Source organism: Pseudobacteroides cellulosolvens ATCC 35603 = DSM 2933, from assembly GCF_001262605.1.
Taxonomy (GTDB): domain Bacteria; phylum Bacillota; class Clostridia; order Acetivibrionales; family DSM-2933; genus Pseudobacteroides; species Pseudobacteroides cellulosolvens.
Genome location: NZ_LGTC01000001.1, coordinates 4,328,358 through 4,789,730 on the forward strand (window position 1 = coordinate 4,328,358; position 461,373 = coordinate 4,789,730).

At 35.8% G+C, this 461,373-nt stretch carries 393 protein-coding genes, 11 tRNA genes, 1 other RNA gene, 8 pseudogenes and 8 riboswitches (2 of these 421 running past the window's edge); of the genes and pseudogenes, 107 read left to right on the top strand and 306 right to left on the bottom strand.

All coding sequences use genetic code 11. The annotated features are described in order from the left end of the window. The 6 genes from Bccel_RS30975 to Bccel_RS17725 form a co-directional block, all read right to left on the bottom strand. Positions 1-32 carry the 5' portion of a hypothetical protein gene (locus Bccel_RS30975; protein ID WP_201781971.1) on the bottom strand. The gene continues 172 nt to the left of window position 1, outside the view, so only the first 32 of its 204 coding nucleotides appear in the window; its start codon is at positions 30-32; its stop codon lies off the left edge, out of view. Between the two features lie 9 nt (positions 33-41). Next, entirely contained in the window at positions 42-1,952 is a 1,911-nt protein-coding gene (locus Bccel_RS17705) for a molybdopterin biosynthesis protein (RefSeq protein WP_036938741.1), read from the bottom strand. Between the two features lie 18 nt (positions 1,953-1,970). Continuing rightward, the gene (locus Bccel_RS17710; RefSeq protein WP_036938743.1) at positions 1,971-3,194 is read right to left on the bottom strand and encodes a molybdopterin molybdotransferase MoeA; all 1,224 of its coding nucleotides are present in this window, start codon (positions 3,192-3,194) and stop codon (positions 1,971-1,973) included. 5 nt (positions 3,195-3,199) lie between these two features. Continuing rightward, on the bottom strand, positions 3,200-3,877 hold the full coding sequence (locus Bccel_RS17715; RefSeq protein WP_050753600.1) for an ABC transporter ATP-binding protein: 678 nt from the start codon (positions 3,875-3,877) through the stop codon (positions 3,200-3,202). A gap of 2 nt (positions 3,878-3,879) precedes the next feature. Continuing rightward, on the bottom strand, positions 3,880-4,566 hold the full coding sequence (locus Bccel_RS17720) for an ABC transporter permease (RefSeq protein WP_242853078.1): 687 nt from the start codon (positions 4,564-4,566) through the stop codon (positions 3,880-3,882). A gap of 28 nt (positions 4,567-4,594) precedes the next feature. Then, a complete protein-coding gene (locus Bccel_RS17725; protein ID WP_242853079.1) occupies positions 4,595-5,503 on the bottom strand; it encodes an ABC transporter substrate-binding protein in 909 nt (302 codons plus the stop codon). Next, positions 5,500-5,621: riboswitch (molybdenum cofactor riboswitch) on the bottom strand. Its footprint overlaps the gene before it by 4 nt. 122 nt (positions 5,622-5,743) lie before the next feature. On the opposite strand from Bccel_RS17725, the gene mog reads away from it, so the two are divergent. Further along, on the top strand, positions 5,744-6,235 hold the full coding sequence (gene mog / locus Bccel_RS17730) for a molybdopterin adenylyltransferase (RefSeq protein ID WP_036938749.1): 492 nt from the start codon (positions 5,744-5,746) through the stop codon (positions 6,233-6,235). Positions 6,236-6,312: 77 nt separating this feature from the next. Here the strand turns inward: mog and Bccel_RS17735 are convergent, their stop codons facing one another. From Bccel_RS17735 to Bccel_RS17785, 11 genes are all read right to left on the bottom strand, one after another. Next, positions 6,313-6,561, bottom strand: coding sequence for a hypothetical protein (locus Bccel_RS17735; protein WP_036938752.1), 249 nt, complete (start codon positions 6,559-6,561; stop codon positions 6,313-6,315). Positions 6,562-6,563: 2 nt separating this feature from the next. Then, on the bottom strand, positions 6,564-8,315 hold the full coding sequence (locus tag Bccel_RS17740; RefSeq protein WP_036938755.1) for an aldehyde ferredoxin oxidoreductase C-terminal domain-containing protein: 1,752 nt from the start codon (positions 8,313-8,315) through the stop codon (positions 6,564-6,566). After that, entirely contained in the window at positions 8,305-8,724 is a 420-nt protein-coding gene (locus Bccel_RS17745) for a 4Fe-4S dicluster domain-containing protein (RefSeq protein WP_242853080.1), read from the bottom strand. Before Bccel_RS17745 ends, Bccel_RS17740 begins: the two co-directional genes overlap by 11 nt. Positions 8,725-8,944: 220 nt before the next feature. Next, complete coding sequence (locus Bccel_RS17750) at positions 8,945-10,129, bottom strand: pyridoxal phosphate-dependent aminotransferase (protein WP_036938757.1); 1,185 nt, start codon at positions 10,127-10,129, stop codon at positions 8,945-8,947. A 50-nt stretch (positions 10,130-10,179) separates the two neighbouring features. Beyond that, on the bottom strand, positions 10,180-11,136 hold the full coding sequence (locus tag Bccel_RS17755; RefSeq protein WP_050753601.1) for a serine hydrolase: 957 nt from the start codon (positions 11,134-11,136) through the stop codon (positions 10,180-10,182). A gap of 42 nt (positions 11,137-11,178) precedes the next feature. Further along, positions 11,179-12,498, bottom strand: a complete 1,320-nt coding sequence (locus tag Bccel_RS17760; RefSeq protein WP_050753602.1) for a D-alanyl-D-alanine carboxypeptidase family protein — start codon at positions 12,496-12,498, stop codon at positions 11,179-11,181. 280 nt (positions 12,499-12,778) lie between these two features. Continuing rightward, a complete protein-coding gene (locus tag Bccel_RS17765) occupies positions 12,779-13,501 on the bottom strand; it encodes a hypothetical protein (protein WP_036938760.1) in 723 nt (240 codons plus the stop codon). A gap of 78 nt (positions 13,502-13,579) precedes the next feature. Further along, positions 13,580-15,838 carry an S-layer homology domain-containing protein gene (locus Bccel_RS17770; protein ID WP_036938762.1) on the bottom strand — a complete coding sequence of 753 codons (2,259 nt, stop codon included), beginning with the start codon at positions 15,836-15,838 and terminating at the stop codon, positions 13,580-13,582. Between the two features lie 144 nt (positions 15,839-15,982). Continuing rightward, entirely contained in the window at positions 15,983-17,179 is a 1,197-nt protein-coding gene (locus Bccel_RS17775; RefSeq protein ID WP_036938764.1) for an ABC transporter permease, read from the bottom strand. Continuing rightward, entirely contained in the window at positions 17,180-17,857 is a 678-nt protein-coding gene (locus Bccel_RS17780; RefSeq protein WP_036938766.1) for an ABC transporter ATP-binding protein, read from the bottom strand. It abuts the gene before it with no gap. A gap of 26 nt (positions 17,858-17,883) precedes the next feature. Further along, the gene (locus tag Bccel_RS17785; RefSeq protein WP_050753603.1) at positions 17,884-19,827 is read right to left on the bottom strand and encodes a beta-barrel domain-containing protein; all 1,944 of its coding nucleotides are present in this window, start codon (positions 19,825-19,827) and stop codon (positions 17,884-17,886) included. 241 nt (positions 19,828-20,068) lie between these two features. Between Bccel_RS17785 and Bccel_RS17790 the strand changes: the two genes are divergently transcribed. The 4 genes from Bccel_RS17790 (at position 20,069) to sleB (ending at position 22,829) form a co-directional block, all read left to right on the top strand. Further along, positions 20,069-20,752: a response regulator transcription factor gene (locus tag Bccel_RS17790; protein ID WP_036938768.1), complete on the top strand. Its 684-nt coding sequence runs from the start codon at positions 20,069-20,071 to the stop codon at positions 20,750-20,752. Beyond that, on the top strand, positions 20,745-21,353 hold the full coding sequence (locus tag Bccel_RS17795; protein ID WP_050753604.1) for a sensor histidine kinase family protein: 609 nt from the start codon (positions 20,745-20,747) through the stop codon (positions 21,351-21,353). The genes Bccel_RS17790 and Bccel_RS17795 overlap by 8 nt, the downstream gene beginning before the upstream one ends. 23 nt (positions 21,354-21,376) lie before the next feature. Further along, positions 21,377-21,991, top strand: a complete 615-nt coding sequence (locus Bccel_RS17800; protein WP_050753605.1) for a sensor histidine kinase — start codon at positions 21,377-21,379, stop codon at positions 21,989-21,991. Positions 21,992-22,121: 130 nt separating this feature from the next. Beyond that, positions 22,122-22,829: a spore cortex-lytic enzyme gene (sleB, locus tag Bccel_RS17805; RefSeq protein ID WP_036938772.1), complete on the top strand. Its 708-nt coding sequence runs from the start codon at positions 22,122-22,124 to the stop codon at positions 22,827-22,829. An 85-nt stretch (positions 22,830-22,914) separates the two neighbouring features. On the opposite strand, the gene Bccel_RS17810 is transcribed toward sleB, so the two are convergent. Then, the gene (locus Bccel_RS17810) at positions 22,915-23,442 is read right to left on the bottom strand and encodes a peptidylprolyl isomerase (RefSeq protein WP_036938774.1); all 528 of its coding nucleotides are present in this window, start codon (positions 23,440-23,442) and stop codon (positions 22,915-22,917) included. Positions 23,443-23,588: 146 nt separating this feature from the next. Then, the gene (locus tag Bccel_RS17815) at positions 23,589-27,365 is read right to left on the bottom strand and encodes a phosphoribosylformylglycinamidine synthase (protein WP_036938776.1); all 3,777 of its coding nucleotides are present in this window, start codon (positions 27,363-27,365) and stop codon (positions 23,589-23,591) included. A 203-nt stretch (positions 27,366-27,568) separates the two neighbouring features. Between Bccel_RS17815 and Bccel_RS17820 the strand changes: the two genes are divergently transcribed. The 3 genes from Bccel_RS17820 to Bccel_RS17830 all read left to right on the top strand — a co-directional run bounded on the left by Bccel_RS17820 (position 27,569) and on the right by Bccel_RS17830 (position 30,918). After that, a complete protein-coding gene (locus Bccel_RS17820) occupies positions 27,569-28,453 on the top strand; it encodes a LysR family transcriptional regulator (protein WP_036938779.1) in 885 nt (294 codons plus the stop codon). A 228-nt stretch (positions 28,454-28,681) separates the two neighbouring features. Continuing rightward, complete coding sequence (locus Bccel_RS17825) at positions 28,682-29,236, top strand: helix-turn-helix domain-containing protein (RefSeq protein ID WP_036938782.1); 555 nt, start codon at positions 28,682-28,684, stop codon at positions 29,234-29,236. Positions 29,237-29,262: 26 nt separating this feature from the next. Next, the gene (locus Bccel_RS17830; RefSeq protein WP_036938785.1) at positions 29,263-30,918 is read left to right on the top strand and encodes an AMP-binding protein; all 1,656 of its coding nucleotides are present in this window, start codon (positions 29,263-29,265) and stop codon (positions 30,916-30,918) included. A gap of 78 nt (positions 30,919-30,996) precedes the next feature. Here the strand turns inward: Bccel_RS17830 and htpG are convergent, their stop codons facing one another. Then, on the bottom strand, positions 30,997-32,892 hold the full coding sequence (gene htpG / locus Bccel_RS17835; RefSeq protein WP_036938788.1) for a molecular chaperone HtpG: 1,896 nt from the start codon (positions 32,890-32,892) through the stop codon (positions 30,997-30,999). A gap of 322 nt (positions 32,893-33,214) precedes the next feature. On the opposite strand from htpG, the gene Bccel_RS17840 reads away from it, so the two are divergent. Both Bccel_RS17840 and Bccel_RS17845 read left to right on the top strand, forming a co-directional pair. Then, positions 33,215-35,362 (top strand): methyl-accepting chemotaxis protein, encoded by a 2,148-nt coding sequence (locus Bccel_RS17840; RefSeq protein WP_036938790.1) that lies wholly within the window; start codon positions 33,215-33,217, stop codon positions 35,360-35,362. 258 nt (positions 35,363-35,620) lie between these two features. After that, positions 35,621-37,774, top strand: coding sequence for a methyl-accepting chemotaxis protein (locus tag Bccel_RS17845; protein ID WP_036938792.1), 2,154 nt, complete (start codon positions 35,621-35,623; stop codon positions 37,772-37,774). A 68-nt stretch (positions 37,775-37,842) separates the two neighbouring features. Here the strand turns inward: Bccel_RS17845 and Bccel_RS17850 are convergent, their stop codons facing one another. The 4 genes from Bccel_RS17850 to fba all read right to left on the bottom strand — a co-directional run bounded on the left by Bccel_RS17850 (position 37,843) and on the right by fba (position 42,030). Continuing rightward, positions 37,843-38,844, bottom strand: coding sequence for an acyl-CoA dehydratase activase (locus Bccel_RS17850; protein WP_036938794.1), 1,002 nt, complete (start codon positions 38,842-38,844; stop codon positions 37,843-37,845). Next, positions 38,813-39,928, bottom strand: coding sequence for a CoA protein activase (locus Bccel_RS17855; RefSeq protein ID WP_036938797.1), 1,116 nt, complete (start codon positions 39,926-39,928; stop codon positions 38,813-38,815). Before Bccel_RS17855 ends, Bccel_RS17850 begins: the two co-directional genes overlap by 32 nt. Beyond that, entirely contained in the window at positions 39,900-40,895 is a 996-nt protein-coding gene (locus tag Bccel_RS17860; protein ID WP_036938800.1) for an acyl-CoA dehydratase activase-related protein, read from the bottom strand. Before Bccel_RS17860 ends, Bccel_RS17855 begins: the two co-directional genes overlap by 29 nt. Positions 40,896-41,100: 205 nt before the next feature. Next, entirely contained in the window at positions 41,101-42,030 is a 930-nt protein-coding gene (fba, locus tag Bccel_RS17865; protein WP_036938802.1) for a class II fructose-1,6-bisphosphate aldolase, read from the bottom strand. Between the two features lie 347 nt (positions 42,031-42,377). Between fba and Bccel_RS17870 the strand changes: the two genes are divergently transcribed. Next, positions 42,378-43,619, top strand: a complete 1,242-nt coding sequence (locus Bccel_RS17870) for a 6-phosphofructokinase (RefSeq protein ID WP_036938804.1) — start codon at positions 42,378-42,380, stop codon at positions 43,617-43,619. Between the two features lie 248 nt (positions 43,620-43,867). Here Bccel_RS17870 and Bccel_RS17875 read toward each other — a convergent pair whose 3' ends face one another. From Bccel_RS17875 to Bccel_RS17890, 4 genes are read right to left on the bottom strand one after another with little or no spacing between them, the layout of a single operon-like run. Beyond that, complete coding sequence (locus Bccel_RS17875; protein ID WP_036938807.1) at positions 43,868-44,227, bottom strand: zinc-ribbon domain-containing protein; 360 nt, start codon at positions 44,225-44,227, stop codon at positions 43,868-43,870. 43 nt (positions 44,228-44,270) lie between these two features. After that, positions 44,271-44,879 (bottom strand): flavin reductase family protein, encoded by a 609-nt coding sequence (locus tag Bccel_RS17880; RefSeq protein WP_036938810.1) that lies wholly within the window; start codon positions 44,877-44,879, stop codon positions 44,271-44,273. 41 nt (positions 44,880-44,920) lie between these two features. Then, complete coding sequence (locus Bccel_RS17885) at positions 44,921-45,460, bottom strand: nitroreductase family protein (RefSeq protein WP_036938812.1); 540 nt, start codon at positions 45,458-45,460, stop codon at positions 44,921-44,923. Between the two features lie 36 nt (positions 45,461-45,496). Continuing rightward, entirely contained in the window at positions 45,497-46,183 is a 687-nt protein-coding gene (locus Bccel_RS17890; RefSeq protein ID WP_036938814.1) for a 4Fe-4S double cluster binding domain-containing protein, read from the bottom strand. A gap of 227 nt (positions 46,184-46,410) precedes the next feature. Between Bccel_RS17890 and Bccel_RS17895 the strand changes: the two genes are divergently transcribed. Next, the gene (locus tag Bccel_RS17895; protein ID WP_036938817.1) at positions 46,411-46,953 is read left to right on the top strand and encodes a DUF4364 family protein; all 543 of its coding nucleotides are present in this window, start codon (positions 46,411-46,413) and stop codon (positions 46,951-46,953) included. 39 nt (positions 46,954-46,992) lie between these two features. Here Bccel_RS17895 and Bccel_RS17900 read toward each other — a convergent pair whose 3' ends face one another. The 9 genes from Bccel_RS17900 to pdxA form a co-directional block, all read right to left on the bottom strand. Continuing rightward, positions 46,993-47,289, bottom strand: a complete 297-nt coding sequence (locus Bccel_RS17900) for a hypothetical protein (protein ID WP_036938819.1) — start codon at positions 47,287-47,289, stop codon at positions 46,993-46,995. Positions 47,290-47,478: 189 nt separating this feature from the next. Beyond that, the gene (gene yhbY / locus Bccel_RS17905; RefSeq protein WP_036938824.1) at positions 47,479-47,769 is read right to left on the bottom strand and encodes a ribosome assembly RNA-binding protein YhbY; all 291 of its coding nucleotides are present in this window, start codon (positions 47,767-47,769) and stop codon (positions 47,479-47,481) included. Between the two features lie 285 nt (positions 47,770-48,054). After that, positions 48,055-49,329, bottom strand: coding sequence for a GTPase ObgE (gene obgE, locus Bccel_RS17910; RefSeq protein WP_036938827.1), 1,275 nt, complete (start codon positions 49,327-49,329; stop codon positions 48,055-48,057). 188 nt (positions 49,330-49,517) lie between these two features. Beyond that, entirely contained in the window at positions 49,518-49,796 is a 279-nt protein-coding gene (rpmA, locus tag Bccel_RS17915) for a 50S ribosomal protein L27 (RefSeq protein WP_036938829.1), read from the bottom strand. Between the two features lie 2 nt (positions 49,797-49,798). Continuing rightward, on the bottom strand, positions 49,799-50,158 hold the full coding sequence (locus Bccel_RS17920) for a ribosomal-processing cysteine protease Prp (protein WP_036938832.1): 360 nt from the start codon (positions 50,156-50,158) through the stop codon (positions 49,799-49,801). Positions 50,159-50,185: 27 nt separating this feature from the next. Further along, positions 50,186-50,497: a 50S ribosomal protein L21 gene (rplU, locus tag Bccel_RS17925; protein ID WP_036938834.1), complete on the bottom strand. Its 312-nt coding sequence runs from the start codon at positions 50,495-50,497 to the stop codon at positions 50,186-50,188. Positions 50,498-50,592: 95 nt separating this feature from the next. Then, complete coding sequence (locus Bccel_RS17930) at positions 50,593-52,086, bottom strand: Rne/Rng family ribonuclease (protein WP_036938837.1); 1,494 nt, start codon at positions 52,084-52,086, stop codon at positions 50,593-50,595. A gap of 19 nt (positions 52,087-52,105) precedes the next feature. After that, the gene (locus Bccel_RS17940; protein ID WP_152966042.1) at positions 52,106-54,766 is read right to left on the bottom strand and encodes a TIGR03960 family B12-binding radical SAM protein; all 2,661 of its coding nucleotides are present in this window, start codon (positions 54,764-54,766) and stop codon (positions 52,106-52,108) included. A 178-nt stretch (positions 54,767-54,944) separates the two neighbouring features. Continuing rightward, complete coding sequence (gene pdxA / locus Bccel_RS17945) at positions 54,945-55,943, bottom strand: 4-hydroxythreonine-4-phosphate dehydrogenase PdxA (RefSeq protein WP_036938857.1); 999 nt, start codon at positions 55,941-55,943, stop codon at positions 54,945-54,947. 170 nt (positions 55,944-56,113) lie between these two features. Between pdxA and Bccel_RS17950 the strand changes: the two genes are divergently transcribed. After that, positions 56,114-56,186: transfer RNA gene (locus Bccel_RS17950), tRNA-Pro, on the top strand. 336 nt (positions 56,187-56,522) lie between these two features. On the opposite strand, the gene Bccel_RS17955 is transcribed toward Bccel_RS17950, so the two are convergent. Together Bccel_RS17955 and Bccel_RS17960 are read right to left on the bottom strand one after the other, a co-directional pair. Then, on the bottom strand, positions 56,523-58,256 hold the full coding sequence (locus Bccel_RS17955; RefSeq protein WP_050753607.1) for a sensor histidine kinase: 1,734 nt from the start codon (positions 58,254-58,256) through the stop codon (positions 56,523-56,525). 31 nt (positions 58,257-58,287) lie between these two features. Further along, entirely contained in the window at positions 58,288-59,265 is a 978-nt protein-coding gene (locus Bccel_RS17960) for an ABC transporter substrate-binding protein (RefSeq protein ID WP_050753608.1), read from the bottom strand. A 603-nt stretch (positions 59,266-59,868) separates the two neighbouring features. Here Bccel_RS17960 and Bccel_RS31650 point away from each other — a divergent pair. Both Bccel_RS31650 and Bccel_RS17970 read left to right on the top strand, forming a co-directional pair. Continuing rightward, a complete protein-coding gene (locus Bccel_RS31650; RefSeq protein ID WP_242853081.1) occupies positions 59,869-62,601 on the top strand; it encodes an endo-1,4-beta-xylanase in 2,733 nt (910 codons plus the stop codon). Positions 62,602-62,788: 187 nt separating this feature from the next. Continuing rightward, on the top strand, positions 62,789-62,968 hold the full coding sequence (locus tag Bccel_RS17970) for a hypothetical protein (RefSeq protein WP_036938860.1): 180 nt from the start codon (positions 62,789-62,791) through the stop codon (positions 62,966-62,968). A 77-nt stretch (positions 62,969-63,045) separates the two neighbouring features. Here the strand turns inward: Bccel_RS17970 and Bccel_RS17975 are convergent, their stop codons facing one another. Continuing rightward, positions 63,046-66,783, bottom strand: coding sequence for a diguanylate cyclase (locus Bccel_RS17975; RefSeq protein WP_050753609.1), 3,738 nt, complete (start codon positions 66,781-66,783; stop codon positions 63,046-63,048). A 10-nt stretch (positions 66,784-66,793) separates the two neighbouring features. Then, complete coding sequence (locus Bccel_RS17980) at positions 66,794-70,528, bottom strand: diguanylate cyclase (RefSeq protein WP_050753610.1); 3,735 nt, start codon at positions 70,526-70,528, stop codon at positions 66,794-66,796. A gap of 198 nt (positions 70,529-70,726) precedes the next feature. Then, positions 70,727-70,810: riboswitch (cyclic di-GMP riboswitch) on the top strand. 94 nt (positions 70,811-70,904) lie between these two features. Then, positions 70,905-70,998, top strand: a riboswitch (cyclic di-GMP riboswitch). A gap of 187 nt (positions 70,999-71,185) precedes the next feature. Here Bccel_RS17980 and Bccel_RS17985 point away from each other — a divergent pair. Then, positions 71,186-72,028, top strand: a complete 843-nt coding sequence (locus Bccel_RS17985; RefSeq protein WP_036938863.1) for a transglutaminase-like domain-containing protein — start codon at positions 71,186-71,188, stop codon at positions 72,026-72,028. 122 nt (positions 72,029-72,150) lie between these two features. On the opposite strand, the gene radC is transcribed toward Bccel_RS17985, so the two are convergent. The 7 genes from radC to mtaB form a co-directional block, all read right to left on the bottom strand. Beyond that, the gene (radC, locus tag Bccel_RS17990) at positions 72,151-72,825 is read right to left on the bottom strand and encodes a RadC family protein (RefSeq protein ID WP_036938865.1); all 675 of its coding nucleotides are present in this window, start codon (positions 72,823-72,825) and stop codon (positions 72,151-72,153) included. Positions 72,826-72,893: 68 nt separating this feature from the next. After that, a complete protein-coding gene (locus Bccel_RS17995) occupies positions 72,894-73,949 on the bottom strand; it encodes a DUF3048 domain-containing protein (protein WP_036938869.1) in 1,056 nt (351 codons plus the stop codon). Positions 73,950-74,086: 137 nt separating this feature from the next. Further along, complete coding sequence (locus tag Bccel_RS18000) at positions 74,087-74,383, bottom strand: DUF1292 domain-containing protein (protein ID WP_036938871.1); 297 nt, start codon at positions 74,381-74,383, stop codon at positions 74,087-74,089. 180 nt (positions 74,384-74,563) lie between these two features. Continuing rightward, a complete protein-coding gene (gene ruvX, locus Bccel_RS18005) occupies positions 74,564-74,974 on the bottom strand; it encodes a Holliday junction resolvase RuvX (RefSeq protein WP_036938873.1) in 411 nt (136 codons plus the stop codon). 78 nt (positions 74,975-75,052) lie between these two features. Further along, positions 75,053-76,000 carry an aldo/keto reductase gene (locus Bccel_RS18010; protein WP_036938875.1) on the bottom strand — a complete coding sequence of 316 codons (948 nt, stop codon included), beginning with the start codon at positions 75,998-76,000 and terminating at the stop codon, positions 75,053-75,055. Between the two features lie 127 nt (positions 76,001-76,127). Beyond that, a complete protein-coding gene (locus Bccel_RS18015; protein WP_036938877.1) occupies positions 76,128-76,382 on the bottom strand; it encodes an IreB family regulatory phosphoprotein in 255 nt (84 codons plus the stop codon). Positions 76,383-76,685: 303 nt separating this feature from the next. After that, positions 76,686-77,990, bottom strand: a complete 1,305-nt coding sequence (gene mtaB, locus Bccel_RS18020) for a tRNA (N(6)-L-threonylcarbamoyladenosine(37)-C(2))-methylthiotransferase MtaB (protein WP_036938879.1) — start codon at positions 77,988-77,990, stop codon at positions 76,686-76,688. 240 nt (positions 77,991-78,230) lie between these two features. Here mtaB and Bccel_RS18025 point away from each other — a divergent pair, with 240 nt between their 5' ends. Continuing rightward, positions 78,231-78,458 carry an HPr family phosphocarrier protein gene (locus Bccel_RS18025; RefSeq protein ID WP_036938881.1) on the top strand — a complete coding sequence of 76 codons (228 nt, stop codon included), beginning with the start codon at positions 78,231-78,233 and terminating at the stop codon, positions 78,456-78,458. A 176-nt stretch (positions 78,459-78,634) separates the two neighbouring features. Here the strand turns inward: Bccel_RS18025 and Bccel_RS18030 are convergent, their stop codons facing one another. From Bccel_RS18030 to eno, 5 genes are all read right to left on the bottom strand, one after another. Further along, positions 78,635-79,075, bottom strand: a complete 441-nt coding sequence (locus Bccel_RS18030; RefSeq protein ID WP_036938884.1) for a 2-thiouracil desulfurase family protein — start codon at positions 79,073-79,075, stop codon at positions 78,635-78,637. A 4-nt stretch (positions 79,076-79,079) separates the two neighbouring features. Then, entirely contained in the window at positions 79,080-81,440 is a 2,361-nt protein-coding gene (rnr, locus tag Bccel_RS18035) for a ribonuclease R (RefSeq protein WP_036938886.1), read from the bottom strand. A 236-nt stretch (positions 81,441-81,676) separates the two neighbouring features. Continuing rightward, entirely contained in the window at positions 81,677-81,922 is a 246-nt protein-coding gene (gene secG / locus Bccel_RS18040; RefSeq protein WP_036938888.1) for a preprotein translocase subunit SecG, read from the bottom strand. A gap of 177 nt (positions 81,923-82,099) precedes the next feature. Continuing rightward, a complete protein-coding gene (locus Bccel_RS31655; protein ID WP_050753611.1) occupies positions 82,100-89,809 on the bottom strand; it encodes a carbohydrate binding domain-containing protein in 7,710 nt (2,569 codons plus the stop codon). A gap of 479 nt (positions 89,810-90,288) precedes the next feature. Continuing rightward, positions 90,289-91,608: a phosphopyruvate hydratase gene (gene eno, locus Bccel_RS18050; RefSeq protein ID WP_036936914.1), complete on the bottom strand. Its 1,320-nt coding sequence runs from the start codon at positions 91,606-91,608 to the stop codon at positions 90,289-90,291. A 314-nt stretch (positions 91,609-91,922) separates the two neighbouring features. On the opposite strand from eno, the gene Bccel_RS18055 reads away from it, so the two are divergent. Further along, the gene (locus tag Bccel_RS18055; protein ID WP_036936911.1) at positions 91,923-92,462 is read left to right on the top strand and encodes a peroxiredoxin; all 540 of its coding nucleotides are present in this window, start codon (positions 91,923-91,925) and stop codon (positions 92,460-92,462) included. Positions 92,463-92,556: 94 nt separating this feature from the next. Here Bccel_RS18055 and gpmI read toward each other — a convergent pair whose 3' ends face one another. From gpmI to gap, 4 genes are all read right to left on the bottom strand, one after another. Next, the gene (gene gpmI, locus Bccel_RS18060) at positions 92,557-94,092 is read right to left on the bottom strand and encodes a 2,3-bisphosphoglycerate-independent phosphoglycerate mutase (RefSeq protein WP_036937083.1); all 1,536 of its coding nucleotides are present in this window, start codon (positions 94,090-94,092) and stop codon (positions 92,557-92,559) included. Between the two features lie 133 nt (positions 94,093-94,225). Next, positions 94,226-94,981: a triose-phosphate isomerase gene (gene tpiA, locus Bccel_RS18065; RefSeq protein WP_036936908.1), complete on the bottom strand. Its 756-nt coding sequence runs from the start codon at positions 94,979-94,981 to the stop codon at positions 94,226-94,228. Positions 94,982-94,994: 13 nt separating this feature from the next. Beyond that, a complete protein-coding gene (locus Bccel_RS18070; RefSeq protein WP_036937080.1) occupies positions 94,995-96,185 on the bottom strand; it encodes a phosphoglycerate kinase in 1,191 nt (396 codons plus the stop codon). A gap of 146 nt (positions 96,186-96,331) precedes the next feature. Next, on the bottom strand, positions 96,332-97,339 hold the full coding sequence (gene gap, locus Bccel_RS18075; RefSeq protein ID WP_036936905.1) for a type I glyceraldehyde-3-phosphate dehydrogenase: 1,008 nt from the start codon (positions 97,337-97,339) through the stop codon (positions 96,332-96,334). A 432-nt stretch (positions 97,340-97,771) separates the two neighbouring features. Here gap and Bccel_RS18080 point away from each other — a divergent pair, with 432 nt between their 5' ends. After that, on the top strand, positions 97,772-98,389 hold the full coding sequence (locus tag Bccel_RS18080) for a PilZ domain-containing protein (RefSeq protein WP_036936903.1): 618 nt from the start codon (positions 97,772-97,774) through the stop codon (positions 98,387-98,389). Between the two features lie 166 nt (positions 98,390-98,555). On the opposite strand, the gene Bccel_RS18085 is transcribed toward Bccel_RS18080, so the two are convergent. The 7 genes and pseudogenes from Bccel_RS18085 to sfsA form a co-directional block, all read right to left on the bottom strand. Then, on the bottom strand, positions 98,556-99,041 hold the full coding sequence (locus tag Bccel_RS18085) for a hypothetical protein (RefSeq protein ID WP_036936900.1): 486 nt from the start codon (positions 99,039-99,041) through the stop codon (positions 98,556-98,558). 14 nt (positions 99,042-99,055) lie between these two features. After that, on the bottom strand, positions 99,056-100,393 hold the full coding sequence (locus Bccel_RS18090) for a hypothetical protein (protein ID WP_036936897.1): 1,338 nt from the start codon (positions 100,391-100,393) through the stop codon (positions 99,056-99,058). A 259-nt stretch (positions 100,394-100,652) separates the two neighbouring features. Beyond that, a complete protein-coding gene (gene ribH, locus Bccel_RS18095) occupies positions 100,653-101,120 on the bottom strand; it encodes a 6,7-dimethyl-8-ribityllumazine synthase (protein ID WP_036936892.1) in 468 nt (155 codons plus the stop codon). A gap of 25 nt (positions 101,121-101,145) precedes the next feature. Beyond that, positions 101,146-102,341 (bottom strand): annotated as a pseudogene (locus Bccel_RS18100) (bifunctional 3,4-dihydroxy-2-butanone-4-phosphate synthase/GTP cyclohydrolase II). 38 nt (positions 102,342-102,379) lie between these two features. After that, positions 102,380-103,033 carry a riboflavin synthase gene (gene ribE, locus Bccel_RS18105; RefSeq protein ID WP_036936886.1) on the bottom strand — a complete coding sequence of 218 codons (654 nt, stop codon included), beginning with the start codon at positions 103,031-103,033 and terminating at the stop codon, positions 102,380-102,382. Further along, positions 103,014-104,156, bottom strand: coding sequence for a bifunctional diaminohydroxyphosphoribosylaminopyrimidine deaminase/5-amino-6-(5-phosphoribosylamino)uracil reductase RibD (gene ribD / locus Bccel_RS18110; RefSeq protein WP_242853051.1), 1,143 nt, complete (start codon positions 104,154-104,156; stop codon positions 103,014-103,016). The genes ribE and ribD overlap by 20 nt, the downstream gene beginning before the upstream one ends. A gap of 114 nt (positions 104,157-104,270) precedes the next feature. After that, a riboswitch (FMN riboswitch) is annotated at positions 104,271-104,401 on the bottom strand. Between the two features lie 74 nt (positions 104,402-104,475). After that, positions 104,476-105,162 (bottom strand): DNA/RNA nuclease SfsA, encoded by a 687-nt coding sequence (sfsA, locus tag Bccel_RS18115; protein WP_036936883.1) that lies wholly within the window; start codon positions 105,160-105,162, stop codon positions 104,476-104,478. Between the two features lie 203 nt (positions 105,163-105,365). On the opposite strand from sfsA, the gene Bccel_RS18120 reads away from it, so the two are divergent. Then, positions 105,366-106,754, top strand: coding sequence for a peptidylprolyl isomerase (locus Bccel_RS18120; RefSeq protein WP_036936880.1), 1,389 nt, complete (start codon positions 105,366-105,368; stop codon positions 106,752-106,754). Positions 106,755-106,843: 89 nt separating this feature from the next. On the opposite strand, the gene Bccel_RS18125 is transcribed toward Bccel_RS18120, so the two are convergent. The 11 genes from Bccel_RS18125 to Bccel_RS18175 form a co-directional block, all read right to left on the bottom strand. Further along, the gene (locus tag Bccel_RS18125) at positions 106,844-108,154 is read right to left on the bottom strand and encodes an ABC transporter substrate-binding protein (RefSeq protein ID WP_036936878.1); all 1,311 of its coding nucleotides are present in this window, start codon (positions 108,152-108,154) and stop codon (positions 106,844-106,846) included. An 82-nt stretch (positions 108,155-108,236) separates the two neighbouring features. Then, positions 108,237-110,933: a putative bifunctional diguanylate cyclase/phosphodiesterase gene (locus Bccel_RS18130; RefSeq protein ID WP_050753612.1), complete on the bottom strand. Its 2,697-nt coding sequence runs from the start codon at positions 110,931-110,933 to the stop codon at positions 108,237-108,239. A gap of 158 nt (positions 110,934-111,091) precedes the next feature. Beyond that, positions 111,092-112,699 carry a putative polysaccharide biosynthesis protein gene (locus tag Bccel_RS18135; RefSeq protein ID WP_036936876.1) on the bottom strand — a complete coding sequence of 536 codons (1,608 nt, stop codon included), beginning with the start codon at positions 112,697-112,699 and terminating at the stop codon, positions 111,092-111,094. Positions 112,700-112,876: 177 nt separating this feature from the next. Continuing rightward, a complete protein-coding gene (locus tag Bccel_RS18140) occupies positions 112,877-114,784 on the bottom strand; it encodes an ABC transporter ATP-binding protein (RefSeq protein ID WP_242853056.1) in 1,908 nt (635 codons plus the stop codon). A 950-nt stretch (positions 114,785-115,734) separates the two neighbouring features. Then, complete coding sequence (locus Bccel_RS18145) at positions 115,735-117,462, bottom strand: ABC transporter ATP-binding protein (protein WP_036936873.1); 1,728 nt, start codon at positions 117,460-117,462, stop codon at positions 115,735-115,737. Between the two features lie 134 nt (positions 117,463-117,596). Further along, positions 117,597-118,028, bottom strand: a complete 432-nt coding sequence (locus Bccel_RS18150) for a MarR family winged helix-turn-helix transcriptional regulator (protein WP_050753613.1) — start codon at positions 118,026-118,028, stop codon at positions 117,597-117,599. A 327-nt stretch (positions 118,029-118,355) separates the two neighbouring features. Continuing rightward, positions 118,356-119,036 carry a lysoplasmalogenase family protein gene (locus tag Bccel_RS18155; RefSeq protein WP_036936871.1) on the bottom strand — a complete coding sequence of 227 codons (681 nt, stop codon included), beginning with the start codon at positions 119,034-119,036 and terminating at the stop codon, positions 118,356-118,358. 170 nt (positions 119,037-119,206) lie between these two features. Further along, positions 119,207-120,961: an arginine--tRNA ligase gene (gene argS, locus Bccel_RS18160; RefSeq protein ID WP_036936869.1), complete on the bottom strand. Its 1,755-nt coding sequence runs from the start codon at positions 120,959-120,961 to the stop codon at positions 119,207-119,209. After that, positions 120,924-121,391 (bottom strand): YwiB family protein, encoded by a 468-nt coding sequence (locus Bccel_RS18165; RefSeq protein ID WP_036936867.1) that lies wholly within the window; start codon positions 121,389-121,391, stop codon positions 120,924-120,926. Before Bccel_RS18165 ends, argS begins: the two co-directional genes overlap by 38 nt. Positions 121,392-121,665: 274 nt before the next feature. Beyond that, positions 121,666-122,472, bottom strand: coding sequence for a glutamate racemase (murI, locus tag Bccel_RS18170; RefSeq protein WP_036936865.1), 807 nt, complete (start codon positions 122,470-122,472; stop codon positions 121,666-121,668). A 35-nt stretch (positions 122,473-122,507) separates the two neighbouring features. After that, positions 122,508-123,614, bottom strand: a complete 1,107-nt coding sequence (locus tag Bccel_RS18175; protein ID WP_036936863.1) for a D-alanine--D-alanine ligase — start codon at positions 123,612-123,614, stop codon at positions 122,508-122,510. Between the two features lie 503 nt (positions 123,615-124,117). Between Bccel_RS18175 and Bccel_RS18180 the strand changes: the two genes are divergently transcribed. Then, positions 124,118-124,333, top strand: a complete 216-nt coding sequence (locus Bccel_RS18180) for an FmdB family zinc ribbon protein (protein WP_036936861.1) — start codon at positions 124,118-124,120, stop codon at positions 124,331-124,333. A 31-nt stretch (positions 124,334-124,364) separates the two neighbouring features. Here Bccel_RS18180 and Bccel_RS18185 read toward each other — a convergent pair whose 3' ends face one another. The 13 genes from Bccel_RS18185 to Bccel_RS18245 all read right to left on the bottom strand — a co-directional run bounded on the left by Bccel_RS18185 (position 124,365) and on the right by Bccel_RS18245 (position 135,655). Further along, the gene (locus Bccel_RS18185) at positions 124,365-124,805 is read right to left on the bottom strand and encodes a PPC domain-containing DNA-binding protein (RefSeq protein ID WP_036936858.1); all 441 of its coding nucleotides are present in this window, start codon (positions 124,803-124,805) and stop codon (positions 124,365-124,367) included. Between the two features lie 64 nt (positions 124,806-124,869). Beyond that, positions 124,870-125,988 carry a DUF3810 domain-containing protein gene (locus Bccel_RS18190; protein ID WP_050753614.1) on the bottom strand — a complete coding sequence of 373 codons (1,119 nt, stop codon included), beginning with the start codon at positions 125,986-125,988 and terminating at the stop codon, positions 124,870-124,872. A 1-nt stretch (position 125,989) separates the two neighbouring features. Next, entirely contained in the window at positions 125,990-127,639 is a 1,650-nt protein-coding gene (locus Bccel_RS18195; RefSeq protein ID WP_036936856.1) for a putative ABC transporter permease subunit, read from the bottom strand. After that, positions 127,629-128,357 carry an ABC transporter ATP-binding protein gene (locus Bccel_RS18200; RefSeq protein WP_036936854.1) on the bottom strand — a complete coding sequence of 243 codons (729 nt, stop codon included), beginning with the start codon at positions 128,355-128,357 and terminating at the stop codon, positions 127,629-127,631. The genes Bccel_RS18195 and Bccel_RS18200 overlap by 11 nt, the downstream gene beginning before the upstream one ends. Before the next feature lie 61 nt (positions 128,358-128,418). Next, on the bottom strand, positions 128,419-128,826 hold the full coding sequence (locus tag Bccel_RS18205; RefSeq protein WP_036936850.1) for a F0F1 ATP synthase subunit epsilon: 408 nt from the start codon (positions 128,824-128,826) through the stop codon (positions 128,419-128,421). An 11-nt stretch (positions 128,827-128,837) separates the two neighbouring features. Then, positions 128,838-130,232: a F0F1 ATP synthase subunit beta gene (gene atpD, locus Bccel_RS18210; RefSeq protein ID WP_036936847.1), complete on the bottom strand. Its 1,395-nt coding sequence runs from the start codon at positions 130,230-130,232 to the stop codon at positions 128,838-128,840. Between the two features lie 162 nt (positions 130,233-130,394). Further along, on the bottom strand, positions 130,395-131,273 hold the full coding sequence (gene atpG / locus Bccel_RS18215) for an ATP synthase F1 subunit gamma (protein WP_036936844.1): 879 nt from the start codon (positions 131,271-131,273) through the stop codon (positions 130,395-130,397). 12 nt (positions 131,274-131,285) lie between these two features. Further along, positions 131,286-132,797: a F0F1 ATP synthase subunit alpha gene (gene atpA, locus Bccel_RS18220; protein ID WP_036936841.1), complete on the bottom strand. Its 1,512-nt coding sequence runs from the start codon at positions 132,795-132,797 to the stop codon at positions 131,286-131,288. A gap of 177 nt (positions 132,798-132,974) precedes the next feature. Further along, entirely contained in the window at positions 132,975-133,505 is a 531-nt protein-coding gene (locus Bccel_RS18225) for a F0F1 ATP synthase subunit delta (protein ID WP_036936837.1), read from the bottom strand. Beyond that, positions 133,505-134,005, bottom strand: coding sequence for a F0F1 ATP synthase subunit B (atpF, locus tag Bccel_RS18230; protein WP_338053610.1), 501 nt, complete (start codon positions 134,003-134,005; stop codon positions 133,505-133,507). Before atpF ends, Bccel_RS18225 begins: the two co-directional genes overlap by 1 nt. 129 nt (positions 134,006-134,134) lie before the next feature. Next, entirely contained in the window at positions 134,135-134,365 is a 231-nt protein-coding gene (atpE, locus tag Bccel_RS18235) for an ATP synthase F0 subunit C (RefSeq protein ID WP_036936831.1), read from the bottom strand. 12 nt (positions 134,366-134,377) lie between these two features. Next, on the bottom strand, positions 134,378-135,121 hold the full coding sequence (locus Bccel_RS18240; protein ID WP_322786994.1) for a F0F1 ATP synthase subunit A: 744 nt from the start codon (positions 135,119-135,121) through the stop codon (positions 134,378-134,380). Between the two features lie 138 nt (positions 135,122-135,259). Further along, positions 135,260-135,655: a hypothetical protein gene (locus Bccel_RS18245; protein ID WP_036936825.1), complete on the bottom strand. Its 396-nt coding sequence runs from the start codon at positions 135,653-135,655 to the stop codon at positions 135,260-135,262. 268 nt (positions 135,656-135,923) lie between these two features. Between Bccel_RS18245 and Bccel_RS18250 the strand changes: the two genes are divergently transcribed. Together Bccel_RS18250 and Bccel_RS18255 are read left to right on the top strand one after the other, a co-directional pair. Further along, entirely contained in the window at positions 135,924-136,703 is a 780-nt protein-coding gene (locus tag Bccel_RS18250; protein ID WP_036936822.1) for a motility protein A, read from the top strand. Between the two features lie 20 nt (positions 136,704-136,723). Next, on the top strand, positions 136,724-137,479 hold the full coding sequence (locus Bccel_RS18255; RefSeq protein WP_050753615.1) for an OmpA family protein: 756 nt from the start codon (positions 136,724-136,726) through the stop codon (positions 137,477-137,479). 119 nt (positions 137,480-137,598) lie between these two features. Here Bccel_RS18255 and wecB read toward each other — a convergent pair whose 3' ends face one another. From wecB to Bccel_RS18330, 15 genes are all read right to left on the bottom strand, one after another. Further along, positions 137,599-138,759 (bottom strand): non-hydrolyzing UDP-N-acetylglucosamine 2-epimerase, encoded by a 1,161-nt coding sequence (wecB, locus tag Bccel_RS18260; RefSeq protein ID WP_036936819.1) that lies wholly within the window; start codon positions 138,757-138,759, stop codon positions 137,599-137,601. A gap of 34 nt (positions 138,760-138,793) precedes the next feature. Beyond that, positions 138,794-139,900, bottom strand: coding sequence for an MraY family glycosyltransferase (locus Bccel_RS18265; protein ID WP_036936816.1), 1,107 nt, complete (start codon positions 139,898-139,900; stop codon positions 138,794-138,796). Between the two features lie 65 nt (positions 139,901-139,965). Next, a complete protein-coding gene (locus Bccel_RS18270; protein WP_036936813.1) occupies positions 139,966-140,403 on the bottom strand; it encodes a deoxycytidylate deaminase in 438 nt (145 codons plus the stop codon). 95 nt (positions 140,404-140,498) lie between these two features. Then, positions 140,499-141,128 carry a uracil phosphoribosyltransferase gene (upp, locus tag Bccel_RS18275; protein WP_036936810.1) on the bottom strand — a complete coding sequence of 210 codons (630 nt, stop codon included), beginning with the start codon at positions 141,126-141,128 and terminating at the stop codon, positions 140,499-140,501. Between the two features lie 36 nt (positions 141,129-141,164). Beyond that, a complete protein-coding gene (gene rpiB, locus Bccel_RS18280; protein WP_036936807.1) occupies positions 141,165-141,614 on the bottom strand; it encodes a ribose 5-phosphate isomerase B in 450 nt (149 codons plus the stop codon). A 95-nt stretch (positions 141,615-141,709) separates the two neighbouring features. After that, positions 141,710-142,195 (bottom strand): low molecular weight protein arginine phosphatase, encoded by a 486-nt coding sequence (locus tag Bccel_RS18285; RefSeq protein WP_036936804.1) that lies wholly within the window; start codon positions 142,193-142,195, stop codon positions 141,710-141,712. After that, on the bottom strand, positions 142,196-143,254 hold the full coding sequence (locus Bccel_RS18290; protein WP_036936801.1) for an L-threonylcarbamoyladenylate synthase: 1,059 nt from the start codon (positions 143,252-143,254) through the stop codon (positions 142,196-142,198). It abuts the gene before it with no gap. Positions 143,255-143,327: 73 nt separating this feature from the next. Beyond that, the gene (locus tag Bccel_RS18295) at positions 143,328-144,065 is read right to left on the bottom strand and encodes a ZIP family metal transporter (protein WP_036936798.1); all 738 of its coding nucleotides are present in this window, start codon (positions 144,063-144,065) and stop codon (positions 143,328-143,330) included. 99 nt (positions 144,066-144,164) lie between these two features. Then, positions 144,165-145,247 carry a peptide chain release factor 1 gene (prfA, locus tag Bccel_RS18300; protein WP_036936795.1) on the bottom strand — a complete coding sequence of 361 codons (1,083 nt, stop codon included), beginning with the start codon at positions 145,245-145,247 and terminating at the stop codon, positions 144,165-144,167. A 305-nt stretch (positions 145,248-145,552) separates the two neighbouring features. Next, positions 145,553-146,764 (bottom strand): DUF4097 family beta strand repeat-containing protein, encoded by a 1,212-nt coding sequence (locus Bccel_RS18305; protein WP_036936792.1) that lies wholly within the window; start codon positions 146,762-146,764, stop codon positions 145,553-145,555. Between the two features lie 58 nt (positions 146,765-146,822). Continuing rightward, entirely contained in the window at positions 146,823-147,191 is a 369-nt protein-coding gene (locus Bccel_RS18310; RefSeq protein ID WP_036936789.1) for a DUF2089 domain-containing protein, read from the bottom strand. A gap of 154 nt (positions 147,192-147,345) precedes the next feature. Next, positions 147,346-147,891, bottom strand: coding sequence for a phosphodiesterase (yfcE, locus tag Bccel_RS18315; protein WP_036936786.1), 546 nt, complete (start codon positions 147,889-147,891; stop codon positions 147,346-147,348). 70 nt (positions 147,892-147,961) lie between these two features. Continuing rightward, complete coding sequence (locus tag Bccel_RS18320; RefSeq protein WP_036936783.1) at positions 147,962-148,714, bottom strand: YdcF family protein; 753 nt, start codon at positions 148,712-148,714, stop codon at positions 147,962-147,964. A 270-nt stretch (positions 148,715-148,984) separates the two neighbouring features. Beyond that, positions 148,985-149,413 carry a GNAT family N-acetyltransferase gene (locus tag Bccel_RS18325; protein WP_242853050.1) on the bottom strand — a complete coding sequence of 143 codons (429 nt, stop codon included), beginning with the start codon at positions 149,411-149,413 and terminating at the stop codon, positions 148,985-148,987. A gap of 348 nt (positions 149,414-149,761) precedes the next feature. Then, positions 149,762-150,439 (bottom strand): pectate lyase, encoded by a 678-nt coding sequence (locus tag Bccel_RS18330; RefSeq protein WP_036936780.1) that lies wholly within the window; start codon positions 150,437-150,439, stop codon positions 149,762-149,764. Between the two features lie 231 nt (positions 150,440-150,670). Here Bccel_RS18330 and Bccel_RS18335 point away from each other — a divergent pair, with 231 nt between their 5' ends. Further along, positions 150,671-152,074, top strand: coding sequence for a hypothetical protein (locus Bccel_RS18335; RefSeq protein WP_036936777.1), 1,404 nt, complete (start codon positions 150,671-150,673; stop codon positions 152,072-152,074). A gap of 183 nt (positions 152,075-152,257) precedes the next feature. Here Bccel_RS18335 and Bccel_RS18340 read toward each other — a convergent pair whose 3' ends face one another. From Bccel_RS18340 to Bccel_RS18360, 5 genes are all read right to left on the bottom strand, one after another. Continuing rightward, positions 152,258-152,989 (bottom strand): polysaccharide deacetylase family protein, encoded by a 732-nt coding sequence (locus Bccel_RS18340; RefSeq protein WP_036936774.1) that lies wholly within the window; start codon positions 152,987-152,989, stop codon positions 152,258-152,260. A gap of 107 nt (positions 152,990-153,096) precedes the next feature. After that, positions 153,097-153,552 carry an AraC family transcriptional regulator gene (locus Bccel_RS18345; RefSeq protein ID WP_036936771.1) on the bottom strand — a complete coding sequence of 152 codons (456 nt, stop codon included), beginning with the start codon at positions 153,550-153,552 and terminating at the stop codon, positions 153,097-153,099. A 617-nt stretch (positions 153,553-154,169) separates the two neighbouring features. Further along, positions 154,170-154,769: a recombination mediator RecR gene (gene recR / locus Bccel_RS18350; RefSeq protein WP_036936768.1), complete on the bottom strand. Its 600-nt coding sequence runs from the start codon at positions 154,767-154,769 to the stop codon at positions 154,170-154,172. Between the two features lie 15 nt (positions 154,770-154,784). Beyond that, the gene (locus Bccel_RS18355; protein ID WP_036936765.1) at positions 154,785-155,126 is read right to left on the bottom strand and encodes a YbaB/EbfC family nucleoid-associated protein; all 342 of its coding nucleotides are present in this window, start codon (positions 155,124-155,126) and stop codon (positions 154,785-154,787) included. A gap of 175 nt (positions 155,127-155,301) precedes the next feature. Beyond that, positions 155,302-157,800 (bottom strand): glycoside hydrolase family 9 protein, encoded by a 2,499-nt coding sequence (locus tag Bccel_RS18360; protein WP_050753616.1) that lies wholly within the window; start codon positions 157,798-157,800, stop codon positions 155,302-155,304. A 386-nt stretch (positions 157,801-158,186) separates the two neighbouring features. On the opposite strand from Bccel_RS18360, the gene Bccel_RS29085 reads away from it, so the two are divergent. Beyond that, positions 158,187-159,842, top strand: a complete 1,656-nt coding sequence (locus tag Bccel_RS29085) for an endo-1,4-beta-xylanase (protein ID WP_036936763.1) — start codon at positions 158,187-158,189, stop codon at positions 159,840-159,842. A 200-nt stretch (positions 159,843-160,042) separates the two neighbouring features. Here the strand turns inward: Bccel_RS29085 and dnaX are convergent, their stop codons facing one another. The 3 genes from dnaX to Bccel_RS32155 all read right to left on the bottom strand — a co-directional run bounded on the left by dnaX (position 160,043) and on the right by Bccel_RS32155 (position 163,224). Then, the gene (dnaX, locus tag Bccel_RS18370) at positions 160,043-161,701 is read right to left on the bottom strand and encodes a DNA polymerase III subunit gamma/tau (protein ID WP_036936761.1); all 1,659 of its coding nucleotides are present in this window, start codon (positions 161,699-161,701) and stop codon (positions 160,043-160,045) included. Between the two features lie 87 nt (positions 161,702-161,788). Next, an RNA gene (gene ffs, locus Bccel_RS29090) (signal recognition particle sRNA large type) lies at positions 161,789-162,052 on the bottom strand. A gap of 482 nt (positions 162,053-162,534) precedes the next feature. Beyond that, on the bottom strand, positions 162,535-163,224 hold the full coding sequence (locus tag Bccel_RS32155; RefSeq protein ID WP_036936759.1) for a 4'-phosphopantetheinyl transferase family protein: 690 nt from the start codon (positions 163,222-163,224) through the stop codon (positions 162,535-162,537). Between the two features lie 149 nt (positions 163,225-163,373). Between Bccel_RS32155 and Bccel_RS18380 the strand changes: the two genes are divergently transcribed. Beyond that, positions 163,374-164,420 (top strand): GGDEF domain-containing response regulator, encoded by a 1,047-nt coding sequence (locus Bccel_RS18380; RefSeq protein ID WP_050753617.1) that lies wholly within the window; start codon positions 163,374-163,376, stop codon positions 164,418-164,420. 77 nt (positions 164,421-164,497) lie between these two features. On the opposite strand, the gene Bccel_RS18385 is transcribed toward Bccel_RS18380, so the two are convergent. The 4 genes from Bccel_RS18385 to Bccel_RS18395 all read right to left on the bottom strand — a co-directional run bounded on the left by Bccel_RS18385 (position 164,498) and on the right by Bccel_RS18395 (position 167,109). Further along, on the bottom strand, positions 164,498-165,442 hold the full coding sequence (locus Bccel_RS18385) for a 1-phosphofructokinase family hexose kinase (protein ID WP_036936755.1): 945 nt from the start codon (positions 165,440-165,442) through the stop codon (positions 164,498-164,500). A gap of 173 nt (positions 165,443-165,615) precedes the next feature. After that, positions 165,616-165,753 carry a hypothetical protein gene (locus Bccel_RS30315; RefSeq protein ID WP_154673419.1) on the bottom strand — a complete coding sequence of 46 codons (138 nt, stop codon included), beginning with the start codon at positions 165,751-165,753 and terminating at the stop codon, positions 165,616-165,618. 61 nt (positions 165,754-165,814) lie between these two features. Then, positions 165,815-165,994: a hypothetical protein gene (locus Bccel_RS18390; RefSeq protein WP_036936752.1), complete on the bottom strand. Its 180-nt coding sequence runs from the start codon at positions 165,992-165,994 to the stop codon at positions 165,815-165,817. A 221-nt stretch (positions 165,995-166,215) separates the two neighbouring features. Beyond that, complete coding sequence (locus tag Bccel_RS18395; protein ID WP_050753618.1) at positions 166,216-167,109, bottom strand: peptidoglycan-binding domain-containing protein; 894 nt, start codon at positions 167,107-167,109, stop codon at positions 166,216-166,218. Between the two features lie 116 nt (positions 167,110-167,225). Continuing rightward, positions 167,226-167,362, bottom strand: a riboswitch (cyclic di-AMP (ydaO/yuaA leader). 358 nt (positions 167,363-167,720) lie between these two features. Here Bccel_RS18395 and Bccel_RS32835 point away from each other — a divergent pair. The 3 genes from Bccel_RS32835 to Bccel_RS18405 are packed head-to-tail and all read left to right on the top strand — an operon-like array spanning position 167,721 to position 171,130. Beyond that, positions 167,721-168,224 carry a nucleotidyltransferase family protein gene (locus tag Bccel_RS32835; RefSeq protein WP_276326226.1) on the top strand — a complete coding sequence of 168 codons (504 nt, stop codon included), beginning with the start codon at positions 167,721-167,723 and terminating at the stop codon, positions 168,222-168,224. A gap of 14 nt (positions 168,225-168,238) precedes the next feature. Then, complete coding sequence (locus tag Bccel_RS18400; RefSeq protein ID WP_276326243.1) at positions 168,239-170,164, top strand: mannose-1-phosphate guanyltransferase; 1,926 nt, start codon at positions 168,239-168,241, stop codon at positions 170,162-170,164. Positions 170,165-170,182: 18 nt separating this feature from the next. After that, positions 170,183-171,130 (top strand): RluA family pseudouridine synthase, encoded by a 948-nt coding sequence (locus Bccel_RS18405; RefSeq protein WP_036936747.1) that lies wholly within the window; start codon positions 170,183-170,185, stop codon positions 171,128-171,130. A gap of 103 nt (positions 171,131-171,233) precedes the next feature. Here the strand turns inward: Bccel_RS18405 and Bccel_RS18410 are convergent, their stop codons facing one another. Beyond that, positions 171,234-172,085, bottom strand: a complete 852-nt coding sequence (locus Bccel_RS18410; RefSeq protein ID WP_036936743.1) for a CAP domain-containing protein — start codon at positions 172,083-172,085, stop codon at positions 171,234-171,236. Positions 172,086-172,338: 253 nt separating this feature from the next. On the opposite strand from Bccel_RS18410, the gene Bccel_RS32840 reads away from it, so the two are divergent. Further along, positions 172,339-172,464, top strand: a complete 126-nt coding sequence (locus Bccel_RS32840) for a hypothetical protein (RefSeq protein ID WP_276326227.1) — start codon at positions 172,339-172,341, stop codon at positions 172,462-172,464. Beyond that, on the top strand, positions 172,416-172,823 hold the full coding sequence (locus Bccel_RS18415; protein ID WP_242857081.1) for a 2-C-methyl-D-erythritol 2,4-cyclodiphosphate synthase: 408 nt from the start codon (positions 172,416-172,418) through the stop codon (positions 172,821-172,823). The genes Bccel_RS32840 and Bccel_RS18415 overlap by 49 nt, the downstream gene beginning before the upstream one ends. Positions 172,824-172,842: 19 nt before the next feature. Here Bccel_RS18415 and Bccel_RS18420 read toward each other — a convergent pair whose 3' ends face one another. Genes Bccel_RS18420 through ispD form a run of 4 tightly spaced genes read right to left on the bottom strand, consistent with a single transcriptional unit; the run spans position 172,843 to position 175,517 of the window. Continuing rightward, entirely contained in the window at positions 172,843-174,054 is a 1,212-nt protein-coding gene (locus Bccel_RS18420) for an ABC transporter permease (protein WP_036936739.1), read from the bottom strand. Continuing rightward, positions 174,048-174,635 carry an ABC transporter ATP-binding protein gene (locus tag Bccel_RS18425; protein ID WP_476748363.1) on the bottom strand — a complete coding sequence of 196 codons (588 nt, stop codon included), beginning with the start codon at positions 174,633-174,635 and terminating at the stop codon, positions 174,048-174,050. The genes Bccel_RS18420 and Bccel_RS18425 overlap by 7 nt, the downstream gene beginning before the upstream one ends. A gap of 14 nt (positions 174,636-174,649) precedes the next feature. Next, on the bottom strand, positions 174,650-174,781 hold the full coding sequence (locus Bccel_RS32845) for a hypothetical protein (RefSeq protein ID WP_476748364.1): 132 nt from the start codon (positions 174,779-174,781) through the stop codon (positions 174,650-174,652). A gap of 28 nt (positions 174,782-174,809) precedes the next feature. Beyond that, positions 174,810-175,517, bottom strand: coding sequence for a 2-C-methyl-D-erythritol 4-phosphate cytidylyltransferase (gene ispD, locus Bccel_RS18430; RefSeq protein ID WP_036936735.1), 708 nt, complete (start codon positions 175,515-175,517; stop codon positions 174,810-174,812). 411 nt (positions 175,518-175,928) lie between these two features. On the opposite strand from ispD, the gene nifJ reads away from it, so the two are divergent. Further along, positions 175,929-179,450, top strand: a complete 3,522-nt coding sequence (nifJ, locus tag Bccel_RS18435; RefSeq protein WP_036936734.1) for a pyruvate:ferredoxin (flavodoxin) oxidoreductase — start codon at positions 175,929-175,931, stop codon at positions 179,448-179,450. A gap of 137 nt (positions 179,451-179,587) precedes the next feature. Here the strand turns inward: nifJ and Bccel_RS18440 are convergent, their stop codons facing one another. The 3 genes from Bccel_RS18440 to Bccel_RS18450 form a co-directional block, all read right to left on the bottom strand. Beyond that, positions 179,588-182,260, bottom strand: a complete 2,673-nt coding sequence (locus Bccel_RS18440; protein ID WP_050753619.1) for a beta-propeller domain-containing protein — start codon at positions 182,258-182,260, stop codon at positions 179,588-179,590. Positions 182,261-182,683: 423 nt separating this feature from the next. Next, on the bottom strand, positions 182,684-183,595 hold the full coding sequence (locus tag Bccel_RS18445; protein WP_036936732.1) for a ribonuclease Z: 912 nt from the start codon (positions 183,593-183,595) through the stop codon (positions 182,684-182,686). Between the two features lie 257 nt (positions 183,596-183,852). After that, positions 183,853-186,417, bottom strand: a complete 2,565-nt coding sequence (locus tag Bccel_RS18450) for a glycoside hydrolase family 9 protein (protein WP_036936730.1) — start codon at positions 186,415-186,417, stop codon at positions 183,853-183,855. Positions 186,418-187,554: 1,137 nt separating this feature from the next. On the opposite strand from Bccel_RS18450, the gene aroA reads away from it, so the two are divergent. The 3 genes from aroA to spo0A all read left to right on the top strand — a co-directional run bounded on the left by aroA (position 187,555) and on the right by spo0A (position 190,415). Further along, positions 187,555-188,832 (top strand): 3-phosphoshikimate 1-carboxyvinyltransferase, encoded by a 1,278-nt coding sequence (gene aroA, locus Bccel_RS18455; protein WP_036936726.1) that lies wholly within the window; start codon positions 187,555-187,557, stop codon positions 188,830-188,832. Positions 188,833-188,977: 145 nt separating this feature from the next. Next, positions 188,978-189,487, top strand: coding sequence for a shikimate kinase (locus tag Bccel_RS18460; RefSeq protein ID WP_036936723.1), 510 nt, complete (start codon positions 188,978-188,980; stop codon positions 189,485-189,487). Positions 189,488-189,596: 109 nt separating this feature from the next. Then, a complete protein-coding gene (gene spo0A, locus Bccel_RS18465; RefSeq protein ID WP_036936720.1) occupies positions 189,597-190,415 on the top strand; it encodes a sporulation transcription factor Spo0A in 819 nt (272 codons plus the stop codon). Positions 190,416-190,513: 98 nt separating this feature from the next. Here spo0A and Bccel_RS18470 read toward each other — a convergent pair whose 3' ends face one another. Beyond that, complete coding sequence (locus Bccel_RS18470; RefSeq protein ID WP_036936718.1) at positions 190,514-190,786, bottom strand: HU family DNA-binding protein; 273 nt, start codon at positions 190,784-190,786, stop codon at positions 190,514-190,516. Positions 190,787-190,920: 134 nt separating this feature from the next. Further along, positions 190,921-191,298, bottom strand: a complete 378-nt coding sequence (locus Bccel_RS18475) for a universal stress protein (RefSeq protein WP_036936714.1) — start codon at positions 191,296-191,298, stop codon at positions 190,921-190,923. Between the two features lie 345 nt (positions 191,299-191,643). Here Bccel_RS18475 and Bccel_RS18480 point away from each other — a divergent pair, with 345 nt between their 5' ends. From Bccel_RS18480 to Bccel_RS18500, 5 genes are all read left to right on the top strand, one after another. After that, positions 191,644-192,486, top strand: coding sequence for a fumarate hydratase (locus tag Bccel_RS18480; RefSeq protein ID WP_036936711.1), 843 nt, complete (start codon positions 191,644-191,646; stop codon positions 192,484-192,486). A gap of 20 nt (positions 192,487-192,506) precedes the next feature. Then, positions 192,507-193,052 (top strand): Fe-S-containing hydro-lyase, encoded by a 546-nt coding sequence (locus Bccel_RS18485; RefSeq protein ID WP_036936708.1) that lies wholly within the window; start codon positions 192,507-192,509, stop codon positions 193,050-193,052. A 260-nt stretch (positions 193,053-193,312) separates the two neighbouring features. After that, positions 193,313-193,519: a DUF1858 domain-containing protein gene (locus Bccel_RS18490; RefSeq protein ID WP_036936705.1), complete on the top strand. Its 207-nt coding sequence runs from the start codon at positions 193,313-193,315 to the stop codon at positions 193,517-193,519. A 196-nt stretch (positions 193,520-193,715) separates the two neighbouring features. Continuing rightward, positions 193,716-194,987 carry an adenylosuccinate synthase gene (locus Bccel_RS18495; protein ID WP_036936702.1) on the top strand — a complete coding sequence of 424 codons (1,272 nt, stop codon included), beginning with the start codon at positions 193,716-193,718 and terminating at the stop codon, positions 194,985-194,987. Positions 194,988-195,087: 100 nt separating this feature from the next. Next, positions 195,088-195,160 (top strand) — tRNA-Lys (locus tag Bccel_RS18500). Between the two features lie 67 nt (positions 195,161-195,227). Here Bccel_RS18500 and Bccel_RS18505 read toward each other — a convergent pair. After that, positions 195,228-196,274 carry a DUF5050 domain-containing protein gene (locus tag Bccel_RS18505; protein ID WP_036936699.1) on the bottom strand — a complete coding sequence of 349 codons (1,047 nt, stop codon included), beginning with the start codon at positions 196,272-196,274 and terminating at the stop codon, positions 195,228-195,230. Between the two features lie 279 nt (positions 196,275-196,553). Here Bccel_RS18505 and Bccel_RS18510 point away from each other — a divergent pair. The 4 genes from Bccel_RS18510 to Bccel_RS18525 all read left to right on the top strand — a co-directional run bounded on the left by Bccel_RS18510 (position 196,554) and on the right by Bccel_RS18525 (position 196,919). Continuing rightward, positions 196,554-196,628 (top strand) — tRNA-Glu (locus Bccel_RS18510). A 36-nt stretch (positions 196,629-196,664) separates the two neighbouring features. Next, positions 196,665-196,741, top strand: a tRNA-Asp gene (locus Bccel_RS18515). 14 nt (positions 196,742-196,755) lie between these two features. Next, positions 196,756-196,831: transfer RNA gene (locus tag Bccel_RS18520), tRNA-Thr, on the top strand. A gap of 3 nt (positions 196,832-196,834) precedes the next feature. Then, positions 196,835-196,919, top strand: a tRNA-Tyr gene (locus Bccel_RS18525). Positions 196,920-197,098: 179 nt separating this feature from the next. Here the strand turns inward: Bccel_RS18525 and Bccel_RS18530 are convergent. The 34 genes and pseudogenes from Bccel_RS18530 to Bccel_RS18695 all read right to left on the bottom strand — a co-directional run bounded on the left by Bccel_RS18530 (position 197,099) and on the right by Bccel_RS18695 (position 230,381). After that, complete coding sequence (locus Bccel_RS18530) at positions 197,099-198,064, bottom strand: glycosyltransferase family 2 protein (protein ID WP_036936696.1); 966 nt, start codon at positions 198,062-198,064, stop codon at positions 197,099-197,101. 65 nt (positions 198,065-198,129) lie between these two features. Beyond that, positions 198,130-198,915 carry a carbohydrate binding domain-containing protein gene (locus Bccel_RS18535; RefSeq protein WP_050753620.1) on the bottom strand — a complete coding sequence of 262 codons (786 nt, stop codon included), beginning with the start codon at positions 198,913-198,915 and terminating at the stop codon, positions 198,130-198,132. A 96-nt stretch (positions 198,916-199,011) separates the two neighbouring features. Continuing rightward, positions 199,012-199,860, bottom strand: a complete 849-nt coding sequence (locus tag Bccel_RS18540) for a carbohydrate binding domain-containing protein (RefSeq protein WP_152966045.1) — start codon at positions 199,858-199,860, stop codon at positions 199,012-199,014. Between the two features lie 36 nt (positions 199,861-199,896). Beyond that, on the bottom strand, positions 199,897-201,210 hold the full coding sequence (locus Bccel_RS18545) for an NAD(P)/FAD-dependent oxidoreductase (protein ID WP_036936690.1): 1,314 nt from the start codon (positions 201,208-201,210) through the stop codon (positions 199,897-199,899). A gap of 59 nt (positions 201,211-201,269) precedes the next feature. After that, entirely contained in the window at positions 201,270-202,259 is a 990-nt protein-coding gene (locus Bccel_RS18550; protein ID WP_036936687.1) for a lysylphosphatidylglycerol synthase transmembrane domain-containing protein, read from the bottom strand. A gap of 25 nt (positions 202,260-202,284) precedes the next feature. Next, a complete protein-coding gene (locus tag Bccel_RS18555; RefSeq protein ID WP_036936684.1) occupies positions 202,285-204,117 on the bottom strand; it encodes a discoidin domain-containing protein in 1,833 nt (610 codons plus the stop codon). Positions 204,118-204,142: 25 nt separating this feature from the next. After that, complete coding sequence (locus Bccel_RS18560) at positions 204,143-206,593, bottom strand: hypothetical protein (RefSeq protein WP_050753621.1); 2,451 nt, start codon at positions 206,591-206,593, stop codon at positions 204,143-204,145. 155 nt (positions 206,594-206,748) lie between these two features. After that, positions 206,749-207,684, bottom strand: a complete 936-nt coding sequence (locus Bccel_RS18565; protein ID WP_036937039.1) for a glycosyltransferase family 2 protein — start codon at positions 207,682-207,684, stop codon at positions 206,749-206,751. 8 nt (positions 207,685-207,692) lie between these two features. Continuing rightward, entirely contained in the window at positions 207,693-208,148 is a 456-nt protein-coding gene (locus Bccel_RS18570) for a GtrA family protein (protein ID WP_050753622.1), read from the bottom strand. 238 nt (positions 208,149-208,386) lie between these two features. Next, positions 208,387-209,288: pseudogene (locus tag Bccel_RS18575) on the bottom strand (DUF2156 domain-containing protein). 1 nt (position 209,289) lies between these two features. After that, the gene (locus tag Bccel_RS18580) at positions 209,290-210,375 is read right to left on the bottom strand and encodes a 6-phosphofructokinase (protein WP_036936678.1); all 1,086 of its coding nucleotides are present in this window, start codon (positions 210,373-210,375) and stop codon (positions 209,290-209,292) included. 35 nt (positions 210,376-210,410) lie between these two features. Continuing rightward, positions 210,411-211,523 carry a M20/M25/M40 family metallo-hydrolase gene (locus Bccel_RS18585; RefSeq protein WP_036936675.1) on the bottom strand — a complete coding sequence of 371 codons (1,113 nt, stop codon included), beginning with the start codon at positions 211,521-211,523 and terminating at the stop codon, positions 210,411-210,413. 87 nt (positions 211,524-211,610) lie between these two features. Continuing rightward, positions 211,611-212,105: a tRNA (uridine(34)/cytosine(34)/5-carboxymethylaminomethyluridine(34)-2'-O)-methyltransferase TrmL gene (gene trmL / locus Bccel_RS18590; protein ID WP_036936672.1), complete on the bottom strand. Its 495-nt coding sequence runs from the start codon at positions 212,103-212,105 to the stop codon at positions 211,611-211,613. Between the two features lie 144 nt (positions 212,106-212,249). Next, entirely contained in the window at positions 212,250-212,714 is a 465-nt protein-coding gene (locus Bccel_RS18595) for a chemotaxis protein CheX (RefSeq protein WP_036936669.1), read from the bottom strand. 296 nt (positions 212,715-213,010) lie between these two features. Further along, positions 213,011-213,367 carry a stage V sporulation protein AE gene (spoVAE, locus tag Bccel_RS18600; RefSeq protein WP_457920552.1) on the bottom strand — a complete coding sequence of 119 codons (357 nt, stop codon included), beginning with the start codon at positions 213,365-213,367 and terminating at the stop codon, positions 213,011-213,013. 12 nt (positions 213,368-213,379) lie between these two features. Then, positions 213,380-214,399, bottom strand: a complete 1,020-nt coding sequence (spoVAD, locus tag Bccel_RS18605; RefSeq protein ID WP_036936663.1) for a stage V sporulation protein AD — start codon at positions 214,397-214,399, stop codon at positions 213,380-213,382. A 38-nt stretch (positions 214,400-214,437) separates the two neighbouring features. Then, the gene (gene spoVAC, locus Bccel_RS18610; RefSeq protein ID WP_036936660.1) at positions 214,438-214,884 is read right to left on the bottom strand and encodes a stage V sporulation protein AC; all 447 of its coding nucleotides are present in this window, start codon (positions 214,882-214,884) and stop codon (positions 214,438-214,440) included. After that, positions 214,842-215,036 carry a hypothetical protein gene (locus tag Bccel_RS30320; protein WP_036936658.1) on the bottom strand — a complete coding sequence of 65 codons (195 nt, stop codon included), beginning with the start codon at positions 215,034-215,036 and terminating at the stop codon, positions 214,842-214,844. Before Bccel_RS30320 ends, spoVAC begins: the two co-directional genes overlap by 43 nt. A gap of 119 nt (positions 215,037-215,155) precedes the next feature. Next, the gene (gene sigF / locus Bccel_RS18620) at positions 215,156-215,896 is read right to left on the bottom strand and encodes an RNA polymerase sporulation sigma factor SigF (protein WP_036936656.1); all 741 of its coding nucleotides are present in this window, start codon (positions 215,894-215,896) and stop codon (positions 215,156-215,158) included. An 83-nt stretch (positions 215,897-215,979) separates the two neighbouring features. After that, positions 215,980-216,414: an anti-sigma F factor gene (spoIIAB, locus tag Bccel_RS18625; protein ID WP_036936653.1), complete on the bottom strand. Its 435-nt coding sequence runs from the start codon at positions 216,412-216,414 to the stop codon at positions 215,980-215,982. Between the two features lie 85 nt (positions 216,415-216,499). Beyond that, positions 216,500-216,832 carry an anti-sigma F factor antagonist gene (spoIIAA, locus tag Bccel_RS18630; RefSeq protein WP_036936651.1) on the bottom strand — a complete coding sequence of 111 codons (333 nt, stop codon included), beginning with the start codon at positions 216,830-216,832 and terminating at the stop codon, positions 216,500-216,502. A 169-nt stretch (positions 216,833-217,001) separates the two neighbouring features. Next, on the bottom strand, positions 217,002-217,274 hold the full coding sequence (locus Bccel_RS18635) for an HPr family phosphocarrier protein (protein ID WP_036936648.1): 273 nt from the start codon (positions 217,272-217,274) through the stop codon (positions 217,002-217,004). Beyond that, positions 217,275-218,243 (bottom strand): DNA-binding protein WhiA, encoded by a 969-nt coding sequence (gene whiA, locus Bccel_RS18640; RefSeq protein ID WP_036936645.1) that lies wholly within the window; start codon positions 218,241-218,243, stop codon positions 217,275-217,277. It abuts the gene before it with no gap. A 211-nt stretch (positions 218,244-218,454) separates the two neighbouring features. Further along, positions 218,455-219,330 (bottom strand): RNase adapter RapZ, encoded by an 876-nt coding sequence (gene rapZ, locus Bccel_RS18645; RefSeq protein ID WP_036936642.1) that lies wholly within the window; start codon positions 219,328-219,330, stop codon positions 218,455-218,457. A 45-nt stretch (positions 219,331-219,375) separates the two neighbouring features. Beyond that, entirely contained in the window at positions 219,376-220,290 is a 915-nt protein-coding gene (murB, locus tag Bccel_RS18650) for a UDP-N-acetylmuramate dehydrogenase (protein WP_050753623.1), read from the bottom strand. 139 nt (positions 220,291-220,429) lie between these two features. Further along, positions 220,430-221,155, bottom strand: coding sequence for a phosphatase (locus Bccel_RS18655; protein ID WP_036936641.1), 726 nt, complete (start codon positions 221,153-221,155; stop codon positions 220,430-220,432). A 12-nt stretch (positions 221,156-221,167) separates the two neighbouring features. Further along, the gene (gene hprK, locus Bccel_RS18660; protein WP_036936638.1) at positions 221,168-222,118 is read right to left on the bottom strand and encodes an HPr(Ser) kinase/phosphatase; all 951 of its coding nucleotides are present in this window, start codon (positions 222,116-222,118) and stop codon (positions 221,168-221,170) included. Between the two features lie 398 nt (positions 222,119-222,516). After that, on the bottom strand, positions 222,517-225,018 hold the full coding sequence (locus tag Bccel_RS18665) for a sodium-translocating pyrophosphatase (RefSeq protein ID WP_036936636.1): 2,502 nt from the start codon (positions 225,016-225,018) through the stop codon (positions 222,517-222,519). A 277-nt stretch (positions 225,019-225,295) separates the two neighbouring features. Beyond that, positions 225,296-225,366: transfer RNA gene (locus tag Bccel_RS18670), tRNA-Gly, on the bottom strand. A 39-nt stretch (positions 225,367-225,405) separates the two neighbouring features. Continuing rightward, positions 225,406-225,480: transfer RNA gene (locus tag Bccel_RS18675), tRNA-Gly, on the bottom strand. Positions 225,481-225,837: 357 nt separating this feature from the next. Continuing rightward, complete coding sequence (locus tag Bccel_RS18680) at positions 225,838-227,526, bottom strand: glutamine--tRNA ligase/YqeY domain fusion protein (protein WP_036936634.1); 1,689 nt, start codon at positions 227,524-227,526, stop codon at positions 225,838-225,840. Positions 227,527-227,925: 399 nt separating this feature from the next. Beyond that, the gene (locus Bccel_RS18685) at positions 227,926-228,846 is read right to left on the bottom strand and encodes a LiaI-LiaF-like domain-containing protein (protein WP_036936632.1); all 921 of its coding nucleotides are present in this window, start codon (positions 228,844-228,846) and stop codon (positions 227,926-227,928) included. Continuing rightward, on the bottom strand, positions 228,846-229,325 hold the full coding sequence (locus tag Bccel_RS18690) for a PspC domain-containing protein (RefSeq protein WP_036936629.1): 480 nt from the start codon (positions 229,323-229,325) through the stop codon (positions 228,846-228,848). Before Bccel_RS18690 ends, Bccel_RS18685 begins: the two co-directional genes overlap by 1 nt. 276 nt (positions 229,326-229,601) lie before the next feature. Then, positions 229,602-230,381 (bottom strand): peptidylprolyl isomerase, encoded by a 780-nt coding sequence (locus Bccel_RS18695; protein WP_081926748.1) that lies wholly within the window; start codon positions 230,379-230,381, stop codon positions 229,602-229,604. 662 nt (positions 230,382-231,043) lie between these two features. Here Bccel_RS18695 and pyk point away from each other — a divergent pair. Beyond that, positions 231,044-232,792, top strand: a complete 1,749-nt coding sequence (gene pyk, locus Bccel_RS18700) for a pyruvate kinase (protein WP_036936625.1) — start codon at positions 231,044-231,046, stop codon at positions 232,790-232,792. 271 nt (positions 232,793-233,063) lie between these two features. Then, the gene (locus Bccel_RS18705; protein WP_036936622.1) at positions 233,064-234,014 is read left to right on the top strand and encodes a response regulator; all 951 of its coding nucleotides are present in this window, start codon (positions 233,064-233,066) and stop codon (positions 234,012-234,014) included. Between the two features lie 21 nt (positions 234,015-234,035). Here Bccel_RS18705 and Bccel_RS18710 read toward each other — a convergent pair whose 3' ends face one another. After that, positions 234,036-234,272 (bottom strand): hypothetical protein, encoded by a 237-nt coding sequence (locus Bccel_RS18710; protein ID WP_457920551.1) that lies wholly within the window; start codon positions 234,270-234,272, stop codon positions 234,036-234,038. A gap of 82 nt (positions 234,273-234,354) precedes the next feature. Between Bccel_RS18710 and Bccel_RS18715 the strand changes: the two genes are divergently transcribed. Then, entirely contained in the window at positions 234,355-234,861 is a 507-nt protein-coding gene (locus Bccel_RS18715) for a shikimate kinase (RefSeq protein WP_036936620.1), read from the top strand. A 222-nt stretch (positions 234,862-235,083) separates the two neighbouring features. Here the strand turns inward: Bccel_RS18715 and Bccel_RS18720 are convergent, their stop codons facing one another. The 40 genes and pseudogenes from Bccel_RS18720 to rpsF all read right to left on the bottom strand — a co-directional run bounded on the left by Bccel_RS18720 (position 235,084) and on the right by rpsF (position 278,617). Beyond that, positions 235,084-237,711 carry an Ig-like domain-containing protein gene (locus Bccel_RS18720; protein WP_050753624.1) on the bottom strand — a complete coding sequence of 876 codons (2,628 nt, stop codon included), beginning with the start codon at positions 237,709-237,711 and terminating at the stop codon, positions 235,084-235,086. An 80-nt stretch (positions 237,712-237,791) separates the two neighbouring features. Beyond that, positions 237,792-237,918, bottom strand: a riboswitch (cyclic di-GMP riboswitch). 90 nt (positions 237,919-238,008) lie between these two features. Continuing rightward, a complete protein-coding gene (locus Bccel_RS18725) occupies positions 238,009-238,518 on the bottom strand; it encodes a flagellar protein FlgN (RefSeq protein ID WP_036936618.1) in 510 nt (169 codons plus the stop codon). A gap of 9 nt (positions 238,519-238,527) precedes the next feature. After that, a complete protein-coding gene (gene fliS / locus Bccel_RS18730) occupies positions 238,528-238,932 on the bottom strand; it encodes a flagellar export chaperone FliS (RefSeq protein WP_036936616.1) in 405 nt (134 codons plus the stop codon). Between the two features lie 73 nt (positions 238,933-239,005). After that, positions 239,006-240,952 (bottom strand): flagellar filament capping protein FliD, encoded by a 1,947-nt coding sequence (gene fliD, locus Bccel_RS18735; protein WP_050753625.1) that lies wholly within the window; start codon positions 240,950-240,952, stop codon positions 239,006-239,008. 6 nt (positions 240,953-240,958) lie between these two features. Beyond that, positions 240,959-241,351, bottom strand: coding sequence for a flagellar protein FlaG (locus Bccel_RS18740; RefSeq protein WP_036936615.1), 393 nt, complete (start codon positions 241,349-241,351; stop codon positions 240,959-240,961). A 99-nt stretch (positions 241,352-241,450) separates the two neighbouring features. Beyond that, the gene (locus tag Bccel_RS18745) at positions 241,451-242,548 is read right to left on the bottom strand and encodes a DegT/DnrJ/EryC1/StrS family aminotransferase (protein ID WP_036936613.1); all 1,098 of its coding nucleotides are present in this window, start codon (positions 242,546-242,548) and stop codon (positions 241,451-241,453) included. Further along, complete coding sequence (locus tag Bccel_RS18750; protein WP_036936611.1) at positions 242,545-243,585, bottom strand: radical SAM/SPASM domain-containing protein; 1,041 nt, start codon at positions 243,583-243,585, stop codon at positions 242,545-242,547. The genes Bccel_RS18745 and Bccel_RS18750 overlap by 4 nt, the downstream gene beginning before the upstream one ends. A 29-nt stretch (positions 243,586-243,614) precedes the next feature. Next, positions 243,615-244,322, bottom strand: a complete 708-nt coding sequence (locus tag Bccel_RS18755; RefSeq protein WP_036936609.1) for an acylneuraminate cytidylyltransferase family protein — start codon at positions 244,320-244,322, stop codon at positions 243,615-243,617. 64 nt (positions 244,323-244,386) lie between these two features. Continuing rightward, positions 244,387-245,157 (bottom strand): class I SAM-dependent methyltransferase, encoded by a 771-nt coding sequence (locus Bccel_RS18760; RefSeq protein WP_036936607.1) that lies wholly within the window; start codon positions 245,155-245,157, stop codon positions 244,387-244,389. Between the two features lie 42 nt (positions 245,158-245,199). Continuing rightward, positions 245,200-246,222, bottom strand: coding sequence for an N-acetylneuraminate synthase (gene neuB / locus Bccel_RS18765; RefSeq protein WP_036936605.1), 1,023 nt, complete (start codon positions 246,220-246,222; stop codon positions 245,200-245,202). Positions 246,223-246,267: 45 nt separating this feature from the next. Beyond that, positions 246,268-246,924: an acetyltransferase gene (locus tag Bccel_RS18770; RefSeq protein ID WP_036936602.1), complete on the bottom strand. Its 657-nt coding sequence runs from the start codon at positions 246,922-246,924 to the stop codon at positions 246,268-246,270. Positions 246,925-246,985: 61 nt separating this feature from the next. Beyond that, a complete protein-coding gene (locus tag Bccel_RS18775) occupies positions 246,986-247,792 on the bottom strand; it encodes a nucleotidyltransferase family protein (protein ID WP_050753626.1) in 807 nt (268 codons plus the stop codon). 29 nt (positions 247,793-247,821) lie between these two features. Next, positions 247,822-248,991, bottom strand: coding sequence for a UDP-N-acetylglucosamine 2-epimerase (gene neuC, locus Bccel_RS18780; RefSeq protein WP_081926746.1), 1,170 nt, complete (start codon positions 248,989-248,991; stop codon positions 247,822-247,824). Between the two features lie 328 nt (positions 248,992-249,319). Continuing rightward, complete coding sequence (gene fliB, locus Bccel_RS18785; RefSeq protein ID WP_036936600.1) at positions 249,320-250,564, bottom strand: flagellin lysine-N-methylase; 1,245 nt, start codon at positions 250,562-250,564, stop codon at positions 249,320-249,322. Between the two features lie 225 nt (positions 250,565-250,789). After that, a pseudogene (locus Bccel_RS31675) lies at positions 250,790-251,218 on the bottom strand (flagellin); the annotation flags it as partial. Positions 251,219-253,512: 2,294 nt separating this feature from the next. Beyond that, positions 253,513-253,930, bottom strand: a pseudogene (locus tag Bccel_RS29100) (flagellin N-terminal helical domain-containing protein); the annotation flags it as partial. Positions 253,931-254,245: 315 nt separating this feature from the next. Further along, complete coding sequence (gene csrA, locus Bccel_RS18795; RefSeq protein WP_036936596.1) at positions 254,246-254,473, bottom strand: carbon storage regulator CsrA; 228 nt, start codon at positions 254,471-254,473, stop codon at positions 254,246-254,248. Positions 254,474-254,478: 5 nt separating this feature from the next. Continuing rightward, a complete protein-coding gene (gene fliW, locus Bccel_RS18800) occupies positions 254,479-254,925 on the bottom strand; it encodes a flagellar assembly protein FliW (RefSeq protein WP_036936593.1) in 447 nt (148 codons plus the stop codon). A 121-nt stretch (positions 254,926-255,046) separates the two neighbouring features. Continuing rightward, positions 255,047-255,625, bottom strand: a complete 579-nt coding sequence (locus Bccel_RS18805) for a DUF6470 family protein (RefSeq protein ID WP_036936590.1) — start codon at positions 255,623-255,625, stop codon at positions 255,047-255,049. A gap of 90 nt (positions 255,626-255,715) precedes the next feature. Beyond that, on the bottom strand, positions 255,716-257,380 hold the full coding sequence (flgL, locus tag Bccel_RS31680) for a flagellar hook-associated protein FlgL (protein ID WP_050753627.1): 1,665 nt from the start codon (positions 257,378-257,380) through the stop codon (positions 255,716-255,718). Positions 257,381-257,389: 9 nt separating this feature from the next. Further along, a complete protein-coding gene (gene flgK, locus Bccel_RS18815; protein ID WP_036936586.1) occupies positions 257,390-259,057 on the bottom strand; it encodes a flagellar hook-associated protein FlgK in 1,668 nt (555 codons plus the stop codon). 30 nt (positions 259,058-259,087) lie between these two features. Further along, complete coding sequence (flgK, locus tag Bccel_RS18820) at positions 259,088-261,157, bottom strand: flagellar hook-associated protein FlgK (RefSeq protein WP_036936583.1); 2,070 nt, start codon at positions 261,155-261,157, stop codon at positions 259,088-259,090. Between the two features lie 43 nt (positions 261,158-261,200). After that, positions 261,201-261,692, bottom strand: coding sequence for a flagellar protein FlgN (locus Bccel_RS18825; RefSeq protein WP_242853053.1), 492 nt, complete (start codon positions 261,690-261,692; stop codon positions 261,201-261,203). Positions 261,693-261,805: 113 nt separating this feature from the next. Then, complete coding sequence (gene flgM, locus Bccel_RS18830; RefSeq protein WP_036936580.1) at positions 261,806-262,093, bottom strand: flagellar biosynthesis anti-sigma factor FlgM; 288 nt, start codon at positions 262,091-262,093, stop codon at positions 261,806-261,808. 338 nt (positions 262,094-262,431) lie between these two features. Further along, positions 262,432-262,857, bottom strand: a complete 426-nt coding sequence (locus Bccel_RS18835; RefSeq protein WP_036936577.1) for a MerR family transcriptional regulator — start codon at positions 262,855-262,857, stop codon at positions 262,432-262,434. Positions 262,858-262,870: 13 nt separating this feature from the next. Next, complete coding sequence (locus tag Bccel_RS18840; protein WP_036936574.1) at positions 262,871-263,536, bottom strand: ComF family protein; 666 nt, start codon at positions 263,534-263,536, stop codon at positions 262,871-262,873. A gap of 142 nt (positions 263,537-263,678) precedes the next feature. Then, on the bottom strand, positions 263,679-265,907 hold the full coding sequence (gene recD2, locus Bccel_RS18845; protein WP_242853047.1) for an SF1B family DNA helicase RecD2: 2,229 nt from the start codon (positions 265,905-265,907) through the stop codon (positions 263,679-263,681). A 139-nt stretch (positions 265,908-266,046) separates the two neighbouring features. Further along, on the bottom strand, positions 266,047-266,394 hold the full coding sequence (locus Bccel_RS18850) for a glycosyltransferase family 2 protein (RefSeq protein WP_050753629.1): 348 nt from the start codon (positions 266,392-266,394) through the stop codon (positions 266,047-266,049). A 148-nt stretch (positions 266,395-266,542) separates the two neighbouring features. Then, on the bottom strand, positions 266,543-267,736 hold the full coding sequence (metK, locus tag Bccel_RS18855) for a methionine adenosyltransferase (protein WP_036936568.1): 1,194 nt from the start codon (positions 267,734-267,736) through the stop codon (positions 266,543-266,545). A gap of 89 nt (positions 267,737-267,825) precedes the next feature. Then, a riboswitch (SAM riboswitch) is annotated at positions 267,826-267,933 on the bottom strand. A 90-nt stretch (positions 267,934-268,023) separates the two neighbouring features. Further along, positions 268,024-269,814: an ATP-dependent zinc metalloprotease FtsH gene (ftsH, locus tag Bccel_RS18860; protein ID WP_036936565.1), complete on the bottom strand. Its 1,791-nt coding sequence runs from the start codon at positions 269,812-269,814 to the stop codon at positions 268,024-268,026. Between the two features lie 271 nt (positions 269,815-270,085). Then, positions 270,086-270,622, bottom strand: coding sequence for a hypoxanthine phosphoribosyltransferase (gene hpt, locus Bccel_RS18865; RefSeq protein WP_036936562.1), 537 nt, complete (start codon positions 270,620-270,622; stop codon positions 270,086-270,088). Beyond that, on the bottom strand, positions 270,594-272,099 hold the full coding sequence (gene tilS, locus Bccel_RS18870; protein WP_242853046.1) for a tRNA lysidine(34) synthetase TilS: 1,506 nt from the start codon (positions 272,097-272,099) through the stop codon (positions 270,594-270,596). Before tilS ends, hpt begins: the two co-directional genes overlap by 29 nt. A 10-nt stretch (positions 272,100-272,109) precedes the next feature. Continuing rightward, the gene (dnaB, locus tag Bccel_RS18875; RefSeq protein WP_036936561.1) at positions 272,110-273,447 is read right to left on the bottom strand and encodes a replicative DNA helicase; all 1,338 of its coding nucleotides are present in this window, start codon (positions 273,445-273,447) and stop codon (positions 272,110-272,112) included. A 17-nt stretch (positions 273,448-273,464) separates the two neighbouring features. Then, positions 273,465-273,911: a 50S ribosomal protein L9 gene (rplI, locus tag Bccel_RS18880; protein ID WP_036936559.1), complete on the bottom strand. Its 447-nt coding sequence runs from the start codon at positions 273,909-273,911 to the stop codon at positions 273,465-273,467. A 54-nt stretch (positions 273,912-273,965) separates the two neighbouring features. Further along, positions 273,966-275,975, bottom strand: coding sequence for a DHH family phosphoesterase (locus Bccel_RS18885; protein WP_036936556.1), 2,010 nt, complete (start codon positions 275,973-275,975; stop codon positions 273,966-273,968). A 9-nt stretch (positions 275,976-275,984) separates the two neighbouring features. After that, the gene (locus Bccel_RS18890) at positions 275,985-276,320 is read right to left on the bottom strand and encodes a MazG-like family protein (protein ID WP_036936553.1); all 336 of its coding nucleotides are present in this window, start codon (positions 276,318-276,320) and stop codon (positions 275,985-275,987) included. 205 nt (positions 276,321-276,525) lie between these two features. Next, complete coding sequence (pheA, locus tag Bccel_RS18895) at positions 276,526-277,359, bottom strand: prephenate dehydratase (RefSeq protein WP_036936549.1); 834 nt, start codon at positions 277,357-277,359, stop codon at positions 276,526-276,528. 92 nt (positions 277,360-277,451) lie between these two features. Next, a complete protein-coding gene (rpsR, locus tag Bccel_RS18900) occupies positions 277,452-277,742 on the bottom strand; it encodes a 30S ribosomal protein S18 (RefSeq protein ID WP_036936546.1) in 291 nt (96 codons plus the stop codon). A 161-nt stretch (positions 277,743-277,903) separates the two neighbouring features. Next, complete coding sequence (locus Bccel_RS18905) at positions 277,904-278,320, bottom strand: single-stranded DNA-binding protein (protein ID WP_036936543.1); 417 nt, start codon at positions 278,318-278,320, stop codon at positions 277,904-277,906. Positions 278,321-278,329: 9 nt separating this feature from the next. After that, entirely contained in the window at positions 278,330-278,617 is a 288-nt protein-coding gene (rpsF, locus tag Bccel_RS18910; RefSeq protein WP_036936540.1) for a 30S ribosomal protein S6, read from the bottom strand. A 300-nt stretch (positions 278,618-278,917) separates the two neighbouring features. On the opposite strand from rpsF, the gene Bccel_RS18915 reads away from it, so the two are divergent. The 9 genes from Bccel_RS18915 (at position 278,918) to Bccel_RS29740 (ending at position 291,439) form a co-directional block, all read left to right on the top strand. Then, positions 278,918-279,661 carry a right-handed parallel beta-helix repeat-containing protein gene (locus tag Bccel_RS18915; RefSeq protein ID WP_036936537.1) on the top strand — a complete coding sequence of 248 codons (744 nt, stop codon included), beginning with the start codon at positions 278,918-278,920 and terminating at the stop codon, positions 279,659-279,661. A gap of 99 nt (positions 279,662-279,760) precedes the next feature. After that, entirely contained in the window at positions 279,761-280,597 is an 837-nt protein-coding gene (locus Bccel_RS18920) for a sporulation peptidase YabG (protein WP_036936535.1), read from the top strand. 379 nt (positions 280,598-280,976) lie between these two features. Next, positions 280,977-283,097 carry a glycogen debranching protein GlgX gene (gene glgX / locus Bccel_RS18925; protein WP_050753631.1) on the top strand — a complete coding sequence of 707 codons (2,121 nt, stop codon included), beginning with the start codon at positions 280,977-280,979 and terminating at the stop codon, positions 283,095-283,097. 16 nt (positions 283,098-283,113) lie between these two features. Next, positions 283,114-285,126 (top strand): alpha-amylase family glycosyl hydrolase, encoded by a 2,013-nt coding sequence (locus Bccel_RS18930; RefSeq protein ID WP_050753632.1) that lies wholly within the window; start codon positions 283,114-283,116, stop codon positions 285,124-285,126. A gap of 171 nt (positions 285,127-285,297) precedes the next feature. Next, on the top strand, positions 285,298-286,938 hold the full coding sequence (gene glgP / locus Bccel_RS18935; RefSeq protein ID WP_036936533.1) for an alpha-glucan family phosphorylase: 1,641 nt from the start codon (positions 285,298-285,300) through the stop codon (positions 286,936-286,938). A gap of 260 nt (positions 286,939-287,198) precedes the next feature. Continuing rightward, positions 287,199-287,579: a BlaI/MecI/CopY family transcriptional regulator gene (locus tag Bccel_RS18940; protein ID WP_036936530.1), complete on the top strand. Its 381-nt coding sequence runs from the start codon at positions 287,199-287,201 to the stop codon at positions 287,577-287,579. Between the two features lie 38 nt (positions 287,580-287,617). Further along, entirely contained in the window at positions 287,618-288,679 is a 1,062-nt protein-coding gene (locus Bccel_RS18945) for a M56 family metallopeptidase (protein ID WP_036936527.1), read from the top strand. A gap of 160 nt (positions 288,680-288,839) precedes the next feature. Continuing rightward, positions 288,840-290,324, top strand: a complete 1,485-nt coding sequence (locus tag Bccel_RS29735; RefSeq protein ID WP_050753633.1) for a carbohydrate binding domain-containing protein — start codon at positions 288,840-288,842, stop codon at positions 290,322-290,324. After that, on the top strand, positions 290,300-291,439 hold the full coding sequence (locus Bccel_RS29740) for a phospholipid carrier-dependent glycosyltransferase (protein ID WP_050753634.1): 1,140 nt from the start codon (positions 290,300-290,302) through the stop codon (positions 291,437-291,439). The genes Bccel_RS29735 and Bccel_RS29740 overlap by 25 nt, the downstream gene beginning before the upstream one ends. Before the next feature lie 65 nt (positions 291,440-291,504). Here the strand turns inward: Bccel_RS29740 and Bccel_RS18960 are convergent, their stop codons facing one another. From Bccel_RS18960 to Bccel_RS18970, 3 genes are all read right to left on the bottom strand, one after another. Beyond that, positions 291,505-292,620 (bottom strand): aminopeptidase, encoded by a 1,116-nt coding sequence (locus tag Bccel_RS18960; RefSeq protein ID WP_036936521.1) that lies wholly within the window; start codon positions 292,618-292,620, stop codon positions 291,505-291,507. Between the two features lie 34 nt (positions 292,621-292,654). Next, complete coding sequence (gene pepF, locus Bccel_RS18965; RefSeq protein ID WP_036936518.1) at positions 292,655-294,457, bottom strand: oligoendopeptidase F; 1,803 nt, start codon at positions 294,455-294,457, stop codon at positions 292,655-292,657. A gap of 184 nt (positions 294,458-294,641) precedes the next feature. Then, on the bottom strand, positions 294,642-295,589 hold the full coding sequence (locus tag Bccel_RS18970) for a GDSL-type esterase/lipase family protein (RefSeq protein ID WP_036936515.1): 948 nt from the start codon (positions 295,587-295,589) through the stop codon (positions 294,642-294,644). Between the two features lie 289 nt (positions 295,590-295,878). On the opposite strand from Bccel_RS18970, the gene Bccel_RS18975 reads away from it, so the two are divergent. Continuing rightward, positions 295,879-296,088, top strand: a complete 210-nt coding sequence (locus Bccel_RS18975) for a hypothetical protein (RefSeq protein ID WP_036936512.1) — start codon at positions 295,879-295,881, stop codon at positions 296,086-296,088. Between the two features lie 126 nt (positions 296,089-296,214). Here the strand turns inward: Bccel_RS18975 and Bccel_RS18980 are convergent, their stop codons facing one another. Further along, the gene (locus tag Bccel_RS18980; RefSeq protein WP_036936509.1) at positions 296,215-297,717 is read right to left on the bottom strand and encodes a LysM peptidoglycan-binding domain-containing protein; all 1,503 of its coding nucleotides are present in this window, start codon (positions 297,715-297,717) and stop codon (positions 296,215-296,217) included. Positions 297,718-297,913: 196 nt separating this feature from the next. Here Bccel_RS18980 and Bccel_RS18985 point away from each other — a divergent pair, with 196 nt between their 5' ends. Further along, positions 297,914-299,185, top strand: a complete 1,272-nt coding sequence (locus tag Bccel_RS18985) for a homoserine dehydrogenase (protein WP_050753635.1) — start codon at positions 297,914-297,916, stop codon at positions 299,183-299,185. Positions 299,186-299,289: 104 nt separating this feature from the next. On the opposite strand, the gene Bccel_RS29745 is transcribed toward Bccel_RS18985, so the two are convergent. Continuing rightward, on the bottom strand, positions 299,290-300,183 hold the full coding sequence (locus tag Bccel_RS29745) for a hypothetical protein (protein ID WP_036936507.1): 894 nt from the start codon (positions 300,181-300,183) through the stop codon (positions 299,290-299,292). 335 nt (positions 300,184-300,518) lie between these two features. Here Bccel_RS29745 and Bccel_RS18995 point away from each other — a divergent pair, with 335 nt between their 5' ends. Beyond that, on the top strand, positions 300,519-301,454 hold the full coding sequence (locus Bccel_RS18995; protein WP_036936504.1) for a MerR family transcriptional regulator: 936 nt from the start codon (positions 300,519-300,521) through the stop codon (positions 301,452-301,454). A gap of 7 nt (positions 301,455-301,461) precedes the next feature. Here the strand turns inward: Bccel_RS18995 and Bccel_RS19000 are convergent, their stop codons facing one another. Next, positions 301,462-303,972, bottom strand: a complete 2,511-nt coding sequence (locus Bccel_RS19000) for a UvrD-helicase domain-containing protein (protein ID WP_081926742.1) — start codon at positions 303,970-303,972, stop codon at positions 301,462-301,464. Between the two features lie 146 nt (positions 303,973-304,118). Here Bccel_RS19000 and Bccel_RS19005 point away from each other — a divergent pair, with 146 nt between their 5' ends. The 4 genes from Bccel_RS19005 (at position 304,119) to Bccel_RS19020 (ending at position 308,002) form a co-directional block, all read left to right on the top strand. Further along, on the top strand, positions 304,119-304,457 hold the full coding sequence (locus tag Bccel_RS19005) for a PadR family transcriptional regulator (protein ID WP_036936502.1): 339 nt from the start codon (positions 304,119-304,121) through the stop codon (positions 304,455-304,457). Beyond that, entirely contained in the window at positions 304,438-304,767 is a 330-nt protein-coding gene (locus tag Bccel_RS19010) for a hypothetical protein (protein ID WP_036936499.1), read from the top strand. Before Bccel_RS19005 ends, Bccel_RS19010 begins: the two co-directional genes overlap by 20 nt. A gap of 9 nt (positions 304,768-304,776) precedes the next feature. Next, complete coding sequence (locus Bccel_RS19015; protein WP_036936497.1) at positions 304,777-305,691, top strand: DUF1385 domain-containing protein; 915 nt, start codon at positions 304,777-304,779, stop codon at positions 305,689-305,691. A gap of 352 nt (positions 305,692-306,043) precedes the next feature. Further along, positions 306,044-308,002 carry a cellulase family glycosylhydrolase gene (locus Bccel_RS19020; RefSeq protein ID WP_242853045.1) on the top strand — a complete coding sequence of 653 codons (1,959 nt, stop codon included), beginning with the start codon at positions 306,044-306,046 and terminating at the stop codon, positions 308,000-308,002. Between the two features lie 146 nt (positions 308,003-308,148). Here the strand turns inward: Bccel_RS19020 and Bccel_RS19025 are convergent, their stop codons facing one another. The 13 genes and pseudogenes from Bccel_RS19025 to Bccel_RS19080 all read right to left on the bottom strand — a co-directional run bounded on the left by Bccel_RS19025 (position 308,149) and on the right by Bccel_RS19080 (position 319,680). After that, positions 308,149-309,333, bottom strand: a complete 1,185-nt coding sequence (locus Bccel_RS19025; protein ID WP_036936495.1) for a hypothetical protein — start codon at positions 309,331-309,333, stop codon at positions 308,149-308,151. Between the two features lie 33 nt (positions 309,334-309,366). Then, entirely contained in the window at positions 309,367-309,861 is a 495-nt protein-coding gene (locus Bccel_RS19030) for a GNAT family N-acetyltransferase (protein WP_050753636.1), read from the bottom strand. Further along, positions 309,854-310,927: an AI-2E family transporter gene (locus Bccel_RS19035; RefSeq protein ID WP_036936494.1), complete on the bottom strand. Its 1,074-nt coding sequence runs from the start codon at positions 310,925-310,927 to the stop codon at positions 309,854-309,856. Before Bccel_RS19035 ends, Bccel_RS19030 begins: the two co-directional genes overlap by 8 nt. Before the next feature lie 138 nt (positions 310,928-311,065). Beyond that, complete coding sequence (locus Bccel_RS19040; protein ID WP_036936492.1) at positions 311,066-311,560, bottom strand: CBO0543 family protein; 495 nt, start codon at positions 311,558-311,560, stop codon at positions 311,066-311,068. Beyond that, positions 311,560-311,691, bottom strand: a complete 132-nt coding sequence (locus tag Bccel_RS32170; RefSeq protein ID WP_276326127.1) for a hypothetical protein — start codon at positions 311,689-311,691, stop codon at positions 311,560-311,562. The genes Bccel_RS19040 and Bccel_RS32170 overlap by 1 nt, the downstream gene beginning before the upstream one ends. Before the next feature lie 42 nt (positions 311,692-311,733). Then, positions 311,734-312,168 (bottom strand): annotated as a pseudogene (locus tag Bccel_RS32370) (CBO0543 family protein); the annotation flags it as partial. Between the two features lie 319 nt (positions 312,169-312,487). Further along, positions 312,488-314,164: a BatD family protein gene (locus tag Bccel_RS19050; protein WP_036936489.1), complete on the bottom strand. Its 1,677-nt coding sequence runs from the start codon at positions 314,162-314,164 to the stop codon at positions 312,488-312,490. Next, positions 314,154-315,107 (bottom strand): tetratricopeptide repeat protein, encoded by a 954-nt coding sequence (locus tag Bccel_RS19055; RefSeq protein WP_036936487.1) that lies wholly within the window; start codon positions 315,105-315,107, stop codon positions 314,154-314,156. The genes Bccel_RS19050 and Bccel_RS19055 overlap by 11 nt, the downstream gene beginning before the upstream one ends. Continuing rightward, positions 315,104-316,093, bottom strand: a complete 990-nt coding sequence (locus Bccel_RS19060) for a vWA domain-containing protein (RefSeq protein ID WP_036936484.1) — start codon at positions 316,091-316,093, stop codon at positions 315,104-315,106. Before Bccel_RS19060 ends, Bccel_RS19055 begins: the two co-directional genes overlap by 4 nt. Positions 316,094-316,119: 26 nt before the next feature. After that, on the bottom strand, positions 316,120-317,088 hold the full coding sequence (locus Bccel_RS19065; RefSeq protein ID WP_036936480.1) for a vWA domain-containing protein: 969 nt from the start codon (positions 317,086-317,088) through the stop codon (positions 316,120-316,122). Further along, entirely contained in the window at positions 317,085-317,876 is a 792-nt protein-coding gene (locus Bccel_RS19070) for a hypothetical protein (RefSeq protein ID WP_036936477.1), read from the bottom strand. Before Bccel_RS19070 ends, Bccel_RS19065 begins: the two co-directional genes overlap by 4 nt. Beyond that, positions 317,873-318,697 carry a DUF58 domain-containing protein gene (locus Bccel_RS19075; protein WP_036936475.1) on the bottom strand — a complete coding sequence of 275 codons (825 nt, stop codon included), beginning with the start codon at positions 318,695-318,697 and terminating at the stop codon, positions 317,873-317,875. The genes Bccel_RS19070 and Bccel_RS19075 overlap by 4 nt, the downstream gene beginning before the upstream one ends. Positions 318,698-318,711: 14 nt before the next feature. Continuing rightward, positions 318,712-319,680 carry an AAA family ATPase gene (locus tag Bccel_RS19080; RefSeq protein ID WP_242853044.1) on the bottom strand — a complete coding sequence of 323 codons (969 nt, stop codon included), beginning with the start codon at positions 319,678-319,680 and terminating at the stop codon, positions 318,712-318,714. 394 nt (positions 319,681-320,074) lie between these two features. Between Bccel_RS19080 and Bccel_RS19085 the strand changes: the two genes are divergently transcribed. The 9 genes from Bccel_RS19085 (at position 320,075) to Bccel_RS19125 (ending at position 328,430) form a co-directional block, all read left to right on the top strand. Next, positions 320,075-320,467 (top strand): PH domain-containing protein, encoded by a 393-nt coding sequence (locus Bccel_RS19085; protein WP_050753638.1) that lies wholly within the window; start codon positions 320,075-320,077, stop codon positions 320,465-320,467. Positions 320,468-320,808: 341 nt separating this feature from the next. Continuing rightward, a complete protein-coding gene (locus tag Bccel_RS19090; protein ID WP_050753639.1) occupies positions 320,809-322,617 on the top strand; it encodes a cohesin domain-containing protein in 1,809 nt (602 codons plus the stop codon). A gap of 290 nt (positions 322,618-322,907) precedes the next feature. Further along, a complete protein-coding gene (trhA, locus tag Bccel_RS19095; protein WP_036936472.1) occupies positions 322,908-323,558 on the top strand; it encodes a PAQR family membrane homeostasis protein TrhA in 651 nt (216 codons plus the stop codon). A 242-nt stretch (positions 323,559-323,800) separates the two neighbouring features. Continuing rightward, positions 323,801-324,850: a bifunctional 3-deoxy-7-phosphoheptulonate synthase/chorismate mutase gene (locus Bccel_RS19100; RefSeq protein ID WP_036936470.1), complete on the top strand. Its 1,050-nt coding sequence runs from the start codon at positions 323,801-323,803 to the stop codon at positions 324,848-324,850. A gap of 116 nt (positions 324,851-324,966) precedes the next feature. Further along, on the top strand, positions 324,967-325,419 hold the full coding sequence (locus Bccel_RS19105) for a hypothetical protein (protein WP_036936467.1): 453 nt from the start codon (positions 324,967-324,969) through the stop codon (positions 325,417-325,419). A gap of 47 nt (positions 325,420-325,466) precedes the next feature. Further along, positions 325,467-326,291 carry a helix-turn-helix domain-containing protein gene (locus tag Bccel_RS19110; RefSeq protein WP_050753640.1) on the top strand — a complete coding sequence of 275 codons (825 nt, stop codon included), beginning with the start codon at positions 325,467-325,469 and terminating at the stop codon, positions 326,289-326,291. 51 nt (positions 326,292-326,342) lie between these two features. Next, a complete protein-coding gene (locus Bccel_RS19115) occupies positions 326,343-327,293 on the top strand; it encodes a hypothetical protein (RefSeq protein WP_036936464.1) in 951 nt (316 codons plus the stop codon). Between the two features lie 136 nt (positions 327,294-327,429). Next, positions 327,430-328,092 carry a hypothetical protein gene (locus Bccel_RS19120; protein ID WP_036936462.1) on the top strand — a complete coding sequence of 221 codons (663 nt, stop codon included), beginning with the start codon at positions 327,430-327,432 and terminating at the stop codon, positions 328,090-328,092. Then, entirely contained in the window at positions 328,092-328,430 is a 339-nt protein-coding gene (locus Bccel_RS19125; protein ID WP_036936460.1) for a hypothetical protein, read from the top strand. Before Bccel_RS19120 ends, Bccel_RS19125 begins: the two co-directional genes overlap by 1 nt. Positions 328,431-328,860: 430 nt before the next feature. Here Bccel_RS19125 and Bccel_RS19130 read toward each other — a convergent pair whose 3' ends face one another. Together Bccel_RS19130 and Bccel_RS19135 are read right to left on the bottom strand one after the other, a co-directional pair. Next, a complete protein-coding gene (locus Bccel_RS19130; protein ID WP_036936458.1) occupies positions 328,861-329,499 on the bottom strand; it encodes a response regulator transcription factor in 639 nt (212 codons plus the stop codon). Further along, on the bottom strand, positions 329,496-331,232 hold the full coding sequence (locus Bccel_RS19135) for a sensor histidine kinase (protein ID WP_036936456.1): 1,737 nt from the start codon (positions 331,230-331,232) through the stop codon (positions 329,496-329,498). Before Bccel_RS19135 ends, Bccel_RS19130 begins: the two co-directional genes overlap by 4 nt. Positions 331,233-331,625: 393 nt before the next feature. On the opposite strand from Bccel_RS19135, the gene Bccel_RS19140 reads away from it, so the two are divergent. The 5 genes from Bccel_RS19140 to qhpE all read left to right on the top strand — a co-directional run bounded on the left by Bccel_RS19140 (position 331,626) and on the right by qhpE (position 337,166). Beyond that, entirely contained in the window at positions 331,626-331,820 is a 195-nt protein-coding gene (locus Bccel_RS19140; RefSeq protein WP_036936454.1) for a hypothetical protein, read from the top strand. Between the two features lie 257 nt (positions 331,821-332,077). Continuing rightward, a complete protein-coding gene (locus Bccel_RS19145; protein ID WP_036936452.1) occupies positions 332,078-334,219 on the top strand; it encodes a radical SAM peptide maturase, CXXX-repeat target family in 2,142 nt (713 codons plus the stop codon). A gap of 63 nt (positions 334,220-334,282) precedes the next feature. Continuing rightward, positions 334,283-334,603, top strand: a complete 321-nt coding sequence (locus tag Bccel_RS19150; RefSeq protein ID WP_050753641.1) for a CXXX repeat peptide modification system protein — start codon at positions 334,283-334,285, stop codon at positions 334,601-334,603. Between the two features lie 77 nt (positions 334,604-334,680). Then, a complete protein-coding gene (locus Bccel_RS19155) occupies positions 334,681-336,447 on the top strand; it encodes an ABC transporter ATP-binding protein (RefSeq protein ID WP_242853043.1) in 1,767 nt (588 codons plus the stop codon). Positions 336,448-336,461: 14 nt separating this feature from the next. Further along, the gene (gene qhpE / locus Bccel_RS19160; protein WP_036936451.1) at positions 336,462-337,166 is read left to right on the top strand and encodes a subtilisin-like serine protease QhpE; all 705 of its coding nucleotides are present in this window, start codon (positions 336,462-336,464) and stop codon (positions 337,164-337,166) included. A gap of 121 nt (positions 337,167-337,287) precedes the next feature. Here the strand turns inward: qhpE and Bccel_RS19165 are convergent, their stop codons facing one another. Next, on the bottom strand, positions 337,288-342,078 hold the full coding sequence (locus tag Bccel_RS19165) for an HAF repeat-containing protein (protein ID WP_036936449.1): 4,791 nt from the start codon (positions 342,076-342,078) through the stop codon (positions 337,288-337,290). Between the two features lie 186 nt (positions 342,079-342,264). Here Bccel_RS19165 and Bccel_RS29120 point away from each other — a divergent pair, with 186 nt between their 5' ends. Beyond that, the gene (locus Bccel_RS29120; RefSeq protein WP_081926740.1) at positions 342,265-342,429 is read left to right on the top strand and encodes a DUF3231 family protein; all 165 of its coding nucleotides are present in this window, start codon (positions 342,265-342,267) and stop codon (positions 342,427-342,429) included. A 189-nt stretch (positions 342,430-342,618) separates the two neighbouring features. Here the strand turns inward: Bccel_RS29120 and Bccel_RS19170 are convergent, their stop codons facing one another. From Bccel_RS19170 to Bccel_RS19180, 3 genes are all read right to left on the bottom strand, one after another. After that, on the bottom strand, positions 342,619-343,266 hold the full coding sequence (locus Bccel_RS19170) for a response regulator (RefSeq protein ID WP_036936448.1): 648 nt from the start codon (positions 343,264-343,266) through the stop codon (positions 342,619-342,621). A gap of 88 nt (positions 343,267-343,354) precedes the next feature. After that, positions 343,355-343,933, bottom strand: a complete 579-nt coding sequence (locus tag Bccel_RS19175; protein WP_036936446.1) for a sensor histidine kinase — start codon at positions 343,931-343,933, stop codon at positions 343,355-343,357. Positions 343,934-343,973: 40 nt separating this feature from the next. Further along, positions 343,974-344,621: a botulinum neurotoxin N-terminal receptor binding domain-containing protein gene (locus Bccel_RS19180; protein ID WP_036936444.1), complete on the bottom strand. Its 648-nt coding sequence runs from the start codon at positions 344,619-344,621 to the stop codon at positions 343,974-343,976. A gap of 252 nt (positions 344,622-344,873) precedes the next feature. Between Bccel_RS19180 and Bccel_RS30750 the strand changes: the two genes are divergently transcribed. Further along, on the top strand, positions 344,874-345,041 hold the full coding sequence (locus Bccel_RS30750; protein WP_162838934.1) for a hypothetical protein: 168 nt from the start codon (positions 344,874-344,876) through the stop codon (positions 345,039-345,041). Between the two features lie 102 nt (positions 345,042-345,143). Here the strand turns inward: Bccel_RS30750 and Bccel_RS19185 are convergent. Beyond that, positions 345,144-345,234 (bottom strand) — tRNA-Ser (locus Bccel_RS19185). A 153-nt stretch (positions 345,235-345,387) separates the two neighbouring features. Here Bccel_RS19185 and Bccel_RS19190 point away from each other — a divergent pair. From Bccel_RS19190 to Bccel_RS19200, 3 genes are all read left to right on the top strand, one after another. Further along, positions 345,388-347,136 (top strand): ABC transporter ATP-binding protein, encoded by a 1,749-nt coding sequence (locus Bccel_RS19190; RefSeq protein ID WP_036936440.1) that lies wholly within the window; start codon positions 345,388-345,390, stop codon positions 347,134-347,136. A gap of 2 nt (positions 347,137-347,138) precedes the next feature. Further along, on the top strand, positions 347,139-349,217 hold the full coding sequence (locus tag Bccel_RS19195) for an ABC transporter ATP-binding protein (protein ID WP_036936437.1): 2,079 nt from the start codon (positions 347,139-347,141) through the stop codon (positions 349,215-349,217). 122 nt (positions 349,218-349,339) lie between these two features. Next, positions 349,340-350,407, top strand: coding sequence for an AI-2E family transporter (locus Bccel_RS19200; RefSeq protein ID WP_036936433.1), 1,068 nt, complete (start codon positions 349,340-349,342; stop codon positions 350,405-350,407). A gap of 75 nt (positions 350,408-350,482) precedes the next feature. Here the strand turns inward: Bccel_RS19200 and Bccel_RS19205 are convergent, their stop codons facing one another. The 4 genes and pseudogenes from Bccel_RS19205 to Bccel_RS19220 form a co-directional block, all read right to left on the bottom strand. After that, entirely contained in the window at positions 350,483-351,691 is a 1,209-nt protein-coding gene (locus Bccel_RS19205) for an NADP-dependent isocitrate dehydrogenase (RefSeq protein ID WP_036936430.1), read from the bottom strand. 165 nt (positions 351,692-351,856) lie between these two features. Next, positions 351,857-353,863 carry a M6 family metalloprotease domain-containing protein gene (locus Bccel_RS19210; RefSeq protein ID WP_050753644.1) on the bottom strand — a complete coding sequence of 669 codons (2,007 nt, stop codon included), beginning with the start codon at positions 353,861-353,863 and terminating at the stop codon, positions 351,857-351,859. Between the two features lie 211 nt (positions 353,864-354,074). Continuing rightward, entirely contained in the window at positions 354,075-355,196 is a 1,122-nt protein-coding gene (glgD, locus tag Bccel_RS19215; RefSeq protein ID WP_036936427.1) for a glucose-1-phosphate adenylyltransferase subunit GlgD, read from the bottom strand. Continuing rightward, a pseudogene (locus tag Bccel_RS19220) lies at positions 355,193-356,474 on the bottom strand (glucose-1-phosphate adenylyltransferase). The gene glgD and the pseudogene Bccel_RS19220 overlap by 4 nt, the downstream one beginning before the upstream one ends. A 376-nt stretch (positions 356,475-356,850) precedes the next feature. Here Bccel_RS19220 and Bccel_RS19225 point away from each other — a divergent pair. Both Bccel_RS19225 and Bccel_RS19230 read left to right on the top strand, forming a co-directional pair. Then, positions 356,851-357,210 carry a Gfo/Idh/MocA family protein gene (locus Bccel_RS19225; protein WP_050753645.1) on the top strand — a complete coding sequence of 120 codons (360 nt, stop codon included), beginning with the start codon at positions 356,851-356,853 and terminating at the stop codon, positions 357,208-357,210. After that, positions 357,210-357,824, top strand: a complete 615-nt coding sequence (locus tag Bccel_RS19230; RefSeq protein ID WP_050753646.1) for a Gfo/Idh/MocA family protein — start codon at positions 357,210-357,212, stop codon at positions 357,822-357,824. The genes Bccel_RS19225 and Bccel_RS19230 overlap by 1 nt, the downstream gene beginning before the upstream one ends. 79 nt (positions 357,825-357,903) lie before the next feature. On the opposite strand, the gene dut is transcribed toward Bccel_RS19230, so the two are convergent. The 10 genes from dut to iadA all read right to left on the bottom strand — a co-directional run bounded on the left by dut (position 357,904) and on the right by iadA (position 369,161). Next, positions 357,904-358,404, bottom strand: a complete 501-nt coding sequence (gene dut / locus Bccel_RS19235; RefSeq protein ID WP_036936421.1) for a dUTP diphosphatase — start codon at positions 358,402-358,404, stop codon at positions 357,904-357,906. 139 nt (positions 358,405-358,543) lie between these two features. Further along, positions 358,544-361,057: a U32 family peptidase gene (locus tag Bccel_RS19240; protein ID WP_036936418.1), complete on the bottom strand. Its 2,514-nt coding sequence runs from the start codon at positions 361,055-361,057 to the stop codon at positions 358,544-358,546. Positions 361,058-361,177: 120 nt separating this feature from the next. Continuing rightward, positions 361,178-362,053, bottom strand: coding sequence for an alkaline phosphatase family protein (locus Bccel_RS19245; protein WP_036936416.1), 876 nt, complete (start codon positions 362,051-362,053; stop codon positions 361,178-361,180). 28 nt (positions 362,054-362,081) lie between these two features. Continuing rightward, the gene (locus Bccel_RS19250) at positions 362,082-362,465 is read right to left on the bottom strand and encodes a hypothetical protein (RefSeq protein ID WP_036936413.1); all 384 of its coding nucleotides are present in this window, start codon (positions 362,463-362,465) and stop codon (positions 362,082-362,084) included. 38 nt (positions 362,466-362,503) lie between these two features. Beyond that, a complete protein-coding gene (locus tag Bccel_RS19255; RefSeq protein WP_036936410.1) occupies positions 362,504-362,908 on the bottom strand; it encodes a cell division protein ZapA in 405 nt (134 codons plus the stop codon). A gap of 214 nt (positions 362,909-363,122) precedes the next feature. Continuing rightward, positions 363,123-363,683: a GTP cyclohydrolase I FolE gene (gene folE, locus Bccel_RS19260; RefSeq protein ID WP_036936407.1), complete on the bottom strand. Its 561-nt coding sequence runs from the start codon at positions 363,681-363,683 to the stop codon at positions 363,123-363,125. 354 nt (positions 363,684-364,037) lie between these two features. Continuing rightward, positions 364,038-366,668, bottom strand: a complete 2,631-nt coding sequence (gene cphA, locus Bccel_RS19265) for a cyanophycin synthetase (protein ID WP_036936404.1) — start codon at positions 366,666-366,668, stop codon at positions 364,038-364,040. Positions 366,669-366,710: 42 nt separating this feature from the next. After that, a complete protein-coding gene (locus Bccel_RS19270) occupies positions 366,711-367,520 on the bottom strand; it encodes a cyanophycinase (RefSeq protein ID WP_036936401.1) in 810 nt (269 codons plus the stop codon). Between the two features lie 11 nt (positions 367,521-367,531). Continuing rightward, a complete protein-coding gene (locus Bccel_RS19275) occupies positions 367,532-367,804 on the bottom strand; it encodes a hypothetical protein (RefSeq protein ID WP_036936398.1) in 273 nt (90 codons plus the stop codon). A 208-nt stretch (positions 367,805-368,012) separates the two neighbouring features. Beyond that, positions 368,013-369,161, bottom strand: a complete 1,149-nt coding sequence (gene iadA, locus Bccel_RS19280; protein WP_036936395.1) for a beta-aspartyl-peptidase — start codon at positions 369,159-369,161, stop codon at positions 368,013-368,015. A gap of 560 nt (positions 369,162-369,721) precedes the next feature. Between iadA and Bccel_RS19285 the strand changes: the two genes are divergently transcribed. Continuing rightward, positions 369,722-370,357, top strand: coding sequence for a LexA family protein (locus Bccel_RS19285; protein WP_036936392.1), 636 nt, complete (start codon positions 369,722-369,724; stop codon positions 370,355-370,357). Positions 370,358-370,558: 201 nt separating this feature from the next. Here the strand turns inward: Bccel_RS19285 and leuB are convergent, their stop codons facing one another. The 3 genes from leuB to spoIID all read right to left on the bottom strand — a co-directional run bounded on the left by leuB (position 370,559) and on the right by spoIID (position 373,832). After that, the gene (gene leuB, locus Bccel_RS19290; RefSeq protein ID WP_036936389.1) at positions 370,559-371,647 is read right to left on the bottom strand and encodes a 3-isopropylmalate dehydrogenase; all 1,089 of its coding nucleotides are present in this window, start codon (positions 371,645-371,647) and stop codon (positions 370,559-370,561) included. A 129-nt stretch (positions 371,648-371,776) separates the two neighbouring features. Next, positions 371,777-372,667 carry an AraC family transcriptional regulator gene (locus Bccel_RS19295; protein WP_036936386.1) on the bottom strand — a complete coding sequence of 297 codons (891 nt, stop codon included), beginning with the start codon at positions 372,665-372,667 and terminating at the stop codon, positions 371,777-371,779. Between the two features lie 166 nt (positions 372,668-372,833). Continuing rightward, positions 372,834-373,832 (bottom strand): stage II sporulation protein D, encoded by a 999-nt coding sequence (spoIID, locus tag Bccel_RS19300; protein WP_036936383.1) that lies wholly within the window; start codon positions 373,830-373,832, stop codon positions 372,834-372,836. Between the two features lie 200 nt (positions 373,833-374,032). Here spoIID and Bccel_RS19305 point away from each other — a divergent pair. From Bccel_RS19305 to Bccel_RS19335, 7 genes are all read left to right on the top strand, one after another. After that, positions 374,033-374,106 (top strand) — tRNA-Arg (locus tag Bccel_RS19305). Between the two features lie 293 nt (positions 374,107-374,399). Next, entirely contained in the window at positions 374,400-374,675 is a 276-nt protein-coding gene (locus Bccel_RS19310; protein ID WP_036936380.1) for a CD3324 family protein, read from the top strand. Between the two features lie 200 nt (positions 374,676-374,875). Then, the gene (locus Bccel_RS19315) at positions 374,876-375,430 is read left to right on the top strand and encodes a DUF1062 domain-containing protein (RefSeq protein ID WP_036936376.1); all 555 of its coding nucleotides are present in this window, start codon (positions 374,876-374,878) and stop codon (positions 375,428-375,430) included. Positions 375,431-375,825: 395 nt separating this feature from the next. Beyond that, entirely contained in the window at positions 375,826-376,731 is a 906-nt protein-coding gene (locus tag Bccel_RS19320; protein WP_050753647.1) for an alpha/beta fold hydrolase, read from the top strand. A 186-nt stretch (positions 376,732-376,917) separates the two neighbouring features. Further along, a complete protein-coding gene (locus tag Bccel_RS19325) occupies positions 376,918-377,235 on the top strand; it encodes a hypothetical protein (protein WP_036936373.1) in 318 nt (105 codons plus the stop codon). A gap of 94 nt (positions 377,236-377,329) precedes the next feature. Next, positions 377,330-377,578: a CPF_0552 family protein gene (locus Bccel_RS19330; RefSeq protein ID WP_036936369.1), complete on the top strand. Its 249-nt coding sequence runs from the start codon at positions 377,330-377,332 to the stop codon at positions 377,576-377,578. Positions 377,579-377,658: 80 nt separating this feature from the next. Continuing rightward, the gene (locus Bccel_RS19335) at positions 377,659-378,207 is read left to right on the top strand and encodes an NADH peroxidase (RefSeq protein ID WP_036936366.1); all 549 of its coding nucleotides are present in this window, start codon (positions 377,659-377,661) and stop codon (positions 378,205-378,207) included. 61 nt (positions 378,208-378,268) lie between these two features. Here the strand turns inward: Bccel_RS19335 and Bccel_RS19340 are convergent, their stop codons facing one another. The 3 genes from Bccel_RS19340 to Bccel_RS19350 form a co-directional block, all read right to left on the bottom strand. Continuing rightward, a complete protein-coding gene (locus Bccel_RS19340; protein WP_036936363.1) occupies positions 378,269-379,006 on the bottom strand; it encodes a hypothetical protein in 738 nt (245 codons plus the stop codon). Between the two features lie 224 nt (positions 379,007-379,230). Further along, entirely contained in the window at positions 379,231-380,211 is a 981-nt protein-coding gene (locus tag Bccel_RS19345; RefSeq protein ID WP_036936358.1) for a DUF5050 domain-containing protein, read from the bottom strand. Between the two features lie 192 nt (positions 380,212-380,403). Continuing rightward, positions 380,404-382,755, bottom strand: coding sequence for a glycoside hydrolase family 3 N-terminal domain-containing protein (locus tag Bccel_RS19350; RefSeq protein ID WP_081926734.1), 2,352 nt, complete (start codon positions 382,753-382,755; stop codon positions 380,404-380,406). A 467-nt stretch (positions 382,756-383,222) separates the two neighbouring features. Between Bccel_RS19350 and cax the strand changes: the two genes are divergently transcribed. Further along, positions 383,223-384,269 carry a calcium/proton exchanger gene (cax, locus tag Bccel_RS19355; RefSeq protein ID WP_036936355.1) on the top strand — a complete coding sequence of 349 codons (1,047 nt, stop codon included), beginning with the start codon at positions 383,223-383,225 and terminating at the stop codon, positions 384,267-384,269. Positions 384,270-384,391: 122 nt separating this feature from the next. On the opposite strand, the gene Bccel_RS19360 is transcribed toward cax, so the two are convergent. From Bccel_RS19360 to metG, 9 genes are all read right to left on the bottom strand, one after another. Beyond that, positions 384,392-386,866, bottom strand: a complete 2,475-nt coding sequence (locus Bccel_RS19360) for a glycoside hydrolase family 9 protein (RefSeq protein ID WP_201782028.1) — start codon at positions 386,864-386,866, stop codon at positions 384,392-384,394. A gap of 247 nt (positions 386,867-387,113) precedes the next feature. Then, positions 387,114-388,112, bottom strand: coding sequence for an SDR family oxidoreductase (locus Bccel_RS19365; protein ID WP_036936352.1), 999 nt, complete (start codon positions 388,110-388,112; stop codon positions 387,114-387,116). Between the two features lie 209 nt (positions 388,113-388,321). Next, complete coding sequence (locus Bccel_RS19370; protein ID WP_036936349.1) at positions 388,322-389,623, bottom strand: hypothetical protein; 1,302 nt, start codon at positions 389,621-389,623, stop codon at positions 388,322-388,324. An 86-nt stretch (positions 389,624-389,709) separates the two neighbouring features. After that, complete coding sequence (gene rsmA / locus Bccel_RS19375; protein WP_036936346.1) at positions 389,710-390,579, bottom strand: 16S rRNA (adenine(1518)-N(6)/adenine(1519)-N(6))-dimethyltransferase RsmA; 870 nt, start codon at positions 390,577-390,579, stop codon at positions 389,710-389,712. 176 nt (positions 390,580-390,755) lie between these two features. Then, positions 390,756-391,814 carry a 3D domain-containing protein gene (locus tag Bccel_RS19380; RefSeq protein ID WP_036936342.1) on the bottom strand — a complete coding sequence of 353 codons (1,059 nt, stop codon included), beginning with the start codon at positions 391,812-391,814 and terminating at the stop codon, positions 390,756-390,758. Between the two features lie 238 nt (positions 391,815-392,052). Then, on the bottom strand, positions 392,053-392,658 hold the full coding sequence (locus Bccel_RS30325; protein WP_036936339.1) for a hypothetical protein: 606 nt from the start codon (positions 392,656-392,658) through the stop codon (positions 392,053-392,055). A 112-nt stretch (positions 392,659-392,770) separates the two neighbouring features. Further along, positions 392,771-393,493, bottom strand: a complete 723-nt coding sequence (locus Bccel_RS19390; protein WP_036936335.1) for a kinetochore Spc7 family protein — start codon at positions 393,491-393,493, stop codon at positions 392,771-392,773. Positions 393,494-393,725: 232 nt separating this feature from the next. Then, positions 393,726-394,490 (bottom strand): TatD family hydrolase, encoded by a 765-nt coding sequence (locus Bccel_RS19395; protein ID WP_036936332.1) that lies wholly within the window; start codon positions 394,488-394,490, stop codon positions 393,726-393,728. Positions 394,491-394,542: 52 nt separating this feature from the next. Beyond that, positions 394,543-396,543: a methionine--tRNA ligase gene (metG, locus tag Bccel_RS19400; RefSeq protein WP_036936330.1), complete on the bottom strand. Its 2,001-nt coding sequence runs from the start codon at positions 396,541-396,543 to the stop codon at positions 394,543-394,545. 259 nt (positions 396,544-396,802) lie between these two features. On the opposite strand from metG, the gene Bccel_RS19405 reads away from it, so the two are divergent. Then, positions 396,803-397,867, top strand: a complete 1,065-nt coding sequence (locus Bccel_RS19405; RefSeq protein ID WP_036936327.1) for a tetraprenyl-beta-curcumene synthase family protein — start codon at positions 396,803-396,805, stop codon at positions 397,865-397,867. Positions 397,868-397,912: 45 nt separating this feature from the next. Here Bccel_RS19405 and Bccel_RS19410 read toward each other — a convergent pair whose 3' ends face one another. The 5 genes from Bccel_RS19410 to Bccel_RS19430 all read right to left on the bottom strand — a co-directional run bounded on the left by Bccel_RS19410 (position 397,913) and on the right by Bccel_RS19430 (position 403,575). Beyond that, positions 397,913-398,914 (bottom strand): polyprenyl synthetase family protein, encoded by a 1,002-nt coding sequence (locus Bccel_RS19410; protein ID WP_050753649.1) that lies wholly within the window; start codon positions 398,912-398,914, stop codon positions 397,913-397,915. 128 nt (positions 398,915-399,042) lie between these two features. Then, positions 399,043-400,332, bottom strand: coding sequence for a hypothetical protein (locus Bccel_RS19415; protein ID WP_036936321.1), 1,290 nt, complete (start codon positions 400,330-400,332; stop codon positions 399,043-399,045). Then, positions 400,325-400,909 (bottom strand): RNA polymerase sigma factor, encoded by a 585-nt coding sequence (locus Bccel_RS19420; protein WP_036936319.1) that lies wholly within the window; start codon positions 400,907-400,909, stop codon positions 400,325-400,327. The genes Bccel_RS19415 and Bccel_RS19420 overlap by 8 nt, the downstream gene beginning before the upstream one ends. A gap of 262 nt (positions 400,910-401,171) precedes the next feature. Next, positions 401,172-402,944, bottom strand: coding sequence for a glycosyl hydrolase family 18 protein (locus Bccel_RS19425; protein ID WP_036936316.1), 1,773 nt, complete (start codon positions 402,942-402,944; stop codon positions 401,172-401,174). Positions 402,945-403,083: 139 nt separating this feature from the next. Further along, the gene (locus tag Bccel_RS19430; RefSeq protein ID WP_036936313.1) at positions 403,084-403,575 is read right to left on the bottom strand and encodes a hypothetical protein; all 492 of its coding nucleotides are present in this window, start codon (positions 403,573-403,575) and stop codon (positions 403,084-403,086) included. 166 nt (positions 403,576-403,741) lie between these two features. Here Bccel_RS19430 and Bccel_RS19435 point away from each other — a divergent pair, with 166 nt between their 5' ends. After that, positions 403,742-404,437, top strand: a complete 696-nt coding sequence (locus Bccel_RS19435) for an MBL fold metallo-hydrolase (RefSeq protein WP_036936310.1) — start codon at positions 403,742-403,744, stop codon at positions 404,435-404,437. Between the two features lie 217 nt (positions 404,438-404,654). On the opposite strand, the gene groL is transcribed toward Bccel_RS19435, so the two are convergent. The 12 genes and pseudogenes from groL to hisZ form a co-directional block, all read right to left on the bottom strand. Continuing rightward, positions 404,655-406,286: a chaperonin GroEL gene (gene groL / locus Bccel_RS19440; protein WP_036936308.1), complete on the bottom strand. Its 1,632-nt coding sequence runs from the start codon at positions 406,284-406,286 to the stop codon at positions 404,655-404,657. Positions 406,287-406,338: 52 nt separating this feature from the next. Continuing rightward, the gene (gene groES, locus Bccel_RS19445; protein ID WP_036936305.1) at positions 406,339-406,623 is read right to left on the bottom strand and encodes a co-chaperone GroES; all 285 of its coding nucleotides are present in this window, start codon (positions 406,621-406,623) and stop codon (positions 406,339-406,341) included. A gap of 368 nt (positions 406,624-406,991) precedes the next feature. After that, a complete protein-coding gene (gene hisIE, locus Bccel_RS19450) occupies positions 406,992-407,642 on the bottom strand; it encodes a bifunctional phosphoribosyl-AMP cyclohydrolase/phosphoribosyl-ATP diphosphatase HisIE (protein WP_036936303.1) in 651 nt (216 codons plus the stop codon). 61 nt (positions 407,643-407,703) lie between these two features. Continuing rightward, on the bottom strand, positions 407,704-408,468 hold the full coding sequence (gene hisF, locus Bccel_RS19455) for an imidazole glycerol phosphate synthase subunit HisF (protein ID WP_036936301.1): 765 nt from the start codon (positions 408,466-408,468) through the stop codon (positions 407,704-407,706). A gap of 29 nt (positions 408,469-408,497) precedes the next feature. After that, positions 408,498-409,211 (bottom strand): 1-(5-phosphoribosyl)-5-[(5-phosphoribosylamino)methylideneamino]imidazole-4-carboxamide isomerase, encoded by a 714-nt coding sequence (hisA, locus tag Bccel_RS19460; protein WP_036936298.1) that lies wholly within the window; start codon positions 409,209-409,211, stop codon positions 408,498-408,500. A 54-nt stretch (positions 409,212-409,265) separates the two neighbouring features. After that, positions 409,266-409,874 carry an imidazole glycerol phosphate synthase subunit HisH gene (hisH, locus tag Bccel_RS19465; protein ID WP_036936296.1) on the bottom strand — a complete coding sequence of 203 codons (609 nt, stop codon included), beginning with the start codon at positions 409,872-409,874 and terminating at the stop codon, positions 409,266-409,268. Positions 409,875-409,886: 12 nt separating this feature from the next. Continuing rightward, positions 409,887-410,771, bottom strand: a complete 885-nt coding sequence (locus Bccel_RS19470; RefSeq protein WP_036936293.1) for a phosphoribosylaminoimidazolesuccinocarboxamide synthase — start codon at positions 410,769-410,771, stop codon at positions 409,887-409,889. A 70-nt stretch (positions 410,772-410,841) separates the two neighbouring features. Then, positions 410,842-411,429, bottom strand: a complete 588-nt coding sequence (gene hisB, locus Bccel_RS19475) for an imidazoleglycerol-phosphate dehydratase HisB (RefSeq protein WP_081926732.1) — start codon at positions 411,427-411,429, stop codon at positions 410,842-410,844. Between the two features lie 148 nt (positions 411,430-411,577). Next, entirely contained in the window at positions 411,578-412,636 is a 1,059-nt protein-coding gene (gene hisC / locus Bccel_RS19480; protein ID WP_036936288.1) for a histidinol-phosphate transaminase, read from the bottom strand. Positions 412,637-412,641: 5 nt separating this feature from the next. Further along, positions 412,642-413,943, bottom strand: coding sequence for a histidinol dehydrogenase (hisD, locus tag Bccel_RS19485; RefSeq protein WP_036936286.1), 1,302 nt, complete (start codon positions 413,941-413,943; stop codon positions 412,642-412,644). Positions 413,944-413,948: 5 nt separating this feature from the next. Beyond that, positions 413,949-414,589: pseudogene (gene hisG, locus Bccel_RS29125) on the bottom strand (ATP phosphoribosyltransferase). Positions 414,590-414,748: 159 nt separating this feature from the next. After that, positions 414,749-416,008 (bottom strand): ATP phosphoribosyltransferase regulatory subunit, encoded by a 1,260-nt coding sequence (gene hisZ, locus Bccel_RS19500; RefSeq protein WP_036936281.1) that lies wholly within the window; start codon positions 416,006-416,008, stop codon positions 414,749-414,751. 245 nt (positions 416,009-416,253) lie between these two features. Here hisZ and Bccel_RS19505 point away from each other — a divergent pair, with 245 nt between their 5' ends. Further along, complete coding sequence (locus Bccel_RS19505) at positions 416,254-416,904, top strand: HAD family hydrolase (protein WP_036936279.1); 651 nt, start codon at positions 416,254-416,256, stop codon at positions 416,902-416,904. Positions 416,905-417,002: 98 nt separating this feature from the next. Here the strand turns inward: Bccel_RS19505 and Bccel_RS19510 are convergent, their stop codons facing one another. From Bccel_RS19510 to Bccel_RS19560, 11 genes and pseudogenes are all read right to left on the bottom strand, one after another. Next, positions 417,003-418,505 (bottom strand): bifunctional diguanylate cyclase/phosphohydrolase, encoded by a 1,503-nt coding sequence (locus Bccel_RS19510; RefSeq protein ID WP_152966050.1) that lies wholly within the window; start codon positions 418,503-418,505, stop codon positions 417,003-417,005. A gap of 1,057 nt (positions 418,506-419,562) precedes the next feature. Further along, on the bottom strand, positions 419,563-421,722 hold the full coding sequence (locus Bccel_RS19515; protein ID WP_036936277.1) for a YcdB/YcdC domain-containing protein: 2,160 nt from the start codon (positions 421,720-421,722) through the stop codon (positions 419,563-419,565). Positions 421,723-421,897: 175 nt separating this feature from the next. Beyond that, positions 421,898-423,453 (bottom strand): annotated as a pseudogene (locus Bccel_RS19520) (ABC-F family ATP-binding cassette domain-containing protein). 16 nt (positions 423,454-423,469) lie between these two features. Beyond that, on the bottom strand, positions 423,470-425,086 hold the full coding sequence (locus tag Bccel_RS19525) for an ABC-F family ATP-binding cassette domain-containing protein (protein WP_036936272.1): 1,617 nt from the start codon (positions 425,084-425,086) through the stop codon (positions 423,470-423,472). 90 nt (positions 425,087-425,176) lie between these two features. Then, positions 425,177-425,617 carry a GtrA family protein gene (locus tag Bccel_RS19530; protein ID WP_036936269.1) on the bottom strand — a complete coding sequence of 147 codons (441 nt, stop codon included), beginning with the start codon at positions 425,615-425,617 and terminating at the stop codon, positions 425,177-425,179. Between the two features lie 154 nt (positions 425,618-425,771). Next, positions 425,772-426,056, bottom strand: coding sequence for a zinc ribbon domain-containing protein (locus Bccel_RS19535; protein WP_050753652.1), 285 nt, complete (start codon positions 426,054-426,056; stop codon positions 425,772-425,774). Between the two features lies 1 nt (position 426,057). Beyond that, positions 426,058-426,474, bottom strand: a complete 417-nt coding sequence (locus tag Bccel_RS19540; RefSeq protein WP_036936265.1) for an anti-sigma factor — start codon at positions 426,472-426,474, stop codon at positions 426,058-426,060. Beyond that, positions 426,467-427,006: a sigma-70 family RNA polymerase sigma factor gene (locus Bccel_RS19545; protein WP_036936262.1), complete on the bottom strand. Its 540-nt coding sequence runs from the start codon at positions 427,004-427,006 to the stop codon at positions 426,467-426,469. The genes Bccel_RS19540 and Bccel_RS19545 overlap by 8 nt, the downstream gene beginning before the upstream one ends. Before the next feature lie 83 nt (positions 427,007-427,089). Continuing rightward, positions 427,090-427,851 (bottom strand): hypothetical protein, encoded by a 762-nt coding sequence (locus Bccel_RS19550; RefSeq protein WP_036936259.1) that lies wholly within the window; start codon positions 427,849-427,851, stop codon positions 427,090-427,092. 1 nt (position 427,852) lies between these two features. After that, complete coding sequence (locus tag Bccel_RS19555; protein ID WP_050753653.1) at positions 427,853-428,764, bottom strand: ABC transporter ATP-binding protein; 912 nt, start codon at positions 428,762-428,764, stop codon at positions 427,853-427,855. After that, positions 428,757-428,969: a PLDc N-terminal domain-containing protein gene (locus Bccel_RS19560; protein ID WP_036936253.1), complete on the bottom strand. Its 213-nt coding sequence runs from the start codon at positions 428,967-428,969 to the stop codon at positions 428,757-428,759. Before Bccel_RS19560 ends, Bccel_RS19555 begins: the two co-directional genes overlap by 8 nt. Before the next feature lie 381 nt (positions 428,970-429,350). Here Bccel_RS19560 and anfO point away from each other — a divergent pair, with 381 nt between their 5' ends. Next, positions 429,351-429,986 carry a Fe-only nitrogenase accessory protein AnfO gene (anfO, locus tag Bccel_RS19565; protein ID WP_036936250.1) on the top strand — a complete coding sequence of 212 codons (636 nt, stop codon included), beginning with the start codon at positions 429,351-429,353 and terminating at the stop codon, positions 429,984-429,986. A gap of 11 nt (positions 429,987-429,997) precedes the next feature. Beyond that, a complete protein-coding gene (locus Bccel_RS19570; protein WP_050753654.1) occupies positions 429,998-430,966 on the top strand; it encodes a hypothetical protein in 969 nt (322 codons plus the stop codon). A gap of 195 nt (positions 430,967-431,161) precedes the next feature. Here the strand turns inward: Bccel_RS19570 and Bccel_RS19575 are convergent, their stop codons facing one another. Then, the gene (locus Bccel_RS19575) at positions 431,162-433,135 is read right to left on the bottom strand and encodes a hypothetical protein (RefSeq protein ID WP_036936247.1); all 1,974 of its coding nucleotides are present in this window, start codon (positions 433,133-433,135) and stop codon (positions 431,162-431,164) included. 543 nt (positions 433,136-433,678) lie between these two features. Here Bccel_RS19575 and Bccel_RS19580 point away from each other — a divergent pair. Then, positions 433,679-434,134, top strand: coding sequence for a hypothetical protein (locus tag Bccel_RS19580; RefSeq protein ID WP_036936244.1), 456 nt, complete (start codon positions 433,679-433,681; stop codon positions 434,132-434,134). 131 nt (positions 434,135-434,265) lie between these two features. Here the strand turns inward: Bccel_RS19580 and Bccel_RS19585 are convergent, their stop codons facing one another. From Bccel_RS19585 to Bccel_RS19600, 4 genes are read right to left on the bottom strand one after another with little or no spacing between them, the layout of a single operon-like run. Then, positions 434,266-435,027 carry an ABC transporter ATP-binding protein gene (locus tag Bccel_RS19585; RefSeq protein WP_276326228.1) on the bottom strand — a complete coding sequence of 254 codons (762 nt, stop codon included), beginning with the start codon at positions 435,025-435,027 and terminating at the stop codon, positions 434,266-434,268. Between the two features lie 3 nt (positions 435,028-435,030). Continuing rightward, on the bottom strand, positions 435,031-436,062 hold the full coding sequence (locus Bccel_RS19590) for an ABC transporter substrate-binding protein (protein ID WP_036936944.1): 1,032 nt from the start codon (positions 436,060-436,062) through the stop codon (positions 435,031-435,033). Positions 436,063-436,067: 5 nt separating this feature from the next. Then, positions 436,068-436,829, bottom strand: a complete 762-nt coding sequence (locus Bccel_RS19595) for an ABC transporter permease (protein ID WP_036936240.1) — start codon at positions 436,827-436,829, stop codon at positions 436,068-436,070. After that, on the bottom strand, positions 436,804-437,091 hold the full coding sequence (locus Bccel_RS19600) for a thiamine-binding protein (RefSeq protein ID WP_036936238.1): 288 nt from the start codon (positions 437,089-437,091) through the stop codon (positions 436,804-436,806). Before Bccel_RS19600 ends, Bccel_RS19595 begins: the two co-directional genes overlap by 26 nt. Before the next feature lie 140 nt (positions 437,092-437,231). Further along, positions 437,232-437,338, bottom strand: a riboswitch (TPP riboswitch). Between the two features lie 271 nt (positions 437,339-437,609). Between Bccel_RS19600 and Bccel_RS19605 the strand changes: the two genes are divergently transcribed. The 3 genes from Bccel_RS19605 to Bccel_RS19615 all read left to right on the top strand — a co-directional run bounded on the left by Bccel_RS19605 (position 437,610) and on the right by Bccel_RS19615 (position 439,585). Next, a complete protein-coding gene (locus Bccel_RS19605; RefSeq protein WP_152966051.1) occupies positions 437,610-438,122 on the top strand; it encodes a hypothetical protein in 513 nt (170 codons plus the stop codon). Positions 438,123-438,584: 462 nt separating this feature from the next. Then, positions 438,585-439,067 carry a GNAT family N-acetyltransferase gene (locus Bccel_RS19610; protein WP_036936232.1) on the top strand — a complete coding sequence of 161 codons (483 nt, stop codon included), beginning with the start codon at positions 438,585-438,587 and terminating at the stop codon, positions 439,065-439,067. A gap of 68 nt (positions 439,068-439,135) precedes the next feature. Next, positions 439,136-439,585 carry a GNAT family N-acetyltransferase gene (locus tag Bccel_RS19615; RefSeq protein WP_050753655.1) on the top strand — a complete coding sequence of 150 codons (450 nt, stop codon included), beginning with the start codon at positions 439,136-439,138 and terminating at the stop codon, positions 439,583-439,585. 160 nt (positions 439,586-439,745) lie between these two features. Here Bccel_RS19615 and Bccel_RS19620 read toward each other — a convergent pair whose 3' ends face one another. Continuing rightward, on the bottom strand, positions 439,746-440,309 hold the full coding sequence (locus Bccel_RS19620) for an alpha/beta hydrolase family protein (RefSeq protein ID WP_036936227.1): 564 nt from the start codon (positions 440,307-440,309) through the stop codon (positions 439,746-439,748). A 634-nt stretch (positions 440,310-440,943) separates the two neighbouring features. Here Bccel_RS19620 and Bccel_RS19625 point away from each other — a divergent pair. Further along, positions 440,944-442,869, top strand: a complete 1,926-nt coding sequence (locus tag Bccel_RS19625) for a WG repeat-containing protein (RefSeq protein ID WP_036936224.1) — start codon at positions 440,944-440,946, stop codon at positions 442,867-442,869. A 146-nt stretch (positions 442,870-443,015) separates the two neighbouring features. Here the strand turns inward: Bccel_RS19625 and Bccel_RS19630 are convergent, their stop codons facing one another. From Bccel_RS19630 to Bccel_RS19655, 6 genes are all read right to left on the bottom strand, one after another. Then, the gene (locus Bccel_RS19630; protein ID WP_036936220.1) at positions 443,016-443,252 is read right to left on the bottom strand and encodes a hypothetical protein; all 237 of its coding nucleotides are present in this window, start codon (positions 443,250-443,252) and stop codon (positions 443,016-443,018) included. 25 nt (positions 443,253-443,277) lie between these two features. Further along, positions 443,278-443,793: a ribonuclease H-like YkuK family protein gene (locus Bccel_RS19635; protein ID WP_036936217.1), complete on the bottom strand. Its 516-nt coding sequence runs from the start codon at positions 443,791-443,793 to the stop codon at positions 443,278-443,280. A gap of 800 nt (positions 443,794-444,593) precedes the next feature. Beyond that, a complete protein-coding gene (locus Bccel_RS19640; protein WP_036936214.1) occupies positions 444,594-446,378 on the bottom strand; it encodes an NADH-dependent [FeFe] hydrogenase, group A6 in 1,785 nt (594 codons plus the stop codon). A 142-nt stretch (positions 446,379-446,520) separates the two neighbouring features. Next, positions 446,521-448,170 carry an NADH-quinone oxidoreductase subunit NuoF gene (nuoF, locus tag Bccel_RS19645; protein ID WP_036936211.1) on the bottom strand — a complete coding sequence of 550 codons (1,650 nt, stop codon included), beginning with the start codon at positions 448,168-448,170 and terminating at the stop codon, positions 446,521-446,523. Between the two features lie 12 nt (positions 448,171-448,182). Then, positions 448,183-448,575, bottom strand: a complete 393-nt coding sequence (locus Bccel_RS19650) for a (2Fe-2S) ferredoxin domain-containing protein (protein WP_036936208.1) — start codon at positions 448,573-448,575, stop codon at positions 448,183-448,185. 74 nt (positions 448,576-448,649) lie between these two features. Next, positions 448,650-449,162 carry an NADH-quinone oxidoreductase subunit NuoE family protein gene (locus Bccel_RS19655; protein WP_036936205.1) on the bottom strand — a complete coding sequence of 171 codons (513 nt, stop codon included), beginning with the start codon at positions 449,160-449,162 and terminating at the stop codon, positions 448,650-448,652. Positions 449,163-449,308: 146 nt separating this feature from the next. On the opposite strand from Bccel_RS19655, the gene Bccel_RS19660 reads away from it, so the two are divergent. Further along, entirely contained in the window at positions 449,309-450,850 is a 1,542-nt protein-coding gene (locus tag Bccel_RS19660) for a coiled-coil domain-containing protein (RefSeq protein ID WP_036936202.1), read from the top strand. A gap of 69 nt (positions 450,851-450,919) precedes the next feature. Here the strand turns inward: Bccel_RS19660 and Bccel_RS19665 are convergent, their stop codons facing one another. Both Bccel_RS19665 and Bccel_RS19670 read right to left on the bottom strand, forming a co-directional pair. Then, complete coding sequence (locus Bccel_RS19665; RefSeq protein ID WP_036936199.1) at positions 450,920-452,140, bottom strand: aldo/keto reductase; 1,221 nt, start codon at positions 452,138-452,140, stop codon at positions 450,920-450,922. A 4-nt stretch (positions 452,141-452,144) separates the two neighbouring features. After that, positions 452,145-452,645 carry a prolyl-tRNA synthetase associated domain-containing protein gene (locus Bccel_RS19670; RefSeq protein ID WP_036936196.1) on the bottom strand — a complete coding sequence of 167 codons (501 nt, stop codon included), beginning with the start codon at positions 452,643-452,645 and terminating at the stop codon, positions 452,145-452,147. A gap of 187 nt (positions 452,646-452,832) precedes the next feature. Between Bccel_RS19670 and Bccel_RS19675 the strand changes: the two genes are divergently transcribed. Genes Bccel_RS19675 through Bccel_RS19685 form a run of 3 tightly spaced genes read left to right on the top strand, consistent with a single transcriptional unit; the run spans position 452,833 to position 454,812 of the window. Next, positions 452,833-454,002, top strand: a complete 1,170-nt coding sequence (locus tag Bccel_RS19675; protein WP_036936193.1) for a PP2C family protein-serine/threonine phosphatase — start codon at positions 452,833-452,835, stop codon at positions 454,000-454,002. 14 nt (positions 454,003-454,016) lie between these two features. After that, entirely contained in the window at positions 454,017-454,448 is a 432-nt protein-coding gene (locus Bccel_RS19680) for an ATP-binding protein (protein ID WP_036936190.1), read from the top strand. A gap of 4 nt (positions 454,449-454,452) precedes the next feature. Further along, positions 454,453-454,812: an STAS domain-containing protein gene (locus Bccel_RS19685; protein WP_050753656.1), complete on the top strand. Its 360-nt coding sequence runs from the start codon at positions 454,453-454,455 to the stop codon at positions 454,810-454,812. A gap of 2 nt (positions 454,813-454,814) precedes the next feature. On the opposite strand, the gene Bccel_RS32175 is transcribed toward Bccel_RS19685, so the two are convergent. From Bccel_RS32175 to Bccel_RS19715, 8 genes are all read right to left on the bottom strand, one after another. Continuing rightward, a complete protein-coding gene (locus Bccel_RS32175) occupies positions 454,815-455,075 on the bottom strand; it encodes an aldehyde dehydrogenase family protein (RefSeq protein ID WP_152966052.1) in 261 nt (86 codons plus the stop codon). 106 nt (positions 455,076-455,181) lie between these two features. Continuing rightward, positions 455,182-455,961, bottom strand: a complete 780-nt coding sequence (locus tag Bccel_RS19690; protein ID WP_036936187.1) for an SDR family oxidoreductase — start codon at positions 455,959-455,961, stop codon at positions 455,182-455,184. 58 nt (positions 455,962-456,019) lie between these two features. Next, positions 456,020-457,282 (bottom strand): hypothetical protein, encoded by a 1,263-nt coding sequence (locus Bccel_RS19695; protein ID WP_050753657.1) that lies wholly within the window; start codon positions 457,280-457,282, stop codon positions 456,020-456,022. After that, positions 457,267-458,010, bottom strand: a complete 744-nt coding sequence (locus tag Bccel_RS19700) for a glycosyltransferase family 39 protein (RefSeq protein WP_160317745.1) — start codon at positions 458,008-458,010, stop codon at positions 457,267-457,269. The genes Bccel_RS19695 and Bccel_RS19700 overlap by 16 nt, the downstream gene beginning before the upstream one ends. Before the next feature lie 246 nt (positions 458,011-458,256). Continuing rightward, a complete protein-coding gene (locus Bccel_RS19705; protein ID WP_036936181.1) occupies positions 458,257-459,447 on the bottom strand; it encodes an RtcB family protein in 1,191 nt (396 codons plus the stop codon). Positions 459,448-459,738: 291 nt separating this feature from the next. After that, complete coding sequence (locus tag Bccel_RS19710; RefSeq protein WP_036936178.1) at positions 459,739-460,419, bottom strand: RNA ligase family protein; 681 nt, start codon at positions 460,417-460,419, stop codon at positions 459,739-459,741. A gap of 55 nt (positions 460,420-460,474) precedes the next feature. Next, complete coding sequence (locus Bccel_RS29130; RefSeq protein WP_160317746.1) at positions 460,475-461,146, bottom strand: hypothetical protein; 672 nt, start codon at positions 461,144-461,146, stop codon at positions 460,475-460,477. A gap of 203 nt (positions 461,147-461,349) precedes the next feature. Beyond that, positions 461,350-461,373 (bottom strand) — tRNA-Tyr (locus tag Bccel_RS19715) (it continues 62 nt past the right edge of the window).

Genomic DNA, 461,373 nt, shown 5'->3' on the forward strand with positions numbered 1-461,373 from the left:
TATTCAATGTTTCTGTTATATTTATCCCTCATATTTTCACCTCAAAGGGTATATACCCTGCCCGCATTCTCAATTCTATATCCTTCCATTTCAGTTAGTATCCTCTTAAACTCATGGGATTTCAAAATATCCAGAAAAGTTTTGACATGCTTCATTTCCATAAACCTCTCTGGAATGATAAAATCATACTCCTCTTGGCAAACCGGTATAAAATCCAGGCCATAGATTTTAGCAGCAGAGTATATTCCAAGCCCAACATCAGCATTCTTAGCTGCCACTAGTGCTGCTATCGACATATGGGTATACTCCTCCCTATCATAGCCTTCTATATCCTCTTTTTCAATCCCTTTTTGTTTAAGAAGGAAATCCAGAAGAATCCTTGTCCCCGCTCCCTTCTGTCTGTTAACAAAGGAAATGCCGTCTTTTTTAAGATCCACTATTCCATTAATGTGTTTGGGATTACCAGGTGCTGTCATAAGCCCCTGAATTCTTTTCACACCTTTTATGAGATTAACTTTTTCATTAGGAAAATATCTTTTCAAGTAGCTTATGTTATATTCTCCCGTTTCCTCATCAAGAAGGTGAATGCCTGCAGCATGTGCCTCTCCCTTTTTTATAGCCATTATTCCCCCGATACTTCCTACATGGGCTGAGGATAAATACATTCCATAATCCCGTTTTCTCATTATATCTGTAATAACATCAATCAAAGGGTCATGACTTCCAACTACCATAATGGTATTTTTTATTTCCTCATGATCTTTAAGAAGCCTTATCTTTACCTCTTTACCGCTTTCAATACCCTCCTGATTTAATGGTATTTCCATTATTCCGTCAGCCTTGACCATAGAAGTAATCACACCTGCTCCTCGGTTTAACGGCGTAGCCACCATCTTACCATCAACAAAACCTGTCTTCATCCTGACAAATTCTTTGTATTTTAATGATGATACAACCTTCTTTGACAGGACGGCATTGACAGTTTCATTAGATGGGTATGATATTCCCCTATATATCTCCAATACCTTCTTCAAAATCTGGTCCATAACAATAATTCCCGATACAGGATATCCAGGAACTCCGATTACTGGTTTGCCATTCACTATCCCAAGTATGGTTGGCTTGCCCGGCCTTATTGCTATACCATGTACCAGTAATTTCCCCACACTTTCGACGGCTTTTGCGGTAAAATCCTCTCTTCCCGCCGAAGATCCGGCGTTTACAATAATAATATTACATTCGGATGCAGCACTTTTTATTGCCTGGGAAATACTTTCCAATTTATCGGGAATGATGTCGTAAACACGGGGAATAGCACCCCAATTTTCCAGCATTCCCGAAAAAATGGAGGAATTAAATTCAATAATTTCCCCCGGCCCTGGATCGGACTTAGGATTTATTATTTCGTCACCTGTGGGAATAAGTCCAACCAAAGGCTTTTTCCTTACCTTAACCTTAAGAACTCCACCTGCAAGAAAAGCACCCACAATATAAGGCTCTATCAGTGTATTGGAAGGAACAATCATCTCGTTTGCGCATACATCCTCACCAATCTGCCTTACATTCTGCCATGGTGAAGAAGCATTTACAAGCTTAATACTTCCATTACCAAGCTCAATGACATCCTCAATCATTACAACGGAATCAAACTCATTTGGAAGTGGATCACCGGTGTCCACCCTCTTAAAATCCGCCTCTTCAATCAGGTGAACAGGGGTTGTGTCAGTTGCACCATATGTACTGCTTGCCTTAAGGGCAATTCCGTCCATCGCACATGCATTGTAGTGGGGAGAAGATATTAGTGCATATACTGCCTCACTTGTTATTCTTCCAAATGAATCCTTTACAAAAATTTCTTCACTCCCCCAGAAAACACAGGACTTTTCTATCTCCTCGATATATAATTGAAGAGCTTTATCAAGCTCTATATTGTTTAAGTATGAAAAACTCATATTAATCTCTCCAAGTGCTTATAATAATATAACCTCAACATCTTTTCCCTCTTCAATCCCTTCACATTCTCGACCTATTCTTAAGAAACCGTCCGCCTGAGATACAAGAGATATGAGGCCTGATTTACCGAATAGCGGATGAGCTAAAAAACCATCATGAGAAGCTTCCAGTCTAACTGTTACAAACTCTTCCCTTCCGTTATTTGACGGATAGTTATGAGCCATTTTAGCCCTTATAACTGAAGATCCTATAGATTTAGAGTCATTGAAGGCATCAATAAGCTTTAATACAAACACCTTAAACACAATATAGGCTGCAGCAGGATGTCCTGGCAGACCAACAACAGCTTTATGATCAATTTTGCCTAATATTGTAGGCTTACCCGGTTTTACTGCAATCCCATGTACCAAAACGCCAGGCAGTCCAAGTGAATTTATAACTTTCATGGTCTGATCTTTAAGCCCTACAGAGCTTCCCCCAGATATGAGAATTATGTCGCATTCTTTTAAAGCTAAATCAACCTTACATTTAATCTTGTGGAAATCATCCTCACAAATTCCATACATTACCGGCTCACAACCATATTCCACTATACCGGCATGGAGGAAATAGGAGTTTATATCTCTTACCTCGGAACCCTCAGGTTTGTTTTTTATATCCACGATCTCATCACCGGTTGAAACTATACCAACTTTAACACGCCTCTTAACGCTTATATGAGTTACTCCTAAAGCAGCAAGCGCCCCAATATCCTGGGGCCTGATTCTGGTACCAGGTTTTATTACAGCATTTCCGCTCTTTATGTCATCTCCCTTAAAGACAAGATTGTTACCTGGTGCCACTGACTTGTTTATGTATATAAATCCGTCATCAAAGTTATCGGTATACTCTATCATAACTACTGCATCGGCATTGCGGGGAATTTGCCCTCCAGTCGGCACATATATTGCCTCTCCCTTTAAAAGATACACGTCCGCTTCCTCGCCCATCTTTATCTCGCCTGCAAGCTTAAGCTGAGCGGGGCAGGAATCACTAGAACCGAAAGTATCTGATGCCATGACAGCATATCCGTCAACAGATGAGCGGTTAAAGCCCGGAATATCTTCTGCTGAAACAACAGACTCTCCACATATTCTTCCTACGGCATAATTAATTTCAATAGTTTCGCATTCAAGTTGATATCCTTTGAAGTTCTTTTCAATTATTTCAAAAACTTCATTTACACTTTTAACACTAAACATCTCTGTTATATCCTCCAATTGGCCAAAAAACTTATTGTCTCACTTTTTTCAGGATTTTTGAAGAGCTTTTCAGGTTCGCCCCTCTCATAAACTCTACCTTCAAAAAGGAATATGGCTTCGTCAGCAAGCCTGATGGCTTGGGACGGATTATGGGTTGTTATTATAAACGTTGTCTTATTTTCTTTATTTGCTTTTTTTATATAATTTTCAACAAGATGAATGCTTGAAACATCCACGGCAGCAGCAGGCTCATCAAGAAGAACCACCTCTTTATCAAGCACTAGTATTCTTGCAGTTGCCACCCTTTGTGCTTCACCGCCTGATAAACTGCATGCTCTTGCCTCCTTCAGATTTTCAAGTCCCACCTGTTTCAAAGCATCTTTTGCCTTTTTTAAAGCATCATCCTTGTTAGCTATACCCATCATTATATTTTTTAAAACTGAAAAGTTAAACATATAAGGTTTTTGAGGGAGGTATGCAAAATCCATCTCCTTTTTGCCTGTATATAAAACCTCCCCGCTGTCTGGCTTTTCAATCCCTTTTATTATCTTTACAAGAGTTGATTTACCTGATCCATTTGGTCCTAACACAGCATAAATTTTCCCTCTTTCAAATAATAGATCATCAATATCAAGAACAATTCTGCCATTATATGACTTTTTTATTTCCTTTAAGCAAATCAACGCTATACCTCCTGAATCCTTTGCATAGTCCAGTTAATTATAAAGGATATTAATAGGAGTATTATCCCTAAGGCTAATCCCTTATCATAGTTACCCTTTCCAGTCTCCAAAACAATGGATGTGGTAATAACCCTGGTATGGTATTGAATATTTCCCCCTACCAACATCACTGCACCCACTTCAGAAATTGCCCTTCCATACCCCGCTAGAACTACAGAGGTAAGCTGATATCTGCATTCCAATATCAGCATTGCAAGTGTCCTTATATATCCTAAGCCAAGGCCTTTACATGTCTCCTCAATACATTCCGCCTTACTCTTTATTGCAGAAATGGTAAGCCCCATAATAATTGGCGTTACTATTATTACCTGTGCAATCACCATGGCGGGTGCAGTAAAAAGCAGCCCTAATTCGCCCAACGGCCCTTTCCTTGACAGCATAAGATATACCAACACCCCTACAACAACAGGCGGCAGTCCCATTAATGTCTGAACAACCCTTACCAGCTGCTTTTTGCCCTTAAACTCTTTGCTCCCGATTACTACTCCTGATGATATTCCAATAACAGAAGAGATAATGGTACTAAAAACAGTAACAAAAAGGGTAAGCAGTATAATACCGTATATTTCCCTATCAAGTGAAAATATTAAATTGAACGCCTCAGTAAAGCTGTTTAATATATCAGTCAAAATAATTACCTACTTTAAGAGTTATTGATTAATCTTTTTTAACATAATTTACATAAAAAAGGCTCTCCCCATACTTAACCTTACCAAAATTATTTATCATAACAAGGACTTTTTCAGATGTCATCCATTCTACAAATTTATCTGAATTCTTCTTATTAACATGTTTGTGCTTATCAGGATTAACTTTAATTATTGTGTACTGATTGAACAAATCTTTTGCATCCATAAGCAAAATCTTAAGATCAAGCTTATCCTTCATTGAAAGAAAAGTGGCCTTGTCTGTAAGTGTATAAGCTTTCTTTTCGCTTGCCATTTTCAACACTTCACCCATTCCCTTACCGGCAGACACATACCAATCATTGCCAGAAGGCGTTAGTCCGGCTTTTTTCCATATACCAAGCTCCTTCTTATGTGTTCCTGAGTCATCACCCCTTGATACAAAAAAGGATTTGCTCCCCATGATCCTTTTAAAACATTCTTCTGCACTCTTTGCAGATCCACTAATTTTAGCCGGGTCGTCCTCTGACCCAACCAAAACAAAATAGTTGTACATCAATTCTATACGTGATAAGCCATTACCGTCAGCAACAAATTTCTCTTCAGACTTTTTGTCGTGAATAAATAACACATCAGCATTTCCATCTTCACCGGTCTTTATAGCTTGTCCTGTCCCTTGAGCTATAATCTTTAAAGTAACCCCGGTATCCTGTTCAAATTGGGGCTGCAGGTATTCAAGAAGCCCGGAATCGTTAACGCTTGTCGTTGTTGCAAGCGTCAGCACACTTCCATTTTGCACAGACTTTTCCTCTGTCTTTTCATCATTTTTTGTACAACCCGACATTACAAATAGCGTCAAAAATATAACAGTAAAGGTAATGAAAAGTGCTTTAGACCTCAGTAGACTTTTAGGCATGATTGAATTGATTGATTTTAACATTATTAATATTTCCTCCTTTTCAAATGGAAGGCAAGTCCGTTTCCGCAACTCACCCTGAACGGCCTGGAATCCATGGCATTACGCTTTAGGAATAGAAGGCTCGGAAGATTTTACGAACGCTTTATATAAAATTTTATGACTTTTATACCTCATTGTTATATAATATATTGTTATTATATAAACAAACTAACTTTATTAAAAGTGATTAATCTTTTAATAAAACTTAAGGGAGGCTTTAATTTGTCATTTAAAGTAGGTATAATTACTGCAAGCGATAAGGGTTATGCTGGTGAAAGGCTTGATGAAAGCGGTAATGTCATAGCCCAAATGATTGCTGGTATTGGTGGAAAAGTAGTTATATATAAAATAGTTCCTGATGAAAAGCGTGAGATTTCAGAAACCATTATAGATATGTCGGATAATGTAGGTGTTGACCTCATCCTAACTACTGGCGGAACTGGTTTTTCACCAAGAGATATAACTCCTGAAGCAACTCTAGCTGTCATTGACAGGCTTGTTCCCGGAATACCCGAAGCCATGCGTCAGAAAAGCCTTGAGATCACGCCGAAAGCTATGTTATCCAGGGCAGTTGCAGGTATCCGTAATAGTGCACTCATTATAAACTTGCCAGGCAGCCCAAAAGCCGTTGCTGAATGTCTTGAGGTAGTATTGCCCGTTCTCCCCCATGGTATCCAAATACTTAAAGGACAAGCCGGCGAATGTGCACGTTAGAAAAAATGCCCTTGGGAATTATGGTGCCGGTATCTGCTTCATCAAAGGCACCATAATTCTCAGACACTATATCTTCATTAGCCTCCAATAATTGATGGATAAAGCTTTATACTGTCTCCATCCTCAAGCAGGCTTGCAATTTCAACGATACTAAAGCTTTGCTCCAGCTTTTTACACCTCATTACAAAACCTATCTCTTCATTAGGTATGCCCGCTTCCTTCACAGCATCAATGATAGAAGCTTTATCATTAAGCTCCAGCTCGAAAGCAGTCTTACCCTGGGTAAACCTTTTAAACCAGTAATTTACCTCTACATGGATTTTCATAACTAACTTTCCTTTGCCAAAAGTTCCTCTGTTTTGTTATTATACATTTCTATCATTTCATATGTCAGCTTTTCATCAAGAATACCAGACATACTCGGGGTTTCAAAAAACCTTTTAGGCAGTTTGACTTCCTTTAGATCAAATCCAAGGGATTTCTTAATTCTCAGCTTGGATTTATAAATCCTCTCACCTATAGCTGTCAAATCATCATTCGTAAGGTCGTATCCAATTGAATTAAGCACAGATATAATTGTTTTCCTGTCATATACCTTTCTTGCAAAGAGGCATATAATAAGAGAATTGAGCATACACCTTTCCTTCTCTTCCTCAAACAATGCATTAACCATCTTTTCCTTGTCAAACTCTTTCATAGATTGATCTAGTGAATAGCCCCCATTACACAAGTGGGAATGTCTGGCACCAACAGTTGCTCCAACAATCGCACCATATCCGGTGTGATACCCAGGCATTTCATTTTTTCCAAGGGCCATAGCAAAGTCTTTTCCTCCATAAACATCGGATGCCTTATCTACGCCCTCACCCAAATAGCTGTAAAACTCATTCTTCCTTATAGAAATATATTGAATTGCCTTTAAATAGTTTTCAGTATTACCAAAAGCCAGGTTAACCAATGTCTGCTCTTCATTTACAAGCTTTTTAGCAAGAGCTTCAGTTGCCCATCCTAAAACAACTCCTGCCGACATGGCATCCATTCCTGCCTTTTCAACTTCTTCGATAAGCTGTAGAACTTCATCAGAGGATTTTATACCCAGAAAGCTACCCAAAGCAAATATGAGTTCATAATCATAGCCTACGCTTACTGCCTCATATTCATATCCCTTGTCAAACTCACGCCTATACTGACCAATATGGATACATCCCACAGGACACCCTGTGCACGCCATTTTTCTGACAAGGTTGTTTTTAGCAAAAGTGTCTCCGGATATTTTATCGCCGCATTCAAAAACACCCTGCTTCAAATTCTTGGTGGGAAGTGCTCCTGCTGCATTTAAAGGTTCGATATTTATCGGGGTACCTACGTCATGGTACTTTGACATTATCTCGGTGTCGGTAACCCTCTGGTAAATTTCTTGAAACACCTTAAAATATTCTTTAAAGTTCTTTATAGGTAAATTCTTATCACCCAAAACTGTAATAGCCTTAAGGTTTTTGCTACCGAAAACAGCACCAAGCCCCAACCTTCCAAAATGCCTGTAAGTATCAACGCAAACACTTGCGTATTTTACGAGATTTTCTCCGGCAGGTCCTATTCTTATAATACTTCTCTTACCGCCGCCAGGCTCTCTTTCTCTTATATTTCTGCCTATTTTGTCATTAGACATACCTGCAAAAGCTCTGGCATCCTTAAACTCAACATTATTTCTGCTAATAGTAAGATATGAAGTGCTTTTTGATTTCCCTGTTATAACAATTGCATCATAACCAGCCATAAACAAAGTCATAGCCAGCCTTCCCCCTGCATAGCTTTCACCAAGCTCCCCAGTGAGGGGTGAACGAAACATCGCTACCGTCTTTGTAATTACTGGGAAAACTGTTGATGCAGCACCAATTGCTAATATAATAGGCTGTTGCTCATCCAATACATCAAGCTCTGGCTTTAGATTCTCTTCAAGGAGTTTTGTTGCAACACCCACTCCTCCTAAGTAATCACAGAGATCTTTTCTATGATCTATACGAATTTTCTTCTGAGTTAAATCAATATATAGAACCTTTATATATTTCTCATAAATCATTTGGAACATCCTCCATTCTTAAGCATTCATGAGGGCAAAACTTTGCACAAACCCCACAATGCTTGCAAATAATTGGTTTATGCTCATCATCATCAAAGTGTACTGCACTTACAATACATGCGTCTACACATTTTTTGCAGCCAATACATTTGTCCTTTTTCAATACAACTCCTCCACCAGGCCTTTTTTCAAGTGCTCCGGATGGACAAGCCTCTGCACATGCCCTTTCATCCTTGCATGCGATACAAACATCAACAACAAACTTTCCTTGTAATCCCCCGCTTGTTCTAATCTTTATTGCACTCTTGGAAATTGAGTGGTTTTGTTGATTCACACCTGAACAAACCAGCATGCATGTAAAACAACCAATACATTTATTCATACCATCAGTCTTTAAAATCTTAGGCACTGTAATCACCTCACAAATATTAAAATACGATAATTCTCAACAAATAGTTCGTTAATTATATAACAATTATTATACATCAATCTGAGTGCGATTTAAAGTTTTTAATTCCCCATATTAGAAATACCGAACCACATAGTTTTACAGTTCGGTATTTTATCAAAACAGTTTATTAAATGTAAAATGATTATTTCAAAACATATAGATGCTGCCGCAAAAAAACTTACCCCCTGCAGTCCTTTGCTAAGGCCTCGAAAGCCGGAAGTGCACCCTTAATTGTTTCCAGACTGCTGCAGTATGCTATTCTGAAATACCCTGGACATCCAAAACCTTTTCCAGGTACAATAAGAAGATTATATTTAAGTGCCATTTTTACAAACTGGGTATCATCCTCGATAAGTGCTTTCGGGAAAAGATAAAATGCTCCCTCAGGCTTAATACATTCAAAGCCAAGACTTATCAAGTGATTGTAAAGTAAATCTCTGCGTTTCTGATATTCTCCAATATCTATGGTAACGTCCATAGTTTCGGCAATTACTCTCTGAAAAAGTGAAGGTGCATTTACATACCCCAGAATCCTGTTTGTAAATATCAATGCATCCATAAGCATATTTATCTCTTTTATCCTTGGGCTTGCAGCAACAAACCCAATTCTTTCACCAGGCAGAGACAGTGACTTGCTGAAAGAACACCCTTGTATTGCATTATCAAATATTTTTAACAAACTTGGAAGCTTCACTCCGTCATAAACCAGCTTGTTATATGGTTCATCAGATATTACAAAAATCTCGCTTCCAAATTCCTTTTGTTTCTCTTTTAAAACTTCTGCAATTTTTATTAATGTTTCCTCTTTATATATTACACCAGTTGGATTGTTTGGTGAATTAATTATAATTGCTTTGGTATTTTTAGATATTTTACTTTTAAGATCATCGATATCCGGTTCAAAAGTATCCATGTTGGGTTTAACAACAACAGTCTTTCCACCGTGATTATCAATGTAGAAAGAATATTCTACAAAGTAGGGTGCGAATATAATAACCTCTTCACCGGGATTAAGTATTGATTTGAGTATAATATTAAGGCCTCCGGCTGCACCGCAGGTCATGACGATATTTTCCCCTTTTAGTTCTACACCTGATTCTTTTGTAAGACTTGCAGCAACCTTCTCCCTTACATCCATATAACCTGCGTTATTCATATACTTATGAATTCCCGCCACATCATCACATATATATTTTTTTAATGTATCACGTACCAATAAAGGAGGCTCCATATCAGGATTACCTAAAGTGAAATCAAATACGTTCTTGTCACCATGAATTTTTCTTAATCTTTCCCCTTCTTCAAACATTGCCCTTATACCTGATGAGTTTGTCAAATTACTAACTACTTTTTGTGAAAGCATACCATACTCCTCCTATGTAATTTTTTCTCTATCTTTATGTTGTGATTTTATTATTCCAAATCATATACTATTTTTGATATTTTAGCAACCACCTGTGGTGCCGTATTTTCATCAACTTCTTTAGACATAATGGAAATTATATAAGGCCTGTCTGTAAATACTATACCTACATCATTAATAGTATTAACCTGGGTACCTATTTTATGAGCAACCTTAATATCTTGAGGTAAAAGTGCCGGAATTCTATCATTAAACTTTGTATTTAAAAGATTATCCATAAACTCCTTACCCAAATCGCTATTGTTATTGCAAAACTCATAGACACACTTCATATAAATCCCCATATCTCTTGGACACGAAACATTCTTGCCATCATTGACAACAGTACCTCCAATCTGCCTCATATAATTCTTTACGTTTCCTATGCCTATAAATCTCAGCAGCATGTTTGTAGCCACATTGTCACTATGGGTTATTGATAATTTTGATAACTGTCTTATGGTATACTTTTTGCCGAAGCTTTCAGTTTGTATGATCCCGGTTCCGCCCTCATAGTCATTTCTTAAATACTTTAATGTTCCTGTCAGGTTCACATCACCGCTCTTTATCTTCTCAAAAAGATAAAGGTTAATTGGCACCTTTACTGTACTTGCAGCAACAAACTCCTCATATTCATTTATTCCAAACGATTCATTGGTAAAAAGATTATAGTAATAAACACCATAATGACCATCCACACCTTTAAGATAACCAAGTAAAGTGCTCTTAATCTTTTCAGTTCTTTCGCTGCTAATTACTTTAAAATTATCTGTTTCTTCTTCTGCCTGTTTTATTGAATCCACCTTGGAAAATTGCTGTGCAAAAGCTAGTACATCTTCTATGATATTCTCACCTGATAACACTTTATTGACTTGAAATCCTATAAAAAATAATATGCACAGTATAATAAGAAACCTTATTCTTTTAAATATAAGCCTTCTTCTTCTTTTGGCTTTATTTACTGCCATAATACACTACCGCCCTTACATACGAATAACAAAATAAAACATCTATAGACTATTCATCCTTCTTGCTCTTCTAGATAAACGTTTCATAACAAACCTCAAAACCAAAAATCCACCGCATATAGCTATAATCGGTATTAAAATCTTCCTTACAGTATTTTCAGACTTTGCAACCTGTTCATTGTCGGTATTTGCAACTACTGGCTTTTCAATATCACGAGAGGCTACTACATTCACCGTTCCGAGTAGAACCCCATTCTTTTTGTATTCAACAACACCGAGTTTATCTCCTTTTTTGACAGGTGCCTTGATAGACGGTTGAATTTTCTCTTCCCTAATTAAATCATCAGCTGAATCTATCGGTGTGGCACATGAAAAATCAGTTTCAGCAACCAAATCAAGCTTTTCATTGTTTTTTGAGTTCTCAACTGCAATGCTTTTAAGAACATCATTAGCACTTACAAGCTTTTTATTTACAAAATGTTCAAAGCCATATTTGTAGAGCTCCTTTGTGTATGAGAACACCTTGTTGTTGCCTTCGGTAACATGCATTACTACAGCAATCAATTCAAGTCCGTCTTCACCTACAGCAGATGATACAAGGTTATTTCCTGCTGCACTGGTGTAACCTGTCTTTATGCCGTTAACTTCATAGTTGTGCTTCTGTCCGTCTAATGTATAAGGATACTTGTTTGAATACCACAAGAGCTTGTTTGTTGATCTCAATGGATCCCATTTTTGATGTTTGTTTGTTGCTGGTAAATCTTTATAATATTCTTTGGCTACAATCTCCCTTATTTCAGGCTTAGTCATGGCATATCTGGCAATTAGAGCCATATCCCTTGCAGTAGACAGATGATTCTCCTCACCCTTTGCATCATCCTTGCCGCAAGGATTCACAAAATTGGTATTATAAGCACCCAATTCCTGAGCTTTCTCATTCATCCTCTTGGCAAATTCCTCTTTTGAACCGCTGATGTTTTCTGCAATTATATTAGCTGTTTCATTTGCAGAACGTACAAGCATGGCATTTAGCATGTTCTCTAATGTTAGATTGCTTTCACCGGCCATTATCCCAATATTCATGCCGCCTGGACCAATATCGTACACAGCATTTTGTGATACATTCATTATGCTGTCCATCTTACCATTTTCAACTGCCAAAATTGCAGTCATAATTTTTGTAGTACTTGCAGGCCTCAGTTTAACATCTGCATTATTCTCAACCAGAACCTGACCTGTTTTCGAATCCATAAGAATATAGGAGTAACTTGAAGGTATATTAACAGGCTGCGAATATGCAACACTACCTAATGAAGCAATAATTAAACATACTTGTAAAAAAAGCAAAATTCTCTTAATCATATTTATCCTCTGTAAAATTTTTAATTAATTATAAGTCATTGACAATTATTTATACATTTCGACCAAGGCTATTATAACACTCTGACTTTAGAACAATCAAGCAATTTACCTACCCAATTTTAGGTTATTCAAATTGATATAATTTTATTTCTAAAATAATAATAATTTGGAATTATTATTACACAAACGCCGATGCTTCAACTGCATTTGCTAATGTAAAATCTTTTTCTCAACATATATATTAGTTTGTACAAATTGAATAATCTTGCAAAAACACAAATCAGCTTTTTTGTGACGGTACTGGCGATGAAGCAATACCGGGTGTTCCAACAGTTTTTGAAGATGGTGCCTGCATAACTCGAACTGTTTCTATCTCCTTCTTATCACCATTATCTTTTTTATACCATACTTGTACTGTCATCCCAACTTTGATATCTCCTACTGTTAGCTTTTTTTCATTTATTTCATTATTACCTCTTTCAAAGGTAGTAATAGAAGCAGATGAAGGAATTTCGATATCCTGATTTTGTCCTGTAAACTTTTTCTGTGTCATTCCCCTCATGTCTCCTCTTCTATTCCCATCTCCGCCTTCACTTCCGTTCATATTATTACTATTGCCTGGCATATCCGGTGGAGGTCCATCAACCCCACCTCTGTTTCCACCCTGACCATCAGGACGGTTTCCAGAGCCAGTTCCATCATCTGCATTCTGTCTTCTTTCTCTCATTTTCTGCATTTCCTCTTCTGTAAGCTGTTTTCTCTGAGGAATCTCGATTAAAGCAAGTGTCAACTTATTTCCGGTTATGGATTTTACTTCTCCATATATATCTGGGCTATTGCTTCCCCAAGACATTCTCCTGTTATTTTCCTGCATTTCTGTATTCTGATTGTTTACTTCCTGCCCCGACTGGCTGGAATCATCAGCTGACTGACCACATGCCATAAGTCCTGTAAGACTTGCAGTCAATAATAATACTGCTAATACTTTCTTATAACTTTTCATATCATATTCCTCCATCTGTTTAATGAATAGCTAAGAAATAACTCGTATTGTTATTTCTTAGCCATTACTAGTAACGACTTATACCTCACTAATAAGTATCATTTTAACCATGTTATTATAGTCTATAAAAAGGGACACATCAGCATAGGTTTTGTCCCTGCTCATCTCGTCCTTACTTATAACTGTAATGCCATTATCTATACCTTTTTTATAAATTACCATATCGTCCCTGAATCTATATACTTTATCGTTTATTTTTATTCGTTTCGCATCATAAGCCTGTATCTTTGTAGACTTATTATATGAATAAGTTATACCAAGTACAGCTTCTATTCCTCCGGACATGCTTACAATTACCGCAGTACCTGGTTGTGCATTAGTTACATTACCGCTGTAACTATACTCTTTTCCATCAACCATAATAGAGCATCTGCTGCCGTTTACCTTTGATACAACACCCATCTTATATTTCTGATCCAAAAGGTCACTTGCTACAATTATGTTAATATCACCAAATTCCCCAGATTTATTTATATGAAGAATTCTTCCTGAAGGTATATTCCCATATGGCATATCTGCCCAGTTTAATAAGTCGACCTTAGTATCAGAACCTTCATTATTTGACATTATATTGTATATTTTTACATCATCTGTGACCAGGTATGAATCTATCATCCTGTCATCCTTATTCACCGTATATTGGGATAAGGTTGTATAGGGAATGGATGAGACAGAAATGTACTCATCATCAATTTTTGTGTAACTAATTAAAGTACCCTTATAGCTGCTGTATGCATCTTTGGTTTTATATGACACCGTTGTGTTATTAGGCAGCAAAAGCTTTATTATATGAGAATCGCCTGAAGCAGCATCAGTATAGTTAAGAACAAAGCCATAGTTAGTTGTTTCCTGATTAGGATAAATAACATCAACAATTTTGCCGTCATATCCAAACAAAACGATAACCTCATCATTAATATTGAACAAGGTTGTATTCCTAATCTTACCAAGATCCATATCTTTACCGAATTCATAAGTCTTGGTATCTATCTGGACCTGCCTGGCTGTTACTTTATTTGGTAGAAAAGCTTGCAGTTTGCCGGAAATATCACTGTCTACAACTAGTATATAACTGTTTTTGCCCCATATATCGGTTATTTTATAACACACGTCATATTTTTCTATACTTGCGGCTTTAATTAAAGTGCTGTTTCTTATGATTGGCATATCATCATCGTATTCTATACTTCCAATCTTTTTCTTTGAAATATCAAGCTTGCTTCCTATTTCGGGTTTACTATATATAGGATCAAATATCAATGCATATTCATATCCGTTTTTGCTACTGTTTTCCCCAAATATTATTGATGTGTTTGACTGGAGTATATTCTTTAAATTATCATAGGTCTGCTTTGTTCCATTATAATAATAAGTGGTTTTATCGGGTAATACCCATGATTCCTCCTTACCCTCACTGCTCTTATATGTAATCTTTGTATCGGATGCACTTATAACTGTATAGTTAGTCAGAGTATTAAGCTTGTTATACACACTGGTTATTTTATCATCCTTTATATAGAACTCATACTTGCTTCCTAATTCGGGTTCATTGATTTTATCATCGAGATAATATACACCTTTATCAGTCATTATCTGGTTTGATGCCAGTTTTTCCATTGTTCTGGAATTAGCCAGCACTATATAGGAATTATAAAAGTCTATTGACTGGGAGAACATTTTATCCGCTTCCTGAGGATTTGTCTTTTTAATATTAGCGGATAACATTGAATTTATCATCACAGCTGCAGCCCATCGCTGTACACCATCTACCGCCTGAAGCTTTACACCATTGGCCAAGCCTATTGTCTTAGCTTTCTCTATGTAATTGTCCGGCCAAAAACCCTTTAAATCCTGGTCGGTATATCCTAAAACCCTGACAAGAACTGTACATAACTGTGCAAATGTCACCTTGTCGGTTGGATGAAATTTCCCATCAGGCATTCCTGTTATGTACCCTTTGCTAACTGCAACATTTATATATCCGCTTGACCAACTGTTGCCTGGTATATCCGGAAATACAGTTGATCCCTTTAATGAGTTTGCATCATCTGCAAGTCCTGCTGTAACAACAATAATTTTTGCAAACTGTTCCCTGGTAAGCATACTGTCAGGATTAAAATTGTTAAAGTTATCACCATTCATGATACCAAATACAGAAAGCCTGTTTACGGCATCATAGTATGATGCATCGCTTTTAACATCTGCAAACTCGGCAAATGCAGCTGTTGATGTTGCCATAACCATCATAATAATAAACATTGTTATTCGTAGTTTCATTTGATTTATCCTCCATTAAATTTAAAATGCCATTATATACCTTAGGTAATTCCAAAAACTAACTGGTCAACTGGAGATTTCAAAAATATTGATTTTACTACTATTCACCACAAAAAATTGACCAAGGAAATTTTTGAAATCCCCTTATTCAAATCTCAATGCTTGAATTGGATTTAACTTTGCAGCCTTGTAGGCTGGGAAAAGACCAAACACAATTCCGGTTACAAGTGAAATACCGAATGAAATTAATATCCACTCCAGTGAATAAACAGGCTGGATTGCAAATGAGGAATTAAACTTACCAATATTACCTATTACAAACTTAATAATTCCAAGCCCCATGAGCACTCCTATAATGCCTCCTATGCCGGTAACCATGGCAGCTTCAATCATAAACTGTACCAATATGCTTCTTCTCTTGGCACCAATAGCTTTTCTTATACCAATTTCCCTGGTTCTTTCTGTTACCGATACAAGCATTATGTTCATTATACCTATACCGCCAACCAATAATGATATCGCCGCTATTCCGCCAAGTACCAGCATCATTATGCCAGTTATGTTATTAAGGGTTGACAGCATCTGCTCTTGGTTAAATACTCTGTAGGAACTGGTATTATTATAAATCTTCTGAAGCATTGCATTTAGCTTATCCATAACACTTGTAACAGCTTCAGGTGCTGCAGCCTGTACCGAAAAATTTCTGATTACTGCTGATCTGCTAAGCCTTTGAGCCGATGTTACAGGTATAATCACCTGATCATCTTCCGATTGATCCTGTCCACCTGCTTTTTGCTCTAATAACCCCACAACCTTATAAATCTGACCGTTAATTTTAATAGTCTGCCCAATTGGATTTACACCTTCAAAAACATCATTTGCCACTGCCGTGCCTATTATTGCAACCTTTTGTCTATAATCCAAGTCAAATGAAAGCAAAAACCTTCCAGACTGTACATGTACATTTCTTATGGTTTCATATTCCGGGCTGGTTCCTACCATGCTGGTATCCCTGGTTTTCGTTCCTACCTTTACTGTAACACTGCTGCTGACTTGTGGTGCTACCGCTGCAATTTCACTGCTATTCTCCTCAGAAAACTTCTTAAGGTCGTCATACGTAATATTTCTATTGCTGTTCCTTCCTGTGATACTAATTGATATAAGATTTGTACCAAGGCCTTGAAGTGAATCGGTTATACTCTTTGTACTTCCCTGTGCAAATGCTACAGCCGCAATAACTGATCCAACCCCTATAATAACACCCAACATGGTAAGAAACGATCTTACCTTGTTGCTTAATATACTTTTAATGGCCATTTTGTAAGCTTGAAGAAGCCCCATTTATCCCACCTCCCTATCTTCAATAATTTCTCCATCCTGGATTCTGACAATTCTTTGAGCCTGATTTGCTATATCATTGTCATGGGTTATGAGAATAATAGTATTGCCATTCTTATGAAGTTCCTTTAAAATGCCCATTATTTCTGCACCTGATTTGGTATCAAGGTTACCTGTAGGCTCATCTGCAAGAATAATGGGTGGATTACTTACTAGTGCTCTTGCTATCGCAACTCTCTGCTGCTGTCCTCCTGATAATTCAGTGGGTTTATGATGCAGCCTGCTGCCTAAGCCTACCATTTCCAGTGCAACCTTGCACCTCTGATGCCTCTCTTTTGTTCCAACTCCCTGATATATAAGAGGAAGTTCTACATTTTCAATGGCAGAAAGCTTTTGTAGAAGGTTAAAGCCTTGAAATATAAACCCTATCTTAAAATTTCTTATTTCAGCCAGTTGGTTATCATTCATCTTACTTATTTCACGGCCATCCAAAGTGTAAGTCCCTGATGTCGGAGTATCGAGGCACCCCAACATGTTCATAAGCGTAGATTTTCCAGAACCTGAAGGTCCAATTATGGCAACGAACTCATGCTTGCCAATATAAAGATTAATACCATTCAAAGCATTTATTACATTATCACCCATTTTATATATTTTTTGCATGTTAGATATTTCAATCATATCCATCCTCCTGAATTTGGTCAGTCTTACCTTTGGCCTCCTTGTTGTCCACCAGATTGACGAGTGCTGCTCCTTTGTGAACTTCCTCCAGGCATCCCACCTCCAGGCATTCCACCTGTCATTCCACCAACTCCCATTCTAAATCCGGATTGGTTGGTAGTACTCTGAGCAGAACCGGATGTTGTCAATGGAGGTAATATTACTATATCTCCTTCTTCAAGACCACTTAAAACTTCAATATAAGAATCATTGTTTATTCCTAAAGTAACCTGTTTTGGTACTGCACCTTTATAATATTCCGACATAGCAGAATTTCTTTGCATCATCCTATTGGAATTACCGGTTCCCTGTACTCCCTGGCGATTGCTTCTATCATTTCCACTTTGTTGCTCTTGGCTATCATTTGATTGTGGTCTTTGTCTTCTATTAGAATTATTACCTTCTGCTTGTTCTCCATTACTGTTTGAACTATTTCCATTTGAATTGCCGCCCCAATCGCCGCCTGGTCCCGGTATATCACTTCCCTGATTGGTTCCGCTGCTTCTGACCCATACACTGCTTCTATTACCGAACTTTGTTACCGCTTCGATTGGCACCATGAGTACATCAGGTTTTTCCAATACCATTATACTTGCGTTGACATTCATTCCAATCCTTAGATTTTCGATATCATTAACCTTAATAGTAACAGGATAAACACTTACTCCATTAGATGATGTACCTTCAAAAGCTATCTTTGAAACTTCTCCTGATAAAGGCTTTGTATTTGTTTCAGTCAGAGCATCAACGGTAATATTTACCTTCTGTCCAGCCTTGATTTTATCAATGTCAAGCTCATCTATATCCACATCAAACTGAAGATTTTTCATATCTATAATATTTCCAAGGATATCTCCTGCCTTCACATTGTCTCCAACTTTCTTTGTCTGATCCATAATTATTCCATCAATTGATGCATACACCTTGTAGTATGAAAGTTGTTTTTTTGCTGATTCTACCTGTGCACTGGCATCAAGGATTTTTAGATCACTATTTTGCTTTGCCAGGGATAAATCATCATTTTCCATCTCTATTAAAACATCTCCGGCATTAACATGAGAATTCTCCCTTACATTTATACTTCTCACCGTTCCACCGGAAGTGCTTTTAATATTTTTTACATTTACATACTCCATCTTACCTGCATCTGTACTTGTATGGCTACCTGAAGATGTGCTAACGGAAACAGTTGCTCTTAAACCTTCCTTTAAGGCACCAGGATTATCAAAGGTTACTTCAACGTCAAAAACCTGCCCTCCTGAAGCTGATGGGTATGGATTAGATCCTATATATGTAACAACACCGTTTACCGATTGCATTAATTCCTGGATATGGAGCACTGCCTTTTGTCCCGGTTGAACCTCATTCTTTAGGGATGCATTAAATGGAACTGTTATCTTTAATTTTGATGTATCTGTTATAGAAAGTATATTCGCACCTTTTCCAATCTCATCCCCTAACTTAAGAGTAAAGTTACTCACTCTTCCGCTTATTGGAGCACTGATGCTCAGCTCTGTTATACTCCTTTGATTGTCATTGGCTGTAACCTGATTCAATGCCAGATTATTTTTCGCTTTTTCATAATTTAGCTTTGCATCGGAATCATCAAGCTCATAAAGCAAATCTCCCGCTTTTATATTATCCTTATCCTTAAAATAGACCTTTGTTATGGTACCTGATACACTTGTTGAAATATCTACTTTATTTGCCGGTTCGATATACCCGGAGCCTGTAACTGCCTGGGATATGGTCCCCTTCTGAACCCTTGTTGTTCTTTGCTGCTGGCTTGTGCTTGTTGTTTTGGAACCGATTTTTATAACGTCAAACTTAACAAGACCAAAACCCACAGATCCTAAAACAATTAATACAATAAGCACTTTTATCAGCTTTTTCCCAAATAATCCCTTGATTTTGCCAAATACCTTCTTCACAATATATACCTCCTGCTTAATGTTTTTCACTTGTTTTTAATTTTAAAATACAATCCTTAGAAAATCCTTAAAAACACAAATAAATTTTGGCCATAGGATTTTTTAAATTTTTTATGCTATATTTCCTTAATATAATTAAGGAAATATAAAGGAAAGTGACTTATAATAAAAAGGTAATGATAAAATTATATAAAGCAGTACATCTAAAAATACATATACTCATAATGAAAGGAAAGAACATATGAGACTCCTTTTGGTTGAAGATGAGCGTAGACTTTCTGACGCACTTTCTTACATTTTAAAAAAGAACAATTATCTTGTAGATACAGCATACGACGGCCCTTCAGGTCAGGATATGGCGGAAAGCAATATATACGATGTTATTATATTGGATAGAATGCTTCCCGGAAAGGAAGGACTTTCTATTTTACGTGACTTGAGGAAGCAAAATATCTCAACACCGGTTCTGATTCTTACTGCCAAAGATGAGATAAAAGACCGGGTTGAGGGTTTGGATTCCGGTGCTGATGATTATCTTGTTAAACCCTTCTCAACAGATGAGCTTTTAGCAAGGATAAGAGCACTTGGCCGTAGAAAGAATGAACAAATTCAAAGCTCAAACCTTAAAACCAGCCTATTCGAATTAGACCCATTAAACTGCGAAGTAATGATGAATGGCAAAATAATTAAGCTAACCCTCAAAGAGTCCCAACTTTTGGAATACCTTATCCGTAATAAGGGAAAGGTTATCACCAGGGATCAGATTTTAAGCAAGGTTTGGGGTTTTGACTCTGATGTAGATATGAATAATATAGAAATCTATATCTATTATCTTAGAAGGAAACTTAATCTTAAAGATACAGGGGTACGCATTGAAACCATAAGAGGTATCGGTTATTCATTCAGGGAGGATAACAATGTTTAAAAGATTAAGACTAAAACTCACCCTTACAAACACTATAGTTACCGGACTAATATTCCTGTTTCTTTTATCAGGTGTTTATGTTTTTATGAAGCAAAGTCTGATAAGACAATCTGAAAATATGATGAGATCCATAGCAATAAATGACAGGTTTAGATATACTCCATTTATTACGAGAGCAAAACATCTTGATACCAACTATTTCTTTGTTATGGTTGACAGCGTCGGAAATATAGTTGACATTTCGAATAACCTTACCAATACTTATGACGAAATATCCCTGCTTGTAGATGAAACAATGAAAATTGATAAGGACTTCGGGAATATAAAAATTGAAGGTATCAATTTCAGATTTTTAAAGTCATATTCCAACTTCAGAAACGACCTGTTAAAAATAGTATATTTTAATACTCAACCTGAAACACAAATGCTAAAAAATTTGCTTACTATAATTATAACCGTTGGAACAATTACAGTACTAATCACATTCCTTGCCAGCCTATTTATGGCCAACAGGGCTCTTATACCTGTAAAAAAATCATGGGAACGGCAAAAGGATTTTGTCGCAGATGCTTCCCATGAACTCAGAACCCTCTTGCTGTAGTACAAACAAACCTTGAGCTGGTAATGATCAATAAGAAAGATACTATAGAAAGCCAGCTGAACTGGCTTGACAACATAAAAGCCGAGAATGTCAGAATGACAAATCTTGTTAATGACTTACTTTTTATTGCTCGATCAGATTCAAATGAGACCCAACTGGAAATGAGCAATTTTCCATTGGATATCGTGTGTAAGGAAACTGCTATTTCCTTCAAGCTTCTATGTGAAGGCAGAAATATTGATATATTGGAAGATATCCAGTCTAATGTAAACTTTTACGGCAGTGAAGCCAGGATTAAACAGCTCATTACAATTCTTACGGATAATGCAGTTAAATACACTCCATCAGGCGGCCATATAAAGATATCCTTGAGGCGAACAGATACAAATGTAGAAGTGGTTGTTTCAGATACTGGTGTTGGCATACCCAAGGAGCACCATCATAAGATTTTTGATAGATTTTACCGTGTAGATTCTTCCAGATCAAGCGAAAGCGGCGGATCAGGACTCGGACTTTCTATAGCAAAAATAATTGTCAAAGAGCACCATGGTCATATCAATGTAAATAGTGCTCCAGGCCAAGGTTCACACTTTTATATAACTCTGCCGTTAAAAAGGAAAGTCCTTCGCGAAAAATAATGTCATCATTTTTTATTCTTTCATTGAAATTTTGAATTATTTAAACTAAACTGCAAATAATAATTTATGTATTCCAGCTAATTATGAACAAAATTCATAATAATAAATTAAAATAGCGAGGGAGAGTAAATTGTCTAAAAAAAAATATCTATCATCAATAATAGCATTGGCATTATGTTTAGTTCTTTGTCTGACAACGGTATACAGAGAGACAATATTGGACTTTTATGGTTTTAGCAAAGCAGCACTATCATATTATGGTTCACGGGGACAAGAAGTTATTGATATTCAGTCAAAACTATACAACTGGGGGTATTACAAAGATATCGTTGACGGGATATATGGTTATAACACTTATAAAGCAGTTACTTACTTCCAATCAAAAAACGGATTGTCTGTGGACGGAATCGCTGGTCCTCAAACGCTGGCAGCATTAGGCCTTCCAACAGGTGAAACAACTGCTAGTACTAAAAACAATTATTCCAATAGTGGAGACACCTATCTTCTTGCAAGGCTTATTCATGGAGAAGCAAGGGGAGAACCGTACACAGGAAAAGTTGCTGTTGGTGCTGTAATCCTAAATAGGACAAGGGATGGAAGATTCCCCAAGACCATAGCAGGGGTTATATACGAACCTGGAGCATTTGATGCTGTTTATGACGGCCAAATCAATCTTGAGCCGGACAAAGAATCCGTTAAGGCTGCCGCAGATGCTTTAAACGGATGGGACCCCACATATGGCTGTGTGTTTTATTGGAACCCTGCCACAGCTACCAGTAAGTGGATATGGTCAAGAAAAATTGTAACTGAAATTGGAAAACATGTTTTTGGGGTATAATCTTCAATCATTCCCACATTTCCTAAGTAAAACTCCACGTCTCACTTCAATTTGAATAAGTGAAACGTGGAGTTTTTTAATATATCTAAGGCATTACTTTCTCTACATCACTGTAATCTTCTCCAAAGGTATCCACAGTAACGCTCTTTATCTTTTGGTCCTCTAAAGGTTTATCATTATAATCCCTTTTAACAGCGACAATTCTGTCTACTTCTTCAATGCCTTCAGTTACCAAGCCAAATGATGCATATTGTCCATCTAAATGGGGTGAATTTGCAGCCATTATAAAGAACTGAGAGCCAGCAGAGTTGGGCATCCTCGATCTAGCCATGGAAATTACTCCTCTCTGGTGCTTCAAGTTATTAGTATGCCCATTTTGTGAAAACTCACCACGGATACTGTAGCCTGGACCACCCATACCGCTTCCCTCCGGACATCCACCCTGGATCATGAAATCCGGGATAACCCTGTGAAATACAAGACCATTGTAAAAGCCTTTTTGTGCAAGAGAAATAAAATTCCTTACGGTATTTGGTGCGATGTTTGGATAAAGTTCTACCTTTATCTTGTTTCCATTTTCCATTTCAATTGTTGCTATAGGATTATTTGCCATATCATTTTCCCTCTTTCGTCTTATTATATTGATTCTTCAATCATTCCTTGGAATGTTGAAGAAATAACTTCCCCTATACTTCGCTTTCGTGTTAACTTATCTCGTTAACACCCGCTCAGAAGGGGAAGTAATTCTTTAATCATTCCTTACCTAAAATACTGTACTCCTGCTTCAAATAACTTCTGATCCTTTTCCCCTGGAACATTTTTTATTACATTAGTTCCAATTCTCTCCGAGTGCCCCATTTTACCTAAAACCCTTCCGTCGGGACTGGTAATGCCTTCTATAGCCTCTATGGATCCATTGGGGTTGAACCTTATATCATATGTTGGATTTCCATCAAGGTCAACATACTGGGTAGCGATCTGACCGTTCTTTTCCATTTCTCTTAAAACAGCCTCATTGGCAACAAACCTTCCCTCACCATGTGATACTGCTATTGTATGGATATCACCCGCATTAACATTGTTAAACCATGGTGATTTTACCGAAACTGCTTTTGTTCTAACCATACAGGATACATGGCGACCGATGGTGTTGAAAGTAAGTGTAGGACTATCGTCTGTAAGATCCCTGATTTCTCCATAAGGAACAAGTCCCAACTTGATAAGTGCCTGGAATCCATTACATATACCCAACATCAATCCGTCTCTCTGATTTAAAAGGTTCATAACCGCCTCTTTAACATAAGGGTTTCTAAAAGCAGTTGCAATAAACTTTCCTGAACCGTCCGGCTCATCCCCACCGCTAAAGCCTCCAGGAATCATAATTATCTGTGAATTATTTATTTTCTTAACCATCAGCTCTATGGATTCCTCTATCTCATGTGAAGAGAGGTTCTTTATTACCAAAACATCCGCAGTTCCTCCTGCTTTCTCAAACACTTTGGCAGTATCGTACTCACAATTTGTTCCTGGAAAAACAGGTATGAATATCCTAGGCTTAGCTATGCTTGCACCTGATCTTTTAGTGTTCCTTATTTGGTGCAAATAATTTTTAGGCTTGCCTGCTTCCTCATCAGTTCTTGTTGGGAAGATTCTTTCAAGGGTATTTTCCCAGCTTTCCAAAGCTTTTTCAAGACTGATATCAATACCGTTTATACTTATAACCTGTTCTTTTCGTGTTTGACCTAACAGTGTGTATTCAATATCACCAAATGCTTCTTTAAGATTAGTATCTCCCGGCATTTCAAGAATAATCGATGCTATTTCGGGTTTAAACATATAATCGGAATCAAATCCGTCATCAAACTTCATTCCAATCATGTTACCAAAGGACATTTTACTTACGGCCTCAGCTATTCCTCCTGCTTTCACAGTGCTTGAAGCCAGTACCTTACCCGACTTTATAAGCTCACTCACCTTTTTATAACCTGACTTCAACTTATCAAAATTCGGAACTTCGTCTTTATCTCTTAATGCTTTTATCATAACAACCTTGCTGCCTATTTCCTTAAACTCAGCAGACACCACGTTGTTTACGTTTACAGCCGCTACAGCAAAAGCAACCAAAGTTGGAGGAACAGTCATATCCTTAAAAGTTCCAGACATGCTGTCTTTCCCGCCTATAGCAGGTATTCCAAAATTCTTTTGGGCCATATATGCACCAAGCAGTGCACTAAATGGCTTGCCCCATTTCTGCGGATCCTTTCCAAGTTTCTCAAAGTACTCCTGTAATGTGAGCCTTGCTTTCTCATAATCACCGCCTAATGCTACAATCTTTGCAACAGCTTCAACCACTGCAAAAACAGCACCATGGAAGGGACTCCATTTGGCAATCATCGGGTTGTACCCATATGTCATCAATGTACCTGTAGTAGTATCACCATTTAATAAAGGTATTTTGGCAGCCATACCTTCCTGAGGTGTACGCTGATATTCCCCCCCAAAAGGAAGCAATACAGAGCCTGCACCTATAGTTCCATCGAATCTTTCAACTAATCCTTTCTGACTGCATACATTTAAGCGAGAAAGATTTGAAAGCCACTTGGATTCCATATCGGATTCCTTTAATACTTCATCCGGCAGCTTGCTGAAGTAATTTTCCTTATCTGAAGGTGCTTCAACGCTGACCTCGGAGGTTTGCTTTACACCATTGGTGTTTAAAAAGTCTCTGCTTATATTTACTATCGTTTTATTTCTCCAGCTCATTCTAAGCCTGTTTAGCTCAGTAACTTCAGCAACTACCACTGCTTCAAGGTTTTCTTCCCTTGCTGCATCTATAAATGCATTTACATTTTCCTTATCAACAACAACCGCCATTCTTTCCTGGGATTCAGAAATAGCAAGCTCTGTTCCATCGAGGCCTTCATACTTTTTAGGCACTGCATCAAGATTTATTACAAGACCATCAGCCAGCTCACCTATGGCAACGGAAACGCCTCCTGCTCCAAAGTCATTGCACTTTTTGATCATGCTGCTTACTTCTTGTTTTCTAAATAGCCTCTGTATCTTCCTTTCAGTAGGAGGATTACCTTTTTGAACTTCAGCACCGCATGTGAGAAGTGATTCTTCGGTATGCTCCTTTGAAGATCCGGTAGCACCTCCGCAGCCGTCACGACCGGTTCTGCCGCCTAGAAGTATGATCACATCTCCTGCCTGTGGAGCTTTTCTTATTACATTTCTCTTTGGTGCAGCTCCAATAACGGCACCAATTTCCATTCTCTTTGCAACAAAACCCTCATCATAAACCTCAGCAACCTGACCTGTGGAAAGTCCTATCTGATTACCGTAAGAGCTATAGCCGGCTGCAGCTCCTGTAGTTATCTTCCTCTGAGGCAGTTTTCCAGGGATAGTGTCTTCTACGCTGGTTCTTGGGTCACCGCTTCCTGTTACACGCATTGCCTGATATACATATGAACGTCCTGAAAGCGGATCTCTTATAGCTCCTCCAAGACATGTGGCTGCACCGCCAAAAGGCTCTATTTCTGTTGGATGGTTATGAGTTTCATTCTTAAACATTACAAGCCATTCTTCATTCTTTCCGTCAACATCTACATCAACCACTATGCTGCAAGCATTTATCTCGTCCGAAACATCCAGGTCCTCCAGCATGCCCTTCTTCTTAAACTCCTTCATGGCTATTGTAGCAATATCCATAAGGCAAACATCCTTGTTTCTTTTTTCATACACATAGCTTCTTGAATCAATATAGGCTTTGTATGCCCTGTCTATAGCCTCAGTGTATACTCCCTTTTCTATATCCACATTTTTTATTTCAGTTAAGAATGTTGTATGCCTGCAGTGATCCGACCAGTAGGTATCGATTACCCTTATCTCCGTAACTGTTGGATTTCTCTTTTCTTCGTCCTTAAAGTACTGCTTGCAGAATTTTAAATCTTCAAAGGACATGGCAAATCCCATTTGGTTCATAAACTCCATAAGCCCAGAATCATCCATTTCTATAAAACCAGTAAGCTCTTTTACATCGTCAGGCATCAATACATCCACATCCAGGGTATAGGGCTTGTCAAGCTTTGCTTCCTGGCACTCAACAGGGTTTATGCAATAGTTCTTTACCCTTAAATATTCTTCGTCTGAGACTTGTCCATCAAGAACGATAAGCTTTGCTACTTTTATCTCAGGCCTCTCCCCTTCAGTTAGTATCTGAACACATTGAGAAGCAGAATCTGCTCTCTGATCATATTGGCCTGGAAGGTATTCAATTGCTATAAGCCTGCTGTTGCTGTCTAAATCTATCTTTTCATCACAAACACTGTCAACCGGAGGTTCTGAAAAAATTATCTTTCTCGCTGCATCATACTCTTCATCTGATACCCCTTCAACATCATATCTGTTGATTATCCTTACAGACTTTAATCCATCAAGCTTTAAATTTCTTTTGAGATCTCTGTAAAGGCCGTTGGCCTCTATATCAAATCCCTTCTTTTTTTCAACAAAAATCCTACGTACTATTTTATTCATTCATATATCCCCCATCTATAATTATCATTCAAAAATTTTTCGCAACATGTAAATTTAGGAAAATGTTTTGTTATAAATAAAAATGTAAATGATTATTGAAAAACATATAGTAACAAATTAAATTACATTTTACTCTATCATTATAATATGATATCATGAATAAGTAAAATTAATAATACTAATATGATATATAAGGAAAACTTATGGATGTTAACTTTGAGCTTTATAAAATTTTTTACCTTGCTGCTAAATCAGAAAGCTTTTCATCAGCATCACGAAAGCTTTTCATATCACAGTCCGCAGTAAGTCAATCAGTAAAACACCTGGAAGATAAGTTAGGTGCCAAGCTCTTTACTAGAAAAGGAAAGCAAATGGTCCTTACAAATGAAGGTGTTCTTCTATTAACCCATGTAGAGCAGGCATACAATTTCATAAAGACAGCTGAGCACAAAATTCTTGAAATACAGAACATGGATGCAGGTGAAATCCGGATAGGTGCAAGTGATACAGTGTGCAGATACCACTTGGTACCTTATTTGGAGAAATTCAATACACTTTATCCCAAAATTAAGATTCATGTTATAAATAGGACATCCTCACAAATTCTTAATCTTCTCAAAAATGGAATAGTAGATTTTGGTATTGTTACTCTCCCCGTTGAAGATGATGATATATCTGTCAGTGAATTTATGAATGTCCAGGATATTTTCGTTGCCTCAGACAAATACAGTGATTTGATGAATATAAGTATTGATCTAAGAGATATAACCTGTTACCCTCTCTTAATGCTGGAAAAAAACAGCTCAACCAGACGTAACCTTGATATTTACTTTAGGAGTATAGGGGTATTAATTACTCCTGAAATTGAGCTGGAAAGCGTTGATCTTCTTGTTGATTTTGCAAAAATAGGTCTGGGCGTAGCATGTGTTCTAAAAGAGAGTGCAATGGATGCCTTATGTAAAAAAGAAATTTTTGAGGTCCAAACCAAAGAGAAGCTGCCGGAAAGGAAACTCGGAATAATTTCTATGAAGTCAGTACCCCTGTCAAAAGCTTCCACAAAATTTATGGAATTTATACCAAATCGTTAATTTTGCCCTTAAAGTGGCTCAAATTCTTTACTTTTATCTTTTCATTATGCTATGATTATATTGTTTATTAAGGAATAATTAAAATATTACTTCCGCATTTGAGCGGGTGTTGACGAGTTAAGTCAACACATGAGCGAAATTTATAGCGGAAGTTATATTTTGGTAATTCCTAGGAATAATTAGGACCAATACAATATTCCTAAACACATTTTATGAGGAGATGATGCTATGTCCGAACAAATCAAGCAAATCGCATTGCGTATCAAAGAATTAAGAGAAATTTCAAAAGTTTCAATAGAGGATTTGGCAATGCAATTAAAAGTGCCTGTAGAGACATATAAGCAGTACGAAAGCGGTACTTATGATATACCTGTAAGCTTTCTTTATGAAATTGCCAACAAGTTCAATGTTGATCTTACAGCTATTCTGACAGGGGAAGGTCCCAAGCTTCGTACCTATGCTCTTGTAAGAAAAGACAAAGGGATAGAAGTAAATCGCAGAACCGACTACAAATACCAGCACCTTGCATATAATTTCCTTCACAAAAAGGCTGAACCATTTTTAGTAACTGTAGAACCTGATCAGGAAGAGTCTCCTATAAAAACCAATTCACATCCCGGTCAGGAATTCAATTACTGTCTGCAAGGTACTTTAAAAATAGTAATCGATGGACATGAAATCATTTTAAATGAGGGAGATTCACTCTTTTTTGATTCTTCTGCAAAACATGGGATGAAAGCGTTAAATGGGAAAGTTGCTAAATTTTTAGCGATAATCTTGTAATTATAAAGAGTTCAGGAGGTTTACAAATGTTATTGGAAAAATACCTTCCTCGTGTTGAATTTAACTCTTACGAGGATTTCTATGAAAACTTTAAAATAAATGTGCCGCAGAGCTTCAACTTTGCTTATGATGTAGTTGACCATTATGCTGAAAAAACACCTGATAAAAGAGCTATTGTATGGTGTGATGAAAAAGGCGACTATGCTGAATTTACATTTAAGCAGCTAAAGGAATACAGCGATAAGGCGGCTAATTTCTTAAAAGATGCAGGAATCAAAAAGGGCGATCCTGTAATGCTTATACTGAAAAGACGTTATGAATTCTGGTTCCTGATACTTGCTCTTCACAAAATTGGAGCAGTGTGTATTCCGGCGACTCACCTGCTTACTAAAAAGGATCTTGTTTACAGGAACAATGCCGCAGATATAAAAATGATAATTTGTGTTAATGAACCGGAAGTAATAAAGCATGTTGAGGATGCTGAGCCTGATTCACCTTCACTAAAATCGAAAGCACTTGTAGGAGGCAGCCGCGACGGCTGGTTTGATTTTATAAGTGAGCTTTCCAAAGCCTCTGCTGACTTCGTAAGACCTATAGGCAGTGATGCACCTACAAACGAAGATATTCTACTCCTGTACTTTACATCCGGAACCACAGGAATGCCAAAGATGGTAAGGCACAATTACACATATCCCCTTGGTCACATCCTTACAGCTAGATACTGGCAAAATGTCGCCGAAGACGGTTTGCACCTCACTGTAGCGGATACAGGCTGGGCAAAGGCAGTTTGGGGAAAAATATACGGTCAATGGCTTTCAGGAGCAGCAGTATTTGTATACGACTATGACAAGTTTGTTCCAAAAGAGCTTCTTGAAGTTATAACCAAATACGGTGTTACTTCTTTCTGTGCCCCACCGACAATATACAGGTTTTTCATTAAGGAAGATCTCTCCAAATATGATTTCAGCAAGCTAAAATACTGTGCAGTTGCAGGCGAACCCCTTAATCCTGAAGTTTATAATCAATTTTATAATGCTACCGGTCTTAAACTTATGGAAGGGTACGGACAAACCGAGCTGACTGTGACAGCTGCTACATATCCTTGGATGGAACCTAAGCCCGGTTCCATGGGTAAGCCTTCCCCTGGATATGATCTTGATATAATCAATGAAGATGGCAGCTCATGTGAGGTTGGCGAAGAAGGCCAGATAATTTTACGTACAACTAAAAGAAAACCTGTAGGTATGTTTGACGGGTATTACAGAGATTCAGCCCTTACGTCTAAAGTATGGCATGATGACATTTATTATACCGGAGACATGGCATGGCGTGATGAGGATGGGTATCTTTGGTTTGTTGGAAGGGCTGATGATGTTATAAAAAGCTCTGGATACAGAATAGGGCCCTTTGAAGTTGAAAGTGCACTTTTAGAGCATCCTGCAGTTTTAGAGTGTGCAATAACGGCAGTTCCTGATACCGACAGAGGACAAATCGTAAAGGCTACCATTGTTCTGGCTAAAAACTATAATCCTTCAGAGGAACTGGTTGTAGAGCTTCAAAACCATGTTAAGAAGGTTACGGCACCTTATAAATACCCTAGAATCATTGAATTTGTTAAGGAACTTCCAAAGACTATCAGTGGCAAAATACGCAGGGTTGAAATAAGGGATAATGATAAATAAACTGTAGTTTAAGATATAACGGACATTAGAAAAAAGTGGTTTGCTGCTTAATTTGATATTAAGCAGCAAACCACTTTTTTACACTTCTACCAACCTTGTCAGCAACATATTGCTTCTTTCAATAAACTTTGTCATAGCTTCAGCACTAAGCTGCTTATGACTCATCATCGCAAGATCATATATATGCTCGCAAATAAGCTTAACCTCATCTTTGCGATCATCTTTATCCTTAATATTAATAACCTTTTTTATTAAATCATTATTTTTGTTAAGTACCAGAGTCTCTTCATTTCCAAACATATGGCTCATGTCGAACCCACCAAACCTTTGAGACATCTCCTGCATTCTTCTTGAATGCTCATCTAAAAGAATCATGCCTGGTACACCGACTGCTTTGAGACTTTCCACTTTGAGTTTTAACTTATCGTTGCCAAGTGCATCCTTAAACAGCTTTTCAAAGCTTTCCTGGAGCTCTTTTGATGCAGCTTCATCAACATTCTCTTCCTTCTCCTTCAAGCTTTCTGAAAGATCGGAATCAATTCTCAAAAACTTAATCTCAGTTTGCTTTGATTCTAAAAAGCTTATGAAATGATTATCTATCATTGTAGACAGTATAACAGCTTCCATTCCGTTGTCCTTGAACAGTTTTATATATTGGGCCTGCTGCCTCTCATCCGAAACATAGAGAACCTTGTTTTCATGCTTTTCCTTGTTGCGTTCTAAATACTCATTCTGTGAAACATAATCTCCATTTGTTGTCTTATAAATAACTATATCCTTAACCCTGTCATAGAATTTAGTTTCACGGATACATCCATACTTTACAAAAGGATTAATATCATCCCAATACTTGTTGAAATTTTCCCTGTCATTCTCATAGATCGATGTAAGCTTATCTGCCACCTTTTTAGTAATATGGGCAGATATTTTGTTTACATAACCGTCGTTTTGCAAAAAGCTTCTTGAAACATTAAGAGGAAGGTCAGGACAATCCAGCACACCTTTTAAAAGCATCAAAAACTCAGGTATTACTTCTTTTATGTTGTCCGCAACAAATACCTGGTTGTAATACAGCTTAATTTGGCCCTCCATGGTTTCAAACTCATGCTTTAATTTTGGGAAATACAGAATACCCCTTAGATTAAATGGATAATCCATATTTAAATGAATCCAAAACAGCGGCTCATTAAAGTCATGGAATACTTTTCTGTAGAACTCCTTATATTCTTCATCAGTACAATCCTTCGGGTTCTTAAGCCAGAGAGGATTTGTATCATTAATGGGTTTTAGCTCCTTAGGCTCCTTATCTTTTTCAGCTTCTTCAGCTTGTGCAGAAGGCTCTTCTATAGAATCAAAATATACTTCATATGGAAGGAAGGAAAAATACTTTTCGAGGATTTCTCTAACCTTAAAACTATCAAGAAACTCAAGGCTGTCTTCAGATAAAAACAATGTTATAGTAGTCCCCCTTGAAGTTCTGTCAGACTCACCCATCTCATAATCCATGCCGCCTGTGCTAACCCATCTTACAGCTTTCTCATCCTTCTTAAAAGACAATGTATCAATCTGTACCTTGTCGGACACCATGAATGAAGAATAGAATCCAAGACCAAAGTGACCTATGATCTGCCCTTCATCAGTTTTATCCTTATATTTTTCCAAAAAGTCCTTTGCACCTGAAAAAGCAATTTGATTAATATACTTGCCAACTTCTTCAAATGTCATCCCTATACCATTATCGATAATTTGCATTGTCTTTTCTTCTTTATTAACAACAACTCTTATTTGCCATTTATCGTCACCATCTAAGTCAGCTTCACCTATAGTGCTCAATTTCTTTAACTTGCTTATGGCATCCGAGGAGTTTGATACCAGTTCACGGACGAAAATGTCCTTTTCTGAATATAGCCATTTCTTAATAATAGGAAAGATATTTTCCGTGTTTATTGATATACTTCCGCTCTCATGCATCATATAAATGCCTCCTTAACCATTATTTCTAATTATTAATATTACATTTACTTAAGGTTTTGTCAAGTATATTTTAGCACTCTGCTTGTGAGAGTGCTAAAATATACTTGACAGTTTTTATATATACTAAAGTATTATTAATCTTAACCATAATTTCTCGTAATTGATACAATGGCACAGTTCTTCATTTGGAAAATACTAATTCTTAATTATTATGTTGAAATGCCGATAAATAATTATATATTACCTATGTTTGAATGTTTTAAGAACAACAGGTATATGTTCTCTCGTTATCCAAACTTTATATTAGTAAAGGAGCATTTTTATGAAATTCTATAAACTCAAAAAAATATCTCAATTAGCTTTCTTACAACATTTAAAAAAAGCACCATATAACGTCGCAAAATACTCAAGATATATTGGAATTCAAAAAAGGCTTCTCACATTTTTTATTCTGCTCTCAAGTATCCCTTTGCTAAGCATCGCTATACTTAGCTATACCAAATCCAGCTCAGCAGTTCAGTCAAAGACTGAGTCCTATTCCAGCGAAATCATGTCACAGTTTTCAAGAAATGTTAAAAATATTTTGTTTTTCATCGAATCCGGTTGTAATGAAGTTATGAAAACTACAGAGTTCATGGAAGCAATAAAGCAGTATGACCAAGGCGGAATACCTATTATGGATACATCAGTAATAATAAATCCAATTTTAAATAACAAGTTCTCCCCAACAGTAATAGAAGGCTGTGAAGGAGCAATATACTTAACCAAGGGCGAAATAGTAGGAACTACTTCAAGCTATCAGACCGGCAGTGAATTTATGACTATGTTGAAAGATTTTGAATCTATGGCAAAAAACGCAAACGGAAAGTATACGTGGCTTATGAAGAAGGGTGAAAGAACTTCCCAGAATTATATCCTGTCATTTGTTGAAGTATATCATGAACTTACAAACGATCCCTTAGGTACTATTATAGTTTTTTTAAATGAATCCTTCATTGGAAGTATATATGGCTCAACCTATATAGATGGTTCTAAAGATATATTTGTTGTTGATACATCAGGAACAATAATTTCCAGTAAGAATAAGAATGATTTGAAAATAAATACCCAATATTCCAACAAAACATTTGTTAATGCTATTAAAAGTTCTCTAGAGTCCAACAAAACTGATCCAGCCAAAGACAATCAACCGAAAAAGGGATATACATACATATCTGAAAATGGTAAAGAGCATTTGTTTTCATATTCTCAAGTGCCTGGTTTAAATTGGTTTGCTGTATCTACTATTCCATTATCCTTTATACAAAGTGAATCATTGGCCATAAGAACAACCATTATTTATGTAAGCTTAATTATTTTCATTCTGGCTGTAATTATTTCATTTTTAATTGCCGTTAGCATTTCAAATCCTTTGTATAAACTTGGGGACCTTATGAAGAAGGCAAAAGAGGGTGATCTTGTTATTTCCATCAATGACAACTTTAATGACGAAATATCCACCTTAAGTAATAACTTTAATGAAATGGTATCAAATATAAGAAACCTCATTGCGAAGGTAAACACTTCCTCAACGCAAGTTCTGTCAAGTGCTGAAAAGCTCAGTAAAATGTCTCATACTTATTATACCTCCTCAGAACAGATTGCAATCAGTATGGATGAAATTGCTAAAGGTGCCTCTAACCAGGCTTCAAACAATTATAAATCACTTGGGTATCTAACTACATTATCAAATGATATTGAGAAAGTAGACTCGGATATGAAAACTGTCTCCGGGATCATACATGACACTAAATATTTAAGTCAAAATGCGATAAAATCGGTAAAATCACTAAATGAAAAATCTATCCAAACCAACAAGGTATCAGAAGATATAGTAACTCAAATCAATTCCTTCTATGCTGATATGAAACAAATACAAAACATTGTAAAATTTATTGACAATATTTCCGAAGAAACTAATCTGCTATCATTAAATGCAGCTATCGAAGCAGCTCGAGCAGGCGAAGCAGGAAGAGGATTTGCAGTAGTTGCCGATCAGGTTAAGAAGCTTGCCAATCAAACAAAAGAATCATTAACATCAATAAGCAATTCAATCCAGAACATTCAATCCAAGGCAGACTTAGCATTTATGTCTGCAAATAAAACCCAAGAAATTGTAAGCGATCAAATGAATGCAGTTAATGAAACAGATGATTCATTTAAAGCAATTTTTAATTCAATGGAAAACATTAGTAAGTATATGAAAGAATTTGAGGTATCTGTAAATTATATACTAGATTCCAGTACTAAGACGTTAGAAGCAATAAATAACATCTCATCGGTATCACAAGAAACTGCTGCATCTGTTGAAGAAATAAGTGCAACGACCCAACAGCAAATTGAGGGTATAAGTGAAGTATCATCCCAGTCAAAACTATTAAGACAAATGGCACAAGAGCTTAATGATTCAATTTCACACTTTAAAATTTAATCTTATAAATTAAACATATTCTTGTAATAAAGCCAAAGGTAGTTTTTTTAAATAAAATTTCCTTTGGCTTTATATTTGGTAACTTTTAGCATGCTTTTATCTTAACTTAACGCTAAAGTACTTTATATTGTTAGCCGATAAAATATTATGAAAACTACTTACAGCTTCTTTTTACTCTTATCATCTATTTACTTACCATCGGGGGATTCAAAATATTAATAAAATTTATGAAAACGGTCATAGAAAAGGGGTATCTTTATGAGTATTATCAGGAAATTTGTATCAAATTACAAAAAGCCCTTGTTGGAACTACTAGTGATTTGCAAAAAATTACCAGATAAAATAGCACAGTTATCCAGGTATGTAAGGATCCAAAAAAGGCTTCTGGTATTTTTTATTCTTTTAACCAGTGTACCATTGATTAGTATTGGCATACTGAGCTACAGCAAGTCCAGTTCCGCCGTTGAATCCAAGACACAATCCTACTCCAGTGAGATTATGTCACAGTTCAGCCAAAATGTTAAGAACATGCTGTTTTTCATTGAATCCAGTGGAAGGGAATTTATGAGAAGCGAAGATTTTATAGAGCTTCTAAACAAATACGATGGGGGTGAACTTCCAGAAAATGAACTAACCTATCAAATAGACCCCCTTATAGTACAAAAATTTTCACCCTCTGTTATGGATGGCTGTGAAGGAGCAATATACATTTCTAAAGGCCGTTATTTAGCAGGTGCTTCTGCATATCATGTAAGCATGGATTTTGAAAACAACGCAAAAGAATTTGAATCCATTGCATCACAAGCTAAAGGCAAATATGTTTGGATGATGAAAAAGGGATCAAAGACCTCACAAAATTATATAGTCTCAGTTGTAGAATTATATAACGAACTTACAAACACTACTTTAGGTACCCTTGTGGTATTTTTTAACGAAGCATTTATAGGAAATATATATAAATCTATAAACATCGATGGTTCCAAGGATATATTCCTGGTAGATACTTCTGGAACAGTTATTTCCAGTAAAAATACCGAAAGCATCAAGATAAATACCAAGTATACCAATGAAAATTTAATAAAACATCTAAATAATACTTTGAATGAAAAGAATGCTTCCAAAAATAATGCTGTAAAAAAAGGACACCTATACTTAAAAGATGACGGCAAAGAGTTTTTAAATACCTTTGCCCAGGTTCCCGACTCAAACTGGTTTGTTGTTGCTACTATACCGACAGCCTTTATACAAAGCGAATCAGTAGCAATAAGAACCACCATATTCTATGTAAGCTTAATACTTTTTATACTAGCCATTATAATATCAATATTTATAGCCATAAGTATTTCAAGTCCTTTAAGAAAGCTTGAAAGTCTTATGCAAAAAGCAACAGAAGGTAATCTTAATATTTCAATCACTGATAACTACAAGGATGAAATTTCAAACCTGAGCAATAACTTTAATAATATGATTACAAATATAAGGATGCTTGTAACTAAGGTAAACACTTCTTCAAACCAGGTTTTATCCAGTGCAGAAAAGCTTAGCAATATGTCATATACATATTATACTTCATCTGAGCAAATCGCCGTCAGCATGGATGAAATAGCCAAGGGTGCTACTGACCAGGCTGCCAATAACTATAAGTCCCTTGAATATGTCACTGAATTGTCTGATGATATAAAAAAAGTAGGCAACGACATGAAAACTGTTACTGAAATTATTTACAGCACAAAACATTTAAGTCAAAATGCACTTGAAACTGTAAAAGCTCTTACAAACATATCTGCTCAGACAAGCAAGGTATCAGAAGACATCGTACAACAAATAAAATCATTTTACACTGATATGAAAGAAATAGAAAAGATTGTTAAATTTATAGGCAATATCTCTGAACAGACCAATCTGCTTTCTTTAAATGCAGCCATTGAGGCAGCTAGAGCAGGTGATGCAGGAAAGGGATTTGCAGTTGTTGCTGAAGAAGTTAGAAAACTTGCTGACAAGACTAAGGAATCTCTAACGTCAATAAATAACTCTATACAGAATATTCAATTAAAGGCAGAAACCACATTCAGCTCTGCGAATAAAACACAGGAAATAGTAGTAGAGCAATTAAATGCAGTTAACGAAACAGACAATTCGTTTAAGGAAATATTCAGATCAATGGAAAACATAAGCGACTTTACAAGAGAATTTGAGGTATCGGTAAACAAAATTCTCCAATCAAGTGTTAAGACTCTTGAGACAATAAATAATATTTCTACAGTTTCACAGGAAACTGCTGCTACAATAGAAGAAATAACTGCAACAACACAGCAGCAAATTGAAGGTATCAGTGAAGTATCCTCTCAATCAAAGCTGCTTAATGATATGGCACAAGAGCTTAACAAATCAATTTCACACTTTAAAGTTTAGTTTAGTAAAAAGAGCCAAAGACACCTTTGGCTCTTTGCTTTCCTGTCAAAGTATTATCTATAAATGCCCTAAGTTACTACCAGGCTTAACTGCTCACTTTCCTTGTACTGTGCAGACCATTTGCCGCATCTGTCACCCCAGCTTGCTAAAACAGTATCGTTTGATGAAATCTTGATGAGTTCACACATATTAGAGCAGTCATTACATTCCATGCTGGTTACAGTAAAGTCCCTTTTAGAGATATCAAATCCACCAAAGCTTGTTTCATACTCTTTTTGATGCATTTTTTCCCTAGCCATCAATGCTGCTCCAAATGCACCCATAACATCATAATATTGTGGAATTATGATCTTTGTCTTCAATTCCTTTTCAAATGCTGCCACTATTCCCTGATTTGCAGCCACTCCACCCTGAAAAACAAATGGCTCAAGTAATTCTTTGCCTTTTGCAAGATTGTTGATATAATTTCTTACCAATGCTTCACAGAGCCCGCTGATTATATCTTCAACGCTATGTCCAGCCTGCTGCTTGTGGATCATATCAGACTCTGCAAATACAGCACACCTTCCGGCGATTCTTACCGGAGAGCTGGAATTTAGTGCATGTTTTCCAAATTCCTCAATTGGTATATCCAGCCTTGCTGCCTGCCTATCCAGAAAAGATCCTGTTCCTGCTGCACATACTGTATTCATTGCAAAGTCATAAACAACACCGTTTCTTACAAGTATTATTTTTGAATCCTGACCACCTATCTCCAGTATAGTCTTTACATCAGGCACAAGCTTTAACGCTGCAATTGCATGGGAGGTTATTTCATTTTTCACTATATCACATCCAACTACAACCCTGGCCAAATGCCTGCCACTCCCGGTTGCACCAACACCCATTATATTAACTGAATCTCCCAATGAGTCATTTAACATATTTATTCCTGTTCTCATAGCTTTTATGGGTTGTCCACCAGTCTTTAGATATAGCTTTTCAATCACATAGCCATCTTCATCTATCACAACAAGATTTGTACTCACAGAGCCTACATCAATTCCAAGATAACATCCCTTTTCCTTCAAATGAATCTATCTCCCTTCTTCTTTTAAGCAAATCTACAAATGCTTCAATTCGAGTCATATAGCCTGCTTCCCCAGTCATTTCATCAATTATGAGTGACATGATGGGTATTTTAAAATCCCTTTCAATAGATGGCAAAATACTCTCCGATACAATCTCAGGCATACATCCAAGAGGAAATATCTGAACAATTCCGTCAAAACCATCCTTGGCAAACAGCACAGAATTCCCTATGGTTTCCTGGGAATGTCCTCCTATCATTGCACCCAAGTATGGCTTTGCAGCTTTCTTATATCTCTCATCACCTTTTAGATGCAATGCTTTTTTAAGCATATGATCGATTATCCATCCGCTAACGGTAACAGGTCTTGTGACCTCTATACCTTCATTTCCAAGCCTTGATTCTATAAAAAGATTTGTATAGGGATCGTTAGTTGTATATATCTCACCTACAATTCCCACCCTTATGGGGTTTATTGTCTTGTCCGTTTCAATATTCAAAAGCTCATTCGTCGTATCATCAATATGCTTTTTGATGTTCTTTGATCCATCTATTTTAAGAACATTATAAAGAAAAGACTTATAAATTTTATCAGTCATTCCCTTACGTATTTCCCTAGGTCTTATTTTAAAAGTAAGCTTTTCCAGTTCATCTACCCTTTTTGAAATCTCAACTGTATTTTTTACTGCCTTTAATATTTTATATATATTTAATCCGCCTGCAATTTCTCTTATGTTGTTAATAAGTTTACTGTAATCATTGCCGGGTATATCCAGTGTTATTACCTTCATATCCGTCCCTTGGTCCTTCAATATTTCCCTGTGCATCTCACAATAATAGCCAAATCTGCAGGGTCCGCACCCTCCTGTCATCAATATTGAATCCGCACCCATTTCATGTGCCTGTAAAAAGTTGCCCAGATTTATTTTAAGAGGAAGGCAGGCCAATTCCGGGGCAAGCTTAGTACCTATTTCCAATGCCTTTTTATTATTAAAAGGAGGAATTACATATTTAACTCCCAGATCATCCAGCATAGCCTTAACCGGAATATATGTATTACCCATATGCGGAAATGTCAACTTCATTATTTTCCCTCCACCTTATCATATCAATGAATGCCTCCAACCGGGTGTCAAGTCCCGCTTCACCCGAGTGTTCGTCAATTGTTACGTATATAAACGGTATGTCGGTGTTCCGCCTAACCGTTCTTTCCGCCAAATCACCAATAAACGCATCTATACCGCATCCGAACGACATAAGATATATTATTCCTTTAATATCACTTCTTTCTTCTATCATGTGCATTACTGAGCCCAAGGCTTTTCGTCCGAAGTTCCAGAAAACCCTTTTGTTAAGCTTTGCAGCATGATGACTTACTATATCATCGCTTATCATCTCCTGTGTGATAATATTGACTCCATGTGTTCTCAGCTTCTTGAACAAATTCATATTTATATAGCTGTCATAAAGGTTGTATGGATGCCCGATTACAGCTATATTTATAATACCGCTGTCCTTCACAACAAATAAGTTACTCTTTCTATTCTTTTCATCCTCAGGCATAAATCCTTTTTTTATGTCCTCATTGTAGTCATTGAATTTATCCAACGCAGCCCTATATGCTCTTCTTATAAGCTTTTCATCATCTACTATGAAGCTTCCTATTTTAATAATACTGTCAAGTTCATTATTTTCATCTTTTCTACAGTTTATTTCCACATCAATTATTTCCGGCAATCCCTTTATGGTATTTTTAATCATATCCGGCAATCCACCGAATTTGGGACATACATACTCACCCTTAGAAATGCTTGTAAGCCTTGGAATAAACAAAAAATCAACCTTATCTTTGATTTCCAGTACATGTCCATGAAACAATTTAACCGGTACACAGGCTTCATCAACACATATTCTTACACCGTTATCCAAAACCTTTTTAGTTGTGCTTTGTGAGGTTACAACCTCAGCTCCCAACTCTTCAAAAAATGTATTCCACAAAGGATACATTTGATAATAAAACAGACTTTTTGGGATACCCACTTTTATTGACATTATCCATAACACCTCGGTACATATTATTTACTTAATGGAATTTTTTATTCATTAAGGAATTGTTATAGTATATATGTACACCATAATTTCCCGGACACAAAACAAAAAGGCTGCTCTATTTAAAAATAGAACAACCTTTTATTGCTAATTGTTTAACTTTTTTATAAAAATCTATTAATTTCTGTATAGTAAACTTTTTTGAAAATTAAGCTTTTCCGTTACATCCCAATACGTTAACCAGTTTATGCTTAACAACTTCTTTAATCGCTGTTCTAGCTGGTCCTAAGTATTGTCTTGGGTCAAAGTGTGATGGATTTTCAGCAAAATACTTTCTGATTGTAGCAGTCATAGCAAGTCTTAAGTCTGAGTCAATGTTTATTTTACAAACAGCCATTTTAGCAGCTTGTCTTAACATATCTTCAGGAACGCCCTTTGCACCAGGCATGCTTCCGCCGAATTTGTTTATTATTTCAACATATTCAGGCATAACTGATGATGCACCGTGTAATACTATTGGGAATCCAGGAAGTCTCTTTTGTACTTCTTCAAGAATATCGAATCTCAATTTAGCTTCGCCTTTAAATTTGAATGCACCATGGCTTGTTCCAATAGCTATAGCTAATGAATCAACTCCAGTTCTCTTAACAAATTCTTCAACTTCGTCAGGATCTGTGAAAGCAGCATCTTTATCGGAAACATTAACTGCATCTTCGATACCTGCTAATCTTCCTAATTCACCTTCAACTGTTACTCCTTTGTCGTGAGCATAATCAACAACCTGTTTAGTCAATTTGATGTTTTCTTCGAATGAATGGTGTGATCCATCTATCATAACTGATGAGAAACCACCATCAATACATGACTTACAAAGTTCAAAAGTATCACCGTGGTCCAAATGTAAAGCTATTGGAAGACCAGTTTCCTGAATTGCAGCTTCTACCAATTTTACAAGGTATGTATGGTTTGCATACTTTCTTGCTCCTGCTGATACCTGAAGTATCAAAGGTGCCTTTTCTTCTTTAGCAGCCTCTGTTATACCCTGGATTATTTCCATATTGTTAACATTGAACGCACCGATTGCATAACCGCCTTCATAGGCTTTTTTAAACATTTCTGTTGTTGTAACTAATGACATATCATCCACTCCTCATAATTTATTATTATTAATATCATTACTCATTGTTAAGTTTTTGTCAGTCCAAATTTAATTTTAACAGATTTATCTTCAAAATCAAGGGTTTATTTAAAATTTAACCATAAAATGCACAATAAATTTGCTTGTATGTTATTTAAATTGTTAAAATACGCCAATATTATTTAGATATAAACCAATTATAAATCAAAATGCATAATAAAAATTATTGCCCAAAGACATAATATATATGTCAAATATAGAATTGCTTTTTAATCTGTCTTATGCTATATTTTAATGTGACCGTGCAAATTAACTAATAATTACATATATTTAAGGAGGTACTCATAATGAGTGAATTGGTAGGTGCAGCTATATTCGGTCAGTCTGGCGGACCGACATCAGTTATAAACGCCAGTGCAGCAGGTGTTATTCAGGAAGCATTAAAGCAGTCATGTATTACTAAAGTTTATGGTGCAGCTCATGGAATTAAGGGAATACTCGACGAAATGTTTTATGATATGAGCCAGGAAGATCCTAAAGAATTGGATCTTTTAAAGACTACTCCATCTTCAGCTTTAGGTTCTGTTCGCTACAAGCTTAAAAGTGCTGAAGAAGATGAAACAGATTACAAGAGACTTGTTGAAGTATTCAAAAAGTACAATATAAAGTATTTCTTCTATAATGGTGGAAATGACTCAATGGATACTTGTAACAAGGTTAGCAAATACATGCAGAAGGTTGGTTATGAGTGTAGAGTTATGGGTGTTCCAAAGACAATAGACAATGACCTTTATGGAACAGACCACTGCCCAGGTTTTGCAAGTGCAGCAAAATATATCGCAACATCTACAATGGAAGTTTATCATGATGCAAGAGTTTATGATACAGGTATGATTACAGTTTTGGAAGTAATGGGAAGAAATGCAGGTTGGTTAACAGCTTCTGCAGCTCTTGCAGCTTACAAAGGAAATGGACCTGACCTTATATACTTGCCTGAAATTCCTTTTAGCATGGAGCAATTCTTAGAAGATACAAACAAAGTATACAAGGAAACAGGAAAAGTTATAATAGCTGTTTCAGAAGGTTGTAGAGATGCAAAAGGTACTTATGTAGCAGAAATGGGTGCCAATCTTGCAAAAGACTCCTTCGGACATGCTCAGTTAGGTGGAACAGCTTCCATACTCGCTAACATAGTTAAAGAAAAAATCGCTAAAAAGGTTAGAGGAATAGAGTTCAGCCTGTTGCAAAGAGCAGCTGCACACGTTGCTTCATTGACTGACGTTAACGAAGCATATCTTGCAGGTCAAATGGCTGTTAAATATGCTATTGAAGGCAAGACTGACTACATGGTAGCTTTTGAAAGAGAAGCAGGACCTGTTTACAAGTGCAACATTAAGCTCTTGAACCTCACAGATGTTGCAAACACTGAAAAGAAAATTCCAAGAGAGTGGATAAACAAAGAAGGTAACGGATTAAACAAGGAATTCATAGACTATGCACTTCCTTTGATCCAGGGAGAATCATGCCCTCCATTAGAAGATGGACTTCCAAGGTTTGCTAAGCTTAAGAAGGTTCTTGCTACAAAATAAGATAATAACAATCAATTGTTGTTTATAAGTATAATAATAGGACAGTGAGTTTGATTGACTCCACTGTCCTATTTTATGTCTAAATTAAAAGTGATAAATCAATTGCATTTTTCTGTCGCAAATCTATTAATATCAATCATTCTTATCGTTTGCCTATCACAAAATAACAAAATATGTTAAAACCGTTCGTTTTAATATAGCTTATGTAGTCGGTAAACAAAATGACAAAGTGATTTTGGAAACAAATATTAATCAGCCTTTGTTCCGCACTTAGAACAGAAAACATCGTCCTTATCGATTTCATTACCGCATCCAGGGCATTTTTTAAGGTCTCTTACATCAATTATCTTTAGCCTTAATTCATCAATGGCTTTGATGCAATTCTCAATCTCTTCGCAGTTGGTCTTTACATCCGAATCTATATCTTTTCCTTCTTTGTACTTATCAAATATAGCACTTCCTATTTCCGCCATGTATCCTTGAATCTTGCTCTCCTCTGATTTGATAGCCATATTGAGCTTTGTTATCTGCACCATATTTCCGGAAGCTTTTATTGCAACCTTTCCTGCACCCGTAATCTTCTTTCCTACGTTATTGATCAATGACATTATAATTACCGCCTTTCATATATATATTTTTTTCATAATAGCCTTATTTCTTTGCAGATTTATTTGAAGTTCTGCGTCTCTTAATGTTCTTTCTTTTTGTTACTGAATAACCAAAATAGCCTAATGATTTTTTAAGGCTCCAGTACTCACCATGAGAGTAACATATAAGCCTGGCTTTTTCAATACACAGCTTTCCCTCATCATTTAATAATTCCTCATCTACATTCACTGCAACAATTTCTGCCAAAAACATATCATGAGATCCTAATTCCAGCACCTGTTTGACTATGCATTCAATATTTACAGGACTCTCCTTTATAAGAGGTACATCAACTACAGATGCTTTTAAGGTATTCAATTTCAGGTGCTTAAATTTATCCATATCTCTGCCCGATTTTACTCCGCAAAAATCTGTAGCAAATGCAAGCTCCTCAGTTGTAAGGTTTACCACAAATTGGCCCTTCTCCTTAATCAAACCATGTGAATACCTCTCCTTTCTTACTGATATGGATAACATGGGCGGGTTGGAGTTGATTGTACCAGCCCATGCTATAGTTATAGCATTGGGTTTCCCATCTTTGTCTGCACATGTTACTAGAACAGCTGGCACAGGATTTAATATTGTTGATGGTTTCCATAATTGTTTAGCCATTTTCGTTTCTCCATTTAGGTATTAAATTTATTGGATATTTTCTAGCCATTCTTAAGCGGTGCTTCCCATGTGTTGTAAAAAACGGTCTGCTCCGGTTTCTTTCTGGTAGAATGCTTTGGTATTTCATTGGCATATCCTAATGGTGTATATGCAATCACTTTTATATTTTCAGGTATGTTTAATATTCCTTTAACAACTCTTTCATCAAACCATCCTACCACACATGTAGACAAATCTTCTGCCATTGCCGCCAACACGAGGTTTTCCATGGCCAAAGCACTATCAAACGCATAGTACTCAATTCCATTTTTAACCCCTGACTCCTTGGGGTTCGCACATAGTACAATAACATATGGTGCTTCAATACACGCCTTTGCAATAACCGGCTGGTTTGAAGCTTTACCCAGTAGATTTTTTTCAACCATACTATCGACTATAATAAATCTCCAGCATTGTTTGTTTCCCCAAGATGGTGCCATGCAGGCAACATCAATAATTTTTTTCACCTTTTCCAGTTCAACTTTGTCACTTTTATAGGATCTTATACTAACCCTGTTGTTAATTGTGTCATAAACGTTCATAGTAATCCCTGCTTCCTCTCTAGAATAATCCCATGCCTATTTAGCAGCTTTCCTGTAGGGGCAAACGTTTATACATATTCCGCAAACCGACCCCCTTCCTATATGCTTGAAATTGCTATTCATATAGGTAGAACAAGCTCTGGCATCGATTACAGCACTGCGGTCCATTCCAATACGCCACTGACTACCTGTTAAAGCGTAAGCAGGACATGCCTTAACACATTTGCTGCACTCACCGCATTGGCTTTCCATAACATCATTTGGGGATTTGAGCTCCAGATCCGTCAATACTGTACCCAATCTGACTGCCGGTCCATAATCCCTGTGTATAAAAAGTCCGTTCTTTCCAATCCAGCCCAATCCGGCTAAAACAGCACCTGTCTTGTGGGGAAATACGCCACTGTAAGGCACTACTGCATCAGGAATAGATTGTGATGCAGGTACTGTATATGCATTATACCCTTTTTCCTGCAAAAATAACATAATCTTTAATGTAAGTTGGTCTATAAAAAAATTAACAGATCTGTAGTGGCTAAAATAGGTAAATGTAGGCTTATTATCAATTTCATCTATAATAGAAGAAGATAACCTTATTCCAACTGTTATAGCATATGGATACTTTTCCAACTGCGGTCCTACCGCAGATGAAACATCTGAGAATCCAACGAAAGTGGCACCAAGGTCCTGAATATAGTTTTCCAATTCTACGGCTGTAATTTTCATGATATCCTTTCTGAACGAAAAGCGATTGGTCCTCTCCATTTGGCGGAGCAAATAACGAACAGTTTAACGAGATTTGCTTAAGACAAATGTAATAGATTTATCACTTTTAATATAGTATAATAATTATAATATAATGAATAATATTTATAATAATTGAAAGCAATAAATTAACTTTCATTGTTCATATTTAATATTAATATAATATCAAACAATGTATGGAGGCATCAATGTATTTTGAAGAAAATCAAGAATTAGCAGAAAAAAAACTAATTTTACTATATGTTATAAATAAAATAAACGTACCGGTTAGCAATACCCAGATTACTAAAATAATTCTTGAAAACAGGTTTATGAATTACTTCTATTTTCAGCAGTTTTTACTTGATCTATGCAAGCAAAACCTTTTACAATCCGAAAGCACAGAGGGAAAGGTATATTTTAGAATTACCGATAAAGGTAGAGAAATATTGAACTATTTCATAAATCACATTCCTTTAGGTGTAAAAAGCAGGATAGATGAAGCTTCATCAAGTATACGAAAAAAGATTAAAAATGAAACCTCTGTAATTTCAGATTTTTCGCCTGAGAATGACAACCAATTTGTAGTGACATGCAAGATAAATGAGGATGATTTTTCACTTATAAACTTAAATATAACTGTTGGAACTAAAAGCGATGCCCGTAAAATTTGTGATAACTTCCAATCATTCCCGCAGGAAATTTACTCGGAAATCATCGAAATACTCATGCAAAATAGAAATAAAGTCTAACTTATGTAATATTAGGGCATTATATACCCTAATATTTCTTCAAAGCTTGGGGCTTTCATCCTCAAGTTCTTTAAAAAATGCACTCTTAATATCATCACCTACATCAATTCCTTTTTCTTCAGCGGCTTTTATTAAATTAATCAACTCATGCCTTAAAAACTCCAATCTGAGTTTGGCAATCTTATACTCGCCATAATCATCTATCCATTTATCTAGAGACGTTTCACAAGATTCATAGACCTTGTATGCTTCTTCAATCTTGTCAATTAATACTGATGATTCAACAGTACCGTTAAAATCTTGCTCTTTGCAACTTTCAAACAACTCTTCACTCATAGCAATTCTCCCATCTTACATTCTTTTTTCAACCCTAGGATATAGCCTGGGACTAACCTCTACTTCTAAAACAAGTACTAAATAATTACTTTTCCAGAATAGTTTATGTTAATTCAATGTATATGGTTCTATATATATTTACTATAATGCTCTATGTTGTTTTTGTTGTTACTTCTGCTTTACATTTATCTATGGCAAGTCAATGACCTTATTTTTAGTTGATTCTTTATATAAAACAAACTTTTTGCCTATAACCTGTACAACATCTGCACCTGTAAGCCTTGCAGCCTCATTACATAATTCCTTGGTATCTTCAAGAGAATTCTTTAAAACCGATACTTTAACAAGCTCTCTTGCTTCTAAGGCATCGTTAAATTGTATAATCATATTGTCGTTTAAACCTCCCTTTCCTATCTGAAAAATAGGTTCAACGTCATTTGCCAATGCCCTTAAAAAGCTTCTTTGTTTTCCTGTTAACATTCCTTGCACTCCTTAATTAATTAAAGTCCGTTAAATCTTTATATACATTAAAAGTAATACATACAAGATTATTAACACTTTTAACATACATATAATTTACTATAGCCGGATTAAAAAAGGATAGAACTACATTCTATCCCCTCACCGTATTCATAACAAAATTACTATTTACTAAATTAAGTATATTTATATAAATATTTTACATCATAGAAATATAACTTGTCCAGTATGATATTAATATTCTATAGTCCTATTTTAGTACTACTTTAGTCCTATTTTTCCATTTTATCTCATATACTCAAATTCCCAGTCATGAACCTTAACAGTATCGCCTTCATTAACGCCCAGCTTCTCCAACTCATCAACGATACCTTTCTTTTTAATGGCTCTTTGAAAATACTGCAGTGATTCATAGTTTCCAAAGTTGGTTGATGCAACCAATTTCTTTATCCACTTGCCCTCCACTATGAAGGTGTTGTTCTCTCTTCTTATCTCAAAAGGCTTTTCTTCCTCTGCAGTGTACACAACTTCAGTTTCTGTTTCAGATATCAGAATACTGTCCGGTATGGTCTTAAGCATTTCTGCAGCAGCATATATGAGATCTTTTATACCCTGTTTTGATGCAGCAGATATGGGGAAAACTCTATACCCAAGGGGCTCTATTGCATCGCGAAACTTTTTCAGGTTATCCTCAGCACCTGTAACATCCATTTTATTTGCTGCCACTATCTGAGGTCTCTCAGAAAGCTGCTGGTTGTATTTCCTTAACTCTTCATTTATTATCTTAAAATCTTCAACAGGATCTCTATACTCTGTTGCTGAAATATCAACTACATGTATAAGTAATTTGGTTCTTTCAACATGCCTTAAAAACTCATGCCCAAGTCCCGTTCCTGCATGGGCACCCTCTATAAGCCCAGGTATGTCGGCAATGACAAAGCTATCAATGCCGGGCATGCTAACAACTCCTAAGTTGGGCTCTATTGTAGTAAAGTGGTAGTCTGCAATCTTGGGTTTAGCCGCCGATACAACAGATAAAAGGGTAGACTTACCTACATTGGGGAAACCTAAAAGCCCTACATCCGCCAAAAGTTTTAACTCAAGCAAAACCCATTTTTCATCTCCCTGATCGCCTGCTTTTGCAAAGCTGGGAATTTGCCTTGTAGGTGTTGCAAAGTGCTGGTTCCCTTTACCTCCCCTGCCGCCCTTGGCTATAATTGCAGTTTGCCCCGGTTTCGTCAGATCAGCAATAATCCTGCCTGTTTCCTCATCTTTAACTACAGTACCCTGAGGTACCTTTACTATAAGATCTTCAGCACTTCTACCTGTGCAGTTTGCAGCTCCTCCATCCTGCCCGGCATCCGCCTTATAATGCCTCTTATATCTAAAATCGGCTAATGTCCTGCTGCCTTCGTCAACAACAAAAACAACATCACCGCCATTACCTCCATCGCCGCCATCAGGCCCTCCCGAAGGCTTATATTTCTCTCTGTGGAAAGATACTACACCGTTTCCGCCGTCACCGGCTTTTATATATATACGTGCACTGTCTATAAACATGGGTTTTCAACTCCTATTACCGACTACAATGAAATAGCAATCAGTTTATTATTCCACAAAACATTATAAAAAATCATGAAATGATTTTTTCAACTTTGATTGTTGTTGTGAGAAATTATGGTATATTCTACACAATAATTCTCTGGATACAAATAAATCCCGGATTAACCGGGATTTTTGTTTTAATATTATGCTTGAACTATACTAACCTGCTTTTTATCTTTGTTAAGTCTTCCGAACTTAACCTTTCCATCTACCAGTGCATAGAGTGTATCATCACTACCGATTCCCACGTTTGTCCCCGGATAAATCTTCGTTCCTCTTTGCCTTACAAGAATGTTTCCTGCAAGTACGAACTGACCGTCACCTCTTTTGACACCAAGTCTTTTAGATTCACTGTCACGTCCGTTTCTGGAGCTACCAACCCCTTTTTTATGGGCGAACAATTGTAAATTAACTCTAATCACATCTACACCTCCTCATCCAAAATCGATACATACCTTCTATATTCAGGTGTTTCTATCAATTGTTTAAATCCTACTGCCATAGTATCAAGGATAACTTTAACGGTTTGTCTCTTTTCAGGATCAATATCACAAGGTAATACACACTTCATATATCCATCTTTTTCAATGAACCGATTAGTGCCATTATCCTCATAAAGCTTGATGCCAGCCAACTCATCCAGGGCATTTATACCCGTATAAGCAATAACCGAAACAGCTGCACACACGATATCCTGTCCATGTTTACCTGATCCCGCATGTCCTTTAATCTCGTATTCCCGGATAAACCCTTCCTTATCCCTGACTATATGAATCTTAACCATAAAATCCTTTTTCAGGACCACAACCTATTAGGCATTGATCTTTTCAATCTGAACCTTTGTGTATGGTTGTCTATGTCCTTGTTTCTTCCTATAACCTTTTTTAGGCTTATATTTGAAAATGATAATTTTCTTATCTTTTCCGTGTGATAAAACCTTACCACTTACAGTTGCATTAGCAACTAACGGACTGCCAAAGCTTACGCCACCTTCTTTTGATACAGCAAGAACCTTATCAAAAGTAACAGCTGCTCCTTCATCTGCAGTAAGCTTTTCAATGAAAACAACATCACCTTCTTGAACCTTGTACTGTTTTCCACCAGTTTCAATAACAGCGTACATTGGAACACCTCCTTAATCCAAAACTCGCCAGCCTGGGCAGCAACCTAATAAAATTGCATTTAATGCCTTTGCCGTGCGGCCACCAAAATATATTATCACAACAGTGAATTGATGTCAATCTCTTTTATCTTTATCTCCTCGTGTTTAACCTCTTTGGATTCCTTAACTACAATCCTTTTATTGAATGTTTTCTCCATCCTTGAAAGTGATTGTCCATCCGCACCTGTAAGAATAGCTGCGACTGAAGGATGAACCTCAACTTGTATTGCATTTGCTATAGTTTGAGTAAAGTATCTGTTTATTTCTTTCTCAACATTTCTAGCGATGGACTCAGGTGACAATATCTTTCCTATACCATCACAGTAAGGGCAGTCGGAATGCATAACCGAGGCAAGCCCTTGCCTTATTTTCTTTCTCGTCATTTCTATGAGCCCTAGCCCGGTCATCCCAACAACAGTAGTCTTTGTCCGGTCTCTTTTCAAAGCCTGCTTCAATGTATCCATAACCTGCTGCTGATGCTGAGGCTCCCTCATATCAATGAAGTCAATGATTATGATGCCTCCAATATCTCTTAGCCTTAACTGTTTTGCTATCTCCTTTGCAGCCTCAAGATTAGTCTTAAGGACGGTATCTTCCAAATTGCTTCCGCCAACGTATTTACCTGTATTAACATCTATAACCGTCAGTGCTTCAGTATGATCCAAAACCAGGTAACCTCCGCACTTTAACCATATTTTCCTGGCAAGTGCTTTGGATATTTTAGGTTCAATTTGGTAATATTCAAAAAGATCGATACTTTTGCTGAAATACTCAACCCGCAATTTAAGTGCAGGGGAAGCCATTTCAACAAGCTCTAAAACCTTTGAGTATTCCTGTCTGTCATTAATTATAAATTTATCCACATTCCATGTAAACAAATCCCTTACTGCCCTGTAAATAAGGCTTATATCCTTATGAATACACCTCGGTGTAGGCCCGCTTCTCTCCTTTTGCTTTATTTTCTCCCAAAGCTTAATGAGGAAGTTCAGATCACTTGATAAGTCTTCAGTACTTTTGCTCTCATATGCCGTCCTTACAATAAGTCCCATTCCTTTAGGCTTGATTTTTTCGGCCATTTTCTTTAGCCTGTTTCGCTCTTCCTCATTCTCAATCCTTCTGGAAATACCTATGTAATCAGCATTAGGCAGCAAAACCAGCTGTCTTCCAGGCAAGGTTATGTGTGTGGTGACCCTTGGCCCCTTGGTTCCAATAGGCTCCTTCGTCACCTGCACAGTAATCTCCTGTCCTGGCCTTAAAAGCTCATCAATATTATATCCCCTTAATTCATGATAGACATCATCGTCTTCTTCTGTAAATTCTTTTTGTGAAACTGCATCTCCTACGTATAAAAATGCATTTTTTTCATACCCTATGTCAATAAAAGCAGCTTGCATACCTGGTAGGACACTGCTTACCTTCCCCCTGTATATGTTACCTACAAGCCTTTCCTGGTGAGGTCGCTCAATGTATATCTCTACAAGCTCCTTATCTTCTAACACTGCTACTCTGTTTTCTTCAAGTCCGATATCTACTATAATCTCATTAACCACATTTCAACCTCCTTAAGCTTCAAGACAAGGCATCTTGACTCATAGGATTTAGTATCCTGCTATCTCTCTCAATATAAAGCCCTGTTCTATGAACTTTTACAAGTTTTAACTCCATATTTGACAATAAATTAAAAGCTGAAATCAATAAATCCGGTTTTAAATTAGACTTGCTTCCGGCACTCAGTTTTGCAGAAATGCAGAATAAATTCTTTACATCGTAGCTTAAAATTCCTGGTTCATATTTATAAAGCCCTTTAATGTAATTAATCATAAAGGGATTAGAAATCAATTCCTCATTGCTTTTTATGTCACTATGATCAGCACCATTTTCCAAATTATATATCATCATAGCCTTAAGACTATGGATCATTGGCCTTATATCCACATCCTTTTTACTCTTCTTACTTTCCTTGCTCACAAATATATTATCCTTGGACATTATATTACTAATGGTACCATTTATAAAATCCATACCATATTTCTTATCGGAAGATACAAGAATTTCATAATCAGCAGCAGCTATAGTCGCCATAATATTGGATTTTGTAGTTTTATCCATTGCATCCATTATCTTTAGTCCATCAGGCAAATTGCCGTTATATTGATTTAAAAATTCACTTGGCTCCATGCTGTATGAAAGTTCAAAGTCCCCATACTCACTTTCACTCGTAACACCGACAGATAAAGGCAATCCAAATACCATATTAGGATGAGGGTTAAAGCCCTGGGAGTATGATATTGGAAGGTTCGACCTTCTTGCTGCCCTTTCAAAAAGCTTCATCATATCAAGATGGGATATATATTTAACCTCTTCCCCACGTACAAACTTAACCCTTATACTATTCAATACAGACTCCTCCCTCAAAAACAGCAGCCCACAGCCAGAACATCCCGTCCTGCAATTGGATGTCAATTCCTCAGCTTTTGCCTTTTCCATTTCATTAATGAAAAAGTCTTTTGAAACGCCAATATCTATGTGATCCCACGGTAGTATCTCATCGTAGCTTCTTTTCCTATTTGCATAAAAATGTACATCTACACCGTTTTCCAAAAAAGCTTCCATCCACGCATCGTACTTAAAATGCTCGCCCCACGCATCAAATTTGCATCCTTTTTCCCAAGCTCTTAACAAAACCTTGCATAAGCGTCTGTCACCTCTGGCAAAAACCGCCTCTAAAAGGCTGAGCTTGGAGTCATGCCAGTTATAGCTTATATATTTATTTTTAATCTTACTTTTTAATGTCTTTTGCTTCTCGGTAAATGTTTCAATGAAATCCTGAGGCTCCCATTGAAATGGTGTAAAGGGCTTAGGTACAAAAGAAGAAGTGCTGATGGTAACATTAAGCCCTTTTCCTCTTTTCTCCTTAGGAACGCTCATATACGCATCCACAACCTTGTTTCCAAGATCAGCAATGCCTTCTACATCTTCCATTGTTTCTGTAGGTAGTCCAATCATAAAATAGAGCTTGACCCCATTCCATCCGCCGCTGAATGCCAGTGTAGCGGATTTTATCAGATCCTCCTCAGTAACTCCCTTATTAATTACGTCCCTAAGCCTCTGAGTTCCTGCCTCCGGAGCAAAGGTAAGTCCGCTTTTTCTAACTTTCTGTGCCTTCTCCATTAAATCAAGAGAAAAAGAATCTATTCTAAGGGATGGCAACGAAAGATTAACCTTTCTCTTTTCCATCTCCTCGATAAGCTTCCCGGTCAAGTCTGGCAAATTGGTATAATCGCTTGTACTTAAGGAAGTAAGGGATATTTCATCGTACCCCGAACTATCTATTAATTTTTTTGCAGTCTCCGATAGTTTTTCAGTGCTTCTTTCCCTGACAGGTCTGTATATAAAACCTGCCTGACAGAATCTGCAGCCTCTAATACAGCCTCTGAAAAGCTCCAGCATAACCCTGTCATGAACTATATCAGTAAATGGAACTATGATTTCTTCTGGGAAAAATGTATTATCCAGATCTTTTATTATTCTTTTCTTTATAACCTCAGGATAATCCTTTTTCTTGGGTATAAACTTTTCAATAGTTCCGTCTTCTTTATATTTTACATCATAAAATGAAGGTACATAAACGCCTTCAATTTTAGAAATTTTTTCTAAATATTCTTGCCTTGAAGCATTTTGATCTTTCCATAAAGAATATGCATCAAGTACATCATGCAAAACCTCTTCGCCCTCACCCAACACAAAAAAGTCTATAAACTCAGCTAAAGGCTCGGGATTGTAAGCACATGGTCCTCCTGCACATACAAATGGATGTTTATTAGTTCTTTCACTGCTTAAAACGGGTATCCCCGAAAGGTCAAGTGCATTTAGTATGTTTGTATAACACATCTCATACTGCAGGGTAAAACCCAATATATCAAAATCTTTAACAGGACTTTTGGTTTCCAATGCAAATAGAGGAATACTCTTTTCCCTCATTTTTGCTTCCATATCAACCCAAGGGACAAATACCCTTTCACAATATGCATCATCCCTTTTATTAATAAGATGATACAATATTTTCATTCCCAAATGTGACATTCCTACTTCATAAACATCTGGAAAACAAAATGCAAAACGTATCTTTATGTTGGAAATATCTTTTTTAATACTGTTCCATTCATTGCCCGTATATCTAGAAGGCTTTTCAACACTTAATAGTATTTCATCACTTATTTTATTTATCATATTATATTCTCCCACTACTTATAATACCCAATATAATGATTTTTAGCAACATAAACTTACTTCAAGGCAAGCAATGGCATATGATTAAGTAATTTTATTGATGTTATGGTATATTGTGTAATAATATGCGAAATATTTAATCATTCCCTTAATTCATTTGTTCCGAAAAATGAACTTTTCATGCAGAGTATTTTTTACCGTAAATTACTGCAAGCCTTATGGCCTCCTCCATACTTACAGAGCTCGCCAGGCCTTTACCCGCAATATCAAAAGCAGTTCCATGATCAACAGATGTTCTTAAGAAAGGGAGTCCGATTGTCAAAGAAATTGTTCTTTCAAAATCAACCATCTTTGTAGCAATATGTCCCTGATCATGATAAAGTGACAGAACAGCATCATACTTACCTTTTAGTGCCAGATAATATACTGAGTCGGCAGCTATAGGCCCTTCTACATCTATTCTCTTATCCCTTAAATACTCTACAGCAGGCTCTATTTCTCTAACTTCTTCATCCCCAAAAAGACCATGTTCACCGCTGTGGGGATTGAGCCCTGCAATGGCAATTTTCTTTCTGTCTACGCCAAGTACTTTTAACGCATTATAAAGTCTCATAACATAATTTATTATTCTGTCTTTCGTAACCAAATCACAAGCTTTTTTTAGTGATACATGCCTGGAAAGAAAAAACACCCTAAGGTTTCCAACCTGAAACATGGTTAGTGGATCATTGGTTGCTGTAAGACCTGCCAGCATTTCAGTATGTCCGATAAAATCTATATTGGCTTTTTTTATTGCTTCCTTATTTATCGGTGCTGTAGCAATAGCTGTGATATGCCCTTCCTTGGCCAACTCAACAGATTTTTCTATTGTCTTGTATGCAGCCCAACCGGCATCGCTTGATACCTGTCCGAACTTAATTCCGCTGATATTAACCCCTTCAATGTCAATAACATCTACAGTACCACAGCAATAGCTTCCTTTTTCAGCATCAGTAACAACATTGATGTTTAGCCCCGACTTAACGATTGCGTCAGCTCTATTTAAAATCTCCGCATTTCCTATCACCAAAGGCTTGCATATGCAATATAATTCACTGTTTTTCATTGCTTTTAAAACTATTTCAGGTCCTATGCCTGCCGGATCTCCCATTGTTATACCGATAACTGGTCTATTCATACTAATTCTCCTTCCAAAACATCTCTATAGTCATTCCTTACTTAAATATTAGCAATTTATATAATAATTGCAATATTTTCTTTTTACCATTAAAATATTCTTGAGATTTCTTGCTAAATACTTTATAATATATAATGTCTTTTAAAAATCAATTAATTTTTATAATAAATCGGGGTGTGGCTCAGGTGGTAGAGCGCTTGGTTCGGGACCAAGAAGCCGGAGGTTCGAGTCCTCTCACTCCGACTCGTTGTAAATAAGCAGTTTCAAGATTATTGACTAATTATATTTTCTCTTTCTTAGCTTATATACACCTTATTTACACCTTGAAAGAAAAAAGCTCCTCATTGTGATAAACAGTTTTATCTTTTTAACTGTCTGCCTCACGGGAAGCACATCACAATCAGGAACTTAATATTCACGATTAAATATAAACCTTACATAAAGAAATCCACATAATAACTTTTTGAGATAGGCTGGAAGGTGGTTATAGTAGCTTATTTTTTAATATCACACTTTTGCTTCATTATGAAATGACAATCAAGATTTTCAAACGACTGACCAACATCATGATTCAACCAATTAACAGGGGAAATCAATAATAAAGGTCACCCCATCCCCAACGGTGCTTTCACACACAATAGAACCCCTCAGCATTTTTGTTACAATGTTGTAAACAATATTCAATCCCAAACCCGTACCGACGCCCCATCCTTTTGTCGTGAAGAAAGGATCAAATATTTTCCCTAAATCATCTTCTCTGATTCCCTGCCCATCATCAGAGTATATTAAAATGAACATAGATTCCTCTTTCTTAAATTCAATCTTGATAATACCCTCATCATCTTCACCATATGCATGCAGTAAAGAATTCATCAAAAAGTTGGTGAGTATTTGTGAAAAAGCACCAGGAAAACTATCGATCATCAAAGACGGATCACATTCAAGATTTATAACAAGTCGTGTTTTTTTAAATTGAGGCTGTAATGAAAAAACAATCATTTCAAAATACTCTTTAACATAAAACGGTCTCTTTTCTTCAGATACCTGATCCACCGTAACCTGTTTAAAGCTTGAAACAAGTTTTGCCGCTCTTTTCAAATTAATCTGAATGATTTCTGTTGTTTTAACACACATATCAGCATAATCTACAAGTTGGGATTTTTTTATGTGATCACTATGGACCAATGATGTGAACTCCTCGGTTTTGTTATTAAGGTGTGAAGATGCAGTAAGTACAATCCCAATAGGTGTATTGATTTCATGTGCAATACCAGCTACCAACCTGCCCGTAGCAGTCATCTTTTCAGACTGAACAAGTTGTGCCTGAGTTATCTGAAGGGTCTCTAATGTTTTTTTCAGCATAATATTGTCATTCATACTTTGTTTTGAATATTCATCAAGCTGTTGATTTACTTCAACCAGCTGTTCATTGGTTCTTTGAAGCATATCATTGGATTGTGTAAGCTGGCTGGTCCTTTCCTTGAGTTTGCTCATCATCACATTAAACGATTTTGCCAGCTCCTCAATTTCATCATTTGAGCTTACATTGATTTCATCCACATTGAGATTACCAGCTGCAACCATCGACGTCATTTTGCAAAGTTTTTTTACAGGCATCGAAATATTATTGGATATAATAAATGAAATGAACAATGATAAAACAATGACTCCTATGATATAGATAATATTAATGATACCATTGATTTTAAATTCATTATGTACTTGTGCCTTGACTAATTCACAATAATTCAGCTCATTGAGAAGGAAATCCTGTATATTATCACTCATGGTATTGATAATTACATTGAGATTTTCCCATGATGCCGAAATCTCTGTAAATGACTTGTTTGCTTTTATCTTTTGACCTATTTTATCGATCTGTTCCTCTAATGTAGCGACCGTACTCTTTACAGTTCCTATTTTTGCTTTGCTTTCATCTGTTTCGACATTCTTTGAAATATCCTCCAGATTTTTTTTGATACTTTGAATGATTTCAATATGCCTACCATCCTGAAATTTTTGTCTACCATAACATATTTCTCTAATTTCCGGAGAGAGCTCATCCTTGGCCACTGTTATAATGCTGTTTGCAGTTGTAAGATTTGTTATAATCCTATTATATTTCGTCTCATTGTCATAAGCACTTTTATATATCATGGCTGATAGATAAGTTAATAAAAAAATTAAAATCAGGAATGAAAAAAATATTTTCTTCCGAATTGGTAACCTGGCTCGATTCACTTGATCATTGATTTTTTCTTCTATAGAATGAATCTTTGATTTCAAAGTTATCGGAAAATTGAATTTTATCACAATCCACCATCCCTTACTCGGATAAACTCAATCATTGCTGTTTGAGTAATTCTAACTTTTCTTTGGCATTTTCCATATCAAAAATTCCCTCATTTGTTTTGATCCACTTCTCCACCTTTTCACCCGAGGCAATTTTTTTGATGGTTTCAAATAACTGCGGACCGAGATTTGGACTGCACTCTACAGTAACATTAGATTTGCCTTCCAAAATTGCGTTGAATATATCCTGCGAAACTGCATCCACTGATACTATCTTAATGTCCTTGCCAGGTCTTAATCCGTATTCATCAATTGCTTCAATTGCACCCAAAGCCATGTCATCATTATGTATAAATGCCGCATCTATCTTTTTTGCATCATCCTTCAAAAAATATGCCATCACTTCTTTGCCTCTTTGCCTAAAAAAATCTCCTGTCTCTGATTTAACAATTTTCATATTAGGATAGTTTACAAGCTGATCTTGAAACCCCTTTTTTCTTTTTATTGCAGGGTCCGAGCCTGTATTTCCTTGGATTTCTACAATATTTCCAGTTTCATTTAGAAGCTTAGCCATTCTCTTACAGGCATTTACCCCTTCTTCATAAAAATCTGAACCAATTAACGTAACATACAGTGACTGCTCAACATTGGCCTTGCGGTCAACCAGAATAACAGGTATGCCTGCATCTTTTGCTTCCATCAGCACTACATCCCATCCATTATCAACGACTGGCGAAAATGCAATGAAATCTACCTTTTGGGCAATAAATGAACGGATGGCAGTAATCTGATTTTCCTGTTTCTGCTGTGCATCCTTAAATATAAGATTTATTCCGGCTTCTTCAGCTGCCTTTTTTATTGAAATTGTATTGGTAATCCTCCATACAGATTCTGCACCCACTTGTGAAAATCCTACCGTGAGTTTCTTTGCTCCTGATGTTTTACTCGTATCTGGTCTTCCACAAGACACCATAATTAGATTCAAACATAATATAATTAAAAACAGTGTATACCATTTGAAATCTTTCATATTCTTCATCTCCAGTCGAATATAATGCATCACTCATGATTCACTGCTAATTTAAACTTAATGCCTATTACCAGATTGATAATATTAGAATAGAATAGTAATAATCATAATAAAATTAGGAAAAAATATTAAATTTTAATAGCATGAAAATAAAAAAGAACATATATTTAATTATATCATAAATATAGAATACTGCAATAACTCAATACTGCAAGATTACGGTAAAAGCATGAACCCACTTTCTGCCTATACCCTTTATAAAGAGTTTTTTAAAAAATGCTGTTTCAGCATTTTATTTAGGCAGGACCTTACTATGCGAGGTTTCTTGCTGAATATCGTGTGCCGGAGTTTTGCTGGAATCCCTGCTTTTTAAGCTCAATACAAGCTACCGTTCTTGTATTCATCTTTTCTTATTTAATTTAACAGTTTTTTAATAGTAATCCAATTAGAGGTTTTATTTTCTAGTAAAAAAAGTCTTATGGAAATATGTTATTACTTATGATACATTCATAATATAACATATTTTTCCGTAGTACAAATTTATAGAAAGAAGGTGAAGTTTTATAGTTAAACAAAAGTTCAAAAGCGAAAGGAGAGTGTAAAATGAAACAGAGAATGAAGGTAGTTTTTTCAATCTTTATGAGTCTTGCCATGTTGTTTTCCTTGTTTCCAGCGACCGTACAAGCAGCCACAACGCTTACATCAAATGCCACCGGTACCATTGACGGCTATAACTATGAATATTGGAAAGATAACGGTACCGGTACTATGACACTCAATGGGGGTGGCACATTTAGTTGCTCATGGAGTAACATCAATAATATATTATTCCGTACCGGTAAGAAACTAGGCTCTACAAAGACTTATCAGGAATATGGTAATATCTCAATTGACTACTCTTGCAACTACCAGCCCAACGGCAACTCATACATGGCTGTCTATGGGTGGACGGAAGATCCTCTTGTAGAATATTACATTATAGATAGCTATGGTACCTGGAAGCCACCGGGAAATGGTATAGCGATGAAGGGAACAGTTACTGTTGATGGACGTACATATGAAATATACCAAAACTCCAGAACTGGACCTTCTATTAAGGGTAACACAACTTTTCAGCAGTATTGGAGTATATGCACATCTAAAAGAACAAGCGGAACCATAAGTGTCAGCGAACACTTTAAAGCATGGGAAGCTAAAGGAATGAAGATGGGCAAGATGTACGAAGTCTCAATGGTTGTAGAGGGATATCAAAGCAGCGGAAAAGCTGATATGACTAAAATGAATCTTAATGTCGGCGGCCCAGCTCCCTCAACACAGCCTTCAACCCAGCCTTCTATAAAGCCTTCAACCCAGCCTTCTATAAAGCCTTCAACACAACCTTCTGTACAACCTTCAGGATCCACAAACAATCAGCCTCTTCGTGTTTTAGCAGAAAAAATAAGGGCTAAAGGCCATGAATTTTATGTCGGTGCTGCGATCCCGGGAAATTTTAGCATTAGTGACCAAGATATTGTAAAAAAAGAATTTGATATTGTTACATGTGAGAATAACATGAAAATTGGCACAATATCTCCAAGCAGAGGTCAGTATAATTACAGCGGCGGGGATAGTTTGGTTAATTTCGCCAAAGCCAATGATATGGTTGTTCATGGTCATGCTTTTGTGTGGCATAAGTATAACCCAGGCTGGGTAGACGGAACCAAGAGCATGATGGAATCATACATAAATGCTGTCGGTACACATTATAAAGGTAAAATTTATGCCTGGGATGTTGTAAATGAAGCATTTCAAAAAGATGGAACATATCGTATTAATGCAATTGGATCCAATGGTCAGGATGGTGCTTCTGTCTTTGGACAAAAGCAGGGCAAACAGTATATTGAGGATGCATTTATTGCTGCTCGCAAAGCTGATCCAAATGCTAAACTAGTGTATAACGAATATGATTTAGAAACCAGACCTGCCAAATTTGATGGTGTTTATGCAATGGTAAAGGATTTTAAGAGCCGCAACATTCCAATTGACGGTGTGGGTTTTCAAATGCATTTGGGACCTAGCTTTACTGAGGCAGATGCCCAAAGATTTGCTGATCAAATGCAGAAATTAGCAGATATAGGCGTTGAAAGTTATGTAACTGAAATGGATGTAGGCTGTTCAGATACAACACAGGCCGGACTTGCAAAACAGGCTGAAATATACGGGTGGATAGCAAAAGCATGTGCAGAACAACCTTACTGCAGAGCCCTCCAGGTATGGGGCATAAGGGATTCTCAGTCATGGCGTATAAATCCGGATTCTCCTGAAGACAGAGCAATAGCTCCATTAATTTTCAATGACAACGGGCAGAAAAAACCGGCATATTATGCAATACAAAAAGCTTTAGCAGATGCTTTAAACTCTTCATCAATACCAAACCCAACTACTCCACCAATCACAGTTCCATCATTAAAAGGTGATCTCAATGATGACGGAATTATAAACATGGCAGATGTTTTACTTGTAGCAACATCTTTCAATGCGACTCCCAGCTTTCCAAAATATAATGCAGCTTTCGATCTTAATGAAGATGGTGCTATAAACATGGCAGATGTTCTTATTATTGCACAGAATTTTAATAAACCGGTAACTAAAACTTCATCAAATCCAACAACAAAAGCTCCACCAACACCTACACCAACAAAGGCAGTTTCACCAACTGTATCAAAAAACCCTAATGCAAAGCTTCTTGCATTGACATTTGATGATGGTCCGGATAATACTCTTACAGCAAAAGTGCTTGACAAACTTGATAAATATAAAGTCCCCGCAACATTTATGATGATCGGCCAAAAAGTAAACAGTGGTACATCCGCTATTATTAAAAGAATTGTGGATTCAGGCCATGAGATAGGAAATCACTCATGGGGATATGATAATATGGGTGGCATGTCATCATCAGCAATAAAAGATTCTATCAGTAAAACACAAGCTGCTATTAAACAATATGCAGGTGTAACACCCAAGTTCTTCCGTGCACCAAACCTAAATTATAGCCAGACTCTATATGATGCTGTTGATTTAACATTTGTACAGGGTGTTACTTGTAATGACTGGAGCACATCAACATCTGCTGCCGATAGGGCAAATGCCATTATTGCAGGTGCTAGAGACGGCACAATACTCTTGATGCATGATGTTCAGCCATTGCCTCATCCAACGCCTGAAGCTCTTGACATATTGATACCCAAGCTTCAGAGTCAGGGTTATGAATTTGTAACTCTTTCTGAATTGTTCGAGAGAAAGGGCGTTGCATTAAGGGCAAATGATAATATTGCTCATACTACACTGCCTAACTAAATAGTTATTATGACAGCTTGTACTTCCTACTAATTTTAAAGGGACAGAGTGATTTAAATAATCAACCTGTCCCTTTACTTGTTTGCAACAGCATTAAAGATAAAATTTAAATAAGATGTTTATTTTTTTAAATAACAGCTATATAATCTATATAAAGTTAATCATATAATTCATAAAGGTGGTTAGTATGCCTAAAAAGAAAACATTCCGTGTCATATTTTATAGCTTTATCATATTAGCAGCATTATTTTTATGTGTTATTAAGCTGGCTGATGCTAAATTTTCATCTATTTGGTTGTACATTTTGGTTATAATAATATTTACATTCAGATTGATATCCTCTATTAAAATAACAAAGGATGGTTAATCATGAAAAAAAATATGAGTTTGAAGCTGAAATAAGTACCGGGCTATCCAAGTCTCTGTCCGGTACTTTTTTAATCTCTAGGAAATTATAGCATATTCTACATGCTCATTGTACGGTATGGAAGAACCTTCATCCCACGCTTTTTTGAATGTAGCTTCATTAAGCGTGGATTTCAACTTGTCCAAACGTTCTTTATAGTCTTTCATATCATCTTCCGCAACAATATTGCATAGATCATCTATATAATATCCTGTTATACCAAAGAGCTTTGCTGCTTTAATACGGTCTCCCAATTCTGCAATACTGCCAGCCAGACCACCAATACTCAAAAACAAAAAAATATTGTTTGTTACCTTAATTTTATCATATAGTTCAATACTTGCCAAAAACAGCTTATATGCCTCACTATAATTTTCCAGCGTCATTTCTATTTCTGCCAGATTTCTATAAATCCAAACCTGACCGCCTTTATATCCTATCTTATCTAAAATTACCATACTTTCATGATATAACTTTTTTGCCTCATCAAAATTCCCTTGAAATCTGGCAACTTCCCCCAAATCCTTTATGGAAAAAGCAGTCATATACTGGTAACCAATCTCTCTGCTTATTTCAATATTTTTAACATAATACTCTCTCGCTAAATCATATTGACGCTGAGATCTGGCCAGTTCAGCCAAGCTAATGAGTGAATCCATCAGTCCGGCTCTATTATCATTTTTTTGACATATCTCATAATATTCTAAAAACAATTCTTCCGACTTTTTAAAATCTCCCTTTGATCTTGCAACCTGCCCCATCTTATGGATCGCTCTACCCATACCAATTTCATCTTCCATATCCTTATATAATTGATATGCTTCCTTTGAAAATTTATCAGATTTGATATAGTTTCCAGAATAATAATAAATGTTTGCCAGTTCAATCAGCACTTGTGCAATTCCAGCCTTATTCCCTATTTCTCTAAAAAATCCTAAACTTATATTCCATAAATAGTATTGCATTGATTCATAATTCGCACCATATAACATCAATCCAATTGCGTAAATAATACTTGCTTCCTCATACTTATCACCGTTCTCTATTGCCAGTTCCAAGCCCTCATTCAAGGATTTTTCAGCACCGATTCTGTCACCATATAATAGTAAGAGCCTTCCAGCCCATCTGTAAACTTTAACCAGGTTAATAGTATCAGAGCTATTTCCATACCTTTTTAAAATTCCTTCGATACATGTCTTCCCTTCGTTTAGCCTTCCACGTATCTCCCAAAATGAACCTAACGCCCCAGCCATCCTGACTTCTGTTTCAACATCCTTTTGTACTAACGAAAGTTCCATTGCAGCATATATATTTAAATAACTTTTTTCAATCTTTCTTAGCCATAAGTACTGCTTTGGTCCACTATATTCCTTCTCGGCATTTTCAACCAAATAAAGGTAATAACTAATATACCTTTTTTCTATACCATCAATAATGCCGCTGTTTTTTAACATTTCTTCAGCATATTCTCTAATAGTTTCCAGCATCGTATAATAGATTTCATTATCATTTTCAATGTATAAATATTTTAACAGACTTTTATTGCTAATAGAAACCAATGCATCCTTAATATTAATTACACCTATAAATTCCCTATCCACGATTTTATCGACGGCTTCCGCGGTAAACTCACCTGAAAATAATCCAAGGCACACAAAAAACTTTCGTTCATTTTCATTTAGAAGGCTGTAGCTCCACTCAATTGTTTTCCTTAGTGTGGCATGTCTTTCTGGAAGGTCTCTCATACCCCCGCTTAACCACTTTAACCTCTTACGGCTTTGCTCTATCATTTCATCTAATGACAACTGCCCCATATTTGCAGCCGCAAGCTCAATCGCAAGAGGTATACCCTCAAGCCTTGAACACAGCTCTGCAACCCGGGATACATTATCTTCAGAAAGTACAAAATCACTTTGAACCGCCTGTGCTCGTGCTATAAACAAAGCAACAGAATTATTCTGTGCAAGCTGTTCCAATGACAGCTTCTTCCCAAGCTCAGGTATTTCCATTGGTTCTAGATTGTATACCTTTTCTCCATCAATATCTAAAACTACTCTGCTGGTAACTACGAAATGTATGGCAGGTTCACTGGTTAACAGCTCTTCTACCAGATAAGCTACATTAATCAGCTGCTCAAAGTTATCAAGTATAATAAGAGTATGTTTACCTTTTAAAAATTCCTTTATTGATTCTATTGTATCTACGCCAGGTTTTTCAATTACCTTCAATACTTTTGCTATAGCAGTTAGTACTAAATCAGATTTTACTATGGATGATAGATTTACAAAGTATACCCCTCCCTCATAACTAGTGAGTTCGGAATATGCTACCTGTATGGCAAGTCTTGACTTTCCAATGCCTCCAGGCCCTAACAAAGTAATAAGCCGATTTGTTTCAAGCATATTTTTAATTTCATCCAATTCACTTCCCCTGCCGATAAATTCGTTAACCTCAGCAGGTATATTATTAGGCGGAATTCTAAAACTTAGAAAGGAGTTATTATCGTCATTGATATTTTTGTAGGAATCGTCTAAAATCCACTCATGTTCCCCTTTCTTATTTAGCATTCCGTTTTCTATCAGATATGTAACTAATTCTTTTAATTTTTTAGGCAACCCTTTAGTTTTTTGGTAAATCCAATCTAAAAACTCCTCTGAAGGCTCCCATAAAAGGATACTCCTTATAAATATTCTTACACCTGCAAAGGAAATAGAATTAAGGTTGACTATATCAAAGAGCGGAATATCAAAGTTCACAAAATTGACATAGCTGTTCACCTCTGATGTATATACTACACCAATAACCATATTATTGTTTTTACCAAGAAGCAAATACCTTAAAAGGTTAAGAGTTGCATGATCTAAATATGCCAAATCATCAACTATTATTATAAGGCCATCTTTTTTCCCAGTTGAAACACACTCCTTTAATGCCCTTTCAATTCCTGCTGTTCCGGAAATTTTATCAGAAAAAGATACCTCATCGCATTCCAGCAAAACTCCATATGCTTTAACCTTAAGCTCCCTGGCTGCATTAAGTGTTATCACTTCAAAATTTTGCATAGCAGCTATTTCATCTATTTTCTTTACAAAACTCGTTTTTCCTGAACCGGGTGACCCGATTATACTCAATACTCCACGTCCTTCTTCTCTCAGCTTACTTAAAAACATTCTTACCTTTCGTATCTGATCATCTCTTTCAATAAGTCTTGAAGCCTCTTTATCCAATAATATCTCTTTAATATTGTTACTAATGATGCTAACAACCTGTCCACGCCCTCTATGTTTAGCTTCGTAACACATATTATCTGCATTTTTTATTATTTCTTCAGGACTTAGGCCATCTTCAGGATATGCAGCAACACCTATGCTTAAAGAAATATTAATCTCACAATCTTCTCTAATTTTTAAACTCTTTACATTAAACAGCATCTTCTCAGCAACAAAACAAGCCTCTTCTTTATTGGTATTTATAAGAATAACAACAAACTCATCCCCGCCATATCTAAACAAAAGATCTGATTTCCTTATGGATTCTTCTATACTGTGAACTACTTTTATAAGAACATTATCCCCAAAGGCATGTCCGTATATGTCATTTATATTTTTAAAGTAATCCACATCTATAAAACATAATGACAGTGATAAGCCACACTTATCAGCCCATTCAAGCTCCCTTAGAAGCCTTTCATCCATAAGACTTCTATTAAATGCACCTGTAAGAGGATCCTTTATACTTATACTATTATCATTAGCATGAGGAGTAATATTTTTCATATGTATTCTTTTATACCTCCATTGAATACCTTAATACATTTTCCAGATCCATTGAATATCCTTCGTCGTATGCTTTTCTAAAATCTTCTTCACTCATTTTAGATTCAATGTATAAAAAGCGTCTATCGTATTCAGCCATATCATTTTTTGATATTATTCTTTTAACTTTATCAGCTAATAATTGTGCTGCTCCAATCAGTATTGCAGCTTTAATGAGATTACCCGATTCTGTTTCAACCTCAGCCAGCCCGCCAAGTACAAGCATTAAATGCACCAGCGATCTTTGCTTTGTTATTATATGCAGTTCAAGGCTCTTAATAAAATATGCCTTCGCCTCAGCAAAGTCACCATCTATCATTTTAAGTTCTGCCAAATTTCTATAGACCCATATTATATTTCCCTTATGATTAATCTCTTTTAAGACTTTAAGACTGTTTTCATAAAAGTCTCTTGCAAGGTTGTAGTCACCTCTGTAACGGTATACTTCACCAAGATCATTCATTATTCTTGCTTTAAGCTCTTTATACCCTATATCTTCGCATATGTTAAGGTTTTTATAATAGTATTGGAGTGCCAAATCATACTCACCCTGAGAACGCATAATCTCTGCAAGGCTAATCAGTGACTCTGTAATTCCCATTTTATCATCAAGCTCCTCATGTATATCAAGAGCATTTTTAAAAAGACGAATTGCTTCTTCATATTTACCCTTTGACCGTTCAGCATACCCTAATCTAAGTAATGCCCAACTCATGCATCTTTTATTTTCAGTCTCTTTACTTAACTGTAAACTCTCATTTGAGTATTCAGATAACATGTCATATTTCCCAACATAAAAATCCATCATACCCAAATCACTTAAAATAACTGCCATACCCGACTTATCATTTATCTGCTTATATAATTCCAAGCTGTCTAGAAGCATTTTTTCCTGCTCCTCCACATTTCCAATAAGTCCGTAAATATACGCAAGGTTATGGAGGATGGATGCCTCTACCTGTACATTTCCCAATTCCCTGCATAAAGCAAGTCCTTCTTCAAAAATTATCATAGCTTTCTTATTCTCACCTTGTAGCATCAGCATTTTTCCATACCAATGATACACTTTAGCAAAAACTTCCGATTTATACTTCCCTTGATATTTGTCAATAATTCCTTCAAGTAAGTTTTTGCCTTCAGACCAAAAACCTCTTGTCTCCCAAAACAATCCCATTGCAGCGGCTAGCCTTAATTCCATATCGGTATTTCCAGCTTCCTGCGACCATTCTATAGCCCTACGGATATTCAGGTACGCCCTTTCTATCCTATTAAGCCATTCTTTCATCATATGACCGTTAAGTTTTTCATTGGCTTCCTCAATAAGCATGAGATAGTATTCCGCATGACGTTTTACATAAATCTCATACTCACAACAGTTCTTTAGGTTATTAAGTGCATATTCCCTGATTGTTTCTATCATATCTAAGTAAATCTCTTCATTCCTAGTATTACTAAAGCTAATCCTTATCAAGCATTTATTTATCAGCATTCTGAATCCATCATTTATATCAAGGCTATCCAACCCCTCACTTACTACATTTTCCGCTGCCTTTTTGGTAAAGCTGCCTGCAAAGATTCCAAGCCTGTTGAAAAACTTCTTTTCAGCTTCACCAAGCATATTATAGCTCCACTCAATTACATTATTAAGGGTCTGCTGCCTCTCAGGTACAACTGTCATTTCTTTCCAAGCCCATTTTAACCGTTCCTTGTTCTTAATAAGCATTTCTTCAATACTCAATTCATTTATATTGGATGCAGCAAGCTCAATTGCCAAAGGTATTCCGTCAAGACTTCCGCATAACTCTATTACAAGCGGAGCATTCACTTCTGTCAAAATAAAATCAGGCTTTACAGTTTGAGCCCTTGTTATAAAAAGAGCAATCGCGGGATCTACAATTATCTCCTCTACAGAATAAGTCTTATCATTCTTTTTTATATCCATAAACGGAATGTTATATATATATTCACCTGAAATCCTCATAGCTTCTCTGCTTGTTACAAGTACAGACAGTAATGGTGCCGCTGCTAAAAGCTCAGATATTATTGAAGCACTACTTATAACCTGCTCAAAATTATCCAGTATAACCAGGCAGTGCTTGTCACTAAAATACTCCTTTACAGTATCGAACATAAGCTGTCCAGACATTTCCTTAATATTGAGCTCTGTAGTAATGGCTGATATGACCAGATCTGGCTGGTTTACAGATGCTAAAGGAATAAAATATACCCCGTCCTTATAATCATTCAATCTTTCTATAGCAACTTGAATAGCAAGTCTTGTTTTTCCGATACCGCCAGTTCCAAGGATTGTCACAAGCCTGTTTTTATCCAGCAGCTTATTTAATTCCCGAATCTCATTCTCACGTCCAACAAACTCTGTTGTAAGCTTTGGAATGTTGTTATATGGCATATTGGACTTTATTCCAAGTCTTTTATCAAGATAAACATTTTTATATTCTTCATCAATAATAAATTTATTGTTACTTCTTATTTTTATTACATCCTGTTCGTAAAGGTATGATAACCCTTCAAAAATATGCTTTGGAAGCCCCTTTGTCTGGTTATTTAACCAAGTTACAAACTCATCCGGCACATCACATTTTAATATGTTCTTTAAGAGTTTATAAGTTCCAACCAATGTTAATGGTTTTATTTCATAAATCTCATATAATGGTACTTTAAGGTTTTCAAAGCTCCTTAAATCATCTTTTTCATTGCTGTAAACAAGGCCTATCGACTGAAATTTGCCGTATATCATTAAATACCTTATGAAATTAATGGTGGCATAATCTGTATATTTAAGATTATCAATAATAAAAACTATTCCCTTTTTATTATTGGCATTAACCAGATTTATTAATGTATTTTCTATATAATCAATGCTAATATAACCATTAGCAGAGTTAAATTCTTTGGACTTCTTAATAACTCCATATGGCAGCGATTTCAATTCATCATTAGAGGAAAGCTTAATTGTGTATAAGTTATCTTTTTCCGCCAAAGAAAAAACACGATCCAATAAAACAGTACATCCTGATCCGGAAGGTCCCAAAAGGCCCAAAACTCCTCGTCTGGCTGAAGGCAGGCTTTCTATAAAGTATTCCAATGAAATATCTACACGTTCCCTCTCAACAAGTAAATCACCATTGGAAAAATTTATACAAGTGTTGTCCAATTCACAATCACTTATAATGCATCCTCTTCCATTACGCTTTGCCTCGTAGCACCTGCTATCTGCTGACTTCAGAAGGGCTTCAACCGATTGGGCATCTCCAGGAAAAGATGCAACGCCCATACTTAAAGATAACGTAAGCGGAGGGTTGCCAACAACAGGTTCCGACTTAAATACTTCATGTATTTTAATCAATAATGGTAAAGCCTCTTCTTTTTGGGTATTGGGAAAAATCAATACAAATTCATCTCCCCCATACCTAAATAGCATGTCGGATTTTCGCATTACCATCCCGATTCTCTTGACCAAACTTACCAGTACTTCATCTCCTCTTCCATGGCCATATGCATCATTTATACTTTTAAAATAATCCAGATCAATAAAGCATAAAGACAGAGGTAAATCACAACGCTTAGCCCAATCAAACTCCTGTATCAGTCTTTCATCAAGCATGGCACGTGTATATGCTCCTGTAAGTGCATCATATATTTCCTTATATTTGTTATCAATACCTGACGAACTTAAATCAGCCATATGCCTCTCTCCTCTATATACCTTATAATTAATTCTTATAATTTAGAAATACTTTAAATGTATATCGTCATTTCTATTTTTTTTATAATAAGATTTAGATAAATAAAAGATAAATTTAAATGGACCCATTGAAAATTACAACAATAAGTAGTAAAATATAAGTGTAGGAGATTTATGTAATTAATTTAATAGTAAACATACTGATAATGACAAACCTATCGAAAGATAGGGACGTAAAGCCCATGGGTCTAAGGTTTATTCTATGACAGCCGGGTTGCCAAAGGTGTTAGGTCAGCTTTTATAAAGCTTATACCAGCTCTGTTTGGCAAGTCATTCAGAGTTTTTTTATGTTCACTTTATTAATTATGTAAAACCCTTTCGACAATGGCAAACCTTTCGAAAGAAAGGGACGCAAAACTTCAGGTCTAATGTTTATACCAATTTTTATACTTAAGAATTGGATTCCAGGAATTTTATAGGGTTATCTTCCAGGCAGTAATTCTATTATTAAAAGCAATTTCATGCTTTTAATTCATGATTTTCAGCAATGGTTAATTCATCTTTATCATACCCCAAATGGAAGTACTCTTTTTTAATCCTTGAAAATTTCCTGGCATGACTATGACGGCTGAGTAACCGAAAAAGGGGGATTTTATCATGAATCGATTGATTAAGTTTTTTTTGATTTTAACCATCACTTCTTTGTTTTCAGTTACACCATTCCAAGTATCAAATGCCGATGAGCCAAGTTTAATTGTTGAAAACGGAGTATCTTTAATTAATATTCCTTCTCAAGTTGATGGAAAAATAAGCATCTCCGGCCAAACAACCAAACAAAAGATTAAAGCCCTTATAATAAAAGATACTTATCAGGAATGGTTTGATATTGATCTGGAAAATGGAAAGTTCAATGAAGACATATGGCTTACAGAAGGTAAAGGCCAATATGACGTGAATATCATGGTTAATCTCGAAGATAGAAAATACACATACGGTCCTAAAATACACGTTGAAAACGTTTCCGAGGTAAATCGTTTTCTCGTTCCCACCAAGGATGTAGAAAGCAATGATCCTGCCATCTCTGATCTCGCAAAGCGTCTTACCCGCCTCTCAAAAACTGACCGTGATAAAGCCAGAAATATATATAACTGGATTACAAGAAACATAAAATATGATTACGATAAATATCGCAGACAGCTGGCAAATGATTATACAGATATCTATGGTGCTACAAATACCTTTAAAACTAAAAAAGGTGTTTGCTATGACTTTTCAACCCTGTTTGCTGCCATGTCCAGATCTATAGGACTGGAAGCCAAGGTTATCCGCGGCAACTATGTATCTGGTAAGCGCCAGGAATATCATGCATGGAACGAAATACATCTAAAAGATGAAGGCAAGTGGATAAAGCTGGATTCAACTTTCGGATACGCATTGAATAAAAACTATTTTGATAATAAGGACTTTGATGATGACCATGTAAAAATCGACGAAATGTAGGATAATTACCGAAATTTTCGGATCATATAAAGCCAGTTGCTTGGGGGTCGTTAAATACTACAGCAACTGGCTTTATACTTTTTATAATTAATTTATATTGGTTTTTACTATAATATATCTGATTAAATTCCTTTCATAATACCCTTTTCTGCAAAACTTACATATTTGTCCCCTGCAACAATAATGTGATCTATGACATTTATTGATATTGCCTCTAAAGCAACTCTAATCCGCTCAGTCACCTCGATATCTGCCCGAGACGGTTTCATACTGCCTCCAGGGTGATTGTGGGCAAGAATAACACTGTTTGCCTGATGCCTAAGTGCCGTCTCTACTATAAGTCTAGGATATACTGGCGATTCATTTATTGTTCCCTCTTGAATCAATGCCGAATAATTCACCCTGTTTTGGCTGTTTAAACAAATAAGATAAAAAGCTTCGTATGTTCTGCCCATAAATAAAGACACAACAAACTGCCCAGCTTTTGCAGAACTGTCCAATACAGGCTTATCCCCCCATTTATCATTAAAATACCTTCTGGAAATGGAAGGTATTAATGAAAGAAGAAAAGCAGAGTTTTCTCCTATTCCTTCTGTATTATTGAGATCTTTTATGTCCGCTTCAAATACGCCTGATAATGAACCGAACTTTTCCAAAAGCTTATGTGCTATTTCATTTGTATCCCTTCTCGGTATTGAATAAAAAAGAAGCAGCTCCAATACCTGATGGGGTTCAAATCCGTCCAATCCATCATTAAGAAATCTTTCTTTCAGCCTTTTTCTATGACCCTCATGCATAGTATCACCTGTATAACTTATATAGTATATACTATTTCGGCATTAATTTCTAATTCCTGAATAAGCAATTATTCAATAATTACTTTTGAATTTATAGGCACTATCTGTATCCATGTCAGCCCAGGATTCAGCACAATGGGCTTACCGCTTTCATCTGTATAGTTTGTCTTTGCAGTTCTTGATTTTTTCGACCATTTAATCTTGATTGCATTGCCACATGAAACAAACCATCCATTCCCGCTGCCAACATCTTTAAGGTCTTGTCTTCCTTTATCGTCGCCCTTTATTCCATAGATCGGTACATGCTGGACAATTATATTCTTAACCTCTAACTGTCTTTGACTTACCCTTTCCATATGAGGATCGCCGTTACGGGACTTCTTATATATTTGATTTGAAGGATCAAACTCATATGTATTGAATATTCTTGAATTATACTTTACTGTTACTTTGTTTGCCTTATTATCAGAATTTAATTTCTCATCTGTTTGATTGTAGCTAAAAAGCAGCTTCTTTTCAGTAGACTGCTTGTACTTGGCCTTTTTAACAAAATTCATTACATTATCCATGGATGTATAAGAATCCTGCCAATTCCTCCTGTCCTTTGTCAAATCCCAGAAAACTTCCCCTCCATAGCCTACACCATTTATATTGTTTATTTTGAACTTTGAAATATCCTTCATAGCCATTGGACTCCAACCAAAATGCACATAAATGGCATCATGTTCCATAACATAATCAAGATAATAATGTCTGGAACTTCTTACAGGACCAATCATTGTTGGTTTAGTACCCCAGAACACCGGCATCAACCTGGTTTCACCGCCTTCTACAGTTATCTCATAAACCAGTTGTGCCTTATTAAGACCTCCCTGCGGCAATACCCTTTTCCCTTCATTATCAATCATTACCGCCACCGGCCTTACGCCTTCCTTTGGAAAAATAAAATCAGTTGCCTTTTGAGTAGGTGTGGGTTCAACTATTGGAGTATTGGTATAAGAAGGGCTTGGAGTAAATTGTATCGGTGTATTGGTAGGTTTTAAATTCTTATCATCCCTATCGCATGCTGCTATGCTTGTTATAGCTATAAAAATGCCAACTAATATAAAAATTTTTCTTAGCATAAGCTTCCCCCGTAAAAAATTAAGTATAAATAATATTTTGCTATTCCTAATCTCCTATATATAAACAGAAGGATCAATTCTTTCAAATTGTCCCTCTGTCCTATACTTACCTTATAAATATTTTGTTTTACAAAATATTATTCAGAAAAATCAAACTCATCTTCCATTCTGACTTTGAATTCCTCAAAAACCATATTCAGTTCACGCTCATCTTCGACACTAATGAAAGAATCTTCACCCTCTTCATTATGCTCTATCTTAAGAATCAATACCTCGTCAGTATCACTATCCTCTTCCTGTTCCTCTTCCATTTCAACAGGCAAAAGAACAACATATTCACTGCCATTCATTTCAATTGTATCAAGGTGTTCGAACTCAACTTCTTCTCCGTTTTCGTCAACTAAAACTACTACATCATCTCTCTCTTCGGACATTATAATCCCTCCTTTTCCTTTATCAGAATTTAATTATATCATAGTATCAAAAGTTTCCCAATATTTTCTCACTAAATTGTAAACATTAAATATATTTAACATAATATTTTGTTTTTATACATTCACATAAGGAATGACTAAAATATCACTTCTAATTTTCAGCAATGTTTACAAGTAACGTTAAAGGCTGTCCAAATAATTCTGAAGTATATACACAGCAGCAATTTGATCCTCAATGGCTTTTTTCTTTGACGTTTTTATACCCATGTCATGCATAGCCCTATTAGCAGCTTTAGTGGTTAACCTTTCATCCCATGGAATTACTTCAAGCTTTGACTGCTCTTTTAAAAGATTTATAAATTCCATTGTTTTTTCCCCTCTTTCACCAACAGTACCATTCATATTCCTGGGAAATCCAACGACACATTTTTCTGCCTGATTCTGTGTTATAATTTCAACTATCCTTTTTAAAGGTTTTTTAATATCTGTATCCCATCTGATTGTCTCTACACCTCGTGCAATCATTCCCATCGGATCGCTTATTGCAATTCCGATCTTCTTATCCCCATAATCAATACCTATAATTCTCATTTTCCCTCCATATAGTCATGATCAAAAAATAACTTCCGCTATAAAATTTCGCTCATGCCTTAGTACATACCTATAATTTTACCTTATTTTTATTGCAAACATAGAGCATACACTTGAGCAATATCCACATAAAACACACTTGTCCATATCTACTTCAGCTTTGCCATTTGCAACTTTCAAAGCACCTTGTCCGCACCTCTTCACGCAGCATCCACATCCATTACACCAATAATCAATATGTAGTATTCTCTTTTTATTAATTAAAGCATACCTGATATTTTCCGATACATCTTCACCTTTAAACACACTTATATTCATCTTTACTTCTTCTATCGACTGCATGCCTAATGCAATGGAATGAATAAAAGGAATTTTTAATACAAAATCCATGCAATCCTCATAACTCTTTATAAGATTACCTCCACCTAACGGCTTCATGCTATATATTCCTTTTCCTGCATTATAAGCCTTTTCTACTGCTGCCAGCATTTCCTCTATAGTTCCGTCACCTATTCCAAGGCCCGTCATGTTAACCAATGGGTGTATTACATCTATCTCAGGCATATTTGCCGCTGCCTCAACTACTTCAACATTATGAGTGGATACGCCAACAGCTTTTATAATTCCCTTCTGCTTTTGCTCCAAATAGTAATCAAGGGCATCTCTGTGCCCCCTTAATGTTAACTTGCTTTCCTGCTCATGAAGCATGAAAATATCCAGGACATCAACATCCATTTCCCTCCTGGCTTTCTCCACACTATCTCTGGCGGATTCATTGCTGTACGCATATGATTTGCTTGCGATAACCGGCTTAATTTTAGCAATCCTGATTGCTTCTTTAATATGAGCATATGTTCCATATAATTCAGCTGTATCAATAAAGTTAACACCCATTTCAAATGCACTTGCTATGATTCTTGCGCCTTCATCTATTGAAAGATTAGCCTGCAGCGGGCCTATAATCAGACCCCCAAAACAAAGCCTGGATACCTTTAACCCAGTATTGCCCAATTTTATATAATTCATAATAGACCACCATTATTTCCTCTACGTTAAAATCACCATGTAATTTTTCAAGACATTAAAAAAGGACATCCTAAAACCATTAGCTGCAAGCTAATCTACCGGACTGTCCTCAAAAATCAACAACAAATTATTTTTTCTCTTCCAGATAAAATCTGACAATCTCCTCTAAAAGCTCATCACGTTCAAGTCTTCTTATTATGCTTCTTGCATTGTCATGACTGGTTATGTAAGTAGGATCACCTGAAAGTATGTATCCGACTATCTGGTTAATAGGATTATATCCTTTTTCCTTAAGTGCATTATATACCAATGTCAATATCTCGTGTGCAGAATTCAGTTTTTCCTTATCAACTTTGAACATCATGGTTTCGTTATTAACCATTTATAACCACTCCCCCAACTACATAGTGTTGTATGATTATTTAGTGCCATTCCTTACACTTATCGTTAAAATAATGTGAGGTTAGTTACATATCTTATTAAGATCTCTTCCGTAAAAAAAGACATATATTGCTTCAACAATCATAGAACTTTTAGGCTATTGAATAATAGTACTTAAGTACCATTATTATAATTGTAATACAAGCGAATAAAATATGCAACAATAACCAATCTTAATTTGACAGCATTATCTAGCCCTAATTATTTTTATCACAATTATATTTCACTTATCGGTAATAATCGTTTAAGCATTTAAAATATTTCCCAGAATGTAATCCTCTTTTGCTTCTACAAGCTTTACATCTAAGATTTTTCCCTTTGTATTGCTTCCTCCCCTTGATACAACACGGGAAAAATTCATAGTCAAGCCTTCCACATAGCCACTTAACAAATCGAACTCCTGCTCAAATAAAACCTGAACTGTTCTGCCTACCATTCTCATATTAAACTTATGCAAATTTCTATCTGACAGCTTTAAAAGGATTGAGCTCCTCTCCTCTTTTTTATCCGGTGTAACCTGATCTTTAAAAGTTGCTGCAACAGTACCCTTCCTTGGCGAATATTTAAAAACATGCATTTTGGTAAGAGCTATTTCCTCCAAAAAACCTAGTGTTTGGTTAAATTCAATATCTGTTTCTCCCGGAAAACCTACCATTATATCAGTTGTTATGGATACATCAGGTATATTGTCCCTTAAAAGTTTTACTACATTTGCATAATCCACTGTAGTATATTTCCTGTTCATTCTTTTTAAAGTTTCATCACACCCACTCTGAAGAGATATATGAAAATGAGGGCACAGCTTTCTAAGGTTCTTTACCTCTTCAACAAACTCCAAACTTACAATATTTGGCTCTATCGATCCCAATCTGATCCTTTCAATACCGTCAAAATCATGAATATCCTTTATAATTTCAAGAAGTGAATATCCTATATCCCTTCCATAAGATGCCAAGTGTATCCCTGTAAGAACTATCTCCTTAAATCCGTTTTGTGCAAGTCCTTTAACTTCATTGATAACATCTTCCCTATTTCTGCTTCTTATCGGTCCCCTTGCATAAGGTATAATACAATATGAGCAATAATTATTACAACCGTCCTGGATCTTTAGTATTGCCCTTGTCCTTTCCTTATATGAAGTCACGTCAAGCTTTTCAAATTTGCTAAAGCATTTTATATCATCAACATAGTTTATTTTGCTGCTTCCCGATTTTATTTCCTCAAGAAACTCTATTATTTTTCCCTTATCCTTGGTTCCAACAACCATGTTAACCCCAGGTATACGCTCCACCTCTTCCGGCGAAGTCTGAGCATAGCAGCCTACAACTATAACAAAGGATTGGGGGTTGTTCTTCTTGGCTTTCCTTATGACATTCCGTGATTTTCTGTCACTCATGCCTGTAACTGTACAAGTGTTTATTACATAGACTTCAGCCATAGTATCAAAATCTACAACCTGATAGCCTTCATTCTCAAAAATCTCTGACATGGCACCGGTTTCATACTGATTAACTTTACAGCCAAGTGTAAAAAAAGCAACTCTTTTCATTAAATTTCCCTCAATAACGTTTTATATATTTTTAATCAAAAGTTTGTTAGTTATGCACAATTGGTGGTAAAACCCTTATATCAATGGCATTTCAACTACTTAATTATAAAACATTGCAAGTGATTTAACAATATCATCATTGACTTAGCACCAAAAACAGGATAATATTAATTTGAGATTGTTGTTATAATTACGTGTTTTATAGTAATACCAGCATTTAGAGAAAAGGGGGTTTGAATTATGAAATCATTTAACATTATTTTAAAATCCATTAATGATGTCAAAGACTTTGTTAATATCGTAAACAGATATGATTTTGATGTTGATTTGACATCAGGCCGTTATGTTGTTGATGCTAAATCAATTATGGGAATATTTAGCTTGGATCTTGGAAAGCCAATTAAAGTTGATGTACATTCAGACGATTGTGAAAAATTCTGCGAAGAAGTTAAAAACTTTGTAGAATAATCTGAAAAATCAATATACTAATGAATTAAACTTCCGATTTTGATAAGGGCATTTCAAAAAATACATCATTTAAGTATTTTTTATGGGATATCATCAATTCAGCTTTTTGAAATGCCCCATTGACCAGCTAATTATTTGCTAACATCTAAATCAAAATCGGAAGTTATATTTTATTTCTAGTGTTTTTCACTTATTACTTCTATATCGTTTCTTAAAAGCAGTTCTGAAGTTACTCCATTTCCATCTATCAATCTTCCTGAAAAAGTACCGTCATAAACTTTGCCGTAGCCGCAAGAAGGGCTCTTTGATTTTAAAATGGCTTTCTTTACGTTAAGCAGCTTAGCTATTTTTAGAACTTCCTGTGCACCCTTTATAAACTCCTCGGTCATATCCCTGCCATCTTCTCTTACCACACTGCATTTAGAATCTAAAACATCCGCACCCGAACCTCCTGCTATTTCAGTTTTAAGCCTTGGGGTGGGACATCCTCCTAGCTGCTCCGGGCATACAGGTATGGCTTGCCCTTTTGAGACAAGCTCAATAATTCTATCATCCGCATTGTTTCCACCATTATACTTGCAGTCAATGCCTGCTAAACATGCACTTACAATTATCATCCTCTTACCTTCTCACTTTTCTACCCTTTATATTCATTCTAACCTTATGGCCAACTTTATCCCATTTTCTCGGCCTCTTGTCTTTTTTCTCTGAGGAATCGGTATCATCCGTTTCATGAATATTTTCTGCAATTACAGCTTCGGACAAGTTCTCAACTGCATCTCTAGACCGTTGCTTACCCTTTTTATGATTACCTTTTGATTTATTATATCCGGTAAAATCATCATTGTCTTCATCGCTTGCTAAAACAAATTCAAGCTGTCTTTTAGCAATATCTGCTTTTGCAAGCTGTACCTGCACTATATCTCCAATACGGTAAATCTTCCTGTTCCTTTCTCCGAAGAGAAGATACTGTTCTTCATCAAAAACATAGTAGTCATCTTCCATGCTACTCATCCTTACAAGACCTTCTATTGTATTATCAAGCTCTATAAACATGCCAAAGGAAGTCACGCTTGAGATTATTCCCTCAAAGACCTTACCCTCATGCTGCTTCATATATTCAACCTTTTTCAGATCCTCTGTCTCTCTCTCTGCCTCTTCCGCTGCCCTCTCTCTCTCCGAACAGCGTCTGGCGATATCAGGCAGACGTTCATTGAGCTCATCTTCCCTGTTCTCATTTAACTTACCTCTTAGATATTCTTTCATAATTCTATGAATTATAAGGTCAGGGTATCTTCTTATAGGAGAAGTAAAATGACAATAGAATTTTGCTGCCAGTCCAAAGTGACCGTCGCTTTCATGGCTATACCTTGCCTTCTGCAAGGATCTTAACATGACAGTACTAATAATTCTCTCTTCTTTGGTCCCTTTTACCTTGCTCAATAAATCCTGATAAGCTTTTGGATGTACTTGCCCCGAGCCTTTCAAATGGTATCCCAACTTGTTTATAAAGTCACTGAAGGACTGTATTTTTTCAATATCAGGTTCTTCATGTATCCTGTAAACAAATGGTGCATTAGCCCAATAAAAATGCTCTGCAACAGTTTCATTACAAATAAGCATAAACTCTTCGATAATTTTGTTTGCAATTGTGTACTCATATTTCTTTATATCAATGGGTTCTCCCTTTTCGTTAAGTATTATCTTGGCCTCATCGAAATCAAAGTCGATAGCTCCTCTGGAAAATCGCTTCTTTCTCAATATTAAAGCAAGCTCCTTCATCAATTCGAAGTTACTTATTAGATAATCATATCTTTGGTAAAGCTCAGGATTTTTCTCCTCAAGTATTTTATAAACATTTGTGTAGGTCATTCTTTCGTCTATATTTATAACACTTTCAAAAATTTCATGATTTATAATTCTGCCCTGCTTATCTATATCCATAAATACAGAAAATGCCAGCCTATCAACCTGCGGATTAAGACTGCAAATCCCATTTGACAGCTTTTTAGGCAGCATTGGTATTACCCTGTCAACAAGATAAACACTGGTTCCTCTTTTCACTGCTTCCTTATCTAGCGGGGAGTTTTCAGTAACATAATAGCTTACATCAGCAATATGTACACCCAGTCTGTAATTCCCCTCTGGAAGCCTTTCTACTGAAACAGCATCATCCAAGTCTTTTGCGTCTTCACCGTCTATGGTAACCATTCTTAATCCTCTTAAATCACGCCTGCCTTTAATCATATCCTCAGTAACCGTTTCACTGATGTTTTCAGCCTGATTTAAGGCAGCCTCATCAAACTGCTGAGCAAGGTTATGTGCTTTTATAATAGATAAAATATCATTGCCCGGATCGTCCTTGTGCCCTATTATTTCTATGATCCTGCCTTCAGCATTTCTTCTCTGCTCAGGCCATTTTATAAGCTCAACAACTACTTTTTCACCTGATTTTGCACCATTTATCTCATCCTTTGGGATAAAAATATCCGAAGTTATTCTTCTATCATCAGGTATGACAAATCCAAAATATTTGCTGCTTTCAAAAGTACCAACAATGGAGGTATTAGCCCTTTTTAAAATTTTGATTACTTCACCTTCAGCTCTTTTACCCCCTGTATTTGACTTATTTATACGTGCAATTACTCTGTCATTATGCATGGCACCATGTAATGAATCTCCGGAAATAAAAACATCACCGGCTTCCTCTTCATCAGGTATTACAAATCCGAATCCCCTGTCGCTTCCCTGCAATCGCCCCGTAATAAGACTCATTCTCTCCGGTACTCCATATCTGTCTTTGCGAGTCTTATATATTTTCCCTTCTTCCTCCAGTTCTTTGATAACCTCCTCAAAGTCACTTATATCCGAAGCAGGAACATCCAATACGGTCACAAGTTCTTTAAAGAGAAGAGGTTTGTACGCATCTTCCTTCATAAACAATACTATTCTGTTTTTTCTTTCATTCCTCAATTCACTCATAAAAAACTATTCCTTCCGTTTATTTTTTATTGTTCCCATGGTTTTTTGCACTATACTGCAAAATATACTAATTTTTATATCACTTTCATATGGATTAAAATGTTATTAATTTTACATTTGTCACTTTTTTATAGATTATTTTATGTACAGATACCAAACTGTAAAAATCTTAAACATAAATAAAAAACAACTACCAATAACGATAGTTGTCTTGTTAACCAGTGTAAAATTTTCTATTATTTGTTTAAAAGCAACTCCAATGCTATTGAAGTGACAAGAAACAATATAGCTGCTACAGCTGTGTACTTACTCAGTAATGCATCAATGGTTCTACCTTTATTTTTTCCAAAAAAAGTCTCAGCACCACCTGCAATTGAACCGGATAAACCAGCCTGCTTACCTGATTGTAACAACACTACTACTATTAGTATTATAGCTAATAATATATGAAATATATTCACAATGATATTTACTGCACTCATTATAAAGCACCTCCATGGCAAATTGACAACTAATATTGTAACATATATAAAAACAAAAAACAAGCATTATATGATGCCATTTTTAATATTTTTTCCAGACATAAAGTCAAAATACTGATGCAGGGCACCAATTAAAATCGATACCCGGCATCAGCATTTTTAATTGTTTATAAGATACTATCTGTTATAAACTGAGTACATAATAACCGCTACTTCAGCTCTTGTTGTTTTTTGAGCAGGAGTGATCATGTTGGCACTACCCTTAATCATTCCTTCCTTTACAAGTACTGCAACGCTCTGTACCGCATAAACGGATATTTCTGAAGCATCACTGAAGCTACTGATAACTGCTTCATCCGCTTCAGGTAAATTTTTGCCTGCTGCTTTGAGCCCTTTAACTATAAGTACCATCATATCCTGCCTTGTAATCTGTTCATCAGGCTTAAATTTATTGTCTCCGCTTCCATTTGTTATACCCAGTTTCTTTGCTATACCGATATCCTGATAGTAATATTTTCCTTCAACTACATCGGTAAAGTTGGAGTCTACTCTTGCATTTAATCCCAATGTTCTCACCAACAGGCATATAAAGTCGGCTCTTGTAATATTACCTGATGGTTCAAAAGTGTTAAGTTTTTCAGAAGTACCATCAATAACTCCTTTTGATGAAAGAACTTCTATCTGTTTTTTAGCCCAGGAATGCTTTCCAATATCACTAAAGGTTTTCTTTTCAAAAGCAATTGCATATTTACTGAAATGGGTTGTTGTAAACGTCACCTTCCCGGACGCAGCATCATATTTTCCACTTGGTATATTAATTATTTTACCGGCAGGATCAATATAACGCACAACAATGTGTTCCAAGTTCCTCAGTTCTTCGGTAGTAGGCTCATAGTCTATGGATACTGTAACTGGTGCATCAGGGTTGTTCCATGATATAGGATTATTACCAACCTTTGCATTGAGTTCTATTACAGGCCTGTTACCCACTATCTTCTTTATCTCTTCATTCAATTGGGATGTATCAGCCTTTGCTACAGCAAGAGCTACGTTGTTTACATTCTTGTTTTCTTGTTTCGAATTACTCATCATGTTGCCCGGTATCACAATTTCAGCTACAGGTGTCTTGATTTCAATCTTCTTCTCTATCTTTTCAGCAGATAAGGCTTGCAACGGAAGCTCCTGAGTATATTTTTCAGCACCTTCCACCTTTTCTACCTCTATAACTAGCTTTTTAACACCGTTATTGTCCTCTTTTGCTTTTTCCAAGGCTTGATTGAGGGTATTTAAATCTACAGTCGTACTAACAATTTTTCTTTCTGCATCAACAACAGGTTTAATTGGAATTTTAACTCCTTCAGGCGTTGGAACAGGTGTTTTTTCTGGGGTTGATGTTGCTAATGGCCCAGGTGTCTTTGTAGGATTTGGTGTTGGTGTTGGTGTTGGACTTGGACTTGGTGTTGATGTCGCAGTAGGACTTGGTGTAGCTGTTGATATCACAACGGGCGGTTGATAATTGCTCAGCCCATTGATCGCCGCTTGTAATTGTGCAAAAGCTGTATCAACCTGGTTTTGTGTTGCGTTTGCGTTTAAGTTTACTGCAATTGCATCTGTTAGTTTTGACTGCATTGCCGACCATGAAGCCGATGTGTATGCTGAACTACTCAATCCTTGTGCCTCGGTTATTTTTGCTGCAAGAGCCGTTTTGATTGCCGTTGCAAGCATTAAAGTACCAAACCCTCTTGTATCAATATATGTCATATTGGTACTGTCGTTCCATGAAGCCGCACTATCCCTTTTTCCGTCACCGTCTTCATCATTGTTTACATGTACGTCAAAACCGATGAGTTTTCCAGCCTGGGGCTGAATGTAGTCCAAATCTATTGCTGCCTCAACTACATATCCTATTTCTGTAATATTATCACTGGCGTATACCGTCCGTGTAACAGATTGGATTTTACTTTCATTGCCATTTGATCCAAAATCCTGAACATTCGCATAATTAACATAGTAATGTGCATCATCACCTCCATACCCGTTTGACCTATCCATATATTGATCTATGAAAATTTCAACAGAGTCTTGATTATAAGCATTGTCATCATTTTTGACCAGCTTACTATCAGTTACATGGGCATAAACATAAAGTTTTTCACTATCCCACATTGTTCTTACTTTAGCTTTGGAACCACTTGACCCAACTACCCATTTATCAGTTGTTATTTCATCTGCACTGTTCCACATAGTATCCATTGTACCATCTATATTGGGAGTACCATTTACAGCATTGGCAACATAAATACTTTCACATAAAGTAAGGTTTCCAAACTTGGAAGTATCGGTATTCTGACTGTTTGATTTGTCATTCCATGACAGTACTGCACCAGTATCATTATCTGTAAAGCGAATGTCGTAATTTTTTACATCATGCAACACTGCAGTAGAAAGTGGAATTACAGCTTCAATCCTATATCCGGCTGTAATCTCCTTAACTGTGTACTGAGCACCTTCTCCTGTACTATCCCTGGTAAATACATAATTTGCGTCTTCTACAAAAACCTCAACCTTGTCATTGCTGTTTATTTGGGAATCGCTCACCTCTGCAAGGATATAAAGATTTTGATCGTCCCACAGTGTTTTAAAATAACCTTTAAAAGCACTGCTGTCCATGACAGGTGTAAAACTACTGATACTCCAAACATGCTCTGTGTTTCCATCAATCACAGGAGTTCCCTTAGAAGATTTCAAATTTTGTATTAAAGCAGGCAATTGATCAGGATCAACTATACCCCAATATGCGTACTTAGCCTGATATTTGGAGTCAAAAAGAAGTGGTGCTTCCAATCTGGCAATTGGAAAAGTTGATAGCCAAGTATGTTCATCGCTTATTCCCCACAAAGTTACATTGCTAATATATTGTTTGACCGACTTAAATGCCTCAAACAATTCTTTATATCTGTAACCTTGATGAATAAGGATACTTTCCGGAATTGTTTCATACTTGCTCTTATCATTGTTATTGTAAATACTAACATCCAACTCAGTAATCTGATTATCCAATCCAAGTTCACCGAATTTTTTAATTGAATCGATCATATAATCCACAGAGGGTTGATATATGTTTATATGTGTCTGATGGCCTACACCGTCAATGGGTACACCTTGGTTTTTGAGTTCAACAATCAGATTATATAACCAATCTCTTTTCTTTGGGTCGTTAGTATTATAATCATTAATATACAACTTGCCTGTCCAACCATTTTTGTCCAACTCAGAACGTGTTGATATAAATGCTTGTTTTATAAAATCCTTACCGGTAATATTATACCATTTACTGTTACGCATTCCATCCGGTCTATCCTGGTCTATAACCTCGTTTACAACATCCCAAGAATCAACGACACTGCCATACCTGTCAACAACGGTACGGATATATGTATCCAGCCTCTTTAAAAGTAACGCTTTATTAGCGGCCCTTTTTACCGGGTCTGTCTCAAGGGACATATCATTACCATTATCATCTCTAAACCACCAATCAGGGGTCTGTTGATGCCATACAAGAGTATGGAATCTCAAGTCCATACCGTTATCCTCTGTAAACTGAACTATCCTATCAGCTTCAACCCAATTAAAATCATCTTTATTACGTTGAATTGATTCAGGTTTCATTTCATTATCAGCAACAACACTATTAAAATGTTTTTGCATGAGATTACTGATTACACCTTTTGTCTCACTAGCCATCAAAGCTGCTCCAATTTTAAAATCAGTATTATAAACATCTTTAACTGATGTAAGATTACTCTGTATAGTAGGAGGCTCTATATAAGTAAGTGTAAAATCATCTATATAATATGATTTCGTTGCTCCAGAAGGATCATTATAAGATGATTCAATATATACAGATAATGCATCAAAATCATTACTGACCGTATAGTTTCCTGTAAGTCTAACCCAACTGTCGGCAGTAACTGTTGTTCCAGATACAATTGTTTCATAAGACGGAGATCCGCCAAGGTCACGCTGCAGACTTAGTGCCAGTTTTGCTGATGTTTCACCTTCTTTAAGTTTTACCCAAACAGAAAAATTGTATTTGCTATCTTTATACATTTTAGATGTTACGTTTATCTTTGGAGCATCATAAGTATTTTTTCTGTTTGTAGTAAACAGGCTGTAACTTCCGCTATGTGATACAGTATCCGAAACGGTAAGAACTTCACCGCCTATTCTCGGCACCCAGCCCTGGTTGGTATTGGTTTCAAAATCACTTATAATTCCCGAATTATCAGGAGTAGGTGTTGGTACAGGTGTACTGGATGGGGGCGGGCTTGTCATGTTAATGTTGACGCTGTCTATATAAAACTCTTCTTCAGCATCGGAACTTTCAAAATACAATACCAAAGACTGCATGTCCTGTGTAAAAGTATAAGTGCCGCTTATCTGTTGCCATTGTGTGTCACTGACAGATATGCTTCCTATACCTGGATAGGTTTCAGAACCACCTACCGGTGTTGCTGCCATTGAAAGTTTTATTGTACTTGATGAAACAGCCTGGGTCCGTTTTACAAAACCTGAAATCTGGTAAGTTGCTCCTTTTTGCAATATATTTTTCACGGAAATCGAAGGACCATGCCATCCGGAAGTACGGCCCGTTACTTTTAAGCTGTACGATCCTGTATTTTTAGACTCGCTTGATGAACTTACCTGTGCAGCACCTCGGCCTGTCCAACCACTTACAGTGTTTTCAAAATCATATGTTATATTAGCAACAGGAGTAGGTGCAGGCGTTGGTGTTGATGCTGAAGGCGGGGGCGGCGAAATCATGGATATGCTGAAATTATCGAAGTAGAACTGGTCCGTAACGCCCGAGTTTCCTACATAAATGGTCAGATTCTCCATATCCTGTGTAAAGGTATATGTACCGCTCAGTTTTGTCCAGTTTGTATCAGATATATACCTTGTTATAATACTCTTGGTAGTTGTGCTTCCTCCAGCCTGCTGTTCTGCGGATATTTTAAAATTACTAGGGGCAGCAGGCATATTAGCCAGCTTCACATATCCGGATATTTGATAAACCGCACCCTTTTGAAGAACACTCTTTGCATCAAAACTTGCACCATTTGATTCTTCTGTACACCCGGTTATTTTTAAACTATAAGAACCTTTGTTTGCAGTTTCAGTAACAGGAGAAATCTGGACTCCTGTACCTTTTGGTTGCCATCCCTGAGTGCTTCCTTCAAAATCAAATCCATTGGCAGGAGTAATCGATGGCTCATCCGATACATTAACATACATAGTTTTATCATTAGGGTTAAGCACAGAACCCTTTCTACTGAACAGTTCACTTAATGTAACAAATTCATACCCCTGGTTAATAAGATATGGTATTAAAATATCAAGGACTTCAGGTGTTGGATGCGGCAAAGGTTGAACGTCATGCAAAAGAATTATTGCACCATCCCTAGCCTGGCTTATAATTGCATTTGCCCTTTGCTCGGCTGTGGTTGACTGATCCCAGTCATTTGCAGTAATGCCCCCTGCAAATGTCAAATTTATGACATCAAACATTGTATCGTTTGTTGCAAGACTTGGCGGTCGGAAAAACTTAGGAGTTGTGCCTGAGTATTGTAAAATAGCTGCATTTGTATCGTTTATTGATTTTTCAATATCTGAAGCAGACATACCTGTCATTGCTGTATAATCCCACGAATGGTTTGCAATTTCATGTCCCGAATTAACTATTCTGGTTACTACTGTGCTTGTTTCAGCATTAATATTTTTTCCAACCATCATAAATGTTGCGGGTACATTATAAGCATCAAGTTTATCAAGCACCAGGGGTGTAAGGGTTTTATCCGGTCCGTCATCAAATGTAAGTGCTATAAGCTTTGGTCCTGTAACACCAAGGGCTTGGCCCATTTTTTCAGCATATCTCTTACCCAAGGCAACTTGAGAATCATGATCAAAATGCAGATTATATGTTGTATCGCTAGGATCCTCAACCAAGCCTTGTGCAGAAACCACATGACAATTGGTAATCAAAGAAGGCAATTGGTTAACCAAAGTATTGTGACTTGCACAATCACCACTGTAAAGCAACTCACCGGCAATAAAAGGAACTTTCCCCAGATTCAAATCAGTTCTAAGGTCTCCCACCAGTGTTTTTACTTTTTCGGGCCAAGCAGGGTCGCCATTATTAGATTCTCCTTGATGGAATATAATGCCATCAATAACTCCTCCCGCTTGCTGTGCAAGTTTTGCACGTTCGATAATCCAACTATATTTAGTACCTCCGACCTTCATAAAAGTCTCAATCTTTTCACCGCTGATAGCACATGGTATCAACCCGATAGTATCACTTGCCGGATATTTCTTTATCATTGTCTTGGCAAACCAATCCCCAGGGCCTATAGCACCGTTCCAGCTCTCATGCAAAGGTGGAGCTGCCACGTCCCACTGGTCTGTTACACGTCCAAGTGCAGGGTTATTATCGTATCCCAATACACGTATGCGAGGGTCTTCCACTTTATCAGACTCCTGTGCTGCAGGAAATCCTGCCATATTGGATTGTCCCAGCAGTAAGAAACAATGAAATGTACTTCCAGGTGTTGGTGTTGCTGTACCTGTAATTGATGGTGTAGGTGTTTGTGTAGGTGTTGCCTGATTGAGTTCAACCAGACTGACATCGTCAACACAAAAATCAACATATGTAGGACCTGCTTCTGTTGTTTGCACATAAAGCATAATGCCTTTACTTAAATCAGCTCCGGTTGGCCCTGTATAATCTCCATCAATCATGGTCCACTGGCCTTTAGTTACATTAATATACTTAATATTATCGTATCTATCTCCTGTCTTCTGTGGAGTTCCATCCCCAGTTCCATCATTCCATTGTACACCTAACACAAATTGTACTGATTCCGGAGCAGTTTCACCGGTATACTTAACCCAAGCTGCAGCATGATACGTCTTGCCCGGTACAGTACCACCCTTCTGGTTTCCGCTAAGATTCTGGGCCGGACCCTCCCAGTTTTGGGTTCTGCCTGTAACCTTTAGACTCTTACTGCCACCATGTATTTCATCTAATGCAGAAGCTATTGTACCACTGCCTCTACCAAACCACCAGTACGGTACATTATCTGTTCCTACGCCTTCCATGTCTCCATTATTGACTATGTCAGTTCCTGCTACTATTACAGGTGTTGGTGTGGCTGTTTGCGTAGGCAACGTTGTTGGTGGAGGTGTAGCTGCTTGTGTAGGTGTTGTCTGATTGAGTTCGACCATACTGACATCGTCAACACAAAAATCAACATATGTAGGACCTGCTTCTGTTGTTTGCACATAAAGCATAATGCCTTTACTTAAATCAGCTCCGGTTGGCCCTGTATAATCTCCATCAATCATGGTCCACTGGCCTTTAGTTACATTAATATACTTAATATTATCGTATCTATCTCCTGTCTTCTGTGGAGTTCCATCCCCAGTTCCATCATTCCATTGTACACCCAACACAAATTGTACTGATTCCGGAGCAGTTTCACCGGTATACTTAACCCAAGCTGCAGCATGATACGTCTTGCCCGGTACAGTACCACCCTTCTGGTTTCCGCTAAGATTCTGGGCCGGACCCTCCCAGTTTTGGGTTCTGCCTGTAACCTTCAGACTCTTACTGCCGCCATGCATTTCATCTAATACAGATGCTATTGTACCACTGCCTCTACTGAACCACCAGTACGGTATATTATCTGTTCCTACGCCTTCCATGTCTCCATTATTGACTATGTCAGTTCCTGCTACTGTTTCCGCAAATATTGTAGTAATATTGAAAGGATAAATTGAAGTAAAGATAATCAAAAGTGTCATAAATAAGCATAGCTTTTTATTCATTTTAATTCCTCCTTGTTAAGAAAAGATATTGCCAACTACAAACAAGAAAATTACATGCTAAAAAAATCGTTGAGTTGCCCCAAAATCAAGGAGCACCTCCCTTCATTAGTAAATTTACTTTTTTAGGTATAAAAAGTAGATATAAAAAAGTGTCTTTACTGAGCAAACATCTGTAAAACGGCAATTGTGAGAAATTATAGATACTTCATAATAATATTGTATTGAATGGTAAACCTCGTAAGAATGGTTAATAAAACGAACATATGCATAGCTTTTTAAAGCTAAATTATTTTTATTTATAAACGAACAAATTTATTCTACCATACTTTTTCCTATATGTAAATATCTCAATATTGAAATATTTAAATGCTTACATAAATACGCAGTAATAAATATCTTTAGTAATCAAATAATGATTTTCTAGACATATAAAAACGGAGCATATCCTTTTGGATATGCTCCGTTTTTATATGAAAAAATTATTTATTCTTAAGGTTGAACCATGCATCAAGTCCAGGATACTGGCTTACTCCGCCAAGTTCTTCTTCGATCCTTAATAACTGGTTGTATTTTGCAACACGGTCAGTTCTTGAAGGAGCTCCTGTTTTAATCTGACCAGCATTTAAAGCAACAGCTATATCAGATATTGTAGCATCTTCAGTTTCACCTGATCTATGTGATACAACAGCTGTATATCCTGCTCTGTTTGCCATTTGAATAGCATCAAGAGTCTCCGTAAGCGTACCGATCTGGTTAACTTTTATAAGTATGGAATTAGCCACTCCGAGGTCAATTCCTCTCTTTAATCTCTCAGTATTTGTAACAAAAAGATCGTCCCCTACTAACTGGATTTTGGAACCGATTGCTTCTGTAAGCATCTTCCATCCATCCCAGTCTTCTTCTGAAACGCCATCTTCCAATGAAATAATTGGATATTTGTTTGCCAAATCACACCAGAAAGCAACCATCTCTTCCTTAGTCTTCATTATGTCAGCTTTCCAGAAATAGTAACTTCCTTCCTGACCCTTTTTCTTAGCTTCTTCATACATTTCAGTAGCAGCTGCATCTATAGCAATTCTGAAGTCAGCACCAGGCTTGTACCCTGCTTTTTCAACAGCTTCTAATATAACCTGGATAGCTTCTTCGTCAGTCTTGAGGTTAGGTGCGAAACCGCCTTCATCACCAACTGCAGTGCTGTATCCTTTGCTGCTTAATACCTTCTTCAAATTGTGGAATACTTCTGCACACATTTGCAGAGCATGTTTGAAGCTTTGAGCACCAACAGGCATTATCATAAATTCCTGGATGTTAACGCTGTTATCAGCATGCTTTCCACCATTGATTATGTTCATCATTGGAACAGGAAGAACCTTTCCATTTACACCGCCAATATACTGGTAAAGGCTTAATCCAAGAGCTTCAGCAGCAGCTTTAGCAACAGCCATAGATACGCCAAGAATAGCATTTGCTCCTAATTTTTCTTTGTTAGGAGTTCCGTCCAGAGCAATCATAGCAGTATCTATTGCTACCTGATCAAATACATTCATGCCTTCTATTTCTGGTGCGATAGTATTGTTAACATTATCAACTGCATTCTGAACACCTTTTCCTAAATATCTGCTCTTGTCACCATCTCTTAATTCTATAGCTTCAAAAGCACCTGTTGAAGCACCTGAAGGAACTGCAGCTCTTCCTAAGAAACCGCCTTCCGCTATAACTTCAACCTCAACTGTAGGATTACCTCTTGAGTCAAGTATTTCTCTAGCATATACACTTTCAATTTCTAGATATTGTTTCATTACTTAATCTCCTTCCATTCTTAAAATATAACATTAATAGAATAACTTAAGTCTTGACAATTGTAAATATTATTTTGTAAAATGCTTGTTAATTTTTTAACCGCCTTTATTGTTTATTATATTTTTTAATTTTATGTAAATATAAATTGAAATATGTCAAATTTATTATAAGGTAAGCCCAACTTTGTTGTTTGAGATTAAAATAAAATGGTATAAATACATCATTATAATTGAAAAATATCTATGAATATTAAAGTTATGATTGTTAAAATTATTAACACTTTTATTATTAATAAAATAAGGAGGTACTTAAGATGAGTCGGATTGTTGGAGTTAAAGCACCTGATTTTAATATGGAATGTGTAGATGGAAATGGTGAAGAGTTCTTAAACATTTCATTAAATGATTATAAAGGAAAATGGCTGGTATTGTTCTTTTATCCATTGGATTTCACTTTTGTTTGTCCCACTGAAATAACTGCCATGAGCAGAAGAATAGAAGAATTTGAAAAGGCCGGTGCTCAGGTTCTTGGGGTCAGTGTAGACAGCAAATTCTCACATAAAGCATGGATTCACGCTCCTATTGAAAGCGGCGGCCTTGGAAAGATTAATTTCCCAATCGCTTCGGATATTACCAAGGAAGTATCACAAAAATACGGTGTTCTTATAGAGGAAGCAGGAATTGCCTTAAGAGGCCTGTTCATCATCGATCCGGATGGTGTAATAAAATATTCTGTTGTTCATGATTTGAATATAGGAAGAAGTGTAGACGAAACACTTAGGGTTTTACAAGCACTTCAAACTGGAGGCCTCTGCCCCATTGACTGGCATCCTGGAGATAAACTTCTTGAATAAACACCACCATTATCTACTAAATTATAAAATTCCCCCAAGAGTTTCTTCCTTTTTATATATAGGATTCCTGGGAGGAATTTTTTATAAGTTTGATCTACTTCACAACCAAAGAACTTCCTGTCATTTCTTTCGGTTTTTCGACTCCCATTATATCAAGCATTGTAGGAGTAAGGTCCGAAAGTCTTCCAGCCTTAAGCTTTGCATTACCCAAACCAATACCTATTAAAGGAACTTCATTTGTGGTATGTGCAGTAAACGGCCCACCTGTATCATAGTCAATCATCTGCTCTGAATTACCATGGTCTGCAGTTATAAGAGCTACACCTCCCTGAGCCTGTATAGCATCCACAACCTTGCCAATACATACATCAACCGCCTCAACAGCAGCTTTTGCAGCTTCCATTACACCTGTATGACCAACCATATCAGGGTTTGCAAAATTCAATATAATAACATCATATTCCTTCGAATTGATTCTTTTTACTGCCTCTTCAGTAACCTCGTATGCACTCATCTCAGGCTTTAAATCGTAAGTAGCAACCTTGGGAGATGGAATAAGAGCTCTGTCCTCGCCTGGGTAAACTTTCTCAACACCGCCGTTAAAGAAGAATGTAACATGGGCATATTTTTCTGTTTCTGCAATTCTAAGCTGCTTGTAACCAAGCGTGCTTATGTATTCGCCAAAGGTATTTGCAAGTGACTCCGGCTTAAACGCTACAACAGCATTTTCTATTGTTTTGTCATACTGGGTCATGCAGACAAAGAATACCGGAAAATAACCTTTTTCTCTTTCAAAACCTTTAAACTCAACATCAGTAAAGGTTCTTGTAATTTCTCTTGCCCTGTCAGGCCTGAAATTGAAGAATATAACAGAGTCATTCTTTTCTATAAGGGCAACAGGTTTGCCTCCTTCTAAAATAGAAGTAGGTTTTACGAATTCATCAAACTCACCTTTATCATATGATGTTTGTACAGCCTCACCAGCACTTGACGCTGTAAGTCCTTTTCCTGATGTCATAACATCATATGCCATTTGTACTCTATCCCATCTGTTATCTCTGTCCATAGCATAATAACGTCCCATAACAGATGCTATCTTACCTGTACCAATTTCTTTTAGCTTGGCTTCAAGTTCTTCCACAAAGGCCTTTGAACTGTCGGGTGGTACATCTCTGCCGTCAAAAAAGCAATGAACATAAACATCCTTAAGTCCCTGCCTTTTTGCCAACTCAATCAATGCGTAGAGATGGGTATTATGGCTGTGAACTCCGCCATCTGACAAGAGCCCAAACAAATGAAGCTTTGTGTTATTCTTTTTACAGTTTTCTATTGCATCGAGGAATTCCTTTTTGTCGTAAAAGTCCCCGTCTTCAATGGATTTTGTGATCCTTGTAAGTTCCTGATATACTATTCTTCCGGCACCAATATTGGTATGCCCCACCTCGGAATTACCCATCTGGCCTGCAGGAAGCCCGACATCCATACCACTGCACTTTACTGTGGAATTGGTATACTCCTTAAGGTATCTGTCAATATTGGGCGTATTTGCAGCCTTTATGGCATTTCCATCTTCCTTTGGATTTATGCCGAAGCCGTCCAAAATAATTAACGCAACCAGTTTATCCTTCATATTAAAAACACTCCATTCATATTTTCCAATTTCACATTTATATAACAAAAACAACCCCTTCTATATTAAAAGTGTTACTAACCTGATAACACTATAATACAAAAAGAAGAAGGTTGTTTTATTTCGCTATAAATTAGCCGTTATACTTAACGATCTTTTCGAAATCATCAAGCTTAAGGCTTGCTCCGCCAACAAGACCACCGTCAATATTCGGCATGTTGAAAAGATCATGTGCACTTGCAGCAGTAACACTTCCTCCGTAAAGAACACGTGTAGCGTCTGCAACTTCGCTGCCATATACTTCTTTAACGCATTCTCTTATTATGGCACAAACCTCTTCAGCCTGCTCATTTGTTGCAGTTTTACCGGTTCCGATAGCCCAGATAGGTTCATAAGCTATAACAGTCTTTTTAACCTGATCTGCTGAAAGGCCTAAAAGTGCTATTTTAACCTGGAATCTAACGAGGTCTGCTGTAACTCCCTGCTCTCTCTGAGCCAAGGATTCTCCGCAGCAAACTATTGGAGTCAAACCATATTTGAATGCTGAATGTACTTTTTTATTCACTGTTTCATCAGTTTCAGCAAAGTATTGTCTTCTTTCTGAATGACCGATTATAACATATTCAATTCCCATTTCTGCAAGCATTTGGCCTGATACTTCGCCTGTAAATGCACCCTTTTCTTCCCAATGCATGTTCTGAGCAGCTACTTTAATGTTTGATCCTGCTGCTGCCTTCTTTACGTCTGATAAAGCAACAAATGGAACTCCTACTACAACTTCGGAATAAGCTCCTTCAACTTTTGCCTTTAATGCACCAACAAATTCTGCAGCTTCATTTGGAGTTTTATTCATCTTCCAGTTTCCTGCAGCCATTATTACTCTAGCCATTTTTCATCTCTCCTTATTTATCCAATAATACATCTATACCAGGCAATACTTTTCCTTCTAGGAACTCTAATGAAGCTCCTCCGCCTGTAGAAATATGAGTAATCTTTTCAGCGTATCCAAGCTGTTCTACCGCAGCAGCAGAGTCTCCTCCACCTACGATGGATATAGCTCCGGACTCGGCAACAGCTTTTGCAATTTCCTTAGTACCGATTGCAAAGTTAGTGAATTCAAATACACCCATTGGTCCATTCCATACAACTGTCTTTGCATCCTTTAAAACATTAGAGAAAAGCTCTATTGACTTTGGTCCTATATCAAGTCCCATTGTATCATCTGGAATTTGTGTAGAGCAGACTATACTTGATTCTGTATCGTTGTTAAACTCTTTACCTACTTTATTGTCAACTGGAAGTAAAAGCTTTACACCCTTCTTCTCAGCTTTTTCCAACAGGCTCTTTGCAAGATCAAGTTTATCAACTTCACAGATTGATTTTCCAACATTGTTGCCCTGAGCTTTAATAAATGTATAAGCCATACCTCCGCCGATAATGAGTGTATCAACCTTGTCAATAAGGTTTTCAATAACAGCTATCTTATCCGAAACCTTTGCTCCTCCCAATATAGCAACAAAAGGTCTTGCAGGATTTGAAAGTGCTTTACCCATTATATCAATTTCTTTCTGAATCAGATATCCGCAAACTGCTGGGAGGTAGTCTGCCAAGCCTGCAGTTGATGCATGTGCTCTGTGTGCTGTACCGAAAGCATCATTAACATATATTTCAGCTAATGTTGAAAGTTCTTTTGCAAATGCAGGATCATTCTTTTCTTCTTCCTTATGGAATCTTACATTTTCAAGCATAAGAACTTCGCCATCTTTTAATGCAGCAGCTTTAGCCTTTGCATCTTCTCCTATAACATCTGATGCCATAACAACTGGTTTACCCAATAGCTCACTAAGTCTTACAGCTGTAGGCTTCATGCTGAACTTGTCTTCAAAACCATTCTTTGGTCTTCCAAGGTGTGATACCAGAATGGTTTTTGCACCTTTATCAACAAGATATTTAATAGTAGGAAGAGCACCGACTATTCTCTTGTCATCTGTAATGTTCTTGTTTGCATCCAATGGAACGTTAAAATCAACCCTTACAATAACTTTTTTACCCTTTACGTCAATATCTTCAATTGACTTTTTATTATAGCTCATTTTATTCATTCCTTTCTCTAAAAATAGTAACAAATTAATAGTTTAAATAAACTTAAAATATTTAAAAAGCCCATCCCAAAACCACTCCCTGTTGGTCGGGTTGAAGGATGGACTTATCAATTAGTAATTTATTTACTTATGGATAATTAAGCATCAACCTTTGCCATGTGAACGATGAGGTCTACTACCTTGTTTGAATAACCCCACTCGTTGTCATACCATGATACGAGCTTAACAAAGTTTCCATTTAATGCGATACCTGCTTTTGCATCAAATATTGAAGTACGTGAATCATGAATGAAGTCTGATGAAACAACTTCATCTTCAGTGTATCCAAGTATACCCTTTAATTCATTTTCTGATGCTTTCTTAACAGCAGCCTTTATATCATCGTATGATGCAGCTTTTTCAAGTCTTACTGTAAGGTCAACAACTGAAACGTCAGCTGTTGGAACTCTGAATGCCATACCAGTAAGTTTTCCGTTTAATTCAGGAATAACCTTACCAACTGCTTTAGCAGCACCTGTGGATGAAGGAATTATGTTGAAACCTGCACCACGTCCGCCTCTCCAGTCTTTCATTGAAGGACCGTCAACAGTCTTCTGAGTAGCAGTTACAGCATGAACTGTAGTCATTAAGCCTTCAACTATACCGAAATTGTCGTTGATAACTTTTGCTAAAGGAGCCAAGCAGTTTGTAGTACATGAAGCATTTGAAACAACTTTCATATCTTTAGTGTACTTGTCATTGTTAACGCCCATAACGAACATTGGAGCATCTGCTGAAGGAGCACTGATTACAACTTTCTTTGCTCCGCCTTTGAAGTGAGCTGAAGCCTTTTCAGTAGTTGTGAATACACCTGTTGACTCAACTACATAATCAGCTCCACAGCTTGACCATGCAATTTCTGCAGGATCCTTGGAAGCAAATACAGCTATTTTCTTTCCGTTTACTACTAACTTACCATCTTCTGAAGAAATTTCACCTTCGAATTTTCCATGAACTGTGTCGTACCTCAACATATATTTCATGTACTCAAGATCGATGAATGGGTCGTTAATACCAGTTACTTCTACGTTTGGATTTGCAATTGCAGCTCTGAAAACAAGACGTCCTATACGTCCAAAACCATTAATACCTATTTTTACAGCCATCAAAATCATCCTCCTATATGTTATTAGTTAATTTGTTATAATAGTGAAACATATTTCCATCACTATCGTGCAGCTATTATGTAGCTAAAGCACTAATCCCCACTTTATGGCTTTTTTATTTTTTGCCAATGTTATTCTATATTATTTTATTTCATTTTTCAATAGAAATTGGGCAATTTTATTAAATTTTTAACAATCTTTTCCCACACATAAATAAATTATTAAAAATTTGTTATCCTTCGGATAATAATTTTGAAGGATATTTAACCATTAAAGTAGAATAACAATATAATACCCAAATTCTAATAAGTTATGAATACTTGTTTTGCTTGTTTTCAAACTTTTGCAACCTATGCTGCTCATGCAGTATTATGATATACTATACATATTACTATACATATTGATGATTTCTATTCATACGGAGGGATTTTAATGAATATAAAAGCCGGTGAAATTGTATCCATACGTCACTGTTCCGGTACCAAGCTTTATAAAAGCATTGTACTTGATACCATTGACGATATACTTTCTGTAAAACTGTTTGAAGAAGTCGCACTTCTTAACTGTTCTCCCGGCGATCCAGTAGTTTTGGGATGCGAACTTGATAATGAAGTTTATATGGGAAGCTGTAACCTTTTAGATATCGATAAGGATAATAATAAACTTTCTTTAAAGATAGACAATTATGAGACTATCACCAATAAGAGGCTTTATGAAAGATTCCCCGTTTCCTTTTACGCAGATGTAAGGATTGGGGAGTCCCAAAAAAGGAATCTTGTCCTGGTTAAAAATATAAGCATTAACGGTCTTATGATTAACACCAAGTTTGATTTTCCCTTATATCAGGAATTGAAGTTTGAGCTTCATCTTGATATTAAGCTTCATCTTAAAGCAACCGTAATAAGAAAATCTAAAGACACCAATAATTATGAATATGGTTTAAAGATTATTTATACAGATGTAAACACTCCAAAGCTTTTGAAGAAGCTTATACTTATCTTAAAGCAGGAGCAGGAAGATTTTATCAAGAAAATGAAGGAACCGAATTAAAGAAAATAGTTGAATAGTTGTGTTTTATTGCATATATTAAACTACCTCCTAAAAACAGCCGGGGGTAGTTTTTTGTATTAGCAATTTTGCTTTAGTAATAGCTCCCCCTCTCTTTAGAATGGATGGGGGAGTTATTTTTTAGAATTTATATAAAAACCGATTAGAATTAAATGTTTTTTATTTGATACTTTAGCACTAACTTTTGAAAATCTTCCCTTGATACTTTTTGTTCCAATACCATTGGTATTTTTAATACATCTCCATCCTTAACCGTATATGTGTATACCACCAAAAAATCTTCACATTCATCAATATCGACATATTTTGAACATACTGCTTGCTCTTCTACTTCCCACCCCGGTAATATACCATTGACAAACTTTAATAATACCTGGTTTTCTTTCAGGTATTCATGTTCAGTTAGAATTTCCCAAGTTTTATCAACACCATCCAAATGACTATCCCATTTTAAGAAAAATTGCACCGTATAAACATCCTGAATATATTTATCATCTTTTGAAATTTCCTTATAAAATGACTCCTTTGTTGATAAAAAATCCTCATCCGCTTTTGATTTCTGCCTTGTAATAATAACAAGGTGCGATTTTTCATCTAAAACATGATATAAATTATTTTTATAAATTATAAACATAATGTTCTCTCCTATCAATCAACTGTTTCGTAACGTTTATCAATTTTATTCCATACTGCATGCAATGATTCATTTCCATCCTTATCAACCTTAAATATTGCTCCATCATTTATTGCTTGCCCGCGACCATATGTATATTCCGGCAGTAAATGTTTTTCACTTCCAAGAAAACCGGTTCCGGTACATGGTGGTTGTGTATATGCATTTATCACAGGATGCTCACTATTATTCGGGCAATAATTGCTTGTGCATCTCATGACATACGTAGACCCCCCATTTTCTGCCTTTTCTTTAAATTTATTCCCCTTATAATCCAAACGCAAATTATCATATGCTTCCCCAACATTGTTTGTAAAAGGTGCTACATCAGAAGCTTTTGAAGCACAACCCGACATTACTCTCTTAGGGTTATCCTTATCCAAATAAGCATTCAATTGATCTTCGTCAATAACTTTTTGCATAATTGTGTCCTCTTTTACCGGACTAAGATTTTGACGATAATTAGCTAATTCCTTTAAGCAATTTTTATCATTATCATCTAGCTTTATACTATCATTATTGCTTAAATGTCCATCCAAGTTTTCATTTAGTGCACATGTTGTCCTGCAATTTGCTGAAGTCAATTGATCATGCCTTGCTTTATCAATTGATGCATCAAAGCTGTCCTGTACTTTAAATTGATCTCCACGAAACTTTTCATTTATAGCAAGATTCTTTCCTTCAAGCTTTTTACCACTTGTTGATACTCCGAGATTAGTTAATTTGGCCTTGCCAGCATCTTTACTTGCTGTTTCACTGCCCTTGAATATCGGTGGGTGTGTCGTATTACTTTTGGGAAGGTTTTGTGGGGCAGGTGTTTGTTGTGATGAGATTTCCCCTTCCGAAGCACTATCATCTATAGACTCTGATTTTTGAGAAGACCCGCTTGAACCTGAGTTTGAACTATTACCTGCCGCTGTTACATCGGTCATACTTGAACATTCTATATCTGATCCAATAAACTCATTTAGATCAATTGAAAAATATCCAACGCCATTGGAATTAGTAAAAGTCTCAGAGTATCCAACAACAAATGCTTTTTGAAAACAAACTTTTCTTACAAGTTTATCTTCTTTAATCTCCTCCATTACAACTTTTTTATATCCATCAATGTTTTTCGGAGGGATTAGTGCCCACTGATAAAGCCCTATAGTTTGCTCATCAGTACCTATCCTTCCCATAATTGTCATCGTATTTTTACACTTAGTTCTGGTAGTGAAAATATCATCTGATGGAGGATTAGCAATGCAAGATACAGATTCTATGCATTTTTCCAAAATCATACCACCATCAATAGTAACCTTAAAAGCCATAACTCAAGCCCCCTATGAGCTTTATAAATAAATAATAAACAGACAAATGCATCTATTATCTTACTAATGAATTTTAATGATACAATGGTATCATACACATATTTTTTTGTCTAGATTATCCACTAGTACACCCAAAATTTTATACCAAAATGGTGCTTGCAAAAAAAAATGATGCCTAAATAATTTCTTATATAGACACCATAATTATCCATACCATAAAAATCTCAAAACTACAAATTACCCTTTTAGCCGACTGCCATTAAATAACCTTCAACAAATTGGCCATTTCAATAGCTGTTACAGCTGCATCATAGCCCTTGTTTCCCGCTTTTGTCCCTGCTCTTTCAATAGCCTGCTCTATGGTATCCGTTGTCAGAACTCCAAAGATTACTGGAATTCCCGTATCTAATGATACCTTGGCTATACCCTTTGACACTTCATTTGAAACATAATCAAAATGAGGAGTTGATCCTCTTATTACTGCACCAAGACAGATTATAGCATCAAACCTTTTGGAATTAGCCATTTTTTGTGCTGCCAACGGTATTTCAAAAGCACCAGGAACCCATGAAATCTCTATATTATCCTCTAAGCCTCCATGTCTTACAATACCGTCAATACAACCGCCAAGAAGCTTACTTCCGATAAAATCATTAAACCTTCCTATTACAATACCGAACTTCAAATCCTTAGCTATTAAGTTGCCTGCATTAGTTTTTATTGCCATTATATATTCCTCCTTAATAATAATCCTAGACATCAAATAAATGTCCCATCTTTTCCTTTTTTGTTTTAAGATAGAAGCTATTAACTTCATTTCCCTCTATCTGCAATGGTATCCTCTCAACTACCTCAAGCCCATATCCTTTAAGACCTACAAGCTTTTTGGGGTTATTGGTTAGAAGCTTGATTTTTTTAACACCAAGGTCACAAAGTATTTGTGCACCTATTCCATAATCCCTTAAATCGGGGGGAAGCCCAACAAAACATTGGCCTCCACAGTATCCTTACCCTGATCCTGAAGCTCATAAGCTCTGATCTTGTTAACAAGACCTATTCCTCTGCCTTCCTGCCTCATATATAACAGTATTCCCCTGCCTTCATCAGCTATCTTCTTTAATGCCGCATTCAGTTGTTCACCACAGTCACATCTTAACGAGTGAAAAGCATCTCCCGTAAGACATTCGGAATGTACTCTGACCAATACAGGTTCGTCTGTTGTCACATCACCTTTGACCAGTGCTACATGATGCTCTTTGTTTATGGAATTTTCAAAGGCTACTATTCTAAACTCACCATGTACCGTAGGCATTTTTGCATCAGCAGCTTTTCTTATGAGCTTTTCATTACTTCTCCTATATTCAATCAACTGAGCTATAGTAATTATTTTCAAACCGTGATGCTTCACATATTCCATTAACTGCGGAACTCTTGCCATGGTACCGTCATCATTCATTACCTCACATATGAGCCCTGCAGGATACAAACCTGCCAATCTGGCCAGATCTACAGATGCCTCAGTATGCCCTGCACGCTTTAGTACCCCTCCATTTCTGGCAACCAGGGGAAAAATATGTCCCGGCCTTACAAAGTCTTCCTTTACAGCACTTAAGTTTGTTAATTCCTTTACGGTTTTAGCCCTTTCAAATGCCGATATACCGGTAGTGGATGAACTATGGTCGACTGTAACGGTAAATGCCGTCCCCATATTTTCATTGTTTTTATCGACCATAAGATGCAAATCAAGCTCATTGACACGGGCTTCTTCTAAAGGCACGCAAATCATACCCCTACCATATGTAGCCATAAAGGTTATACATTGAGGCGTAACCTTCTCTGCTGCCATGACAAGATCTCCCTCATTCTCCCGATCTTCGTCATCAACTACTACTACCATATTTCCTTTTTTAATTTCCTCTATCGCCTCTTCAATTGTATTAAACTTCATATTACTTCCTCCCCTAAATCACGAAGTGATTTTCGACATTATAAAAAACCGTTATCTCTTAGAAAATCCATGGATAATCTGCTTTTATTATCTTGATCTTTATTATTAAACAAAGTCAGCTTTTCAACATACTTTGCAATTTGATCCACCTCTATATTCACAGTATCTCCTGCTTTTTTAGTACCCAGGATAGTAACCTCACGGGTATGAGGTATTAATGATACTTTGAATATGCCATCATCAACATAAGCAACAGTAAGACTTGTTCCGTCAATTGCAACCGAACCCTTTAATATAATATACTTTAGTATTTCCTCATCTGCTTTTATTGAATACCATGCTGCATTATCTTCTTCTTCCTTTTCAGATATAATACCTGTACCATCTATATGCCCGCTGACAAGGTGTCCGCCTAATCTATCCGATAACTTAAGTGCCCTTTCCAGATTAACAAAAGACGATACAGCCAAGTCATTAAGGCTTGTTTTTCTAAGGGTTTCCGGCATTACATCGGCAATAAAAAATTCATTTCCCATATCTGTAACAGTAAGGCAGACTCCATTTACAGCAATACTGTCACCAACCCTGGTTCCCTCAATAACCTTATTGCAATTTATTATAAGTTTAATCGATTTACTTCCATATGATATGCTTTTAACTTTTCCCAGTTCCTCAACAATTCCGGTAAACATAATTATTCACATACCCTTCTATAAGTATATCATCATCAAATCTTTCAATAGAAACATCCTTAAGGAATATGGCATCCTTCATTAGCTCGGCACCTCTGCCTTCCACCGGAGTGGGTGCACCTACACCTCCAACTATCTTTGGAGAAACAAAGCTCATCACCTTATCTACAATTCCATACTGCAGTGCAGACGCATTAAGAGTCCCTCCGCCTTCCAACAGTACACTGTCAATTTCCAGTTTATAGAGCTCATCCATAAGCTTTGCTAGATCTACACCTGTTATAGTGCCATTTTCTACCGCATCAGCCTTTACTATTGTTACTCCTTTATTTAATAATAAAGCTTCCTTGTCTTTAGATATTTTAGATGTAGTTGCCAAAATCACACCTTTATCCGATTGGATATTAAATACCTTGGCTTCTAGTGGAATACGTCCGCTGCTGTCAACAATTATTCTCACAGAGTCTATTCCCATCTTACCTTCAAGCCTTGTAGTCAGTGAAGGATCATCTTTAAGAACAGTATTGATACCTACCATTATGCCAGCAACCCTGTTTCTTATGGAATGAACATGCTGCCTGGATTTTTCTCCTGTAATCCATTTGGAATCTCCTGTTGCTGCAGCAATTTTGCCATCTAATGTCATAGCAGTTTTCATTATTACAAAAGGCTGCTTTTTTGAAATATATTTTATAAAAATCTCATTTAGCTTTTTAGCCTCATTTTCCAGTACACCGGTTATAACATTTATACCTGCATCCCTCAAAATGCCGATTCCCCTACCAGAAACCTTGGGATTAGGGTCCTCCATTGCCACAACAACTTCCTTTATTCCTGCCTGTACAATTGCATCGGCACATGGAGGTGTCCTGCCATAATGGGAGCATGGCTCGAGGTTAACATACATGGTGCCGCCTCTAATATCACTCTTTGCGTTTTTTATTGCGGCTGCTTCAGCATGAGCACATCCTAGCATCTCATGAAAACCTTCTGCAACAATTACTCCATCCATAACGACTACAGCACCCACAAGAGGATTGGGATTGGTCCTTCCCTCTCCTCCTTTTGCTAGCTCCATTGCTTTCATCATAAACTTTTCATGCATAACCAAGTTAGTCACCATTTTAATAAAACCACCTGCTTTAAATAAATTATAACTATATTTTCTATATATAATTCCCATACACAGACAAAAATTCCCTGAAAATAACATCTTCAGGGAATTATAAATACACATTAACATCTTCTTCCATCCAGACTTTACTGTCGGCTCCGGACTTTGACCGGATCTGCTCTATAAAAGCTCGCGGGCTCACAGCTTTGCTGCCTACCGCCGGTAAGGAATTACACCTATCCCTGAAGACCTATTTTACTTGTTAATATACTTTTTACCATACCCGTTAACTTTAGTCAAGTATTTTTCAAATTTACAACTATTGTTTCTAAAACCTTACATTTATACTCTCACCCAATATTATTCCATCTTCCTCAACAATAGAATCAAAGGCAAGTATTTTTACTCCATTTTTTGATGCTTTTTTTAATCCTTCCGAAAACTTAATATCCATTTCATAATTTGGGGTAAAACAAGTAACCCCTTTCATCTGTATCAGGAATATAACAAAACCTTCAAATCCCATTTTTACAGCTTCCATTAATTCCTTTACATGCTTTAAACCTCTCTGTGTGGGAGCATCAGGAAACATTGCCGTTTTGTCCTTCTCAAGTGTAACTCCTTTTACTTCAATAAACATTTTCCGGCTATTCCCCTCACAATAGATATCAAATCTTGAGTTTTTAAATGTTACTTCTCTTTTTAAAAATGTTATATTTTGAAACTCATATATCTCTTTGTTTCTTATTGCTTCGCTAATAACCATATTGGGTATCTGGGAATCTATATTGATAAGTACATTGCCCTTATATGCCCCTATTAAAGAATATTTGGTTTTTCTATTTTTATTATCAGTCTCTTCCAAAATAACCTCTGTGCCTGGTCTCAATATTTCCCTGCATCTTCCGGTATTTTTTACATGAACTGTTTCTTCGTTGCCATTTATAATGACCTTTGCAATAAATCTATTGGGTCTTTCTAAAAATATCCCTTTTATTACTTTTGTATATTTCATTATCCTCTCCTCACGCATAATTATTTTAACTATTATATACCCCTCTTTTGGAAATTTAATTCAATAAAAGCAAAAAGCTTAATTATGATATTATACAAAAAATACTTGAATAATGTATTTTTTGAAATGCCCTTATTGAAACATGTTGTAAAATATAATAGTATAGTATTATGCCCTTATAAACAAACAGGAGGAATTTTGGGATGAGTAGAAAGAAGACAAGCATACTTATTACAGCTTTAGCCATTATTGTATTATGCTCTATCGGTGCTGCAATTTATTTTTCATCTTCAAATAATAAATCAGAGGTAGGTACTAAAAAAGAGGATACAGAAGCATTTGGCTATCAAGCTTTAAAAATTAACGGCAAATATATAAGTGCAGATATTTTTACAGAAGAGAGAAATAAATTTTTTGAAAAATGGAGCAGAAATGCGGAAATGCTCTATAAAACCGATGAAGAAAGAAATGACATGCTTCTGGATGAAATAATTAAAAGACTAGTCATTGAGGATTATGTAAATACCAAGGCCGATGTAAAAGTAACAAAAACCGAAGTTGATGATTATATAAAAAAGTATATAGAATTGGCGTATGCTTCCCAGGGTGGAGTTAAGGCTTATATGGAAGGCAAGGGCTTTAAATCGGAAGAAGAAGTCTTTAAAAATACAGAATTCTACTTAAAGAGATTAAAATTCTTTTCAGGTATTGCAGTTAAATATGGTATAAGCATACCCGATTCAGAGTTTGAAGAAAAATATTTAAAGCACAAGCAGGATTCCACTTTTGCTACAGGTAAAAGGATTCATATATCGTCAAAAGAACGTGGTGAAACTGAAGCTTTAAAATTAGCAAATGAAATTTACAGCAAGCTTAAAAACGGAGAGGATTTTACAGCTCTTGCAAAGGAAAAATCAGAAGATGAAGAATCAAAATCCTCAGGCGGAATTATGGAAAATTTATCAGGAGGTATTTATAGCAAAGAGTTTGATAATGCTGTATTTAATTCTTCACCCGGCACTCTTATACAACCTGTTAAAAATATGGCTGGGTATGATATTGTGTATCTTGAAAAAATCACAACCTCATATCACCCAAAAGATGAGTATAAGAATATACTGCTGATGCAGAAATTTGGTGAGTCAGAAAAGCTTAATATATGGCTTGAAGAAGTAAAAAAATCATATACAATAGAAATAACCGACCCTACTTTCAAAGCATACAGGCAATTTAAAAGCAATGATATGAAGGGTGCAGCTGCAAGCTATGAAGCCGCTTTCAAGAAGACAAAATTCGAGACATTCCTTCAAAAAGCATCCGAATGCTATAAAAATTTAGGGGATTGGGATAAAGTTATTGATTTGAACGATGAAGGTATGGATAGAACACCTGAAAATGTGCAGTACTACATCAATAAAGCAGAAGCACTCTATAAAAAACAACAAACTGATGATGCAAAGGAACTTATGGAAGAAGCTGAAAAAAAGGCTAGTGATAATATATATTTCAAACAGCTTATACTTCAAATGTATAAAAATCTCGGTTTGAAAGAGGATGCTGATAGAATGGAAAAAGAAATAACGTCGAAGTAATGCATAACTAAAGTATTTGAAGATATTAAATAAATCAAAAAGCATTTTCCAATAATTGTTACATTCAACTGAAAAATGCTTTTTTGATTTTATTTCTGGCTCTTTACATAATTTTTAAGTATATTCAGTTCTCTTTTAAATGTCTCATCAAATCTACCTTCAATGAATTTTACCGCTTCAGAATCATTCAATTGCTCGTAGTTAAATCCGTAATAATTCTGAAGTTCGGTTTGCCACAGCCCATCGAATTTTATTTCTAAAGGAGTAAAATAAACCGTTGGAAGCCTTTTCCTTAATTCTGCGTAAAGTTTTTCAGAATATTGTCCGCCTAGATAATCATTTTTCTTATCATATGCTTCCTTGATATCTTTATTTTCATTATCAATTACCATTTTTATAAATTCCCAGGCTGCTTCTTTATTCTTACTGTCTTTTGGTATCCCAAGCACATGAAACCCATCAAAGGCATTTGCTCCAAAAGGCAACTTTGTTACTCTCCATAAACCCTTTGATTTAGGGGCCCATTCCTTTAACTTCTTCTCTCCCCAGCTTCCCATATATATCATGGCCAATTTACCGCTGCTTATAGCTTCCTGTCCGGAAGGCTCCCATACGCCTATGTTAGATGCCAGTTCAAATTGCCTCATAACCCTTGATGCATATAGTATCCTTTCAACTTCCGGGCCTTTCCTTATATAATTAAAGTTGTTGTCATAAAAGCCTTTGTTTCTAAAATAAATATCAGACGGTTCAGTAAGCCATTGTGCAATCCAATGGTCATGTTTCTTCAGTTCCATAGCCATATTAAGCCAGTTATCGGGATCTTCCATGTATTTTCCCAGTTCATCTGGATCACTTGGAAAACCATACTTTTCAAGAATATCTTTTCGATAATATGCTACACTTGGATATTGTGCCATAGGAATAGCATTGAGCTTTTTTCCATCGGGTGATAAGGCAAAACACAACTGTGTTTTACTGAATTTCCCCATAATTTCTTTAGCATTATAGGGTGGGTTTAATAGATCGTCAAACACATCCATATAATGGAGTTTGCCAATACTTCTGTATTCTGCCTTTAACATTACCACATCCGGTGCATTCCCTGCTGCTGCTTTATCCAAAAAATCATTTGTTATATCTACATTTTGATCTATAAATTTCAGCTCAAGATTGGGAAACTTTTTTTTCATCTCAGCCCTAAACTTAACCCATGCTGGATCATATCCCCAAATTGACAATTTATTAGATTTTGATGACTTAACTACGTCATTACCTTCTCCAACATTTAAATTGCCATTTTCACCTGATTTGGGTCCGGCAGTATTTTTGTAGCTACAGGAAGTTAGCAATAATATACATAAACTCAAAATACTAATTTTACAGAAAATTCTGCTCATTTTTATTTCTCCTTTGTCATTACCTAAATGTTTTGCAATAATCATTTTACATTTTTAATTATTGCAAAACATTTTCCTTGATTCACACTAACTCAACCCATTTATGTGTTTGCATAAGAAATTGGACAAATTTGTCGTGAGGCAAAGGCTTCTCAAAGTAATATCCCTGAAACTCATCACATTCCATAGTCTTTAGAGCATTAACATTATCAAGTGTTTCAACACCTTCAGCAACAACTCCCAGACCAATATTATGTGCCAGCTTGATTATAGCTTCAACCACTGCAACATTATGCCTATCATCAGGAATGTTATTTATAAAAGACCTGTCAATTTTCAAGCATGTAACCGGCAGACCTTTGAGTGCAGATAATGATGAATATCCCTTTCCAAAATCATCAATGGATACATTTACTCCAATACCTCTGATTTTTAAGAGTTGGCTGATAATTCTCTCAGAATCCTTCATAATCATGCTCTCCGTTATCTCCAATTCCAGACATTCAGGACCTATTCCTGTCTCTTGAAGTACTCTATTAATGAGATCCGGCATTTCAACCTGTTGGAATTGAAGTATTGAGCAATTCACAGACACACGACTTAAAGGATATCCTTTGCTCTTCCATTCCTTTAACTGCGAACATGCTTTTCTTAAAACCCATTCTCCAATTGGTACTATAAGACCTGATTCTTCAGCTAAACTAATAAACTGATCAGGCATAATCATACCATCTTCAGGGTGTTTCCAGCGTATTAATGCCTCAGCACCTGAAACCTCACCTGTTTTCGCACACACCTTTGGCTGATAGTAAAGCATAAACTCTTTATTCTCAAGTGCCTTATGCATTCCATGTTCCAGCTTCATTTTATTCGGTATGCTGAACTTGCTTATATTTGAATAAAATTTGAAGATATTACCTCCCGATTCCTTTGAAGCATACATCGCCAAATCTGCATTCTTTACAATATCGACCATGTTATTACCGTCATCCGGAAAGAGGCTTATTCCCACACTAGCACCGATATACACTTCCTGTCCTTCCAAATCAACAGGCTTCTTTATCTCATTAATCAAAGATTCAGCTATCTGCCTAATTTCAAAATCATTAATTTCATTTAATATAACCACAAACTCATCACCGCCAATTCTTGCAGTGAATCTTTTATTTCTCTGATATCTTTCAAGAACACCATTTAGTCTTTCACTAACAGACTTTAAAAGCAAATCCCCAGCAAGATGGCCTAATGTGTCGTTAACCTGTTTAAAACGGTCCAAGTCAATAAGCAATACGGCAGCCGAGCATGATAATGCTGTATTACCCTGCTCACTTAATGAATCCAGCAGATTTTTCAAATAGTCGGTAAAATTAAATCTGTTAGGTAAGCCAGTTAGAACATCATAATAAGCAAGTTCATGAAGCTTCTGTTCAGATTCCAAAAGCAGGGCTGTTTTTTGTTCAAGCTTGTCATACATAGACTTATACTCTGAAATTAGGTTCCTTAAATCATTGGACATGGCTATAAAATTGATTGTTAATTCATTAAGTTCAAAAACATTGCTTCCAGGCCACAAAACGCCTTCATGTGATCTGAGTTTTTCCGGCAGTCCTGTACTAACCTGAAGCAGCTTGGATAAAAATCTTAGTATTACTCTGTGTATAACAATTATGAAAACTCCCACTAGAAATGTAAAAAGCAGAAGTATTCTTGCCTGCATCATATAGTTATTGAATATCTGGCTTCTGAAAAACTCAATAGGCAGACTTACTTTGATTATAACAGCACCGAATAAATCCGTTTCATGTACAAACGAAGTATTACTCCATCTGCTCTCTCCAAAATTTAGATTTGTTTTTTCAGGCATCCATAGATAAAACTCATTGTTTTTATCATAAGCTACCCTGTCTATCTTTTGTCCCATTATATATCTATTGTTAATATACTGCTTAACCTTGCTGCTGTTTACTGTCTTTGACTCTATACCTGCAACGCTTATTCTAAAATTAGTATTTCTTGTATCAGCTTGTGCGATTTCAGAAAGGTATCCAAGCTGCAATACAGATTTAAGTTTTAAATCTCTTATATTCTCTTTATTCCAATTCTTTGTTTGTTCTATGATATTCTGTGCTACTGCCTGGCTTTTTTCCCTTCCATCATTCTCAATGCTTCTCTCAAAGCTCCAACTGCTAATGGCAAGATATATCATAAATGGCCCTAAGATTGCAGCTATTGAAAGATGCACCATAAAGGCTATCAGAGTAGGCGGCCTTCTATAATTGCCATCCAACATATAATATCTTTCATGTGGGACATATGTATAAAATACATCAGCCAGCATTGTATTGAATATTCCAACCATAAGATAGATAAAAAGAGGTGAAATTATTTCTATTTTCACATCTCCATGGGATGAATAAATGGAGTATCCTATAACAGCAGCACTCGCCAGGACCCAGTAAAAAGTATCAAGGAGAATAATATTCTTTTTCTTGATCTTAAATACAATCCCTACCGCCAGAATCTCCATAAATGCCAAAACAGGTTCAGTAATCTGTTCAGCAAATGAAAATTCTATTCCATTAACCAAAACGGCAGATATTAAAGCCCATTTTAAGCCGAACAGCCTTAGAATTATAAAAAGAAACACACTGCTAAGCGTCAACTTGATATCAAATATTAGATTAACTCCAAATATTTTACCTAGTAATGCAAGCAGTGTTAATAATGATATTGCATAAAATTCCTTTTTAAAATTGGATAATATGTTAAGAAATCCCAAGATATCAACCTTCTTTTTTTTAAATTTAATTTTTATCAATTGGGGTTTACTAAAAGATTTAAATAAAAATAGTTGTTTTTATAGATAAGAATTACATAAAATATATATTCGACATGAAATTATATTAATCCTTCTTTTGAATCTAAACACTTGATCTTTTATTCTTTTATCATGGATAAAATTTGTTTTGGTAAAAATCTTTTAATCTTATATGGAATAATCTCAAGATCGGCTTTGTTAAGGCCTTTTATATAAGCAAGAACTGCAAAATATACTACCCCGCCTATGATTATTGAAAGGAATAACAAAATAGCATTAATAATATATGATTCGCCTAGGAATGATAATATGAAACTCAAACTATAGTGGAACACAAATACAATAACACCCATAACTATAGATGAAAACGCCGGCTTAAGTATAATGCCGGCCTTAAATCCAGCATTCAATGTCCTTTTCATTAATATTGCGTTTAATATTATAGGTATAAGAAATCCAACCATGGATCCAATAATTGCACCTAAAATATTAATTTCCGGAATAACAATAAGAAAATAATTAGTGACAACCTTTCCTACAATACCTATTACCATAAAAAAAGTAGTTGTATATAGTTTTCCCGCTCCCTGCAGGATTGATGTCTGTATTTGTACAATTGCCATAAGAATCAAAATAAAAGAACCATACTTCATCAGGTATTCACCCTGGCCATAATGCAGAAGCCTGAAAATGGGAAGGCTCAATACCGAGAACCCCACAGCAGAAGGTAATGCTATAAGAAAGCATGACCTGAAAGCAAAATTAACTTTTTGTTCTATTTCCACACTATTCCTACGTGCTACAGCAGCGGAAACCGCCGGAAGTAAAGCCGTGGCAAGTGCCACTGTAATAGCTATTGGAGCATTTAAAAGCTGCTGGTACTTAACAAGAAAACCAAACATCGCTGATGCTTTGGCTTCGGCAAATCCAGAATCAAGGAGCCTGCTCTTGGTATTCCAAATATCAACAAGGGTGCCTGCATATTGCATACCAACACACAATGTTATTGGAAGGCTATAATTGACTACTTTATTAACCAACTGCTTGTATCTAAATCTTTTGACACTAACACCAATCTCAACTCTAGGTATCTTATATCTGTCTTTTTTCTTTTGATAACCAACTAAGAACATTGCAGCACAAAGTGCACCTAAAAGAGTACCTATGGTACCTCCTGCACAAGCCCACTCCAAGCCGTACTTTAAGAAAAGTGCTGCAAATATAACAGTAAATATTGCATTTATTACTTGCTCAATTATTTGAGATACCGCAGTTGGCGTCATATTGCCCCTACCCTGAAAATACCCCCTGTAAGCAGATGACACTGCAGTAATCATTATTGATGGTGCAAGCCACATTATTGAAAGTGCAGCACTCCTAAAATTCATAATATCAGCAACAAAATGTGCAAACGCAATTGTAAGAACAGACATAATAAGCCCCACAACCAACATCATGAATCTGGCTATTTTAAAACTTCTTATGGCATCTTTATGATTATCAACTGCTGTAAGCTCTGAGACAAGTTTGGAAATAGCTACAGGCATTCCTGAATTAGCCAAAACATATATAAATACATAGACATTATATGCCGCACCATATATGCCATAGCCCTCATCCCCTATTATTGCAATCAGAAACGGTATATATAATAATGAAAGTATTTTAGTAATTATTCCTGCTGCCGATAGTATTGCAAAACCCTTTGCAAATGACTGCTGCTTCATTCTATCCCCTTTTGTATACCTAATATTATCTATAATATGTAAAACACTTTAAATTTATTAAAGAGAATTTAAAGTGTTTTACATATCGTACTATTTGATTCTAACACTAAATTTTGATTTGTAAAACATTATTTTCATCTTCATCAGCTTCTAATCTTCTGCCGCTAAACAATGGCTTTATACAGCCTCGCTTTCAAGATTAGCCCCTGTAAACTGGCTGTTATAGAGGTCTGCATAGAAACCGCCCTTTGCCAACAGTTCCTTGTGGTTACCCATTTCAATTATGGTTCCCTTATTCATAACAAGTATCAATTCAGCATCACGGATGGTTGAAAGCCTGTGAGCTATAACAAAGCTTGTTCTGTCCTTCATAAGGTTTGCCATCGCCTTTTGTATCAGTACTTCTGTTCTGGTATCGACACTGCTGGTAGCCTCATCGAGAATGAGAATTGCAGGATCTGCAAGTATGGCACGTGCTATGGTAAGAAGCTGTTTTTGCCCTTGTGAAATATTTGTACCTTCTTCATTAAGAACTGTGTCATAGCCTTCAGGCAGTGTTCTTATAAAGTGATCTGCATGTGCTGCCTTTGCTGCACGTACTATCTCATCCATAGTGGCATTTTCTTTCCCATAGGCTACATTGTCTTTTATTGTTCCATTAAAAAGCCATGTGTCCTGCAGAACCATACCAAACATTTTCCGCAGTTCATTACGTTTTATGTTTACTATATTGGTGTCATCAATGCTAACTTCTCCTGCATTTAATTCATAGAAACGCATTAGCAGGTTAACAAGGGTTGTTTTCCCAGCTCCTGTGGGACCAACAATAGCAATTGTATGTCCTTGCTTAACATCAAGGTTCATGTTTTCAATAAGAGGAACATCCTCCTTATAGCAGAAATCAACGTTCTTAAACTTTACTTCTCCTTTTGGATTATCTAATACAACAGCATCTTTGCTGTCAGGAATTTCTTCCTCTTCATCAAGAATTTCAAATACACGCTCTGCACACGCTATTGTAGACTGTATAATATTGGCAATATTGGCTGTCTGAACTATAGGCATTGTAAATTGTCTGGAGTATTGTATAAATGCCAGAATATCACCCAAGCCAAGAATACTTCTTGTAATCCATATACCTCCAACGATACTTATGCCAACATAACCTATATTGCCTATGAAATTCATAAGAGGGAACATGATACCTGATACAAATTGTGCTTTCCAACCGGCACTACTCAATTTAACATTTATTTCTTCAAACTTTTCTATAGAGTCCTTTTCATGTCCAAATGCTTTAACTATCTTATGACCGGTATACATTTCTTCTACATGCCCACTGAGTTGGCCAAGTTCTTTCTGTTGTGCTGCAAAGTATTTCTGTGATTTCTTTGCAATCATTGCTGTAGCAACTATATAAAGAGGAAGTGTTACAAGTACAATCAACGTGAGCACACCACTTATTGTAAACATCATTATAATGTATCCAATAATAGTAATAACAGATGTTATAATCTGTGTCAAACTTTGTTGCAATGTTGTTGATATTGTATCAATATCATTAGTTACACGACTTAATATATCACCATGAGGATGCATGTCAAAATATTTCAAGGGAAGTCTGTTAAGCTTACTGTCCACTTCTCTTCTCAAATCACGAACAGTCTTCTGTGCAACACCGGACATTACAAGCCCCATTATTACGCTGAATAATGAACTTATCACATAAATTCCTATTAGTATCAATGCGATCATTCCAATATAACGGAAGTCGTATTCACCATTGGTTTCCCTTATAGCCCTGATTGCTCCTTTAACCTGGTCATCTGTAAATTTCATTTCTTTGCTCGCATCTTCTTTTGAACCTTTGTCAATAGAATCTTTGAACATAAAATAATATATAACAGGTGCCTTTTTACCCAAATCAGTTATTTTCTCAACTGTATCAGCCTTCTGGTCTCCACTTTTAAGTACTCCCAAATTTGGGAGCTTTAAAAATTCCTGTATAGCTGCAACTGATTTTTCATCAAGCTGCTGTCCATTCTGGGGAGCCGTTTTATCATCCTGCTGGTTGTTTTTAGGCATAGCACTTGACATTTCTGTCATTTTTTTAATAATTTCCGCTTTTTTATCAGCACTTTCGATAGTATTGATCATGGGAAGCATAATAAAATCCTTTAAGGATGTCATCATCTTAGGATCAATTTGCTGATTTTGCTGAGAACTCTGCTCAGTCTTGGGCATTGTGCCCAGTATGTCGATTAAAGCTGCAATTGTGTTATTCTTCTTTTCCAAATCACTTATAGAATCAATATCAGGAAGTTTCAATAAGTTGGAAACAGTGTTTAAGTTCTTGGAACTTATCTGCTGAGAGTTGTCATTGGCATTCTGCTCCAAATTAGGTATTTTAGCCAAGAGACCAAGCATCTTTTTAATAACATCCGCCTTTTTCTGTGGATCAGCAATTGTTTCTATCATTGGAAGCTTCATCAGTTCCTGTGTTGCACCAATGGCAGCAGGACCCATTTGACGTGCTTGAGCTCTAATTGCAGCAGCATTTGCTCCTGGTTTCATGGCAGCAGCTTGCATTTGCTGCAGCTGACTTACCATCTTTTTTTGCATATCTGCCATTTGAATCTCAATCTGATTTACTGCTTTTTTCTGTACATCAGACATTTGCTTGTGGATCTGATCCACTGCCTTAAGTTGTGCTTCCGACATCATCTTATCAATATTTTTTAGTCCTTCTTTTTGCCCGCTCCCAATTTGGGAAAGCATCATTCTTGCCATATAGCCATCCTGAAGCTTATTAGTTGCCTTCGCAGTTATTTTTGGAGCAACTATGGAAAAAGTCGTACTTAAAATGGCAAAAACCAATACGATAATTAAATTAATCTTATGGGGTTTCAAATATGATACAAGTCTCTTGAAAGACCCTTTAAAATTTTTGGCTTTCTCTGCAGGCATTCCGAAGCCGGGGCCCATAGGCCCGCCTCTTCTTCTCTGCATAGATTTATTGTCTATTTTTTGTTCGCTCATGCTATTTCCTCCTCTGAAAGCTGTGAGGATACAATTTCACGGTATACATCACATGTATTAAGCAATTCCTTATGTGTTCCCATTCCCGCAATTTTTCCTTCATTCATTACAATAATCCTGTCTGCATCCATAACAGTACCTACTCTCTGTGCAACAATAATTACTGTGGATTCGGCTATTTCATTTTTTAATGCTGCCCTAAGCTTTGCATCTGTTTTGAAATCTAAAGCAGAGAAACTATCATCAAAAACGTATATTTCAGGCTTTCTTACAAGTGCACGGGCTATTGAGAGACGCTGCTTCTGTCCACCCGATACATTAGTACCTCCCTGGGCAATTTCATGATTATAGCCACTATCCATACCATTTATAAACTCAGCTGCCTGTGCTATTTCAGCGGCGTGTTTAATCTCGGCATCTGTGGCACCATCATTACCAAATTTTATATTGTCTGTTATGGTTCCAGAAAACAGAACAGCTTTCTGAGGTACAAAACCTATCTTGGCACGAAGGTTTTCCTGTGACATATCCCTTACGTCAACCCCATCTATAATAATACTTCCGCTGTCAATATCATAAAACCTTGGAATAAGATTTATCAACGTAGATTTACCGGCACCCGTACTTCCTATAATAGCAGTAACTTCACCAGGTTTTGCTGAAAAAGATATATTTTTTAAAGCAGGCTCTTCTGCACCATGATAACTAAAAGTTACATCCCTAAACTCTATATAACCTTTTCCTGAATAAGAATCTTTTATATTTTTAGGATCAACAATTTCAGGAACAGTATCAAGCACTTCATTAATTCTTACTGCTGCTGCCTGGGCACGAGGTACCATTATATACATCATTGCAAGCATCAGCATTGAAAACATGATCTGCATAGCATACTGCGTAAATGCGGACAATTGTCCCAAATCCATATTTCCTTCGCTTATACGTATACCCCCAAACCACAGAATAGCCAAGGAAGTAAAATTCATTATAAGCATTATGGTAGGCATCATAAAAGCCATAATCCTATTGACTTTTATATAGTTTTCTGTAAGATCAACATTAGCTTCATCAAAGCGTTTTGACTCACGTTCCACTGTGTTGAATGCACGAATTACCCTTATACCCGTAAGTTTTTCACGTAAAATAAGATTAATCCTATCAATTTTTACCTGAACCATTCTGAAAAGAGGTATCATTTTTGAGGCAATCAATCCAATAACAATTCCTAACAAAGGTATCGCAACCGCAAGCACGAGAGTTAAAGGTTTATCCCTTCTCATCGCAAGAATAATCCCGCCTATTGCCATCATAGGTGCAGAAATCATCATACGCATTATTAGTATTGTAACCATTTGAATCTGGTTAATATCGTTTGTAGTTCTTGTTATAAGAGTTGCTGTACCTATTTTATCGAACTCATGCAATGAAAAACTCTCTACTCTTTTAAAAACCTTGCTTCTTAGTACAGTACCCAACCCAACAGCTGCTTTTGAAGACAAGAAGCTGGCAATAATGGCACAAATAACGCCGCCTCCTGCAACTAAAAGCATTAATCCGCCAATTTGCAAAATCTTATCGGTATCCCCCTGCATAACACCGTCATTAATAATATCTGACATCAATGTTGGAAGATATAGATCTCCTAATGTTTGTAAAAATACAAAAAGGAACACGCCAATTACCATAGCGGTAAAGGGCTTTAGAAATCTGTACAATCTAATCACTGTGATTCAACTCCTTCTATTAAATAAGTATCATTACTTATATGAATAAATAGATTTTATATAATTAATTATTTTGGGTTCATATAATTCGCTATAAATGAATAATAAATGACAAGTAAAATTCAATGCAAATTTTAATCTTTTATCATTTTCGTTAAAATACTTTCCATTTCATCAACCAATTCATTAAGCCTATTTATCTCCTCATCACTCAACATATCAAACTTTTTAACAATTACTTCCCTAATCTTTATTTTATGCTTCTCAAGCATGTTTTTTCCTTTTTCAGTTATTTTAAGAATAATCACTCTCCTGTCATTAGGGTCGTATGTTCTCTCTATAAGATTTTCTTCTATCAGTTTATCCGCCATAACTGTAAGATTAGGTTTTGATATCATAATTTTCTTGCTGTAATAACTCATAGTATTGCAATCATGGTTATGAATAATTTGTAAAAGTCCGAATTTCTGCTTTGAAATAATAGAAGCAGGAATATCCTTCATCAGTTTTTTATAAATAAGAGGAAAAAAGACGAGAAACTTCTCGACCAACTTTTCCCTTTCCATGACTTTCACCTCCCTATGAACAAAATCATATCCTCCATAACTCCCCAGGCATAATTAAATCAGAACATTATTATAATTAATAATTGTTATGATTAATAACTATTAATAAGTATAATACTTATTAATCATAATTTCAATTGATTTATTTTAACGGTGAATTTAAGAAAGCCAAAATAAGTTATGCTATTAATCATATATTTGACAACACTTTCAAGTATATAATTAATAACATAACCTATTTATAAATGAATATGGATAAGAATAAAAGATATTGTAAGATATACATTTTGATATTATAAACATTAAAAGATTACCACTTTATATAGCTCATGATTTCTTTCTATTAGCCAGCAAATTTTTACTATATATAATACCGCCGATTGCAATGACATATGTAATCCAAACAATGTTAACCTTATAAGGAACATGTTTACCGGCAATATCTGCAATACCAGCAACAAAATCAGATACCACAAATACAAAACTTCCTATTGCAGTAAATATATATCTTCTATCACTATAAAATAACGAAAGCCCTGATGCTGCCATTACCGACAGCCAGATACCGTAAACCAATGCTATAAAAATAAGGGGCTCTGAATTTTTCGTAGGCTCAAAAAATATCCACCATGCTATGGTCACCAATATGCTGTAAATTATCGTTCCTGCGACAAAGCTTATATTAATAAAAGGCTTTTTTAATTCTTTCGATGTCTTAGCAAAACAAAAAATAGTAACTGCCTGTGCTACAAAGTAAATCCCCATACCTACCATGAGTCCAAATGGCAAAATATTTGCCAATACCAGGTTTCCAACCAAATAAACCCCAGAAACAACTGCAATAATCTTTGAATATATACTTTTATCAAGTATAGCCTGAATTACTGCCATAACAAGAAAAGAAATACTTACTATTATTGAAACGCTTGTCGGAACAGTCTCTCCACCTGTATAAACTATTCCGCCTATAAGGAATAAAAATTGCAGTAAAAATATTATTCTGTACAAAATTGACCTCCCGATATATAACATTAAAGGGTATTGGATCCATGCCGGATTAGGAACATTATACCATTAAACTTACAGTACTACAATAGAAAATAGATAACCTGCCGATTATAATATACACAGCTGGTTATCTATTCATCATTTACTCCGGAATTAAAGACTTCAAAGCCTTAATCCTCCTGTTTTTCCATCTTTTCAGGTGCACTTATACTGAGAATGGAAAGCACGTTGCGAATTACAATCCTGGTACAATCTATGAGCAGCAGCCTTGCCTTCATAATGCTTTCCTCTTGCTTTCTAATACGGCATGCTTGGTAAAATCCATGCAAATACCCTGCAACCTCGAGTACATAACGAGTCAATCTGCTAGGTTCCAAAGTATTGGCAGCTATCCTTATTTCTTCCGGGAACTGTGCCAAAGCTTTAATTAGAGCCAGCTCTTCCTTTGTATTTAAAAGTGCAAGATCTACAGAACCTATATCCGGTAGCTCTACACCATCTTGTTCCTTAGCTCCTGTAATAATGCTGCAAATCCTTGCATGAGCATACTGTGCATAGAAAACAGGATTCTCATTTGACTTCTCTACTGCAAGGCTCATATCAAAATCCAAATGACTTCCTGAAGCTTTCATGTTGAAGAAGAAGCGTGCAGCATCCTTACCATATACAATAGCTTCTTCGTCACTTCTTAAACCATCCTTACCTAACTCTTCTATTAGGTCATTCAAGGATACTGCCCTCCCTGTCCTCTTGGACATCCTGTAGGCTTCCCCATTTTTAAACAGCCTTACAAGCTGGAACAGAACTACATCCAGCTTGTTTGCATCAATACCCATTGCCGATACTGCAGCCTTCATTCTGGCAACATGCCCGTGATGATCGGCACCTAACAGGTTTATAACCCTGTCGAATTTCCTCTTTAAAAATTTGTTTCTATGGTAGGCTATATCAGATGCAAAGTAAGTTGGCAGTCCGTTATTCCTGACTATAACCTCATCCTTCTCAATGCCGAATTCTGTAGCCTTAAACCATATTGCTCCTTCTTTTTCAACCGCATAACCTTTTTCTTTTATAAAGTCCAAGGTCTCCTGAAGCTCACCGCTGTCATAAAGAGACTTTTCAGAAAACCATACATCAAACTCTATTCCATAATTCTTAAGTGCTGTGCGGATTCTTTCCAGATTGATGGGGAGAGCATATTCAACAAGAATCTTTTGTCTTTCTACCTGTTCAACCTTTAAGAGCTTGTCCCCATTTAATGCTATATAATCCCTCATGTGGTCGGCAATATCCTCACCCTGATACCCGTCTTCCGGGAATACAACCGCATCTTCCCCGAGCAGTAATTGAAGATATCTTGCTTCAAGGGATTTTCCAAACTTCTCAATCTGGTTTCCAGCATCGTTTATATAAAATTCCTTTGTTACATCATAGCCCGCTGCCTTAAGGACATTTGCAATACAATCGCCTAAAGCACCGCCTCTAGCATTACCCATATGAAGAGGCCCGGTAGGGTTTGCACTTACAAACTCTACCATAACCTTTTGTCCATTACCGATATTAATCTTACCGTAGTTCTCTCTCTCAGCTTGAATAACCTTTATGGTATCATATAACCATTTAACATTTAAATAAAAATTAATAAACCCCGGTCCCGCACATTCAACCTTCTCAATATATGTATCTTGCAATTCCATATTTTTGATAATAATCTCAGCTGTCTGCCTGGGTGCCTTCTTGACCTGCTTGGTAATCTGCATGGCTATATTTGTAGAAAACTCACCGTGTTCTTCTTCCCTAGGTATCTCAATAATAATTTCAGGCACTTCAACCTGGGGCAATTCACCTTCGTTATAAGCCTTTATAAGAGACTTTGATATAACTTCTTTAATTTCCTCCGTTAAATTCTGTATAACATTTGTCATTAATACGTCCTGCCTCTCTAATAAACATATGAAAATCATTTTCTCCAGATTTATTATTATCTATTTCAAGCTGATAATCAACCTTTATTTCTCCGCCTTCATCATTAACATTTACTTCCACCTCATTTGCATATACTCCTACAGTAAATGTTCCATAAGTGGTATCGTAGTATGAAAGATGTTTCTGCCCCTGTTCAAATATAAACTGGGAGTTTACAGATCCAAATCTCATAAGTGTTACTACACCATCGGATATTTTCAAGGTTGTTGTGGTCCCTTCCATTCCGGTAACTTCGCTCTCTTTATAGGTAATGAAGTAAGCGTTGCCTTTCTTGTAGTATTTTCCTTCGGTAACAAGCTCAAGTATGTTTGTGTTCTGATTATTTGAAGTTTGTGTTCCCTTAACGGAAATTATTACATACTTTTTCATAGAGCACACCTCCAGCAAAGTCAGCCTCATTGGGCTGCTGTTATTTTTACCACTTCATCTCCCATTTCTATATATACTTGTTTGACCTCTTAAACATGTATATGACTAAACTTTACCCGTAGGAAAAGAATTATATCATTATCTTTAAGAAATCTTTTATATATGAAAAGCGCCGCCTTAATATTTGTAACGCTATTCATAAGGCTAAAAACTTAAGCATTTAAATTATGGAAACATTATTCATGACTAAGTTTTTAGCCTTAGCACACTCGCTTCAATACTTTTCAATATCAACCTTTTCAGCTGAGTGGATATCACTTTCCAATATTGCACTTCCAAGGCTTTCAAATTTCTCAACACTATCACTAGTATAATACCTGTAAACCGGATTAATACGTTCATCCCTCATAATGTCCATCTCACCTAATATATTACGGACTACTTTGGTAACCTCCAGGGCTGAACTTACAAGCTTCACTTTATCCCCCATCACCTTTGATATGGTATTATATAGCATTGGATAATGGGTACATCCCATAACAAGGGTATCAATTCCTTCTTTTTTCAAAGGTTCCAGGTATTCTTCAGCAATTCTAAAAGCTATATCGTTTTCCCACCACCCTTCTTCAACCAGCGGTACAAATAGCGGGCAAGCCTTCTGCACTATTTCTATTGAGCTGTCGAGTCTGTTAATAGCCCTCTCATATACACCACTGCTAATTGTTGCAACTGTTCCAATTACACCTATTTTTTTATTTTTTGTTTCATTGACCGCTGTTATTGCACCCGGTTCTGTAACTTCAATGACCGGTATATCAAAACTATCCTTCACAAGTTTTAAACTGCACGCACTAGCTGTATTGCAAGCAATTACTATCATTTTTATATCCTGATTCAACAGGAACCTGATATCCTGAAAAGTATATTTAACAATGGTATCTTTTGATTTAGTACCGTAAGGTGCTCTTCCGCTATCGCCGAAATATACAACACTCTCAGTTGGTATAAGGCATTTTAATTCTTTTAATACCGTTAGACCTCCCAACCCTGAATCAAAGACACCAATCGGTCTGTTGTCCATTTGTTAGTCCCCCAATTATTACATTTTATCCAAATCTAAATAGTCTTTTCATTAAATCTTTCTATAGCAAGATCTATAAGCTTTTCAATCAGCTCACCATATGGTATTCCCGATGCTTCCCAAAGCTTGGGATACATGCTTATACTGGTAAACCCAGGCAGTGTATTTATTTCATTTATATAAACATTGCCCGAATCCTTATGAACAAAGAAATCAACCCTTGATAATCCCGAGCAGTCTAAAGATTTAAAAGCACGTACTGCGTAGTCCCTTATTTCATTTATGGTAGAGTCCTTTAAATCAGCTGGAATTATTATTTTTGAGTTGTTGTCTATATATTTTGCCTTATAGTCATAAAACTCATTACAAGGAACTACTTCTCCAACTGTAGATGCAACAGGATCATCATTACCTAAGACGGCACACTCAACTTCCCTACCATCAATAAATTCCTCAACAAGCAGCTTTCTATCGTACTTAGCTGCCTCAAATAATGTATCTATCAATTCCTGCCTGTTGCGTGCCTTTCCCACTCCTACGGAAGATCCTGAATTGGAAGGTTTTACGAAACAAGGATATTCCAATGTACCTTCAACTTGTAAAACTAGATCATCCAAATTGGTTTTCAACGATTTTCTATTAAAAACAAGGTACTTTCCTTGAGGTATTCCCTCTTTTTCAAAAATTATCTTAGTAAATGCCTTATCCATTCCAACGGCTGATGCTAAAACACCAGGACCCACATATGGTATGCCTGCAAGTTCAAATAACCCCTGAATGGTGCCATCTTCACCATTTGCACCATGCAGCACCGGAAAAACAACATCTATGCCTTTATTATCACTGACATCAACACCTGCTGCGTTAAAAATGCTCCTGGCGGAAGCAGCTTCTGCTAATGTATTCTGTGTGCTGCAAGCTATTTGATTTTGTTCTGCAGCTTTTTCCCATTCCCCGCTGCCAAGTTTTTCTACAGGTCCATTATAATTAAGCCATTTACCTTCTTTAGTTATTCCAATCATTACTACATCAAATTTATCCTTGTTTATATTCCTAATTACAGACTCTGCTGATACCCGTGACACTTCATGTTCTGTGGACTGTCCTCCGAAAATTACTGCAACTCTGATTTTTTTATTCATATTTATTCCCCTTTTAACATGCAAAACATTGAATTTTCAACGTTTTGACAATATAAGAAAGCCTAATAAAATATATATTTCTAATTTTACTATTTAAGTACCGCAACTTCAAGTTTTTTAGGGAAATAAAATAATTACAGAATTGCATAATATATCACAGTCTATTGCATAGGTTATAATTTCCTAAACATAAAAATACTAAACTATTTTATAAATGTAAATGTATAAAAATCTTGAATTATAATAATGAAACGAAATTTTAGAAAGGTTAAGATTAAATAATCTTAATATACTATTATTCTATCACCTAGTACACCTTATGTACAGTCCTATTTATTATAAATACCATCCTTTAAAGTTTTTTAAGTTCGATATTTATAGACAAAGGTATGCATAAATTCTGTTGGCAAATTACCGTTGAATGCTTTTACATGCTATGCTATATTATATATGAAAAGTTGTTAAGGCGTGGATAAAAAATTATTTTCAAGGAGGTACCAAACATGCCATTTTATGATTTAAAATGCAAAAAATGCGGTGAAGAGTTTAACATAATGGCAAAAATGAGCGATAGGGACAACAAATTGATTACCTGCCTAAAATGTGGCAGTAATGAACTTGAGACCCTATTTAGAAACATAAATATTATTCAATCAAGAAAAAATAGTTCCACTGAATGTCCAAATATTCATAAGTGCAACGGCTGCTGCGGTCATTAATAAATGGCATTTCATTTGGGGTTATCATGCCTTAGTTTATAAACTTAATAGTTTTCAAGCCTAAATTTTTATCAAATATTCTTTCTGCTTCTATTCCATTTATCTCAAATATAACTGCCTCTACAACTATATAAACTTGCCCAGCCTCTCTAAGGCATCCTACATGGGCTTCCTCTCCTTTTCCTATACTAATATGAAGGTGAATTGAGGGCTCATTGTCACTCTTGTATATAGTACCTACGCCCATTATTTCCCTTCCATCAGAAAAGCTTCTCCATATCTGCTCAGGCGGTAAAACAGGTTCTTTAGGCCCAGATACATATGAAGCACCCTTTAATGCACCCAACATAATGAATGCAGCAGTCTTAATCTCTTCTTCTTCAGCTACCTTTTTAATGGACTCTATAAGTTCATCCCCATCTTCAACTTTTACAACAAATATCCTTCCCATTGTTCCTTCCCTGTACTGCAAACCTTTTCCTCCCTATTTCAAATAAAAATTTTACTTAGCCATAACAAACAGTATTCAGCATGTTTTATTTAAACAGCTTTTGCTCCCTATTTTGGAATATCAACAAATCAACCATTCTTCCATAGCTTTCGGTACCGTCTTTTTGCCTATTCACCTTTAAATAGGCATCATTAGCAGCATTTGAAACCTTATTTACTACGCCTTCAAAGCTCTTCCAGTATGTATTTCTTGCTTTTAAATCCCTGTTAACCTCCTGGCTGAACTTTTCTCTTAAAGTGTTAAAACGTTCTCTATCCTTTTCAAATAAAGCATCCATAGCATAGTTCAGTGCAGCAACGGCCCCTGAATACTTAAACTCCACATTCGGATTTTCCTGACTTGCCAGGAAGCCGACAAAATTTGCTTCATCTTCTCTGGCAAAACCACGCTGATGAGCCATCTCATGACATATCACAAAAGGAATAGATGAATCAGGCATATCCATATTGATATTTGCCTCTCCTGTGAAAGGACAATACATTCCACCCAAGCCCTGCATTGACATAACTTTTGAAAACAACATACCCTTTGGCTTTCCAAAGTCTCCTTTTAATTCAGGATATGTTTTTGCTAAAATTTCATACCCTTTATATGCAGTATTTAAAGCATTGCCTTTACCTTTTTCCAAAACCATAATTCCATTTTGATTTTCTTTTACCTTGAGCCTTAACTCATTAGTTTTGATTATAAGATTGTCACAAACTTCCACAAGCTCATCAATATTAACACTACTTGTATCATATGAAGCTATTTTCGAAAATGGATACCTGTTATAATTTAATGCCCAGCCGGCAATAAATATTATATATACAATTGAAATAATTACAAATACCTTTTTAAAAAATTTTATTGTAATCTGTTTTCTATTTCCTTTTTGTTTGACAAGCCTATAAAACAACATTCCAATATTGTATATAATATATAATATAAGCCCTATCTCCAAAAGCTCCATAATTGAAAAGGGAAATATTCCCGTTATAGTACTGATAAACTGGACAAATTTTTTACCTAATAGATTGGAATAGTATTTTTCAATTAATTGGGGGGTGTAAGCTGTCCCATAAAACAACGCCGCCCCTAAAGGGATAAGCATTATAATAATAAATCTTTTCAATAAACCTTTCCTCTTAATTTTTAAATCCATATTATCCCTCTATTCTTTTTAATAGTTTTACACCTATTGTAGAAACAAGATAATATAACAAAGCAATAAATGTACCGAATATCAAAATTGATGCTATAAAGGTCTGTAAAAGATTTAATCCAGTAACAAAAATTAATGCTATAAAGGCTCCTGCAAATATTATGCCGGCTAACATATTAAAAAGAACATTAAAATTCTGTTTTACTGCTTTTTGTTCATTATCCCAGTTCAATTTAGGATTAATTAAATCAAAGACTATTCCGGTAAACGAGCTGAATATTATTCCTATCAATCCAACTACAAACATAAGTGTCACTGTATAAATGCTAAGTTTTATCATATAACACATGAAAATTAGTGTTATACTTACGCCAAAAACACCTACTGCCACTCCGGACATAACCTTCATAAGGATTTGCTTATCATACCCTAAAGGTATGTACTTATTGAAGTACATGTTCTGCCCTTCCCTTGATATCGCGGTAGATGTAACACTGTTGCTTGAAGACAAAAACACAGAAAATGCAAAACCGATTGCTAAAATAAGGCCATTATCTCCGTTTTGCCTTATAATGCTTCCTAACTGCTCAAGGCTCATACCATTATTCGAATTTGAAAAACTCGATATTAATATTATTACAGGCCATATAAAATTACCAAGTATACAGTTTATAAAGTATGGCGGGGTTCTTAATATAATTCTTATCTCTTTTAAAAAGTAAGTAAAAGCAACAGGTCTCTTTTCTGTAGCACGCTTAAGCTCCATATTGCTCATTGCTCTTCTTTTTGAACCGGTTTCAGATATTCCCATGACTCCTTTAAAATACAATATCTGACTTAAGTATAAGAACACTATAAGTATTATTGCAGTTAAACCCAGGAATAACAGCATGTTTATAATTCCTGCAACATCAACGCTCCTTATTAGGGACATAGCAGCATATTTTGCACTTGGAAAAAAAGATGTAACTGTACTAACGTTTCTTTCCAGTTGTGCCAATGTGGATTCAAGTCTTCCCTGGTCAAGGTTTCCATCAACAAACCTTCTTACCCCAAACTGAACCCCAACACCTATACCAATTGCTATTATGCTGGCAAAATACCTAAATCTGTCTTTATTTTTTATAAGTCCGGTAAACCTCATTAAAGGCATTATTATAAGCGAAGAAATAACCAAAGGTATAACCGGAAGGGTTAAAAATATTACAGCAGCATATAAATAATACAGAATCCCGCCTCCGCTTTTAACTCCATATACCAATAATACAGGAGCCAGTACGACAATTTCAGTCAAATACTCGTAAATTGTTACAACAATAAACTTTGCACCTATTATTTCAAAAGGTCTTAACGGTAATGGCAGCAGGCTTTCTATATCCTTTGTAAAGTAATATGTGTTTAGAATATAGAAAATTCCAAAAAAGAACACCACAAAACTGGTAAGTGCAAGAATTATTGCCGGAATAAGTGTCTCAATTTTCATGTTCTTTAAAACATCATATGAAATTGAGGTAAAAAAGCCCAACTGTGCTATCATGGGCAAAAATGCCACCCCGAGAATGATCCATAAAATCCATTTTCGTTTACTTTCGGATGCATTTCCGCTGCCCTTCAAAAGTATTCTTGCTAGTAAAATAGTATTAGTTTTCATTTCCAGTCATCTCCAAGAACATTTTTTCCAACGATTCTTCCCCTTTAAAATGTATCTTCAACTCTTCAAGGGTACCGCAAAAAAGAATTTTACCATTGTTTATAACAGCAACCCGGTCACACAATTTTTCTGCAACCTCAAGGACATGAGTTGAGAAAAATACAGTTTTGCCTTTATTTGCATGCTCCCGCATCATTTCCTTTAATACAAACGAAGATTTAGGATCAAGACCTGTCATTGGTTCATCCAATATCCATACAGACGGATTATGAACTAAAACACCCATTATAACAATTTTCTGTCTCATACCATGGGAGTAGCTTTGAATAGGATCTGTAAGAGCATTAACCATTTCAAACCTCTTGCTTAACTCCTCAATCCGTGTATTCCTCTCGGCTGCAGATACATTATAGATATCTGCCATAAAATTTAAATACTCAATTCCCTTCAATCTCAAAAATATATTAGGGTCATCAGGAACAAAACCAAACTGTCTTTTGGCTTCTATAGGGCTTCTATTGATATCAACGTCATTTATCTTTATAGCCCCGCTGTCACAGCCTATTATGCCTGTTATCATTTTTATTGTCGTAGTTTTTCCAGCTCCATTAGGCCCAAGAAAGCCAAATATTTCTCCTTTTTTGACCACCAAATTGAGATTGTCAACTGCCTTCAATTTTCCATTGTACGTTTTATTAACATTGCTAAGTTCAATCATTTTTTACAGTCCTTCCGATTTTAAATTAAAAGCTGCTTCATCTAGAAGCAGCCTGTTATCCTTATTTTATGGATTTTGTAACCTTTAATCTTGCCATAGCTCTTGCTAAAGCTGTCCTTGATCTAATATATTCCATTTGGGATAACTGTCTTTGGAGCCTTTCCTCTGCCCTGTCTTTTGCAGCTTTTGCCCTGTTAACATCTATCTCATTGGGCCATTCTGCAGTATCACAAAGTATAACTGTCTTTTCCTTTGTAATCTCCATAAAACCTTCACTTAAGAAAGCCTCCAGCCACTCTCCGTTCTGTAGAATCCTAATAGGACCTATAGCTATAGCAACAACCGTAGGAGCATGGTCCTTTAAAACTCCCATCTCTCCTTCAGGCGTCTTTAGTACTACCATTTCCACCTCGCCGGAAAAGAATTTTCTATCCGGTGTAGCAATTTCAAGCTTAAACATGGATGCCATAATCACACCCCCTACATATTCTTGGCTTCTTCATATACTTCATCAATAGTTCCTTTCATATAGAAGCATGATTCCGGAATATCATCCATTTTACCGTCAATTATTTCCTTAAATCCTCTTATTGTTTCTTTTACAGGAACATACTTTCCTTTATAGCCTGTGAATGTTTCAGCAACAGAGAATGGCTGAGACAGGAATCTCTTTATTTTTCTTGCTCTGTAAACCGTCAATTTATCTTCCTCTGAAAGCTCATCCATACCGAGGATTGCTATAATATCCTGAAGTTCCTTGAGCCTTTGAAGTATCTCCTGAACCTTTAACGCTACCGAATAATGCTCTTCTCCCAATATTCTCGGATCAAGAATTCTTGATGTGGAGTCAAGCGGGTCAACAGCAGGATATATACCTTCTTCAACTATCTGTCTGGATAAAACCGTAGTTGCATCAAGATGGGCAAACGTAGTTGCAGGAGCAGGGTCGGTAAGGTCATCGGCAGGTACATAAACAGCCTGTATGGATGTTATTGAACCCTTCTTTGTCGATGTTATTCTTTCCTGCAATTCACCAACGTCTGTTGCAAGAGTAGGCTGATAACCAACGGCTGACGGAACTCTTCCCAGCAAAGCCGAAACTTCTGAACCAGCCTGAATAAATCTGAATATATTATCTATGAATAACAAAACGTCCTGACCCAATTCATCTCTGAAATATTCCGCCATTGTAAGTCCCGTAAGACCAACTCTCATTCTTGCTCCAGGCGGCTCATTCATTTGACCGAAAACCATGGCTGTTTTCTGTAGAACCCCTGATTCCTTCATTTCTACCCAGAGGTCATTCCCTTCCCTAGTTCTTTCTCCAACACCGGTAAATACTGAGAATCCACCATGCTCATTTGCTATGTTTGTTATTAGTTCCTGAATTAAAACCGTTTTTCCAACCCCTGCACCACCAAAGAGTCCTATTTTACCACCTTTTGCATATGGTGCTAAAAGGTCAATAACCTTGATTCCTGTTTCAAGAATCTCAGTTGACGGCTTAAGGTTTTCAAGACTTGGTGCCGGTCTATGAATAGGATACTGTATGTTGGATTTTACATCCCCGGCTTCATCAACAGTCTCCCCAAGTACATTAAATACCCTGCCCAAAACTTCCTTACCGACAGGAACCTTGATGGGTGCTCCAGTATCTACAGCATCCAGCCCTCTTACAAGCCCGTCTGTTGATGACATGGCAACACATCTTACAGTATCATTTCCAAGATGCTGCATAACCTCTACAACAACGGCGGCATTTCCGCTCCTCTCGATATTTATAGCATTGTATATTTTGGGCAGCTTGCCGCTTTCAAACCTGATATCTATAACAGGGCCGATTATTTGCATTATCTTTCCAACATTTAGAGCCATAATCTTCTCACTCCGTTCAAAAGTAATATATATTGTAATTCCTCAATCATTTCTTAGATATTTCTTGTATTGTTGAGGAAATAACTTCCCCTAACTTCGCTTCCGTGTTCACTTAACTCGTGAACACACGCTCAGTATGGGAAGTAATCCTTCAATCATTACTTAGCTTAAAGCTGCAGCTCCCCCCACTATTTCTGATATCTCCTGGGTAATCGCTGCTTGCCTTGCTCTATTATAGTTGAGATTCAAAATCTTGAGCATTTCATCTGCATTGGTAGTTGCATTATCCATTGCCGACATTCTGGCATTCTGTTCGCTTGTAAAAGCCTCAACCAATGCACCGTATATGATGCCCTTGACATATTTGGGAATAAGCACATCAAAGACAGCTTGAGGAGACGGTTCATAAGCAAGACTTTCATCAATCTTAACCTCTGCAGCATTTACATCTTCTCTCAGATCTTCTATAGTTAAAGGCAGTAACTGCATCAATACAGGTTCAAGGGTTATGGAAGTCACCATCTTTGTGTAAATAAGGAATACTTCATCCACTTCTCCGCTTTTAAACAATCCTAATATTTTTTCAGCAACATCCCTGGCTCTATATATTGTTGGATTTTGTACAGGATAATCAAATTCCATATCCACATTGTATTTCTTCCTTACAAAATGACCTCTTCCCATATGACCTGCAACTAAAAGGAGTGAATCAGGGTGTTTCTTTAACTCACCTTCTGAAAGCTTGATAATATTGTGGTTATACCCTCCGGCAAGTCCCTTATCTCCTGTAATTATTACATAACACTTTTTCTTGCCCTCTTTTTCATTTCTTAGGTCAAAAAATATATTATCTAAATTTCCGCTGTGCATTAATATGTCGCCAATAGTAGCCCTAACCTTATCAAAGAAAGGCTTTGTCTGGTCAAGCTGCTGTCTGGCTTTTTTTAATTTGGCAGCGGAAATAAGCTTCATTGCCTTTGTAATTTGCCTTGTTTCCTTTATACTTTTAATTCTTGATTTAATTTCTCTCATATTTGCCATAACAGCACCACCTTACCTCTTGAAGTCCTTTTTAAACTCATCTATAGCCTTTTTAAGACTCTCTTCCGTTTCGGCTTTCAATTCACCTGTTTCAGCTATGGCCTTCGCAACCTGAGGATATTTTTCATCCATATATTTAATAAGCTCTGAGTTAAACTTCCTGACATCCTTTACGTCAATGTCCATCAAATACTTGTTGGATGCCACATAAAGTATTATTACCTGATGCTCAACAGGTATAGGCGAATATTGCGGCTGTTTTAATGTTTCCATTAGTCTTTCACCCTGCATCAGCTTTTCTCTGGTGGCTTTATCAAGATCAGAACCGAATTGGGCAAAAACAGCCAATTCTCTGTACTGTGCAAGGTTAATTCTGAGTGGTCCTGCAACCTTCTTCATGGCTTTAATCTGAGCAGCTCCACCAACCCTGGATACCGAAATACCAACGTTCAAAGCCGGCCTTTGCCCTGAATAGAAAAGCTCCGATTCAAGGAATATCTGACCGTCAGTAATAGATATAACATTAGTAGGAATATACGCAGAAACGTCCCCTGCCTGTGTTTCTATTATTGGAAGTGCAGTAATTGAACCGCCTCCTAATTCATCGCTGAGTTTTGCAGCTCTTTCAAGAAGCCTTGAGTGCAGATAAAATACATCCCCAGGGTAAGCTTCTCTTCCCGGCGGTCTTCTAAGAAGCAGCGACATTGCTCTGTATGCAACAGCATGCTTTGAAAGATCATCATATATTATAAGAACATCTCTATGATCATTGTACATAAACTCCTCTGCCATTGCACATCCGGCATAAGGTGCTATATACTGAACTGTAGCCATTTCGCTTGCAGTAGATGATACTACAATGGTATATTCCATAGCACCGAATTCTTCAAGGGTATTAATAATACCTGCTATGGTTGAAGCTTTCTGTCCGATTGCTACATATACACAAATAACATCTTTACCCTTTTGGTTAATTATTGTGTCTATTGCAATGGCAGTTTTACCAGTCTGTCTGTCACCTATGATAAGCTCTCTTTGGCCCCTTCCTATAGGAATCATAGCATCAATTGCCATATAACCTGTTTGAAGAGGAGTATTAACAGATTTTCTATGCACAACACCTGGTGCCAAATATTCCAGCGGTCTAAACTTTGTAGTCTTTATCTCGCCTTTTCCATCTAATGGAATACCTAGCGGGTTAACAACTCTTCCAATGAGCTCTTTACCAACAGGCACCTGAACCGTCGTACCTGTACGTTTTACACTTGTGCCTTCCTTAATCCCTTCTGCATCCCCTAAAAGAACGCATCCGACATTATCCTCCTCAAGGTTAAGAGCCATTCCGCGTATGCCATTTTCAAACTCAAGAAGCTCACCATACATACAGCCTTCCAAACCATAGATTCTGGCTATTCCGTCACCTGATTGCAAAACATAACCAACATCATCAGTCTTTGTTTTTACCCCATAATTTTCTATTTGCTGTTTTATTATCGAAGTAATCTCTTCAGGTCTCAAATTCATCTTTTTCACCTCGTTAAAAAATATATATCATAGAAACTTTCTCTTCGCTAAGGCATGAATGAAATATTACTTACCGTTTTGAGCGTGTGTTCACGAGTTAAGTTAACACGTAAGCGAAATTATACGGTAAGTTATATTTAGGGCATGCCTAATCTGTTAAATGCGGGATTAATGATTTTAACCTAAAAGTTCTTTAATGCTTTCAAGCCTGCCTTTAACAGAGCCATCAATTACTTTATCTCCTATTTTTACCTTTACTCCTCCGATAAGACTTTGATCTATTTCTACACTTGCCTTAACGCTTGTGGCACTGTACAACTTACCATATTTTTCCTTAATCTTTGTTATCTGCAATTCATCCAACTCAGCAGCAGATATAATAGTCATATTAAGTGTATTTCGTTTAATATCTGCCAGCTTTATAAACTCATCATTTATTCCAGGCAAGTGTTTAATCCTGTCCTTATCTAAAAGCAACAGTAAAAAATTCAAAATCTCCGGCCTTAAGTCTTTTGAAAAAATACTCTTTAAAGTTTCCTTTTTAGTGTCAATCTTCACCTCAGGATTATTAAGAAACAACCTGAAGTCCTGTTGGTCTTTATATATACCTATTATTTCCACCAGTTCATGCTGAAATTCATCAATTGCATTGGCGTTATCAGCAATCTCAACTAATGCCTCTGCATACCTTTTATCAATTAAGGGCATTATGCTGCACCTGCCTCATCAATAAATTTTTCTGCCAATACCCTGTTCTTTTCATTGTCCATGTTTGCTTCAACCACCTTAGAAGCAACAACAAGTGCCAGACCTGTAACCTGACTTCTTACTTCTTTTATCATCTGAGCCCTTTCACGTTCAATCTCTTCTCTACCCCTTGCAAGAATTGCCTCAGCGTCTTTTCTTGCACTATTTAATATTTCCTCATATTCCTTATTTGCTTTAGCTCTTGCATCATTAATGATCTGATCTGCTTGGTTTTTAGATGCTCTTAGCTCTTCTTCATACTTCTGTTTGAGTCCATTGGCTTCCTGCTTGGTTCTTTCAGCATTATCCAACGAATCCTTTATCATATTTGTTCTATTTTCCATGTATTGAGTAACTGGCTTAAATAAAAACTTCCTCAGGAAAAAATACAAAACTAACAAATTGATAAATACTAAAATGAATCTAAATTTTTCAAAATAAATTAACATATCTTGATTCATCCTTTCATAATGAACATTATATCAAAACAATCTATAGTATCAGTTCTTCCTTAATCATGAAGAACCTATTGACTCAATCAATTTTGTGTGGGAGTCTCCTCCCACACAATCAAACGGTAAAAACTTGTATTATCCTATTTTTGTGAAAAGCAGTATGGCAATCAATAGTCCATATATGGCTGTTGCTTCTGCCAAAGCCAAACCTGTTAGAGTTATGGACATAATTTTACCAGATGCCTCAGGCTGTCTTGAAACAGCTTCTGCAGCTTTAGATGTAGCAATTCCTATACCTACACCTGCTCCCAAACCAGTCATAACAGCAAGACCTGCCGCAATTGCAATTAAACCTGAACCTTCCATTGTTTCACCTCCTTACTCAATAGCTTCTCCAACATAAAGTAAAGTCAAGAACACAAATATATATGCTTGAAGACCACCATCAAACAAATCAAAATATATGCTGAATACGCCAGGTAACAAAAATGGCTCAGCAAAATAAATCAATTCCATAATAGTAAAAGCTGCTAGAATATTACCAAATAGACGAAGAGTCAGCGACAAAGGCCTTACAAAATACTCCATTATTTTAAATGGAAGCATTATTGGAAGTGGCTCCAAAAAGCTTTTCAGCCAGGCTTTAGGTCCTTTATATTTTATTCCGGCAAACAAAACCAAAACTATAGACATAACAGCCAAAGCACCTGCTACGTTGAGATCCTTTGTTGGTGGTGCTATTTCAGGCAAATGCTCTAGAAAACTTAAGCCTGTAAATTCAGCAATACCCTTACCGGTAGGAATTATGTTAAATATGGATATAATATTTGCGAATAATAAGAAAAGAAGAAGAGTGCCAAAGTAAGGTGCAAATGGCCTCCAATGATGCCCGAGACTGCCCTTTGTAAAGTTATTCACAAACTCTACTATAGTTTCGGCGACATTCTGTTTCCCAGTAGGAACCATACGCAGTTTTCTGGTAAATATAATCGAAACGATGATTAGAAAAGCCATTACTATCCACATTACTATAATGGAATCGGAAATAGGAATGTGAAATCCAAAAACGTTGATATCATACCCTCTAAACTGCATTTTATGCATTAATTCTTCACTATTCATCTGCATCACCTTCTTGAAAAATTGTACTACTTTATTAATTGAATAATCTATTATAACTTTTATTGCACCTATCTATTATCGTACTTATCTTGTATTTACTTTAATAATATTTACTTGGAAAAATTAAATTTATAACAATTATTTTATAAAATCATTCTTTTTTATACCTGCTCCTCCAACCAAACTTAAAAAAAACGCCGTAAAAGGCACCAGAAGAACCCCCTCTGTAACACCTATAAGCAAAGATATATTAATTAATATGGATATTATCAATAATAATGCTGTCCCGCCAAATAGCAGCAAAAATATGACAATGGACTTGACTATCACGGCTCCATTGTAAGAAGGTAAAAAGAACTTAGATAATAAGATAGCCCACATGCCAAATTTAATTATTCCAAAAGTACTACCGGCCAATAGGCCTAAAAAAACAAGAATCTTATCATTCAATAATATAAAATCCAGCACTGCTATCAAAATAAACAAAATAGCAGATCTTTTAATTATATATTTCTCATACTTTGTCTTGAGCAATTTCTTATCCTTATTTGATTTAAAACACTTTTAAAATTTATTTAAAGTTTACTTATAATAGTTCCGATAAACACATTGATAAATGTTAATTTTCAATTTATCTAATCTATTCAACTAGTTCCTGTTATAGGCAAACGATAGCTTCTGTTAATAATATCACAATTAATTATTGAAATCAATAAGAATTAATTCAGAATTAATATAGAATTTATTGGAATAAAATTCAATCGCCAACATCGGAAACATATGAAACAGGAGTGGATTTTTTATGGACATAGGAGCAATTATAGCTCTAGCAATAGGCTTTGCAAGTGTACTTTTAGGTTACGTTATGGAAGGCGGAACAGTAGGTGCCCTTCTACAAAAAACCTCTGCAATTATAGTTATAGGGGGAACAATAGGTGCAACAGCACTTACATTCCCATTGTCCGAGCTTAAAAAGCTTTTTTACGGCTTCAAATTAATAATTATAGAACATAATTATAACGAGGTAGATGTTATACTCGAAATAGCCGAGCTATCAGAAAAAGCCAGAAAGAATGGATTACTCAGTTTAGAACAGTACGCACAGGGAAGTGATGGCAAAAGTGTAAACAGCCTTCTCAAAAAAGGCCTGGCATTAGTTGTAGATGGAGTTGAAGGAGATGTAATAAAAGACATACTAAAAAGAGAAAGTGATCTTAAGTTTCGGATTTACGAGTCAAATATTAAGATTTTAGAAGCTGCAGGAGGCTTTTCTCCAACAATGGGTGTTCTTGGAACAGTCATGGGAATGGTTTTTATTCTGGGTAATATGGGCAGCGATACAAAAGAACTTGCTCATAGTATTGCAGTAGCTTTTATAGCAACGATGTATGGTGTAGGCCTGGCCAATCTGGTATATTTACCCTTAGCCGGAAGGGTGAGATCAAAGGCAGAAAGAGAAGTTTCTGTTAATGAGCTGATAATTGAAGGACTTTTATCCATACAAGCTGGCGAAAACCCAAGGATTATAAAAGAAAAGTTAAACCTCCAGCTCTTAGAGCAGCTTAATAAGGGAAAATTTTGAGATCATTGAGGTGATAAAAATTGGCAGGCAAAATTAAACTAGTTAAAGATACCACTGATCGCTGGCTGCTTACTTATTCAGACCTCATGAATCTATTGCTAATATTCTTCATAATACTATATTCCATGAGCCAGGTTGATGCCGAAAAGTTCAACAAATTGGCTGCATCCTTAAGGGAGGAATTTGGCAGCAGTCAAATAGGAACTTACATAGGTAATACCGGTACTTCAAATTCAATTATTGACCTAAACGAAGGAAGCTCATCTACTGTGATACCTGATAATCTTGAACAGAGGCAGATGGAAGAGGTTAAGGAAAGAGTGGAAGCATTAATTAAGGAAAAGGGCTTTAAAGATCAGGTAAGAGTTTCAGTTAAGGAACGTGGAGTGGAAATTTCCATGCAGGAAAACCTTCTTTTTAAAAGCGGCAGTGCAGCATATGAACCTTCTGCCAAAGCTACCCTGACTGAAATCGGTAAAATAATCAAATCCCTTTCTGGAAATCAAATAAGGGTGGAAGGTCATACAGATAACGATCCTATTAATACTGAATTGTTTCCGTCAAATTGGGAATTATCCTCTGTACGTGCAACAAACGTAGTTAGAACTTTAATAGATATTGCGGGTCTAAATCCACTAAAAATATCAGCGATAGGATATGGAGAGTTCAGACCTAAAGCTCCAAATACTACCGCTGACAATAAAAGAAAAAATAGACGAGTTGATATTATAATTGTAAAAAGCTCATTTAATATAGGTGAAGCAGGCATTATGTAATGATTAGGAAGTAATATTTCAATCATGCCTTAGTCATGTTTAAAATATAACTTCCCGTATAATTTCGCTTTCGTGTTAACTTAACTCGTGAACACACGCTCAAAACGGGAAGTAATATTTCAATCATGCCTTACCATAAACTCATCCGGCTTAGAAGCAATGTACCCAAACTCGTACAGCAAAGCTTTCGTGATTCTTTCCGAAGCCATACCATCTCCATAAGGGTTAACTGCTTTTGCCATTTTATTATATTCATTTTTATCCTCTAAAAGTTCGGAAGCTAATTTAATAATGGTAGCTTCATCAGTACCGGCTATCTTAACCGTTCCAGCTTTAACAGCCTCAGGACGCTCAGTCTCATTTCGGAGTACCAAAACAGGTTTTCCTAAAGACGGAGCCTCTTCCTGTAATCCCCCGGAATCCGTCAGCACCATGTATGACAACCCCATTAGATTATGCATATCGGAAACTCCAATTGGTGAAATTAGATGAACATTAGGACGATCGCCCAATATGGATTTTGCCGTTTCCTGCACAGCAGGATTCAAATGGACAGGATAAACTACTTCTACATCACTATATTTCTGTGAAATAACCCTAAGAGCTTTGCAGATATTAGTCAATGGTTCTCCAAGATTTTCTCTTCTATGTGCTGTAACTGTTAAAACTCGTTTATTGTTAAAGCTAACTTTTCTCAAATCTTCATTTTCAAAAACATAATTCTCTTTAACAGTAGTTTTTAATGCATCTATCACAGTATTTCCGGTTATGTAAATTTTTTCTTCTCCTACACCTTCATTTAAAAGATTTGTTTTATTAACTCCGGTAGGAGAGAAATGATATTCCGCCAGTGCACCTGTCAGTTTTCTGTTTATTTCTTCAGGATATGGTGAGTATTTGTCGAAAGTTCGCAGTCCTGCTTCAACATGGCCTACGGAAATCTTGTTGTAAAACGCTGCAAGGCTTGCTACAAAAGTAGTTGTTGTATCACCGTGCACTAAAACAATATCCGGACTGACTTTTGCAAATACATCACATAAACCGTCTAAAGCTCTTATTGTTATATCTTTCAATGTTTGTCTGTCCTGCATTATATTCAAATCGTAGTCGGGAGTTATACCGAACATTTCAAGAACCTGATCGAGCATCTGCCTGTGCTGTGCCGTAACACATACTATTGATTGTATTTCATCATGTTTTTCCAACTCTTTTACTAAAGGTGCCATCTTTATTGCCTCAGGCCTTGTTCCAAAAACAGTTACAACCTTTAATTTCTTCATTTCCAGCTCCTTCGCAGATATAAAAATGTTAATTTTAAAGTGTTTTATCTGTGCTTATTTTGTTTTCTGCCGCATCAATATTTGCACTTTCTTCATCAGAGCCAGTATCCATTTCTGTCATAAACCTGGCACCGCCTATTATGAAAATTGATAACGCTGCTACAAGAATTATAGCACTAATAACACCTCTGCCTGCCAATACAATAGCACACAATCCTAGTGCCCCGCTGGCAGTATATATTGCAACAACGGATTGCCTCTGATTCAATCCCATATCCATAAGCTTGTGATGGATATGGCCTCTATCTGCTGCCATGATGGATTTACCTCCAGCCAACCTTCTTACAATTGCTGTTATGGTATCAAATAAAGGCAGTCCCAAAACTAACAGAGGAATAGCAATTGCAATTGCCGTATATGATTTTATCGTCCCTTGTATGGAAATTACGCCTAGAGTAAATCCGAGAAAATAAGCTCCCGTATCCCCCATAAATATCTTAGCTGGATTAAAATTGAAAGGAAGAAAGCCTAATGTCGAGCCTGCCAATATAGCTGTTATTATTGCTACATCCCATCTTGATGTAATTATTGATACAAAGAACAGCGATAGGGATGCAATAGAAGAAACCCCCACAGCCAAACCATCCAAACCATCAATAAGGTTAATAGCATTTGTTATGCCTATAATCCACATTATAGTCAGTGGGTAAGATATGTATGGACTTAAACTGTATCCATACAAAAGATTTATTTTTGTTCCTGTAATAACCACAATTATTGCAGCTATCAATTGAAAGAAAAACTTTATCTTCGGCCCCAACTGCTTAATGTCATCTATAATACCAATAACTACTATTATTAATATTCCGCCAATCATTCCCAACATCTGAGTGCTTAATTCAAAAGCATCTCCGCTGGTTATTGCATCGTTTATTATATTAAACAATAATGTAACAAAAAATCCTGCAATAATTGCCAGCCCGCCCAATCTGGGAATAGGCTTTTTATGCACCCTTCTCGCATCATTTGGTATATCAACTGCCCCAAATTTCACCGCAGCTTTTCTTGCAATAGGGGTTGCACACAGAGCCACAATAAATGCCAATATAAAGGATACTACATATTCATATGTTAAACCCATGAATAACACCTTCTTTTGTAAAATATACTTAGGAATGTCTCAAATAGTAATATTTTAGTCATTCCTTACACTCTGACTACCCTTATACCGGCTTCCTTTAAAAGTTCCATAGATAGATCATCGGGATAATCCCCTCTGAATACTATTTTCTTTATTCCTGCATTGATAGCCATTTTTGCACATAAAACACATGGTTGAATTGTCACATACAAAGTACCGCCGCAAACACTAACCCCAGAGTTCGCCGCCTGTACAATTGCATTTTGCTCGGCATGAATAGCCCTGCATAACTCGTGCCTCTGCCCTGAAGGAATATTAAGCTGTTCCCTCAGGCAACCAATGTCTGAGCAATGTTTGCAGCCTGTAGGTGCTCCGTTATATCCTGTTGCCAGTATCCTTTTATCCTTTACAATTAATGCACCAACCTGTCTCCTAATGCATGTTGATCTGCTCTTAATCAGATCGACTATGTCCATAAAATACTCATCCCACGATGGCCTCATACCGACCTCCATAACCACATTAAAATTGCTAATAAATAACTCAAATTTATATTTTCTTTTTTATTATATCGGAAAAAACAAAATACAATTTCATGTTATTTTGTTCCAAAAATCCTGTCTCCAGCATCTCCCAATCCTGGTATAATATATCCGTGATCATTCAATGATTCGTCTATTGCAGCACAATATATCTCAACATCAGGATGCTCCTTGTTGATCTTTTCAATACCAGGTTTTGAAGCAATTAGACACATCAATTTTATATTGTTCACATTTCTTTCTTTTATATAAGCGATTGCCCTGGAAGCAGATCCTCCTGTGGCAATCATAGGATCCATGATTACAATATCTCTCTCCTCAATATCGCAAGGCATTTTGCAATAATATTCAACCGGCTCCAAAGTCCCAGGATCTCTATATAAACCTATATGCCCTACCTTTGCCATTGGAAGCAGTTGGAGCATACCATCTGCCATTCCCAGACCAGCTCTTAAAACTGGTACTATACCCAATTTCTTGCCGGAAATTACCTTTGTACGTGCAATTCCGACAGGAGTTTCAATCTCAACTTCCTTTAAAGGCATGTTTCTTGTAACCTCATAGCTCATAAGCATGGAAACTTCCTGTACAAGTTCTCTGAACTCCTTTGTATCAGTATTTATATCTCTTAATAAAGAAATTTTGTGCTGAATTAGTGGATGATCAAGAAGATGAACATTTTTCATTTGTTATAATCCTTTCCTAAAAGAAATTTTATATTTTTATTTATTTCTATACTTTTCTTCAATTTGTGCAATTTTATCCAGTCTTAATTGATGCCTTCCTCCGGCAAATTCAGTATCCAACCAGGTTTCCACTATATCAAGAGCTGCTCCTATTCCCACTACCCTTTCTCCGAGTGCAAGAATATTTGCATTATTATGCTCTCTGGACATTCTGGCCATATATGTATCAGTGCAAAGAGCAGCCCTGATACCTTTTACTTTATTGGCTGCAATGGATATACCTATGCCTGTACCGCATATAACTATACCTTTATCGCACTCTCCTTCACTTACAGCTTCAGTAACTGCCTGTCCAAAGTCAGGGTAATCTACCGACTCAGTGCTGTAAGTCCCGAAATCCTTTACCTCATAGCCTTTTTCTTTAAGAAACTTTATTATTTCGGTTTTTAAATTAAAACCGCCGTGATCACTGCCAATACCAATCAATTTTTTCACCCTTTTTCATTTTATATTATTGATAAGTTTATGTCAAAATAAATAGATAAATATCAGATTAATTTCTTTTAAAAGTAATTTTACATTCATGCCTTAAGAACTATCATTAAAGCTCTTATCTCAGAAGCTATCTCTTCTGCACACTTTTCATAAACTTCCATAGAACCTCCAAAGGGATCCCTTACATCCAAGCTTCCAGTATCTTTAGTACCTTTTGAGTTTTTTCTCACAAATTCCTTTATTGTAAAAGTCTTATCCCTTGCTCCAGGAAAATTGTAAACTACCATATCTCTATGCCCAACTGTCAGAGTTAAAATCAAATCTGCCTTATTAACCAAGTCACTGTTTATTTGTTTTGACCTGTGTCCGCTTATATCTATCCCGAATCTTTCCTTCAAAACCTTTATAGAATTGGCACTTGCCGTATCACCGTCGTATGCATTTACACCTGCTGACTCTACAATGAACTTATCACCGATCTCCGGATTTTTTGTAAGCTCACTCTTAAATATGCCTTCTGCCATACTGCTTCTGCAAGTATTGCCTGTACATACAAACAAAATATGTTTCACTTAATCACCTACTTTAATAATATTGTATCCTGCTGCCTTCTTCATCCTGTTCATAACTGCAAGTCCAACTCCAGTATCTTCTATTGCTTCTGCAAGGATGACTCTCACCCCTTTATCATCAAGATGCCTGAGTTCTCTGAACAGACTGGAAGCTATTGTATCCGGCATTTTCCTATCACCTAATGACATGACTGTTCCTACAGTATACAGACCCTTTGTTTGTTCAGTAGCAAGTATCCCTACCGGTATACCATCTCTTTTATAGCTCTCAGCAAGCTCCCTAATCTTTTCTACACAAGCCTCAACTTTTCCTTCTATTATTATTACATCAGCTTTTGGTGAATAATGAGTATATTTCATTCCAGGTGCTCTAGGTTTAATGTCCTCCAGATGATCCGAAAGAATTGCCTTGTCTATATCGATTTTCCCAACTGCTTCTTCCAGCTGCTCTTTAGTAATTCCTCCCGGTCTTAAAATCATTGGAGGGTTAACCGTTACATCTAAAACAGTTGATTCGAGACCTACTTGGGAACTGCCCCCATCAATAATCAATTCCACCTTTCCCATAAGGTCTTCAATAACATGCTTTGCCTCCGTAGGACTTGGTTTTCCAGAAATATTAGCACTTGGAGCTGCAACAGGAACCTGTGATTCCTCAATAATTTTAAGTGCAATAGGATGTGACGGCATCCTGATTGCTACAGTACTAAGACCTGCAGTTATAATTTCCGGAACACGGCTTGATTTTTCCATAATCAAGGTTAAAGGTCCCGGCCAAAATTTTTCCATCAATTTAAATGCCAACTCCGGTATATTCTTGACAAGTCTTTTAACCATTTCAACATTACAGACATGGACAATCAGCGGATTGTCCGACGGTCTTCCTTTTGCAACGAAAATTTCGGATACTGCTTTTTCATCTAATGCATTTGCCCCCAGTCCATAAACAGTTTCAGTGGGAAAAGCAACAAGACCACCCGATTTTAATATGTCAGCTGCAATACCAATATTTTTAATATCAATACTGTTTTTATCTATAGTCTTTATAATAGTTTTCAACTCACTGCTCCTTTTTATTAAAATTAATTAATTTTTATTGCAGGCAGCAATAATGTATTTTTTTGAAATGCCCTTAATCAATAGTCACAATTATACCGCATATAAGGCCAATCATGTTTCCTATAACCGGGAACCTGCCTCTATACAGGTTTTTTGACTGGGGAATCAGCTCACCTAAAACTATATAAATCATGCATCCCCCGGCAAACCCCAAACACGCCCCTATCAGCTCCTGAGATATGCCGCCTAAAAATGCTCCCAAGAAGGCTCCAATGCCCATAGGCACTCCAGTTAATGCAGTATAGAAAAATGCTTTAAACCTGCTTAACCCTCCTAACCTCATGGGTAGTGCCATTGCTATTCCTTCAGGAATATCATGAATTGCTATAACAAGGGTTATAGTCAATCCAAGTTCTACAGAAGCACCAAATCCCGAACCAACGGCTATTCCTTCCGGAAAATTATGCAGTGCCAATCCTATTGCTGTGAGTATACCTGTTCTAAGTAAACTTGAGTTCTTATAGCTCTTCTTTATGTAATCTGTACTATTTATATATTCTTCTACTGCAATTATGGTTAAAATACCTGCAATAACACCTGCAAATGTCAGATACACACCACTAAAGCCGAAAGCCTCAGGTAAAAGCTCAAAGCATACAACCGCCATCATAAGTCCTGATGAAAATTCGATGATAAAGCCTAAAGTCCGGTTTGATATATCCTTAATAAAAAAAGCCATTAAACCTCCGGCACCTGTTCCTGCAATCCCCGAGATAAGGCCTATTAATGAAACTTTTAATAACAAATCCATAAACTCACTCCAATATTTAAGAATTAATATTTGATCAACTTACAATCCGCATATTAATTCTTATTCAACAAGTGAGCTTAAAATAATAAAATCTTAATATTAATCCTCATCATCCATAGCTCCGCTTCCGAGCTTTTCAGACTGATCTGTGGTAATGAGTGCATCTATAACCTCATCAAGGTCTCCATCAACAATACTATCAAGTTTGTATAATGTAAGTCCTATTCTATGATCTGTAATTCTTCCCTGAGGATAATTGTATGTCCTGATCCTCTCACTCCTGTCACCGGTTCCAACCTGGCTTTTCCTTGCCTGGGCAACCTCTGAGTTTTTTTGCTCCTCTGCAATCTCAAACAGCTTGGATCTCAAGACCTTCATGGCCTTGTCCTTGTTTTTATGCTGTGAACGCTCATCCTGACAGGTAACTACCAACCCGGTAGGAATATGGGTAATTCTAATAGCTGATTCAGTTTTGTTAATATGCTGTCCACCGGCACCCCCAGCTCTATAAGTATCAATCTGCAGATCTGCTGGATTTATATCAACTTCAACATCATCAACTTCCGGCAGTACAGCTACTGTGATTGTAGATGTATGTATCCTTCCGCTTGCTTCAGTTGTAGGAACTCGTTGCACCCTGTGAACACCGCTTTCGAATTTCAGACGGCTGTATGCACCTTTTGCTTCTATGGAAAACACAACTTCCTTAAATCCTCCAAGCTCTGTCGGATTAGAATCAAGGATTTCCACCTTCCATCTTTTCCTCTCTGCATACCTTGTATACATTCTGAAAAGCACCTGTGCAAACAATGCTGCCTCTTCTCCGCCTGCTCCTCCTCTTATTTCCACAATAACACTTCTGTCATCATTTGGGTCCTTGGGAATAAGCAGAATTTTAAGCTCCTTTTTTATAACCTCAAGTTTTTCCTCTGCCTCTTTGAATTCAGCCTGAACCATCTCCCTGAAGTCAGCATCAAGCTTGTCTTGGAGAAGTTCTCTTGCATCTTGTATATCCTTGCTCACCTTTTTATACTCTCTATATTTCTCAACAATCTCCAATAAATCGGAATGTTCTTTCATGTACTTTTTATATTCCTCCTGATTTCCTATAACAGAAGGATCACTGAGCTTATGATTTATTTCTTCAAATCTGTCCTCAGCTGCTTGAAGTTTGTCAAACATTTTGCACCTCAACAATCAAAAATTTCAATCCACGGTGAATTATTATAACATAATTTCTAAATATTATCCACAGATTTTCTATATGTTTTGCAATTAGAGAAATTGTTGTGAAGATTGCACCATAATTCCCCCAGACATGCACAAAGGCAAGGTCCACATCCTTGCCTAAGAGATAATCAAATATAGTATAGTTTTAGGCATGTTGAAAATATAACTTCCCGTATAATTTCGCTTTCTAAGTTAACTTAACTCGTGAACACACGCTCAAAACGGGAAGTAATATTTCAATCATGCCTTAAGTACATTTATTTAACAATTTCAATATAGCCATTGGCAGTCTCAGCAGTTATATAAACCTTATGCTCTGCATCATTAAAGTTTACACTCTCCGCCTCAACAGTAGCTCCTCCAAGGCCTTGTTTTCCCAAATTATTATAAATTATCTGCGGTATCAAGAGATTAATTCCGCCGTTGGAAGTCTGTGCCTTAACCTTATAGCCATTATTATTCATGTCGTTCATATTGATTTTGATCCATGCATTTGATGTTTTGAATTGCAAATCAATTTCCTTAACATCATCGGGATTCTTTATATTCTCAGCCAACAGCCTTCCATTAGTGGATACTGCTTTAATTTTTTCTGCCTTTATATGTTTTATATCAAGAGTAGCATTGGTGGTATCAATTTCAAGTTCTTTTGCTATAAGATAACTTGCCTGAATCCTTGCATTCTTGGTACTCAGCCTAATTTTATCACTATTTACTCCCATTATTTCGATATGTGCATTTTTGGTGTTGCATTGGAAATCTTCCGAAATAGTATCTTCAACATAGATTTTTCCATTAGTTGTGGAAAGTTTTATAGATTTAAACTTTATTGCAGGAATATATATTTCATGTGTTACACTGACATTTAATGCCTTATTTATTTTAATGGAAAATTTGTTTTCATCCTGGGTTAAACCTAGAATTTCATCTGCATTGTTTTGAGGGCTTCTTACTTTTGATTTTACAATTATTTTATTATCATCATGCTTTTTTACTATAATGCTGCCGTTTGCACCCTCAATATCAATATCCATACCCTCTGCTGCAATCCATTCAAAGGATCTGTCTTCTACCTTATAGCTTCCGAATACGTTAAACGCGTTGGTGTCAATAAAACTTCCAACAAAATCTACCATTTTATCAATCACACCATAGGTTGTAACAGCCAAATTCTTCCCAAGTTTTTCAGCTTTATCAACAAAATCCTCAACAGTTTTATCAAATTCATTTGATTTATGGACTTTAATATTTTTCTTAAGGTCTTTTTTCCACTCCTGCATCTTTTCTTTAACTTTTTCAACCTCAAACTGAAAATTAACCTGTTTCTGCTGCTTGAATGTACCTTCTTCACGTGCATTGCCAGAGCTTGTGCCTTCCAAAGCTTCCAAAAGCTTGGCTGCTTCCTCACTGGATATTTTTCCTTCTTCCAGCATTTTTAGTATGAGTAATTTCTCTTCATTATTTGGCATAGTTTTAATCCCTCCTGATCAAGGTGTCTTTAATACAATTAAATCACTTTAATCTCAATTATTCTTTCAACATATTTACTGCTTCCTCGGCAGAAATTTCACCTTTGTTCAACTTGTCGAGTATATCCTTCTTTCTATTGGAGATAGACGGATCCTGTTCCTGCTGATGTCCTAATGCATTAGCCACATCCTCAAGACGGTTTTTAACAGTTGGGTATGAGACCCCCAGTTCTTTTTCCACTTCTTTTATATTACCCCTACATTTTATAAAAACATCAATAAATGATTTTTGTTCAGCAGTTAGCTTGCAAAATTTGCATAATTGAAAGCTTCCTTCTATATTGGTGCCGCATTCATCGCAACCAATTCTCTTTACTATGGTGTCATTTCCACATACAGGGCATTTACCAAGTACTTCCCTCGTCATATAATCACCTCTTAATTTTTTTAACAACCATGATGAAATTATTTAAAAATATTAATTATATAATTAATATATTATCATTTCAGCACATTGTCAATAGAAATATTAATATTATTAATGTACGACTTAAAAATATTAATACAATACAAATATTACCTTAAAGGATTCTGATATTTTTAATTAAATTGCCCTCAAAATCTTTAATCAAAATTGAATCCTCACAAATAACACCGTATGAATTTGGATTGTCCTCTTTAGGCATTGCAACAGATCCTGGATTAATGACATAAATGCCGTTTATGTTTTCAGCTTTTGGAATATGAGTATGACCATATACAAACACATCACCTTTTGAAAGACTAGGTAAATTATTTTCGTTATAAATATGTCCATGCGTTAAAAAAATTCTTCTTGTTCCATATAATATTGTTGAATACGTTGACATTACCGGATAATCAAGAACCATTTCATCAACCTCACTATCACAATTTCCTCTTACTGCAATAATTTTGTCCGAATATCCGTTTAGAAGCTCCGCTACCCCTTTTGGGTTATATTCTAAAGGCAAAGGATTTCTAGCTCCATGATATAATTCATCGCCAAGTATGGCTATAAACCGGGCGTTTTCTTTTTCAAATGCCTCAATAGCTTTCTCTGCATAAAACAGCGATCCATGAATGTCTGATATTAATAGAATCTTCATAATTGTCTCCTTATCTCTTTTGTTACTATTGTTACTATTTTTACTATTGTTGCTATGCCTGCTTTTGCTTCTAATACCATTTTAATACCAGAATACCCAAATACTCTTTCAGTGTTAGATTTATTTGGGACAATGCATCAGCATTTGGCACCAGATCAATCAAACCAAAGCGGTATTTAATATTGGTCTGATAGTCCGTAGGATATGGTATCACATTTATTCCATGCTTCTCAAATTGCTTGACCGACCTGTGCATATGAAATGCAGAAGTTACAAGTATAGGGCTTTTAAATCCGTTTTTTTCTATTATGTCTTTTGTGAAGCTTGCATTCTGTGTAGTGTTTAAACTTTTATTTTCGCTTATTATTTTCTCTTGAGGCACACCAAGTCCAATAAGAATATTCTTGCCTACAACAGCATCAGAAGCTTCAACTCCCTTAATGTTACCACCCGAAATTAGTATCGGCACATCAAGCTTATGGTATAGCTGTGCACAAGTGAGCAGGCGATTAGCGGCATATCCCGACAGGTGTCCAGTACCGTTTACACCTGGAGTATCTCCGGTAGCTCCGCCTCCAAGCATGATAATTACATCACCCTTTATTTCAGCTGGCGGAGTGTACTTTTTTTCAAGTGTATGAATCATAACATTGCCTACTAAAGGTATAGATAAAATATACACCCCTATTGTAATACCTAATAGCAGCCTCCATATCCTTAATTTCTTCTTAAGTGCAAACAATGATACTACAAGAAGTGCGATTATAAAAATACCTGGCGGCAGTGCAAAAGTATAGTAAAGAAATTTGACAAAATTAATCAATGATGATCCACCTTTCTAGAACTAAATCTCTTACGATTTTGCATCCTTAATTATTAAATAATGTTTCAAGCTTTTATCTTTTATTATACTACTGAAGATTATATAAATCATTGTTTAACATATTTACTTTTAATGTCACATAATGGTGTTTCAAACTGTTATACTTAAGTACAAGGAATGGAGGAATCCTTTTGGAAACTATTAAAGCCGAAGATGCACTTCAAGAATTATTTATGCGAGTTTTTGAAAAAATACTTAACTTTATTCCATTTAAATTTGTTTAGAATATATATTTAAGTCAGAACGTTTTTTCCATCCCAATTTACTCCACAATGCATTACCTGCTTCATTATCAGCAAATACAAGCAAGTGACACTTATCAATACCTTGTTTCTTAAGTCCTTCTAATGCCTTTTCCACCAGAATTCTTCCTATACCTTGCCCTCGATATTCGGGTAATACGCAAGCATGGTGTATAAAGCCACATCTGCCATCATGTCCGCAAAGAATTGTGCCTACAATCAAATCATCCTGGCAGCATACAAATGATAAGTTTGGATTTCTTTCCAAATAGCTTTCAATAGATTCTTCAGAATCAGAATTATTTATCCCAATACCTTGAGTATTACTCCATATTTTATAAACCTGTGCATAATATTCCATCGTCATCAATTTAACTTCAAAAGTGTTATTTGTCATATCTTTTAGCACCTCTTCAATTTTATTACTTCATTTTTATTTTAATTTTCCATCAATTTCTTCTTCATGATTAATTTCCTCTATAGCAGTCTTCTTTGTTTTAAAATCATATAATTAGTATAACACATAATAAATAGTATTGATTTGCATATCGGTTTTCACACTAAATATACGGCTTAACCTATTTTTAGCTGAAAGTTGGGCTAGTATGACGGTGTAATATATTAAAAGAGTCGGAGAAATCCGACTCTTTTAATATATTGATAGTTATTTTTAATCATGACTAAATAAATACTTACTATTTTTGTATCCCGTATTTAGGAACGAATTCTGATACACTACAGAATATTAATAGCTTTTTGGGGTGGTCTTAAGAATCCATAATTTTGGAACATTTGATGTTTTTAAATTACGGTAATAAACATTACAGGATGAGCTATCACTACGCACAACACATTCCTTAGCATTTTTTACAGTAACATTGTCAAGGTATATTGCTAATTTGAAAGTCTTTCCACCATTTTGACGTATTAGTTTGCCTATTGTATCGGCTGTAAAATTGCTCACTTTAAAAGTACAAGATGAATTGATCTGGAAACACTTATCATCACCTTTTTTAGCTGATCCTCCTTTAATTTCGATAGTACCTCCGCCTTTAACCGTAAGGGCATCCTCACCTATATCTTCCCATACCACATTTTCAACCAGGTTATCCCCGTAACAGTGTACACCATCGGCAGCAGGAGCACTAATTACAACATTCTTCAGCTTCGCACCTTTTTCCAGCTTAAAAATAGGCTTTTGGCCTTCTTTTTGAGAACCGTCACCTAAAGTGTTTTTATCCGCCCAGAATTTTTGACCCTTACCATCAAATGTTTCTCCCCCTTTAATTACAATTGTTGATTTTTGAACTCCTGCCTTAGCACTTGTTGCTGAAAAAACATTAATTGATAATAAACTTGTAAAAACCATACTCACTGTCAAAGCTGCACATAATAACAATCTTGCTTTTCTTAAAATTTTCATTTTACTTCCCCCTTAGTTTTTATGTTAGTAAGTTACTCCCTAGGAGTCTTTTATGCATCTAGTAATTAATTCGTACATACTTAAAATTTTAGGGTGGTTAAATTTATTATATTTTATAAATTTTGTAATTTACAACACATCTTCTGCATATAAATTCTGAATACTTATTAAGAAATGACTAGAATATAATTCTTTGCGAATAAAGTATTTACAAAAGTAAGTGTAAAAATAATGAAAATATTTGTGATTACTCCTAATAAAAGAATTCTTATATTTACAGCATTGCTGATGATCTTTTCTACTTCAGTTATACTAACTGGAAAAGGAATACATAATAAAATTATTGTAACCTTTAATAATAGTTTGAATGAAAATCTGATCAATTCATTTATGCCTAAGGAACAGAAAATTATTTACGAAGATAATAACAGACTTGTATATAAGAATGGTCATTTTATTCCCCCATCACCCTTACCAACATCTAGTCTCAGTAAAGCTATTAACCATGGTATCGATATAAAATTTAGGATACTTTTAGATGAACCTTTTTATCTGAGACCTTTATATGACCCCTCCTGGAAATCAACGCATTACCGTGGGTGGTTAGATTTACCGATTAAGAATATGGAAGCCCGTCACAGAATATTTGCATTCTCACCGGGCGGAAGTATGAATTATGATATCATTGGCAGTTTGGGTTTCTCTACAGATTCTCCTCCAAGTGCACCTCTTGACAATCATCATAACATTAACTTCTTAATTTATGGATTCAATGTAAAAAGCGTTAGATCTTTTGAAAACCAAGTAACATTGATTGGACAACCAAAACATACTGGAGTCCAAATAGTTTCTATTGTTCAAAACGATTTATTGCCCGAAGGGGTATGTTCGAAGGATTTTCTCTTTCAGCTTTCAACCCCTGAAGGTTACGAAATAGACTTCTATAGAAATAATGTAATCAGATATGAACATCTACTGGAAATAATCAAAGAAAACACTGTAGGCGCTTTTGACCCTCTTGAAAACAAAAATAAATCCTCTAAAAAAATATTAAATGAAAACACAGATCTTCAGAAGGAACTTTCTTACTATATCCCGTTAAAAGACGAAATAATATATCAACAAAGCTGCAAAAATATACTCAGCCTAGAAACTGAAGCAAAGCATATCAAATCAATGATCATGCAAGGAAAGAAAATTCCTTTTAATTACAATTACAAAAAACCACAATACAAGCGTCCGTTGTATCACCCATCTTGGAAAACAAACTATAAAAGGAAGTGGAGCTATATACCAACGCAAATAGAATACAATCTGCATCGCCTTCTTATTATCCCACAGAGCAGGCAAAATCAGAAAGACTTTTTCGGAACATTAGGATTTAATGAAAAATTTCTGTCTATAAAGCCGGAAGAATATGGCTTTATAATTTATAACTTTAACATCTCTGATATCAAATTATATAAAAACCAATTGTTTCTTATAGGAATACCTTCAAGAACAGGTGCTCAAATTGTATCAATAAATTCCAATAACCTAAAAGGTTACAAGAAATATAAAGTAATCCTTGTGACGCCGGACAATTCAGAAGTAGACTGTAACATACTAATACCATTTTATGATATAGTGAAGTAGCTTATGTGTTGGACTGTCATCATTACTGGATACACAGTAGTTGATAAACTTTACAGAATTACAAAAACAGAATTATAATTATTATTTTCATCTTATAATTTTTTAATAATAAAATTTGCCTTCCTTTCTTCTCCATTAAAATTATAGCAAATTTTCTAATCCACTTTTCACAAACTTGCTCCATTACTGATTTTTATCATATAATTTTAATAATTCTTCTACAGTGCAAAAAGTGTATCCCTTTTCCTTTAATGTCATAACAATTTTTTCAATTGCAATTAGAGTATTTTCAGCTTTATACATTGGGTGCAAAAGAATGATTGAACCACTTTTGATGTTATCAATCACATTGTTGGCAAGTTCATTTGGCGATGCATTATACCCTAAATATGTTTCGGGCTCAACATCGCAAGTCACCGCTGTTATATTGGAATTTTGTAAATATAATGGCAGCATAAACAGCTTTTTAAAGTAAGGCGGCCTAAAATATATCTCTCCTTTATATCCAACTTCCCTAATAAGTCTGTTAGTTTTTTCAATTTCCTCCTTGCAGAAATTATATGACACTCCAATCATTCTTTTATGTGAGTATGAATGATTACCAATACCATGGCCATTACTTGCTATAGCTGCTGCATCTTCTTTTCTAGCTTCAATACCTATTCCGCACAAAAAGAAAGTTGCCTTTACATCTAGAACATTAAGTACCTTCAATATTTCCTGCGTGTTTTCTGTTGGACCATCATCAAATGTAAGTGCAATTTTCTTTTCATTAGTTTCTGTACTTTTTACAAGCTTACCAAAAAACTGAAAATCTCTCGATTTTGAAATTTGAAACAAGGAAACTAATAAGCTAATTATAAAAATAAATACAAAACAACAAGTAATTACGATTTTCTTTTTACTTTTTTTCATTTCTATACCTCACCATAAACTTACTGCCATCAATCTTATCTGGCTTTTCAATGATAATTAAGAGTTATACTCACAATCTCGACGACAAATTATAATAGCCAATAATATTAGTATATAGGGACACAAATTTCACAAAAGTGGTTATTAACCATTTCGACTATATACCTTTCAAGTATAGGCCTTGTTTCATCAAAATGATAACCTTGCTTTAGCAGGTTGGGAAACATATCAATCCATGCTTTTTGAACTGCTTCTGCTGTATGACTTATTTTCAAAACAGCATAGTTGCCCCCAATAATGTTTCCCTGATTAATATACTCTTCATTAACACAATATTCATCTGAAATAACAACACAAGTATCATACCGACAATCTTCAGCTTTTGTTGTTTCAGGATTATCATGAGCAATTCCAAATATTATTGATTTATCATTAAATAAATTATTTGACTTAGCCCAGTTTTTCAATTTTTCCATTGCTTGTACATTGCTGGTTCCATAAGGACCAATTTGCCTTATATAAGCAATTCTATATGACGGAATATCTTCAAAACTTATATTCATAATTTATTTTCCTTCCATAGTAAAATATTAGAAATATTATACTATTACTATATAACGCTTTAAAATAGAAAGCAAAACAATTTTTTAGTATCCCCACTTGATGAATTGCTATTAATATTTGGTTGCTTCTTTCCTACTACATTAGTATTCTTATCTCATTATCCCAAAAAACTACTAAGTCAAATTGCTTACAATAGTATGTGGATAGGAATTTATATGTCTTTAGAACTTATTAATTTAAAATTTGAGGCAATAGAGTATTACAATGGGTGGAATATTTGGTGATCACTTTTGCATAATACTATCCAATTCCCATTAATTGCTATGCATCATAAAAATCCTATGCTATCATGGATTATAGCATTTATTTACCTTGTGGTTTGTATGAAAACATTTAATGTTCCTATTTTGGTAAATTTCCGATTATGAAGTATTCAAAGTGATAGTCTTTAAAGTAAAATGCATCCTTTTATTTTAATCTTTTTCTCAATCCATTTTTCCATGCAAAAAAGCCACTCTTTGGGGTAGCTTCTTTCGCGACCTTGAAGTGGCTCATGATATAACTTTATTTACTTGTGATACGACTTTATTTGTGGACTACAAAAAGCTCCAAATACCTATAGCTCCCTGCGTCCCTCTAAAGCCTTTGCCAATGTTACTTCATCAGCATATTCCAAGTCACCGCCAACCGGTAAACCGTGTGCTATTCTGCTAGTCTTTATTCCAAGAGGTTTTAATAGCTTTGAAATATACATTGCAGTCGCTTCCCCTTCGATGTTGGGATTAGTTGCAAGTATTACCTCTTTGATGCTGCCTTGTCCGATTCTGCCCAACAATTCCTTAATTTTGATGTCTTCAGGCCCCACTCCATCCATAGGAGAAATGGCACCATGCAAAACATGATATACTCCCTGAAACTCCCTTGTCTTCTCCATAGCAACTACATCACGGGGATTTTCAACTACGCAGATAGTCGTGTTATCCCTGTTAGGCCCGCTGCATATACCGCATGGATCAACATCTGTCAGGTTGTTGCATACTGAACAATACTTGGTCTTAATCTTGGCATCAATAATAGCTCCGGATAAACCTTGAGCCTTTTCCATCGGCATGTTCAGGACGTGAAATGCCAGTCTTTGTGCTGTCTTATGACCAATACCGGGCAGCTTTTCAAATTCTTCTATTAGCCTGGCAACTGGAGCTGAATAATAGTTCATTGTTTTTCTCCTATTTTAGAACAATCCTGGGAATCCGTTAAGCCCGCCGGCAACTTTACTCATTTCAGCATTTACCATTTCATCAGCTTTTCTTATAGCCTCATTAACTGATGCCAAAATAAGATCTTGAAGCATTTCTACATCCTCTGGATCTACAACCTCAGGCTTTATATCAATTTTGACCAATTCCTTTTTTCCGGAAACAACTACAGTTATAGCTCCACCACCTGCTGTTACTTCCACTGTCTTCTGGTGAACTTCCTCCTGAACCTTTTCCATATCTTTTTGCATTTTTTGAGCTTGCTTCATTAAGTTATTCATGTTGCCCCCAAAACCGGGGAATCCGCCTTTAGCCATTATAATTCCTCCTATATATTATCTTGAACATTTATATTATACAGTAATCATTAAAACATATACAACTTATGTTTTAAAATTTTAATAAAATAATTATAAAAAACAAGGCACCTCATTTAAGGTGCCTTGTTTCTATTTGTTTAATTATACCCTTATAGAGCTTTCATGCAGCTTTTTATGCTGTTATTTTGCTTAAGTTTATCGTTCCATAATCAGTTGATACCCTGCCAAAGTTTTTTGCCACAACAATTACATCACTCATATTGATTGATCCATCCTTGTTTAAATCGCAATCAGCATTGTACTTTGAATCAGTTGATACAGCATTAAATACCTTCGAAATTTCCACCACATCTTTTATATTAACTGCATCATCAGAAACACCGTCCACAGGAATGTCACCAGCCCACATCACTGCCGGTGATAAACTGCTGATGGAATAGACATACCCACATTGCAGATTATCTATTCTCCTTGTCAAAAATCCCGGTTTGCTGATAATTAAGTTATATGAAGGACGAGCTGATGGGGATGATATCTCAAAGCCTGGAATTGAGAAATACCCTTTATTATCAGTTACAGCCTTATATGAAGTACCCTCAACAGAAACTGTAAATCCGGACTTTAAGCTTGAATCATTTGATTCTGTAGTAATATAACCGGATACTCTGCTGTAATTGCCAGGAAGCCCTGTTATAAATGGCTTGGTGGGAGTTGATGTAGGTACAGGTGTTGATGATGGAATGCTTGTGCTTGGTGTTGTTCCATCAGGCTCAATACCATAAAGCAGCTTACCATCACTATAAACAGGTATATTGGGATTATCCTCTCTTTTAGTATCAAAGCCTTTGTATGAATAGTCATCGGTTCCATCCCACTTAACCCCTGAAGGTCCTGCCAATACTACCTGAGCTTCTTTCCTGAAGGATATTGCTCCTCCCGGAACAATATTTACGCCATTAAAATCAATAAGGGCATAGTATATATGATTTTCCTCATCGTATGGGAATACTCCGCCGGACTTTCCTCCCTCAGAGTAGTTTATTGTTACAGTTACATCTTTGTACGTCTTTCCAGCAGCATAAACTTCCGACAAATCCATAAAATATTTAAATGAAAGATTATCATAAGCACGTGCCGGCCATGCAGTCTTGTTGTACAGCATTACCTTAAAGTCTGTTTTACCGTCAGAGTTAGTAGCCGCTCCGCTCACATATACTTCAAGTCCCGGCTTTTCAATTGCATTGAATCCGCTTATAGGTTCCCCGCCATACTTTTTATATAATCTTGCTAGGATACCGGTAAAACCTGCATTGTAGTCACATGCAACCTCATTGTTTGTATAATTGTTGGTTGCATCTTCATAATCGTCAGAAACACCTGGGCCACCGGCAAGTGCACCATAAAGTGTATGTCTGTGCTTGTCAGGTATATTAAAGTTATCACCCCATGATCCGTGAGCCGCCCTGTGATGAGGGTGCTGAGGCGGGTTAGTGCCATATCCCACTACATAGCTTCTGCCGCTGCTTCCCAATGCATAATCTACCTGTTTTTTGGCAAATTCCCTGTATGTATTCACCTTTGATGTAGGGCATTCAGCAGCGTCTGCATAAAGATCTGCTATAAAAGCACAAGTTGTTGCATATCTCAAAGATCCCCATCCATCAATAAACGCCATACCCTTTGGTGAGTATTTGACACGCTCGCCGTCTACACCTGTTGTAAGCCAATCCAAATGACTTTCCATTACTGTCTTATATACATCTTTTTTCGTAATCCTTGCAAGTAAAAGTGACGCACCTATATGTACATCATCCCAGCAATGAGCCCACTTATATTTTATAGTGGCCGTTCCCATTTCGGTACCCCATTTTGATACATAAGACTCAGCCTTGTCAATATATGACTGGTCTCCTCCTGCAAGATAAATCCAAGCTCCCGCCCATGAGAATTCATCCCAGAAGGAACTGTGGGATTTATAGAAATTATCTGCTACCGGAGAGTATGCCGCATCACTCTTTGTAGATTCCGCAAACGCTAAAAGCTCTTTCGCATGCTTTAAACAATTTGCCGCATATGAAGAATCTACATCCTTGTAGACAATTGAAGTAGCCGCTAAAGCTGCTGCTGCTTCTGCGGATGCCGTTGATGCTCCATTAGAAGAAGTTGCTTTGTATGAAGGTCTTTTCAATGTCATTACTTCAGGAGCCCCCCACCAGTTATGGTCGGAAATACCGTCACCTACCTGGAAGTAGTACACATTAGGAGATGGATGACATTTTATAAAATAATCCGCCGCCCACTTAATATTATCCATTACATATTTATACTGACCGCTCTTCACATAAGCATCCTTGTCTTCATAAACGCTCCATGCCAGCATCGCCAATGTATAGGCCATAGGCAGGTTGAATTTGACATGGTCACCGGCATCAAACCATCCTCCTGTAAGATCTACACCTGCGTCAGCACCATCTGTCAATGTGGAATCTCCACGCCAGTTATCTCTTTTATCATCCGGAAGCTTACCGGATCTTTGGAACTCATAAAAAATTAATGATTTCTGCAGTGCTTCTCCATAATTAAAGTTTGAAGCTGCACCGTAAGTTCCTTGCGGTACAATAAACCCAATAAATACTGAGATCATTAAAATCAAAGATATTGTTCTCCTCATTAAACCCAAACCCCTTTCTACCAAATATCAAATAAAATTACCAAACCTTGATTGTTGTCGTAAGAAAACCCGGTGTAGCATACACCATAATTTCATCGACATTAATGAAAGCTAATGATTACCCCCTTTTTCAAAAATAAATATACCTGCCATTATTTCCTTAATGCTTGTCTATCTATATTATATGTGATTTTTATAAATATTTCTATCAAAACCTAGTGGTGAACCAATAAGTTGTGTATAATATAGATATATCAATATAATACGAAACAAAATCGCCTGCAATTTTTTCAACCTTAATGTCGTAGTGAGAAATGTAAAATGATTATTGCCAAACATATAGAAGCTTTACAGAACTTTTTTATTTATTTAAGGAGGGTAAAAGTATGAACGTAAAAAAAGCTATTAAAAGCTGTACTGCTATCGTGCTGTCTGTTTCTCTGATGGCAGGATTGCAATTCCCAGCGTCCCAGGAAGCCAATGCTGAACTTGTGAGCGGCGAAAAATTCCTGGGTAATGTAATTGCCAGCAAAATTCCGGCAGGTTATTCCACTTATTGGAACCAAGTAACACCCGAGAACGCAAGCAAATGGGGACCTGTTGAAGAAACAAGGGACAAAATGAACTGGGCTAATGTTGATTTGATTTATGACTATTGCAAATCCAACAATTATCCATTCAAATTCCATACTCTTGTATGGGGAAGCCAGGAACCCACCTGGATGACCAGTATTTCCAATACCGAAAAAAAGGAAGAAGTATTGGAATGGATGGATGCTGCTGCAGAGAAGTATGCAGATGCAGAGTTTGTAGATGTTGTAAACGAGCCTTTGCACCAACCGCCATCATTTAAAGACGCAATTGGAGGCAACGGTTCAACAGGTTGGGATTGGGTTATATGGTCCTTCCAGGAAGCAAGAAAAAGATTTAAAGGAAAACTTCTTATTAATGAATATGGAATCATAAGTGATCCAGGTGCAACTAACAACTATTTAAATATTATTAAATTGCTTAAAGAGAAAAACCTTGTTGACGGTATCGGTATACAGTGCCACCAGTTCAATATGGACAATGTTACCACAAGCACAATGAAGAGTGTTTTAAATACCTTGGCAGCAACAGGTCTTCCAATATACGTATCAGAGCTTGACATGACCGGTGATGATACTACTCAGTTAGCAAGATACAAGGAAAAATTCCCTGTGTTGTGGGAACATTCAGCAGTAAAAGGAGTCACCCTCTGGGGATATATTGAAGGAACAACCTGGAAAGAGCAAACACATTTATTAACAACCAGAAATGCGGAGCGTCCTGCACTTACATGGCTAAGAGAGTATTTGAAGTCAACGGTTACTCCTCTGCCGACATTTACACCAACACCAACTCCAACACCCGACTTAACTCAAAGAGATGCAATGTCTATCATTCAAGCAGAAAACTACTCAACTGTAAGTGCTGCAACTATTGAAAAATCGGTCAATGAAGATGGCACGGTTAATATAGGATACATATCAAACGGAAACTATGTCACATACAGCAATGTTGATTTTGGTACTGCCGGATCAACTTTATTCAGGGCAAGAGTTGCATCGGGTTCACAATCCACAACAAATATTGAGGTAAGGCTTAATAGTGAAACCGGTACACTTTTGGGTACTATGTACGTAAACTCAACCGGCGGTTGGAATGAATACAAAGAAAATACAACCAGCATTAGCAAGGTTACAGGTGTTAACAAAATATGTCTCAAGTTTACAGGCCCGGTAAACGTTGACTGGTTTACCTTCTCAGCAACAGCAACGCCGCCTCCTGTAACTTCAGTAACACCAACAGCAGCACCTACGCCTACACCTGCAGAAAAAACACCTGATCTAAATAGCGACGGAGTTGTTAATATGGCTGATGTTATCCTTATAGCCACTACTTTCAACTCCATAACCGGTGACAGTAAATTCAAAGCTGCATACGATCTTACTAATGATGGTGTAATAAATATGGCAGATGTATTGATAATTGGTAAGATGTTTAACAAATCAATCTAGCAAGTGAGGCCTAAGGTCATTATTTGATATTACTTATCGTTGATATAAAAAATCCTCTCAAAAAGTATTTTCACAAAACTTTTTGAGAGGACTTTTACTTATGGCATGATTGAAATATTACTTCCCGTTTTGAGCGTGTGTTCACGAGTTAAGTTAACTTAGAAAGCGAAATTATACGGGAAGTTATATTTCCAATACCCTTACTCATCAATGATATCTATCGGCATGTCAAACTTGTCCGCTAATTCCCGGGTCTTTTTAACAAGTTCATCCTCTTCCGTACTAACCTTCGCCAAATTCTCACCAACACTATCCTCATCCATGCATTTAACCCTTACATCTCTTCCCAGTCTTTCTCTTAATGCATTTTCTATAAGTTCAATATTTTCCATCTTTGATAATATAGTTTTGGCAAGTCCTTTTCCTTCCCCCAATATAACTCCAATGGTTTTGCTCCCCAGCTCTACTGCTTTTGTATCCAGTAGATTTGCATAAAGGACCATTCTTCCCATCTTTCTGAAATCATCAATTACCTGTTCCCAGCAATCAATTGACTTTAATGTATTTATATCCACTTTAGTAATATCAACACTTTCAATTTGTGAAGATATAGGTTTTTTAGCTTCCTTTTTTCCCATAATATCATCTTTGCCATGGCCATCAGAGACTCCCATATTACCTGGTAAAACAGTCATTCTTGTAAACTCACCATTTTGAAGCTTGTTTTCCAATACAGAAAGTCTCTCGATGATATTATCCTGAAGCTTGTTAAAATTGCTGTCACATATTTTAATTAAGGACAGCTCAAAAAGAATACGTGGATGTTTGGACCACTTTATTCCTGCTTCTAAAGAAGAAAATTCCCTTATAGTAAGCATTATTTCTTCCTTTTGAAAATACTCACTCTGCTTTTTCATATTATCAAGGACATCATTCATAACATCTATGACTTCTTCAGGCTTGTCCGTAAGCTTACAAACCAGAAGATTCCTATAGTAAAAAATCAAATCGGATAAAAACTTGGAAATATCTTTACCTGCCATTATAAGCTCATCTATAAGACCTAATATTCTGTTTATATTCCTATCTCTAATGGCCTCTACAAACCCATATATAAAAGTATCGTTGACAATCCCCACAACTTTTAGTGTATGCTCATATGATATAGTTTTATCTCCTTGGGAAATGCACTGGTCTAATATGCTAATGGCATCTCTCAATGCACCATCCGACAACTTGGCTATAAGCCTCGAGGCTTCAGGCTCTAAAACAACTCCGCTAGAGCCTGCAATAGTTTCCAGCCTTTTTATTATACTATCAACAGGAATCCTTCTGAAATCATATCTCTGGCACCTCGACAAGATTGTAGCCGGTAGTTTGTGCGGCTCTGTTGTCGCAAGAATAAAAACCACATGGGACGGCGGTTCTTCCAGTGTCTTTAGTAAGGCATTGAATGCACCCGTGGAAAGCATATGAACCTCATCTATTATATACACCTTAAACTTTGCCTGGGATGGAGAATATATGACTTCATCCCTTATTTCTCTCACATTATCCACACTATTGTTTGATGCAGCATCTATCTCTATAACATCCATTATGCTGCCTGATAATATACCCTTGCATATATCACACTGGTTACAAGGGTCACCACCTTTTGGGTTTAAACAGTTTATAGCCCTTGAAAAAATCTTTGCCATAGTGGTTTTTCCAGTACCTCTTGTACCGCAAAAGAGGTATGCATGTGCTATATGATCTGTTACAACACTATTTTTAAGTGTCTTTACCACATGCTCCTGCTCAACAACATCTTCAAAAACCAGTGGTCTCCATTTCCTATATAAGGCTAAGTATGACATATTATCTATCTCCCAAAATCCTACATAAAATTTCAAGACATTAAAAAAAGAGCGTATCCTGACACCCTTTAATTTATAATTGATTGGCCGTGCACCTACCTTCGACTAACTACTACAAGCGTTACCCAAGTAGTAAACTCAAACCAGGACCCCCCACGGCACACGAAAGTGCCTGTTTACCGCTGCTTCCTTCCGGACCTGACGGGGTTCGCAGGGTTTCGTTGCGTGAGACCCAATTATCATCGTTTCTTGCTTGGGGCAGACCCTACAAAAGTAAGCCTCGGTGTAGGAATTCAACCCTGCTAAGCGGATTGCAGGAAAAGGGCACCGCTATCTCCCCATCTAGCACGACCAAATATTTAAAACATAATTAACTTAAGCGATTCTAAAAAACAACTGGTCAATGGAGATTTCAAAAATATTCATTTGACTACTCTCCACTATAAAAATTGACCAAGGAAATTTTTGAAATCTCCTTATCAAAACCTTGAAAAACAAGGTACTAGGATATTATATGCGAAAGTTGAATATATATCAAGACATTTTATATAAAAAATTTATACAATTTTTTGGTGCATAGGAAATTATAGCGAAATGTATATATTAAAAAAGCACAAAAAAAAAGCACTTGGTATATATTTTATAAATAATTCCAATAAATTAAGTGCTTTTTAGATAAAATAATCCTCACCTTTTTCAAGGAGGAACATAATGAAAAAGTCAGTATTGTTAACTGTGGCAATTTTAATTATACCATAAATTTGTATAAAATCCTACTAAAATATTTACTAAAAATAAAAAAAATATTGCTTATTCTTTTATGCACTTTTAATTTAGACATTAAAAAATTTGGACAGCTGGAGTGTATCAACCGTTTCAATTCCGTTGGAAAACTTGTCATGCCTTGAGCATACTGCCATCTTATAGCCTGCCCCTATACCATACTGCTTAAAAAACCATTCAGTATTATCATTTATATCTAATACACTAATTCCACCTTCATCCATCCTTATAGAAAAAGAATCCAGTGGAATAGATAAACCTTTGCCGCAAGCTTTAATATAGCTTTCTTTCAGGGTCCAAAACTGAAAAAAATAATCAACCCTTTCACATATCTCTTTAGAATTGATAAAAGCAAATTCATCCTTTGAAAAGAAGCGTTTAGCTATACCCATGTCAATCTGGCGTATTGTTTCAACATCAATACCCACAGGCAAGGAATCTGTCACACAGACAACCCATTCACCCGAGTGAGATATATTAAAATGAAAATACGGAAATCCTTCCAATGAAGGCTTGCCATATTCATTAAGCTTAAATACTACTTCCACATTGGATATTTTTAACCTTGAACATATAGCATATCGGACTAATAAATCACCGAATAAAGCTCTCAGTGCATCCTCATGCATTCTAAACTTTTTTATCCTTGCTTGTTTTTCGCTGCTTACACATTGCAGCAGGTTTTCAAAATTATCTAATTTAGGATCTGATTGTATTTTTATAGCAAAAACCTCACTCATAGCAGACACTCCAAAAAGCAAAATATCTTTAATATCACATATAAATATAATATACATAAATTAGAAATGCAAATAAAGTTTCTCGTTATAAAAAATTTATTGTTAAAAAAAATGTATCTTTGTCGATATAATTGTAAGGAGGTGGCAAAATGATGAAAGTTACCCAAACAGAAAATGACAAGAAGGTCTTGATAATCGATAAAGATAAGTCTGTTACGGGCATTTTGTCGAACAGGCTAAAAAGTGTTGGCATAAATGTACTTACTGCAGCTGATGAAGATAGTGCATTTGATGTTATTACAAAAAACCGACCGGATATTATCCTTCTTGATATCTTTATGCAGTCAAAAAGTGGTGATGATCTTTTAAATGTTCTCACAATTAATCAGTTATCTTCCAATATACCAATTATCATACTTTCTTCAGCCATTGACGTTAATTCAAAGGTGTACGGATTTTTATCAGGTGCCAGCGATTATATTGTTAAGCCCTTCCGGTTTGCAGAAGTTTATGCACGAATAAAAAACCAATTCAGAATTATATCCATGCAATGTGAGCTTGAGAAAAAGAATAAGGAGTTAATGGAAAAAAACCTACTTCTTCAGGAAATGACAATAACAGACGGACTTACAGGGTTGTACAATAAAAGGTATATTTTAAACAGACTTGTAAGTGATATTACTCATGCAGCCAGATATAAGGAGCCCATATCCTTCATGATGGTTGATATTGACCATTTCAAGCATATAAATGATACATACGGCCATTTAGCTGGTGATATTCTTTTAAAAAATGTTGCAGAGACCTTAAAAAACACAGTTAGGGATGTTGACATAGTTGCCAGATATGGTGGAGAAGAGTTCCTGATAGTAGTACCAAACGAAGATTTGCTTGGAACAAAAATGCTTGCCGAAAGGCTCAGACAAAAAATTGAAAGTACATCTTTTGTCATTGATAATAATGAATTGAGCATAACAATCAGTATTGGCGTAAAAAGTGCCAATATAACTTCAGATTCGGGTACAGAAGTTACAAAACTTATAGGTGAAGCTGACCTTGCATTACTAAAAGCCAAATCAAAGGGTCGCAACAGAGTTGAAGTATTTAACAGCAAACTTATTGTCGAAAAAGCAAAAACCCAAACCCAAGAATCCCACAACTTCCAGAACAACTTATCTGCAAATATCACACATTAAATAACAGCTTCATAACCTTAGTCATACATGAGAATTATGATGTCTACATTTCCTTCTCTATTGGATTTCTAATATTATTAGGCGTCATAATTCTCATAATACTCTATTTTACAATTATTCTTATATTCTTCAATGGATTTTAAGCTTATCATTCCAATTTCCATAAACTGCGTGTTAGACACTGCACAAGCTGTTCCAAGCTTCATCATATCCTCCCTTGAATATCCATTTAGGAGGCCAAATGCTACACCAGCGGTCATCGAATCTCCTGATCCTATAGAATTGACAGCATTTATTCCGGGTGGTTTTATGTGCATTATGCTGGATTTATCGGCCATTATGGCCCCCTCAGCTCCCATTGAAGCTATTACAGATCCAACTCCAGAATCTAAAATACAAACACACGCCTTTATTATATCTTCTTTTGAGCTGATACTTTTCCCATAAACATAGGAAAGCTCCCTAAGATTGGGTTTGATAAAGTCCGGTCCTGCTTTTATGCCTTCTTTTAAAGTATCACCACTTGCATCTAAAATTGTTTTAATTCCTAGGGGTTTTGCCATATCAAGCAGTGTTTTATAAAAATCCACAGGTATTCCGTCTGGAAGGCCTCCTGTGCATATCAACACTTTTGTCCTTTTCAGTATATCCTTTAAATTACTAAGATATGAACATATATCAGCTTCCTTTATAAATGGTCCAAACTCTAATATTTCAGTTTCAGTCATACACGTATTGTCAATAACATTTATGTTTGTTCTTGTTTCTCCATCCACCCATATAAAGCTGTTTTCAATTCCATGACTTGTAATGCTGTCACATATCCATTTACCAGTATCTCCAGCAAGAAAACCTGATGTAAAAACCTGTGCTCCTAAAACGGACAATACCCTTGATACATTTATCCCCTTGCCGCCAGCTGACTTTATAATGTTTTTCACCCTGAACATTGATCCAACCTTAAATCCATCAACGAAATAAATTTTATCCAATGCAGGGTTAAGAGTAACTACAGTTATCATGATATTTTCTATCCTCTTTATGATATTTTAGCAATCACTTTTAATATAATATGATGAAAATGCCATTAATCTAAATAATACCATATATCTTATATCATATAAATACCATAGTTTGTATAAAATAAATAACGAACTGCATAATTGTTTTAAACCAGTTCGTTATTTCCTTTTAGCTATTTATTTTTCTTTTTATTCCCTACTTCACGGTATTTATCAGCCATATCCTTGTCAATTTCGTTTTCACCAAGCTGATCATTTGCTACACTTGGCTCAACACCTTTATTTTTTTTGCCTTTTTTATTATTATCCACGTTTATCCTCCTTATATCTCTCCTGTTATTTTACAGTCATTATCCATACAGTATAACCTTATTATTTGCTTCTTGGATCGTTTTCATCCCAAAACATCCTTATAACTTTTGTTGAATTGCCATTTTTTATGTCTTCCTTCGTTGCATTCTCCCCAAGCTGTTCATCATTAATCCCAGGTGCTACGGTAGGACCAATACCAGACTTTCTATCTCTTACATGCTTTTTATTCCTAATTACCATCTCCTCCTATCCACTATTAAAGGCCTTCCAAACTTGTAAGTACCTAATCATTTTGCAACATATAAATAACGAATTTTAGAGATAACAAAATTTTATTCATTTCCAATAAATTTTCCATAACTATAAATATAACGAACTATTTATAAATAGTTCGTTATATTTAACATATCCAATATTAATTAATATATTCAATATATATTAAAAGTGTTAGATTTATATTTTTAACGATTTCCTTCCAACCATCGAAGTGCTTCACTAACCTTATTCTGATGGTTTTTATCAACTTTATTGCTGCCATGGGTTTTGCTGTTATAAAAATGAATATCAAAGTGACCATTCATAGCATTGCCTTTGACTTTATCCAGATTAGTTCCAGCACCATACCCACCGCTTCTATATCCAACATGGGCATTTTCACCTGCACTGTCCAAGCCAGCATGAGGCATACCGGCCATAGATCCAGGTATTTTCATTCCGTTAACCGTTACAATAACTGCTCTTCTGCTCCAGCTCCACTGGCCGCCGTATATGTTTTTCATAATCTCTGTGTCCCTTTCGGTAAGGGGCTCACAATCTGCATGGTTATAGCCGTAACTTCTTTTAACATTAAAACTCATACCTGTTTCAATATCAAACACAGTCGCATCAGAGTCACGTGCAAAAATTTCCTCTACGCCGCCAAACCACGGAATTAAGTAACCAGTCCTGTCATCTCCGGCTCTTGAGGTAATCTTTTGTGTAGTTTTGACCTGACTTTGAGTGCTGCTTAATACTTTTGCTGCTAAAGAAGTGCTTTTTTGTGCAATATTCACCTTTGATAAAGCATCGTTAATCGCTTTAAAGGTTTTTGCCCCAACAATTCCATCAGCTTTTAAGCCATATTTCTTTTGAAGCTTTAATACTGAGTTTTTAGTGATAGATCCAAAGTAACCGGTACTCTTGGCATTGAAAAATCCGGCTTTCCTTAAGTCGTTCTGGAGAGTGGTCACTGCTGCTCCCCTTGAGCCTTTATGCAAATTTAAAGATGAGGCTGAAGCATTGACAGGTGCTGCATAAATTGCTGCAGATAGTCCAATAACTGCAATAGAAGTTACTAAAGCTTTGCTGCTTATCATAAAATATACCCCTCTCTCAAAGTTTACATAATATAATTCCACACCGCAGCAAATCCTTCTTAAAACAAAATCCCTTGCGATTTTACAACATTGATTGTTGTGGTGAAAAATTATACTTTTGGAAACTTTCTGCCTACGAGGTTAGTTGACGGGTTAGGTAGAAGAGACACCCCTTACGCTATGCGTAATTTACCCCAAAAATTAGGTCCCCCGCTTCTTATATCAGATTTTAAGAATTAGGCTATTTAATTTTAACACTATTAGTTTACATAATAAAGACGTAATTGGTGGGCATGAAAATAAACTTTTGTATACATACAAAAACATCAATTTGTGATTTTTTTATTCCACGCTATGAAGGATTTTTCCCATTTATATTGAATATACATAATTGAAGACAATTTTCACAAGCAGAAGTCCTTTCATACAAGCTTAGCTTTAATAATTCTATTGTATAGATACCGAACTGTAAGGTTATTTATCAGTTCGGTATCTATAATGACATCTTTAAATGAATAATTGGGCAAGTTTAATAAAGCTATAGTTTATACATCTTAATAAGTCTACTTGTTTTAGGGCATAATATTTATACTGGTGAAAGGGTGATCCTAATGAAAGCAATAATTATGGCCGGAGGAGAAGGCTCAAGATTACGCCCGCTAACGTGCGATTTGCCTAAACCAATGGTCAATGTTGCAAACAAACCTATAATGGAGCATATTATTAACTTATTAAAGCTTTATGGCATAACTGAAATAGGTATCACACTAATGTATTTGCCCCAAAAGATACGTGACTACTTTGGTAATGGCTCCAGTTGGGGAGTAAACCTTCACTACTTCACGGAGGATACTCCATTAGGAACTGCCGGCAGTGTTAAAAATGCCGGTGATTTTCTTGATGAAACTTTTGTTGTAATAAGCGGGGACTCTCTCACTAATATCAATCTTAAAAACGCTATCGAGTATCATTACGCAAAAAAGTCCAAAGCCACCATTATTCTGACAAAGGTTGATGTGCCTCTTGATTATGGTGTAGTACTAGCAGGTACCGATGGACAGATAGAAGGCTTTTTGGAAAAGCCAAGCTGGGAGAAGTTTTCAGTGATACGGTAAATACCGGTACATATATTTTAGAACCGGATGTTTTAGACTATTTCAGTCAGGGGAAAAAATATGATTTCAGCCAGGATTTATTCCCACTCATGCTAAAAAAGAAAGATCCCATTTATGGGTTTGTCACCCGTGACTATTGGTGTGATATTGGTGATCTACAAGCATATTTACAAGCACATTATGATATATTCCAGGGAAAAATAAATCTATTAAATGATTATACAGAAATAAAAAAAGGGATTTGGGTAGGATCAGGTACACTTATTGAACCTAATGCCTTAATAAGCGGCCCCTGCATAATAGGAAATAATTGCCGCATTTCTACCAGCACCGTTATTGAAGATATGTGTGTAATAGGGGACAATAACGTGATAGAGGGTGAAACCTCAATAAAACGAAGTATCATATGGGATAATAATTATATAGAGTATGGTTCTCAAATAAGGGGTGCAATAATCTGTAACAAGGTTAATTTCAAGCACTATGTTTCCATATTTGAAAATGCTGTAATCGGAGACAAATGCATTGTTAATGAAAGGGCTATTATTAAGCCCGGTATAAAGATTTGGCCCCAGAAAACAATTGATCCCCTTGCAATAGTCGATAGAAATATAGTTTGGGGCTCCAAACACAACAAAACCATATTTGGGGAAAATGGTCTTTCGGGTATTATAAATGTCGATATATCACCTGAGTTTGCCGCACGTCTAGGTGCTGCTTACGGATCAATTTTTAAAAAGGGTTCCAAGGTTGTTGTAAGCTCCACTACATCCAATTCAGCCAGAATGTTCAAGCATGCCTTTGCATCTGGCATTCTCTCGGTTGGTGTAGAGGTTTTTAATCTTAGCAGCCTCTTAACACCCATATCACGGCATGCAATCAATTTTCTGTCCGTGGAGGGTGGAATACATGTAAAGCTTAGTAACGACAATCCCAATAAGCTGCGTGTAGATTTTATGGATTCAAAGGGAGCCAGCATAAGTCGTGTTACTGAAAGAAAAATTGAAAACGCATTTTTCAGAGAAGATTTTAGACGCTGCTCCGGCGAAGAAATAAGCAGACTTAATAATATTACTGATTTTAAAAATTATTATGTACGTTCTATATTAAACGATGTAAATATTGATGCAATCAGGACTTTCCCTCAAAAAATATGCATCATTTCGCCTTCTGATTTTGTTATCTCTCTAGTAGTTCCAATGCTTCAGGATATAGGTTGCAAGGTTGCAAGCTTTTCTTCAGCCTTTAATGCACATGACAAAATAGTTGAAGAAATAGAAAAAAACAATGCTGATTTTGCTGCTTTTATTGACAGCAATGGAGAGACTCTTTCTCTGATAGATAAATCCGGAAACATTATAAATGATGACTTGTTTCTTTCATTGACATCCCTTATAATGTTTAAGAATATTGCAAATTCAAAGGTTGTTGTTCCAATAACGGCACCATCGGTCATAGAGTCACTGGCCAAAAAATACAACGGTAATGTATTAAGGACTAAGACATCACCCCACGCTGTTATGGAGCAAATGTTAAATCATAATCTTCTAAAAAACAAGGAAAATGCATACCAGTTTTCGCTGAATTTTGATGCATTAGCCGGATTGGTTAAGATTATAGAATATTTATGCAAAAATAAAACACCCCTTACAGAGATCATGGAAGAAATACCTGCCTTTTACGTAAGTAAAAAAAAGATATTTTGTCCTTGGGAGTTAAAGGGTAAAGTTATGAGGACTTTGATCACCGAAAAAAGCGATGAAAAAGTAGAGCTTTTGGATGGAGTTAAGTTTATAATGGAAAATGGATGGGTACTTGTTTTGCCTGATGCTGATATGCCTCTATGCAGAGTATATTCGGAGGGCGATACACCGCAGATAGCCGAATCAATTTCGGAAAAGTATCTGACTAAAATAAGGACTATAATTAATACAAGATAAAAAGGTAAAAGGAGCAGTATGCGTTCTATCACTGTAAGCAGCAAGTATATAAACAAAAAATTGGAATATGTGTTAAAAAGCGAGTTTCCCAATATGCCCATAAGTGCCATGTATAAGGCATTTAGGAAAAAAGATATACGTGTAAACGGCATCAGGGTAAAAGAAGATTATTTGGTTAATCCGGGCTATAAAATAGATATATATATATCGGACAGCATAATTGACGGTAAGCCTCTAAAAAATGACTCTGAAATGAATATGGGATTCACCGTTGTGTATGAGGATAGTAATATCCTTATTGTTAATAAAGATCAGGGTATACCGGTTCATCCGGACAGCGACCAGCAATATAATACACTAATTGATAATGTAAAATCCTACTTGGAATTAAAGGGAGATTATTCTCCTAAAAATAAAAACACATTTGTTCCATCACTTTGCCACCGCCTTGATAGGAATACAGGCGGTCTTGTCATAATTGCCAAAAACGAGGAAGCCTTAAAGACTATTCTTGATAAGATTAAAAATAAAGAGGTTAAAAAGTATTATCAGTGCCTTGTTCAGGGTCACGTTGAAAAAAAGTCGGAAACCCTAAAAGCATACCTTGAAAAGGATTCCAGGAAAAGTCGTGTCTTTGTAAGCGATGCAAAATCTAAAAACTCAGTTGAAATAATTACAAAATACCGAGTGCTTTCATATGAAACCAACTATACAAAACTTGAGGTTGAGCTGGTAACAGGCCGAACACACCAGATACGGGCCCACATGGCTTATATAGGCCATCCCATCCTGGGTGACGGAAAATATGGTTCCAATCAGTTCAATAAGAGTATGGGCATGAAAACCCAAGCTCTATGGGCATATAAGCTGTGCTTTGACTTCACAGGCAAAAGCTGTCTTGATTATTTGAAAGGCAAAATTTTTGAGGTTGTTCCCGGATTCAGCCTGCCAAAAACAAAGATATAGTCAATCTATAAGGAATTAATATTTTTATCACTATTTAGTAAAGGCTAAGGATGTATTGGTTTATTTAACAACATCCTTAGCCTTTACTGGTTTTCCATTAATATTATCTTCCTATAAACTGCTGAACCAATACCTTCCCATATGTTGGACTGCTCACTATACCTATGCCGTTAAAGTTGAACTCAGGCTTTAGGATATTGGCTTTATGGCCCGGTGAATTCATCCATGCTTTAAAAGCTCCTTCTACTGTTGAATTACCGGCTATATTCTCTCCTGCATATTTGAAGCTGACTCCGAACTGCCTCATCATGTCAAATGGTGAGCCGTAGGTTGGTGAATCATGTGAGAAATAATTCTTATCAACCATATCCTGAGCCTTAAGCCTTGCTACTTTCACCAACTGCATATCAAACTGCAGCGGTTTAAGACCTGCATCAGCCCTTGCCTTATTAATAAGGCTTAATAATGTCTGTTCCTCCTGTGTTGTCCCAGATGGTGAAGGTCCTGTAATTACAGGAGTAGGAGCAATTGATGCTTTCGGCGGCTGAGCTATTGATGGCTTCGGCGTTGGAGCCACAATAGACGGCTTTGGAGTACTAATTGGTGCCTTAGTCACTTTAGGAGTCGCAGGGGTTAAGGTTCCGTTTCCAGCAACCTTAAGGAAACTGCTTTTTGCCATTCCAACGCAGCCCTTAGAAGATTCGTAAATCGCATACCAGTCCCCTATTTTCCCAAATATCTTTACAGTCTGGCCTTTCTTAAGTACACACACTATAGGGTAACCAGTAGATGGTCCTTGGCGAACATTCAAGTATTCAGCCGCGACAGTAGCATTAGTGATATTTACATTTTGTATTGTTCCATAGCTGCCTGTCTGTGCATTTGCACCTGAGAAGCCCATTATACAGGAACAGATTATAGTAAATACCATCAGAAAAACTATCTTTCTCTTCATATAATCCCTCCAGTTTGTTCAATTATTGTTTCCATCCATTATTGGAATCATACAAACAAACGTATTTGTTAATAGTATTAACAAATTTGGCTGAATTATTTATTTATATTAAGGTATGATGAACAAAATCATAAAATATTGAATAACAGGCTTTTATAGCACTTCTTTACAGTCATATAAGTGTATGATATTATAACTTTACAGTTGTGTATCTATATAGTAGCGGAATGAAAAGTAATGGAGATGAATTTGAATGAGAGTTGCCATTGGTCAGGATAGCCACAGATTTGATTTTAACGATAATAAAAAAAAGCTTATATTGGGCGGGTTATTTTTGAGGGCGAACCTCCGCTTCAGGGTAACAGCGATGCTGATGTAATATTGCATTCAGTGACAAATGCCATATCGGGTATAACATGCGTTAACATACTCGGTAAAATCAGCGATGACCTTTGCCTAAAGGATGGTATAACCGATAGCAGTGTTTATCTTAAAGAAGCATTAAAGTACTTGAAGAATCAAAAAATAATCCACCTGTCAATTTCTATCGAATGCCAAAGGCCAAAGATAACGCCCAAAATTCCCCAGATCAGAAGCAGTCTTTCCAAGCTTTTAGACCTGCCGGAAGAAAGCATTGGCATAACAGCTACTACTGGAGAGGGATTGACGCAGTTTGGCCAGGGTCTTGGCATTCAGGTATTTTCATGTATAACTACAACTTATGTGATAATAAAATGACTAATCATTAAATTATTGCCTAACTTCTAAAAAGCACCTTCTCCTTATTAAACATAGATACCGCAATTCCAAGGGCAATTACTACATGCACTGCAGATGAAAGGAAAGCTATAAGCAGATGCATATAATTTATTGTACCGCCTAAAACAACCTTAAAGGCAGAAACAGTATTTATAACCGGAATAAAATAATAATAAAAAGGTATGTCTCCCGGTTGTGTAAAGAAGTTTGCATATGCAGGAACCATAGCCGCTATCATGAGGAAGGACAAATACACCTGTGCTTCCTTAAATGACTTGGCGTATGTGCTCAGTGCAACCTGAATCCCTGCAAAGGTCATACCTAAAGCCATAGCAAGGAGAATAGATATGATAAGTGCTGGTATTGGAACAAAAAACCCTGATATGTTTTGGGCTGTTCCCATACTTAGAGAACTTGGTTTCATTATATACCCTATAATCAGTCCAAATATGGATGCAATAACCGTTATAAATGAAAACAGTGTAACAGTAAAATACTTTCCTAGCAAAATGGAAATCCTCTTAGGTTTTGTTGTAAGAAGGGGTTCTAATGTGTTTCTTTCCTTTTCCCCTGCAACTAGGTCGGTTGCTGCCGGAACTCCCCCAACTGTCATTAGAATAACTATTATAATAGGTAACATCATAGCTAGCATGCTTGTGCTTGTTTTTGCTTCATCAGCTACATTTTTCTCTTCTATTTTAACAGGCTCCAAAAATTCAGGGCTTTTTCCCAATGCCACTATTCTTTCATTTAAAATACTTTTGTTAAACTTATCTATCTCTTCTCTAACTATCCAAATACTTCCTTCCGATTTTGTTTTGGATTTATCATAGGAAATATCTATTTTAAACGGCTTACCTTCGGCAATCTTACTTTTATATTCCTTGTCGATACCGAGTACCAGCCTAACCTTATCTTGCTTTAAAGCCTCTATGGCGTTATCGGTATCAACCAACGTAACGTTCTTGTTATCTTTAAACAATTTGTTCTTGACCAGGTCCACTATATCATCAGTCCTTGATTCATCGGACAATGCAATAGAAACATTCTCGTTTATATCCTTTTGAAGCTTTTCCATTCCTCCACCCACAAGGCTGTTTAAAAGCGGGATTATGACCATTGGAACAACAATACTAATGAGAAGAGTTCTTTTATCACGGCTTAAGTCCCTGACTTCCTTTTTAAATACAGTCCAAATATGTCTTAACATGTAAATTTTCCCCCTCCCACCAGATGTATAAATATTTCCTCCAGGCTGCTGTTGTTATATTTAGCTTTTAATTCATCAATGGTTCCTGTATCAACCAGTTTTCCTTTATGTATTATACCTATCCTGTCACATAGCTTTTCCACTTCACTCATGGTATGGCTGGAAAAAAGAATGGTCTTACCGGCTTTTTTACAGTCCATGATAAAATCATGCACATTCCTTGCAGCACTTACATCAAGTCCTGATGTAGGCTCATCAAAAAACATTATCTGAGGGTCATGAACAATAGCTCTTCCAAAGGCAGCTTTCTGCTTCATTCCCTTAGAAAGCTTACCTGCTCTCTTGTTCATAAACTCCTCCATACCGAAAGTCCTCGCCATCTCAGCTATTCTGGCTTTGATCCTCCCCCTTTCCATATCGTTAAGCTCAGCAAAGTATGCAATGTTTTCATAAACCGTAAGTCGATCGTATAACCCCGTCTCTCCCCCGAAGAGAATACCTATCTGAAACCTCACAGCCTGTGGGTCCTTATTTATATCCATTCCATTTATCATGGCTGTACCGGAAGTAGGTTTTAACATGGTAGCCAGCATTCTTAGTGTTGTTGTTTTGCCGGCCCGTTTTCTCCAAGCAGCCCAAATACCTCTCCCTTTTTAATTTCAAAAGATACTTCATCTACAGCTTTATTTGTTCCAAAACTTTTTGTTAATCTCTGAACACTAACCATATAATCCCTCCTCTTTTTTAATGATATTTTAGCTGTCCATGCTTTCTGCTATTGCATTTGCAAAGATCAGGTCCTCTACCGTCGTTATTTTAATATTATTGTAGCTTCCCATTATAAGTTTCATCCTATACCCCATCCTCTCAACCAAAACTGCATCATCTGTGCCTAAGAATCCATCGGCTATAGCCTTTTTGTGGGCATTTAGAATAACATCATATTTAAATGACTGGGGAGTCTGTATAGCCCATAAATGCTTTCTATCAGGAGTATCACGTACATAAGCCTCTTCGTCAGATATCTTAATTGTGTCCTTAACAGGTACTGCAACTCCAACCGCTCCATATGAAAGAGCTCCGTCAATGCTGTTTTTTATTATTTCATCATTTATAAATGGTCTTGCCCCATCATGTATAAGTACTACACCAGTTTTATCACATACCTCGCAAAGGCCGTTATACACTGAATTTTGTCTTTCTTTACCTCCTGCAACAATCTTTTTAACTTTATCTAAATCATACATATCAATAATATGCTGCTTGCAAAAAACAATATCACCAGAACCTGTAACCAGTATTATCTCATCAATATAATTACTGTCCTGAAAAACTTGTATAGTTCTTGCAAGAAGTGGTTTGCCGTAAACATCTATGTACATTTTATTTTTTTCCATATTCATTCGCGTACCGCTGCCGGCAGCAACAATAATGACACTTACAAATCCACCGTTCTTTTGCATTTTATTATCCCCCGTCTATATGGTTTGCCTGTCTCATATATTATAATAAAGAATTATATCACATTAGGAATGTTGAAAATATAACTTCCGCTAAAATCTTCGCTTACGTGTTAACTTAACTCGTGAACACCCGCTTAAGAATCGGAAGTAATATTTCAATCATTCCTTACTTCGTGATTTTATTAACAAAATTCTTAATCAACTTTAATTATGGTATTTACTAGATTTATTTTTATGTTATAATGATTATGAGTTATGGAATGTATAATGTATACACAATACTAGCTTATTAAGAACAAAATCACAAAGTGATTTTGCAACCTTGATGTTGTCGTGAGAAATTGTGGTGCAGAATGTACTATAGTTTCCCAGACATTAAATAAATCTATATAGCAAATGGGGGAAAATAAAATGGCAAAGGTCATGAAGACAATGGATGGTAATGCTGCTGCCGCCCACGTAGCCTACGCGTTTACTGAGGTTGCAGGTATCTATCCTATTACGCCATCTTCTACAATGGCAGAAAACGTTGATCAATGGTCAGCACATGGTAGAAAAAACATATTTGGACAACAGGTTAAAGTTGCCGAATTACAATCAGAAGCAGGAGCGGCAGGTACAGTTCACGGTTCCCTCGCTGCAGGTGCTTTAACTACTACATTCACAGCTTCTCAAGGTCTTCTTTTAATGATTCCTAACATGTACAAAATAGCCGGCGAATTGCTTCCTGGCGTGTTCCATGTAAGTGCACGTGCTCTTGCAAGCCACGCTCTTTCAATTTTCGGCGATCATTCAGACGTTATGGCTTGTCGTCAAACAGGTTTTGCAATGCTCTGTGCAAGCAACGTTCAAGAAATAATGGACTTGGCTGCTGTAGCTCACTTAAGTGCTATTAAAGGTAGAGTTCCATTCCTTCACTTCTTCGATGGTTTCAGATCATCAGCAGAAGTTCAGAAAATAGAAGTTCTTGATTATGCAGACCTTGCAAAATTAGTTGACATGGATGCTATAAAGGAATTCAGAAAAAGAGCATTAAATCCTGAACATCCTGTATTAAGAGGAACAGCTCAAAACCCTGATATATTCTTCCAGGCTCGTGAAGCTTGCAATCCTTTCTACAATGCAGTTCCTGAAATCGTAGAAAACTACATGAAGGAAATCAACAAGCTTACAGGAAGAAACTATGGCTTGTTCAACTACTATGGAGCACCTGACGCAGACAGAGTTATTGTTGCAATGGGTTCTGTATGTGATGCTGCTGAAGAAGCAATTGATTACTTAGCTACTAAGGGTGAAAAAGTTGGTATATTAAAAGTACGCCTTTTCAGACCTTTCTCAACTAAGCACTTCCTTTCAGCAATGCCTGCATCAGTTAAGAAAATCTGTGTTCTTGATAGAACTAAAGAACCAGGTGCAATAGGCGAACCATTGTACCAGGATATCGCTACAGTTTATTATGATCAAGCAACTAGACCACTTATCGTTTGCGGACGTTATGGTCTTGGTTCAAAGGATACTACACCTGCACAGGTTATCGCAGTATTTGACAACCTCAAAGCAGATGCTCCTAAGAATCATTTCACTGTTGGTATCGTTGATGACGTTACAAACTTATCACTTCCTATCGGCGAAGAAATCGATACAACAGGCGAAGGTACAATAAGCTGTAAATTCTGGGGCTTGGGCTCTGACGGTACTGTTGGTGCAAATAAGAACTCCATTAAAATAATAGGTGACCACACCGACATGTATGCACAGGCATACTTTGCATATGACTCAAAGAAATCAGGCGGTATTACTGTATCTCACTTAAGATTCGGTAAAAAACCAATCAGATCAACTTACCTTGTTAAGAAGGCAGACTTCCTCGCTTGTCACAACCCATCATACGTTGATAAATATGATATGGTTTCCGACATTAAGCCTAACGGAACTTTCCTCTTAAACTGCGGATGGACTGCAGAAGAGTTGGATAAACATCTTCCAGGCAGCATGAAGAGAATCCTTGCTAAAAACAACATCAAATTCTATACAATTGATGCTGTTAGCATTGCAAAGGAAATAGGCCTTGGAAACAGGATCAATATGATCATGCAAGCAGCATTCTTCAAGCTGGCTGATATTATTCCACTTGATGATGCTGTTAAATATATGAAACAGGCTATTGTTACTTCATATGGTAAAAAAGGTGAAAAAGTAGTAAACATGAACCATATGGCTGTTGACAAGGGTATTGGTGCATTAAATAAAATTGAAGTTCCTGCTTCATGGGCAACTGCTGAAGATGCTCCTGTTGTGGAAAAAGATGTTCCTGCATACATCAAGAACATACAAGATCCTGTAAACAGACAGGAAGGCGACAAGCTCCCTGTAAGTACATTCGTTGGTGTTGAAGACGGTACTTTCCCACAGGGATCATCAAAATATGAAAAAAGAGGTATTGCTATCGATGTTCCTGAATGGCAGCCTGATAACTGTATTCAATGTAACCAGTGTTCATATGTATGTCCTCACGCAGCAATAAGGCCTTTCCTTCTTAATGAAGAAGAGACTGCAAATGCTCCTAAGTCATTTGTTACAAAGAAGGCTGTTGGTAAGGGCTTTGAAAACTATAACTTTAAGATCCAGATTTCAACTCTTGACTGTACAGGTTGCGGAAACTGTGCACAGGTTTGTCCTTCCAAGGTTAAATCACTTGTAATGAAGCCACTTGAAACACAGACAGTTGAAATTGATAACTGGGATTATGCAATGAAATTATCCGTTAAGGAAAATCCAGCTAATCCTGAAACTGTTAAAGGAAGCCAGTTCGAACAGCCTCTGCTCGAGTTCTCAGGAGCATGTATGGGTTGTGGTGAAACACCTTATGCTAAGTTAATCACTCAGTTATTCGGTGACAGAATGCTCATCGCTAATGCAACAGGTTGCTCATCAATCTGGGGCGGTAGTGCACCATCAACTCCATATACAACAAACCATAATGGTCATGGTCCTGCATGGGCTAACTCATTGTTTGAAGACAATGCTGAATATGGCTATGGTATGGCTCTCGCAGTTAACCAGATCAGAGCTAAGCTTGCTGACCTTGCTACTGAAGCTTTAAATACAGGTATTTCTGAAGATATTAAAGCGGCATTAAAAGACTGGTTGGATAATAAGGATACTGCGAAGGGTTCAAAGAAAGCAACTCTTACATTGTTACCTTTGCTCAAAGCATATAAAGGAAGCGAAGCTAAGGATATAGTTGATGAAATTATACAAAAAGAAGAGTTCCTTATAAAGAAATCACAATGGATACTAGGTGGAGACGGATGGGCATATGATATCGGTTTCGGCGGCGTTGACCATGTGCTTGCTTCCGGTGAAGATGTAAACATACTTGTATTTGATACAGAAGTTTACTCAAACACAGGCGGACAGTCATCAAAAGCAACACCTACCGGAGCTATTGCACAGTTTGCTGCATCTGGTAAAGTAACAAAGAAGAAAGACCTTGCTGCTATGGCTATGTCATATGGTTATGTATATGTTGCAGTGGTTGCAATGGGTGCAAACCAGAATCAGCTCATTAAAGCTCTTATTGAAGCTGAAAGTTATCCAGGTCCATCACTTGTTATCGCATATGCACCATGTATCAACCATGGATTAAGACTCGGTATGGGATGTACACAGTTGGAATCCAAGCTTGCTGTTGAAGCAGGTTACTGGTTCCTCTACAGATATAACCCATTACTCAAACTTGAAGGAAAGAATCCGTTCATACTTGACTCCAAGAAGCCAACAGCTTCATTCAGAGACTTCATAATGAGCGAAGTACGTTATTCTTCACTTTCAAGACTCTTCCCAGATAAAGCTGAAGAGCTCTACGCTCAAGCTGAAAAGAATGCTTTGGAAAAATACGAACAGCTTGAGAAAATGGCAAAAGGCGAATAATCTGTAATAAATATAACGACCGGTTGATTTAATTAACCGGTCGTTTTTATTGTCCACAAATCATATGCAGAATGTATAAATATAATTCATATAGTTATTTATTATTTATAAGTCATTAAATATTTATAAGTCATTAATTAATAATATATTGGAGGTGTTGGAGATACAGTGGACGGCTGTACAATATCTACCTTGTTTAATTCTTTCAGATCCGACATGTTGTTTGCTTTTATCTTATTGTTTGACAATGTATAAAGAATGTCGTTTATATACATTATCCTGTTTATATAGTTGTCACTGCTACCGCTGTAATATGTTAAAGAATTGATTTTAGCCAATTCATCATCAGCAAGGTGCGTTATCCTTCCCTTTAATACAAAACCTTTTTCCATATCTATATTGAAAATATAAGCACCCTGGTATGCAAACTTCCCATATTGAGGCATTGTTGTTGAAACTTTAATGGATGTATCTTGCTTGGTTTCTGCCGGAATCTCATACAGTGATACAGGGAAAGCCATTATGTTCTTACTTTTAGAGAATAGAAGGGCTTTCGGATTGCGAAGAAGCTCTGACTCTGTTCCCCTGTCACCAATAAGTACCTTGAATTGCTCTTTAGGGTTATTGACATCTGTAATATCAAACATTGCAACTTTCATACCCTGATACCACGCAAATTGGTCTGAACCCGATTCAATTGAATCTTTTCCAAAGCCTATTACATGGTTTTCGTCATAAGGATGCAGATAATCACTATATCCGGGTATCTTGAGTTCTCCCAAAATAGCTGGCTTATTTGGGTCTTTTAAGTCAAAAACAAATAATGGGTCAACTTTTTTGAATGTAACCATATATCCCCTGTCGCCCATAAAACGAACTGAGTAAATTTTTTCTCCCGGAGCAATATTCTCTATTTTTCCTGTAACCTTAAAATTATCATCCATAACATATAAGTTGTTTTTTGAAATGTTTTCACCGGTACCAAATACTGAACCTACTGTAGTTGCTATTCTGAAGTATCCTTTGTTTTCATCCATTGAATATTGGTTTAGAATAATACCAGGAATCTCACCTTTTCCTTTAAATTTTGATTCACCCTTGTCAATGGAGAACTTGTATATCAATGTGTTTTGTGTATTATAAGCCGGCATAACAGATACCCCAACTGCAGGCCTTGCAAGCAGTACTGGATATGAATAATAGTTAGTCTCAGCAATATAAATATTATTCTGTGACACATACATTTTATCACCGGCACCAAGATAACTTGTGAAGTGAAGCTCACTGTTATTATCCTCAACATCTAGACCGGCAATATTCAAATAGTTTGGTCTTATAAACTCAGGGAAATAGTTAATTTTATCATAGTCAATACAATTATAACTATCACCCAAATTGGTATCACGGTAACGTGGTTTTGCATAATCAGTATCACCAAATTGTATGTAGTTGTATATTGATTTATTTGTTACCAAATATAATACAGAATCAATCTTTCTGGAGGAAATATAGTTTCCATCTATATCAACAACCCTGATTTTCTTGATATCTTTCTTGTCTGTTATATCAAGTATAAAAGCTTTTGTTGTTACCGTGCTATAAGTAGGAATAAAGTATGTTGGTGGTACTGCAATGCCCATAGATGATGAAGGTGCTGGGGTTGATTTTACTGCTGAAGTTGATGCTGTTGCTGGAGTTACTGAAGCTGGTGATACTGTAGATACCACAGGTACCGTAGATACCTTGGGTATTGGTGTTACTACAGGTACTAGTGTAGTAGGACTTACTTTAACACTCTCATACGATGTGCCAATGACGATAAGCTTATTTTTTCCAAGGAGCATTTCTCTTGGAGTAAATGAAGTATCAGCGGATAGGTTGAGAGTATTTACAACTTCCATATTATCTGCCGGATAAGCTTTTGCAACAACAATTTTATTCTTATTAACCTGGTATATGTACTCACCATCTGTTTGTACAACATCTGCTTCATCTACACCTTCCACCTGACTATTTACTTTTGAATAGTCAGTACTTTTTGGAGCACTTGGCGTTGCACCGCCAGGTACTGCTGTAGCATTTGGCACTGCAACTGGAGCTGGCGTTGGCATACCGCCTGCAGCCACTCTGCCATCTAAATAGTAGTAAGAAGAATAGCTGCTAGCCGGAATCATCTTCTTTAAATTATCGAATGAACCAACAACAGGTAATGGTGCAAAATGCTTTCTATAGTCTTGTGCTGTTTTATTAAAGTTTCTTGCAACAATAACTACATCAGCAATATTTATTGACCTATCTGCATTAAGGTCACAATCCTTTTTATATTTAGGACTGTCTGAGCTTGAATTAAAAGCTGTAGCAATAGTTATGGCGTCAGATAAGTTAACGGCACCATCCTGAACACCATCCTTTGCAACATCGCCGGACCACAACATGATAGGCTCTTTTTCCGTACTTATCACTGTATCTGCAAGTACTGCAACTCCCTCTACTGTTCTAGTAAGACAATTTCTTTTACTGAATTTAATTGTGTATCCTGACATATTCTCAGGAACACCAACGATTTCAAAATACCCTCTGCTATCAGCAGTTGCAGTAAGATCCGTTCCCTCAATCTCAACTTTTACCGGTGAATATACCATTATTTCATAAACTGGAGTACTCGGAGCTTCAACCGATACAAATCCTGAAACCTTATAGTTTACCTTACTGTCCTCAGCCTTTGTAACCAAACACATACTAAATAACATCAGTACTGCAAGTGTGATGCTTAATAGACTTCTAGTACTTCTACTAAAACTACTTGTCATAAGACCCCCTCTTTCTTTTTTTGTTTTGTAACTTTTATTATATAGACAATCCACTCAATGCAACTATCTATAAACCAAATTAACTGTAAATTAGAAAGTGTAGACCTAAAACACATTTGGTACTTTCATACAAGTATAAACAGTATTAATATAGATTTACTAACTTGTCATATTCTTCAATACATTAACATTTATTTCTTTGTTATGTATACCTTTATAATGTATTTTGTACGTTATTATTATATTATTTTGACACACACTTTGTCAATGATGATTAACGTCGTAAATAATATTATACACATAATTTGAAATGAAACATACGTTTAAAACTATAATTTAAAATATATAATAAATGATATATTAGATATTAGATATTTGATATTAGACATTAAATAATAAATATTAAATATTTATTATTTATTATTAATCATCAAATCTTAAAGTCTTTTTCATCAAGTCTTGACCAATTACTGTATTCTTAAATATACTTACTGCACTATCTATAAACTCTTCAGGGCTAGTAATGGATGGACTAAAGTGAGTCAGCCACATTTCCTTTACATTTCCTCTCAATGCTAATTGTGAAGCTTCTGAAAATAACATATGTTTTTTTTCAATAGCCTTCTTAAGCTTGTCATCTGTTCCATACATACCCTCACAAACAAATAAATCCGATTCATTAATAAAATCTACCATTGCCTCAGTTGGCCTTGTATCGGTACAGTAAGAAACTTTTAGTCCTCTTCTAGCCTCACCTAAAACCATATCAGGTTTATAAATCTTTCCCTCATATATGACTTCTTCACCTTTTTGAAGCTTACTCCATATTCTTTGGGGAACACCTGATTTATTTGCCTTATCAACATCAAACTTACCTGGGCGTTTTAAACTAAAGCTATACCCAAAGCAGGTAATGTTATGATCCAACAAAATATATTCTATTGATATACCATTAATATCAATGCTTCTATTATCACAATCATCAACTTCAATCAATTCCAGTTCGAACGGCAGCTGCGGCGATATATAGGTCAAGCATTCTACAACTTTTTTTAGCCCCCTTGGACCTATTATTTTAAGAGTTTCTTCCCTGCCGGAATTACCAATTGTAAGAAGCAGACCAGGTAAACCTGCAACATGATCGGCATGAAAATGGGTTATGCAAATAGCCTCAATTGATTTAAAGCCCCATTCCACATTCCGTAGTGTTATCTGTGTCCCTTCCCCACAGTCAACAAGTATCATTTTCCCATTAAACCTAATTAATGCGGATGTAAGCCACCTGTCAGGTAATGGCATCATACCGCCTGTTCCTAATAGACAAATATCAAGCATAATATTCTCCTAGCTAAGGTATGATTAAAATATTACTTCCAATTCCAAGCGTATGTTGACAAGTAAAGTCGAAACATTAGCCAAATTTATAGCAGAGGTTATATTTTGGTCATTCCTATTTTATTAGTTATCTCTCTTAATATATATCAGAAGAACAAATCAATTCTTAAATTCTATATAAAAAAGAGGTATGAAAAATTTACATTTTCATACCTCTCAATTATACTACGAATTTAATTATCTACATATAAAATTTATTATAATGAATAAGTATATCCAAACTTAACTGCGAGCTTCATAACGTCAGCCATATTTACAGCTCCATCACTATTCAAATCGCATGCAGGTTCGAATTTTACGTTTCCACTAACTGTACCAAAAGCTGTTGCTATTCTCATAACATCTACCATGTTAACAACACCATCACGATTTACATCTTCAGGTACTTTTCCACCTGTGTATGATGTAGGTGTAGGAGTATTCTTAGGTGGTGTAGATGGATCTATATCATTGTAAGAATCCAAGAAGTAAGTAATCCAAGCAAGTGGAGCATTCCAGTTGATTGTTACTTCGTTAGTTGACCATGATTCAACGTGGTCGAGGAAGCATTTTTGTGCTGGTGCCTTGTTAACCTTCAAACCTGCACCTGAAGCCCATGGGTCCTGACAACCGGAGTTTGGTCCGCCTGAGAGGAATCCCGGAGGTGCTGATGGGAATGAAGCATCAATCTGAGGACAGAAGAAACGGTGGTGTGGATATTTCAATGGGTTTTCTCCATATCCTGTTACATAGTTCTGTAACATTGGGTTACGGCCCATCAAGTAGTCCATTGATTCTGTAACACCGTTAAAGTATTTTGAATCTCCGCTTACATCATATGCATAAGCCATAACAATAGCTTCATTTATAACAAACGCATTTGATGCCCAAGGATAACCAGTTATTTCTTCTGACTGACCAGCAAACTCGTTTATATAAGTTGATTCTTCAAGAGGAATACCATAACCTTCTTGTGCTTGTACTCCTATGAATGTATCTGCTGCTTTTTTAATACTTTCACCAACTTCTGGGAACTCTTCTGATTTATGCAATGCGAGTGTAAGGGTTCCTAATCCACCTGTAGCACCCCAGTCAAAGCATCCAGCCATACCGTTGGACTCACCTGATAATGTAACAGGCATTTGGAAAGCATTCTTATAACCTTTTATATCTGAGAGGTATTCTGAATCACCAGTTGTAACATATAATTCACATGCAGCCCAGTAGAAATCGTCTTCTGTATAGTTATCACCATAAGTACCGCTACCAGGTTCCTGGCCGAATGGAGCATATATTGCAGGATTTTTCTTAGCAGCAGCATAAGCTGTTTCTGCTGCAGTCAAACATTTTGATGAGAAAGCTGAATCAATATCTTTCCACATACGTGCAGCTTGTGCAGCACATGCTGCGAGGTTTAATGTAGCTGCTGTTGATGGTGGATAGTATATACGGTCTTGATCATCCATATCAGGACGAGTTGCTAAAGCTGTCCAAGCTACGTCAGCCATCTTATGAACTGCCATACCTGCTCTGTCATAACCTGAAGGAATCTGCATTTTCAGCATCCATTCCATTTCCCAACGTGTTTCATCAAGTATGTCGCTCTTGCTGTTTCCACTTTCAGGAATATTCATTGTATCATCAGCAAATTGATCATCTGTTCCTTTTGCAAGGGAGTGCTCATATATGTTTTGTACTGTCCATAATGATATACCGCCGTTAACAACGTACTTACCATGGTCACCGGCATCATACCATCCGCCTGAACCTTCAATTGATGAAGGACCATTGTAATTTCTTCCTGTAATCAACTTAGGGTTATCAGTTGTATGACCTGCTGCACGTGCCCACTTGCTGTCAACACAGTATGGCATTTCTATTTTTATACCGCTTCTTGCATGATAGAAATATTTGAGTGCGTCATATTTCATTGTGCTGTACATATCATCGCCAATATCGAATTTGAAGCTTGAAGCACTACCTGCAACGAGCTGATAATCCTTACCTGGTGTTGTATAGTCTGAGAAATCTATTATTTGCAGTTCTTCACCGGAAGCATGGTCAGGACCATATGGCTGAGTAGTACCGGAAGCAACAACAGTTCCTGAACTGTTCTTTAACTGCCATGTAGTAGTAGATGCACCTTGATTAACTTTAAAAGTAGCCTTCTTAGCAGCATTTGGGAAATATCCAAGCTGATTTACACGAATATCTCTTGCTGGTGTTGCTGTAGGCACTGGTGTCGGTTTGAACTCGGGGTCAGTAAGTGACATCGATATAAAGCTGATATCAACTGGGAGTGAACTCACTAACTCACCGCCAAGATGGAATGCCCACTCAGCAGTCTTATAGTCTTTGTCTGCTGTAAATGTATCGGTTACATTAAGGGTTTGTCCTGCTGAAATTGAATATGGAGCCCATTTATTATTCCAGACTTCACCATAAGGTTCACCCATATCACCGATCTTTGCATAGATCTTGGTAGCTTTACTTGCTTTTACCGAGAATTTCACTGTATATTTGTGACCTGACTGAATTGACATTTCTCTGTGTCTGATTTGTACGTCCCATTTGTTGGTTCCTTTTCCTTCCATATGAACAACATACTCACCATTCTTTACTTCTGACCATGAGTTTTGCTCATTACTTTCGGATATGTGCCATGGTAAGCTGACCCCACCTTTAAAGTCTGTGGTCTGTAGAATTTCAGCTGCATTACCTGTCATCTTCGCTGCTAATGCTGTTGTACAAAGCAGCCCTATCACTGATAATTTTTTTAGCATCTTTTTCCCTCCTATTTTAGTAAACAAATTAATTAGAAACTGAACAAAAAATTTGTTTCAAAAGTGGTATCATCACTAAATAAAATTGATATATTACTTAACAATACATAACCAGTTTCCCAATAATATTTCGCTAAACTATTTAATATAATCTCCTATGACCTTATGAATATGGAAGTCTAACACTTTATCTTTTTGAACCTTTCACATCTTCGCCATTTAACAGCATTACAGCTTAAGTATACAACTAACTGCCCATTACATTTTGACAGTTTATTGTCAATTCGCTTAAACATATATTTGTTAAATAAAAACATACTGTTACATTGGGAATTGGGAAAATGAAGATATGAGTGCATAAATGGTAAAATATAAGGAACATTCCGTTACATAATATCAAGACTGAAGGAAAATTTACAAGATACTTATATAAAAGACTAAATCATTTATAAATACAAATAGTCTGGTTTAGTAACCTTCATAAAGTATATTTTATTCTTCTGTCTTACTAGAATATATAATATTAAAGTAGAATTCAGCAAATGTTATTTAGAAAATAGAATTTGTATTGAGTTTATAGCATATATTAGTGTATGATATTCACTTTTCAAAGAACATTTTTTGTACAATTTTCTAAAATCTATTTGTAAAACACCGTTATCACCAGAAGATAACAGCATATTACTTTCATATACACATATACTTTTTATTTTTGAATTGTATGTTAATTCTATTTATGTGAAAACATAGTCAATCGGTGATAAAAAATAAACGAGACAGCACTATATACGTGATCTGTCATTTTATTTTAGGCGTATATCATATTATTAAAACAATTACTTTATGAGCTATTGTAGCACATTAAAAGTTATTTTATAGTTAAATTTTATCCAAAATTTATATTTAAGTCAACTAATTTTCTGCTTTTTCATCCTTGTTACCAATATTGACAATTAAATAGCAAATCTTTTAAATTATTTTATTTATATTTCCTTCTACCAAATACATTTGTTTATACTTTTTGCATTTTATCAGTAAAAACATCAAGTCCAATCAGAAATCGAGTTTGACTAGAAAAGATAACTATATTAATATAGATATATAAATCAGGATAATTGTTTAACGAAAGGGGTTAGTATGTACTTAATAGCAGAAAAATCAAAAGTAACTGGAAAAATTAAAATTCCAGGTTCGAAATCGCATACCATTAGAGCACTATTTTTAGCCAGCCTCACAAAAGGAACTTCACATATTTACGATCCTTTAATCTCAGATGATGCAAATTCTGCAGTAAAGGTATGTAAAGCTTTTGGTGCAAACATCAGCTTCAAAGATAATAAATATGAAATAGATGGCTTTGGAATCAATCCAATGACCCCTGATGATATAGTAGACGTAGGAAATTCAGGTACTACAATGAGATTTGCGGTTTCAACTGCATCTTTGGGCAGCGGCTTTACAGTGTTGACAGGCGATTATCAGATAAGAAGACGCCCATTAGGCCCATTGATAGAATCTTTGAATGCTTTGGGAGCTGATATTTTATCTACAAGAAATAACGGACTTGCTCCAGTTGTGGTAAAAGGTATACTAAAAGGCGGTAATACAAGCATTGATGCAGTGACATCACAATATCTGTCTTCTTTGCTCATACACACTCCTCTTTTGCAAAGTGATTCTCAAATAAATATAACAAGATTGAATGAAGCTCCATATGTGGAAATGACCCTTTGGTGGCTTGACAAGCAAGGAATAAAATACGAAAATAACGACTTTAAATCAATATATATATACGGCAATCAATCATATAAGCCGTTTAACCTATCTATTCCCGGTGATTTTTCATCAGCTACGTTCTTTGCAGTTCAGGCTGCAATTTCCGGTGAAGAAATAGTAATGGAAAATTTAGATATGTCTGACCCTCAGGGAGATAAAATGGTTTTTTCCATTTTAAAAGAAATGGGTGCTACTGTAGATATAAACTGTAACAGCATTAGAGTTAAAGGTAACAGACTTAAGGGAATGGAAATCGATATGAACTCTATTCCTGACGCGTTACCTGCAATGTCGGTTTTAGGGTGCTTTGCTGATGGTGAAACTAGACTTGTAAACGTACCTCAAGCTAGGCTTAAAGAGACCGATAGAATTTCTGTCATGTGCATGGAGTTAAAAAAGCTTGGTGCAGATATTGAGGAACTTCCAGACGGCCTTATTATCAGGCAAAGCAAATTAAAAGGCGGCAATGTTGAAGGTCATGATGATCATAGAATTGTTATGTCTTTAGCTATAGCAGGGTTAAATATTGACGGTAAGGTAGTTATAAATGGTGCGGAGGCTTATAACGTAACTTTCCCGGAATTTGGCGACCTAATAAAAAGCTGCGGAGGAAAAATTCATCTAACTGATTCTATATGAAAAGTTTATTGATCTTGCTTTTGGCAAAGTATAATAGCTAATTGTAAATGGATTTACTACAAACAAAAGTAAAGATTACTACCTTTTCATTTATATAAAAAACATTATATAATATAGTTAAATATAATTATTTATGGAGATATATATGAATAAAAGCAATATAATAATGATAGGTATGCCTAGCTCGGGAAAAACTACAGTCGGCAGCTTATTGTCCGATAAAACCGGGAAAAGCTTTCTTGATACCGACCATTTACTTCAAAGTATAACAGGCTTATCTCCAAGGGACTATGTAATTAGCCATGGGCTGGAAAAATTTTTGGAGATACAGGAAAAGGTCATAATGGATTTGTCTGTAGAAAATTCAATAATAGCAACGGGCGGCGGCGTTATATATAGTAAAGAAGCCATGGAACATCTAAAAAAGAATGGAATAGTGGTATATTTAAAGACAGACTTTGAAATATTGGAAAATAGAGTTGCACAAGATAGAAAATTGGCACGTAAGGATGGAAAGAGCTTTTATGATACTTACTTAGAACGTATACCTCTTTATGAAAATTATGGGGATATATTAATAGAATGCAAAGAAAAGCCCTCTTCTGAGATTTCTGAGGAGATTTTGAATATTATACAAAGCGACAATATACTTTAAAAAATAATGCAACTTATACAAAAAACAATAGGATTAATTATTTGGACTTAATGAAAATATTTATAGATTTGTAAGTCCAGTATCATTTATTAGGGGTTGATGTAAAATTATGAAAAATGAAATATCCGTGCTAATAACAGACGACAATATCGAATTTGGTGATATACTTTATGACTATTTGAACCAGACCGAAGGAATCAAGGTTGTTGGAATAGCAAGAGACGGCCTGCAGGCACTTGAAAAAATCAAAGAATTAAAGCCCGAAGTTGTAATACTTGATGTAATTATGCCAAACCTTGATGGAATAGGTGTTCTTGAAAAGTTAGCTACAACACCTAATGTTAGAAAACCTATTTTTATCATGCTGTCAGCAATTGGTCAGGATATTTTTATTCAGCAGGCTATGTCCTTAGGAGCAGAATACTATATCGTTAAACCATTTAGCGTTGAGGTTCTCATTTCCAGGATAAAACAATTATATAGAGAAAATCGCGTATCATCCTTCCACGAGAGCAAGAACTATGTCCAAAAGGCTTCTTCATCCATTTTGAAGAATTCTGAAAGTGCAAATGATATAGAAGTACAGGTTACATACATGATGCGTGATATTGGCATACCACCCCATATGGCAGGTTATCAATATATTAGAGAAGCTATAGTGCAAACAGTTAATAACTCAAAGCTCTTTGGTTCAATTACAAAGGTTCTTTACCCATCTGTTGCACAGAAGTTCAATACAACTCCCCAAAAGGTGGAAAGAGCTATAAGAAATGCAATAGAAAGCACATGGGCAAGAGGTAATCCCGATAGCATCGATACTCTTTTTGGGTATACTATAAACTATAGCAAAGGCAAACCAACCAATTCAGAATTTATAGCTATGTTAGCAGATAAAGTCAGGATTAATATGAATTATCAAAAGCAATGATATACTTAAACGCCCTGCAATGAAAAAATATTAAAAACAAAGAAAAACCCTTAATTTTACAAAGGGTTTTTCTTTTGCCAAAATAATATAATATTTTATTAGTTTACGATATCCTTTAAACCTTTGCCAGCTTTGAATACAGGTGCTTTTGAAGCTGGTATAGTAATTTCTTCCTTAGTCTGAGGATTTCTCCCCTTCCTTGCAGCTCTTTCTCTTACTTCAAAAGTGCCAAAACCTACAAGAACAACTTTATCACCTTTTTTAAGGGTTTCTTGCACTGTACTGATAAGAGCATTTAAAGCAGCTTCGCTATTCTTCTTGTTTAAACCTGACTTTGAAGAAATCGCATTAACTAAATCTGTTTTATTCATTTACACAACCTCCTGTATTTGGAATTCGACAATATTTTATAATGAAAGTAGCATTAAGTCAAGCTTTTAGCAATAATTTAGTACTTTTTAACCATAAAAGTTAAATATTTGGCACATTCTTCCATTTTTTCGCACTAAACAATACATATCTCAACATTGCTAATATTATTTTCCAGCGTTTTAATAAAATTATTCTCCTTGTGCATTTCCTTTGATTTACCAACAACTACAAAATTAATATCATTCTCCTTTATATAATCTAGTATTGTCTCGACAATATCATCAGATCTTAATACTGATAAATTGGCACCAACTGATTTTGATACTTTGAATAAATACTCCAATGCCTCACCCTCTTTTACATTGTCTAGAAATTTCCATTCATTTTTTGCCACATGAATTACATGAAGTTCACCTTCATAATCACTCTTAATATTTGCGGCTTCTCTTATCAATCTTTCACAGGTCTTTTGCTGAGTAATACATACAAGTATATTACGTTTTGAATTCAAATACATGACCCCTTCCATTATGATAACTAAATTATACCATAAACTATATAAAAAATCACGAGGTGATTTTTGAACCTTGGTCGTTGTCGTGAAAAATTATCCAATGTTATTCTGCCTTTATATTGCCTTTTTTAGCATAGTATATTAATATTATTATAGCTTACATATATCAATAAAAATCTTACATAAGTAATGACTTAAATATTACTTATATTAAAAGTGTTAATAATCTACATTTGGCAGAGCAAATAACCAACGATTCTACGGGAATTACTTAAGACAAATACAATAGATTATCACCTTTAATATATTTGATTTTTATATAATCATACAAAGGAGGATTGTATGAAAACAATAACCACAGAGGAAATATCAGCAGCAGTCGAAAAGCTGTGTATCAATGCAAATTACTATCTGAATTACGATATAGCCAATAGTTTGGAATCCGGTCTTGTCATTGAAGAATCAGATACTGGTAAAGAAGTCTTAAAGCAGTTGTTGGAAAATGCCATTATAGCAAAGGAAGAAAACATGGCAATTTGTCAGGATACCGGTATGGCTGTCATATTTATAGATATCGGTCAGGAAGTTTCTATAGTTAATGGTAATTTGACTGATGCAATAAATGAAGGTGTAAGGAACGGATACCAAAAAGGATATCTAAGAAAATCTGTTGTATCTGATCCACTTATCAGGCAAAACACAGGAGATAATACCCCTGCTGTAATTCATTATAACATAACAGATGGCGATAAATTAAAAATAATCGTAGCACCAAAAGGGTTCGGAAGTGAAAACATGAGTTCATTAAAGATGCTAAAGCCGTCTGATGGACTAGATGGTGTTAAAAAGTTTATACTTGATACAGTTAGTAATGCAGGTCCTAATCCTTGCCCCCCCATCGTAGTAGGTGTAGGTATTGGAGGCACCATGGAAAAAGCAGCTATACTGGCTAAAAAGGCCTTATTACGGCCAATAAACGAGTTTAACCCGCTTCTTCACATAAAGGAACTTGAGGAAGAAATGCTCTCAAGTATAAATAAACTTGGTATCGGTCCTGCTGGTCTTGGTGGAAAGGTTACTGCACTTGGTCTCAACATTGAAATTTTTCCCACTCACATTGCAGGTCTTCCTGTCGCGGTGAATATAAACTGTCACGCAACAAGACATGCCGAGATAATTCTATAAATAAACCGGAGGCTTAAATTATGTATCATGATATAAATACTCCATTAACAGATGATGTGGTAATAAATCTAAAAGCCGGTGATACAGTTTATATAACAGGTACAATATATACCGCAAGAGATGCCGCACACAAAAGAATATATAATTTGATAATTGAGGGCAAGGAGCTTCCATTTGACCTTAAAAACCAAACCATATATTATGTCGGCCCCTGCCCTGCCAAGCCAGGTCACGTAATTGGATCAGCCGGTCCCACAACCAGCGGCCGCATGGATGCCTATGCACCCAAGCTTATTGAACTTGGGTTAAAAGGCATGATCGGTAAGGGTTTGCGATCTCCTGAAGTTATATCTGCCATCAAAACCTACAAATCAGTCTATTTAGGTGCTACAGGAGGTGCCGGTGCCCTTCTTGCCAAGTCAATAGTGAAAGAAGAGGTTATTGCCTTCCCGGAGCTTGGTGCTGAAGCTGTAAGAAAGCTTGAAGTTATAAAGTTTCCTGCCATAGTAATTATAGATTGTTTTGGAAACAACCTTTATGAGACAGGACGACAATCATTTTCATAATAAATAATAAATAATAAATAATTATGTCGTATTTAGTTTTACAGTTCTGTATCTATAAAGTAGTATATAAAAATATTAATTTAGTGTATAATAACTTATATTAAAAGTGGATGATCTTTTAATATAAGTATTAAAAAATAATTAATTGGTCGATTGGGCATTTTAAAAAGCTAAATTAAATTAGTAATATCAAGCATAAAATATTTTATAATGCATTTTTTGAAATGACCTAATTCAATTTTTAAGGAGGAAATACAAAAATGGCAAAAGTAACATCCGAAATGATAATAGCTGATGTATTGAAAATTGATAGAGGAACAATTGCAATATTTATGAATAACGGTATGCATTGTATTGGGTGTCCCTCATCTTCCGGTGAAAGCATCGCAGATGCTTGCAGTATTCACGGAATAGATCCTGAAAAATTGGTAAGAGAGCTGAACGAATACCTTGCTACCAAAGAATAGTGCTGGCTTAAATGGTCTAATTATATTGCACAAAGGGCTACATAAATAATTTCAACACATCAACCCGAACATTATTTATTGTTTGGTAAATAATATTCGGGTTTTATGTTGTCTTTTTATACTTAATCTGATAATATATATTTGGAAAATTGTTAATTCAAAATAAAGTTTATTTATGATTAGGAGGCACAATTTAATGTCTACAAAGATAGTAATCGGGACCCAATGGGGAGATGAAGGCAAGGGAAAATACATTGATATACTCGCTCAAGATTCCGATTTGGTAGTTCGGTTTTCAGGCGGTAACAATGCCGGACATACAATAGTAGCCAACGGAAACAAATATGCACTTCATCTTGTGCCATCCGGGATTTTACATCCAGGTAAAACTTGTATAATAGGAAACGGTGTTGTTGTAGATCCCGCTGTACTTATAAGTGAGTTAAGGTCCTTAAATGAAAAGGGTGTTAATACAGACAATCTGCTTATTAGTGATAGATCACATGTTATTATGCCATATCATAAGGTTCTTGATGAGCTTCAGGAGAAAAGCCGCGGTAATAACAGTCTTGGCACAACTAAACGAGGAATCGGTCCGGCCTATGCCGATAAGACCGAAAGATGCGGTATCAGGATGTGTGATTTAATAGACGAAAAGATATTTAGGGAAAAAGTTAAATCAAACCTTGATATAAAAAACCTGATAATTGAAAAAGTGTACGGCGGCGAAAAACTTGATGCAGACAAGATAACCGAAGAATACTTGGAATACGCCAATATACTGAGAAAACAAATTACCGATACCAACGCTTTTCTTTTCGATGCAATCAAGTCAGGAAAAAATATACTTTTTGAAGGCGCTCAAGCAACTTTCCTCGATTTAGATTTTGGTACTTATCCGTATGTTACATCTTCCAATCCTGTTGCCGGTGGTGTTTGCGTCGGTGCTGGTATTGGTCCGACATATATTAATGACGTCTATGGTGTATTAAAAGCATATACATCAAGGGTTGGTGCAGGTCCCTTCCCTACAGAGCAGGACAATGAAATCGGAGACACCATCAGAGAACTTGGCTTCGAGTATGGAACAACCACTGGAAGACCAAGAAGATGCGGTTGGCTTGACTTAGTCATGATCAGGTATGCAGCTAGAGTTAATGGACTTACTGCTTTGGCAATTAACCACGTTGATACAATAGGAAAGCTAGAAAAGATCAAGTTATGCACAAGCTATAAAAAGGATGGCGTCATTACCAACCACTTCCCTGCCTCTCTAGAAGAGCTATCTAAGTGCGAACCTGTGTATGAAGAGTTTGATGGCTGGAATGAGGATATCTCTGATATTAGGGATTTTAACAGCCTTCCTGCTAATGCTAAGAAGTATTTGTCCAGAATTGAAGAACTGGTTGAAGTTAAAGTAAAACTAATTGGTGTTGGAAATAAAAGAACCAATACAATCGTTGTATAATTTTAAAATAAATTTTAAAAAAGTTGTTGACAAACATATGGATTATACTGTATCATATGTACTTGTGTGGCTGAGGTAACAATACTGAAGCCACATGTACGGGCCATTAGCTCAGTTGGCAGAGCACATGACTTTTAATCATGGTGTCCCGCGTTCGAATCGCGGATGGCTCATTAAATAAAACCGTGTATTTCAAAATTGTTGAGATACACGGTTTTTGTTTTGGAACTAGCTTTATAATCAGTTGTTCATTATGGTAATTTCTCCTTTCATATCTGCAGGAGATTTTGTATCATATGCGTAAATACTTTTGCCATCTGTACAAAGTTTCCATACCCGTCCAAACCCATCAGCAAGTATGGTGGTATCATGTGTTTGCAAGTTGACACTTATAATGTGATTGTTATCATTGTAATATGCTGCAATATATAAGTAGTTTCCGAAACCTGTAATACGGTCTACAAAAAAGTTAGTTTTATTCATCCCAGGAATCGGAATTTTCTCCTGCTTGCCTGTATTCAAATTTACACCCCATAACCCTTTATCCTCCTGAGATGTATAGTAGTATTTTCCGTTAAGGAAGCATCCTTCATGTACTCGCAGATTTGACAGCTTTCTTCTTGTTCCTGTAGCAATGTCAATAAAGAAAAGTCCTGAATCATTTTTCATGCTAGCATCAGCTATAACTATATTTTTATCTACCGTAAGGATATGCCACCACATATCCTCACAACCATTAAAAAGCACAATGTCTTTACCTGTTGATAAATCGTATATATGAATTTCATATTCATTAAACCCTCCTTTTTTGGAATCCTCAAATGCAATATAGTAAAAAAGCTTGCCATTGTTAACTGTATTCAACCAAATGTTTTTACCTGTTAAAAGCTGTTTTGATATGTTATCTTTTAAACTTCTTTCAAATATGCCTTTACCATTACTATAATAAATATAACCCTTTTCTTCAAAAAATGAAGAACCAGGGGTAATCTCAATATTCGCAACAAATTTTCCGGCATTCGATAATTTATCAAAGTAAAAAAGCTTATCTCCATGATTTGTATAAAACAATGTGCTGCCGGATAAATGCATATCATTTACTTTGCCCGCAATTCCACCTGATCTAATAATGCCATTGCCATTTTCGCTCCCAACGCTTCTATCAGCCCCATTTTCCTGCTTAAACCCGTATATGACAAATATGCCTAAGCTAACAATTAGAATGGCTAATGAGCCTCCCAATAAGATCAGACGCCTATTATTTTTTGTTGGAACATATTTATTCACAATGGAAACCCTCCCTTAACATCTTTTGCTCGGTCTTAGCATTAACATGGATATAATTTTCCACCCTATAAATTATAATATCATATTTCAGGCAAATGTTTTAACTATGTGCCATAATATTACTCCCATGTATACATAATCAGCTGTATTTAACACTTTTTATCCATAACCATAACTTTCCCGACAAAAAAATAATTTTTTTTAAAAATATGCTTGACTTTTTTCTCTATCCCGGTTAAAATATTTTTTGTCGGCTGAAAACAACGGCGACGAAAATAAGGCCCATTGGTCAAGTGGTTAAGACACCGCCCTTTCACGGCGATAACAGGGGTTCGAGTCCCCTATGGGTCACCAAAAAAGAAACTGGTTTAATACATCAGTTTCAAATATGGCCCGGTAGTTCAGTTGGTTAGAATGCCAGCCTGTCACGCTGGAGGTCGAGGGTTCGAGCCCCTTCCGGGTCGCCATTAAAACTTAATATGCTGGTGTAGCTCAGCAGGTAGAGCAGCTGACTTGTAATCAGCAGGTCGGGGGTTCGATTCCGTCCACCAGCTCCATATGGAGGGGTTCCCGAGTGGCCAAAGGGGGCAGACTGTAAATCTGTTGTCGCTGACTTCGATGGTTCGAATCCATCTCCCTCCACCAAAAGCTTCCTAATCAATAGGAAGCTTTTTTGATCTTCAATTTTTTGTCGGGAGTAAAATACCATACCCTACCACATTCATGATAATTTAATATTGAATTGAAATGAAAAACGAAAAAGAAGAATAGGTTTTAATCATCAAAGATACTGCATTTTTCCCGCAAATAAAAAAGGATGGTATTTACCATCCCCTGAGTCCTTTTTTGTCTTTTTCGATATTTTTTGTCTGTCTGATAATATACAAGGGTCTTCCTTTAGCTTCATCATAAATTCTTCCGATATACTCACCAATTATTCCAAGTATCATAAGTACAATTCCGTTGAAGACAATTGTTATTGCCATCAGTGAAGGCCAACCTTGCTGAGTATTCTTTATAAACAAGGCCTGGAATATAATTACCAACAAATATACAAACCCTATAAAAGATATTATAGTTCCGGCATATGTGGCTATTTTAAGAGGCTTATAGGAGAATGATGTTATAGCATCGAAAGCAAACTTTATCATCTTTTTAAGAGGGTATTTTGTTTCACCCGCAAAACGCTTGTCCCTGCTAAATTCAACGCCAATCTGCTTAAACCCTAACCAGCTTATTAATCCTCTAATATAACGGCTTCTTTCACCAACATTTGATAGTGCTACGCAAACCTTTCTGTCAATCAACCTGAAATCCCCTGTATCAACTGGAATATCCACATCGGTCATTCTTCTAAGCAATCTGTAAAAGGCAGCTGCAGTAAATTTCTTAAAGAATGTATCTCCCTTTCTTTCTATTCTTTTTCCATAAACTACCTCATAGCCTTCCTTCCACTTTTCTATCATTTTGGGAATAACCTCAGGCGGGTCCTGCAGGTCAGCATCTATAACGATAATTGCTTCTCCTTCTGTATAATCCATACCTGCAGTTATTGCTATCTGGTGACCAAAATTCCTTGAGAAATCAAGGAATTTTATATTTTTATCCTTTTCGCATATTTCATTAACTATAAACGCGGTTTTATCCCTGCTTCCATCGTTAACAAATATTATTTCATATGGCTCATTAACTGAATCCATAACCTTTTTTAATCTTTTATAGCTTTCAAGCACAACCTGTTCTTCATTATAAACAGGCACAACAACGGAATATATCACAGAATCCGACATCTAAAAGCCCCCTTTTTTTGAAATGCCCAATTGCCCCGTTAATTTGGGATAACACCTAATTTCGCTTATTCATATTCATCATAATCATCACTATTATTTTCATCATCATCAGAATCATAATAATCGTCTTGGTCGTCAGTCTTTTTAGCTTTTCCGGATTTGGAAGCAGTAAAGACTATATATATTATAAGTCCTACAACTATAAGTGCAACTATTATAACAACTATAATCGTCCCCATGCTGTTAGATTTTTTTCCACCAGAAGCTGTATTCTCAGCAGGCTTATTTTTTTCGATAGGAGCTACGCTAACTCCGTTTGGAACGTTAGTAACCTCCTCAAGGGATAAATCATCAAAATATGCCTTTCCCTTATTCATATTACCATGTCCGCCAAGGCTAACTGTTACTACTACACCATTAATGCCGGCACCAGGTTTAAAATACATTTCTGCATATTGCCACTCGTTATTAGTTCCTTTTAAATCTTTAGATGAGAACACATAATCCAGCAATGAAATAATTGCGCCTGTTCTTTCGGATCCTACATTCTCTGTCTTAACCCAGCACGAAAGCTTATATGTGGCATTTTCCTTCACAGCTACAGTCTGCTTATATCTGGCATCATTTTCATTTTCACTTGTTATTGACACATACTTTTTACCATCGTGACCTGCACCATCTTCCAATTTAAACACTGATCCGCTGTTATATCCCCATGTTTCCCAGCCGGTTGGGTTCTCACCGTTAACCTCTTCAAATGAAGGGTTATTTAATAGATTACCTTCAGCATAAATTGAAGCTGCAGAAAACGTTAATATTATCATTATTATAGCCATTACTAACTTTTTCATCGTATTAACCCCCAGTTTTTCCTTAATATGCTATGGCAAAGTCTTTTTCAAAACATATATAGATGATAAATGTTCTTGTCATCCAGCTTAATCTGATTATTCATCATAATCCTCTTCATCGAATTCTTCTTCAGTCTCTTCAGTTTTCTTGTCTTTCTTATTATCTGCCTTATCATTTTCTGATGCATCACCATTCTTTGCTGCTTTTTTGGAGTACTTAATCTCAGCATACATCAAAGCACCTAAAACAGCAATAATTAATAAAATTATAAGTACTATTTTAAATGAGCCCGATGATTTTTTCTCCTCTGTAGTGCTGCTGCTTTTTTCACTATTTGAAGAATCAGAGCCAGGAATTAGAAACTCATTAACCACTACGCCTTGCGGCACTTCATTAATAAGTTCAACAGACATGTCATCAAAGTATGCAGTCCCTTCGTTTGTCGTTCCTTGACCTCCTAATCTGCACCCAACCTTCAAGTTATCACTATCAGTCATCTTTATGTATAATGATAGTTCTTTCCAATCATTCTTTGTATCGGAGTATTCCACAGATGTGTGAATACCTTTACCGTTCAGTAATGTTAAATTTGCCGATCCGGCCTTGTTTAATATCCCTTCTGCTTTTATCCAACTGCTGATCTTATAAATTTTGCCCGGCTGAACCTGTACATCCTGAAACACTTTTGAATCATTAAGTTTAGTATTTCTTATTACCAGAGCCTTTGAATTACTTCGCCCTTTTCCATCTTCTACAGATACTTTACCAGCATCAGCATCCTTTAGATAAACATCAGGTGCCCAGTTAGCCGGAAGTTGTCCACTTACTTCCTCAAATCCTGGATTTTTTAAAATATTCCCCTCATCACCGTAAGCAATAAATGCAGTTGCTGCAAAAAGTACTGAAATGATAGAAATTAATATTATACCTTTCTTTAACATCATAATGCCTCCTTTTATAATTAAAACTATTAAAATTGATTACTTGTTTAAAATTTCGCCAGCCATAGATTCTACAACTTCTTTTCCCAGCTTTATACTAAAATTTATACCTCTGTCATTTGGATATATTTGTGAAGTATTAGCCATGTATAAGTTCTTTATTGGTGTTTTATATTTGGGTTTTATTTTTGAGTAATTCATAGGCCAAATAGGCTGTGCATACCTGTCTTTAAATATCAGGCAATCTTCAATTATATCCTCCTTAAAGTCTGGATATATCTTCCTCAAGTGTTTAATATAATTGTTTTTTACTTCCTCATCACTCATCTTTAGATATTCACTATTTACATTCAAGTACTTGGAGAAGTACACTATTACTTTCCCACCATAAACCTCTTTAGGAATAAAATTGGTATGTTCAATAAGTCCTCCGTAAGGAATTTCATCATCAGCTACATTGAGCCAATAGAAGTCACTGAGCTTTTCCTTAAGTACCATAACCACAATCATGGAACAATCATATTTTACTACCCTTAAAGGAGCTATATAATCTTCAGGTGCGTTTTTGCATACATCAACAAAATGCTGAAGTGCAGGGGTAAACACTACATAATCATAGTTTTTTACTTCGTTATTAACCCTTATACCTCTGCACACTCCATTTTCCACTATTATCTCTTGAACTTCGGAGTTTAGATGGATTTTCCCGCCTTTTTTCTCTGCTTCATCAGCGAGCCTCTTAAGAAGTGTGTAAAAGCTTCCTTGCATATAACCGAGAACCTCATCCTTAGCTCCTTTTGTCCTTGATCTCACCCTTTGGACAATTCTTTCCCAAATCCATACCGCAGGAATCTTATTAAAATTTTCCCCAAACTTTATTTTCATCATGGGTTTCCAAAACTTATCCCAGCCTTCTTTTCCTGCGTACTTTATCAAGTATTGCTCTGCAGTTATATTTTCCAGTTCATCATTGTACTTATGCCTTGATATAATAAGTGAAGACATACCCAGCTTTATTCTGTCCATAAAACTCAATGGCTTAAACATCATTATATCAATGGGCGTAGCAAAGGGGTATGACTTTCCCTTACAATAATAGCCCATTTTGGTTTTTATCCACATTAAAGAATCTTCAAGCTCTAACTCGCTTATAAGCTCCATGAGATATTTATCATGGGTAAAAACATGATGATAATATTTTTCTATAAGAGTATTGCCAAGCTTGAATACCCCCGCCAATCCCCCAATATCAGAGGACTTCTCATATATATCCACTTGTGCGGAGAAGTTTTTCTGGATATAATAAGCAGTTGATAATCCGGCTACACCGCCGCCAATAACAGCAATCTTCATTTTGGCCTCCGTTAAATATATTAAAATTAAATTTTAATTTCTAAACTTTCATTTTGTTCTTAATTTTCCAGCTTCTTATCTCTAATTGATGTTACCAAGGATAATGACAATCCCTCTTTTAATAGGAATATAAATCCTAATGTAGTTACGGGTACGTATAAAAATACCCTGTATACCAGAGCAAAACCTATTGCAGTATTGCCTGCAATTTTAAAAACATTAAGGGCTGTACTGCATGCTCCCTCAAATGTTCCAAGGTTACCAGGTGCAGATGGAATCATTATTCCAAAATTAGTTACCACAAGGGTAAACACTGACAGATAAAACACATTGTCAACCCCAAATGCAACAGCAATAGTTAATACAAGGCTTCCCTCTAATGCCCATATGATAATGGAATACATTATTACAGGCATTAAGCTTTTTTTATCCTTGATAATGTCAAACCCTTCGATAAGTTTAGTTGTTATTTTCATTATATTAGTGCCAATCTTTTCAGGAAGCAACCCTGTAATAAATTTCACAAGTTTCAATGCACGTTCCTTGAACAGAACTACAAAAATCGTAAAAAGCAAAGCACCGGCAAATATAATTGTTGCGATTAGTCCCAAACTCTTTATTGATTTTGGAAACGGATAAACCAGTGAAATAGCTCCCATAAAAAGAAGCAGCGTTATTCCGTCATAAATCTTCTCTACAATCACTGTTGAAAGGGCGGCAGTTTTACTTATATTATGGTTCCTGCCAATTAGATAAGCCCTTACAATATCTCCTCCCCTTAAAGGGAGTACGGAATTAGCCATATAGTTGATACATATTATAGGAAACAAGCTGGAAGTTTTAACTTTTTTAATGCTTCCAAGCATCGCTGACCACCTCAGGCTTCTCACCCAATAGCTGCTTATCTGAAGCAATATAGCCGGAACGATAACAAGGTAATTTATACCTAGAAGAACATCTCCAAGCTTTTTAAACTCTACATTTCTAAACAGTAAATATAGCAATACTATACTAATAGCAATACCAATCAAGTTTTTAATCTTTTTCATTTTATCGTCCTTTTAAAATTACTTATTAACGTGCAAGCCGTTTCTGTTCTTTTCCTTTATCCTGCCTTACAGTCAGCCATATTGTATATCCAATGGAAGCAATCATCACTATAAGGGTAACCCATGCAACAGAATCAGCTATACTATCCTGCTGTGGTACCCAAGGATCGTCATTGTTACCCTTTAAATAAACATACCAATGATTGATCAATGAACATATAGTTATGAAAACTGTTGGTATTATCATTCTTTTATCCCATAAGATTGTAACCATGGCAAAAACAATTGCGGGCAGCAAGTACCTTTCATGCATTTTAGTTGCGAATACGAATATTCCTGAAGTTAGAATATATCCTGCATAGTAAAGTGCCATAGCACTTCTTTTCTTTATGGCAAGAAGCATTATAGCCAAAACGGATATAATTCCCCACAATAGATATCCCCATACAAGAGCACTCAATCCAAACCAGTAAGGCTCTTTATCCGATGTAGTCTGACCATCCATAATGGTCCAGAAATTAAATCCATTAGCGGTTGCATAAGGGTAATCATTAAGGCTCGTTGAATACTGATGAACAAGCCAAAAATAGAAATCTGTGAATTTAAATGCTGCTTTACTAATAGTCGAAGTATTTTTATCAATATTAAACATTCCATAAGGAAATGGCCTGCTTTTACATTCCACTTTAACATACCTTGCCTTGACAGGCTGCAAATCTATATGATCAAGCTTACCGCTGTAATTTGAAGTATTCTTCCCAACTTTTTCACTGTATACCAAATCCCATTTCACTGCGTCATTTGAAACCAGAATATCATACGTTTTAGCATATTCCCAACCCCACTTTAAGACTATCCTGTTAATCTCAGTGGATTCACCAAGATCAGTATATATCCACTGGTGTGTGAGATGCTCCGAAGACCATGCCGTATTTTCATCCATATCAGAGGCATTCTTCGCAATATACTTTTCGGACTCTTCCCCTGATGCTTTGAATTCTTTGTTTTGTGCGAGGTTTGCAGCGGAGTTTGTGCTTCCATAAACCTCCATATCCTTAAGGAAGTAAAATGATGTTTCCCTGTAAAATGGTAATACCAAAATGGCGTAAATCAACATACATCCAGCTACTGTAATAGCCAGCTTTTTAAATGTATCAAAAACTGCTGATTTAAGTACAGCTTTATCCCTGCTGTTTTTGAACTCAATATATTTTTTCCATGGAAAATCCTTAAAATACAGGAAAACTACCATAGGCACAATTGCTATAGTCTGTGGCTTGGTTAGTGCCGCTACTCCATAGGCAAACACTGCCCAATAGGTCTTTTTGCAGTTGAAGAGAAACACAACTGTCAATAGCATGGTTGCAGTAAAAGAATCAAACTGCCCCCAAATAGAGGAGTTAAAAATTACCGCAGGATTAAATGCATATATTATGCCAAGAATTAATCCCAGCTTTTCCTTATTGTACTTTCTAGCAATAAGATAAATTAAAATACCTCCGCCTATATCAGAAAGCACAGACCAGAATTTTACAAAAAACTCTGTTGCCCCAAGCTTACCTGTAATGAAAAGGAAATACATGTAAAACGGGCCATACACACAATGAGTATTTCTATAGAAATCTTTAAAGCTGTTTTCCGGGTCTGCAAGGAAACCCGCCCAATACCTGTATCCTCCCATATCTATCTTGTAACAAGGCAGCAAGTTAAAAAGCATCCTTAATGCGGTTACAGCAAAAAGTATAATCAGCAATATTTTAATGGATATTTTAAATGCAGGCTTCTTTTCTTTTTTATTGATATTTTCACTGCCTGAACCTTTACTCTTTCCAGGCTTTCCTTTAATATTCTGTTCCATATTGTCAGTTATCCCCCTTAAAGAGCTATTTTTTTACCTTGTAAATATTTGTATTACTTTGTTTGATGGTAACAACCTTGTCCAAAACTGTACTTATAAACACTTCATCCAGTTCTTTAACCTGATCCCTCATTCCATCATCAACAAGAATATATGATATGTTATTTTCTTTCAAAAGCTTGCTAAGTGCTTCTTTATTCTTGCAAGCGTAAATTTGTTTTACGATCTCTTCCCTCTTATAGGTATCATATCCTGCACTCCACGCATAATAAGGATGTCCATAATATATAGGTCTTCCAGCAAGCAATACCGGATCTATGACATCCGGCGTAGTAAGAAATACATCTTTAGGACCGGTATTGTTCTTCACCCATTTAGTAACAGGATCGTTTACAGAAAACTTGACGTTTTGATAATAATTCATATTAAAAAGTGTTTTAAGGTCAATGAATCCGGTAAATGTTAGTATAAATACCAACAAACCTGCTACAGCTTTTACAATTATCCCTTTCTTAATATACATCCTATAAATGAAATTTGCCATAATAATATCAAATAAAATTGACGTAACCATTATATACTTATGATTAACAGGCACATCAGGACTAAGTTTCAAAGTTGTGGCAATAACCCATGGCATTAGGAAAGCCAATGCCAGCCACTTTCCTCCTTTAGGAGTTATGGGGTAATCCATAACAGTATTTGCTACTATAGCCGTAACCATCGTGATTACAATTACAGATACTTTGAATATGTCATGAACATTAGGGAATATAAAAATTGAACCGCCTATCAAAGAAACAATTGCTGCCAGCGAAATCCAGCGTCCAATGCCTTTTGGAATGCTGAAAACAGCAATTATCATTAAGTATGGCATAATTCCCAAAAGCTCAATGAAATATTTTATTACATGAGGCGTCATTTGTATAATAACATTAATAAGCGATCCATATTCGTGGGCATCCCTATATTGCATAAAATCAGCCATCATATCATCAGGGAAGGTAGTTAGAAAACCTATATAAAGTTCAGGCTTAACTGCTGACTGTCCCGCTCCCATAAACAAGCCTTGCTGAAGAAATGAAAAGAGGACCGTTATAGCTGCTATACCAAGGTATTCAAGACGTCTTTTTGACATGATTGCCATAATGCAAAGTATGGGCAAAGTTGCAATTGTTACCGCACCATTCCAGAAAGTCATCAGTCCTAAAATAAGTCCTATCGAAATAGTTCTTTTTATATCTCTAGGTAACCATGCTTCCTTTGAAAGCATAAACTCTTTGAGCCAATTTCTTATATAGAGGTTATTGAAGCTTACCTTTTTATCACTTGATACTGCAACCTCTTCAGTATTTTCACTATTGTCAGTTGAACCGCCTTCTGAATTCAATACTTTTAACTCATCCCTGGTTTTTACCCTCACCTTTTTAAGTCCACCGATCATGCTTCTAAACATGGGATAAACAGCTATCATCACAAGAATCATAATGCCAAGAGAAAAAGCAAGGTGCCGCTGGTTTACATATACATTCTGTGCATATAGTCCCCAGGTTTCCTGACTCGATGATCGGCCTATATGTCCTGATGCATTGTCCCATAAAGCTTTCAATATATCCGGAAATGGAATTTTTTCCTTCATTTTGTCGGTTATATAGGTAAAATCCGCAAAGGAGCTTCTGAATGCAAAAAGAAATGCAGTAATAAATCCTGCTCCTCTTGTTCCCATAGTCATAACAACAAATGAATACAAAAGCATTAAGAAGGCTACAAGTGAAAGAATACTCGGCATATTAAATGCAAAATCTATTCTCATTCCCAGAAATTCCAGGTTACCTGCCAAAAACTGATACATAAAATGATATCTGATTTTTCCATCGGGAAAGTGGGGGTATTGGGTAGGAAAATTTGATCCTTCCGAAAATGATCTTATCATTGACATATGCGGCCCAAAGTCACTGTGAACGGTTCCGCCGATTGTCATAACTCCCCCGCTTACATTTAGAGTCAAAAACATAAAGTATGTAACAATAACAGTTGAAATTAAAATAAAACCAAATTCCCATCTGCGGTTTAACAGAAATGAAACAATGTCATTTCCCCTGATTTTGAAAAGTTTTTTAAAGAAAGACCTGAAATCATCTTTCCTTTTATGAATTATTATAGCTGCAAAAACAATAAAAACACCAAAAGAAATTAAATTTCCTAACAGCAATGGTTTATTGCTGAAGCTATTAGACAAAGCGGCACCAATATATGTAAGCCACGTAATCAGCATTGTACCTATCAAAAAGGAAGCTGGTATTGTAACCATCCAATTTTCCAGTTTGATGGGTTTTCCAAACAAGCTTATTGTTTTATTAACCCTGAATAATCCCGGTATAACTTTTTTCAGAAAATTATATGCAACAAATGAGGCTATAATAAAATAGCCTGATCCTAGAAGTAATCCCAGAATAAAACGAACCACTTCCATCATTAAACAATTCCCCCTTTAAAATATTTATTTAATAATTAGGTATTTAGTAATGACTAAAATATAACTTCCGCTATAAATTTCGCTTACGTATTGACTTGACTCGTCAACACACGCTTAAAAGCGGAATTAATATTTTAATCATTACTTATATAAATCTATTTTGTTGACATAATTGTGCTGTCCGCCTTCTCAGCTATAAGGTACCTCGGTCTTTGTTTAACTTCCTCATATATCTTGGCGATATAAGATCCAATAATCCCCAAGCTAATCATAAGAATACTTCCAATAATAAGAAGCAGTAAAATTACAGTTGTAAATCCATCAACTGCATGACCTTTAAAATACATATACAACGATTCTATCCCAAGCGGTATGGCACCTAATAAAAACAATACTCCTAAAAAAGTAACTATATATAATGGCAGTGAAGAGAATGAAGTAATAGCATTAACTGCCAGCTTTACAAGTCTTAGGGGCGACCATTTAGAGTTGCCTTCCAGTCTTTCTGCAACCTCAAATGGAATCTGAATTTTCTTATAGCCCACCCACGTAGACATACCTCTGAAAAACGTGTTCCTCTCGCTCATTTGCTTCCATGCATCCAATACCTTTTTATCTAGAAGCTTAAAATCAGATGCTCCTGCAAAGTCAAACCCCGAAAGCTTTTTTAAAACGTTATAAAACAACAGAGAGCTCATTTTATACGCAATGCTTTCTTTTCCCCTTGATACTTTAACGCATTCAACAATGTCAACACCCTCATTCTTCCACAAATAAACCATTTCAGGTATTTTTTCCGGGGGGTGCTGTAAATCAGAATCCATCACTATACAAGCATCACTTGTAACATTTTCCAGACCTGCACATAATGCAGCTTCCTTTCCAAAATTCCTGCTCAGTTTAATTGCCAAAACACCCTCTAGTGATAAAGAAAGCTTTTTTAACTCATCCCATGTATTATCCTTTGAACCATCATCAACTAGAATGAAATTATGTTTAATACCACTTTTATTAAGGGTATTATGTATCACTTGAATATTTTTTTGTATATGCTTTTCTTCATTATAAACAGGAATTACTATAGAAATCAACTTTTCACTCATTTCGGACTCCCTTTTACCTTATAAATAATTATTTTGTATATTATAAAGTTCCATATAAAAATCAGGCCCATAATAAATATCTTGGAAAAATACTCATTCTGCTTCATGACATCTACCAACAAATAGATTGCTAAAGATGAAAATGCCAGATTAAACATGAATAAGACGGTATATGATGAAAGCTGCTTTAGAAAATTCTCCCTTACTTTGAAAGTCCAAAACTTATTTAAAAGGAAGCTTGCCCAGAAGCCTACAATTTGACTGGCACCGCTAGAAAAAACAGTCCATAATTTAAGATACTTGACTAATAAATGAAATAATAAAAAGTCACAGCCAGCAGATACTACACCAATTGCAAATGTTTTACCAAACTGTATCATAGTATTTTTGTTCAGAAATTGTGCAACGTATTTGCTTTTTAGAATCCCGCCAAATAAAGTATTCGAATTCATTACTATCTCCTATGTATATTAAAAGCATAACTATCGACAAAAAAAAGCATAACAGTCTTATTTTATTATAACAACTACATCAAAAATATGCAATTTCTTATTTGCAAGGCTTTAATGGGAAAAATATAACAAAACCTGCAGACATAAAAAAAGTGACTTCACTGCAATAACAATTTATAAGGCTTTGTTATTGTACAACAAAATCACTTTCGGCATGCCTTGACAGCAAATATCAACACTATTCTATTTCTACTAAGTATTTATTAATCATTTTTACAGGGTGATAAGAAAGCTTTGCCTTTCTTATGCCTTCGATTCCTAAGTCCTGTTCCCTGTTTATATATTCTACATGGCCCCATTCATTTTCACAAAACTGCTGATTTGTTATTGTATAAAGGCCATTCACTTTGCTATTGGCTTTTCCACATGTATAACGGCAGTATTGTCATTTAACATCTCCCCTATTGTAAAAGCCTCATACCTGCCATTGACACTAATAAGTGCACCTTTACATCCTAATTCATCAATATTATTAAGCAGCTCCATATTTGCCTTGTTCTCACAGTAATTGGCATTATGGTCTTTACAGTCTTTCTCAGCACACCATTCGTCCATAATCCTTTTACACTCAGAGATATTCGAAGCGTCTACCTTCTCATAACTATACTCATATAATCTTTTAAACTTATGGATGTGGTTTCTTTTTCCATCATACTTTTTCCCGACAAGAGAAATAAGATCCTTAGAAGAATAGACATAATCAGAGTTGGCTTCATCCAGTTTTATTTCTGCTTTATCCTTAAATAACTCCTTAAAAAACGGCAATATGCTTTCAGGAACTCTTCCAAAAACCATTTTCCAATTATTCTTTTTAAAATAATCCCACAGCATTAATACAATATCTTTAAACCCCTCACTGCTTAATCTGCCAAAGGGTGCAAATGCAAACGGAATCCCTTCATCAGGCACAGAAATAAGAACTAGCATATCACCTACCTGTGCATATCTAAACTTATAAAAGTTTCTCCACATAAACATATTTGTAAAGGTAAGCTCAGATATTTGCGGATTATCCATCCTTAAAAACCTGTTGAAATATTCCCTGTCCCTTAAAGCAATTTCCTTAAAATCCATTCCCATTTTAATCTCCAAATCCAACGCCTACACTTCTGGCAATTTTAATCAGTTCACCATTAATATCTACCGTCTTTAATTTACCAACAGCATCCTCCAACGAAACATCTGTTATAGAATTTCCTTGCAGTGCTACCATCTTACCGAATTTGCCCTCATTTATCAATTCAACTGCAGCTACTCCGTATCTTGTTGACAGAATCCTGTCATAGGGTACAGGCCTCCCCCCTCTTTGAAGGTGACCTAAAACAGTAACCCTTGTCTCATGACCTGTGGCCTTTTCAATATCATCTGCTATCCTGTTGCCTATTCCTCCAAGCCTTATTGGATCTGGGCTATTTTCAACTATCTTGCTGATAACCACGTCTCCATCCTTAGGCTTTGCACCTTCTGCAACAACAATGATACTAAAAAGCTTCCCCTGCTGCTTTCTTTCGGCAATTTTATCTACTATGCTGTTTATATTATACGGTATTTCAGGCAATAGAATTACATCCGCCCCGCCTGCAATGCCTGATTCCAATGCAATCCAACCGGCATATCTTCCCATTACCTCCAGAATCATTACCCTGTGATGTGCTTCAGCAGTTGAATGAAGCTTATCTATAGCTTCAGTTGCTGTTTCAACAGCAGTCATAAAACCAAATGTAGTATCTGTAGCAGATAAGTCGTTATCTATTGTTTTAGGAACGCCTACAACCTTTAATCCCTTTCTTGCAAAATCCCTTGCACTTGTCAGGGTTCCGTCCCCTCCTATTAAAACCATACAATCAATTTCATGCATACTTACATTATCCATTACCCTCTCGGACAAGTCTTTATATTCAACCTTTCCATCCTTCTCAAGCCTAAAATTGAATGGATTATCCCTGTTGGAAGACCCAAGTATGGTACCGCCCTTATCAAGAATACCCGATACGTCTCTGGAGTTAAATTTGATATAGTCGTTCATTACAAGCCCTCTATATCCATCCTTAAACCCTATAACCTCCCACTCATACTTTCCCATAGCTGTCTTAACTACTGCTCTCAATACTGCATTAAGTCCGGGGCAATCTCCCCCGCCGGTAAGAACTCCTATTTTCTTTATCATTATAACGTTCCTCCTTCATAAATTATGGCAATATTTTATTTTACAGCTTTGACTATTTCAACTAAAAAACTTGCTGCCTTTACAAGATCACCAATAGAAATCTGCTCTTCCACACTGTGTACCTTATCCATGCCAACACTTACATCAACAGCCTGTATACCTTTGCTATTGACAATATTAGTATCGCTCCCTCCGCCTGTTGCCTCAAGAACAAGCTTTATACCACATTTTTCAGATGCATTTTTTAGAATTCCTATTATATCATCATCTTCATTTATTTTAAATGAGGGATACATCAGTTCATCTTTAAACTCTATCTCACCGCCAAATTTATCAGCAGCATCTAAAAAACACTGTTTCATATGATTAGTCTGGCTCTTCAGTTTGTTATCACACCTGCTGCGTGCTTCGGCTTTTAATTCTACCCTGTCACAAATTATATTTGTTGCATTGCCTCCATTTATAATTCCAATATTAGCCGTAGTCTCATCATCAATTCTTCCCAGCTTCATTTGGGAAATCGCATGGGCAGCTATAGCTATGGCATTAACACCCTTTTCCGGCTCGAGACCGGCATGAACTGCTTTTCCCTTTACAACTATGTCAATCTTATTCTGTGAAGGTGCAGTTATTGCCACTAACCCTATATCTCCACCCGAATCCATAACAAAACAATATTTTGCATGTATTTTACTATAGTCCAGGTTTTTAGCACCAATTAACCCTACCTCTTCACCTATGGTAAACGCTACCTGAATATCCCCATACTCTTCATTGTTTTCCGCTAAAACTCTTAAGGCTTCCAATATGGACACAATACCGGCCACATCGTCTCCACCAAGTATTGTCGTGCCATCCGACCTTATAATATCACCCTTAATGTTTGCTTTTTTGTTAATCCCAGGCGTAACAGTGTCCATGTGAGCCATAAGAAGTATGGCCGGAACATTTTTATTACCTTTTTTTTCCCCTATTATATTTCCGCAATTGCCGCCTGTCTTAATTCCTGCATCATCCTCATAGACATCAAAACCCATATCTGATAGTCGGTTCTTCAACAAATCAGCCATATTTCTTTCTTTAAGAGAGAGGCTATCTATACTTATCAGCTCAACAAACTCATTAACTATCCTATCTTGATTAACCATCCATATTCTCCTTATATTAATTATTATTTATAATTATATTGATTAAATTAGTTATTATTGTATTGAAAACGATTAATCTTTTAAAACTCACCAGTCAAATTGAGTAAGAGCACCTTGATCCTTTAACCCTTTAAAATCACCCTGTCTTAAAATCTCATAAAGAACTACTGCCACCGAATTTGACAAATTGAGAGACCTAAGTCCCTCTCTCATTGGAATTCTTATGCAATACTCCTTGTTTTTATAAAGCAGTTCTTCCGGAAGACCTTTTGTCTCTTTACCAAATACGATAAATGACTCATCCGGATAACTTATATCTGAATAAACATTAACTGCTTTTGTAGTTGCATAATAAAAAGCATTATCCTTATATTTTTCACGCAGTTCCCCAAAATATTCATAATAGCATATATCTGCCTCATTCCAATAATCAAGGCCTGCACGCTTTAGATATCTATCCTCCACTGAAAATCCAAGAGGTTTTACCAAATGAAGCTTCGCCCCTGTAGCAGCACATGTTCTTACTATATTCCCTGTATTTTGTGGTATTTCAGGTTCAACCAAAACAATATTTATTGACAAGTTACAACCTCCAGACATAAATGCCGTTTTCATTATTTCATTATTATACCACATATAAACTTTTTTCCAAAAACAAAATCACATCAAAAAAGATGGTTTATTAAACCACCTTTAATCGTCTTAATATCTTTGCTATTCTCTGCTTTACTCCTCAAATGCCAAGTCAATCTCAAAAGCTTTTCCATCACCCAACATTAATGGTATACAAACTATTTTAAGCTTGTTGTTAGATATTTGTAGATTATCTCCAAACAAGCATGTTGGAGGAGTTATATCAATAGGGGTACCATTATTATACAAAATCGTTGCAGTGTTTCCAAGAATCATATTAGTAAGCTCTGAAAGTGCACTCTTTGACATTTCATCAAGTCCCGCAACCGGCATTCCTCCCATCATACTCGATGCAATGTAAAGTCCTACCTCCATGGTCATTGAAAACATAGCCTGACCTCTAATCTGCCCGGTCAATCCTACAATAATAATTATAGAATTACTCTTATATGGCGATTCTTTAAGATATACTTTACCCATCTTTGCGTCAATTCCTGCAATTTGTTTTAACACAGTTTGACTAGCTTCAATAAATGGGTTTATATACTCAATATTCATCTATAAAATCCCGCCTTTTTCGTATAATTTATATTATTTCATTTTTATTAAGTAATATTATTGATATTTGCCCGAACAGACTTAAAAAGAGAATTATACCAAATGCAAAAAGCTAATTGACTTTCATATACTGCAAAAAATATTCATAAAGAAATTTCATATGATTATTATTCTATGCAAATTATTAAAATCCTTCTTTTATTTAAAACAAATTTCATTATGCAATAAAAAAACTTTATAAGGGAGTAACTTAACTACTCCCCTTTATTATGGAATGTTAACAATCCAGACTACCTTCATCTTTTAGCTTTTGGAGTAAATGCAACTGACATTATATAACCAAAAAATACAGCTGCAGTTATTCCTGCTGCTGCTGCACGAATCCCACCAGTAAATGCACCCAATAAGCCATACTGATCCACATCTTTTATAGCACCTTTGGCAAGGTTATACCCAAAACCAGTTAAAGGGACTGTAGCACCTGCCCCACCTACATCAACAACCTTTTGATATATACCTAAGGCACCCAGTATAGTACCAGTAGTAACAAATAACACCAAAATCCTTGCAGGTGTCAGCTTGGTCTTATCTATAAGAATCTGTCCAACAGCACAAATCAATCCGCCAATTATAAACGCATTTAAATATGTCAGCATTAAATCACCTCATTCAAACTTATTCTGTATTGATATCGCATGTGCTATACCTGGAATTGATTCACCTTGTTGAGCACTTGTAGAGCTAAGTAACGCACCTGTTCCTACAAATAATATATTATTATACTTACCCTTTTTCATTTCCTGATATAAATAACCTGCCAAAGTCACAGCAGAACAGCCACATCCGCTTCCTCCAGAATGTGTATCCTGCTTTTGAGAGTCATAAACCATCATACCGCAATCAGCATAATTACTCTTAATATCATATCCTTGCTTACTAACAAGTTCTTCACATAATTCCTTTCCAAAGCTGCCTAGATCTCCCGTGATTATCAGGTCATAATCCGATGGGCTTAATCCTGAGTCCTTAAAGTGTGTAACTATTGTGTCTGCTGCTGCCGGAGCCATTGCCGCTCCCATATTGTTAGAATCCTTGACGCCCAGGTCTACTATTTTTCCTGTTGTTACATATGTTATATAAGGGCCAATACCTTGATTAGATAACATTACACCGCCTGATCCGATTACAGTCCACTGTGCAGTAGGGGGTCTTTGGGATCCAAGCTCTAAAGGAAATCTAAACTGCTTTTCTGCCGAGCAAAAATGGCTTGAAGTTATGCAGACCACATTATCCGCAAATCCGCCATTAATAAGCATAGCACCTAAGCTGGCAGACTCAGCCATGGTTGAGCAGGCTCCATATAAACCAAAAAAAGAGATACCTGCCTCCCTCAATGCGAAATTTGATGCAGTACACTGATTAAGTAAATCGCCTGCCAATATATAGTTAATTTCATCAAGAGCCTTGCCTGATTTATTTATAATTTTGCTGAGAGTTTCCTTCATCAGCTTGCTTTCTGCCTTTTCCCAGCTTTTTTCTCCCCACATCTCATCTTCAATTACCATATCATAGTATATTCCAAGCGGTCCCTGGCCTTCCTTTGGTCCTACTATTGAAGCAGTAGATATTATGCTGATTGGGCTATCTATTTTAACTGTCTGTTTTCCTTTACGCTTAGTTGGCATAATTCTCCTTTCAGTTTTAATCTATATTAATCTATATATTAAAACTTTAATAAATAGTGCAGTATCCCGACCACTACTGATGCTGAAATACCATAAACAAGCACAGGACCAGCAATAAAAAACATCCTTGCTCCAACTCCGGTAACATAGCCTTCACTCTTAAACTCCATAGCCGGTGATACAATTGAATTGGCAAAACCGGTTATTGGAACAATGGAGCCTGCACCTGCAAATCTTCCTATATCGTCGTATACATTTATTCCTGTTAAAAAAGCACCTATAAACACCATAATAAGTACGGTCAAATTACTAGCCGCATCTTTGCCTAAACCTTGTGCCACAAGAGAATTGCTAATAAACTGTCCTACGACACAAATCACACCTCCCACAGCATAAGCCTTTACAATATTTCCTGCTACTTTTGATTTAGGAGATTTCTTTTCTACATAATCCAAGTATTCCTTATTAGTAAATGTCTTTTGCATAATTCCTCCAATTCAAAAATATAAACACCCTTTGAAGGTATCTTATCAATACTTCCGTTTAAACTTATTATTCCAAAGGCAATAATAAGTATGATTAAGGTTAATAATATTAGAAGTATGACAACCTTATTTCTTTGGAAAATTTCATTCATACAATTCTCTCCATTTTGGTTTTTCAATATTCACAATCCTATTATGGTTTATTTTTTCGGTTTTATGTATCCTTTTGTTTTTATCATCACCACTTTAATACATAAATGTAAATTATAAATTAATTTGATTTTATTTTCTCTCTTATATCTTCTAAAATTCTCTTTTCAATTCTGGAAACTTGCACCTGAGAAATTCCCATTATTTTAGCAATCTGCATTTGGGTCTTTTCCTTAAAATACCTTAGTACAATAATTTGCCTTTCTCTAGGCTTTAAGGTTTTAAGCACCTCTCTTATAGCAATTTTATCTATTATATCAACCTCTTTGCAGTCCACTGCACTGTCAATTCTATCTATTAGGTAAATTGGAGAATTATCCCCTTCACATACAGTACTGTATAAAGATTCCGGGGAACTTCCTGCATCCATCGCCATTACAAGATCTTCTGCTGAAATATTCATATGTTCTGCGATTTCACAAACTGAAGGCTCTCTTCCCATTTCTTTGCTGAGGATTTCTTTTGCCACCCTGGCTTTATTTGATATTTCTTTCAAGGACCTACTTACTTTAATAATGCCATCATCCCTGATAAACCTTTTTATCTCCCCTATTATCATAGGCACTGCATAAGTAGAAAATTTAACATCAAAGGACTCATCAAATTTCTGGATTGCCTTAATTAGACCGATGCTGCCTATTTGAAACAGGTCATCTGTTTCATAACCCCTGTTTTGGAATCTCTTTATAACACTCCATATCAACCCTATATTTTTTTCAACCAAATAGGATTGGGCAACTTTATCGCCATCTTTTGCTTTTTTTATTAGTTCAAGCAAGTTATCATCTATAATTACGCTCATATCTTCTCCTATAGATAAATACATTAATTTACATTGCTTTTATTGTTATTATTGCCATTTATTTACACGCTTATACAAAAAAATTACTTTTTTTGTATACCAAGTGTTTTTGACATTTTCACAGTAGTACCCTTTCCGTTCTCGGATATAATTTCTAGCTTATCCATAAAGTTTTCCATTATGGTAAACCCCATTCCCGACCTCTCCAGATCAGGCTTGGATGTGAACAGGGGCTGCCTAGCTTTCTCAACATCTTCAATGCCCCTGCCTTCATCCATTATTACTATATCAACTGAGGATTCATATAAAGTGCAGCTCATTTTAACCATCCCCTTATTACCTTCATATCCATGAATTATTGCATTTGTAACAGCCTCAGAAACTGCAGTTTTTATGTCTGCAATTTCTTCCAATGTAGGGTCCAACTGAGAAACAAATGCTGCTGCTACAACTCTGGCAAAAGCTTCATTGTTGGATTTACTCAAAAATTCAAGTTTAAACTCATTCATAATCTCCATTATCTGATTTCCCCTTTATCTTTTAGATGTACAAGTCATACAGCACAATAATCTTAATTTTATGAGATAACACCTCTCATATTTGCTAGCTTCCAATTGCTTCATCGATATTATCATATATTGGAACAAGTTTTACAACCCCGGACATTTCAAATATCCTTCTGACTTGCTCATTTGCCTTTATTATTGCAGTCCTTCCATTAAGCTTACTTATATTTTTGTATCTCCCCATAACCAAACCTATTCCGGAACTGTCCATAAAGCCCACCTTTGAGAAATCAAATACTATATTTTTTGTGGATGACTTAATTATCTCACCATCAATTTTATCCCTTATATAGTCAGCAGTATGGTGGTCCATCTCTCCAATAATACTGGCAATCAAAGTGTTTCCCTTATTTAAAAATTTAACTTTCAAAATAACCTCTTCCTTTCACGCTTTTATTGTAAAAATCAATATTAATCTTACATTAATTGATTTCTATATTTCCCATATTATTCCTGTCTAAGGAATGATTAAAATATTACATTAAAAAAGACCAGCCATTATTTCATTGACCAATCTCTTTATGTGAAAGAAAGTTATATCAATATTCAAATTCTTTAAACCCGGATTGTATAAGTTCTACCAGCTCGTTAACCGCAGAAATCTCATCATCTCCATCTGCCCTTATTACCACCAATGTACCTTTAGGTATCGCTAAAGACATTATTCCCATTATACTTTTTGCATTTACCTTTTTGTTCTCCCTTATAAGCCATATGTTAGACGTAAACTTTCCGGCTGTTTGAACAAAAATAGCGGCAGGTCTGGCATGAAGACCAACTGGATTATTTATTTCAACTGTCTTTTCAACCATCTAACAATCCCCTTTCATTTGCCTAAGATCGTCTGCAATCATTTCAAGCTTCCGTAGTCTATGGTTTACCCCGGATTTCCCAACAGGCGGGCATAAGAACTCTCCCAGTTCTTTCAGGTTTGCATCACAGTATTTTAGCCTCAGCTCTGCAATCTCCCTGAGATTATCTGACAAATTATCAAATCCCATATTCTCCTGGATATATTTAATATTCTCAATCTGCCTCACAGAGGCATTGACTGTCTTTTCTAGATTAGCTGTTTCACAGTTAACTATGCGATTTACATCATTGCGCATTCCCTTCAAAATTCTTACATTCTCCAGTTCCAGCAAGGCAGAATGTGCACCTATTATATTTAAAAAATCAACTAGATTTTCACCCTCTTTAAGGTAAATGACATAGTTTCCTTTTCTCTCCACCACCTTAGCATTTAAATCAAACCAAAATGCAGCTTTGCAAATAAGTAAAGCAGTCTTGCTGGAATGGCTTGTAATTTCGAGATGGTAGTTCTTTTCAGGATCACTTATTGATCCCCCTGCTAAGAAAGCACCTCTTAAGAAAGCACGTCTGCAACAGCTCTTATTTAAAACTTCATCACTTTCCCATGATATATTACTTTCCCTCTCAATATTAAATTCAAAAGCTACTTTTTCTAAATCATCGAGTACTTTTTTTCCTCCAAAAGCTGATGTGATTACAAGTATATAAGAAACATGCTTTTTAAACTTGTAACTTTTTCTAATTATAATTTCAGGATGAATATCATATAATTTTTTTATTATAGAAAAAACCCGTCTTGCAAAAGGAGCATTCTCTGTAATAATGCGTATGTTTGAATCCTTTTCATCACATCCTTTTTCATCAGCTGCTCCCACCAGAATAACTCCAGCTAATTCGGAAAGTAAGCAACAATTTTCCTGTATATCAATCCTGCATAACTCATTTTTTACTCCAGCTGAAAAAGACAATTTTAACCCCTACCTAAAAACTATTATTTGACTTTTACATAAATATACCATACTATCATAAAATATGCAATCCAACACACGCTCATAAGCGGAAGTAAGTTCTAGTGGTTACTTAGTAATGGTTAAGAAATAACATCCAATTCTCATCGTCCAAAACCCCGTTAAATCGTCGGGATTTTGTCCTTGAGAATATGAAGTTATTTCTAAGGCATTACTTGGCTAAGGCTTTGTTATCCTTCTCAATATCCCTGTGTTCTATAACCACTCTATGCTGTTTTTCCACTAGCAACCGGTATACATCATCAGCAATTGCAACAGACCTATGCTTTCCCCCGGTGCATCCAATACCGATAACCAACCTTGATTTACCCTCTTTAATGTAGTTGGGGATAAGAAACTCCAGCATATCACTCAGTTTTTCAATGAATACTTCAGTCTCTTTTGACTTCAATACATACGCTTTAACATCTTCATGCTTTCCGGTCAGCTTTTTCAATGAACTGATATAGTATGGATTTGGTATAAACCTCACATCAAAAACCAAATCACAATCTATAGGCGTACCGTACTTGAAACCAAATGAAATAATACTTATAATCAAACCCTCGAAGTGTTTGCCCTCAACAAATATTCGTGCAATTTCTTCCTTAAGCTGCCTGGTCGTAAGATTAGAAGTATCAATTATATGACTGGCATTATTTTTAATCTCCTGCAATATTTTTCTTTCTTCACTAATGGCCTTATTAAGCCTACCCTCATTGGACAAAGGATGGTTTCTTCTGCTCTCTTTAAATCTTTTAATAAGTACTTCATCAGAAGCTTCAAGAAAAAGAATCTCATAATTATATCCTGCGGCTTTGATTTCCGATAGTCCAGGAAAAATATCTTTAAAAAGCTCTCCTCCCCGAATATCTATAACAAGTGCTATTTTATCCATTTTGCTTCTGCTCTGGAAGCATACTTCTGCAAATTTAGGAATTAATGACGGAGGCAAATTATCTACACAAAAAAAACCTAAATCCTCCAAGTGCTTTACAACCTGACTTTTTCCTGCTCCAGATAATCCCGTTACTATGACAAACCTCATCTATACCTCCTGTATATCAACAAATAATATCTATTTATTAATTTCTTATTCTTCACCAACAATCTTAATTTCAGTCTGCAGCTCAACACCAAACTTATCTTTTACGCTGCTCTTAATAAATTCTATAAGAGCTATAACATCTCCTGCAACAGCGTTACCTTTATTTACAATAAACCCACAGTGCAAATTTGATACTTCAGCACCACCTATGCTATATCCCCGAAGTCCGCAATCCTCAACTAGTTTTCCTGCAAAATAACCCTCCGGCCTTTTAAATACACTTCCTGCACTGGGCATTTTTAAAGGCTGCTTTTCATTTCTTTTTTTACAAAGATCATCCATTAAGGCTTTAATTTGATTTTTGTCTCCCTCATTCAGCCTTAACTCACTGTCTAAAACAATACCTTCTTCATTTTGAATAAAGCTGGTCCTATAGCCAAAACAATGCATATCTCCCTCTATTGACTTTATAGCACCGCTTTTGTCAATATAACGGGTCCTTACAACCACATCCTTCATTTCACCGCCATACGCACCGGCATTCATTGCTATTGCACCACCTAATGTACCAGGAATTCCCGAAGCAAATTCCAGCCCTGTCAATCCATTCTGGAATGCAATTTGGGAAAGCCTGGACAGCAGTATGCCAGCCTGAGCTTTAACAGTACACCCTGTTACTTCACATTCATCGAAGTTATCAAACAACTTAACTGTTATTCCTCGAATGCCTTTTTCCCTTACAATTAAATTGGAGCCATTTCCCATAATAAATATCGGTACTTTTTCAGCTTTAGATATTTCAATTATCTTTACAAGCTGTTGAGCTGTTTTTGGAGTCACAAGAATGTCAGCGGGTCCTCCAATTTTAAATGATGTGTGTTTTGACATTAACTCAAAATTCTTGACACTTTCTGTATCGACAGCTTCAACAAGAAGCTCTGTTATATGTTTTATATCCAAAACAAATCAGCCTTTCTATTGCAGACAACCGATAACACCCACATCTTTCCTGTCTGCTATATACCATTATCCCTGTTACATATTTTACTGACATTACTATTACATTAGAAGCAGTAAATTATACATTTATTTTTATTTTTTACATTCCAAGGGTTTTTCTTCTTCTACCTGCCAGGTAATTAAGAAAAGCTTCCTTTGATGTGCTTAAAACTAATTCTTCAGGCATGTTAACCTTTTTTAACAATTCCTTAACCCTGTCAAAATTGCCTACATCAAAGCTTATATGTGCATCACTACCGCATACTACTTTAACGCCCTTTTCTTTGCACTTTATCACAATTTCCAAACAGTTTTTTTCACTGCCCGTCCGCACTATAAAAGAATGGTTGTTTATCTCAAGCATCTTGTTATATTCCTTTGCAGTATCCACGACTTTATCAATATCGATTTGAAACTGTGGATTGCCTGGATGTGCTATTGCATCTATAAGAGGGTTTTTTAAAGCATTAACCACAGCCTCTGTATTCTCCTCAGCATTTCCGGGCTTTATGCATAAATCATGAAAACTTGCCATTACAAAATCAAGCCTCTTTAAATAGTTTTCCTGTAGATCAATGGTTCCATCATATTTAATTATATTAGCCTCTATACCTTTCAATATCCTGATTCCATATATTTCTTCCGGGACAACCCTGAGGTTCCCGAAATGTACCGCACATGGTGCACCTATCATTGAGGGACCATGATCAGTTATTGCTATCATCTCAATGCCGTGTCCCGCAGCTTCCCGTGCAATTTCCTGTATAGTGCTGTAAGCATGTCCGCTTGATATGGTGTGAGTATGTGAGTCTACTACAATTCTCACTTCATAACCTCCTTATTCATTCCCTTCCAGATTCTTGTTCATTTCTCCCAAAACCTTCTCATTTAAGGCCTTTGCAGCATTATATCCCATCTTCTTCTGCCTATTGTTCATAGCTGCAACCTCAACAATAATTGCAAGGTTTCTACCTGGCCTTACAGGTATTGTTAATGAAGGAACCTGTATACCCAGAATATCAGTATATTTATCATCAAGCCCCAACCTATCATATTGTTTCTTTTCATCCCAAAGCTCAAGTTGAATAAGCAGTTTTACATTTTCAGTAACCTTTACCGATCCGACACCGTAAAGATTCTTAACATCCAGTATTCCAATGCCTCTGATTTCAATAAAGTGACGTATGATGTCAGGTGCCTGACCAACAAGAGTCTTTTCTGAGACCCTTCTTACTTCAACGACATCATCAGCAACAAGCCTATGTCCTCTCTTGACAAGCTCTAAAGCCGTCTCACTTTTACCAACACCGCTTTCTCCAAGAATCAGAATTCCTTCCCCATAAACCTCTACCAAAACGCCGTGCTTTGTTGTTCTTGGTGCTAATTGGACATTCAAGTAACTAATTAGTCCACTCATGAAACTTGACGTAGTATCTGGAGAAATCAATATAGGAACATCATACTTCTTGGAAACATCCACCATTTCAGGAAACACCTTAAGATTTCGTGCTACAACCAGACATGGAAATCTATGCTTAAATAATTCATCCAGCCTTTTATATCTATCGTCTGATGTAAGTCCCTTTAAAAATGCAAATTCAACATTTCCCACAACTTGTATTCTATCACTGTCAAAGTGTTCAAAATATCCGGTCATCTGTAATCCCGGCCTGTTTACATCTGAAGCTACAATCAGTATATCCTCCAGGTTATCATATTCAAGTACAGGCTCTAATTGAAATTCTTCAACTATTTCTTTCAACGATACTGAAAATACCTTTTCTTCCATATCTCCTCCATAAAATTTGAATTGTAAAATTATATTATATACTTATTAAATGCATTAAACTAAATTAAAAGTGTTACTAATCTTCAACAATATGTTTTTAAATAATCATTTAACATTTTAATTACTGCAAAACATTTTCCTTTATTCACATGTTAAGAAAAACTCATTTTTATAATGCAAATGAAGGTGATTCAACTGCATTTGCTAATGTAAATCTTTTTCGTAACATATATAGCATAATTAGTTTTAAGTTAGGTATCTTTAACGCCAAGGTGTTTTAATGTATATAATTATATAATAAGAGTATAAAAAAAGAAACCACGCATAAATATTTTGTGGCTTCTTTTTTATTATATATTTTGGAATAATCATAATTCAAATCACATTAATAAGTTTTATTACTTCTTTGAAGTAATTCTCATTCCATAGAATGAACGCCATACAAAGATAAGTGCAACTACAAGAAATCCGATTCCAACTATTGGAGCTTTATCTCTGAAACTCTCTGATATAGCTATTTCCATAGCTAAAAGTCCAAACAATGTTGTAAATTTAATTATAGGATTCAAAGCAACTGACGACGTGTCCTTGAATGGGTCACCAACTGTATCCCCAACGACTGTAGCATCATGAAGCTCAGTTCCCTTTTCCTTAAGATCAACCTCAACAACCTTCTTTGCATTATCCCAGCATCCTCCTGCATTAGCCATAAAGATTGCCTGGAACAAACCAAATACCGCTATGGATATAAGATAAGCAACAAAGAACGCAACAGGTTTGTTATCTCCTCCCTGAGGAGCAGAAATAAAGGCAAAAGCAAGTGCAAAGGAGAATATTGCTATAAATATGTTGAACATACCCTTTTGTGCATATTGAGTACATATCCTAACAACTTCCTTGGACTTTTCAGTAGCAGCTGACTGACTGGCTTTATCATCAAGCTTAATATTCTTTTTGATATATTCAACAGCCCTATATGCTCCAGTAGAAACCGCCTGGGTTGATGCACCGGTAAACCAATAAATAACAGCACCGCCGCAAAGGAAGCCTAGAATGGTGAATGGGTTTAATAAGTTTAATATTGTTTCAGGCTCAACATTCAATGTACTCTTAATAACAAGTATCAATGAGAATATCATTGTTGTGGCACCAACAACAGCAGTACCGATAAGTACAGGCTTCGCAGTGGCTTTAAAGGTATTGCCTGCACCGTCATTAGCTTCAAGGTAGTGTTTTGCCTTGTCAAAATCAGGTTTGAAGCCAAAATCCTTTTCAATCTCTTTGTCAATATTGGGTATTGATTCTATAAGTGAAAGCTCGTATATTGACTGTGCATTGTCAGTTACAGGTCCATAGCTGTCAACAGCTATTGTAACTGGTCCCATTCCAAGAAATCCGAAGGCAACAAGACCAAAAGCAAAAATTGAAGGATAAATCATTATAGCCGATAATCCCTGGTTGCTTGCAAAGTACGCTATAAACATCAAGCCAAAGAAAACCATGCCTTTCCAGAAAGCACTGAAGTTACCTGCAATAAGTCCTGCAAGTATGTTAAGTGAAGCTCCACCTTCTTTTGAAGATGAAACTGTTTCCTGAACATGAGCTGATTTCGGGCTTGTAAATATCTTAGTAAATTCAGGTATAAGAGCAGCACCTAAAGTACCGCAGCTAATAATTATTGACAGAACCCACCACAAATTAACCGGATCGCCAAGTTTTAACGCTTCGCTGGAGCCTTGGACGATTTTCACAACTTCTGTGCCTGGACCGATCATTATATAGCTTATGATGAATGTTGCGATTATAGATAAAATTGATGTAATCCAAACAAGATTTGTAAGTGGTTGTTCAAAATCAAAATCATCTTTTTTGGAATATAAAGCATTACTTATTGCTTTATTAATAGCAAAGGATATAACAGATGTTACAACCATTACAATACGCATAACAAATATCCATACTAAGAGACTACTTTGAATAGAATCCCTAACATTATCAGGGAAAGCAAAACCCACAGCAAGGAGTATGAAGGAGATTAAAGCAACTCCTGTTACACCATAAGTTTCAAAACCGTCGGCTGTAGGACCAACACTGTCACCTGCATTATCACCGGTACAGTCAGCTATAACACCTGGGTTACGGGGATCATCCTCTTTAATTTTGAATACGATTTTCATAAGATCGGACCCGATGTCCGCTATCTTCGTGAATATACCGCCGGCAATACGAAGTGCTGATGCTCCAAGTGATTCTCCGACAGCAAACCCTATAAAACTTGCACCGGCAAGTTCATTAGGAACAAAGCTTAAGATTATAAGCATCATCAGAAGCTCCACGCAAATAAGAACAACTCCTATGCTCATACCTGCATCAAGAGGTATGTTTAAGAGCTTTAATGGTTTTCTTTCAAGGGCGGAAAACGCCATTCTACTGTTTGCCAGGGTATTCATACGAATACCGTACCATGCAACGCCATAGGACCCTAATATACCAACTATAGTCCATCCGAGTATGAACGCAACATTGCCAATACTTTTACCTTCAAGGAATCCAAAGTAGAAGGCTATACATGCACCTATAAATACAAAAAGTATACCTAAAAATTTACCTTGTTGTGTCAAATAGGTCTTGCATGTCTCATAGATTGTATTTGCAACATCAAGCATTGACTTGTGAGCTTTAAGATTTCTAACCCTTGTAAACTGGTAAACTCCAAACATTAAACCGAGAAAACAAACTACAAATCCGACATACAACATATTATGCTGGGCACTAGAAAACTCGGGTGTTTTCAGATCTACATCACCTGCAAATACAATGCCGGGCATAAAAATAGCGATCATCAAGCCAATTAAGCTTATAAATGACGCCTTTGCCATCTTAGTGAACTTAAAATTCATTCGTTTCGTCCTCCCTCTGATATAATAAATTAAGTTTTTATATGAAATTTTCCCCTGAGAGAAAATATAAAAAAATTTTATCCACGATACATTATAATATGCAAAAATGTAATATTCAATATCTAAATTCAAAACTTTCCCAGATTCAAAATATATGACAGAACAAAATCACAAAGTGGTTTTGCAACCTTGGTCATTTTCGTGAGCCCAGACATGAATAAAGTCCCACAAAATGCAAAAGACAGCCTAAGATTATTCCTTAGACTGTCTTTTGTGAAGCGGGTGATGGGAATCGAACCCACGCAATCAGCTTGGAAGGCTGAGGTTCTACCATTGAACTACACCCGCATAATAAGAGATCAATGTCTGATCGATCTCTTTCATGCTTGGAGCGGGTTACGAGATTTGAACTCGCGACTTTCACCTTGGCAAGGTGACACTCTACCGCTGAGTTAAACCCGCAAATCCAACCTGCAAAGGTTATTATACATAGTTGTTACATGATTGTCAACCCCTTATATCAAATAATTTTAAAATTTATTTGAGCAAATAATTAAAGTCTGATAATTCTTTACTCATTACTTAGAAACATATAAAGGGGCTAATGGAATTTCAAAAATTATATCATTCAAGTATTTTCTGCTTAATATCATTAATTAAGGAATGCCTTAGAAATAACTTCGTATTCTAGAGGACAAAATCCCGACAATTTAACGGGTTTTTGGACATTGAGAATCGAATGTTATTTCTTAGCCATTCCTAAGCTTTTTGAAATGCCCAATTGAGCAATTGATTATTTGTCAACTCTTCTAAAAATCACTATTGTTCTTTCTGAACCTTAGCCCATGAGTCCTTAAGTGCAACTATTCTGTTGAATACAAACTTATCTTCCTTTGAATCAACAGAATCAATGCAGAAATAGCCTGTGCGGATGAACTGGTATCTGTCTTCAAGTTTTGATTCCTTAAGGCTTGGCTCTAACTTGCAATTATAAAGAGTTTCCAATGAATTCGGATTAAGGTTTTCCTTATAATCACCGCTCTCGCTTTCATCAGGATTTGGACATTTAAAGAGCTGATCATAAAGCCTTACTTCCGCATCAATTGCATGCTTGGCAGAAACCCATTGAATAGTCCCTTTAACTTTTCTTCCATCAGGGGAGTTACCGCCTCTTGACTCGGGATCATAGGTACAAATGAGCTCGGTTATTTCACCCTTTTCGTCCTTTACGACGCTTTTACATGTAATAAAATACGCGTGTTTGAGCCTAACCTCAGAGCCCGGAAATAGTCTGAAGTATTTCTTTGGAGGGTTCTCCATAAAGTCATCCCTATCGATATAAATAACCTTTGAAAACGGTACTTTTCTTGTTCCTGCATTAGGATCCTCAGGATTGTTTTCAGCATCAAACCACTCTACCTGGTCATCAGGATAATTTTCCAAAACTACCTTGATGGGTCTTAATACTGCCATAACTCTTGTAGCTTTAGCATTCAGATCTTCCCTGATGCAGTGCTCTAGAAGAGCAACATCAACTGTGCTTGATGTTTTTGCTACCCCTATCCGCTCACAAAAATCTCTTATTGCCTCTGGAGTATACCCGCGTCTCCTCATACCTGATATCGTAGGCATCCTGGGATCGTCCCATCCAGCTACATATGAATTTTTCACCAATTCCAAAAGCTTTCTCTTACTCATAACCGTGTAGGTAAGGTTCAGGCGTGCAAACTCTATTTGCCTTGGCCTGTCTTGAAAATTAAGTGTTTCTAAAAACCAGTCATATAAAGGCCGATGAGCCTCAAATTCAAGCGTACAAATAGAATGAGTAATTCCTTCTAAAGCATCGGATATGGGATGTGCAAAGTCATACATGGGATAAATGCACCACTTGTCTCCAGACCTGTGATGGGTTGCATGAAGTATTCTGTATATAACAGGATCTCTCATATTTAAATTGGGTGACGCCATGTCTATTTTAGCCCTTAATACACGGCTTCCGTCTTCAAACTGTCCATTTTTCATCTTCTCAAACAAATCCAGATTTTCTTCCACCGAACGATTCCTAAAAGGGCTATCCTTTCCTGGCTCAGTGAGAGTTCCTCTATATTCCCTAATCTGATCTGCAGTTAAATCACAAACATATGCTTTTCCTATCTTTATAAGCTCTACTGCACAATTATAAATTCTTTCAAAATAGTCTGACGCGTAGTACATCCTGTCTTCCCAATCAAAGCCCAACCATTTTACATCAGTTTGAATTGAATCGACATATTCTACATCTTCTTTAACAGGATTGGTATCGTCAAATCTTAAATTACATTTCCCTTTGTTCTGTATGGAAAGGCCAAAGTTTATGCATATTGACTTTGCATGCCCAATATGCAAATAACCGTTTGGTTCAGGCGGGAACCTGGTTACTACCCTGCCACCGTTCTTATTGGTTTTAAGATCATCAGTAATAATATCCTGAATGAAATTTGAATAAGATATTACATCATTATCACTCATGTTTTTCCTCCCGTATAAAAAGTACCAAATCCGCAAAAATATCTCTTTGTTTTATTCATTCCTTAACTAAATTGTCCATTTTTAATATTTATTGAGACATGAATGAAAAATTACTCACGCTTATTGTAGCGGCTAGTTGTTTAGCTTCGCTAAACTGCTCGCCATGCATCTTGGGTGTTGACAAGTTAAGTCGATACATGAGCAAAATTCATAGCGTATGTTATTTTTTAATCATGACTAATTGTAGTTGAAGGCACTTTAATATAGTATAAATACTATTTTAATAAATATCAACGCATATTACCACTATTTTAATAAAATTATTAAAAATTATGCCTAAATTTCCCTTAAAAAAGGCCTTGCAAAATAATTTCTGCAAGACCTCTTTTAAGGGGGATTTTAGTCTATAAGATAAACCTTTAAATTTGATACATCCATATCCATTTCCATGTCTATCTTGGATTCTGCCTTATCATAATTGGAGGATTCATACACATTCTTATCATTGTTCCATTCCAACTTATCCAAGTTTGTGTTATTTAACTTTCCGCTTATTATTATACGCACTCCTGAATTCTTAGGAACTGTGATATTTATATTTGAAGCTTTAGCGTCAATCTCCGCGTTTGTTTTATCATAACCTGAGCCAAATATCATATCTACACTTGAAGCTTTAACATCCAAGTCAAGTTTTTTAATTTTAAGGTCTGTCATGTCCAATTTACCGGTCAATACATCTGACTTAACATTAACATCCCATATTAAATCTTTATTTAACCTGAAACTGGATTCCTGATTTCGGAAATCAAAATCGTCATTTTTTCCAAAGTATATTTCAGCTTTACTGTTGTCACTTGAATAGTCGGTCTTTTTAAGCTTTACGCTTTTGGGGACATCAGCATCAAATAAATTTTCAGTTTTTCCGCCAATATTTATTTTAGCTGCACCTAGTGAAATATCAAATTTGCCGTTTTTAGTGGCTTCATTCAGTTTTTGACTATATTTTATATGGTCTTTATCTATTTTATCACCTAAATGCAAGTCAATCTTAACACCCTCAAATCCAAGCTTAGGATTGGCTATTACGCCATAGGAAATTAAAATTGCAAAATATAAAACCCATGATACCAATTTTAAAGCAGAATTATATTTAAATACCAGGTTTAAACCCACAACAATAAGAATTAGCGGCCAAAGCTTGATAAATGATGCGAAGAATGCTGTTATATAATTAAAACTAATAACATTGAAACTGACAAGTATCCAAATAACCCCAACTGCCAGTAGAAAAACCCCAAACCCAATTTTCTCTGTTTTCATTAAAATCTCCTCCTATTGCCAAATATAAACACCAATCCTACTACGATCAGAAGAAAAGGAATAAGTACCTGATCATCCACCCATTTTAAGTACTCTTTTGCTAAAAAGAAAGCACCTAATACAATCAATATTATTCCAAAAATCTTCTTATCAGGTTTACTTCTTTTATAATCACCGGAAGCATCGAATTCACCACTTCCTGTCTTTGCATAAAAGTGTTTATCGAATTCACTTCCATTTGGATAATCGAATTCATCACTGCGACTGTTGGAAAAAAAATCTCCATGGCTGTCAAATTCTTTCTTGGGCATTATGATAGCAGCTACAATATAAGCAATAAATCCTGTTCCACCTAAAAAAAATGTTGCTCCCCACACAAGTCTTACAATTGTAGGGTCTGTTGAGAAATATTCCGCGATACCACCGCATACCCCTGCAATAACTTTATTCTCTCTAGAGCGACATAACCTTTTTACCATTTATATATTCCTCCTTAAGTATTCGTACCTCTATATAATTTGTTAAAATCCAAAAGATTTTAGCCATTTCAAAATAAATTGTTCTTCTATCATTAGTTACGAATAAAATTTAAAAATGTCTTATAATTTGCAAATATTTTTAAATTTATTTTTTTCTCAATATTAATGTTTTTCTACAGTACATTATAATTTCTCACACGTAAAAAAGGACTAACCTTATCTCTAAGGAAAGCCCTTCTTTACTAGTCTCATACTAAAAAATGCTGTTTTCCAGTATTATTTTTGTGTTGTAATTTCTATAGAATTTATTAAAACCTCTTCCATGGGACGGTCATTTTTTACTTTCACACCTGCGATTTTATCAACAATATCCATTCCCTCAAACACCTGACCGAATACAGTGTGCTTGTTATCAAGCCACGGAGTCCCGCCTGTCTTTTTATACTGATCGATGACTTCCTTCGAAAAATTGCTTTGCTCCATAAACTGGACAGAATTTTCATCAATTTTTGGTAACTGTACTATAAAGAACTGGCTTCCGTTTGTATTTGGACCGCTGTTAGCCATGGAAAGAGCTCCCCTGTAGTTATGAACCTTATCGCTGAATTCATCCTCAAATGGTTTATTCCAAATACTTTCTCCTCCTGCACCGCTTCCGGATGGATCTCCTCCCTGAATCATAAAGTCCTTGATAACCCTGTGGAATGTCAGCCCATCGTAATACTTGTCCTGAGCATGCTTTATAAAGTTTTCAACAGCTTTTGGTGCTACATCATAAAAAAACTTGATCTTAATATCACCCATATTTGTTTTCATTATAGCAATGGTCTCATCTTTTTCTGGTGCACTGAACTGGTCAATTTTTGACGGTTTATTTATATTCAGCTTACTTGCTGCTAAAGATGGTGCAGCTCCGGTTGGTGTCGGTGCTGCCGAAGAAGTAACAGCCGATGGCTGGCCAGCACTGTTATTGGATTCGTTTGAAATCTTATCCGAACTGCATCCTGAAAATACTGATGTTAACAATACACTGACAATTAATGCTTTTTTAATCATTCCTACACTCATCCTCCATTAATAATTTTCCATATAATATCTATATTAAAAGTGGTAAACTAATTACATTTGTCTGCCGCAAATCTGTTAAAATCAATCTTATTATTTGTCCATCACAAAATAATGTTAAAAAATTCTTTATATTGCTCTGGCAAAAGAAGACTATTACTGATTTAATTATGTTGAACCGTTAGTAATTTGCTTCACCATATGTAATATTTTAACACCTTTCATATATCACCGCAAACTATTTAGTAATAACAAAAATATAACATTCGCTATAAATTTCACTCATGAGTTGACTTAACTCGTCAAAACCTGCGTAGAAATCGGTAATAGTATTTTAGTCATTCCTTATATTATACCATAAATGGTCAAATTGTTACATATTATTTGTGGTTTAATAATTTAAATCTATATTTATATTGATTTTTGATAAATAATAATATATATTTATCAATGGGTTTAGAGAAAAGAAAATATAGCCCTTTACTTTAGTTAAGTCGGTGTTAAGAGTTGTGGCAAGCAATGACGTAAGGCATATTTTTTTGCCTTACGTTTTTTAACATATGTAAATTAATGGCGTATTTTGCAATTTAAATATACTTGTACAAAAATAATGATTTTTGCAAATGGCGTTAAACCGAAAGGAATGGTAATTGATGAGAAAAACAAAGATAATATGTACTTTAGGGCCTGCTGTAGACAGCAAGGATATGCTTAAACAACTTATGAAAGCTGGAATGAATGTAGGACGTATGAACTTCTCACATGGTACTCATGAAGATCATAAGAAAAGAATCGATTCCTTCAAAGAAGCAAGAGAAGAATTAGGAATACCTGTTGCCCTCTTACTTGATATGAAAGGTCCTAAAATAAGAATAGGTACTTTTGAAAAAGGTGAAGTAACACTTAATGAAGGAGAGAGTTTTGTTTTAGTCAACAAAGAAATAATCGGCGACAACACCAAAGTCACTATTGACTACAAAGATCTTTACAAGGATGTCTTTAAAGGTGGAAGAATACTTATAAATGATGGACTGGTTGAACTTGAAGTTAAAGAAGTTAAAGGTAAGGATATCCATTGTACCGTTATAAACGGTGGTGTAATAAGCAACAGAAAAGGTGTCAATGTACCTGAGGTTGAGATTCGCCTTCCTGCTTTTACAGAAAAAGATATTGAGGACATTAAATTCGGAATAGAGAATGACGTGGACTTTATTGCTGCATCATTTGTAAGAAAAGCATCTGACGTTGTTGAAATAAAAAAACTTCTTGAAAAATATGGTGGTCAGGACATTAATGTAATCGCAAAAATAGAAAACCGCCAGGGCATAAAAAATATTGATGATATCATAAAAGTATCCGATGGCATTATGGTAGCCAGAGGAGATATGGGTGTTGAAATACCTGTTGAAGAAGTGCCCCTGGTTCAAAAAAGCATTATAGAAAAATGTTATAAAACCGGTAAGCCTGTTATAACAGCTACCCAAATGCTTGATTCAATGATAAGAAACCCAATCCCTACCCGTGCGGAAGCAAGTGATGTAGCAAACGCCATATATGACAGCACCAGTGCCATTATGCTGTCCGGCGAAACCGCATCAGGTAAATTCCCTATTGAAGCTGTTGAAGTCATGTGCAAAATTGCAGAAAAAGCTGAAAATTCAATTAATTATTGGAAAAGGTTTGCATCAACAAATTACACTGTAGCTTCCAGTATAACCAATGCAATCAGTCATGCAACATGTACTACCGCAATGGATCTTACTGCATCGGCAATAATAACAGTTACTCATTCCGGTCTAACAGCAAGAATGATTTCCAGGTTCAGACCTGCCTGTCCCATTATTGCGACTACAGTTCATCCAAAAGTGCAGCGTCAGCTTGCCCTTTCATGGGGAGTAATTCCTTTCCTTGTGCCTTCAGTAAATACAACAGATGAAATGTTCGAAGTTGGGGTTGAAAAAGCATTGGAATCCGGCAATGTTCAGTATGGTGATCTTGTAATTATTACTGCCGGTATTCCTGTAGGTGTGAGCGGTACTACAAACCTCTTAAAAGTACACATAGTAGGTAAAGTTCTGGTTAAAGGCACAGGAATAAACATGGGCCAAACAACCGGTGAACTTTGTGTTGTGCGCACATTGGAAGAAGCGGAGAAAACCTTTACTGACGGCAACATAATTGTTGCACCTTACACAAATAACGAAATGCTTCCCCTCTTAAAGAGAGCTTCAGGGATAATAGTCGAAGAAGGCGAAGCTGGTTCACATGCTGCCACAATCGGCCTAACCCTTGAGATACCAGTTGTTATAGGTGCGGAAAACGCAACCAAAATTTTAAAAAGCGGTTCAGTTGTAACTATCGATTCAAGCAAGGGTATTGTATTCTATGGTGCTCCCCAATAAGCATCTGCATTTGAGAGTACTACTGAAATTTAAAAGTAATTTTTAAAGAAATAAGGTAACAGATTATTATATTAGTCTGTTGCCTTTTTATTATTGTATTAAAAGCGATAAATCAATTACTTATGATATTATACAAAAAATATTTGAATAATGTATTTTTTAAAATACCCTAGTACCTAAAAATTTGTTGTAATTTATATCCACATACCTGCCGATATTTATATGAAGTATCTAAATTATAAATTATGAAAATTGTGAACTGGAAGGCTTTATGGATAATAAAATTTTGTTACTGGATAATTCCGAGGTTGATAGAGAAAAAATGAAATACATAATTTCAGAGTTAGGAAAATTTGAGATAATTGATGTGGCAAGTTTTAATGAAATTAATAGCATCGAGGTTTCACTTGCATGCTTTTCTCTAATAATAATTGAAATCAATTTCCCTACTGAGAAGGACAGTTTCTCTTTAATATCAGCGATTAGAAGTAACGCCGAAACTAAAACTGTTCCAATTATTGTTATAGCAAAACCCAATAACCCTCAAATAAAAAGTTTAGCCCTTAAGTATTCGGTAAACGATTATATAGAAAAGCCGGTCAATCCGACGAGGCTTCAGAGTTCAATCAGAAGCCTCGTTAGAATTGAAGCAAAATTCAAATATATTGTAAATGAAACTGCAAAAATAATTATGTCATTTGAAGAATATTTTGCCAAAGAGCTTTACATGGCCAAGCGTACAAAACAGCATCTGTCTATTGTACTTATAACTCTTGTAAAACCAAAAGAAGAAAAGCTTTTAGGCGGCAGCAGTAATTATATATACAGCATGCAGCTCAAGGAAAAAGCGTATACCACAGCAATAGATAAGGTCAAGCAGTCACTTCGCGTAACCGACTATGCCATTTTAAACAATAAAGACATAATTATAGTATTGCCTAATACAAACATGGCAGGTGCAAAGGTTGTAGATACAAAAATAACAGCCAAAATTGACACAAGCCTTTGTGAATTCAACTTGAAGTTTAACGATTTATTCTTTTCCACTACCGTTACTTACCCTGAAGAAGGCAGTGATTTCCAATCTCTAATGAATGCTGCTATCAAAAAGGTATCCGACAAGGAAATGCTTGAAAAGTTTACAAATATACTTGATAACACCAAACAAAATGTCAGCAGCAGCTATACAAGGTATAAAAAGTATGATCCAAGAAAATATTAGATATTTTATCAATTCTTTAGTCTAAATATAAAGATTCTTATTTTTATTGACTATAATTATACTTTTGCCCTTTATAAAGTTTCTGATTACACTATACCCCTTCAAGACCAAAGTGTCGTAAATCACATCCGTTTGATTCTGACTGTCATCTTCTATATCCAATACCAAAGTTTCGTCAGCCTTTAATCCCTTAGATAACTCCTCAAGTGTGGAATCTAAGTCCATATTGTAAATCAGTTCATTGTTATTGTCTTCCAAATTATTCACCCCCTATCAGATATGATTTATTATTACCTTATATGTGGTAAAATATAAGGAATACATAAAAAAAGGAGTTACCATGAAAGATAAAAACATTATATTAATCGGTATGCCTGGAGCAGGCAAAAGTACTATAGGTGTATTACTTGCCAAAACAATCAATAAACCGTTTATCGATACAGATTTGCTGATACAACAAAAAGAAAAGGATTTCCTTCAAAATATCATACGAAAAAACGGAATAGAAGGTTTTTTGTCTATTGAAGAAAGTGTAATTCTTGAGACTGATTTAAAAAATCATGTTATAGCTACAGGCGGAAGTGTTATCTATAGTGAAAAATCAATGAAACACCTCAAAAGAAATGGAATTTTGATATATTTGGATCTTCCTCTTGAAGCCATTGAAAATCGGATTAAAAATATAAAGACCCGAGGTATTGCAATGGGACAAAACCAAAGTCTTCAAAGCTTATATACAGCAAGAAAACCACTATATGAAAAATATAGTGATTTCACCATAGACTGTGATAACAAAGATATGGAAGATGTAATATTGAAAATTACCAGTCTTTTATATAAAAAGTAATTGAGGAAAAATGAAATATTACTTCCAATATTGAGCCTTTAAAAATTTTTTCATATTTTTTTAAATAAGTTGTATAAAACTTTCATAACCGTCAATAATATTAAGGACCTCACAAAATACATTTTGACCCCCTTTACATGGTTAGTCGCAAAGACTAACCTCTTTTTTTATGTAAAGGTTCAAAATAGCGGAAGTAATGTTTCATTCATGCCTTAAAATATATTACTTAACAGTGATACTGCAAATTCCTTTCTTATAAGGATCCTGCTTGGAAACAGCACTAATGACCGTTTTACCGTATGAAATTGCATGGACTACTCCATTATCATCAACAGTTGCTACTGCCGGATTACTGCTTTTCCACTCTACATACTTACTGGTAGCCCTGTCCGGCAACACTGTTGCCTTCAATGTCAAATCGGGGTCACCCACCTTCATAGTTGCGATAGTTTTATCCAAAACAACAGCTGATACCGGATATATAACTTTTATTACTACAGAATCTGAAAAGCCGCCATCCACCGTAGTTGCACTAATTGTTGCCGCACCTTCCTTAATCGGAGTAACTACACCCGATGCACTAACCGCCAATACAGATGGATCGCTGCTGGACCATTCCACCTTTTTCATTGCTGCGTTATAGGGTATTATTCTTGCTCCAATCCTTACACCGATTTGCCCGACTTTTAACGTAGCTATAGTTGTGGTTAGATCTATGCCGGATACCGGAACCGGTACGGTTATTGTACAAGCTGCCCTCTTTGTTCCGTCCTGTTTGGAGTATGCAGTAATTATAACTTTACCCGGTGCAACTGCATGAACCGATCCATTCTCGTCAACTGTTGCAATTTTAACATTGCTGCTTGTCCACAGAATATCCTTTATTGTGGCATTATCAGGCAGGACAGCGGCCTCTAACAAAAGATCAGGATCACCAATTTTCAGGGTAGCTAACTTCTTGCTGACGGTTACGCTTGTAACTCCTCTTATTACAGTAACCGTAATTGACGCCGACTTGTTTCCATCGATTGAAGTTGCTGTTATGGTTGCGGTGCCTTCAGAAACAGCCATCAAATTTCCTGTTCTTCCCACTGTAGTGATAGATGCATCGCTTGAAGACCATTTAACTGTCTTTATAGGAGCATTAGCCGGGGTAATTACAGGTATCATCTTGATAGGTGCCTGGCCAAGTTTTAATGTAATTTCATCCTTTGCAAAGGATACTTCCTGTACTGTTACAGGAACCACTACAGTACAAACAGCCTTTTTAAAAGGATCAGATCTTGAGGTTGCAGTAATAACAGCTTTGCCTGGTGCAACTGCATGCACTAATCCATTTTCATCTACCGTAACATTTTCACTATTACTGCTCCAAACAATATCTTTATCAGATGCATCTTCAGGGAAGACAGTAGCCTGCAACTGTACATCATCACTGTCTGTTTTTAACTGTAAATAAGCCTTATCAAGCCTTACCCTGGAAACCGGCACTGAAACCGTAACTTGGATTTGAGCCTGTATTCCGCCATCTACTGTTTCTACCGTAATAATTGCATCCCCTCCGGATACTCCTTTTATAACACCACCCAAAACAGTTGCAATACTTGTATCACTCGAAGACCATTTTACATTTTTGTTGCTTGCATCAGAAGGCATAACAGTTGGTATAAGTTTTTCCGAAGACTTTCCCATGTCAATTGTAATAGAACTCTCACTGAGTGTTATACCAGTTACACTAACCTGGGATTCATATGAAAAGTTCAATTCAAGAATAACATCTCCAACCTGTATCGTTCTTATATAATCAGTATAGGAATAGCTATAATTTGTTACATTGCCCGCACCTTGAACTGCTTCCTTTATATCTCTTATAATAGACATTCCTGTATATCTTACCTTTATTGTGTTTTTTTCTTCTTTAATTGCCTCTTGAATCATTGAGTTCAATGCCAAAGAATCAGATGCTGTCAAATTGTCCTCAATGTATTCTAAGCCTAAATCATTGATTATGGATTGATAAATTTCCGCATTTTCAGCATCGTTTTCTATTTTTGATTTAAGGGTATCTACGAAAGGAGTGCTTGCTTCGGGATATGGCTTGGTCCATGAATGATTTGCCTTGATTTCTTCATCAGTTAAATTAAAATAATCATATTTAATTCTATCCTGAACATCAGGCACAGGGTCATTCCAAGTAGGATCAAGATGGTAATAAACTCCGTCAAGGTTCACTAAAAGCCATGAATGGTTTTGACTTCCTGCCTTTCCTTCTATTATCCTTGCTTCTATTCCAGCTTCATTTAGCATTTTATGAGCAAGAAGAGAATATCCCTGACAGACAGTCTTATAAGGAGGTACTAGTGCTGCATAAGCAGAATGCTGCCCAAGAGAAACGTCATACGCTACATTAGAAACAATCCAATCGTGAATTGCTTTTTCCTTTTGATAGTCATTCATATCAGGAGTTATAATTTGATTTAATACCTCAGCAACTTTTGCTTCAACAAACAGGGACTGTTCCAAAGTCTCCCAATAGGAAAAATTAAATTTCATAGTTAAGTTGCCTGCAGCACCATAAATAGTTGCTCCATAAGATTTAGTGGTGTAGTGCAAATAATCATCGGAGCTAAAAATTTCTGTAAACATACTCTTGACATTATTTTTTATAGATACATCTCCGGTATATTGTATTGCATAGGTAGAGCTCTTGGACATCATGGCTGTTTTGACTTTATCAGCCAAATCAATAGGCGATGCTGCTGAGTCATCAGCGTAAATAATTCCCGGCACAGCAATAAAAACTGCAATGATAACCAGTACAATAAAATATACTCTTAAATTGGATTTCATAAAAAATCTCCTCCAGTCTGAAGGAAACCAGATCTGAATAATGAGAATAGTGATATAAACTTAATAATAGAAATGCTTCATCCGGTAATCTGGCAACCATCGCTTTTCATATAAATTAAAAGTGTTTAGTTACACTTTTAATTTAGTAATAGCCTAAGGCCCATGACTTTGCGTCCTTACCTTTCGGTAAGTTTGCCCTTGTCAGTTGACATAAAAATATATACTATAATTATACCTCATTTGGGTAACAAATGCAACGATACCAATACAGATTGAGCATGGATTGGATATGACGCTTTACTTTTTCTTATCTATAAAGTAGGATTCAGTCTGCAGTGGTATTGATCCATAAGCTGAATTGACTTTTTTGGCAACATTTATATTCTTCAATTCATTTCCAATGTCTCCCAATACTTTTTTTGCTTTATTGCCATTGGATTTTTCCATATCCGACAATTCCTTTAAAATTCCCATCACATTGGATACGGATTTTTTTAATTCCTTTAAACCTTTTACCTCGCTGGTTTTTAGCTCATCAACGCTTTTAATGCCAGCTTCCGATTTAAGGCGGTGAAAATACACTTCAAATTCATCATCAAGCTTATCAACCTTTTCAATTATCTTCTGCTTGCTATCTATAATTTCTTCAAGCCTTGCTATTTGATCTCCATCTATAACATTAGCCTGTTCATTTGTCAGCTCAAGCATCTCTTGTAAACATGTATACTTACTATCTGTTATTTCCAGAAGCCTTTCTATATAAGCTTCAGGACTTTTGTCAAAAGTGCTCTTATTAGTGTTATCCATATTGCTCTCCTATTTTGCCATCTGTTGGGCTTTTGGTATTTGTTGCTTAGCCAATTTCATAGCCTGGGTCCAAGTATCCCTTAGATCTTTGGCAAACCCAAGAACTTCGTTTAGTATCTCCTTGTCTTTCTTAATGCTTGCATCTACAAGTCTTCTATTCATATAATCATAAATAAGTGCCAAATTATTTGATACATCATAATTCTTGTCTAATGTTGCCTGAAACTCACAAATGATATTCTCTGCTTTTATTATACAATTATGTGCTTTTTGAATATTTTTCTCATCAATTGCCATTTGAGCCTGCATAATAAATTTAATCAATCCATTATAAAGCATTAGTGTCAATTCCTCTGGACTGGCTGTAAATATTGAATTCTCTTTGTACTGCTCTGTAGCTTTATTGGCTATCATATATATCCCTCCGGTATTATTATGTTATACGCAATCCTCTCTATTATAATATGAACAATATAATAAGAATCTATTATCCGCCTGAATTACCAAACTGGCTCATTAACCAATTACTTTGATCATTCATCTTAGACATCGCTGCTTCAAGTGCAGCATATTTTTCATAATACTTATTTTCCTTATCAATCAACTTATCTGCCAATGAGTCAATTTGTATGTTATACTGACTAATTTGTGTATAGATAGTATTTGAATATTCCGATGCATCTCCTGAAATTCCTGCTACCTGCAGAAGGAATCCCTTTTTCCCCTCTGAATCCCTGATTGTTGATATATTATCTTCTATGATATCATACATCCTATGTGCCAAACCTTCCTCATTATACCTTGCTTTTTTATCCAAAGCTGATAGATTGCGGGTGTAATATGGTTGACTGTCTGATTTCTTGCTGAATAAATTCATCACACCGTCTGGATTTGATTCTATAGCCTGCTTTAATTTTTCTTCATCAATAATAAGCTTACCCTTATCTGAATATGATCCTGTAGTAATACCAACATCCGTTAGTCTGGTAGTTATGCCGCTTACGCTGTCATATAGAGCTGTTCTCATACTAGTTACTACTTTAGTTACATAACTGTCATTTTTCAAAAGACCTGATTTTGCTTTTTCCTCCCACTTTTTTATCTGATCTTCTGACAATTCAGCCTTCTGGTCCTCTGTTAACGGCTGATAATCCCTGTTGTGCTTTTCAGTAAGTTTACCATTAAGGTTTTCAATAAGGCTATTATACTTTGTTACAAAATTCTTTATATTATTAAAAACAGCGTCAGTATCAGTCTTTAAAGATATTGTCTGTTCTTCAGTACTCTCTTTAATGAGATCATATGTTACACCATTTGAGGTAATTTTATTACTGCTTCTTGTTATACTTTTTCCATCTAAAACGACTATGGCGTCCTGCCCCGGTTTGGAATCTGTGAGATTCATTGAATTTAAAAACGTACCTGATAAATCGCCAATATTAATATTATTTCCAGCTCCCAAACTCTTTGCATTTATAGTGAACTTGTCAGTTATATCATCATAAACAATTTTAACTTTTGCATCTGTATCATTACTGATAGTATTCAAAACTGTAGAAAGAGTATCTGAACTTGAAAATGTAAAGGTTTTGGAATTTATAGTGAACGTAACATTTTGGCTTCCATTGGAGCTCTGTGTATACTGAAAGGAATCTTTAAGCTTCCCTTTAAGAGATGCTAAAGTATCACTAACATTTAGCCTGTTTGAAGTTCCAGAACTTATGTGTAAACTGGTCAATCCATCTCCTGATTCTGGTGATGTCAATGTTAATCTACTTGCACCTGCTTCAGTAGTAAAGGTAAGCTTGTTGTTCCCGCTTCCTGTAACATTGACCCTAACCTTGCCTCCTCCAAATTCATTGCCAATAGTATTTTCAATATCTGAAGCAAATTGAGCCATAGTTGTTGACTCTGTATAACTTCCAAGCCTAATTTCTTTGGTAACCCCATCCAAAGTTACTTTTATTTTTTTACCGCTTGCATTTGCAATATCAGAAGAAGTAATGACAGCATCACTTTCCATTGGCCTAGTAACCGTGCCCCCGCTTGTTTTGGATGCTGCTGTTGCCAATTTGGTCACTGTGATTTTATGTTCTCCGGCTTGAGCCTCTGCACTGCCTGTTGCAGTAACAATACTACTTTCTGAGGATGTTGCAGTAAACTTTTTTAATCCAGCCTGGGACAATATATTGGTTGACGGCTTTAATACGTCAAAAAACTCATCCTTAAATCCACGAAGAAGATTGGTTACCTCTCTGTAACTGTCCCTTTTCCATTCAGCCAATTGCTTCTTCTGCATTATTTTGTCCAAAGGAACCTTTTCACTTTTCATTAAACCACTAATGATAGTATCAGTATCAAGGCCTGTGGCAAGGCCTGTAAGTCTCAGTTTATTACTGGTAAAATTAGATCCTGATATACTGTTTAAAGCCATAGTACCTTACCTTCTTTCATCGACCATAATGCCTGCCATTTCCCACATTTTAGCAACCATATCAAGAATCTTTTCTGCAGGAATCTCCCTGATAACTTCATGAGTATCGTTATCCACAACCTTTACCATTATTGCTTTAGTCTTTTCATGGATAGAAAATTCAAAGCTCCTGTTTGTTCCTGAAATGGCCTTATTTGCTTTTTCTATTGCATCAATAACTACTTTTTCGGATATAGGAAGCTCACTTTTCTGGTAGTCCGACATATGCATGTAACTCTTCAGATCAATGGAAGTGACTTGACTCTGATCCAAATTTTGTTTATTTTCAGTTTTATTCAAATTCTGATCATGTTGTAGTGATAAAGCTTTCCCGGTAGCATCCGTGCTATCAATCTTCATAACAAACCCCTCCATGATTTTCAAATCACACTTTGCTTCCTTTACCTTTACACTAAATATATCGGAAAATTCTTATATTTGATTTATATAAATTTATAATTAAACAGTCCCTAGTACTTTGCATATTCTGATCAGATCCTCCTCACAAATTCCTATTGAACTTGGCAGGTTTATACCATGGTTTGATACATGCTCCGTAATTCCCATCATCCCATGTTTGTGGTGTTTATATGGCTTCATAAGATGAAGTGGCATAAAAAAGGATCTTGTTTCAACACCAAATTCAAAAAGTTTTTCCATAAGTCGTAATTTATTCAATGGATATCCCTCTTCCACAAGAATCGGATAAAGCCAAAATGTGGTTTCACAGTAAGGCTTTTTAACTGGTAATACTATATTGTCAATATCCTTTAAATTCTTATCATAAATACCTGAAATCCTGTTTTTGATTTGGATCCTCCGCTCTATATCTTCAAGCTGAGCTAAACCCATTGCAGCATTAATATTGGACATCCTATAATTATATCCAACCTCACTGTGATAAAATAACCCTTTATAATTTGGATCCTTTGCCTGGGTTGACAAGTATAACGCATATTCTACGATTTTCTCGTCATCCGTAACAAGCATACCACCGCTTCCTGTAGTTATAAGTTTATTACCGTTGAAGCTGAAGCACCCAATATTACCTATGGTTCCGGTATACTTTCCCTTATATTTTGAGCCAAGAGATTGTGCAGCATCTTCAATAACTTTAAGTCCGAATTTACCTGCTATTTCTAAAATCCGATCCATTTCTACCGGTTGTCCATACAAGTGAACAGGGAGAATAGCCTTTGTCTTTTGACCTATAAGCTCCTCAATGTTATTTGGGTCTAAAACATAAGTATCCTTGGAAACATCTGCAAAAACAGGCTCTGCACCTAAATATTTTATCGCATTAACAGTAGCGGCAAAAGTCAGTGACGGCACAATTACCTCATCTCCTTCACCGATACCTGCACACTTAAGTGCTAGATGCAAAGCAGAGGTACCGTTTATTGCAGCCACTGCAAACTTTGCTCCCACATATTCCTTAAACCTCTCTTCAAAGAGCTTTACATATGGTCCAGTACTTGAAACCCAACCTGAATCAAGGCACTCCTTAATATAGTTAATTTCCTTTCCGCTTAGCTCAGGTATGCTTAATGGAATCATTTCTTGGCCTCCTCATAAAACTCAGGCATATCACATTTACTGCAAATTGGAATACTATCATATTTACCTTCCATATGCATATTCCTTAAATATTGGTATCTATCATTTTTCCATATATCCTTTAATTTTTCTTTAAATGCATTCCCAATTGCATATTCCATTTTAACATCCGCACAGCAAACTGCTATATTGCCGTTCCATGATACAAACATCCTCTGCCACAACTGTGCACACGCAAAATTTTTAATTTTCTTTCTCTTAATTCTTTTTCTTTCATCCCCAAGTAACTCTTCTTTGTTTGTGTATTCAGACCATGCTACAATATCAACATGATCTTTAAACATATCTAAAAAATCTTTAAATTGATGTTGATTCTCCCTCATCATTACCATTGAAACCCTTGTAATTGGATTAATCTTATTTAAGTCATTTCTTAGTTTATTAACATACTTGATATTCTCTATAACTTCTTCGTAATCTGCTCCAATCCTTATTTTTTCATAATCTTCCTTATATGGAGAATCAAACGAGAAAAGAAGCTTATCAAGTCCTGCCTCAATTAGTTCTTTAGCTATCTTTTTGTTTACAAACACACCATTTGTATTTATCAAGACATCCAAAATGCCTTTATCTTTAGCATAGGCAACCATTTTCACAAGATCCTTGTGCATAGTAGGCTCACCAAGCCAATTAAGCTTAACAGCCTTTATCCCTAATTCAACAGCTTGGTCAATAAGGCTTTTATATAAAGAGAACTCCATAAACCCGGTATTAAAATTTCCTCCGTTAACAGGTACATTGTCATTTATCATGACAGTTCTTGGACACATTGGGCACTTCAAATTGCAGCAGTTGGTTATTTCAATATCCAGATTAATGGGTCCATCCTCCAAAATAAAATTCTTTGGATTTTGAACCCACTTTTCCCTGTACTTCTTGTACTCATCGCCTTTTTGGTCTTCCAATTCATAAGCACGTTTGCTTTTAAACTGATTAAAGTTTTGATCTACAGGTATCTTTATACTTTTATCACGCATATTTGCTCATCCTTTAAAATTATTTATAATTAATAATATGTTTTTGCTATTTTTTCAGCCAGCATTAAATCAAATTCGGTATCTATGTCAATAGAGCAGTTACTTTCCATAATATAAGCAAGTGTCTTGTCAGTCTCAAACCCTTTATATTTTATAAAGCTCTCGGCTTTTATAATGTATATAGCCCCATTCACAATATAGGTTTGTGGAAAGTCTTGAGACCTTTTATACTTTGATTTATCATATTTAAAAACATCTTCCAAAACTCCATTTTCGCCAATCTTCCGTTGCCACCATGGAGGATGCGCTGATTTTGTAACAGATATAAGGGAATCTATCTTATCCAAGTTACTGAAGTAGTTATTAACCGCTTCATCAATATGAGTTGCAGTCCTCAAAGGAGATGTGGGTTGTAAAAGCATAATGTGTTTTACATTTTCCCCCTTATCATTCAACCATGATACAAAGTGAAGTACTACATCTACTGTCGTAGTGTCATCTGCTGCCAGTATTTCAGGTCTTTTTAAAATTTCAATACTTTTACCATAGTTCTTAGCTATTTCCATAACAGACTCATCATCTGTTGAAATGGTGATGCTGGCAATACCTGATGACCTAATAGCTTCTTCAATTGTCCAAGAAATCAGAGGCTTTCCCAGTAAAAGCCTCGTATTCTTACCAACCAACCTTTTAGATCCTTTTCTTGCTGGAATTATACAGTGAATATGATGGTTCATTTTGCTATCTTCCTTTTTAGTATTGGTGTCTCTAAGGTTGTTTTTTAAAAATTCCTATATGATTTTATATTTTCTTATCGTATTCAGATACTTCAATCTTTAAAACAACCCACGGCATCAAAATATATCCATTTATCTGCCAACCTTCCATGACACTTGTTCTGTTGAAAAAAACGCTGTTTTCCTTTGAAGAATTCACTATGTTTTCTTTATTATATTCATTGTCCTTTTCAATACTCCATTTAACAACCTTTTTATTGCTACCAAGTATTCTATCAATGTATCTTCTGCTATAAATATTTAGAAAGCTAAATTCAACAGGTTCTCCGTCATCATTGTATTCTTCTTTATCTGGATTTATATCCATTATTCTAAAAGCTCTGTCACCACATAAAAGCCTTACAAAAAGATGCTTTCTGGCTACCCTTACAAGTTCATTAAGAGGTTTTTCAATAGATGGCAAATGAAGAAGAACATTATTACACATTACTATATCATATAAAGAGTCTTGGAAATTTAAGCTGTAAATATCCGAAACAGCAAATTCTATCTCATCACAATCCTTATATGCTTTCTTTGCCAGATTAATATAGTATTCAGTACTATCAATACCTCTATAGCAGAATTTGTGTCCTATTTCACGTATTAAACTTTTATAATAATGACCTGCTCCACAACCTACATCTAATATACTTTCATTGGGTTTTATAACCTTTTTGATTTCTTTGGCCATCCTCTTACTACTTTCCATTTCCGGAAGTTCTCCTATGGCTCTCCTATAGAAACAATCCCCATATTCCTTATTGCTATCCCAAACCTTCCAGTTTGTTTGCAAAATTATCCCTCCACTTTAGGCCGCTTTAAAAATGCACAATGATTATTGCGAAACATATAGTTCAAAGTCTCCCTCTTTTATTATGGCACCTTGTTCCAAATCTCTTACAGCAACAGCTCCAACAATTCCATCAATATACTTTGGCTCAATACCGCCCCCTGATCTTTTTAATGAAAGCATATTCCTGGATATTCTTTGCCCGGCATAAATTCTTTTATCAGCTACTATATATTTTCTTGCAAGATTTCTAACCTCAAGCTCACTTTCCGCAGGTTTTTTAATTCCGTCTCCCAGAGCTGCTTCCATATTTCTTATGGAAAGTACCATTCTTTTAAATTCTTCAGGTTCTAAAGAGCACCTATGATCTGGTCCTTTCATTGTTCTATCCAATGTTATATGTTTTTCTATAATTTCAGCACCTATAGCAACTGCACCTATAGTTATCTCTGTTCCAAGCGTATGATCCGAATAGCCTGTTTTGAGATTAAAGCAGTTTTTAAGGGTAATAATAGCCTTAAGGTTAACATCATCATACTGAGCAGGATAACAGGATGTACAATGTAAAAGTGCTAAATCCCTGTTACCTTCCTCATAAATCCATCCCACAGTTTCTTCAACTTCCTCAAAAGTTGACATCCCTGTTGACAATATAATAGTTTTATTCTTTCTTGCAATGTGCTTTAAGAAATATTTGTTTGTAATTTCCCCTGAAGGTATCTTAAATATATCCATTCCCAGCTCCTCAAGAAAGTCAGCAGATTCCTCATCAAAAGGTGTTGACATAAATCCGATTCCTTTCTCTTTGCAGTACTTAAAAAGCACCCTATGTTCATATTCTCCTAATTCCAGCTTTTTTAACATATCAAACTGGGTTCCTGACTCATGAGTATTTTGTATCTGATAACCCACTTTTGAAACTCTTTTTGTTACAAGCTTTTCGGTTTTAAAAGTCTGAAATTTCACAGCATTGCATTTTGCATCCACTGCCGCATCCACTAGAAGTTTTGCCGTTTCCAAATCGCCATTATGATTCACACCAGCCTCCGCTATAATAAAAACTGACATATCATCACCTTTTTAAATCCGCAGCACGGTTTTTTATTTCTCACATCAAATGAACCTTGAAGGAGCTCCAACAACCCTTGAGAAAGGGGGAATATCCTTTGTCACAACACTTCCAGCTCCAACAATAACGTTATTGCCTATCCTAACCCCCTGTATAACAGTAGAGCCTGCACCTATCAATGTGTGACTGCCAATCTGCACGCCACCGCAAATAATTGAGCCTGGTGCAATATGCACATTGTCACCTATTATACTTTCATGCTCAACAATGCTTCCAGTATTTATAATGCAATTTTTGCCTATACTGCTTCCTGCATTTATTACCGCCATTGCCATAACTGCATTTCCAAGTCCCATATAGACATTCCTTGATATAACACTTTTTCCATGTATAAGATTGGGAAACTTAAAGCCCATTCTTTCTAAATTGTTATAAAGCTCCATTCTCGGCTTAAAGTTATAAAGAAGTCCTATTGATATAAAGGCAGTCTCAGTTCCATTTTTCTTTAACTCTAAAAGCTTATCATCAGAACCTATAACTTCCACAGTATCAATATGGATGCCTCTTTTTGAAGGGTCTTTATCTAATATTCCTATTACATTCAGATTATTATAGTACATTCTAATCATATCAATGATAACCCGTGAATGACCTCCTGCCCCCATTAGTATAATGGGGGTACTCCCATTATCTTGTTTCATGTTAAACCTCTTAATTTATACAGCTTTATTTACTGCTACTTTATACTTTTTACATTATATATTACATATATCCGCCACAATCGCCATAAATGTATGCATACTCATGGTTTGCCTTGTAATAATCTTCAATATGACCAATATCCACCCAGTAATCATTTATTTCATAAGCACCTACATTTGCCCCATTATTTATGCACTTTTCAATAAGGCAAGTTATATCAAAGCTTTCATCCTCAGGTATCAAATCAATTATATGGGGCATAAGGCAATAAATTCCACCATTTACCTGCCAGGACTCTACAGGCTTCTCCACAATACTCTTTATCTTGCCGCCATCTGTATTTACAACCCCATAGGGCAGCGTATATTGGTATTTCTTAACTCCTATGGTAAGGTCAAATTTATTATCTATATGATATTTCATCATGCTTTCAACGTTCAGCTTGGTAATAACGTCACCATTCATAACATAAAACGGTTTCTTAAGATATTTCTTCAAATGCCGTATACAACCTGCTGTTCCAAGACCTTTGGATTCCCTGAAATACTCTATATTTACACCAAAACTACCTCCATCACCAAAATATCCTTCTACTATATCCGCCAGGTAATTTATAGATATAATAAAATTCTCAAACCCATAACTCTTAAAAAGTTCCATTATTATTTGAAGTATAGGCTTATTTCCTACCTTTAACATAGGCTTTGGGATTTCATTTGTAAGGGGCTTAAGTCTATTTCCTCTTCCCCCTGCCATTAGGACAACATAATTTTCCCTTTGTATGCAAACAGGTCTTTTCTTAAATACAAAGAGTTCTCCAGCCTCTTTACTATTCTTTCCTTTAATATATCCTGGTGATTTATTCATAAGATTATACACCCCTTTTAAAGGAACCTTTATATATCGTAAAACTTTTTCTTTAATAGTTTTTCCTTTTCTCCAAAATCAATTTCCTTTAATATTTTTATTATCTTATCCGCTGTATTACCGTCACCATATGGGTTGGTAACATTCTCAAGCCCTTTTATAAACTCTTTTGATAATGCCTTTTTCACTGCTTCCTTTATTGACGCTCTATTGCATGAGCAGTCAATAACATTTTCCGGCCTTAATCTCCCAGCTTGTCTGTCACCTATATTCACTACCGGGAGCTTGAAAGAAGCACTTTCTATTATTCCGCTGGATGAGTTTCCAATCATCATATGTGCATGCCTCATTGCACTTAAGTAAACAACGCTTCCCATATTTTTAGCAATCTTAAACTTGTCCGGAAACCTTTTCACATGATCCTCCATGCACATATATATGGAATTTCCTCCTGCATCAGCGTTTGGCATTGTCATAATGGTATATATGCCAATATCAGTCAAGGTATCTAGAAGTTCTTTAACTTGTGCTGCTGCTGCATTATAGTTATCCATTGTCACGGGATGAAAGGTCATAATGGCTACACCTTTTTTAAAATCTACCCCAAGGCTTTCTGACAGCTCATCAATTTCCATAAGCTTTGAGTTTTTTATGTTATCAATTCCCAAAGCTCCCACTGTAAATACTCTTTCTGGATTCTCCCCCATGGCAATTATCCTTCTTGCATACTGGGATATGGATGGAAAATGTATGGAAGCAGACTTTGTAACAGAATGCCTTACAACCTCATCAGTACTTCCCTCTGTGCTTTCTCCCCCATGAATATGAATAATTGGTATCTTGTGTATAACAGCTGCAACAACTACTGACCACAGTTCATACCTGTCGCCCAAAACTATAATAAGATCAAATCTTTTTTTTGAAAACAAATCTGAAAAGCCAATAATTCCTTTTGCTACAGCTGCTGTTATACCTTTTTCATCATCTCTTCCGTTATATGTTTGTACCTTTAATAGAGAGGTAAAACCATCGTTTATAATCTGATCGATTGTATTTCCAAAAACAGAAGATAGATGGCTTCCCGTCACAATTAGCTTGATATTAAAGAAACTATCCATGAATAATTTATTTATCAAAGGATATAAAAGACCGTAATCCGCACGCGAAGTAGTAACTACTGCAGTTTCAAGCTGAATCATCCATGACCCTCACTTATCAATACTTATAAGATATAGTCAAACAAAAAACTTATACCTGCTGTTACATAAAACCCGATTATTTATAATTAGAACAACAAACCATTAAAAATTTTAAGGATTGCTTTAGAATAGCACAATTTATTAAACAATAAGATACTTTTATTAAACACTTATTAATGGATGGTGTCAAGTACTTTCCTGACAATAAAAAACTAAAGACACAAACCACATTTAATAAATGACTTGGGCAAACACTACTTTCGGTTCGCCTTTTCCCTGTCTTTATGTAGTATGGTATCTTTAGCCAATATCCGTGCCGTATATAATATTAGTTCTTTATCAAAATTGCCATATATGTCATGGAATTATAATCATTACGTTTAAGTACCTCAGTAATATCCTGAATAAATTGCTGGTTATGTTCTATAGTTTTTACAAAAGATTGTATTAATTTTATAACAAGTTCGTCTGTAAGTCCCTTGTGAAACTCCGACATACCTATAAGCATCATCTTAATAAGAGCATAGTGAAGTATCATAACCATATAGGTATCAAAAATGTTTTTTTCATCACTAATTGGAAAAAGTGTAGAAAAAATGTAATTCACAATGTAATTTTCCAATATATATTCATGCTCTTTCATATATGGCTCATAATAATTTTCCCATGCAAACCTGTACCTCTCCCCGTTTTGCTCCATGGTATCCTCAAGCTTGTAATTTATGCCAGTAATAAACTGAGTAAAACACTCAATATACCTTTTGCTACTTATACCTAGCGAAAAACGTCTATCAGCCAACTCCTTTAAAAGCTCCATCTGTATATTATACTGGACTGGAATTTCATTAATGTTTTCATCAAATACATCGGTTTCCAAATGATTTACATATGCCCCTATTAATACTGGTATATCGTCAATTCTTTCTTCATCCAAATACTCTTGTAACTTTTTAAAAAACATTCCGAGAATAATCAGCCTCTCTGATAACCTGAATCTTCTGTTTTGTACAAGGCTTATTATAAATATCCTAAGCTCCCAAAAATACTTTTGGAACTTGTTATTGAATTTTAAGTCTCTTGTATTAAGGTCTGTTTTTATTATATTCCTTGTGTTATAGGACTCTTCCATCTCATCAAACTCCATTTGGTTGGGATTAAGAAGTGCAAGTCTTGCCACCTCAGGGCATGACATGGTAGCTGCTCTTTCAAGTGTACCGTTAACAACATTTGTCAGCCTTGGATATGTGGCACATACATTAGAAAGATATTCAGCACCACGTTTCAAATGTATTTTACACAAACTGTCACTATCCAAAAACGGGCACCTTAAATCCGGTAAAAGCTTAATTTTGGCATAACTATAGTCATTATGCCCAACTGCCCTGTTTCTATTTATATACCGCTCAAATAACCCTACAAGCTCATCATCTTTAACTTTTTGATACTTACGATAGGTTTCATTATCTATATCTACCCTCCAACCTACGCAGCAGCTATCTTCGCATGCCGACCCAATACATTTAAACCCTTCAATGTATTGCGGTACAAGTATGGATCTTTTTCTCTCTCCCATAAGCCACCTCTATAAAATATTTTATTAAAAAGCATATCGGCATATTTGTTTAAAATTATTATACAAATATTTTCCTGTAATACGTAAATAAGTTAGAATAAATCTTATCATTTGACTAATAAATAGGACGCAAAATCACTCATTGTTTGGCTCTATAAACATAAACTATTACTAATACAAAAAAAGACCCTGGATTATCCAGAGTCTCTTTTTGTATTAGTATAATTATCTGAGGAGCTGCAGAACTCCCTGAGGCTGCTGATTGGCCTGAGCCATCATAGCTTGAGCTGCCTGGGACAGAATGTTGTTCTTTGTGAACTCCATCATTTCCTTAGCCATATCTACGTCACGGATACGTGATTCAGATGCAGTCAAGTTTTCAGTTGATGTTGCCAGGTTATTGATAGTGTGTTCCAACCTGTTCTGAACAGCACCAAGTTTTGCACGTTCATTTGAAACAGAAGCCAAAGCGTTGTCAACCAATGTAATGGCAGCACCTGCACCTGCTGCAGATGAAACATCTATTTTATCAACACCAAGAGCTTTTGCACTCATGTCATTGATACCCAGATTGGTTACCTGGCTCTGGTTTGCACCAATCTGGAACTGAACTTCATTTCCAGTACGGGTATCCTGAGCTTCCTGAGTCTGTATAAAGTTCCCTGCCTTATTGTTGAAGGTATTTACCCCGGTATTATCGGTGGCTGATTTCTGTGCAGTCAACTTCAGATTTTTGATGTTGTTTGCTGCACCTGAAGCACCCTCAAACTCTAGCTGTCCGCTTTGTTCATTAAGTTTTATAGATCCGGCGGCAAGTTCTGGTACAGCCTGCATAGCTGTCATAAGCTCTTTTACTGTTGTATTATCGGTTACTGTTAACTTTGAAGAAAACTCAACACCTTCCTTGGTGCCGGAAACTGTAATTACATTTCCTGAAGTAAGACCAAGGTTCAATCCATCGTTATCTGTTAAGTTAACCAGTTTGGTAGTTTCCTGTAGATCACCTGCTGTTTCAGCTGCTGTTCCTTTTGTACTCGTATTATCAAGTGTTAATGAATCATTTGCCATACGGGTAAATTTTACACCAGTACCAGTAGTTGTTAAATACATTGCACCACCGGTATGGCCTCCACCATCTGCATTTATTGATACATCAACATTATTTAATGTAGATTCAATATCAAAACCATTTCCATTTGCAGCAACCTTGAATACATTAGTTCCCCAAGCATTGTCAAGACCTGTTTGTAATGCTGCTATGTTTTCGGTTTGGTTAGCACCAGCCCCAACTGTTACAACCTTGGTACTGCCACCAACACTCATTACAAACTCCTCTCCGGCTTTTGCACCTGTGATGTCTACCGTACTTGTGATCTTACCATCTGATGATGCATAGCCAAGAAGTTTTGTTGCTCCTGTCATTGTATCAGTAGCAGTATCTATGCTGTCATTTTTTATAGCAAATGAATCTGTTGCTGCCATATTTGTAAATCTGAGTTTTCCATCGTTAATATCAACTTTTACTACATTTTCACCAAAAGCATCATTAACAGCAGTTTGGATTGCATCTCTAGCAGCTGTAATACTAGTATTTGAACTTATTCCTGAACCTGTGCTGAAATCAATATCCTTTGTAAGTGCACCAACAGTCATCTTAAATTTAGCATCGGAAGCTGTTGCAAAGTTTCCATCAAAAGTCCCACCTGTTATTGATGTTTGCACATTTCCTTTAAAGCCTAGTGCTGATAATGCAGATTGAGCTGCTGTAGAAGGAGCTTCAACCTTGACCTCTGAAGTAGTTCCAGTACTGGCCGACACAAACTTTAAAGTATTATCTGTGTCCAATGTAGCTGTAACTTTATCCTTCAGATTTGCATTTGCTTGTATTTGATTGTTAATCTCATCAACAAGCTCTGAGCGTGATGAATAGGTTTTTGCTGTTAAAGTAATTGTTTCTGCTGATCCTGTATCTACAGTTAAATTAAATTTATCATTGGAATCTTTGACTATTACTGTTCCGATCGTAGCTGCAGAAGTAGCTGCTTTACCATATGTTACTGAATTTGTATTAGTAGTTTGAGTATTGGTTAGTGCACCAAATAAAGTTGCAGCCCCTGTTTGTGTTGAATCTTTGTCAAAAATCTGGATATTTGTAATATCATCAGCTATGGATGCATCAAATGTGACCGTCCTAGCTGCAGCGGAAGCTCCTGAAAATACAATCTTACCGGCAGCTTTATCACCAAAAAAGGCTTGATTCACATGCTGATTTAAAGCTGTATTGAGGTTCGCAGCAGTATCTGTTGCACCAACAGTCGCAAGACCTGTACCACCATTATCGGTAGCGGAGGTTAAGTCAAATGACTTGGTAACACCACCTATAGTTATACTGAACTGTGCAATAGAACCATTGGTAGCAGCACCATCAGTAAATGTTGCTGCACCAGTGGTTGCTGAAATGGTTTTGTCAAATCCTAATGCTCCAAGTGCACTTTGCCCTGCAGTTCCTTCACCAATGGACACACTATCTCCAGTGTTCACTGCATTAAGGACAATTTTTGTACCCGCATCGTTCTTTGCAAAAGTAACTTTTCCTGCAAGGGTAGAATCTGCCGCTACTTTTGAATTCAATTCAGTAATTGCTTCATCAATATTATAAGCCTTACCACCATTAGCAGCAGTATCACCAGTCATCTTTATAACTGATGAATTGTCACCAACAGTAATCTTGACCTCGTCATTCATACCAGTAATTATCTTGGCACCACCATTTGAAGTGGAGAATGCTGTCCCTGCTTCAACAGCTCCTTTAACTCCTGGATCTGCTGCAACTGTTGCCTGGTAAATTGCATTTTGTCCATCAACATTACCTGATTTAGAGGCTACTGCACCTCTGTCCATAGCTACAGAATGAGCTTTTGCTCCCTGAGCTGTAGTACCTGTAGCAAGGCTACCGTTTAATAGTTTCTTCTGGTTGAACTCAGTATCATTGGAAATACGGTCTATTTCAGACTTAAGCTGTGTGATTTCCTTCTGTATAGCTGAACGGTCAACATCTGTTGCTGTATCGTTTGAGGATTGAACAGACAGCTCACGCATACGTTGAAGGATGCTTTGAGTTTCATTGAGAGCACCTTCTGCCGTCTGAATCATCGATATGGAGTCCTGAGCATTTCTGGATGCCTGCTCCAAACCTCTGATCTGACCTCTCATCTTTTCACTGATTGCGAGACCTGCTGCGTCATCACCTGCACGGTTGATGCGGAGACCCGATGACAGTTTTTCCAAAGATTTTTGTCCATTCGCACTATTGCTGGACAACTGACGATAAGTGTTTAATGATGCTATATTATGATTTATCCTCATAATAAACTCCTCCTTGATTTTGTTTAGGGAATCCATTCCCAAGTTTAACTATTCAATAAATGTTCAACTACCCGGCCAGCCTAGCTGAATATCTATTGAACTTTCCTATAATATATATCGTGTAAACCTCATGTTTCCTTAACAGAATAATTAATAATTTTGTTAGCAATAATTACTTTTTATATGACACTAAAAAAACACACCTTACAGGTGTGCTTTTCCTACATTTATAAAAATGTGTTTAATTATTAGTTATGTATAAATATCTTCAGCTGAAATATCCAACTAAATATAGTAGAATTAATCAGACTCATTTCACTTATCTTTCCTATCAAGCAATCTATTGTCAGGTATTCCTTTAAAGTCGGCAGCCCTCCTATTTTCATCCTGAATCTCCAGATAAACCTCTTTTCTGTGTATAGTTATATTCTTTGGTGCATTAATACCTATTCTAACCTGATCCCCCTGTATATCCACAATAGTTATCTCAATATTATCTCCAATAATTATTGTTTGCTCTTTCTTTCTTGTAAGTACCAGCACTAGGTTCATCCTCCCCTTTGATTGAGCTCCTGCATTATATAGTGCTTAATGTTATAATCCTTGCAATCCAAAACAATCTGCTTACCTTTTTTATTTATATTATTGATAATTATGGGTGCTTTTAAATTGGCAGTCATCTGTGCAATATCTTCCGGTACGACTACAATACTAAGAATTGTAGTATCGCTTTTTTCATCCAACTCCAGTTCTTCAATCTCTTCATCTGGAACCTCAACCTCATAATCCTCTTTGATATATTTAGGGTCAATAACAACAAAAGTCAAATCTGGCTTGTCCACACTTTGTAGCCATTGGAACATATAATTATCCCCTGTATTGGACAGCAAAACAAATTTTTTAACATCCTCAAACCCTGGTAATCCTTCAGGAAAATCAATTATACCTTTTTCGTCAATTTCAATTTGCCCGAAGTGCTTAGTGTTAAGTAGCATGAACTTTCCTCCTCATTTAAACTGTCGGGCTCATCAATAATCAATACTATTCTATCATTAATGAAGGCCCGTTACAATAATTTTACAATAATAATAATTATTATGCATTTATAAAAAAGCTTCATACTTTTTCATCAATATTATTCTCAGGTATATATTTTATATTAACTGATGCATACTGCTCCATATAAAACCTTATTTTATCAGGGGTATACCTAATATCCAATTCCCCAGGTGTATAGACCGCATCCACCCCGTTATTTGCTCCTTCACTGGTTCTCTCAGGCTCAATCTCCAAAGAACCTGTAACTGTAATCTTTGGGCCAGTTGAAGGGATTGTAACCATGCCGAATTCATGCTGAGGGTATGCATCCCTTGCAGCTATCTCTGGAATTGGGTGGCCGCCTTTTTCAATAGCAGCAAGCATATCTCCGTCTGCAGCAATTTTACCAATATACTCAATTGCATTTTCCTTACTTCGCTCAACCATGTCCTCTGTTAAATCCAGAGGGTTTTTAAGGCCTGCACTTGCAAAACATTCATACTGATCTATTTCAACCTTAGGAAGCTCTGTTCGTATATTAATTTTGGGCTCTTTGCTATCAAGCTCCAGAGTTGCATATTTAGTTTTTATTTCAAAGCTTGATTGAGTCCTGTCAACACCAAGCCTTGCATATGTCTGACTTATTTCCAAGCTCATATAACACCATCAAATCTACCCATTTAAATGGGATCTTACAGTTTAAACGATTTATATTAACAATACTTTTAATCTACATATTTGCAATACTTATCTTAAAAAGTCCATTAGCGATGGTTGTATAATCCTTGCCCCGCCTTCAAGAGATGCCTTATATACATTTTCCTCATTCTTAAGATTCATAATTGTTTCCGCCATATCCGCATCTTCATTTTCACTCATTAATTGTGTAAAGTTAATGTTATCATTTTCCAGTCTATTTAATGTAAGCTCAATTCTGTTAGTACGAGCACCTATATCAGAACGGACGCTCATAACCCTGTCCCTTAATAGATCCATTTCAGTTATTGCATTTCTTATACCTTCTTCCCCTTTTTGTGATGTTACTGTCTTATCGAGATTTGTATATATCTTAAGTGCACTTAATGCATTGTTATTGGCAGGCCCATCCATAAGGGTAATTTTCCTTGTTCCTTCCGATGAAAATACCAGCTTGCCATTCTCATTTCTTACTGTAACCTTCGCATCAAACAGGCTCGGGTCAGCATCTATAGCTGTTTGTATACCGCTTACCATATCATTTAATGTTTTTCCGGGAGTGCCATCATATGTGTATCCCCCTGGATCAGGTATGGTGATGGTAGTATAATCTGTCATTCCGTCAACCTTTATATTAAATTGGTTATTCTGTGTAAGTATAAGAGGACTTGTAACACTAGCAGCAATATTATGCCCTGTAATAAATGAATTAGTGTTAGGTCGTGTCAATGTATCGATAAACCTATTCATTGAAATCATGAAGTCACCCATATCATTTTTTGTGCCTGAGCCAAAGAGCTGTGTTCCTAGAACATTTACGTTAAGGTTATCGTTTATTCCTATTTGATAGTTGATTTCTTCGCTTTTTGATACAGTTATATTGGTTACAGGATCTGTCTTTAATTTTATTTTATCTAGTAAATCCTCAGGGTCACTTCGCTTTATATACATTTTCATTCTGTTTCCATATGAATCGATGGTATTCTTTAAAGAAAATTCAAGTCTTCCTCCATCATTCTTAACATTTACATTTTCAAGCTCGGGAAATGAATTAATAGCACTCTGGATATCATAAGCCAAGGTATCAATACTATTTAATGCCCCGTCATAATTTTTAGCAGGCAACTGCACTGTCTTATAATTTGTACCATCAAGGCATATTTGAAAAGATAAGTTTGATGAAGTATTATCAATAGGTATTTTTGACAAATCTATCAAACCGCTTTTTATTACAGCGGTTTCATTGGATCCAACCGATACCTTATAAGTTCCATCTTCATTCATCAGCGGAGTATCTGTAGTAAACCCCGAAAATACATACCTGCCGGCATATGTTGAATTTGATATATGTATTATCTGATCCTTTAACTGCTCAACTTCTTTTCTTATCTTCTCCCTGTCATCTGGTGTCATAGTGCCATTGGCAGCTTGGACCGCCAATTCTCTTGCTCTTTGCAACACATCAACTACCATTCCCATAGAGCTTTCAGTTATACTCATCCATGAATCAGCATCATTGGAATTTCTTTTAAATTGCTCCACCTCAGCTACATCAGTTCTCAGCTTAAGTGCTTTTGCAGCTACAATAGGGTCATCAGATGGCACGCTGATCTTTTTTCCTGTAGCCAACTGACTCTGGAGTTTATTCATTCTGCCAAGATTGCCGTTTATATAGCTCATCATATTATTTATAAGCATATTATTGGTGATTCTCATTTATACTCCCTACCTTCCTGATATACCAACACGGTTTACCAATGTATCATATATTTCACTTAAAGTAGATATCATTTTTGCTGCTGCAGTATAAGCATGTTGATATTTAACCATGTTTGACATTTCCTCGTTCAATGACACACCAGAAACAGAAGATCTTCTATTCTCAATCTGTCCCATTATTACAATCTGTGTCTTTGATATTTGCATGGCTTGTTGGGTATCTATTCCCAGAGTGGATATTAATGCCTTCATATAATCCTCCGGATTACCTTCCATAAAAAGGTGTCCGTCATGTCTCATTTCTATAAGATTTAAAAGGTTTGACCCATCTTCTGAAAGGCCTGAAGTAGATGAAGCTGCTATATTATACTCTCCGCTTTCCTCATGAATTAGGTCACCACTTATTGAAAAGTTTTTTGCAGTCAACTTATTATATAAATTACCGATATCATCCACTGAATTTGCACTTCCTATAAACTCGGACGTATAAATTTCTGATACGGCATTCTGTTTATGGGACCAGCCTTTCATTGTAAAAAGCCTTATGCCTGCTGGGCTTGTGGATCCCCCTGGTTTCTTCATCCCATAGCCATCCGCATGACCCGAAGTAGTCTTACTATAGATTGTACCGTTCAGATCATCTGTTTGAACTGTAATTCCCTCATTCATTGCAAGAGCAAACTTTCGTACAAATTCGTTCAGTTTTTTTACGTAAAAGGGAACACCTTTATAATTTGGTGATGCTCCATTTCCCTGATCAACACCTTCATTACCATCTCTCATATCGATATAGCCCTTCAATTCGCCACCTTTAACTTCCAGTAAATTTCCATCCTCCCATGATACTTCATAGAGGTTTTCTATGTCTTCATCCACATTGAGCTTCTTTTCCCTCTGCTCAACCTTTAATTGGGACAGGCTGTAATGATCGACAAATGCCTTTCCATTTATGGTTATTAAAAAGTGTTTTTCCTGCTGTCCATTTGGAAGCACCCCAACAGCAACTTCACTTGCCTGTACATTCACAAGCTTCGATAGCTTATCCACCAGATAAGTTCTTTGATCCCTTAAATCATTTGCCTTGTTGTTATCTATCTCAGCAGCATATATCTGTTTATTGAGCTGTTGTATCTGTCTGCCATATGAGTTTATTTCATCAACTTTTAACTTTATATTATAATTAAGATCTGACTGCAGCTTTTCCAAATGAGCCGCAACAGAGTTAAAATACTTAGTAAGGGTTACTCCCTCACCTATTAAAAGCTTTCTTGCAGCCAAACTGCTTGGATCTTTGGATAGCTCCTGAACAGCTGCAAAGTAATTGTTTATTACCACGTTAAAGCCGCTGTCCGAAGGTTCATTGAAAGTTTTTTCAATGTCAGTAAGTTGAATGGCTTTAACATCCCATTCTCCAAATGTATCACTTTCACTCCAGTATTTAAAGTCAAGATACTCATCATGAATCCTGTCAACTGAAGCTGATAGTGATCCCGTACCTATCATACCGGTACCATCATGTACAGACATGGCAGGTGCAGCAGTCTGCACAGACATCTGTCTGGAATATCCCGGAGTATTTACATTGTTTATATTATGGTTTATAACATCTAACCCTCTTTGAGCTGTGTATAACCCGTTTGAAGCTACATTAAGACCAAAAAACGAAGACCTCATACCACTTTCCCCCTGACAATTTCCTTACATTTACCTTCCAACAAGCCCTAATTTATTAACTATTGATTCAAACATTTCATCAAACACATTTAAAACTCTGGCTGCTGCATTATACGCGAACTGATATTTCATCATGTTGGTCATTTCTTCATCCATAGAAACGCTTGTAATAGCCTGTCTTGCACTGTCTGCAGAATTTACAAGGGTTGTTTGTCCGGTAGATGCAGTTCGGGCTTCCGAACCTCCATTACCAATATCTCCAACTATAGACCGGTAAAAATCATCGAAATTCTGAACATTGGATGTATTGCCCATCATAGCCTTATGCCTTAATTCATAAATAGCAGTCGCCACTGTGTTGTCCCCTACCGATCCGTTTACTGATGTAACAATATTCTTAAGGTCAGAAAGCTTGGGGTTAACCATTATGTTTCCCATTTGCATTGGATAATATGGATTAATCGGTACAAAGAAATCTATCCCATTGGTTCCATTTAAATTGTAACCGCTCCTGTGGAGACTGTTTACTTCTCTTGTTAAAGCATTAACCATTAAATTTATCCTGTTTTTCAGGTTTGATATTATATCATTTGATTCAATTGTGTTTCCATAAATACTGTTTCTTACAGTTTCTGAAACACTGTCTATAATGCTGGTACCAGAGGCTGCATTATCAATAAACTTTGCTCCACTGGCATCTGTAAAACCCTTTAGTGAATTCTTATTTGATATATCGGATATTATTGCAGTATTTATTCTATTATTTTCGAACTGAGTCCCCAATGTATTTAATCCTGTTGGATCTATTGAATTATTGGAATATATAATAATTTGCCTTGATACATTTCTCCATTCTGTAAGTATATCGGCTTGATTTGCTGCATTTTCAGCATCCTGCAGTGCCGGTACTGCAATACCGGTTGCAACAGTGTTTTTAAAGCTTATGCCAAGCCCTGAATCAGTACTACCAATCTGATCCTTAAAAGAATTTATATCCGGTACATAAACTCCATTTGAGTTAGCAGCCGAATCCACAAATGTAGTAGGTGCGGTAATTCCCGTACTGTCAAAGGTTACGTACCCCAGCCTTACACCTATACCCCTGCTTGTATAATCATTTACAATTTTATCAATATTGTTATAAAGCTCATCTCTTCTTGCAGCACTATCATCAGTATTAAATGCAAATACCAGGTCAATCTTGTCATTTGGTGATCCATTTCCAAAACTGCCTATTGTACCTGCTACTTCCCCCCTGGCTTCCATGAGCCCTTTAATGACCCCGTTTTTTATGGGAACCAAAGTACCCGTTTTTTCAAGTGCAACAGCAGAAAACATACTTCCTTTTTGGTTCTCAACGGTTTTCAACCTCTCGCTGATGCCGCGGCTAACTAGAAAATAACCACCTATTGTTATTTCTACCTGCCCATCCTGGATTTCATTAATAACGCAATCAGCCAGCTTGGAAATTCTGTCAAGCAGGACATTTCTTTGGTCCCTTAGGTCATTGGCACTATCGCCTGCGGTTTCTACCGATAATATTTTGACGTTCAGATCAGCTACATTCTTTGTTATGCCATTAATCTCATCCACCTTGACCCTAAGCTCAGAGTCCAGATCCGATTGTAGCTTGTCAAACTGACTTCCCAAATGGTTTATATATTGAACCAAAGCTTCTCCTCTTTGGCGTGTAAGAGCTCTTGTTGTAAGACTTTCCGGATTTTTGGATAGTTCATGCCAGGAATTCCAGTATTCATTCATTACAGATTGAAGACCTTCATTCATTGGCTCACCCATTACTGCCTGTATATCATTAAATGTTTTCTCCCTTGTTTCCCAATAACCAAGACTCTCGCTTTCCATCCTGTAAACATTATCTAAAAATGAATGCCTTATTTGTCTTATTTTTTGAATATCCGCACCCAATCCAAGATCATAGCCGTTTTCCCTTTGGTACAGTGAATCCTTCAGTGCAACCTGTTGCCTTGCATACCCAGGGGTATTTACATTGGATATATTATGTCCTGTAACGGACAATCCTCTTTCATTTACATAAAGACCGGATCTGGCAATTTCAATACTTGCAAAACTTACACCCATTTGCTACACCCCTCGTTAACTTTCATTTAGCCATTCCATATTTCTATATTTTAAAGTCAAATCTGCTTTCCACCTTGACGTTTGACTTTTCAGCATCAATACCGTAATTGTTGTCCTGGCTTTTACTAGCTGAACAAAGATTTATCGAAAAATCTATATAATCCAATGAATTTTTAATAAGCCTGGAATTTAAATCATTGAGCTCTACAAGCTTAGAAACAAGTTTTTTTAGTCCTTGCTGACGTTCCTTAAGTTTATCCTTTACCGGCCCTTCTGCATTATCTATGAGGGCTGACAAAGTTATTTCATCCAGCTTCATTTGTAAGGCCTTGGATATTTTGTACGTTATAATTTCCCTTTGGTTCTCAATCTGGGTAACCTTGATAATTAACTTTTGCTCTGCTTGAACCATTTTCTCAAGCTCGTCTACCTTTCCCTCAACTATAACGGTGGTTTTTTCTTTTGAAATTTTATATATATCACTATATATATTAAATTCCTGATCTAAAACATTTATCAATTCATTAAAAATCATATCCAAAATTGACACCCCCACACCATAATTTCCAATTCATAAGAATTTATCTCCTTATAGCAATATTTGCGGGATATAAATATCCCGCAAAATTTTGGTCAAGTCCGTTACTGCTACTCATTTTTATTCTTTATTGAATTAATCAACTTATCAGCCAGATCATTACTGCTTATATTATATTCTCCTTTATCGTACTTATCCTGTATGCCACTGACCTTATCGTGTCTTATATCAGGAATGTCCTTTAACGTTTTCATTGCTGTTTGAAAATCCTTTGCCTGATTGGATATTGATATAATATCCTTTTTAGTTGTAGTAGATTCTGTCTTATCAACCTTGCCTACATTTTTGTTCTTGCTGTAGATCCCGGAGACTTTTGATACATCTCCATTAATTCTCATAATTACCACCTACCTTTAAAAATTTAAAATATTTACTTTTATTTATATAAACTTATATAAATTCAAATTTTCTATTGTTTTTGAAAATATATTTAATCATATAATACAATTTGTATGATACTGGGATTTATAAAGAATTTTGTTAATCCCTATATATAATATTAACATATTTCCGTTACAGCATCATTTTAATATACAAAAATTCTATCTCTTATTATTTATATCGGCACTTCACTAATATAATTTATAGTTTTATTTAAACACAATTACCTACTCAATAACATTATCGGTGTCACATTTATTATACTTTACACTTTTTTGAAATAAAAATGGATTTTTTATTTATTTTTAGCATTTTTATTTAAAAATCTCATTTCAAACCCTTTATTACCTGTGGGAGATGAGGCAATAGTTTCATTAATCTCAGCAGCTGTTTTTTGGAAGTCCTTTGCAAGCCCTCCTGAACAAGCATCACAAAATCGCCCAGACCTAATTGATTTACCGCAGCCTTCACATGACAGTACCATGTTAGCTTCGTCACCAACTATCTCCAGACGACCTTCCCTTAAATACCTTGTAATTTTCTGCATACTGATTTCCAAATCTTCAGATACCTTTGACATTGACGTGCCAGGGTACTTATACAGATATTCCTTTACCCTTTTGAAATCATCCTCGTCAACCTTGAGACAATCAGGACAAATTTGTTTTCCAACATAATTAAAAATTTGTCCGCACCTTTTACAATTTCTAATGTCTGGCATATTAATCCTCCACTCATGTAAATTTTTTACCCGAAGCAATTGCAACTGCTGTAACTTCAACAGCACCTGATTCTTTCAAAACTCTGCTGCATTCTGATAGCGTACTTCCTGTAGTCAGAATATCATCAATTAAAAATACCTTTTTTCCTTTAACCTTTTCAGGGTACAAAACCTTATAAGCACCTTCTACATTTGTAACTCGTAAACTTCTTTTCATTAGACTTTGAACACCTGTATTTCTAGCTTTCCCTAATACATAAGACTTCTCGCTGATTTTTAATAACTTGCTTATATAATTAGAGATCAAATAAGATTGATTATAACCTCTTTGATTTTGTCTGTCCTTATTAAGCGGTATACTAATGATTATATCTATGTTATCGATTTGGGTAACCTTCATGATCTTATCTGCCAACAGCTTGCCAAAAGTCCGATAGAATGCCGGTTTATTGTAAAATTTATATCGTTTTATTGCGTCCTTTATTATGCCGCTATACTCGCAAAGACATATGCAGTTATCAAATGAATACAAAGGTCCTAGCTCATATAATTTGTCATCTAAAAAGGGTATTTTGCCATAACATTCATTGCAAATGGAAATTTTATTGTGAAACTCCATTAATTGTCCACAAAAAATACATTTTATCGGAAATACCAGATTAATAAGTTGTTTCAACATATAAAATCACCCGCTCATAAGCGTAAGTAATATTTTAGTCATTCCTTAATATATATCGGTATAAACTTATTTATTTGATAACTCCTGTTTTAAAAATATTTACTATTTTTTTATTTGTAAAGAAATTGTAGAATAAAGCTGGTTAAAGACATATACCGGTAAAGCCGCTGATAAGCTTTTCCGAAAGGCTTGAAAATCTTTGCATTTCCCTTAAATTATTGACCATAAGCTTAAGTACACTCTCATAACCTACAAGAATAACCATATCTTTAGCTCTTGTTATTGCAGTATAAAGGAGGTTCCTTGTAAGAAGTATTTCCGGCCCATTGAATAATGGTATTATAACCGCAGGAAATTCGCTTCCCTGGCTTTTATGAATGGTTATGGTATAGGCCAGTTCCAGTTCATCCAAAATACTGAAATCATACTCTACAATTTTATCATCATCGAAAATAACCTTGATAAAATGCTCATCATTATCAATTTCATGTATAATTCCAGTATCCCCATTAAATACTCCCTGTCCCTCAGAAGAAAACAGTCCAAGCTTTTCCCATCTTAAAGAATAATTATTCCTGATTTGCATAACACGGTCGCCTTCACGAAAAACAAAGTCTCTATAAGCTTTCTCTCTTTTTGATCTATCCTCAGGATTTAAGTATTTTTGAAGAACTTTGTTCATATTCAATACACCTGTTGGCCCTTTTTTGGTAGGTGTAAGGACCTGTATCTGCTTCATGGGATCATAATCATAAGTTGCAGGAAGCCTTTTGTAGCATAGCTCTGCAATAGTAGAGACAATTTGGTCTCCATTATTTCTTGGCATGAAGAAAAAATCCTTGCCTTTTACATTGAGGTAAGGCATGTCCCCTTTATTTATTCTGTGTGCATTAACTACTATCATACTTTCTTCTGCCTGTCTGAATATATCTGTTAATCTTACCAACCTAATCATATCGCTGGCAATAATATCCTTCAATACACAGCCTGCTCCCACTGAGGGCAGTTGATCAACATCTCCAACCAGTATTAGCCTTGTACCAGGTTCAACCGCTTTTAGGAGGCTATTCATAAGTACTATATCAACCATGGACATCTCATCCACTATAATGGCATCAGCCTCAATAGGATTTGCATCGGACTTTGTGAATACCATTTCATCATTATCTGAATTATAGCCGATCTCAAGGAGTCTATGAATGGTTTTAGCTTCAAACCCGGTAGTTTCGGTCATTCTTTTTGCCGCCCTGCCGGTTGGTGCAGTAAGAGCTACATTATACCCTTCACTTTGCATCAGTTTTATAATGCTTTTTATTATGGTAGTCTTCCCTGTCCCAGGTCCTCCGGTGATTATAATCACTCCATGCGTCAATGCCTCTTTTACCGCTAATAGCTGGTTTTCTGCAAAAACGATTCCTTCTTCCTCCTGGATATCATTAATTCTCTTTTCCAGCTTCTCAGGATCGTTATTAAACTCAACTGATGAAAGCATAATCAGTTTTTTGCAAACCGATGCCTCTGCGTTATAGAATGTACTTAGATATATCCGGTTACCATCCGGTCCCTTATCCATGAAAATAGCCTTGTCCATTAGCAGCCTGATACATGCATCTTTTATTTGATCAATTTCAATATCTAAAAGCTGTGAAGTCATCTCCATCAGTTTTTCTTCCGGAAGGTATGTGTGCCCATTGGTGGCAGAAAGGGTCAAAACGTGCTTTATTCCGCTGCACACCCTGTAAATTGATATAGGATCTATCCCTAAACTCATAGCCAGCTTGTCGGCTATTTTAAAGGTTATGCCAAATATCTGTTCAGACAGCTTATAAGGGTTTTCTTTTATCTCATCAATAGCCCTGTCACCAAAGACCTTATATATTTTCATAGAATGAACAGGGCTTATCCCATACTCTTGGAAAAAAAGCATAACATTCCTAAGTCCTTGCTGTTCATTGAAGGCTTGTCCTATTTTGATAGCCTTCTCCAGGCTAATCCCTTTTACAAGTGATAACTGCTGGGGTTTAAAGCCAATTATGTTCAGAGTGTCATCCCCAAATTTCTTAACGATTTTGGCAGCTGTGGCAGGCCCAATTCCTTTTAGCACCCCTGAAGCAAGATATTTTTCAATAGCTTCAGAGGTCTTTGGCAAAAGCTTTTCATAGCACTCAACCTTGAACTGCTCTCCATAATCAGGGTGTTCAACCCATCTGCCCGTAATCTTTATAGATTCTCCAACACTTATAAAAGGCATAAACCCTACAGCAGTAATTATGTCTTTGCTGTCTTTAACATCACAAACAGTATACCCGTTTGCTTCATTTGAAAATATAATATCCTCAACAGTTCCTTCTATAATAACAAATTCGTCCACTTTGACATGCTCCTCATGCATTTATAAGAACAAAATCATAAAGTGATTTGCTCAATATTTATATTATATACTATTAGATTTAAGGATACCATTCAAATTACTTTTCATACGTAACCATTACAGGTTATCCTTACCATTATTAAATTTCCTTGAATATTAATTCTTTATCATTCATATCAAAAATTTCTATCATGTCATAATTTCTCTTGAGCTTTTTTAATATTTTTAGTGTTTCATCCTGAGATCCCATATCAACTATGTATAGTTTACCATCGGAAACAATATCTCTTGAAGTTTCCGCTGCCAGTATTGTCCTTATAACACCTTCTACTGTATCCTGCTGGTTCTTAAGTAAAATCACCAGTTTTACACCAGGATTTTTAATATTTTTCCTTTTAGTAATTGATTCTATAGCACTAATAATAAGGGATAACATGCCATAAACAGCAAAGAGATATAATAGTATTTCAGGTATAAGGTCAAACAATATAAACACCCCCATAATCAATTTATTATGGAAGTGGGCAATTGGTTACAACATAAATTATGGTATGAATGAAAAGGGATTTACTGCAATATTTGTCATTGCAGTAAATCCCTTTTGGATAAATCAACAGTAAATATAGCGTATCAAACTATATTATTTCTGCTTCCCTTTTCAATACTTCTGCCTTATCGGTGTTTTCCCATGACAGCTCGGCATCAGTACGTCCAAAATGACCATAAGCAGCTGTTTTTCTATATATTGGCCTTCTCAAATTCAGTGTTTTTATTATTCCTGCCGGCCTTAAGTCGAAGTTCTTCTGAACTAATTTAACCAGCTTGTCCTCTGAAATCTTTCCTGTTCCAAATGTATCAATCATAATTGATACAGGTTTTGCAACTCCTATTGCATATGCCAACTGTACTTCACACTTCTTAGCTAAACCTGCTGCAACTATATTCTTAGCTACATATCTTGCAGCGTATGCTGCTGAACGGTCAACCTTTGTTGGATCCTTACCTGAAAAAGCACCACCGCCATGTCTTGCGTACCCGCCATAGGTATCAACAATAATTTTTCTACCTGTAAGGCCTGAATCTCCCTGTGGCCCCCCTACTACAAATCGTCCTGTAGGATTAATAAGGAATTTTGTATTTGCATCTATCAGTTCTGCAGGGATCACTGGCTTTATTACAAGCTCAATTATATCCTTTTCAATAGTCGCATGTTCAACATCTGAACCATGCTGTGTAGATATTACAACAGTATCTATTCTTACAGGCTTGTCATCTTCGTACTCAACTGTAACCTGTGATTTTCCATCTGGCCTTAAATAATTAACAACTCCGGCTTTCCTTATATCACTCAGCTTCTTAACAAGCTTATGTGCTAAGGATATAGGCATAGGCATAAGTTCAGGTGTCTCATCGCAGGCAAATCCAAACATCATACCCTGATCACCTGCACCAATAGCTTCAATTTCAGCGTCCGTCATTTCTCCCTTTTTAGCTTCAAGGGCTTTATCAACACCCATTGCTATATCGGGCGATTGCTCATCTATCGATGTAATTACAGCACATGTTTCACAGTCAAAACCATATTTTGCCCTGTCATAACCTATTTCCCCTATGGTATTTCTTACGATTTTAGGAATATCTACATAACAACTTGTAGTAATCTCACCCATAACCAATACCATACCTGTTGTTACTGCTGTTTCACACGCTACCCTAGCATTTGGATCCTTTTCATATATGGCATCCAAAACTGCATCAGATATCTGGTCGCATATTTTATCTGGATGCCCCTCTGTAACAGACTCCGATGTAAATAAAATTCTTCCCATTTCTACTCCTCCTTTTTATTTATGATAATCATCAATTCCTAAACATATAAAAAACCTCTTCAAAAATGAAGAGGCAATTATTTCTGCTTTCCTCATCTTTCAGATTATACTTTATATTCTGCAGGAATTGGCACCGATACAATTTGCCGGTTGCCGGGTTTCATAGGGCTCAGTCCCTCCACCTCTCTTGATAAGGGTAATATTTAATTTTAACTAAGGAATAATATAACATATACTGCTATATTTGTCAAGCAAATATCAATATACACTTATTTACAGTCCAAATATCAAACACTAGCAAAAATTTCTTCAAACTCTGGCCCTTCAATTTTTTCTTTTTCAAGTAAAACCTCAGCAGTTTTATGCAATTTGTTTATGTTTTCTTTCAGCAAACTCAAAGTTCTAGCATATGCATTATCAATTATACTTTTGATTTCACTGTCAATAATCGATGCGGTTTCATCACTATAATTTTTTGACTGAGCAAAGTCCCTTCCTATAAACACTTCATCATTTTCATTACCAAATATTAAATTGGAAAGTTTTTCGCTCATACCATATTTTATAATGATATCTCTGGCAACCCCATTTGCACGTTTTAGGTCACTTGATGCACCAGTACTAACTTCTCCTAAGACTATCTCTTCAGCTGCTCTTCCACCAAGGGCTACAACTATAGTTTCGATCAACTGGGACTTTGTATAATGCTTAATATCTTCATCCGGCCTGTAAGATGTATACCCTCCAGCCATTCCAGCCGGAATAATTGATATTCTGTCTACCTTGTTGGTAGTTGACACTATCTTTACCGCTATGGCATGACCTGCTTCATGATAAGCAGTTAATTTCTTTTCTTTTTCGCTCATAACACGGCTTTTCTTCTCAGGCCCCATAACAACCTTAAAAGTAGCCTCTTTAATTTCTTCTGTAGTAATCTGCTTTTTATCTTTCCTTGCTGCAAGCAAAGCAGCTTCATTAAGAAGATTTTCGAGATCAGCACCTGTAAAACCCGAAGTATTCTTAGCCAACTCATCAAGCATTACGCCAGGATCTAAAGGCTTTCCTCTTGCATGAACCTTAAGTATTTGTTCTCTACCTTTTATGTCAGGGTAACCAACAATAACTCTTCTGTCAAATCTACCAGGTCTTAACAAAGCAGGATCTAAAATATCCGGTCTGTTAGTAGCTGCCAGTATAATTACCCCCTCATTAAGTCCAAAACCATCCATTTCAACAAGGAGCTGGTTAAGAGTTTGCTCACGCTCATCATGTCCTCCACCAAGTCCTGCACCTCTATGTCTACCAACTGCATCTATTTCATCTATGAATACAATGCATGGAGAATTCTTCTTTGCCTGCTCAAATAAATCTCTTACCCTTGATGCACCAACCCCAACGAACATTTCAACGAAGTCGGAACCACTTATGCTGAAAAACGGAACTCCTGCTTCACCTGAAACAGCTTTAGCAAGTAATGTTTTACCGGTCCCCGGAGGTCCAACAAGCAATACACCCTTTGGAATCCTTGCACCGAGTTCAACAAACTTCCTTGGCTGCTTAAGGAATTCCACAATTTCTTTAAGCTCTTCCTTCTCTTCATCTGCTCCGGCAACATCTTCGAATGTCACCTTCTTCTTTTCATCTACACTCATCTTAGCACGGCTTTTGCCGAATGACATTACCCTGTTTCCGCCCCCGCCTTGTGACTGCTGTAAGAAGAATACCCAGAACAGTATGAATATGACTATAAGACCAACTGTAGGTAAAATTGTAACCCACCACGGAGCGGTTGAAAGCGGTTTCCCTTCCAAAGCTATTTGACCGTTCTTGACATAAGGATTAACCTCATCCATAAACTTATCAATTGATGGTATAATAACTGTATACTTTGTTTTTTGTGCTGTTACAACAGTTGCCTTACTACCCTCCAATGAAATAGACTGAACTTTATTCAGCTGAGATAGTAAATGTGTATAGCTTTTTGTTTCAGGATCCTGACTTAGACTAAATATAGATAGAATAGCCAGTATAATAACCAAAAGCACTATATAAAAACTTATTCCCTTGAAATACTTCAAACAGCTCACTCCTTATTATTTTATGAAAAAACATTAATTTACATATTGTACTGTCAGTGTTTTATATGAAAAGTGGTTAAACTTTTCATCATATTAAAACTCAATATATTTACATCCATATTTGCAAAATGTAAAAAGTCCGGTGATTTTAATATGATTATACAATACTATATATTAACATATACTTTTACAAAACTCAATAATGTATCAATTAAATAACTTCATTAAAAGTCATTATTTTTTTAACATAATTAATAATCTTTTAATATAATTAACTTTTATAAATTTCCTCATTAAGTATGCATACATCAGGCAAATTCCTGTACTTGCTTGCATAATCCAAACCATAACCTACAACAAACTCATCAGGTATGGTAAATCCTTTATAATCAATATCGATATCAACTTTTCTTCTTGAAGGCTTATCAAGGGCAGCAATAATTTTCACATCAAGAGGTCCTCTGGTATATAGCATTTCTTTAAGATACTTAAGTGTAAGTCCTGTATCTATAATATCTTCAACAATAATTACATGTTTATTTGTAATTGAAACATCAATATCCTTTATGATCCTTACCACACCTGAGGATTTCGAGGAGCTTCCATAGCTTGATACAGATATAAAATCAATTTCAACTGGAATTTTCAACTCTCTTATAAGATCAGCTAAAAATATAAATCCTCCCTTAAGTACTCCTACCATTATAAGATCCTTGCCTTCATATTCCATGGATATTTTATTTCCCAATTCCTTTACTTTTTCATTTAATTCATCCCTGCTAATCAATACCTTCTTTATAACGCTCAATTTCATTTCCCCCTGTGTGATGTAATTGACATTCCATATCATCCTTCAGTTCCAGTTTTAATATATATTTAGTATTTTCATTTACTTTAAATTTATCACTTGTTTTATTGCCTACTACCCAAACAATTTCATTTCCTATTGCTACTAGAAGTATTTTGTTTCTTTCATCTCGCGGAATTTTTTCATCAATAAAATATTCCTTAAGCTTTTTTGTACCTTTTCCATTTATAGGCTTAAACATGTCACCTTCTTTTCTATTTCTCAAATATATTCCCATTTTAAGGGCTTCATAATCAAAATATTGTACTTTTTCTTCCCTTTTGCATCTTTGAATATTTATATTTTCTGCATCTATCGGCCCTATAACCGCTGATTGGAGACAATAACTCCTGCCGTTAAACTTAAAAAAATTACTTCCCTGCATTGTTATTTCTATCTCAAATTTATTATCTTTTTGGTCTTTTATTGGTGTTGGGCTGTTTGTTCTTCTATAAGAAACAGAAAGAGTGTTATAAGATTTTTCCCCAATAAGTTTTCCAGGAAGACAAACCACTGCACCGGTTCTACCGTTAAATGCTAAACCTGACAATAGATCAATATGCTTCTTTTCAATCCCGTTTAAATTTCCTTTTATATCTTTTATAATATTCCTTAATATTCTATTCTTAATAGATTCATGAAAATCCTTTAAAATTTCAATATTAAGCCTTATTTTATCAGATTTTTTTTCAATTATGCATTTTTTCATAGCCTCAGCTGCATATTCCTCAATAAAAGAAATATCACAACTAACTATTTCTGCAGTTCTTCCAATACTTTCTATTATATTGGTATTAAAACACTTATTAATAAATGGTATAAGCTCTAACCGAATTTTATTTCTTGTATAAATATTATCTAAGTTAGAGCTGTCAATTCTAGGGTCCAATTCATTTGATAAACAGTAGTCTTCAATTTCATATCTGCAAACATCCAGAAGAGGCCTTATGATGTTATCCCTTTTGTACTGTATGCCTTTTAAGCCATCAGTTCCGGTGCCCCTTATTATATTCATAATAACGGTTTCAGCATGATCATTTTTATTATGTGCAACTGCTACCTTTTGTGCTCCTTTATTTTCAACATAAAACTGGAACTGCCTATACCTTGCAATCCGCCCTGCTTCCTCTATTGAAACAGATTCTTCCTTAGACAATTTTTTTATGTCTATTTTGTCTGAGTAAAACTCTATTGATAGTCTTTCGCAAAATTCTCTGACATAATTTTCATCTTTATCTGCTTCTTCTCCTCGCAGCATATGATTTATGTGAACAGCAATTATTTTAAAATTATAGATAGATGAGATATTATTCAAAATATGGACAAGGCAGACCGAATCAGGTCCTCCTGATATACCAGCGATTACAGTTTCCCCGACATTTATAAGATTATTACATTTAATTGTATTTAAAACTTTCTCAATTATGCTATTATTCATATAAGATTCATTATGTCCTGTATTTTTCAATATTAGCAAATTTAGTATATGCACCAAGCCATGTAAGTTCAACTGTGCCTGTAGAGCCACTTCTATGCTTGGCTAAAATGACTTCTGCTATATTTTTCTTTTCCGTTTCCGGATTGTAATAGTCGTCCCTGTATAAAAACATAACTATATCTGCATCCTGCTCAATGGCACCGGACTCTCTCAAGTCACTTAATATAGGCCTGTGATCAGCCCTTTGTTCAGCCGCACGGCTAAGCTGTGAAAGAGTAATTACCGGAACATTTATTTCCTTTGCCAATATTTTTAGAGACCTGGAAATATCGGATATTTCCTGCTGCCTGCTCTCATTTTTACCTCTACCCTGCATAAGCTGGAGGTAGTCAATAACAACCAATCCAAGATTCTTTTCCAATTTAAGCCTTCTGCATTTAGCCCTTATTTCAGATATTGATATACCTGGTGTATCATCTATATAAATTGGTGCTTCGGACAAAGGCCCTAAAGCCCGGGCAATCTTTTTCCAATCTTCATCCTCAAGTTTCCCCGTCTTTACCTTCTGGCTGTCCACCATTGCTTCGCTACACAAAATTCTGCTTACAAGCTGTTCCTTTGACATTTCAAGGCTGAAAATTGCCACTGGAACTCCTGAATAAACTGCTGCATTCTGTGCAATGTTAAGTGCAAATGCAGTCTTACCCATTGCAGGCCTTGCTGCTATAAGAATAAGGTCTGAGTTATGAAGTCCCGATGTCTTAAAGTCAAGATCCACAAACCTTGTGGGTATACCAGTAATATGGCCTTTATTATTATAGAGCTCCTCCAACTTGTTAAATGCATCCACTAAAACATCCTTAATAGGAGCAAATCCTTGGGTACCCCTTTTTTGCAGAACATCGAAAATGCTTTTTTCCGCTTTGTCAACTATATAAGAAAGCTCTTCTGATGCCTCATACCCCATATTTACTATTTCTGATGATGCCTTGATGAGCTTTCGTAATGTTGACTTTTCTTCAACAATCTTTGCATAATGCTTGGCATTTGCAGTTGTTGGTACTGCACTTGCTATGTTGGTAAGGTATTCGAGCCCTCCGATATTATCAAGGGTACCACGTAGCTTCAGCTGCTCCGAAACTGTAATCAGATCTATCGGTTCTCCAGCATCAAAGAGATCCATTACAGCTTCAAAAATTTCCTTATGATCAGCCCTGTAAAAATCCTCACTTTTTAAAATTTCAGTCACTACGGGAATTACCTCTTTATCAAGGAGCATTGAGCCTAAAACAGACTGCTCTGCTTCAATGCTTTGAGGCGGTACTCTCCCAAAAGAACCCAAATCCATTATATACTACACCCTCTTTATTCATTTTCTATCTTAATTTTTAACTTTGCACTGACCTCAGGATATAGCTTGACGTTTGCCTCTGTAGTCCCTAATGATTTTATGACATCATCTAAAATTATTTGCTTTTTATCCACATCCAGCTTGAAATCTGCTTTCAGCTTGTCCGCAACATCCTTATTGGTTATGGAACCAAAGAGTTTTCCTCCTTCGCTGGCTTTAGCCTTAAATACTACAGTAATTTCCTTGATTTTTTCGGCCAATTCCTTTGCTTTCGCTAGCTCTCTTTCCTTCTTCATCCTATCTGATTCATTCTTGTTTTTCATAACATTTATATTGGATGAAGTTGCTTCCATTGCCAATCCTTTCGGCATAAGAAAGTTTCTTGCATATCCGTCACTTACCTCGACCAAACTGTCCTTTTTACCTAATCCTTTTACATCTGCTTTTAATATTACTTTCATTATAAATCCCCCCTACGGTTATATTTGTAAGTTTAGTAATGACTAGTATATTCCTTAAATGTTGACTGAATTAATTTCGTTAGTATATTCAATTATAGCACACTTTAGTTTTTCTATGGCATTTTCTATAGAAATTCCTTCAAGCTGTGCTCCAGCTATGGATAAGTGCCCTCCACCGCCTAATTTCTCCAATATCATCTGAACATTTATCTCACCAAGTGACCTGCCGCTTATAACCACCACATTCCCATTGACACTCAGCACAAATGCCGCTGCTATTCCCAAAAGGCTTAAAAGCTGATCTGCCGCTTGAGCAGATATGAGTTGGGCATTTTTTACGTTTTGAGGACATACCGAAACAGCTATCCTGTCACTAATTATCTCAGCATTCCTAACAATGTTGGAAATGTTTATATAAGTTTCAATATCATTTTGGAAAAGCTGCTTGACAGAAACAGTATCAACACCCTGCCGTCTTAAGAATGATGCGGCTTCAAATGTCCTTACCCCTGTCTTGAATGTAAAATTCTTTGTATCTACAACTATTCCTGCATATAATGCCTCCGCTTCCAACTGCTTAAGATGGACTTTTTCTTCCACATACTGCAAAATCTCAGTTACCAATTCACAAGTAGATGATGCATAAGTTTCCTGATATGTGAGCACTGCATCCTGAATATAGTCCGCTCCTCTTCTATGATGATCAATAACAACAATTTGATTTGTAAATTTCACGAGTTCAGGACTTTCTGTAAAAGAAGGCCTATGAGTATCAAGTATTATGAGCAGTGTCTTTTTATTTATTCTGTCCAATGCCTCGCTGCTATTTATGAAAACCCCTGAATAGTCAGGATTTTTTTCTATTTTAGCCAACAAATTTTCTATTGTCGGGTTTGAGCTGTTTAATACTATATGGACATTCTTACCTCTGTTTTTTACTATCCTGCAAATACCAAGAGCCCCTCCAAGGCAATCAACATCGCAATTTTCATGTCCCATAATCAAGACTTCCGGAGATTGGTCTATAAGCTCTCGTAATGCATAAGCAATGACTCTCGCCTTTACCCTTGTCCTTTTTTCCAGCTCTCTCGTTTTGCCTCCATAGAAGCTGAATGCTTCACCGTTTCTTATTACAACATGGTCTCCTCCCCTGCCAAGGGCTATGTCAATACATGCATTTGCATAGGAAAAGTTTTCAATTATTGTCTTTCCGTTAATTCCAAATCCAATACTCAGTGTAACGGGGATTTTGTTACCTATACTGATTTCCTTCACTAAATCCAATATCTCGTATTTCTTGTCCTCAAACTCTTTTAAGTACTTGCTCTCAAAAACAAAGAAATACTTATCCCTTTCAAACTTTTTAATAATACCGCCTGTATGACTCATCCACCCAACCAATTTTTTATCAATCTCCGCTAAAAGCTGGGGCCTTAATGCATCTTCCAGGCTCTGCATCAAATCATCATAGTTGTCTATGATTATAAGCCCTATACATATCTTTTCATCACCATACCTCTTTTGCAGCTCAACAAACTCTGTATTATCCAAAAGGTACAACATAAGTATAAATTCACCTTTATCACTTTTCTTTTCAGCTTTCACAAAATTTCCGAGAACATTATAATTTCTCTGGTTTATTAATATATTTTTATTGATTTTGGGCTGACCGTCAAGTATCTTTTTGGGTTCCAACTCACTTACCAGGGATGTTATAGTCTTTTCCAACAGATCCTTGCCGCCAAATATATCCCTGAAAGGGGGATTATACCATATGATGGTACCATCCAATTCCAATACAACAAATGGCAGCGGAAAATTCAACAAAGTATCCTTTGTTGCAGTATCGACATGAAAAGTCAAGTCCTCTATATATTGGGTAAGCTCATTCTGCTTCTTATACTCCAGCCTTATATTATAGAATACCAGAAATGAAAAGAGAATAAATCCTACAATACCGATCCAAAACTCTAATATTGTCAGAATGATTACCAATAGCAGTATTATGCCTAAATAAGTACTTGCCCTGGGGATAAAAGCCCACACAAACTTTTTATTGTCCATTTTTTCTCCTTACTTTCTAATCCTGGAACAATTTAAATGTCTTGTCAACTCTGATAGATCACCATAGTACTTTTCAACATCATGTTCTTCAACCAAGCCCAGCTTAATTTTGTTTTCTATTTTCATTTCAATAGAATTATAGCTTATTCCAAGTCTTTTACCAAGCAAATAGCATATTAAAATTATATTTGAAAGGCTTTCTGTAACTGCCTCATGAACCTCTTCCTTTGCCCCATTTACAAGTATTTTAAATAAAGCAGCAATATCTGTCAGCAGTTCGCTTTTAAGCCACTCTATAATTTTTATATTACGTGTAATGTCAATTTCTTTATCGAATAAAGCCATCTAACCACTCCAGTATAATTTATATGATTTCTAAAAATACCCAGTCAATTGGAGATTTCAAAAATATTGATTTTTGTGGCTCTCCACTATAAAAATTGACCAAGGAAATTTTTGAAATCTCCTTATATGATTCTATATTATAACATACCGCTACCCAGATAGAATACACATCAACTATATTTCCCGCATACTTTCATATAGCTATCTATGCAAATATAGGATACGACCCCAAAAATTTATAAAAAGATGACTTTCTTTTTACCATTGTAAGGGCATCCTTCAAATCTTCATCATCCTTATGACCAAGAAGATCTATGAAGAAAATATATTTCCCCAGCTCATTTTTGGCAGGCCTTGACTCTATCCTTGTCATGTTTATATCCCATAGATTAAAGATGTCCAATATTCTATATAAGCTTCCCGGCTTGTCTTCTGTTGAGAACACAATTGATGTCTTGTCATTTCCCGTTCTGACACTATCATTACGGGCTATAACAGCAAACCTGGTAGCATTGATTTCACTATCCTGTATGCCTTTTTCCAGCATTTCAAGACCATATACATTTGCAGCAATGGCAGAACCAATGGCAGCCTTGCTCCCATCACCTTGTGCAACTTCTTCAGCAGCCCCTGCTGTGCTGTAAACATATTTTATATGTGCATTTGGATACTTGCTGTTTATAAATTTCCTGCACTGGCCTATAGGCTGCGGGTGAGAAATAATACACTGTATCTTATCAGGATCAGTTCCTTTTTTAATTAAAAGGTTCTGAACAATGGATATTACAATTTCATCCTTTATCATAAGGTTAACATCGGCAGCTAATATATCAAGAGTTACGTTGACGGCTCCCTCCAAAGAATTTTCTATAGGAGCCACTCCCTCATCAATTTCCTTATTATCAACAGCAAATATCAAATCTGATATTCCGTTATATTCATAGATCTCGTAATCTTCTATCTTTCTTTCTTCGATATATCTTAATGTAGCTTCCTGTGAAAATGTCCCCTTAGGACCAAGATAACCTATCTTTATCATAGAACACTCTCCGTATAGTTATTATTTAGATATCCTGCAAGACCATAAATTAAAAGCCTATAGATTGTTCTATAGGCTTTATATACAAATTATTATTCAGCTGTATATGGCAAAAGTGCAACATGTCTTGCTCTTTTAATTGCCATAGTCAACTGACGTTGATGTTTGGCACAATTTCCGGAAATTCTCCTTGGAAGTATCTTACCTCTTTCGGATATGAACTTGCGTACCTTAGCTACATCCTTGTAATCGATATCGGTAACTTTATCTACACAGAAGGCACAAACCTTTTTCTTTGCCCTTCTCATTCTCATTCCGCCTTTGCCTTCGCCTTTATCGTACATATCTTTTCCGCCACTTCTTTCCCTTTTTCCACCTGGCATTCAAAAAACCTCCTTTCAAAAAATCGCATATATATAATACGGTTATTAACGTAACTTTGTAATGACTCAAATATAACTTCCACTATAAATTTCGCTCATGTGTTGACTAAACTCATCAACACCCGCTCAAAATTGGAAGTAATATTTTAGTCATTCCTTAACTAAAATGGCAATTCATCATCATCACCAATAGGATAAAATCCATCCTCACCACTGCTTCCTCCCCCAAAGGTAGGTTTTGCAGAAGTTTCATCAGACTTTTTGCTGTCGGCAAAATGTGCTTCTTCAGCAATAACTTCAGTAACATAATGACGTTTTCCTTCGTTGTCATCCCATGTTCTGGTCTGAATTCGTCCAACTATTGCAACCTGACGGCCTTTTTGAAAGTACTTGCCGCAAAATTCGGCAAGTTTGCTCCAAGCAACCACCGGAATAAAATCCGCCTGTTTCTCCTCGCCTTGTTTTGAAAAAGCTCTATTTACAGCAAGAGTAAAGCTGCATACAGGTGTATTATTCGTACTTGTGTATCTCAATTCAGGCTCTTTTGTCAGTCTTCCCATTAGAATGGCTTTATTCATAAAATCACCTTATTTTTCCTTTTTGATAATCATATATTTAATTATGCCATCTGTAATTTTGTAAATTCTTTCGAGTTCATGAGGAAAACTAGATTCTGCTGTGAAGTTAACTAGTACATAGTAACCTTCATTACAGTCTTCTATTGGATATGCCAACTTCTTTTTGCCCCATTCATCAATACTTTCCAATTGTGCAGAAGTTTCCAAAAGTCCCTTGAACTTTTCAACAAGAGCTTTTGTAGTTTCTTCACCAACCTCAGTATTAATTATGAAAATTGATTCGTATTTATTTAACATTCGACTTCACCTCCTCCCGGACTAAACGGCCCTGTATCTTGAGTACAGAGCAAGGATACGGTTATGAATTTTATCACACATTCTCATATTTTTCAAGGGCTATTACAAATTTTATTAAATTTATTATTTAAAAAGCCCATTAACATCTATATTATTGTTATTATTGTTATTAGTTTGTTCACCATGGTATAATTTGTTATATAGCTAAAAGTGATTAATGGCATTTCAAAAAATACATTATTCAAGTATTATTTGTATAATGTAATTAATTTATTAAGCATTAAGGATGGTGAACATATCATGAATATGAAAAAAAATTTTCTCTTATTAAAATTATCTATTTTAACTACTATTTTAATTACTGGATGCACTTCTCTTAATTTTAGCAGCACTACTACGAACAAAACAAGCGTTAAAAAAGAAGCTGTTGCCGGTGAAACCATCAGATTAAAGCCTGGCGATGATATCAATACTTTAATAAGCAAAGCTGCTAACGGAAGCGAAATAATTCTTGCCCATGGAAGATACCTAATCTCAAAACCTGTAGAAATAGCAAATAAAAGCAACATTACTATTGTAGGAGAAAACGAGGTTTGGGTTGAGAGTAAAAAGACCGATCACCAGATTTTCTTTGTTAGAAACAGTGCCAACATATTCATTAAGGGAATAAAGGCTCAGCATATAGTTGACAAAACCAAACAAGCAGACTCAAAACCCCTTTTAGATAATAGAAAAGGCAGCGTGGTAGATATAGAAAGCTGCAGCAAGGTTGTCTTTGAAGGATGTGAGCTTGTTGGGTGCGGTGTCTATGGCATATACGCATCTAATACTCCCCAGGTACATATCTTAAACAGCTACCTGCATCACAACTCCATAAGTGCACTGGGTTTTTACAGTAAATCATGCCCAATGAAAGTTTACATTACTGCCAGTAAAATTACAAATAACAAAAGCTTTATTGAAAAACACGGCGATATCAAAGTGGAATACGGAAAAAATAATGAATTTAAAGATAATGATTTAAATGGTTATAATGCAGAATAATGCGGACAAAAAGCAATTAACATAAAATGTCTGAAATAGTCCCCATACAATAAAAGATTGCATATTATGTAATATGTATTCTTTTATTGGGGATTTTATATGTCTGACTTTAATATTGGAGATATCGTGGTCAGAAAGTCTTATGGAAAAGACATATATTTCATAATAACAGAAATTAACAATAATAATGATGGTAATCCCATTTATACATTAAGAGGTCTTTTAACAAGAATAGAAGCTGATTCAAGTGGTGTTGATCTTTTAAAGCAAAATCCCAGGCTTGTAGATCAGGATAAACAGAAATTTCTTCAAAAAACACAACAGGCACTTGTTGCACAAAGCCTTTCACGAAGGCTATACGGTATAAACAGGTCTCCCGGCAGGCCAGGGAGTATCCTGCATATTGATTCAAGCAAGGAATTTCTTGATATATGTGTAAACCACTACAAACATTCAAAAATTGACTGCTTTGGTCATACCGTTGCGGAAAGTCAGCAGCCATCTATTGTAAGAGAAATGCTGGAAAGGTATAAACCTGATATCGTAGTACTGACAGGCCATGACGGCCTTAAGAAAGGTGATGTGGACCTGAAATCATTGGACAGCTACAGGACTTCAAGGTATTTTGTACAATCAGTAGTTGAAGCCAGGAAATATGAGCCTGATAAAAATAAGCTTTGTATTTTTGCAGGTGCCTGCCAATCCTACTTTGAAGCAATAATTAAAGCAGGTGCAAATTTTGCAAGTTCACCTGGGAGAATCTTGATTGACTGTCTTGACCCGTCTATAGTATGCGAAAAGGTTGCAACTACTGATTCAAGGATGTTTATAACTCCATGGTCGGTTGCCCGGCTTACAAAATCCGGTACAAAGGGAATAGGTGGCATAAATACCCGAGGACATCTAAAATCAGCACGTAACTCGTTAAGAACTTAAGATAAATTGTGGTGTCTATAGTTTCGACAACTATAAATTCCGGTTTTACTTTTGTATATAGGCACCACAAATTTTATAAAACACCTATTGCCCATCAATTTCGGATGGCACTTTTCCGTATGTTTAGTCATGATCAAAAAATAACTTCCGCTACGTTTTTTCATTCATGCCTTAACATAATATACCTTGAAAAATTTTAAAAATTACTTTCATTTATTTTAAAAAAGTGATATCATATTTTATAACAGTTCTTTTTTCAATCCAAACTTTTTCATTTAAGAATTAGAATTCTCATGTTTTTGTTTATTAGTATATTTATTGGGTATTATTATCATTAAATATTATTGAATACAAATCTCTAATGATTGGGGTTAGTAAAATGAGTGAAATTAAAAAGTTCGGTACATTCAATTTACTCCCGGGAAAGCCCGTCCCTTATGGAGCAACCGTAATTCCAAACCAAGGTGTCAATTTTTCTGTATATTCTTTAAATGCAATTTCTTGTGAACTGGTTTTATATAGAAAAAAGGAAAAAGATCCTTTCGCTATAATTCCTTTTCCTAATGAATATAAAGTCGGCAATGTTTTTAATATGATTATACAAAACCTTGATTATGAAAATATTGAATATGGTTATAGGATGGATGGTCCACGAAGCCATAAGGAAGGTCACTGGTTTGATCCTTCAAAGGTTTTGCTTGACCCATACGCTAAGATAGTTGGCGGGCGTGATGTATGGGGCGAAGAGCCTGATTGGAGCGATCCTTATCAGCACCGGGGACAGATAATTGCAGATAATTGCTATAATTGGGAGGGTGACAGACAGCTTAACATCCCCATTGAGGAATTAATTATTTATGAAATGCATGTACGGGGCTTTACAAAACATGCCAGCTCTAGTGTGAAAAATCCGGGAACTTATGCCGGTATTATAGAAAAAATTCCTTACCTTAAGAAACTTGGAATAAACTGTGTTGAGTTATTGCCGATTTTTGAGTTTGATGAATTTATTAAAATAAGAGGTCCTATAATTAATATTTCAGGCGATCATATGAAAAACTACTGGGGATATGATCCCCTAGCTTACTTTGCACCAAAAGGAGGCTATGCATCCTCCGCCAACGGAAGACAATCAGCAGAATTTAAGGATCTTGTTAAAGCCCTCCACCAAAATGGCATTGAGGTTATTTTGGATGTAGTTTTCAACCACACCGGTGAAGGCAAAGAAACTATGCCAAGCGTATCTTTCAGGGGCATTGATAACAAAACCTTTTATCTTACCAATCCTGATGGAAGCTACCGAAACTACAGTGGCTGTTATAATACTGTAAACTGCAACCATCCCGTTGTAAGAAAGTTTATAATTGACTGCTTGAGATATTGGGTTCATGAGTATCATATTGATGGTTTTAGGTTTGATCTAGCTTCAATCATGTGCCGTGACCAGGATGGAACTCCTTTGGGTAATCCTCCTTTAGTTGAGGCTATATCCTACGATCCTGTCCTCAAAAACACAAAGCTTATAGCTGAAGCTTGGGATGCAGCAGGTCTATATCAAGTAGGAGGCTTCCCATCATATGGCAGATGGTCAGAATGGAATGGAAAATACAGGGATGACTTAAGACGCTTTTTAAAGGGTGACAGCGGCTTTGTTGAAGCGATGGTATACAGGATCCAGGGATCTCCTGATTTATATAAAGGCAGAGGCACACATGCCTCAATAAACTTTGTAACCTGTCATGACGGGTTTACCCTTATGGATCTTTTCTCATACTTTTCAAAGCACAACATGGCTAACGGTGAAAACAACATGGACGGCTCAAATGACAATCACAGCTGGAATTGGGGATACGAGGGGCCTACTGATAATCCCGAAATCATAAAACTTCGTAAAAAACAGATAAAAAATGCCATAAGCATTTTGATGTTAAGCTATGGCGTTCCTATGATTCTTGCTGGTGACGAAATGGGGCGAACTCAAAACGGAAACAACAATGCATATTGCCAGGATAATGATATAAGCTGGATAAATTGGAACCTCCTTAAATCAAATAATGAAATATATAACTATTTTGAAAAAATTATTGCTTTCCGTAAAAATAATAGAATTCTTACGGAAAGAGAGCATTATGAAACAACCAATTCCTTAGGAAGCAGATATCCTCAGATATCTTTCCACGGAGTAAAACCTTGGGAATATGATAATTCCAGCGAAAGCAAAACTTTAGCTGTAATGTTTTATGATAAACAATCTGATAATAATATTATATATATGGGAATGAATATGTACTGGGAAAAGTTAGAATTCACATTGCCTAAACTGGTAAACATGGATTGGTATTTATTTTCAGATACATCAAAAGCACCTCCATATGATATTACTGAACCGGGCAGAGAGCTGCTTCTTAAAAACCAAAACAAAATTAATATAGATGCCAGGTCAGTGGTTATACTAATAGGTAAAAAGCAGCATCAAGATAAATTGATACAATTTATATAATCTTAGAGGTTTATTTATGAATAACATTGAGCTTTTACTTGATATCTTAAAAAGTAAGAAAAAGGATTTTACAGGAGATTTCTTCATACCTAAAGCCTGGAATTATTTTGGTTTTAATAATTTTGACGAGTCGATAGGAAGATATGGAGAAATCAATGTAAACCCTTATGAATTTTTTTCCAGATGTATTGATTCAATGCTGGATGCCGTGTGTGAGGCTAATACAGAAGCTGCATTACCAAATGCTCCTGTAAATATGGAAGACTGCGTTTTATATGGTCTTTTTCCCAGAATGTTTACAGCCTGGAACCATTATAACAATAATATAAATTCCGGAACATTCTTAAAAGCCATGTGCCTTCTTCCCTATTTAAAACGGATGGGAGTCAACGTTATATACCTTCTTCCAATTTTCAAATACAGCTTAAACTATAAAAAGGGAGAAACAGGCAGCCCTTATTCCATAAAAAATATATATCAGCTGGATGAAAACCTGCATGATGATTTATTGGGGCCTTTGGATTCTTCCCTGATGGAAGCACAATTCAAAGCCTTTGTAGAGGCATGCCATATTTTAGGAATGAAGGTAATGATAGATTTTGTGTTCAGAACCGTTGCAAGGGACAGCGATCTTATATTGGAACACCCTGAATGGTTCTACTGGATAAAGTATGATTCAATGAGCAGTTTTTCCGCCCCGGCTATAGACACTATAAAGCCTCAGACAGTTGTAAGTGAGAAACTGATTAAAAAATTATATACCAATAAAGTAATAGATGATTATTTAAAGCAGTTTACTCTTTCTCCCAAAGAAGTTGACGAGAAAAAGTGGAATAAGCTGGTTAAGAAGCATCTTGAAACCGGAAGGAATATATTGGACCTAGTTGAGGAAAATATGAGTATAACAACTGCTCCAGGGTTTCCTGATGTTATTAATGACTCCCAGCCTCCCTGGTCTGATGTAACTTATCTCAGATTCTATTTCGACAACCATGAAAAAGCTGTACCATTTATAAAAAGTGATCAAGCCCCATATGTTTTGTTTGACGTAGCAAAGCTCAGCCTCTTCAATTGGAAGGAGCCAAATAAGGATCTATGGGATTACACAGTAAATGTAATACCCTACTATCAGGAAAAATACGGTATTGATGGTGCAAGAATAGATATGGGTCATGCCCTTCCAACGGAGCTTAATAAAGAAATAATAAGAAAAGCAAAGGAATTAAACCCCAATTTCCTCCTCTGGTCCGAGGAATTTAACTGTTTGAATTCAAAGAAGGTAATGGATGATGGCTTCCAATTTATGACTGGTTCCCTTTGGTTTGATTACAAGAATATTGAAAAATCAGGATTTTATAAGGGAGTTTTAGAGCCTCTACTAAAATCTTCACTCCCGGTAACCGGTGCATTGGAATCTCCTGACACGCCCAGAGCGGCATACAACTATAAAAGTCCTAGAAGTCTTGAATTTATGGCTATAATAAATAATTTTATGCCTAATGTTGTTCCAATGCTAAACAACGGAATGGAAATAATGGAAATACAGCCTATGAATCTCGGTCTTGATAACACCGAGGAAGGCCGATATGTTTTACCTGAGTCTGACCCAATGTACGGAAAGCTTGCATTCTTTGATAACTATAAGCTTCATTGGAATAACGACTCATGGATCACAATGCCCGACTTTCTTGAAAAAGCTTTTTTGCTAAGAAGCCGTTTTAAAAAGATTATAGGAAACAAAGAAAACTTTATATTTGTTAAGAATATGGAAAAAAATAAAAAGCTCTTGGTATTGTGCTATAAAATTCAAAATAACAACGATCATCTGGTTATTTTAGGAAATAAAGGCCATAAAGAATCGGCACAACTGGATTTGACCAAACTATTACCGGATATAATAAAACCCGGGGATGAAATAAACATTGTGTACATGGAAAGACATTTTTATAACATAAACCTGTCCACTGACGATAAAATTTTATTACAGCCTAAGGATGTAGTCGTCGGCATTGTATCATCAAAAACATAACAAGCTTGTGATTTGGAATTGTTAAGTTTAATTATTTAAGTATATATACCGAAAAGTAAAGTTATGTGTCAGTTCGGTATATATAGAATCAAGTATACACATAGAATCAAATATACGCATAGAATCAAATATACGCATAGAATCAAGTATACACTAGGATAGGAGGACAGTATGAAGAGTAAAAATAACAAACTGCCAAAAGTTGCATATTTCTGTATGGAGTATGGTCTCCATGAAGAGTTCAAGATTTACTCAGGAGGCCTGGGAATACTTGCGGGAGATTATATGAAAGCAGCAAAGGACGGCAGCTATCCAATGGTTGGTATTGGTATCCTTTGGCGTCAAGGATATACTAGACAAACTATTGACCAAAACGGCAAGCCCTGTGACAGCTTTCATGAATATAGCTATGATTCCCTTGAAGATACAGGCATAGAAGTTAAAGTAAGGATAAGAGGCCGTCAGGTTACCTGCAAGGTATGGCTGTGCCAAAACTATGGAAATGTCCCATTATACCTTCTTGACACCAATCATCCCGATAATGCTGACAGGTTTATAACCGGGCAGCTGTATGGATGGTTTTCTGAGGAAAGGATAGCTCAGGAAATGGTTCTTGGAATAGGCGGTGTAAAGGTATTAAAAGCACTTGGATACACGCCTGATATTTATCATTTCAATGAAGGCCATGCTGTTTTTGCAGGAATCGAGCTTATAAGAGACCTTATGGATAATGACGGTTTATCCTTTAAGGATGCTCTCTCAAAAGTCCGTAAAAAGATAGTTTTTACCACTCACACCCCTGTTGACGCTGGTAATGAAGTCCATGAGCATGAGCTTCTTCAGTATATGGGTGCTTATAATGGTTTGACTTTCGGGCAGATGCTTAAGTTAGGCGGTGATCCGTTTAATATGACCGTAGCAGGCTTAAGGCTTTCGTATAAGGCAAATGCAGTTGCACAGCTTCATGGCAAGACTGCAAAAAAAATGTGGAAAAATGTTGATGATGCCTGTGATATAATAGCAATAACAAACGGCGTTCATAATGGAACCTGGCAGGATGAGTCTATAAAATCAGCTTATGAAGCTGAAACAGACCTATGGATTCCCCATATTGAAGCAAAGAGGAAAATGATATATGAAATAAGTAAGCGAAATTTTGTAAATCTTGATGAAAATGTACTTACAATAGGCTTTGCCAGAAGAGCTGCTCCCTATAAGAGAAGTGATTTTATCTTCAGAAAGAAGGATATTATCGAACCTCTTTTAAAAGAAAAAAAGCTTCAGCTCATTTTCTCAGGCAAAGCACATCCAAATGATTTAACCGGAAAAGAAATTGTTTCCACACTATATAAAATGTCTGAAAAGTACCCTGGAAGTGTTGTATTCATACAGGATTATGATATGAATATCGGAAAACTTTTAACTCGCGGATGTGATGTATGGCTTAATAATCCTATCCGCCCCATGGAAGCGAGCGGAACCTCCGGGATGAAAGCCGCCATGAACGGAGTTTTAAACTTAAGCATACTTGACGGCTGGTGGCCTGAAGGTTGCAAACACGGTAAAAACGGCTGGCAGATAGGAGATGGCTATGAGGGTAAGGATCAGGATAATGTAGATCTCAAATCCCTTTATGAGGTTCTTCTTGAAGAGGTTATTCCAACTTATTATGAAAAGCGAAGTAAATGGGTTGATATGATGAGGGAAAGCATTAAAATGTCCATGTGGAACTTTTCTGCAGCCAGGATGATAGAAGAATATTATGAAGAGTTATACCCCAAAGTTTCAAAGGAATCACGCTCAAAAAAATAGTATTTGATAAGAAATGACTAATGGATTAAAAGCAATGTAAGATTATTAGCACTTTTAATCTAGATTAAAATAAGTGGTTTTGCTGCTAAATGACAAAAGTATCATAATTTTGTTTTTGCAGTAAAATCACTTTTGTTTGTACTTTATTATTTGATTGTTTTGGTAAAAATTACGAATAAACTTATTGACTTTTAAAGATTACAGGTGTAATATTAAATCATAGACTACAATTGTAATTCTTTAAAAGGAGTTGTACTAAAATGACTAAGGTACCACAAATCTCTGATACTGAATGGCAGGTAATGAAGGTCATCTGGGCAAAATCCCCAATATCGGCTAACCAGGTAATTGAGTCATTAGAAGGCAGCTGTAATTGGAAACCCAAAACCATAAAAACACTTTTAGGAAGGCTTGTAAAAAAGAAAGTGCTCGGCTATCACAAGGAAAGTCGTGAATATATGTACTACAGCCTTATATCCGAAAAGGAATGTGTCCATGCCGAAAATAAATCATTTTTAAGCAAGGTTTATGGCGGAGCCTTCAATGTGATGCTTACAAGTTTTCTTGAGGATGAAAAGCTCTCCTCTTCTGAAATTGATGAACTCAAAAAGATTCTTGAGGAAAAGGTCAAAGAAAATTGATAGAAAATTATTTAATGATTGGAAGGTAGGTGGTACTTGTGATAGCTGAGGCTCTTTTTAAATGGATTGTATGCTCTTCTGTTATGGCATCAATTCTAATTATACTCTTGGTTACATTAAAGTTTGCTTTGAAGGAAAAGCTCAGAGCCAGTTGGCATCATATCATTTGGATACTTGTTGTGCTTAAGCTTCTTATACCCTTTGGGCCTGAAAGTCAGCTAAGCATATACAACTTATTTAATCTTACCGATAATAGAATTACAGAGGAAAGCTATAATGTAATAAATACCATTAGTACAGCTACAAGCAACATAGCTAAAAGTACTCCTATACCTATGAACTTTGATTCACATCAGAATACAGCTTCAAAACATATTCCAGATAAAGTCGATCCGATATATCTTTCCATATTCGGTCTATTTATTTGGCTCATAGGAGCAGCAATTGCTTTCTCATATATATTACAGAAGAATATTAAAATAATACATAGGCTAAAAATTGGCGATGCCATACAGAATAAAGAATTATATGAGTATTTGGAAGAATGCAAAAAGCAGCTTAAAATAAAAAGAAAAATCATTCTAAAATCAGTATCTAATCTTAACTCTCCTGCTTTGTATGGCGTTAATGGGCATACCCTTTTGATACCTGAAACAATGCTTAATGAAAAGAGTTTATGGATATTAAGATACTCTATTTACCACGAATTGGCACACCATAAAAGGAAAGACATACAGATTAATATATTCATCTCTTTTCTTTTAGTAATACACTGGTTTAACCCCATTATCTGGCTGGGCTTTAAAAAGATGAGACATGATTCAGAATTAGCTTGCGATGAGCTTGCACTTTCCTATCTGAAACCTGATGAACGCAAAAACTACGGTTTAGCACTCATTGAGGTTGCAAAAAGGCACTCAGAAAATTTATCCCTTGCCAATGCCGTTTGCTTTTCAAGCAGCAAATCCAATATAAGAAGAAGGCTTTTACTTGTATCTGCATACAACAATAAGACATACAAAAGCAAATTTGTAATCGGGTTCATGTTTTTTACATTATGCTTTATAGCATTAACCAATGCTGTGGAAAGCATAATTTAGGCATAAAAATATTTATTTATTGAAACAAATGCCTCTATGGTTTACAATCTATTTGGGGAGGGGAGGATACCTAAGTTCAATCTATATTATCAATTAATTTTTGTGTAGTTATAAAGGCATTATTAATTTATAAAATTTCATTCAAGAGGGTGGTCAAAAAATGAAAAAATTTCTTCTACCAATTCTTTCAGCCATACTGTTAACATTAAGCTTATGCAGTGTGTCTTCTGCTGAAGGAAACAACATTCTTAAAAATTCAGGCTTCGAGGATGCCGACAAACCTTATTCCTGGGACCAGGATATATGGGAGGCATCTGACGGCCAAAAAGAAATCAAGGTTGTAAACAATGTGTTTCATTCTGGAAAACAATGTGCTGCAATTATTAACACAAAAGAAGGAGATTCCAGATTAAAACAGACCGTTGATGTTGAATCCGATTCTATTTACAAGATATCCGGATGGATAAAGACAGAGAATGTCGGTGATACTCAAAAAGGTGCCAATTTCTCAGTTCATATGTTGCAAATTACATCTGCGGATGTAAAAGGCACAAACGATTGGAAGTATGTGGAAATGTACGGCCGCACAGGCAAGAGCCAGACGTCTCTTACCGTAACAGCAGGACTTGGAGGGTATGGCAGCCTCAATACTGGTACAGCATACTTTGATGACATATCTGTTGAGAAAGTAAGCAGCGTACCACAAGATGCAGTAGAACTTCCATTCTACTCCAATGAGACAAGCGGTGACGGCGGTTCAGGTGAAAGTGGCAAGTCATGGCTCATATATATAGGCCTTGCACTTTTAGCAGCAATAGGTGCGGTTCTGTTCTTCATTTTAAAGAATCCTTCAAAAAGTGCACAGAACTCAGATGACACAAGTGATTCAAATGTTATTTTAAAGAAGGGCTCTTCCCAACAGGAAGGAACCACTGCAAAAAACCAGCCTCCACCATTTAAATTAGACAAAAAAGACTTAATTATTATGGGTGTTATGACTCTGGTTTATATGATCATCGCCTTAATCAACCTAGGCGAAATGACTGCACCCGAAACCTTCTGGAAACCCGCTTCCTCAGGTCAGAGCTTTGTTGTATCTTTTGACAAAGAATACGATCTGTCCAGAATAGCTTATCACGATAATATCGGCGACGGAAAATACACAGTCCAAGCTTTGGACCCTACAGGCAAATACTCCAATATCGGAACAATGAGTCAGGATGTTTACAATGTATTCAGATGGCAGCATATCTCCGATATAAATTTCCGTACAAAAAAGGTAAAAATTATTGTTGAGTCATCTGGAGCTGCATTAAATGAAATAGCATTTTATGCAAAAGGCAGCAAAGAGCCTATTAAGGGTTTCAAACTGGAAGAAGTCAACACCAGCCCCAAAAAGGATACCGGAAAGGTTGAAAACCTTTTTGATGAGCAGGATACTGCAAGATACTATAATACCTATATGAATTCAACATACTTCGATGAAATATATCATCCAAGGACCGCTTATGAGCATATTCACGGAATGGAGCCATATGAAACAACCCATCCGCCTCTCGGTAAGGTTATTATGACTCTTGGTATACTGATATTCGGAATGAACCCTTTGGATTCAGAATCATGGGAACTATTTTCGGTGCATTGATGATTCCTGCTATGTATCTCTTAGGCAAAAAAGTGTTCCACAAAAGGATATTTGCCTTTGCAAGTGCATTCCTTATGATGTTTGAGTTTATGCACTTTGCACAAACGAGAATAGGTACAATTGACTCTTATCCGGGGTTATTCATCATACTGACTTATTTCTTCATGTATGATGCCTTCATTAAAAAATCCTATAAGACCGGATTTAAGAGCTCACTTAAGCCTCTGTTACTTGCAGGAATATTCTGGGGCCTAGCTGCTGCAAGCAAGTGGACAGCTTTATGGACAGGTTTCGGACTGGCTACATTATTCTTTGTTTCAATGGGTCTGGAAATGCTGGATTACAAAAAGGCCATCAGCAAGAAGATTAAAGGGAAATTTCCTTCATGGACCCGTGACTTTATTAAAAACAAACTGGTGCTGACTCCACTGACATGTGTTATATTCTTTGTAGTTATCCCAGGCATAATATATGTATCTTCATACCTGCCTATAATTACTCTTCCCGGTCCTTCACATAACCTTGAAGAGGTTGTCAGGTATCAAAAAAATATGTACGACTACCATGCGAATCTTGTAGCAACCCACCCGTACCAGTCCAATCCGTGGGAGTGGTCTTTAGGCTACAAGCCGCTTTTAGAGTATCGTGATACCAACCAGCCTGCAGGCAAAGTATCTCTTATGTATACTATGGGGCACCCAATTATATTCTGGTTCGGACTTCTAAGCATATTCGCAATTTCTATAATAGGTATTTGGAAACGGGATAAACGGGTATTCTTTATACTCATTGCATATGCATTCCAATATGTCCCGTGGTTCATAACCAATCGCGGCGGCTGTATGTTCATATACCACTACTTTACAGCCATACCGTTCCTCATTATGGCCTTGGTTTACCTGCTGAAGTTCATTCATGATGATCTGCCAAAGATCATTGGAAAGGCATATATGAGTAAACAATCCGAGGAGAAAGCAAGGCTTGTTACAAAGTGCATATTCTACAGCTTCCTGGCAATTGTTGCAATCTTCTTTGTCTGGTTCTATCCTTCACTTTCCGGAATGGTTGTAGATGAAAGCTATCTAAAATCTGTAAAGTGGTTTAATGTATTATAAGAGATAAATAATTAAGAGACTGCTTGGATATTGAGCAGTCTCTTTTTTTATGTTTGGAATATATATCAAATTAAGTTTTCAGGGTTGAGACATTTGAGTTCATCTACAACAAATATGCCGTCTTTCCTTATCAGCAAATCATCGAACCATATCTCTCCCCCGCCATATTCAGGCCTTTGAATAAATACCAAATCCCAATGTATCGCAGATTTATTTCCGTTATTGCATTCATCATAACAGCTTCCAGGGGTGAAATGTATGCTTCCTTTAATCTTCTCATCAAAAAGGGTGTCCTTCATTGGCTTCCCTATATATGGGTTTAGTCCTATTGCAAACTCCCCAACATACCTTGAACCTTCATCTGTATCAAAAACTCTATTTATCCGCTCTGTATCATTAGCTGTCGCCCTTATTATTTTCCCGTCTTTAAATTCCAGACGGATATTCTCATATGTTACTCCCATATAAACAGCGGGGGTATTATAAGTTATTACACCATTAACAGAATCTTTATGAGGAGCTGAGAACACTTCCCCATCAGGAATATTTAGCTTTCCGTCACATTTTATTGCAGGCATTCCTTTTATAGAGAATGACAGATCGGTGTCCTTACCTGTTATTCTAACCCGATCAGTCTTTTCCATAAATTTAACCAATACATCCATTGCTTTGGACATTTTTTGATAATCAAGGTTGCATACATTAAAGTAAAAGTCCTCAAATACTTCTGTGGGCATATTGGCAAGCTGCGCCATCGAATGGTTGGGATATCTTAATACACACCATTTTGTATTCTTTACCCTTTCATCAGAGTGAAGCGGCTTCTGATAATGTTTCATATAGATTTCCATTTTATCTGATGCCACCTGTCCCAGTTCGCTTACATTATTGCCCGATCTGATTCCTACATAGGCATCCATCCTCTTCATTCTTTCTATTTCAAAGGATGCAATTTCCTTTATCTGTTCTTCATCACAGCCTTCAAGAAGAACTCTTATAAGCTCATTGTTTTTATTTGTTAAATATGGCACTCCGCCCGCCTTATAGGTTTCTCTTACAAGCTCCCTGGTAAGTTCCAGACCATCCCCAAAGGTCTCAATAAGAACCTTCTCGCCTTTCTTTACCTCAAGAGAATAATTAATTATATTTTCAGCCAGCTTAATAATCCTTGTATCTTTCATAAGTCAAATTCCTTTCATGGATTGTAGTGCATTATTATCCCATTAAAGTTTCCAATTCAGACAGGATGCCCTCAAATACCTTTAATGCATCCTCAACAGGCTTGGGGCTGGAAAGATCAACACCTGTTATTTTCAATAGCTCTAATGGATAGTCTGATGAGCCGCTTTTAAGAAATTCCTTGTATTTCTCCACAGCTGGCTGCCCCTCGGTCAGTATCTTCCTGGATATTGATGCCGCTGCCGAAAATCCTGTTGCATACTTATATACATAAAAGCTGTTATAGAAATGTGGAATACGGGCCCATTCCATATCAATATCCTCATCCACAACCATATCATTTCCAAAGTATTTTAAATTGAGCTCCCTGTAAATACTGCAGAACATTTGCGGAGTAAGTGCCTGACCCTTTTCGAAACTCTCATGTATTATCTTCTCAAATTCTGCAAACATCACTTGTCTGAAAACTGTTCCGCGGAATTCCTCAAGATAATGATTTAAGAGGTATGCCTTTTCATTTTTATCAGTTGTTCTTTCAAGCAGATAATTCATAAGCAAAAGCTCATTAACTGTAGAAGCTACCTCAGCAACAAATATTCTGTAGTGGGAGTATATATACGGCTGCTTGCTGTTAGTATAATACGTATGCAAAGCATGCCCCATTTCATGGGCAATTGTAAACACATCATTAGTATTGCCTTGGAAGTTTAAAAGGACATATGGATGACTTTTATAAGATCCCCAGGAATATGCCCCGCTTGTTTTTCCTTCATTCTCATATACATCAATCCAACCTGATTCGAAAGCGTTTTTAAGAAGGCCTATATACTCTTCCCCCATGGGCTTAAGCCCCTCAATAACCATATCCAGTGCTTCTTCATAGGATATTTTTCTTTTTGATTCTTGCACAATGGGCACATAGAGATCATACATATGCAGCTCATCCAGCCTCAATGCCTTCTTCCTGAGCCTTAAATAGCGATGCAGAAGGCTTAAGTTACTATTAACCGTTGAAATAAGGTTATCATATACATTTACTTTAATATTATCATCATCTAATGACGCCTCAAGAGCTGAACCATAGTTCCTGATGGTTGCATAAAACCTGTTGGCTTTTACATTGCCTGCAAGTGATGCTGCAATTGTATTTTTTTGCTTTTTATATGTATCATACAGTGCATGAAAAGCACTCTCTCTAACACTCCTGTCGTGACTTTCCAAAAGTGTTATATACCTGCCCTTTGTAAGCTCTATTTCATTTCCTTCCTCATCCTTAACAAATGGAAACTTGATGTCTGCATTATTAAGCATTGTAAAAACATCTTTTGGAGTAGAAGCAAGCTCATAAGACATTGCAATAATTTTTTCTTCCTTATCGGACAGTATATGCGTTTTCTGCCTGATCACCTCTTTTATGAACTGTTCATATACTTTCAATTTATCATTACCTTCTATGAAACCGTTTATTGTATCTTCAGAAATTGATATGAGTTCAGGCACAATAAACGATATTGCTGAACCGATTTCTGTACTGAGGGTAGATGCCCTGTCAGTTAATGCCTGATATATTGGCTCAGAGTTATCTTCATCTCTCTTCATGCGTGCATAAACATATATGTTATCAATCATACTTAGGATGTCATCTCTAAGGTTTAAGCATTCATGAAGGTAATCAGCACTTTGTCCTAATGTACCGGCATATTTGGCAATTTCATCACTTAATACCTTTACTTCTGCAAAATCTTCCTCCCATTTCTCATGGCTGTCGTATATATCTTCGAGTTTCCACTTATACTTGCCATCAATTTCACTTCTTTTAGGTAAAGCATTATTCGCCATTACTAAAACCTCCTGATTTCTTAACTTTGTAAGGCATGATTGAAATATTCCTTCCCGTTTTGAGCGTGTGTTCACAAGTTAAGTGAACACGAAAGCGAAATTATACGGGAAGTTATATTTTCAACATGACTACAAGTGTTAATATATATTATTTCATTATATTGAATAATTATATTAAGTATTTCTAGTGTACCATTTTTTTTATTTTTTCAGACCATATACTATAAGCATTACTTTTTATATGTACACCGTCACTAGTATATTTAGCATCCATATTTCCATTCTTGTCCTTTAATAGTATACCAATATCAACAAATTTTAAATCATAATCTTTTGCTATATCCTTCAGTCTTAAGTTTAAGCCGTCTATACTCTTACTACTTGCAAGAGGGTTCCTTTTAAAAGCACTTAAACCCATCGGCAATACCGATTGGATTACAATATCTGCATAAGGGCATGCAGTCCTTATCTTGGTTATAATATCATTATAATTATCAATTGTGACTTTGGTATCTATAACTCCCCATATGTCGTTAGTCCCTAACATAATAAATACCTTATCAGGCTTTTTAGTGATAATCTCATTTACTCTTTTCAATGCATCTGCAGTTGTATTACCTGAAACACCTTTATTGATGAGTCCGCTTAAAGAAAAATATTTCTTCAGCTTAAAACCTTCAGTTATTGAGTCACCAAAAAAAATTATTGGTCCTTTGTTTATTGAAAGCAATTTCTTATTCCCGTTCCATGAAACCCCAATATTCATATCCTTCCAAGGGAAGCTTAGGGGAACCAATGTCTTGCCATTACTTATAACCACTTCAGAATCCATTGATTTTTGTTTACCGTTAACATATATATTTTTACTACCTATTGAAAGTTTAATCTCAATAATACCTTTTGTACACAATATTTCCTTGTTCTTTTTATCCCAAACAATATTTGCGTCAATCATACTGCAAATATTTCTTAAGAGTAACATTGGTTTACCGCTTCTCAGAACATAGGCTTTACTCGATATTCCATATGAACTCCCAGGTTCAAAGTTAAAATTGCCACTAAATAAGTCTACCGAGATGGCTAAAATAATCAAGACTGACAAAACGAACCTACTTCTTTTCCATCTAGTCATAATTAACCTCCAAAAATTCAGCAGAACTTCATGCTATATTTAATTCCATGTTTTATTTTCTATAGAACTAAAGATAATTCCTCCATTTTTGAGTGATTAATAAATTTTATATTTGGGAATACTATTGTTAAAATCGTAATATACTAATTTCTTTAATACATTATTCATATTATATATTAATTGAAAATGTTATTGGCACGATACATATTATAAGAAACAAATATTTTCTAGTTGGGAAAACTGTTTTAATCATTACTTAATTCATACATATCTGAAGGGAGGATGCTTTATGTTAATGACTCTACCCAATTCATCAGATTTTGACAGGTACAGCGAAGGTGATATAATAGCCATAACAAAGAACTCTAAATTTATCGGGTATGCAAGTGTCTATAGCAAGTTATTAAATAATGTCATTTTGGATGTTGATAAAAATATATGGAAGCTATTTAATGAATTAGTTTTAGAGTGTATTCCATTTGACTTCAATCTTGATTAGTATTATTAAAACATAAAAATCAATATTTTTTATATTTTCCAAAAATAAAAACAAACCCTGGGTTGACATAAATTCCTCCAATGGTTTGTTTTTATGAAAGCGTAAGAGAATTAATTTATTTCAATATTACTGAAGTCCACCTGCAAGAGAAACCATCCTTTGATTATCTGCATCAATTTTGTTATCCATATGCCTTCTACCATTTAAAACATACATATCAAAATGTCCATCCATACCATTGCCTGCAATTCTGTCATAATTAGGCCCTGTTCCATAATTACCGCTTCTGTTTGAAACAATTTGATTCATCGGAACCCCATCAACACCTGCATGAGGCATCCCATTAACAGAAACAGCTATTTTTCTGCCATTTATTTCTAAAACCATAGGTCTTGAGTTCCATGACCAACTACCTCCAAATACGTTTTTCATGATAGTTGTGTCTGAATAAGTAACTGTTTCAGTATCTGAATGACTTGCCCCCATGGTTCTTTTTATAAAAAACGAAATTCCTGTTCCAATATCCGTTAATTTACCTATAGCATTTATAGGTATAACATACTGTCCCTCCTTATACCAGTCAAGCATTTCTCCATACTGGCTACCTTTTACATTTTTAATTGCAATCTTGTGAACAGGCACCTTAAGTACTTGACCTATATAAAGTACTGAACTTGTTGAAAGTCCATTAGCTTGTGCCAATTCATTAACTGGTAATCCAACCCTCTCAGATATCGACCACAGGTTATCTCCCGAAACTACTATATACGTCGTGTACTCAATTGTATTCATAGATGTGTCTACAGGTATTATTTTATCAAAATAAGTACTGTTAGGTGCCGTATCCAATATTGACTGGTTAATTGAGACAGATGATTTATACTGGTAACCTTCACCTTTTGGAGTAATCACCTTGTACCACGACTCGGATTTCCCAATAACTTTTATAGCAGTACCTGATGTTATATAACCTTTTACAGGTGACTGAAATGATGGCAAAGTGAATAATGAAGCATTACTACTGATTGCATCAAAATCGGTTCTGAATGTACTATCTGTAAGTTTAACTGCTAAAGGCTGTCCTATATAAATTGTATTATCTTTTAAATTATTAAGCTGTTTTATATAATCAACAGTAACACCAAATAACACTGATATTCTCCACAATGAATCACCGCTCACAACTTTATAAATTATCTTTCCATCTGTCGGACTAAATAATAGAAGTGTATTATTTTTAGTTACTAATGTCATACCTAGATGCTTATATGAGTCAATTGGTATCATTATAGTATTATTAATTATTTTCATCGGAGAACTGAGTTGTACAAACTTTCCATTCAGACATGCTATATCATTATCAAGCCGCAGTTTTAATTCATTTTCTCCATAGAGAATTGTAGCATTCATGGTTTTCACATCAAAAGACGCTGCAAGCTGTAGATGGGAAGCACTTTCTTTTAGTGGTATGTACGTCTGTCCATTCACGTACATTGGAGGAGAATTCCACGATATGGTACCGTTATTTATAACTACATCGGAAATGGTACCATCTGCCTTTAAAACTGTTATCAAACTATTAGCTACAAAAATTACCAAAAATACTGCCAGTAACAATTTTCCTTTCATAATATCCTCCTAGTTTACATAATAAGTTGCATATACAATTATATTATACTCTCATAATTAACTCAAGGGATGGTATATAGGTTAGTTATAGTAAAAATATGCAGAAGCGTTATCATTTTTCATATTTATTTGATAAATAAAATTTATAATGGTAAAATACATAAATATATGTATCAATGATTACAGGAGATGTGTTATGAAAAAGATAAAAGTAGGCCTATTAGGTCTTGGCGTAGTCGGTGCTGAGCTAGCTAATATTATTAACTCAAATAAAGAAGACATCATGCAAAAATACGGAATTGAAATGGAAATTGGAAAGGCATATGTAAGGGATCTGCATAAGAAGAGGAATGCCGATATCCCTTTTTCTAAGCTTACAGATAATGCCAACGAAGTATTAAATGACAGTGATATCATTTGTGAATGTATGGGAGGATCAGGGACAGAAGCTACTAAAGATTATGTAGTTCGCTGTATTGAAATGACTAAGCCTGTTATAATGTCAAGTAAAAAAGTGATTGCTCTTTATGGAAAGGATATCATTGACCTATGCATGACTAAAAAAAGCCAGCTAAGGTTTGATGCAACAGTAGGAGGCGGTATTCCAATCGCAAAGGTTATAAAGGAATGCTTTAAAGGCGAAAAGATAACAAAAGCTGTAGGAATATTGAATGCTACTTCTAACTATATCTACTCAAGCATGGAGCGTAAGGGTTATTCCTTTGAGCAGGCCTTAAAAAAGGCTCAGGATCTGGGTTATGCTGAAAATGATCCCTCAGAGGATATTAATGGATTTGATGCCCTTTATAAAGTAATAGTCCTTGCACTATTTGCAATGAAAAGCTGGGTCAATATAAAGGAGATGTCAACAAAATCATTTTCCTCCATTGATATTGTAGACATGAAATATGCACAGGATCTTGGATATAAAATAAAACCTCTGGCAATATTCCAAAAGAAAAAGGATAAAAAATTTGTTTACAGAGTCGGACCTTGCCTTATCGCTGAAAATCACATAGCTGCGAACGTAATTAATAACTTCAACATAATAGTTTTTGAAGGTTCAAATTCGGGCAAACTTGGTTTCTATGGCCAGGGAGCAGGTTCAAAGCCAACTGCATCAGCAATGTATGATGATCTTGTAAGCGTCTTGAAGACAAGCTTTGATTATGAAATGGACCTTTATGACGGCTGTGATGTAATACATGATTACAGAGACTTTACCAACAGTCTGTATTGGAGGGTTTCAGTTGACAACATTATCGGTAAACTAGCCCTCATATGTAATGTCTTTGCCAAAAATTCAGTCAACATTGAAAAAGTAATACAAAAGGACGAAGTAAACGGAAAGATGGATGTTGTACTTCTGACCAACAGCGTTGAGTCCACAGTTATTGATCTCATTACTCATGAATTTGAAAACAATAAGGTTGATGTAAATACTATAATTCCATTTTTTAATGATTAATCCTAGACATAAGTAAAAACGCAGCCATAAAGCTGCGTTTTTATAGTTTAAAACTACTATTTCTATTAATCCATTCTCCTTTGTGCTAAACATTTCTTTTTGTATTAGTTTTTATTCTTGTGATTGAATTTTATCTTCATACAAATGCATATTAACGCCAATAATGCCAGTAAACTCAATATCCCCAGCAAAGCACCCAAAATAAAACATCCTAGAGGACATTCAGGTGGGGATTGCTTCACTATAGGGGACGCTGTAGGTGTAGGTGTTGGTGTTGCTGTTGCTGTTATTTCTTTTGGTTCTATTGTTACTGTTGGTGTATTTGTCGATGTTGCCGTGTATGTAGGTATTGCTGTTTCTGTTTTTGTTGCTGTAGGTGTTGGTGCTGCTGTTTCTGTTTTTGTTGCTGTAGATGTTGGTGTCGCTATTGATATAGGTGTATTTGTTGCAGTTGCAGTTGCTGTTTTTGTTGCTGTATGCGTTGACGTCGCTGTTGATATAGGTGTATTTATTGCAGTTGCTGTATTTATTGCAGTTGCTGTATTTATCGCTGTAGGTGTTGGTGTTGATGTTGCTGTCGCTGTGGGTATTGGTGTTGCTTCAGGACAAACAATGATGGAAACATGACTTACATTGGCAGGGTTACCGCTTGCACTATCCGGTGCAACCAAATGAGTATCCGATATTGTACCAGGATCATACTGATAAAGATTATAGGCATTTCTACCCTTTACAATAACAGCACTAATTTGAACTTTACTATTCCACCACAATACTTCTGTATACCCATTGCCATTATCTTTTCCAATGTAAAACCAAAAAGTTACGTTGCCATTAGAATTAGGAACCCCATTATCATCAAGTTTTACCTCATGAAATCCTTCTAAATCGTCTTCTTCGATAGGTATCTTGTAATAAAAGCATTCTGGGAGTAAACTATTTCCTAAATCCTCATCATCGCCTATAATAGTAGTAGGCGTTACACTAGCTGCCAACACCACTATCACTCCAAGTAACATCACAGCAAGTGTAATAATAAATAACAACAACTTCTTAATAATAATGCATCTCCTTTACATTTTATGTCTACTTCAAAATACGCAGAAAAAAATTATTTAGTTACACTTAATTATGGAAATGCCTAAAATATATTTCTTCTAAAACCCTTGACTGTTCCCCAAGGACCTGGATTATACTAAATTAAAAGTGTTAATAATCTTACATTTGGTGAAGCAAATATCGAACGGTTTTAACTTTATTTTGTTATAAGCAAATGATTACAGTGTCAAATATGCTATGGTTCCTCAGACATTGAATTAAGGAGGAGATTTACTTGAAAATCAGCGAAGTAATGGAGTTAACCGGATTAACAAAAAAAGCAATAAACTATTATGAGGAATTAGGGTTAATAGCCCCCACATTCAGCAAAGAGAATAATTACAGAGAGTACTCTCAAAAAGAAATTGACAGGCTTATTCAAATTTCCATATTACGTCAAATTGATGTCCCATTAAAAGATATCAAGGATATAGTGTGTGATAACTCAAGAATCAAATCGATTCTGGAAGATCACATGATAAAGCTTGAAAATCAAATTAAAGCCATGGAGACATCAAAAAACGTTTTGAGAACTTGCTTATCAGGATTAGAAAACAATCTTAATGATTTATCTTCCATTACAAATGAGTTATCACTTCTTAATACCTCATTAAAAATGGATGCAAAAGGCCGATCAGATTATATGAAAAAGCATCTGCAGCGAATTTTTCCGGGAAACTTCGGTAAGATTATATGTTCCCAGTATGGTGGATTCTTAAGCGAGCCAATAGATACTCCAGAAAAGGAAACAGCATGGATTTCAATAGTCAAATTTTTGGATGATGTTGAGGATTTTGAGCTTCCCGGAGATATTAAAAATCTATATGATAATCTTTCAGACGATTTTTTTGACAAAGCTGAAGAGAATATGAAGAGTATGATGCATAAGATGATATCATTCTCAAACGATGAATTTGAGAAATATATGATTGATATCATTAATGAACTAAATGTCACAGATGACTTCAAATCAGAAATGACATCTGCAAATGATAAATATCTTGAGAGTGAAATGCTAATTAAAAACAAAATGAAGGCTATGGGATACTATAACAACTTCGAAAACAATTTAAAAACACTAAACCCTGATTATGCTAAATATGCAGAAAGAGCCAAATATCTGGAGGAATGTATGGCTAAAGCCTTTGGTGTAGATACCAAAAGTGTGTAAGGAACACCTAAAGTTTATCCAGTATCTTTTGACATAGATCTATATTATAATACTTGTCCTCATTCTCCAGAACCTTCTTTACATGGTGGACCATGTCCTTACACTTACTTTTGAGAACTGCCTTTAAAGCATATTGTCTAATCTGGGGTTCAGGGGCATAAAGACATGGAACGATGGATTTTGTTACCTCACTGTCTTTTAATTTAGAGGCAGCAGAACAGGCACGTCTTCTTACTTCATAATCCTCATGCCAGAAAAGCTCAGTAAGAAGCTGCCTTGTTTTTCCGGTATTACCTATTTCCAAAGCCAATTCCCTAAGCTCTTCAATGCTGTACGCATCTAGTGAATTATTTTCAATAACCTGATGGGTACTGCGGCTTTCTTCCAACACTTTTATAAGCCCTTCTTCAATACATGTATTTACAGCCAGGATTTTATCACCAACATCATGGAATTTTACCTTCATTGTTCCTTTATGTTTATCTGTATAAATAACTTCCCCTACACCAAACTTAATGTGTTCAACCATTGCACCTGCAATATCTTCCGGCACACCTGACTTTTTTAATTTATTCCCACCAATGGAAGTCTTATGGAAATTTGCTGTTCTTTGTGCCTTAAGGAGCTGCTTTACAAATCTAGATACAGGCACCTTCCTTTTATTTGATGTGTCAAAGGTTATTATCTCAAGATGTTTTCTTGCCCTGGTCATCCCGACATAGAACAACCTTACCTCTTCTTCCATAAGCAGCCTGTCCCCCTCATCACAATCGGAGATGCTCTTGGCTGTCGGAAACTGGCCTTCTATAAGATCAATAATAAAAACATTGTCAAATTCCAGACCCTTGCTGGAATGTATAGTTGATAAAATAACAGAATGACCATATCTGTTGTTCTTTGAATTACCAATAACCTCCTGTAAATGTTCAAGTCTTCTAAAAAAATCATCGTATGTTTTACACTTTTCTGAGATAGTCTTCAAAGCATCCATAACCTGGTTAAGGCTTTCCTGGGAATACCCCTTTTCCTTGCACATTTTCCTTATAAACAACTTGTAATTAAGGTCCTTTTCAATAAACTCAATGGCATCAAACGGTTTCAATGCAGTCATCCGCTTGATATCTTTATAAATTTCAGCCAATTCTCTCCTTGTTCTCTGATTTATTCCGGGATATGACATCAATGCATCAAAAATATCCCTATATTCCCCAATATTGCTTAATACGTATTGAATCATCTCCTTTGATAAAAATACATTCATTTTGTAATATATTTGTGTAAATGAATTTGTATCCAATAGGTTCAGTCCAAGCTTTATAAATGAAAGAATATCTGTAACCATCCAGTGTTTAAAAAAATGAATATTGGTCTCTTTTAAATAAAATGAAACACCGTTTCTATCAAAGAATTCCACAAGGGGTATTGCAGAAATATTGTTTCTATAAAGGACGGCACATTGGGATGAATTCCCAAACTTCTTAACTGAATTCAAAATATGGTCATACTGGCTATTCCTATCCTTTAAACTTACAAACTCAATGGTATTACCCTTTTCCTTTTCGGTAAACATATTCTTATCAAATCTATCTCTATTTTGTTTAATAAACATATTTGCTGGTTTTACTATACATTCCGTAGAACGGTAATTCCTTTCCATCAGCATTATTTTAGCACCAGTATATGTCTTGTCAAAATCAAGAAGTGCCTGAGGAAATGCTGCTCTAAAACCATATATACTCTGGTCTTCATCTCCCACCATGAATATATTGTTCTTAGGGCTAGCCATAAGCTTAATCAGTTCGTGCTGTGCAAAAGAAGTATCCTGGGATTCATCCACATTGATATAATGATATTTATTCCTAAAGATATTTAGCATCTCCTTATTTTGTTTAAAAAGCATATAAGTGCCTGTAAGCATATCGTCATAGTCGATAAGCCTTGCTTCCCTTTTATACTTTTCATAAGCATTATATATATCTGGAAAGTTTTCCATTGAGGTTTCAAGTTCTTCGATTTCCTTCAAATCCATAAGCATATTTTTTACATAGCTGATGGTGCTTGAAAGATCTTCCAATGTATCTTCGTTAATATATTCATTATTTACTTCCAGATAGATTTTCTTTAACAAATATGCCTTGGATTGTTCATTTTCACTGCCTTCAATGACCTTTGGAAAGGGCTTGCCAGTCCCTCTTACATAAGCATCTATGACAGAATAACAAAAACTGTGAATGGTAGAAAATTGAACATCGGATACAATGTCATTTCCGAATATCTTCTTGAAACGGTTTTTCATATCTGAAGCTGATGCTCTGCTGAATGTCAGAGTTAATATTTTTCCAGGATCAATATTATGATTTAATATCATGTTTGCAACACGTGATACAATTACTGTGGTTTTCCCGCCGCCTGGAACCGAAAGCAGAAGTGCAGGTCCATGAATATTGTTCACCGCTTCAGCTTGCTGTTCATTTAAATCTATATTGTACTTATCCCTCAATATACTGGTAAAATCCATCTAATTCCTCCAACAATCACTTTTCATACAACGATTACTATTATAACACTAGTGAGCATTTTTAAAAATCCGTTATATAATTTTCATTCTATATACATTGACAAACTAGGTATATAGGATATAATTATACTAAAGGAGGTTGCGTAATGTTTTCAAAGGATATTATAAAGGGAAATATGAATCTAATCGTGCTTTCATCCCTCATCGACGGCGAAAAATACGGTTATGAAATAACAAAAGTGGTACAGAATCTTACGGAAGGAGCTATTCAATTAAAAGAAGGCAGCCTTTATCCCACTTTGCATAAATTAGAAAAAGATAAACTTATCGAAGGCTACTGGGTACAGCAGGACCCTGGAAAACCATCAAGAAAATACTACCGTATTACTGACGAAGGAATAAAAACCGTTGAACAGGAAAAACAAAGATGGAAATTTTATATTAATGTTATGGGAAGGGTGATATATGGTGACCCAAATACCTGAACTTGATGATTATATTAATGTATTAAGGCTTAATTTAGAGGTAGAAGATAATTTAAAGCAAGAAATCTGCATGGAAATATATCAAAACCTTTATGACAAATATAATGATTTTCTTGTTAAAGGCTATGGTATTGAACAAAGCACTGCCTATGTGTTAAAAGATATGGGTGACTGTGTGAAACTGGCCAAAATGTTCAACACCGTGCATAAAAAAGATGTTAAAGACTTCAGAACTTTTAGGATCTTTTATGACAAGCGGGTTTTATTGGCTGGAGTACTGGCTACCTTGATTACTTCATACATCATATAAGGAGGATTTATGAAAAAAGCAATTATTGGCGGTTCAGCCTTAATAGAAGGCCTTATGATGATCGGGCCTGAAAATGCAGCTATTGCTATAAGAAAACCCGATGGTGAAATATTGATAGACAAGAGAGAACTTCCATCGAAAAGCAAGTTTGCAGGAGTACCTGTGTTACGTGGAATAGTTTCATTTGTAAGGCAGATGGTTTTATCAACCAAGGCAATGATGTTCTCTGCAGAATTTATCGATATTGAATCAGATAGCGAAAACACTGAAAGTACATTCTTTGATAGACTTATAGACAAAATGTTCGGTGAAAAGGCCAAGGATGCTATTATATATTTATCACTGATAATTTCCCTGGCTTTTTCAATAGGTCTTTTTATATTGCTTCCAAACATACTTGCCGGACTATTGAATTTTAACAAAGATACATATACAGGAGTCATTTTTTACAATTTTTTTGAAGGCGTCATTAAAGTAGCATTGTTTTTCTTTTATCTTGCTCTTGCATCGAAAGCAAAGGATATTAAAAGAGTTTGGCAGTATCACGGTGCTGAACACAAAACAATTAACTGCTTTGAAAATGACGATGATCTTACCGTTGAAAATGTCATGAAATATTCAACAAAAAACTCCAGATGCGGAACATCTTATATGTTTTTGGTTTTAGTTATAAGCATACTTATATTTTCCTTCATGGGATGGTACAATATATGGATTAATGTTCTCCTTCGACTAATATTTATTCCCCTTGTCGCAGGTATTTCCTATGAAGTTTTCAGGTATTCTTCCAAAAGCAATTCTTTTATTGCAAAATTAATAAGCATGCCGGGATTGTTATTCCAGCTTTTTACTACAAAAGAGCCTGATGAAAAGCAGGTTGAAGTAGCTATACTGGCATTTAACAATGTGTATTGCAAATCTTAAGAGGTCTACAATTATACATAATATATTTAAATAGAAACATAGTTGCAAAAATGCCACGGATGGCATTTTTTGCGTCTATAGGATAAAATGACAAGCAATTTTACACTTAGGCACGTATGAAAAGTCAAGGCTCTATCTATCCTTTAATATTCATAATGGTATCTTTCTTAAAGCAACTTTTCTTAAAAAGTATATAATTAGGTTGATTTCAACTAGAATATTCAATAAAATATAAGTATACCCGTATTTATAAGTTTGAGAGTTTGAAAAAGGAGGAGTTTTGAGTAAATTTTGAAGGAATTAAAGTTAGTGTACAAAATTTGGTTAATTTTTTAAGGGGGTAAAAGTTTTTATGAAAAAAACAAAAAGAATAATTTCGTTAGTTGCCATACTAGCAATGCTTTCCATGTATTGTTTTTCATTTAACATGGGATCCACTTCATATGCTGTAGATAGCAACAACGATGACTGGCTTCATTGTGAAGGCGACAAGGTTGTTGATATGAACGGAAATGAAGTATGGCTGACAGGTGCAAACTGGTTTGGCTTTAACTGCAGTGAAAATGTTTTCCATGGTGCATGGTACGATGTTAAAAACATTTTGAAAGCCGTAGCTGATAGAGGAATAGGTTTATTGAGAATACCAATTTCTACTGAGCTTTTATACAGTTGGATGATCGGAAAACCAAATAAGGTTTCCAGTGTAACAGCTGCTAATGACCCGCCATACATGGTTATGAATCCTGATTTTTATGATCCTGCAACCAAAGGTCCAAAAAACAGCATGGAAATTTTCGATATCATTATGGGATATTGTAAAGAACTTGGTATAAAGGTAATGATAGATGTACATAGCCCTGATGCCAATAACTCCGGCCATATGTATAACATTTGGTATGGTCTCGAAACAGAAACGGCAGGAACTGTAACAACAAAGATGTGGATTGATACTTTAGTATGGTTGACTGATAAATACAAAAATGATGATACCATTCTTGCAATAGATTTAAAGAACGAGCCTCATGGATCACGCGGCTACTCAGGTCCATGCCCTTCCGATATTGCAAAATGGGATGACTCTACAGATGAAAACAACTGGAAATATGCATCAGAACAGTGCGGTAAGGCAATACTCAAAGCTAACCCAAAAATGCTTATTGTTATAGAAGGTATTCAGGTATACCCAAGAACTGAAAAAGGCTATACTTTTGATGATCCTGATGTTTGGGGAGCCAGTGGTGATGCAGCTGTATATCATAATGCATGGTGGGGCGGAAACCTAAGAGGTGTTAAGGATCATCCTGTTGATTTTGGCTCTCCTGCATTAAATAAGCAAATTATATATTCTCCCCATGATTATGGTCCTTCAGTTTACAATCAGCCATGGTTTGATAAGGATTTCACTACCCAGACATTATTGGATGACTATTGGTATGATACATGGGCATATATCGATGACAAAAAAATTGCTCCACTTCTCATTGGTGAATGGGGAGGACATATGGACGCAGGAAAGAACCAGAAATGGATGACACTTTTAAGAGATTACATGATTAAAAACCGAATTAACCATACATTCTGGTGTATAAATCCCAATTCAGGCGATACCGGTGGACTTGTAGGTAATGATTGGTCTACATGGGATGAAAGCAAATATGGGTTATTCAAGCCTTCATTATGGCAATCAGGCGGTAAATTTGTCGGGCTTGATCATCAGGTACCACTTGGCAAAAACGGAATTTCTTTAGGAGAATATTTGGGGAATCCATCTTCACCAAAAGATACTCCTACACCAACAACTTCCAAGAATGTGAGCCCAACTCCAACACCTACTAAGCCTACAATTGGAACAGACAAAATTTCTGGATATATTTCATCTGAGGTTAGCTCATCCAGTTCAGAAATAAAGAAGGGCTTCAAGGTTGAAATAGATGGTACAGCGGTTTCTGCTACAACTAATGCATCAGGTTATTTTGAAATCACAGCTCTGCCTGAAGCTGCAAGCAGCTTTACCATTAAGATAAGCAAACCCGGATATCTCTCAAGAGAAATTGCAGGCATTAAAAAGAATGGTACTATAGGTACGCAAAGCACTCCGATAGTAATATGGGTAGGAGATATTAAAACACCTCAGGATGGAGTCATCAATATGACAGATATCATTGAGGTAGCCAAGGTATTCGGCAGCGTTACAGATGACGGCAAGTATGATTCTGCTTGTGACACTAATCTTGATGGAGCAGTTAACATGGCTGATATCGTAAATATAGCCAAACACTTTAATGCAACAACTGCAAGCTATACAAATTAAGGCATGATTAAAATATTGTTTCCCGTTTGGGACAGCCTAAACTACATATAAATGTGAGAGAGCCTCCTGCTAAGAATTACTGAACTTTCAGCAGGAGGCTCTTAATTTACTTTAATCCAAGTTTGCTCTTACTTCATTGATCACCATTAATCTGAAGCAACTTTTATCTTTGTGACCATCGGAATCTTTTCAATTATTTCTTCTTTTCCATTTTTCAAAATTCTTATTACATAATTACCATTTGTATAAACTATATTTCCATTACCCTCAATATCAAAATCCAATACTCCCTTTTTAATGCTGGTCACTTTTCCATTTGAGTCCATCTTAACCAATTCCCAATTCCTTGGTGCAAAACCGGGATACTTCTCTCCTGAATCCATATTCTCCTTCAATGTTTTTTCTACATTGATGAGATTACCCTCTATAAAAATATCCTCCTGAGATTTTTCTCTAATCTTGGCAGGATTATTTCCTTTTGTCCTGAGGTTCTGCCCGGAATATCTCATGGAAAATATATTCATCCATGAAAATATTGCCCTTAATAACCTGAACGGGAAAAGAAATATATCCTTTATTGTTTGACCCAGACTTATATTATTGTCATCAAGGTATGGTCTTTTAATAAAAAGTAAATTACCTTCCATGTCTTCTCTCGGTTTTTCAAAATTATATTTGTCATCTGCTATACATTCTTCAACTATTCCTGCATTTAAATCCAGTTTGCAGATAAAACGCTGACTGAATGCTATTTCATTATTAGCCTTATCCATACCAATGCCACAGGAATCATAATATAAGATATTTTTGTTTCTTCTTGACCAGAACGGATTTTGGTCCTTTGACTCACCTTCTGTAATAATTCTATAACTGCCTTTATTAATATCAATTAATGCAATATGCTTCTCAAAACTCTCTTCACTAATGGAAACAACCGCCTGGCCACTGCCTTCATGATAATCTATTCCAGAAAACTCTGTGTTGCTTTTATGAATTATATGTCCTTCATTATTAGAGTCTTGGGATAGATTTTTAGAAAATATACCTGACATGTTATTAACCGTTATTGTGTATATTATTTCATCTGAATTATTGAGAAATGAAATTCCGCTAATGTGGGCTGCAGTATTAGGCATATCAATATCCCGTACCATACTATGAACGCCCATAAACCTTGCACCTTGCCCCTCTGTTTTCCAAGAATTCTTTTTCATTATTTCATATCTGTTTTTGTTGTATTTCTCTAGATATTCACTTGTATAATATGTAAGCTTTGCCCCATCAATCTTACCTATTTTGCCTTCAGATGCAAAAATTATCTTTTGACCCATATATGCCCCCTCTAATCTTTTAACCCAAATTTTCTACCATAATATCAACTCCATGTCATACCATACAGCCCCTCCATGAGCTGATTTGGATACTCCTTTACTTCGAAAACCCAACTTTTCATAAAAGGGAATCAAATCATCCTTGCATGTAAGAACTACTCCTTTTCTTCCTTCCTCTTTTGCAGCATAAATTATGGCACTCATCAATTTGCCGGCAATTCCTTTTCCTCTATACTCTGCCAATACAGCTAAACCAAATATCATTTGATACTTTCCTTTTTCATTATGCAGCATGGCATTGTCAAACATCTCATCACTAATTGTTCTTTCATCACTTACCAAACCATTGACAAAGCCAACCATTTCGCCATTATCATCTGCTACATAAAAATGATTGGGAAAAACATTCATCCTGTCTGCAATACGGCTTTTTGATGCAGCTTCTGAGACAGGAAAGCATTTTGCTTCAATGTTTGCTATAGAATCAATATCATTTTTATTTCCTCTTCTAATATTAATATTAATCATTCCTGTTCTTCCATATTCTAAATATACGTACTCCCCCTGCAGCAATAACCTTAAATGCTGCATATGCAGGAACTGCAATAAGCATTCCGATAAATCCATAGAGAGATGCTGCACCCAGAAATAGTATTATTATGGTCAATGGATGTATGGCAAGCCTTTTACCCATAAGATTAGGTGAAATAAAGTTTCCCTCTAACTGCTGCACAACTACGGCAACTATTAGAACCTTCAATGCCATGAAAGGACTAACCGAAAGTCCGACAAAGAATGCCGGAACAACGCCTATTATTGCACCAAGCATAGGTATAAACGAGGTTATCATGACAAGAAAGGCTAGAATAAAAGAATATTTTAAACCTACTATAAGGTAACCTATATAAGATAACACACCAAGTATCAATGCAATAAGTGCCTGACCTGTAATATAGTTTGATAATGTTTTATCCGTTTCCTTTATCATGCCTGCAACATTGCTTTTATATTTTGCAGGCATAATAGCGATTGTTTTTGCATAAAAATTCCGGTCATCCCTTAAAAGATAAAATAGTATAAACGGGACAACAACCAGAACCGATGCAGCACTTGCAACTGCGGAAGCTGCATTTACCACGCCATCTCTAACTGCAGGAAATACGCTCTTTGCATAGGAAGTAAGCTGCTCATTTACTTTCCCTGAAAATAATGCTGCAATGTTTTTATTTTTAATAAGCTCATCAGCTTTTATCTTAGCTCTCTCCAAAATTTGCGGCATGTCATCCACAAGCTGCTGTGACTCTTTTACAATGAGTGATCCTGCATAGATACCAACCAATGAAAAAATGAGTAAAAACACAAAAAACACAATAAGTATTGACGGTGTTTTCGGCACCTTTTTTTTACACAGAAACCTTACCATAGGTCTAAAAATATAGTATAACATGAGTGCAAACAGCAAAGGAAAAAACACAATGGCAATAAACTTTTTAAAAGGTGCTATAAAAAAGTCTATCTGACCTACTAAAAAAATTATGACAAGGAGTATGACTATTCCAATTGAGTACTTAAAGAAGTTATTCTTGATCCACATAGATACTCTCCCCTTATGTAATAATTATCAATAATTTAAAATTAGCCTTTAACGATCAGGTCAATTACTACCAATATAACTGAAATGCTCCAAATAATCAATACCGCTATTTAATATGATATTTATTTATCCCTTAACCTACTTAAATTTAACAGGAAACAGCAGTAGCATAATAATTACAATTACAGGTGAGACTCCATAAGCAATTAACGGCCTCTTATAATGTAATGCCCACATCGGAAACATCATACAGTCCCAAGCCAATGACCACCAAATATTCCACCCATAATTGTAAATTATTCTTCCAAATATACTAAAAATCAATTCAAAGCCAAAGTAGATTGTTATAAATTTGAAGATATGGAGCACTTGCCCTTTTACTTTTTCCGCGTAGCCTGTTAGAAAAATCAGTACTGTTAAGGGAAATACAATGAATGTGTAAATAATTTCGCCTAATGAATAGCTAAAAAGCTTAGACTTTAGCTCCCATAACAAGTGGTCATGGTACAAAAAGTTATACAAAAGGTTTCCAACTGCCGCTAAAAGCATTGTTGATTGATATTTTTGCCAATTCCTCCAATCACCCCATTTCCATGCAGCAAAAACTGTAAAAACAATTATTATAGTATGCATTAAGCAATCCTCCCAACATAAAATCCTGCCAGAAAAATTGTACTAATTAAAATAAAATGGAGTATAAACCAGCCAGCTTTGCCATACCTTAGCAGTCCTTCATTTATTGGTTTTCTGTTTTCATTTGCCACAATTAGTCCCCCAACATACTCAAACACTAATAGAAATAACCACCACCAGGTATAAGAATCCCAAGTGTCCCAAAAGTTTCGATACTTTATTATATTAGTATAATTTTGTACTAATACTTCCCCCAGCATCCCTGAATGGATTAAAGCCCAATAGAATGGTATTTTCCATCCCCACTTATTGGGACTATACCTTACTCCCAGCAACACATAAAATGGGAATATAGTGAGTATAGCAAAGAACGGCATTGGAGATAAATGCGGAAATAATCTATGAGGAAAGCTATAAAACCCCATCTTTATAAAAATATAACATATTAAATTACCTACAATACCAGTGAGAATAAATAGAATTCCGTATTGCTTCCAGTTATTTTTTATGACCAAAATTGAGCCTATAGTGGATAAAATAATTGACGCTATATAAATATAGTTTTCCATGTTCCAATTTAAATTCATTAAATATTCACCATTCTTCATTAGAAAGTATCAGTCCAAACTTATTTTAGGCCTTGATAAGTATCACAAACGCAGGAATTACCGTGTCTAAAGCAGCCAGTGCTCCTTATGCTTATGAGTCTCATCTTTATATAATTTCCACATACAAGAAAATTAATCAAACATTTTTTCACTTATAGTTTACCCCTTATTTTACCGAATACAAATAGTCCCATGAATAAACAATAAAAAATCTCCCCAAAAGCATTTTTGCTTTCAGGGAGGTTTTTATTGTCATACCATCCATATTAAATGTAACAAATCCATTGAAACCAATTAATTTTTACACTTTTAATATAAATCACAAGCTTTTACTATTCATAAGCTTCTTATATATTTCCTTTATCTTTCCTTTAAGATACAGCTTATCTTGATTAGAAGGCTCTTTCTTATTTTCCATATAGTCCATAACCTCAAGCACCGGATTCACAAGTTCGCAGTCGGAAAGCTTGTCAATGATCAATCTTCTTGGGCTGGCCTTCAAGCTTATATTAAAACGGTATTTAATCATATTATTGAATATATTATAAATTTCATTGTGATCGTCTGCATTATTTAACTGCTTGTAAAAATAGAAAAGATTTCTATCCTGCTTCTTTTGATATGAAATTAGCCAAAAAGCTGCAGCTGCAACAATTAATAGGAATATAAAAATCGCTAAACCGATAATAACGTTATTCTTTTTAAACTTAAGAGTCATATATCCGTCATTCTTCGGTTCATAGCTTACCTGGTCAATTTTTATTGTCTCAATAGGTGCTGAAGACGAACCTCCATTAATTCCAGATTGGGCTTGAAATTGATTTTGAGGCATATCACCCTTTACCCTTATAGTTGTACCGGGTATTTCTGCCTTCTCATAATCTCCTGATTTGGGGTTGAAAAACGGTATATAAACAGGTTCAATTTTGATATCGCCGTTTTTTTCAGGAACCAATATAATTTCAAACTCCTTTTTGACATTATACTTATTGTCCACTATGCCTTCTTCTGCTTTCTTCTCGGTTTCATATACGGAAAATCCCGGTAAGGAGTCTTTTATGAGCTTTTTCACACCATCTAAGCTGCAATCACCTGATAAGGTCACATTTAAGGCAAGTGAATCTTTTAAATCTATCTCCTGCTTGCTATACTTTGCCTCTACACTTAAATTTCCAACTATACCGAAAAAATCCCCAGGCTGATTATTTAAGGGAAGCGACTTAACTTTTATTTCTTTTGCATCTGTTTGCATGTAAAACGGCTTGGATGAAGAGAAAAAATCCCCTGTACTTACATTAGCCTGAAATTTAAATGAAGGTATAGTAAATGTACCTGCCTTTGTCGGAGATAAATACATTTGCTTGGCTTCATATTTGACATATTTTTTGCCGTTAACATAAACATAATCTGCCTTCAATTTATCTTCGGGGATTTCCTTTTTAATAAATCCATTTATATCGGTTTTATCCAGAAGCCCGAAATTCTCTATGCTATATCGCGAATAGAGCTCATATGTCAGGACAACCTTCTGACCTAAATATATCTCATTATCTGAGAGGATGGTCTTGACAAATATGTCTCTGGCTTCTTCATCCTGCGTACTATTTCCTTCCACTACTTCTATCTGAAGCACATTAGTCTGGTAGGTGTTCCCATTGTAATTGACATTTCCGCAAAGAGTAAATTTCCCTGCTTTCTTGGGCATTATAGTATAGTTAAAACTCCTCTGTATAGTGGCATCTCCATTGATTACCTGAGTGGAAACAGAGGTATTTTTCGAAACAACATCAAAATCCTCAATGCCCTGAATGTTGGTTACTTCACCGTCCTGTGCATCTATAATCGATAAAGCCAGATTGGCACTTTCACCCCTGCTTAATTTAATGCTGTCAATATCAAGACGAAACTGAGGCTCCTTCGCATGAACATTTGCCTGCAATAAAAAGATACCTGCTATAATTATAAATAATAAAGTACTTATTCTTTTACCAGTCATGTTCTGCCCCCTTACCACTATTCTTTACTTCCTGGTTGTTCTTAAGGCTTTCTTCTTCCTGCTGTTCCAACATCTCAAGAACCCTTTGTGCCTGGGCGATAGCTTCTTTGTCCTGTCCATTTTCCGCTTCGCTCAAGCTGGAACTGTTATTTTTATTGCTCTTGTCTTTATTTTGCTCTGCGTTTTGACTTTTATTTTGTCCATCTTTATTATCGCTTCCCTTATCATCTTTCGAATTCTGGTCCTTATTATCTTGTTTATTATCTTGTTTATTATCTTGTTTATTATCTTGTTTATTATCCTGTTTATTGTCTTGTTTATTGTCTTGTTTTTTGTCTTGTTTGCTACCTTCTTGGTTGTCTTTGTTTTGATTTTCCTGGTTATTCTTGTTTTCCTTATTATTTTGGTCTTCCTTATTATCATTATTATTTTCACTGTCTTGGTGATTCTGATCGTTTTTATTCTGCAGTTCATTAATCTTTTTTTGTACGTACTCGTAATTATATTTTAAATCAACATTCTCAGGAAATTTAATAATTCCCTGCTTATAGATCTCTGCTGCTTGTTGATAAAACTTCAACTTCCCATTTGGTTCGCTGGCATTATCACCTAACTTCAGGTTGGAGTTCCCTGTTTTCAAATACCTTTCCACATTCTGGATAGCTTTTTCGTAATACTTCAAAGCCTCTTCATAGTTGTTTAATTGATATGCTGCAAGCCCTGAATTCCGATTTAATCGCTCATCATCAGGCTTTTGTGTAAGTCCAGCCTTATAAGCATCCAAAGCCTTATCATATTTTTTAACTATATAATGACGGTTTCCATTGATAAGTGCTTCAAGATGGTCATTATTAAAATCAATTACTCCTGTAAAAAACATTATCATCATTATAATTGCCAGAAATCCTGAAACAAGGAACGCTGGGATTAATACCTTTTTCATACCAGTTTCCTCCTTTCAGGCAGCAAACATGCTGCTGTAAATAACAATATTCCGGCACCCAAAAAGTACTGGTATTGGGATTTAAGCCTCTTAATTTTGTCCGTCTTTGATGTATCTCGCTTTAAAGATCCTATATCCTTTAATAGATTTTGAATCTCATCACCTGAAAGAGACGCCTGATAATAGGTACCGTTACCTATATCAGCCAATTTTTTAAGTATATCTGCATTTAACCGTGATGTGACAAAATCTCCTTTGTTATCTTTCTTGTAGCTTATACGTTGATTGCTTTTCTCATCATACACAGGTATCAAACCGCCTTTATCAGACCCAACACCTATAGTAAAGACTTTCAGCTGTTTATCCTTTATATTTTTAACAACCTCCTGGCTGTTTGAATCTAATTCCTCACCATCACTTAAAACTATTATAACCCTGTCGGCACTTGTAACCCTTTTAAAGGAGCTATCAGCAAGCTTTATGGCAGAAGCTATATTGGTGCCTCCCCCGGCTATCATATCCGTATCAATTACATCAAGAAACATTCTTGCCAACTGGTAGTCATCAGTCAGGGGCATCTGAACATATGCATCCTGTGAAAAAGGTATAAACCCAATCCTGTCTCCTTGAAGATTATCAATAATACCCTCAATAATTTTCTTAACCCTGCTGATCCTGTTTGGCTGGATATCTTCGACCAGCATACTTTTTGATGTATCAATCAAAACATAAATATCCATACCCTTTTTGCTAACCTCTGCATAACCCATAAAAATTTGAGGTCCCATCAGTGAAACTACCATTAAGCACAAGCCGAGGGTAATCAGTATGTTACGCAGCACTTTGAACGGTATGATTGTTTTTATTTTCATCACATCAAGTATTTTTTCCTTTTTCCTATAGGCCAGTATCATAACAATAAATCCAGTAATAGGAATTAAACCGAATAGAATATATAAAGGCTGCTCAAATTCAAAATTATTCAATGGTACACCTCCCCTTTTCAAGCATTCTAAGGAATCTGGACAAAATAGTATTTATCGATAAAAATTCCTGCAAGCAGCAATAAAAGCCCGATTTCAATCAATATATAAGCCAGTTCATGGTATTGTACAAAATTGTCCTGCTGGAATTTACTCTTTTCCAATTTGTCTATGGTTGAAAATATCTGTGCTAAAGCCTGTGGGTCCTTTGCACGGTAATACTGCCCACCTGTTGTATTTGCAACATTTTTTAAAAGCTCTTCATCCAAGCCCCCTTCAACCTGTTGGTATCTGGTTTGTCCAAAATAATCAACCGGTATAATAGTCTTATCCGATCCCACACCAATTGTATATATTCTCACGCCTAAATCCTTGGCAAGCTGGCTGGCTGTATTGGGATCTATATCTCCAGCATTGTTATCGCCGTCGGTTACAAGTATCAATATCCTGGATGCAGAATCGCTCTTTTTTAACCTGCTTAATCCAACCGAAACCGCCATCCCGATTGCCGTTCCGTCTTGATTGACAGATTTACTATGTACCCCTGCAAGTGATTCCCTTAATATATTATGGTCCAGCGTTAATGGAACCCTTGTGTATGCAGTTCCTGCAAATATAACTAAAGATATTCTGTCATCATTTCTTCCTTTAATAAAATCCTCCATGGTTTTCCTGGCAACTTCCAGCCTGTTAGGTTCAAAATCCACCGACTGCATCGATCCTGATACGTCAAGTGCCATGGTAATATCTATTCCTTTTTGAGAAGCAGGACCGGCCTTTTGAGGTAACTGGGGCCTCGCCAATGCAATCACCAATATGATAAGTCCTGACAGAATTATATATTTACCGATTTTATGCTTCACAGTCTTCCTCATTCCTGCACTCTCAAGTAGCTTAACACTGGAAAACTTTAAAACCGATCTATTTTTCCTTATTAAAAACAAAAAAACAATTAATGGTATTAAAAGCAAAAAGTATAAGTTAGCAAACTGAATCATGATTTTACCTCTTTTGCGTAATCGATTTTTCTGACCAGTTCTAAGAGCAACTCCAAAAATTCCTGTTTTTTCTCCGTTCCCGCAGTAATACCCATGTATTTAAAGCGATCACTATCAGAAAGCCAATTTTGAACAGCTGGTAATACCAGCTGCAAATCGGGTATTGACCTTATTTCTTCAATCAATTCAGATGTTGTCTTACCTCTTATGGTACATGAATACACCGTTTCAATGTACTCTTTAAAGCATTTCGTAAGTTTTGCAAGATATTCACCGTCATCTAACGATAACCCCTTAGCCTGTATTTTAAAATATCCATATGGATCTATCTGAGTTTTCTTCCTGCGTCTTATAAGCCACCACAGATTAAATCCTCCAGTCACCAGAAAGATTCCAATCAATATAAAAAACGCATATTTCCACTCAAAGGATTTTCGTGCTGCTACAGGCATTGATTCTCCCTCGTAAATACCATCTCTTTTTATTTCCTTGAGGGCTGATTTCACATTAATCTTAATTTCCTTATTTTCTATCTTTACGGTTTTTTCACCAGGTTCAAAAGAACGGAGAGTTACCAGAAAGCTATCTTCATCTTCTTTGATATCAACTATTTCAAAACCTTTAAATTTGTCCCGCAGCTCATCTATGGTGATGTTTTGTGAAGTGACTTTCAATTCGATGAGATCACCAACAAAAATGCTCCTTTTTTCAGCTGTTGCCAAGCTGGAGAAGCAAATATAAGATATTGAAATAATAAGCAGAAATAGTAATATTCTTGCCTTTTTCATGTACGACTCCTTCTTCTGAAAAATTGTTTTAATGGCTTGACATAATCCTCATCGGTATATATGTTTATATAATTCTTCTTAGGGAGACTAATGTTGCTATCCGGTCTGTAATCAGCCTTCATGTTGTCCAATACAACTGTTTCTCCAGATTCAAGATCCTCAAAGGTGAAAATGGCACCTGCAGGTATAAGTTCCTCTGCCCTGTCAACAACACGTATCAATACCAGATCATGACGGTTTGAAGTGATTTTTAAGTCCTTCTTATACCTGTCATCATCAAGAAAGTCAGATATCAAAAACACCACACTGCGTTTTTTCTCAATCCGGTTAAAATATTGCAAAGCTTCAGCAAGATTAGTCCCATTATGCGTAGGCTGGAAATTCAAAATATTTTCGATTATTGATAATACATGTTTTCGCCCATTCTTTGAAGGAATAAACTTTTCTACCTTTTCAGTGAAAAAAATAACTCCAACCTTATCGTTGTTCCTGCTTGCTGAAAAAGCCAGTGTGGCTCCAACCTCAGCAATAAGCTCCTTCTTGCTTCCGAAGGAATTTGAACGTGACATATCAATAAGAAGAAATATGTTTAATTCACGTTCCTCGCTGAATTGCTTTACAAAAGCTTTATTATGACGAGCAGTAACATTCCAGTCAATACTCCTGATATCGTCACCGGGATAATACTCTCTAATATCCTCAAACTCAATTCCTTTACCCCGGAACCCTGAACGGTATTCTCCCGAAAAGATTTCTTCCACCAATTTATTGGATTTTATCTCAATTCGCCTTATTTTTCTCACGAGTTCTGTAGAAATCATATCTAACCTCTTCTTTAAGGTAAATTAACCTGCTCTAAAATTTGAGTAATGATATTTTCTGAATTAATGTTTTCGGCTTCAGCTTCATATGAAAGTAAAATCCTGTGCCTTAAAACATCATAAACCATAGCCTTAATGTCATCAGGTATCACAAATCCGCGTCCTTCCATAAACGCTCTGCATTTTGCCGCTTTTATTAGGTTAATGGATGCACGGGGAGAAGCCCCACAGGAAATATATACAGATGCTTCCCTGGTTTTGAATATAATATCCAGAACGTAATTTTTGATATTTTCATCCACATATATATTATCAACAGCCTTACGCAATTCAAATATATTTGCCCTGGTCAATATCTCATTTACTGCAGGTTCACTTGACTGCTCTTTTGAAAAACGATCTATAATGTTTCTTTCTTCATTTTTATCGGGATATTTAATTTTTAATTTCAGCATAAACCTATCCTGTTGTGCTTCAGGTAAAGGGTAAGTTCCTTGCTGTTCAAGGGGATTTTGAGTTGCTATGACAAGAAACGGCTTGTCCAGTTCATAGGTAGTCTCTCCAATGGTAACCTGCTTTTCCTGCATCGCCTCAAGAAGTGCCGACTGTACCTTTGCTGGTGCTCTGTTGATTTCATCAGCCAGCAGCAAATTACAGAAAATCGGTCCCTTTTTTATTATAAACTCACCTGTCTTTTGATTATATATCTCAGTACCTAAAATGTCTGCCGGCAGCAAATCCGGTGTAAATTGAATCCTTTTGAAATCTACGCCGATGGTCCTGGCTATAGTACTTGCAGTCAGCGATTTGGCCAATCCCGGTATACCCTCAAGCAATATATGTCCTCCCGACAAAAGACCAATAAGTATTCTATCTACCATATATTCCTGACCGATAATAACCTTGTTTATTTCTGCTTTTAAAGCAGCAATAAGCTTCCCTTCTTCAATAAAGCTTGCATTTTCCATTTGCCCGCTCTCCAATGCATTCAACCTCCCAATCAATCTATTGACATTTTAATTTCATTAACTATATTAAAAGTTTTATTAATCTTACATTTGGCAGAGCAAATTACAAACAGTTTTAGTGTAATTTGCGATAGACGAATGTAAAGATTAATCACTTTTAATATATTACATTATACAATTAAAATTTTAAATCTGTATTTTGAAGCAATTATGAACAAACTGTAAAATTTCCATCCCATTGACTAAAAGTGTTTTCTTTATTAGAATGATTTTAAAGCATCAATATTACATATGCAAAATTAGCACACCCAAATTATATGACAATTCTGCACTCTTTGGGTTATGTAGTATCAATTTACATTGAATCGGATTTTGTCTCAGCAAATTTAAGAGAGGAGAAATAAATAAGATGGGTAATAAAATAGAGTTACCGGAACAAGCAATCTTATGGAAAGACAGGAAGAGAACTATATTTGGACTGCCTTTATCCTTTACAAGGTACAGGTTGTATGAGGATAGACTTATAGTATCAAAAGGGTTTCTGAATGTGGTTGAGGAAGAAATAATGCTGTTTAGAATCCTTGACTTCAAAATAAAACTAAGTTTAGGACAGAGAATCTTTAGAGTAGGAACAGTAGAACTATCAACATCAGACGCTACAAATAAGGAATTGCAGCTTTTGAGCATCAAGAAGCCAAGAGAAGTAAAACAGCTGATCTCCGACAAGGTTATGGAGCAAAGAAAAATACATGGGGTTAGAGGGTATGACAGCATAGAAGAAGCACCAGGAGAAAGCCTTTAAAATTGTTCAATAGTCCAAGGATAATATCTATCATTACATATAAAAATGGCACTGAGTTTTAGTGTAAAAGCTAAAATTTAGTGCTGTTTATTTATTAACCACATATCTTTATTATTACATTCTTTAATAAAAAATCAATTTTTTTCTAATTTTCCGACCCAAATATTCTTTTTTTATGTATTTTATGTATATTAGTTAATTTAAGTTATTTTAAATAGGGAAAACAAAATTAACTAAATTTAAGGGGGGTTAGCAACGAGAAAGTAAATTAAGACTCAGGAAGATAAAGAAAATTTTAAGAAGATCTAAAAAAGTATAAATTTTAAGGAGGTTTTTAATTAATGGCAGCAAAAAGGTTAATGACAGTCCTGTTAACCGCATTAATGTTAGCAGGCAGTATTTTTTCAAATGTATCATTTGGTGCAACATCCAGCAGTTTGAAAGTATTGTTTAATAATAACGGATCAGGTGAAAGTACAAATCAGATATACACTAGTTTTAAGTTACAAAATGTTGGAACTGGTGATATAGATCTTTCAAAAATAACTATCAAATATTATTTTACTAAAGATGATAATAAATTAATGAAATTCTATTCCGATTATGTTAGTACTGGTTCTGCTTCAGCTACAATCAGCGATAATTTTATAGAATTGAAGCTATCTGGAGGTATTCTATCGCCAGTTGGATCACAATATCCAAAAACCTCTGAAATGACAATTCAGGGAAGAACTGCAAATAGTGACTGGTCAAATATTGATCAGTCCAATGACTTCTCATACACAGGAGCTATGTCACAGTATGCGGAAAATTCAAATATCGCTGTATTTGAATCCGGTACACTTATTTTCGGTACTATACCTGGAGGAACTATAACTAATCCACCTTCTACATATCTACCAACTAACACTCCGACCCCTGCAGTGACAAAAGGTGCCACACCAACAAGACCAGGCACAACTTCAAAAGGTGAGGTATATCTATCGGTAGATAAAGTAAAAGCATCTGTTGGAGATATAATAGCAGCTACATTAAGTGCGAAAAACTTTGATAATGTATCAGGATACCAGGCAAATATAAAATATGACCCATCTGTGTTACAACCTGTATACCTTGATGGAACTCCATATGATAACACATCATCACCGGAATTGGGAACATTGTTAAATAAGAGATACAACGGAACTGATATGGCATCAAATGATCTTAATAATGGAAAACTTACTTTTGGAAGAACTTATTTGTCTTTAGATGCTTATAAAGCTTCTGGGGTAAAAGAAAACACAGGATCATTGGCTGTTATAGGGTTTAAAGTGCTTAAGGCTGTATCAACTAAGTTAACTTTAGAAGATGCACCAACCCTCACAAATTCAGTAGGTGGAACAATGGTATTTGATTGGGATGGTAAGCAGTTAGCAGGCTATGCAGTAACACAGAATGTAGAAATCAATTCAGGAAACATTCCATCTGTAACACCTACAAAGCAAGCTGCAACACCTACAAAACGTACAACACCCACAAAGCGTGCAACACCCACAAAACGTGCAACACCTACAAAACGTGTAACACCTACAAAGCCGGTTGCGACGCCTACAAAAGCTGTTGCAACACCTACAAAGCAGATAGCAACACCCACTCCAACAAAGCCAGGACAAACTTCAAAGGGTGAAGTATATTTATCAGTAGATAAAACAAAGGCAGCTGTTGGAGATATAATAGCAGCTACATTAAATGTAAAGGGTTTTGATAATGTATCCGGTTACCAGGCAAATATAAAATATGACCCATCTGTGTTACAACCAGTATATCTTGATGGCACACCATATGATAATGCATCATCGCCAGAATTAGGAACATTGTTAAATAAGAGATACAGCGGAACAGATATGGCTTCAAATGATCTAAGTAATGGAAAACTTACTTTTGGAAGAACTTATATGGCGTTAGCATCATATAAAGCTTCTGGCGTTAAAGAGAACACAGGATCATTGGCAACTATAGGATTTAAGGTTCTAAAAGTTACATCAACGAAGATAACATTAGAAAACTCACCAAGCCTAACAAGTCCAGTAGTTGGAACCATGTTATTTGATTGGGATGGCCAGCAGTTAGCAGGCTATGCTGTAACTCAAGCACAATCAATCAATTGAGGAATAAAGGGCACACCTTGATTATATGATTTTAAAGCTCCATTTTGGTATAGATCCAGGTCTATGCCAAAATGGAGCTTTTTTCTCTTAAAACCTTTGAATTAATTTTTCCTTGAGAAAACTTTTCAACATGTTGGTCAGTTTTCCATGATGAATTTTTCATATTAGAAAAGCAAAGTATATTGGTCATAATACTAATTTATATCACAAATTAATTTAAGGCGTTGAAATATCTCTAGAGAAGTGTTAAATTGAATTAAGAATTATTATTTTATGAGGAGGCTATACAATTGTCAAGACTACCAATCAAACTTACATTTGGAGAAGAAGTTGCAAATGCTATAACTCATGGCATAGCATCATTACTTGTATTGTTTTTCATGCCATGGGTATCTATCGTAGCCTACACCAAGGGCGACTCAATATACGATGTTATTGGTGTTACTATCTTTTGTGTATCAATATTTCTTATGTTTCTGATGTCAACGTTTTATCACATAATGGAACATGAGACTAAGCACAAAAAAGTAATGAGAATATTTGATCATATATTTATATATGTAGCAATAGCAGGTACATATACCCCTATAGCAATCTCTGTAATAGGCGGTTGGCAAGCTATTGTTATACTATCCATACAATGGGCTATGGTCTTATTCGGTATACTTTATAAATCCATTTCGAAAAAATCAATGCCCAAATTCTCATTAACTATATATCTGATTATGGGTTGGACTCTTATTATCTTCATGCCGCTGTTCTTCCACAAAGCTAATCGCCTGCTTTTTTGGCTTATTCTTGCGGGAGGAGCACTTTATTCTGCCGGTGCAGCAATCTACGCACGCAAGGGTTTTAAGTACCACCATATGGTATGGCATTTATTTGTATTTTTAGGAGCACTAACTCATTTTATCGGCATATGCTTCTTTATGTATAAATAATTGGCTCTATCGCTGAGAATTTAAATAAGCTCAAAAGAGTGTTTTCAGAATATTTGCAGATCACCTGAAAATACCAGTAAATATTTAACTACATATATTTAGTAGTATTGATCGATTTAGGAACTAAATGATATAATTAACTTATTCTTTAGTCATTTTATTTTTTGATTAACAAAGATACTACCAGATTAATTCCATAGAATTTTCTCATAAGATTTATAAAAGAACGGAGATGTTCACTGATGGATAATTTAACTGGGTTAAGAAAACAAATTAACTTAATTAATAACGAAATACTTAAATTACTGAATAAACGTGCCGCATTAGTTCAGAAAATTACAATGCTAAAAAATGAAACGGGTACTGATTATTATGATCCCATGAGGGAAGCAGAGATGCTCAGTGATATACTCAACCAAAACAAGGGACCATTGCCCGATGAACTGGTAAAAGAAGTGTTCTCAAGTATTTTCCATACTGCATTGAATTATATGGGAATAAGCAATGAAAGGAAACTTCTGGTTGGGACTGAAAGCGAAGTTAACCTTCCAAAATTAAATGAGATGTTTGATATTGATGCTGACATTCCCGTTGTCATCGCAGGGCCATGTGCAGTTGAAAACTTCGAATACTTGGATCAAGTTGCAAAGGCACTTAAGGACAATGGTGTAAAGCTAATTCGTGCAGGTGCATATAAACCAAGAACATCTCCATATGATTTTCAAGGATTGAAAGAAGAAGGATTAAAAATATTACATGAGGTCAGTAATAAATACAAACTGTATTCTGTTACTGAGGTAGTTGATACACGAGATGTTTACTTAGTACAGAAGTATGCAGATGTTCTTCAAATTGGTGCTAGGAACATGCAAAATTTCGAGTTATTGAAAGAAGTCGGACTTACAAATAAGCCAATCATTTTGAAAAGAGGAATGAGTGCCTCAATCAATGAACTTATCTATGCAGCGGAATATATTGCGTTGCAAGGAAATAGAAATATTATTCTTTGTGAAAGAGGTATACGAACTTTCGAAACAAAAACCCGAAATACATTAGACATTTCATCTATCCCTATAATAAAAAGGGAAACCCATTTACCTATAATCGTTGATCTAAGTCATTCTCTTGGAAGGAAAGACATTGTTAACCAGTTAGCAAAAGCAGTGTTAGCTGCTGGTGCCGATGGAATCATGGTAGAAGTTCACCCAAAACCGGAACTTGCCTTATCGGATAGCAAACAGCAGTTAAATATTGATGAATTTAGGGGCATGTTAAGTACAATAGGATATTAGAACATGATTCTTACATGAATCGATGTATTAATTAATAAAAAGATTAAGAAATATCTTTATTGGTTCATATAAGTTAGGTATGGTACCAATTATTTAAATTTCTGAAGGAGACATTTATGGTACATTTAATTTATTGTGATGACAAAGAAGAAGTTTTAGAAAAAATTTTGGATGGCACAAAGACAATGGTTGTTAGAGGTGCTGCAGGAAGAAAGATTCCTCACAGCCGAGTTTTTGAAGGTGAATTACTGTATTTTATGAAAAAAGGTACCAAAAAAATTTCTGCTATGGCTACCGTTGATAGCGTTCAAAACTATGTGAAGTTGGCAGGAGATGATATTATAAGAATACTTGCTGATAATCAAAGTAAACTCAATTTGTCTGAGAAACAAAAAGATCGTTGGCATAAAAAATGCTTGTGCTTAGTAGAGTTTAAAGATGTTAGACAAATTGAACCGTTAGATTTTGATCACCAAAGCAATATGGATGATTGGCTCATAATTGATAAAATTGAAGATGTTGTTGTTGGTACAAGCATTCCTTACAATTATGAAAAGTCTAAATTTTAGGAAGGATTATGAAACTCTGAACAATTAGCAACAGTGGGGTGAAAAATGTGATATCGAAATTTATTGGGAGTTCTCGTTATGCTGTCAAATATACAGATAATTGCATATATATTGCTCCACATGAGTTGTTAAAACCGTATATATCCCACTATAGAATATCTTTTCCTAATAACAGTGTTATTCCAGAAGTATTAACGATAATTCCCGATGCAAGTGGGTGTTTGGTTTTCACTGTTGTTGGAAATACCCTTGAAAGTTTGCTTTGGGGAGCTACAACGGAAACAGTTATTGTAAAAAACGATGTAAATCATTGTCCCATGCGTTTATTCATAGAGTTTTTGCCGCAGGGTCTGTTCTATTTCACAGGTATAACCCAATCTGATTTAACCGATATAAAATTACCATTGTGGCAGGTTAATAGGCATTTATATTCCCAAGTAGAAAGAGCATTTGAAGTAACTAGTAATTTGGATGATTTTATTGAAGTGCTTAATAAAATTTTATTACCTTATATACAAGAAAAAGAGCGCCTGCCAGTTTTATTAGCCGCTATTGAGCAATTGAAACGGTCAAGTGGTACTATTACTGTCAATGAGCTTTCCAACATAACATATTATAGTGAGAGACATTTAAACCGAATATTTAAAGAATATGTCGGTACGAGTGTCAAAACTTTCTCGAGGATTATTAGGATAAATACTTCCATTGAGAAGATGAAAGAGCAAAAGTCTATACTAACAGTTTTAGCACAAGATATAGGTTTTTTTGACCAATCTCATTTTATTCGTGATTTTAAATCTGTGTGTGGAGTAACCCCAAAGGACTATGCATTGAACATGTCCGATTTTTACAATGAGGGATTAAAGTTCTAGTATACAATTAAATAGCGGAAAAGCTTTAAAGTATACAAGGAGGAAACACAAATGAATATGTCAAAATCAGATTTTCAAACAATAAGGAACTGGATATATCGTAATGCAAGACCATTAGATAATGCAAGATGGAGATATCATTTTGAGAATGGGAGTAATGAAGACGTGTTGAAGGCTCTGGCTACATACCAGAATGCGGACGGCGGTTTTGGTCATGCCATAGAGGCAGATTCATGGAATCCCAATTCTTCGCCTATTTCTACTACTACTGCTATAGAAATACTCCGGGAAATCAGGTTTATTGATATAAACCATTCCATTATTAAAGGAATATTGGCGTATTTTGATACTACTACTGATTTCACAGGTGAATATTGGCTTTCTTCTACACCTACAAATAATGACTATCCTCATGCTCCATGGTGGAATTATCCCAATAATGAATCCTTCGATTGGGGGTATAATCCTACTGCTATGATTGCTGGATTTATTCTGTATTTTGCCGATAGAAATACAGGCATTTATAAAAAAGCTGAAAAGATTGCAATGCAGGCAATAGATAAGTACCTTAACGGTGTCATGGAAAATGGAGAGGCATATAATTCAGTTAAAAGAGAGGGCGAATTAAGGTGCTTCAATCATCTGCTGGAGTATTTGGAGGCAGCAGAGTTGACACAGGTATATCAAGCAACCGAGTTAAGAGACACATTAATTAAACAGGTTGATATATATATTGAAAAAGATAATTCTAAATGGAATGGATATTGTTGTAAGCCATCAACATTTATAACTTCACCCGATAGCATATTTTTTAAAGGAAATGAAGACATTCTAAATACTGAATTGGACTACATATTGAAAAACCGAAATCAAGACGGAGTATGGAATATTACTTGGAGCTGGGGATCATATGAAAAGGAATTTGCTATCAGTGAGAACTGGTGGAAAGCAAATATCGCTATTTTAAACATGCTACTTTTGAGGAACTTTAGCCGTCTATAGCTTATGAACGTGAAACTACATAGCCTTTATACTAACAACATAAAGTTTTGTTTAAAGAGCGGAAGCCTGAAAACTTCCGTTCTTTATTTATCTTTAAAGAGATTATCATATAAATAATAGATTTGCCAATGCCAGCATGCCATCACTGCCTTTAACTTATACCAGCGGTCATTTCAAGTTTTACTATACTACAAATGATTCAATTACAACTAATAATGTAACATTAGCAGACATTGCAGCAACAGCCGTAATTTTAAATAATGCATGGAATGATTTTACTACAAACTTTATTGAGCCAAAAAGCTATTTATCATCAAATAATGAAAAGCTTATCGATGTTTATGTATATGATTTAGGTTCTGGCCTCTACGGCCAAACATCATCATACTGGAATTATATTGAATTAAACAGCAACCAAGTAGTTAGTGATTATTACAAAAGAAAAACAACACCTGTACACGAACTTTTTCATCGTGTTCAATACAATTACGGATATATTAGCGGTACATCAAACATGAGCTGGGCTGTTGAAGGAACAGCTTCATGGAGTCAGAAATATCTTGCAAGTGATGTTGGGGACTGGATGCAACGAATGAATCAGGGTCTTAGTATTACTGATACGGATTTAATAGCAAACAGGAGCTATAATGCCTGTCATTTCTGGTGCTATTTAGGCCAACGCACTACTAATGGTGAATATGGCGGTATCGAAAAAGATTTCATAAAACAAACCTGGTATCAATATAGCACAAATGGGCATAACATGAAAATGCAGTTGATAGTGCTATTAAATCAATAATGGGGTCAGTTTTTACTTTTGATACTCTTACTGCCAGCTGGTTGTTTAGCAACTTTTATAAAGATATAACAAATGCCATTTCAAGATATGACTATCAAGAAGATGAATGGACAAGAGTTGCCGGATCTACTAATTATGGACCATTAGCACATATTATACCTACGCAAACTGCTTCATTAGATTTAAATGGTAATTTTTTTACTAGTGATAGCGTAGCCGCTTACGGATCAGATTATTATGTACTAAATATTGCAAGTAATGTGGGTAAGGTTGCTGTAATGGTTATGGGGGTTCCAAGCGGTGGAAATTATTCATTAAGGGCTAAAGGGCTAAACTAAAAATAGCTGGTATTGTCCAATATTAAGCAGTTATTGCAAATAGCATAACACATATCAGGATATGCTTGCCAAGGAAATCCTGTTTTAGCCTTGAAAACCATATTCTACTGATTTGTAACATATAGTGAAAGTAATTCAACGTCCATATTGATAATTTGTTACAGAAAAGGGGGAACTGACACACAAGTAGTTTATTGAACTACTATGTACAGTTCCTTTTTCTTATATTCCTTAATGGCTTTCCAGATTTGCACAAAAAGGAAGAAATTAAAAAGTTCAAATGGAAGTTGCTAAAGAGGTTGACAGAGTAGTAGGCAGTATTATTAAGGATGGCATGAACGATGAACAAAAAGTAAAAGCTATTAATGACTACATAAAAAACCGCTAAGTAAGACTACGATGCATTAAATAACAAGTATAAAAAATTCATTTATACAATTTTATTTTTTATTGCATATACAGCAAGTTGAACTCTATCTCTTAATTTTAGTTTATTTAAAATATCAGCTATTAAATTTCTTACTCTTCCTTCACTTAAAAACAGCTCTTTAGACATTTCTTGTGTTGATTTTCCTTGTACAATATATTGTATAATTGAGATTTCTTTTTCACTTAAGTCATGCTTGTATATATTTTGATTTACTTCACTTACAGTATCTTTCACATCTGAAAGCATTTGAAATACATCATCATGAATTATCTTAAGGTTACTATGCACATTTTTAATAGCATTTATTAGAATATCAGGTGTCACATCCTTTAATAAGTAACCGTCGGCACCATTAGATATAGCAGTCCTAAAACTTTCATCATTTGTAAATGTTGTTAATATAATAATTTTTATAAAATTATATTTTTCTTTAATAATTTTTGTAGCTTCAATACCATCACACTCTGGCATTTTTATGTCCATAAGGACTACATCTACATTGCCTTTTTCGCATAAATCAATAGTTTCATTTCCATTTCCAGCACAACCAACAATATTAATGCTTTCATCACTATTTAGTCTATATTTTATACTTTCACGTAAAATAGTTTCATCGTCAGCAATAACAACATTTATCAAAATATCACCTCATTATATGATTTTAGTATCTCTTTACTCTCTGGCAACTCTACATTATTGGGTAATTCTATATAAATATTAAAGCCTTCATCCTTTTTCGAACTTAGTTGAATCTTGCCATTTACCCCTGAAACATATTCCATAATTCTACTTAAGCCAAAATTCTTTTTAATTTTAGTACATCCCTTGCCATCATCAACTATATTTAACTTAATCACGTTAATATCAAAATCAAGACTTATTTTAACTTGTTTTGCCTTTCCATGGCGAATAGAATTGGTAATGGATTCTTGACATATTTTATAAATGAATGCGTCGTATATAGAACTATTAGTAAAATTTTTCTTATTCCAAGTAAAATCAATTTTGAGTCCAAGGTCTGTATACTTTGAAAACAAATTATTTAAGCATTCAACTAAATTTTTGCCTTTTTGTTTATCTACTTGGATATTTGTAATACCAGATACAAAACATCTTAATTGTCTCAATCCTTCTTTGGAAAGATTTAGAGATTCGAAGAACTTGTCTTTTGATGTACCGGGGAAATTTATTTTAGCATTTTCCATCTCATATAAACCCAGTTCAAGATTTGCTCCTAATAAAGTTAATGTTCTCCCAAGATTATCATGCATTTCAACTGCTATTCGATCCCGCTCTTTAAACAAAGCTAATTTTTCAACTAATTGCCTATAACCAGATACATCATTAAATGAAAATACCCTTCCAATCAACTTGTTTTTTAAGTTATAAATTGGTTTAGCATACGCAAAATAATATTTTTGCTCAGGCTCCATAATCTGAAACTCACCATATAAATATTCACTTGTTCCACATTCCATAGCATCAAGTATCGTTGTACTAAATTCATTACAAACAATATTATTCCTTAGTTCACTGACAAAATTAGTAATTGGCTCATTTATTAAGCTTTTTTTATTGTAGCAAAAGTTTAATAACAAAGACTTATTTGTATACACTATATTATTAAATGAATCAATTACTAAAATTGATTCATGCATATTTTGAGTTATTTCCTCGAGAGCAATGGGTATTATGTTTAATAACTTATATTTCCATATGGCAATGGTTAAAAACATCATGGTTAAAGCAAAACATACTATTGTTAAATCAATTTTGTGAAAATTTATAATACCGCAAACCATCATTACATTAATAATAAAAGGACAAAAAAATGCAATAAGAATAAATAACACCTGTTTTCGTATGGGTTTTGGCTGATTCACCATATGTATTATTAACAAAATACAGCCTACTAGGGTGTACAAATAGGAAATTATAGTTTCGATTATAAATAATACTCCATACTTAGTGAGCCCATAGAATTTAAGCTCAATAAAGAAAAGATGATGTAATTCATTTGTCACAACCCCAATATAGCATAATGTTGGTGGTATACCTAGTATCATTACCATGTGTTTAAGGTTTTTTATATTTTTTGTTGTATAAATGTAACTGAATATCATGAAAAGAAAACCAGAATAACATATCGATAGATACTTCAAATAGCTAAATGAAACAAATCCAGGTTTGTCAATTGTAAATACCTGCATAATACCAAACAATGTCCAAAATAATATATCTGATTGTAAAAGAATGAGTGAATATAATAATAAACATTTTTTACATTTAGTTAGCGAAAAAACAATAAGAGCTAATAGTAATAAACCAATTACTGATTGTAATATTACATTTGTAATATCTAATGAACTCATAAAACCATCCCGTTCTTACATATAACTGCAATACACTTAAACACAATCTATAATAAATGCAATTTATATAAATCACATTACCATATATTGCACTAAATAACAAGACCCTTCAAACTATACTAATCATTATAGTTTATCTACAATTGAGCACATTTCAATTTTAGATTAAAGACTTTTCACTAAACATACATCTGTCACCATAACAACATTACAACTGTATGAAATTTTTTCAAAAAGTGAAAGTCGCACAAAGACGAATGACATATGCTTGTTATAATGGTTTTTTATAGAAATACAATTCACAATATGATAGTTTATCTACATAATAATTAAGGTTTACTAACAACGATCTGTTAAATAATAATCGCTTGATGTATAAGGAGGGAATTTTTTATGAAACGTTTATATTCAAAAAAAATCAATTCAACAAATGACAATGTCAGCGGCTATGGGTGTGGATTTATTTGTATAAACAGTTGTCAAGGCGGCTGTAACGGTGTTTGCAGAAGCGACTGTAACAGTGGTTGTAAAGGTGGTTGTAAGTTTCAGTGTATGGGTAATTGTGGAAAAAATAGTTGGTGGAGATAGTTGTAGTCATAGATGTGCATACTTGTAACTAAAAAGTTTAAAATATTAGATTGTAACTAGTAGATGCTCGTTTTTTTAGTATAACCTTGTATTATTATACTGCACATGGGCATAAAGTTCTTATTATTTTACAATATGCCCATTAAGTGCAGTTTACATTCGCATTATTGTTAACATTTTAGATGATAATTTTTGAAATAGCAATTGCAAAGTTTTTTTGGAATAACCTAATTCAAATTATTGAGGAGATTTATTATATGAGTAGTGTAACAGAAAAATCTTATGAAATGGGTAAAATGCCACTGTCATGGAAAAATGATCAAGCAAAATCAATAACCTTTATCGTTACAGAGGATTGTAATTTGATTTGTAAATATTGTTATCTAACTGGTAAAAATGAAACAAATAAAATGGACTTTGAAACAGCTAAAAAAGCTGTAGATTATATTTTAAATACTGATTCTGTCAGCGAAGAACATGATGCTGTTGTATGGGAATTTATAGGCGGAGAGCCATTTATGGAAATAGATTTAATTGATAATATTTGCGATTATATAAAACAACAGATGTTTTTACTAAATCATAAATGGTTTGATTTTTATCGATTTTCTTTCTCGACAAACGGTATCTTATATGATAGGCCTGAAGTTCAAAATTTTATTGCAAAAAATTATAACCATTTATCAATTGGCATTACCATCGATGGAACAAAAGAAAAACATGATCTCAACAGAATATATAAAGACGGAAGAGGTTCTTATGATGATGTAGTAAGAAATGTCCCTATGTGGTTAGAACAATTTCCAGGAACTACAACAAAGGTAACTTTTGCAAGTAACGATTTACCATACCTGAAGGATAGTGTAATTCACTTATGGAATATGGGCATAAAAAATATTCCTGCAAATGTGGTTTTTGAGAATGTTTGGAAAGATGGGGATGATTTAATTTTTGAAAATCAATTACTCGAACTTGCTGATTATATATTAGAAAATGATATGTGGAAAGACTATAGTGTTAGATTTTTTGATGAACACACTGGACATCCTTTAACTGATGAAGGTTTAAGTCAAAACTTTTGTGGTTCAGGCCGAATGCTTGCTATTGATCCAAAAGGAAACTTATTTCCCTGCATAAGGTTTGCTGATTATTCTCTAAGTAATAGAAAAGGTTTGCAAGTAGGTGATGTCTACACAGGAATAAATCCTGATAAAGTGCGTCCATTTTTGGCTTTAAATCTGGTAGATCAAAGTCGGGAAGAATGTATTAATTGTAAAGTAGCTAGCAATTGTGGCTGGTGTCAAGGTTGCAATTATGATATGGCAGATAGTGATACCATTTATCAAAGAGCAACATTTGTATGTAAAATGCATAAGGCCAACAGTCGGGCAAATAAATACTTTTGGACAAAATTCAAGGAGAAAACAGGCATTATATCAGAATATGAACGTAAACAAATCGATCATAATAAGAGATCTGTAGGAACCTATTTGCAATTTATCACAAGTGACGATATTACACCACATTGTTGTTATAAAACAAAGGAAGACCAGCCTATAAACAAAATGAGTAATGAAATAATGAAAAAAGGAATTGCCTTTTCCGACGAAAATGATATGATACCTATGTTTCTAACCAATGAATTGCATTCAGGAAATTGTATTTCAGGTGAGCAATCAATATTAGATAAAGTAGACATACCTGTATATCATAATAAAAACATTTTAAAAAACACTTCAGCACATAACTGTATTTTGCTAATGACCAGAAATGATATCAACAATTTATGTCAGAATGTTTTAGGTCTATTAAAAATGCTCACTCGCGTCAATCTTGTTATACAAGATTTAGATGAATGGGACAAGGACGATTTAACTAAATATCAATTTGAATTAGAAGCTATCGCTTTAGAAATTATAGCTATAGCTAATAAAGCTCAAGTGATACCAGAAATAAACGTCTTAACTGATATATTTGATTTAAAATCTATGTCTAATTGTGATGCAGGTATTAAAAGTTATTCTTTGGCACCTAATGGCAAACTTTACCTCTGTCCGGCATTTTATTTTGATAATCCAGAAAACAGTATTGGAAGTTTGGAAGAAGGTATTAATATTAAAAACCCCGAATTATTAAAGTTATCTAAGGCACCTATTTGCAGTGCTTGTGATGCTTTTCATTGTCAAAGATGCAAATATCTAAATAAAAAATTAACAGGCGAATATAACACACCATCTGCTATTCAGTGCCATATCAGCCACATTGAACGATTGGTTTCTTTTAAAATCCAAAAAGAATTAATTAAAAATGGCTATGAATTTGATAATATTCTACAAGCCATTGATTATATGGATCCATTAGCCAAAATTTACAAACCTAGTAACATTAAATGCCGTTAGCATAAAGTGATTGGCATGTTAAACAATTATAAGTGACAAATACCAGAGAGAGGATGAATATTCATGGAAAACAAAATGGAAAATAAAATTGTTGGTACAATTACCGAGGAAGAAAAAAATCATATAGAAAGGCTGTATGAGAGAAAATGCGGTTTAAGTGAATTATTATACTCAATAACAGATAATAATTTATTAAACAGTGAATTAAAAAACACTATCTATCAGAAGCTTGTTGATGATATGGGCAAAACCCAAAACCTTTACGACAAATGGTGGAATGATATACAAGATAAATATCAATGGGAAAGTGTTGAAGGTGGCAGCTACCGTATTGATTTTTTATCTAACAATGTATTACTTATATGTAACTACACTTGTAGTTAAATAAAATTCCATAACTTTGCTATGCTTCGTTTGAATTATGCAATTATTTCAGTTGAACGAAAGGGATTTACAATTTGGTGATAAATAAAAAAGATATAGTTCTTATAAAGAGAGCAATCCAATATATAAAACCATATAAAATACGATTTATCTTTGCTTTTCTAACTATACTATTAGGGATTATTACTGATATAATTCAACCATTGCTGTGGGCAAAATTAATTGTAAATCTTTTCGGCAATAATTTTCCCAAAGTCATAGATAATATCTTGCTTATTACAATAGTATTTTTAGTAAATTCATTAGCTGGTTTCATGCGTTTATATTTAACATCTTTTTTAAGTCAACAAATAATCTTTGATCTTAAGAAAGATATTTATAATAGAATACTTAACCTCCCAATAAAAGCTTTTGATAAAATGCGAACTGGCGATTTTATGTCGCGTTTAGAGGGTGATGTGGGTGGAGTAGCTGATATAATTACAAATCAGCTTATTAACACCATTGTTGAAATACTACGGGTAATTATTGTCGGCATTGTAATATTTAGTATAAACATACACCTAGCTCTATTGGTACTTATTTGTTTCCCTGTAACTTATGTAATCTACCATAAATTCGGTGTTATAATCCGCAAAGAAAATGAAAAACTTTTCGAACTTAATGATAACTATTTTAGCCACATCCATCAAACTATCTCTGGTATAAGGGAAATAAAAAGCTTAGGAGCAAATATACTCAGTTTTAGGAATTTTTTAGAGTTATCTACAAGCCTAAAGGTGAAAGCACTCAAAATAAATATTATAAGCGGTGTTTCCCAAATGATATCCCAAATTGTAAACTTTTCATCAGAAATATTAGTTATGCTGGCAGGAGGATATTTTGTTTACAAGGGCACACTGACTATGGAAAACTTTATTGCTTTTACATCATATTCAGGACAGTTTTCAAACTCACTGATGAGTGTAACCCGTATAAATGCATCAATACAACAAGTTTTAACATCATTAGAACGCATATTTGGGTTGCTTGATAATTTAAATTATGATATTGAGCCAATAGGTAAGCAAAAGTTAAAAAAAGTAAATGGTAGCATTGTGTTTAAAAATGTTTCATTTCAATACAATGAAGAAAACCAGGTTCTCAAAAATATCAATTTAAATATATCTTCCAATAAAAAAATTGCTATCGTTGGACAAAGTGGTAGCGGCAAGACGACATTATTTAATCTTTTATTAAGGTTTTACCGACCTACAAAAGGTATAATTACTATTGATGGTATTCCTCTTATTGATATTGATGAAACCTCTCTGCGTGAGAACCTCGCAATGGTACATCAGGAACCATATTTTATGACCCTGTCAATTAAAGAAAACTTAAAACTTGCATCACCAGAGGCAACAGATAAAGATTTAATTGAAGCATGCAAGATTGCATATATACATGATTTTATAAATTCACTCCCTGATAAATATGACACCGTCCTTGGAGAAAATGGTATAACAATTTCAGGCGGACAAAAACAACGATTGGCTATTGCTCGAGCACTACTTAGAAATGCAAAAATAATATTGTTTGATGAAGCTACTTCCGCCCTTGATAATGAATCACAAATAAAGATCAAAGAAGCAATCGATCAAATAGCTGCAAAGCACACAGTATTAATTATTGCCCATCGCCTTGTTACTGTCTTAGAAGCTGATGAGATAATCGTAATGTCAAATGGCGAAGTTGTAGGTTTTGGCAACCATAATAGTTTAATTAAAAATAATGAAATATATCAAAAACTTTACAAAAGTGAGATTACCACAATTACATCAACTCCTAAAGTTGTAGGGGGCTAAAAAGGTGAGGGTTTATGAATAATAATTGTTTTAAAAGCCCAGTAAAAATTTTTGTTGTTGACAGCGGAATTAATAAGAATATTTCCGACCTAAATCAATATGTTACTAATTCTACAGGTTTCGGAATAAATGAAGATTCATATATTGCACAAGACAATACAAGAGAAGTTAAAAATATACACGGAACAGTTATATCACTGATTATTAGAGATATTTTTAATAAAGTTGAATTAACAAGTGTTAATATTTTAAATGAAAATCTCAAAACAGATGCTAGAATTTTAATATATTCACTCTGTTGGTGCCTGGAAAACAAACCAGATATAATTCATTTAAGCCTTGGTACAAGATCATTTTTCTATAGCTTTGCATTAAGAAAGATCATAAAAGAAGCTCATAAAAACAATATTTTAGTTGTAGCAGCTCATGATAACTTACAAGGCATTAGCTACCCTGCACATTTAAAGGGTGTTTTTGGAGTCAAAGGCTCAGAAAAACTTGAGAAAAACGAATTTTCCTATAATAATAAGATATGGTTAGCTCCATTTGGCGTTGATGGAATTAAAGGAATAAGTGAATTTCAAGAAAACCCCGATAATATGTGTGGTAATAGCATGGCCGCAGCTTATATAACTGGACACATAGCAAAAATAGTATATCATACAGGTACAAAGAACTTTAAATCAGTATCTCAAATTTTGTCATACAAGGTCAAATAGCATCAATTCCCAAAATCATGACCACCCGCTCAGCGGGTGGTTTGCTCTTACCCTATAATTTATAAAGCCTCATTGCCAATATTCCTAGTATAAGATTATAGAATATAAATTGGTTTTTTATTTAAGGAGTCCAAAGAACTGCATTTCCGTTAAAGTCTGTTCCTGCTACCTGCCCATTATCGTTTATTGCACGTCCTACAGCAATCCTATCTTCAATAACTCCGAAAGTAGCCATTTGGCTAAGGTCGATTATTTTACCGTTCTTCCATATTACCGCATGTCCTGTGTAATTTGCTCCTTCAGCCTTTCCGCAAACTACTCCATCATTGTTTATATCATACGCATATGACCATTGGTCATTTCCGCTTAAAGTTCCAAGATCCTTCATAACACCATTTTCCCAGAGAAAAGCATGATGGTTTATTTTTTCATCACCTATATATGAGCCTCCCACTATCTGTCCATTTTCATTTATATGTTCTGCAAGTGTTTCACCATAAGCTTCATAATCGCTTATAAGATCTTTATTAATAAGGTTATGAAGGTAAAGTCCCATTGTGTTTTTACCGAAAGTTACTTTTGGACAATTTTTATTCAAAGAACCTAAATCTTTGAAAGCACCGTTTTCATAAAGGAAACTCCAAACCTGCATATTGGCATTTTCAAAAACAGCCTGCCCCCATCCTATTATCTGGCCTTTGTTGTTTATATCAACAGGTAAAAAATATCCCAAATCTTTGTAAACTCCATTTTCAATTGTAAAACCTTTCAAAGTGCATTCTACCGTATCTGTCTTATACCCAATGATTTGTCCTTTATCGTTGATATCGGTATACCTTGTATAACCAAGATCCTTAACATTGCCGTTCTGCCACAAAAACCCCTGGCTGTACATAAATCCCGAACCATCTTCAAATTCCTTTTCGGTGCTCATGCAAATCTGGCTGCTGTCGTTTATAGAATAGGGCCATGAAGGCACATTATTTAAAAGTGTACGGGTACCATCTTCATACATATATGGATAGATGTCATTTCCTTTGGATGCACCGCCTATTATCTGACCTTTTGAATTAATATCTGTGGAATATGAGCCTGCATTAGTTCCCAGGTCTAAGATAGGAACAGGAGGTTTTAAATTATTTGAACCAATCATCTTAACTTTTCCACCAACCTTAAACTGGTTATAAGCAAATCCGGTTGAAGAAAATGGATGAAGGAAGCTTTTTAAAAATAGGCTCTTTTCAGTTCTTGTTACGTTATTTGGTATGTAATCATCAAATCCAAGATAGGTTTTGGCACCATTTCTTAAAAATGCATCCAATGTTGTGTTGTATGCCGATCTACACGATCCCATAAGTATAATGTTATTTAAATAAGTATTTTTAAAATAAGCATCTATAAAGGATGGAAGAACAAAGAAATTTGATGTATATTCGTTGGTTGTTTCATCATAAAACGTAAAAGTAGCCAGACGATGCTTTTGAAGATCCATCGCTATATTTTCAGCATCTGCTGCAGTTTCGCTATCACCATAACCTTGTGTGATAAAGAAACCGCATACACCGCCTTTTTCACTACCTCCCCATGATTCCTCACTTCTTAAATTGTAAAAAACACTATCCCCATGGGTGCTGATGCTTATAATGCCGTATTTGTACAATTCTTTTCTAAGAAAACTCACGGTGACTTCCTTATCTTTTAAATAAGTAATATCCGAATCTCTAAATACTTCTTTGCCGTCATACTTATAATTTTTTAAAGTATTGTAAAAATTAGGTGAATATGCACTCTTGTCATTATCATCATTAGCACCGAATTCATATAGCATTGGTGACAATAGGAGCACTTTCCTTGTAGCTATTCTTGGGCCAGACTGCTCACTATCAGGCAGCGGTTCCTCTTTAGGAGGTGTTACAACAGGAACTGATGGAATAAAAGTTGGTTCTGCAGCCAAATTTACAATCTCATCGGGTGCAGATCTTATCTCTTCCATGGTGCTGCTATTTAAATTTTCAATATTTGCAGAGGGATTAGCTTTTCTTAATGAAAAACCACCCAAAATACCGTTTGCTTGTTCAAACCAAATTATATCTCCATTACCGGAAAGTCCCGCCTGTTTAATTTGAGGGTCCAGGTTTAATTCGGAAATTATTTTTTCATTGGCTTTATCAGCTCCCATAAGTGAGAATAGTTCTTTAAACCTTGATAAGTACTTCTTTTGAAGTATTCCCGAATTTTTTATATCTTCCATTGTCAAATTGTGTGGCAAAGTTTCACTATCTGAAGTTTCGTTAAAATTCTTTATAATTATTATTACATCTGCCATGTTAATAGCATTATCCCTGTTAAAATCCTTTATTTCACTGTAATTAGCATCACCGACAACAGCGGAGAAGGATTTGGCCAGTTCGAGAACATCTTTTAAATTTATGGCACCATCTTTACAAAGGTCTCCAGGCAACATAATGATTGGAGATTCTTTTGTGGATACAACATTTATTTGTTTTGTGCCGTCAAAATTTATTTTTTTATCCAGATATCCTGCTTTACTAATTATTAATTCAAAAGTATAAGTATCAAGTAAAAGTTCAAAATGGCCTTGGCTGTCAGAAGTTGTGTGAATATTGCCGCAGCTAATCTCAAAACCCTTTAATACTTCTTTGTCATTAGAGGTGAAATTAATAGAAATATATCCGTTTACCCTTATTTTTTCGCCCTCTGGTTCTTCTATTACTGGGGTATAAGGCTTGGAAAAAAGTCTTTTTGCTTCAACTATAGCTTCATCCCTAGATATCTGTATTTTTTTTGAAAGAATTTTCAAGTCTTTGTCAAGAAATAGGTATGTAGGTTCTAAAATCCACCATCTGCTTGAATAGCCGCTGCCGGACTGGTTTTCTGATATTTTGCAATATTTAGATTTAAATTCCCCACTTGGATCATTTAATATTAAATTTACTATATTATTGTCATCTGGATCGATACCGTTTTTGGAAATTCTTATAAATTGAGTATCAGGAATATTCTCATTATAAAGAGAAAGGATTTCTGTGTTCAAATCATCGAAAATTAGCACAGTGTTTTTACCTCTAAAACTTTCAAGCTTAACATCATTACCTTTTAAATCCTTAAAAGTATATGTTGGACTTATACCTATCTCTGGAAAGTTTTCTCCCAAGTATTTTAAATCAACAATGTCACTGTTATTTCTAGTAAGGCATATCCATCCTTGAGGTAGCATTTCCCATAAATAGTCAATACAGCCAACTGATAGTACAGGTATGGTTGTCCCCATAGAGGCACCTTTTATATAGATTAGCTTATAAGAACGGTTTAAGCTGTCATAGGAATCAAACATCCATCCCTCAGGAAGGTAATCATGATACAAATTGTAATCAACATCTGAAGATGCATGCATTGTATTACCGAAACTAGCGTTTTCAACACATGATATAGTGTATGTTTCAATACCAACTGATGATACTACCCATCCCGCAGGCGGCTTGTTTTTTACTACAATCTTATTATTTGTCTTATAACTGGGCAAATTCTTCAATGTCAATTCATATCCGAGTTTACCACCTTTAGTATTTTTTATAACGCACAGTTTTTTTGTGCTGTCAAAACTATAAATAACCCACCCTTCGGGCAATTTTAAATTTGAATTTTCAACGTATTTGTAACTTGCATTTTGTTCTAAACCATACTCAGCATCTTTTATATATTTAATCTTAACCTTTTCACCCAGATTATCCATATAAGATGTAATAACCCATCCATCAGGTATCTGTTGATAGTTTTCAACTTCAAACGTACTTTTAAAATCATCATATACTGTAAGCTCCGTGCCAAACGGGGCATTGCCAATATATTGTACTGTTTTTCCATATTCCTTCCATACCCAATTAGTACTATCAGGGAGCAACTTATCATCCTTATTTGAAAGGTATATATCCAGAGTTGTACCAAATTTGGGTTTACCGCCGATATAGATTATTTTGTCACTGGATAAATAAGCCCAATTCTTAGGAAGATTAGTTATATCCAAATGATGGCAGTTTAAAGTATCACCAAACGAAAACCTTTGGGATACTTCCTCTTCATTGCCTAAATATAATATTACAGATTCATTGGTACTATCGTTAAAACTTGTAACAATCCAGTCTTTAGGCAACTCATAGCAACATTCGGAGTTGTATTTACTGGATAATACTGAATACTCAATGTCTCCGGGCTTTGCATTCTTAACACATTTTATTTTGTAAATCAATTCTTTTTTTCCATCAAGTTCAATGCTTATAAAGTCTTTCGGAAGATCGATGGCACATGTTTCTTCTATTGCCCCATACCATGAATTGCAGATGTTTTTATATGTACAATCCCACTTCCAGTAATCGGTATAATGAGTTGGTATCCAATAATCCAAATCCAGATCATAAATCGGGCTTTTGGTTATTACCTCTCTATATTTAAAACGATAAGCACTTGGACCAGGTTCACTGATTATACTAGTGAGACCTTCATATTTTATAAGTGTATATATTCCCAATGTACCAATTTCTTTCCAACCTGCCGGAATATGATCTTTGTATAAAACAGGCTGAATACATCCATTGGTTGAGCCTCCTATATATTTTACAGTATATGAAGCTGTGCCAATTTCTTTTAAATCAACAACCACCCAATTTAAAGGTAAATCATCTATTTTTATTACTGTCTCAATATCTCCGCATCTAGCTCCACCAACATACTTTAAAAGATAACCTTGCGTATTTCTGCCTGTCACAATCCAATCTTTTTCCAATGAACCAAATGATGAAACAATTTTTGTATCACCGTAGGATTGGGCATTTGCACTACCATAATAGCCAATAGCTACAAATACTATTAAAAATAATAATAGTTTAATTCTCATATAACCTCCTGTTTTTAGTTTTATATTTTTATATGTTAAATTATTTTTTTAGTAAGTAAAAGGCGAAGAGAATGCCGAGGATTTTATCGAAGTTTTTGCCGAGATCTCTTTTTTACTGCTAAAAGCAATAAGATATGACAATTGTAATAACATTTATTCGGTTATTTACTTGAGTATAATTTGAATATGGGATTAACTACATCAGAAATAAGTTCATTATGGGGTACTTATATGAGTGATAATATGGCAATATGCATCATTGAGTTCTTCTTAAACAATGTAAAAGATGAAGATGCTCGACAATCACTACAGATTGCATTATTCCAAGAAATCAATAATCTATATAGATGATTTTTTTATTATCTGATTTAGGACACTACTTACTTAGATAGGAGCAACCCTGTCATTAACTTAACTACGAAAAACTATAGTATTCATAAGTGTCACTATGCTCCCATTATGCCTACTACAATAAGATTTAGTATTAAACTGGTTATTTGAATGAGATTTAATCCAAACCACATATCACGCCCCATATAATCAGCTTATATCATTCTTCACCGCAAACACAGCCAATTGAATCCTGCCCCTTAGATTAAGCTTTCTTAATATAATTGATATGGTATTTCTTACCGTTCCTTCAGATATAAACAATTCATTTGCAATATCTTTATTATCCTTGCCCTCGACCACCATGTTTATTATATTGATTTCCCTGGGGGTTAAGGTATTAGTTAAATCGACTTTTTGGATAACTGAAAATTTCTGCTTATGACTAACATTCTTTACTATACTTGGGAATGCATCTCTATGAAGTATTCTCAGACCTGCCGCAGCACTTTTTATTGCCAGTATGAGTTCTGAAGGCTTTATATCCTTCAATATGTATCCATCTGCACCGTTTTCCAGGGCTTTTGATATATTCTCATCAAGGTTAAATGTTGTAAGAATAATAACTTTTATATTTGGATACTTTTGTTTAATAAGTTGTGTACTCTCTACTCCATCTAATTTGGGCATCACAATATCCATCAGGACAACATCAGGTGCCTCATTGTCACAAAGATTTAACGCGACTCTTCCATCTCCTGCAAGTCCGATCACTTTTATTTCAGGATCTTGCTCAACTAAATATTTAATCCCCTCACGAATTATTTCCTGATCATCTGCAATAATTACTTTAATCATCCATATACCCCACCAAGGAATGACGAAAACACTAATAATATGTATAAGTCTCATTTGATATTTTAGTTATTCCTAAATTAAAATAAAATTAAGAGTCCTCAATTGGAATCTCTATATTTATATAAAACCCCTCTTTACCGTCCGACCCATATCTCAGGACGCCTGACACAGAGGCTATTCTTTGCCTCATGCTCCTTAAGCCCAAACCCTCTTCGATGTCCATGCATCCCTTACCGTTATCGGCTATAAAAAGCTTAATTTTATTATTTGCAAGCTTTAAGACAATATCGATCTCCGTGGGCCTTCCATGACGCAAGGCATTTGTAACCGATTCCTGACAACATCTGGATATTATTGTAGCATATTTTGTCGGAATTTTCATGGCTGTTTTGTCTACAGAAAAGTTGAATTCAACTCCTGTATATTTAAAATTATTAATCATACTTTCAATTGCAGCTACAATATTATTTTCTTCAAGCTCCTCAGGTACAAGTCCGGATATAGACCTTCGGATTTTTCCAAGGCTTGTCCTGGCAATCTCTGCTGCCTCTTCAAGCCTTTCAACAGTTTTATCAACGTCCTTGACACAAGAAACCTTGCTGACTTCCAAAAGTGTCAGAAGCAGTGCCATCGAATGACCTACAGTATCATGTACATCCTTTGCCATCCTGTTCCGTTCACGCACTACAGAAAGTTCTTCTATTGTATCAGCATACTTCTTCAGCTGTGCTGGAGGTAGTTAGATTATTACCGTTTCCGCTGGAGTCACTAAGGCTGTTGTCGAATTTCCATATTGCAACAGCTGATGAAAGTGGCGTCGGTGTCGGAGTATTTGTTGGTGTTGGTATTTTTGTAGGCGTATTGGTTGGCGTAGGTGTCTTTGTTGGGGTATTTGTTGGTGTGCTCACAGGTGTGTTCGATGGTGTATTTGTTGGAGATACAGTATTGGCTTGATTGAATAGTGTCGTCACTTCTGTATCAGTCAATGCTTTGTTGTCAAATATCACCTGATCTGATACTGATGTTTTTATCCAGAATGACACTGAAAAATCTCCTGTACCAAAATTGAGTGAAGCACTGTTTGGAACTTCTACATAGCCAGAGTTGTTGAATGCAAGTCCGCTTTTGTTCATGCCTGTTGTAACTGTTGGCAGAGTTGTCCCCTTAAAAGTGCCACCGTTGCTGTAGCCACTCGTATCGGCAGCAGCGCCGTTATCAAAGCTACAGCTTAGAACCGGCGTTGAAAAGGAACCTGTTGTAGTCGCATTAGTTAATAATGGCATAGACTGAATGGACAATAAGCCTGCCAAGGTAAATGCCATTATCTTTTTAACAACTTTTCTTTTTACCTTCATTTCATAGACCCCCCGTAATTTTAATTTTCTTAACTATTATATTAAACCCATCATCATATAAAAAAGATGTCATGTCTCCATTTCCATTGTATAATTTGCATTACTTTTTATCAGAATGTAATGGAGATTAATGACACCTGTCATACTCTGAAATATTTAATTGAATTTGAAAAACTCAACAGAATAGATTAATATCTGCTTGATGCCTGCAATGTTATATAGCCCAGTGACAGAATCATTGAACCTACGCTCATGTTAAAGTACAATATTCCATCAAAAGTTGCTTCAGAGAGGCTTGGACATTCAACTATAGGAATAACACTTGATTTATATTCCCACGCTTTAAATGAAATGCAAGAAGATGCAGCCCAAAAAATAGACGAGGGATTATTCAAAAATAAAGAGGAAAAAGAGGATTAGTATGAATTCAAATGAGTGTTTGCAAAATGTTTGCAAATTGCCAAGATTCATTGATTTTTAAATAAATAAAGGACCTTATCTCATCGACAAAGCCCTTCATTCTGGCGGAGAGAGAGAGATTCGAACTCTCGGACGGGGTTAGCCGTCACACGATTTCCAGTCGTGCGCCTTAGACCAGCTCAGCCATCTCTCCACAAAACATATTAATTTAACACGCTTATACATTTTACAATATCCTTCTTATTAAGTCAACACCCAAAATTTATTAATTTAATAATTTGTATTGTAATTTAATAAATTAATGCTAGAATGATAGTTAAAAAGAAAATCAAAGCGAGACTAAAATATGAACGAATTAAGATATATAAAAGATGTTATTCTAAAATGCAAATATAAGTACATTGCAGGGATTATATGTATTTTCATGGTTGACATACTTCAAATGGTGCTGCCAAAAGTTCTCGGAGTGCTTACAGATAAACTTAAGTCCGGCAATTTTACAAAGGATGATCTAGTAACCTACTCCATCCTCATTGTAGTTGTTTCAATCAGTACAGCTGTATTCCGTTTCTCATGGAGATATCTGGTTTTCGGAGTATCAAAACTTATTGAAAAAACCATAAGAGAAAGACTCTACATACAATATCAAAGGCTGTCACCCAACTATTACAATGTTCATAAGACCGGTGATTTAATGTCCCATGCAACCAATGACATTGATAACATAAGAATGATGGTTGGTCAGGGTGTTGCTCTCATATCCGACAGTCTTCTGCTCCCTGCTGCGATTCTTGTAATGCTTATACTTACTGCAGGCGTTAAGATGACTTTGGCGGCATTTTCTCCCATGATTTTTTTGATTATAGTAGTTGTTTCCAATGTAAAAAATATGCATATACGAATTAACAGAATGCAGGAGGCAATATCCGATCTTACCGAGAAAACCAGAGAAAATATCTCTGGGATAAGGGTCGTTAAGTCTTTTGTACAAGAGAGCGAAGAAGTTGAAAAGTTTAAAAAGTCAAACCTTCACAACAAGGAAATGAACCTTAAATTTGTGCGGATAATGAGTACATTGCATCCATTTGTTATGGCTATATCGTATCTTACATTTGCAATCACCTTATTATACGGGGGCCTAAAGGTCATTTACAGTGAGATAACCATCGGTGAATTCGTTACATTCGCCGGATATCTTTTACAGCTGATATGGCCTATTGCTGCTTTAGGATGGGTTACAAGCATATTCCAAAAAGGTATTGTTTCACTAAAGAGGGTTAATATCTTAATGGATGAAAATCCCGATATTGTTGATTCTGATGATTCTATCTCAATAGACAGCCTTGACTGGAAAATAGAAATGAAACACTTGAATTTTACATATCCGGAAAGCCATACCCCATCATTGGAAAATATCAATATTTCATTAAAAAAAGGCAAAACCCTTGCGATATGCGGTAAAACAGGCAGTGGTAAAACAACACTCATAAACCTTATTCCAAGGCTCTTTAATGCCAGTGCGGGAACCCTCTTTATAGATGATGTGGATATTAACAGAATTTCACTTTCGTCCCTCAGAAAAAATATAGGATATGTACCGCAGGACACAATACTTTTTTCGGCAACAATAAAAGAAAACATCTGCTTTTTCAGGGACTTTGATGATGAGAGCATCATAAAAGCTGCAAAAGCTGCTGGAATTCACAATGATATAATTGATTTTCCGAGGCAGTATGAAACTATTGTTGGAGAGCGTGGAGTGAATCTTTCCGGCGGACAAAAACAGAGGATTTCTATAGCAAGAGCTATTATCGGCAATCCGTCTCTACTTGTTCTTGACGACTGTTTGTCTGCTGTGGACACCCATACCGAGGCACTGATATTAGGAGCTCTTAAAGAGATAATGAAGGAAAGAACAAGCATAATCGTTTCACATAGGATATCCGCTATAAAAGATGCCGATGAAATAATAATGCTTGATGAAGGTCGTATAATTGAAAGAGGAAATCACGATTCCCTCCTTGAGCAAAAAGGAATATACTGTGAGCTTTACCAAAAGCAGCTTCTTGCTGCAAAAATTGAGGAGGAGGAATAAATATGTCGGAAGAAAATTTAGGCTTTAATGAAGAAGAGGATCTGGGTAAAAATTATGACTCCAGGCTTATGAAAAGACTTCTTAAATATGCCAAACCATATAGGCTGTTTTTTGCAATATCCATAATTCTTCTTTTTGCTACAACCCTGACCGATCTATCAGGTCCTCTAATTATGAAAAAGGTTATAGATGATTACCTTTACGGATACACAAAGCCGCTGGTAGCTACCGCTGCAGCTCCGAATGAAAAATCAATTGACGGCAAAAAGTTTACACAAGTTGATGGTATATTAAATGTTGCAAATCCGGATAGTATTTACTCAATGATCTATGTAGGCAAGAAGGCATACCTTGTTAAAGGCCACTTACAAAACATCCCAAACTCAGCAGGCTTAATAGTTAATGATCAGGCAGGCAGTTTGGTTTATAAAACAAAAGACGGCAGTTTCCCTGCTAAAAGCCTAACCAAAGATGAAATAAAGATTTTAAGATCTAAAGACATAAGCTCTGTAAAATTATTGGGCTTCATGTTTATCGGCATTATAGTATTAGGGTTTCTGCTGAATTTCTTACAAATATCACTTTTAAGCTATACCAGCCAGACAATCATTTTCAATATGAGAATGGAAATTTTCAACCACATTCAAAAGCTCCCGCTGAGCTTCTTTGATAAAAACCCTGTGGGAAGGCTTGTGACAAGGGTAATAAGCGATACTGAAAATCTTAATGATATGTATACCAATGTGCTGGTTAACCTTATAAAAGACATTTCCATATTAGCTGGAATATCCATCATTATGTTAAGTCTTAATTTCAAGCTTGCACTTATTGTTCTGGCAGTTCTGCCTATTGTTGCGGTTGCTGCAGGGATATTCAGAATAAAAATACGTGCAATATACAGGTCTGTGAGGGTAGCCCTTGCTAAAATTAATGCTGCAATGTATGAGAATATCTCAGGCATGAGAATAATACAGGTTTTTGGAAGAGAAAAGGAAAACTTTAAGAAGTTTGAAGAAATAAACACATCTTATTATAAAGCCGGAATGAAAGAAGTTGTTGCTTTCGGTTTGTTCAGGCCTCTAAATGACCTGGTAGCTGCACTGTGTTTATCTGTGCTTCTATGGTTTGCAGGCGGTGATGTAATAAGCGGAAGTCTGCAATTTGGAGTTATGTTTGCCTTCGTTAACTATATCACCATGTTCTTCCAACCCATTAATGATTTATCTGAAAAGTACAACATACTTCAGTCATCCATGGCATCTTCAGAAAGAATTTTTCTCATACTTGATACACTTGCAGAAGAAGACACTGGGAATGATTTACCTAAAACCAGCAGTATTAAAGGGGACATTGAATTTAAAAATGTATGGTTCGCATATAATAATGAAGAATGGGTATTAAGAGATGTAAGCTTTCAGGTTCCAAAGGGCAAAACCGTAGCTATAGTAGGTGCAACAGGTGCAGGTAAAACCTCTATCATAAATCTTATAAACAGGCTTTATGAAATTCAAAAGGGTGAAATAAACATTGACGGTATAAATGTAAAATCAATAAGCAAAAAGTCTTTAAGGCAGCTAATGTCGGTTGTTCTCCAGGATGTATTTTTATTTGGCGGTACAATCAAGGATAATATAAAGCTGAATAACAAAAATATTACCGATGAAAATGTTATAGGTGCATCACAAAACGTTAATGCCGACAAGTTTATTATGAACTTTGATAATGGGTATGATGAAGAAGTCAGAGAACGCGGTGCCACACTCTCAGCAGGTCAGAGGCAGCTTTTGGCTTTTGCAAGAGCACTTGCCTATAATCCTTCAATATTGATACTTGATGAGGCTACAGCCAATATTGATACTGAAACAGAGCTTCTCATACAGGATGCACTGGAAAAAATAACAAAAAACCGAACAACAATAGTCATTGCTCATAGACTTTCAACAATCCAGCATGCTGATATGATTATAGTACTTCATAAGGGCAAAATAAGAGAGACAGGAAGTCATCAGGAGTTGCTTGCAAAGAAAGGCATGTACTTCAACTTATACAATCTGCAGTATAAAAACGTCAATAATGTATAAAAATTTAGAATATACTGTAAGATTGTATCGCTTTAAATACTTTCATATTGAATAAAGGGTTTTATTCCGATATAATTTAATAATACCCTAAAAACTACTTATATAGGAGGTTAATCTAATTAATGGAAATCATAATCAGTTTTTTTAAAAGAGAATCCACTAGAAGGATTATGATTCTTCTGATACTCACATTATTTTTGTATTTCATGAGAAGCATGTTAAACCTTTTTCTGCTTACATTTATCTTTACATACCTCATGTACAGAGCACAAAGCTTTATCAGCTCTAAAATACCAAGAGTAGTAAAGGTAAAGCAAAAAGTAGTAACTGTGGGCCTTTACCTTTTTCTGGCATTAGCAGTCACTGTCGGTTTATATAATTTCCTGCCTTTGGTAATCGGTGAGATTAAGAATGTAATAAATCAGGTTTATAATTATTATAACCAACCTCATGAGACAGCACTGGAAAAAAATATAATGTCCTTTTTGAAACAATTTAATATAAAGGATATAAAGTTATCAGATTATTTGCATCAAGGTCTCGATATAATGGCTAAGTCAGCCAGCAGTATAAGCAAATTGGGCCTGGACATTTTCTTATCCATTATCCTCAGTCTGTTCTTCCTTTTGGAAAAAAACAGGATATATAGATTTGTTTCCAAGTTTAAGAGCAGCAAACTTTCGATCTTTTACAATGAAATTGAATACTTTGGCAAAAAGTTTGTAAACTCCTTTGGTAAGGTCATAGAAGCCCAATTTGCCATAGCATTTATAAACTGCATTCTGTCTACTATAGCCCTATACATTTTAGGCTTTAGTCAGGTGCTAGGCTTAGGGTTGATGATTTTTATCCTTGGTCTCATTCCGGTAGCCGGTGTTTTTATTTCCCTTGTTCCGCTTAGCCTTATTGCATTTAATAACGGAGGCATAAACCTTGTCCTTGTAGTCTGGATATTGATTGCTGTCCTTCACGCACTGGAGGCATATGTACTAAATCCTAAACTCATGTCCTCAAAAACAGAACTGCCTGTGTTTCTCACATTTATTATACTTCTTGTAGGTGAGCACTTCTTTAAGGTATGGGGGCTAATAATAGGTATACCAATATTCATGTTTGTATTAGATCTTGTAGATATAAAAAGTGGTGATGATCATCACAAAAGCTCTAAACTCTTTAAAAAGAATAAGTAGCACATAAAAAAAAGCCCTCAACCAGTTCAGCAAACTGATTTGAGGGCTTTTTATATGCAACTGGTTCAGCAATGATTAAAGCATTTTTACCAGTCTGTTATTTATCTCTTTCAAAAACTCTTCTGTATTAACTACCTTCTTGTCTTTTACTTCAGATAATTGTGCCAAGTCCTTTGTCATTACACCTTCTTCAATTGTAAGAAGTGATGCTTTTTCAAGTTTATCGGCAAACTCAACAAGCTCATTTATTCCGTCCATCTCACCGCGTTTTCTAAGAGCTCCGGTCCATGCAAACAATGTAGCCATTGAGTTAGTTGATGTTTCCTGACCCTTAAGATGCTGGTAATAATGTCTCTGAACTGTTCCGTGTGCAGCTTCAAACTCATAATATCCTTCAGGTGATACCAAAACAGATGTCATCATTGCAAGACTTCCAAAAGCTGTTGCAACCATATCTGACATAACATCACCGTCATAGTTCTTACAAGCCCAGATATATCCGCCTTCTGATCTTATAACACGAGCTACTGCATCGTCTATCAGTGTATAGAAATATTCAATTCCTGCTGCTTCAAATTTCTGTTTATATTCTTTATCATAGATTTCCTGGAAGATATCCTTAAATGTGTGGTCATATTTTTTTGAAATTGTATCCTTTGTAGCAAACCATAAATCCTGCTTCATATCAAGTGCATAATTAAAGCATGCTCTTGCAAAACTTTCAATCGATTTGTCCAGATTGTGCATTCCGAGAATTATTCCTGCACCATCAAAATCATGAATGGTCTGTTTGGTAACTTCTCCGCTTTCTGATGTAAATACAAGTTCTGCCTTTCCAGCACCTTCAACACGGTATTCAACGTCTCTGTAAACATCACCGTATGCATGTCTTGCAATTGTTATTGGCTTTTTCCAAGTACTTACAAAAGGTTTGATGCTGTCTACAATGATCGGTGCTCTGAATACTGTTCCGTCTAAAATTGCCCTTATAGTTCCATTTGGGCTTTTCCACATCTGCTTCAAGTTGTATTCTGTCATCCTGTCAGCATTCGGAGTAATTGTTGCACATTTTACACCAACACCATACTTCTTAATTGCATTTGCCGAATCAACTGTAACCTGGTCGTCTGTCTTGTCCCTGTATTCCAGACCCAAATCATAGTACTCGGTTTTAAGGTCTATGTATGGCTCAAGTAAAATATCCTTTATCATTTTCCAGATGATTCGAGTCATTTCGTCTCCATCCATCTCAACAAGAGGAACATTCATTTTAATTTTGTCCATTTCAATTCTCCTTTTCTCCATATCCATATAAAATATAGTAGGGCTTAAATATAATTATATTCAAAAGCTTATTTAACCAAGCTATATTTCAATTTAGCCATCACTCTTTTTTCATCTTATTTTAATTTAAAATCACTATATAATCAAGATGTAATTAAAATAAAATCAATATTTAAAAATGCTTTCCATATAATCATTCTTTGTCTGGTTAAAATGCCTTGAGACAACGTAAAAATCCCTCACGTTTATCACACCATCCATATTAAAGTCTATACTTTCATCATATTTATAATCCCCAGATGTTGAATTAAATAAAAGTGCAAGTTTTATAATATCTATTAAATTTATAACTCCGTCTTGATTCGCATCTCCGCACCAGATAATGATGGGATTATTCTTCTTCCATAAGACCATGTTTCCCTCGATGGCACCGGTATTTATATTGCACGTAAAATAGTTAGGTTTCGAAATTTCTAGATTATATCCGGTCTCATTTGCCTTTAAGCCGTTTACTTCAAAGTACCCATGTTCATCTGTGACAGTAGAAATATCTATTCCCTGAACTCTAATTATAAATCCTTCCATTACAATTGGATTATCGTTTGCCGTTATAAAGTCAGGCATAATATATCCACTTGCTGTAAAAAGAGTCTCAGGAGTCGATCCAGGCAATGTGGCAGTTGCAGGTGTTATAGTTTGACTTGTCGGAGTTACTGTCTCAGTAGGTGTATATGCAGCTGTAGGTGTAAATGTCTGTGTTGATGTTAATGTCGGCGTAGGCGTCAGTGTAGGTATTGCTGGAGTTGGTGTTGGCGTTGGTGTCCATGTTGGTGTAGCCGATGCTGTTGGTACAAGCAGCCATGTTGGTGTTGCTGTTGGTGTTGCTGTTGGTGTTGCTGTTGGTGTTGCTGTTTCTGTTGGTGGTGCTGCTGTTATCGATGGAGTTGTTGTAACAGTAGGCACATTATTATTATGCAAAATAAAGGTCATGCTATCACCTACATCACTTATATCAGAAATGGCAAATCCTGAGTTTTCTTTATTCCACCATGCTGAATTTGGTGATGTATTGAAATCAAACCTGTCCTTATAACCACTGTGAAACAAGTCTCCCTCTCCCCCTTCATTAATGTCATTCTCCATTTCATACAATCCATCTGCTTGCTCAAGTGACACCATATAGTGGCTGTCACTTGACATATTTTGATAATCATTTTTCCCATTTACATCTATATGCCATATAACAAGGCCTTCATCAGGTATTTTTGACCATCTCCCTTTTTTTACAACACTTTCAACAACAAAGAACTCATTTGCATTAGGCCCGTAATAAACAAAAACATCTGAAGAATTGGATTTAATTGTTACCTGCGTTTTATCAGGCAAATCATTGAGCCTAGTAATGCTTCCCCACCCTGACATAAAACTTCTTAAAAATGCATTTGGAGGTTGAGGATTTGTTTTATCGTTACTTCCCATAATACAATACTGCCCTACTCCATTTGAATCCTGCTGATAGTCATATAAATCAGGATACTCACAAACCAAGTGGCAATTTTCATGAACCAAAGTTCCTATAGAAGGACTTGCGTCAATATTGCTGATCTGGTACCTGCTAATATATACATCCCCACAATAAAACTTCTCAATCTCTCCTTGATGAGGCCATAGACCTGATCCCCACTCTATACCCGGCTCCCCTGCATATAACACGTTAACAGCCATTACCATTTTGTTGCTGTCTGTTGTTAGCTTTGCAAAGTCATACCCGTTTTGTTTCATAAACTCCAATGCCTCATTTACAAGTTCCTTGTCCCTGCCATTGGCATTAATGTCACTATAATAAGATTTTGGATTTTTGGCTCTGTAATAGCCAAATACGTTATTAGTATACAAAAGTTTACCTTCTGATATGTCAAAAAAATAATCTCTCATTGATCCATTATTATTAAATCCGCTGTATCCTTCTTTATTAATAAGGTCATCCATTTCTTCTTTTGATATTTCCCACGGGCAATCTGAGAAATCAATAAGTATTGTCAATCCGGTGATGATACTAGTGGTTTTACCGGAAATGGCAAAATTCATAGGTAATGCATATGACTGCAGCATCATTAAATTTAACAACAAAAAGAATGCAGCCAAGGAAGAAAGCTTCATTATTTGTTTCATTTTGTTCCTCCCCACCAATGTGATTGTTATATAATTAGTCATGATCAAAAAATTCTTCCGCTATGAATTTGGCTCATGTGTTGACTTAACTCGTCAACATCCGCGTAGAAAGCGGAAGAAATTTTTCATTCATGCCATAAATAGCAAAACGAACTGCTAAATACCTTAGTAGTTCGTTTTATACCATTACAGACTATTCTTTTTACTTATCCTAAACAACAGTTCTTCGTCCTACAATGATAGGCCATTCATCATCGCCTTTAAGGTTTTTCCCTTCTGTAATAAGGACATTTTTATCTACGACAGCATATTGCAGGGATGAACCTGATTCTATGACCGATCCCTGCATTATTATACTATTTTTAATACAAGCTCCCTTTTTTACGGTAACACCTCTAAAAAGAACGCTATTCTCTACAGTACCTTCAATAATACATCCGTCACCGATAATGGAATTCCTAACCTCAGCCTCATCATTATACTTGGCAGGTGGTTCATCCTTAACCTTTGTATATATTTTACCGCCGTCAACAAACAGCTGGCAGCATACATCAGGGTCTAAAAGCTCCATATTGCACCTGTAATACATTTTAATAGAGCTTATGCTTCTCCAATAGCTGTTAAACCTATAGCCGTAAATTTTAAGTGAATCCAGCTTTTTAATCAGTACATCCCTCACAAAGTCATAATTGCCATGAGCTATGCACTCTTCCAAAAGATATATCAGAAGCTCACGCTTCATTACATAAATCCCCATAGAACCCAATGTTCCTTTAGGTCTTAAGGGCTTTTCCTCAAAATCTGTTATTCTTTCATTATTATCAACCGATAGGATACCCATAATCGGTAAATCCTCAGGATATAAATCACTCATATCCCTGTATGCTATCGTTATATCAGCACCCTTATCTATATGGTAATCAAGGAGCTTTTCAAAATTAATCTTGCAAACACTGTTTCCTACCGATATAATTACATACTCCTGACTGCTTCGTAGTAAATATGTAAGGTTGTTATACATGGCATCTGCAGTACCTTTATACCAGCCTGAGCCATCATCTGAAAGATATGGCGGAAATATAAACAAGCCACCATTTTCCCTATCAAGATCCCACTCTTTTCCTGTACCCAAATGATCCATCAGAGAACGGAAATTATACTGTGTTAGTACCCCAATATTAGTTATACCTGAATTAACCATGTTAGACAGCACAAAATCAATTGCTCTGTACTTACCGCCTACAGGAATAGCCGCTGTAGCCCTGATTGCCGATAACTCCTTCATACCGCTTTTGTTGCCGCCTGTAAGAATAATTCCCATTGCATTTTTCAATCGCACACACCGCCTTTAAATACACTTTTTCCTGACGGAACATTAAGTGAACAATAATCGTCAGTAGTAACAAATCTGTCTATAACAACATTTTTACCTAGCTCTGCACCATCCGGGACATATGAACTTTCACCCACTACAGTAATTCCAGAGTAGTAGATCGCTGGCTTTAACTCATTTTCCACCACTTCACCTACTCCTATTTTTACATCATCTCCTATTATTACGCTTTCTCCCAATATACTTTTGTTAATATATGAGTTAGCCCCCAATTTTACAGTTTGTCATTATTATGGAATCTTCAATCACAGTGTTCTCATCAATAAAGACTCCAGGGAAAATGACTGAATTGCGAACTGTACCATAAATCATACAGCCTTCTGTAACTATAGATGTTTTGACAACTCCATTAGGCCCAATATAATGCGCAGGCTTTATGGGATTTGGAGTATATATCTTCCATGTGGGATCAAAAAGATTGAATATTGGAACTCTTTGGATAAGATCCATATTTGATTCCCAGAAGGCTTGAATAGTACCAACATCTCTCCAATACCCCTCAAACTGATACGCCCACATTCTTTTTCCATCTTTCAACATGTTGGGTATGATGTTTTTACCAAAGTCATTCTCAGACGCAGTATCATCATTATCCTTTACAAGATATTCTCTTAAAACATCCCAAGTAAATATGTAAATACCCATAGATGCCAAGGTACTTTTCGGGCTTTTGGGTTTTTCTTCAAATTCAATTATGCTGCCATCCGGGTTAGTATTCATAATTCCATATCTGCTAGCTTCGTCATAAGGCACATTAATAACAGAAATTGTTGCATCGGCCTTATTCTTCTTGTGATGCTCAAGCATAAGTGAATAATCCATTTTATAAATGTGATCACCGGATAAAATTACTACATATTCAGGAGAAATTTTATCGACAAAATGGATGTTCTGGTAAACCGCATTTGCAGTTCCCTTATACCACTCACCCACTTCTTCCTTCATATATGGTGAAAGAATTGTAACTCCACCATCCATCCTATCAAGATCCCAGGGTTTGCCAATACCGATATGTGCATTAAGTTCTAAAGGTTGGTACTGAGTCAGGACACCAACAGTTTCAATTCCTGAGTTTATACAGTTACTTAGGGAAAAATCGATTATTCTGTATTTCCCGCCGTATGAAACAGCTGGCTTTGCGACATTCTTAGTGAGGACTCCGAGTCTGCTTCCTTGACCGCCTGCTAATAATAGTGCTATCATTTCCGTTTTACTCATGAAATCATCTCCCCATAAAAGATATAGTAATATATTCTTGGAGGGTTTACAATACTTTTTTGAAAACCCCGGGCAAATATTTATATCGAATAATTATCTAGTATACTTTATATTTTTTTATAAATTTTACCTCATTGATATTTTGCTCTTAAAATTGTAATATTAGTATTAGGACTTATCAAGTAATATTTTTATCAAATATTAAATTTTACATATTATTTTTTAGTTATTTTAATACGACATTTACTAATATATTACCTTTTTAATTTTATTTAAACCGCACTAATTATTTTATATTATTTAAAAAGCATTTATTACTATTATTAAGACATGAACAAAATCACTTGTGAATTAGATATCCAAGGGAGGAAATATTATGAAACCTGTTAAACTTGGCATTTTAGGATGTGGAATTGCTGCGAAGGACCTTCATTGGCCTGCATTGAAGCAAATGAAGGAAAAGTTTGAAATTGTCACAGTATGCAATCATACAGAAGAAAAGGCAAAGGAATTTGCACAAATGGTAGGAAATGTCCCCTACCTCACAGACTATAAACAAATTTTAGCAAATCCTGAGATTGAGGCTGTAAGCATTTTACTTCCGATACACCTGAATCATCAAGTAACCAAAGAAGCTCTTGAAGCTGGAAAACATGTAATAGTGGAAAAACCCATTGCCGCTAATATGAAGGAAGCAGAAGATATGTTGAGCTTCGAAAAAAATACAAAACAGTGATGATGGTGGCAGAAAACTTCAGGTATGATCCCTTTAACATTAGGATTAAAGAGCTTTTAGACAGCGGCAGTATAGGAAAGCCTTACTCTGCATTCTGGGATTGTTTTGATCTTTTGGAAACCAGCAATAAATATGCCCAAACCCAGTGGCGTATAAAGCATCAATACCCAGGTGGTTTTATAACAGACGGCGGTGTACATAACATAGCTGTTTTCCGTGATCTTTTCGGCGAAATACACTCAGGAAAAGCAATCACCAGGAGCATTAATCCCGACCTGGGAGAAATAGACTCAATGAGTTTTCTCTTTAACACCTCCAGCAATGTAAGCTGCGTATTCAATTATTATTTCAGCTCAGTGGGTTACCAGGAAAGAATGTTAAAAATACTGGGAACAGAAGGTACTATGGTTATAAAGGATAAAAATATAGCCATAAAAAAGAAAAACACACCTGATTATATTGAAACAGTCCAATCTCAAGGTGGATATAAGGAAGAATTCGAAAACTTCTACGATGCAATAAGAAACGGTCAGAAGGTTAAGTGCACATTCCTTGATGCTTACAAGGATTTAAAAGCACTAATTGATGCTTTAGAATCCGCTATTAATATTTAGGCATGTATAATAAAGGGGCTCACGCAAAACATGTCTCAGATATTTTGCATGAACCCCTTTAGGCATGTTGAAAATATAACTACTTTGTACCTGTGGAACCGAATCCGCCTCCACGATCCATACCAATATCCTGTACAGAGTCCACCATCTCAAAAACAATTTGGGGAACAACCTGCAAGGTTATTTGGGCAACCCGGTCTCCCTTTTTTATGGAATACGTTCCATTAATATTGCCTATACTGCTAATAGGCAGTAAGTCATCGGTATCCTTTTTGGATGATGTGTTGGTCATAATAATTCCAACCTCACCTCTGTATCCGCTGTCAATGGTACCCGGACTATTGGATACCCTTAGTGGCGTCTTATATGATATACCGCTTCGAGGCCTTACCTGTAACTCGAAACCCTCAGGTATGGCAACCTTTAGTCCCGTAGGTATAATCACTGTTTCACCAGGTGCTATTACTACATCTTCCGCTGCTAAAATATCCATCCCTGCATCTCCATGTCTGGCATACTCAGGAAGAGTCACGCCTTTTCTACAAATTTCTACAAAAATTTTAACCTCATTTGAATGCATTTATACCTCAATCCTCTCATTTTATATGAATTTTACATACCATTTTTTTCTTTGTGTTATACTCCTAAAAAAATCACAAAGTGATTTTTCAACCTTGATAGTTGTCGTGAGAAATTGTGGTGTAGCATACACCATAATTTCATAGACCTTTATAAAAGTGCCCCTTAAAAACCCCTTCCTGACGTATCATTTCTTCCAGGTCTTTATATTTATCAGGCTTTCCATATCCACTCAGGCTAACATCTTTTGCCATAGCTATCAATCTTTCTAATTGTTCTGAAGTCTCATCCCAAATATTAAGCCTTAGGGTCTCACATCCATGATTTCTCAAATCCTTTATAACCTCTGGTGCAAATAACCTATTAGAGCTTAAAATCATGCTTCTGCAGTCAATATTGTCACATATTACGGGAAATTTTGCACCAATGCGATCTTTTAATATGTATCTATCCTTACATGGGCTGCATCCGCATGTTTTCCCCGATTCCTTCTTTCCCACCACACAGCCTGTGGGGCAATACTCACTTACCATAACAGGCAGCCTGCCGTACACAATTACTTCTTTGTCTATAGATCCGTACTTTAAAATATTCTTGAATTGCTCAAGATTCAATTCGGGAGATATGGTAGCTCCTCTTATTCCCAGACTGTTTAACTGCTGTAATGATACGCTGTTTAAAATATTAAAACTATAATCACACCTTATCTTGATATTTGAAATACCTTTAACATATTCAAGCTGCCCTATATTGCCCAGCAGCAAACCTTCCAAATTTCCGTTTTCAAGCATTTCCGGCAGCTTGGACTTAATTATCCTGTCATAATTTCCACGGGTAATGGAAGGCAGTGAAGCGTATATACTGCATCCCTCTTTTTTTAATGCTTGTAAAGCGTCAAAATTATCTGGGTTTAGAAATTCTTTAAATGGAATGTACACTATATCCGCTCCATATAAAGCATCATTGTGACAATTTTTGCTCCATTCATAAAAATAGACGGAAATCTTAACATCATTTTTTTCTTTTCGACCATTTCCCGGGAAATTTAACAAACCTTTTTCCCTTTCTCCAACCAATTCCGACCTTTTTTCGATATTGCCTGCAGCTTTTTTATTATAAAGCTCATCTAATGCCTTTCTTCTTAAGTTATTAATTTCACTGATAGGCACGGTAAGGTTTTTATCCAGCTTTACATCGAGCTTCTTAAAAGCAAAAGGAGTACTTCCTGTCTTATAGAGCTGCTCTTCTATTCTCTCTTTTGTTATGGGCTTGTTTACGGCTATTTCCGGCAGCCTCTCTGAAGTAACCTCCACATTATTTTCTCCATCAGTTATGCTTAAGGTTATGGGAGAATTTTGTCTAATGGATAATATCCCATCTATTTGGACTTTTCTAATAAAGGTTTTGCCGTCAAAAGTCTCACCTGCACTCATATTCAATGCTTTGCTTGATGTTCTGTAGATCTTGCACCCCTTCGGTATGTTACCTTTTATGTCACCTATATATGCTATGTCACCTTTTTGTGCAAAGTTCTTTTTTCCATTTTCTGTCCTTATATATGTCACGACGGTACCAGGATTTATATCCTCTCCGTTTAGCACCTCAATACCATCACCTATTGACAAATCTTCCTCCATCTTCATCTTAAGGCTGCTGGTCCCTTTATTGAAGGAAATGACATTTCCTATATATATGCCCCAGTTCTTAGGCTTCTCATAGCACATCATATCCCTTCCGGTTTTCCCCTCAAGATATCCCTTCGAAAACCCTCCCCTGTTGAACACCTGCATTAACTCCTTCATGTCACTTTCTTTTTCCGCAGGATCAAGCCTTAATATTGTACCATCGGAATACGCATCTATATATTTCCTGTATATCCTTACAACCGTAGCCACGTATTCAGGCTGCTTCATTCTTCCTTCTATCTTTAGCGAAGCAACTCCTGACTTAAGTATTTGTCCAAGCATTGGAAGGGAGCACAAATCCTTTGGGCTTAAAAGGAACCCTTTTCCGCCTTTTACCATATTTCCCGAGTTTGTGGAAATCATTTCATATGGAAGCCTGCATGGTTGGGCACATTTACCTCTATTGCCGCTTCTTGATCCTATAAGGCTGCTCATAAGACATTGCCCTGAATAGCTGACACACAATGCACCATGGACAAATATTTCCGTCTCTATGGATGAGCTTTTTGAAATATGTGAAATTTCTTCAAGGGATAACTCCCTGGCAAGCACCACTCTTTTAAAGCCCAGTTCTCCAAGGACCTTAACACCTTCTATATTATAAACCGTCATCTGTGTGCTGCCATGAAGCTCCACGCTGGGAATTCTTTCCCTCAATATACGTGCAAGTCCGATATCCTGCACGATTATTCCGTCTATACCCATAGTATAGGCATCAGCAGCTACTTCCAATGCCTCTTCCATTTCATTGTCTAAAACAAGTGTATTTAATGCAAGATATACCTTTATATTTCTTACACGGGCATATTTAAGAGCTTCCATAAGAAGCTCCTTGTCGAAATTACCGGCATTCTGCCTGGCATTAAAGTATTTACTTCCAAGATAAACCGCATCTGCACCGTTTTCCACCGCAGCTAGAAACGACTCCCAGTTACCGGCAGGTGCAAGTAATTCAATCTTCTTATTCATTCCAAACCTCTTCTATGTGTTTTGCAATAATCATTTTCAATTTTTAATTATTGCAAAACATTTTCCTTGATTCATATGTTGCGAAAAATTCATTTTTATTAAGTAGCACTTTTAATGAATTTACTGCTTATCAAATATTTTTAAAACAAGGGGCATTATATCTGTCAAGGACCAAACAGCAGCATCTCCTTTTTCAGGTATATTACCAATCACTACTGTAGGTACTTTGTTAAATGTATGAGTTTTTAAAGATACATCTTCAATATTTCCATGATCGCTGGCAATTATCAAAACATCCTCATCAAGATTAATTAATTTTATCAAAGACCCTAAAAACAAATCCAGCTTTTCAATAGTTTTATAGGCCTCGTTTATATCAGCCTTATGACCTATGAGGTCTGTCATAAAGTGTTCAAACAATGTAAAATCATATTCCCGGCTTATTCTATAAAGCCTTAAAGCTGCTTCATCTGGTGTGATTACTTCCACATTATATCCGCTGCTAACTAGAATCTCTCCGGTAATATCATGATATATTCCGTTTCCTTTTCTATAATCTTCTGTTGTTCTAAATGGAATACCACAAGCATGAGTCATAACGGAAGTAACAGACGGCCTATATCTTCTTTCCTTTGGATCATGCATTTTCACAAGGTATTCTTCCCTGTACACATTGGAATTAGTCACTTTATATCCTTTTTTTATAAGCTCGGAAAAAAGGTTTGATTTCGTGATAACCTTCTTTAGGCTAATTGTAGGCTGTCCGCTCAGATGCCTGCCAAGAACCATGGAAGCATTTACTCCTGTAAAAATTGATGTCTGTCCTGTAGCACTTTGAGGAAGACCTGCAACACCAAGACAAGCATCAGTAGGAAACACTTTGTAATTTTCCAGTATGTACTGTATATTGGATGCTTTCCCTGATTTCAAAGGGTTCTTTGCAGCATCATCTTCACCGATGCCAAATCCATCAATAAAAAGGAAAATCATTCTCATGATATTTATCTCCGCTTTTCCTGACCAGTTATTTTCTGGGTAACGACTTTAATAATCGCTTTATAAACCTAATAGCCCTAACTAAATTAAATACCTCTCCAAAATCCTTTTTGATTTTCATAATGGCTGCAGAAGTTTCCTCTGCTGCTGTTCCAACGCTGCATATTGCAGATTCTATAGCCTTAATCTCCCTATTGGCAGTCTCAGAAACCTCTGAGATATTCTTTGTGATTGCAGGCATATTTTTTAAACTTTCGTCAATATTCGACTTATTATCCGTTAGAATGGATTTTAATACCTTTAAGCAATCAGTCAGATTTTTGAGAAAACCAATTAAAAAAACAGCCGAAACTACTACAGCTGCTGTAATTAAGAGAAGTGCCAAATTTGAAATACTAATGTAACCGTCCATCTAACACCACCGCCCTTTAAATATTAAAATAAAATAATTTACCTATGTCTTACCTTGCCAATTGTATTTTTTACTCCGCCAAGCTCGGCCTCTTTTTTAGCAAGTTCAAGCTGGAGCTCGGTATTCTTGTTCTGCAGGGTTGCATTTTCACCTGACAAAGACTTATTAACCTCTTTAAGCCTTTCCAACTCCGATGCTAAATCATTTACTTCCTTTTGAAGGTTTTTTTCGGTCTCGTGACATTTATAATAATCATCAGCTATATTAATTGCAGTAAGAACAGCCGCCATAGATGTACTCAGCCTTGTATTGACCTTCATAATCTCATTCATTTTCTTATCTATATAAAGGCCTATTTTCTGCATATATTCCTCAGACTCAACACCAACCAAAGTATAATCTTTTCCGGCTATTCTCACATTAACCTTATTTTTAACATCCATTCGCTTCACTCCTTAGAAGGATTATGGCATTTGTACCATTATAAACAGAACTTTTTACTTGTCCTCTTATACATTATTCTTAATTATACTATAATTCGGCAAAAAATAATATATTTTTAATCGGGTATTGACTAAAATATTGATTATAATATAATTTCATCCTTCTAAATCATAACTGATCTTTATATTCTAAGGCCACCGCACCATACCGGCTTTAATCCTTAATAAGTGCCATAACCTCTGCTCTTGTCCTGGCGTCTGTTTTTATAATCCCTCTTAATGCTGATGTTATAGTCCTTGATCCAGGCTTCTTTATCCCCCTCATTGTCATGCATAAATGCTCTGCTTCCATAACTACTGCAGCACCAATAGGGTTAATTGTATCCATAAGGACATCAGCAACTTGACTTGTCAGCCTTTCCTGAAGCTGGGGTTTTTTTGCAACAGTGTCCACTATTCTGGCCAGTTTGCTAAGCCCCATTACCTTACCCTTTCTAGGTATATATACCACATGAGCTACACCAACAAACGGAAGTAAATGGTGTTCACAAATGGAATATGTAGGAATATCCTTAACAAGTACTATTTCTTCATGGTTTTCTTCCTGAAAAACCTTGACATATTCCCTGGGATCCTTATGCAGTCCTGCAAAAATCTCATCGTACATCCTTGCAACCCTGTCAGGCGTCTCTTTAAGACCTTCTCTGTCGGGATCATCTCCAATTGCTATTAAAATTTCCCTGACTGCTGCTTTGACTCTTTCTTTATCTACCATCTTTAAAACCTCTCTTTACAAAACATAAAAGTATATTTATAAGAAAAACTAAATACATAGTCGTTTCTTATATTATACTGTAAAACTTAAAGAGTTCAAAGGCAAAGCCTAAAAAAATTGAGAAAACCCCAAAGCAGCAGCTAAGGCATGATTGAAATATTACTTACCGTTTTGAGCGTGTGTTCACGAGTAAAGGAATGCCTTAGAAATAACTTCGTATTCTCAAGGACAAAATCCCGACGATTTTAACGGGGTTTTGGACGATGAGAATCAGATGTTATTTCTTAGCCATTACTAAGTAAACACGAAAGCGAAATTATACGGGAAGTTATATTTTCAACATGCCTAAAGACATTACACCAATGACTCTTCCTTCTCCCTGTCTTTTATATAGCTTTTTATAATGTTCAATGACTTACTGAAATTTTGATAGAACATAACTATCAAGTCTCCCGGCATTGCATTCTTTATAGCGGTTTCCAAGGCTTCACCCTCTGGAAGAATTATTTTCATATTTTCTTTTTTAAACCCATAATCTATTATGGTGTTATATAACAATTCGGCAACTTCCCCAGGTTCTCTTCCCCTTAGATCATCGTCCTCCTTGATGTAGATATCTGTAAACATTTTGCCACATAGCATCCCAGCATGTCTTATACTGCTGTCCGGCCTGTCTCCTGGCACGCCAATTACTCCCACATATCTGTTAGCCCTTTGTGACAATACAAAGTCTGATACACATTTAAACCCAGCAGGGTTATGTCCATAGTCCAACAAAACTTTAAAGTCTCCCATATCAAACAAATTAAACCTTCCGGGATTAAGTTTTTCATCCGGCATAAAGGTTTTAAGACCCATCTCAATTAGCTCTGCAGGAATACCTAAAGCATAGAGTGCAGATGCTGCAGCAAGTGAATTTTCAATGTTACATTTTACACATCCATTAAATGTAATTGGAATTTTTGCCACTTCCATAACTCTTATATCCTTTTTATCATAAATATGAATGTAATCCTCATTCATGTATGCGGCTGTCCCTCCATTGTTTATGTGCCTTACTATATATTCATTATTAAAATCTGTTGAAAACAAAATAATGTTACCACGAGCCCTTCCCAAAAAGTATTCAATCATAGGATCATCAGCATTCAGCACGGAACTGCCCTCAGGCTTAACTGCTTCAATAACGAGGGATTTGATATAGGCTAAATCTTCAATATCCTTTATGCCGTCAAGACCGATATGATCATCACTAATGTTGGTTATAACGGCTACATCAGCAAGGTCGTAACCTAATCCACCCCTTACTATTCCTCCTCTGGCCGTCTCAAGCACCGCAATCTCTGTCTCCTTATTGGAAAGAACTATCTGTGCACTTACAGGTCCTGTATTATCGCCTTCCATTATACATTCATCGCCTATAAAAATACCGCTTGTAGTTGTCATACCAACCTTACTTCCCTTAAGTGCCAATGTATGTCTGAGAAGTCGCGTAGTAGTAGTCTTACCGTTGGTACCGGTAATTGCAACAACAGGTATTGAATATTGGCTGCCATTTGGGTAAAGCATGTCCAAAATATCTGCTGCAACATTTCTTGGCTTTCCCTCAGATGGATACAAATGCATTCTAAGTCCAGGTGCAGCATTTACTTCTATTATGGCACCGTTACTTTCGCTGATTGGCATTGAGATGTCCTGAATTTTCATATCAATACCCGCTACATCAATCTCTAAAACTTTTGCAGCTTTTATAGCAGCCTTTTTATTTTCCGGATGTATTTCATCTGTACAGTCCTTTGCAGTACCCCCTGTGCTCAAGTTTGTGTTAGATCTAAGATAAATTATTTCATCCTTCTTAGGTATATAGCCCGTAGTATAGCCATTTCTTCTGAGTAAATCCATGGCAACATTATCTAGTCTTATTCTTGTAAGAGGCTTTTCATGGTGATTCCCTCTTAAAGGATCCTGATTTTTCAATTCCACAAGCTCCGATATAGTATGGATTCCATCACCCTCAACACTGGGCGGTTTTCTCTCGGAAACTGCTGAGACCTTATCTCCAACTACAAGTATCCTGTAATCCTTCCCCTCAACATAGGATTCAACCATTACTGCTTTACTATGTTTTATAGCCTCATTGTAAGCTAACTTAACATCCTTATCACATAACAGGTTAGTAGAAACCCCTCTGCCCTGGCTTCCATCATAAGGCTTTACAACTACCGGGTAACCTATAGATCCGGCTGCTTTTACTGCTTCTTCCTCAGAGTATACAATTTCTCCGTATGGAACAGGAATTTTGTAGTCTGTCAGTATTTTTTTAGTAAGATGCTTATCTGATACTATATCAACAGCAACACAACCTGATAAGCTTGTTAATGATGCCTCTACAAGTTTTATATTTTTCCCAAAACCAAGCTGCAAAATGCTTTCGTTTCCAAATCGTTTAACCGGAATGCCTCTCCTTACAGCTTCATCATATATGGCTTTGGTACTTGGTCCAAGTTCACCTTCAACCTTTAATCTTTTCAAATTATCATATGTCCTGGAGAATTGGTTTTTATCAATATTCTTGTTCTCAAAAAAAGCCGATACAATTTCAATAACTGTTTTTCCGCATTCTATCCCACACTTTTCATCTATATACTGATAAATAATATGATAGACTGAAGGTTCCTTGTAAACTCTGGTCTTACCATAAGCCACATCATATCCAAGAGAGTTCTGGAGATCGATAATTGAATGCTCTATAACATGTCCAATATAAGTACCCTCCTTAAGCCTATCCATAAAACCGCCTTCATAGCCGAGAGAGCAGCAGTGTTTCTTAAGCCCTGGAAAAAGCTCAACAATATATTCATTAAACCCAGGCATATCGCAGGTAGGCTTTTCACATAAATCTCCCAGATCCACCTCCATTCTGATAACAGGCTTAAAACTATATATATTCTTTCCTGCAAAAATACGTATATTATTAATTTGCAATTTCCTTCCTCCTGAAACTATATTAAAAGTGATAAATGTATATTAATGCAATCGAAGGACTTCCCTTCTCTTCATGTCAAAGCCGTAGCCTTCAGGCAATACATGGACCGTTACATTAGCGATTGCCAGTATTTCATCAGGCTTTAATTCGGATACATTAGAGCTTACAATGGATTTTCCGTCTATTATTGTCACAGCGTATGAGCCTACAACTTCAAAATGTGCATCAGGATAAACCCTTATTGCTGTATCCTCATCAATTCCAATGCCGAGCATATGGGGATTTTCAGCCACACCACACAGTAAACGCCCAAATCTGCCCCTTTGGTCAAAATGCTGATCAATTATAGCCTCTTCCAGAAGCCCCAAACCTGATGCCATTTTAAGAGTACATTTCCTTGCCGGATCGTTGCTGTTTCCATCAACAATCATGGTATTACTCATTACTGAAGCCCCGGCACTTGTCCCTGCTATAACAACACCCTTGAGATATGCCTCAATAAGTGCATTAAAAACTTTAGTACCGCCAAGGATGCTAGTTATCCTTAACTGATCCCCACCAGTCATAAAGACGCCTCCGGAATTTACTATCTTATAATAATTCTCCTCGTTATTTGCATCCTCCCTTGTACTTATATCAAGGACCTCGATATTATTTATGCCAAGCCTTTGAAATACGTTCAGATACTCATTTCCAACTTCTACCGGATGCTCAGTAGCTGTTGTCAGAACAATAAACTCCATATCACCAAATCCAGCTATTTCAGCAACCTTTTTAAGGATTTTGCTTTCACCTTTTTTATCTTCTGCACCACCAATAATGACAAGATTTCCCTTTGATTTTTCTTCCATTAGATCCTCCATTACCTTCCATAGATGTTATGCATAGTGTAATCCAATATTACATTATTAAACATAAGTCCTATTCCCATAAGAATTATATTGGCCATTATAATAGGCAATCCATTCCTGCTGCCGTTTTTTGCAGCCAATATACCCGTTATTACTCCAATAACACCAAAAGCATATGGTAAAATAAAAAGTGATAAAAAGGCACATATCCAGCCTATAGCTATAAACAGCATACTCCCTTTAGTCAATGTACCACTGCTTTTACTAATACCGTAATCATTCATACAATCACCTTTTTAAATTTAAGTAGTTTTAATATTTATTACTATTAATATTTAGTAGTTTTTCTTACCGATCCTGTTATATAATTTATAGCCGATAAGGGTTAAAAATAGTAAAACTATAAAACCCAGTTTATAAACAATTATGTTACTGATTACACAAAAAAAATAATAAAGCCCATTTATTATTTGAGTTAGTAAAGATGCCATACTAATTTTCGTAGCTCCCTTTCTTTATTGTTTTTCCTTCGTGTACAAAGCTTATACCATTTACCATAAGTTCAAATATTTTGAGCTCCTTCTCATCCATCACCAAAATATCAGCATCACTTCCGTTTTTCAAAACTCCCTTTTGCGGATAGATCTTTAAAAGCTGTGCCACATTTGATGTTACTGTTCTAAATACATCTTCGATTTTCAAACCTTTTTGCAATATGCTGGACCTTATGTCATCAATAAGCATATTAACCTTACCAACGCCAGGCTGACCATTTACGTCGGGTATGCTCCCATTGGCATCAGATGATATTGTTACCCTGTCAAACCCTAGCTTCCTTTCGGCTATTGTAGATAAGGCATCCGGTACATCATACCCTATTCCGCCTGTACTTCCTGCAGTCAGATCAATATTTCCTCCGGTTTTTAAATATTCCAGCCCTTGCTCAAACAACATCTTGTTTCTATTGATATGTGTAGGAACAAACATATCAATAGGAAACTCCGAGTCATTCAAAAGATCCTTTAAAGGCTTTATTCCATCCTTACCGTCACCTACATGAATATGAACAACACCTGCTTTATTTGAGATCATTGAACCAATTTTCACCTCATATGCAAGTGACTTTAATTCCTTGATATCAGGGTGGCTGCTTCTGTAATCAGATATGGCTATTTCTCCTGCACCAATTACTTTATCAATAAATGTTATATCTGAAATAACTTTTCCTGTGAGTGTTGTTGTTGGTAATCCATAACTGCCTGTATAAATAAACGTGTTAACGCCTTCAGCTTCCAGTGATTTGGCTTTTGCAAGAAGTCCAGCCATGTTCCTTGTCAGTCCATCGAATCCCAAAACGCCTACAACAGTTGTTATTCCTGCATTCACTATGTCAGTCAAATATATTTCCGGTATTCTGCTGGAAGGACCTTTTTCTCCTCCTCCGCCTATAATGTGCAGATGCTGATCTATAATGCCCGGTAAAATAATCTTTCCGGTGCAATCAATGGTTTCAACACCCCAAAGCCCATCCACCGAAATATTCTCTTCAACTTTAACTATCTTTCCTAAAGCTACCAAAATATCCTTAGCACCAAGATACTGCGGGCTATATATGTTGCCACCTTTCAATAATTTAAACAATATTTCACCTCAAGTCTTTTTGATGTCCACGAAATTATGGCGTATTCTACATACGCAGTTTCTTATGACAACATCAAGATTGCTAAATCACTTCATGATTTTGTCCTAGAACCCAGTAAACGGCAGAATGCCCTAATTAATATAATACTGCCACTATATAATATAACCACCGATATAATATTAATACATTTATATAACTTTACTTTTTGTTCGCATATTTCCGTTACATATTTCTATTGATATATGTAAAAAGTGCTAATTTTCTGTTAATTTTTTTATTTATTGTATACAGAAGTTCATATAATTATTATCCCTAAAATATATAGTATTTATGTAAACCGTCAAACCCCCTATATAATAAGTCTTTTATTGTTTTTTACATAACATGCATATTGAACATGTGAGATTTTACCTTTAAATTGGTACGCAATAACTTGTATCTAATTTACATAATTGTTATTATATAATTTGAATTTTTCCTAAAAGTCTGTTAATATTGTTTTTGATAATTTGTTTTCTTTATCAATATTTCTAATACTTTATTAAAAAGGGTGATGAGTGTGCCTTCTGAATTTGATTCACTTACGTCAAAGCAAAAGAAGATTTATTCTGTAATCGAAACATTTATTAGAGAAAATGGTATTCCTCCAACAGTTAGAGAAATAGGTGAAATGGTAGGGGAAAAAACACCAGGAGCCGTACAAGGGATTTTAAATAGACTTCAGCAAAAAGGAGTCATAAAAAGAGAAATAGGCATGGCACGTTCTATTAAGCTTGTTTCTGGGAATTCCCAGTATACAGATCCTGCATATATTCCTGAAGTAAAAAAGATAAGTAAAAGAAATATCAGTGATTTGTACAGCATATATAATGTTGTCAAATATCAACCAGTACCTCCGGATTTTCTCGAGGATGCGACTGATTGTTTTATTTTAAACTGTCCTGATAACAGTTTGATTGATAGTGGGATAAAGTATGAAGATGTTTTAGTTATTTCAAGGGAATCAAACATATGCGATGGAGATATTGTTTTGATTTTATTTGAAAACTCTGCACTCTTGAGAAAGTACTATAAGGGCGAGAACGAAGAAACTATCACACTTAAGGCAGACAGTAATTTACTTGGAAGAGAAACTTTCAATAAAGATGAGGTAATAGTTGTTGGTAGATTGGTAGGCAAATATACAAAGTATTAATTTCTGAATTATAGTCATGCCATAGCTTATTGGAGGAAGATATCTCGTTTACAACTTTTATTAATTTATATTAAATTGCCTTGAAAAATGTTAGGGGTAAATAAAAATTTCTGGTATTACAAGGTTTCAAATTTAAAGGATATCCCATTATAGGATATCCTTCTTTTATTACTTTTATTCATTACTATTCTTTTATTATTTTTACTTAGAAATTTCACTTGTAATAAGGCTTCCCATCTTCATCGTTCCAACCAATTCGGTTCCTTCACTTACAATATCTCCTGTTCTGTAGCCTTTTTCAAGTACCCTTTCTACAGCTACTTCGATATCTTTAGCCACATTCTCAAGGCCGCAGCTATATCTCATCATCATTGCAACTGACAAAATTGTAGCTATTGGATTTGCTTTATCCTGACCTGCAATATCCGGTGCCGATCCATGAATAGGCTCATACAAACCAAGAGTACCTGCACCAATGCTGGCTGATGGCAACATTCCTATAGAACCGGTTATCATTGAAGCCTCGTCTGACAGTATATCTCCAAACATGTTTGATGTAACTATAACATCAAACTGCATCGGGTTTCTGACCAACTGCATGGCTGCATTGTCTACATACATGTGGTTGAGAGTAACTTCCGGATAATCTTTGGACATTTTAATCACTACTTCTCTCCACAACCTTGAGCTTTCAAGAACATTAGCCTTGTCGACTGAAGTCAGTATCTTATTTCTTTTCATCGCTGACTCAAATCCAACTCTTGCAATCCTTTCAACCTCACCAACACTATACATCTCTGTGTCATAGGCCGCCTCTCCCATTCCTTCAACGGCAGTTCTGCCTCTTTTTCCAAAGTATATACCACCTGTAAGTTCCCTTACTACCATGATGTCGATTCCATCCTTAACTATATCAGCTCTTAACGGTGATGCATTCTTAAGTGAACTGTATATAATAGCCGGTCTTAAGTTAGCAAACAATCCAAGCCCTGCTCTTATAGCAAGAAGCCCTGCCTCAGGCCTGATATGACCGGGAAGCGTATCCCATTTTGCTCCTCCGACAGCACCAAGCAGCACAGCATCGCTATTCTTACACTGTTCTAGTGTACTGTCGGGAAGAGGAACTCCATGTGCATCTATAGCACATCCCCCTATAAGAGCTTCACTAAGCTCAAATTTATATTCATACTTTTTCTCAACTTCTTTGATGGTGGCTATAGCCTGCCTAATTACTTCAGGGCCTATGCCGTCTCCCGGAAGAACTGTTATTTTAAATGTTTTCTGTGACATAAATAAACCTCCTAATAAATATCCTATTTCTTGTATATTATATAACAGTAAAAATAATTATTCTTCCTGTTATTAATCTCATTTATATGCCTTTTTTAATGTTTTTTGCCCTATGGTATAGAAGATTTCTTATGATTTTAAAGACTTTCTGTACTTTAACGGTGTCATCTTTGTGTATTTTTTAAATATTTCGTTAAATCTCTGCTGGTTTGAAAAACCTACAGAAAAAGCTACATCACTGATTTTTAATGACTCATCCGCCAATATCTCCTTAGCTCTCTCTATTCTTACCTTGAGAAGATAGTTAATGGGGCTGATACCCATTTCCTCTTTAAAAGCTCTTGTAAAATAACTAGAGCTTAAGAATACATATTTTGCAATATCTCCAATTGTTATATCCCTCTCAAAATTATTATTTATATAGTTTACAGAGATTTTTATAAGCTCCTTAACTTTCATACTCTTGCCCATAATACTGGATTCCCATTCCATCTTTAGGGCTCTGGAGATATATACAAACAACTCCATTACAAGAAGTTGATCGAGGAAATCACTGCCTATATCTTTCTTTTCTCTTTCTTTAAGAATCCTGTTAAGAATTATTATAATCTCATTCTTTTGACTTACCTTTAAGGAAATAAAAGCACCTGACTCTTTGCTGCTGACGAAATTAAGGAAATCCTCAAGGGGTACTTCTGAAAACTCACTGATGGACTGGCTAATAAATTTAAAGCTGAGAACAATAAACTCGCACCCATCCTCCGATTTAACTATAAATTTGTGGCTCTGGTTTGGTTTTATTATTACTATGTCATTTGGACCAATAGGTGCAGGTTGTCCGGATATTTCAAATACGGCATGTCCCTTTTTAATATATACCATTTCAAAAAACTCATGCTTGTTCGGTTCCATAGACCAGTTTCTATCATGAATCCTTTCAAGCGTCTTGACTATAACAGGTATATATCCTGTAGAATTTCTGAGGCTTTCCCATATTTTAGGCTGAGCATCACTTTTCAAATTATCACAACCTTAATCCATATTAAATGTTACTCTATAAAATTATATATATAATATTAATTTCCAGCAACTACTTTATAGAAGGTCATTTCAAAAAAATATTATTCAAGTAAGGTTGAAATGACCCAATGACTAATTAACTATTTGTTAATACCTAACCTGTTAATTAATAGTCTGACAACTGAGAGATATCAACACCTTTATAATAATACTTTAATATATCCTCAAAATCCATTCCTTCCTTAGCCAGGTAATTGGCACCCCATTGGCTCATACCAACACCATGGCCATATCCGATAGTTGTTATATATATGGTTTCCTTCTTTTCTTCTATTTTAAAATTAGTTGAATTGAGTGAAAATATGCTCCTTATATCGTTGCCCTTTAATACTTTATTGCCTACTTTTATTGTACTAACCCTTCCACCCTCTGTAAAACTTAATACCTCAATATTATTGATGAAATCTTCTTCATCGAATTCCAAATCACTATATTTCTCACTAAGCTTCTCAATAAATTCCTTTTCTTTCATGGAAATTGTTTTTTTGTACACGTTAGCCTCATTCTCGCCCTTGCTGACAACACTTTTTAAGTATGGAACTCCTTTTCCTCCCCATACATCCTCAATATTTTCAGTCCTGCCGCCGCTGTTTGAGTGGTAAAAGGGATTGGCTATGACATTATTATATGTTATTATGATCCCCTTTGTTTCTCTGATTGCTCTGGTTAACTTTTCCCAATTGCCCTTGGCTGAGAAGGCCCCCCATGCTTTATATACATCCTCCTTGCTTTTCCATGCCTGGCAATGGGCTGGATCTGTACATATGCAAACATCAGGATGCTTATTATCCGACGATTTATATACACCTTTGTATCTTCCCCAAAAATAAGTTCTTGCTGCAACTGCTTGAGCCTTTAGTGCTTCCAATTCAAAATTTGCAGGCATTTCAGCAGAAACTACACCTCTGATGTATTGCTCCAGATCTGCCTCCTGGATTTTATCTTCTTTTACATTCAAGAACCTGATTTTTTCAGTTTCCTGATCAGAAATTTTCTCTTCTTCAATCTCTTGAACATTGTTAACAGAACACCCGCGTACAATCAAAAGCGGAAGTATTATAATGATTAAAATCAACAGCAGAGCATAGTATGTAATGTTTTTCATATCATATCCCTTGTATATTTATTAGTCATGATCAAAAAGTGTAAAATGATTATTGCAAGACATATAATTTACAGTTGTCCATGAAATAAATATATTGGATAATCAGAAAAATATTACATCATTATTTTTGCATAATTATAAAACTTTTTATTGATTTTTTATTATAAATGTATTATTATATTATATGTTCGTTTAAATATGCGCCCGTAGCTCAACTGGATAGAGCGTCTGACTACGGATCAGAAGGTTGTGGATTCGATCTCTGCCGGGCGCGTTACAAGAAAACCTCATGGATTAAAGTCCGTGAGGTTTTTCTTTTATCCAAAATGAGCAGCTGATTTTTACTGACGATTGACCCCTAACTTGCATTTCATATTCTTGACAACATTTTAGGGTAATGTTATAATTTTACATTACTATAAGAAAGGAGTGTTGTTTGAGTATGCTTAATCCTATCGTTATTGTTGCATAGCAGAGGCTATTGCAATGAACTACTGCAAAGATAGAAGTCAGATGCGAATATAGCCTTTGCTATTCCTAAATTAAAATACTTTTAGGAGGAGCAACATGAGCTATAAGAAAGCAATTTATATACTCCCTAATGATTTGCTTGAGCTGGTACAAAAGTATGTAGACGGTGAATTTATCTATATACCTAGAAAGTTAGGCAATAAAAAAGAATGGGGATCAAATACATCCACCCGCAAAGAATTAAATCAGAGAAATATACAAGTTTATGAAGACTATTTGGCGGGGAATAGTCTTAAAGAGTTATCCGAAAAATATTTTTTGTCTTTGAAAAGTATTCAAAGGATAATACGGGAACAAAGAAACATAAATTAGCCTTAGCATGAGCCAATATGGTTTTATTACTATTTTGGCTCATTTTCTTTTACTAAATGTCTTTTAGGTTTTGTCCTCTAGAACTGGATGATACAATTTAAGCAGATAAATACCAGACTGGAGGGACAAATATGATAAAGATTTGTGGTAATCCGCCTTTTATCTTTCCTATTAAATTCTAATAGGAAGGATATAGTTTCATGAAGATAGTAAAATTGGATATAAATTATCTATCCCCACCACCTGCAATAAAGTATTGTAAGAAATGCGGCAAAAAAGCAGAGCATATTTGCTCCGAATTGTTTCGGGTAAATGCTCAACGCAAGTATTTAGATATATGGTTAATCTATAAATGTTCAGATTGTGATTCTACATGGAATATGACCATCTATTCACGTGTAAATCCCAAAAGTATTTCACCTGAAATATTAGATGGGTTCCATAACAATAACGGAGAGCTTGTCAGAAAATATGCTATGGATACGGTGCTAATACGCAGGAATGGAGCCGAAGTTGGCCTTCCCAAGTATGAAATATTAGGCCCTGCTATTGATTTTACCATTCCTGTTGAATTGCATATAAAAAGCCCCTACCCATCCCAACTTAAAGTATCTGCTTTGTTACGGGAAATATTAAACTTATCTAAAGATGCTTTAGAACAAATGATGGTGAGCGAAACAATCCGCAGCACTGGCGGACTTGACTTAAAAAAATCCAAAATGCAAACAGAAGTTATTGTGAATATAGATAACTAAAGAATGACTAAAATTTTACTAAGTGTGTTATAAATTATAAAAGACTTATGTTTCATAACTTTGGAACATAAGTCTTTTTACATCATGAGACATATCAGGTCATTTTAAAAAATACATTATTTGAGTATTATTCCACATGTGGTAAATGTTAGCTTACTTACCCGCCTTACTTACCAGTTAATTATTTGTTATTCCCCTAATCAATCACTATTTTAGGACGTTATCAGTATACATCTTGCATTTCCCATTATTTGTTTTATATGGTATACATTAATTGCTTCACACATAAATATACATCACATATGAAGTAAAAAACAGCTTATTTAAGTAAACCAATTGCAATAAAATAGAATTAAATAAAATATATAGATTCTAAATAAATCAGGAGGTATAATATGCTTCATAGAATCATTTCTTCAATCCTTTCTACTGTTCTTATTTTAGGCCTCACTAGTTCATCATCTTATGCATATGACAAACCCGCAAATAATTCCGCAAGTTTCAGTGGTAAAGTAGATGTAGGCAACTACTCAATGTTTATTGATGTAAAAGGTAAACGTAAACATGGTCTTCCTACTGTTGTATTTGAAAACGGTAACGGTGACAGCCATGAAATTTGGAATAAGGTAGCTCCAGAAATAGCAAAAATAACCCGTGTTGTAACATATGACAGAATAGGAATTGGACAATCGGACTCTCCTGATAGAAGAAAGGTAGATTACACAGCAGCAGGTGAAGTACAGCGGCTTCATAATCTTCTTAAGAATGCCGGAGTAAATGGCCCCATTGTTTTCGCTGTACATTCCATTGGAGGATTGTACGCCCGTGAATATCAATATCTTCATCCTGATGAGGTTAAAGGTATTATATTCATAGATTCAGCAACAGAGTATGCGGAAAAATGCCTTTTCAAGGAACTTGATCATAAGGCACAGTTGGAAATAATAACTCAAGACCTATCCTGTGGTACTGGTATTCCGATCGAGTTAGACACCAAAGACATTCTTATTTCTTACAATCAAATTTGTAAAGCACAAGCCACTGACCCACTGAGAAACCTTCCGATAGAAGTATTATCTGGAGCAAATCATCACTTTCCAGCCACCATGCCGAACCTTGAAGCACGGTGGGCAAGCAGACAAGCTTATATTGCCAGCCTGTCTAACCGCTCAATCCATAGAATCGATGCAAATAACGGACATTATCTCCATAAGGATAATCCAACCTTTGTAATTAATGGAATCAAAGAACTTCTTGCTAAGCTTAAACCTATACATGTTACGAAAAAGATTTTACATTAGCAAATGCAGTTGAATCGTCTGCATTTGCAATATAAAAATGAATTTATCGCAATAGTTTTTATTTCTTATACAATAATTTATATTTTTTTGTTTATCCAATTATCTGGCGGGTATAAATAGTATGTAATTAATTAAATACACTTTTGCAGTTAAAATACTTATAAATTCAGAAAGGATGTGTTTTATTTGGATTTAAAGGACTTAAAAGTTGTCAGTCTAAACATTACAGAAGACAATTACGAATATAAAGGTCTTTTTAGGTTATGCAGTGATGATAGATGTATGGATGCAGACCTTGAAAAGTTATCCGACCAAAGCTTTCTTGAAGAAGTAAAAGTTACCTTTAATATAAAAGATCCCATTTCAGTAATCAAATCTGATATAATGGATAAGGTTATTGATGCCTCAAAACAAGAATCCAGAATAAGCCAGGGTGAACACTGCTGTAATGATACAAGCGACAAGAAGATTCAAAGATCTTTAGATTCCCTGAACATGTCATAAAGCTAATTGCCAAAATGTTAATCTAGTTAATTATTTGTCTTTATAATATATTTAATGTATTATTTTAATAAAATGCTTATAGGAGAGATGAGACATGGAAAATTATAATATAATGGCAATAGTAATCAGTCATCGTTCAAAAAACGCACCTGACGTACAGAAAGTTCTAACCAAATTCGGATGTATGATAAAAGTTAGACTTGGATTGCATGAGGCTGGTAATGTTTGCTCCGAAGAAGGATTAATTGTGCTCCAGCTAGCTGGAGATAGTTCTGAAATAAAGAATTTCCAGGAAGAGTTAAATGCCATTGAAGGTGTAAGAGCAAATACAATGATAGTTTAGCTGTAAATATGGTCTATAATTACTTATAGACACTTTAATATAATTCAAATAATCACAAAATCTAAGGAGGATTTTTTTCTATGAAAAAATATGTTTGTTCAGTATGCGGATATGTTCATGAAGGTGATGAGGCTCCAGACAAATGCCCACAATGTAAAGCTCCTAAGGAAAAGTTCTATGAAAAGGTAGAAGGTTTGGCACAATGGGCTGATGAGCATAAAATTGGTGTTGCACAGGGCGTTGATCCTGAGATACTTGAAGGTTTAAGAGCCAACTTCATGGGCGAGTGTACTGAGGTTGGAATGTACCTTGCTATGAGCCGTCAGGCAGATAGAGAAGGATATCCTGAAATTGCCGAAGCTTATAAAAGGATTGCTTTCGAAGAAGCTGATCATGCTGCAAGATTTGCAGAGCTTCTAGGAGAAGTTGTTTACGCTGATACAAAAAAGAACCTACAGCTAAGAGTTGAAGCAGAGCATGGTGCATGCCAGGGCAAAAAAGACATCGCAACAAAAGCAAAGCAGCTTAATTATGACGCAATTCATGATACAGTTCATGAAATGTGCAAGGATGAAGCACGTCATGGAATGGCATTTAAAGGCCTTTTGGAAAGGTATTTCGGTAAATAAAAATTGCATTACAAAATGAGGAATGTTGCAAATAGCAGCATTCCTCATTTTGTATAATGTCTTATAATTTCATAACTTTAGCTATATCTTTTACGCTTCCGGAAAATATCTCCAACTGCTGGTTTATATTATTTGATACCTGATCAGACATGTTATCACTTAATTCATCAGAATAAATAATTGTCTCAATCTTTTCCAATGTGCTCAATATATAATAAAGCTTCGATTCACAATCATCAAGATTGTTTCTTATATGTTGAAGTTCAGCTAATGTCTGTTTTTTTTCCGACAGGGCTTTCTCATAGGTTTGTCTCGCAATTTCACTTATGCCTGAACTTAGCTTCATTTCCAGTGACTTTATGTCGGTAGAAGCTTGTGCATCCCGGTTTCTAAGAAACCCAGTCGCTTTTCTATAACTCATTACCAGATTGGGTATCAGCTCCTCAAAGCTTGCTATCTCATACATAAACCTTGTTATAAACTGATACTTTCCTTTGTCAAAAGATTTGATATTGTTCAATACATTTCCAAGTTTATCAATGATAGGTGTCAGCCTGTCTCTTGACTCATATGCAAGCTTGTGTAAATCATTATAATTGACTTCTTTTGTTTGAGGCTCATAATCCTCTGAAAATAATACCGAATATGTAGCTGTAAATAGAAATACAGCACCTCCGATTACTGCTCCGATAGGAGAATTATACCTGCCTAATGATATTGCACAGGCTATTACAGCCGCACCAAAAGCTAATGCAGTTTTCAAACTAAATACCGAATCAAAAAGACTATTATTTTTCATACACACATCCTGGAAGAAAGCTCTATTTGCTCAAATAATTTCAAAGTGGTATCAGGGCAAATTTAGAAGTAGATTGCTTCCTTAAATGTTATTTACTACTTATTATATATTATTTTTTACAATGAAATGAGTTAATTTCAGAAAAAGATATGAATATAAAAAAACAACTCCGGCAATTAATTTTACCGGAGCTGCTCGTTAGTAAATAACATTGTTAATACAAATTATTGAATTTTTTGATTATCAGTACCGTCCTTCTTCATTCTGAAGCCGATATACCTGTTATCTTTGTCAGTATATGTCTCGTCTAATATCAAATAATAAATCCATTCTCCTGCCATATTGATATACATGGATACCTTTTCATTAAGCCTGGTCCTGTCGTTGCCATCTTTCTTTATCCTATACATTGCTTTATAGGAAGAATCATTGCGGTAGTAAATCCAGTCTCCTGAAACATTTACAAATGCACATATGTCCCTTGTTACTCTTGTCCTCTCGGTGCCGTCTGTTTTAATTTTATAGAGTCTGTCCTTATCTCCCCCATCAGAATAATAAATCCAATCTCCATCTACAGCTATATACCATGCCCTGTATTCATAAAGTTTTATATTCTTTGATCCATCTAAAGACATCTTGCACAAACTGTCCCTTTCGTTAAAATTGGAATAATAAATCCAATCTCCCGATATCGTAACATATTTTGATTCGTTGTCATTAATCTTAGTCTTCTTGCTGCCATCAAGCTTCATTCTATAAATTTTGTTGCCGTCGGTAGAATCGGTATAGTAAAGCCACCCTTTGTAATAAGTCATAAAAGAGCAATTATCTTCATTAATTACTTCCCTACCTGTGCCATCTGTCTTAATTCTAGTGACTTTAAACTTGTCATCTACATTTATGTAGTATACATAGTCACCTATAACATTTATAAACCTTGGAGTGTCATCAGTTAAAACCGTTTTTTGACTTCCATCCGGTTTGGATTTGGCCAGCTTATAATCATTGTCAGAAAAATAAACCCACTCACCACTCTTAAATACAATACCTGCATTGGAGACATTGGTGTAAGGAGTCTCTGAAGGACTGTAGATTTCCTGGATTTTTTCCAACTCACTTATATTGATATTTGAAGAACTACATGATGTCAACACAAGTGAAAACAAAATAAGCAAGATACTGACCTTTTTTACTAAAACATTCATTAGACCTGTCCCCTTTTTAAACCTTGATTTTTCGATAGAAATTATGGAGTAGTATACACAATAATTACCTAGGCATTGAAATAAATTATATACTAATACCTTATCCCTATATAATAATTATAATTATAAAATTACAAAATGAAAGCTTTTCTTTAAAAGTTCAAAATTTTTTTACAAAGTTTGCACGTATGCCTAAACAGCAGGATAATTTGCTGCAGTAGCATTAAAGTGCTTTGCCAGAAGGATAATATCCGACATGTTTATTGAACCATCCAAATTTAAATCGAATTGACTTTCATAATGTGCATCACTGCTAACTGCATTAAATACCTTAGCAAGACTTATAACATCAGCCATGTTTATAGCATCGTCCTGAATACCGTTTTTAGGTATATCACCTACCCACATTTCCACCGGTGAAGACTGGCTGGACAATTCCTTATCGGCAGTCAGTAGAATGTTGCTGATTGTCCTTGTCAGATAACCTGTTTTACTTATTTTCAAGGAATATCCATCAGTACTTAATGGTAAGCCTTTAATTTCAAAATATCCCTTTGCATCTGTAACAGCATTAAGCTGTTTTCCAACAACCTCCACCTTAAATCCCTGCTTTAAGTCTGTGCCAGCAGATATAACCGCAAAGTCAGGGCTCACATATCCACTAAGCTTATAGCCTTCGTCAGCTTTCATTTTCAAGCCATAACCCAATTGGTAAAGAGGTGTTTTTCCATCTCCCTCATTTACAGGTATCTGTGCATTGCTTGAAGGCCATGACATAGGAAGCTTTCCGCTAAAATCATAATCACCGAACAAGCAATCGGAAACACCATTGCCCTCAGTTCCTGGGAGCCATGCAGCAACAAAAGCAGCTGAGTCCTTTATCTGATCTGTTACAATCATCGGTCTTCCCGATACTAATACTACTACCATTGGAATACCTGCACTCTTAACATTGTTAATAGTCTGGATATCATCAGCGGATAATGCTACGTCAGTTCTATCCCCTTTTACTTCTGCATAAGGTGTTTCACCAACAACAACTACAGCAACATCATGTCCCTGTGCTCCATAGCCGTTTAGATTGTATGTTACAGTTGTTCCAGGGTTTACTGCACTCTTTATACCCTGCAATATGGTAGTACCTTGTGTAATATTACCGCTCTTTCCCTGCCATGTTATTGTCCATCCTCCGCACTGATTGCCCAAATCATCTGCATTTTTACCTGCTACAAAAATTTTCTTCCCACTCTTTGCTAAAGGTAAAACCTTGTTATCATTTTTCAATAAGACCAAAGACTTTCTAACAGCTTCTCTTGCAACAGCCCTGTGATCGGCTGAACCTACTTGGGACATAAGACTTCTGTCGGCATATGGTTTTTCAAAAAGCCCTAACTGGATTTTAACTCTAAGAATTCTGGTAACAGCGTCATCAATTCTGGACATTGGAACTTCTCCATTTCCAACCAGATCCTTAAGATGAGTTATAACAGTCTTCCACATCCTTGGTTCCATATACATATCAACACCTGCATTGACAGACTCCTTTACACAATTTCTAAAGTTAGCCTTGTCTATGTCTTTTATAGCTTCATAATCTGATACCACAAAACCATCAAATTTCAATTCATTCTTTAAAATATCAGTAAGCAAACGCTTATTGCCATGGCACTCCAACCCATTGATGCTGCTAAAAGATGCCATTAGAGTTCTTGCACCTGCTTTAATTGCTTCTATGTACGGAGGTAAATATTTTTCTCTGATTTGGTCTTCTGTTAGGACTGAATCACTTGCATCAACGCCATTTGTGGTAGCTCCGTCACCTATAAAATGTTTAATACACCCTAAAATCTTATCATTTTTTGTTAGGTCTGTAAGGTAATTGTCACCCTGCAGGCCCTTTGTAGCCGCTACACCTAATCTTGTAACAATGTCGGTATTCTCACTGAAACCTTCATAAGTTCTGCCCCATTTTTCGTTCTGGGGAACAGCTATACAAGGTGCAAAAGTCCAGTGAACTCCTGTTGCCCTTACCTCTTTGGCCGTTATCTGTCCTATTTTATAAACAAGCTCTTCATCATTTGCTGCTCCAAGGCCAATATTGTGAGGAAAAATAGTAGCACCATACAGGTTATTATGACCATGCACAGCATCTACCCCGTATATAAAAGGTATTTGGAGCCTTGTAGACATAGCTGCCTTTTGGTAGGCATCTGTCATATCACACCATCCTGTAGGTGTGTTTGAGAGTGGAACATTTCCACCACCGCTCAAAATAGATCCTAAATAATAATTCTTTACATCATCAGCTGTTGCAGTATGTCTCTCAGGCTGAATCATCTGTCCCACCTTCTCATCAAGTGTCATTCTGGAAAGAAGGTCTTTTACCCTTGACTCTACAGGCTGGCTCGGATCCTGATAAACATTTGCCGCCTTTACATTAGTTGGTGCATTGACAAACACCAGACTCGATACTGTTACCGCCGATACAAAAATTGATAGTACACTTTTTGATTTTTTTCTTATACTTTTTTCCCCTATTAGCATTTTTCTTCTCCCTCTCTTAAAGTTTTATTTTTTTATTGTTTTCTTTATAAAAAATTAAGCCTCCCTTCACTATGGAAATATACTTACATTTTATGAAAAAATTAACTTAACGAAAGCAAATGTTGCTTTGGTGCCTTGTCTCATTAATATCAGAATTCCAATTTCTAAAGACACCATAATTCTAAGAAAACAAAACTACAACTTTATCCTATAAATTATATAAAAGGGACATTGCTGAGAATAATTGCTACAGAAGCTACTTATTTTTGTGAAATACCACTGCAAAAATCTACTTATTATTTTATATAAGACTTATATAATGATATTTTAAATTTTATCATTTTAACTAATTATTTTCAATCGCTTATGAGAGCTTTTCAAAAATACATCTATACGCCTAAATACAAATTGCCAATAAAATCATCTAATGCTATAATATTTTATTATTTAGACAAGGAGATAACACAATGAAATACTTAAAGTTGTTATTGATATTTATACCAATAAGTATCATATGTGAGGTTTTGAAGCTGAATGAAGTTGCACTGTTTTTCACATCTGCAGCAGCTATAATTCCATTAGCGGGCATCATGGGGGAAGCAACAGAAGAAATATCAGTTTACTCAGGCCCAAGAATAGGTGGTTTTCTTAATGCCACTTTCGGTAATGCTACAGAACTTATTATCGCTTTCTTTGCATTGAAGGAAGGACTATTTGACATAGTAAAGGCATCTATTGCAGGTTCTGTTATAGGAAACGTCCTTTTAGTTCTTGGTGCAAGTATGTTTGTAGGTGGACTAAAATTCAAAACCCAGACATTTAACAAAAGTGCAAATGAGGTTACATCAAGCATGCTGCTGTTTGCAGTTATAGGTCTTGTGGTACCGGCTATATTCTTGCACACGGTAAAACCTGAGCTCCTAAGCTCGCCCCACTATGAAAAGCTGAGCATAGGGATTGCAGCCTTTATGTTTATAATATACATATGCGGCCTTTTCTTTTCATTCTATACACATAAGGATATTTATGGAACCAATCATAGCGAAGAAATAAAGTCAAAGTGGAGTTTAAAGAAGTCAATTTCAATTCTCGTACTTGCAACAGTAGCAATTGCTCTTGAAAGTGAGTTTTTAGTCGGATCAGTTGAATCTGTCACCCATTCACTTGGACTAAGCGAATTCTTCGTAGGTATCATACTGATACCAATCATCGGAAATGCAGCAGAACATAGCACTGCAATACTGATGGCAGCAAAAAACAAAATGGATGTTGCTCTTGAAATTGCCTTAGGTTCAAGCCTTCAGATTATCTTGTTTGTTGCACCGCTCTTAATATTCCTAAGCTTGATATTCAAGCCTATGGATTTTGTATTTAACGAATTTGAGCTGATATCCATAATCGTTGCAGTAATAATAGCCAACAAAGTATCAAACGATGGTGAATCCAACTGGCTTGAAGGTCTTCAGCTCATAGCAGTATACGGTATACTGGCAATTTCGTTCCTAATAATATAATTTAAATATTAAGATGAAATTAAAGAGGTGGCCTAATGGTCACCTCTTAATTATGAAATTTAATTTTATATTAGGTATTAACAAATAATCAACTGGTCAATGGGGCATTTTTCCATTTTCATCTATGGTTCAATTCCGCTTACAAGCTTTCCGTCAAGGTAGAGAGTAACTTTGTCCCATTTAGAATAACCGTTTGAGGCAGCAGTAAACGAGTAATCTCCTGATTGCTCATAGTCTGTCCATCCATCTTTGGTAAGCCTCACCTGTACTTCTATGCTCTTTCCCGGTTCCAAAGTGCTGGCCTTTTTGGTAAATCCAATTTCAGCATAGCAATCTGCCTTATTTTTTACCGGAATTATTTTTACAAACTTGCAAATTACAGCATCATTTCCCACTGTTGACCAATCGCACCAAAAGTTATTTTTTTTATTATCATCTGACGTAAAGTAATATCTTAGTTTTACATCCGTCAGTTTTATACTTGAAACTCCTGTATTAGAGAGCAAAAATTTGGTGCCGATTGTATTGGATCTGGATGCAGGTACGGAATTGAAAAACTGGAGGTTGATATTACCGGAAGCACCTGATTTTCCTGCACTGCTTGCAGAACTGTTTATTCCGTTATTCCTTGTAGGAGTATTTATTTGTCTTGAAATACTAGGTGATTTAGGTGCATCAGTATTTCTAGCATTTACCGATTCAGCCTTTGACCCTGGGGTTTCATCAGGCTCTTTACCTCCCACTTTAACACCTGCATCATATACAGGTATGTATATGGTTTTTACAGCAGCACCCTTTGATAATCCCTGGTATGAATAATCATTTTCCGGGTTAAATGTGTCTCCTTCTGCAGCAATCCTGAACTGTACCTCCTTCTTGAATGCCGATTGTCCTCCCGGGCTTATTTCAGTCCCGTCAAAATCAACGGTAACATAATAGATATTGCCCTTAAACTGTTTTATTGGGGAAATCTTTGCACCACCCTGGTTGTAATTCAGGCTTACCTTTAAACTGGCAGGTCCTTTACCTCCCTTAATAAACTCACTTAAATCCATAAAGTACTTAAATGACAATTTTTTGCTGGATCGTGCCGGCCATCCTGAAATGTTGTTTAATACTGCTTTTATCTCAACGAAATTACTGGCTGATGCATTGACTGAGGCTTCCACAAAAAACTCTTCTTCCACTTTTTCAAAGGCCTTAAAGCCTTCAATGGGACTGCCCCCATAAAGAAGATACATTTTTGCAAGTGCCCCTGTAAACCCTGCGTTATAATCACATGCAACCTCATTATTCGTATAATTTCCAATCTCATCCTTATAACTGTCATCATTGCCCGGACCCCCAACAAGGGCACCATAAAGAACATGCCTGTGATGATTGGGTATTGTTTGACTGTCAGACCATGAGCCATGTGCCGTTCTGTGATGAGGATGCTCGGGAGGGTTCTTTCCATACCCTACGACAAAACTCCTTCCTGAGCTGCCAAGTGCATACTCAATCTGTTTTTTGGCAAATTCTTTATACTTATTCCCTTTATCTTTACTGCACCCTTTCCAATCTGCGTAAATGCTTGCCAAAAATGCTTCTGTAGTTGAATACCGCAACGAACCCCACTGATCAAGCCATGCCAATCCTTTTGGGGTATACTTTATCTTATCGGCACCTATACCTGCCCAGTAATCAAGATGGTTTTCAAGTGATTCCTTATAAAGAGGCTTTTTAGTAATCCTTGCAAGCAGCAATTCTGCACCGTTATGAACATCATCCCAGCAAAATGCCCATTTATAGGCAATGGTATCTGTTTGGGGTTCTTTTTTCCAATTGGCTGCATACCCTTCTGCCTTGGAAAGATATGATGATTCACTTGTTGCAAGATATAACCATGCCCCAGCCCATGAAAGCTCATCATAAAAGCCGCTCCATGACTTGTAAAAACCTTCTGCAGCCGTATACCCACTGTCACTTTTGGTGCTGTCGGCAAAACTAAAAAGTTCCCTGGCATGCTTCAAACACTTTGCTGAATACTGTGGGTCACTGTCTTTAAATATAATAGAAGTAACCGCTAAAGCTGCTGATGTTTCTGCAACCACTGTTGAACCCGGGTTTGACTTGTCCACCTTATATGAAGGTCTTTCCATGTTCATGGCTTCAGCAGGTCCCCACCATCCATGATCCGTGTTACCGTTTCCAACTTGATAGTAAAACTCATCAGGTTTTGTGTGACACTTCATAAAATAATCTGCAGCCCACCTGATATTATCAAGTATGTATTTTAGCTGGCCGCTCTTTTCATAAGCATCTTTATATTCATATACACCCCAACCAAGCACAGCAGCACTATACGCCATTGGAAGCCCAAATTTCACATGATCCCCGGCGTCATACCAGCCACCTGTTAGATCCACCCCAACATCCGAACCATCCTTTAAACCGGAGTCTCCCCTCCAGTTCATGCGGAGCTTTTTTTCATCCAGGTTTCCTGAACGCTGGCATTCATAGAAGAAAATCGATTTCTGCAATGCTTCGCCAAAATTAAAGTTCCCGGTTGCCGGCTGTTGTTCAGGCAGCCTTTCTTCAATGTTTTCCGTTCCCATCTTTTCTCTATCACTTGTAATATTATCTAAAGCACTATTATTATCCCCTGTAGAGGACGACACCTTATTCCTATCGGAAATTTTAGACGAAGCCGTATAGGTGTTTTTACCGTTTTTACCTGGCAATACCATCTGTTTAACAACAAGTGCCAATAATAAAATAACAAGCAGTGATAAAAAAACAATTAAAAACCTTTTTGCTTCCTTCCTACTCACCCTAAAGTCCAAACCGTTTAGCTTCATTATCTTATACCCCAGCACAATACTTGTCTATTATCATATCCATTTCAGCATCCCATACCGTATCAACAGCACATAATTCAGGATGCTTTAAAAACCACTCAACAGACTTTTTAATACCAGATTCAAAAGAAACCACTGCTTTAAAATCAGGTACAAACCTCTTTATTTTGCTATTATCAAAAACCGCACTCTCAGCTTTGTCACCTAAAAGGCTCCCCAGACTTTCCGGATGTACTTTTGATATAAAATCTGATGCAATATGAATTATGTCAGGTTTCACTCCTGCAGCTTTTCCAATCAGCTCATATATCATATTCCATGTAAGCACTTCATCTGATGTAATATGAAAAGCATGGCCTATAGCCAGTGAATTTCCCATAAGTCCGGTAAATCCCTTTGCAAAATCTGTATTGTGGGTTATGGTCCACAAAGAAGTGCCATCACCATGTACAATAATTTTTTTACCCCTTTGAATTCTATCTATTATAGACCACGGCTTCTGCCAGCTGTTAAGGGCTGCTGGTATCATTTGCAATCCATAGGTAAGGCTGGGACGGACAATAGTAACAGGAAACCCATTGCTGCGGTACTCAGCCATAAGCATGTCTTCGCAGGCAATCTTGTCCCTGGAATACTGCCAGAATGGATTTGCAAGAGGAGTTGATTCTGTGATTATATAGTCTGTAGGAGGTTTTTGATATGCCGAAGCAGAACTTATAAAGATATATTGCCCAGCATTTCCCGCAAATAGTTCAAGATCAGTCCTGACATGTTCAGGAGTAAAAGCAATCCAATCAACTACAACATCAAAGCTGTACGGCTTTAAAACCGCCTTAACACTCTTATAATCTCTTATATCTCCATTAATCACCTTAGCTCCTTCGGGTATATATAAGGGTCTATTTCCTCTGTTAAGAAGATATAGCTCAACCCCCTTCTCAATTGCAAGCTTTGAAACTGCTTCACTTATTATTCCCGTACCGCCTATAAAAAGCACTTTCATAATATCACCTCATAATTTTTATAAAAAGCATTATCCTTAGTCATTGCTAAAAAATAACCTCCGCTATAGAGGCATTCCTTATGTCATTTTATCACATCATTGACCATAATAGTATTAAATGTGATATATGATTGTGGATTAATGCTTTTTATAATCACTCTATATATCGCCCGCAATCAAGAATCATAATTCAAACTATTATGTATCATTTATCCAACTATTTTTCCCGAATTTACATCAATATAAACAAGCCAGAACCCAAAAGCTCCATTTTTAGGCTCAACGCCTTCTTCCTGTGCCCATCTGCAAAACACCCCTAACGGCCTTTGGTCAACGGAATAATTCCCAGGTACGCCTAAAACTATATATTCCTTATCGTTACTTATATCATTGCATAATCCTACTATTAAATTTCTGTGTTTGTAGTATGCAAACAAAACCTTTGGATTAAATAGAAATGGATTTCTTAAATTGCATTGATAGAATATATTATTCAATACTACGGGATTGGTGACCTCCCACCACTTATAGATCCTGCACCCATTTTTAAATGGATTGGCTACTTCAAAGTTTTTATTAAACAATTCCTTTAATTTATTTGTATCAACACTGCCGTTCATTGTTTCAAAATTGAATTTGTTAAATCCATCATTAAGGCAGCTGGCACAGCCATTAACTTTATTGCAGAATTCGCTGTTCTTATTCGCACTGTTTTTCTGCTGTATAAATTCAGTGTCTGTTTCTTCAGGCTTGTTTTCATCAACCTCAATATAGATATTTTCTTCTTTTAAATCATCATTAAGAGTATCCTTAACTTCCTTATCTTCAGAATGTTGATTTTCTAGCTGTGTTTCTTGTACATATAACTCCTCAGCCTGTTGATTCTCTACTTTCGCTTCTTCTACATGAATATTCTCAACCTGCTGGTTTTCTACTTGTGTTTCTTCCTGCATATTCTCAGCATCAATGTTCTTGGTATCAACTTTATATCCAGTATTCTGTATATCTTTGATCTTATTATCACTTACAATACTGTTAATATTTACACTGTTTTGATAGTCAGGCAAGACTTTTGGGTAAAGAGTTTCTTTCAGCTTATCTTTCCAGGAAACATCAGCTCCTTTATTTGAAACAAGGGGAAAAGCCATACTGTTTTTTCTCTGCATCTCAGTGGCAACAACTGCTATAATATTAAACTTATCTATGGATATACCTGTAGAATCCACATTAGATGCATCAAACCTCCAGGTAAGCTCACCTTTACCTTCGCTTATAGGCAATATCCCAACACATACTGGGTTAAACTGCTCCTTAACGCATTTTATTAAATATAATTTAAATACTGCCTTTTCCTGTCTATCATTTAAGTTCTCGAAATGAGCAAAAAGCTTTCCCTTACCATCTGCGACTTCAATTTTCACATAACCGGCAGGATCTTTACCCAGTCCAAACCCTTCATCATCACGTTTTAGAATTAAAAACATTCTCCCAAACTTGTACTCTTTATCCATGTTATGCCTCTCAATATTTTCCTATTATTCTAATAATATATATGAGAGGTATTAAGAAAATAAAACAGAATATATAAAAATCATTGTTAATTTTGCGTTGGCTGTGCAAATCTATTGGATATTTGTGCAAATTGATTTATTGTCAAGGTTTCACCTCTAGCATTCTCATCAATTCCGAGGTCAATAAGAATTTGCCTGATTTCTTCTTTGCTCTTGGCAAATTTATTAGAGTTAGATAGTGCATTTAAAAGAGTTTTTCTCCTTTGTCCAAAGGACGCCTTAACAGTTGTAAAGAACATATCCTTATTTATTAGTTTTACAGCCGGTTCCTTAAATACCTTCATTCTTATTACTGTTGAATCAACCTCAGGCTTTGGCACAAAGCAGTGGGGCGAAACATCAAAAAGCCTTTCGGGTTTTGAGTAGTATTGAACCGCAACAGACAGTGCCCCATAATCCTTACCGCCTGGAGACGCAACAATCCTTTCAGCAACTTCCTTCTGTATCATAAAAACCATTGTATCTATGCCTGGATTTTCCTCCAGGAACTTCATAATAATTGGCGTTGTTATGTAATAAGGCAAGTTTGCTACTATCTTAACATGCTCCGTCTCAGGTGCCTTCTCTTTTTCCTCCCTTATAACTTCCTCAAGTGAGGTCTTCAGGATATCCTTATTGATAAGTGAAGAATTTGGAAACTCTTTAAGTACCTCTTCCAGCGGAGGAATAAGATGCTTGTCTATTTCAACAGCTATAAGCCTGCCTGCTTTTGCAGCCAGTCTCCTTGTCATATTACCTATGCCAGGACCAACCTCAATAACAATATCATTCTTATCAATATCAGCCATATTTACGATTTTATCAATTATATTATCGTCAACAAGAAAGTTTTGCCCTAAAGACTTGGTCAATCTAATATCATATTTTTGAATTAACTCTTTTGTTATTTGTCTCATTGCCATATTCCCCACTAAATCTAAAAGTAACGGTTATCCGAATCCATTTAGGCATCCGAATAACCGTCCAATTTTTGTCCCTTATTTATTAACAGATATACTTCCTATTTACTTAAAAACATCTCGAAATAAAAGCTTAATCTGTCATCATTTCTTTTTACTGCTAAAATTTGACTCTATTCCGATAATATATAAACTTTAACTCTTTTACAACCCCATTTATTAACAAACGATTGACTGTCATAATACAAGTCAATGAGGTCGCCTTTTATTGCACTTCCTATATCGGCTGCAACAGCATAACCATAATCTGGTGTATCACCTGCAACCTCCACATATACCTTTGTACCTAGGGGTATAACCCTAGGATCTACCGCAATTATGCCTTTTCTTGCTTTTACTCCCGTATAAGTAATACCAAATTCCGGATGGCCAGGATGCTTTCCTGTATCTGCATAAGAAGCTGTATACGCAGTAGCCCTCATATTTAGAACCTTGTCATATCTTAAGAAATCTCCCCTAGACGTCTTGTGCCCAAGCATAGTTCCTTCTTCTACAATTCTGTCTACAGGACTCATCGTTACATTTTCCTTAAGCAGAGTTCTTTTAACTTCCTTTCCATCCTCTGTAACAACTTTATAAACCTTTTCTTTTTTACCTTCGGCACCCTCTCTCACAGATCTTCTTATTCCGTGCTTTAGTTTGGGGTTATCCTTACTGACTGTCTTATACGGTATAGGTATTTCCTCACTTACGATCTCTTCTTTCACTCTTACAATGCTAAACTTCATATCCTTTTCTATTTTATCATTTAGCTGTGCTCCCACAATTTTGTCCATAGCATTTAATGTTATTGACTTCTTAGTAAGAGCATCTTTTACGGTTTCGGCAGTTGTCATTATTTTATCCTGCCGTCCTTCAATTACTACATTAATTGGTACAGCCCTTTTTATATGTATTTCATTCGCACTTTTCTTTTGTAATTTTGTCTGCGGCTTAATATTGATATAATCGTCGGGGCCCAACCTTATACCAACCTGATTTAAAGCATCACTCACCGTAGATTTTATAGTCCTTATTACAATTTTTCTGCCATCGTCATAAATTATTACTTCTTTTTTCATATTGAAGTATAATCCTACTCCGGCCAATACAGAGATCACAACAGCTAATAATCCAATTGCAACTTTCTTTAATGAAAAATACCTTTTAATATTTCTCGCAAGCGGTAACATGAGATCACCTCCTGTTAAAATATTAATAAGGGACTTAAATATTTTAATTGAATATGCTGACTTTGTCAAATTTTAGTCCATTTTTTACCGCCTGATACTATTATACCCATATAGACTGAAATTATTCACTGATATTAGCATATTTTACATGGATTATAACGGTATGTATCCCTCCATATTCCAACGATCGAACATAACTGGATCAATATCTATACATAATTAATATTTCAATCATTCCTTAATATGACCCGTAATTCATCATGTTAGGACTAACAATGGGACTGATATTGGGGTTCATGTATGGACTTACCTGTGGTTGATTTGCAGGGAACTGTTCCATAGGCATTTGATTTACAGGCATGTTATTTATAGGCATGTTGCTCACCGGCATTTGATTCATTGGTATATTGCTCATCGGCATTTGGTTCATTGGCAAGTTGCTCATCGGCATTTGGTTCATTGGTATGTTGCTCGTCGGCATTTGGTTCATTGGCATATAATTCATTGGCATCTGATTCATTGGCATCTGATTCATTGGCATATTGCTTAATGGCATCTGGTTCATTGGCATATAATCCATAGGCATTTGATCCATCGGATACATACCCATGTTTTGTTCACCCATGTAACCTATATTATTAAGCATGGGACATTGCATATTCATTAACAAAGGGCAGCACATCATAGGCATTTGCATGGGCATATGCATTTCCTCATGTTCAACCTTTGGCATCTCTTGACCTTGCATCTCATGGTTTTGCATGCATTCTTTGCAGCCCTCAATAGGTGCAACCGCTTCACTTTCCATACCCTTATCTTTATATTTCTTCATATCTTTACTCATTGTATAACTCCTCCAAATAATATACATGAAAGTCTTCATTAACATTATATGACCCATCTATAAATTGGTGAAGATTTGTTATGTAAAGATACGCAAATAATAAAATAATGGCTTAATTTTGCACAATAACACTTGGTATATAATCCATTATATCTGAAATTATCCAGCTATTTTCAAATACAGACATTTTAAAATATCTTTTATTCAGTCCTTCTAAAAAATCACCCTTTATTGCTCCCGGTACCCTTTTTACTTCGATTTGTGCTTCCATAATTATACTGCCTTTTAAATCTGTTGATAGTTCTTCTCTATATAAAGCAACCGATTTCAATTTAAATGATTGTATAACATTTCTAAAATTATCTATAAAATCATTTCTCTTCTTTGCATCTTCCTGGGTTAATAGCTTTGGAGTTTGCAGTCTGAACGCTTCTTCATACCTGCCGGTATCAATATAATCTGCCCACTTCACAACAGTGTCCTTTAGCTCTATAAGATCATTTTGAAGCAGAAGCTTCTTTACTATACGATCACTTTCATCTTTAGCTGTCATTAGTGACTGTATATTATCTTGAGCTTTTGACGATTTTGTCTTTAAATCATCCATTTCATTTTTAAGGTTCTCAATCTCTTCATCCCTCTGCCGTAAAACATTCTTATAGTTGGTATAATCATCGTTTCGGGCATCATTACTTTTAGCCTGGTCTTCCTTTAATGATTCCACCTGTTCCTTATATCTTTCCACCTCTCCACCTCTAACCCAAAGGAAATAATTGAATAAAACAAATATGGTAAGTATGAGACTGCTAACCAGAATCAAAATAAATTTTTTCATCGCCCACCTCCGGCATTTTACCTGTATTTAAGCATGAATGAAAAATTACTTCCACTTATCGTTGCAGCTGGTAGTTTAGCTTCGCTAAACTGCTCGCCATGCATCCTGGGTGTCGACGAGTTAAGCCAACACATGAGTCAAATATATAGCGGAAGTTATTTTTTAATCATGACTTATTGATGAAAAGTCGCCAATCCTTTACACTTGTCATATAGATAAAAATCATTATTGATCATATATCAAATAGCCGTCTTGCATTATTAAGCGTCACAGAAGCCACAACATCAAAGTCAATCCCCTTAATTTCTGCTATCTTTTCAGCAACAAGCCGCACATTTCTAGAATCATTTCTTTTTCCGCGAAGAGGCTCAGGACTGAGATATGGGCTGTCAGTCTCTATAAGGATTCTGTCCATAGGGACATATTGTAAAACCTCTATTGCTTTCCTTGCATTTTTAAAGGTAACAGGCCCGCCAAAAGATAAGTGAAATCCCATGTCCAGAAGTATTTTCGCCATTTCCACACTTCCTGAAAAGCAGTGCATAACTCCTCCAACCTGTGATATTTGACTTTCTTTTATAATATTAATAATATCCTCATGAGCATCCCTGTCATGAATTATAGCAGGCATGGAAAGCTCTGCAGCAAGGTCCAATTGTCTTTTAAACCAATACTTTTGCACATCCTTAGGACTGTAGTCATAATAATAATCCAAACCTATTTCACCTATGGCAACAACTTTTGGATTACTGGCCAGTTCAGTAATTTTTTCTATTGTACTGTCATCCATAGTACTGGCATTATGCGGATGGATACCTACAGATGCATAAATAAAGTCAAATTTTTCAGCAAATTCTATGCTCATAAGAGATGTGTCAATATCTGTTGCTGCATTTAAAATATATGATACTCCATCTTCGTGAGCTTTGGATAAAACCTCTTCTCTATCGTCCTGGAATTTTTCATCATCATAATGTGCGTGGGAATCAAAAAGCATACTTACCTCGTTAAATAATTTTTTTAATCTTTAATCATTTCTAAGGCATTACTTATCTAACCTTGGAGCCGCTGCCGATTTCCTTATCTATCGCTGCAAGAACCAGTGACTTGTCATCGGAGGCCGCAAGTATCATTCCCTGTGACTCAATTCCTCTAAGTTTAACAGGCTTAAGATTCGCAACAAGTATTACATACTTGCCCACCATTTCATCAGGTGAATAATGCTTTGCAATACCTGATACCACCTGTCTTATTTCATCACCCATTTCAAGCTTCAGCTTCAGAAGCTTATCTGCTCCCTCAACCTTTTCTGCTTCTAAAACCTTAGCTACCCTGAGGTCTACTTTTGCAAAATCATCTATTGTAATATAGCCACTATCACCTGCATCCTTTTTGTCCTCAGGTTTGGCTGTATTTTTATCTTCGGTTTTCTTGGTATCGGCTTTTACATCTTCGCTTTTTGATGCTGCATTTTTGTCTGCCATCTTTTCCAACTCTTCAAGCTCTTTTTTGATATCTATTCTTGGGAAAATTACATCTCCCTTATTGACTTTAGTTCCTCCCGGATACTTGCCCCAAACCTTTGAGCTATCCCAGTCCAATATACCTGTATTGCCCGCTATACCCAACTGGTTCCATATCTTTTCAGGTGTCTCAGGCATAAAAGGCTGTATAAGTACTGAAATTATCCTTAAGCTTTCTGCAAGATTGTACATTACAGCAGCAAGCCTCTTGTTGTTAGCCTCGTCCTTTGCCAGAACCCAGGGCATTGTTTCATCTATATATTTGTTAACCCTGGAAATCGTCTTCCATATTTCTGTAAGTGCTGTATTGTACTGAAGCTTATCCAAAAGCTCCTCAACCTTTTCAGAGGTTCCCATAACAGTCCCTTTAAGGTCTTCATCAAAATCGCCATCCTGATATTCCGATGGCATAACCCCGCCAAAGTACTTGTCTATCATGGCTACTGTTCTACTTACCAGGTTACCTAAGTCATTTGCCAAATCGGAATTAATTCTATTTATCAATGCCTCATTTGAGAATACACCATCAGAACCAAACGGCACTTCCCTTAATAGAAAATACCTTATTGCGTCCAGACCGTATTTTTCAATGAGTATAACCGGGTCCACAACATTTCCCTTTGATTTGGACATCTTTCCGCCTTCTAACAGGAGCCATCCATGACCGTATATTTGCTTTGGCAATGGTTCTCCAAGTGCCATCAGCATTGCAGGCCAAATTATAGTATGGAAACGTACAATTTCCTTTCCTACAAGGTGCACATCTGCAGGCCAGTAATTTTTATAGTTATCATCGTTTTCTGACATATATCCCAGTGCAGTTATGTAGTTTGAAAGGGCATCTATCCAAACATAAACAACATGCTTGTCATCAAAGGTTACTGGTACACCCCATGTAAATGTTGTCCTTGATACTGCAAGGTCTTCCAATCCAGGCCTTAAAAAGTTATTAAGCATTTCATTCCTTCTTGATATAGGCTGGATGAAATCGGGGTTCTCTTCAATATGCTTTATAAGCCTATCCTGATACTTTGAAAGTTTAAAGAAATAGGATTCTTCCTTTGTAAGCTCTACTTCCCTTCCACAGTCGGGACATTTCCCATCTATCAATTGAGTCTTTGTCCAGAAGGATTCGCAAGGAGTGCAATACCAGCCCTCATACTCACTCTTATAAATATCGCCCTGATCATAAAGTTTCTTGAATATTTTTTGTACAACTTCCTCATGGTATTTATCAGTTGTTCTGATGAACTTATCGTTGGTAATTTTCATCAGCTTCCATAAATCCTTTATTCCGTTTACTATTTCATCAACATATTCCTTTGGTGTAACACCTTTTTCTTCTGCTTTTCTCTGTATTTTCTGACCATGCTCGTCTGTTCCTGTTAGAAACATCACATCATAGCCTCTTAGCCTCTTATATCTTGAAGTTGTATCAGCCGCAACTGTTGTATAGGAATGGCCGATATGTAGCTTATCACTTGGATAATATATGGGCGTAGTAATATAGAATGTTTTTTTAGACATAATAATCCTCCTGCAAGAATTTTATCTTTGATTACATAAAATTTTTATAATAAATTTTTAATGTCTAGGAAATTATGGTGTATACTCTACACCACAATTTCTAATGACAACAATCAAGGTTGAACAAAATTATTTCATAATTTTGTTTTAATATTGTCTCCTATAACCAATAATAATACTATACCTATTTAAAATGAATTTTTCAAGCTACATATGCAATTAAAAGCAATATAAATCTTACTTGGGAGGGACATGTTAATTGGATCAAAATTACATAAGCGGTACAAAGCTCATAACACGTTATGTTTGTAAGGTTTTCCCCCTTGTAAACAGGGAGCTTTACAAAATATCCGGACTATGCATCAGTTCAAAAGATAAAATACTTTCCGACCTTGCACTAAGAAGCATTAAGAAAAAAAAATTCCACGCTCAGGGTGGATCCGTATATGCAATGTACCCAAAGGCCTCAATGGATGATACTGTAAAATTCATAGTAAGCTTCCAGACGATAAGCGACTATCTTGATAACCTGTGCGACAGTGCAGGAATATATGACGAACAAGCTTTTCGTCAGCTTCATTATTCCATGAGGGATGCCGTTACTTTAGACGAAACAAATACAGATTATTATAGATTTTATCCCTTCAAGGAAGATAACGGCTACCTTTCTGCATTAGTTAACCAATGCAGAAAACAGATAGCCAAACTTCCATCCTATAACCTTATAAAAGAGCCTATTATAAAACAGGTTGAATTGTACTCAGATCTTCAGTCCCTTAAACACCTGGCAACAGATGTACGGGAAAAGAAACTTATATCATGGTCTAAAGAGTACCTTCGCGGCTATAAAGGGATCAGTACATGGGAATTCTCCGCTGCGACAGGCTCGACACTTAATATTTTCCTTCATTTTGCTTCAGCATGGGACCCAAACCTTACAGAGGAAGAAGTAAGAAATAATGATATGGCATATTTCCCATGGATAAACGGACTGCACATACTTCTTGACTACTATATAGATTATGCTGAGGATATTGAAACCAATGAATTAAATTTTACAAGCTATTATACCAACCAAAAGGAATGTGAGAAAAGGCTTATATTTTTCATAGAGAGCTCCTTTGATGCTTGCACAAACCTCAAATACCCCAAATTTCATACAACTATAATAAAAGGTCTTTTGGCAATGTATTTGTCCGATCCGAAAGCATATAAAGGTTTTAACAGGTTTACGAGCAAATCCATCCTTAAAAATTTCGGGAGAGATAACACTAACTTTTATCATAAAGTTTGTAAAATGCTAAGGCTTTCAGGTGCTCTTTAAAAAATCACGAAGTGATTTTTAACATTAATTATTATCGTGAGACATTTAATTCATTCTGGCATAAACCATATCCGCCAGCCTGTACAAAATTTCTTTATGATAAGAATCTGGAAGATTATCCAGACTTTTTTGAGCCTTTTCTATATGAATTCTGACTCTGTCATAGCATTTTTCCATTATTCCAGTTTTAGCAATTACGGAACATATTTTTGATATGGTATCATCATCAAACTTTCTTTCCTCAATAACGTTTTTTACCCAATGGTGGTTAGCCTTATTCCCCAGTAAGTATATGATGGGCATTGATATAATACCCTGCCTTAAATCCTCTCTTTTTGGCTTTCCCGTTAATTCACTTGAGCCGCATAAATCGAGAATGTCGTCTGTAATTTGAAACGCAAGACCCAGATTTAATCCATATTCCCCTATAAGCTCTATCTCTTCCTGTGCGGCGTTTTGAGCCGCTGCTCCAGCTTGGCAGCAACATTTCAACAGAATTGCAGTTTTGCAGGCTATTTTTTCATAATATTCTTCCAGGCTGCAATCGCAATTAAATCTATCCTCAGCCTGAACAATCTCACCCCCACACATGCTCTGTATGGCCTCAACCATATACTCCATCCCGCAGTTCAAGTTCTTTGAAGAAAGAATTCCGAAAGCTTTTGCAAACAAATAGTCGCCGCCTAATACTGCAAAGTTGTTACCCCATATGCTGTTTATGGATGGTCTGCTCCTCCGTAGTACTGAATTATCCACAATATCATCATGAATAAGAGATGCCATGTGAATTAACTCTGCTGCTACTGCAGTTTGCAAAAGCTCAGGTGTATTTTCTCCAAAGATAAGACCGCTGTAAATTACCAGCAGCGGTCTTATCCTTTTTCCTCCTGCGTCTAAAATGTGTATGCACATATCCCTAACAGTACCATTGGTGTCTGATACAGCCTTCATCAGTTCTGCTTCAACCAGCTTCAATTCCGGAATGTCCTTAAAGTCCAGCTTGCCATTATATTGCCTAACTTCAAACTGCTCCTTTATAATTTCCAATACCATTTCTCCTTTTGCACTATATGTTTTGCACTAACTGTTTTTAGTCTTATTATTTTGTCCAAATACCGTAGATTAATACAATATAATCCAAAAGGAATTGTTTTTATTGCTTAGTTATTTATATTTCATGACTTAATAATAGATTTTGCTATTGCAACCGCTTCGTCAATTGATTTAAAATCGCCCCTCTCATAGCTGATACAGTAATATACACCGTTATCCATCCAGCCTAAGAAGTGTGCGTCATCACTATAGCTCCAATGGCATTCTACACCTTCAACAACTACAATTCTTGAGTCATCTTTAATATCTCTGATTCTGTCATATTCCATAACAGGCCAATTTCCTTCGGTTATTATTAGGTTCAATGTTTTATCACCATTATCATACTCTCCTCGAAACATATTACAGCTCTTGTTCATGGGGTCCATTCCAACCATTTTTAAAGTTATTATGAAGCTGCCCGGTAAGCTTTCGGGAATTTTGACTTTAAATCCTAGCATATTTTCTATCTCAGCCTTTGTTGTACTTTTAGGAAGATAGGACTGAGACCTGATAACACCGGCATCATTGTTTACGTCATACGTCTTTGTAATATTGTTTATAAAATGCTCCGCCATTTTTTGAGCTACATCATAGGTAATATCTTCATCAGTACTGTGAAGCTCATAAAAGGCTCCTTCATACTCCCATGCAAGTATATGAATAATTTTTATGCCCACAGGCTTTTGCTGCATGTCATGATTTGGATATATACCGTTAACATTCCCTTGTACCCAGTAGAACTTGGTGCCCTTAATATCAATAACCTTTTTATTTTCGAGGAAATCAATATAATTATCCTTTGAAACGCTTAAACCAATAGTATTGTTTTTATTGTAATAAATAGCAGTCAAACGTACAGTAGCATTGTCTGATTTTCTAACACCTTTGTTCTTCTGAAAACACTTATAGCCTCCAAATAGCTCCGACGGTACATGGATATTAAACCCAGCCTCTCTTGTAAGCTCTTCATCAGTCATACCTGTATAGTCATATGCTATATCCATTTCACTAACATCATTATTTACTTCCACTTTTACAGGCTTATATCCATCCTCTGTTTTATTCATTACATAAATCCAGCTTTTAACAGCGTCAATACCATGTGCAGCTGCCACTCTGGCTTCTTCTGAGAATACAAGAGTAAGACCCGGAGCTATAACAAAAAGCAACAAAGCCGCAGCCATATATCCCCTAATATTTAGCTTCATTGGAAATACATTTTTTGCTGCACTCTTAAGTCGTGACGCCTGCTTTATATTTTTTATTTTCTCACCCACATCACTGATTATTTCCTCCCGGGGTTCAATATTCTGTGCTTCTTCTTCCAACAAACCACGGATTATATCATCAAATTTTTCTTTATCATGCATTAGTACCACACTCCTTTCCATCGCAAACATATCCTTCTTTCACAAGCTCCTTATGGAGAATCTTCCTCGCATTATGAAGCCTTGATTTTACTGTGCCTTGAAAACACTTAAGCACCTGGGCTATCTCCTTTATGGACAAGTCATTATAATAATGCAGCACAACAGTAGTCCTAAGGGGTAAGCTTAATTTATGAAGTGCATCTTTTATAAGCCTGGAAGATTCTCTTCTCTCTACAAGCCTTTCGAAATCATCATTCAGATTCTCATTTATACTCTTATAGTCACAGCCATCAAATTCCTCAATAGATACCTTTCCTTTTTCTTTCGACTTAACACGCCAGCTTGTTCTAACTAAAATCCTGTAAAACCAGGACTTAAATTTTTCAGGGCTTTTAAGCGACTTTATATCCTTATAGCATTCAATAAGAGCTTCCTGGACTATATCTTCCGCTAAATCATTACGCCCTGTGATTAAAAAGGCATATCTGACAGCCTTATTAAAATAACTGCCAAAAAGCGCTTCATAAGCCTCCATATCCCCCTGCTGACATTTTATAACCAGCCCAATCTCGTCCATGCATTTATCCCTTCTTCCCCTTTATGGATTAAGCCATATGAAAAATGAACAATCCTTTTCATTTATAAAAAGTGATAAATCTTTTGCATTTGTCTGTCGCAAATCCCGTTCAACCGTTCGTTATTTGCTCCGCCAAATGTAAGATTAATAGCACTTTTAATATAGTAATGGCTAAGTAATATTCTACCGGTAAAATAATGCTCCTATTACATAGGGGATAATAAAAGAAAAAAGGTTCACATTAAATGAACCTTTTTTTATACTAATCCTTATATACATACTTTTTCTCTTTGTTTTGTGACTGCCATGCCTCATAACTATCCAGCACCTTAAGATTCTTATTTAACACATTCCAAACCTCTGAAACTTCAAAGTTTTTTCTCCAGCCCGCCACACCAGCAAGACCGTACTTGTGGACAAGAGAGGATTTAAGATTAATGGACTCCTCATTTTCCAGCCATATTTTATTGTTACTTCCGTTATCCTTATTATATTCGGCATAGAATTGGCCGCTTTCCTCATCCCATCTTACTTGTGCATTATTTTCCTTAATCAGGCTTTTTGCATATCCCATTGATGTGGCAACACTTCTTAATCTTTTGCCGCTCTCAGTTACCCAAACCCTTGTATAATAGGGAAGGCCCAATAACAATTTTTCTTTGGGTATAAAATCAAGGGTTCTTTTTACACTGTTTTCAACCCAACTCTGCTGAGCCACCGAGCCGGCCTCAGGAGATTCAGCCCAGTGCTGGTCATATGCCATAAGCATTATATAATCTACAGTTTCTCCCAGCACCTTTCTATCATAGCATAATGACCAATTCTCATTATTGCTTACCGGTGTAATATCCATTGACACAACAAGCCCTTTCTCCTTTAGCAATGGACTAAGCTCCCTTACAAATTGAGTTAGTACATCTTTGTCCCTAAGATTAATATCCTCAAAGTCAATGTTTATTCCATCCAACCTATACTGTGCTGAATATTCCAATACTTTATTTATTACAATTTCTCTGGCATCTGTATTATTAAGAAATACACCGGTATTGTTTGGGCCTCCAAGGTTATTGCTTAAATGTGCCCAAACCTTGTAGTTATTCTTGTGTGCCCATTCAACATACGGTAAACTAGCCCTGTTAACCATGGTACCTTTTCCGTCCTTGACTTCAAACCATGTAGGTGAAACAACATCAAGGCCCTGGATCCTGTCTTCATCAACCCAACCTTTTGTATTGGTTTTATAAATGGCATCCCATACCAAATTTATCTTTCCATGCTGGGGCTTCCATAATCCTCTAGCACTATCTGTATCTTTGGCCTTATCAGTATCTTTAGCTGCATCTAACTGTTGATTTGTTACCTTAACGTACTTCTTTTGAATAAAGCCTATTATACCATCCTGAGACCTTACCTTAAGCCATTCCCCGCTGTCACCAAATACCGTCATTTTATTTTGCAGCTCTTCCTGCATATCAAACTTTTTGTATATGGGAAATTTAATCGATTCTCCCTTTCTTATAACCGCCTTCTCGCTAACCGGTTCTGCCGCCTTAATACTTGTCCCTTTTCTGTCAATTATAATTACATTTTTATCCTTTAAGTAGTTAACCTTAATGCTATAAAAGTCATCAAGAAAGTACAATGGAACATATACCACCTTATTTTCTTCAATTGCTGGGTTCTTAAGATTGACTGGTTTGTTATTAATAAGAGCTTCAGGACTGTTTAAATTCATCCGTATTACTTTATCATTGGTGGTAACAATAACCTTTTTCAATTTTTCATCCAAATATATATATGGATCTACATGTTCTTTAATAATATCGAGAGGCAGAAGAATCTCCTGATTCTTAATAACAGGTCTTCCATCATCAATTATCTTGTCTCCAATGACAAGATTTAATTTTCCCTCATCAAATGCCTGTACAATAGTGTTATTCGGTGCAAAATAAACAATATAAACAGAAATGGCCATAATTGCAATAATCGACATCATTATTGTAACTATAGAAATAATTTTTAACCTTTTATTCAAAATACATTTCCCCCAATCAGCATATTGGAATATTATACAAGTGGTTTATCAAGATAATTTTTCAGACATAAAAATACACCATATGACAAATTATACATGGTGTATTTGAATAAATCATTAAGAATTGGTTACAAATTTATTACTTAAACACTTTTCTTGGAATACAGTTTGTGATATGTTCAACCATTCTTTCATCAGGTTCAAATAACAACAAAGTCCGTGTACCTTCAAACTGAAGAACTACAAAATAAACATTCTTTGAGTCTTTAGAAGTTATTGCCATAATCTTTTTTTCTATTGTTTTAACCTCATTGTATTTATCGTGGTCTATCCTTCCAAACATTTCAAATTCCTTACAATTTGCAGTAAATAACCTTCTTCTGTTCTTTTTAGCTACAATGATGTCAATATCCAGCTCATTGTTCGTAAGCGAGTACTCATACTCAATGTAGGTACGCCTAACAACAAAATATATACAAATGCCCGAAAACAAAAGTGTAATTCCCCTTAACAAAGGTACCATTATAGCTATAAAATTTGCTCCTAAAGCTAAATAAATAACTGTTGCAACAATAAGGTAATCTCTCGTTGTCCTTTTTTTTCTAATGAGCTTCTCTATAAATATATCCATTTATATTCTCCCCAGTTTTCTGTATTTTGTAAGTGCTATCAATATATTTTAAACCTATTTTTCTGTTATGTGAAGTGAAATTATTAATTATTTTTTATATCTAGGGAAATCAATTTCCCTTGAAAAGAACAAAATTAGATCGTAAAATTAATTCGAGGTGAGTATAATGCTAAATTTTATAGGAAAAGGCAGTGCATTTAACACAAAGCTTGGTAACAATAGCTGCTATATAAGGAAAAACGACAGCATGCTTCTAATTGATGCCGGAGGTACAGTTTTTCACAAACTCCAGGAACTTAATCTTTTTAACGGGCTAAAAAGCCTTCATATAGTCATAACCCACACCCATCCTGACCACTGCGGAAGCCTGGGAGAAGTCATTTTTTACCCATATTACTATAATCAAATTAAGCCTACAGTATATTTCCCGGATAAAGAGCTCATGAAAAGTTATTTTAAAGCAATTGGAGTAAAAGATGAGATGTGCAGCCTTATAAGCGATATGAATTTAACCATAGATGATATCTGTCTTGGTAAAATAAAGCTTGGTTTTATAAAGGTTCCACATGTTGAAACCATACCCGCATTCGGTTTTATAATGGAAACGGATAATAAAAAAATATATTACAGCGGTGACGCCAATAATATCCCGGGTGATGTATTAGCACTTTTAAAAGACGGTAATCTGGATATGATGTATCAGGATACATGCGGCATTGACTATGATAAAAACGCCCATTTATCTATAAATAAGCTTAAAGATATGATACCTAATGAATTAAGAAGCAAGGTATATTGCATGCATCAGGACGGCTATTTGGATCCTGAAATGGTGATAAAACTCGGGTTTAATCTTGTTTAAGGTTATACCCATACATTTAATTAGGGGTTGCAGCAAAACAGTATTTTGCAGCAGCCCCTAATTATAAAATTTTCAGGAAGAGCTTTATTAAGTAATGGCTAAGAAATAACATCCAATTCTCATCGTCCAAAACCCCGTTAAATCGCCGGGATTTTGTCCTTGAGAATATGAAGTTATTTCTAAGGCATTCCTTAAGTAATGATTATAGAATTACTTATTAATACATTCCGCCCATTCCGCCTGGCATTCCTCCACCTGGCATTGGAGCTTCCTTTTCAGGCTTATCTGCAACAATGCTTTCAGTTGTAAGAACCATTGATGCTACAGAAGCAGCATTTTGCAATGCAGATCTTGTAACCTTCGCTGGGTCAACTATACCAGATTCAATCATATTAACATACTTTTCATTGAGTGCATCAAAACCGATACCTGTATTACTGCTCTTAATTTTATCAACGATAACAGAACCTTCAAGTCCTGCATTAGCAGCGATTTGTCTTACAGGCTCTTCGAGTGATCTCAATATGATCTGTATACCTGTCTTTTCATCGCCTATGCTTCCATCGAGAAGCTTAGCTACATTTGGAATAGCGTTGATGAGTGCAGTACCGCCACCAGCAACAATACCTTCTTCAACAGCTGCCTTAGTTGCAGCAAGTGCATCTTCTATTCTTAATTTCTTTTCCTTCATTTCGGTTTCAGTTGCAGCACCAACCTGGATAACAGCAACTCCACCAGCCAATTTGGCAAGTCTTTCCTGGAGTTTTTCTCTGTCAAAGTCAGAAGTAGTTTCTTCGATTTGTGCTTTTATTGAAGCAACCCTCTTTTTAATATCTTCCTGACTTCCTGCACCATCAACGATAATAGTATTTTCCTTCTGAATCTTAATCTGTCTTGCTCTACCTAACTGTGAAATAGTTGTTTCTTTTATATCAAGGCCCAAATCTTCAGTTATAACTTCTGCACCTGTGAGTATAGCTATATCCTGAAGCATAGCCTTTCTTCTGTCACCAAAACCTGGTGCTTTAACAGCAACGCAAGTAAATGTTCCTCTTAATTTGTTTACCAATAATGTTGCAAGAGCTTCGCCTTCAACATCTTCAGCTATAATAACAAGCTTTTTACCCTGCTGTACTATCTGCTCTAAGAGAGGTAATACATCCTGGATATTGCTTATTTTCTTGTCAGTAATGAGTAAATACGGATCATCCAATACAGCTTCCATTTTTTCTGTATCAGTTACCATGTATGGTGATACATAACCTCTGTCAAACTGCATACCTTCAACAACTTCGAGGTTAGTTCCCATTGTTTTTGATTCTTCAACTGTTATAACTCCGTCATTAGTAACCTTTTCCATTGCATCTGCAATAAGAGTACCAATTACATCGTCATTAGCTGATATGGAAGCAACCCTTGCGATATCTTCCTTACCTTTGATCTTCTGGCTGTTTTGTATGATTCCTTCAACAGCAGCTTCAACTGCTTTAGAAATACCCTTCTTAAGGATCATAGGGTTTGCACCAGCTGCAACGTTCTTAAGTCCTTCTCTGATGATAGCCTGAGCAAGCAATGTAGCTGTAGTTGTTCCGTCACCGGCAACATCGTTTGTCTTTGTTGCTACTTCTTTAACAAGCTGTGCTCCCATGTTTTCGAATCTATCTTCCAATTCGATCTCTTTAGCAATTGTAACACCGTCATTAGTAATAAGAGGTGCACCGAATTTCTTATCAAGAACTACATTTCTTCCTTTTGGACCAAGTGTAATCTTTACTGTATCAGCAAGCTGATTAACGCCGCTTTCTAACGCACGTCTAGCTTCTTCACCAAATTTGATATCTTTCGCCATTAGTATAGCCTCCTTTTTTGAATCTTGATTAAATTATATGAAGTTTATCAGGTTATTCAACAACAGCTAATATGTCGCTCTGCTTTAATATTGTATATTCCTGACCGTCGAATTTAACTTCAGTTCCAGCATACTTGCTTATAAGTACTTTGTCTCCAACCTTAACTTCCATTTTAATTTCCTTACCTTCAACAATAGCACCAGGTCCTACAGCAACAATTTCTGCAACCTGTGGTTTTTCCTTGGCACTTCCTGGTAAAACTATTCCGCTTTTTGTTGTTTCTTCACTTTCCAACATCTTAATAACTACTCTTTCACCTAAAGGTTTTATTCTCATAAAGGTATAACCTCCTTGCTTTTATTTTATTAGCACTCACCATCATTGAGTGCTAATATTATATTATATAATATCCAATTTATAAGCAAATATTTCATTCGGGAAATAAGTTCAAATTCAACCAATTATCATGATTTATTTAAATTTATATTTGCAATACATTATATTTTACCAAATATCTCGATATTACATGTATTTTTAAAATCCAGAAAGCAATTAATTAGGTTATGTAAAAAATTCCTTATAGAGGTTCAGGCTTGTCATGAGATATTATGGTACATACATAAAAAATGCCTCACTAAATTCATTGAGACATTCTTTTTATATTAAAAGTGTTAATATATAATTTGATTATGAACATTAAGATACTAACGTCTTCCCTTTAATTCATCATAAATATCTTCCGGCTTCACATCCCTCTCCACCATCAGAACAAATAAATGATAGATAAGATCGGCAATTTCATATCTTATTTCGCTGGCAGCTTTATTCTTTGAAGCAATTATTACCTCAGCACATTCTTCCCCAACCTTCTTAAGTATCTTATCTATACCTTTATCAAAGAGATAGTTTGTGTAAGAGCCTTCTTTCGGATTTATCCTTCTGTCGGCAATCACATTATATACTTCTTGTAGAATGGCAGATTTGTCACCAACTGGCTTTACTTCCTCAGCATTCTCTTTTACACTTCCATCAGCATTTACATCCCTGTAAAAACATGTGTAGTGCCCTGTATGACATGCAGCATCAACCTGCTCAACCTTAATAAGCAATGTATCATTATCACAATCAACACATATTGACTTGACATACTGGTAGTGGCCGGATGTTTCACCTTTTAACCACAGCTTGCTTCTGCTTCTGCTCCAATAATGAACCTTCTTGGTCTCAATTGTTTTCTCATAGGCTTCCTTATTCATGTAAGCAAGCATTAAGACCTCATTTGTCTTATAATCCTGTGTTATTACAGGAATAAGACCATTACTGTCAAACTTTAAGTTTGTTGCTAAATAATCCATATTATCTGACCCCTTAAATCATTTATTATTGGTACTGATTTTAGAAAGCGTAAGTATTTTTTTATTCATGCCTTACTTCAATACCTTTTTCCCTTAGATAGCTCTTCAGATCGCAAATTTCCATTTCCCTGAAATGGAACAAGGATGCAGCCAATACTGCATCAGCCTTGCCATCCGTCAAAGCCTCATAAAAGTGCTCCATAGTACCTGCACCACCGGAAGCAATAACAGGAATTTTTACATTTTCAGATATTTTTCTTGTAAGTTCTATATCATATCCTGCCTTTGTACCGTCGCAATCCATGCTGGTAAGAAGTATTTCGCCCGCTCCAAGCTTTTCAGCCTCGACGGCCCACTCTATTGCATCCTTACCGGTATTTACCCTGCCGCCGTTAAGGTATACATCCCAGCTGTTTCTTTCAGAATTTTTCTTGGCATCAATAGCTACAACAACGCATTGGCTTCCAAACCGCCATGCAGCCTCAGATATGAGGTCCGGCCTTTTTAAGGCCGCAGAGTTTACAGATATCTTATCTGCACCTGCACGGAGAATCTCCTTGAAATCATCCACCGATCTTATTCCTCCACCTACAGTAAAAGGAATAAACACCTGCTCAGCAACCCTCCTAACTACATCAAGAATGATACTTCTTGCATCACTTGAAGCAGTTATGTCCAGAAAAGTAAGCTCGTCTGCCCCTGCCTTATCATATACGGCAGCAATTTCAACGGGATCACCGGCATCCTTTATATTAACAAAATTAACACCTTTTACAACTCTCCCTGCATGAACATCAAGACAGGGTATAATCCTTTTTGTCAGCATAATTAAACAACCTCTTTTTATTTGGCAATTTATTTGGCAACTTTTATTGCCTCAGCCAAATCAATATTTCCAGTATACAACGCTTTACCTATAATTGCTCCTGAAACGCCAACATTTTTGAGGTTCTTTATGTCCTCAATACTGCTAACCCCACCGGAAGCAATAATTTCTATGTTCACTGCCTTAACCATGTCTTCCATCGCTTTAAGGTTAGGACCGGACAACATTCCATCAGTGTCTATATCAGTATAAATTATTGTTTTAGCTCCAAGCTCTTCCATCTTTTTTGCAAATTCGATTGCAGTAAAGCTGCTGGTCTTGGCCCATCCTTCTATAGCAACAAACCCATTTTTTGCGTCAATTCCTATTACAAGATTATTATCAAATGTATCAACTGCTTTTTTAACGAGCTCCTGATCATTAACTGCAGATGTCCCGAGAATAACTCGCTGTATGCCTTTACAAAGAAGAATCTCAATCATTTCTATTGAACGGATTCCTCCACCCAATTGCACCGGAATACCCAGATTAACTGCCATTTTGCTAATGACCGCAGTATTTACAGGTTCACCAACCCTGGCACCGTCCAAATCAACCACATGGAGGTATTCAGCTCCAAGTTTCTCCCATCTTAACGCCATATCTACAGGGTCATCTGCATACACCGTTACATCACTGAATTTTCCCTGCACCAGTCTTACACATCTTCCGTCTTTAACATCAATAGCCGGATAAATTTTCATTTGGATTCCTCCCGAACTTTAATATCTGATTAAAAAGTGGATAACCACATTTCATTATAATAGTTCCTTGAAATTTTTTAAAATTGTCAAACCAACTTCACCGCTTTTTTCAGGATGAAACTGGGTTGCAAAAACATTACCGCTTCCAACTGCAACATCAAACTCAATTCCATAATTTGTTGCTGCTTTTACTATATCTTTATTTTCTGCATCCAGATAATATGAATGCACAAAGTAAACGTACGGATTATCGGGCAAACCCTTGAACAACGGACAGTCCCTGGAAATTGTGAGAGAATTCCAACCCATATGCGGAACTTTAAGGTTCATATCCAATGGAAGCTGTTTAATGGTGCCTTTGAATACACCCAAGCCAGGTACATTTCCACCTTCTTCGCTGTGATCAAAAAGAAGCTGCATACCAAGACAAATACCCAAAAATGGTCTGTTATCAGCAATAACACTTTTTACCACATCAACCATTCCTGCCTTTTTAAGATTATCCATGGCATCGGAGTATGCACCTACTCCAGGCAGAATGACTCCATCGGCCTTTAATACAAATTCAGGGTCTGATGATATTATAGCTTCACATCCTATATAGGCAAAAGCTTTTTCAACACTTCTTAAATTTCCTACACCATAATCAATTATCGCGATCAAAGAATATCACTCCTAAACAAGCTTCTTGCCGGTAATACGTTCATATGCCTCAATATACTTTGCTTCAGTCTTTTTAACAACATCTTCAGGAAGCATTGGAGCTGGAGGCTGCTTGTTCCAGTTTGATGCCTCAAGATATTCTCTCAGGTATTGCTTATCAAAGCTCTTCTGAGGTCTTCCAGGCTCATATTCATCCATAGCCCAGAATCTTGATGAATCAGGTGTAAACATTTCATCGCCTATAACAAGCTTGCCATCTAATATTCCAAACTCAAATTTTGTATCTGCAAGGATTAATCCTCTGCTTTCCGCATGTTGACTTGCTTTTAGATAAAGTGCCAAACTTATGTCCTTAAGCTTATTTGCAAGCTCACTTCCTATGGTATTCTCAAGAACCTGGAAGCTCACATTCTCATCATGCCCCTCAGCAGCTTTGGTTGATGGTGTAAATATTGGCTCAGGAAGCTTTTCTGCCTGCTTTAAGCCTGCCGGCAGTTTAAGTCCGCATATTGTCCCTGTCTTCTGGTAATCTTTGAGCCCTGATCCCTCAAGGTAGCCTCTTACTATACATTCAGCTTCAACCATTTTTATCTTTTTAACAAGCATTGATCTTCCCTGAAGCTCATTCGTAAACTGGGAAAATTCATCAGGATATTGGCTTACATCAGTGGTAATAACATGGTTGTCTATTACATCCTTTGTATAATCGAACCAAAACTCCGATATGCTGTTTAAAACCTTTCCCTTATTAGGAATAAGGTTTGGAAAAACAACGTCAAAAGCTGAAATTCTATCTGTCACAACTATAAGCAGCTTATCTCCGAGATCATACACATTTCTAACCTTGCCCTTAATATGCAGCGGGCGTTTTATAAAATCAGTATCATTAATTAACATTTCTATTTTCCTCCTTAAATCTTTAAATCCCTATATATGTTACTCATACTTTTTCATTATGAAAAGTAGTTTATATTGTGCCTTTTGTTGACATTACACCTTCAATTCTATTGTCAATCCTGGCAGCTTCATCCAATGCCCTGCCGAAAGCCTTAAAGATAGCCTCAATAATATGGTGGGAATTGGAGCCGTATAACATTTTCACATGCAGATTCATTCCCGCATTTACCGACACTGCTCTGAAAAATTCCTCCACCATTTCAGTATCCATATTTCCAACTCTTTCAGAACCAAATTCAGCATCAAAGACCAGGTACGGCCTTCCTCCAAGGTCTAATACCACCATAGCCAATGCCTCATCCATTGGAACATAAGACATTCCGTAACGCTTTATTGACTTTTTATCCCCCAAAGCCTTGGATATTGCCTGTCCCAATACTATACCTACATCCTCAATGGTGTGATGACAATCAACATGCAAGTCACCCATTGCCTTTAAGTCCATATCAAAAAGCCCGTGTTTGGTAAATAGAGTAAGCATATGGTCAAAAAAACCTATCCCGGTTTCTATCTTTCCTTCACCTTTACCGTCAATATTAATGCTCAATGAAATATCAGTCTCAAATGTCTTTCTGCTAACCTGTGCCTTTCTATCCACCCGTAACCACCTCATATAGCTGTATTAAGGCCTTCCAAATTAATTGAAATATTTACTTCTGATTCTACTACTAAAACACTTAATTGATTTTTACTATATTGGCCCAATTTATTATAACAGATTAAATAATAATAATACTATAACATTTTTATAAAATTAACATTTCTAATACTTTTATAAACTCTTCCATATCGCTGTCGGTACCTATGCTGACCCTTAGATAATTGTCAATCCTGGGTTTTTTAAAGAATCTTACAAGGATACCGTTTTCCCTTAAGTGATTAAATATCACTTCTGCATTCATTTTACTGTGGCTTATAAATAGAAAATTGGCCCTTGAATCCAAAACCTCAAATCCCATTTCCTTGAGCCTTAAGGCAACCCACTCTCTGGTATTTATAATCTTCGCAACTGTTTCTTTAAAATACTCCTCATCCCTTATGGCCTCTACTGCCCCCGCTAAAGCAAGGCGGTCAACTGGATATGAGTTGAATGAATTCTTTATTCGAATTATGCCGTCAATAAGCTCACTGCTTCCCATAACAAGCCCAAGCCTTAAGCCTGCAAGGCATCTTGATTTGGACATGGTCTGAATGACAAGAAGATTTTTATATTCCTTTATCAATTTGACCACCGACTCACCGCCAAAGTCAATATATGCTTCATCTATTATAACTACATTGTCTTTGTTATACTGGATAATAGTTTTTATCTCATCAATACCCATATATTTCGCCGTTGGTGCTTTGGGATTGGATATTATTATCCCACCGTTTTCTCTTAGGAATTCATTAACCGGTACATTGAATTCATCATCTAAGGGTACGGTTTCATAGTCTAAATTGTATAGTCTGCAATAAACAGGATAAAAAGAATAGGTTATATCAGGAAAAAGTATCTTTTTACCCGGATCAAAGAAAGCTTGGAATGCAAAGGCTAAAAGCTCGTCTGAACCGTTGCCTGCATATACTTCCTCCTTTGTAAGTCCATAATATTTAGCCACCGTTTCCCTTAATTCATGAAATTCCGGATCAGGATACAGCCTCAAGTCACTGTTTGTCGCATTCTTTATGGCTTTTATCACCCTTGGTGATGGGGGATACGGGCTCTCATTGGTATTAAGCTTTATATATTTTTTATCCTTGGGCTGTTCTCCCGGCACATAAGGAACCAGGTTTTTAGCAGCCTTGCTCCAAAATTTACTCATTCAAATCACTCCCCCTTTTCAAATCTGACACGTATTGCATTGGCGTGTGCCGACAGACCTTCCGACTCTGCAAAAAGTATCACATCATCCTTAACGTTGGAGAGAGCCTTTCTCGAATATGATATAAGGCTGGTCTTCTTAATAAATTCACCTACATTAAGAGGTGAGAAAAACCTTGCCGTGCCGCTTGTAGGCAAAACATGGTTAGGCCCTGCAAAATAGTCTCCAAGGGGTTCGGAAGCATAGTTCCCAAGGAAAATTGCACCTGCGTTCTTTATCTCCCCAACCATTCCAAAGGGTTCTTCCACGCATAGTTCCAGATGCTCGGGAGCTATTTGGTTAACCAATTCAATTGCTTTCTCCATATCATTTACTATAACAATGGCACCATAATCGTCAATTGATTTATTAATTATTTCTTTTCTGCCAAGGTAGGCTGTCTGCCTTTCAACCTCGTTTTTCACTTCATAAGCAAGCTTTTCCGAGTCAGTAACCAAAACCGAGGCGGAAAGCACGTCATGTTCTGCTTGTGACAAAAGGTCTGCAGCAACAAATTTGGCATTGGCAGTTTTATCTGCAACAACCATTATTTCACTGGGTCCTGCAAACATATCAATGTCACAGTAACCGTATACCAGCCTCTTAGCGGTATTTACATATATATTGCCTGGCCCGGTAACCTTGTCAACCTTTGGAATACTCTCAGTACCAAAAGCCAGAGCAGCTATGGCCTGAGCCCCCCCCATTTTGTATATCTCATCTGCACCTGCTTCATTTGCAGCAACCAATATAACAGGATTGATTTTCCCATCCTTGCCGGGAGGAGTCGCCATTACTATCTTTTCTACTCCAGCAACCTTTGCAGGTATCACATTCATTAAAACCGATGAGGGCAGCGGAGCAGTCCCTCCAGGTACATAAACTCCCACAATTTCCAACGGTCTTAATATCTGTCCCAGTATCACTCCGTCCTTTTCTGTGGAAAACCAGGATTTCTCCTTCTGCTTTACATGATACTCCTCAATGTTGGCTTTAGCCCTTCTGATAACCTCTATAAGCTCATTATCCACGTTATTGTAGGCATCATCCAGTTCCTCTTTGGTTACCCTCATGTTTTCAGCTGTTAAATAAACCTTGTCAAACATTTTTGTATATTCAAAAACCGCAGCATTTCCCTTATTTCTAACATTTGATACGATTTCTTCAACTCGCTGCAGCACAACACTTTCGTCCAATTGGCTTCTATCCAAAAGTTTTTTCAATAAATCCTTATCATCTTCTTTTCTGGAGTCAATAATTCTTATCAAAGCCCTCACCTCTTTTCAAGCTGGTTACTTATTCCATCAATTATGCTGTTTATTCTTTCGCTTTCCATCTTCATGCTTACCCTGTTTACAACCATTCTGGCACTAATATCCGCTATGGTATCCAACACAACCAGACCGTTCTCCTTTAGAGTCCTGCCGCTTTCCACCAGGTCTACTATAACTTCGGCAAGCCCTACCAATGGTGCTAATTCAACAGATCCGTTTAGCTTTATTACCTCAATGGATTCCTTGCGTTTATGTTCAAAGTAGTCCCTTGCAATTCTAGGATATTTTGTTGCAACCCTCTTATTGTTTAGCTCATCCAATTTCCCCTGCAGCTCTGCAGGTCCGGCTACAGCCATTTTACAAGCTGCAAACCCAAGATTTAAAACCTCATATAGATGTCGTCCTTCCTCCATAAGAGTATCCTTACCTACTATACCTAAATCTGCTGCTCCGTATTCAACATATGTAGGAACATCACTTGGTTTTGCAAGGAAAATTTTATCTTGTTTTTTTCATCACATAAAATAAGCTTCCTTGAAGAGCCTTTGAGCTCTGAACAATCAATCCCTATCTTTTCAAAAAGTTCAATGGATAACTCGGTAAGCCTCCCTTTTGAAAGGGCTATAGTCAAGTACCTCATAATAAAACCATCCCTTCACTCTATCTTTTTAATCAATTATCGCTGCTTGTAATGGCTAAGAAATAACATCCGATTCTCATCGCCCAAAACCCCGTTAAACCGTCGGGATTTTGTTCTCGAGAATACGAAGTTATTTCTAAGGCATTCCTCAGTAATGACTCAATCATGCCTTATCAGCTCCGCAAATGTAACCTTTGAAGCTTCTCCAGTCTCTAAATTATGAATTTCTATGTTTTCATCATCCTTAATCAAAATAATGCCGCCAATTTTCTTGCTTGCAGCATAACCTTTCAGCTGTTCTACACCCTGGCATGCCACATCGATTTCAACAGCAAGGCCTTGCCTTCTCAATTCTTGAGCCACTTTAAACGCTGCCTTTCTTCCTTCATTCATGTAGCATACCAATGTGTCAATCTTAGGCTTCTCAGTATCTATCTTCTGCCTGTCAAGAGCTATCATAATCATGTTTACTCCAAGAGAAAAACCTATTGCAGGTGTACTTTTTCCAAATTTACCAACCAGGCTGTCATACCTTCCACCGCTTAATATAGGAAACCCTGCTCCGTAAGTAAATCCCCTGAATATAATACCTGTATAGTAATTAAGGCTTCTTACCATTCCCAGATCAACAGAAACATATTTACTGTAACCATAGTCATCAAGAATTTGAAGAACCTTTCTCAAATTATTCAGTGCATTTAAAGACCTCTTGTTTAATGTAATCTTCTCAACCTTTTCAATTACATCAATTGATCCAAACAATCTTGGCAGACTGAAAATAAGTTCTTTAAGATCTTCTTTGATATCCTGTCCCTTAACCAGTTCTTCTACACCAAGAAAATCCTTTCTATCAATAAGTACTCGCATTTGCTCAATGTCATTATCGGCTATCCCGGCTTCTTCCATCAGTCCTTTAAAAAACTCCACCTGGCCTATATCTATCTGGAAGCTTTCAAGCCCCATAGCCTTTACGGCAGTTATAGCTGTTGCAATAACCTCTGCATCTGCTTCAGGGGTATTAACACCCACCATCTCAATACCCGCCTGGGTAAACTCCTTCTGCTTTCCGCCGCCAAGTTCGTTATAATTGAATGTATTGCCTATGTATGAATACCTTACAGGCACCGAAATATCCTTGCACTTTGTAGCCGATATCCTTGCAACAGGTATTGTCATTTCAGGCCTTAGTACAAGAATCCTTCCCTGCTGGTCAAAAAACTTAAACATATTTTCCTGCGGAGTCATGTCAGAATCTTCTGAAAACACATCATAGAATTCAAATGTAGGAGTTTCTATCTCCTGGTATCCGGAACTTCTAAATATGCTTCTAAGCTTTACTTCTAGATTTCTTTTAAGATAACACTCATTAAAAAGTATATCCTGGACCCCTTCCGGAGTGTAAATTTTCCATTTACTCATATCATCGCCCTCACTTTAACACTTTAATTCGCTAAAGCACTAAATTAACGAATTACTGAAATTATAATCTGTAAAGACTCATTTGTCAATATGAAAAAACCAATTTTTTCTTTTATTTTATTCATCAAAATGCTAAAATAAGCTTACAATAAATACTTGAAATAATGTATATTTTGAAATGCTAAGTAAAATCAAATACCTTATAGAATCAATATGTTATATAAAACCAAAAAGGAGAATTATTCATGAGTTATAAGGCAGTACTTTTTGACCTGGATGGTACATTACTTGATACCATAAAAGACATTTCACAATCCATGAATTATGCTATGCAAAAAAACGGTCTTCCTGTTTATGCGATAGAAGAATACAAGTACCTTGTAGGCGAAGGTGTATACAACCTTGCAAAAAAAGCTCTTCCTGAGCATTTGCAGAATGAGGAAACCATAAACTGCATTGTTGCTCAAATGAAGGAGCATTATGAAAAACATTGGGCTGATAATACTGTTCTCTATGAAGGCATTCCCGAACTACTGAATTATCTTACTTCAAAAGGATATAAGCTATCAATATTATCAAATAAACCCCATTCTTTCACACAAAAAATAGCTGATAAACTACTGGATAAGTGGCAATTTGATGTTATATTCGGAGAGCGCAAGCCAATACCTATTAAGCCTGATCCTGCCAGTGCCTTGGAAATAGCATCAATTATGGGCGTCAATCCACAGGACTTTTTGTATCTAGGTGACACATCTGTTGATATGTACACAGCAAACAATGCAGGTATGTATGCAGTGGGTGTGACATGGGGATTCAGAAAAAAAGATGAGCTGTTAAAAAGCGGTGCCAAGCTGATAATTAATCATCCTATGAAACTAAGTCAAATTTGTTAAGACCTGATTGAGGTATTACTTACCATTTTGAACGTGTGCTTACAAGTTAAGTTAACTTAGAAAGCGAAATTATACGGGAAGTGATTTTTTCAACATACCTAAACTTTTGCCTTCATAATCGAAGAAAAAATTTCTACAAGCTCTGGATCAAAATGCTGGCCGGCACACCTTTCCAGCTCTTCTAAAGCCTCATCAGCACTCATAGCACTACAATATGGACGCTCTGAAATCATTGCATCAAAGGAATCTGCAATACAAAGAATTCTTGCTCCCAAGCTGATATGACTGCCGTATAAACCCGATGGATAACCAGTGCCATTGTATTTCTCATGGTGATGCTTAACAAAGTCAACCAATTGATCTATATCTGCCAGAGACTCAAGAATATTTGCACTATATACAGGATGCATTTTAACAAGTTCAAATTCTTCACAAGTCAAGCTGCTGGATTTGTTAAGTACTGTCTTGGGGATTTCTATTTTCCCAATATCATGCAGAAGCCCTGCATATTGCAGAATAGAGATTTCATTAAGGCCCAGGTTTAATGCTTCTCCAAGCATTACCGCATATGTAGAAACCCTCTCGGAGTGTCCAAGTGTATATGTATCCTTTGCTGAAATTGTGCTTAAAAGTGTCTTGAATACACCAATAAGATGCTGGTGGTCTTTGCTTATACCTTTCCTTATCCTGGAGATAACATCCTGATAAAAATGTATCTTATTCTTTCCCAGGTTCTTGGAATGATAAAGTGCCATATCTGCCTGATTCATAAGTTCATCCCTGTTAGTTGCCAAATCAGGATATTGAGATATTCCCATTGATAAAGATATCTGACTTCCAATACCATCAGTATAGCAAAAATGTCTTTGCGACTCAAACTCTCTTCTGATGTTATCAGCTACTCTGGTTGTATTAAACTGATCTGAATTTGGTAAAAGCACTGCGAACTCATCTCCGCCATATCTGAATACCAAGTTCTCGCTGCCGGCAGCAACCTTTATGAGGGAAGCTGTTGATTTCAGCACTTCATCTCCCATTTCATGACCATAGATATCATTATATTTTTTAAAATTGTCAACATCAATCAATATTAATCCAAGGCTTTTTCTCTTTTTTTTGCTTTTTTCCAATTCATTAAAAATGCTTGCATTAAAATACCTTTGATTATATACATCAGTCAAATCATCAGTAATTGCCAGTCTCCTAAGATCTCTTTTCTGCAGCTCTTGTTTATTTGACAAAAGTGCCACAATTATCATTGATATAATAGTTAGAATTTTTGATACCACACCTGCAACTAAACTTAAATTAGGTTCGTATATTAACCTGCTAACTATAAAAGCAGCCTGAACTACCTCAAATGATACAACTATTGCAAAACCGAAAAATCTAAATCTATAAGCCGCATATAGAGCTAAAAAACCTTGAATTTGTCCTATAATAGTATATAACTCAGTAGGTATCATATTCTGAGCAAAAAAAACCATAAACGTTATGTAATACAGTAAAATCATGGTGAATTCCGTAATTTTAAATATATTACCAAGATATTCATCACCAATATATCTTATGAAATTCAAAAATCTGTCCATTCTATGCATATATGCACCCCAGCATTAAACATTAATTACTCTAATACAACTTACGCTATAAATTTCCATCTTTTCAATAATCATTTTACATTTTTAATTATTGCAAATGCAGACGATTCAACTGCATTTGCCAATGTAAATCTTTTTCGTAACATATATAATTCAAAAAAGTCCTTTATCAATATTAACATTTTAAAGCAATTTCCGATAGCCTTTTTTGTAATCTTATCAGATAATCTTTTTACATTAAATCTATAAATACACTATAATTTCCCACGACAATAAAAAAAGCCTAAATGCTTTTAGCATAAGGCTTGTAAATAACTGTAATAATCTTCATAATAACACGTTTAAGTTTATTGAAAAGCCGGAGCAAATACATGCCTCCGGCTTATGGAGGACACCGATCTGAAATTAATTACTTTCCTTCAGTTCACTGTTAAGACTTGCTGCCCTTGCTAAGGCTGCACAAGCAAATCCTAAAAACCCCCCTACCAATAAACCTCCTAAAAACATGTAAACGATCACCCTTTCAAAAAATTTTAATAATATATTAGCGATTCCCATTAATTAAAATCGATTAGATTTAACGATTCTAATAATGACAGCAGATATAAAATCGCTTTATGCCCTGTATATCTTCCCTGATCGAATCCTATGGATTTTATTGATTTTCCTAAGATGCCACAATGAAAGTGATTAAAATCCTGAACACAATCCGTTAAGACTACTGCTGCTTATGGGCTTTTTATCTTACTGCACGAATGAAAAATTACTTCCGCTTTCTACAGCGGTGTTGACGAGTTAAGTCAACACATGAGCGAAATTTATAGTGGAAGTTATTTTTTGATCATGACTAAATATATAAAATATAAATTAAAATCATAATATAATCTAGCTATAACCATGTTTTAAAATAGCAAATCTGTATAGTACTGGTATAATTTTAACCAATTTCATTATAACATTATTAATTTCTTATATCTAGTCTATTTATAGTATATTTTGGTTTATTATGCCTAATTAGTTATAGCTTCCTTCCAGTTACACAAAAATACTATAATTTTCAATTCTGAAGATAATTGTACGCAAGTATAAATGCATCGGCTCGGGTCAAAGACCTTTGAGGGTTAAAGTAACCATTTGAACCCTTTATAATATTTAGCCCATCTGCAATTACAACATAGCCTATAAGGTTTTTATTAATTTTATTTTTGTCCTTGTAATTGCAGTTATAAATTCCTTTTATATCTGCAACCTTATCATATTTTAACATCCTTATAATAAATTTGACACTATCTTCTCTCGTAACCTGTGAATCAGGTGCCTTCTCCGATTCCTTCACAATTCCTTCCCTGATCATGACCTTGTACATCTCATCAATTTGCTTGCTATCTTTTGTAGAAAGCATATTAATACCATATCCAAAATTCATGATGCTTGATAAAATCTTGATAAAGTCCTTTTGCACTATCTTGCTGTCAGGTTTGAACTCACTTTCATCAAAGGCAATGCCATACTCAGCCAGTATTTTTATATACTTTTCAGCATAATGCCCCTTTATATCTTTATACTCATATTTATTCGGCCCCTTATAAGGTTTGCCATCCTCTCCAAGCATTTCTCCAGTATTAGCATCAAATGTTGAAGGCTTTTCATAATTCAAAGTATATACAAGCTTTATTTCCTGTTTATCATTGCCTAGTTCCGGAAATTTCATCAAGTATTCCTGTGGATAGCTTTGTTTGTACTGAAGCTGCAATCCAACATCATTGAACAGCTTAGAGTATACTTTATCTATTGGTATAACCTTATCCAGAGACGGGAATTCTACTTTGTCCCAATTCATATTGTAGCTTACTATTTTTCCTGTAACAGCATCAAACCGAAGAGACATATAATTTGATAGAAATATTGCACCATTTACTTTTCTAACATAGTTAAAGCGAAATTCGCTTTGAATACCTGCCAATAAAGCAATTTTCTCATCTTGATTGGAACGTTCGTCAAGCTCAATTTCTTTAAACTTGTCAGGCTCAATTTCCTTTATAAATTTCTCCACTGCTGCTTTAGCTGTTTCCTTGTCATATTTGGCTTTTTCATTGTCCCTATTGCTGAAATTCATCCAAAAATCCCTGATCTCTCCGGTGTTCGCATCTATACTTACGTTTACAGAGTCCTTATACAATTTATCCTTAGCATCTTTTACAAAATTCAGTCTCCATATCAGGCCTTCATTATCACTGTAATCCTTCCCTATGGTAGCATCCAATAACTTATACTCATCAGTTATACCTAATGCCTTAATAGACCTTAGCTTTTTCTCTGTCTCTTCCTTAGATATAATCTTTGAAACGCTCTCAATTGCTTGTGCTTCTTCAGGGGTAAGAGAAACTTGATCCATTGCACCCTTTTCATTCAGCCCCCCTATTGAACTAAAGCTCATTTCATAGCCGCCATAATAAGGCGAATTATCAAAAAGTACCTCTACCTTTTCACCTGTTATTGCATCTATATAATATAAAGGTCTTTTTGGCGAATACACTGGATATATTCTCTTTTTTCCATCCTCCATTATAAGATTATAGTATAGGTCCAATCCCAGCTTCTCAATATAAGCCTTTTGAGCCTCCTCTTTCGAAATCAGCTTTTCAGTGGAAGGAAACACTGCGTCTTCAGACCATACAGCACTATAAGAAAGAACTTCACCAGTATCTGAATTTACAGATGCGTTTATGTAATTTGCTGGAAATAATATGCCATTTACTATTCTTGTGTAATTAAAGCTGTATGTGATATCCATTAAACTCCTGTTCATATTCTCTAAATACCTCACCTGGGAGAAGTACTCGGAAGAAACCTTCTTTATAAATGCATCTGCTTTTGCTTTTGCATCCTGTTTGCTTAACTTTGGAAGCTTTTGAGTCCTTTGGCCTAATGTAGGCTTCATGTTATTGTACCTGATTATGTTGCCCTTTTCATCCACAGTGACACTTATGGCACTGCCTCCTTCTTTTGTACTCCAATCCATTGACCACACTTTTTTATTTCTCTCAGTTCCATTACTAAAATTAAAAACCTTATAATCAGCTGGAATATCTATTTTGCTCTTTACCAGCTTTACAGCATTCTCCAAACCACTGTCCACACCGGCAAAAGCATTCACATAAAAAAGTACAGATAAAACCATGATTACTGATAATAATATTGATATTTTTCTTTTCACTTTGATACACCCTTTCTTATTGTTTTTTATTTGTTAGACTTAATATTTATGATATTAGTTCCATTTTTAAGCAAATTTAAAGAAACTTTTATAAATATTTTAAAGAAAACTTTCTAAAAAAATAAAAGGCAAAGATTCAGTTTCTTTGCCTTTTATTTTTTATCTAAATTTACACCTAAACAATTTTGGTGGTCCAATTTTCCACGTTCCAAACATCTGTTATAAAGTCCTCATAAAACTCAGGTTCATGGCTTACCAGAAGTATTGTACCTTTAAAATCCTTGAGTGCATTCTTAAGTTCACTCTTTGCAGCTACATCAAGGTGGTTTGTAGGTTCATCCAGCACAAGCCAGTTAATATCCTTAAGCATAAGCTTGCAAAGCCTTACCTTTGCACTTTCACCACCGCTTAGCACCATCATCTGGCTGGTAATGTGTTCGTTGGTCAGCCCGCATTTGGCCAAGGCCCTCTTACTTCTGCATTTGACATGCCGGGATAATCCTTCCACACTTCTTCTAAAGCCGTCCTTGTATTGCCATATTCCGACTCCTGCTCAAAATAGCCAGGGTATAAATAGTCATCCAGCTTAACACCTCCGGATACAGGAGGTAAAATACCTAAAAGGGTCTTTAATAATGTTGTTTTTCCAAGGCCGTTCACGCCCTTTATCGCAACCTTTTTGCCCCTCTCCAGTATAACGTTAAGAGGTTTGGTAAGAGGTTCATCATAACCTATAACAAGATCATTTGCCTGGAAAACGTATCTGCCTGGACTCCTTGCCTCTCTGAACTTAAATGTAGGCTTGATCTTTTCAATATCTTTTTCTATGATATCCATCTTATCCAGTCTCTTTTGGCGGCTCCTCGCCAAAGTAGCTGTAGCTGCCCTGGCTTTGTTTCTTGCAACAAAATCCTCCAGGCGTTCAATTTCCTTTTGCTGCTTCTCATAAGCAATTTGGTTTTGCTGCTTTTTCAACTGGTACATCTGCTGGAATTGGTCATAGTTACCTGAATACCTTGTAAGGACAGCATTTTCCACATGGTAAATGACATTCACAACCTCATTTAAAAACGGTATATCATGGGAAACCAGAATAAAACTGTTCTCATAATTCTTAAGGTAATTTTTAAGCCAGTATATATGGTTTTCATCAAGAAAGTTGGTAGGCTCGTCCAAAATCATTATCATAGGGTTTTGGAGCAGCAGCTTTGTAAGAAGAACCTTTGACCTCTGCCCTCCGCTCAAATTGGTGACATCCTTGTCAAGGCCGATTTCTCCTAATCCCAAGCCGTTTGCAACTTCCTCGATCTTGACATCTATCATATAAAACCCGCCGTGCTCCAACTCACTTTGAATCTCGCCCACATCTTCCATCATGGCATTTAATTCATCGGGAGATGCTTCAGCCATTTTTTCATAAATCTCAAGCATTTCCTTCTCTAAATCATACATATGCTGAAATGCTTCCTGCAGAACCTCTCTTATAGTCTTTCCTTTGGTAAGCACCATATGCTGATCAAGATAACCGGTTGTAATTCTGTTGCACCACTCAACTTTTCCTTCATCCGGAATCTGCTTGCCTGTTATAATATTAAGAAAGGTGGTCTTGCCTTCTCCATTAGCTCCAACAAGACCTACATGCTCTCCCTTCAATAAACGGAATGATGCATTCTCCAGTATTTTTCTGGCACCAAAACCGTGATTCACATTTTCAACATTTAAAATGCTCATAAGACTCCCTTATCCTTTATTCATACATGCTCTTTCTCAGAGCTGCTATCTCTTCACTTTCCAAATATTCATCATAAGTCATCTGTCTGTCTATGAGGCCTTTAGGAGTAATTTCCATTATCCTGTTAGCTACAGTCTGAACAAATTGATGGTCGTGTGAAACAAACAGGATTGTTCCCTTATAGTTTATAAGTCCGTTGTTTAATGCGGTGATAGATTCCAAATCCAGATGGTTTGTAGGCTCATCGAGAATGAGAACATTTGCACCTGAAAGCATCATTTTTGCCAGCATGCAGCGTACCTTTTCACCTCCGGAGAGTACAGAAGCCTTCTTTAAAGCTTCTTCCCCAGAGAAAAGCATTCTTCCAAGCCAGCCCCTAAGGAATGTTTCTGTCTGATCCTTGGAATACTGCCTTAACCAGTCAACCAGTGAAAGGTCAACTCCATCAAAATATGATGAGTTATCCTTTGGAAAATATGCCTGGGAAGTGGTTATACCCCATTTGAATTCCCCGCTGTCCGCCTGTATTTCATCAGTCAAAATTTTAAACAAAGTAGTTTTTGCAAGTCCGTTAGGTCCTACAAATGCTATTTTATCACCCTTATTTACAATAAAGCTCATATCGTTTATAAGCTTTTCATCTTCAACAGTTTTACTTAATCCGGATACTAAAAGCAGATCGTTACCAGCTTCCCTGTCCGGCTTGAAATCCACAAAGGGGTATTTACGGGAAGACGGCTTTATGTCTTCAAGCGTCAGCTTATCAAGAAGCTTCTTACGTGATGTAGCCTGCTTGGACTTTGATGCATTTGCACTGAAGCGTTGGATAAACTCCTGCAAATCTTTAATCTTGGCCTCTACCTTTTTGTTTGCATCCCTTGCCTGTTGGAGTGCGAACTGGCTTGATTCATACCAGAAGTCGTAGTTTCCAACATACATCTGTATTTTGCCGAAATCTATATCAGCGATATGTGTACATACCTTATTTAGAAAATGTCTATCATGGGATACAACAATAACAGTATTTTCAAAGTTGTACAGGAAATTTTCCAGCCACGTGATTGACTCAATATCCAAATGGTTGGTAGGCTCATCCAGAAGAAGAACATGAGGATTTCCAAACAAGGCTTGAGCAAGAAGTACCCTGACCTTTTGGTTTCCGTCAATATCCTTCATTTTTTTGTAATGGAGTTCCTCTCCTATTCCAAGACCATTTAATAAAGTGGCAGCCTCAGACTCTGCTTCCCATCCATTAAGCTCTGCAAATTCTGCTTCCAGTTCCGAAATTTTGATTCCATCCTCTTCTGAAAACTCCGGCTTCGCATACAGGATTTCTTTTGCATCTATAATTTCACATAGTCTCTTATGTCCCATTATAACTGTCTTTAGCACATCAAATTCATCAAACTCATAATGATTCTGCTTTAAAACAGCCAGTCTTTCACCAGGGCTTATGATAACCTCACCCTTATTCGCTTCAATTTCTCCTGAAAGGATTTTTAAGAAAGTTGATTTACCCGAACCATTGGCACCAATAAGCCCGTAGCAATTACCAGCTGTAAATTTAATGTCAACATTTTCAAATAAGGCACGTCCTCCATACCTTAGAGATATGCCGCTTGCATGTATCATTTATTTTTTAACCTGCCTTCCTTTAAATTACGGCATATTATATGCATACCTCCGCATGGCAGAGGTATGCAATAATATACTCAATTTATATTATAAATTTTTATTTTTAACCTTATCTCTATAAACCCACAACTTGTAACCCAGATAATTTACCACCTGTGCTGTAGCAATTCCATAAAGACTGTTTATCCAATTTAAATTCTCGGTTGAAAATAGCATTGCTCCTAGGTTCTTTGCTCCAAGTGAAGCCAAATATGAGAGTATGTTAATAACAAAAAACTTTACCATCTTACCTTTGGATTTTTTAAAATCCGATTTGCTGTTAAATGTGAATATGCTGTTAAGGATATATGAATTTACCATTCCCGCAAAATAGCCTATTGAATAAGATACATTTCCGCCAACATTAAAAAGGCTGTTTAAACCTTCATCTACACACCATGTTATAAGTGAATTAAGTATACCTATAATGGAAAAACTTATAATCCTCTTTACTTCTTCCAGCAATCCTTTGTTAATAATATTCAACATTAACTACTCCATTATATATTAAAATTGATTAAAATCAATTATTCTTTTGTTATTGCCAAACCTCTATTAATTATAATAGCAATAGTTTAAAAAGTCAAAAAACTCTTTTCCAAGAGTTTTTTATATAATAACTGTAAAGGTCCATATATAAAATTTATTTATTTTTACCAAAATTGCTGTTGGAAACACCACAGTGAGGACAGTATCTATAATCATTTCTGACCTTTTTTCCACAGTCCTGGCATGGGCCTGACTTTGGCACAGCTCTTGTAACGATGAGATAAACAATTAGATTTGAGGGTACATTCAACAACCCGAATAATCCCCATAACCATTTATTATGTCCTCTTTTGGAAGCATCATTAAAAATCCATGCTCCCTGGGTAAAAAGCAAAATAAATAGAGGGATCAGCATCCAATAAGAAAATGACTCCTTCATTTTACATTCCCTCCTTTAATCTTCTTCCCCTAAAAAAGGCTATTAAGCTAAACGGTGCTAAAAAGAAGATCCCGATCTGTCCATAAAGCAGGTATTTCCCATATCCCTTATATGCAAGAACAAAAATGGCAGAGAATATTCCAATTGACATTACCAAAAAAAGCAGAAAATCAATTATCTTTCTCTTTTTTGCTGTCTTTTCATCTACAGAATTAAATGCATTCCTTATAAGAGAATCATCAATTGGTATATCCATATCTAAAAGTGCTAGTTGATCCCCAAGCCCTTCCATTTCATTTAGAAATTCACGGCAATTATTGCAGCTTTCAATGTGGGCCTTAATTTCATCATTAATTTCCGCTTCTCCATAATATATATCTATAAGAATATCCTCATATTCTTTACAGCATTTACTCATTAGAAATACCTCCGTCCAAAACCGATTTTAGCTTTTTTATTGAGTAGTGAATCCTTGACCTCACAGTCCCAATGGGGCAGTTCAGTATGCTTGCTATTTCCTCATAGCTGTAATTGTAATAGTGTTTTAGAATAAAGGCCTGCCTCATTTCTGTCGGAATAGATGCCAATGCCTTCTTTAAACCCATAAGCATTTCTCTTGTGAGCACAGCTTCCTCTACATCTTCACCTGCATCCAGGTTCACTATTTCATCTATATCTTCATGGTTTTGCCCTTTTTTCTTCATTGCATCCTTAAATAGGTTTGATGCAATGGAAACCAGCCAGGTAGAAAACTTGGATCCGCCCTTAAACTTATTTATATTGCCAATAGCTCTGGCCATGGTTTCCTGAGTCAAATCCCTTGTCAACTCTTCATTCATGGTTAGCTTTAAAAGATAACCATAGACCACCTTGTAATTGGCTTCCAAAAGATTTTTAAGAGCATTTCTGTCACCTGATTTAGCCAACTCAAGCAGTTCAGCCTCAAGCAATAATATTACCCCTTCCTCTTAAAAAGCATTAGGTATTAACAAATCATTAAAATATTATGGATTACTCCAAAACCCATAAAGAGTTATATGAGCTCAGTCCTTTTCAACTTCAATGCTGCAAGCAAATTAAGTACTATAATTGCCAAAAGGGTTATGGCTATGGAAATAATAGTATCAGATTGCAAGCTTGCGTTAAATGTATTGGCATCTCCCAGTATATATGTGGGAAAAAGCCTTTTAAAATTGAATAGCCCTTCTGCACCACGCATCAAAAATATTGTTACAAGTGACATAATTCCTGCAATGAAAGTCTTTTGGACCAAACTACTGTAAAAGCTAACAACACTCACAACAAACATGAAATACAACCCATAAAGTGCACCAGCCTTTAATGCCGGAATAATACCAAAGCTATTTCCAAATATTATGCCTGAATAATAGTACGATGTCAACATACCTGCCATAGAGACAATACCTGTGAATATTCCATATAGTAAGAACTTTCCTCCTACTATTCCATAAGCGTTACATCCCATTGAAACCGGTATTGTCAATGTTTTATTATTTTTTTCACCTGCAATCAATCCTGATAAAGCCAGTACTATAACAAAAGTGCTTATCTGAAAAAGGTCCTTTGTGTAATTGGCCATAGCTGTAAATTGATCAAACTTCATCTTACTGATATCGATCATTTCCATCTGGTTCTTTAAAATATGGGGCAAAAGCTTTAACATGGCGGGATCTGCTACTGCAAAAAACATTACGGCTGCAATTATAATTATAAACTTATGAGTCCTCACTGCCTCAATATACTCTTTTCTTAAAAATGCATTTAAACTTTTCATTTTATTTCGCCACCTTCATAAATATTTCCTCCAGGCTGTTCCTTCTTAAATTGATAGAAGTAACACACGTATTGGATTCTACTACTTCTCTAAGCAGATTTTTAGAATCTCTTTCAACATTTTTTATAGTTATACTAAACTTATTGTCATGAACATCAATCTTTTCCACATAATCCAGTTTAATAAGCCTGTCGGAAATATCTTTTTCAGGCTTTTTCAGAAACTCAATATCGTATACAGGCTGAATGTATTTACCTATAAGAGAATCAAGCTTATCTTCAACAACGATCTTTCCGTCATTTATTATCCCAACCCTGTCACAAACCCTCTCTATATCTTTTAAAATATGAGTGGATAAGAAAACTGTTTTTCCCTGGCTCTTTAGATCTTCAATAATATTTACCATATCCAGCCTGCCTTCAGGGTCAAGTGCAGAGGATGGCTCATCTAAAAGATATACAAAGGGATCATGATACATGGCTACAGCTAGACCAAGCCTCTGCTTCATTCCTCTGGAATAACCCCCAATAGGCCTTTTTGCCGCTTTTTCAAGTTTTACTCTTTCAAGGAGCTTTGCAGCTTTTTCTTTAATAATGTTACCTGCCTCCCCGCCTATCCTTCCAATAAACTCCAAATACTCCCATGCACTCATATAAGGGTAAAACTTGGGATCTTCAGGCAGGTAACCTATGTCTTTATTCCTAAGTCCCTTGCAAGAACTATCTCTTCCATTTATAATGCATTTTCCCTCCTGAAAATTGATAAGTCCTGCAAGTATATTCATTGTAGTGGATTTGCCAACCCCGTTATGTCCTATAAATCCGTATATTTCTCCTTTATTGACCTCTATATTGAGTCCCTTAAGGACCTTATGACCTTTGTATCTTTTATGAAGGTTTTCGATTTTAATCATTATCATCCCACCTCTTCCTTCCAGCCAGCAGATATGCAATGGATCCAATGGTTCCAGTTATCGCAATTATTATCCAAATTATTTTATTTAGATTTCTTGTTCCTTTTCTTAAAATGTCAATTAAACAATATACAAATAAGCCTTCCTGAAGCACAACCACCGGTATTAATAGTTTTATCATTTCTGCATTACTCATATCACCCATTTAAAATCACTCCTCTTTTTTATTTGTTAGTGTGACGATTGAGTAAAAAAATAGTTCAAATATTTTTTAAAAAATTTGAAATTATTTTTCACTATTATTAAAAGTGGTTAATCTCTTACATTTGTCTGTCGCAAATCCCGTTGAACCGTTCGTTATTTGCTCCGCCAAATGTAAGATTAATAACACTTTTAATATATAAAATTTATCTTGCACATCAATACACAAAATAATATAATTATATATACAAATTAATTTTTTAAAGCATAGAATAGTTATAATCATATTTATGAATATTTAGGCCACGAAGCCTCTTGATTGGCAAGTCTTATTTAGGACTACCAATTAGAGGCTTTTATTTATTTTAAAATGGAGGGAATCAAAATGTCACTTAAAATAGCTGTTTTCCTTAATGAAGAAAATAAAACAACTTCAGTTTTCAACCCAAGCATAGTCAAAGTTTTTCAAAAAAAAGAAGAGAAATGGATAACAGATAAACAATTTTGTATTTTTCTGGATATGAAAAAAGGTATTTCCGCTTTTAGAGAACAGCTTGTAACCTTTATAAATCTTATAAAGGATGTCAAGGTTGTAGTAGCCAGAGAGATTTCCGGAATACCTTACAACATTATGGACAAGGAAGGATTTGATATATGCGAAAACAATGAATTCTCAGAATCACTTTTAGAAAGTATTCTTGAAGCCAAAAATACTGATATAGCATGCTGCTGTATTGATAATACTGAAGATATTGATACCGCACCTGTTGAAAATAAAATTTCTGGAAATTACTTTTTTGATCTCCAAAAGCTTTTAGCCAAAAAAACGTCACTGACTTCTAAACAGGCACTTCTTCCATTTCTTAAAACTACAACTTTTCATGAGTTGGAAGTTATATGCAGCCATGTTCCTCCATGGTTTGAGGTAGAATTTAAGAAGCTTAATCTAAATCATGAAGTAATAAAGCTTTCGGAAAACAAATATAAAGTAATAATAGCCAAAAAAACCTGCAATGAATAGAGGTGATAGTTGTGAAGATGTCATTAACCACAAAGTATGGTATATTAAATGGGCTTTCAAGATGTGAATTTTATGACTGCGGAAGCATAAGAGAATGTACTCTGAATTCATTTAATCAAATACCCACAAATTACGGTGTTTTATTAGCACAGTACGATGATAGCAACCCCAGAAAAAAGTTTACAAAATCCATGTCCTTTTATGAAAGCGGAGCACTAAAAACCATTGCTCTAGAGGAGCAAACCCTGATAAGAACCCCTGCAGGTACTTTTACTGCTGAACTTATAAGTTTCTATGAAAGCGGAGCCATAAAACGTTTATTTCCTTTAAACGGAAAGATAACAGGATATTGGAGTGAGGATGATGAGTATAAAATGGCCTCTGAACTCACTCTGAAAATAGGTAATGAAACAATAAAAACAAAGGCCATATCTATCTATTTCTATGAGTCAGGTGCAATTAAAGGTCTGACATTGTGGCCTCAAGATCGGTTAAAAGTTTCAATTCCATCAGGTAAAACAATATATGCACGAATAGGCAGCACATTCTATAGTGATGGATCAATAAAGTCATTAGAACCTTATATTCCCGTTGGTGTAGATACACCAATCGGCAAACTAGAAGCATTTAACGCATCTGCAATTGGTATAAACGGAGATACAAATTCGCTAAGATTTGACACCAGCGGCAAAGTCATACACCTTATGACATCAACCGATAAAATTACAGTAACTGTCCCAAGTGGAACTGATACATCTTACCAACCAAGACTTGTTCCAAACCCTTTAATTCCGGATAAAAAGGAGATTAGTCCATTAACTGTTGAATTTAAAGGAAACCAAGTAATTTTCAATAATAGTGCAAGATATGATATAGATAAGCATTCCTTCGAGGTTAGTCCCAGCTTTTTTACAGATTATGCAAGTAGCTGCGGAGACTGTGGTTCATGTAAAGCTTATAGCTCATGCACTTTACCATAACATATAAACAACCATATAAACAGATCATTAAAAGCTTGATTTTAAGCCATTTAAGTCATGATCAAAAAATTACTTCCGCTATAAATTTGGCACAGCGGAAGTAATTTTTCATTCATCCCTTAGTAAGTTACACCTGTAAAAGCATCAAAACTTCAGGGTCTTCAAATCAAGCCCTTTTATTAATACCTTAATGCCTTAATCATCTGTAGACTTGTTAAAATTATTTGCAGCAATCATTATGTCCTTAAGATTTATACATCCGTCATTATCCAAATCACACGCTTTATCAGCACTCTCATTGTCTACCTGCTTTGCAAACCTTTTTACAAATTCCATTATATCTGCTAAATTTATAATTCCATCCTTTATAATTTCACCGCCATACATTATAATAGGTCCATTATTAACACTTAGCCTTATATCGTCAGATACAACGACATTTTTAATTTTTCTTATCAAATAACCATCCTTGCTTATAACAAAAGTGTAGCTTTTTGAATTGTCAGGAGCCATTGGAATCACAAAATTTCCTTGAGAGTTAGTGAAAGTGCTTATTTCCGTTCCTTCTATCTCAACCTTAAAATCTCTTAAAACATTATAGCTGCTAGCCTCAAAGTTTGTATTTATTGTTCCCGTCACTTTCTTACTTATATCTTTTAAGAACATGTTCAGGTTTACCAATTCTCCTGGTGTTAGATGTACTTTCACTTTTTCTGACTTTATGTACTCATGCTCAAATGATTTTATTTCCATATAATAATCTCCCTCTGGAAATCCACCAAGGTTAAATGTTCCAGCAGTCTGGCATAGACTTTTTTCAACCCTTCCATCTACATTTTTTAAGCTAACATCGATAAAGTAATTTTCTTCAACTGTCAGCACCATTCCATCGGTATTATAGACACATACTCTAATTTGAGGTTTTGAAAGGTTAATATCCTTTACAGCTATACCACTTTTTTCATCAAGTCTAATTCTAGTTTCCACACTGTCAGTATAAGGTGAATAAAAGACATCATTATTTATTGCCTTCAATATATAATCACCCGTTGGAACTCCACCTATTCTATAACTGCCGTCTCTATTTACCGATACCTTATTTTGCAGTTTATGAGGTGCTTCAGTAGATCTTAATTCCACCTCAATTCCAGCCACATTATCTCCAAGACTTTTTCCATCCGGACTTAATACCTTCCCTTCCAGCATTGGGCTTGTATATACCAAATCCTGAACTACAGTTTTATCAGGGGATAAGTGAACTACTACAGGCTCTGATGCAGCATATGGATTATCATCTCCCATAGGTATCAGCCTGCATATATAATCCCCTTCATCCGGAAGAAGTCCAAAGTTGTAATATCCCTCCATTCCTCCGGTTTGATACTGCCCGAAAGTATTTTCCCCAACCTTGTCAAAATAGATAAGTGAATAAGCATATCCCTCAGGCTTATATAATGTACCGTCAGGTTTAAGTATTCTTCCTGTGGCATTAGCTCTCCCAAGGGAAATGTCTTTAGTTACCTTGTTCCCTTTTTGGAAATCTATATTAATTATTTCTGAGTACAAATATTTACAATCTCCACGGGCAATTGCTTTTAAATAATATTCACCAGAAGGCAATCCCCCTCCAAAATTAAAACATCCATCATTTGATACGGTTATAAGTCTGCGAAAATCCTGATTAGCGGTGCATCCAAGTTCAACGTCTACATATGTCTCCTTAAAGATTTCCAAAGGTGTACCTTCTTTAGTTAAAACTCTGCCGGATATTTCAGGATAAGACAATTTTAAATCCTTATTGTATTTTTGCCCCGAAGTAACCTGTATTGGATCTGGCAGTGAATTGACATATGGAATATTTTTACCCTCTATCAATACTACAAGCTCATATTCCCCACTGGCTAATTCATATGCTAATTCATATGTACCGTCTTCATTTACTGGCACCTGTGTTAAGCCATATTCAGAGTTGGAATTGAAGTACTTTAGTCTAACACCTAAATATGTTCCTTCTTGCATTTCAAACGACATTCCATCAGGCTTTAGAATTCTGCCTGATATTATTGTCTGTTCCGAGATTTGATTCTCCTCAGCATAAGCATTCTGAGTAATACCCAATAATCCTGTCAAAAAAACAAATACAACAACAGCAATAAGTGTCTTTCTCATAGCGTTTACCCCCTAAATATTTTTAAACTTGTAATACTTTGTTAACACTTTAAGTGTATATCATTTTGGTCGATTTGTACAGTATGTATTACTCTTTTATATTTATAATTATAATATGTTGAGTAAGCGAAATTTTTATGGAAGTATTCATCAGAAAATATAAATAAATCAAGACAATTAATGGACTGAAATGGATACAATCTGATAAAATTGAAATATGAAGATGCCGATATAGAACAATGCATGATCGCTAGGGGCGGATTAGTGATTCACGAAGCAAGGTCTCTGGGAAAGAGCATTAAGTATGCCGCCCACACCGCACCGGCTAAGTGCAAGCACCCGACTTGGGTTCACTGGGCACTGAAAGTGCCGACGATGAAGAAGGACTATGTAGGTCCAGTTCACCCAGCGTCTTAAGCCATTGCGGCGTTGTTCAAGCCGACGAAAGATGACGCACTAGACCGCACGTCCTGCACGGGATTTATTTGGGTTTACTTTTTAGTTATAATAAAACAGCCATTTATTAAAGATTAGGAGATGAGTATGAAGCGATTAGGTTCAATATTGTTACTTGCAATTGTAATGACTTTACTCCTTGTTTTTGGAGGTTGCAAGCATAAATCAGAAGAAAAAACTTACATTATAGGATCATCAAATGATTTGATACATGCTCTTGAAGATAAAAACTACAAGATTGAATATATAAAACCCCATAAAGATGAAGTAGCTCACTCATTTTTTTCGGTTTATGCAAAGCGAATAAAAGTGGATGGGGAAATGTTAGCAATATATGAATTTGAGAATTCTGATGTTGCAGAATCACAAGCAAATACGATATCGAAGGATGGATACAGCATTGGTAATGCTCTAATCAGTTGGGTTGATAAACCACACTTTTTTAAGAAGGAAAAAACAATTGTTGAGTATATTGGTAGTAAAAAATCATTGATAAAGGACCTAGAGGCTATTCTAGGTAAATCCCTTACAGAGCAAGAGTAAGGAAGCATCATCCATCACAGAACAACAGGTATGCACATCTGTGTGCCGATTTTGAAAGCAAGTCTTTGAAGATTTAGTTAATAGGTACTTTTGTTTTATTACTTTGTATTTGGTTTTCTATTACACTAAATCTAAAATAGTGATTTCAATATAATGTCCTTATATTTGAGAAATTCGTTAGATAAAAGCATTTCTCTTGTTCTTGGTCTTGGAAATTCTATATCTACAGTTTTTATAGTAGAGGCAGGCCTATCAGATAAAACATACACTCTATCTGATAGAAAAATTGCCTCTTCAATGTCGTGTGTTATAAAGAGCACACTTTTTTTATGCTCGCTTAATACCTTTAGAAGCCATTCCTGCATGTTCATACGAGTAATTTCATCTAGGGCTCCGAAGGGCTCATCAAGAAGCATTATATCATTTTTCATCAAAAAAGTCCGAAGCAAACCGGCTCTCTGCCTCATTCCGCCAGATATTTCCGAAGGATAAAAGTTTTCAAAACCTTCAAGACCGAATTCCTTTATCAGGTTTCTAACTCCAAGGCTTTCAGCACTATTAAGTTTACCATTTATTTCAAGAGGCAGGATAATGTTTTTGTATACTGTTCGCCATGGCATAAGAAGATCCTTTTGAGGCATATAGCAAAATTGACTTGAAGAATTACTTGTGGTTTTTCCATTTATAAGTATATCTCCAGAAAAATCTTCTTCCAGACCCGCAAGGATTCTAAGTATAGTGCTCTTACCACAGCCACTTGGGCCTATCAGTGATACAAACTCATTCTCACACAGAACCAAGTTTATATCCCTTAAGACCTCAAGTGTTTCTTTATTTCGTATAAATATTTTTTTTAAGTTTTTGATTTCAATTTTAGTGTTCATTTTCAACATGCCTTATTTTCCTGTCCCCAAAAAATCATTTGTAAATGCTTTTTCAACATCAATTTCAGAATCGATAAATTTGTTTTCATAAAGCCACTTCATATATTTTTCCCAAACTTCTTTCTTTTGCATGCCCCAATAAGGTGCATCATCCTTATATTTTGATGCAAGATATTTCTGGCTTTTCATTACAAGCTCTTTATTTAGCTCAGGTGCTAGTTGGAGCAAGTATTCTGCTGCTGCATCAGGATTTGAAATAGTAAACTGATAGCCTTTTTGGACAGCTCTCATGAATTTTTCAACAAGAGCACGATTGTTATTTATGTTGTCTTCATTTGTAACAATTACGGGAGTATAGTAGTCAAAAACGTCGGAAAGTTCCCTAAGTGGGATATAGTTTATCTCAGCTCCCTTATTTAAGGCATTGGTATAGTCCCATCCCTCAAATATCCAAGCAAAATCAATTTGTCCTGACTCGCTTGCCTGAAGGAAATCTGTTGTTCCTGTTGTAAGTATTTTAACCTTTTCAGGATTTCCGCCCGCAGCTTTGACAGCTTGTTTTACCATTGCAGCTTCAACTTCAGAACCCCAGCCACCATATTTCTTGCCTTCAAAATCCTTTGGTGAAGTGATTCCTTTGCTTTTTAAGGAACCAAATCCTGATGTGTTATGCTGTATTACAGCAGCAAGTGATACTAAAGGTATACCTGAAGCTCGTGCAAAGGTAACACCTTCCTGGTAGCTTATTCCAAACTGTGCAGTGTTGGTAGCTACAAGCTGATCGGCTGAAGATTCGCCAGGCTGAATTATAGAAACATCCAAACCTTCTTCTTCAAAATAGCCTTTTACTTTAGCAGCATAAATTCCTGTATGGTTTGTATTGGGAGTCCAATCAAGTACAAAGCTAACCTTCTGAAGTTCAGAACTGCCTTTAGATGCCGGAAGGGTTTCTTTTGGGGCTTCAGTTCTTTTTGTACCGCAGCCGGCAGTAACCATAGTAAAAATAATTGCCAGGCACAGTAATACAAGTATGTTTTTTTTCATGTTATTCATCCTTTCAAATTCCATTTAATAACTCTTTTCTCTATTATGCTTATAATCACAAATAATAAGAGGCTAAAAGCAGAAATAAGTACAATATCTGCAAACATTGCAGCAGTCTTAAAAGACTTCATAGAACGCGTAAGAAAAATACCAAGTCCGCTTTCAGCTCCTGTCCACTCAGACATTACAGCCCCCATAACAGTATACGCAGCTGCAATTTTAAGCCCTGAAAAGAAGTAAACCAATGCTGTAGGCAGCTTTAATTTTGTGAATATCTGGAGTTTGCTGGCATTCATACATTTAAGTAATTCCTCGAGGTCCTTGTCATGTGAATTCAGCCCTTCGGTCAAGTTTAGGGCTACCGGGAAAAAAACCACCAAAACACATATAATTAGTTTTGATACAATACCTATTCCAAACCATATTGTAATCAATGGAGCAATTGCAATAATGGGCACCGTTTGCGAAAGAACCATAAAAGGGTAAAAAATATTGCGGAAAACTTTCAGACTACTCATTATAACAGAAAGCAAGACCGCCAATATTATACCCAATACGAAGCCTATGACAGCCTCTGTTAATGTTGTCAATGAATGGTACAGCAAAAGATCGCTGGATTTTATAAACTCATTCAGAATGGCTGAAGGAGATGGGAGTATGTATTCTTTTATGTTATTTGCCTTTGTTACTATTTCCCATACGATAATAAAAACAATAAATGCTATCACTGGATAAAAAGGATTATCTGTATTTCGAAATCTTTTCATCCATGGTCACGCCTTCCTTTTTGTAATCAATTTTAACTACAGAACAAACTCTGCTTGCACCTTCAGACACACAAATATCTTGTGCCTTCTTGACAATTTCCATAAGAAAATCAAGCTCACCCTCCATTGTGGTCTCCATTGGTCCAACCTCATATTTGACACCACTTGTAGCTATCATTTCAATGACTTTATCCACAACAGAATAAATCTGATTTTCAGGCACATTTGGAATCACTTGAAGTGACACATTTACAATTGCCATAGTTTATCACCCTTTCTACACAAAAACACGTAAGTGTTTTTTGTCTCGTCTGTAACTTATCGTTAGAAATTATGGACACCATAATTTCTTAGACATATAACTCGCCTAGACATCAAAAAAACCGCCCATCATAGGCGGCATTAGATTATCTACTCATTTCCTACGCTGGCATTACCCAGATCAGGTTATGGGTTGAAGGGAAAACCCTTACTCTCAGCCGGCAGAACCAGCACCCCTATTCATTAATATATTCAGAATGTATTAATAATAGCATAACATCAATTCAATTACAAGTAATCCAAAGCCGATATTAGCCTATATAGGCCCTATACTTTTAAATATACACTTCAAAACTTTCAACTTTTTTCACAAAATACGCACGAAACATTCAATTTTTTATGTTTTACATCTGCTATAATAAAGCCATGATGTGCACATTAAAAATGACTAAATATTTTAAATATAGGGGTGTTTTTATGAAAAAATTATTATCGATCTTTTGTTTAGTAGTATTAATAATGAATTTTATGCTTAATGTAAGTGCTAGTGGTGAAATTTATAATGGTTCAATTAAGGTGTCTGGATATTACATGTGTACATCGATACCAACAAGTTGGCTTGAAGAAACTGCTGATGTTCTTATTGATGATTATGTTGATAAGACAGGTTTTTATAGTGCTATTAAGGCTTTAGCAGATGCAGCATTAATGATCCCTAGAGATCAGAAATTTACGATTCCAAGCGATGCAGTTATAAATGCACAAAATAATGGAGATTTAGAAATAGACAAACAAAGTAAGGATGTAAGTGGAAAGGTTACATGGTCTAAAGTTACAGGTACTTCAGGTTTTTGGATTTGGAAAAAAACTCATGTAACAGAATATACAGCTCACCTTTGTTGCTATTATGGTTCTTCATTTGGTTCAGTAGTTGTTAAAACTGAATACACATTAGACAATAATAAGAAGAAAACCATTAACGAAGTACAAATGTATATTGGTGCTGGTGAGACAGTGGACTTGGTAAAATGATAATAAATCAATAATTTTTTTCTTTACAAGCAGTAAAACTCCTTTCTGGTTACAATATAAACCATTAAGGAGTTTTCTGTTATGTAAGATTCAAGAAAGATGCCAAAAAATGTGGTAAATGCAGCAATGGAAAATGTCGCTGATATTTGTAAGATACCCGAGTAGTAATAGGCCATAAATTAGCAAAATTTTTTTGAAATTTATAGAGTCAAATGGTTTTTAAGTGTTTTTAATTGTTAGAATATTGAAAAGTATTCATATAATGATACAATTTTAGTTGTAAGCGGAAATTAATTAGATAAATGAAAATACATCTTTAACTAATACAAAAAAACAGCTAAGAAAAAGTCAAAACCCAAATTCGTAATGAGTGCGTGTGGCTTAGTCCAACGAAAGCCATTTTGAAGATTTTTTACACTGTTAATGTTTTAAAGTAAAAATTATTAAAAAAGGAGAGTAGCTATGAGGTATATAAGATTAGCAAAAACCGAAGATACAGAATCTATCGTTAATTTGTATCAATCACTTATTGGCACACCAGGTTGTGCATGGAGTATTGAATATCCTACTATCGCAGAGGTGCAAAATGATATTAAGAATAGTTCTTTATATTGTATGTGTGATGATAATGATAATATAATTGCAGCTGCTGCTGCAGGATCTGATAATGAACTAGAGCATCTTTTTTGGAATTCTTTAATGAAAAACCCTTGTGAGTTAGCTAGAGTTGGTGTTAAACAATCAATGCAGAATCAAGGGTTAGGATATGTAATTGTTGATCATGTAATAAAAGATGTAAAAAAGCGAGGATTTGATGGAATTCGAATGCTTGTAAGCAAGTCAAATCCTTCAGCATTGGCTTTGTATGAGAAATTAAAGTTTCATCGCTGTGGTGAAACTAGAATGTATAATATTGATTGGTTTTGCTATGAAATGGTATTATAAGATTAATTAAAATAGAGAGTAAAAAGGTAGTGTTTAAGATGTTTACTCCAAATATGGGAGGTGTTTATATGGTTGAAAAAGCATTATATGAGGATTTGGAAGAAATATTAAAATTGCAAAGATTAGCATTTCAAAGTGAGGCAAAATTAAGTAATGACTTTCAGATACCTCCATTAACTCAAACTTTGGAAGGGATTAGGGAAGATTACCTGAATCAGACGATATTAAAAGCTGTTTTATGTAACAAAATAATTGGTTCAGTAAGAGCATACAAAGAAGGAGATATCTGTTATATTGGAAGAGTAATAGTTCATCCAGATCATCAAAATAAGGGAATCGGGAAATTGTTGATGCAAAAAATAGAAGAAGAGCTCTATCAATGTAGCAAATATTCACTTTTCACAGGCAAAAAGAGTTTGAGAAATATACATTTTTACAGTAGTTTAGGGTACAAACTGACAAGAGAAGAATATGTGAATGATAATCTGACTCTTATATATTTTGAAAAAGTAAAATAGGTATTTAAGTAGCATATACATAAGGTTTTAATATCATGGTGACAATATTGAGCGGGTTACATATGAAGCTAGGAAGTTTTAGTTGATCTTTGATCTTTGCTTATGAATCCAACATAATCATTCTAAAGATCAACTGGATAAAGATGAAACGTGCCCATTATTACTTGAGTTGACTATCAGGCGGAAGAATATCAAATCTTCTTGTTCCATTTTTATTTAATAGCTTCTGATCAGCAAAATTAAGTATAGCAGACCAATCCTCAGAAGTAATACCATGGCCGCCAGGTCGAAAATGTACAAGTCCTCTGCCCATTTCCTTTCCTGAATAGCGTAATGCCATACCCCCAGCCACCGGAGCGGTCAGAGCAATACGTTCATCAAAAGCTCCTGCTAGAAGCACCGCTTGGGCAAGCCGTGATACACCAGTAATCATAATCTTTTGTCTGTCAATTGCAGGATCATTCTTAATATAATCAACAGCACGGGAAATACCCCAAGTCCATGCAGAAATATCTCGCCAATCATATTCGGGGTAGGCTGGAAAAAAGGCTGTAGAGCGATATTTAGTAGAATCTTCACCTAATTGCTGGTAAGATATGGTTACTACAGCATAACCTCGAGACAAAGCTGCTGAAGCATCCGCAAGACTATTTTTTTCTGCACTGTAAGTAAGATTGATCAAAACGGGGTATGGCTTAGAGGTTTGTGAACCATCAGTTTTCACAGAGGTGGCAGGGGTGAAAATTCCAATATCAAATCCCAGCTTTTCACCAGGACCAAAAGTACATCGGCCATATTAATTACCATGTCTCCATTCAGATCCTGTCCACTTTGTTGGGATAGTTCTGCTGATACAGGTTTGGATAAACTTGATATGGAGAAGATAAAAATGATAATTAATGATTGAAAAAGACATTTTTTAATAAACTGATATAACTTTTCCTCCCAAAAAAATTTTTATCAGACTTTTTTGCTGTCTTTATGATTATTGTGTATGCTACATCACAATTTCTCATGACAACAATCAAGGTTGAAACTCACTTCATGATTTTATCCAATAATGTTATATACAGTCTAATACACATATTGTTATTAATACAGGTAATTACATTACTTGCAAGCTTTAAAAATATAACCATATGGGCCTTAACCCTGGAAGAAATGGTTTTCTACTTTAGAAAAATGGAAATACTGTTGAAATATATTGTAATACAAATTTAATGTATTTTCTTAAGATAACCATTAAATTTTATCTTAAAATTTTATATAATTATCTTAATGACACTGAAAGTTTTTGGTAAATTAATCAATTTTTAATAATTCGATTCTTAATATCTGATTATGGGGAGCTGGCTAAAATGAAACTGGGTAAACTTTTGAACTTAAAATTAAGATTATTTCTTGCTTTCATTATGCTTATATCCATTTTTATGGTTTTGATATTTCGAAACAATACGGATAAAACATCAATACAAACTGAAGCACCGATATCTACCGCACTTGCAAAAACTTATATAACTAAAACTCCTGCAAGTGTTTCCAATACAGTAAAACAGACAAGTGGAATTGGAAGTAAGTATCTTTATCCAATACGTGTAGAAGAAAACGGCAAGGCATTATATGGTTATATTGATGAGACGGGTAAGATAATTGCAAACCCTAAATGGGATGGATGCGAAAACTTTACATCTAATGGGGTTGGAAAGGTTTTTAATTATGATACCCATGATGGAAGTTATGATTATGGAATAATTGACTATACTGGAAAAGAAATAATTCCTATTAAAAAGGGAGAGTGGAATTATACATATTTAGGACCGGAATATATCATATGTAGTGGTTATGAAGACATAAACAAGGGCGGGTTTAAGTCGGTTGTTTATGATATGAGCGGAAAAATGGTTTTTGAATCAGATAAACCTGTTGACAATTATGTGGATGGTTATTTTACCTATAATGAGAATAGCGTATATGGAAAGCTGGATAAAACAGGAAAGGTAATTGAAACCAAAGTATATGGTAAGGATGAATTAGCTGAAAAAATGTATGATTCAAATAGTTCAAACAATAAAAATAAACTAAAAATATATAAGGATGATTATAAAAACCTGTATGGATTAAAAGACAGTAAAGGAAAAGTAATAGTACAGGCTAAATATAATTCAATAGCTGAGCATGATAACGGAGAAACATTCCTTTGTACCCTTGATTCCAACCTGCCGATTAATAAATCTATATTATTGGACAAAAACGGCAAAATTGTATCTCCTAAGGATGCTACTTTTATAGAATATTACAATAATGGAATGTATTTGGTTTGTTTTGATAAGGATTATTTCTTCGGTATGAAAACATTGTATAAATATGCTGTCTTCGATGTTAGAACAGGGAATATATCTCAATTGTATTATGTTCCTCAATCCGCTAGCATTGTAGGAAATGCTGATAAAAACATGATGGTTATTGACATAGTAAGTGTATATGATGGAAATAAAAGCTTTATAATAGGACGTGACGGAAAGCAGATAGAAGGTACCAAATCCTTTGAAGGAAAATGGACCATAAGTTTTGTTGGCAATTTGATAAAGGTTTCATCAGAGTCTCATTCAGAAAGCAGCATGTTTTTCACATACTACGACAAAAACTGGAAGGAGATATGGGAAACCAATTATGAATTTGATCTCAGAAAAGAGAGGAATCTACAAAAGACATATTATTCCCCCAATATAGCTTCAGGTGCATACTATTTTCAGTTAAATAATCTTATTAACAAACCTGTTGAGGAAAAAATCAATAGGCATATCAAAAAGATAATTGATGATGAAATTTTACAAAATAAAGAAAAGTTGATCACTATTAAATCGGATTTTTTAATCTCCAAAGATTTGCTTACAATTGTGCATACCAAATCAACTTACAGCGGTGGTGGTATGGGTAATCATTATACCATGTATTATCATTTTGATCTAAACACCGGTAATCTTTTTGACAATCTAAGCTTTTTGAAAAAAGGCAACAATTATATCAACAGTCTCCAAAAGATTACAAAAAGTAAATTTGACTTAAAATACAAAGAAACTGGGATGTACCCTAATCCTGGACTGGATCAAGTATGCCAAAATAATTATTTTGTTCCGGATGGTATAGTATTTTCAATAGACGGTTATAAATTCCAAGGAAAAGTCATGGTAAAATTTAGTGAAATTAAAGAGTTGATAGATCAGAATGCTGAAATTTTTAAAGCATGTGATTTGTCTAAATATCCTCCATATGTTGATAACTAATTAGTATGGCAAAGCACATTAAAAAGAGTATCATAAGAATATTTTGAGATAAAAATTCTTCTATCCTAATAGAAATGGGGCATTGCACTACAAGCTTTAATTGTAATTGCAATAGCCCCATTTATACTTTTTATAACTTAGTAATATTAACATGCTACTATTGAGCAGATAAAGTATCTTTTATTATTTATAATCATTCTATGGTTTCTTTTATTTAATTCGCATACTGTCAATTCCTTTTGCTTTCTGTCTGAAACATCAAAAACTTCAACCTTAGCTCCGTCATTAACAACCTTGTTGTAAAACATATCTGCTCTTTCGCTCTTAAAACACCCTTTACCTATTAAAACATTTCTTATGGGTGTAACCTTTAAAACTGTCATAGCTGAATCAATCCTTTCCTTTTATCTATCCTACTTTGAAAGTCTTACTGTATCTGTTTGCATAGCTGCTTGCTACAAACGATTCAGGTTTTATTTTGGTATCTATACCACTTCCTTCAAAGTATCCAACCATTTCCCTTATAAACTTTCTTGTTTCACCGTTTCTTCCTATATCAATATGTGCTTCAATATTGCACTGAAAATTCTTGTACTTGGCACTAAAATCTTCGAGGGAATCCATTAACTGCTCATTTAACATGTTTGCGATTTCATAGGTAAAAAGTGTTTCCCTTGATATCTTTTCTCTAAGATTTCTATATGCCTTGCTCTCCAACCTCTTGCTTATGCAGCACCAAGCTCCTTTCCCCAGCATATGGATATGGATACCTGTAGCAAAGCAAGTATTTCTCCCCTTAACCTGGGAGTCAGTACCGATCGCTATCCGGAAGCTGTTGTCCGGATTAATTCTGATGAAGTATTTAATACTTGCGACCACATCAGAAAAGCTCATGTTTTTTTGTGTTGAGTTAAAAAACCTCATGTTTTCACCACCTGTTTAGTATTAGTTTTGATTTCTATTAAAAAAATAAGCAGCCAAGTCTTTTTGACTTAGCTGCCCTTTTTAGTAAAATGCATTTTATATCATTACCCTGATTAACATCGTTGCTCATTTAATCGGACTTTGCATTTATTCAAAAGAGGACTAAGCCAATAAATACCTTCATATGTACTTGGTCTATCTGATAATCCCGCTTTAATATTCAGTTGCTCCATAAATTTATTATTGAGTATATACATTGACTCTCCTCCTATCCTTTTGTATTTTTATAATTTCTTAACATCTATTCTAGAGTACCATTTATTAATTTCTTTGTCAATATTATTAATTCATGTAATTTAATTGTAACATTTATATATTTTTGTTTAACTTATTGTCGAATTTATTTTAGTTATGACCTTCAACTGAAATTAAAAATGCGGTTAAGCCATATTTTATGACTTAACCGCACATTATACAGTGTAATAATTGAATACTAAATTGATGGTATATTCCTACACTTAATAAATAGAGGATTAAGCCAATGTCTGCATCTATCAGTACTTGGTTTAAATGACCATAACGCTAGATCACGATTATATTTCCCATGTTGTAATTTTATAATGCATTCCATTGTGTAAATCCTCCTTTCTCAATCATCTTAATAACATTTATTATAAAATCAAATTTAACAAATTACTTTCATTACTCAGCGTCACCTTTTCAGGCACACTGTGGTTAGTGTACCATAAGAAATTAAATCCTGTCAAGACACATTTTTCTTTTGTAATATTACTGTAATATTAAATTCTTTCTCTTTCCTCAAAATGAGTATGGAGCAGCCTGTGTGCAGTTTCCCCGAATGGTTCCCCCAAATATTCCTTATAAAGCTTTAATATCTCAGGATTCTCATGGGATTTTCTCATCTTTCTATTTTTATCTTCCCTATATATTGCTTCCTGGCGTTTTTTCACTATTTCAAAGTTTCCGTGATGATAAGGCTGTCCTCCCCCTGCAATGCAGCCTCCTGGGCAAGCCATAATCTCAATTGCGTCATAGTGATCCTTTCCATCCCTTATGTCCTCCAAAAGAGTACGTGCATTTCCCAAGCCGCTTGCTATTCCTATCCTTAGGACCTTATCCCCAACCTGCACCTCGGCCTTCCTAAGGCCATCCGCACCTCGCAGTTGGTCAAACTCTACTTTTTCCAGCTCTTTTCCTGTCATCCACTCATGGGCGGTTCGTATTGCTGCCTCAATAACCCCTCCGGTGGTACCGAACATAACTGCCGCTCCCGTATGCTCTCCCAAAGGCATATCAAAATCGCTATCGGGAAGGCTTTCAAAATCTATCCCAGCTTCCTTGATCATGTACCCCAACTCTCTTGTGGTAACTACTATATCGACATTATTATGCTCATCCTTTGTGAGTTCAGGCCTTTTAGCTTCTGCCTTTTTGGCTATGCAAGGCATAATGGAAACCACCACAATATTGTCAGGGTCTATGCCATTCTTCTCAGCATAATATGTTTTTGCAATAGTTCCGAACATTATATGTGGTGATTTACAGGTTGAAGGCACATCTAAAAGCTCTGGAAACTGATGTTCAATAAATTTTACCCAGGCAGGACAACAGCTTGTCAGAATAGGGAGGGTTTTGTTCTCCTTTATACGATAAATAAGTTCTGACGCTTCCTCCATTATGGTAAGGTCTGCACCAAAGTTTGTATCAAACACGCCATTAAAGCCCATGGCACGCAATGCTGAAACCATCTTACCCGTAACAATTGTTCCAGGCTCCATGTGGAACATTTCCCCGAGTGCAACACGGATTGCAGGTGCAGTCTGTACAATCACATGCTTGTCAGGGTCATTTAATGCCTCCCAAACCTTGTCCACATGATAAACTTCAGTCAACGCTGCTGTAGGGCACACTTGTACACATTGACCGCAGTATGTACATGAGGATTCAACCATTGGAATGTTAAATGCAGGCCCTACAAAAGCATTAAAACCTCTGCTGATCCCTGATAAAATACCACAGGTCTGAACCTCATTACACATTGTTTCACATCGCCTGCAGTAAATGCATTTATCCGGATCTTTAACAATGGCATCGCTTGACATGTCTTTTGGATAATCCATTCTTTCCCCTTCCCAGGGTATATGTCTTACCTTTAACTCCTGTGCCAAAGCCTGGAGCTCACACTCCAAATTCCTTGGGCATGTAAAGCATTCATTGGGATGATTTGACAATAAAAGCTCAACCGACATTCTTCTTGCTGTAATAGCTCTTAAGGTGCTTGTCAAAACCTCCATACCATCACTTACTTTTGTCACACATGCCGGAACAAGCTTATTCCTATTGCTCCTTGAATCAACAAGCTCAACCATGCATACCCTGCATGAGGCTGTTTTATTTACCATTTTTATATCATGTAAATCCAAATGGCATAATGTAGGTATTTTCACTCCTGCTTCATGTGCTGCTTCCACAACTGATATACCTTTTGGAACCTTCATTTCCTTGTTGTTTATTTTAATGCTAACCATGGCTTTATCCTCGTGTTCAGCCGGATTTCCTGCCATAACAAACCCTCCATTTCAAAAAATACATTATTCAGGTATTTTTTGTATAATATCATTAATTCAGCTTTTTGAAATGTCCCATTGACTTGTCAATTTTTTGTTAATACCTTGCATGTTAATTTATAGCTCGTATTCAATAAAATCATACTTTTAATCCAGGTTTGAATTTGTTTTTGGCTTCATACCTGCCTTCTCCTCTTGGACTGTCCTCATCCTTTATGAAAGCCATATACTCATCCCAAAAATGCTTGAGTGTACTGATTACCGGGTTTGGTGCTGTCTGACCAAGTCCGCACAGTGAGCCATCCTTAACCATATAAGCAAGCTGTTTTAGTGCATCTATATCCGACATGGTACCCTTCCCGCTGGTTATCTTATTTAAAATCTCATACATGCGTTTTGTTCCTATTCTACAGGGCGTGCATCTTCCACAGGACTCATCCATTGAAAACTCAAGATAAAACTTGGCAATTTTCACCATATTATCTCTTTCATCCATAACAATCATTCCACCCGATCCCATCATAGAACCTATTTCCAGAAGACTGTCATACTCTATAGGTATATCAAGGTGTTCTTCAGTCATGACACCGCCGGATGGTCCTCCTGTCTGCACAGCCTTAAACTTGTGTCCTCCAGGGATACCTCCTCCGATATCATATATGATTTCCCTTAATGTAATTCCCATGGGCACTTCAATGAGCCCTACATTCTTAATTTTGCCGGCAAGTGCAAATACCTTTGTACCCTTACTTCTTTCGGTTCCCATAGAGGAAAACCATTCGGCACCACGCATTATTATCTGCGAAATATTGGCAAAGGTTTCAACGTTATTTACACAGGTAGGATGTCCCCAATAACCTTCCTCAGCTGGATAGGGCGGCTTATAGTTGGGTTCCCCTCTTTTACCTTCGCAGGAATTTATAAGCGCCGTTTCCTCCCCGCATACAAAAGCACCTGCTCCAAATTTTATTGCTATTTCAAAATTAAAACCTGTACCAAAAATATTTTTACCAAGCAAGCCATGTTCCTTTGCCTGCTTGATGGCTATATTCAATCTAGCTATGGCAAGGGGATACTCCGCACGGATATATATTAGCCCTTTATCGGCACCGATTGCATACCCTCCTATTGCCATGGCCTCTATTACGCTGTGAGGATCACCCTCAAGTATGCTCCTGTCCATAAAAGCACCCGGATCACCCTCATCAGCATTACAAATAATGAATTTCTCAGGGCTCTGTTGCTTACGGGTTATATCCCACTTTAAGCCCGTCGGAAATCCGCCGCCTCCTCGTCCACGCAAACCTGATTTCTTAACTTCCTCAATTACCTGTTCAGGTGTCATTGACATAAGAACCTTTCCTAATGCCTCATATCCTCCAAAAGCTATGTATTCATATATATCTTCCGGATTAATAAGACCGCAGTTACGCAGAGCTACCCGAAGCTGCTTTTTGTAAAAAGGCATTTCCTCCTGCCTGCTTACAATCTCATTTTTAATAGGTTCTCTGTATAAAAGCCTTTCAACAATTCTTCCCTTTATAATATGCTCATCTACAATTTCTTTAGCATCCTTAGGTCCTACAGATACATAGAACACATTGTCCGGTTCAACCTTTACTATTGGACCCTTTTCACAAAAGCCAAAGCAGCCGGTCTTAATCACGTTTACTTCATTCTCATATCCTCTGGCTTTAACTATAAGTTCAAGGTTTTTAGCTACCTTTTCACTTTCACCTGCCAAGCACCCTGTACCGGTGCAAACCAAAATATTCGAACGTGTTGCCACAGTAATCCCCTCCTATGCCCTTTCAAAATCCACTTTTAGCAGTAGATCGTTCAAGGGTTGTCCACCTTTTATGTGACTGTTTATAATACCTGAAACCTTGTCCTTTTTTACATTCCCATACAAAACAGGCTTTTGTCCAGGCATGTTGACCTGAACCGTCGGTTCTGAATGACAATACCCTATGCATCCGACAGTTATAACTTTTATGTTATTAAGCCCTTGATTATTTATTTCTTCAACAAAGGCATTCAGTGTTTCCCTTGCTCCTGAAGAAATACCGCATGTAGCCATACCTATAAGTATTTCAATTTTACCATCAGGGTTATCGCCGCTTTGTCTTAATTTAACCTTGTTTTGATGTTCTTCTCTTATTTTACGGAGCTCTTCCATAGATTTAATGCTCATTGTACACCGCCCTTGCCATTTCTTAATAAGCTTACATAATCTATATGAAAAGTGTAAGTATTATTACTTTTCATCTATTTTCTATAGCTTTCCAATATGCCGTCCAGTTCTTCTTCCTTAACACGCCCATAGACCTTATCATCGATCATCATTACTGGTGCTAAACCACACGCACCTACACACCTGATATCCTTCAATGTAAACAAACCATCCTCTGTTATTTCGTTAGACTCTATGTTAAGCTTTTCTTTAAGCCGCTCCATTATTTTGTCTGCTCCTTTAACAAAGCATGCCGTCCCCATACACACGCTTATAGTATGCTTACCCCGCGGCTTTGTGGTAAAGTATGAGTAAAAGCTGACAACACCAAAAACTTCTGCCCCTGGAATCCCCAGCTTTCTGGCTACAAAAAGCTGTACATCCCTTGGCAGGTATCCAAACAAGCTTTGAGCCTTATGCAATATTTCTATCAATGCACCCTGTGTAGTTCCCAACCCCTCGATAAAAGCTTCAAGTTCATCAAACTTCTCACGGGGCAATTCCTCTTCAACCTGTGCTGTGACGCTTATTTCCTGTGCCTTTGTCATTGAATCAACCACTACCTTTTTATTTTGTATATACTATAATTTGCCTTGGAAACTCAGTTTTTATACCAACTAAATATTTTAGTTTTCACTAGCATCCCAAAATATGCTATAATGTATTAAAATCTAGTTGACACAAGGTGTAGCAAATGATAATTAAAAAAATAGAAATTGCAGGCTTTAAGAATGTGCCTTTTCATGAGCCGAAAACTTTTAACTTCTATCCAGACACTTTAATACAGGGAGAAAATTACTCAGGCAAAACATCCCTCGGTGATGCTCTTTGCTGGGTTTTCTGCGGCTGCAGTGCAACAGGCATAACGGCTGAGTATCTTCTTCGCAACAATGACAGTACAAAAACGGTTGTTGAAGTCTTCTTTGAAGACAACTCGGGAAATGAGCATTCGTTGCTGAGAGAACAGAGTCAAGAAACGGGAAAGCACCATAGGCTGATTTTAGACGGAATGCCTGTGAAGGATTCTGATTTGGCTCCCTACATCATGGATAAGGATATATTTTTATCAACCTTTATGATAGGTTATTTTACCAGATTATCTTCAAAGGTTGCCAGTGAACTCTTAATGAGCATTCTTCCATTCCCGTCAAACCAATCTATCTTAAAGAAAGTTGAATCGGATTTACGACAGTACCTTCCCGCAGAAGATGGGTTTGATTCGAATATATTTCTTAAGAATATGCGATCTGATCTCAAAACTGTTGAGGATGAAATAAAAATTTGGACAGAAAAACAAAGACAGGCTGAAGAGCAAATTAAAAAAGCACCTTCCGGTGATATGGTTGATGAATCTCAGATAAAGTCAAGAGTCAGCATGCTTGAAGCACGCAAGGAAAACCTTATTAAGGCTTCAGTTCAAAATAACACTGCAAGTTTTCTAGAGAGTAAACTTTCCATATTAAGGCTTGAAATACAATCCCTCAAAAACCGTATAAAAAAGAGCATTCCAGAGTTCAACAGAAACTGTCCTACATGCGGTCAGCCCATACCTGAGGCTGAAATACGGAAGATGACGGAAAAAATAGAAGCGGATAACGAATTGCTTAAGTCCAATCTGGAGAGTTTAATGAAATCCGAAGCAGATTTGCTGAAAAAAATTGAAGAGGAACAAATAAAACCCAATGAAACTAATGCTATCAAAGAAGAACTTGATGCTGTTTCAAAAGAGCTGGAAACCGTAAAGGCTGAATATGATAAAATTATAAGGCAGAATGAAGCCTTACGTTCACAAAAAAACATATATGAGCGTGCTTTAGAGTCTATTGAAGCTTCAAAACAAAACCTGGAAAAGCTCTCAGCAAAGCGTTACCAGATTAATAGATCAATAACAGCAGTGTCACAATATAACTCCATAAAGGCTGATTTACAATACGATACCATACGCGGAAGCCTTAAAAATGTTTCGATACGCCTACAGAAAGTGATGCCAAGCACAAATGAACTAAGAGATTGTTTTGAAATACTGTATAAAGGACGTGAGCTTCATATTATAAGCACCTCTGAATCCATCCGTGCAGGCCTAGAAATTTCTGCATTGATTAATGCCAAGGTAAACCTCAAACTTCCGATATTTATCGATAATGCAGAAAGCATTACACATTACGAAAAACCTTCGGTTCAAGTATTTGAAGCGAAGGTTGCAAAGGGTATTGATATTACAGTATCACCTATATAATCTGAAATATGCATAACTTTTGCATATTTCAGATTATATTCATTTATTCATAACGTCATAGTTGCAAGATCACTCTGTGATCTTACCTCTTGTAAAAAAACGTTTTATCTTAAGTACCCCTCTTATGATACTAAGCAGCGGACCACTCCACCATGGCTCCATTTCTTTTTTTACATTCTTAAGGTCTTTCCTAATTTCGATATGCTGCGGGCATGCCTTTTCACATTTACCACAGTCTATACATTTTGAAGCTAGAGAGTTCCTTCCTCCTGTAGCACCACCGCCAAACATTAGGTATTGAAACCTTAGATGCTTATTCTTGAACAAGTGCTTGCTGTTATAGTAGCTAAAGCAGAAGGGTATATTGACTCCCGCCGGACAAGGCAGGCAGTATGCACAGCCGGTACATCCTACTTTCATTAACCTTAGATAAGTCTCCTTTACCTCCTTGTATATACTATGTTCATCCTCAGTTATTGTATTGGGCTTTACCTCGCATGCAAGCTTTATATTTTCTTCTATATGGCTTTCTTCATTCATGCCTGAAAGTACAACACCTACTTCAGGCTGGTTCCAAAGCCACCTTAGTGCCCAATCCACATAGGATCGGTTGACTTTAGCTTTATTCCATATCTTTTTGATTTCATCAGGCATTTTCCCAACAAGGCTCCCTCCTCTAAGAGGCTCCATAATAGCAACACCAATACCTTTGGAGTGTGCATACTTAAGTCCATCCACCCCAGCCTGGTTTGTTTCATCTATATAGTTATATTGTATCTGACAAAAGTCCCAGTTATAATCATCTATTAACACCTTGAAATCATTCTTGTCACCATGGTATGAAAAACCAATATTTCTAATTACGCCCTTTGCCTTCATTTCCTCCAAAAAACTCATAAGTCCGTTGGCTTTGGCCTTTTCCCACCCCTTTATGTCCTGTAAGGCATGAAGCAGATAATAGTCTATATAATCAGTCTTAAGCCTTTCAAGCTGGGTATTGAGAATACTTTCCATGTCCTTCCTGCTGTTAACCAAATAGGGAGGAATTTTTGTAGCAATCATAACTTTATTGCGAACTCCATTCTTATGAAGAATAGAGCCTAAGGCAGCTTCGCTTCCGATGTACAAATATGCAGTATCAAAATAGTTTACCCCTCTCTCAATAGCTGACATAATCTGCTTTTCTGTTCTCTCCATATCTGTCTTTCCATTTTTAGTTGGAAACCTCATACATCCATATCCTAAAATAGATGCTTCATCTCCATTTTTACCAACTCTTCTGTACTGCATACAATCACTCCTTTGTGATTTTTACAAATCTATATTCATTTCCCGACCACTTGATAAACTTTTCAAAATCTTCATATGACAAAACAAGAGTTGCAGTGTTTATGTTGGGATGGAAGCATACCATACCTGATTTAGGTAAATCTTCATCTATCAAAACAGTAACAGATTTACTCTCATCATAAACTATTCCAAAAGGGCTTACTGACCCAGGTGTCACCCTTAAAAGCCTTAAAAGGTCATCCTCACTTCCGAATACAAGCCTGCTTGCCCTAACCTGCTTTCTGACAGTATTTGAATGAACCTTCTTATCTTCCAGACAAACTAGCAGATAATACTTATCCGATGTTTTATCATAGAAAAATAAATTCTTACATCCATCAGCTTGAAATTTTCCATATATTTTTGCTTCCGAAACGGTATAAATAGGAGGATGAGTTACTCTCGTAAAAGTAATTCCCAAATCATCCAAAGTTTTTAATATTAATTCTTCACATTCATTTATCATGTATTCATCTGACCTCTTTTAATATAGCTCTATCAATTTTGTATGAGTAATATTATACATTAAATGATAAAAAAAGTACACTCATAGAATCCACTATTTGCCAAAGGATTTTTTTACTTATCGTCGAATTTAGTATATAAAATCTAATATTTCTGTTGCATATTACCACATAATAATTGAGGTACCTATGAAAAATTGGAAGTTTCTCATTATAGATGATAGTAATATTAGCATTAGAATCCTTGAAGATATTTTTATCAGTAACGGATATACAGATATCAAATCGGTAAACAGTGCTAATGAAGCTATAGACTATCTCCTGTCCATAAATTATGCCAGCGTTGACACACCAGTTGATATAATAATAACCGATCTATTTATGCCAGGTCTTGATGGTATTGAATTATGCAGAAAAATTCATAGAATTGATAAGTACAAAGATATTCCAATAGTCATGTTGACTTCAATAAACGATATTGACAGACTTAAAGAAGCATTTGAAGCAGGCATTACCGACTATATACACAAACCATTTACTCCCATTGAGCTGTTAATTCGCATTAAATCAATTTTAAATTTTCGGGAGGAAGTAGAAAAAAGGCAGTTAAGAGAGTTGGAAATTGAAATGATAAATCAAAATCTTATTGAAGATTTAACAATAGCAAACCATCTTCAATATCAAATGCTGCCAAAAAATATTATATCTGAATCATTATCAATAAAAGGATATTATTTGCCTGTAACCTTCCTTGGAGGCGATTTGTATTATTGGCATCAGATAGGCAATGGAAAATACGGAGTCGCACTTATGGATGTAATGGGCCATGGAACAGCTACCTCAATGATATGCATGTACATAAGGTCACTGCTGCCTGAATTGGTGTGCAAAAGTGCCGACTCGGTTGATTTAGTCCGGGTCCTTAACAAATATATGTATGAATTTAATAAACAGCTTACCCAAAACCAATATTACTTTACCATGATTTATATAATAGCGGATGTCTTAAATAAAACAATTGAATATGTAAATGCAGGACACCCGCCTGTTTATTTTATTGAAAATTCAAAGGATTTATTGTGTTTGGATACAGGCTGCATACCTATTGGCATCATGGAGGATATAGAAATAACCAATGAAATTGTCAAATATAGTGAAACATCTTGCATACTTATGTACTCAGACGGATTATATGACCTAATCAGAGACAATAACATCACTTTTGAATATATAATAAGCCTTATAGATATAAACAACTTTGATAGTAGCATAACGCCACAGTTTGAAAACTTTCTTGATCAAATAAAGTCAATGCCTCGAATAGATGATATATCTGTAGTCACTCTGGAACTTCGTTGAAATCAGGTGGAAAAATGTACGAATTATACTTTAAATGTGTTGCAGTACCTGAAAGTATATCATTAATAGACAATATCATTGAATTAACTATAAAAAAGATTCATAATTATGATTACAAAAAAATATGCTTTGCAATCCATGAACTGGTCATTAACAGTATTGATGCTATGAGCAAAAACAATCAGAGTTTTAAACAGATCAGTATATCCCTCATATGCAGCAAGAAGCATGTTCTATTCAGTATTAATGACTTTGGAGGAGGACTCCCCTCAAATATTTTAAATAAACTACATACTAATAATCTGGATAGTCTAGGTTTAAATGAAAGCGGCAGAGGGCTAGCCATTATTAAAATGTTTGTAGACAACCTGACATACAATGAAGAAAATGATGGAAGCTTTACTTATAAAATAGTTGCATATATGGATAATGAAGCAAAGGAGTAAAATAATGGATAGAACAAACTCTTCTGATATAATACTAATAACCAATACTGTACACGGAAATAACCTTACTATATGTTTTAGCGGTTATCTTGTATATCAGAACTCCGGTCTAGCCAAAGAAAAACTTAATGAAAACTATAAAGATTCCGACGGGTATATTCTGGACTTTTCAAAAGTTACAAGAATAGACAGCACCGGATTTGGGCTCATATTAAACTTTATGAGCAAAAAGCCAAAGAATTCACCTGTTGTTGCTGTAGTCTGCGATGAATTCATTATGGAGCTTTTTAAAATAACCAAAATAGACAGGCTGGTTCCATTATGCAGCTCAATTGACGAAGCTTTGAAACTTATTTCAAAATAAAATTACTTTAATATATGCCTGAATATCCTCTTCATAAAGTTTAACGAAACTTTATAAGGAGGATATTTTATTTTGAGATCAAACAGCATCTGGTTGTAAAGAACACTTTTTCCATTGGAGAAAGTCTCAAAAGAAGCCCTTCCATGATACCTTCCCATACCGCTCTCCCCAACTCCCCCAAATGGCAGGCCATGTGCAACTATATGGTTTATAGTATCGTTAACGCAAACACCCCCGGAAGAAGTATTCCTTAAAACCAGCAATTAATTTTGATGTTATCGTGAGAAATTGTGATGTAGAATACACAATAATTCCCCCGACATGAATAAAACCTCGATATTATCGAAGTTTATCATTTGTTTTTATTTATTAATTTTTGTACTCCCAGCCATCATCACCGTTATAAATCATCAATTTGGTCATTCCGCCATCAACGGTTATATTTTGTCCTGTAATAAACCCACTGTCCGGATGGCACAAGAACATCACAGTACGTGCTATGTCAAATGGAATGCCTATTCGTTTCACCAAATGCTGGTTCTTATCCTCAGAACTATGGTTATTGTAATAACTTTCATCGAAGTTCGCTTTAACATCAATCCAGCCCGGGCTTACGCTATTAACCCTGACTTTACCAGCAAGACTGACTGCAAGTGCATGAGTCAATGCAGAAATGCCGCCTTTTGCCGCAGTATAGCTCTCTGTGTCGGCCTGTGACATTACAGCTCTTGTTGAAGAAATGTTTACAATACAGCCATCTTTACTGAAATAATCACGAAATAGCTTTGATAACATATATGGTGCTGTTACTCCAACCTTAAGCACATAATTAAAATCATCATAATCACAGCCGCTTAATATGCCTTTATTGCTTATACAAGCATTATTGATAAGATAATCTACATTCCTAAAAGTTTTTAAAATCTCATCTGCAAAGGATTCGAGAGCACTTTTTTCAGAAATATCTCCATGGAAAAATATACACTCTGATCCGTCTGATGTAAGTTCTTCCAAAATCTTTTCTCCAGCAATCTTATCCTTATCGATTATAGCTATCTTTGCACCGCGTTTTTTAAACTCCCTTGAAATACAAAGTCCAATACCGCCGGCACCGCCTGTTACTACGCAAACCCTGTTATTAAAATCCATATATCCTCCCGTGACTTTTTATTGTCTATATCAATATAGACAATCACTTCGTGATTTTTTACTTCAATTCGAGATTAGCTGTATCTGCCTTTAGCTTTCCTATATCCTTATTCAATATATCTAGAATATAGAACCTAACGTTACCGCTATCAGTTTTAACAGAAATATCTTTTCCCTTTCCGTAATTTTCAAACTTCTTAAATTCAGAAATAATCCTATTGGTTTTTTGATCATACTCCCATATCAATTTCAAATCCTTTTTTGATGAGCTGTCATATTCATTGATAGCTTTTTTATTGGCATCAAAAATGTCTTCTTCATTCATAATCTGGAATGGCAGTTGGTCACTGAGTGCCATTATCTTCTTATTGCCAAAGTCATGCAGGAATACATGGGTAATGGCATAACCCGATTTCTGACATAGCAGGGTATCATACTTGCTGCTCACAGAAAGGCCAGTATTTAGTTCATTCCATTCCATCTCTGTTGATGGACTTTCTACTCCTGCTACTACATCCTTCATATATCGTGCTACCTCAACATCCTTATGTGGAAGCAGTCTTAATGAATTTTTATCTGATGCCATCTCATATATATAGCTGGTACTTGAATATAACCCTAATGACGCAACAATTACGCATGCAGCAAGTGCAGCATAGCCCAGTTTATACTTTTCCAGCTTTTTGTGATCATTAAGTTTATACGCACCGTATAAAGCACATGCAACCAGTATGACCCAAAAAGATGCACCATGTAAAACCCTATAATCCGAAGACCCTGCGACAAAAGCACCCACAGCTGGAAGAATAGCCAAAATTATAATAGGATAATACCTTCTTCTGATGGCAATTATGATTCCCGGAATAATTAAAATGTAGTATGCTATTGGGATAGCAGTAAAACCCGGTATAAACCACTTCACTCCCGTATCTTTATTAAAAAAAGTTCCTGTCAGAAGATCAATATACTTCTTAAATTGCTCTGAAGCTTCGTCTTGATTAATTGTCTTACTAATAAGTGCAAATGGCATTTTTACATATCCTATAGCCCCGTCTTCTTTAGTATTAATGCCCAGACTGCTTATAAACTCATTGGTCATATTCTTCTCATGATTAAAATAAACCGGATTAAATAAAACATATACAATAAGTGGCATCATACAAATAACAAGCGATAGTGAGTAATGTACAGCCCTATTTATTATTTTTCTTTTTAAATAATCTTTCCGATGAAAAATCACCAGCAGAACAGTACCAATGATTAATCCATATAAATACTGTTTACCCATAACAGCACTATCAACAGCTAGTGCTGCAAACAATGCCCCAAGGCAAGCCTTATCTTGTTTTTCATACTGAACCCGGTATATGAAAAATACACCGATGCCATTATCATTGGTGCTGCCATGGCATATCTGTGCCCGGCATACATATGCATAAAGTGTAGCGGGAAAAAATTCATCACTATGGCAGTAAATATGGTGATGGATTTTTTATTAAAAAGCCTTTCCGCCAACAATGTTGTAAACATAAATGTAATATAACCCAGAACAGTAAGTGCGATATTGAAAACCAATAAATTATACCCAAATAATTTAAAGAAGAACGTTATGTAATAGTGAAATACCACCTCTCTGGATATCAGTCCCACATCATCAAAAAATGCTGCCTGAAAAGGCTGATCGGTGAAAATACGTTCCTTGGCGAAATAAATATCCCATGCTCCATCATCAAACAAACCTTTATCACTCCATGGCAGATTGCTGAAATTCCAAAGGTGGGTAATAAAAAATCCGCATGTCAATATAAGGTATAGAAGCAATCTTTTACTCTTGAATACTGATAGATCAAACTTAAAGTTACCTGGTTCCTTTGAATATAAAAAGAGGAATCCTACACTTAATAGCCAGGAAGACCATGTAAGAAAGTTTCCAGATGCTACTTCGGTATAATGCAGCGACGTGCTTATAAGACAGATTACTGAGAAAAATATTGCCAAAATAAAGTAGTAGGTTTTAAATGGGTTGGGATTGTTTAATTTTGATTTCAAATCAATAATACTCATATTAGTATGATTCACTTTCCTTTACATGTGATTATTAACATAACTGCACTGTTAAACGTGCATAACAGAATTATAGCAAAAAACCTTAAAACGCACAAGCTCAACTATTAGAATACCACTTCTGCTAATCTTATCTTCTCGTTTATTGTTTCATTTCATTAAAATAATCATTGCCATTCCTAACATTAAACCTGCCTGCCATCCCAATTACCGACAGATTTTATCTTTAACTCACTCCGATGCTTTAAAGTTGTAAATTGGCTTTATAATATCTACTACATTAACAGTATCTCTGATATTTTCCATTATCTCATCCATAGGCTTATATGCAAATGCACACTCATCCAAGGTAGAGCTATTTACAGTAGTAGAATATATACCCTCCATGGACTTTTGAAATTCTTCAAGACTAAGCACTTCTTTAGCTTTACTTCTGCTCATAAGCCTTCCTGCCCCATGGGGTGCCGAACAATTCCAGTCCTTATTGCCTTTTCCAATACAAACAAGACTTCCATCCCTCATGTTGATTGGAATCAGTACCTTCTCACCATTTTGAGCGGATATAGCTCCCTTTCTTAAGATCATATTATCAAGATCAATGTAATTGTGTATTGTAGTAAACTGTTCGAGTACTTCAAAACCCATTCTTCTAACTATTTCATCTACTATAGCCTTCCTGTTTAGTACTGCAAACCTCTGTACAATTTTCATATCGGAGAGATAATTATCATAGCCTTTTCCATATACATAAGCAAGCTGCTTGCTTATGGCAGTTGTTCCTACTTTCTCTATTTCCTTTTGGATTTCCTGCTGCCTTCCTTCTTTCTTCAATTTACTAACTATATCGGAAATAACTTCCCTGCTCTTTAGCAACTCTTTATACCCAAGCTCCTGGTAATACTTTGCCACTTGCTTTCCAAGATGCCTGCTGCCTGAATGCACGACCAGATAAACGGCTCCATTCTTATCTTTGTTTAATTCAATAAAATGGTTTCCGCCACCTAAGGTACCAATGCTTAATCTAGCCCTGTTTATATCAACGCCTTTTTTGCAAACAAGCTTATCAAAATTCAGTGTATCAGAATATTCATGCTGTTTCTTTCTTATATCAAAGCCGGATGGAATATTCTCATGGATTACTTTATCCAGCTTCTCTAAGTCAACAGAATTGTTTTTTAATTTTATTGTTTCCATTCCGCATCCAATATCAACACCAACAAGATTTGGAACTATTTTGTCGGTTATGGTCATTGTTGTTCCGATAGTACACCCTGCACCAGCATGTGTATCCGGCATAATCCTTATAATGCTTTCCCTGGCAAATTCCTGGTTACAGAGCTCCGTTATCTGTGCAATAGCCTCATTTTCCACATTGTCCGTAAAGACCTTTGCTGTATTATATTTTCCTTTTATCTCAATCATAACATCACCACATTCCTTATATACTTAATTCGTTTTATCATAACTATAATTCTGCAATTTTAAGATTTTAACATAAAATCAAAATTTAAGCTCATTAAATATTGCTTTAAATATTTTAGTTATGCTCTAATTTGCTTTTTATCATAGAATCCCCATGAGCAGAGTACCACATCTAGATCCGATACAATCCAGCCTTCAAACTCCTTAATAATATCGTTAAAAACCTTAGCTTCATTAATATCCTCTTGTGTTATAGTTGTAAGCCTAGTGCAAAACTCCGATAAAACAGGGTTATTCCTTAAAATCCTTTTTTCTAATTTTAGCCATCCATCGCTTTACATTAGTGGTATCTTTAGCATACCTTACAACAATTCCTTCAGCACCAAAGCCATCATTGTAAACTGATTTAAGACCCAGAACAAATTCTTTGACACTGTCAACCTTAAGATCTTCCTTATCATAATTAATTTCGGGAACAATTTCCACTCCAAGCTCATTTGCAAAGTGCTTAACCGCATCCCATGTAAAGAATTTATTAGCTAAAGAATCATAGATATCAAATATAATAAACTTTCTGTCAGAAAAGTAGTTACCGCCCTTCTGTATCTTAGCACCACACAACTCTCCATAGATAATTACATTTTTTAGCTGATCAATTTTGTTATCTTCTATAATTTTTGCTATATTATCCCCAACTTCGAAATAAAAAGCATCTCCCCTATCATCCCTGCTGCAAATATGTTCCCTTTTCTGAATATGTACAACACTGCCGTCATCCACCCTGATTCCCATATTGGTTCCGTCAATTTTTTCAGTGAATACCAGTTGATCAATTGGAATAAAATGCAGAGCTGCAGTTTCAGGAAGTATTTCCCCACTTGTTGCATCCCATTTTTTCCCCTTTTTATCAGATGGTATCAGCTTAAAAAGAGTTTTCATATCAGGGTATTTTATAAATATTTCGTTTGTCAAAATTATCACCCTCTAATTTTTCTTTCTTCTTGTTTTCTTTCCTCATATTACAATCTTACAGCTTCAATCTGGTCAAGCTGCCCAGCCCGTATTCCCTTATAATACCCACAATACCTATGTCCAGTTTTCCTTCATTTAATGATCCTATTACTTTTTTCAAAGCACTTGATCTTTTGAAAGCATCTTTATTACCATTAATTATGTAATCCATATAGGGTTGAACGCGTTCTATTGCAATAGGTCTTGCAACCTTTATAACCTCCTGAAGCTTTGTTTTATATCTTGTGGCATGGTAATCATTAAGCCTTCCATTTAGCCAAGTGTTGACTGCTCTTTTAACTCTTCTACCCATACCATCACGGATACCGCCTTTTCTTGTAAGCGTCATAAAATCATGGAGCATTTTGGGGTTTGTTATAATCCTTCCAAAAGCACTTTCAAAAAGCTTATTGTCTTTTAATGTAGAAAGGTATACCAACCAAATAACAGGAATAAGTTTCAGGCTATTAAACTCCTGACCATAAATTGCACACTTGGTTGCCCACACAGGACACTTATCAAGAGCCTTCTTCATAATGTCCTTTGTATTCTCAATAACTTCCATATCCGACTGATAGAAGTTACCTTTCACAAGTCCAAGGGAGAACATCTCTGCAACCTGCTCCTTAAAACTTAGCTCATAAGCCTTGCCAGCCTCAAAAGTTGTCACTTTTTCATTTGATTTCATAAATCCTTTTAATCCTTTAAGCACTTCTTTCACCTGCAATTCGTTTATATCTTTACATAAGGAAATTAGTCTTTTTAGCACCTCGGTAATTCTTATTGCTTTTTTAAACTTGAGGAAGTTTGCAGAAGACCTATACCCCATTTGTGGGATATTGATTTTGTCCCATACAAAACTATGTAGTCTTCCCTGCACCTCAAGTATATTGGTGGGTGAGGATGGATTTGAAC

What these genes read in the sequence shown, in the direction of transcription:
- Bccel_RS17705 (WP_036938741.1), bottom strand. Translation starts at nt 1,952, where the DNA reads ATGAGTTTTTCATACTTAAACAATATAGAGCTTGATAAAGCTCTTCAA.
- Bccel_RS17710 (WP_036938743.1), bottom strand. Translation starts at nt 3,194, where the DNA reads ATGTTTAGTGTTAAAAGTGTAAATGAAGTTTTTGAAATAATTGAAAAG.
- Bccel_RS17725 (WP_242853079.1), bottom strand. Translation starts at nt 5,503, where the DNA reads ATGTTAAAATCAATCAATTCAATCATGCCTAAAAGTCTACTGAGGTCT.
- Bccel_RS17735 (WP_036938752.1), bottom strand. Translation starts at nt 6,561, where the DNA reads ATGAAAATCCATGTAGAGGTAAATTACTGGTTTAAAAGGTTTACCCAG.
- Bccel_RS17740 (WP_036938755.1), bottom strand. Translation starts at nt 8,315, where the DNA reads ATGATTTATGAGAAATATATAAAGGTTCTATATATTGATTTAACTCAG.
- Bccel_RS17750 (WP_036938757.1), bottom strand. Translation starts at nt 10,129, where the DNA reads ATGCTTTCACAAAAAGTAGTTAGTAATTTGACAAACTCATCAGGTATA.
- Bccel_RS17755 (WP_050753601.1), bottom strand. Translation starts at nt 11,136, where the DNA reads ATGGCAGTAAATAAAGCCAAAAGAAGAAGAAGGCTTATATTTAAAAGA.
- Bccel_RS17760 (WP_050753602.1), bottom strand. Translation starts at nt 12,498, where the DNA reads ATGATTAAGAGAATTTTGCTTTTTTTACAAGTATGTTTAATTATTGCT.
- Bccel_RS17765 (WP_036938760.1), bottom strand. Translation starts at nt 13,501, where the DNA reads ATGAAAAGTTATAAGAAAGTATTAGCAGTATTATTATTGACTGCAAGT.
- Bccel_RS17770 (WP_036938762.1), bottom strand. Translation starts at nt 15,838, where the DNA reads ATGAAACTACGAATAACAATGTTTATTATTATGATGGTTATGGCAACA.
- Bccel_RS17775 (WP_036938764.1), bottom strand. Translation starts at nt 17,179, where the DNA reads ATGGGGCTTCTTCAAGCTTACAAAATGGCCATTAAAAGTATATTAAGC.
- Bccel_RS17780 (WP_036938766.1), bottom strand. Translation starts at nt 17,857, where the DNA reads ATGATTGAAATATCTAACATGCAAAAAATATATAAAATGGGTGATAAT.
- Bccel_RS17790 (WP_036938768.1), top strand. Translation starts at nt 20,069, where the DNA reads ATGAGACTCCTTTTGGTTGAAGATGAGCGTAGACTTTCTGACGCACTT.
- Bccel_RS17795 (WP_050753604.1), top strand. Translation starts at nt 20,745, where the DNA reads ATGTTTAAAAGATTAAGACTAAAACTCACCCTTACAAACACTATAGTT.
- Bccel_RS17800 (WP_050753605.1), top strand. Translation starts at nt 21,377, where the DNA reads ATGATCAATAAGAAAGATACTATAGAAAGCCAGCTGAACTGGCTTGAC.
- Bccel_RS17810 (WP_036938774.1), bottom strand. Translation starts at nt 23,442, where the DNA reads ATGGCAAATAATCCTATAGCAACAATTGAAATGGAAAATGGAAACAAG.
- Bccel_RS17815 (WP_036938776.1), bottom strand. Translation starts at nt 27,365, where the DNA reads ATGAATAAAATAGTACGTAGGATTTTTGTTGAAAAAAAGAAGGGATTT.
- Bccel_RS17820 (WP_036938779.1), top strand. Translation starts at nt 27,569, where the DNA reads ATGGATGTTAACTTTGAGCTTTATAAAATTTTTTACCTTGCTGCTAAA.
- Bccel_RS17825 (WP_036938782.1), top strand. Translation starts at nt 28,682, where the DNA reads ATGTCCGAACAAATCAAGCAAATCGCATTGCGTATCAAAGAATTAAGA.
- Bccel_RS17830 (WP_036938785.1), top strand. Translation starts at nt 29,263, where the DNA reads ATGTTATTGGAAAAATACCTTCCTCGTGTTGAATTTAACTCTTACGAG.
- htpG (WP_036938788.1), bottom strand. Translation starts at nt 32,892, where the DNA reads ATGATGCATGAGAGCGGAAGTATATCAATAAACACGGAAAATATCTTT.
- Bccel_RS17840 (WP_036938790.1), top strand. Translation starts at nt 33,215, where the DNA reads ATGAAATTCTATAAACTCAAAAAAATATCTCAATTAGCTTTCTTACAA.
- Bccel_RS17845 (WP_036938792.1), top strand. Translation starts at nt 35,621, where the DNA reads ATGAGTATTATCAGGAAATTTGTATCAAATTACAAAAAGCCCTTGTTG.
- Bccel_RS17855 (WP_036938797.1), bottom strand. Translation starts at nt 39,928, where the DNA reads ATGAAGTTGACATTTCCGCATATGGGTAATACATATATTCCGGTTAAG.
- Bccel_RS17860 (WP_036938800.1), bottom strand. Translation starts at nt 40,895, where the DNA reads ATGTCAATAAAAGTGGGTATCCCAAAAAGTCTGTTTTATTATCAAATG.
- fba (WP_036938802.1), bottom strand. Translation starts at nt 42,030, where the DNA reads ATGTCATTAGTTACAACAACAGAAATGTTTAAAAAAGCCTATGAAGGC.
- Bccel_RS17870 (WP_036938804.1), top strand. Translation starts at nt 42,378, where the DNA reads ATGAGTGAATTGGTAGGTGCAGCTATATTCGGTCAGTCTGGCGGACCG.
- Bccel_RS17875 (WP_036938807.1), bottom strand. Translation starts at nt 44,227, where the DNA reads ATGTCATTGATCAATAACGTAGGAAAGAAGATTACGGGTGCAGGAAAG.
- Bccel_RS17880 (WP_036938810.1), bottom strand. Translation starts at nt 44,879, where the DNA reads ATGGCTAAACAATTATGGAAACCATCAACAATATTAAATCCTGTGCCA.
- Bccel_RS17885 (WP_036938812.1), bottom strand. Translation starts at nt 45,460, where the DNA reads ATGAACGTTTATGACACAATTAACAACAGGGTTAGTATAAGATCCTAT.
- Bccel_RS17890 (WP_036938814.1), bottom strand. Translation starts at nt 46,183, where the DNA reads ATGAAAATTACAGCCGTAGAATTGGAAAACTATATTCAGGACCTTGGT.
- Bccel_RS17895 (WP_036938817.1), top strand. Translation starts at nt 46,411, where the DNA reads ATGTATTTTGAAGAAAATCAAGAATTAGCAGAAAAAAAACTAATTTTA.
- Bccel_RS17900 (WP_036938819.1), bottom strand. Translation starts at nt 47,289, where the DNA reads ATGAGTGAAGAGTTGTTTGAAAGTTGCAAAGAGCAAGATTTTAACGGT.
- yhbY (WP_036938824.1), bottom strand. Translation starts at nt 47,769, where the DNA reads ATGTTAACAGGAAAACAAAGAAGCTTTTTAAGGGCATTGGCAAATGAC.
- obgE (WP_036938827.1), bottom strand. Translation starts at nt 49,329, where the DNA reads ATGTTTATAGACAGTGCACGTATATATATAAAAGCCGGTGACGGCGGA.
- Bccel_RS17920 (WP_036938832.1), bottom strand. Translation starts at nt 50,158, where the DNA reads ATGGTTAAGATTCATATAGTCAGGGATAAGGAAGGGTTTATCCGGGAA.
- rplU (WP_036938834.1), bottom strand. Translation starts at nt 50,497, where the DNA reads ATGTACGCTGTTATTGAAACTGGTGGAAAACAGTACAAGGTTCAAGAA.
- Bccel_RS17940 (WP_152966042.1), bottom strand. Translation starts at nt 54,766, where the DNA reads ATGATAAATAAAATAAGTGATGAAATACTATTAAGTGTTGAAAAGCCT.
- pdxA (WP_036938857.1), bottom strand. Translation starts at nt 55,943, where the DNA reads ATGAATAGACCAGTTATCGGTATAACAATGGGAGATCCGGCAGGCATA.
- Bccel_RS17960 (WP_050753608.1), bottom strand. Translation starts at nt 59,265, where the DNA reads ATGAAAGATTTCAAATGGTATACACTGTTTTTAATTATATTATGTTTG.
- Bccel_RS31650 (WP_242853081.1), top strand. Translation starts at nt 59,869, where the DNA reads ATGAAACAGAGAATGAAGGTAGTTTTTTCAATCTTTATGAGTCTTGCC.
- Bccel_RS17970 (WP_036938860.1), top strand. Translation starts at nt 62,789, where the DNA reads ATGCCTAAAAAGAAAACATTCCGTGTCATATTTTATAGCTTTATCATA.
- Bccel_RS17975 (WP_050753609.1), bottom strand. Translation starts at nt 66,783, where the DNA reads ATGAAAAATATTACTCCTCATGCTAATGATAATAGTATAAGTATAAAG.
- Bccel_RS17980 (WP_050753610.1), bottom strand. Translation starts at nt 70,528, where the DNA reads ATGGCTGATTTAAGTTCGTCAGGTATTGATAACAAATATAAGGAAATA.
- Bccel_RS17985 (WP_036938863.1), top strand. Translation starts at nt 71,186, where the DNA reads ATGAATCGATTGATTAAGTTTTTTTTGATTTTAACCATCACTTCTTTG.
- radC (WP_036938865.1), bottom strand. Translation starts at nt 72,825, where the DNA reads ATGCATGAGGGTCATAGAAAAAGGCTGAAAGAAAGATTTCTTAATGAT.
- Bccel_RS17995 (WP_036938869.1), bottom strand. Translation starts at nt 73,949, where the DNA reads ATGCTAAGAAAAATTTTTATATTAGTTGGCATTTTTATAGCTATAACA.
- Bccel_RS18000 (WP_036938871.1), bottom strand. Translation starts at nt 74,383, where the DNA reads ATGTCCGAAGAGAGAGATGATGTAGTAGTTTTAGTTGACGAAAACGGA.
- ruvX (WP_036938873.1), bottom strand. Translation starts at nt 74,974, where the DNA reads ATGAGAATTATAGGTATTGATTATGGGGATAAGAAGATCGGAATTGCA.
- Bccel_RS18010 (WP_036938875.1), bottom strand. Translation starts at nt 76,000, where the DNA reads ATGAATTATATAAAATTGGGCAATACTGGGTTAAAGGTATCCAGGCTT.
- Bccel_RS18015 (WP_036938877.1), bottom strand. Translation starts at nt 76,382, where the DNA reads ATGGTTAATAACGAAACCATGATGTTCAAAGTTGATAAGGAAAAACTG.
- mtaB (WP_036938879.1), bottom strand. Translation starts at nt 77,990, where the DNA reads ATGAAAAGAGTTGCTTTTTTTACACTTGGCTGTAAAGTTAATCAGTAT.
- Bccel_RS18025 (WP_036938881.1), top strand. Translation starts at nt 78,231, where the DNA reads ATGAAATCATTTAACATTATTTTAAAATCCATTAATGATGTCAAAGAC.
- Bccel_RS18030 (WP_036938884.1), bottom strand. Translation starts at nt 79,075, where the DNA reads ATGATAATTGTAAGTGCATGTTTAGCAGGCATTGACTGCAAGTATAAT.
- rnr (WP_036938886.1), bottom strand. Translation starts at nt 81,440, where the DNA reads ATGAGTGAATTGAGGAATGAAAGAAAAAACAGAATAGTATTGTTTATG.
- secG (WP_036938888.1), bottom strand. Translation starts at nt 81,922, where the DNA reads ATGAGTGCAGTAAATATCATTGTGAATATATTTCATATATTATTAGCT.
- Bccel_RS31655 (WP_050753611.1), bottom strand. Translation starts at nt 89,809, where the DNA reads ATGAATAAAAAGCTATGCTTATTTATGACACTTTTGATTATCTTTACT.
- eno (WP_036936914.1), bottom strand. Translation starts at nt 91,608, where the DNA reads ATGAAACAATATCTAGAAATTGAAAGTGTATATGCTAGAGAAATACTT.
- Bccel_RS18055 (WP_036936911.1), top strand. Translation starts at nt 91,923, where the DNA reads ATGAGTCGGATTGTTGGAGTTAAAGCACCTGATTTTAATATGGAATGT.
- gpmI (WP_036937083.1), bottom strand. Translation starts at nt 94,092, where the DNA reads ATGAAGGATAAACTGGTTGCGTTAATTATTTTGGACGGCTTCGGCATA.
- tpiA (WP_036936908.1), bottom strand. Translation starts at nt 94,981, where the DNA reads ATGGCTAGAGTAATAATGGCTGCAGGAAACTGGAAGATGAATAAAACT.
- Bccel_RS18070 (WP_036937080.1), bottom strand. Translation starts at nt 96,185, where the DNA reads ATGAGCTATAATAAAAAGTCAATTGAAGATATTGACGTAAAGGGTAAA.
- gap (WP_036936905.1), bottom strand. Translation starts at nt 97,339, where the DNA reads ATGGCTGTAAAAATAGGTATTAATGGTTTTGGACGTATAGGACGTCTT.
- Bccel_RS18080 (WP_036936903.1), top strand. Translation starts at nt 97,772, where the DNA reads ATGAATATAAAAGCCGGTGAAATTGTATCCATACGTCACTGTTCCGGT.
- Bccel_RS18085 (WP_036936900.1), bottom strand. Translation starts at nt 99,041, where the DNA reads ATGTTTATAATTTATAAAAATAATTTATATCATGTTTTAGATGAAAAA.
- Bccel_RS18090 (WP_036936897.1), bottom strand. Translation starts at nt 100,393, where the DNA reads ATGGCTTTTAAGGTTACTATTGATGGTGGTATGATTTTGGAAAAATGC.
- ribH (WP_036936892.1), bottom strand. Translation starts at nt 101,120, where the DNA reads ATGGCAATAAAAACTAATGCAGGCAACTTAATAGCTAAGGATTTGAAG.
- ribE (WP_036936886.1), bottom strand. Translation starts at nt 103,033, where the DNA reads ATGTTTACCGGAATTGTTGAGGAACTGGGAAAAGTTAAAAGCATATCA.
- ribD (WP_242853051.1), bottom strand. Translation starts at nt 104,156, where the DNA reads ATGGTGACTAACTTGGTTATGCATGAAAAGTTTATGATGAAAGCAATG.
- sfsA (WP_036936883.1), bottom strand. Translation starts at nt 105,162, where the DNA reads ATGAAATATACAAAAGTAATAAAAGGGATATTTTTAGAAAGACCCAAT.
- Bccel_RS18120 (WP_036936880.1), top strand. Translation starts at nt 105,366, where the DNA reads ATGAGTAGAAAGAAGACAAGCATACTTATTACAGCTTTAGCCATTATT.
- Bccel_RS18125 (WP_036936878.1), bottom strand. Translation starts at nt 108,154, where the DNA reads ATGAGCAGAATTTTCTGTAAAATTAGTATTTTGAGTTTATGTATATTA.
- Bccel_RS18135 (WP_036936876.1), bottom strand. Translation starts at nt 112,699, where the DNA reads ATGAAGCAGCAGTCATTTGCAAAGGGTTTTGCAATACTATCGGCAGCA.
- Bccel_RS18140 (WP_242853056.1), bottom strand. Translation starts at nt 114,784, where the DNA reads ATGCCTAAAAACAACCAGCAGGATGATAAAACGGCTCCCCAGAATGGA.
- Bccel_RS18150 (WP_050753613.1), bottom strand. Translation starts at nt 118,028, where the DNA reads ATGGAAAGGGAAAAGTTGGTCGAGAAGTTTCTCGTCTTTTTTCCTCTT.
- argS (WP_036936869.1), bottom strand. Translation starts at nt 120,961, where the DNA reads ATGACAAATGTTATACAGAATTTAACGGAGGAAATTAAAGAAGTTATA.
- Bccel_RS18165 (WP_036936867.1), bottom strand. Translation starts at nt 121,391, where the DNA reads ATGAAAAAGTATGTAATAATTTCCGTTAAGGGAACACAAACTTCAAAT.
- murI (WP_036936865.1), bottom strand. Translation starts at nt 122,472, where the DNA reads ATGGACAACAGACCGATTGGTGTCTTTGATTCAGGGTTGGGAGGTCTA.
- Bccel_RS18175 (WP_036936863.1), bottom strand. Translation starts at nt 123,614, where the DNA reads ATGAATAAAAAAATCAGAGTTGCAGTAATTTTCGGAGGACAGTCCACA.
- Bccel_RS18180 (WP_036936861.1), top strand. Translation starts at nt 124,118, where the DNA reads ATGCCATTTTATGATTTAAAATGCAAAAAATGCGGTGAAGAGTTTAAC.
- Bccel_RS18190 (WP_050753614.1), bottom strand. Translation starts at nt 125,988, where the DNA reads ATGGATTTAAAAATTAAGAGGAAAGGTTTATTGAAAAGATTTATTATT.
- Bccel_RS18195 (WP_036936856.1), bottom strand. Translation starts at nt 127,639, where the DNA reads ATGAAAACTAATACTATTTTACTAGCAAGAATACTTTTGAAGGGCAGC.
- Bccel_RS18200 (WP_036936854.1), bottom strand. Translation starts at nt 128,357, where the DNA reads ATGATTGAACTTAGCAATGTTAATAAAACGTACAATGGAAAATTGAAG.
- Bccel_RS18205 (WP_036936850.1), bottom strand. Translation starts at nt 128,826, where the DNA reads ATGGCATCCATGTTTAAGCTTGAAATTGCTACACCGGATAGAAAATTC.
- atpD (WP_036936847.1), bottom strand. Translation starts at nt 130,232, where the DNA reads ATGGCTCTAAATGTTGGAAAGATAATGCAAATAATCGGCCCTGTTATA.
- atpG (WP_036936844.1), bottom strand. Translation starts at nt 131,273, where the DNA reads ATGGCAAATATGAGAGAAATTAAATCAAGAATTAAAAGTATAAAGGAA.
- atpA (WP_036936841.1), bottom strand. Translation starts at nt 132,797, where the DNA reads ATGAATTTGAGACCTGAAGAGATTACTTCGATAATAAAACAGCAAATA.
- Bccel_RS18225 (WP_036936837.1), bottom strand. Translation starts at nt 133,505, where the DNA reads ATGCCCTTAATTGATAAAAGGTATGCAGAGGCATTAGTTGAGATTGCT.
- atpF (WP_338053610.1), bottom strand. Translation starts at nt 134,005, where the DNA reads ATGAATCAAGATATGTTAATTTATTTTGAAAAATTTAGATTCATTTTA.
- atpE (WP_036936831.1), bottom strand. Translation starts at nt 134,365, where the DNA reads ATGGAAGGTTCAGGTTTAATTGCAATTGCGGCAGGTCTTGCTGTTATG.
- Bccel_RS18240 (WP_322786994.1), bottom strand. Translation starts at nt 135,121, where the DNA reads ATGAATAGTGAAGAATTAATGCATAAAATGCAGTTTAGAGGGTATGAT.
- Bccel_RS18250 (WP_036936822.1), top strand. Translation starts at nt 135,924, where the DNA reads ATGGACATAGGAGCAATTATAGCTCTAGCAATAGGCTTTGCAAGTGTA.
- wecB (WP_036936819.1), bottom strand. Translation starts at nt 138,759, where the DNA reads ATGAAGAAATTAAAGGTTGTAACTGTTTTTGGAACAAGGCCTGAGGCA.
- Bccel_RS18265 (WP_036936816.1), bottom strand. Translation starts at nt 139,900, where the DNA reads ATGGGTTTAACATATGAATATGTAGTATCCTTTATATTGGCATTTATT.
- Bccel_RS18270 (WP_036936813.1), bottom strand. Translation starts at nt 140,403, where the DNA reads ATGAGGCCATCGTGGGATGAGTATTTTATGGACATAGTCGATCTGATT.
- upp (WP_036936810.1), bottom strand. Translation starts at nt 141,128, where the DNA reads ATGAAAAATGTTCATCTTCTTGATCATCCACTAATTCAGCACAAAATT.
- Bccel_RS18295 (WP_036936798.1), bottom strand. Translation starts at nt 144,065, where the DNA reads ATGGATTTGTTATTAAAAGTTTCATTAATAGGCCTTATCTCGGGGATT.
- prfA (WP_036936795.1), bottom strand. Translation starts at nt 145,247, where the DNA reads ATGTTTGACAAACTTCAAGCAGCTGAGGACAGATTTGAAGAAATAAAT.
- Bccel_RS18305 (WP_036936792.1), bottom strand. Translation starts at nt 146,764, where the DNA reads ATGCCAAATAATGAAGAGAAATTACTCATACTAAAAATGCTGGAAGAA.
- Bccel_RS18310 (WP_036936789.1), bottom strand. Translation starts at nt 147,191, where the DNA reads ATGACGAGGGAAGTACTTGGTAAATGCCCTGTATGTGGAAATGACACC.
- yfcE (WP_036936786.1), bottom strand. Translation starts at nt 147,891, where the DNA reads ATGAAGATTCTATTAATATCAGACATTCATGGATCGCTGTTTTATGCA.
- Bccel_RS18325 (WP_242853050.1), bottom strand. Translation starts at nt 149,413, where the DNA reads ATGACAAATAACACTTTTGAAGTTAAATTGATGACGATGGAATATTAT.
- Bccel_RS18330 (WP_036936780.1), bottom strand. Translation starts at nt 150,439, where the DNA reads ATGAAAATTTTAAGAAAAGCAAGATTGTTATTATGTGCAGCTTTGACA.
- Bccel_RS18335 (WP_036936777.1), top strand. Translation starts at nt 150,671, where the DNA reads ATGAAAATATTTGTGATTACTCCTAATAAAAGAATTCTTATATTTACA.
- Bccel_RS18340 (WP_036936774.1), bottom strand. Translation starts at nt 152,989, where the DNA reads ATGAAAAAAAGTAAAAAGAAAATCGTAATTACTTGTTGTTTTGTATTT.
- Bccel_RS18345 (WP_036936771.1), bottom strand. Translation starts at nt 153,552, where the DNA reads ATGAATATAAGTTTTGAAGATATTCCGTCATATAGAATTGCTTATATA.
- recR (WP_036936768.1), bottom strand. Translation starts at nt 154,769, where the DNA reads ATGAACTATTATTCAGCTCCAGTTGCCAGGCTAATAGAAGAATTTGAA.
- Bccel_RS18355 (WP_036936765.1), bottom strand. Translation starts at nt 155,126, where the DNA reads ATGGCTAAAGGCGGATTCCCCGGTTTTGGGGGCAACATGAATAACTTA.
- Bccel_RS18360 (WP_050753616.1), bottom strand. Translation starts at nt 157,800, where the DNA reads ATGAGGAGAACAATATCTTTGATTTTAATGATCTCAGTATTTATTGGG.
- Bccel_RS29085 (WP_036936763.1), top strand. Translation starts at nt 158,187, where the DNA reads ATGAACGTAAAAAAAGCTATTAAAAGCTGTACTGCTATCGTGCTGTCT.
- dnaX (WP_036936761.1), bottom strand. Translation starts at nt 161,701, where the DNA reads ATGTCATACTTAGCCTTATATAGGAAATGGAGACCACTGGTTTTTGAA.
- Bccel_RS32155 (WP_036936759.1), bottom strand. Translation starts at nt 163,224, where the DNA reads ATGAGTGAGGTTTTTGCTATAAAAATACAATCAGATCCTAAATTAGAT.
- Bccel_RS18380 (WP_050753617.1), top strand. Translation starts at nt 163,374, where the DNA reads ATGATGAAAGTTACCCAAACAGAAAATGACAAGAAGGTCTTGATAATC.
- Bccel_RS18385 (WP_036936755.1), bottom strand. Translation starts at nt 165,442, where the DNA reads ATGATAACTGTAGTTACTCTTAACCCTGCATTGGATAAAATTTATTTC.
- Bccel_RS18390 (WP_036936752.1), bottom strand. Translation starts at nt 165,994, where the DNA reads ATGGTAATTAGGAATAAAAAGCATGTAAGAGATAGAAAGTCTGGTATT.
- Bccel_RS18395 (WP_050753618.1), bottom strand. Translation starts at nt 167,109, where the DNA reads ATGATAAGCAGCAAAGCTTTAGTAACTTCTATTGCAGTTATTGGACTA.
- Bccel_RS32835 (WP_276326226.1), top strand. Translation starts at nt 167,721, where the DNA reads ATGAAAGCAATAATTATGGCCGGAGGAGAAGGCTCAAGATTACGCCCG.
- Bccel_RS18405 (WP_036936747.1), top strand. Translation starts at nt 170,183, where the DNA reads ATGCGTTCTATCACTGTAAGCAGCAAGTATATAAACAAAAAATTGGAA.
- Bccel_RS18410 (WP_036936743.1), bottom strand. Translation starts at nt 172,085, where the DNA reads ATGAAGAGAAAGATAGTTTTTCTGATGGTATTTACTATAATCTGTTCC.
- Bccel_RS32840 (WP_276326227.1), top strand. Translation starts at nt 172,339, where the DNA reads ATGAGAGTTGCCATTGGTCAGGATAGCCACAGATTTGATTTTAACGAT.
- Bccel_RS18420 (WP_036936739.1), bottom strand. Translation starts at nt 174,054, where the DNA reads ATGTTAAGACATATTTGGACTGTATTTAAAAAGGAAGTCAGGGACTTA.
- Bccel_RS18425 (WP_476748363.1), bottom strand. Translation starts at nt 174,635, where the DNA reads ATGTTAAAACCTACTTCCGGTACAGCCATGATAAATGGAATGGATATA.
- Bccel_RS32845 (WP_476748364.1), bottom strand. Translation starts at nt 174,781, where the DNA reads ATGGTTAGTGTTCAGAGATTAACAAAAAGTTTTGGAACAAATAAAGCT.
- ispD (WP_036936735.1), bottom strand. Translation starts at nt 175,517, where the DNA reads ATGCAAAAGAACGGTGGATTTGTAAGTGTCATTATTGTTGCTGCCGGC.
- nifJ (WP_036936734.1), top strand. Translation starts at nt 175,929, where the DNA reads ATGGCAAAGGTCATGAAGACAATGGATGGTAATGCTGCTGCCGCCCAC.
- Bccel_RS18440 (WP_050753619.1), bottom strand. Translation starts at nt 182,260, where the DNA reads ATGACAAGTAGTTTTAGTAGAAGTACTAGAAGTCTATTAAGCATCACA.
- Bccel_RS18445 (WP_036936732.1), bottom strand. Translation starts at nt 183,595, where the DNA reads ATGCTTGATATTTGTCTATTAGGAACAGGCGGTATGATGCCATTACCT.
- Bccel_RS18450 (WP_036936730.1), bottom strand. Translation starts at nt 186,417, where the DNA reads ATGCTAAAAAAATTATCAGTGATAGGGCTGCTTTGTACAACAGCATTA.
- aroA (WP_036936726.1), top strand. Translation starts at nt 187,555, where the DNA reads ATGTACTTAATAGCAGAAAAATCAAAAGTAACTGGAAAAATTAAAATT.
- Bccel_RS18460 (WP_036936723.1), top strand. Translation starts at nt 188,978, where the DNA reads ATGAATAAAAGCAATATAATAATGATAGGTATGCCTAGCTCGGGAAAA.
- spo0A (WP_036936720.1), top strand. Translation starts at nt 189,597, where the DNA reads ATGAAAAATGAAATATCCGTGCTAATAACAGACGACAATATCGAATTT.
- Bccel_RS18470 (WP_036936718.1), bottom strand. Translation starts at nt 190,786, where the DNA reads ATGAATAAAACAGATTTAGTTAATGCGATTTCTTCAAAGTCAGGTTTA.
- Bccel_RS18480 (WP_036936711.1), top strand. Translation starts at nt 191,644, where the DNA reads ATGAAAACAATAACCACAGAGGAAATATCAGCAGCAGTCGAAAAGCTG.
- Bccel_RS18485 (WP_036936708.1), top strand. Translation starts at nt 192,507, where the DNA reads ATGTATCATGATATAAATACTCCATTAACAGATGATGTGGTAATAAAT.
- Bccel_RS18490 (WP_036936705.1), top strand. Translation starts at nt 193,313, where the DNA reads ATGGCAAAAGTAACATCCGAAATGATAATAGCTGATGTATTGAAAATT.
- Bccel_RS18495 (WP_036936702.1), top strand. Translation starts at nt 193,716, where the DNA reads ATGTCTACAAAGATAGTAATCGGGACCCAATGGGGAGATGAAGGCAAG.
- Bccel_RS18530 (WP_036936696.1), bottom strand. Translation starts at nt 198,064, where the DNA reads ATGTCGGATTCTGTGATATATTCCGTTGTTGTGCCTGTTTATAATGAA.
- Bccel_RS18535 (WP_050753620.1), bottom strand. Translation starts at nt 198,915, where the DNA reads ATGAAAAAGTTAGTAATGGCTATAATAATGATAATATTAACGTTTTCT.
- Bccel_RS18540 (WP_152966045.1), bottom strand. Translation starts at nt 199,860, where the DNA reads ATGATGTTAAAGAAAGGTATAATATTAATTTCTATCATTTCAGTACTT.
- Bccel_RS18545 (WP_036936690.1), bottom strand. Translation starts at nt 201,210, where the DNA reads ATGAAGATTGCTGTTATTGGCGGCGGTGTAGCCGGATTATCAACTGCT.
- Bccel_RS18550 (WP_036936687.1), bottom strand. Translation starts at nt 202,259, where the DNA reads ATGAAAAAGATTAAAAACTTGATTGGTATTGCTATTAGTATAGTATTG.
- Bccel_RS18555 (WP_036936684.1), bottom strand. Translation starts at nt 204,117, where the DNA reads ATGGAACAGAATATTAAAGGAAAGCCTGGAAAGAGTAAAGGTTCAGGC.
- Bccel_RS18560 (WP_050753621.1), bottom strand. Translation starts at nt 206,593, where the DNA reads ATGATGGAAGTGGTTCGTTTTATTCTGGGATTACTTCTAGGATCAGGC.
- Bccel_RS18570 (WP_050753622.1), bottom strand. Translation starts at nt 208,148, where the DNA reads ATGAATTCGAATACTTTATTTGGCGGGATTCTAAAAAGCAAATACGTT.
- Bccel_RS18580 (WP_036936678.1), bottom strand. Translation starts at nt 210,375, where the DNA reads ATGATAAAGAAAATAGGAGTTCTTACCGGCGGGGGAGATTGCCCCGGA.
- Bccel_RS18585 (WP_036936675.1), bottom strand. Translation starts at nt 211,523, where the DNA reads ATGGTTAATCAAGATAGGATAGTTAATGAGTTTGTTGAGCTGATAAGT.
- Bccel_RS18595 (WP_036936669.1), bottom strand. Translation starts at nt 212,714, where the DNA reads ATGAATATTGAGTATATAAACCCATTTATTGAAGCTAGTCAAACTGTG.
- spoVAD (WP_036936663.1), bottom strand. Translation starts at nt 214,399, where the DNA reads ATGCCAACTAAGCGTAAAGGAAAACAGACAGTTAAAATAGATAGCCCA.
- spoVAC (WP_036936660.1), bottom strand. Translation starts at nt 214,884, where the DNA reads ATGCAAAAGACATTTACTAATAAGGAATACTTGGATTATGTAGAAAAG.
- Bccel_RS30320 (WP_036936658.1), bottom strand. Translation starts at nt 215,036, where the DNA reads ATGAATGAAATTTTCCAAAGAAATAAGGTTGTCATACTTCTAATATTA.
- sigF (WP_036936656.1), bottom strand. Translation starts at nt 215,896, where the DNA reads ATGAGCGTAATTATAGATGATAACTTGCTTGAACTAATAAAAAAAGCA.
- spoIIAB (WP_036936653.1), bottom strand. Translation starts at nt 216,414, where the DNA reads ATGGAGATTATGAATGAGTTTAAACTTGAATTTTTGAGTAAATCCAAC.
- Bccel_RS18635 (WP_036936648.1), bottom strand. Translation starts at nt 217,274, where the DNA reads ATGGTTGAAAAGACAGTTGAAATAAATAATCCAGTTGGTCTTCATGCC.
- rapZ (WP_036936642.1), bottom strand. Translation starts at nt 219,330, where the DNA reads ATGAGGTTTGTCATAGTAACGGGATTATCTGGAGCAGGAAAAAGTCAG.
- hprK (WP_036936638.1), bottom strand. Translation starts at nt 222,118, where the DNA reads ATGGAAGAAAAGGTATTTTCAGTATCGTTGAAAGAAATAGTTGAAGAA.
- Bccel_RS18665 (WP_036936636.1), bottom strand. Translation starts at nt 225,018, where the DNA reads ATGAATTTTAAGTTCACTAAGATGGCAAAGGCGTCATTTATAAGCTTA.
- Bccel_RS18680 (WP_036936634.1), bottom strand. Translation starts at nt 227,526, where the DNA reads ATGAGTGATAATGATGTAATATCTTATTCAAATTTCATTCAGGATATT.
- Bccel_RS18685 (WP_036936632.1), bottom strand. Translation starts at nt 228,846, where the DNA reads ATGAAAACAGAGAAAATTGGGTTTGGGGTTTTTCTACTGGCAGTTGGG.
- Bccel_RS18690 (WP_036936629.1), bottom strand. Translation starts at nt 229,325, where the DNA reads ATGGTAAAAAGGTTATGTCGCTCTAGAGAGAATAAAGTTATTGCAGGG.
- Bccel_RS18695 (WP_081926748.1), bottom strand. Translation starts at nt 230,381, where the DNA reads ATGATTAAAAAAGCATTAATTGTCAGTGTATTGTTAACATCAGTATTT.
- pyk (WP_036936625.1), top strand. Translation starts at nt 231,044, where the DNA reads ATGAGAAAAACAAAGATAATATGTACTTTAGGGCCTGCTGTAGACAGC.
- Bccel_RS18705 (WP_036936622.1), top strand. Translation starts at nt 233,064, where the DNA reads ATGGATAATAAAATTTTGTTACTGGATAATTCCGAGGTTGATAGAGAA.
- Bccel_RS18715 (WP_036936620.1), top strand. Translation starts at nt 234,355, where the DNA reads ATGAAAGATAAAAACATTATATTAATCGGTATGCCTGGAGCAGGCAAA.
- Bccel_RS18720 (WP_050753624.1), bottom strand. Translation starts at nt 237,711, where the DNA reads ATGAAATCCAATTTAAGAGTATATTTTATTGTACTGGTTATCATTGCA.
- Bccel_RS18725 (WP_036936618.1), bottom strand. Translation starts at nt 238,518, where the DNA reads ATGGATAACACTAATAAGAGCACTTTTGACAAAAGTCCTGAAGCTTAT.
- fliS (WP_036936616.1), bottom strand. Translation starts at nt 238,932, where the DNA reads ATGATAGCCAATAAAGCTACAGAGCAGTACAAAGAGAATTCAATATTT.
- fliD (WP_050753625.1), bottom strand. Translation starts at nt 240,952, where the DNA reads ATGGCTTTAAACAGTATATCAGGATCTAATTTTACCAGTAATAAACTG.
- Bccel_RS18740 (WP_036936615.1), bottom strand. Translation starts at nt 241,351, where the DNA reads ATGAAGATTGATAGCACGGATGCTACCGGGAAAGCTTTATCACTACAA.
- Bccel_RS18745 (WP_036936613.1), bottom strand. Translation starts at nt 242,548, where the DNA reads ATGATTCCATTAAGCATACCTGAGCTAAGCGGAAAGGAAATTAACTAT.
- Bccel_RS18750 (WP_036936611.1), bottom strand. Translation starts at nt 243,585, where the DNA reads ATGCGTGATAAAAGTATAAAGATACCTGTAGATCAAAACTTTAATCAG.
- Bccel_RS18755 (WP_036936609.1), bottom strand. Translation starts at nt 244,322, where the DNA reads ATGAACCATCATATTCACTGTATAATTCCAGCAAGAAAAGGATCTAAA.
- neuB (WP_036936605.1), bottom strand. Translation starts at nt 246,222, where the DNA reads ATGTCAGTTTTTATTATAGCGGAGGCTGGTGTGAATCATAATGGCGAT.
- Bccel_RS18770 (WP_036936602.1), bottom strand. Translation starts at nt 246,924, where the DNA reads ATGAAACAAGATAATGGGAGTACCCCCATTATACTAATGGGGGCAGGA.
- Bccel_RS18775 (WP_050753626.1), bottom strand. Translation starts at nt 247,792, where the DNA reads ATGAATAAATCACCAGGATATATTAAAGGAAAGAATAGTAAAGAGGCT.
- neuC (WP_081926746.1), bottom strand. Translation starts at nt 248,991, where the DNA reads ATGATTCAGCTTGAAACTGCAGTAGTTACTACTTCGCGTGCGGATTAC.
- fliB (WP_036936600.1), bottom strand. Translation starts at nt 250,564, where the DNA reads ATGGGAGAGAGAAAAAGATCCATACTTGTACCGCAATACATTGAAGGG.
- fliW (WP_036936593.1), bottom strand. Translation starts at nt 254,925, where the DNA reads ATGCTACTTAACACTAAGCACTTCGGGCAAATTGAAATTGACGAAAAA.
- Bccel_RS18805 (WP_036936590.1), bottom strand. Translation starts at nt 255,625, where the DNA reads ATGAGCTTGGAAATAAGTCAGACATATGCAAGGCTTGGTGTTGACAGG.
- flgL (WP_050753627.1), bottom strand. Translation starts at nt 257,380, where the DNA reads ATGAGAATCACCAATAATATGCTTATAAATAATATGATGAGCTATATA.
- flgK (WP_036936586.1), bottom strand. Translation starts at nt 259,057, where the DNA reads ATGAGGTCTTCGTTTTTTGGTCTTAATGTAGCTTCAAACGGGTTATAC.
- flgK (WP_036936583.1), bottom strand. Translation starts at nt 261,157, where the DNA reads ATGGGTGTAAGTTTTGCAAGTATTGAAATTGCCAGATCCGGTCTTTAT.
- Bccel_RS18825 (WP_242853053.1), bottom strand. Translation starts at nt 261,692, where the DNA reads ATGATTTTTAATGAATTGATAAATGTTTTAGATCAGGAATTTAATATA.
- flgM (WP_036936580.1), bottom strand. Translation starts at nt 262,093, where the DNA reads ATGAGAATTAATGGAGATGTATCAAAAGTCTCCGGGATCTACAGCAAG.
- Bccel_RS18835 (WP_036936577.1), bottom strand. Translation starts at nt 262,857, where the DNA reads ATGCCAGACATTAGAAATTGTAAAAGGTGCGGACAAATTTTTAATTAT.
- Bccel_RS18840 (WP_036936574.1), bottom strand. Translation starts at nt 263,536, where the DNA reads ATGTTGAAACAACTTATTAATCTGGTATTTCCGATAAAATGTATTTTT.
- metK (WP_036936568.1), bottom strand. Translation starts at nt 267,736, where the DNA reads ATGGGAAGAATTTTATTTACATCGGAGTCTGTTACAGAGGGGCATCCA.
- tilS (WP_242853046.1), bottom strand. Translation starts at nt 272,099, where the DNA reads ATGAATAATAGCATAATTGAGAAAGTTTTAAATACAATTAAATGTAAT.
- dnaB (WP_036936561.1), bottom strand. Translation starts at nt 273,447, where the DNA reads ATGGATTTGGGTTCTTTTGGGAGAGTACCGCCTCAAAGCATTGAAGCA.
- rplI (WP_036936559.1), bottom strand. Translation starts at nt 273,911, where the DNA reads ATGAAAGTAATATTAAAAGCAGATGTAAAAGGATTAGGTAAAAAGGAC.
- Bccel_RS18885 (WP_036936556.1), bottom strand. Translation starts at nt 275,975, where the DNA reads ATGGACAATAAAAAGTTTGTGTGGGCTTTTATCCCCAGGGCAAGTACT.
- Bccel_RS18890 (WP_036936553.1), bottom strand. Translation starts at nt 276,320, where the DNA reads ATGGCTTTATTCGATAAAGAAATTGACATTACACGTAATATAAAAATT.
- pheA (WP_036936549.1), bottom strand. Translation starts at nt 277,359, where the DNA reads ATGATAAAGATAGGTTATCTTGGTCCTAAGGGGACATTTTCACAGGAA.
- rpsR (WP_036936546.1), bottom strand. Translation starts at nt 277,742, where the DNA reads ATGCCAGGTGGAAAAAGGGAAAGAAGTGGCGGAAAAGATATGTACGAT.
- Bccel_RS18905 (WP_036936543.1), bottom strand. Translation starts at nt 278,320, where the DNA reads ATGAATAAAGCCATTCTAATGGGAAGACTGACAAAAGAGCCTGAATTG.
- rpsF (WP_036936540.1), bottom strand. Translation starts at nt 278,617, where the DNA reads ATGTTAAATAAATACGAATCAATTTTCATAATTAATACTGAGGTTGGT.
- Bccel_RS18915 (WP_036936537.1), top strand. Translation starts at nt 278,918, where the DNA reads ATGAATATGAAAAAAAATTTTCTCTTATTAAAATTATCTATTTTAACT.
- Bccel_RS18920 (WP_036936535.1), top strand. Translation starts at nt 279,761, where the DNA reads ATGTCTGACTTTAATATTGGAGATATCGTGGTCAGAAAGTCTTATGGA.
- glgX (WP_050753631.1), top strand. Translation starts at nt 280,977, where the DNA reads ATGAGTGAAATTAAAAAGTTCGGTACATTCAATTTACTCCCGGGAAAG.
- Bccel_RS18930 (WP_050753632.1), top strand. Translation starts at nt 283,114, where the DNA reads ATGAATAACATTGAGCTTTTACTTGATATCTTAAAAAGTAAGAAAAAG.
- glgP (WP_036936533.1), top strand. Translation starts at nt 285,298, where the DNA reads ATGAAGAGTAAAAATAACAAACTGCCAAAAGTTGCATATTTCTGTATG.
- Bccel_RS18940 (WP_036936530.1), top strand. Translation starts at nt 287,199, where the DNA reads ATGACTAAGGTACCACAAATCTCTGATACTGAATGGCAGGTAATGAAG.
- Bccel_RS29735 (WP_050753633.1), top strand. Translation starts at nt 288,840, where the DNA reads ATGAAAAAATTTCTTCTACCAATTCTTTCAGCCATACTGTTAACATTA.
- Bccel_RS29740 (WP_050753634.1), top strand. Translation starts at nt 290,300, where the DNA reads ATGGGAACTATTTTCGGTGCATTGATGATTCCTGCTATGTATCTCTTA.
- Bccel_RS18960 (WP_036936521.1), bottom strand. Translation starts at nt 292,620, where the DNA reads ATGAAAGATACAAGGATTATTAAGCTGGCTGAAAATATAATTAATTAT.
- pepF (WP_036936518.1), bottom strand. Translation starts at nt 294,457, where the DNA reads ATGGCGAATAATGCTTTACCTAAAAGAAGTGAAATTGATGGCAAGTAT.
- Bccel_RS18970 (WP_036936515.1), bottom strand. Translation starts at nt 295,589, where the DNA reads ATGACTAGATGGAAAAGAAGTAGGTTCGTTTTGTCAGTCTTGATTATT.
- Bccel_RS18975 (WP_036936512.1), top strand. Translation starts at nt 295,879, where the DNA reads ATGTTAATGACTCTACCCAATTCATCAGATTTTGACAGGTACAGCGAA.
- Bccel_RS18980 (WP_036936509.1), bottom strand. Translation starts at nt 297,717, where the DNA reads ATGAAAGGAAAATTGTTACTGGCAGTATTTTTGGTAATTTTTGTAGCT.
- Bccel_RS18985 (WP_050753635.1), top strand. Translation starts at nt 297,914, where the DNA reads ATGAAAAAGATAAAAGTAGGCCTATTAGGTCTTGGCGTAGTCGGTGCT.
- Bccel_RS19000 (WP_081926742.1), bottom strand. Translation starts at nt 303,972, where the DNA reads ATGGATTTTACCAGTATATTGAGGGATAAGTACAATATAGATTTAAAT.
- Bccel_RS19005 (WP_036936502.1), top strand. Translation starts at nt 304,119, where the DNA reads ATGTTTTCAAAGGATATTATAAAGGGAAATATGAATCTAATCGTGCTT.
- Bccel_RS19010 (WP_036936499.1), top strand. Translation starts at nt 304,438, where the DNA reads ATGGTGACCCAAATACCTGAACTTGATGATTATATTAATGTATTAAGG.
- Bccel_RS19015 (WP_036936497.1), top strand. Translation starts at nt 304,777, where the DNA reads ATGAAAAAAGCAATTATTGGCGGTTCAGCCTTAATAGAAGGCCTTATG.
- Bccel_RS19020 (WP_242853045.1), top strand. Translation starts at nt 306,044, where the DNA reads ATGAAAAAAACAAAAAGAATAATTTCGTTAGTTGCCATACTAGCAATG.
- Bccel_RS19025 (WP_036936495.1), bottom strand. Translation starts at nt 309,333, where the DNA reads ATGGGTCAAAAGATAATTTTTGCATCTGAAGGCAAAATAGGTAAGATT.
- Bccel_RS19030 (WP_050753636.1), bottom strand. Translation starts at nt 309,861, where the DNA reads ATGATTAATATTAATATTAGAAGAGGAAATAAAAATGATATTGATTCT.
- Bccel_RS19035 (WP_036936494.1), bottom strand. Translation starts at nt 310,927, where the DNA reads ATGTGGATCAAGAATAACTTCTTTAAGTACTCAATTGGAATAGTCATA.
- Bccel_RS19040 (WP_036936492.1), bottom strand. Translation starts at nt 311,560, where the DNA reads ATGCATACTATAATAATTGTTTTTACAGTTTTTGCTGCATGGAAATGG.
- Bccel_RS19050 (WP_036936489.1), bottom strand. Translation starts at nt 314,164, where the DNA reads ATGACTGGTAAAAGAATAAGTACTTTATTATTTATAATTATAGCAGGT.
- Bccel_RS19055 (WP_036936487.1), bottom strand. Translation starts at nt 315,107, where the DNA reads ATGAAAAAGGTATTAATCCCAGCGTTCCTTGTTTCAGGATTTCTGGCA.
- Bccel_RS19065 (WP_036936480.1), bottom strand. Translation starts at nt 317,088, where the DNA reads ATGATTCAGTTTGCTAACTTATACTTTTTGCTTTTAATACCATTAATT.
- Bccel_RS19070 (WP_036936477.1), bottom strand. Translation starts at nt 317,876, where the DNA reads ATGAAAAAGGCAAGAATATTACTATTTCTGCTTATTATTTCAATATCT.
- Bccel_RS19075 (WP_036936475.1), bottom strand. Translation starts at nt 318,697, where the DNA reads ATGATTTCTACAGAACTCGTGAGAAAAATAAGGCGAATTGAGATAAAA.
- Bccel_RS19085 (WP_050753638.1), top strand. Translation starts at nt 320,075, where the DNA reads ATGGGTAATAAAATAGAGTTACCGGAACAAGCAATCTTATGGAAAGAC.
- Bccel_RS19090 (WP_050753639.1), top strand. Translation starts at nt 320,809, where the DNA reads ATGGCAGCAAAAAGGTTAATGACAGTCCTGTTAACCGCATTAATGTTA.
- Bccel_RS19100 (WP_036936470.1), top strand. Translation starts at nt 323,801, where the DNA reads ATGGATAATTTAACTGGGTTAAGAAAACAAATTAACTTAATTAATAAC.
- Bccel_RS19105 (WP_036936467.1), top strand. Translation starts at nt 324,967, where the DNA reads ATGGTACATTTAATTTATTGTGATGACAAAGAAGAAGTTTTAGAAAAA.
- Bccel_RS19115 (WP_036936464.1), top strand. Translation starts at nt 326,343, where the DNA reads ATGAATATGTCAAAATCAGATTTTCAAACAATAAGGAACTGGATATAT.
- Bccel_RS19120 (WP_036936462.1), top strand. Translation starts at nt 327,430, where the DNA reads ATGCCATCACTGCCTTTAACTTATACCAGCGGTCATTTCAAGTTTTAC.
- Bccel_RS19125 (WP_036936460.1), top strand. Translation starts at nt 328,092, where the DNA reads ATGGGGTCAGTTTTTACTTTTGATACTCTTACTGCCAGCTGGTTGTTT.
- Bccel_RS19135 (WP_036936456.1), bottom strand. Translation starts at nt 331,232, where the DNA reads ATGAGTTCATTAGATATTACAAATGTAATATTACAATCAGTAATTGGT.
- Bccel_RS19140 (WP_036936454.1), top strand. Translation starts at nt 331,626, where the DNA reads ATGAAACGTTTATATTCAAAAAAAATCAATTCAACAAATGACAATGTC.
- Bccel_RS19145 (WP_036936452.1), top strand. Translation starts at nt 332,078, where the DNA reads ATGAGTAGTGTAACAGAAAAATCTTATGAAATGGGTAAAATGCCACTG.
- Bccel_RS19150 (WP_050753641.1), top strand. Translation starts at nt 334,283, where the DNA reads ATGGAAAACAAAATGGAAAATAAAATTGTTGGTACAATTACCGAGGAA.
- qhpE (WP_036936451.1), top strand. Translation starts at nt 336,462, where the DNA reads ATGAATAATAATTGTTTTAAAAGCCCAGTAAAAATTTTTGTTGTTGAC.
- Bccel_RS19165 (WP_036936449.1), bottom strand. Translation starts at nt 342,078, where the DNA reads ATGAGAATTAAACTATTATTATTTTTAATAGTATTTGTAGCTATTGGC.
- Bccel_RS29120 (WP_081926740.1), top strand. Translation starts at nt 342,265, where the DNA reads ATGGGATTAACTACATCAGAAATAAGTTCATTATGGGGTACTTATATG.
- Bccel_RS19170 (WP_036936448.1), bottom strand. Translation starts at nt 343,266, where the DNA reads ATGATTAAAGTAATTATTGCAGATGATCAGGAAATAATTCGTGAGGGG.
- Bccel_RS19175 (WP_036936446.1), bottom strand. Translation starts at nt 343,933, where the DNA reads ATGGCAAAGGATGTACATGATACTGTAGGTCATTCGATGGCACTGCTT.
- Bccel_RS19180 (WP_036936444.1), bottom strand. Translation starts at nt 344,621, where the DNA reads ATGAAGGTAAAAAGAAAAGTTGTTAAAAAGATAATGGCATTTACCTTG.
- Bccel_RS30750 (WP_162838934.1), top strand. Translation starts at nt 344,874, where the DNA reads ATGTTAAAGTACAATATTCCATCAAAAGTTGCTTCAGAGAGGCTTGGA.
- Bccel_RS19190 (WP_036936440.1), top strand. Translation starts at nt 345,388, where the DNA reads ATGAACGAATTAAGATATATAAAAGATGTTATTCTAAAATGCAAATAT.
- Bccel_RS19195 (WP_036936437.1), top strand. Translation starts at nt 347,139, where the DNA reads ATGTCGGAAGAAAATTTAGGCTTTAATGAAGAAGAGGATCTGGGTAAA.
- Bccel_RS19200 (WP_036936433.1), top strand. Translation starts at nt 349,340, where the DNA reads ATGGAAATCATAATCAGTTTTTTTAAAAGAGAATCCACTAGAAGGATT.
- Bccel_RS19205 (WP_036936430.1), bottom strand. Translation starts at nt 351,691, where the DNA reads ATGGACAAAATTAAAATGAATGTTCCTCTTGTTGAGATGGATGGAGAC.
- Bccel_RS19210 (WP_050753644.1), bottom strand. Translation starts at nt 353,863, where the DNA reads ATGAAACAAATAATGAAGCTTTCTTCCTTGGCTGCATTCTTTTTGTTG.
- Bccel_RS19225 (WP_050753645.1), top strand. Translation starts at nt 356,851, where the DNA reads ATGAAACCTGTTAAACTTGGCATTTTAGGATGTGGAATTGCTGCGAAG.
- Bccel_RS19230 (WP_050753646.1), top strand. Translation starts at nt 357,210, where the DNA reads ATGATGGTGGCAGAAAACTTCAGGTATGATCCCTTTAACATTAGGATT.
- dut (WP_036936421.1), bottom strand. Translation starts at nt 358,404, where the DNA reads ATGCATTCAAATGAGGTTAAAATTTTTGTAGAAATTTGTAGAAAAGGC.
- Bccel_RS19240 (WP_036936418.1), bottom strand. Translation starts at nt 361,057, where the DNA reads ATGAATAAGAAGATTGAATTACTTGCACCTGCCGGTAACTGGGAGTCG.
- Bccel_RS19245 (WP_036936416.1), bottom strand. Translation starts at nt 362,053, where the DNA reads ATGAGAATGATTTTCCTTTTTATTGATGGATTTGGCATCGGTGAAGAT.
- Bccel_RS19250 (WP_036936413.1), bottom strand. Translation starts at nt 362,465, where the DNA reads ATGGACGGTTACATTAGTATTTCAAATTTGGCACTTCTCTTAATTACA.
- Bccel_RS19255 (WP_036936410.1), bottom strand. Translation starts at nt 362,908, where the DNA reads ATGGATGTTAAAAATAAGGTTAATGTGAGAATAGCCGGAAAAGATTAT.
- folE (WP_036936407.1), bottom strand. Translation starts at nt 363,683, where the DNA reads ATGGTAGATAAAGAAAGAGTCAAAGCAGCAGTCAGGGAAATTTTAATA.
- Bccel_RS19270 (WP_036936401.1), bottom strand. Translation starts at nt 367,520, where the DNA reads ATGGAAGAAAAATCAAAGGGAAATCTTGTCATTATTGGTGGTGCAGAA.
- Bccel_RS19275 (WP_036936398.1), bottom strand. Translation starts at nt 367,804, where the DNA reads ATGAATGATTACGGTATTAGTAAAAGCAGTGGTACATTGACTAAAGGG.
- leuB (WP_036936389.1), bottom strand. Translation starts at nt 371,647, where the DNA reads ATGTCACAGAAAACATTTAAAATAACAGTTCTTCCGGGAGACGGCATA.
- spoIID (WP_036936383.1), bottom strand. Translation starts at nt 373,832, where the DNA reads ATGAAAAACATTACATACTATGCTCTGCTGTTGATTTTAATCATTATA.
- Bccel_RS19310 (WP_036936380.1), top strand. Translation starts at nt 374,400, where the DNA reads ATGAGCTATAAGAAAGCAATTTATATACTCCCTAATGATTTGCTTGAG.
- Bccel_RS19315 (WP_036936376.1), top strand. Translation starts at nt 374,876, where the DNA reads ATGAAGATAGTAAAATTGGATATAAATTATCTATCCCCACCACCTGCA.
- Bccel_RS19320 (WP_050753647.1), top strand. Translation starts at nt 375,826, where the DNA reads ATGCTTCATAGAATCATTTCTTCAATCCTTTCTACTGTTCTTATTTTA.
- Bccel_RS19330 (WP_036936369.1), top strand. Translation starts at nt 377,330, where the DNA reads ATGGAAAATTATAATATAATGGCAATAGTAATCAGTCATCGTTCAAAA.
- Bccel_RS19335 (WP_036936366.1), top strand. Translation starts at nt 377,659, where the DNA reads ATGAAAAAATATGTTTGTTCAGTATGCGGATATGTTCATGAAGGTGAT.
- Bccel_RS19340 (WP_036936363.1), bottom strand. Translation starts at nt 379,006, where the DNA reads ATGAAAAATAATAGTCTTTTTGATTCGGTATTTAGTTTGAAAACTGCA.
- Bccel_RS19345 (WP_036936358.1), bottom strand. Translation starts at nt 380,211, where the DNA reads ATGAATGTTTTAGTAAAAAAGGTCAGTATCTTGCTTATTTTGTTTTCA.
- Bccel_RS19350 (WP_081926734.1), bottom strand. Translation starts at nt 382,755, where the DNA reads ATGCTAATAGGGGAAAAAAGTATAAGAAAAAAATCAAAAAGTGTACTA.
- cax (WP_036936355.1), top strand. Translation starts at nt 383,223, where the DNA reads ATGAAATACTTAAAGTTGTTATTGATATTTATACCAATAAGTATCATA.
- Bccel_RS19360 (WP_201782028.1), bottom strand. Translation starts at nt 386,866, where the DNA reads ATGGGAACGGAAAACATTGAAGAAAGGCTGCCTGAACAACAGCCGGCA.
- Bccel_RS19365 (WP_036936352.1), bottom strand. Translation starts at nt 388,112, where the DNA reads ATGAAAGTGCTTTTTATAGGCGGTACGGGAATAATAAGTGAAGCAGTT.
- Bccel_RS19370 (WP_036936349.1), bottom strand. Translation starts at nt 389,623, where the DNA reads ATGGATAAAGAGTACAAGTTTGGGAGAATGTTTTTAATTCTAAAACGT.
- rsmA (WP_036936346.1), bottom strand. Translation starts at nt 390,579, where the DNA reads ATGAGACAAATAACAAAAGAGTTAATTCAAAAATATGATATTAGATTG.
- Bccel_RS19380 (WP_036936342.1), bottom strand. Translation starts at nt 391,814, where the DNA reads ATGTTACCGCTTGCGAGAAATATTAAAAGGTATTTTTCATTAAAGAAA.
- Bccel_RS30325 (WP_036936339.1), bottom strand. Translation starts at nt 392,658, where the DNA reads ATGAGTAAAGATATGAAGAAATATAAAGATAAGGGTATGGAAAGTGAA.
- Bccel_RS19390 (WP_036936335.1), bottom strand. Translation starts at nt 393,493, where the DNA reads ATGAAAAAATTTATTTTGATTCTGGTTAGCAGTCTCATACTTACCATA.
- Bccel_RS19395 (WP_036936332.1), bottom strand. Translation starts at nt 394,490, where the DNA reads ATGCTTTTTGATTCCCACGCACATTATGATGATGAAAAATTCCAGGAC.
- metG (WP_036936330.1), bottom strand. Translation starts at nt 396,543, where the DNA reads ATGTCTAAAAAAACATTCTATATTACTACGCCCATATATTATCCAAGT.
- Bccel_RS19415 (WP_036936321.1), bottom strand. Translation starts at nt 400,332, where the DNA reads ATGCATGATAAAGAAAAATTTGATGATATAATCCGTGGTTTGTTGGAA.
- Bccel_RS19420 (WP_036936319.1), bottom strand. Translation starts at nt 400,909, where the DNA reads ATGGACGAGATTGGGCTGGTTATAAAATGTCAGCAGGGGGATATGGAG.
- Bccel_RS19430 (WP_036936313.1), bottom strand. Translation starts at nt 403,575, where the DNA reads ATGGATATATTTATAGAGAAGCTCATTAGAAAAAAAAGGACAACGAGA.
- Bccel_RS19435 (WP_036936310.1), top strand. Translation starts at nt 403,742, where the DNA reads ATGCTAAATTTTATAGGAAAAGGCAGTGCATTTAACACAAAGCTTGGT.
- groL (WP_036936308.1), bottom strand. Translation starts at nt 406,286, where the DNA reads ATGGCGAAAGATATCAAATTTGGTGAAGAAGCTAGACGTGCGTTAGAA.
- groES (WP_036936305.1), bottom strand. Translation starts at nt 406,623, where the DNA reads ATGAGAATAAAACCTTTAGGTGAAAGAGTAGTTATTAAGATGTTGGAA.
- hisIE (WP_036936303.1), bottom strand. Translation starts at nt 407,642, where the DNA reads ATGGATTATTTAGCAACAAACTTAAAGTTTGACAGTAATGGTCTTATT.
- hisF (WP_036936301.1), bottom strand. Translation starts at nt 408,468, where the DNA reads ATGCTGACAAAAAGGATTATACCCTGTCTTGATGTTCATGCAGGGAGA.
- hisA (WP_036936298.1), bottom strand. Translation starts at nt 409,211, where the DNA reads ATGAAAATTTATCCGGCTATTGATGTTAAAGACGGAAGATGTGTAAGA.
- Bccel_RS19470 (WP_036936293.1), bottom strand. Translation starts at nt 410,771, where the DNA reads ATGTTAATTAATGATACTGATTTTATAAAACGCCCGCTGCATATTAAG.
- hisC (WP_036936288.1), bottom strand. Translation starts at nt 412,636, where the DNA reads ATGAGTAAATTTTGGAGCAAGGCTGCTAAAAACCTGGTTCCTTATGTG.
- hisZ (WP_036936281.1), bottom strand. Translation starts at nt 416,008, where the DNA reads ATGAGTAAATGGAAAATTTACACTCCGGAAGGGGTCCAGGATATACTT.
- Bccel_RS19505 (WP_036936279.1), top strand. Translation starts at nt 416,254, where the DNA reads ATGAGTTATAAGGCAGTACTTTTTGACCTGGATGGTACATTACTTGAT.
- Bccel_RS19510 (WP_152966050.1), bottom strand. Translation starts at nt 418,505, where the DNA reads ATGCATAGAATGGACAGATTTTTGAATTTCATAAGATATATTGGTGAT.
- Bccel_RS19525 (WP_036936272.1), bottom strand. Translation starts at nt 425,086, where the DNA reads ATGATACATGCAAGCGGCATATCTCTAAGGTATGGAGGACGTGCCTTA.
- Bccel_RS19530 (WP_036936269.1), bottom strand. Translation starts at nt 425,617, where the DNA reads ATGTTGAATATTATTAACAAAGGATTGCTGGAAGAAGTAAAGAGGATT.
- Bccel_RS19535 (WP_050753652.1), bottom strand. Translation starts at nt 426,056, where the DNA reads ATGAAGGAGTCATTTTCTTATTGGATGCTGATCCCTCTATTTATTTTG.
- Bccel_RS19540 (WP_036936265.1), bottom strand. Translation starts at nt 426,474, where the DNA reads ATGAGTAAATGCTGTAAAGAATATGAGGATATTCTTATAGATATATAT.
- Bccel_RS19550 (WP_036936259.1), bottom strand. Translation starts at nt 427,851, where the DNA reads ATGAAAAGTTTAAATGCATTTTTAAGAAAAGAGTATATTGAGGCAGTG.
- Bccel_RS19555 (WP_050753653.1), bottom strand. Translation starts at nt 428,764, where the DNA reads ATGATTAAAATCGAAAACCTTCATAAAAGATACAAAGGTCATAAGGTC.
- Bccel_RS19560 (WP_036936253.1), bottom strand. Translation starts at nt 428,969, where the DNA reads ATGGGTGATATGAGTAATGCAGAAATGATAAAACTATTAATACCGGTG.
- anfO (WP_036936250.1), top strand. Translation starts at nt 429,351, where the DNA reads ATGTCACTTAAAATAGCTGTTTTCCTTAATGAAGAAAATAAAACAACT.
- Bccel_RS19575 (WP_036936247.1), bottom strand. Translation starts at nt 433,135, where the DNA reads ATGAGAAAGACACTTATTGCTGTTGTTGTATTTGTTTTTTTGACAGGA.
- Bccel_RS19580 (WP_036936244.1), top strand. Translation starts at nt 433,679, where the DNA reads ATGAAGCGATTAGGTTCAATATTGTTACTTGCAATTGTAATGACTTTA.
- Bccel_RS19585 (WP_276326228.1), bottom strand. Translation starts at nt 435,027, where the DNA reads ATGTTGAAAATGAACACTAAAATTGAAATCAAAAACTTAAAAAAAATA.
- Bccel_RS19590 (WP_036936944.1), bottom strand. Translation starts at nt 436,062, where the DNA reads ATGAAAAAAAACATACTTGTATTACTGTGCCTGGCAATTATTTTTACT.
- Bccel_RS19595 (WP_036936240.1), bottom strand. Translation starts at nt 436,829, where the DNA reads ATGAAAAGATTTCGAAATACAGATAATCCTTTTTATCCAGTGATAGCA.
- Bccel_RS19600 (WP_036936238.1), bottom strand. Translation starts at nt 437,091, where the DNA reads ATGGCAATTGTAAATGTGTCACTTCAAGTGATTCCAAATGTGCCTGAA.
- Bccel_RS19605 (WP_152966051.1), top strand. Translation starts at nt 437,610, where the DNA reads ATGAATTTTATGCTTAATGTAAGTGCTAGTGGTGAAATTTATAATGGT.
- Bccel_RS19610 (WP_036936232.1), top strand. Translation starts at nt 438,585, where the DNA reads ATGAGGTATATAAGATTAGCAAAAACCGAAGATACAGAATCTATCGTT.
- Bccel_RS19615 (WP_050753655.1), top strand. Translation starts at nt 439,136, where the DNA reads ATGGTTGAAAAAGCATTATATGAGGATTTGGAAGAAATATTAAAATTG.
- Bccel_RS19625 (WP_036936224.1), top strand. Translation starts at nt 440,944, where the DNA reads ATGAAACTGGGTAAACTTTTGAACTTAAAATTAAGATTATTTCTTGCT.
- Bccel_RS19630 (WP_036936220.1), bottom strand. Translation starts at nt 443,252, where the DNA reads ATGACAGTTTTAAAGGTTACACCCATAAGAAATGTTTTAATAGGTAAA.
- Bccel_RS19635 (WP_036936217.1), bottom strand. Translation starts at nt 443,793, where the DNA reads ATGAGGTTTTTTAACTCAACACAAAAAAACATGAGCTTTTCTGATGTG.
- Bccel_RS19640 (WP_036936214.1), bottom strand. Translation starts at nt 446,378, where the DNA reads ATGGCAGGAAATCCGGCTGAACACGAGGATAAAGCCATGGTTAGCATT.
- Bccel_RS19650 (WP_036936208.1), bottom strand. Translation starts at nt 448,575, where the DNA reads ATGAGCATTAAATCTATGGAAGAGCTCCGTAAAATAAGAGAAGAACAT.
- Bccel_RS19655 (WP_036936205.1), bottom strand. Translation starts at nt 449,162, where the DNA reads ATGACAAAGGCACAGGAAATAAGCGTCACAGCACAGGTTGAAGAGGAA.
- Bccel_RS19660 (WP_036936202.1), top strand. Translation starts at nt 449,309, where the DNA reads ATGATAATTAAAAAAATAGAAATTGCAGGCTTTAAGAATGTGCCTTTT.
- Bccel_RS19665 (WP_036936199.1), bottom strand. Translation starts at nt 452,140, where the DNA reads ATGCAGTACAGAAGAGTTGGTAAAAATGGAGATGAAGCATCTATTTTA.
- Bccel_RS19670 (WP_036936196.1), bottom strand. Translation starts at nt 452,645, where the DNA reads ATGATAAATGAATGTGAAGAATTAATATTAAAAACTTTGGATGATTTG.
- Bccel_RS19675 (WP_036936193.1), top strand. Translation starts at nt 452,833, where the DNA reads ATGAAAAATTGGAAGTTTCTCATTATAGATGATAGTAATATTAGCATT.
- Bccel_RS19680 (WP_036936190.1), top strand. Translation starts at nt 454,017, where the DNA reads ATGTACGAATTATACTTTAAATGTGTTGCAGTACCTGAAAGTATATCA.
- Bccel_RS19685 (WP_050753656.1), top strand. Translation starts at nt 454,453, where the DNA reads ATGGATAGAACAAACTCTTCTGATATAATACTAATAACCAATACTGTA.
- Bccel_RS19690 (WP_036936187.1), bottom strand. Translation starts at nt 455,961, where the DNA reads ATGGATTTTAATAACAGGGTTTGCGTAGTAACAGGCGGTGCCGGCGGT.
- Bccel_RS19705 (WP_036936181.1), bottom strand. Translation starts at nt 459,447, where the DNA reads ATGATTGAGATAAAAGGAAAATATAATACAGCAAAGGTCTTTACGGAC.
- Bccel_RS29130 (WP_160317746.1), bottom strand. Translation starts at nt 461,146, where the DNA reads ATGAAATCAAATGAAAAAGTGACAACTTTTGAGGCTGGCAAGGCTTAT.